This window comes from Neoehrlichia mikurensis (genome assembly GCF_019186785.1).
Taxonomy (GTDB): Bacteria; Pseudomonadota; Alphaproteobacteria; order Rickettsiales; family Anaplasmataceae; genus Neoehrlichia; species Neoehrlichia mikurensis.
In genome coordinates, this window is the sequence record NZ_CP066557.1 from 173,015 (window position 1) to 634,387 (window position 461,373).

Annotated in this window: 356 protein-coding genes, 17 tRNA genes, 1 rRNA gene, 1 other RNA gene and 5 pseudogenes (1 of these 380 running past the window's edge); 182 read left to right on the top strand and 198 right to left on the bottom strand. The window is 27.1% G+C overall.

The features are described from left to right. Together gatB and HL033_RS00705 are read right to left on the bottom strand one after the other, a co-directional pair. On the bottom strand, window positions 1-291 hold the 5' portion of the coding sequence (gene gatB, locus HL033_RS00700) for an Asp-tRNA(Asn)/Glu-tRNA(Gln) amidotransferase subunit GatB (RefSeq protein WP_218194200.1). It extends 1,149 nt beyond the left edge of the window; only the first 291 of its 1,440 coding nucleotides appear in the window; its start codon is at window positions 289-291; its stop codon lies off the left edge, out of view. Between the two features lie 27 nt (window positions 292-318). Continuing rightward, window positions 319-1,689, bottom strand: a complete 1,371-nt coding sequence (locus HL033_RS00705; RefSeq protein ID WP_218194201.1) for a malonyl-CoA decarboxylase — start codon at window positions 1,687-1,689, stop codon at window positions 319-321. 129 nt (window positions 1,690-1,818) lie between these two features. Here HL033_RS00705 and ssb point away from each other — a divergent pair, with 129 nt between their 5' ends. Further along, complete coding sequence (ssb, locus tag HL033_RS00710) at window positions 1,819-2,289, top strand: single-stranded DNA-binding protein (protein ID WP_218194202.1); 471 nt, start codon at window positions 1,819-1,821, stop codon at window positions 2,287-2,289. A 471-nt stretch (window positions 2,290-2,760) separates the two neighbouring features. Here the strand turns inward: ssb and HL033_RS00715 are convergent, their stop codons facing one another. The 3 genes from HL033_RS00715 to HL033_RS00725 form a co-directional block, all read right to left on the bottom strand. Continuing rightward, on the bottom strand, window positions 2,761-3,993 hold the full coding sequence (locus HL033_RS00715; RefSeq protein WP_218194203.1) for an MFS transporter: 1,233 nt from the start codon (window positions 3,991-3,993) through the stop codon (window positions 2,761-2,763). A 454-nt stretch (window positions 3,994-4,447) separates the two neighbouring features. Next, complete coding sequence (locus tag HL033_RS00720; RefSeq protein ID WP_218194204.1) at window positions 4,448-7,069, bottom strand: PD-(D/E)XK nuclease family protein; 2,622 nt, start codon at window positions 7,067-7,069, stop codon at window positions 4,448-4,450. 1,203 nt (window positions 7,070-8,272) lie between these two features. After that, window positions 8,273-9,865 carry a peptidoglycan D,D-transpeptidase FtsI family protein gene (locus tag HL033_RS00725; RefSeq protein WP_218194205.1) on the bottom strand — a complete coding sequence of 531 codons (1,593 nt, stop codon included), beginning with the start codon at window positions 9,863-9,865 and terminating at the stop codon, window positions 8,273-8,275. 140 nt (window positions 9,866-10,005) lie between these two features. On the opposite strand from HL033_RS00725, the gene hemB reads away from it, so the two are divergent. Both hemB and nadE read left to right on the top strand, forming a co-directional pair. After that, on the top strand, window positions 10,006-10,989 hold the full coding sequence (gene hemB / locus HL033_RS00730) for a porphobilinogen synthase (protein ID WP_218194206.1): 984 nt from the start codon (window positions 10,006-10,008) through the stop codon (window positions 10,987-10,989). 8 nt (window positions 10,990-10,997) lie between these two features. Further along, entirely contained in the window at window positions 10,998-12,599 is a 1,602-nt protein-coding gene (nadE, locus tag HL033_RS00735) for an NAD(+) synthase (RefSeq protein WP_218194207.1), read from the top strand. Window positions 12,600-13,594: 995 nt separating this feature from the next. Here the strand turns inward: nadE and mutS are convergent. After that, entirely contained in the window at window positions 13,595-16,024 is a 2,430-nt protein-coding gene (mutS, locus tag HL033_RS00740) for a DNA mismatch repair protein MutS (protein ID WP_218194208.1), read from the bottom strand. A gap of 156 nt (window positions 16,025-16,180) precedes the next feature. Between mutS and HL033_RS00745 the strand changes: the two genes are divergently transcribed. The 4 genes from HL033_RS00745 to HL033_RS00760 all read left to right on the top strand — a co-directional run bounded on the left by HL033_RS00745 (window position 16,181) and on the right by HL033_RS00760 (window position 20,855). Further along, entirely contained in the window at window positions 16,181-17,311 is a 1,131-nt protein-coding gene (locus HL033_RS00745) for a hypothetical protein (RefSeq protein WP_218194209.1), read from the top strand. 8 nt (window positions 17,312-17,319) lie between these two features. Further along, entirely contained in the window at window positions 17,320-17,661 is a 342-nt protein-coding gene (locus HL033_RS00750) for an HIT domain-containing protein (RefSeq protein WP_218194210.1), read from the top strand. A gap of 709 nt (window positions 17,662-18,370) precedes the next feature. Further along, window positions 18,371-19,291: a 4-hydroxy-tetrahydrodipicolinate synthase gene (dapA, locus tag HL033_RS00755; protein WP_246575273.1), complete on the top strand. Its 921-nt coding sequence runs from the start codon at window positions 18,371-18,373 to the stop codon at window positions 19,289-19,291. A 394-nt stretch (window positions 19,292-19,685) separates the two neighbouring features. Further along, window positions 19,686-20,855 carry a phage major capsid protein gene (locus tag HL033_RS00760; protein WP_218194211.1) on the top strand — a complete coding sequence of 390 codons (1,170 nt, stop codon included), beginning with the start codon at window positions 19,686-19,688 and terminating at the stop codon, window positions 20,853-20,855. A gap of 443 nt (window positions 20,856-21,298) precedes the next feature. On the opposite strand, the gene HL033_RS00765 is transcribed toward HL033_RS00760, so the two are convergent. Beyond that, window positions 21,299-24,070: a 2-oxoglutarate dehydrogenase E1 component gene (locus HL033_RS00765; protein WP_218194212.1), complete on the bottom strand. Its 2,772-nt coding sequence runs from the start codon at window positions 24,068-24,070 to the stop codon at window positions 21,299-21,301. A gap of 561 nt (window positions 24,071-24,631) precedes the next feature. On the opposite strand from HL033_RS00765, the gene HL033_RS00770 reads away from it, so the two are divergent. The 3 genes from HL033_RS00770 to HL033_RS00780 all read left to right on the top strand — a co-directional run bounded on the left by HL033_RS00770 (window position 24,632) and on the right by HL033_RS00780 (window position 30,256). Next, entirely contained in the window at window positions 24,632-25,453 is an 822-nt protein-coding gene (locus tag HL033_RS00770) for a DUF2163 domain-containing protein (RefSeq protein ID WP_218194213.1), read from the top strand. Window positions 25,454-25,519: 66 nt separating this feature from the next. Then, entirely contained in the window at window positions 25,520-26,017 is a 498-nt protein-coding gene (locus tag HL033_RS00775; protein WP_218194214.1) for an NlpC/P60 family protein, read from the top strand. Between the two features lie 627 nt (window positions 26,018-26,644). After that, complete coding sequence (locus HL033_RS00780; RefSeq protein WP_218194215.1) at window positions 26,645-30,256, top strand: glycoside hydrolase/phage tail family protein; 3,612 nt, start codon at window positions 26,645-26,647, stop codon at window positions 30,254-30,256. Window positions 30,257-30,836: 580 nt separating this feature from the next. Here the strand turns inward: HL033_RS00780 and HL033_RS00785 are convergent. The 6 genes from HL033_RS00785 to HL033_RS00810 all read right to left on the bottom strand — a co-directional run bounded on the left by HL033_RS00785 (window position 30,837) and on the right by HL033_RS00810 (window position 39,144). Then, a complete protein-coding gene (locus HL033_RS00785; protein ID WP_218194216.1) occupies window positions 30,837-30,977 on the bottom strand; it encodes a hypothetical protein in 141 nt (46 codons plus the stop codon). An 819-nt stretch (window positions 30,978-31,796) separates the two neighbouring features. Beyond that, a complete protein-coding gene (gene cpg1, locus HL033_RS00790; protein ID WP_218194217.1) occupies window positions 31,797-33,644 on the bottom strand; it encodes a Cpg1 family polymorphic protein in 1,848 nt (615 codons plus the stop codon). A gap of 536 nt (window positions 33,645-34,180) precedes the next feature. Then, window positions 34,181-36,079 (bottom strand): Cpg1 family polymorphic protein, encoded by a 1,899-nt coding sequence (gene cpg1, locus HL033_RS00795; protein ID WP_218194218.1) that lies wholly within the window; start codon window positions 36,077-36,079, stop codon window positions 34,181-34,183. Window positions 36,080-36,905: 826 nt separating this feature from the next. Next, a complete protein-coding gene (locus tag HL033_RS00800; RefSeq protein WP_218194219.1) occupies window positions 36,906-37,628 on the bottom strand; it encodes a biotin--[acetyl-CoA-carboxylase] ligase in 723 nt (240 codons plus the stop codon). A 291-nt stretch (window positions 37,629-37,919) separates the two neighbouring features. Beyond that, window positions 37,920-38,585 (bottom strand): glutathione S-transferase family protein, encoded by a 666-nt coding sequence (locus HL033_RS00805; protein ID WP_218194220.1) that lies wholly within the window; start codon window positions 38,583-38,585, stop codon window positions 37,920-37,922. A 67-nt stretch (window positions 38,586-38,652) separates the two neighbouring features. Then, the gene (locus tag HL033_RS00810) at window positions 38,653-39,144 is read right to left on the bottom strand and encodes a protein-disulfide reductase DsbD domain-containing protein (RefSeq protein ID WP_218194221.1); all 492 of its coding nucleotides are present in this window, start codon (window positions 39,142-39,144) and stop codon (window positions 38,653-38,655) included. Window positions 39,145-39,444: 300 nt separating this feature from the next. Here HL033_RS00810 and HL033_RS00815 point away from each other — a divergent pair, with 300 nt between their 5' ends. Next, window positions 39,445-39,804, top strand: a complete 360-nt coding sequence (locus tag HL033_RS00815) for an ATP-binding cassette domain-containing protein (protein WP_218194222.1) — start codon at window positions 39,445-39,447, stop codon at window positions 39,802-39,804. 950 nt (window positions 39,805-40,754) lie between these two features. Here the strand turns inward: HL033_RS00815 and HL033_RS00820 are convergent. The 3 genes from HL033_RS00820 to HL033_RS00830 all read right to left on the bottom strand — a co-directional run bounded on the left by HL033_RS00820 (window position 40,755) and on the right by HL033_RS00830 (window position 42,540). Further along, window positions 40,755-41,273, bottom strand: a complete 519-nt coding sequence (locus HL033_RS00820; protein WP_218194223.1) for a demethoxyubiquinone hydroxylase family protein — start codon at window positions 41,271-41,273, stop codon at window positions 40,755-40,757. Window positions 41,274-41,348: 75 nt separating this feature from the next. After that, the gene (locus HL033_RS00825) at window positions 41,349-41,810 is read right to left on the bottom strand and encodes a disulfide bond formation protein B (RefSeq protein WP_218194224.1); all 462 of its coding nucleotides are present in this window, start codon (window positions 41,808-41,810) and stop codon (window positions 41,349-41,351) included. 7 nt (window positions 41,811-41,817) lie between these two features. Further along, the gene (locus HL033_RS00830) at window positions 41,818-42,540 is read right to left on the bottom strand and encodes a phosphatidylglycerophosphatase A family protein (RefSeq protein ID WP_218194225.1); all 723 of its coding nucleotides are present in this window, start codon (window positions 42,538-42,540) and stop codon (window positions 41,818-41,820) included. 487 nt (window positions 42,541-43,027) lie between these two features. Here HL033_RS00830 and rpmG point away from each other — a divergent pair, with 487 nt between their 5' ends. After that, the gene (rpmG, locus tag HL033_RS00835) at window positions 43,028-43,198 is read left to right on the top strand and encodes a 50S ribosomal protein L33 (RefSeq protein ID WP_218194226.1); all 171 of its coding nucleotides are present in this window, start codon (window positions 43,028-43,030) and stop codon (window positions 43,196-43,198) included. Between the two features lie 120 nt (window positions 43,199-43,318). Here rpmG and HL033_RS00840 read toward each other — a convergent pair whose 3' ends face one another. Further along, window positions 43,319-45,712: an ankyrin repeat domain-containing protein gene (locus tag HL033_RS00840; RefSeq protein WP_218194227.1), complete on the bottom strand. Its 2,394-nt coding sequence runs from the start codon at window positions 45,710-45,712 to the stop codon at window positions 43,319-43,321. 282 nt (window positions 45,713-45,994) lie between these two features. Between HL033_RS00840 and HL033_RS00845 the strand changes: the two genes are divergently transcribed. From HL033_RS00845 to dprA, 3 genes are all read left to right on the top strand, one after another. Continuing rightward, the gene (locus HL033_RS00845; protein ID WP_218194228.1) at window positions 45,995-46,288 is read left to right on the top strand and encodes an acyl carrier protein; all 294 of its coding nucleotides are present in this window, start codon (window positions 45,995-45,997) and stop codon (window positions 46,286-46,288) included. A 23-nt stretch (window positions 46,289-46,311) separates the two neighbouring features. Continuing rightward, a complete protein-coding gene (fabF, locus tag HL033_RS00850) occupies window positions 46,312-47,589 on the top strand; it encodes a beta-ketoacyl-ACP synthase II (RefSeq protein WP_218194229.1) in 1,278 nt (425 codons plus the stop codon). Window positions 47,590-48,147: 558 nt separating this feature from the next. Then, window positions 48,148-49,287, top strand: coding sequence for a DNA-processing protein DprA (gene dprA, locus HL033_RS00855; RefSeq protein WP_218194230.1), 1,140 nt, complete (start codon window positions 48,148-48,150; stop codon window positions 49,285-49,287). 531 nt (window positions 49,288-49,818) lie between these two features. On the opposite strand, the gene mutL is transcribed toward dprA, so the two are convergent. Further along, entirely contained in the window at window positions 49,819-51,801 is a 1,983-nt protein-coding gene (gene mutL / locus HL033_RS00860; RefSeq protein ID WP_218194231.1) for a DNA mismatch repair endonuclease MutL, read from the bottom strand. A gap of 62 nt (window positions 51,802-51,863) precedes the next feature. Here mutL and HL033_RS00865 point away from each other — a divergent pair, with 62 nt between their 5' ends. From HL033_RS00865 to HL033_RS00875, 3 genes are read left to right on the top strand one after another with little or no spacing between them, the layout of a single operon-like run. Beyond that, window positions 51,864-52,541, top strand: coding sequence for a MotA/TolQ/ExbB proton channel family protein (locus tag HL033_RS00865; RefSeq protein ID WP_218194232.1), 678 nt, complete (start codon window positions 51,864-51,866; stop codon window positions 52,539-52,541). 10 nt (window positions 52,542-52,551) lie between these two features. Beyond that, the gene (locus tag HL033_RS00870) at window positions 52,552-52,956 is read left to right on the top strand and encodes an ExbD/TolR family protein (protein ID WP_218194233.1); all 405 of its coding nucleotides are present in this window, start codon (window positions 52,552-52,554) and stop codon (window positions 52,954-52,956) included. An 11-nt stretch (window positions 52,957-52,967) separates the two neighbouring features. Beyond that, the gene (locus tag HL033_RS00875; RefSeq protein WP_218194234.1) at window positions 52,968-53,870 is read left to right on the top strand and encodes a cell envelope integrity protein TolA; all 903 of its coding nucleotides are present in this window, start codon (window positions 52,968-52,970) and stop codon (window positions 53,868-53,870) included. Between the two features lie 457 nt (window positions 53,871-54,327). On the opposite strand, the gene HL033_RS00880 is transcribed toward HL033_RS00875, so the two are convergent. Both HL033_RS00880 and HL033_RS00885 read right to left on the bottom strand, forming a co-directional pair. Beyond that, on the bottom strand, window positions 54,328-55,728 hold the full coding sequence (locus HL033_RS00880) for a sensor histidine kinase (RefSeq protein WP_218194235.1): 1,401 nt from the start codon (window positions 55,726-55,728) through the stop codon (window positions 54,328-54,330). A 428-nt stretch (window positions 55,729-56,156) separates the two neighbouring features. Next, window positions 56,157-56,684 (bottom strand): hypothetical protein, encoded by a 528-nt coding sequence (locus HL033_RS00885; RefSeq protein WP_218194236.1) that lies wholly within the window; start codon window positions 56,682-56,684, stop codon window positions 56,157-56,159. Window positions 56,685-56,848: 164 nt separating this feature from the next. Here HL033_RS00885 and HL033_RS00890 point away from each other — a divergent pair, with 164 nt between their 5' ends. Beyond that, window positions 56,849-58,030, top strand: a complete 1,182-nt coding sequence (locus tag HL033_RS00890; RefSeq protein WP_218194237.1) for an aspartate aminotransferase family protein — start codon at window positions 56,849-56,851, stop codon at window positions 58,028-58,030. 364 nt (window positions 58,031-58,394) lie between these two features. Continuing rightward, the gene (locus tag HL033_RS00895; protein WP_218194238.1) at window positions 58,395-61,193 is read left to right on the top strand and encodes a hypothetical protein; all 2,799 of its coding nucleotides are present in this window, start codon (window positions 58,395-58,397) and stop codon (window positions 61,191-61,193) included. A gap of 590 nt (window positions 61,194-61,783) precedes the next feature. Here HL033_RS00895 and HL033_RS00900 read toward each other — a convergent pair. Both HL033_RS00900 and HL033_RS00905 read right to left on the bottom strand, forming a co-directional pair. After that, complete coding sequence (locus tag HL033_RS00900) at window positions 61,784-63,889, bottom strand: FtsK/SpoIIIE family DNA translocase (protein WP_218194239.1); 2,106 nt, start codon at window positions 63,887-63,889, stop codon at window positions 61,784-61,786. A gap of 6 nt (window positions 63,890-63,895) precedes the next feature. Then, entirely contained in the window at window positions 63,896-64,174 is a 279-nt protein-coding gene (locus HL033_RS00905; protein WP_218194240.1) for a YggT family protein, read from the bottom strand. Between the two features lie 133 nt (window positions 64,175-64,307). On the opposite strand from HL033_RS00905, the gene HL033_RS00910 reads away from it, so the two are divergent. Beyond that, a complete protein-coding gene (locus HL033_RS00910) occupies window positions 64,308-65,597 on the top strand; it encodes an HlyC/CorC family transporter (RefSeq protein WP_218194241.1) in 1,290 nt (429 codons plus the stop codon). An 807-nt stretch (window positions 65,598-66,404) separates the two neighbouring features. Here the strand turns inward: HL033_RS00910 and thiE are convergent. The 11 genes from thiE to HL033_RS00965 all read right to left on the bottom strand — a co-directional run bounded on the left by thiE (window position 66,405) and on the right by HL033_RS00965 (window position 78,013). Then, window positions 66,405-67,406, bottom strand: coding sequence for a thiamine phosphate synthase (gene thiE / locus HL033_RS00915; protein ID WP_218194242.1), 1,002 nt, complete (start codon window positions 67,404-67,406; stop codon window positions 66,405-66,407). 585 nt (window positions 67,407-67,991) lie between these two features. After that, entirely contained in the window at window positions 67,992-68,804 is an 813-nt protein-coding gene (locus HL033_RS00920; RefSeq protein WP_218194243.1) for a pyruvate, water dikinase regulatory protein, read from the bottom strand. Between the two features lie 492 nt (window positions 68,805-69,296). Next, entirely contained in the window at window positions 69,297-70,118 is an 822-nt protein-coding gene (gene trhO, locus HL033_RS00925) for an oxygen-dependent tRNA uridine(34) hydroxylase TrhO (RefSeq protein WP_218194244.1), read from the bottom strand. 223 nt (window positions 70,119-70,341) lie between these two features. Further along, window positions 70,342-71,244 (bottom strand): methionyl-tRNA formyltransferase, encoded by a 903-nt coding sequence (gene fmt / locus HL033_RS00930; protein WP_218194245.1) that lies wholly within the window; start codon window positions 71,242-71,244, stop codon window positions 70,342-70,344. A 227-nt stretch (window positions 71,245-71,471) separates the two neighbouring features. Next, a tRNA-Ile gene (locus HL033_RS00935) sits at window positions 71,472-71,544 on the bottom strand. Window positions 71,545-72,007: 463 nt separating this feature from the next. Then, window positions 72,008-74,419, bottom strand: a complete 2,412-nt coding sequence (lon, locus tag HL033_RS00940; RefSeq protein ID WP_218194246.1) for an endopeptidase La — start codon at window positions 74,417-74,419, stop codon at window positions 72,008-72,010. Between the two features lie 14 nt (window positions 74,420-74,433). Continuing rightward, complete coding sequence (gene clpX / locus HL033_RS00945) at window positions 74,434-75,651, bottom strand: ATP-dependent Clp protease ATP-binding subunit ClpX (RefSeq protein ID WP_218194247.1); 1,218 nt, start codon at window positions 75,649-75,651, stop codon at window positions 74,434-74,436. A gap of 10 nt (window positions 75,652-75,661) precedes the next feature. Beyond that, complete coding sequence (clpP, locus tag HL033_RS00950; RefSeq protein WP_218194248.1) at window positions 75,662-76,264, bottom strand: ATP-dependent Clp endopeptidase proteolytic subunit ClpP; 603 nt, start codon at window positions 76,262-76,264, stop codon at window positions 75,662-75,664. A 70-nt stretch (window positions 76,265-76,334) separates the two neighbouring features. Then, the gene (gene tig, locus HL033_RS00955; protein ID WP_218194249.1) at window positions 76,335-77,663 is read right to left on the bottom strand and encodes a trigger factor; all 1,329 of its coding nucleotides are present in this window, start codon (window positions 77,661-77,663) and stop codon (window positions 76,335-76,337) included. A gap of 34 nt (window positions 77,664-77,697) precedes the next feature. Beyond that, a tRNA-Leu gene (locus tag HL033_RS00960) sits at window positions 77,698-77,779 on the bottom strand. 161 nt (window positions 77,780-77,940) lie between these two features. Further along, a tRNA-Lys gene (locus HL033_RS00965) sits at window positions 77,941-78,013 on the bottom strand. A gap of 1,290 nt (window positions 78,014-79,303) precedes the next feature. On the opposite strand from HL033_RS00965, the gene HL033_RS00970 reads away from it, so the two are divergent. The 3 genes from HL033_RS00970 to HL033_RS00980 are packed head-to-tail and all read left to right on the top strand — an operon-like array spanning window position 79,304 to window position 81,771. Beyond that, window positions 79,304-79,810, top strand: a complete 507-nt coding sequence (locus HL033_RS00970; protein WP_320414802.1) for a phosphatidylglycerophosphatase A family protein — start codon at window positions 79,304-79,306, stop codon at window positions 79,808-79,810. Between the two features lie 3 nt (window positions 79,811-79,813). Continuing rightward, entirely contained in the window at window positions 79,814-80,584 is a 771-nt protein-coding gene (locus HL033_RS00975; protein WP_218194250.1) for a GNAT family N-acetyltransferase, read from the top strand. Window positions 80,585-80,622: 38 nt separating this feature from the next. Then, entirely contained in the window at window positions 80,623-81,771 is a 1,149-nt protein-coding gene (locus HL033_RS00980) for a hypothetical protein (protein WP_218194251.1), read from the top strand. 55 nt (window positions 81,772-81,826) lie between these two features. On the opposite strand, the gene iscX is transcribed toward HL033_RS00980, so the two are convergent. Next, the gene (gene iscX / locus HL033_RS00985) at window positions 81,827-82,027 is read right to left on the bottom strand and encodes a Fe-S cluster assembly protein IscX (RefSeq protein WP_218194252.1); all 201 of its coding nucleotides are present in this window, start codon (window positions 82,025-82,027) and stop codon (window positions 81,827-81,829) included. Window positions 82,028-82,215: 188 nt separating this feature from the next. On the opposite strand from iscX, the gene rpsD reads away from it, so the two are divergent. From rpsD to thiD, 5 genes are all read left to right on the top strand, one after another. Then, complete coding sequence (gene rpsD / locus HL033_RS00990) at window positions 82,216-82,830, top strand: 30S ribosomal protein S4 (protein ID WP_218194253.1); 615 nt, start codon at window positions 82,216-82,218, stop codon at window positions 82,828-82,830. 15 nt (window positions 82,831-82,845) lie between these two features. Continuing rightward, a tRNA-Leu gene (locus tag HL033_RS00995) sits at window positions 82,846-82,932 on the top strand. A 693-nt stretch (window positions 82,933-83,625) separates the two neighbouring features. Beyond that, on the top strand, window positions 83,626-84,723 hold the full coding sequence (locus HL033_RS01000) for an AI-2E family transporter (protein WP_218194254.1): 1,098 nt from the start codon (window positions 83,626-83,628) through the stop codon (window positions 84,721-84,723). After that, entirely contained in the window at window positions 84,723-85,376 is a 654-nt protein-coding gene (locus HL033_RS01005) for a P-loop NTPase family protein (protein WP_218194255.1), read from the top strand. Before HL033_RS01000 ends, HL033_RS01005 begins: the two co-directional genes overlap by 1 nt. Continuing rightward, window positions 85,369-86,169: a bifunctional hydroxymethylpyrimidine kinase/phosphomethylpyrimidine kinase gene (gene thiD, locus HL033_RS01010; RefSeq protein ID WP_218194256.1), complete on the top strand. Its 801-nt coding sequence runs from the start codon at window positions 85,369-85,371 to the stop codon at window positions 86,167-86,169. Before HL033_RS01005 ends, thiD begins: the two co-directional genes overlap by 8 nt. Before the next feature lie 220 nt (window positions 86,170-86,389). Here thiD and HL033_RS01015 read toward each other — a convergent pair whose 3' ends face one another. The 7 genes from HL033_RS01015 to dnaE form a co-directional block, all read right to left on the bottom strand. Continuing rightward, on the bottom strand, window positions 86,390-86,641 hold the full coding sequence (locus tag HL033_RS01015) for a bifunctional hydroxymethylpyrimidine kinase/phosphomethylpyrimidine kinase (RefSeq protein ID WP_218194469.1): 252 nt from the start codon (window positions 86,639-86,641) through the stop codon (window positions 86,390-86,392). A gap of 365 nt (window positions 86,642-87,006) precedes the next feature. Beyond that, window positions 87,007-88,296 carry a hypothetical protein gene (locus HL033_RS01020; protein WP_218194257.1) on the bottom strand — a complete coding sequence of 430 codons (1,290 nt, stop codon included), beginning with the start codon at window positions 88,294-88,296 and terminating at the stop codon, window positions 87,007-87,009. Between the two features lie 133 nt (window positions 88,297-88,429). Further along, the gene (sdhD, locus tag HL033_RS01025) at window positions 88,430-88,768 is read right to left on the bottom strand and encodes a succinate dehydrogenase, hydrophobic membrane anchor protein (RefSeq protein ID WP_218194258.1); all 339 of its coding nucleotides are present in this window, start codon (window positions 88,766-88,768) and stop codon (window positions 88,430-88,432) included. Between the two features lie 9 nt (window positions 88,769-88,777). Next, a complete protein-coding gene (sdhC, locus tag HL033_RS01030; protein WP_218194259.1) occupies window positions 88,778-89,152 on the bottom strand; it encodes a succinate dehydrogenase, cytochrome b556 subunit in 375 nt (124 codons plus the stop codon). A gap of 139 nt (window positions 89,153-89,291) precedes the next feature. Beyond that, window positions 89,292-90,796: ribosomal RNA gene (locus HL033_RS01035) — 16S ribosomal RNA — on the bottom strand. Between the two features lie 263 nt (window positions 90,797-91,059). Beyond that, window positions 91,060-92,385 carry a 3-phosphoshikimate 1-carboxyvinyltransferase gene (locus tag HL033_RS01040; RefSeq protein WP_218194260.1) on the bottom strand — a complete coding sequence of 442 codons (1,326 nt, stop codon included), beginning with the start codon at window positions 92,383-92,385 and terminating at the stop codon, window positions 91,060-91,062. A gap of 484 nt (window positions 92,386-92,869) precedes the next feature. Continuing rightward, window positions 92,870-96,229, bottom strand: a complete 3,360-nt coding sequence (dnaE, locus tag HL033_RS01045) for a DNA polymerase III subunit alpha (RefSeq protein ID WP_218194261.1) — start codon at window positions 96,227-96,229, stop codon at window positions 92,870-92,872. 1,034 nt (window positions 96,230-97,263) lie between these two features. Here dnaE and HL033_RS01050 point away from each other — a divergent pair. From HL033_RS01050 to HL033_RS01060, 3 genes are all read left to right on the top strand, one after another. Then, entirely contained in the window at window positions 97,264-97,563 is a 300-nt protein-coding gene (locus tag HL033_RS01050; protein WP_218194262.1) for a BolA family protein, read from the top strand. 256 nt (window positions 97,564-97,819) lie between these two features. Next, on the top strand, window positions 97,820-98,968 hold the full coding sequence (locus HL033_RS01055; protein WP_218194263.1) for a trans-sulfuration enzyme family protein: 1,149 nt from the start codon (window positions 97,820-97,822) through the stop codon (window positions 98,966-98,968). Between the two features lie 201 nt (window positions 98,969-99,169). Continuing rightward, a complete protein-coding gene (locus tag HL033_RS01060; protein WP_218194264.1) occupies window positions 99,170-100,567 on the top strand; it encodes a UDP-N-acetylmuramoyl-L-alanyl-D-glutamate--2,6-diaminopimelate ligase in 1,398 nt (465 codons plus the stop codon). 107 nt (window positions 100,568-100,674) lie between these two features. Here the strand turns inward: HL033_RS01060 and pdxH are convergent, their stop codons facing one another. The 3 genes from pdxH to HL033_RS01075 all read right to left on the bottom strand — a co-directional run bounded on the left by pdxH (window position 100,675) and on the right by HL033_RS01075 (window position 103,617). Beyond that, on the bottom strand, window positions 100,675-101,253 hold the full coding sequence (gene pdxH / locus HL033_RS01065) for a pyridoxamine 5'-phosphate oxidase (protein WP_218194265.1): 579 nt from the start codon (window positions 101,251-101,253) through the stop codon (window positions 100,675-100,677). A gap of 406 nt (window positions 101,254-101,659) precedes the next feature. Next, window positions 101,660-102,622: a patatin-like phospholipase family protein gene (locus HL033_RS01070; protein ID WP_218194266.1), complete on the bottom strand. Its 963-nt coding sequence runs from the start codon at window positions 102,620-102,622 to the stop codon at window positions 101,660-101,662. Between the two features lie 365 nt (window positions 102,623-102,987). Continuing rightward, a complete protein-coding gene (locus HL033_RS01075) occupies window positions 102,988-103,617 on the bottom strand; it encodes an alpha/beta hydrolase (RefSeq protein ID WP_246575287.1) in 630 nt (209 codons plus the stop codon). Window positions 103,618-103,705: 88 nt separating this feature from the next. Here HL033_RS01075 and argH point away from each other — a divergent pair, with 88 nt between their 5' ends. After that, entirely contained in the window at window positions 103,706-105,100 is a 1,395-nt protein-coding gene (gene argH / locus HL033_RS01080; protein WP_218194267.1) for an argininosuccinate lyase, read from the top strand. 211 nt (window positions 105,101-105,311) lie between these two features. On the opposite strand, the gene HL033_RS01085 is transcribed toward argH, so the two are convergent. After that, complete coding sequence (locus tag HL033_RS01085; RefSeq protein ID WP_218194268.1) at window positions 105,312-105,914, bottom strand: peptide deformylase; 603 nt, start codon at window positions 105,912-105,914, stop codon at window positions 105,312-105,314. A 258-nt stretch (window positions 105,915-106,172) separates the two neighbouring features. Here HL033_RS01085 and HL033_RS01090 point away from each other — a divergent pair, with 258 nt between their 5' ends. Together HL033_RS01090 and HL033_RS01095 are read left to right on the top strand one after the other, a co-directional pair. Continuing rightward, on the top strand, window positions 106,173-107,216 hold the full coding sequence (locus tag HL033_RS01090; protein ID WP_218194269.1) for a quinone-dependent dihydroorotate dehydrogenase: 1,044 nt from the start codon (window positions 106,173-106,175) through the stop codon (window positions 107,214-107,216). Next, a complete protein-coding gene (locus HL033_RS01095; RefSeq protein ID WP_218194270.1) occupies window positions 107,213-107,986 on the top strand; it encodes a type III pantothenate kinase in 774 nt (257 codons plus the stop codon). Before HL033_RS01090 ends, HL033_RS01095 begins: the two co-directional genes overlap by 4 nt. Window positions 107,987-108,109: 123 nt before the next feature. Here HL033_RS01095 and HL033_RS01100 read toward each other — a convergent pair whose 3' ends face one another. Continuing rightward, entirely contained in the window at window positions 108,110-108,619 is a 510-nt protein-coding gene (locus HL033_RS01100) for a Na+/H+ antiporter subunit E (protein WP_218194271.1), read from the bottom strand. A 94-nt stretch (window positions 108,620-108,713) separates the two neighbouring features. Here HL033_RS01100 and HL033_RS01105 point away from each other — a divergent pair, with 94 nt between their 5' ends. Then, window positions 108,714-109,334 carry a MotE family protein gene (locus HL033_RS01105; protein ID WP_218194272.1) on the top strand — a complete coding sequence of 207 codons (621 nt, stop codon included), beginning with the start codon at window positions 108,714-108,716 and terminating at the stop codon, window positions 109,332-109,334. 532 nt (window positions 109,335-109,866) lie between these two features. Here HL033_RS01105 and HL033_RS01110 read toward each other — a convergent pair. Further along, entirely contained in the window at window positions 109,867-110,043 is a 177-nt protein-coding gene (locus HL033_RS01110; RefSeq protein WP_218194273.1) for a SecY family transport protein, read from the bottom strand. Between the two features lie 169 nt (window positions 110,044-110,212). Between HL033_RS01110 and HL033_RS01115 the strand changes: the two genes are divergently transcribed. From HL033_RS01115 to HL033_RS01125, 3 genes are all read left to right on the top strand, one after another. Next, window positions 110,213-111,334 carry an aminotransferase class I/II-fold pyridoxal phosphate-dependent enzyme gene (locus tag HL033_RS01115; RefSeq protein ID WP_218194274.1) on the top strand — a complete coding sequence of 374 codons (1,122 nt, stop codon included), beginning with the start codon at window positions 110,213-110,215 and terminating at the stop codon, window positions 111,332-111,334. Further along, window positions 111,317-111,390 (top strand) — tRNA-Arg (locus tag HL033_RS01120). Before HL033_RS01115 ends, HL033_RS01120 begins: the two co-directional genes overlap by 18 nt. A gap of 270 nt (window positions 111,391-111,660) precedes the next feature. Then, a complete protein-coding gene (locus HL033_RS01125; protein WP_218194275.1) occupies window positions 111,661-112,089 on the top strand; it encodes a YqaA family protein in 429 nt (142 codons plus the stop codon). Window positions 112,090-112,469: 380 nt separating this feature from the next. Here HL033_RS01125 and HL033_RS01130 read toward each other — a convergent pair whose 3' ends face one another. Beyond that, the gene (locus HL033_RS01130) at window positions 112,470-115,607 is read right to left on the bottom strand and encodes a hypothetical protein (RefSeq protein WP_218194276.1); all 3,138 of its coding nucleotides are present in this window, start codon (window positions 115,605-115,607) and stop codon (window positions 112,470-112,472) included. Window positions 115,608-116,849: 1,242 nt separating this feature from the next. On the opposite strand from HL033_RS01130, the gene HL033_RS01135 reads away from it, so the two are divergent. Next, complete coding sequence (locus HL033_RS01135; RefSeq protein WP_218194277.1) at window positions 116,850-117,473, top strand: ribonuclease HII; 624 nt, start codon at window positions 116,850-116,852, stop codon at window positions 117,471-117,473. 302 nt (window positions 117,474-117,775) lie between these two features. Here HL033_RS01135 and rpoC read toward each other — a convergent pair whose 3' ends face one another. From rpoC to HL033_RS01200, 14 genes are all read right to left on the bottom strand, one after another. Continuing rightward, window positions 117,776-121,993: a DNA-directed RNA polymerase subunit beta' gene (gene rpoC / locus HL033_RS04505; protein ID WP_246575296.1), complete on the bottom strand. Its 4,218-nt coding sequence runs from the start codon at window positions 121,991-121,993 to the stop codon at window positions 117,776-117,778. Window positions 121,994-122,041: 48 nt separating this feature from the next. Further along, window positions 122,042-126,169, bottom strand: a complete 4,128-nt coding sequence (gene rpoB / locus HL033_RS04510; RefSeq protein WP_246575298.1) for a DNA-directed RNA polymerase subunit beta — start codon at window positions 126,167-126,169, stop codon at window positions 122,042-122,044. A gap of 48 nt (window positions 126,170-126,217) precedes the next feature. Continuing rightward, entirely contained in the window at window positions 126,218-126,622 is a 405-nt protein-coding gene (rplL, locus tag HL033_RS01145; RefSeq protein WP_218194278.1) for a 50S ribosomal protein L7/L12, read from the bottom strand. Window positions 126,623-126,673: 51 nt separating this feature from the next. After that, on the bottom strand, window positions 126,674-127,156 hold the full coding sequence (gene rplJ / locus HL033_RS01150) for a 50S ribosomal protein L10 (protein ID WP_218194279.1): 483 nt from the start codon (window positions 127,154-127,156) through the stop codon (window positions 126,674-126,676). Between the two features lie 25 nt (window positions 127,157-127,181). Continuing rightward, window positions 127,182-127,832 carry a 50S ribosomal protein L1 gene (rplA, locus tag HL033_RS01155; RefSeq protein ID WP_410522102.1) on the bottom strand — a complete coding sequence of 217 codons (651 nt, stop codon included), beginning with the start codon at window positions 127,830-127,832 and terminating at the stop codon, window positions 127,182-127,184. A 16-nt stretch (window positions 127,833-127,848) separates the two neighbouring features. Next, window positions 127,849-128,259: a 50S ribosomal protein L11 gene (gene rplK / locus HL033_RS01160; protein WP_246575350.1), complete on the bottom strand. Its 411-nt coding sequence runs from the start codon at window positions 128,257-128,259 to the stop codon at window positions 127,849-127,851. A gap of 38 nt (window positions 128,260-128,297) precedes the next feature. Further along, a complete protein-coding gene (gene nusG / locus HL033_RS01165; protein ID WP_218194281.1) occupies window positions 128,298-128,855 on the bottom strand; it encodes a transcription termination/antitermination protein NusG in 558 nt (185 codons plus the stop codon). After that, on the bottom strand, window positions 128,845-129,045 hold the full coding sequence (gene secE / locus HL033_RS01170) for a preprotein translocase subunit SecE (protein ID WP_218194282.1): 201 nt from the start codon (window positions 129,043-129,045) through the stop codon (window positions 128,845-128,847). Before secE ends, nusG begins: the two co-directional genes overlap by 11 nt. 16 nt (window positions 129,046-129,061) lie before the next feature. After that, window positions 129,062-129,138 (bottom strand) — tRNA-Trp (locus HL033_RS01175). An 8-nt stretch (window positions 129,139-129,146) separates the two neighbouring features. Beyond that, window positions 129,147-130,331: an elongation factor Tu gene (gene tuf, locus HL033_RS01180; RefSeq protein WP_218193899.1), complete on the bottom strand. Its 1,185-nt coding sequence runs from the start codon at window positions 130,329-130,331 to the stop codon at window positions 129,147-129,149. Window positions 130,332-130,333: 2 nt separating this feature from the next. Continuing rightward, entirely contained in the window at window positions 130,334-132,367 is a 2,034-nt protein-coding gene (gene fusA, locus HL033_RS01185) for an elongation factor G (protein ID WP_218194472.1), read from the bottom strand. A 62-nt stretch (window positions 132,368-132,429) separates the two neighbouring features. After that, complete coding sequence (gene rpsG, locus HL033_RS01190) at window positions 132,430-132,912, bottom strand: 30S ribosomal protein S7 (protein WP_218194283.1); 483 nt, start codon at window positions 132,910-132,912, stop codon at window positions 132,430-132,432. Window positions 132,913-132,922: 10 nt separating this feature from the next. Then, the gene (gene rpsL, locus HL033_RS01195; RefSeq protein ID WP_218194284.1) at window positions 132,923-133,297 is read right to left on the bottom strand and encodes a 30S ribosomal protein S12; all 375 of its coding nucleotides are present in this window, start codon (window positions 133,295-133,297) and stop codon (window positions 132,923-132,925) included. 117 nt (window positions 133,298-133,414) lie between these two features. Next, window positions 133,415-134,695: a metallophosphoesterase gene (locus tag HL033_RS01200; protein WP_218194285.1), complete on the bottom strand. Its 1,281-nt coding sequence runs from the start codon at window positions 134,693-134,695 to the stop codon at window positions 133,415-133,417. A gap of 676 nt (window positions 134,696-135,371) precedes the next feature. On the opposite strand from HL033_RS01200, the gene HL033_RS01205 reads away from it, so the two are divergent. Both HL033_RS01205 and tolB read left to right on the top strand, forming a co-directional pair. Next, window positions 135,372-137,003: a ribonuclease J gene (locus tag HL033_RS01205; protein WP_218194286.1), complete on the top strand. Its 1,632-nt coding sequence runs from the start codon at window positions 135,372-135,374 to the stop codon at window positions 137,001-137,003. 32 nt (window positions 137,004-137,035) lie between these two features. Next, complete coding sequence (tolB, locus tag HL033_RS01210) at window positions 137,036-138,343, top strand: Tol-Pal system beta propeller repeat protein TolB (protein ID WP_218194287.1); 1,308 nt, start codon at window positions 137,036-137,038, stop codon at window positions 138,341-138,343. An 894-nt stretch (window positions 138,344-139,237) separates the two neighbouring features. Here the strand turns inward: tolB and murD are convergent. Continuing rightward, window positions 139,238-140,587, bottom strand: a complete 1,350-nt coding sequence (gene murD, locus HL033_RS01215) for a UDP-N-acetylmuramoyl-L-alanine--D-glutamate ligase (protein WP_218194288.1) — start codon at window positions 140,585-140,587, stop codon at window positions 139,238-139,240. A 530-nt stretch (window positions 140,588-141,117) separates the two neighbouring features. On the opposite strand from murD, the gene HL033_RS01220 reads away from it, so the two are divergent. Continuing rightward, window positions 141,118-141,723 (top strand): COQ9 family protein, encoded by a 606-nt coding sequence (locus HL033_RS01220; RefSeq protein ID WP_255323776.1) that lies wholly within the window; start codon window positions 141,118-141,120, stop codon window positions 141,721-141,723. A 106-nt stretch (window positions 141,724-141,829) separates the two neighbouring features. Next, the gene (locus tag HL033_RS01225; protein WP_218194289.1) at window positions 141,830-143,350 is read left to right on the top strand and encodes an HlyD family type I secretion periplasmic adaptor subunit; all 1,521 of its coding nucleotides are present in this window, start codon (window positions 141,830-141,832) and stop codon (window positions 143,348-143,350) included. Between the two features lie 766 nt (window positions 143,351-144,116). On the opposite strand, the gene HL033_RS01230 is transcribed toward HL033_RS01225, so the two are convergent. Further along, a complete protein-coding gene (locus tag HL033_RS01230) occupies window positions 144,117-145,736 on the bottom strand; it encodes an ABC transporter permease (RefSeq protein WP_410522103.1) in 1,620 nt (539 codons plus the stop codon). A gap of 839 nt (window positions 145,737-146,575) precedes the next feature. Here HL033_RS01230 and HL033_RS01235 point away from each other — a divergent pair. The 7 genes from HL033_RS01235 (at window position 146,576) to sucD (ending at window position 152,758) form a co-directional block, all read left to right on the top strand. Continuing rightward, window positions 146,576-147,049, top strand: coding sequence for a cytochrome b (locus HL033_RS01235; RefSeq protein ID WP_246575352.1), 474 nt, complete (start codon window positions 146,576-146,578; stop codon window positions 147,047-147,049). 11 nt (window positions 147,050-147,060) lie between these two features. After that, window positions 147,061-148,077 carry an NAD(P)H-dependent flavin oxidoreductase gene (locus HL033_RS01240; RefSeq protein ID WP_218194473.1) on the top strand — a complete coding sequence of 339 codons (1,017 nt, stop codon included), beginning with the start codon at window positions 147,061-147,063 and terminating at the stop codon, window positions 148,075-148,077. Window positions 148,078-148,586: 509 nt separating this feature from the next. Continuing rightward, on the top strand, window positions 148,587-149,207 hold the full coding sequence (locus tag HL033_RS01245; RefSeq protein WP_218194292.1) for an SCO family protein: 621 nt from the start codon (window positions 148,587-148,589) through the stop codon (window positions 149,205-149,207). A 31-nt stretch (window positions 149,208-149,238) separates the two neighbouring features. Further along, window positions 149,239-150,255 carry a substrate-binding domain-containing protein gene (locus HL033_RS01250; protein WP_218194293.1) on the top strand — a complete coding sequence of 339 codons (1,017 nt, stop codon included), beginning with the start codon at window positions 149,239-149,241 and terminating at the stop codon, window positions 150,253-150,255. A 118-nt stretch (window positions 150,256-150,373) separates the two neighbouring features. Further along, the gene (gene rpsU, locus HL033_RS01255; protein ID WP_218194474.1) at window positions 150,374-150,646 is read left to right on the top strand and encodes a 30S ribosomal protein S21; all 273 of its coding nucleotides are present in this window, start codon (window positions 150,374-150,376) and stop codon (window positions 150,644-150,646) included. Window positions 150,647-150,704: 58 nt separating this feature from the next. Next, window positions 150,705-151,868, top strand: a complete 1,164-nt coding sequence (gene sucC, locus HL033_RS01260) for an ADP-forming succinate--CoA ligase subunit beta (RefSeq protein WP_218194294.1) — start codon at window positions 150,705-150,707, stop codon at window positions 151,866-151,868. 11 nt (window positions 151,869-151,879) lie between these two features. Then, a complete protein-coding gene (gene sucD / locus HL033_RS01265; RefSeq protein ID WP_218194295.1) occupies window positions 151,880-152,758 on the top strand; it encodes a succinate--CoA ligase subunit alpha in 879 nt (292 codons plus the stop codon). A gap of 898 nt (window positions 152,759-153,656) precedes the next feature. Here sucD and alaS read toward each other — a convergent pair. Next, window positions 153,657-156,317 (bottom strand): alanine--tRNA ligase, encoded by a 2,661-nt coding sequence (alaS, locus tag HL033_RS01270; RefSeq protein ID WP_410522119.1) that lies wholly within the window; start codon window positions 156,315-156,317, stop codon window positions 153,657-153,659. Window positions 156,318-157,584: 1,267 nt separating this feature from the next. On the opposite strand from alaS, the gene pstC reads away from it, so the two are divergent. Both pstC and HL033_RS01280 read left to right on the top strand, forming a co-directional pair. Then, window positions 157,585-158,685, top strand: a complete 1,101-nt coding sequence (pstC, locus tag HL033_RS01275; RefSeq protein WP_218194297.1) for a phosphate ABC transporter permease subunit PstC — start codon at window positions 157,585-157,587, stop codon at window positions 158,683-158,685. Between the two features lie 13 nt (window positions 158,686-158,698). Beyond that, window positions 158,699-159,476, top strand: a pseudogene (locus tag HL033_RS01280) (type I glutamate--ammonia ligase). 558 nt (window positions 159,477-160,034) lie between these two features. Here HL033_RS01280 and HL033_RS01285 read toward each other — a convergent pair. From HL033_RS01285 to HL033_RS01310, 6 genes are all read right to left on the bottom strand, one after another. Beyond that, on the bottom strand, window positions 160,035-160,502 hold the full coding sequence (locus HL033_RS01285; RefSeq protein ID WP_218194298.1) for an RNA pyrophosphohydrolase: 468 nt from the start codon (window positions 160,500-160,502) through the stop codon (window positions 160,035-160,037). 962 nt (window positions 160,503-161,464) lie between these two features. After that, window positions 161,465-162,262, bottom strand: a complete 798-nt coding sequence (locus tag HL033_RS01290; protein WP_218194299.1) for an MBL fold metallo-hydrolase — start codon at window positions 162,260-162,262, stop codon at window positions 161,465-161,467. 668 nt (window positions 162,263-162,930) lie between these two features. Continuing rightward, complete coding sequence (locus HL033_RS01295; RefSeq protein ID WP_218194300.1) at window positions 162,931-163,446, bottom strand: hypothetical protein; 516 nt, start codon at window positions 163,444-163,446, stop codon at window positions 162,931-162,933. Beyond that, on the bottom strand, window positions 163,424-164,047 hold the full coding sequence (locus tag HL033_RS01300) for a hypothetical protein (RefSeq protein ID WP_218194301.1): 624 nt from the start codon (window positions 164,045-164,047) through the stop codon (window positions 163,424-163,426). The genes HL033_RS01295 and HL033_RS01300 overlap by 23 nt, the downstream gene beginning before the upstream one ends. 9 nt (window positions 164,048-164,056) lie before the next feature. Continuing rightward, window positions 164,057-165,505, bottom strand: coding sequence for a hypothetical protein (locus tag HL033_RS01305; protein WP_218194302.1), 1,449 nt, complete (start codon window positions 165,503-165,505; stop codon window positions 164,057-164,059). A 258-nt stretch (window positions 165,506-165,763) separates the two neighbouring features. Beyond that, window positions 165,764-167,983: a hypothetical protein gene (locus tag HL033_RS01310; protein WP_218194303.1), complete on the bottom strand. Its 2,220-nt coding sequence runs from the start codon at window positions 167,981-167,983 to the stop codon at window positions 165,764-165,766. Between the two features lie 216 nt (window positions 167,984-168,199). Between HL033_RS01310 and lpdA the strand changes: the two genes are divergently transcribed. Further along, window positions 168,200-169,615: a dihydrolipoyl dehydrogenase gene (lpdA, locus tag HL033_RS01315; protein WP_218194304.1), complete on the top strand. Its 1,416-nt coding sequence runs from the start codon at window positions 168,200-168,202 to the stop codon at window positions 169,613-169,615. A 113-nt stretch (window positions 169,616-169,728) separates the two neighbouring features. Next, window positions 169,729-169,980, top strand: a complete 252-nt coding sequence (locus HL033_RS01320; protein WP_246575302.1) for a J domain-containing protein — start codon at window positions 169,729-169,731, stop codon at window positions 169,978-169,980. Between the two features lie 179 nt (window positions 169,981-170,159). On the opposite strand, the gene rho (HL033_RS01325) is transcribed toward HL033_RS01320, so the two are convergent. Further along, the gene (rho, locus tag HL033_RS01325; protein WP_218194305.1) at window positions 170,160-171,497 is read right to left on the bottom strand and encodes a transcription termination factor Rho; all 1,338 of its coding nucleotides are present in this window, start codon (window positions 171,495-171,497) and stop codon (window positions 170,160-170,162) included. Between the two features lie 1,280 nt (window positions 171,498-172,777). Here rho (HL033_RS01325) and virB9 (HL033_RS01330) point away from each other — a divergent pair. Further along, window positions 172,778-173,551 carry a P-type conjugative transfer protein VirB9 gene (virB9, locus tag HL033_RS01330; protein WP_218194306.1) on the top strand — a complete coding sequence of 258 codons (774 nt, stop codon included), beginning with the start codon at window positions 172,778-172,780 and terminating at the stop codon, window positions 173,549-173,551. A 68-nt stretch (window positions 173,552-173,619) separates the two neighbouring features. Beyond that, on the top strand, window positions 173,620-173,943 hold the full coding sequence (gene trxA / locus HL033_RS01335; protein ID WP_218194307.1) for a thioredoxin: 324 nt from the start codon (window positions 173,620-173,622) through the stop codon (window positions 173,941-173,943). 886 nt (window positions 173,944-174,829) lie between these two features. Here trxA and mtaB read toward each other — a convergent pair. Both mtaB and xseB read right to left on the bottom strand, forming a co-directional pair. After that, complete coding sequence (gene mtaB / locus HL033_RS01340) at window positions 174,830-176,059, bottom strand: tRNA (N(6)-L-threonylcarbamoyladenosine(37)-C(2))-methylthiotransferase MtaB (RefSeq protein WP_218194308.1); 1,230 nt, start codon at window positions 176,057-176,059, stop codon at window positions 174,830-174,832. A 51-nt stretch (window positions 176,060-176,110) separates the two neighbouring features. After that, window positions 176,111-176,305 carry an exodeoxyribonuclease VII small subunit gene (gene xseB / locus HL033_RS01345; protein WP_218194309.1) on the bottom strand — a complete coding sequence of 65 codons (195 nt, stop codon included), beginning with the start codon at window positions 176,303-176,305 and terminating at the stop codon, window positions 176,111-176,113. 59 nt (window positions 176,306-176,364) lie between these two features. On the opposite strand from xseB, the gene HL033_RS01350 reads away from it, so the two are divergent. Further along, window positions 176,365-176,673: an ETC complex I subunit gene (locus tag HL033_RS01350; RefSeq protein WP_254815548.1), complete on the top strand. Its 309-nt coding sequence runs from the start codon at window positions 176,365-176,367 to the stop codon at window positions 176,671-176,673. 57 nt (window positions 176,674-176,730) lie between these two features. After that, entirely contained in the window at window positions 176,731-177,657 is a 927-nt protein-coding gene (locus tag HL033_RS01355) for an AEC family transporter (RefSeq protein WP_218194310.1), read from the top strand. Window positions 177,658-177,757: 100 nt separating this feature from the next. Here the strand turns inward: HL033_RS01355 and rsmD are convergent, their stop codons facing one another. The 4 genes from rsmD to gltX form a co-directional block, all read right to left on the bottom strand. Further along, window positions 177,758-178,309, bottom strand: a complete 552-nt coding sequence (rsmD, locus tag HL033_RS01360) for a 16S rRNA (guanine(966)-N(2))-methyltransferase RsmD (RefSeq protein WP_218194311.1) — start codon at window positions 178,307-178,309, stop codon at window positions 177,758-177,760. 1 nt (window position 178,310) lies between these two features. Next, window positions 178,311-179,510, bottom strand: coding sequence for a SurA N-terminal domain-containing protein (locus HL033_RS01365; protein ID WP_218194312.1), 1,200 nt, complete (start codon window positions 179,508-179,510; stop codon window positions 178,311-178,313). A 196-nt stretch (window positions 179,511-179,706) separates the two neighbouring features. Then, a tRNA-His gene (locus HL033_RS01370) sits at window positions 179,707-179,779 on the bottom strand. Between the two features lie 1,245 nt (window positions 179,780-181,024). Beyond that, window positions 181,025-182,347 (bottom strand): glutamate--tRNA ligase, encoded by a 1,323-nt coding sequence (gene gltX / locus HL033_RS01375; RefSeq protein WP_218194313.1) that lies wholly within the window; start codon window positions 182,345-182,347, stop codon window positions 181,025-181,027. Window positions 182,348-182,457: 110 nt separating this feature from the next. Between gltX and HL033_RS01380 the strand changes: the two genes are divergently transcribed. Beyond that, complete coding sequence (locus HL033_RS01380) at window positions 182,458-182,811, top strand: Erum7620/ECH_0207 family putative T1SS effector (RefSeq protein WP_218194314.1); 354 nt, start codon at window positions 182,458-182,460, stop codon at window positions 182,809-182,811. A 105-nt stretch (window positions 182,812-182,916) separates the two neighbouring features. Here HL033_RS01380 and HL033_RS01385 read toward each other — a convergent pair whose 3' ends face one another. Both HL033_RS01385 and thiS read right to left on the bottom strand, forming a co-directional pair. Beyond that, complete coding sequence (locus HL033_RS01385; protein WP_218194315.1) at window positions 182,917-183,699, bottom strand: thiazole synthase; 783 nt, start codon at window positions 183,697-183,699, stop codon at window positions 182,917-182,919. A 578-nt stretch (window positions 183,700-184,277) separates the two neighbouring features. Continuing rightward, on the bottom strand, window positions 184,278-184,547 hold the full coding sequence (gene thiS, locus HL033_RS01390; RefSeq protein ID WP_218194316.1) for a sulfur carrier protein ThiS: 270 nt from the start codon (window positions 184,545-184,547) through the stop codon (window positions 184,278-184,280). A 43-nt stretch (window positions 184,548-184,590) separates the two neighbouring features. Here thiS and HL033_RS01395 point away from each other — a divergent pair, with 43 nt between their 5' ends. Continuing rightward, the gene (locus tag HL033_RS01395; protein WP_218194317.1) at window positions 184,591-186,363 is read left to right on the top strand and encodes a hypothetical protein; all 1,773 of its coding nucleotides are present in this window, start codon (window positions 184,591-184,593) and stop codon (window positions 186,361-186,363) included. A 377-nt stretch (window positions 186,364-186,740) separates the two neighbouring features. On the opposite strand, the gene HL033_RS01400 is transcribed toward HL033_RS01395, so the two are convergent. Then, complete coding sequence (locus HL033_RS01400) at window positions 186,741-187,298, bottom strand: NifU family protein (RefSeq protein ID WP_218194477.1); 558 nt, start codon at window positions 187,296-187,298, stop codon at window positions 186,741-186,743. 184 nt (window positions 187,299-187,482) lie between these two features. Here HL033_RS01400 and HL033_RS01405 point away from each other — a divergent pair, with 184 nt between their 5' ends. Beyond that, complete coding sequence (locus HL033_RS01405) at window positions 187,483-187,734, top strand: J domain-containing protein (protein ID WP_246575302.1); 252 nt, start codon at window positions 187,483-187,485, stop codon at window positions 187,732-187,734. Window positions 187,735-187,942: 208 nt separating this feature from the next. On the opposite strand, the pseudogene rho (HL033_RS01410) reads toward HL033_RS01405, so the two are convergent. Together rho (HL033_RS01410) and HL033_RS01415 are read right to left on the bottom strand one after the other, a co-directional pair. Next, window positions 187,943-189,103: pseudogene (rho, locus tag HL033_RS01410) on the bottom strand (transcription termination factor Rho); the annotation flags it as partial. A 308-nt stretch (window positions 189,104-189,411) separates the two neighbouring features. Continuing rightward, complete coding sequence (locus HL033_RS01415; RefSeq protein ID WP_218194318.1) at window positions 189,412-189,999, bottom strand: cell cycle transcriptional regulator TrcR; 588 nt, start codon at window positions 189,997-189,999, stop codon at window positions 189,412-189,414. Window positions 190,000-190,443: 444 nt separating this feature from the next. On the opposite strand from HL033_RS01415, the gene rpmI reads away from it, so the two are divergent. The 6 genes from rpmI to HL033_RS01445 all read left to right on the top strand — a co-directional run bounded on the left by rpmI (window position 190,444) and on the right by HL033_RS01445 (window position 195,923). Next, window positions 190,444-190,644 carry a 50S ribosomal protein L35 gene (gene rpmI, locus HL033_RS01420; protein ID WP_218194319.1) on the top strand — a complete coding sequence of 67 codons (201 nt, stop codon included), beginning with the start codon at window positions 190,444-190,446 and terminating at the stop codon, window positions 190,642-190,644. Window positions 190,645-190,660: 16 nt separating this feature from the next. Further along, complete coding sequence (gene rplT / locus HL033_RS01425; RefSeq protein WP_218194320.1) at window positions 190,661-191,011, top strand: 50S ribosomal protein L20; 351 nt, start codon at window positions 190,661-190,663, stop codon at window positions 191,009-191,011. A gap of 8 nt (window positions 191,012-191,019) precedes the next feature. After that, the gene (gene pheS / locus HL033_RS01430) at window positions 191,020-192,051 is read left to right on the top strand and encodes a phenylalanine--tRNA ligase subunit alpha (RefSeq protein WP_218194321.1); all 1,032 of its coding nucleotides are present in this window, start codon (window positions 191,020-191,022) and stop codon (window positions 192,049-192,051) included. Next, window positions 192,020-192,745, top strand: coding sequence for an SDR family NAD(P)-dependent oxidoreductase (locus HL033_RS01435; protein ID WP_255323778.1), 726 nt, complete (start codon window positions 192,020-192,022; stop codon window positions 192,743-192,745). The genes pheS and HL033_RS01435 overlap by 32 nt, the downstream gene beginning before the upstream one ends. Before the next feature lie 461 nt (window positions 192,746-193,206). Then, a complete protein-coding gene (gene glmU / locus HL033_RS01440) occupies window positions 193,207-194,616 on the top strand; it encodes a bifunctional UDP-N-acetylglucosamine diphosphorylase/glucosamine-1-phosphate N-acetyltransferase GlmU (protein WP_246575308.1) in 1,410 nt (469 codons plus the stop codon). A gap of 1,142 nt (window positions 194,617-195,758) precedes the next feature. Next, a complete protein-coding gene (locus HL033_RS01445; RefSeq protein ID WP_218194480.1) occupies window positions 195,759-195,923 on the top strand; it encodes a Trm112 family protein in 165 nt (54 codons plus the stop codon). A gap of 234 nt (window positions 195,924-196,157) precedes the next feature. Here HL033_RS01445 and HL033_RS01450 read toward each other — a convergent pair whose 3' ends face one another. After that, window positions 196,158-197,318 carry an MFS transporter gene (locus HL033_RS01450; RefSeq protein WP_218194322.1) on the bottom strand — a complete coding sequence of 387 codons (1,161 nt, stop codon included), beginning with the start codon at window positions 197,316-197,318 and terminating at the stop codon, window positions 196,158-196,160. A gap of 536 nt (window positions 197,319-197,854) precedes the next feature. On the opposite strand from HL033_RS01450, the gene rpsP reads away from it, so the two are divergent. Next, window positions 197,855-198,136: a 30S ribosomal protein S16 gene (gene rpsP / locus HL033_RS01455; protein WP_218194323.1), complete on the top strand. Its 282-nt coding sequence runs from the start codon at window positions 197,855-197,857 to the stop codon at window positions 198,134-198,136. A gap of 656 nt (window positions 198,137-198,792) precedes the next feature. On the opposite strand, the gene HL033_RS01460 is transcribed toward rpsP, so the two are convergent. The 3 genes from HL033_RS01460 to HL033_RS01470 form a co-directional block, all read right to left on the bottom strand. Further along, window positions 198,793-199,830 carry an extracellular solute-binding protein gene (locus tag HL033_RS01460; protein WP_218194324.1) on the bottom strand — a complete coding sequence of 346 codons (1,038 nt, stop codon included), beginning with the start codon at window positions 199,828-199,830 and terminating at the stop codon, window positions 198,793-198,795. Between the two features lie 337 nt (window positions 199,831-200,167). Next, window positions 200,168-200,305, bottom strand: a complete 138-nt coding sequence (locus HL033_RS01465; RefSeq protein WP_218194325.1) for a hypothetical protein — start codon at window positions 200,303-200,305, stop codon at window positions 200,168-200,170. A 32-nt stretch (window positions 200,306-200,337) separates the two neighbouring features. Continuing rightward, the gene (locus HL033_RS01470; RefSeq protein WP_218194326.1) at window positions 200,338-204,081 is read right to left on the bottom strand and encodes a hypothetical protein; all 3,744 of its coding nucleotides are present in this window, start codon (window positions 204,079-204,081) and stop codon (window positions 200,338-200,340) included. A gap of 456 nt (window positions 204,082-204,537) precedes the next feature. On the opposite strand from HL033_RS01470, the gene HL033_RS01475 reads away from it, so the two are divergent. Continuing rightward, a complete protein-coding gene (locus HL033_RS01475) occupies window positions 204,538-206,364 on the top strand; it encodes a hypothetical protein (RefSeq protein ID WP_218194327.1) in 1,827 nt (608 codons plus the stop codon). A gap of 812 nt (window positions 206,365-207,176) precedes the next feature. Here HL033_RS01475 and HL033_RS01480 read toward each other — a convergent pair. Together HL033_RS01480 and nrdR are read right to left on the bottom strand one after the other, a co-directional pair. Beyond that, a tRNA-Ala gene (locus HL033_RS01480) sits at window positions 207,177-207,249 on the bottom strand. A gap of 23 nt (window positions 207,250-207,272) precedes the next feature. Then, complete coding sequence (gene nrdR / locus HL033_RS01485) at window positions 207,273-207,779, bottom strand: transcriptional regulator NrdR (RefSeq protein WP_218194328.1); 507 nt, start codon at window positions 207,777-207,779, stop codon at window positions 207,273-207,275. 830 nt (window positions 207,780-208,609) lie between these two features. On the opposite strand from nrdR, the gene HL033_RS01490 reads away from it, so the two are divergent. From HL033_RS01490 to HL033_RS01500, 3 genes are all read left to right on the top strand, one after another. Continuing rightward, window positions 208,610-208,897 carry an NADH-ubiquinone oxidoreductase subunit NDUFA12 family protein gene (locus HL033_RS01490; protein ID WP_218194329.1) on the top strand — a complete coding sequence of 96 codons (288 nt, stop codon included), beginning with the start codon at window positions 208,610-208,612 and terminating at the stop codon, window positions 208,895-208,897. Between the two features lie 17 nt (window positions 208,898-208,914). Then, window positions 208,915-209,367: an MlaD family protein gene (locus HL033_RS01495; protein WP_218194330.1), complete on the top strand. Its 453-nt coding sequence runs from the start codon at window positions 208,915-208,917 to the stop codon at window positions 209,365-209,367. A gap of 275 nt (window positions 209,368-209,642) precedes the next feature. Further along, on the top strand, window positions 209,643-209,948 hold the full coding sequence (locus tag HL033_RS01500; protein WP_218194331.1) for a hypothetical protein: 306 nt from the start codon (window positions 209,643-209,645) through the stop codon (window positions 209,946-209,948). A 388-nt stretch (window positions 209,949-210,336) separates the two neighbouring features. On the opposite strand, the gene HL033_RS01505 is transcribed toward HL033_RS01500, so the two are convergent. The 4 genes from HL033_RS01505 to HL033_RS01520 form a co-directional block, all read right to left on the bottom strand. After that, on the bottom strand, window positions 210,337-211,818 hold the full coding sequence (locus HL033_RS01505) for a proton-conducting transporter transmembrane domain-containing protein (protein ID WP_254815544.1): 1,482 nt from the start codon (window positions 211,816-211,818) through the stop codon (window positions 210,337-210,339). Between the two features lie 749 nt (window positions 211,819-212,567). Next, window positions 212,568-214,088, bottom strand: coding sequence for an apolipoprotein N-acyltransferase (lnt, locus tag HL033_RS01510; protein WP_218194332.1), 1,521 nt, complete (start codon window positions 214,086-214,088; stop codon window positions 212,568-212,570). Window positions 214,089-214,666: 578 nt separating this feature from the next. After that, window positions 214,667-217,276: an AsmA family protein gene (locus HL033_RS01515; RefSeq protein ID WP_218194333.1), complete on the bottom strand. Its 2,610-nt coding sequence runs from the start codon at window positions 217,274-217,276 to the stop codon at window positions 214,667-214,669. Between the two features lie 85 nt (window positions 217,277-217,361). Then, entirely contained in the window at window positions 217,362-219,602 is a 2,241-nt protein-coding gene (locus HL033_RS01520) for an NADP-dependent malic enzyme (protein WP_218194334.1), read from the bottom strand. A 708-nt stretch (window positions 219,603-220,310) separates the two neighbouring features. Between HL033_RS01520 and HL033_RS01525 the strand changes: the two are divergent. After that, window positions 220,311-220,510, top strand: a pseudogene (locus tag HL033_RS01525) (translational GTPase TypA); the annotation flags it as partial. Between the two features lie 174 nt (window positions 220,511-220,684). Here the strand turns inward: HL033_RS01525 and HL033_RS01530 are convergent. Beyond that, on the bottom strand, window positions 220,685-222,652 hold the full coding sequence (locus HL033_RS01530; protein ID WP_218194335.1) for a hypothetical protein: 1,968 nt from the start codon (window positions 222,650-222,652) through the stop codon (window positions 220,685-220,687). Window positions 222,653-223,664: 1,012 nt separating this feature from the next. Between HL033_RS01530 and HL033_RS01535 the strand changes: the two genes are divergently transcribed. Then, window positions 223,665-224,342 (top strand): ABC transporter ATP-binding protein, encoded by a 678-nt coding sequence (locus HL033_RS01535; protein ID WP_218194336.1) that lies wholly within the window; start codon window positions 223,665-223,667, stop codon window positions 224,340-224,342. A 738-nt stretch (window positions 224,343-225,080) separates the two neighbouring features. On the opposite strand, the gene HL033_RS01540 is transcribed toward HL033_RS01535, so the two are convergent. After that, window positions 225,081-226,016: a tyrosine recombinase gene (locus HL033_RS01540; RefSeq protein ID WP_218194337.1), complete on the bottom strand. Its 936-nt coding sequence runs from the start codon at window positions 226,014-226,016 to the stop codon at window positions 225,081-225,083. Between the two features lie 838 nt (window positions 226,017-226,854). Here HL033_RS01540 and secG point away from each other — a divergent pair. The 4 genes from secG to HL033_RS01560 all read left to right on the top strand — a co-directional run bounded on the left by secG (window position 226,855) and on the right by HL033_RS01560 (window position 231,069). Further along, window positions 226,855-227,205 carry a preprotein translocase subunit SecG gene (gene secG, locus HL033_RS01545; RefSeq protein ID WP_246575320.1) on the top strand — a complete coding sequence of 117 codons (351 nt, stop codon included), beginning with the start codon at window positions 226,855-226,857 and terminating at the stop codon, window positions 227,203-227,205. Window positions 227,206-227,212: 7 nt separating this feature from the next. Further along, complete coding sequence (locus HL033_RS01550) at window positions 227,213-228,838, top strand: CTP synthase (RefSeq protein WP_218194338.1); 1,626 nt, start codon at window positions 227,213-227,215, stop codon at window positions 228,836-228,838. A 354-nt stretch (window positions 228,839-229,192) separates the two neighbouring features. After that, window positions 229,193-229,393 (top strand): site-specific integrase, encoded by a 201-nt coding sequence (locus HL033_RS01555; protein WP_218194339.1) that lies wholly within the window; start codon window positions 229,193-229,195, stop codon window positions 229,391-229,393. 1,004 nt (window positions 229,394-230,397) lie between these two features. Next, window positions 230,398-231,069 carry a hypothetical protein gene (locus HL033_RS01560; protein WP_218194340.1) on the top strand — a complete coding sequence of 224 codons (672 nt, stop codon included), beginning with the start codon at window positions 230,398-230,400 and terminating at the stop codon, window positions 231,067-231,069. Window positions 231,070-231,952: 883 nt separating this feature from the next. Here the strand turns inward: HL033_RS01560 and HL033_RS01565 are convergent. Both HL033_RS01565 and ribD read right to left on the bottom strand, forming a co-directional pair. Next, window positions 231,953-232,222 (bottom strand): hypothetical protein, encoded by a 270-nt coding sequence (locus HL033_RS01565; protein WP_218194341.1) that lies wholly within the window; start codon window positions 232,220-232,222, stop codon window positions 231,953-231,955. A gap of 836 nt (window positions 232,223-233,058) precedes the next feature. Next, complete coding sequence (gene ribD / locus HL033_RS01570) at window positions 233,059-234,135, bottom strand: bifunctional diaminohydroxyphosphoribosylaminopyrimidine deaminase/5-amino-6-(5-phosphoribosylamino)uracil reductase RibD (RefSeq protein ID WP_218194342.1); 1,077 nt, start codon at window positions 234,133-234,135, stop codon at window positions 233,059-233,061. Between the two features lie 93 nt (window positions 234,136-234,228). Here ribD and HL033_RS01575 point away from each other — a divergent pair, with 93 nt between their 5' ends. Continuing rightward, window positions 234,229-234,867: a nucleotide exchange factor GrpE gene (locus tag HL033_RS01575; RefSeq protein WP_218194343.1), complete on the top strand. Its 639-nt coding sequence runs from the start codon at window positions 234,229-234,231 to the stop codon at window positions 234,865-234,867. Then, window positions 234,864-235,853 (top strand): tryptophan--tRNA ligase, encoded by a 990-nt coding sequence (gene trpS / locus HL033_RS01580; RefSeq protein ID WP_218194344.1) that lies wholly within the window; start codon window positions 234,864-234,866, stop codon window positions 235,851-235,853. Before HL033_RS01575 ends, trpS begins: the two co-directional genes overlap by 4 nt. Window positions 235,854-236,184: 331 nt before the next feature. On the opposite strand, the gene murC is transcribed toward trpS, so the two are convergent. Continuing rightward, window positions 236,185-237,582, bottom strand: coding sequence for a UDP-N-acetylmuramate--L-alanine ligase (murC, locus tag HL033_RS01585; protein WP_218194345.1), 1,398 nt, complete (start codon window positions 237,580-237,582; stop codon window positions 236,185-236,187). Between the two features lie 23 nt (window positions 237,583-237,605). Then, window positions 237,606-237,693: transfer RNA gene (locus tag HL033_RS01590), tRNA-Ser, on the bottom strand. Window positions 237,694-238,612: 919 nt separating this feature from the next. Between HL033_RS01590 and HL033_RS01595 the strand changes: the two genes are divergently transcribed. From HL033_RS01595 to HL033_RS01615, 5 genes are all read left to right on the top strand, one after another. Continuing rightward, complete coding sequence (locus HL033_RS01595; protein ID WP_218194346.1) at window positions 238,613-238,936, top strand: hypothetical protein; 324 nt, start codon at window positions 238,613-238,615, stop codon at window positions 238,934-238,936. Between the two features lie 492 nt (window positions 238,937-239,428). Beyond that, the gene (locus tag HL033_RS01600) at window positions 239,429-239,824 is read left to right on the top strand and encodes a hypothetical protein (protein WP_218194347.1); all 396 of its coding nucleotides are present in this window, start codon (window positions 239,429-239,431) and stop codon (window positions 239,822-239,824) included. Window positions 239,825-241,170: 1,346 nt separating this feature from the next. Next, window positions 241,171-241,587 (top strand): hypothetical protein, encoded by a 417-nt coding sequence (locus tag HL033_RS01605; protein WP_218194348.1) that lies wholly within the window; start codon window positions 241,171-241,173, stop codon window positions 241,585-241,587. Between the two features lie 776 nt (window positions 241,588-242,363). Continuing rightward, window positions 242,364-242,891, top strand: coding sequence for a hypothetical protein (locus HL033_RS01610; RefSeq protein ID WP_218194349.1), 528 nt, complete (start codon window positions 242,364-242,366; stop codon window positions 242,889-242,891). Between the two features lie 690 nt (window positions 242,892-243,581). Then, on the top strand, window positions 243,582-244,049 hold the full coding sequence (locus tag HL033_RS01615) for a hypothetical protein (RefSeq protein WP_218194350.1): 468 nt from the start codon (window positions 243,582-243,584) through the stop codon (window positions 244,047-244,049). A 164-nt stretch (window positions 244,050-244,213) separates the two neighbouring features. On the opposite strand, the gene HL033_RS01620 is transcribed toward HL033_RS01615, so the two are convergent. The 4 genes from HL033_RS01620 to rodA form a co-directional block, all read right to left on the bottom strand. Then, window positions 244,214-244,292, bottom strand: a tRNA-Pro gene (locus HL033_RS01620). A 505-nt stretch (window positions 244,293-244,797) separates the two neighbouring features. Continuing rightward, window positions 244,798-245,157, bottom strand: a complete 360-nt coding sequence (locus HL033_RS01625) for a MerR family transcriptional regulator (RefSeq protein WP_218194351.1) — start codon at window positions 245,155-245,157, stop codon at window positions 244,798-244,800. Then, a complete protein-coding gene (locus HL033_RS01630) occupies window positions 245,157-245,453 on the bottom strand; it encodes an integration host factor subunit alpha (RefSeq protein ID WP_218194352.1) in 297 nt (98 codons plus the stop codon). The genes HL033_RS01625 and HL033_RS01630 overlap by 1 nt, the downstream gene beginning before the upstream one ends. 59 nt (window positions 245,454-245,512) lie before the next feature. Continuing rightward, window positions 245,513-246,616, bottom strand: a complete 1,104-nt coding sequence (gene rodA / locus HL033_RS01635; RefSeq protein ID WP_254815684.1) for a rod shape-determining protein RodA — start codon at window positions 246,614-246,616, stop codon at window positions 245,513-245,515. Between the two features lie 194 nt (window positions 246,617-246,810). Here rodA and HL033_RS01640 point away from each other — a divergent pair, with 194 nt between their 5' ends. The 5 genes from HL033_RS01640 (at window position 246,811) to ychF (ending at window position 251,511) form a co-directional block, all read left to right on the top strand. Then, a complete protein-coding gene (locus HL033_RS01640; RefSeq protein ID WP_218194353.1) occupies window positions 246,811-247,368 on the top strand; it encodes a TlpA family protein disulfide reductase in 558 nt (185 codons plus the stop codon). Further along, complete coding sequence (gene purE, locus HL033_RS01645; RefSeq protein ID WP_218194354.1) at window positions 247,358-247,858, top strand: 5-(carboxyamino)imidazole ribonucleotide mutase; 501 nt, start codon at window positions 247,358-247,360, stop codon at window positions 247,856-247,858. The genes HL033_RS01640 and purE overlap by 11 nt, the downstream gene beginning before the upstream one ends. Window positions 247,859-248,550: 692 nt before the next feature. Then, complete coding sequence (locus tag HL033_RS01650; protein ID WP_218194355.1) at window positions 248,551-249,273, top strand: IspD/TarI family cytidylyltransferase; 723 nt, start codon at window positions 248,551-248,553, stop codon at window positions 249,271-249,273. Between the two features lie 573 nt (window positions 249,274-249,846). After that, complete coding sequence (gene ispF / locus HL033_RS01655) at window positions 249,847-250,356, top strand: 2-C-methyl-D-erythritol 2,4-cyclodiphosphate synthase (RefSeq protein WP_218194356.1); 510 nt, start codon at window positions 249,847-249,849, stop codon at window positions 250,354-250,356. Window positions 250,357-250,419: 63 nt separating this feature from the next. After that, on the top strand, window positions 250,420-251,511 hold the full coding sequence (gene ychF, locus HL033_RS01660; protein ID WP_218194484.1) for a redox-regulated ATPase YchF: 1,092 nt from the start codon (window positions 250,420-250,422) through the stop codon (window positions 251,509-251,511). 1,081 nt (window positions 251,512-252,592) lie between these two features. Here the strand turns inward: ychF and tldD are convergent. Beyond that, window positions 252,593-254,017 carry a metalloprotease TldD gene (gene tldD, locus HL033_RS01665; RefSeq protein ID WP_218194485.1) on the bottom strand — a complete coding sequence of 475 codons (1,425 nt, stop codon included), beginning with the start codon at window positions 254,015-254,017 and terminating at the stop codon, window positions 252,593-252,595. A gap of 247 nt (window positions 254,018-254,264) precedes the next feature. On the opposite strand from tldD, the gene HL033_RS01670 reads away from it, so the two are divergent. The 10 genes from HL033_RS01670 to purF all read left to right on the top strand — a co-directional run bounded on the left by HL033_RS01670 (window position 254,265) and on the right by purF (window position 266,947). Then, window positions 254,265-256,220 (top strand): hypothetical protein, encoded by a 1,956-nt coding sequence (locus HL033_RS01670; RefSeq protein WP_218194357.1) that lies wholly within the window; start codon window positions 254,265-254,267, stop codon window positions 256,218-256,220. A 527-nt stretch (window positions 256,221-256,747) separates the two neighbouring features. Next, a complete protein-coding gene (locus HL033_RS01675) occupies window positions 256,748-257,755 on the top strand; it encodes a pyruvate dehydrogenase complex E1 component subunit beta (RefSeq protein ID WP_218194358.1) in 1,008 nt (335 codons plus the stop codon). Between the two features lie 108 nt (window positions 257,756-257,863). After that, complete coding sequence (locus HL033_RS01680; protein ID WP_246575331.1) at window positions 257,864-258,226, top strand: CopD family protein; 363 nt, start codon at window positions 257,864-257,866, stop codon at window positions 258,224-258,226. A gap of 143 nt (window positions 258,227-258,369) precedes the next feature. Beyond that, the gene (locus HL033_RS01685) at window positions 258,370-258,942 is read left to right on the top strand and encodes a thioredoxin family protein (RefSeq protein ID WP_218194359.1); all 573 of its coding nucleotides are present in this window, start codon (window positions 258,370-258,372) and stop codon (window positions 258,940-258,942) included. A gap of 4 nt (window positions 258,943-258,946) precedes the next feature. Then, a complete protein-coding gene (locus tag HL033_RS01690) occupies window positions 258,947-260,653 on the top strand; it encodes a cation:proton antiporter domain-containing protein (RefSeq protein ID WP_218194360.1) in 1,707 nt (568 codons plus the stop codon). Window positions 260,654-261,129: 476 nt separating this feature from the next. Next, window positions 261,130-262,278: a succinyl-diaminopimelate desuccinylase gene (gene dapE, locus HL033_RS01695; protein ID WP_218194361.1), complete on the top strand. Its 1,149-nt coding sequence runs from the start codon at window positions 261,130-261,132 to the stop codon at window positions 262,276-262,278. A gap of 657 nt (window positions 262,279-262,935) precedes the next feature. Next, complete coding sequence (locus HL033_RS01700; protein ID WP_246575333.1) at window positions 262,936-263,637, top strand: ComF family protein; 702 nt, start codon at window positions 262,936-262,938, stop codon at window positions 263,635-263,637. Window positions 263,638-263,714: 77 nt separating this feature from the next. Beyond that, complete coding sequence (locus HL033_RS01705; protein WP_218194362.1) at window positions 263,715-264,350, top strand: 50S ribosomal protein L25/general stress protein Ctc; 636 nt, start codon at window positions 263,715-263,717, stop codon at window positions 264,348-264,350. A gap of 22 nt (window positions 264,351-264,372) precedes the next feature. Further along, on the top strand, window positions 264,373-264,927 hold the full coding sequence (gene pth / locus HL033_RS01710; protein ID WP_218194487.1) for an aminoacyl-tRNA hydrolase: 555 nt from the start codon (window positions 264,373-264,375) through the stop codon (window positions 264,925-264,927). A gap of 628 nt (window positions 264,928-265,555) precedes the next feature. Next, window positions 265,556-266,947 carry an amidophosphoribosyltransferase gene (gene purF, locus HL033_RS01715; protein WP_218194363.1) on the top strand — a complete coding sequence of 464 codons (1,392 nt, stop codon included), beginning with the start codon at window positions 265,556-265,558 and terminating at the stop codon, window positions 266,945-266,947. A 337-nt stretch (window positions 266,948-267,284) separates the two neighbouring features. On the opposite strand, the gene ygfZ is transcribed toward purF, so the two are convergent. Continuing rightward, the gene (gene ygfZ, locus HL033_RS01720) at window positions 267,285-268,112 is read right to left on the bottom strand and encodes a CAF17-like 4Fe-4S cluster assembly/insertion protein YgfZ (protein ID WP_218194364.1); all 828 of its coding nucleotides are present in this window, start codon (window positions 268,110-268,112) and stop codon (window positions 267,285-267,287) included. A gap of 486 nt (window positions 268,113-268,598) precedes the next feature. Next, window positions 268,599-270,518 (bottom strand): heme lyase CcmF/NrfE family subunit, encoded by a 1,920-nt coding sequence (locus HL033_RS01725; protein ID WP_218194365.1) that lies wholly within the window; start codon window positions 270,516-270,518, stop codon window positions 268,599-268,601. 441 nt (window positions 270,519-270,959) lie between these two features. Here HL033_RS01725 and HL033_RS01730 point away from each other — a divergent pair, with 441 nt between their 5' ends. Continuing rightward, window positions 270,960-273,410: a valine--tRNA ligase gene (locus HL033_RS01730; RefSeq protein ID WP_218194366.1), complete on the top strand. Its 2,451-nt coding sequence runs from the start codon at window positions 270,960-270,962 to the stop codon at window positions 273,408-273,410. Between the two features lie 648 nt (window positions 273,411-274,058). On the opposite strand, the gene smpB is transcribed toward HL033_RS01730, so the two are convergent. From smpB to HL033_RS01775, 9 genes are all read right to left on the bottom strand, one after another. Continuing rightward, window positions 274,059-274,508, bottom strand: a complete 450-nt coding sequence (gene smpB, locus HL033_RS01735; RefSeq protein WP_218194367.1) for an SsrA-binding protein SmpB — start codon at window positions 274,506-274,508, stop codon at window positions 274,059-274,061. Window positions 274,509-274,510: 2 nt separating this feature from the next. Next, window positions 274,511-275,149, bottom strand: a complete 639-nt coding sequence (ribB, locus tag HL033_RS01740; RefSeq protein ID WP_218194368.1) for a 3,4-dihydroxy-2-butanone-4-phosphate synthase — start codon at window positions 275,147-275,149, stop codon at window positions 274,511-274,513. Between the two features lie 10 nt (window positions 275,150-275,159). Further along, window positions 275,160-275,660: a transcription elongation factor GreA gene (gene greA / locus HL033_RS01745; protein WP_218194369.1), complete on the bottom strand. Its 501-nt coding sequence runs from the start codon at window positions 275,658-275,660 to the stop codon at window positions 275,160-275,162. A 24-nt stretch (window positions 275,661-275,684) separates the two neighbouring features. Beyond that, window positions 275,685-277,202: a F0F1 ATP synthase subunit alpha gene (gene atpA / locus HL033_RS01750; protein ID WP_410522108.1), complete on the bottom strand. Its 1,518-nt coding sequence runs from the start codon at window positions 277,200-277,202 to the stop codon at window positions 275,685-275,687. A 15-nt stretch (window positions 277,203-277,217) separates the two neighbouring features. Then, window positions 277,218-277,775, bottom strand: coding sequence for an ATP synthase F1 subunit delta (atpH, locus tag HL033_RS01755; protein ID WP_218194371.1), 558 nt, complete (start codon window positions 277,773-277,775; stop codon window positions 277,218-277,220). Between the two features lie 593 nt (window positions 277,776-278,368). Next, window positions 278,369-278,617: a DUF1467 family protein gene (locus HL033_RS01760; protein WP_218194372.1), complete on the bottom strand. Its 249-nt coding sequence runs from the start codon at window positions 278,615-278,617 to the stop codon at window positions 278,369-278,371. 78 nt (window positions 278,618-278,695) lie between these two features. Beyond that, window positions 278,696-279,922: a hypothetical protein gene (locus HL033_RS01765; protein WP_218194373.1), complete on the bottom strand. Its 1,227-nt coding sequence runs from the start codon at window positions 279,920-279,922 to the stop codon at window positions 278,696-278,698. Then, entirely contained in the window at window positions 279,919-280,689 is a 771-nt protein-coding gene (locus HL033_RS01770; RefSeq protein WP_218194374.1) for a hypothetical protein, read from the bottom strand. Before HL033_RS01770 ends, HL033_RS01765 begins: the two co-directional genes overlap by 4 nt. Then, window positions 280,682-281,905 (bottom strand): lipoprotein-releasing ABC transporter permease subunit, encoded by a 1,224-nt coding sequence (locus tag HL033_RS01775; protein ID WP_218194375.1) that lies wholly within the window; start codon window positions 281,903-281,905, stop codon window positions 280,682-280,684. The genes HL033_RS01770 and HL033_RS01775 overlap by 8 nt, the downstream gene beginning before the upstream one ends. Before the next feature lie 401 nt (window positions 281,906-282,306). Here HL033_RS01775 and holA point away from each other — a divergent pair, with 401 nt between their 5' ends. Then, on the top strand, window positions 282,307-283,320 hold the full coding sequence (holA, locus tag HL033_RS01780) for a DNA polymerase III subunit delta (RefSeq protein ID WP_218194376.1): 1,014 nt from the start codon (window positions 282,307-282,309) through the stop codon (window positions 283,318-283,320). A 1,116-nt stretch (window positions 283,321-284,436) separates the two neighbouring features. On the opposite strand, the gene gshA is transcribed toward holA, so the two are convergent. From gshA to guaA, 3 genes are all read right to left on the bottom strand, one after another. After that, window positions 284,437-285,651, bottom strand: coding sequence for a glutamate--cysteine ligase (gene gshA / locus HL033_RS01785; protein WP_218194377.1), 1,215 nt, complete (start codon window positions 285,649-285,651; stop codon window positions 284,437-284,439). Window positions 285,652-286,350: 699 nt separating this feature from the next. Beyond that, on the bottom strand, window positions 286,351-287,583 hold the full coding sequence (locus tag HL033_RS01790) for a citrate synthase (RefSeq protein ID WP_218194378.1): 1,233 nt from the start codon (window positions 287,581-287,583) through the stop codon (window positions 286,351-286,353). 44 nt (window positions 287,584-287,627) lie between these two features. Further along, entirely contained in the window at window positions 287,628-289,199 is a 1,572-nt protein-coding gene (gene guaA / locus HL033_RS01795) for a glutamine-hydrolyzing GMP synthase (protein ID WP_218194379.1), read from the bottom strand. 314 nt (window positions 289,200-289,513) lie between these two features. Between guaA and gerPC the strand changes: the two genes are divergently transcribed. From gerPC to HL033_RS01815, 4 genes are all read left to right on the top strand, one after another. After that, the gene (gerPC, locus tag HL033_RS01800) at window positions 289,514-289,822 is read left to right on the top strand and encodes a spore germination protein GerPC (protein ID WP_218194380.1); all 309 of its coding nucleotides are present in this window, start codon (window positions 289,514-289,516) and stop codon (window positions 289,820-289,822) included. Window positions 289,823-290,572: 750 nt separating this feature from the next. After that, window positions 290,573-291,814 (top strand): pyruvate dehydrogenase complex dihydrolipoamide acetyltransferase, encoded by a 1,242-nt coding sequence (locus HL033_RS01805; RefSeq protein ID WP_218194381.1) that lies wholly within the window; start codon window positions 290,573-290,575, stop codon window positions 291,812-291,814. A 295-nt stretch (window positions 291,815-292,109) separates the two neighbouring features. Beyond that, the gene (locus HL033_RS01810; RefSeq protein ID WP_218194382.1) at window positions 292,110-293,012 is read left to right on the top strand and encodes a class I fructose-bisphosphate aldolase; all 903 of its coding nucleotides are present in this window, start codon (window positions 292,110-292,112) and stop codon (window positions 293,010-293,012) included. Window positions 293,013-293,017: 5 nt separating this feature from the next. Continuing rightward, window positions 293,018-293,089, top strand: a tRNA-Cys gene (locus tag HL033_RS01815). Between the two features lie 1,165 nt (window positions 293,090-294,254). Here the strand turns inward: HL033_RS01815 and mrdA are convergent. Beyond that, window positions 294,255-296,000, bottom strand: a complete 1,746-nt coding sequence (gene mrdA, locus HL033_RS01820) for a penicillin-binding protein 2 (protein ID WP_218213921.1) — start codon at window positions 295,998-296,000, stop codon at window positions 294,255-294,257. A 47-nt stretch (window positions 296,001-296,047) separates the two neighbouring features. Beyond that, a complete protein-coding gene (gene secF, locus HL033_RS01825) occupies window positions 296,048-296,953 on the bottom strand; it encodes a protein translocase subunit SecF (RefSeq protein ID WP_218194384.1) in 906 nt (301 codons plus the stop codon). A 67-nt stretch (window positions 296,954-297,020) separates the two neighbouring features. On the opposite strand from secF, the gene HL033_RS01830 reads away from it, so the two are divergent. Continuing rightward, the gene (locus HL033_RS01830) at window positions 297,021-297,377 is read left to right on the top strand and encodes a YraN family protein (protein ID WP_218194385.1); all 357 of its coding nucleotides are present in this window, start codon (window positions 297,021-297,023) and stop codon (window positions 297,375-297,377) included. Between the two features lie 584 nt (window positions 297,378-297,961). On the opposite strand, the gene hemA is transcribed toward HL033_RS01830, so the two are convergent. The 3 genes from hemA to HL033_RS01845 form a co-directional block, all read right to left on the bottom strand. After that, window positions 297,962-299,173: a 5-aminolevulinate synthase gene (gene hemA / locus HL033_RS01835; RefSeq protein ID WP_218194386.1), complete on the bottom strand. Its 1,212-nt coding sequence runs from the start codon at window positions 299,171-299,173 to the stop codon at window positions 297,962-297,964. A 43-nt stretch (window positions 299,174-299,216) separates the two neighbouring features. Continuing rightward, the gene (gene tyrS / locus HL033_RS01840) at window positions 299,217-300,470 is read right to left on the bottom strand and encodes a tyrosine--tRNA ligase (RefSeq protein ID WP_218194387.1); all 1,254 of its coding nucleotides are present in this window, start codon (window positions 300,468-300,470) and stop codon (window positions 299,217-299,219) included. A gap of 20 nt (window positions 300,471-300,490) precedes the next feature. Next, window positions 300,491-300,563: transfer RNA gene (locus tag HL033_RS01845), tRNA-Lys, on the bottom strand. Between the two features lie 203 nt (window positions 300,564-300,766). On the opposite strand from HL033_RS01845, the gene glnA reads away from it, so the two are divergent. From glnA to HL033_RS01860, 3 genes are read left to right on the top strand one after another with little or no spacing between them, the layout of a single operon-like run. Beyond that, window positions 300,767-302,185 (top strand): type I glutamate--ammonia ligase, encoded by a 1,419-nt coding sequence (gene glnA / locus HL033_RS01850; protein WP_218194388.1) that lies wholly within the window; start codon window positions 300,767-300,769, stop codon window positions 302,183-302,185. Beyond that, window positions 302,186-303,202: a phospho-N-acetylmuramoyl-pentapeptide-transferase gene (mraY, locus tag HL033_RS01855; protein ID WP_218194389.1), complete on the top strand. Its 1,017-nt coding sequence runs from the start codon at window positions 302,186-302,188 to the stop codon at window positions 303,200-303,202. It begins immediately after the preceding gene. A 16-nt stretch (window positions 303,203-303,218) separates the two neighbouring features. Next, entirely contained in the window at window positions 303,219-304,202 is a 984-nt protein-coding gene (locus tag HL033_RS01860) for a polyprenyl synthetase family protein (protein WP_218194390.1), read from the top strand. A 386-nt stretch (window positions 304,203-304,588) separates the two neighbouring features. Here HL033_RS01860 and HL033_RS01865 read toward each other — a convergent pair whose 3' ends face one another. The 5 genes from HL033_RS01865 to polA form a co-directional block, all read right to left on the bottom strand. Then, window positions 304,589-306,337 carry a hypothetical protein gene (locus tag HL033_RS01865; RefSeq protein WP_218194391.1) on the bottom strand — a complete coding sequence of 583 codons (1,749 nt, stop codon included), beginning with the start codon at window positions 306,335-306,337 and terminating at the stop codon, window positions 304,589-304,591. A gap of 483 nt (window positions 306,338-306,820) precedes the next feature. After that, on the bottom strand, window positions 306,821-307,564 hold the full coding sequence (locus tag HL033_RS01870) for an ABC transporter ATP-binding protein (RefSeq protein WP_218194392.1): 744 nt from the start codon (window positions 307,562-307,564) through the stop codon (window positions 306,821-306,823). Window positions 307,565-307,568: 4 nt separating this feature from the next. Then, window positions 307,569-308,330: an MlaE family ABC transporter permease gene (locus HL033_RS01875; RefSeq protein WP_246575335.1), complete on the bottom strand. Its 762-nt coding sequence runs from the start codon at window positions 308,328-308,330 to the stop codon at window positions 307,569-307,571. Between the two features lie 70 nt (window positions 308,331-308,400). Further along, window positions 308,401-309,108 carry a ribulose-phosphate 3-epimerase gene (gene rpe, locus HL033_RS01880; RefSeq protein WP_410522104.1) on the bottom strand — a complete coding sequence of 236 codons (708 nt, stop codon included), beginning with the start codon at window positions 309,106-309,108 and terminating at the stop codon, window positions 308,401-308,403. A gap of 990 nt (window positions 309,109-310,098) precedes the next feature. After that, window positions 310,099-312,648 carry a DNA polymerase I gene (polA, locus tag HL033_RS01885; protein ID WP_218194394.1) on the bottom strand — a complete coding sequence of 850 codons (2,550 nt, stop codon included), beginning with the start codon at window positions 312,646-312,648 and terminating at the stop codon, window positions 310,099-310,101. 172 nt (window positions 312,649-312,820) lie between these two features. Between polA and HL033_RS01890 the strand changes: the two genes are divergently transcribed. The 3 genes from HL033_RS01890 to recF all read left to right on the top strand — a co-directional run bounded on the left by HL033_RS01890 (window position 312,821) and on the right by recF (window position 315,508). Further along, window positions 312,821-313,117, top strand: a complete 297-nt coding sequence (locus tag HL033_RS01890; RefSeq protein ID WP_218194395.1) for a hypothetical protein — start codon at window positions 312,821-312,823, stop codon at window positions 313,115-313,117. A gap of 328 nt (window positions 313,118-313,445) precedes the next feature. Continuing rightward, entirely contained in the window at window positions 313,446-314,372 is a 927-nt protein-coding gene (gene argF / locus HL033_RS01895) for an ornithine carbamoyltransferase (RefSeq protein ID WP_218194396.1), read from the top strand. A gap of 11 nt (window positions 314,373-314,383) precedes the next feature. Next, window positions 314,384-315,508 carry a DNA replication/repair protein RecF gene (recF, locus tag HL033_RS01900; protein ID WP_218194397.1) on the top strand — a complete coding sequence of 375 codons (1,125 nt, stop codon included), beginning with the start codon at window positions 314,384-314,386 and terminating at the stop codon, window positions 315,506-315,508. Between the two features lie 40 nt (window positions 315,509-315,548). On the opposite strand, the gene HL033_RS01905 is transcribed toward recF, so the two are convergent. Further along, window positions 315,549-316,322 (bottom strand): uracil-DNA glycosylase, encoded by a 774-nt coding sequence (locus tag HL033_RS01905; protein ID WP_218194398.1) that lies wholly within the window; start codon window positions 316,320-316,322, stop codon window positions 315,549-315,551. Window positions 316,323-316,382: 60 nt separating this feature from the next. Further along, entirely contained in the window at window positions 316,383-316,922 is a 540-nt protein-coding gene (gene def / locus HL033_RS01910; RefSeq protein ID WP_218194399.1) for a peptide deformylase, read from the bottom strand. Between the two features lie 306 nt (window positions 316,923-317,228). Here def and HL033_RS01915 point away from each other — a divergent pair, with 306 nt between their 5' ends. After that, on the top strand, window positions 317,229-317,861 hold the full coding sequence (locus HL033_RS01915) for a lysophospholipid acyltransferase family protein (RefSeq protein WP_410522105.1): 633 nt from the start codon (window positions 317,229-317,231) through the stop codon (window positions 317,859-317,861). Window positions 317,862-318,142: 281 nt separating this feature from the next. Further along, window positions 318,143-318,430, top strand: coding sequence for a 30S ribosomal protein S20 (gene rpsT, locus HL033_RS01920; protein WP_218194401.1), 288 nt, complete (start codon window positions 318,143-318,145; stop codon window positions 318,428-318,430). Between the two features lie 371 nt (window positions 318,431-318,801). On the opposite strand, the gene HL033_RS01925 is transcribed toward rpsT, so the two are convergent. From HL033_RS01925 to HL033_RS01940, 4 genes are all read right to left on the bottom strand, one after another. Next, the gene (locus HL033_RS01925; RefSeq protein WP_218194402.1) at window positions 318,802-319,419 is read right to left on the bottom strand and encodes a Tgt2/MlaC family protein; all 618 of its coding nucleotides are present in this window, start codon (window positions 319,417-319,419) and stop codon (window positions 318,802-318,804) included. Window positions 319,420-319,578: 159 nt separating this feature from the next. Then, a complete protein-coding gene (locus HL033_RS01930; protein ID WP_218194403.1) occupies window positions 319,579-320,484 on the bottom strand; it encodes a cation diffusion facilitator family transporter in 906 nt (301 codons plus the stop codon). A 19-nt stretch (window positions 320,485-320,503) separates the two neighbouring features. Beyond that, a tRNA-Val gene (locus HL033_RS01935) sits at window positions 320,504-320,580 on the bottom strand. Between the two features lie 32 nt (window positions 320,581-320,612). Next, on the bottom strand, window positions 320,613-321,275 hold the full coding sequence (locus tag HL033_RS01940) for a heme exporter protein CcmB (protein WP_218194404.1): 663 nt from the start codon (window positions 321,273-321,275) through the stop codon (window positions 320,613-320,615). Between the two features lie 110 nt (window positions 321,276-321,385). Between HL033_RS01940 and HL033_RS01945 the strand changes: the two genes are divergently transcribed. Further along, window positions 321,386-321,829, top strand: a complete 444-nt coding sequence (locus tag HL033_RS01945; protein WP_218194405.1) for a TraR/DksA family transcriptional regulator — start codon at window positions 321,386-321,388, stop codon at window positions 321,827-321,829. Window positions 321,830-322,134: 305 nt separating this feature from the next. Here HL033_RS01945 and HL033_RS01950 read toward each other — a convergent pair whose 3' ends face one another. From HL033_RS01950 to HL033_RS01955, 4 genes and pseudogenes are all read right to left on the bottom strand, one after another. Next, window positions 322,135-323,088, bottom strand: coding sequence for a complex I NDUFA9 subunit family protein (locus tag HL033_RS01950; RefSeq protein WP_218194406.1), 954 nt, complete (start codon window positions 323,086-323,088; stop codon window positions 322,135-322,137). Window positions 323,089-323,458: 370 nt separating this feature from the next. Then, window positions 323,459-323,593 (bottom strand): hypothetical protein, encoded by a 135-nt coding sequence (locus HL033_RS04520; RefSeq protein WP_255323779.1) that lies wholly within the window; start codon window positions 323,591-323,593, stop codon window positions 323,459-323,461. 200 nt (window positions 323,594-323,793) lie between these two features. Beyond that, window positions 323,794-323,994 (bottom strand): annotated as a pseudogene (locus HL033_RS04565) (AIR synthase-related protein); the annotation flags it as partial. 167 nt (window positions 323,995-324,161) lie between these two features. After that, a complete protein-coding gene (locus tag HL033_RS01955) occupies window positions 324,162-326,198 on the bottom strand; it encodes an ATP-dependent DNA helicase RecG (RefSeq protein WP_218194407.1) in 2,037 nt (678 codons plus the stop codon). Window positions 326,199-326,435: 237 nt separating this feature from the next. Between HL033_RS01955 and HL033_RS01960 the strand changes: the two genes are divergently transcribed. Next, window positions 326,436-326,972 carry a flavoprotein gene (locus HL033_RS01960; RefSeq protein ID WP_218194408.1) on the top strand — a complete coding sequence of 179 codons (537 nt, stop codon included), beginning with the start codon at window positions 326,436-326,438 and terminating at the stop codon, window positions 326,970-326,972. A gap of 699 nt (window positions 326,973-327,671) precedes the next feature. On the opposite strand, the gene mnmE is transcribed toward HL033_RS01960, so the two are convergent. Further along, window positions 327,672-328,988, bottom strand: coding sequence for a tRNA uridine-5-carboxymethylaminomethyl(34) synthesis GTPase MnmE (gene mnmE / locus HL033_RS01965; protein ID WP_218194409.1), 1,317 nt, complete (start codon window positions 328,986-328,988; stop codon window positions 327,672-327,674). 25 nt (window positions 328,989-329,013) lie between these two features. After that, complete coding sequence (dapD, locus tag HL033_RS01970; RefSeq protein ID WP_218194410.1) at window positions 329,014-329,853, bottom strand: 2,3,4,5-tetrahydropyridine-2,6-dicarboxylate N-succinyltransferase; 840 nt, start codon at window positions 329,851-329,853, stop codon at window positions 329,014-329,016. A gap of 931 nt (window positions 329,854-330,784) precedes the next feature. Between dapD and HL033_RS01975 the strand changes: the two genes are divergently transcribed. Both HL033_RS01975 and xseA read left to right on the top strand, forming a co-directional pair. Next, on the top strand, window positions 330,785-331,411 hold the full coding sequence (locus HL033_RS01975; protein ID WP_218194411.1) for a zinc-ribbon domain-containing protein: 627 nt from the start codon (window positions 330,785-330,787) through the stop codon (window positions 331,409-331,411). After that, window positions 331,411-332,580, top strand: a complete 1,170-nt coding sequence (gene xseA / locus HL033_RS01980; RefSeq protein WP_218194412.1) for an exodeoxyribonuclease VII large subunit — start codon at window positions 331,411-331,413, stop codon at window positions 332,578-332,580. Before HL033_RS01975 ends, xseA begins: the two co-directional genes overlap by 1 nt. 1,369 nt (window positions 332,581-333,949) lie before the next feature. Here xseA and HL033_RS01985 read toward each other — a convergent pair. Further along, window positions 333,950-335,125 carry a phosphoglycerate kinase gene (locus tag HL033_RS01985; protein WP_218194413.1) on the bottom strand — a complete coding sequence of 392 codons (1,176 nt, stop codon included), beginning with the start codon at window positions 335,123-335,125 and terminating at the stop codon, window positions 333,950-333,952. Between the two features lie 606 nt (window positions 335,126-335,731). Here HL033_RS01985 and HL033_RS01990 point away from each other — a divergent pair. The 5 genes from HL033_RS01990 to HL033_RS02010 all read left to right on the top strand — a co-directional run bounded on the left by HL033_RS01990 (window position 335,732) and on the right by HL033_RS02010 (window position 340,004). Beyond that, a complete protein-coding gene (locus HL033_RS01990) occupies window positions 335,732-336,157 on the top strand; it encodes a hypothetical protein (protein WP_218194414.1) in 426 nt (141 codons plus the stop codon). A gap of 483 nt (window positions 336,158-336,640) precedes the next feature. Next, window positions 336,641-337,186 (top strand): hypothetical protein, encoded by a 546-nt coding sequence (locus HL033_RS01995; RefSeq protein WP_218194415.1) that lies wholly within the window; start codon window positions 336,641-336,643, stop codon window positions 337,184-337,186. Window positions 337,187-337,513: 327 nt separating this feature from the next. Beyond that, window positions 337,514-338,320, top strand: coding sequence for a diaminopimelate epimerase (gene dapF, locus HL033_RS02000; protein WP_218194416.1), 807 nt, complete (start codon window positions 337,514-337,516; stop codon window positions 338,318-338,320). A 59-nt stretch (window positions 338,321-338,379) separates the two neighbouring features. Next, entirely contained in the window at window positions 338,380-338,862 is a 483-nt protein-coding gene (locus tag HL033_RS02005) for a hypothetical protein (protein ID WP_218194417.1), read from the top strand. A gap of 80 nt (window positions 338,863-338,942) precedes the next feature. Beyond that, a complete protein-coding gene (locus HL033_RS02010; RefSeq protein ID WP_218194418.1) occupies window positions 338,943-340,004 on the top strand; it encodes a methyltransferase in 1,062 nt (353 codons plus the stop codon). Here HL033_RS02010 and HL033_RS02015 read toward each other — a convergent pair. Then, complete coding sequence (locus HL033_RS02015) at window positions 339,978-340,454, bottom strand: SH3 domain-containing protein (RefSeq protein ID WP_218194419.1); 477 nt, start codon at window positions 340,452-340,454, stop codon at window positions 339,978-339,980. The genes HL033_RS02010 and HL033_RS02015 overlap by 27 nt on opposite strands. A gap of 195 nt (window positions 340,455-340,649) precedes the next feature. Between HL033_RS02015 and HL033_RS02020 the strand changes: the two genes are divergently transcribed. The 7 genes from HL033_RS02020 to HL033_RS02050 all read left to right on the top strand — a co-directional run bounded on the left by HL033_RS02020 (window position 340,650) and on the right by HL033_RS02050 (window position 347,942). Next, a tRNA-Leu gene (locus HL033_RS02020) sits at window positions 340,650-340,739 on the top strand. 25 nt (window positions 340,740-340,764) lie between these two features. After that, the gene (locus tag HL033_RS02025; RefSeq protein WP_218194420.1) at window positions 340,765-341,871 is read left to right on the top strand and encodes a GTP cyclohydrolase II; all 1,107 of its coding nucleotides are present in this window, start codon (window positions 340,765-340,767) and stop codon (window positions 341,869-341,871) included. Window positions 341,872-342,023: 152 nt separating this feature from the next. Beyond that, entirely contained in the window at window positions 342,024-342,713 is a 690-nt protein-coding gene (locus HL033_RS02030; RefSeq protein WP_218194421.1) for a VirB8 family type IV secretion system protein, read from the top strand. A 57-nt stretch (window positions 342,714-342,770) separates the two neighbouring features. Then, window positions 342,771-343,586: a P-type conjugative transfer protein VirB9 gene (gene virB9, locus HL033_RS02035; protein ID WP_218194422.1), complete on the top strand. Its 816-nt coding sequence runs from the start codon at window positions 342,771-342,773 to the stop codon at window positions 343,584-343,586. Window positions 343,587-343,603: 17 nt separating this feature from the next. Further along, the gene (locus HL033_RS02040; RefSeq protein WP_218194423.1) at window positions 343,604-344,860 is read left to right on the top strand and encodes a TrbI/VirB10 family protein; all 1,257 of its coding nucleotides are present in this window, start codon (window positions 343,604-343,606) and stop codon (window positions 344,858-344,860) included. A 24-nt stretch (window positions 344,861-344,884) separates the two neighbouring features. Next, entirely contained in the window at window positions 344,885-345,877 is a 993-nt protein-coding gene (gene virB11 / locus HL033_RS02045; protein ID WP_218194424.1) for a P-type DNA transfer ATPase VirB11, read from the top strand. A 43-nt stretch (window positions 345,878-345,920) separates the two neighbouring features. Continuing rightward, window positions 345,921-347,942, top strand: a complete 2,022-nt coding sequence (locus HL033_RS02050) for a type IV secretory system conjugative DNA transfer family protein (protein WP_218194489.1) — start codon at window positions 345,921-345,923, stop codon at window positions 347,940-347,942. 62 nt (window positions 347,943-348,004) lie between these two features. On the opposite strand, the gene ilvC is transcribed toward HL033_RS02050, so the two are convergent. Both ilvC and HL033_RS02060 read right to left on the bottom strand, forming a co-directional pair. Further along, on the bottom strand, window positions 348,005-348,991 hold the full coding sequence (ilvC, locus tag HL033_RS02055; RefSeq protein ID WP_218194425.1) for a ketol-acid reductoisomerase: 987 nt from the start codon (window positions 348,989-348,991) through the stop codon (window positions 348,005-348,007). A gap of 45 nt (window positions 348,992-349,036) precedes the next feature. Further along, window positions 349,037-349,507 carry a hypothetical protein gene (locus tag HL033_RS02060; RefSeq protein WP_218194426.1) on the bottom strand — a complete coding sequence of 157 codons (471 nt, stop codon included), beginning with the start codon at window positions 349,505-349,507 and terminating at the stop codon, window positions 349,037-349,039. A 143-nt stretch (window positions 349,508-349,650) separates the two neighbouring features. On the opposite strand from HL033_RS02060, the gene HL033_RS02065 reads away from it, so the two are divergent. Then, window positions 349,651-350,025: a ferredoxin family protein gene (locus HL033_RS02065; protein WP_218194427.1), complete on the top strand. Its 375-nt coding sequence runs from the start codon at window positions 349,651-349,653 to the stop codon at window positions 350,023-350,025. 6 nt (window positions 350,026-350,031) lie between these two features. Here the strand turns inward: HL033_RS02065 and nadA are convergent, their stop codons facing one another. Further along, window positions 350,032-350,973: a quinolinate synthase NadA gene (gene nadA / locus HL033_RS02070; protein WP_218194428.1), complete on the bottom strand. Its 942-nt coding sequence runs from the start codon at window positions 350,971-350,973 to the stop codon at window positions 350,032-350,034. 41 nt (window positions 350,974-351,014) lie between these two features. Beyond that, on the bottom strand, window positions 351,015-351,764 hold the full coding sequence (locus HL033_RS02075) for a methyltransferase domain-containing protein (RefSeq protein ID WP_218194429.1): 750 nt from the start codon (window positions 351,762-351,764) through the stop codon (window positions 351,015-351,017). A 354-nt stretch (window positions 351,765-352,118) separates the two neighbouring features. Here HL033_RS02075 and HL033_RS02080 point away from each other — a divergent pair, with 354 nt between their 5' ends. Together HL033_RS02080 and HL033_RS02085 are read left to right on the top strand one after the other, a co-directional pair. Then, on the top strand, window positions 352,119-353,297 hold the full coding sequence (locus tag HL033_RS02080; protein ID WP_218194430.1) for a phage portal protein: 1,179 nt from the start codon (window positions 352,119-352,121) through the stop codon (window positions 353,295-353,297). Window positions 353,298-353,451: 154 nt separating this feature from the next. Next, the gene (locus tag HL033_RS02085) at window positions 353,452-353,979 is read left to right on the top strand and encodes an HK97 family phage prohead protease (protein WP_218194431.1); all 528 of its coding nucleotides are present in this window, start codon (window positions 353,452-353,454) and stop codon (window positions 353,977-353,979) included. Here HL033_RS02085 and HL033_RS02090 read toward each other — a convergent pair. Continuing rightward, window positions 353,976-354,833, bottom strand: coding sequence for a hemolysin family protein (locus tag HL033_RS02090; protein ID WP_218194432.1), 858 nt, complete (start codon window positions 354,831-354,833; stop codon window positions 353,976-353,978). The genes HL033_RS02085 and HL033_RS02090 overlap by 4 nt on opposite strands. A 410-nt stretch (window positions 354,834-355,243) precedes the next feature. Here HL033_RS02090 and hemE point away from each other — a divergent pair, with 410 nt between their 5' ends. The 3 genes from hemE to ruvC all read left to right on the top strand — a co-directional run bounded on the left by hemE (window position 355,244) and on the right by ruvC (window position 357,715). Next, window positions 355,244-356,272 (top strand): uroporphyrinogen decarboxylase, encoded by a 1,029-nt coding sequence (hemE, locus tag HL033_RS02095; protein ID WP_246575337.1) that lies wholly within the window; start codon window positions 355,244-355,246, stop codon window positions 356,270-356,272. Between the two features lie 88 nt (window positions 356,273-356,360). Then, window positions 356,361-357,185 (top strand): cytochrome c oxidase subunit 3, encoded by an 825-nt coding sequence (locus HL033_RS02100; protein WP_218194433.1) that lies wholly within the window; start codon window positions 356,361-356,363, stop codon window positions 357,183-357,185. Continuing rightward, a complete protein-coding gene (ruvC, locus tag HL033_RS02105; protein ID WP_218194434.1) occupies window positions 357,185-357,715 on the top strand; it encodes a crossover junction endodeoxyribonuclease RuvC in 531 nt (176 codons plus the stop codon). The genes HL033_RS02100 and ruvC overlap by 1 nt, the downstream gene beginning before the upstream one ends. Before the next feature lie 17 nt (window positions 357,716-357,732). Here the strand turns inward: ruvC and plsY are convergent, their stop codons facing one another. After that, window positions 357,733-358,311: a glycerol-3-phosphate 1-O-acyltransferase PlsY gene (gene plsY / locus HL033_RS02110; protein WP_218194435.1), complete on the bottom strand. Its 579-nt coding sequence runs from the start codon at window positions 358,309-358,311 to the stop codon at window positions 357,733-357,735. Between the two features lie 76 nt (window positions 358,312-358,387). On the opposite strand from plsY, the gene nadC reads away from it, so the two are divergent. Beyond that, window positions 358,388-359,221, top strand: coding sequence for a carboxylating nicotinate-nucleotide diphosphorylase (gene nadC / locus HL033_RS02115; RefSeq protein WP_218194436.1), 834 nt, complete (start codon window positions 358,388-358,390; stop codon window positions 359,219-359,221). Between the two features lie 50 nt (window positions 359,222-359,271). Here the strand turns inward: nadC and dnaJ are convergent, their stop codons facing one another. The 3 genes from dnaJ to HL033_RS02130 all read right to left on the bottom strand — a co-directional run bounded on the left by dnaJ (window position 359,272) and on the right by HL033_RS02130 (window position 363,430). Continuing rightward, on the bottom strand, window positions 359,272-360,420 hold the full coding sequence (dnaJ, locus tag HL033_RS02120; RefSeq protein ID WP_218194437.1) for a molecular chaperone DnaJ: 1,149 nt from the start codon (window positions 360,418-360,420) through the stop codon (window positions 359,272-359,274). 63 nt (window positions 360,421-360,483) lie between these two features. After that, window positions 360,484-362,589: a glycine--tRNA ligase subunit beta gene (glyS, locus tag HL033_RS02125; protein ID WP_246575339.1), complete on the bottom strand. Its 2,106-nt coding sequence runs from the start codon at window positions 362,587-362,589 to the stop codon at window positions 360,484-360,486. Further along, window positions 362,576-363,430 (bottom strand): glycine--tRNA ligase subunit alpha, encoded by an 855-nt coding sequence (locus HL033_RS02130; RefSeq protein WP_218194438.1) that lies wholly within the window; start codon window positions 363,428-363,430, stop codon window positions 362,576-362,578. The genes glyS and HL033_RS02130 overlap by 14 nt, the downstream gene beginning before the upstream one ends. Window positions 363,431-363,646: 216 nt before the next feature. On the opposite strand from HL033_RS02130, the gene HL033_RS02135 reads away from it, so the two are divergent. Together HL033_RS02135 and HL033_RS02140 are read left to right on the top strand one after the other, a co-directional pair. Beyond that, window positions 363,647-363,718: transfer RNA gene (locus HL033_RS02135), tRNA-Gln, on the top strand. Between the two features lie 71 nt (window positions 363,719-363,789). Then, window positions 363,790-364,383 (top strand): hypothetical protein, encoded by a 594-nt coding sequence (locus HL033_RS02140; RefSeq protein WP_218194439.1) that lies wholly within the window; start codon window positions 363,790-363,792, stop codon window positions 364,381-364,383. 730 nt (window positions 364,384-365,113) lie between these two features. On the opposite strand, the gene HL033_RS02145 is transcribed toward HL033_RS02140, so the two are convergent. Beyond that, window positions 365,114-366,286 carry an FAD-dependent monooxygenase gene (locus tag HL033_RS02145; protein ID WP_218194440.1) on the bottom strand — a complete coding sequence of 391 codons (1,173 nt, stop codon included), beginning with the start codon at window positions 366,284-366,286 and terminating at the stop codon, window positions 365,114-365,116. 18 nt (window positions 366,287-366,304) lie between these two features. Next, a tRNA-Arg gene (locus tag HL033_RS02150) sits at window positions 366,305-366,381 on the bottom strand. A gap of 547 nt (window positions 366,382-366,928) precedes the next feature. Here HL033_RS02150 and metK point away from each other — a divergent pair. Together metK and HL033_RS02160 are read left to right on the top strand one after the other, a co-directional pair. Further along, window positions 366,929-368,128 (top strand): methionine adenosyltransferase, encoded by a 1,200-nt coding sequence (gene metK, locus HL033_RS02155; RefSeq protein WP_218194441.1) that lies wholly within the window; start codon window positions 366,929-366,931, stop codon window positions 368,126-368,128. After that, on the top strand, window positions 368,128-369,246 hold the full coding sequence (locus HL033_RS02160) for an FtsW/RodA/SpoVE family cell cycle protein (RefSeq protein ID WP_218194442.1): 1,119 nt from the start codon (window positions 368,128-368,130) through the stop codon (window positions 369,244-369,246). The genes metK and HL033_RS02160 overlap by 1 nt, the downstream gene beginning before the upstream one ends. 27 nt (window positions 369,247-369,273) lie before the next feature. On the opposite strand, the gene HL033_RS02165 is transcribed toward HL033_RS02160, so the two are convergent. The 4 genes from HL033_RS02165 to ffs form a co-directional block, all read right to left on the bottom strand. Further along, window positions 369,274-370,287, bottom strand: coding sequence for an aspartate-semialdehyde dehydrogenase (locus HL033_RS02165; protein ID WP_218194443.1), 1,014 nt, complete (start codon window positions 370,285-370,287; stop codon window positions 369,274-369,276). Window positions 370,288-370,296: 9 nt separating this feature from the next. Then, on the bottom strand, window positions 370,297-370,605 hold the full coding sequence (locus HL033_RS02170) for a YbaB/EbfC family nucleoid-associated protein (RefSeq protein WP_218194444.1): 309 nt from the start codon (window positions 370,603-370,605) through the stop codon (window positions 370,297-370,299). Window positions 370,606-370,626: 21 nt separating this feature from the next. Continuing rightward, window positions 370,627-372,066 carry a DNA polymerase III subunit gamma/tau gene (gene dnaX / locus HL033_RS02175; protein WP_218194445.1) on the bottom strand — a complete coding sequence of 480 codons (1,440 nt, stop codon included), beginning with the start codon at window positions 372,064-372,066 and terminating at the stop codon, window positions 370,627-370,629. A 15-nt stretch (window positions 372,067-372,081) separates the two neighbouring features. After that, window positions 372,082-372,176, bottom strand: an RNA gene (ffs, locus tag HL033_RS02180) — signal recognition particle sRNA small type. A 314-nt stretch (window positions 372,177-372,490) separates the two neighbouring features. Between ffs and elbB the strand changes: the two genes are divergently transcribed. Continuing rightward, complete coding sequence (gene elbB / locus HL033_RS02185; protein ID WP_218194446.1) at window positions 372,491-373,141, top strand: isoprenoid biosynthesis glyoxalase ElbB; 651 nt, start codon at window positions 372,491-372,493, stop codon at window positions 373,139-373,141. Window positions 373,142-373,323: 182 nt separating this feature from the next. Here the strand turns inward: elbB and gap are convergent, their stop codons facing one another. Further along, window positions 373,324-374,331, bottom strand: a complete 1,008-nt coding sequence (gene gap, locus HL033_RS02190) for a type I glyceraldehyde-3-phosphate dehydrogenase (RefSeq protein WP_218194492.1) — start codon at window positions 374,329-374,331, stop codon at window positions 373,324-373,326. Window positions 374,332-376,052: 1,721 nt separating this feature from the next. Here gap and HL033_RS02195 point away from each other — a divergent pair. The 3 genes from HL033_RS02195 (at window position 376,053) to tsaE (ending at window position 379,000) form a co-directional block, all read left to right on the top strand. Then, a complete protein-coding gene (locus tag HL033_RS02195) occupies window positions 376,053-377,111 on the top strand; it encodes a hypothetical protein (protein WP_218194447.1) in 1,059 nt (352 codons plus the stop codon). A gap of 719 nt (window positions 377,112-377,830) precedes the next feature. Further along, window positions 377,831-378,532: a Bax inhibitor-1/YccA family protein gene (locus HL033_RS02200; RefSeq protein WP_218194448.1), complete on the top strand. Its 702-nt coding sequence runs from the start codon at window positions 377,831-377,833 to the stop codon at window positions 378,530-378,532. Window positions 378,533-378,538: 6 nt separating this feature from the next. Then, complete coding sequence (gene tsaE / locus HL033_RS02205) at window positions 378,539-379,000, top strand: tRNA (adenosine(37)-N6)-threonylcarbamoyltransferase complex ATPase subunit type 1 TsaE (protein ID WP_246575342.1); 462 nt, start codon at window positions 378,539-378,541, stop codon at window positions 378,998-379,000. A gap of 2 nt (window positions 379,001-379,002) precedes the next feature. Here tsaE and infC read toward each other — a convergent pair whose 3' ends face one another. Beyond that, entirely contained in the window at window positions 379,003-379,524 is a 522-nt protein-coding gene (gene infC, locus HL033_RS02210; RefSeq protein WP_218194449.1) for a translation initiation factor IF-3, read from the bottom strand. A gap of 24 nt (window positions 379,525-379,548) precedes the next feature. Next, on the bottom strand, window positions 379,549-381,450 hold the full coding sequence (gene thrS / locus HL033_RS02215) for a threonine--tRNA ligase (protein ID WP_218194450.1): 1,902 nt from the start codon (window positions 381,448-381,450) through the stop codon (window positions 379,549-379,551). 83 nt (window positions 381,451-381,533) lie between these two features. Here thrS and HL033_RS02220 point away from each other — a divergent pair, with 83 nt between their 5' ends. Together HL033_RS02220 and HL033_RS04570 are read left to right on the top strand one after the other, a co-directional pair. Beyond that, window positions 381,534-382,046, top strand: coding sequence for a CinA family protein (locus tag HL033_RS02220; protein ID WP_218194451.1), 513 nt, complete (start codon window positions 381,534-381,536; stop codon window positions 382,044-382,046). Window positions 382,047-382,495: 449 nt separating this feature from the next. Further along, entirely contained in the window at window positions 382,496-382,654 is a 159-nt protein-coding gene (locus tag HL033_RS04570) for a P44/Msp2 family outer membrane protein (RefSeq protein ID WP_410522109.1), read from the top strand. Between the two features lie 307 nt (window positions 382,655-382,961). Here HL033_RS04570 and rplS read toward each other — a convergent pair whose 3' ends face one another. The 8 genes from rplS to ftsZ form a co-directional block, all read right to left on the bottom strand. Beyond that, window positions 382,962-383,336, bottom strand: coding sequence for a 50S ribosomal protein L19 (rplS, locus tag HL033_RS02230; RefSeq protein ID WP_218194452.1), 375 nt, complete (start codon window positions 383,334-383,336; stop codon window positions 382,962-382,964). Further along, window positions 383,329-384,021 carry a tRNA (guanosine(37)-N1)-methyltransferase TrmD gene (trmD, locus tag HL033_RS02235; RefSeq protein ID WP_218193680.1) on the bottom strand — a complete coding sequence of 231 codons (693 nt, stop codon included), beginning with the start codon at window positions 384,019-384,021 and terminating at the stop codon, window positions 383,329-383,331. Before trmD ends, rplS begins: the two co-directional genes overlap by 8 nt. Beyond that, window positions 384,021-384,530: a ribosome maturation factor RimM gene (gene rimM, locus HL033_RS02240; RefSeq protein ID WP_218193681.1), complete on the bottom strand. Its 510-nt coding sequence runs from the start codon at window positions 384,528-384,530 to the stop codon at window positions 384,021-384,023. Before rimM ends, trmD begins: the two co-directional genes overlap by 1 nt. A 1,617-nt stretch (window positions 384,531-386,147) precedes the next feature. Further along, the gene (locus HL033_RS02245) at window positions 386,148-386,987 is read right to left on the bottom strand and encodes a ParB/RepB/Spo0J family partition protein (protein WP_218193682.1); all 840 of its coding nucleotides are present in this window, start codon (window positions 386,985-386,987) and stop codon (window positions 386,148-386,150) included. Continuing rightward, window positions 386,988-387,782, bottom strand: a complete 795-nt coding sequence (locus HL033_RS02250; protein WP_218193686.1) for a ParA family protein — start codon at window positions 387,780-387,782, stop codon at window positions 386,988-386,990. A 405-nt stretch (window positions 387,783-388,187) separates the two neighbouring features. Beyond that, complete coding sequence (ybeY, locus tag HL033_RS02255; RefSeq protein ID WP_218193688.1) at window positions 388,188-388,640, bottom strand: rRNA maturation RNase YbeY; 453 nt, start codon at window positions 388,638-388,640, stop codon at window positions 388,188-388,190. After that, complete coding sequence (locus HL033_RS02260) at window positions 388,637-389,041, bottom strand: EVE domain-containing protein (protein WP_218193690.1); 405 nt, start codon at window positions 389,039-389,041, stop codon at window positions 388,637-388,639. Before HL033_RS02260 ends, ybeY begins: the two co-directional genes overlap by 4 nt. Window position 389,042: 1 nt before the next feature. Beyond that, window positions 389,043-390,332, bottom strand: coding sequence for a cell division protein FtsZ (gene ftsZ, locus HL033_RS02265; protein WP_218193692.1), 1,290 nt, complete (start codon window positions 390,330-390,332; stop codon window positions 389,043-389,045). A gap of 354 nt (window positions 390,333-390,686) precedes the next feature. Here ftsZ and HL033_RS02270 point away from each other — a divergent pair, with 354 nt between their 5' ends. The 4 genes from HL033_RS02270 to HL033_RS02285 all read left to right on the top strand — a co-directional run bounded on the left by HL033_RS02270 (window position 390,687) and on the right by HL033_RS02285 (window position 394,855). Beyond that, entirely contained in the window at window positions 390,687-391,040 is a 354-nt protein-coding gene (locus HL033_RS02270) for a hypothetical protein (RefSeq protein WP_218193693.1), read from the top strand. Between the two features lie 559 nt (window positions 391,041-391,599). Next, the gene (locus tag HL033_RS02275; protein WP_218193694.1) at window positions 391,600-392,463 is read left to right on the top strand and encodes a P44/Msp2 family outer membrane protein; all 864 of its coding nucleotides are present in this window, start codon (window positions 391,600-391,602) and stop codon (window positions 392,461-392,463) included. A gap of 49 nt (window positions 392,464-392,512) precedes the next feature. Beyond that, window positions 392,513-393,328, top strand: a complete 816-nt coding sequence (locus HL033_RS02280) for a P44/Msp2 family outer membrane protein (RefSeq protein ID WP_218193695.1) — start codon at window positions 392,513-392,515, stop codon at window positions 393,326-393,328. Between the two features lie 45 nt (window positions 393,329-393,373). Then, window positions 393,374-394,855, top strand: coding sequence for a UbiD family decarboxylase (locus HL033_RS02285; RefSeq protein WP_218193696.1), 1,482 nt, complete (start codon window positions 393,374-393,376; stop codon window positions 394,853-394,855). A gap of 452 nt (window positions 394,856-395,307) precedes the next feature. On the opposite strand, the gene secA is transcribed toward HL033_RS02285, so the two are convergent. From secA to HL033_RS02310, 5 genes are all read right to left on the bottom strand, one after another. Beyond that, a complete protein-coding gene (secA, locus tag HL033_RS02290; protein WP_218193697.1) occupies window positions 395,308-397,905 on the bottom strand; it encodes a preprotein translocase subunit SecA in 2,598 nt (865 codons plus the stop codon). Between the two features lie 210 nt (window positions 397,906-398,115). Then, a complete protein-coding gene (locus tag HL033_RS02295) occupies window positions 398,116-398,616 on the bottom strand; it encodes a hypothetical protein (RefSeq protein WP_218193698.1) in 501 nt (166 codons plus the stop codon). A gap of 60 nt (window positions 398,617-398,676) precedes the next feature. After that, the gene (locus HL033_RS02300) at window positions 398,677-399,528 is read right to left on the bottom strand and encodes a P44/Msp2 family outer membrane protein (protein WP_218193699.1); all 852 of its coding nucleotides are present in this window, start codon (window positions 399,526-399,528) and stop codon (window positions 398,677-398,679) included. Window positions 399,529-399,725: 197 nt separating this feature from the next. Further along, window positions 399,726-400,583: a P44/Msp2 family outer membrane protein gene (locus tag HL033_RS02305; RefSeq protein WP_218193700.1), complete on the bottom strand. Its 858-nt coding sequence runs from the start codon at window positions 400,581-400,583 to the stop codon at window positions 399,726-399,728. A 309-nt stretch (window positions 400,584-400,892) separates the two neighbouring features. After that, entirely contained in the window at window positions 400,893-401,396 is a 504-nt protein-coding gene (locus HL033_RS02310; RefSeq protein WP_218193702.1) for a helix-turn-helix domain-containing protein, read from the bottom strand. A 279-nt stretch (window positions 401,397-401,675) separates the two neighbouring features. Between HL033_RS02310 and ndk the strand changes: the two genes are divergently transcribed. Further along, a complete protein-coding gene (ndk, locus tag HL033_RS02315) occupies window positions 401,676-402,095 on the top strand; it encodes a nucleoside-diphosphate kinase (protein ID WP_218193703.1) in 420 nt (139 codons plus the stop codon). On the opposite strand, the gene HL033_RS02320 is transcribed toward ndk, so the two are convergent. Further along, on the bottom strand, window positions 402,092-403,297 hold the full coding sequence (locus HL033_RS02320; RefSeq protein ID WP_218193704.1) for a CCA tRNA nucleotidyltransferase: 1,206 nt from the start codon (window positions 403,295-403,297) through the stop codon (window positions 402,092-402,094). The two genes, ndk and HL033_RS02320, sit on opposite strands and share 4 nt — an antisense overlap. 538 nt (window positions 403,298-403,835) lie before the next feature. Between HL033_RS02320 and HL033_RS02325 the strand changes: the two genes are divergently transcribed. From HL033_RS02325 to HL033_RS02365, 9 genes are all read left to right on the top strand, one after another. Continuing rightward, entirely contained in the window at window positions 403,836-403,991 is a 156-nt protein-coding gene (locus tag HL033_RS02325) for a hypothetical protein (RefSeq protein WP_218193705.1), read from the top strand. 683 nt (window positions 403,992-404,674) lie between these two features. Continuing rightward, window positions 404,675-405,199 carry a P44/Msp2 family outer membrane protein gene (locus tag HL033_RS02330; RefSeq protein ID WP_218193706.1) on the top strand — a complete coding sequence of 175 codons (525 nt, stop codon included), beginning with the start codon at window positions 404,675-404,677 and terminating at the stop codon, window positions 405,197-405,199. A 421-nt stretch (window positions 405,200-405,620) separates the two neighbouring features. After that, window positions 405,621-406,691: a recombinase RecA gene (recA, locus tag HL033_RS02335; RefSeq protein WP_218193707.1), complete on the top strand. Its 1,071-nt coding sequence runs from the start codon at window positions 405,621-405,623 to the stop codon at window positions 406,689-406,691. A gap of 512 nt (window positions 406,692-407,203) precedes the next feature. After that, a complete protein-coding gene (gene pyrE, locus HL033_RS02340; protein WP_218193709.1) occupies window positions 407,204-407,791 on the top strand; it encodes an orotate phosphoribosyltransferase in 588 nt (195 codons plus the stop codon). 119 nt (window positions 407,792-407,910) lie between these two features. Then, the gene (locus HL033_RS02345; protein WP_246575202.1) at window positions 407,911-408,702 is read left to right on the top strand and encodes a HesA/MoeB/ThiF family protein; all 792 of its coding nucleotides are present in this window, start codon (window positions 407,911-407,913) and stop codon (window positions 408,700-408,702) included. A gap of 1,142 nt (window positions 408,703-409,844) precedes the next feature. Then, window positions 409,845-411,353 carry a protein translocase subunit SecD gene (gene secD / locus HL033_RS02350; RefSeq protein ID WP_218193711.1) on the top strand — a complete coding sequence of 503 codons (1,509 nt, stop codon included), beginning with the start codon at window positions 409,845-409,847 and terminating at the stop codon, window positions 411,351-411,353. 183 nt (window positions 411,354-411,536) lie between these two features. Next, window positions 411,537-411,707, top strand: coding sequence for a zinc-finger domain-containing protein (locus HL033_RS02355; RefSeq protein ID WP_218193712.1), 171 nt, complete (start codon window positions 411,537-411,539; stop codon window positions 411,705-411,707). A gap of 132 nt (window positions 411,708-411,839) precedes the next feature. Further along, a complete protein-coding gene (locus HL033_RS02360; protein ID WP_218193714.1) occupies window positions 411,840-413,438 on the top strand; it encodes a hypothetical protein in 1,599 nt (532 codons plus the stop codon). 27 nt (window positions 413,439-413,465) lie between these two features. Further along, entirely contained in the window at window positions 413,466-413,624 is a 159-nt protein-coding gene (locus HL033_RS02365) for a hypothetical protein (protein ID WP_218193715.1), read from the top strand. Window positions 413,625-413,858: 234 nt separating this feature from the next. On the opposite strand, the gene HL033_RS02370 is transcribed toward HL033_RS02365, so the two are convergent. Together HL033_RS02370 and murJ are read right to left on the bottom strand one after the other, a co-directional pair. Continuing rightward, window positions 413,859-414,767, bottom strand: coding sequence for a hypothetical protein (locus HL033_RS02370; protein ID WP_218193717.1), 909 nt, complete (start codon window positions 414,765-414,767; stop codon window positions 413,859-413,861). 437 nt (window positions 414,768-415,204) lie between these two features. Next, window positions 415,205-416,719 carry a murein biosynthesis integral membrane protein MurJ gene (murJ, locus tag HL033_RS02375; protein ID WP_218193718.1) on the bottom strand — a complete coding sequence of 505 codons (1,515 nt, stop codon included), beginning with the start codon at window positions 416,717-416,719 and terminating at the stop codon, window positions 415,205-415,207. 95 nt (window positions 416,720-416,814) lie between these two features. Here murJ and lgt point away from each other — a divergent pair, with 95 nt between their 5' ends. Both lgt and HL033_RS02385 read left to right on the top strand, forming a co-directional pair. Beyond that, window positions 416,815-417,603 (top strand): prolipoprotein diacylglyceryl transferase, encoded by a 789-nt coding sequence (gene lgt, locus HL033_RS02380; protein WP_218193719.1) that lies wholly within the window; start codon window positions 416,815-416,817, stop codon window positions 417,601-417,603. 52 nt (window positions 417,604-417,655) lie between these two features. Continuing rightward, complete coding sequence (locus HL033_RS02385) at window positions 417,656-417,823, top strand: hypothetical protein (protein WP_218193720.1); 168 nt, start codon at window positions 417,656-417,658, stop codon at window positions 417,821-417,823. 1 nt (window position 417,824) lies between these two features. Here HL033_RS02385 and ftsH read toward each other — a convergent pair whose 3' ends face one another. From ftsH to HL033_RS02400, 3 genes are all read right to left on the bottom strand, one after another. Then, on the bottom strand, window positions 417,825-419,669 hold the full coding sequence (ftsH, locus tag HL033_RS02390; protein ID WP_218193721.1) for an ATP-dependent zinc metalloprotease FtsH: 1,845 nt from the start codon (window positions 419,667-419,669) through the stop codon (window positions 417,825-417,827). Between the two features lie 16 nt (window positions 419,670-419,685). After that, window positions 419,686-420,969: a tRNA lysidine(34) synthetase TilS gene (tilS, locus tag HL033_RS02395; protein WP_218193722.1), complete on the bottom strand. Its 1,284-nt coding sequence runs from the start codon at window positions 420,967-420,969 to the stop codon at window positions 419,686-419,688. Between the two features lie 23 nt (window positions 420,970-420,992). Beyond that, a tRNA-Ser gene (locus HL033_RS02400) sits at window positions 420,993-421,080 on the bottom strand. Window positions 421,081-421,608: 528 nt separating this feature from the next. Between HL033_RS02400 and HL033_RS02405 the strand changes: the two genes are divergently transcribed. Beyond that, window positions 421,609-423,060, top strand: coding sequence for a TrkH family potassium uptake protein (locus HL033_RS02405; protein WP_218193724.1), 1,452 nt, complete (start codon window positions 421,609-421,611; stop codon window positions 423,058-423,060). A gap of 64 nt (window positions 423,061-423,124) precedes the next feature. After that, a complete protein-coding gene (ftsA, locus tag HL033_RS02410; protein WP_218193726.1) occupies window positions 423,125-424,348 on the top strand; it encodes a cell division protein FtsA in 1,224 nt (407 codons plus the stop codon). Window positions 424,349-424,767: 419 nt separating this feature from the next. Here the strand turns inward: ftsA and HL033_RS02415 are convergent, their stop codons facing one another. From HL033_RS02415 to HL033_RS02430, 4 genes are all read right to left on the bottom strand, one after another. Beyond that, window positions 424,768-425,247 (bottom strand): F0F1 ATP synthase subunit B family protein, encoded by a 480-nt coding sequence (locus HL033_RS02415; RefSeq protein ID WP_218193728.1) that lies wholly within the window; start codon window positions 425,245-425,247, stop codon window positions 424,768-424,770. Next, on the bottom strand, window positions 425,247-425,750 hold the full coding sequence (locus HL033_RS02420) for a F0F1 ATP synthase subunit B family protein (RefSeq protein WP_218193729.1): 504 nt from the start codon (window positions 425,748-425,750) through the stop codon (window positions 425,247-425,249). The genes HL033_RS02415 and HL033_RS02420 overlap by 1 nt, the downstream gene beginning before the upstream one ends. Before the next feature lie 8 nt (window positions 425,751-425,758). Further along, on the bottom strand, window positions 425,759-425,980 hold the full coding sequence (locus HL033_RS02425) for a F0F1 ATP synthase subunit C (protein ID WP_218193730.1): 222 nt from the start codon (window positions 425,978-425,980) through the stop codon (window positions 425,759-425,761). A 70-nt stretch (window positions 425,981-426,050) separates the two neighbouring features. Further along, a complete protein-coding gene (locus HL033_RS02430; protein ID WP_218193731.1) occupies window positions 426,051-426,776 on the bottom strand; it encodes a F0F1 ATP synthase subunit A in 726 nt (241 codons plus the stop codon). A gap of 414 nt (window positions 426,777-427,190) precedes the next feature. Here HL033_RS02430 and HL033_RS02435 point away from each other — a divergent pair, with 414 nt between their 5' ends. Continuing rightward, window positions 427,191-428,444, top strand: a complete 1,254-nt coding sequence (locus HL033_RS02435; RefSeq protein ID WP_218193732.1) for an iron-containing alcohol dehydrogenase — start codon at window positions 427,191-427,193, stop codon at window positions 428,442-428,444. Window positions 428,445-428,633: 189 nt separating this feature from the next. Here HL033_RS02435 and HL033_RS02440 read toward each other — a convergent pair whose 3' ends face one another. Further along, complete coding sequence (locus HL033_RS02440) at window positions 428,634-430,466, bottom strand: pentapeptide repeat-containing protein (RefSeq protein ID WP_218193733.1); 1,833 nt, start codon at window positions 430,464-430,466, stop codon at window positions 428,634-428,636. A 244-nt stretch (window positions 430,467-430,710) separates the two neighbouring features. Here HL033_RS02440 and HL033_RS02445 point away from each other — a divergent pair, with 244 nt between their 5' ends. Then, complete coding sequence (locus HL033_RS02445; protein ID WP_246575206.1) at window positions 430,711-431,358, top strand: SURF1 family protein; 648 nt, start codon at window positions 430,711-430,713, stop codon at window positions 431,356-431,358. Window positions 431,359-433,798: 2,440 nt separating this feature from the next. Here HL033_RS02445 and HL033_RS02450 read toward each other — a convergent pair. Then, entirely contained in the window at window positions 433,799-435,076 is a 1,278-nt protein-coding gene (locus tag HL033_RS02450; RefSeq protein ID WP_218193734.1) for a cbb3-type cytochrome c oxidase subunit I, read from the bottom strand. Window positions 435,077-435,247: 171 nt separating this feature from the next. On the opposite strand from HL033_RS02450, the gene pgsA reads away from it, so the two are divergent. After that, window positions 435,248-435,796: a CDP-diacylglycerol--glycerol-3-phosphate 3-phosphatidyltransferase gene (pgsA, locus tag HL033_RS02455; RefSeq protein ID WP_218193735.1), complete on the top strand. Its 549-nt coding sequence runs from the start codon at window positions 435,248-435,250 to the stop codon at window positions 435,794-435,796. A gap of 90 nt (window positions 435,797-435,886) precedes the next feature. On the opposite strand, the gene purH is transcribed toward pgsA, so the two are convergent. The 5 genes from purH to rseP are packed head-to-tail and all read right to left on the bottom strand — an operon-like array spanning window position 435,887 to window position 441,862. After that, entirely contained in the window at window positions 435,887-437,398 is a 1,512-nt protein-coding gene (gene purH / locus HL033_RS02460) for a bifunctional phosphoribosylaminoimidazolecarboxamide formyltransferase/IMP cyclohydrolase (RefSeq protein ID WP_218193736.1), read from the bottom strand. A gap of 12 nt (window positions 437,399-437,410) precedes the next feature. Continuing rightward, window positions 437,411-437,860 (bottom strand): 3-hydroxyacyl-ACP dehydratase FabZ, encoded by a 450-nt coding sequence (gene fabZ / locus HL033_RS02465; RefSeq protein ID WP_218193737.1) that lies wholly within the window; start codon window positions 437,858-437,860, stop codon window positions 437,411-437,413. Between the two features lie 17 nt (window positions 437,861-437,877). Then, window positions 437,878-438,423: an OmpH/Skp family outer membrane protein gene (locus HL033_RS02470; protein ID WP_218193738.1), complete on the bottom strand. Its 546-nt coding sequence runs from the start codon at window positions 438,421-438,423 to the stop codon at window positions 437,878-437,880. Between the two features lie 2 nt (window positions 438,424-438,425). After that, window positions 438,426-440,738, bottom strand: coding sequence for an outer membrane protein assembly factor BamA (gene bamA, locus HL033_RS02475; protein ID WP_218193739.1), 2,313 nt, complete (start codon window positions 440,736-440,738; stop codon window positions 438,426-438,428). Window positions 440,739-440,743: 5 nt separating this feature from the next. Then, the gene (gene rseP, locus HL033_RS02480) at window positions 440,744-441,862 is read right to left on the bottom strand and encodes an RIP metalloprotease RseP (RefSeq protein WP_218193740.1); all 1,119 of its coding nucleotides are present in this window, start codon (window positions 441,860-441,862) and stop codon (window positions 440,744-440,746) included. 112 nt (window positions 441,863-441,974) lie between these two features. Here rseP and HL033_RS02485 point away from each other — a divergent pair, with 112 nt between their 5' ends. Together HL033_RS02485 and HL033_RS02490 are read left to right on the top strand one after the other, a co-directional pair. Next, window positions 441,975-442,244 (top strand): FAD assembly factor SdhE, encoded by a 270-nt coding sequence (locus HL033_RS02485; protein WP_218193741.1) that lies wholly within the window; start codon window positions 441,975-441,977, stop codon window positions 442,242-442,244. A gap of 64 nt (window positions 442,245-442,308) precedes the next feature. After that, a complete protein-coding gene (locus tag HL033_RS02490) occupies window positions 442,309-443,505 on the top strand; it encodes a protein-disulfide reductase DsbD family protein (protein WP_218193742.1) in 1,197 nt (398 codons plus the stop codon). Between the two features lie 7 nt (window positions 443,506-443,512). Here the strand turns inward: HL033_RS02490 and HL033_RS02495 are convergent, their stop codons facing one another. Further along, on the bottom strand, window positions 443,513-444,625 hold the full coding sequence (locus HL033_RS02495) for a D-alanyl-D-alanine carboxypeptidase family protein (protein ID WP_218193743.1): 1,113 nt from the start codon (window positions 444,623-444,625) through the stop codon (window positions 443,513-443,515). 428 nt (window positions 444,626-445,053) lie between these two features. Here HL033_RS02495 and panC point away from each other — a divergent pair, with 428 nt between their 5' ends. From panC to prmC, 6 genes and pseudogenes are all read left to right on the top strand, one after another. Then, window positions 445,054-445,893: a pantoate--beta-alanine ligase gene (gene panC, locus HL033_RS02500; RefSeq protein WP_218193744.1), complete on the top strand. Its 840-nt coding sequence runs from the start codon at window positions 445,054-445,056 to the stop codon at window positions 445,891-445,893. 6 nt (window positions 445,894-445,899) lie between these two features. Then, complete coding sequence (locus HL033_RS02505) at window positions 445,900-446,412, top strand: gamma carbonic anhydrase family protein (RefSeq protein WP_410522093.1); 513 nt, start codon at window positions 445,900-445,902, stop codon at window positions 446,410-446,412. Window positions 446,413-446,897: 485 nt separating this feature from the next. After that, window positions 446,898-448,097, top strand: a complete 1,200-nt coding sequence (gene odhB / locus HL033_RS02510) for a 2-oxoglutarate dehydrogenase complex dihydrolipoyllysine-residue succinyltransferase (protein ID WP_218193745.1) — start codon at window positions 446,898-446,900, stop codon at window positions 448,095-448,097. 57 nt (window positions 448,098-448,154) lie between these two features. Continuing rightward, complete coding sequence (map, locus tag HL033_RS02515; protein WP_246575354.1) at window positions 448,155-448,898, top strand: type I methionyl aminopeptidase; 744 nt, start codon at window positions 448,155-448,157, stop codon at window positions 448,896-448,898. A 21-nt stretch (window positions 448,899-448,919) separates the two neighbouring features. Next, window positions 448,920-449,100, top strand: a pseudogene (locus tag HL033_RS02520) (M24 family metallopeptidase); the annotation flags it as partial. 304 nt (window positions 449,101-449,404) lie between these two features. After that, window positions 449,405-450,253, top strand: coding sequence for a peptide chain release factor N(5)-glutamine methyltransferase (gene prmC, locus HL033_RS02525; protein ID WP_218193746.1), 849 nt, complete (start codon window positions 449,405-449,407; stop codon window positions 450,251-450,253). A 993-nt stretch (window positions 450,254-451,246) separates the two neighbouring features. Here prmC and grxC read toward each other — a convergent pair. Next, complete coding sequence (gene grxC, locus HL033_RS02530; RefSeq protein ID WP_218193747.1) at window positions 451,247-451,492, bottom strand: glutaredoxin 3; 246 nt, start codon at window positions 451,490-451,492, stop codon at window positions 451,247-451,249. 86 nt (window positions 451,493-451,578) lie between these two features. Here grxC and HL033_RS02535 point away from each other — a divergent pair, with 86 nt between their 5' ends. The 4 genes from HL033_RS02535 to HL033_RS02550 all read left to right on the top strand — a co-directional run bounded on the left by HL033_RS02535 (window position 451,579) and on the right by HL033_RS02550 (window position 455,948). Continuing rightward, window positions 451,579-452,499, top strand: coding sequence for a bifunctional riboflavin kinase/FAD synthetase (locus HL033_RS02535; protein WP_218193748.1), 921 nt, complete (start codon window positions 451,579-451,581; stop codon window positions 452,497-452,499). Then, entirely contained in the window at window positions 452,496-452,972 is a 477-nt protein-coding gene (gene lspA / locus HL033_RS02540) for a signal peptidase II (protein WP_218193749.1), read from the top strand. Before HL033_RS02535 ends, lspA begins: the two co-directional genes overlap by 4 nt. 320 nt (window positions 452,973-453,292) lie before the next feature. Beyond that, on the top strand, window positions 453,293-454,612 hold the full coding sequence (locus tag HL033_RS02545) for a M16 family metallopeptidase (protein WP_218193750.1): 1,320 nt from the start codon (window positions 453,293-453,295) through the stop codon (window positions 454,610-454,612). After that, window positions 454,605-455,948 carry a M16 family metallopeptidase gene (locus HL033_RS02550; protein ID WP_218193751.1) on the top strand — a complete coding sequence of 448 codons (1,344 nt, stop codon included), beginning with the start codon at window positions 454,605-454,607 and terminating at the stop codon, window positions 455,946-455,948. Before HL033_RS02545 ends, HL033_RS02550 begins: the two co-directional genes overlap by 8 nt. A gap of 31 nt (window positions 455,949-455,979) precedes the next feature. Here the strand turns inward: HL033_RS02550 and HL033_RS02555 are convergent, their stop codons facing one another. The 6 genes from HL033_RS02555 to hflK all read right to left on the bottom strand — a co-directional run bounded on the left by HL033_RS02555 (window position 455,980) and on the right by hflK (window position 461,300). Further along, complete coding sequence (locus HL033_RS02555) at window positions 455,980-456,504, bottom strand: cytochrome c oxidase assembly protein (protein ID WP_218193752.1); 525 nt, start codon at window positions 456,502-456,504, stop codon at window positions 455,980-455,982. A 151-nt stretch (window positions 456,505-456,655) separates the two neighbouring features. Next, on the bottom strand, window positions 456,656-457,345 hold the full coding sequence (gene rnc / locus HL033_RS02560) for a ribonuclease III (RefSeq protein WP_218193753.1): 690 nt from the start codon (window positions 457,343-457,345) through the stop codon (window positions 456,656-456,658). 9 nt (window positions 457,346-457,354) lie between these two features. Continuing rightward, window positions 457,355-457,921: an outer membrane lipoprotein carrier protein LolA gene (locus HL033_RS02565; RefSeq protein ID WP_218193754.1), complete on the bottom strand. Its 567-nt coding sequence runs from the start codon at window positions 457,919-457,921 to the stop codon at window positions 457,355-457,357. Then, window positions 457,921-459,363: a Do family serine endopeptidase gene (locus HL033_RS02570; RefSeq protein ID WP_218193755.1), complete on the bottom strand. Its 1,443-nt coding sequence runs from the start codon at window positions 459,361-459,363 to the stop codon at window positions 457,921-457,923. The genes HL033_RS02565 and HL033_RS02570 overlap by 1 nt, the downstream gene beginning before the upstream one ends. 2 nt (window positions 459,364-459,365) lie before the next feature. Continuing rightward, window positions 459,366-460,232 carry a protease modulator HflC gene (gene hflC / locus HL033_RS02575; protein ID WP_218193756.1) on the bottom strand — a complete coding sequence of 289 codons (867 nt, stop codon included), beginning with the start codon at window positions 460,230-460,232 and terminating at the stop codon, window positions 459,366-459,368. 12 nt (window positions 460,233-460,244) lie between these two features. Then, entirely contained in the window at window positions 460,245-461,300 is a 1,056-nt protein-coding gene (hflK, locus tag HL033_RS02580) for an FtsH protease activity modulator HflK (protein WP_218193757.1), read from the bottom strand. Between the last annotated feature and the right edge of the window lie 73 nt (window positions 461,301-461,373).

Genomic DNA, 461,373 nt, shown 5'->3' on the forward strand with positions numbered 1-461,373 from the left:
ATATCCTAATGGTAAATCAGGATAAAAATAATTTTTTCTATCAAAGACTGAATATTTATTAATTTCACATGAAAGCGCAAGACCAGCTTTAACTACTTGTTCTATACAATAAGTATTAACTACAGGTAGCATACCTGGCATAGCCATATCAAATAATGATACTTGTATATTAGGTTCTTCACAAAACTTTGTAGATGCTCCAGAAAATAATTTACTATTAGAAATAATCTGAGCATGAACCTCAAGACCTATAATAACTTCCCAGTTACAATTTTTTCCCTGTATTACCATATAATTTCCAATTACTTCAGTTAAATCTTAAGTCTTAAGTAAAGATAACATTTCTTTTGAACAATTTATTTTCTTTTTTATTACATAATTTTCATAATTATCATCTATTTTAGATAACTCATAAATATAATTCACCATAATACCCATAGAACTTTTTAAGCCCTTATCCGAATTATCAGCCATCCAATGCAACTTTTTAATTGATGCGCCATTACTCAAATGGAAATGAGCAACAGGATCAGCAGCTTTATTTTCATTTTTAACAACCATTAAATAATAAGCACATAATTTAAGAAATAAATTTTGTATTTCTACTGAAAATTCGCTGTAATCAGTATTAATATATGACATAACTTCTTCACTTTGAAGAGTAATTTTTAACTCGTTTAAACACTTTTCCAAATTAACAGCCTGAGTTAACCATTGTAAAAATCCTGGAATAGGAGATAGTGTTGCATAAGTTTTTATGTTATGAAATTCATTTAATAACTTATTGACAACACGTTTAATGAGAAAATTACCTAAATTAATACCTGATAACCCTATTTGAGTGTTAGATATAGAATAAAAAATAGCAACTTTTGCATTCTCTGCATTTATCACTGGCATTGTCTCATCTAATAAAACTTGTATATTACCTGCTATATGATCAACAAGAGCTACTTCTACAAAAATCAAAGGATCATCTGGCATTTTATAATGAAAAAAAGCAAAACATCTACGATCTGAATCCAATCTATGACGCAAATCTTCCCAAGAAGAAATCGCATGTACTGCTTCATAAATAACAAGCTTTTCCAATAATGATGCAGGTGAATCCCATGTAATTTGACGCAGATCTAATAATCCCACATCAAACCATGAAGATAATATATTTCTCAAATCCTTATCTAATGCAAAAAATGAATACCCTTGCTTCTTAAAATTTATAACATCAGCTCTCATATCAACAAGAAATTTTAACCCTTCTGGTAAAGATATAAATTGCTTTAATATACGAAACCTTGGAGAATGCAAAGCATTTAGTAATTCAAATTCTAACTCTTCCTTAAAATTATTTTCAGCATCATTCCGATAAGCATCAATTTTCAAGCTTATCTCTTCTCTATTTGCACTAAATTGATCATTTAACAATGTAAGAAATTTAGCTTTTCCGATTTTAGATAAATTAAGATACAAATTACCAAGAGATATAGTATTATAGCGAGCTTTAACTTCACCACCTTTAGGATTAACACATTCATTCATCTTATTATAAAGGTTATCTATATCTTGGCTCTTTGTTAAATCTTTACTTATACTATTAACCCAGGATAAAACAGCATCTGCTACTTCACCCATTACTTTAAAAACACCAGTAATTGCTTTAGACTTTATTCTTTGAAAAGAGTATTCCATAAACTATAACTTCATAATTAAAAAACAAGTACCTAAAAATACTACATGTAGCAAAATAAGTATTGACTAGTAAATATTAAATCATTATATTGCAAAGTAGCATAATGTAAATCCTTAAATAAACTTATCATGTCCTATATAGGTGTTAATAAAGTTATATTAATAGGCCATCTGGGTAAAGATCCTGATGTAAGAATAATGCAAAACGGTAAGGAAATGGCTAGCTTTTCTCTTGCTACATCTGAAGCTTGGGTTGATAAGTCAACTGGTACTAGAACAGAAAAAACAGAATGGCATAATATTGTAGTATTTAATGAAGGATTAGTTAAAATCATAAAAAACTGCGTGCGTAAAGGTTCTAAAGTATATATAGAGGGTTCATTGAAAACTAGAAAATGGGTTGATCAAAATAATACAGATCGTTATACCACAGAAGTAGTACTTCAAGGATTTAATTCTGCATTTTATATGCTAGATTCTAAGGGTAATACCCAGGATGGATCATTTAGCACTATTAGTGAAAAACAAGATAGCAATGATTTACAAAATGAAAATTTCAATAGTATTGAAGTTGATATAGATGATGAAATACCATTTTAAAGAATGCTTTACTATCCTCATTGCTTAGAGATATCTAGTGTTTAGTAATAGCACATCATTATATGTATACCTTCAAGCCAATTATTAATGAATTTTGATATCTGATCAAGGGAGTAATTTTAATATATTAACTAATAACTTGTACATTTGAAGAAAAAGCATATGTAGCTTGTAATCTTATTAAACTGTACAAAGGCACAAAAGTTTTCGTTAGCAACAATCTTTAATAATAACTAAAATTATACTAAATCCATCATTATTTATTCAGATAATAAAAAGTATGTATCATCAATTAATATAATAATGCTTTACATTATAATAAAACAATATTTAATAAGTTATTTCACTCATATATCAAAAATACCTCACTACACCTTAAAAGCAAGTATTGATATTCACTATAACAAAAAATTAGCAGCAACTACCTTTATAAACTATTAACCTACAATCTATAAATCTATTAGCAAACTATCAACCATTAAGATGTCTTAATTCCATGTAATTCCGCCCTTTATACAATAGGAGACAAATAAAAGCCATAATAGCCCAAAATATAATATATAATGCTGGAACCGCTTGTAGCTTTACAATATTCGACATCCATAAACACACTACAGGAGCAATACCTCCACTAATGTGAGCAATATTGTAAATCACTAAAAAACAAGTATGTCTAACAGCTACAGGAAATATAGAAACTACAATAGGAAATACTATACCAAATAAAATAGCATTCAAAATCATAGACATAATACATGCAAAGAAAAATTTGTAAGACATTAAGTAAAAAGTTGGATAAGCAAATATTATTACCACTAATATCGCAAGTAATTGTGATATTTTGCTATCTTTAACTCCAATAAAATATGCAAAACAATAATAACTCGCAATAAAAATAGTCATCAATATAATGTAATTCATAATATTAACGTGCTGTGGAATGTCTATATATACAAAAACTAAATAAAACATTGCAGAAGTTAAAGAAGTAATACTATAAACTAATAAGCAATCTTTCCTATATTTAATAAATGCCTCTAAAAGAGAAAAAAAAGAACTAGGTTGATTAACTTTTATATGCTCTGAATACTGATGGCTTTCCTCCATAGATTTCCGCAAATACGGCAATAACAGACTCATTAAAAATGCTATAAAAAAAGGTATCCTCCATCCATAGGAAAGCATTTCATATTCTGTCAAAAAATTCTTACATAAGCTAATTACAACATACGCTAGAATGCCTCCACATACTATAGCAATACCATGCATAGCAGACGCTATAGCAACTTTATCGTACTTTACATTCTCTATAATCAGCACTAACCCACCTATTTCCCCAGACATAGCTAATCCTTGAATCATACGTATTATTACAAGAATGATTGGAGAAATAATACCTATACTTTCAGGTGTGGGTAAAAAAGCCATGCAAAAAATCGACAATAAAAACAATATCATTGATAATACTAAAGAAGATTTTCGTCCTTTTCTATCTCCAATATAACCAAACAACATAGCACCAAAAGGCCTTACAATAAATGGTATAGCAAAAGTTCCTAACCCCATTAATAAGTTCACATAACTACTATGCACATTAAAAAATACTTGTCCTAAAATCAAGCTAAGCTGAGCATATACTATAAAATCATAACTTTCAATAAAGGAACATAATAGTACAGACACTGTAACTTTATTTCTTAGCATAATTACTATTTACCATATTATTTATATAAACAAATAATACATATTATAGTTAATTACAATGGTTTTTTATATCTAAAAAATCTATTATCATAAACCTGTTACATTGTTTATAGTAGTTTTATCATAAATAAAATGTAAAAAAAACCTATACAAAATCACTCACCTATGAGTTCTTACTAATCTATAATTTGATGAATTTTTCTTCCTATTATAAAATTAATATTTTTTAATGATCACTTACATTAGTATGTTACTAACTACACTAATAATCCAATTAATCCTTTTCTTATCAATCTTCATAATTATCCTATAAATATTCTTTTTTAAATTTAAAAATTTTTCACAAAAACTATCAGTATTTACATATCCATTAATAATGCTAGTAAAATATATTCTCCTGAGAAATTAACATTTGTATAACAAACTTACGTAATTACGAATAATAAGATACCCATCACTTATTTCTCATTAAAAGCTCATAATCTTTATAACGCGATGACTCACTATTATTTATATGATGAAATAATATTTCATCATATAAATAAGAATTCAAAAATTTGCTTAAATTTTCTTCTGTAAACCTTATTATATTATCAAAATCCTTTATAGATACTACTGAAACTTGTTCTGTATCTACTTTCCAATATGCTAAATCAGAAATTTGTCGATTTGTGCTATACATCACAGCCAATGCTTGCACTATTAATTGCGGAGCAAATCCATGCTGTATATCAATCTGTAAAGGAATATTGCCAGTTTTATAATCAATGATTGCAATACTTCCATCCTTTAAATACTCAACTCTATCACATTTAGCAATTACAGTAATTTCAGGATTTATACGCCAAGAAAAAACTTTTTCTACTTCAATAAATCTAACATTATTTTTTCTTTTTATATCAAGATCGAAAAAATTATCAGAAATTTTTTTAAATTTTGGCCACCACATGCTTTCAGCATATGTACAATTTTTATATAAATTTGCAAACTCATGTTCTGCAATTTTCATAAGCAAATCATAATTATTATTTATACCAACTTGTAATAAATACTTTTGAAATATTATATGTATAGCATTCCCAAAATCTTTTAGTAAAAATTGAGTATTAATTTCTTTTATAGGAGCAATATTTAAAACATTACGCACATAAAACACATAAGGATTATTTATTAGATCCTCTATAGCAGTTGTAGTAATAACACTAAAAGTTTTTAATCTTACTTCTAATCCTACATTATAAGCATAATTATTATATGGCTTAATTTCAATATTATTAAATGCATGACGATATCTTAATGTATCATAATTTATATAATTATATTCCTCAAGTAAAATCCTTAAATACTTGATCAATATTGGCTCTTCAGTAATTTTACCAAACGATCTTATTGACCTAGTAATATAAACTTTTTTTGTATATAATATACTATATAAAATATAATTGAAATATCCCTCCTGTTCATCAGCTGATGGTAATCCTATTTTTTGGCGCATAGAAGAATTTAAAAATGTACCATTATTATAATGCTCTTCCTCATTAAATCCTGCTAAAATCACTACTTCTCTACTTATGACATTAACATTAGTTAACCTATCAAAGATATTACAAGAAAAATAATTATCCAAAATTAACTTTAAAATTTCCTTATATTTCCCTAAAGAATAAATTGTTATATCCTTTAACATATTTTGCAAATAAGTAAAAAATTCCTCTATTATTAGAATAATATCACAATCTTGATTACCACTTATAAAATAACGCACACATAACACATGTGCAGATGATATATCTGATATTGATTGATCATTTGCTAATACTAAAGGTGATAGTGCTGCTGTAATTTTATTACAAAAAACGCTTAAGGAATCACAAATTTCATCAAAATTATTAAAATTCACATCTGACCTTTGTCGTATTACCTGTAACTCAAACTCATCTAAAAGTATATTATATTCATCTATTGCATATCCCAATCTTACAAAAGGATGCTTAAGTAATGACAATAATGACAATGAATTACTTAATAATACAGCATCTATTACATAAAGTAAAAATACAGGTATCAAATAATTGTTATTATTGCATGCTTGCATATTATCTATATTTAATATAGACCTTATTCTACTTACCAAAGAATTGTTACTAACGAAAACCTTTGCACCTTCGTATAATGTGATAAGATTACAAACTACATATGCTTCTTCTTCCTCAGATGTACAAGTTATTAATTCAATATTATTAAAATTAGTACTTTTATCATTTGATGTATTAAATAACACATTAAAATTAAATAACTTTTCAATAATAATATTATAATAACTTTTACATTCTAACTGTTTAACATCTTGCCTTGTGATGTTTAATTCATAAAGTACATTTTTGATACTATATTGATAGTGCTTTTTATCCAGATTTTGCCAATCATTATCTGAGATATCAAAATTTACATATGGTAATATAATTTTGCTATCTATAAGTTTATACACTGCACGTACAAAATGTAGAAATAATTTACTACAATCCATAACTGCTAAAATAACCTTATAAGATGGATAATGCTCTTTCCATTGACATATTAATTCATCAATACAAAAATTTTTTATAAGATTTACATCATATTTTAACTTCCACTTATGTACTAAATCACAAAGAAACTTTGACGTCTTTTGCCAATATTCTGAATCATCAACAACAAACAAATCTCTTAAGGAGTCAAATTGTATACAATTAACTTGTAATTCATCTAATAAAGACAATAACTCATTACTTAACAATACTGAATAATTATCATCATTCTCCTTATTCCATGATTCTATAAACTGCATTAAAAAAAGCAATTTTGTATCATCAGCATCTTCATGCAACATAACCAACTTACGTTTTACTTCCATAAATGATAGAATAACAGTATTATCCATGTTATAATTTAATTTTATTAGTACAGTGCTAATAAATTTTACGTCATCTTCATCAGGGACTATAACTATAGTATTATGTTGCGTACATATATAATGAGCAACAACATCTAAAAATGACTCACTACAATGAACTGTAAATACTTGTGAATTATTCATTAAGATACTTAACTCCTAACCATGACATGATACACTATTCTCAACTAACAAACTCCATATTAATTGATAAATAATCTATTTTATATAATATATTATTGTTCATTCTCTAATTAATTGTTTTATAGTATTACTAAGAATTAACTTGTAAAAAATTACTGTTTTAGTAAATAAATATAATAATATCCAATTAACAAATAAAAAATTATGCACTTTCAATTAATGTAAAAATAAAATTTAGATTGCTCAATAATTATGTTTATCGAACTTTAACAGGAACATATAGTCCCTATAAAATTTAGAATATACATTTTGCAGTTTATAGTTACATCTTATTAGAAACGTATAACCTTTATAAAAATACTATGATATATAATATTTTAAAGATAAAAATTAGCAATAATACTTTGGTAAAATAATGACAATATATCACTATTTTACAATTTGATAGATAAAGTGATATATATTACAAGAAATAACATTATAAAATAAAAAATAATTGTACGGTATATTTAAGTATTGTTTTGATAAAATAAGATAATTACATATACAAAGAATATTACCTATTAGTATAGTTGATAACAATATGAAGGTTATTTTCAATTCTGAATTCAACTTTGCCAAAATAACATTATGATCATACTATCTATGCACATATTACAAATGTAGCTTACACGTTTAATACTTTCATATAAAATTATAAACATAATATAAAAATTTATAATTCTTACAGATTTTGTGTTAAACTAGCAATTAAGAATGCCTTAACTGCCAATCAGTACTAATAAAAATTACTAATCATAAAGTTATAATTTCTCAAGGCATTGCATAAATTAACAAATCACTTTTAATATGATAGAGTAACAAACTATTTCTTATTCAGTTATAAATGAAGGAGTGTGTATTTTACTCAGGATAATAAAGCCATAATATAATAATCTTACTTCTTATCCTTAATTTAATATCAAAAATAAAAATTACAAATATTTATTAAACTGTAAGTTACTATACAATAACCTTATTTAATAACAGTTTACTTGAATTATAATATAACTAATATTCACATTACTAACATACATAAATCATACAAGTATTAAATAACATATATCTTAGTATTTAATTTTTTCATATTAGAAAAGTTTCTACTTATATTATAGCATAATAGCTACCATAGATGTTATATACACAAAATCTCAGATTAATACTTTAATACATATTTGGTGCTATATCTAAAATAGGAGCTATCCTATTAATAATACCACTTACTATAGGAGCTGCTATCTTACCACCCGTTACTTTAGTGCCACGTGGTTCATCAATTAATACCATTATCATATATTTAGGATATGTAATCGGAAACGCTGCTATAAATGAAGATATGTTAACATCTCTTCTATATTTACCATCAATAATTTTTTCAGCAGATCCAGTTTTACCTCCTACTAAATACCCATGTACATCTGCTTTCATGCCTGTACCACTCTTCACTGCAAATCTTAATAATGTTCTAAGTTCACGTGATGTTTCCTGACTAATGATTCTTTTTTTCTTATTATTTATATTATTAAAAAGTAACGTTGCTTGATTCATAACACCATTATTCACTAATCCAGCAGAAGCTTGTATTACATGCAACGGTGTTACAGCAACTCCATATCCGTATGATACTGTTATCATTGTACTATCATACCACTTTTTTGGAAGTATAGGCATAGATTTTTCTGGAATTTCTATATTCAAATTAGAAAATAAATCTAGTTTTTCTAAGTATTCAATTTGAACATCCTTTCCCAACTGTGTAACAATTTGAGCCATACCTATGTTTGAAGATTTAGCAAAAATTTCTCCAACAGTTAACACAGGTTTCTTAGATTGATACAAATCTTGGATTTTATATTTTCCAATACGAAAAGGTTTTGAGACATCATATGTATCACTTATTTTAATTTTTTTTGAATCTATAGCACTAGCTATAGTAAATAATTTAAATATTGATCCTATTTCATATACTCCTACACTAACTCGATTAAATTTTTGATTATTAATAGCTTGTGATTGATTATTAAGATCAAAATCAGGTAAACTTACCATAGATATAATTTCACCATTTCTAACATCCATAACTATTCCTAAGCCACCTAAAGCTTGATATTTTTCCATTTGGCAAAGTACTTCTTCTCTAACAATGTTTTGCACCCTCATATCAACTGACAATTTTACTTCACGGTCACTTAAATTAGAATGATCAATATAATGTTCAATGCCAGAAATTCCTTTATTATCCGTGTCAACATACCCCAATACATGCGCAAATAAATTACCTTGCGGATAAATTCTTTTTTTTTCATAAATTAAATTAATTCCCGGAATCCCTAAAGATTTAATCTCTAATTCTTCTGTAGTAGTAATGTTACGCTCTATCCATACAAAATTTTTCTTTGATGTTAAAAGCTTATATACACGTGAGTATGTAGTATTTTTTAAAATTTTAACTATTTTTTGAGCAGTGCTTTCTGGATCAAAAATTTGATTCGCATTAGCAAATACTGATGCTGTAACTAAATTGGTTGCTAAAATATTTCCATTTCTGTCTAACACTATAGGTCTACTATAAACATGCACATTCTTCATTTTATTATCAGCACTTTCTTCGTATATTAGTGTCAAACTCAACATACGGATAATAATGATTATATAGAATACAATAAATGGCCCAGTAGAATAAATTAAGCGTATTTTACTTTTATTCAGCACTTTTTTATTTAAGTTATAATCATCAAAAATATCCCTTTTTACCATATAATTTGAATAATTGTCCTATAATCCATAATATGCAATTCAAACATTACAAAAAAAATATTTCAATAAATAAAATATACAATTTTACATAAAAACTTGTATTATTAAATTTGATTGTATTATACAAATTAAAATTAATTATGTTTCCAAATACCAGACTACGACGTAAACGCCTTTATGGTTGGTTGCGTAATCTTTTACAGGAAAATTCATTATCTACGAATGATTTAATATTACCATTATTTGTACATGATGAAGATAAAGATTTCATCCCAATAAAAGGATTGAACGAAATAAAACGTCATTCCATTCTACAAATTATTGATATAGTAAAACAAGCAAAAAACTTAGGCATTAATGCTATTGCACTATTTCCTGTAGTAAATAACCAACTAAAATGTGAAGAAGCACAAGAAGCATATAATCCAAATAATTTAATATGCAATACAATAAAGGCTATCAAAGATGCAGTGCCAAACATTGGAATTATTGCAGATGTTGCACTTGATCCCTATACTCCTTCTGGGCATGATGGTATTCTTATTAATAATAAGGTAGATAATGATTTAACTATATCAATATTATGTAAACAAGCTGTAGTATTAGCTGCAGCAGGCTGCGACATAGTTGCACCATCAGATATGATGGATGGAAGAATTAAAGCAATAAGAGAATTTTTAGATAATTGTACCTTTCAGGATGTATGTATTTTATCTTATGCTGCAAAGTATTGTTCTGGTTTTTACAATCCTTTTCGTTATGCTATAGGTTCTCATAACATATCACAAATCATAGATAAAAGTACATATCAAATAAATATAGCAAATGCTAACGAAGCACTGACTGAAATTCAAATGGATATTGATGAAAGTGCTGATATGATAATGATAAAACCAGGAATGCCGTACTTAGATATTATAAAATCTGCTAGTAATTTATTTAAGGTCCCTATTTTTGCATATCAAGTTAGTGGAGAATATGCTATGATTAAGGCTGCAGCACAAAATGGCTGGTTGGATTATGATCAGGTTATATACGAATCATTAATAAGTTTTAAACGTGCAGGAGCAAAAAGCATTATCACTTATGCTGCTTTAGAATTAGCTGATATTATCAATACTTAAAAAAGTTTATGATTAAAATATCAGTTCTAATAACACAATTAAATTACAACCCTGAAGATCTAAATTACAATTATGTGAAGATATTAAACACATATACAGAAGCTTGTAACCAATCTGCTGATTTAGTGTTATTTTCTCGATACGCAATATCAGGATACATAGAAGAAGAACCTATTTTATCTGGCAACTTTCTTTATAATTGTTTTAAATACATACAAGATTTAGCTGCATACACAAAAAATCAAAAAACATGCATAATTATTGGTAATGTTATAAGTAGACACAATATTTTACATGAAATTATCTACTTTATTCAAAATGGTAAGATAAAAGAACTTATTTGCATACCTATTAATAATCATCAAATTGTCAGCAATAACGTAACATTATACATAAATCAAATATGTATATTACTATCTCTTAATTTTAAAGTATATAATAGCTTAGACGCACATTTATTTTTAATAATGGGTCAAGATCCATACAGAAGATCATTTAATCAAAATCATAATGATATTCTAAATACAAAACCCATAATATATACAAATTTAATAGGAGGATATGGACATCGTGTATTTCATGGTGGATCATTTGTTTATCATCAGCAGAAAGTTTTTTCTTTAGGATTATGGCAAGAAAACAAAGAACTTATTGATATGCATAACCTACAAAATAATAACATAAAACTTTATAACTCTGATAATCAGCAAAAAGTTTTTTCTTTAGGATTATGGCAAGGAAATAAAGAACTTATTGATATGCATAACCTACAAAATAATAACATAAAACTTTATAACAACTACTCTTTACACTACCAAGCACTGATGCTTGCACTTAAAGATTATACATATAAAAATCACTTTACTAATGTATTACTAGGTATGTCTGGTGGAATAGATTCTTCATTAGTAGCTTCTATTGCAGCAGATGCATTAGGGCCTGATAAAGTTCATGGTGTTATGTTAACAACACAATATACATCATGTAATAGCATATATGATGCTGAGCAATTTTCAAAAAATCTTACAATAAATTATACAATATTAGATGTAGATAATATTTTTAAAAATTCATTAATAAGTTTACAGAAAATGTTCGTAAATTTAAAACAAGACATTACTGAAGAAAATCTTCAATCTAGAATAAGAGGATTAATATTAATGGCAATTAGTAATAAATTTAAATTTTTATTATTATCAACAGGCAATAAATCTGAACTACTTACAGGTTATACAACTTTATATGGAGATATGTGTGGTGGTTTCGCACCAATTAAAGATTTATATAAAACTCAGGTTTATAAACTAGTACATTGGCGAAATAATAATGTCCCTGAAAATAGTTTATGCCAAAAAATGAACATAATTTCCAATGCAATAATAAATAAACCACCATCTGCTGAACTAAACTACAATCAAAAAGATCAAGATACACTACCTGAATATTCGATTTTAGATTCAATATTAGAGTTACTAGTTCACAAAAACTTTTCTAAAGAAGAAATAATAACCCAAGGTTATGAAGCACAAGTTGTTAATTATATAATATCGCTAGTACAAAAATCCTCTTTTAAAAAAAGATCGTCAGCAATTGGTCCACTAATATTTTAGATTATATATTATCTGATAACTATAGGAGCATATTTTTTTTAAGTTATGATTTTAATAATGTTTATAGTATCCTCTACAATATTTAAGTAGTTATTTATTAAGTAGTTATTTAATATTATATTCTACCTATTTTATTACCTAATACAAAAATTCCTTTCTCGTATAGTAATACCATGTTGCAATTACCACATGCACTATGTATGTAATATAAAGTAATACAACCATATAAATAGCTTATAGAACCAACTTAAAGATTCATGATTCTATGCTATAATAAAGCATTGTACTTACATGTACAAAAAAATTTAGCATATTTTCTATATATAAATTTAAATATATTTAACATATCAATAAATAAAAAAATATTCTAACAATAGTTTAAATAGCAGAACTTTATAATCATTAATTGCAATTTTTCTCATATTGAAACATTTATACCTTCTGAATATGCTCATATTTTATTCATATAAAAAGTACCCTGCTTTAAAAAATAAGCTACATATATAGTTAATAACTAATATTTACAGTAAATACATCTTTTGATGTTTAATAACTTATTTCTTTCATGTTACAATTATTACAAGTATTCAATATTTTTCTTGTAAATAATACATCTACATAAAAAAATATATCTTATTACTCTATTATACAGACTAGAACTTTTAACAGGTATAATAAAATTATCAAGCAGATGCTAAAAAAGAAAAATAGATCTTATAAAAAATAATTTTTTATAAAATCACAAAAATAAGTAATATTATTAATCTTATAAATTGTATAATGTGTATCATTAACAAAAAAGTAATAACCATCCCATGCAGGATACATTAATATATTAATCATGCTAGCATTCTTTAATAATAACAAGTAGTCTTAATAAATTTAATATAAAATAGTTAATAATATAAATAATACATAAGTCATTAAATATATTGCTACAAATAACTTATTTATATTATTTATCTATTAACATACAATAACATTACACCATAAATTTACAAAATATCCTCCAAAATTAGCTCTTTATCTTTAGTAAGCTTTTGCATAAAATGTTCTGCTCTATTTAAAATAGATGCTGGAAATCCTGCAAGTTTTGCAATATGTATACCATAAGACCTATTTGTAAATCCAGGAACAATTTCATGTAAAAAAACTACTTTTCCTTCCCATTCCTCAATTTTCATACAAAAACACTTAAGACTTTTTAAATAATAACTTAATTGAGAAAGTTCATGATAATGCGTAGCAACAATAGCTCTACTATTATTAATATTATGAATATGTTCTATAACAGCCCAGGCTATTGACAGTCCATCATATACCCCTGTACCACGCCCTATTTCATCTAATATCACTAGAGACTTATCAGTAGCCTGATTAACTATTGAGGCAGTTTCTATCATTTCTACCATAAAAGTAGAATAACCAAGAGAAATATTATCAGAAGCACCAACTCTACTAAAAATTTTATCAATAATACCTATATGAGCATATTCAGCAGGTACAAATGACCCCATATGAGATAAAATTGCAATTAATGCATTTTGTCGTAAAAAAGTACTTTTGCCAGCCATATTAGGGCCTGTAATTAAACACATTCTTTCTTCTCTCATAAGATTAACATCATTGGCTATAAAATTACCATTCATTTCAATTACAGGATGACGTCCCTTTTTGATATCAAACTCATAACTATCATCAATAATTGGCCTCACATAATTATTTTGCACAGCTAACTCTGCAAATGATGACAATACATCTAATTCTGCCATAACATAAGCAATAGAACTAATAATATGTGATTTTTCAGCAACTTGTACACATATCTCATTAAACATCTTAATCTCTAAGTCAACTGCTTCATCATGAGCTGTTGTTATTTTATATTCCAATTCCTTTAATTCATCAGTTACATATCTTATTCCACTAACTAAGGTCTGCCTATGTATAAAAAACTCATTTTTGATACTATAAGTAGGAGAAACTTCTACATAATATCCTATAACATTATTATATAATATTTTTAAAGTATTAATTCCCGTCATTTGACGATATTTATTACATAACTTCTTAATCAATTCATTACTATTACTTTCAATATAAATTAATTCCAATAATCGCGAATTATAATTTGGATTAATAAACCCTCCATCCTTAACATTGTTTACGTTATTTTCAATTAAAGATTCTGTCATTAATTTTAATAAATCTTCATATCCATGTAATTCATGAGAGAATCTTTTAAATAAATTATTATCTATTTGTTTAACTAATTCTGACATTTCGTTAGCTGCATCTAATGTTCGCTTTAAACAATACAAATCTTTCGGAGAACATTTTAAAATTTTAATTCTAGTTAATATACGTTCTAAATCTGATACATATTGTAAAATCTTTCTTACATGTTTACTAAGATCTCTATCATTAACAAAAATTTCAACTACATCTAATTTTTGATTAATTGTATATGAGCATATCATTGGTGATGACAGATATCTTCTTAATAGTCTACTACCAGATGAGGTAATTGTATAATCTATAACTGAAATCAAAGATCCTTTTTTTTCACCAGATTGAGTACAAAACAATTCTAAACTCTGTAAAGCAGCCCCATCAATAAACATAAAATCCTGCCTTGCGTAAGCCTTAGGATATTCAAGCTTTGGTAAATTATTCTTCTGCGTTATTCTAACATATTCTAATAACGAACCACATACAGAAATCTCTGCTTCTGTAAAATCACCCAATCCTTTCAAAGTTTTAATTTTATACACATCACACAAAATACTATAAGCTTTATTAACACTAAAAAAACTATCTGAATGACGAGTTAGCAAAAATTTATGTTTTCTTAAAATATTCAATATATTTCCTGTATATGATAATTTATCAGAAATTAAAAGCTCTTTAGGATTAATACGCATTAAATCACTTTCTAAATCATTTAAGTTTGTAGCATGAAAATAAAATAATCCTGTAGATAATTCCATCCAAGCAATAGCATATGTATTATTTACAAAAGCAATACAAGCTAAATAGTTACTTTCATTAGCTTCTAGTAACGAATCTTCTAGTAAAGTACCAGGAGTAATTATTCTCACAACATCACGTTTGACTAACTCCTTATATCCCCTCTTCTTAGCTTCTTCTGCAGTTTCTAATTGCTCACAAATAGCAACTTTATATCCTAATTTTACCAACTTATTTAAATACGACTCACTACTATGAAATGGAACACCACACATTGGTATAGTAGATCCTTTTTTCGTTAAAACTATATTAAGTACTTTTGATGCTTCTATTGCATCATCAAAAAATAACTCATAAAAATCCCCCAATCGATAAAATAGCAAACATTCTTGATATTGGGCTTTTAAAGCAATATACTGCTTTATTGCTGGAGTTACATTCTGATAGTCAATCATTATTTACCTATAATTAATATTGTTAATGTTATCGTGTAGTATTGTATGTTAAATTACAAAGAACAATGCACTTACAGTGTAACATAATATAGCTTATTTTCGTTGCATTTTAAATGCTTAATAATTATAATTTAAAGGTTAACTAGGTATAATATAATGGCAATAAACTTCAAAAAAATTGCACAAAAAACAGGCAGTGCTGTAGGATCTACAATAAACGGGATAGGAACAGCAATTCGTGCTTTAAGAACACCTATTTATAGTGCAAAGCCTGTACAAACAATAGTGAATTATGCAAGGCAGATTTTGCCTCAACCTTTAAAACCACAAGAAAAATATTTTGATGTACAAATCTTAAGTAACCTATACAAAAGGGGGTTCTCTGTTGGTCAAGAAACTTTTCAAAGTAAAGATAAAGTAAATATCAAAATACCTGAGCACTCGTTATCAAATCAAGGTGTACAGTTATTTGCTACTATTTTACACAGTAATACACAAAATACAGTACGTGCTCCATATGAAGTAAATCCATTGTTAAATCCAGTAGAAGGTATAGCAGAACGTCAGAACGATAAAAAAACAAAAGAAGATTGTGAAAAATTGTTACAAATAAAAAAAATGCTTGAAGAAAATGGTGGATCAATAGATGTCGAGCAAAATGGTACCTATAAACAAAACATTACACTTTATATAAAGACATCAGGTAAAACAGAAAAAGAAATAGAAAATGAGTTATTAAAAGTGTTTTCTGTACTAAATATTAAGGATAAACAATTAACAAAAAGTATAGCTAAAAGACTATATAAAGAAGAACTACAACGAACAGCATCAGGTAATAATCCTTCAAAAAGATTAGATAATGATAAAGAACAAGACTCATCTGCAAATCCTGAACAAAACTTAGAAGATAATGTTAGTAGACCAAGAGCTCATACTTCTCCTGAACAAAACTTAGAAGATAATGTTAGTAGACCAAGAGCTCATACTTCTCCTGAACAAAACTTAGAAGATAATGTATTAACAGGCATTTCAAATGCAGATTTTTGTTTAGCAAATCAAAATCAAATTTTTAAAAATATCATCCATCCATACCATACATCAGAATTGTGCAAACAACAGGAAAAATATTTACGTCAATCCAATTCACAACAGGATTTTTCACATCTCAACAATGATATTATATCTATTACGAAAGATTTAACAGGAATCTCTGAAGATACAAATTGCACAGTAACTCCGCCATTACCCAATATGTCTAAACCCTCTCCTTCTCATGGTTTAAATTAGGATCTATAATGCAGGATACTTGTTATAATGATAATAATGTTTTTGCAAAAATCATCAGGGGAGAGGTTCCATGTAAGAAAGTGTATGAAGATGAATTTATATTATCATTTCACGATATAAATCCCGAAGCACCAATTCATATTTTAGTCATCCCAAAAAAGCAATATATATCCTATGATGACTTTATGGAATCTGCACCTGAAAATATTTTACACTTATTTAGAATAATAAAAAAAATTGCACATCAATATGATTTACATAAAACTGGCTATAAATTAATTACAAATCACGGTAAAAAAAGTGGACAAATTATACCCCATTTTCATGTACATTTACTAGGTTATAAATAACTCTAGTTATCAATTGTGTAGTTTTTAAGAAAAAGATAAATTTTATATCTTGTAATATAAAGTACTTGATAATATGTTAACAAAAAAGTACATTTGAATTTATAAATATGAGACTATTTTTGTAAACAAGCTTGTAAACTTCCTTAAAAGGATTCTTTTAATAAATTTACTATTTGTTTATATATATGTTACTTTTCTACAAAAAAATTTTCTTATACGATTTTTTGTATATGATATTAAGCTGAATAATTATTTAACTAAAACTATCATTAAAAGAAAAATTCATAAAAAATTAATATTTTACTAATAAGCATTTTAAAAAATTATTCAACCTCTACTATTAATAAATAATACAATATCCACTATTATTACCTAATTTCTATTAAATAATCATAAAAACTAAAATATACATAAATTATAACTATAGTATTACATAAAGTATATAATCCCTTTATCTATAAATTTACAAAAATTTTTCTTTTAGTTATACAACTTTTTATTTTAAAAACTCTTTTGACACTTCTAGTTCAAAATGCTTACACATGCATACAACACTTCACTAAAATAATTAGAGACATGATTTGATCTTTACTAAACACTATAACAAGTAATTCAGTAACATAGATTATGTAAATAATTGATACCAATAACTATATATTAGAAACCTAATAAAATAGTAAATTAACTTTATTGACAATGATATTGGTATATGATAATAGAGGTAGGAATTCAAATTTTAGTTATTATGAAATTACATGGTGTTTTTACAGCATTAATTACACCTTTTAAGGAAGATTTATCTTTTGACAAGGAAGCATTTTTCAGTTTTATTGAGTGGCAAATTAGTGAGGGTGTTCATGGTCTTGTTCCATGTGGTACAACTGGTGAGTATCCAACTTTAAGTTTTGAAGAATATTGCAGTGTTGTAACATCGTGCATTGCAGTAACTAATAAACGGGTTCCTGTTATAGTAGGTGCAAGCTCGAATTGTACTAATCAAGCAATAAAAAAAGCCTTATTTGCGCAATCAATAAAAGCAGACGCTGTGCTAATAGTTGTTCCATATTATAATAAGCCTACAGAAGAAGGAGTATATCAACATTTTAAAGCTATACACGATGCAACTAATATTCCTATAGTTATTTATAATATACCAAAAAGATCAGCTATTGATGTATCAGATTTTACACTTTCAAGAATTATCAGCTTGCCAAGAATAGTAGCAATAAAAGATGCAACAGGAGATTTGAATAGACCATTAATTCTAAAGTCGCTAATTAATAAACAAGAATTTTGTTTTTTATCAGGTGATGATAGTACTGCATTAACTTTCAATGTTCATGGAGGCTCTGGCTGTATATCTGTTATATCAAATATTGCCCCTAAATTATGTGCTGAAATGCAAAATGCTTTCCTACATGGTAATTTTCATATAGCATCTAACATTAATAATCAGCTATTTGATTTATCGCAGGTACTATTTTGCGAATCTAATCCCGTACCAGCAAAATATGCCCTAAGTTTAATGAACAAAATCTTACCACAGGTTCGCTTACCGCTAGTAATGTTGCAAGATATTAATAAACTCAAAGTTAGTAATGTACTTAAGGATTTAAAAATTATCACTTAAAATTCTATTAGTTAAAAAAACTATAATACATTTTATCTCAGTAATTTTAAGAACTTTTATATTATCACCTTATGAATACATTTATATCCTTTTTAACAATTACTACTGCATATTAATACTTACAGAAACATAAAACTTGTAGTAATTTAAAAGATAAATCATATTACTAGCAAGATATACAATGTTAAAAAATACTACTATTTTTATTCTATTTCACAATAACCTTGTAAAATAAATCATGTATATACTATATAATTATACAAAGTAGGCACAATTTTTTGTGCTTGACATTATGATATAATAATAATTATATTATAAAAAGGGTATAGTAGCCCTTATCTTATAAAATCTTTCATTCTCAACTATATTCCGTACATTCTCAAAGGAGAAAAATATGACAATATCTGAAATTCAGAATAACGTTAATAATCTCATATCTTCATGGCAAAAATTTCAAAAATCAACACAAGATAAAATGTCAGAACTTGATCAAAAATATATTACAGATTCAATATTAACAGAAAAATTAGAAATGATTGATAATGAATTTAGCGAATACAAAGATCGATTAGATAAATTAGAAGTTTTATCAAATCGCATAAATATTAACGATAAAAATCAAGAAAGTTTCGAATACAAATCACTAAAAGAATATATACATAAAGGTTATGCTCATGACTTACAACAAAAAAGCATTACCCATTCAGACTATGCATATTTTGTACCACGAGAAATTTCAATGCAAATTGATAAAAATTTAGCTAAGAATTCAATTATGAGACAATTATGCTCCATTGAAAAAATATCTAGTGATAGCTTAGAGTGTTTTATTACAAATAATAAAGATACCTTTGTCGGTTGGAGAGGTGAGGAAGAGGACATACAAAAAGATACACAAGCTCCTAAAATTAATAAAAAAATCATATATTTATATGAATTATACGCCCAACCACAAATTACAAAAAAACTTTTAGATGATTCATTACTTGATATAGGAAATTGGTTAATTAATTACCTAGTTGATGCATTTAGCAGAAAAGAAAATGAAGCTTTTATATCAGGAGATGGACAACAAAAACCAAGTGGTATTCTATCTTCATTTTCTGCTAATAACAATGAAGATAAAGTACAATGTATAACATCTAATAAATTAGATAGCGAAACAATTATTAAATTATACTACTCTTTAGATGAATACTTCGCTGCAAAGGCAACATTTATAATGCACAGAAGTGTTGTACAAGAAATTAGATCTCTGAAATCCGCTTCTGGTCAATATATATGGCAACCAGGCTTGTCTACTAATCACCCTGAAACCTTAATGGGCATTCCTATATATCAAACGGCAGATATGCCATTAATCACCTCAGAACTTCCAATAATTGCTATTGCTGATTTTAAAAGTGCTTATAAAATCGTAGAAAGTCAAGATATTAAAATATTACGCGATCCTTTCACTAATAAATCATGTGTAACATTCTATACAACAAAGCGTGTAGGAGGAAGTATAGTTAATAATAATGCTATAAAATTATTAAAAATTGAATCAACCAAACAAGCTTGATTCAAAAAATTTATAACTACATTTTTTACTACTTTTATCATAAAAAAATACTGCCAATTACATAACATTACTTATAATGTAAATATAATTATTGTGTGCAAAAATATTTTATAATTTTAACAAACAGAACTAATTGTTAAAACTTTATATTTACAAAATTTTTTAAATACTAATAATAAAACTACATTATATAATAATACTTTATGAATTACTGTGAAAATATAATATATTCGCGAATATGTATTTAAATTATAAAGTTAAAAATCACAACAAAGCATTGTAACTACGTTAAATAAATACTTAATATATTTTTAGTAAATTAAAATAACATTATCAATATAAATATAATTTATCTACCTTTATTTACTGATATTTAACTTCCTTAATAAGTTAACTACTTTAAAGTTATAAACAATAGCCTTAATTATTCCTCTTCAACAAAATTAACTTAATGCTTTAGAAATAATATCCTGCTGCTGTTTTAAGTGAACATTCATATACCCAGAAGCTGGAGATGCTGCTAAAGGACGTGCTATACATTCTGGACGATTATAATAAGACCTCATGTCTACTAAAATCTTTTCAATATACGAATTAATAAAATGCCATCCTCCCATATTGACAGGCTCTTCCTGACACCAGATCACCTTTGCATTAGGATATTTCTTTAATTCTTCAGTAAGTTTGGCTTCTGGAAAAGGATAATATTGCTCTAACCTAATTAAAGCAATATCATTAATATTATTCACATTTCTAGCATCGTAAAGATCATAGTATATTTTTCCACTACAAATTATAACTTTTCGAACATTATCTACTTTGCCAACTTCACCAATCACTGCACAAAACTTACCCTCAAAATCAGATAATTTAGAAACAGCCATTTTATGTCGTAATAAGGACTTTGGAGTAAATACAATAAGCGGCTTACGAAAAGCTCTATGTAATTGTCTACGTAATACATGAAAATAGTTTGCAGGAGATGTACAATTTACAACTTGTATATTATCTTCTGCACATAACTGTAAATACCTCTCTATTCTTGCTGAACTATGTTCTGGACCTTGTCCCTCATAACCATGCGGCAATAATAATACCAATCCACTTGATCTTAACCACTTAGTTTCAGCAGAAGAAATAAATTGATCAATAATTACCTGAGCCCCATTAGCAAAATCTCCAAATTGTCCTTCCCATAATACTAAAGTATACGGAGCATCTAAGCTATAACCATAATCAAATCCCATTACTGCAAATTCTGAAAGAGGACTATTAATAACTTCAAAACTTCCTTGCTTTATCCTTAAATGATTTAAAGGAATATATTGCTCTCCCGTCACTTGATCAACTAATACCGCATGCCTATGCGAAAAAGTACCACGTTGACAATCTTCTCCTGATAATCTAATGGTAAAATTTTCTACTAATAATGAAGCATAAGCTAATATTTCTCCTGTACCCCAATCAATGTCATCACCTGATTTTACTGCTTGAAAACGCGCTGATAATAATCTTAATACCTTTGAATTAACTTGAAACCCATCAGGAATATTACTTAATGCTTGAGCAAACAATAACAATTCATCCTTGCTCACTCCTGTATTTGGAGAAAAAATATCATCATCATAATTTCCAGGAATAGGACGATATAAATTCTTCCAATAACCCTTAAACCAATCAGCTTCTTGAGGTACATAATTTACAATATTATCAAAATCCTTATCAAGTTTGCTACGAAAATTTTTCTGTAATAAAATTACATCCTCTGAAGTAACAACACAATCATCTATTAATTTTTCAGCATAAATTTTCGCTACAGTTTTATGTTTTACAATATGACTATACATCAATGGCTGAGTAAACATAGGTTCATCACCTTCATTATGTCCATACCGTCTATAACAAACTATATCTATAACTACATCCTTTTTAAACTTATTTCTATACTCAACAGCCAAGCTTGTAATCAAAGTAACTAATTCTGGATCATCACCATTAACATGAAAAATAGGTACATTAATAACTTTTGCCATATCTGAACAGTAACGGGAAGATCTTGCATCTTCTGGATTCGTAGTAAAACCTACTTGATTGTTTACTATTATGTGTATAGTACCTTGTATTTCATAACCAGGTAAACGACTTAAGGTACAACTCTCAGCAACCACACCTTGTCCAATAAAAGATGCATCTCCATGCATTAAAATAGCCATAATAGATGACTTATTATCATCTCGATTTTTATCCTGTTTTGCTCTAACTCTTCCCATAACAACAGGATTAACTGACTCCAAATGCGAAGGATTAGAAGATAGGGATAAGTGAATAGATCTATTATTATCTAATTTACGATTGCAAGAATATCCCATATGGTATTTTACATCACCAGATACTTCTAAATCACTTGGATAAGAAAAACCTCCACTAAATTCATACATAACAGCAATATGCGGCTTTTGCATCACCTTTGTTAATACAGTCAACCTTCCTCGATGAGGCATACCTAATACAATTTCAGAAATATCAAATTCAGGAGCCAAACTAATAATATTTTCAAGAGCAGTAATTAAAGTATCCCCTCCTTCTATAGAAAATCTTTTATATCCTGGATGCTTTACATGAAGAAACTGCTCAAAAATTTCGACTTCAAATAAATCCTGCAATATCTTTTTTTTTTCTTCAACTGCTATTAACCTTTTGTGTAAACTTTCGATCCTCTCCTGAAGCCAATACCGCTCTTCATGATTCTCAATATGCATGAATTCAAAACCAATTTTATTACAATAAATACTTCTAAGTTCATTAATTATATCATTCAGTGAAGGATTTTCTAATCCAAGAACGCCATTAAAAGTATCATTCATATGAATATCACTTAAGTCAATATGTTCACTATAATTAAGATCCTGCTTCACACTTATTCCTAAAGGATCAAGATTGACTGCAATATGCCCATAATGCCTAAAAAAATTTAATAATTCTAAAATTTTATAATAACTACCTACTGTTTTATTCTTTTTTATAATGTCATCAGTATTTACAATTTTGGAAGTAGATTTTTTATCATAATCCTGTTGTAACGCTAACTCAATAGAATCTTGCCAATTTTTAGATAAAGATTTATCACCTTGCTGGTAACGCTGGTATATCTCTTCTACAAAACCTAAATTATCACTAAATAAATAACTTAAATCATCTTTTTCATTATTTAACATGCACTAACCTATTTAGCCTAAATAACGGCACCATAAGCATTAATATTATATATAATATGTAAAAAAAGCAATTTTTTTAACTTACAAAAATAACAAATAGTAAAAATTTATATTTATAATATGTTCAATAACATTATACTATTTTAGCTATCAAGCTATATATTAACACTTGTATCCTATAATTTTAATATATTTTAATAATAAACTTCATATGTTAAAATAAATACTTATATCACCTACAACAACATCAAATAATACTAGCATTTACTATTAAAACATACCTATAAATAATATCAAGAATCTTAAATTGTAATTTTGCATTAAACAGACTAATAAATATATATAGCAAAAACTTTCTCATATATGTTTAAAATTATAATACGTTATTATAGAATAAGAATTATAAAATATAATGCTTCCTAATTGAATTTTATATGTTTAATATAATATAAATACAGGATTAATGAATTTAACACTAGAAAACTTATAATAAGCTTTATCAATCAGTATTATATTACCTATACAATAATATAACTCATACATTTATTGACATCTGTTTATATGGAAATTACAAACAAAAATCTAACAAAACATCTCTCACAAAATATCATTACTATTGCATATTGCTGGAAAATTATATTAAAAAATAATTCAATAATCGGATTTACAAATCACGATAAAGATTTAATTATTAACAATATTACTTATCACGCAAAATCTGGAACACAAATACATCCAATAAACTTCAATATCATATCTGAAGGACAAACTAAAATAGAAAGTGTAATTAATAGCGATCTTATTGATGTATCAGATATAATACACGGAAAATATGATTCATCACATGTAGAAATCTTCATTATAAATTACGAAAATATATCCCAAGGAATTTTAACACTATTTACTGGAATTATACATAAAATTACATTAAATAATGACAAGTTTATTGCAGAATTAAAAGGACTATCTAATATTCTATCACATAATATTACAAACGTATTTTCTCCTCAATGCAGGGCACAATTTTGTGATAATCAGTGTAAAAGTAAAAAAGAAAAATTTACTGTCATTAGCGTAATAACAAATATAATTCATAATAATATGTTTGAAGATATCAATCTTTTATGTATCGATAATTATTATAAATACGGAACCGTAACATTCTTAACAGGAAAAAATCTTAACATATCATTATCAGTAATAAGTAACAAAGATAAATACATTCAATTGGCAAAATCACCACCATATCCTATGTATATAAATGACAAATATTCTATCATTGCCGGATGTGATAAAAACTATACAACATGTCATAATAAATTTAATAATACTAAAAATTTTAGAGGTGAACCACATATACCAGATACTAATACAGTATACTAACATAAAAATATATTACTTGAACACAACTCTATTTTTATTTAAGATGGGTTTCATAATAAAAAAACAATGTACACTATTACTCGTAAACGAATCATAGATACCGCACGAAAATGGATTGGTACACAATTTCATTATCAAGGAAGATTAAAAAAAAATGCTAAATGTCATGGTGGATGTGACTGTATAGGATTAATAATAGGAATTGCAAGGGACCTAAATATACAATCCAAAAATCACCTACCTTTACACTATTCTGATCAAGTAAATTATAATATAATTGATAAAGATGCAATCTATCACAAAATACAACATTTACTAATACAAAAAGAAATATCACATGCATTACCAGGTGACATTTTATTAATAAGAATACATCGTGTTACTCACCATTTTGCAATCTTAAGCTATAACTATAACATAATCCACACATCTGCAACAATTAAGCAGGTAACAGAACATAAACTATTTCCCAAATGGTATAACATGATTACATATACATTTTCATTTCCATTCATTCATGAAAATAAAACTTATTATCCAAAACTTCTCAACATTAGGCATTAATGTATACAACAATTAATGATCACATCAATAACATATTCACTTATTAATACAAATTCTATACTTAAATCATATAAGCCTATTGTTATTAACATATTTATTAACTTATAGTTATAAATATGATATATACTTAGCTAATTTATTTCAAAAATTTTACTAATCAATTATAGTATGTAATATAATTTTTTAAATATAATAAATTTACATATAAAAAACTAATATACATTCAATATTATATCTTATTAAACTGCTTACCATATAGTCATACATTGTAATTTTGCTAATAAGACAGTATTGACATGTATTCTAGATATAACTTTTAACAAATCTATAAAAATTAATGTACACTTAATAAATATATCTTAAAACTGCTTACCATATAGTCATACATTGTAATTTTGCTAATAAGTATAATATAGTCCTTCCATATTTTACAAAATCGCTTTATTATAAATAACAAATTAATATTTCATTTAAAAAATGCATTAAAACACACTACAATAAGTATAAAATTTAAGACACTGCTAAAGCAATCCAAAAAAATACATCATAAAACTAAAACAGCTGTTTAATATAAAAAATACCCTATTACAAACAATACAACTATGATAAATCTTTATAAGGAATTCCATGTCAACACTAATATTATCTACTATTGAAGAAGCTTTTAATAAGAATATAACAAGTACAATTGGTAATTTTATAAGCGAAGAAATAGGAAATATTATAAGCACAGATATAGATACAAAAGCATTTCAATTTACAAAAGAATCCTATACCCAATCTACTACACTAAAAAATTTAAATATTCAAACATCTGTATATGGCAAAATAATACCCATAATATACGGTACAGTCCGTATAGCTGGTAATATAATATGGATGCAGCCCATAAAAGAAATTAATCACGACGATATTTATATCACAAATAATCCTACTAATTCTCCTTCTTCTCATCATGTAATAAATCACAGCTATTACGCAACTTTAGCAATTGCAATATGTTATGGCCCTGTAAAAAAAATATCAAAAATATGGGCTAACACAAAGTTACTAAATCTTGATGAAATAAATTATCGATTTTATAATGGAACCGAAACACAAGAACCTGATCCTTTAATTCTATCTATTGAAAAACATGCACCAGCATATAGAGGAATTTCTTATATAGTAATAGAAGACTTTTTTCTAAAAAATTATAACAATTCTATTCCTAATTTTACATTTGAAGTTATATCATATCCTGAAAATTTTTTTAATAAGCATCATATTACACAAAAAATTGAAAATATACACATCATGCCAGGATATGGAGAATTTATATACGATACAAAAATACAAATGAAAATCCCTGTAGAAAGAATAGGAAAAGAATATATTCCATATGGTACTGCTTATAGAGTAAATCACAATAGTAACTATAATAAATCAGATGCTATTGTATCTTTAGATCAGCTCAAAGAAGATCTACCAAATATAAAATGGATATCTATAGTAGTTAATTGGTATACAGATAGTGTCAACATTAAGTCTTGTAACATATATCCCACTGTAGAATTCAAAAATAATGCTAAAATAATTCCTGATGATTGGAAAGTAGCCAATATTACTAGAAATAACGCAACAGTTATTTCTAGAAATAACTTAATATATGGAGGAACTATAAATGATGTCTCGTTAATAAGGTATATACATGAACTTAAAGCACGTGGATACAAGGTTCTATTATACCCTAAGTTACTGATAGATATAAAAGACAAACTTAACAGCAATCTAGTAGGCGAAGCTAAATATGTTAGCAATTTTTTTAAAAATCATTATAATCCCTTCATTACACATTACTGCACACTAGCTAAAGATTTAATAGATGCTTTTATAATCGGATCAGGATTTAGTAATATAACTAGTATTGTAGATGAAAATAAAAACTATCCAGCAGTTGATGAGCTAATAGCATTAGCAAAATATGTTAAAAACTTTTTAGGAAACTCAACAATAATCACCTATGCAGCAAATTATGACGAATATCATTCACATAATAACTTCTATAATATGGACAAATTATGGGCATCTCAATACATAGATGTCATAGGAATAAATGCATATTTCCCTTTAACTGATACCCCACAACCAGAACAAGGATTTACCATAAATGACATAATTCATGCTTGGAACAGCGGCGAAGGATATGAATATTTTTATTTAAATAAAGAAAAAAAATTCTATATAAATAGCGAATTTAGTTGGAAAAACATTCATTATTGGTGGAGTCATAGTCATACTAATCCTGACGGCAATAAAACTTTATGGAATCCTAAAATGAAAAAAATATGGTTTACTGAATATGGATTTCCCAGTATTGATAATTGTACCAGCCAACCAAATATTGCAATTGATAACAATCCTATTTTTTTAAATCAACATGTTAATTTTGCTGCTCAAAAAAATGCTATAGAAGGCACCATAGAAGCTTGGAAATCATCTGAAATGGTAGATAAAATGTTTCTTTGGGGATGGGACGTAAGACCCTATCCTATTTTTCCAAATATGCAAAATAATTGGCATGATGCTAAAAATTGGCAAACAGGATATTGGATAGCAGGAAAGATTACATTAATAACACTTGCTGATATTATAAAAGATATATTACAAAAAATTAATTTACATAATCATTCATTTACTATTGCAAATTTACAAAATACTGTGGAAGGGTATACCATTTCCTCGCATCAACCAGTAAAATTCATTTTTAAAGATTTACAAGATATTTATCGCTTTAATATTACAGAAAAAAACAATAAGCTCATCTTCGCACAAGATGATTATCATAACATAACGAAAATCTCTCTAGAAAACATGATACTTAATAAAAATCACTCTCATAATGTTCTTAGCATAATAAAAGATACTGAATTCATTAACAAAGTAAATTTATTTTATATTAGCAAACAATCAAATTATCAAATAAAATTAAAATACTCTAAATCACAACACCATTTTACAAATTCTATAAAAACTTTACACACTACATTAGTATTAGACGATACTCAAGCTCAAAGCATTACTGATAACATTCTAAATAGTATAGCTAGTAAAGAGTGTAAATTTAAATTTATATTACCTATAAAATACATCTTTCTAAGTATATCAGATATAATAGAAATTATAGTAAATGACACGTTATATTTACTCACAATCATAAATATTGAACTTGACAACCTATCTATACTTATTGAGGGATGTGTTATACAACAATTCATCAATAACAACGCTTATCCTTCTACAAGAATCCATGAGTCAACATTTGACATTATTAATCATATTGGTAATATCGATTTAAAAGTTCTAGATTTACCATGTATTAACAATGCTATAGAAAGCTCTTTATATTTTGCAGCAAATAGAACAGAATCTTATTGGAAAGGTGGTATTATCTATGCTGATAATCATGAAGATGCTTATAGTCCCGTATTATACATAACCCATGAATCAATAACAGGTATTGCACTTAATAAATTAGAAATAGGACCAGAAACAATACCAGACGAAAATAGCAATATGATTATATTGCTAAAAACAGGTAATTTATATAGTATAAGCAATCTATCATTACTAAATGGCAACAATATTGCACTAATTGGACAAGAAATTATACAATTCAAGAACGCACAATTAATAGGAGATAATAAATATAAACTCACTTATCTATTAAGGGGAAGATATGGAACAGAAAAATACATATATCAACATCAAAGCGGTGATTCTTTTTTTCTTCTTAGCAGTCTTACACACCTAAAAATAAATACATCATTAATAAATAAATTATTATCGTACAAGGCTGTATCATATGGACAAATAATTAATGATGCAAAAACAGTACAATATTTATACAATGCAAAAAGCTTAAAACCTCTATCAGTAGCCCATGTAAATACAGTCCTTGATGTAAACAAAAACTTACATATCAGTTGGATAAGGAGAGCACGTGTTAATATACAGTGGCTAGATAATATAGATGTACCACTTGATGAACAATACGAACAATATGATATAGAAATTATTAACAATATAGGAAAAATTATACGCATACTTACAATAGCAAATAAAACAACTTTTACATATACTAAATCACAAAAAATAGAAGATTTTGGACATTCTGAGTCTCAAATACAAATTAGTATTTATCAATTATCAGCAATAGTAGGAAAAGGGGAAGGATACATTATAAAACTATATTATTAATCACAAAAAGTACACTATTTTATCATAAACAAATAAATAATTATCCATACTTTCATATAGCTAAATTAATAAATAGCTTATTCTTATAAGCTTTATCAGCATCTAACATGAAGTAATACTTAAGTTGATAATATTTGTTAATTAATACAAAAAAATAAAAAAGAATATTTCTTTTGCTAATTTTATAGCAGAATATAACGTGAACATATATTTATACTTAATGCTTACTATAGTTATACATCAAGATATACAATAAATGTAAGTTGCTTATATATTTATAAATACAAAAATAATATATGTACTTAAATATTATATTGTATATATAAATGTTACAAAAAATACCCCCTAGCAAAGTTCATGATATTATATCAGATTTTTTTATTCACAGATTGTTTTACAAATCATTTATCATATAGTTCATACACGTTCACTTTTCTAAAAATTAATATAATTAATACATATATTGCTAATATGTGTAATTATAAAAATAAATAAAAAACATTTTATCAATTTAATAATCAGAAAATTTACTTTATTCTAATAGTAAAATTATACTATTATTTTTTGCAAATAATATACGCTAACCAGCATTTATTTGCATAACCTCGAACAAAGCAATAAATGTTTGTATATAGCATAAAAAAAACAGCTCTAATGTTGTGCATAAACAAATAATAAAATCACCTCTACTTTTGGCACTACTAATACATAAGACACTCATAGCATTATGGTGTACACAAGTTCTTATTATAAAGAAATTATCAACCAGTAAATTAAAAAATATATACAATAAAGTATAGTATACTAAATGCAAATTGTTATTTGATATGAAAAATATGTTATCTACAAATATTGTATGTTACAAACATTTTTAGTAAGATATATCTATATTAATTATAACATGCTTTCTTATTATAATATGTAGCAATAATAATTGAAAATTTACTAATAAAATACAATTAGTTTTTGTATCTAATAAAATTATTAATCAAAGAAATCTTTGTTAAATTAAAAATCCATTTCATAAGCAAATTAAATACTACCTAAGGGAGAATGTATTTAAGCCACCTATAAAAAGTATTCAAACTTTAATTTAAAAAATAATCAAATTAAAACATATTTTTATAAGTAAAGTAATGTATTTTTACTATCTATAAAAATTATCCTTTTTAAATTTTAAAAATAAACTTCTTATGTTCATTAAAGTCAAAAATAAGTTTAAAATAATGTATTAAATATACTTTATGACTATTTTTGTATAATTTTTGTAAAATTAATAACTTTTACATTATTAAATTACAATGTGTTTTGTACTACTAAGAATACATAAACTTTACAACAAAATAGCACATAAAAAATGAAAAAATTCATAACTGCATTAATTATCTTTCTTCAAGTATTCGCATAGTAATTTATATTATTACTCTGACAACGATCATAATACACTTGACAAATTTATTAAATCTTTACTTCATATACATATCTCTTAATAATTGTGCTAAAAATTTAATAGCATAAACTATTACAGTATTAAATAACTCTATATAGATACATGATTAGAAACTTGCTCCTCTAAAGGTTCAATAATAGGACTACTTATTATGCCAGGTACATTCTCATGTACAGGACTTTCTGTTGTTCTAATTACCGACGGTGTATCAACCATATTTCTTGATGAATGTAATACTGTAAAGTCTTGCAATTCTGCATAAGATTTCATATCTTTAATACAAGATATTACAATCCTATTACGAAACATTGCATCTGCAATTATACTACATTGCGTATCTGCATATACTGTTAATATAATATCAAGTGCTGTTATTAAACTCATATACCTTATTTCTTGTATATTATCAAATAGTGGTAACACCAGAGGAGAAGATATACACCTCACTGAACTAAAAGCTAAAAATTTTGACAATTCAGGATGATACGATATGCCATAAAAAACTCTATTTGTTACATAAGGTACAATAATAGAAAGCACACGTATCAATTTCACTGGTACACCTAATGCATTATATGTTACTAAATATCCGTTATACTTCAAAGCTTGCGTTGTATATTCTAAAGCAACCGCCATAACAAATGTACCAAAAATATATTTCCGATTTAAAACAAATCGTCCATTACTGTCTAATTTTGCACTTGACTGCGAAACAACACGATAGAATTCACTCATAACTTGAGTATTTTCTATTACTCCTAATGGCACAAAAGATCTTATTATATACCATTGCATTAAGGATTTTACATATATATTATTAAATATATCAATAAATTGTATGATCATATTTGATAACCACCTTATTGCCAATGAAGCAGAGTAAGGTCGTATTGGTGATTTATTATATAATCCTCTACGCATGCTATAATATAATATACAATCACTGCGATATTTAGAGAATAACATTTGTGGGACAGAAGCAAACAAACATATTACTGATGTTAATGTTGTAACAAGAGTAGATAGTGCATTTATTATTCCACCATACTGTGGAAAATATTCATCAAAATCAAAATCTTCACAACTTGTGCTATAATAAGATGAATTTGATAATGGTAAATTGCAAGAATTAGATTTATTATTTTTGTCTACAAAATCCTTAAATTTCATTATATCAACAGTACGTGTAACAAATATTGCAAATATACATGTAATATACATTTGCGGCATATATGATAATTTGCTTAATATTTTTGTAGCTGTATTCAAAAGCTTATCAATTATAGGATGCTCATCTTGAAAACTTTCTTCAGCCCTTAACTGCATATTTAAAATGTTATCACGTTGATAAAAGTAAGTCATCAAGTTGTTATGTGTCTCAAATTCAATAGACAGTTCTTCTTGTGTTTTATTATTATGTTGCACATAAATATTGGCAATAGCATTTGATAATGCTCGTATTAGAAACCATTTTTTTGTTAATATACAAAGATTATCTCCGTTTAATAACGCTACTGCAGATATAACTAATGCATTCTTTTGCACAAGATGTACGTTTTTATTCACAAATGCAATGTATTGATTCAAATCATCTAATTTAAATTCAGTTGGATGTAAGGAAATATATCTATCTAAAGCATAAAATAAACTTAACAAATCATGATGGGAATTAGATTTAAGTTGCTCAATAAACACTCCATCTAAATATCTCATTACATTAAAAAAAGTTTCAGTAGGAATATACCCATGGGTATTGTTAATTGCAATACTCAATACACTCTCTGTAATAAATACAGCAATACTATGACTGTCTTTTGGTTTTTTTGTAAATAATTTTTCAAAAAAATTAGTAATAAACCCATGATTTAACTTTTTTTCTATAACATCACATACTATATTACAAACTTTTCGCTCAAGAGGATTAAGTTTTCTTATCATGCTATAACCTAAACACACATATAAAATTGTAACATTATTTTTATTAATATACAAAAAATTATTTCTTTTTTAACAAACAAAAAAAATACTTATAAGTTTTTTTATATAAACATAGTACCAAATCATTGTGACTCACAACTTTTTAATATTAAGTGATGTTATATATTTAGAAATATTTTAAATATTATATCTTTCTAAGTATCTAATTTATAATTAATCACACTTATAATACCTTTATAAAAAAGATGTGCACAAGTTGAACTAAAATAACATACAATATTATTTAATATATATAATGATATTATATTGAACATATATAATAGAAGTCTTCTTAGTAATGTATTCAAGAATTTTAACACTCTAATAATGCATTTATGTATATTAATACAGAAATTAGTTTATAGAAGCTTCATTATATACTGTAACTATTTCATGAAGAAAAGAATTATAGTGTAGTAATTATTTACAAAATAACAAGTACCACATACCTAAAACTATAAATATCTATAATTAGTAACTAGCGTATGTTATTTAATTTATCTACGACAGACAGAAGATCGTGAATTATTGTTATATATAACACTCAATCTGCTTGGTATATTTGAACAGTCGTTTGATTGCTCACTATTACCATAGTGTTCTTCATTAAACGTTAATATATTTGATCGCTCATCTAGAGATATGGTATCAAATGTTGTATCTGGAAGCGAATTAACATGTAAATGTTGTAATTCTGTTTCACATCTTAAAAATTCACTATGATTTCTTAATATTCTAGAATTTCTTAAATGCTGCATATAAGCTATAATGCTGCCAGTGTTAGATAACTCTTGTACTATAATACCACATTTTACATCTACATATATTCTAAGTAAAATCTTCAGTGATAATATAAAGCTTAACCATTGCTTATAATTATTATCTGGTAATGTAGAAATAAGTTCATCTGATACCGTATAAGTAAGTAAACATCTTGTCATATCTAGGATCATATATCTTGATATCAAAGGAGAATATAAAATCTTTCCTAATTGTCTATTATATAAATAAGGTAATATAACAGCAAATGCAGGCGTAAATAATGCTGGTACACTCAATATATAACGTGGTATGTTATAAGAAAAAAAATTACAAACTTGTGATGCATACTCACAACTAAGCACAGTACTAAAAGAAAGAACAACCCATTTCATATATAGAGTAAATTGCGCATCATAAGTTCTTTGTAAACGTGAAAGCAATACCATACGGCAAATTTCTGTTACCTTATAGGCATTTTCTATTATTCCGAATGGAACATAAGTTCTCATTAAGCTCCACTGCATAATATTACTGACGTAATTGGATGCATCAAATATGGTAATTTGCATTACAATGTCTGATATCATCCTTATAAAAAGTGCACAAACCCAAGGTTCGGTCAATAGATCATCATAATATCGCATTTGACACATTTTTTTCCTTACAAAACTATTCTTAAACATAGCATATAGCAACAATGGTGTAGATGTTAAAAAACATAATATCGCTATTATCCTAGGAATAATAAAAGGTATTACATCCATATACGAGTAATTATAAAAATTACTGCTTACACAAACATTGTTTCCTGTTGGAAATGTACAATTTGTTAAATTATTATTTTTAATAAAGTTATCAAATTTATATACTGTAACACTGCGTGATATAAATATTACACATGTACATGCAGCATATATTTTCGGTAAGTACGAAAACCTATCAATAGCTTTTTTAGTAGCATCTAAAATCCAATTAATAATGGAATGATACTCTTGAAATTTTTTTTCAGCTTTTAACTGTTCATCTAAAATTTTATCACGCTGTTGTAAATAAGTCGCTAAATCATTATACACACTGAATTCAGCAAAAAGCTCCTGCATTATGCAAGGATTACGTAATACATAAATGTTAATAATTGATCTCGCTAATGCTCGAATTAAAAACCATTCTCTTGTTAATATACAAAGATTACAACCTTGTAACACTTCTACTGAAGAACGTGCTAATTCATTAATTGCCACAGGACTTACATTTTCAGCAATAAACTTTTCGTATTCTTGATTATCATATAATTTAAATCCTGTTGCATGTAATTTAACATGTCTATCTAAAACTTGAAATAAATTTACTAATTCATAATGCATATTTGACTTTAGCTTCTCAATAAAGAGATAATTTAAATGTTCCGTTACATTATAAAAGGTTTCAGTAGGTATATATCCATATGTGTCGTTAATCAGTATATTCAATACTTTCTCTGTAGTAATTATAGCAATACTATGACTATCTCGTGGCTTTTTTATAAAAAATTGCTCAAAAACATTAGTAAAAAAGCCATTATTCAATTGTTTCTTAATAATGTTCTCTATAATTGTAAAGACTTTTTTTTCAAGAGGACTAAATGTTTCTTTCATAACACATTCACTTAACACACTTAAATAAGTATAACACATTTATATTATACAGCAAGAAATTGGTGTATTTTTTAACCATTGTATAAACTAATAAAGCTGTATTATCTTTAATTAAGTTAGATTAGATTATGTAAATGTACCTATCATTCAAATAAAATTTGAAATAATGTTGTATTTACACTAATGAAAGTTTTTTATTTATAACAAATTTATAGTCCATATTAATTATTTTAATCATATCTTACAAAGTATTATTAAATTCATTATTTATTTTTTTAAAGTATATATCCTAAAGATTATCATCCATAGAATACTACCCAGCAAATTATTATATAAAGCTATACTTGGCTTTTTAAATATTATTAGATATATAATTCAAATTCATTTGAAATAAAAACTATATGGTTGCTTAAATTTTAAAAGTACACTAGTTCATTACATATATGTCTACAGTCTAAACCAATATCATCCAAATACTTTATTATATTTTAATAAGTATTTTTATCACTAAATACAGTATTCTATTATCCACCTAAATCTTTTGCTAATAACAATAAAAAACATTCACAACATTCTAGATCTCTTAATCAAGATGCTTTATTTATATCACATACACTACACAAATAAACTAAGTATATATAAATTATGCTCTTCAGTGCTTTTTTGCACCATCCGTTATCAAAAATGTTTTGATGAACATTAAAGAATAGTACTACATTTGTTATATACACAAATTTAATTATCAACCTATTTCTTTATGAATTTATTCAATAACTTGAATATATTTGAATTAAAAATCACAGACTATTTTATAGAATGTTATAATTTAATAAATTTCTCCATATCTAATTTTTAACATTTTACAATCTCTTTTTATAATTGCACTTCCTTCATTATCTATACCTAAAAATAGGCCACTGTATACTCTTTGATCATATGTCATGATTTTTATAGGGCTATTTAATAAATGCGCTTTTTCAAGCCATAACTTTCTTATAATTTGAAATCCGTTCTTTAGAAAATCTTGCCTTAACCCATGGAAATATTTAAGAAATATTTGCAAAAGTTGTAAATTCGATAACTTAAAATTAGAAACATGATTAACAATTGAAGTAGCATAGAATGGAGAATTATACATATTTATTCCTATACCTATTACTAACCATGCAGATGGACTCTTTTTTTGTATCAATATACCAGATATCTTTTTCCCATCAACTAAGACATCATTGGGCCATTTATAACTTATAAAAGACCCTATTTTTTGATTAAATATTTGATTTAAAGTCTTGCCTACAGCAACTGATGTAATAAATTGTAGCTGTGCAAATTCAATCTGTGATGTAATAATAATGCTACAATAAAGATTACCCTTAGGAGAATGCCATTTCCTACCGTATTTGCCGACTCCTGCAATTTGTTCATCGGATATAATTACTGTACCATCATGTGCCCCACGTTCTGCTAAATTAATCGCTTCTTCATTAGTATTATATATAATATCATAATGATATACACAATACTCATGCGATATATTGTTAATATGCATAATTTAGTAATCTATGTATTAAGTTTATTATAGTTAGTTTTTAATTATTAAACAGTATATTAAATACATATTTATTGATAATTATAAGAACATATTTTAAGCATTTATTTCATAATTTAACAATAATGACATTATAGATATACAATTCTTACCTATATATCATTTTAATGGCTAATTTTTATTTATGATATACTATACATGATAAATCATTAATATTATTACCAAACTTTTTCCTAGCGCACCTATACTAATAATGCTTTATATATAATACTTAATTACCAATATCGTTAGTCAAAAATCTAATTGAGAATAGTGTGCAGGTGGAGTAAATCCTAAAATTCTATCCTGTAGTATTGGCGAAAATGACGATCTAGATTTTATTATTGAATACCATTCTTTTACTGTATTGCTAATATTCCACGGAAAAATATCAACATAATCTAATACTGAAATATGCGCAGATAAAGCAATATCTGCTAGTGTTAATTCGTGTAACACTAACCAACCATTTGTATTAATTAAATGTTCTATATATTTGATATGAGATTGTAAATTATATATAGCTGCTCTTAAAAATCTGGAATCCGGACTTTTATTTTTTATATAATATTTGGAAATTTTTTCACTAATTACGTACTTTGTTACCTCATGATAAAACTTATAATCAATCCAAGAAATTAATTTACGTACTTCTGATCTTTGATATGGTAAACTTCCTAATAATGAAAAATCGTTATATACTTCTTCAATATATTCACATATTGCTTGACTATCGATAATAATATTTTGATTGTTAATAAGTACCGGCACTTGGCAAACAGGGTTAATTTTTATAAACTCTTCTCTTTTTTTCCACGGATTTTCCTCAATAAGATTAAAGTTAATTTTTTTTTCTTTTAACAAAATACGAACTTTCCTTGAAAAAGGACATAAAGGAAAATGATATAATATATCCATACTATGAGCTTATATATCTGCATTAACTTATAGCATGCTTTAACAGATAGTACAATAGATTTTTGATCTACTTACTTTTCCATGCATTAATTAAGTTAAGAATTTTGTGATCCAAAAAATCATTTGGTAGCTCATTAAACATTAATGTTTTACTTTGAGGAATACATGTAGTATTGCAGACTGCATAATTAATTTTTAGTGTTACATTTTTATTATCTTGAATAGTAAATGATATAGGGAATATGATAGTATCAGTATAAATATTACTGTAAAAATCTTTACTGTTAATCTTATCTACATGTTGTAAAGGCGCGGGCCAATGTATATCAAAATTTTTTATATTACCTTGCCAAGTAAAGGTTGTAGGCAATCCCATATCTCCTGGATTTTTATAATAAATGTGCCATCCCTTTTTAATTATAAATTTTATTCCAGCACTTACAACATTAGATTGTTGCACAGAACCTAACATGAAATTAATGTTCACTAAATTATCATGATTTTGTGCATGAGAAATTTCATGTAACATTAATATTAATATAAGGAAAAAGATTTTCATAAATTATGTGACTAACCAACTAAAGTATTAAACACATCTTACATGTATAATTTTAAGTTTGTAAACTATAACTTCATATAAGTATAACTAATTTAAAATATTATTGTTTTTATTGTCTAATATGTTAATTAAGTAACTCTCCTAAATTAATAATCTCTGTTGAATTAAATTATGAAAAATTACCTAAAATTATTTATAAATATTGAATACAAGATTTATAACTTTTTTTTTGAAAGTATGTGCTTTTCTGATATAATAAGATCTAACATTAATAATTTTACTGAATTAGAATGGTGAGAAATGGTTGGATTACAATTGAATAATGTTTCTCATAAATATAAAAAAAGTAAATTTTTATTAAGCAATATTAGTATTTCTGGTAACAAAGGGGAAGTTATTTGCCTACTTGGACCTTCTGGGTGTGGAAAGTCAACAATTTTAAGATTAATATCTGGCATAGAAAAACTACAAAGTGGTTCAATATGGATTAATAACAAAGTTGTAGCCGATGGAAAGGTTTTTATCCCAGTAGAAAATCGAAATGTTGGTCTGATCTTCCAGCATCCATCCCTATTCCCTCATCAAACTGTCATTGAAAATGTAATGTTTGCTATGAGAGATATTCATAAAGAGCAAAAAAAAAAAAAATGCTGTACATAATCCACTGCAATCCATAAACAACTAATAAAGTTATTATTAAATACATTTTTTGCATTTTGCTGGAGCTATTATTCAATATAGTATGAGCAATAATATAAGTGAGTGATGTTACTCCCAATGGTAAAGCATATACACAATCCCTTATCACACCTATTACAAATAATGACAAATAACATGGTAATAATTCTACATAAAAAAAAACTATAAAGATAAATAAAAAATCAAATCTTGGAGCAAATTGATATACAGTTTTATAAAATAAAAATTCATATAATATTAAAAAGATACTTCCTATAAATAGCAAAAGATCCTTAAAAAATAATTTCAACATACATAACTTTCTGTAAAATACATTTATCATTTTATTTATTCAAGCACCAAAGTATATCTAGTAATATAGCTTTTTACAAAAAATTATTAATTCATATCTTAATATACGCAAATACATTATGTATAACATTACAATTATTCAGAACTCAACAGCTTTATTTTTTACTGTATAATAAAAACTTGATATATAAAAAGCGACTTTTTCATTTATAATGCTAAAATACTAATACTTCATCAAATTACTATATTTCTTTTCACAAAACATTATACAGATTTCACTTGATACAATTATTAAATCTACATACAGTCTTCATGGCATTCATAAAATTATTTATTAGTGTGCATAATTTCCTAAATACAGCATTATAATAATGAGCACTAAAAAGTGATAACAGCTATATAAAAAGCTTACTTATCATTATAAAAAATAATTTTACATGCTTCTATATTATAAAAAGTTATACTATAAAATATTTTAACATTATAATCGCCTTCTATTAGATAATCTCATTATTCACAATAATATTACCATGGTCTTATTGTAAAAGCTTATCTAAAAAGTTGAATATCATTTTTAGTACAATAACAAAAAATAACTGTAAATAACATACATTCAATATCTATAGCACCTTTGAAAGAGCAATAGCAGTCTTACATATTTTTTTTATCGTATAAGATAAGATTCGATATGCAAAGGCATTTTTTGCTCCATGATCTATAGCAATATCATGATGTTCTAATTCTTCCCTATAAAACTGTTCTATTTTTTCTTTTAATTGAGAATTATCACAATTATCTAATTGCAAAAGTTGACTTTTATAATGTTCACATATAACTTCTTCAACTGCAGCAGTACAAGCCATTGCTGACTTTTCTCCCATCATCGCTGTTATAGTGCCTATCATGACACCCATAACATGCCAAATTGGTAAAAAAAATGTAGGACGCACTTGCATTTGCTTCATAGTATTATTAAAATACTCAAAATGACCTTGCTCTTGTTTTTTCATATGAAATATCTTTTCAGCAATTTCAGGGTTCTTTTTAAACACCCATTCCTGCCCATAATATATGCACACTGCACCATATTCACCAGCATGATTTACTCTAACAACACTTTTAACAAAATTTTCTAACATAACACATTAATGAATAACTTATTATTGTATAATAATAACTAACTTATATTAAATTTAAACTATAACATAAAAAAATTATAACTTATGTTTGTAAAATAAACAAATCCCAAAAAGCAAACACATTATACTATAAAAAAGATTCCACCCTGCCATTGAAATTCCAAGAAAAATAAAGCTAGGAACATTGCAATAAGCAACATTAGTTCTCAACAAGCTGGTTTTTACATCATTAAAGCTCAAACCATTTAAGTTAATATTACTACTACAACCTAATACATCAGAAAACCATCCATGCTCCAATCCCACATGATAAGTTGATATACAAATATTTAATACATAACACAAACATATAGATATAAAAATCATTTTATGTTTTACAAAAAAACTCATAATACATAAAATTATAATTATAAAATATGGTATACGCTCATATATACATAACTCACAGGGAATAAAATTAAAAAGAAACTGAGCTATGTAGGCAACAGCTAATGCAATTACACTAAACAACAAAAATAACATATTATATATTTTCATCTTTATGTCATCTCATAATAAAAGCAAAAATATATTTATTGAAAGCTATAGCCTGCTGGATAGTCAAATCTAAATATATAAATGCAATAAAATACATGATAATTAACGTATAAATAACAATTACTATACCCTCTAGCATTATTGAAAAACAATTATTATAAGTAAGTTGTAAAAAAGATATAGGCCATGGCTTTATCACTTCTATCAAGTTAAAAAATACAAAAGGTACCGCAAAAAATATTATAAAATATGTTAAGTTATTAAACCAAGTAGGACATAAGAAAATTCCTTTACATACTCTATCATATATATCTACTAAGTGTATATATATTGACAATGTAGCAGGCATAGAAAGAGCAACAACTAAAAGCTGACCTATAACAATTTGTATAACTATATTATCTTCACAATTTATGGGTTGATTAGACTGCAAAGACTGATATTTTACCTGAAAAACAAATATTGATATCATCCCTAATATTAAACATGATAATGCAACCTTACAAAAAAACACAGCAATCATTGCACCAGTCACCATAAGACCTGAAAATAAGTAAGAAGTTCCATGAACTAAAAAAAAGACAATATAGCATAATAATAAAGAACTTGCTGATGCCCAATGACTTTGCCATGCTGGAAGATATCCTATACCAAAAAAAGTACTTATTAATGTTGTAGGGAGAAATTTTCCAATAATCTTTATTAAAATCTGAAAATAAGACTTAAACATTACAATTACTCTAATTTGGACAACATAAACACTATCAACTTACAGTTTACAGTCAATTATTATTAATATAATTTGAAGTACATTAATTAAAATTATATAAGTAAAGCTTTTAAAGGTAAATAACAAAAAATAATAAGAATGTTAATAGCTAAGTAATGTTTATTAAAAATTGCATTTACTTGTAAACTTGCAATATTGTACTACAAAAAATAAATGCTAAATTAGTACATAAAATAAAATTGCAGAATCATGTATTTAGTTTTTTTTATTACTATTCCCCTAATGTCCATTATACATCATTGACAAAATAAATTCCAAACTAAAAATTTTTAAACCTGATATATAACTCACAATACTTTCCAACAAAATCACTAATTATACTGAAATAAATCATGCTAAATAATATATAATTAATTTTAAAAATCATTTGACTAATACACTAACTACCATTATCATGGCAAATATACATAATGTTTTTTATTCATATATGGCAAAAAAGGTTTCTAATTTACTTGTTAAGTTAGTAAGTAGCGAAAAAACAGGTTATTTTTACGTAAAGAAGCGTAATCCTAAGAAATTAACAGACAAGTTAGTTTTCCGCAAATATGATCCTATTGCAAGAAGACATGTTATTTTCAATGAAGAAAAGCTAAAATAGTTTTTGATGTTTTCTTATCAGAAAAAGTTCTTTGTTATTTGAATAAGTTATTCTTTATTGCTGTTTACCATTATGTGTTTATGTGATAACAATATTATATTATCACTATATCATTTACTATTACTTAGTGTTTTCACTTTCACGTGACAAGCTGCTTGCTGTTTGACCGTTGCACCTCTTAATTGTGCTTTCGCTCAAACTTTTTGGTACACCATTACTACCACAATTACTAGATAATTCTGAATTATAATAAAAACCCTTGAATAATGCATTTCTTTCTTCATTACAAACACCATTACTAGAACATTTTTGATTAATAATCGGCAAGATCGCATTTTGCTCACTTAATTGAAAAGTTAAAACATTACCTATAAAACAACAAAAAAACATTGAAAAAACTATCAACGATATCATTACACCAAAAGTAACCTGTATCTTCCATACACTATCTGATTTTACATTAAAAAAAGATATTAATTGATCACGGAATATAAAAATACAATATAAAAAAGCACTTGCAACAAATACAAATTTTACTAAACATATGCTTAATGATATTATACTATACTTAATAAGATTTGCTCTTGATTTTTTTATAATCAATTTCTTCACTTTATCATTTATCAATTGTGAAAACATTAGTAATGGTATATAGGAAGTTTTAGTATCACCAAAAAATAAATTTTGTCTCTCATCAGCAAGTAAAGTGCAAATCATATTTATATTTTTTTGCGCAATAGCAATTTTTAATGCTGTAGAACCAGCTAAATTACATATATTAACATCCAAATCCTTATATGATAGAAGGTATGTAACAAACTGTACGTCATTTTTCATAACAGCTTGATGTAATAATGTATTACCGCCACATGTACTATAACTATCTAAAACTGTATACCCAGCTTTATTTTTAATATCAACATCACAACATCTTTCCAGAATCAGAAACTTAGCAACATCAAAATTACCATTTTCAACTGCTATATGTAATGGTGTATTACCTACTTGTTGAAAATTATTATCCTTTAATTCCAGAACCTCTTGAACTTCACTCTGACTAATATTATAAATACCACACAGTTTTTTTAAATATTCATAATCTAAGGTTATACCACAAACTTGAGAGTTAATATTTAAATTCTTGATTAACCGAAAAATCTCTATTGAATTTGCATTTCTTGCAGCATAATGCAACATATTTTGACCATAAATATCTACCTGATAAACAGCATCTGGATTTTTACCAAGTATTAACTTCACTATATCCAAAGATCCTTGCGAAGCAGCTATATGTAAAGGAGTAGCATGAAATTTATACTCTGCAACGGATGTATTTGCACCCTTATCCAATAAATAACTCACACAGTCGTACGCATCTTTAGCAACAACTGCAATATGTAAAAGTGAATAACCATATTTATTTACTAAATTAGGACTTATACCCATATCCTCAAGCAAGTATTTTATCAGTTGTAATTTTCCACAAAAAACTGCAATACCTAATAAGCTTTCTTCATCGTGATTGTATTTACTAAAAATTAAATTATAGCTAGTATTGTAATAATCAAGCATAACATTTGTTAAAGAATTAGATGTACATGCATCACTTATATGCTTCTTCTTTTTTCTTGTAGGTTGTAATGCTTGTTTGTTATTTTCACAACGTTTAAATGAATTACACTTTGATCTCGTATCTTGTATCTCACTCTTCCATAATCTTTTTCCAATAATAAATAATTCTATAACTTTTAATAGTTCCTCAGATACTAAACATTCTACTAAGTAATTAAATCCCGGATCTTTAATATTATCTAAAATTTTTATAATTTGTATTGCATATTTTCGCAGTTTTATATCACAGTTATCATAATTAATTGCTAATCTGTCTAACAGTACATCCAAAATTTTTAGCATATCACCACATAGTGCATAATAGCCTATTTTATGATCAAGTATAAACAGTTTTATAGCATATATTATAATATTATAACCTTGACTTATATCATAAATATCTTTTATAATGCATCCTGTATCAATAGAAGCTAACGACAGCAAATACTTAACATAATGAATATTCTTATTTGCTATTGCATATGCAATAGGGGTTTTACCAATTACCTCATTAATAACCTTACCTTGAACAACTATGCTTTCAGTGGCCAAAGCATTAATATCTGCTCCATGACTAACAAGGCATTCGCAAAAATCACTTAATTGATCACAATCTATTGTATTAATAATAAAAGGTAAATGTATGAAACTACACTTAAATATTTGAGAATGTTTTACATGTTCAGAAATATCCTTTTCCTGCATAATATCATTAATGATACTGGACTCATCTTGATAAAACATAAAATCAGAATTTACTTTTCTAATATACAGCTCCTTTTTAACTAGAGATTTATCTTCATTACATGCACGTACTATTTTTTCGTAAATACTTCTTGTTTTATTAATATCCCTACCAACATCTCTTGTATTTAAACTATCAATTAACACATCTAACGACATTATATATACCAATAAGTGAGATATTTTTCCACTTTTATAGTGTATTAATATACGAATTAATACAATCAATGCTTGTATGAGGCATATTTATTAGCAATTAATTTTAATAAAACAATAATACATTTAAGATGTAGGATATTACCAATAGTGCAAAGTAAAGCAAATTTTTGTAATTATTATGATCATTAATTTTACAATGCCTTTACATTATATTTGCTTTCTTGAAATTTAGTTTATATATTACTTGTGTTATTTCGATTATTAATATTAAATGGATAGATTATGGAAAAAGACGTTACAGAACACAACAAAAGAGATGATATGGTAGAATGCTCCATAAGAGATACTATAATAAAGATTGTAATTGATTGTTTAAAGCTTAAAGATGAGCAAAAAAATTCTATATGCGGCACAACTAACTTGGCAAAAGATTTAAATCTTGATAGTTTAGACTTTGTTGACTTAGTTATGTGTTTAGAAGAACATTTTTCAATTGAAATTTCTGATGAAGAAGCACAGAAACTTGAAACCATCAATGATATAGAAAAGTATATAAGCAGTAAAGTACCCAATTAATAAAATTATTACTAGGAACTTTTATGGTAGAAAAAAGAGTAGTAGTTACTGGTCTTGGATTAGTCACTCCTTTAGGTGTAAATGTTAATAAAGTGTGGCAGCTTTTAATAAATGGAATTTCTGGTATTAAGAAAATTACAGGTAGATTTGATAGTTCTGATCTAGAATGTAAAATTGCTGGTCAAGTATTAACAAAACATGAAGCAGAAAATTATGTTTTCGATCCTGAACAATGGATTTTAGAAAAAGACATTAAAAAAATGGATAGGTTTATTCATTTTGGCATTGCAGCTGCTATTGAAGCAATAAGAGACTCTAATTTACTGACTTATAATAATCTCGATTATAATCGTGTAGGGGTTCTCATTGGATCTGGTATAGGTGGACTACCTTATATTGAAAAAACAGTGGGAAGTTTAAATAACAATGGCCCTAAAAAGGTAAGTCCTTTTTTTATACCTGCAAGTTTAGTAAATCTACTTCCTGGTCACATTTCTATGAAATATGGATTCAAAGGATACAGCAATTCAGTTGTTAGTGCATGTGCAACTGGTGCACATGCTATTAGTGACGCTGCAAGAATTATAAAATTAGGTGAAGCAGATATAATAATATCCGGAAGCTCTGAAAGCGCTATATGTCGTTCTGGAATTGCAGGATTTGATGCAATTAAAGCATTATCAAGAAAATTTAACAATACTCCAGAAGTTGCTTCACGTCCATGGGATAAAGAGAGAGATGGTTTTATCATGGGCGAAGGAGCTGGAATTATAGTACTCGAAGAATATGAACATGCTAAAAAAAGGTGTGCAAAAATTTACGCAGAGCTTGTAGGTTATGGTGCAACTTCAGATGCATATCATATCACTGCTCCTCATCCTGAAGGTCAAGGTGGTATAGAAGCCATGAAAAGAGCTTTACTCAATGCAAATATAGATCCATGTAAAATAGATTATATTAATGCTCACGGCACTTCAACATTAATGGGTGATAGTATTGAAATAAAAGCCATAAAATCAGTTTTTCAGGATGAGGTTTATAAAATACCAATTTCTTCAACAAAATCCTCCATTGGACATCTATTAGGAGCAGCAGGTAGTGTTGAAGCTATTTTCAGTATTCTTTCAATAACTAATAATATTGTTCCTCCTACATTAAATTTATATAACTCCTCTGAAGATAATGCTTTAAATCTAGTACCATTAGTTGCACAAGAACATAAAGTAACTTATGCTCTATCAAACTCTTTTGGATTTGGTGGTACTAATGTATCTTTAATTTTTAAAAAATTATCTACTTAGTTAGATAATTTATGCATTATTTAATAGAATTCGCAACATACGTAGGTATTTAAGTACCTATATTTTAGTAGAAATACTTCTTCATAAAAGATAATAACTTTTTAATTGTAAAAATTTATTTTATCATAGCTGTATGCAGCTTATAGTTTAAAATATTAATCCTATGACCTAATTAATATATTATCTGATATAATATTAATTCACTCATGACTTTAAATAAGTATATTATAAACTTTATACAAAATTGTTGTACTCTACATTGATTTTAACAACTAGAAACATTTTTCTTTTCAGTATTACATCTCAATAAATATACCTAATTTTTATAATATTGCTGTAATTCAAATAAATATACTTATGGTAAGTTCACATAATGTTATCATAAATCAACATTAATTCTGAGCAACCAGATACATTGTTTTGCGTCTAGCATATTTATAAAAACTAATATTATTTACTTATATATTATAAGCTAACATTGATTAAAAACTATTTATTCTTGATTATTTAAAATTAACATTTATATTTTAAGATTTATTAATAATTTAAAATATTTTTATGTTAAATGACTTACATAATAACCAAATACACTATAATGACCTGATATCTTATATAAGATTAGTGCGTACCCCCAATATAGGACCTATAACTTTTTATCATTTGCTCAAGTTATATAAAACTCCTCAAAATGCAATATACGCTTTAGAAGCACTATTAAAAGGAACATTAAAAACATGTCATCAAATAAAAGAAATATACCCTATTGATAAGGCAAAAAAAGAAATTGAAGATACCCATAAAATAGGTGCAAAAATTATAACAATATTTGAAGCATCATATCCAAAAATGTTACGTAATATAAACGATTCTCCTCCTATTATTACCGCATTAGGGAATCATAGCTTACTACAAGAAGATACAATTGCAATAGTTGGAAGCCGTTATCCATCCATTAATGGTAAAAATTTCGCTTATAAATTATCTTATGATATTTCAAAATTAGGCTTTATTACTGTTTCAGGACTTGCTAAGGGAATTGACAAATCTGTGCATAGCGTAATTTCAAAAAATTTTCCTACCATTGCAGTAATGGCTAGTGGTATTAACATAGTATATCCTAAAGAAAATTTACATTTATATAAAGATATTGCACAAAATGGGGGATTAGTACTTACTGAGTTACCTTTTGCAGCATTACCAAAAGCACAGTTATTTCCTCAGCGTAATCGCATAATTTCTGGATTATCACTTGGCATTGTAGTAGTAGAAGCATCTAAAAAATCAGGATCTATTATTACTGCAAATTTAGCATTATCACAAGGTAGAGAAGTATTTGCAGTTCCTGGATCACCATTAGATATAAGATATTCTGGTTGTAACAATCTAATAAAGAATGGAGCAAAATTAGTAGAATCTGCAACAGATATAATAGAAGGCATTAAATTTAATTACAACTCACTACAAACAAAATTAATATATAACAATAACATAATAAATAATAATGAAGAACAAAACACCACAAAAAATGATATAAAAAAGTTTATTTTACAACAACTAAGCACCTCACCAACAAGCATTGAAGAGCTTTTTAATCTAACATCATTTAATATCAATGAAGTACTTGCTGCTATAACTGAATTAGAAATTTCAAAAAAAATAGAAAAACTACCTAATCATAACATTGCTCTAATATTATAATTAAAATATTTAACACACTAAAAATATCATCTATTTACTAGTGTCTATAACAAATAATTTGCTATCACAAAAAACATTAATAATACATAAGATGCTTTGTATCAAATAAACCCATTTTAGATTTAATTATACAAAAAATATAATCTTTTCTGATGATTTAATTTTTTCATAACAATAGCATCCAGCAAAATAACTAATTAAATTACCTGAATATCTCACATATCACAAACTTTCATTATAATAACATTTACTCTTAATATGCTTATGTTTTTTGATTTAATAATTACTATCAGTAATAGATAGCTCATTTTATATATTACTTTATAATTATTCTTATAATTTTACTAAAAACTTATATATAAATTTAACATACAAAAAATTACCAAATTTACTTTAAATATTTTAGTATCTTTCTATCGTTATATAACACTACTACTTCACTAAACATTATAACTTCATATTAACTGGATATTTATAAAACTTACTAAGCTTGCTATACTACTAAATCTTAACAAAATACCTACAAATCATTTAAGTTCTTTCAAATAATTTATCAATCATCGCTAAACTAAGCTTAATATAGGTTGGCCTTCCATGATTACATTGACCAGAATACGCAGTACATTCCATTTGTCGTAAAATACTATTCATTTCTTCAATATGTAATTTTCTACCACTTCTGATAGAACTATAACATGCTATAGTTGCACAAATATCCTTTATTTTTTTATCCATGAATAATGTATTGCCAAATTCTATAATATTATCAATAATCTTTATCATTAAAGCTTTAATATTAAAACTACCAAATATTGCAGGTACCTCTCTTACTACAATAGCCAAACTTCCTATAGATTTAAACAATAATCCTAGTTGTAGTAACTGCTCTTCATGTTCAAGAAGTAATTCTAATTCATACTCATTATTAAGTTCAACAATTTCTGGCATAATAAGTAATTGACGTTTTATGCCATCTTTGTTCATAACCTTTTTCATATATTCATATGTTAGCCTTTCATGAGCAGCATGCTGATCAACTATAATTACATATTTTTTAGTCGAGGAAATAATATACTTATTATATAATTGACATATAGCATAACCTAATGGATAATCCTGAATTATATCATCTTGTAATGTTAATCTCTTTTTATTATATAAAAAAGTACTTTGTTTTATAACATTACCTGTTAAGTCAGTATCACACAAAGATTGTCGTATAGTGTCACTAAAATTTTCACGTTTTCCAACATCAATGCTATCGTCATTTCTTAATGCATAAGAATCTATTTCTGATGTATTATTTGTATTATCAGATAATTCATAACTTTGTAAATTAGAATTACTTGATAATTGTACATCGCAATGACCTTGTGATTTTCCTGGCTCTACCTGTGACACATGAGAATTTAGAGATAACTTTTGTAATTTTTTTTCATCACATATTTTTTCAATGTTATCATATATAAAAGGATCATTAACATCATAAGTAAGCAAATTACCATCTTGTAGTGTTATATAAACATTTTTTGAAAGAGCATCTCTAAGCGCTTTAACAACAATATTATAAACTAGTTTTTTATTTTGAAATCTTACTTCTAATTTATTAGGATGAACATTCACATCAACCTGATCAAATGGCACATCAAAGTATAAAACAACAACTGGATATCTATCTTTAACAATAAAATCGCTATATGCATATTTTACTGCATTCATCAGCAAATAATCGTTTATAGGCCTATTATTTACAAACGTATATATACCATTAGGTCTAGATTTATTAAAAGTTGGAAGACTTGCATATCCATTTAACTTAATTGCACTTTCTTCTAAACTTACTTTCAGAGCATTACTTTTAAATTCTGTACCAAAAAATTTAATTTCAGATAACCGATCTACCATTTCATTTTGTTTCAGATATTTAAAAATTAATTTATCATTAATATATAAAGAGAAAGCAATATGATAATTAATAATTGCTAATTTATTGATTATTTCAATAATATGCTGAGTTTCTGCTTGTTCTGTTCTTAAAAATTTTAATCTAGTCGGCGTAGCAAAAAATAAGTCTCTAACTTCTACATTAGTACCACAAGATAAAACATCTGGAGATAAATCTTGTACTTTTTCTCCTCCTGCAATTACTATAGACCAAGCAACATCAGATTTAACATATTTTGATATTAGCTTCACTTTACTAACAGCTGCAATAGAAGTTAATCCTTCCCCTCTAAAACCTAAAGATCTAATATTTATTAAATCACCACCAACTAATTTTGAGGTGGCATGACAAAGAAAAGCCATTTCTATATCTTGCTTAGGTATGCCAACTCCATTATCAGATACACTAATCAAATTACGACCACCATTATCTATTTTAATGTTAATTACAGTAGATTGGGCATCTATAGAATTTTCTAATAACTCTTTAATAACATTAGCTGGATATTCTATCACCTCACCAGCAGCTATTCTATTAATGGTGCATGTATCTAGTAAAACAATAGACATTTTTAATAATTGACATTACATAATAGATAGTATAAAAAATCATTTTTAAGTAGTAACTTATTATGGAAAGCATCCCACAACCCTCCAACATAAGTATACAGAATAGTCTATCACTTTTGAATTTATTTTTACAAGCAGATATAGTTGTACAAGCTATTATATTAATATTGGTAATATTTTCTATAATTTCATGGGTAATTATTTTTAAAAAATACGTTATGTTACGTACACAGATTGTTAAAACTGATAAATTTGTAGAAAATATAAAGCTACTGAAATCTACAAATGAGTTGCATCAACATATACATGATGATCAATGTTTTATTGCTAAAATCTACATTTCTGGATTAACTGCATTACAATCTGATAATTTACCTTTAGATAACCAAAAAGAATATATATTACAATCAATTAACATTGAATATCATAAGACAATTGATATACTAGAAAGCCAGGTAGAAGTTTTAGCAACAATTGGCTCATCAGCGCCTTTTATCGGATTGCTTGGAACTGTATGGGGAATCATGAACAGCTTTCAAGCTATTTCTAATGCCACTAGTAATAATTTAGCAACTATTGGACCAGGAATAGCTGAAGCATTACTTGCAACTGCTATAGGATTAATTACAGCAATACCTGCAACAATTTTTTATAATAAATTTACTGTATCAATTGCTAAACTTTCAAATAAATTTAACGAGCTAATTAGCAAATTTGAAATATTTTTAATGATAAAATAGTAAAATCTCAATGTATATACCGCGTAAAAAACCTACATTAATACATAATATAAACGTTACACCTTTCATTGATATAATGCTGGTTTTATTAGTAATATTTATGATTTCTTCCACTACAGAGGATATGCCATCTTTATTAGTAAACTTACCTACAGCAACACAAGCAGCAAAACTAAATATCAATCACCCAATTATTATTACAATTAGTAGCGATGGTACCATTTATGTAAATAATAAATCTTCTAAGGAAGAAACCCTTAAAAAGGACCTAATATCTGCCATAAAAAATAAAAATGTACAAATATTTATACGTGGAGATGACAAGGTAAGTTATGGTGCTATAATAAAAGTAATTAACTTAATAAATAGCTACGGATTACAAAAAGTAGCATTAGTAACAAAATTAACAACTTAACTTGGATTACAATGCATCGTCTATTGCATAATGATGTTTTCTATATTTTTCTATCATTATTATTTCATTTGCTAATAATAAGTTTATTCTTAATTAAGTTGCCTAACTTACATTTTAAAAAAAATAACCCCTCTACTAATCAGATTGTTGTTATTGATACATTGCCACTAAATACAGTAAATAACATACCATTACAGCAATCACCTAAAACATCTCATAACAGTACTTCAATAAATAAGTTTACTACAAAAAATAATGTTAATTATAAAAAACATACTGTAGAAACAAAATCTCCTAATCTAAATAAAAGAACAGATAAAAACGTAACAACAGTAAACTCAAGCAATAAAATAAATACCATATCAAAAAAAAAATTTCCTAATCTAAATAAAAAAACAGACAAAAACATAACAACAGTAAACTCGAATAACAAGACAAATACCATATCAAAAAAAAGATCACCAAATGAAAATACTATCAAACAACATATGTCTCCTAAACAAGAATTAGCAAGTATTTTAAAGTCCCTAGAAAAAGGTAGTACAGCTAATAAAAATCAAGATGGTTATATAGGTCAAGGTGATGTAAAATATGATAAAGATAATCCTATATCAATAACAATTCTTGATGCTATAAGAAGTAAGTTTATAAAATGTTGGACTATTCCAGCAGGAGCAAAAAATATAGGAAATCTACAAATTATAATAAACGTTACATTATCACTTGAGGGGAAAGTAATAACTGCAGAAGTTAGTGATCAATATAGTTACAATAATGATCATTTCTTCAGGGCAATAGCAGACAGTGCGTTACGTGCTGTTTATAAATGTAGTCCATTAATCGGATTATCAAAAAAACATTATCATATATGGCACAATATTTCACTAAATTTTGATCCACAACATATGTTTTAATTCATTGAAACAAAGCTACATCTTTGTTAAAAAGGATGTATCTGTACATATACATACAAAATATCCACAAATAACTAACTTTATTTATTAACTCTATTACTTTATATATAATAATTCATCTTATCATTTCTCATAGTAAATATTTATGTGCTTTTATTTATAACAGATATTTTTTAAGAGTTGCTTCTTTAAATAATTAATTACCACATAAATGGCACCATCGCTACTAATAGCAATAAAATAATATTATATTGCTATAGATAAATTTACTAATCAATGTTATATCCACTTACAGTGGAAGAAATCATGTTATGTTATAAATTTTGTTATAATAATTAATTGAATATAATTTTCATATCAATAATAATACCTTCTATTATTAATTACTTAAACACCATATTAAATAATACTTTTAACCTTACAATAACTATAAATTATTCTATAATAAATAAAAATATTAAAAAGGTCTTCTATCCTGATTCACATTAGGAAAAATAAGTGTAACAACAGTACCTAGATTTGGTTCACTTTTAATTTTAAATACTCCGTTCATTAACTCCACCAACTTTTTACTTAAAGGCAATCCTAATCCTGTACCTTCATATTTACGTGAATGTTCACTATCAGCTTGTCCAAAAACTGACATTACTTTATAAATATCCTGCTGAGCAATGCCTATTCCATTATCACTAATCTCTATAATAATATCTTGTACATTTGTTTCTACAGATAATTTGATACATCCATTTTCCTGCGTAAATTTTATCGAATTAGATAATAGATTAATAATAACTTGCTTTATTCTTTTCGGATCTGCAAAAATAATTACATCATTATTTGGAAATTCTTTTTCTATTCTTACTTTTGCCTCATCTGCTCTTTGCAATATCATATTACAGCACGAGTCTATTACTTTTAATAAATCAAATTTTATTGATTGAACAGTAAGTCTGTTTGCTTCTGCTTTAGAAAAATCTAAGAAATCATTAATTATGCTAAGCAAGTGAACACCTGATTGATATATATCATTTATGTATTCCTTATACTGCTCATTACCTATAGGACCCATGGACTCATTGCAAATAATTTCTGAAAATCCAATAATAGAATTTAAAGGTGTACGTAATTCATGACTCACATTTGCAAAAAACTGAGATTTGCTAACATTTTCCTTTTCAGCAATTTCCTTAGCTTCTTTCAATTTTAAATTAGTATCATATTGTGTACTAAGAATTTTCGTATTTTTATTATAAATAAACACAACAAAAACAATACACACTAACGCTACTAATACAATAAAACAAACTAGCACTTTGTATAGCTTTTTAAAAAAACCTGATAAACTTGTAAAATTTTTAGTAATTTTTAAAAACATTATAGGCGTTGAATTACTTTTATTTGATGCAAATATAGGAAATATTGTTGCAATAGTATCATGATCAATTACACTATGTAGTCTTCCTTTTGTTAGTAAAACATCAATCTCCTCACTAGATAGCAATTCCTGATTATAATTTTTATTAGCAGTATTATCAGCAGTAAATATAATACTTCCATCTAAGTTATATAAAATTACAGAAATATCATCAACATCCTTTAAAGCTTTAATAAACTCAGCACGTAATTTAATCAGCATATTAACATAATAAGGATTAACTCCCACATGACTAGGAACTTTAGATAATAAGTAAGCATATTTATTAAGTATGGAATTAACCATAATATCTCTAATATTTATATTGATTTCCTGAGAAATTTTATGTAGGAAATTATACTTTAGATATACATACATATATCCAGTAACAATAACTGATATAACTATAAGTACCGATAGGAATGTAAACTTCACATATTTCATATACAATTCGTTATATCAAACAGCTTTAAACTTAAATATCATATACAAATGCTTATTATTCTATAATGTAATAACTTACTATTTATATAATATAATGTAATAACTTACTATTTATATAATATAATGTGCAAAAAGGTAACATATTCACTATTAAATCATTACAATATAACTTATACCCTTTTTTAACCTACATCACTTTATTTATGTAATATAAAGTATATCTAGTAAAAAATACTTATGCTAATAGTACAAAATATTTTAATTTATAAAAATACAATAGAATTCTTATTATAAATTTTTCATGTTATTTCACCTAACTAATATATTAAAACATAAAAAAGCATTTACAATAATCTAAGCACCTTAATTATAGTTAATATATCTTTTATCATATATAATCCATTTAAAAATGTTATGCATTATAGAGTTTATCTTATAGAATATAGACTATGCATTATATTATTCATAAATTTTTTACCTCTACAAAACAATCTTTGAATATAACTCAAACGATTATTATCAGAATTACTTTTTACTTGAGAATCTCTATCATTACCTAAAGACGCTAATCTAGCTTTATTACATTTACGTATATAACTAAAGTATCTTTCCGGAATTGTTAATCCATCTTTACCTTTAGTTTCCATTCGATGTAAAAAACTTTCTTTATTTTCAAAATGTGCTCTTGATCTTACAACGTTATCACAAATCGTATAAGAATGTGATCTTACCTCTGCATCAGGAACTATCACTTTATCTAAGCACTTTATTGCATTAAATAAATTTTCTTGCGCTGGAGTGTAGTGTCCACTCTTTATGTCAATCATTGTAATTTTCCCATTCTGTACCATCATAGTACCAGCACATATCCCTGGCTTATATCTTAGTAAAGTAGAATGATATACCCCATGTAATCCCCCAGAAGAATCACGAGTGATAATATGTGTAATTAACATTATTATTATACCGTATAAACATAATCTATAATAAAAATTACACATCTAACTTTATTACTTGACATAAGTTATATATCAATATATAAGTTGAGCATTATCACTTAACATAAGTATACTATATAGCGCGTAGTAATTTACTGCATAACAGTTTACTTGAGGGTTTTATGCTGTCTTCTCCTATTATGCCATTTTATAACCCACAAGATCTTAGCTTTACTCACGGTAAAGGAGTATGCCTATATGACAAAAATGGTAATCGCTACCTTGACTTTATATCTGGAATAGGCGTTAATTCTTTAGGGTATTCTCATCCAGCATTAATAAATGCACTTAAAACTCAAGGAGAAAAAATTTGGCATGCTTCTAATTTATATGTTATACCAGAAGCAATTAAGTTGGCACAAAAATTAATAGACCATAGTTTTGCAGACACTATCTTTTTTACTAATTCAGGAGCTGAAGCAGTGGAATGTGGTTTAAAAGTTGCAAGATCATATCATAATGGCAAAAAAAAACCCGAACGTTATAAGATATTAACACTTAAAAATTCTTTTCACGGAAGAACATATGCAGCTTGTTCAGCTAGTGATCCACAAAAGTTTTCCTTTCTTCTTTATCCATATGTTGATTGGTTTATAAATACTGACTGTAATATTAATATTATTAAAGATGTTATTAGTAAGCACAATATAGGGACTATTCTCTTAGAACCCATACAAGGTGAGGGTGGAATAAATGTAATTGATATTAATTTGCTAAAGGAATTACGTACTTTATGTAATGAACATGATATTTTACTGTTTTTTGATTGCGTACAATGTGGAACAGGGAGAACAGGAAAATTTTTTGCATATGAGCACTTTGATATTCAACCAGATATATGTTCTCTAGCAAAAGGTATTGGTGGCGGATTTCCACTAGGAAGTTGCTTAGCAACTGCAAACGCTGCACAGTTTCTATCAACAGGAATTCATGGTTCCACTTATGGAGGTAATCCTCTTGCAACAACTATTGGGTACACTGTTGTAAATGAAATTCTAAGTAAAGATTTTTTAAATAATGTTACCAATAATGGAATTTATCTAAAAAATAAGTTAGTACATTTATCTAATCAGATACCTATAATAGAAGAAGTAAAAGGTATGGGGTTAATGCTAGGAATAAAAATACAGGATAAAATTAGTAATACCTTTGTTATGAGAAAACTTACAAAGTATAAATTGTTAGTGGGTACCGCAAGTAATAACGTAATAAGAATGCTTCCGCCACTAATAATATCGCAACAGGAGATAGATGAAGCAGTTGATATTTTAAAAACATGCTTCACAGAAATTACTCACAATTAAATTTTTTAAAAAATCATAAAATTCATATTTTAAATTAAAAGCATTGTTATCCAGTATAGGGTTAATGTTTTTTAATAAAAGGCTAACATTTTTATGGAATTAATATTTAATTTACATACAACATTAATATTCACGCTCCTAAAACTAATGTACCTAAAATACTACTGTCTTACAGAGAGTTCCTTGTGCTTATCACAGTATGAATACCTAGCAATTAATTTACATACACTTGACTTTATGTATTAATTTCCTTTATAATAAGCCTATAGTCACGATTATTTATTAATATACTTACCAGTAAACTATAGTTAAAGTGTTAATACAAAAATATTAAGATTGTATTGCTGGTATATTAGGTAATATAATGTTAAAAAACATCAATTCACAGACCCCTCTTGTTGCCGATGATAAAGGAAAATACACCACTGTAATTCCTCATCAACTGGAAAAACAAGATGTAACACCTTCAACTAGCTCTTTAATTATAAAGGAAAAGGATAATGTAAGATCTTTAGCTACTAATCCTGTGCAATACACTCCTGTTAGTACCTTAGACAAAGAATCAATAATGAATGACATAAGACAATTACAAGATGATTACAAAATAAATCAAGAAAAACTAAATCAACAAAGAAAATCTTATAAAGCAGCATTACATGTACAAATACAACATAGCAATGCGAAAAGTAATGAACAAAATTATATAGCGTTAAAAAAGGATATCGATAATTGCAATACTATTAAAGAACAACTAGAACAAGTAGGTAATATGATTCATAATACCAATATTCATGAGGTAAGTAACGCAGAAATTACGAAAGTTCAAGAAGAACTTCATGCCCAAAAGCAGAATTACATCAAGACTCAAGATGAACGTAATTCCATCTCACAAAAATTTGATGATGCCACAGAATCTTTATCAGATATTCAAAAAAGATACCTAGTTCTTATAGAAGAAAATGCAACTGTTGTTAATCAATACAAAGATCTTAAAAGTAGTGCTAGCAAAATATGCAATGCTTTATTAACAAGTATAACAAAAAAAAATGAAGAAAATGATAATATGATATTACTAGATAAATCATTAGAAAGTAGCTATAAAATACTTAACAAAGAAATTGTTAACAAATCTAAAGATTATATAATAGGATTACTTCAAAAAACAGAACTTCCTATAGATATAAAAGAATCTTTAATATTTGGACAAGAAAAACTAGAAGAATTAGATATCCTTAGAGTAAAAAATACATATTATTTAGAAAAAGTAAAAGGAATTCAAAATAAGATTACACAAAATATAATCTTGCAAGAATTAAAAATAGAATTACAAAATTTTCAGACACAATTTGAAGAAATAACACAAAATATAACTTCTAAAGTTTTACATTGCATAACAGAAATTGAACAAAATATAACAATTGCTGCAGAAATAAACTCTATAGACCAATTAAAAGAACTATGTGCAGTAAAATTACAATATATTGTAGGACTACTTACAGAAGAACTAGCATCTATTGAAGAAGAATATCGAGCTACTTACACATATCTTAATACAAAATTAAAAAGCAAAGGCCTCGAAGATATACATACATATATTGCATATACTAACGAAGCCTCAAAAAATACTGTTCGATCTTTAGAGAAAAGTATAGAAGATATAAAAAAGAAAAAGAAAAATACTCAAAAAAATATCAAACTTCTCGAACAAAACATTAAGGAATATAACAAAAAGCACAATATCGTTAGTAAGCAATTAGAAGCTTCTGAGACTATTATGTATAATATACAAAGTCAATTAAAAGATAACGCTGTCGAATTACGCCATACTAAAAAATTATACTATAATATTAAGAAAGCATTACAATATATTAACGAAAAAAAGGAAAAAGATTTTCAATGTTACAAAGTTGCTAACGATAATTTTCATAAAATACAAGCAAGGCATGAAAATTACCTACAAACATTAAATACGCTACACCAAGAATTTATAGATATTATAAAGGAAATCAATACTATAGCACCAGGTTCTATAGCTACTACAAGTAATAGCACTAGTGTTACACCATCTAATTTAAAGGATGCTGTAGCAAATGCTCTATCAGTATTAAATAGTGTATCTAAAAAAAAATCCTCTCAGTTAAATCAGATAGATAAGAATGTTATAGAAAAACTAAATAAGTTATCACAACAACTTCCAGATGCTATAAAGACAATAGAAGAATTTGAGACTCTTAACAGTAAATCCAATGATAATTACATTCTTGCTAAAGATAATATAGAAAAAAAGTACAATATTGAAATAAGTAATTTTACACAAAGCAACAAAACATCCTATGTTGATCGTTTATTTTTTGCAATAACTCTATTAATAATATTAGTGGACGCCCTATCTTCAGCTTTTAGCCTTATAGCAAAATATTATGATTTATCTACATATAAAAAATATGCTACTTATATATGTTATAGTATATCCATAATATTATCTCTCTTTTTAATATTACAATCATGTATTGCACTTAAACAAATAAATAAAGATAAACAAGTAAATGCTACAACAAATAATCTTGTAGCAATTCAGCGCTGTCAAAACATACTATCAGTGATTGGCTCAATAATGTGGATCACATTATTCTCGACTTCATTATACATGTTATACTATGGTGATATTTCTCGCTTAATTACTCTAAATTTAGTATTATCATTACTTGCACCTTTAATTGGATTCATTTCTTGTACATTAAGAGTATCAGATCAATTACTACAGCAAAAACAAAATAAGCAACAAAATAAGCAACAAAATAAGCTGCTTAACATCATATTAAGTCCTACTATGTTGTGCGCTATTGTTTGCATGCTTGAATTTATCCATTTTATATGTCATATACTAGAAGCTGTTGATCTCCGTGGTAAGACACAAAATATTTATGATTTTAGCATTGTTCCTGCAATAATATTACAGTTAATAATATCAGTTGTATTTATGTTAGTAGAAATTTCAAACGAAATAAAAATACATAATACACAAAATAATGCAGCATTATTTTATAAAATTTCCAATCCAGTAGATGTTAATACTTCTTCAAATTTAAGCAGTAATGACTTGAGTTCCTTACAAGATGCTACAATATTAGTTCATGTTCAGCAACCATCCAAGTCACATTAACATTATTATTATTATTGATTGCTTAGAAAGCAATAACCTATTTATCCCTAAGCCTGCTTCATTTGACTAAAAATTATATATTATGGCTAATTTTGAAAAATTAAAAATATATATCCAGCATATATTATTAAGAAATACATTAATAGTACTTAGTATTAAGGACTTTTATAAAAGTAATTATCATCTAATAGAATAGCAGTGTAAATGTACCTATATAGAATAGCAGTGTAAATGTACCTATACTTTTATTTACATTAATAAATATGCATTTTTAAGTATAAAAACTTGCTCCATTACCACATTAACAATTGTAATAAATTCTCTAAATAACAAGCATATTAATACAGTTAATATATTTCTTAAAGTAAATTCTGGTCGGCACTACAACTTAACTCTTCTTATAACAAGTAAAAATGCAGTTATATTCATAATAATTTACAATAACATACTACTAAAATTTATTATTCAGAAAGACTAATAATTACATACAATTTCATAGCAACAAATTTATTACTAAATTTACATAAAGATAGTCCATCATACCACGACTTGATAAACCCTATCTTTAATTAAATAATACTCACTAGCTATCACTTAGTAAGAATTTCTCTTTTACCAAAACTGACAGCTGGACCCAATATACCTTCTCTTTCCATACGTTCTATTAAATTTGCTGCTCTATTATAGCCTATTCTCAACTGTCTCTGTATATAACTGACTGATGTTTTTTTATCTCTAAGCACTATAGATACAGCCTGACCATAAAGTCTATCATCATATTCACCATATTGGTCCGCATCATAATCACTTTCTTCCTCATCAGGTATTTGTGTAATATCTTCCATATAACTAGGATTTCCCTGCTTTTTTAAATGATTAACAACATTTTGAACTTCACTATCACTTACAAATGCTCCATGTACACGAATAATTTTTCCACCAGAAACCATATATAACATATCCCCCATCCCAAGTAGCTGCTCAGCTCCTTGTTCACCAAGAATAGTTCTACTATCTATTTTAGAAGTTACAGCAAAGCTAATTCTTGTTGGAAAATTTGCTTTTATCACTCCAGTAATTACATCAACTGATGGTCTCTGAGTAGCCATAATTATATGAATACCTGCAGCCCTTGCCATTTGTGACAATCTCTGTATAGAAGATTCAATTTCTTTTCCAGATACCAACATTAAATCTGCCATTTCATCAACTATAACTACTATATAAGGGAATAGCTTAGATTCTATTATTATCTTTTCAAAAATTGGTTCCCCTGTACTCTTATCAAAACCTGTTTGCACAGTTTTTTCCAACATAACACCATTATTAATAGCTTCATTGACTTTATCATTATATCCAATGATATTTCTCACTCCTATAGCAGACATTAATCTATATCGATTTTCCATTTCTCCTACTACCCATTTCAAAGCAGCTATAGCTTTTTTTGATTCCGTCACAACAGGAGTTAATAAATGTGGTATAGAGTCATATATTGATAGCTCTAATACTTTAGGATCTATAAGTATCATCTTACATTGTTCAGGTGTTAAACTATATAATAAGGATAAAATCATAGTATTAATAGCAACAGACTTACCAGCACCTGTTGTTCCAGCAATTAAAAGATGTGGCATTTTTGTTAAATCAGCTACCACTACTTCTCCATCAATACTCTTTCCTAAAATTATCGGCAATTTTAACTTTACGTCTCTATACTCTTTACTATTAATCAAATCTCTTAGCATTACTATTTCTCTATTATGATTAGGTAATTCTATCCCCATAACATTTTTTCCAGGTATTACTGATATTCTAGCAGATAAAGCACTCATAGAACGTGCAATATCATCAGATAGTCCTATAACCCTTGAGGACTTAGTACCTGCTGAAGGCTCAAATTCATATAATGTCACTACTGGTCCTTGACGTACATTTATTATTTTTCCATATATACCAAAATCTTTTAGAACTTCATCAAGTAAACAAGCAACATCTTTTGTATGATTATTATTACTATTTGCATCTTTTACTGAGCTTGCTTTAGATAAAAAATCAACAGCTGGTAAAATAAATTCACTATTATTACATCTATATTCAGGTAGTTGTTTTACGTTTTTAATCTTTTTTAAAATACCAGTTTTTCTTTTTTGTTCAACACAAGGTACATCTTGTACAAAATTTCCAGACTTATTTTCTTTTTTAAACAAATTAACAAACCATATCCATAAAAACCTCACTATCTCTTTCCATCCAATTATTCCACATAAACTAAATAATACTATCGCTAATAACACAGTAAATGAACAAGATGAAAGCTTAATACCTATTACTCCACCATAATGATACTTACTTACCATAGATAATTTACTTAGCATCCCGCTAATACCTATTACAGCAAGTATATAGTAGAATAAATCAAACAATTTATTCAATCCAAATAACTCCTTAATTCCATATATTAAAACGAAAATCCATATGCAAAAACTTGCAGCACCTAAATACTGAATTAATATATCAGCACAGTAAGAACCTATCTTTCCTCCAATGTTCATCACTACATTACTACTTGCAGTATTAAAGGAAGTATCATTAACATTATATGTTAAAATTATTGCACAAATAAACCCAGCAATACAAAAAATACTAAATAATTTAACATGAAAGTAAAATTTATAAAATATATCCTTAATCATAAACAATTACCCAGAATAGTAACGCAATGTATATCTAAAAAAATTAATAAATATGAGTAATATAATAGGAGAAAAATCAATCCCGTACACTACAGGTATATATTTTTTGATAAAATTTAGAACAGGAAAAAAAATTTTAGAAAGTGCCATAAAAACATTATTCACAAATTCATTATATCTATTTATAATATTTAAAGTAATAAGCCAATTTATTAACAACCATACAATTAAAGCAAAGTTATAAGTACTTAACAATATATCTAGCAAGTATACTATTGGATGCATATATTCCTCTTTATACCTTAGTGATCACTTAAGTATATACAAACTTGCAACTAATTTAAAATGATAAATTTTTTCACTTGAAAAACATGGCATTATTATATATAACTTATTACTGGGAAGGTTGTTATCCTCAATGGATTATTTATTGTTATTGTTAATATTAATTGTTTTTGGACTGCTTCTTCTTTCTGCTATGTTTTCTGCAGCAGAAACAAGTTTAATATCAATTAGTATTTCACGAATAAACAAACTAGCGCTGCAAGGCAATAAAAAAGCAGCTATAGTAAATTCACTGCATAACAAAAAAAAGCTTGTCATTAGCACAGTATTAGCAGGCAATACTATCGTTAATATAGCATCTTCATCACTTGCCACAGCAATATGTATTAGATTCTTTGGCCCTGAAGGAATACTAGCATCCACAATTATTATGACATTTCTCATTTTATTATTGTCAGAGGCATTGCCTAAAACCTATGCTGTACAAAATCCAGAAAAAGTCGCATTGCTAATAGCAGCACCTGTAATGTATTGTGTATTCATATTATCTCCACTTACAATGCTTATACAATACTTTGTAGATATTGTATTAAAAATCTTTCATATGCATAAAGATAAAGAAATCATCTCAGCAGCTGATGCTATGCGTAATTTAATACTATTACACAGTACCAAAGGTACTATGCTAAAACAAGATTTAGATATGCTAAGTAGCATTTTAGATCTTGCAGAAACTGAAATATCTCAAGTAATGACCCATAGAAAAAATCTATCAGCACTTAATATTAATATAAATATTAATGATTTTATCAAACAAATCCTTAAGTGCCATCATAGTAGAATTCCTATATGGAAAGATAGGGAAGATATAATAATAGGAATATTACATGTAAAAGATATGATAAGTTTAATAAGAGAAAAAAATGATAACATTACACGGGATGACATATGCAAAATTATGACAAAACCATGGTTTATACCAGATACAACTTTACTAAGTGTACAGCTACATAATTTTAGAAAAAACCGTAAACATTTTGCTTTAGTCATTGATGAATATGGAGCACTACAAGGAATAGTAACCTTAGAGGACATACTAGAAGAAATAGTTGGAGATATTTCTGATGAACATGATATTGCAGAGGAAAACCTAATCAAATCAGTTTCTAAAAATGTATACCAAATAAACGGAGAAATGCCAATCAGAGATATTAACAGACAATTAAGATGGAATTTACCAGATGAGGAAGCATCTACCCTTGCCGGTCTTATCGTATATAAAATTGAACGTATACCAGAAGAAGGAGAAAAATTTCAATTATATGGATTTTCTTTTACAATATTGACAAAACACGGAAATGTTATTACCACTATACAAGTAGAAGTTCCTAGCAACATCAATGCTGCTTATAATCATGTTTAAAAAAAACCTTATCTTACATGATACAGATTAAAACCATAACCCAAAGTTTCAACTAAAAACATATTATACAACTTTTAACATATTAAATACAAAATACAATATAAAAAACACATATCACCTAAATTATAGTTGTCCTTATACAAATTAAGATCATTACTATAAATACAAATCATTCAAATCTAGAAAAGCAAAACATTACAAAAAATAATCTTGCTCAACATCATCATAATATATCATAATTATTAATTAATAGTGTGAATCATATTATTTTATATTTCATTACACATGTTATATATAATAACATTTCTATCTATTCTATCCATAAATATTCTAAACGTAGTATTATCATTACTTGTAGCCTTAATTAAAGTAATATATATTTATGAGTATCAAATCAATTACTACAACAAAATACTCTAAAACCTAATATCTCTTAATAAAGTTATTCTATATACTAAAGCTATTTGAAATTAATATTTCAACTATAAAATCAAAAAAATATACCACTTAATGTATATGTATAGTATTGCTAAGTAACTTTTATTAAAGAATTTACCATATAAATATCTTTAGCAAATGGGTCTATTTTTAATATAACATAAACTTTCTTTATTACATTAAATCATACAATATCACTTTAATATAAATATTACATAGTAAAACTTATTCTAAAATACTAAAATCTTACCAAAATATGCCACATTATGATAAACTTAATCATAAATATAAGAAACACATACTAAATTTACTAATAATATTTTTGATACAAATTTCTTAAACTTTATCAAAAATTCTTAAAATTTATAGTTACAAACAAGTAAATCTTTTTTGAAATTCATATATAGCATCCTTAGGATCACTACTATCAATTATTGCAGAAATTACTGCAACTCCACTAACACCACAATTAACTACTGAATCTACATTTAATAAATTAATACCACCAATTGCTACTACACTACAATCTGTATGCTTAACCCACTGAGTTAATAATTTTAATCCTTGAGCATTAAATTTCATTGTTTTAGATGTCGTAGGAAAAATGGGACCAAATGCAATATAAGAAGGATTAAAATAACATGCTCTTGCTAATTCATGATAACAATGCGTACTAATACCTAAATACAATCCTGATTGATATATATCATAAACATTAGCTATTTTTAAATCTTCCTGTCCTAAATGCACCCCATCAGCACCATATTTTATAGCAAATTGCCAATAATCATTAATAAATAGCTTGATTTTCTTTTTTCTAGCAAATTCAATACATTGCGCTATTTCTTTTTCTATCTCATCGTATGATTTATCTTTAATTCTTAATTGTATGATATTAGCTCCTAAATCTACAACGTATTTTAACCAATCAATATTTGGAACTATATAATATAATCCTATAGATTTTATTTTTTTAAAATTAAATTTCACATCATCCTGCTGAAAACTATTTACTATACAAGGAAAATAGTAGCTAGTTAAATCATCCAAGCCAGATTTAAAATCAAGACTAACATAAGCTCTTGCAAGCACTAAGCAGTCATAATAAGCATCTTTTATATTTAAACATTTAGTATTATTTAAAAACTTAATCGCTTTTTTATAAGCTAAATGAAATTTTTCCTTACTGTTATTATTGCAAGAATATATAAACTGTAATTTTTCTTCTCCATCAAAATAATAATCTATACAGGTATCTCTATTATCTGTATCAATAATAAAAACATCCTGATCACTTTCTATATATAAATCATATATAACATCATCAATTATTTTTTCTACATTTAATTCTTTTTTTTCTATTATATACATAACATCTCGCAGTATTTTAATAAATTAAATAGTCTATAAATCAAAAAAATCACAGCATATTTTTACACAAATTAATATCTTAAGATAACAGTTATATAATTATACAAGCTTGCAATTCTCACAAATAAATAACTACTTTTAGGTAGTACATTATAAAGGTAATATTATTTATATTAACACTAATAAATACCAATATTCAATTTTTTCCTCAACATATTAATTTATATCAGTACATATTCTATTTAATATGGTAGCACATAACTAGTTCTTATATAATATAGCGATATAAGAGTTTTTTTACAGATGTATATGTTTTACACTTAAGTATTATTCAATAAAAAATAGTAAATTTACTATCAAAAAATATACTTTTTTATTAATGCCATTATTTTTTATAAAAAATAATAAATTATATATATATATATATAAGATTAAACAAATTTTTTATTCCAATAAACTTATATTAAAGCATAACTGATTTTTAGTAACTCTAATTTAATAACATAATTTTATACTCAAGAAAGAAAATCAATAGATTAACAAAATACTTATAGAGTAGTCTTTTTGTATTCATTTAATTAACAATTAATTTTTATTAAAAAATTGAATTATTGTTGCAGCAATTTCTTCAACAGATTTCTGTGTAACATCGATAATAGGCCATCCATTTTGAGTACAAATTTTTTTTACTAAATTAATTTCCTCAAATACCTGTCTATAGTTGACATACTCATGATTATCATAATTTTTCATAGATATTAATCTATTTTTACGTATCTGTATCAATCTATCTATGTTAATAGTCAACCCAACTATTAATTTATCTTTAAACATAGATAAATCTACAGGTATGTCTATAGAATGAACTAACGGAATATTGACTACTTTATACCCTCTATAAGCAAGATATATACTGGTTGGCGACTTAGAAGTCCTAGAAACTCCTACAATAATTATATCAGCTTTATCTATATCCCAAAGACTTTGTCCATCATCATGGGCAATTGTATAATTTATTGCATCTATACGATTAAAATATTCATCATTTAATCTACTAGCACTAACGTTTATATCTTTTGCTATATGCAAATAACAGGAAATTTCCCTAATAATATGAGATAAAATAGGTATACATCTAACGTTCTGTGCATTGGCCTTTTCTTTTAAATATTCCCTGAGTTTATCATCAACCATTGTATACATAATAAGGTTATATTTTTCAGGATTAATAACCAAAATAATTTTATCAATTTGTTTATAACTACTAACCAATGACCATACAAATTCATTAACTTTTACAGACGTAAAATGTTCTAATGCTGATCTAGCTACTGAAATTACTGTTTCACAAGTAGAATCAGATACTAAATGTAAATTTAAAGTCAATTTATCAGTCATATAAAAACATACATACTAATCATAAATTACACAAAATAAGTATCTATAAACATATTAAAGTATAAATTATTAAAAAGCTTTTATATTAGTATCTTAATATATTGATGAAAATACCAGATTTACATATTTTACTATTTACTTTTTTAATAAAATATTACATTGATATAATCTATTCTAGACAATAGAGTAACTAGTTTAATATTTGCAGATATAATATAAAATTAATTTTTTAATATAGTTAAAATACCTGATATTTTATAACTAGTCAAATCATATATAAAAACTAAAAAATTTTTTCTATATATTCGTCATTAAATACATATTAACTATATCATTTTTCAAAGATTATTTATTAATACTATAGAGCTATATTCATACTACTTATCAAACATTCTAAGTCTCTTATAGTTATATAACTACTCCGAACATATTAACTATTATAAATTTCACATTTACACATCAATTCTAAAAAAGTACGCATATGCATTAATACTATAATGCGTCAGACCTACACTTACAGCATATAATATGCCCTCTTGATATTAACTTAGTGTCCTCATTACTAACCCTTCTAGAACATTTAATACATTTAATATTATCACTAGGAAGCAAATGCTCATTAACAGCAATCCTATCATCAAAGGTAAAGCACTCCCCTAGCCATAACTTATTCTTGTTATATGTACTACGCAAATAGTTTAATATTCCACCTTTTAAGTGATAAACATTTTTAAATCCCAAACTTTTCATAAAAGCAGTAGATTTTTCACATCTAATGCCTCCTGTACAATACATTGCAATATTAATATCACGTGCTTTGTCAATTGACCATAATTTTGCCCATTGGGGAAATTCTCGAAAGTAAGATGTATTAGGATTTATAGAATTTTTAAATTTTCCAAATTTCACTTCATAATCATTACGAGTATCTATAGTATAAACTTTAGAGTCAGAAATAAAACCATCCCAATCATCAGGAGAAATATATTCTCCATTTACAGAACAATCAAAATCTGTCATTCCCATACACACAACTTCTTTTTTTAACCTTACCTTCATCTTCATAAAAGGCTCTTCCCTTGCATAACTTTTATGATATTGAATACTTTTAAATCTACTATCTAATTCTAAGAAAGAAAATAAATTATCTATTGCAGAACTACTACCTGATACTGTAGCATTAATCCCTTGCTCAGCTAAAATTATCGTACCCTTTATTTTTTCCTGTACACAAAAATTTTTTAATACAGGCTGAATGTCATAATAGTTAGACAAATATACAAAACGATAAAAAGTTGCAATAACACAGCTCATATTCTCATACACTATTAAAATCTCTAACCAGTAATTCTATTTTACTAAATATTTTCTGTCAATCTACAACATAAATTGTAATGCTTCATATTATATAAACATTCAACTCAAGTACAATATTATATACATAAAAAATATAATTATAACCTGCACAAAATATAGCTTACCACTGAAATATCTACTTATTTATAAAAATATATAATAGCTTTAAATCTTCAATAATTTACAAAAGTGATCCTAAAATATTCTTTCTATATCCTCGTAAAAAATTATTAATATTACATGCATTTTTACCTTCCATCTGAAGTATCATAGGTACTAATACAGTATTTCCTCCACACTTTATATGCATGTTATCATTAATAATGTCACCAGCATTGAATTGATTAAATTCATAACTATCAGCCTTCAATATTCGAATTCTTTTTCCATGTAACACAAAAAAAGCCTTTGGATAACAAGCTCTTATTTTCCTACATATAAATTCAGCAGAATCATAAAAATTTATTTTAAAATCTGTTAGCTTATTTGCATAAGTGACACCAACATCACTTTGCCTCGTGGGTAGTATGCTATTAATATTATTCAAAACATTAACAACTAATTCGCTACCTATAAAAGATAACCTATCACTTAAGGTATTAATATTATCTTCTGAATTAACAGACACTTTTTTTTGAAGCAATATATCACCTGCATCTAATAACTCACCTACTTTTATAATAGTTACTCCTGTAACACTATCTCCATACAAAATTGTATGCTGCATAGGAGCAGCTCCTCTCCATCGCGGCAACAAAGATGGATGTACATTAATACATTCATATTTTGGAATATCCAATAATCTCTTAGGTAAGATTAACCCATATGCAACTACTACTATCACATCTGGTTTCATATTACGTATTTTTTCAATTTCACTATCAGATCTGAGAGAAGATGGTGTATATATATCAATATTATGACGTTCTGCAACTATGTGCACAGGTGTTTTTCTGATATTTTTTCCCCTACCAGCAGGTTTAGGTGCCTTCGTATAAACAGCTAATATTTTACATTGAAAATTTAAAAGTGCAATTAAAGTAGCAACAGAAAACTCCGAAGAACCCATAAATATTACCTTCATATTACTACCTAACTTTTATTAGATTACATAACTTACGTATATTAAAATAAAAAACCCAGTAATCATCTTATGATTTAAAAAAGCACAAGTTGTTTAAATTACATCATAACTCAGGAATAACTCTCAATCCCATAATAATTCTTAATTATTCAAAATGACGCTAAAAATAAAATTCTCAATAACCCTTTAAAACTAAAAGAAAACCCATGCTCCATTTTATATAAGAGTGGGGCTGGTAGGAATTGAACCTACGACCTTATCGTTATGAGCGATCAGCTCTAACCCCTGAGCTACAGCCCCACATTACAAATCCATTGTATTATATAAAGATATAATTTACAATAGTACATTAATATTAAGTTATAACAAAAAAAATATTATTATAGTTATAATACTATATACAAACATATAATATTTAACAAGTATTTTGCCATGATAAACTCAATATAAGTAACTAAGCTTGCTACATCTTCTAGACAACCTACCTGTATAAATATTAAACTGCACAACAACCATATTACAATATAAAACATTATTACTTCTTATAATGTATAAAACCATCAAACATCTATTTAACCTAATATTAACACTTTACTCTCTAATAATTCTATATTCATAAAACACTTATATTATAAATAATATCTATTATGCATTAACGCAGCTATTTACCTTGCCTATAAAACTTATAACCATAAATATAACAAGTAGCTATACCTATAATATTAGGACAATAAATGATGTTACCTACAGCTTATTAGCTTAATTAATTCAGTATTGTACAATCTTCTTCATCTGTATTAAGAATCTTATTATCAATAAATACATCATCTTTATGCAAAGGATTAACTGATCGTACTAAAGCATTATGAATAACCTCATCAACAGTTGAAACAAATATAAATTTCATTCCCTGCTTAACATTATCTGGCATTTCAATCATATCCTTTTTATTTTGAAGAGGAATAATAACAGATGTTATACCACTACGCAACGCTGCTAACAGTTTCTCTTTCAATCCACCTATGGCAAGAACACTGCCTCTTAAAGTTATTTCCCCTGTCATTGCAACTGTTTTTTTGACTGCAATACCTGTCATTAAGGATACTATTGAAGTACACATAGCTATACCAGCTGAAGGACCATCCTTTGGTATTGCGCCCTCTGGCACATGCAAATGTATATCATTAACCTGAAATTTTTTAGATTTTATTCCAAATTCTAAACACCTCGATCTCACATAACTATACGCAGCTTTCACTGATTCTTGCATTACTTCACCTAATTTTCCTGTAAATTTTATATTACCCTTACCTGGCATTAATACTGATTCTATTGTTAATATATCCCCACCAGATTCAGTATATGCTAAACCAGTAACCATTCCTATCATATCGTTCTTCTCTACAAGACCAAAAGTATATTTTTGTACGCCCATATACTCTTCAAGATTATTATCAATATGTATATTTTTTATTTCTTTATTCATTAATATTTCTTTTACAGCCTTCCTCATAAGACTAGCAAGTTCTCTTTTAAGGGTACGCACCCCACTTTCTCTTGTATAAAACCTAATTAAATTATATATTGCATTGTCAGAAATACTCCACTCTTTTTCTTGCAGCCCATTATCCTTATATAACCTAGGTATAAGATGCGCTCTTGCTATTTTTAATTTTTCCTCTTCTGTATAACCAGATAACTGAATAATTTCCATACGATCAAGAAGTGGCTTATGCAAATTCAAACTATTTGCAGTTGCAATAAACATTACATTTGAAAGATCAAACTCTACCTCAATATAATTATCAACAAAATGCTTATTATGCTCAGGATCTAACACCTCAAGTAATGCAGCTGTAGGATCACCTCTATAATCAGACCCAACTTTATCTATTTCATCTAATAAAAATAAAGGATTACACGACTTTGCTTGCTTTATTTGCTTTATTATTCTTCCAGGCATTGCACCTACATACGTTCTTCTGTGACCTCTGATTTCTGATTCGTCATATACACCACCTAAAGACATACGTACAAATTCTCTACCTGTAGCTTCCGCTATTGACTTTGCTAATGATGTCTTACCTACACCAGGAGGTCCAACAAAACACAAAATTGGACCTTGTGGCTTTTTTATTCTTTTTAATACCGCTAAAAATTCCAAAATCCTCTCTTTAATTTTATCCATACCATAATGATTACTATTTAAAATTTTTAAAGAGTTATCCATATTAATTCTAGAATTCTTATATTTTCCCCACGGAAGATCAAGCAACCAATAAAGATAACTTGAAATAATATTTGCTTCAGGAGACATAAAATTCATTTTTTTATAGCGCTTTAAATCATTCATAGCTCGTTCTTTTGCTTCATCAGATAATAACGTATTACGAATCCTTTTTTCAATTTCACTAGCAGAATCAATCTCACAACACACACCTTCACTATCTTCCAATTCTTTCTGTATGGCTTTTAATTGCTCATTTAAATAATACACCCTATGATTTGTTTCAACTTGTGATTTAACTCTATTATCAATCTTTTTTTGAGCATTTAATATACTAATTTCTAACTTAATAAAGCTATATATTTGTTCTAAACGTTCAATCACATTAAATGTTTCTAGAATTTTTTGCTTATCTGATACTCTAATACTTAAATGAGAAACTATAGTATCAGCTAGATCACTAAGATCTTTAATTTCATAAATTGATGATAAAGTTTCTGATTGTATTTTTTTACTTAATTTACTCCAAATATCAAACTCATTTAAAACTGATCTTCTTAAAGCTTCAACATCATCGCTTATAACTACATCATTCTCGTTATTAATAACATTAACTTCTGCTTGTAAAAAACTATCCCCTTCTACAAAATTTATTATTTGTGCACGATATTTTCCTTTGATTAAAACTTTCATAATTCCATCTGGAAGTTTTAAAAGCTGCATAACATCTGCAACAATTCCTACCTTATACAAATCGTCTAAAACTGGATTATCAACTGCACCATCTACTTGTGTAACTAATAAAATCTTACAATCATTATTTTGAGTGGCATGATTTAAAGCATTAACAGACTTTTCCCTACCTACAAACAAAGGTATAACCACCTGTGGAAATACAATTGTATCACGTAAAGTTAAAACTGGAAGTAGCAAAACTTCGTCTTTCATATATAAACCTTGTTCTAGTGTCTTTTTAAATAATTATCACTTAATATTATTTCATCTACCATTTGTGCACTAATAAGTATCTTATTATCCTTACAATTTGAAAAATCAAACATTAAATCAAGTAATAAATTTTCCATAATAGCACGCAATCCCCTTGCACCAATTTTACGATCAACAGCTTTTTTAGCAATACCAAGCAAAGCCTCGTCACTAAACTTAAGTTCTATATTATCCATTTCAAAAAGCTTAGTATATTGCTTTACTATTGAATTTTTAGGCTCAACCAAAATACGATAAAGAGTATTCTCATCTAATTCACCTAATGATGTAACAACTGGAATTCTACCAACAAACTCTGGTATCAATCCAAATTTTACCAAATCTTCAGGAGCAGTATGACAAAGTATATCTTTCTTCTTATTTGATAACTGTTGCACATTCGCCTCAAAGCCCATATAGCTACCACGATTACGTGCTTCTATTATTTTTTCCAATCCATCAAATGCCCCACCAAAAATAAAAAGAATATTATCAGTATTAATTTGTATAAACTCTTGATGAGGATGCTTTCTACCACCTTGAGGAGGCACAGAAGATACTGTACCCTCTATAACTTTAAGCAATGCTTGTTGAACACCTTCACCTGAAACATCACGTGTAATAGATGTATTTTCAGACTTTCGTGATATTTTATCCACTTCATCAATATAAATAATGCCACGTTGTGCAGCTTCAATATTAAAATTAGCTGCTTGTAGCAATTTTAATAAAATATTCTCAACATCCTCACCTACATACCCTGCTTCTGTTAATGTCGTAGCATCAGCCATAGCAAAAGGCACTTGCAATACCCTTGCTAAAGTACGAGCCAATAAAGTTTTACCAGAACCTGTTGGTCCAATCAATAAAACATTAGATTTAGATATCTCAACTTCACTAATAACACTAGAATTTAACAAACGCTTATAATGATTGTACACAGCTACTGACAACACTTTTTTAGAATGCTCTTGACCTATAACATATTCATCTAAAACTTTCTTAATATCCTTTGGCTTAAGATCAAAGCTGGTACTTTTATATGACTTACCTTCTTCCTGTAATATACCACTACAAAGATCTATACATTCATTACAAATAAATACCTCAGAACCAGCAATAAGCTTTTTTACTTCACTATGAAGCTTACCACAAAATGAACAATTATAAGTACTTTTATCATTATCTGACATTCATATTTCCTTAATTTTCTAATATAACATCTAGTCTTTTATCTATAACTTTATCAACTATACCAAAATCCATTGCTTTCTCAGCAGACATAAAATTATCCCTTTCCATATTAACTATAACTTCACCTAAAGACTTCTTTGTATGTTTAACATAAATTTCATTTAATCTGTGCTTAATACTTAAAATTTCTTTTGCATGTATTTCTATATCTGTTGCTTGTCCATGAAACCCTCCGGAAGGCTGATGTATCATTATTCTAGAATTTGGAAGCGCATATCTCATACCACACTCTCCAGCTGCTAAAAGAAGAGAACCCATAGAAGCTGCTTGTCCTAAACATAAAGTAGAAATCTTAGGCTTAATATATTGCATAGTATCATATATAGATAATCCAGCTGTAACAACACCTCCTGGAGAATTAATATACATAGATATATCTTTTTCTGGATTTTCAGCTTCTAAAAATATAAGTTGCGCAACTATTAAACTAGCCATATTATCTTCTATCATTCCTGTTACAAAAATGATTCTTTCTTTTAATAATCTTGAATATATATCATAAGCACGTTCGCCGCGGCTAGTTTGCTCAACAACCATAGGTACCAAATTCATAAACATTCTTCCTTTACTCATTCCTATATTTTAAATTACTACACATTTATTCACATAATACTCATAAAAATTAAGAAACACTATTAAAGAGTTCCTCTAACCCTGAATAAGTTATGTTTTCTTTTTCCTTTTTTACAGAACAAATTATATAGTCAACAACCTTATCTTCAAGTACTTTTCCTTTAATATAATTATCAAAATCCTTATTAGATTTTAATAATTTTACTACATTATTAAAGCTTGCACCATAATCAACATAATTATTCTTAATAAAATTTACCACATCTTCACTTGTTAAAGATACATTATGATCTTTTGATACTTTTATTAATAGCATACCTAATTTAATTCTTCTTGTAGCTTCTTTTAATGAGTCAACTTCCGTACTTAATTTACCACTACTTACCTCATAATTCACCTTTTTAAGCTCTTCTGAAATAATACATTCTGGAATATCTATCACATAATTTTCATCCATATAATCAAATAATTCTTTTTTCATTATTATATTATTCATTTGAGTGCATTTTTCTTTAACTGCCTTCTCAGAAAATGCTAACATTGCTTCTACACTATCAAAACCATAACCTTTAGCTAATTCTTCATTATTTTCTGCCTCTTTTGACACAAAAATATCTTGAACATCTACTAACATTTCCACTTCTTTACCTGCCATACGTAAATGCTTATAATCGTCAGGAAACACAAGTGTGAATATTTTTTGTTCTCCTTTTTTCATTCCTATAAGCTGATTCTCAAAATTTTCTAATAAATGCCCATTACCTATTACCACTTCATAATTTTTTGCACTACCACCTTTAAAGGCTTTACCTTGCATTTTTCCATAGTAATTAATAATAACTTTATCACCTATACATATTCCATGATGTATATCACTAGAGTGAACAAAATTTACATATTTACTATTTAAATTATTAACAAAATTATCTATATCTTTATCATCTACTAAAACCTCCCTATCTTTCAAAGTTACACTTTCAATATCAAAACAAGGAATCTCTGGCATTATTTCAAATTGTAATTTATACATCAATTGTAATTCATGTATATTATCACTACTTGCTTTTTCATCAGGAATAAAACGAACATCAACATTCGATGAAATTACTTCTTGAAAATTATTTTCTTTCATAAATGAAGAAGATGTATCCTCTATAACTTTCGACACCACAGCATTAACTACATCATCAAAATAATATTTCTTAACTATATCAATTGACACTTTACCAGGCCTAAATCCAGAAATCTTTGCAAATTTAGCCACTTCCTTAAACTTATCATCCAATTGCCTTTGAAAATAGTCATGATCAATAGTAACCTCATACTCATACTTTAATGCACTTTTTAAAATTTCTTTGGCAACATAAAACCTATCCATATATTAACCTAATACTTTCCTTTATTAACTAGAGTACGGATAGAGGGACTCGAACCCTCACAAGTCTCCTTACTAGGACCTAAACCTAGCACGTCTACCAGTTCCGCCATATCCGCACATTTAAACACCCTTATATGATGAATAATTCAGCAACTCTCCAAAATATAAAAAAATTATACCCATTAAAAACATAAGACTCAAGATTTTTAACATTAGCTTACAAATAGACACCTTTCTACACAAACACCGAGGCCAACAGCACTCCATTTTAATCATATGATCCCGGTGTGAATCGAACACACGACAAACTGATTAAGAGTCAGTCGCTCTACCAACTGAGCTACGGGACCATTTAGTGTTTAATAATGTAAATGCAAGTGTTACTTCTGTCAATTACTCATAATAATAAAGATCAGTTATTACTAATAACTGCACCATAAACTTTATATTTTGTTCACTTTATAATTTTATTCATTGTATAATATATATTTATTTACGTTACTATGTTATGCTACATATTACCAATAAGCAAATAATACCTTACAATTATAAAATATAAGATATTCTACTTTATTAATTAAACAAGCAAAATATAATCATGATTTAAATGTTAAAGTAATATAGTTACTTTAGTTATAATTCATTACAATATATTTAATGATACAAAAGAAATTAATAAACTCTTTCACAAATACAAAAAAACTTTAAAGAAATTTATAACAATGATATCTCAAATCCGTATTTCGTGTTAAGTCTAATTATGAATTTTTTTTCATATATAATTAGCAAGCACTTCAACAAGTCTATAATTTTCTTATTTTTAAAGGAAAAGGTCATTAATAATAAATGATATATCAATACCAGCGTCTTTTCAAAAATGTGCTAGTGATATTTTAATTAATCTTATCTGTAATGCCATTAATTGGTTGGTGTATAATTAATGAAAAACTTTATTGATTAAAAAAAAACTTTTTCATATTTAGCAATACATATTAAGCTAACTTATTCTTTGATATAGCCAAGACATTTTTTAGTTTTTTTTTGCATGAGACAGTCATAATTTGATTATGCTTAATCAAACTTGAGAGTTTAATCATGACTCAGAACAAACGCTGGCGGGAAGCTTAACATATGCAAGTTGATAATAATCTTAATGTTATATGAAACTTTTCATGCATAAAATTATGATAATTTAGTGAGTTTTATGTTAAGTTCTATGCAAAAGTATAATGTTATGCTGTAAGTACTTGAGTAAAATAGACATAACCATATCCATCAATTAACATTAAAAAAAACATACAAGTATCTTTATTATAATTAAATAAAACCTTCTAATAATATTCTTTTTAATTGCTATCACAAGCTCATCTTGACTATATAAAGTAATTTTTATAATATAGTACGGTTATTAAATTAAATTAGGCAATAATGATGAAGCAAATCGCTATAATACTTGTTTACAGTACACTGTTGCTCTGTATATCAAGCTGTAGCTTTACAAAAAAAGAACGTAAAATTAAAAGTCCGTGCATAAAATATAGTAATAATAGTCCATGTAAAAGTTACCCTGTAAATGATTGGTGGATGAAAAATTAATGCAGTTTAATGTGTTATATTTCTTATTTTTTATGTAAAAAATTATGCCACTTTATGATAATATATCAACGTGGTTTGGCTGTGGTAGGGTGACAGCTATGCCTGGTACTATAGGAAGCTTAGCGTCTGTAGTGTTTATGCCAATAGTTATGATAAATAGCATTTATGGTATAATAATATCTTTAGTGGTTCTCTTTCTCGGTTTTTGGTCAATACCACAATATTTAGCACATAACTCTAAAATAGATGATCCAAAGGAAGTTGTTATAGATGAGGTATTAGGACAATTAATAGCTTTTACATTAATAATCTTATTTATAGAGAATAATAATAAATCCATATTACAAAATAAATTAAATTACATAAGTATATTTTTCATTAGTTTTATATTATTTAGATTTTTTGATATAATAAAGGTTTGGCCAATCAACATTGTTGATAAAAACATTAAAGGTGCATTAGGAATAATGCTTGATGATATAATTGCTGCAATAATGTCTATAGTATCCTATATAATATGTTACAAATTTTACCACCAGTATTTAGGATAACAAATGCATTATTCTCTAGTTACGAATAATTTAAAACAATACATAATTTATGCTAATCAGTTATCAGGTTGGGAATTACATACATTCAATAATGTTACACTAATAATCAATGGCAGCAAGAGTTCCATATTTAACTATGTTTTTTTGGAAAATTGCACTAACAATATCTGTGAAACATCGATACAAAAAACATTTCAGTACCTACAACAAAGAAAAATTGAAGCTACTTGGCCTCTAGATCAATCAAGTAAGTACGCAAAACCTATTCTTGAGAAATTAGGTTTAATGATTGCTAATTCTCCTAAAAAAGCTATTGTAGATATAACAAACTATTTTATGCCACATAATAAAATAGATATTACTTTAGAAATTGTAGATAATCACTCCAAATTAACTCAGCTAGACCTTCTTGCATCACAAATTTTTCACTGTAATGTTAATGAAGTAGCATTATTTCTTAGAGGCCTATCAAACCATAAAGTATCTGATTCAAAGCTACAATTTTTTTTAGTAAAACTACATAATACATTAGTAGGTATATGTGGAATGTATATTCATAACCAAGTCGCAGGTTTTTATAGTGATGGTGTATTACCAGAATATAGAAATCAACAGATTGGAACTAGTATGACGTTGCAAAGAATAAAAATAGCACAACAACATGACTGTAAGTATGCTGTAGCTCAATGTATGAAACCTTCTATTAATCTCTATAAAAGATTAGGATTCAAAATGATTGGCAATTTACCTCTGTATGTGTCGTATAGAATATGACATTTATTACAATTTGATTATAGAATAAGAGTTAATATATGTTTATTTATATTATTTTTTCTCTTCTTATTTTCACTATGTCAATTTTAGCTACTGCTTATTTTTATTCTAATAAAAGCATAAACAATCTAAAGCATAATAATAATCTTATAACTAATCTACTTTTATCTTTAGGGGATGGTTTTTACTTATGGGATGAAGAAAAACGCATAGAAAAATTTTCTCCCAATTTACAATTATTATTAAATACCATATTTTATTCCTTTAACGAACTTGCAGACTTCTTTGAAGAGTCACATCAACTTAAAAAAAATTTTGCAGATGCACGAAAAATTAATAAATCTTTTACAATAGATTTAAAGGGAAAAGATACAGAAATTTACTGTTTTTGTTATGGTCAAAGTATTGTTAACAATCAAGACAAAATTGTAGGAGTGCTACTATGGATTCAAAACACAACAAAAGAAAAACTATTAATTACACAATTAGAAAATAAAAATATCAAATTAAAGCAAGAGTTGACAAATTATAAAGACATGATTGACATACTCCCATACCCTACATGGAAAAGAGACAAAGACTTTAAAATAACAATATGTAATCCTTCTTACATTAAGCTTACACAATGTAACACAAATAGAGAAATTTTTAAAAACAGAACATTAAGCAATCAGGTTGCTTCTGACAAATACCAAGAAAATGCATATACAATTATTGACAATGAAAGAAAGCTTTATACACTTACAGAAACTATAAACCCTAACACGCAAGAATTTATTGGATATGGGCAAGACATAACACAAATAAAACAATTAACTCAAGAAATACAATATTATATTGAGTTACAGAAAAACTTACTAAGTAATCTATCCTGTGCTGTAGTAGTATACAATAATGATAGCAAACTATTATTCTATAATAACAACTTTGCAAAATTTTGGCATCTAGAACAACCTTGGCTAGATAAAAGGCCTACCTATACAGAAGTGCTACACAAAATTTACACCAGCAATCAATTTTTTAACAAAGAAACATTTAACTTTCTACAGCAGCAACATACTTTTTTTAGAAGATTACTAGATCCTTATCATGCAACTATTACTTTAACAAATAACTTTATTATAAAAATTTCAGTCATTCCAACTCATAAACAAGAGCTTATATTTATATACGATCATATAAAATAAAAGCACTATAACAAACATACTTTATAATCAACATAAATTTTAGTTTAAACAACTATTAACAGTTTTTTCTTTCTTCATACCAAGCAATTTGTATTGCTTCTAGTATTTTCTCGTTACATTGACTACTATTATCACTAAATCCTGGTAATTCCATAACCATTCGCTGTAAATCAGTAAATCTTAACTCAAATATTTCTACATCTGGATAATTTTTCTCCAATAAATTAACTATATCTTCAATGTTAATCCACTTCATATTATTACACTTTTAATAATTAAAAAATTACACACTTATCCACAATCAAGTTTATTATTAAGAAAAAAAAATTGACATGTATACATAAAATGTATCATACTAGCCAATATTGTTTTATACAATAAAATTATTTTGTTTACACAAATTTAGTTATGTTTTTTTCATATTATTAATGCAATAAAGGTCATATGACAGTAGTTATAAAAAGGAAATACAGAGCAAGCCGTAGACTGGGGGTAAGTTTATGGGGAAGATCTAAAGATGCTTTTAATACAAAAAATTATCCCCCAGGACAGCATGGTAATTTAGGGTATAAAAAACCTTCGGATTTTGGAAAGCAGTTTGCAGCTCATAAGAAATTTAAGTTTTATTATGCAATATCTAGTAAACAGTTGCGTAATATTTTTTTAAAAGCTTACAAAAAGAAGGGTGATACTGGTGATAACTTTGTAGGAGCCTTGGAATCTCGTCTTGCATCTGTACTATATAACTCCAATTATGTCCCTACAATATTTTCTGCAAAACAATTAATTTCTCATAAGCATGTTACTGTAAATGATAAGGTTGTTAATGTTTCAAGTTACATTGTTAAACCTGGTGATATAGTAAAAATTAGAGATAAGGCAGTAAACTTACCTATTATTACAGGGGCTATGCAGTCACAGGAAAAAAGAGTTCCAGATTACTTAGAAGTTGATGTGAATCACTTTTCTGTTAAGTATCTGAGAGTGCCTAAATACCTTGAAGTCCCTTATGCAGCTAATATGGAAGTCAATTTGGTTATAGAATTTTATTCCAGGTAGTTCAGCTTTTCTTTTGCCCGTGTGGCGGAATCGGTAGACGCTGCGGACTTAAAATCCGTTGATCGCAAGGTCGTGGGAGTTCAAGTCTCCCCATGGGCACCATTTAAAGCTTTTTAATTACTATCAATGTTGGTTATTTCTATAATAAATTTATGGTCATTTTTTTTATAAAAAATAAATCTTATATTAATTTAAATGTAAAAAATTACCAATACATACTTAAGAAAAGTTATCATAAAAATAATAAAGTAGTTATAACAATCAAGAAAACAATTTAGACTTAATTAACCATCATATGTTTATTAAGCTACCCATCTTTGCCAGCTTTATTCACAACATATTATACAGTAACCTTTAGCTTTGAATACATACGCTTAATACATAATAAGTGAATTCTATAAAAATTAATAATCTATATACCCAATCAGTAGAGATAGCATATAAAATGTATACAATATTTCATTTAAATAAAATAATTGCATACATTTTTTGTGATCCATTTAAATTTAATTATCATTTCAACTTACATTATTTTATTAAAATAATTAACAATATTTTTTGAAACAATAAAAATTGTAAATTATAGCATAACTAGGGTACATGATAATAAATATGAAACACTTGATTAATTATTCTTTTATACAAATACTGATTATTTAGTACAATCCACAAAAGCTTATATATTAAGTAGCACATTACACAATAATTTATTAAAATTAACCTAATAATTGCTGTACAATATTTACAGGATATTATAAATGCAGATTATAACATAGCTAAGGTATATGATAACCAATGAATAACAAATCTATTAATTACTTACTTTATGTATTATGTATAGTAGCTATCTTATTTATTGTCAGACCAGTAATTATACCATGTTGTACAGCATTTATGATAGCGTATCTGCTTAATCCATTGGTTAATAAACTAGAGTTCATAAAACTACCTAGAGCACTATCTGCATTTATAATTATAACTACATCTATTAGTATAATGATAATTTTCTTAATTATATTTATACCAATAATATGTTCACAAACTATTGAGCTTATAAAATTTTTCGTAGAAAAAATGCCATTAAGTAACACTCATAATTTACAATCTATTATTAAAACATACAACTTCCTTGATAATAACGACATTACAAAAATCATACAATTGCTTACTAATTCACATCAAGACTTATTAAATAATGGAAACATAAAACCCCTTATAACAATATTTGGCAATTTATTACAAAATTTTAACAGTATATTAAGCTATACTATTCACTCAGGAATAAATATAAGTTATATAATAGTTATGATCTTTGTAGTATTGCTACTTACATTTTATATATTATGTAATTGGCCATTCATAATAAAAAATTTCTATAACTTAACACCTGTTATACATAAAGAAAACATAGAATCTTTTATTCGAAAAGTAGATAATATTATTGCATCATACATTCGAGGACAAATAAGTGTATGCTGTATTATGTTCATCTACTATTACATATGCTTTGTTATTTTAGATACAAAGTACTCTCTAGTGATGGGTCTCATATCAGGAATTATGACTTTTATACCATATTTTGGGTCATCAGTATGTGCTATTATAAGTATATGTATAAACATATTTCATACAAATAATTGGATAACATCTGGAATTATTCTATGCATTTTTATTATTGGACAATGTATTGAATCTAATATTATTACACCATTATTAATTGGTAAAAAAATAGATTTACATCCTATATGGCTAATAATTGGCATGATAATATGTCACACGTATATTGGATTCATTGGAGTATTATTATCGATTCCCATTACAGCTATAGTAGGTGTATTTGTACAATCTATTATACAAAGATACATAAAAAGTGATTTTCATAATGGAATATAATGTATAAACAACTTAAGCTATTTGACTTACCATATAGCAAATCATATCAGTATCATGATTATATACTGCTAGATCAAAATAAATACACATATAACATATTAATGAACTATGATTGGAACTGCTTTATTTTATACGGTAAATCAGGATCTGGAAAAACGCACCTTGCACATATATGGCAAAAATTAAAAAACGCATCTTTTATCAATCAAGAACCCATAGCTAAAACAATGCATATAATACATAATAGCAATGCTTTTATAATTGAAGATATAGATAAAATTAAAGACGAACCTTGGATTTTACATTGTTATAATTATGCTAGAGAAAACAATAAACTATTACTTATGACTTCTTCTATATCACCAAAATCACTAAACTGCAACTTGAAAGATTTAAAATCACGCATATTATCAGCTATCAGCGGAGGTTTAGCAAATCCTAATGAAGAGCTATTAAAAATAATGCTAATAAAATTATTTACAGATCATCAATTACATATCAATCTAAAAATAATAAACTATATTTTAAATAACACAGAACGCTCTTTTAAAAATTTACGCAATATAGTCAGCTGCATTGATAAGGAGCTTTCTAATAAAATAAATGGTATTACTATTTCATTTATAAAATGGATAATCAAAAAAAATGCATAATCAATATAAAGGCAAAGTTTTAACTATAGCAGGATCAGATTCAAGCGGTGGAGCAGGTATTCAAGCAGACATTAAAACTATTACAATGCTTGGATGCTATGCAGCAAGTTGTATAACATCTGTAACTGTACAAAACACACTAAAAATACACGCTATACATAACATTCCTCCCAACATAATTAGTGAACAAATAAACGCCATTATGTCCGATATAGAAATAGATGCAATTAAAATTGGTATGTTACCTAATTATAATACTATAAAAGAAGTTGCAGCATCTATCACAAAAAATATTCCTATTATTTTTGACCCAGTTATGATTTCAACTTCAGGTTTTAATCTTGTAGAACATAATACTGTTGATTCTTTGATAAAAATTTTATTTCCAAAAATAACACTAATCACCCCAAATATACAAGAAGCAGAAACTATAATTAACAAAAAAATTAATACATTAGAAGATATCATTAATGCAAGTAAAATTATTGCATCATTTGGAGTAAAAAATGTTTTAATTAAAGGTGGTCACTTACCTAATAAATTAATCAATAATATAGTACTTACAGAAAATAATGAAATATTTAATTTTCAACATTTAAGAATTTTCAAAGGCAATTTACACGGTACAGGTTGTACACTATCATCAGCTATTGCAAGCTTTATGTCACAAAAATTATCCATTAAAGAAAGTATTCAACGTTCTATAGATTATCTTATCAAAACTATAAATGTCATCCCTAGAATAGGAAATGGTTTTAATCCCGTATTCCATAATTATAATATAACAAAGTAACCTAAAATTATTTATATCTTACTAAAAATGTAACACTAAGTTTTATGCACGTTACTTTTACTTCCCCTGGACATTAAAATTAAAAATATAATTAATATAATTTAATAATATTAAAATTATCAATAGCTTATACATGTTTATAATGAGAAACCCATTTTAATTTATATAGTTATAATATTACATCATTCATAAGTTTAAGCTACTGTCTTTCTCCATAGTCTCAATATACATCTATGATGGATAATTTTTGTGACATAAAGCTTGCAATAGCTGATGATAGTGTACAACCTGTACCGTGTAAATTGCCTTTGAAAATTCTTAAATGTTGAAAATTAAATATTTCATTATTTTCTGTAAGTACTATATTATTGATTAATTTATTAGGTAAGTGACCACCTTTAATTAAAACATTTTTTACTCCAAATGATGCAATAATTTTACTTGCATTAATGATATCTTCTAATGTATTAATTAAACTAGTTTATATATATGATAAACACCAAGGTAATTTTCTATAATTATGAAAATTTACAATAAGTATAAATTTATATGTACTATATAGCTAAAAATCCTGCAATAATTTAATCATACAGATGTGAGTTTTTTATAAAAAATTTTCAATAATAAAACTTAACTTTAATAAAAAAAATATCATGCTATCATATAAATACATATTTGCTTAATTAAAAATTAATTTTTAACAAAAGTCATTCTGATAAAGCATGATAATACAATAGTTCATGCCATAACTATATAATTAACACAAAATAAAAACTAAAATGTGCAATTTGATAATAAAATATAAATTCTAGTAATATAAAAACAACATCATATCATTTACCTTGTTTGCTGTGAAGTAGAAGTATTAAGTTGATTTGAATAATTACGTAAATCTTCTGATGCTCCATACAACACTTTATATTCTGATAAAGACTTGCCTACTCTCTTGATTTCTTCTTTATCTTTAGCACTAATCCTCTGCTTTACATTTTGGTTCACTACAGATTCACGATTTTTTTGTTGAGTAACTTTTTCATCATTTTTCTCATTGTGATTTTCCATTGTATTTTTAAACGCCTGTAAACCTTTGCCATCTTGAGAAAATCTAAATTTATATAACTTATAATTATTAAAACATTGTTTCGCTTCATTGCTGATATCAGAAATGCAATTACCAGATACTTTTTTTAGTACAGCAACACCTGCTTTTCCCTGTAAATCATCAGCATTATACATAGCATTAAGAAATGTATTTCCAACTTTACATGTAGTTTCGCCTATATCTTTTACGTTTTTAGTAAATATCATCAATCCTGCAGTTACTAAACTTATAAATCTAAAAACAGATGCAACAATTATTAATCCATTATTAGATTTAGTATTTAATAAAGCTCCTGTACTTCTACCAATAAGTTCAGAATCTATTTTTTTCTCTAAACCATCAGCACATTTAGTAAAAAAATTACTAACATGTTTCAGTAGCCCTTCAACTATACCCAAAGAAAATCTAATAACATCACCAAATAAATATAATGGTATCAATGGCAATGTTAATATCCAATTTGTAGTATTTGATTCTAAATTTTTAATACGAATAGAAAAGGGATTTAATTCTACATCTTTCATTTGTTTCATTACCATCCCATTACGAGATTTCACTTGTACAGGAATATTATCTTTACAAGCAATAACTGGTATTGTATTTTTGACATAATTATTTATATGTAAATCCTTAAATACCTTTTTTTGATTATTAGTATTAATTGCAAATAACGCATTACCATTTAAATCATAAATATCATTACCATAATCATCTTGTAATTGTATAATTGGATATTTTTTATTATTATAAACTAAGTTATTCTTATCAATAAACATGTCACCTGTACTTTTTTTAAAAAAATCATCAGGTACATAATTACAGGGTTGTTGTTTAAAAATAACCTGTGATTTTGAACCAGGAATTATAACATATCTTTTTTGTCCAAAATCAGGATTAAGATTTGCTATAATATTTATAGGACTTAATCTATTGCCTATTGATTTCAGATTAAAAGAAAATTTAGAAGCCTTTTCTATAAAAAAAGCAGCACCATTTTTGAAAGATCTTTTTAAATTACTTAACACAACTATTACATTATTTTAAAATATTATCATATAAAAAAATTATTAATAAATTAATAAGATTATTTATAAATATCAATAAATCCAACTAAATAAATTATTAGCATTCTTTAATACAAATGATATATAAATAACCCTATGTCATAAGAAAGCAACCTACAATTGCTCCTATAAATAACAGCAATGTTATCATAAAAATAATTCTCATGATAATAATAATTATTGCTCTCAGTTTTGTAGATGAAACATAATCTTCTAAAATAACTATTATCCCTAGCATAGAATGATAAAAAGCTATACAAAGTAAAAATGCGATCAATATAAATTTTATAGGGTGTATTAAAATTAATTCACGTATACGTTCCATTGGATAAATACACATACTAAATACAGTAGGTAAAAACAATGGCAACGGTAACATAATAACAGCGGTAATCCTCTGTATTAACCAATGACATACTGATTTACTTATCATACAAATATATTATAAATTAAATATAGTAAAACAAGATATTAAAGATAGTACTACAGATAATATAATAACCACGAACCCACTCATTGTAGCTGATAATTTATTTACTCCCATGTTTAAATCCCACATTAAATGCCTAATACCATTTAAATAATGATAATAAAAACTAACACTCCATGAAACACAAACCACTTTAATTAACCATATAGGGAACAAATTAATTAGATTAATAAATAATCCTGGCACAAATGCAAAAATTATAAACATCCAAAAAAAAACTATCAATCCTATAAATAAAAATACACCAGTAAATCTATGAGTAATTGATAAATAAGCTATCCCTAATTTATAAATCTGCAAATGAGGAGATAAAGGTCTAATTTTCATTGTAATTAACAATTATAAATTTTATAGAAATAACTACAGATAAATCTGCTATATAAAACAATAATAAAATAGAAATAAAGACGGCGGAACAATTTCATTAAGTCATTACTAAAAAATAATAACTTAAATCAAAAGCCTAAAAGGAGGTAATCCAGCCGCAGGTTCACCTACAGCTACCTTGTTACGACTTCACCCTAGTCACTGACCCAACCTTAAATGGCTGCCTCCTTACGGTTAGCTCACCAGCTTCGAGTTAAACCAATTTCCAGGGCATGACGGGCAGTGTGTACAAGACCCGAGAACGTATTCACCGTGGCATGCTGATCCACGATTACTAGCGATTCCGGCTTCATGCTCTCGAGTTACAGAGAACAATCCGAACTGAGATAACTTTTATGGATTAGCTCAATCTTGCGATCTTGCAACCTATTGTAGTTACCATTGTAGCACGTGTGTAGCCCACCTTATAAGGGCCGTGCTGACTTGACATCATCCTCACCTTCCTCCAGTTTATCACTGGCAGTTTCCTTAGAGTTCCCAGCATTACCTGTTGGCAACTAAGGACAAGGGTTACGCTCGTTGCGGGACTTAACCCAACATCTCACGACACGAGCTGACGACAGCCATGCAGCACCTGTGTAAGGTCCAGCCAAACTGACTCTTCCGGTTAAAAAAGATACGACCTTCATGTCAAAAAGTGGTAAGGTTTTTCGCGTTGCATCGAATTAAACCACATGCTCCACCGCTTGTGCGGGTCCCCGTCAATTCCTTTGAGTTTTAGTCTTGCGACCGTAGTCCCCAGGCGGAGTGCTTAACGCGTTAGCTACAATACAGAGATAAAATATCCCCACATTTAGCACTCATAGTTTACAGCGTGGACTACCAGGGTATCTAATCCTGTTTGCTCCCCACGCTTTCGCACCTCAGCGTCAGAACTGAGCCAGATAGTCGCCTTCGCCACTGGTGTTCCTCCTAATATCTACGAATTTCACCTCTACACTAGGAATTCCACTATCCTCTCTCGATCTCTAGTTTAAATAGTATTAAAAGCAGCTCCAAGGTTAAGCCCTGGTATTTCACTTTTAACTTATTAAACCGCCTACATGCCCTTTACGCCCAATAATTCCGAACAACGCTTGCCCCCTCCGTATTACCGCGGCTGCTGGCACGGAGTTTGCCGGGACTTCTTCTGCAGGTACCGTCATTATCTTCCCTGCTGAAAGAGTTTTACAACCCTAAGGCCTTCTTCACTCATGCGGCATAGCTGGATCAGGCTTGCGCCCATTGTCCAATATTCCCCACTGCTGCCTCCCGTAGGAGTCTGGACCGTATCTCAGTTCCAGTGTGGCTGATCGTCCTCTCAGACCAGCTATAGATCATAGCCTTGGTAAGCCATTACCTTACCAACTAGCTAATCTAACATAGGCTCATCTAATAGCGATAAATCTTTCCCCCGCAGGGATTATACGGTATTACCTGTCATTTCTAACAGCTATTCCATACTACTAGGCAGATTCCTATGCATTACTCACCCGTCTGCCACTAACTGTACCCATAGTAAACTACAGCTACAATTCGTTCGACTTGCATGTGTTAAGCTTGCCGCTAGCGTTCGTTCTGAGCCAGGATCAAACTCTCAAGTTTGATTAACCATAATTAAAACTATGGCTGTACTCATGCAAAACAAAAACTAAAAAATGTATTAGCTTCAGTACATGAAAAAATAAATTAGCTTAATATGTACCGCCGCCTTTACTTCTATTCTATATTTTTTACTCTTTTTAACTAATCAAGCAACTGCACCAAAAAATACACTATTAATTGGTGTTTAATATATATAATAAGCTACAGTATCCAGTACTATTAATCATGTGTCAATATATTTTTTAATATTAATCATAAAAGAACTATTTTATATATTGTATCTTTCCACCCAATTTATTTATTATACTAATAAAATCACTGTAATTACTATTTACACATTCTACATCGTTTATTGTAATTGGCTTTATAGAGACCATTCCCAATATTAAAAAAGACATTGCAATTTTATCATCAGAATTCACATTAACTACATTACCGCCATAAATATTACCACCAGATCCATAAATTATTAATTGATTATCTGTCATTTCTGCATTTCCACCACATTTATTCAATTCATAAACAACTGTATCTAACCTATTTTTCTCTTCTATATCCAATACAGATATACCATGTATAGTAGTAATACCATTGATATACGCAGCAATAATACTAATAATTGGATACTCATCAATAATAGACGATAATTCATCTGCTAATATTACTCCACCGTGTAAGCAACTTGCCTTTACAAGAAGATCTGCGACATACTCACCAATAACACCTTTTTTTTTATTTATTAAAGTAATATTAGCTCCCATACTAATTAAAACTTTGCAAAATCCTACTTTATTATTTATCGTAACATTACGAATAATAACTTCTGAATTCTCTATTATCAATGCAGCAGCAACTATAAATGCCGCTAAAGAAGTATCTGATGGTATATATATATCCCTAGCAAATAACTCCTTTTGTCCTTGTAATTTAATAATATTAACATTATTAACAAAGCTAACAGTTATATCAGCATTTAAATATTGCAAGAATAATTCCACATGATTTTTTGTTAAAATTTTTTCAGTAATTATATTAATACCAGATATATTTAACCCCGCAAATAACATAGCTGTCTTTATTTTATGTGATAAACTATTTACTGTATAATTCACAGGAATGCTATCTTCAGAACCAACAAGAATTATCGGTAAATTAGCATTAACAAAATTACTTCCTATTAACAATAAAGGCTCTATAATATCACTTATTGATGCTAAACATAATTTATCAGATCCATAAAAAAAAGATTTAAAGGAATATGTAGACAACAGACCAAGTAACATATATGTTATAGTCATAGAATTACCTACATATAATGCATTTTTAGGACGCATCAATCCACTAATTCCAACACCTTTTACTAAATAAACACCACTTTTTTCATAAAAGATTTCAACTCCTAATAAATTTAGAGCCCTACTCATATGCATAACATCTTCACATATTGATATTCCATAAATTCTTGTAACACCTATCATTTGCGATGCCAATACTAAGGCTGCACAAGATATAAATTTATCTCCAGAAATATTTGCAACACCATTAATAGAGGAAACTTTATAGGATATAGCTTTTTTCTTACTCTTCATATACGTAAACTAATTATGTTAAACATGAATCCATAAAATAATTCATAAATACATAATATAACAAACATTTCATAGCTTTAATAACATAATTAAATACTTCATCTAGAATTATAATAGCCTCTTCACTACATTTGCACATACTTATGACATCTAAAAAACTTTAGTCATTACACAACTAATATTGTTAAGAAATGCTATGATATTCAAAAAAATATGTAATACCATATATCACAACAATAACGATATTATTTTATATCACAACAATAACGATATTATTTATACTTGAAAATAAAAAAAACTATATCAGTTTTACTTACCGTACCAAATCAAAAACTAAAACATATACATTAAATTAATAATATAGATTAGATTTTTTGCTTATTTAATAATTTTACCTAAAAAATAAATACTTTAAAAGTAGAATATTTTTTCATATAACTACCTTTTAAATAAGTAAAAATTATTTTTATAGAATAGTAATAAACTATATTTCATCATTAATAGTGATACTACTTACCCATGTAAAGTTTAAAACTTCAATAAAAATGGCAGGAGTAATAACAAATAATTCCGGTAACTCAATCATTATCTCACTGTGTGCTAAATGTAATTTTATAAAAACTTTTGTATTGCCATGATCCTTTAATAGATAAGATAGTGATTGCGGGACAATATCATCATTAACATGTATAACAATACTTTTCATATTTTTCGTTGCTACAGTAAGATATTCTTTAAAATCAAATATATTTTTTCCAATTAGTCGATTCTTACTTATATGATACTCCATATCAATAATAACTGATACACCACCATTAAATAAATCCCTATTCTTCTCTATAACACTACGATTATAAAAAGCTACTTCATTAATATTATAAGGATCAGATAATCTAATAACTGCAAATTTTTCCTTATTAGTTGATTTAATATGCACATTGGAAATAATCCCAGCAACCTTTTTTACATTATAAATAGAATCTCCTTTAAATTTTCCAATGAAATGTATACCAAATTTTTCTAAAATACCTTCATAATTACTCATAGGATGATAACGCAAATAAAACCCTATCGCATAAAACTCTTGATTGATTTTTTCCTCATCAGTCCAGTCTTCTACCTCTATTAATTTATTAATACTGCTATTGCTAAATAAGATAAATTGATCAAAATTAACACTACGCTTATTACTTCCAATTACATTAAGTAAAATTTCTAAAGATTCAAAAAGCTGCCTTCTATTAGAATGTATGGAATCTAATGCACCAGATTGTATAATGCTTATCAACATTCTCTTATGTGCTACATTAGACTGTATATTATCAATAAAATGCCATATATTTTCATATTTAGTTTGAGGAATAATTTCTTTTGCTGCTAATTGTCCTACATTTTTCAATGCTCCAATACCATATCTTATAGATTTTCCTTCAATTGAAAAAAACACATCCGAAGAATTAATATCAGGTGGAAGTATATTGATACCATGAAGCTTAGCTTGTTGACAAAGCATTTCTAATTTGTCTTTATTATTGATATCTAAATTCATTGATGCAACAAAAAATTCCAATGTGTAATTAGCCTTTAAATAAGCTGTTTGAAAACTAATCAACGCATATGCAGCAGCATGTGACTTATTAAATCCATATCCAGCAAATTTTGCTACTAAATCAAATATATAACTTGCTTTTTCTGCTTCTATACCATTACTTATAGCACCATTAATAAAAATTATCCTTTGACTATCCATTTCCTCCTTAATTTTCTTCCCCATAGCACGTCTCAATAAATCAGCACTACCTAAAGTATAATTAGCCAATATTCTAGCTATTTCCATTACTTGTTCTTGATATATTATCACTCCAAAAGTTTCTTTCAGTACTACTTCTAACATAGGATGTATATAATCTGGTTTTTCCAATCCATGTTTACGTTGTATATAAAGTGCAATATTATCCATAGGACCAGGACGATATAGAGAAATAATAGCAATAATATCTCTAATTCCATCAGGTTTTAGCTTGCTAATTGCTTCACGCATTCCAGAACCTTCAAGTTGAAACACCCCTATAGAATTTCCCAATGATAACATTTCATAAGTTTTTTTATCATCTAGGGGAATATTTGAAATATCAATTTCCGATCCTCTTGTTTTAATCAAGTTACAAATTTGATCTATTACAGTTAAAGTACGCAATCCTAAAAAATCAAACTTTACCAATCCTGCCTTTTCAATATATTTCATGTTATACTGGGTAATAGGCAAAGAACAAGATTTGTCATAATATAAAGGTACTAGATTCTCTAATTCTTGATCACATATAACTATACCAGCAGCATGCACTGAAGCATGTCTATGCAATCCTTCTAATTTTAATGATATTTCAAGTAACTTAGCAACCGTTTGATCATCATCCCGCTCTTTTTGTAGATTTTTATCCATTTCTATGGCTTCAGAAAGTGTAACAGGACTTACAGGATTATGTGGTATCATTTTACATATTCTATCAATATGAGCATAAGGTATCTGCATCACTCTACCAACATCACGTAGTACTGCTTTTGCTTGTAATTTTCCAAATGTGATAATATGTGCAACATATCCATACTTTTGTCTCACATACTCTATAACTTGATCTCTTTTTTCTTGGCAAAAATCGACATCAAAATCAGGTATTGATATTCTATCAGGATTAAGAAATCTTTCAAAAATTAACCCAAATTCAATTGGATCAAGTTCTGTAATTTGTAAAACCCAAGCTACTAATGATCCAACACCTGAACCTCTGCCAGGACCTACAAGTATATTATTCTTTTTACTCCAACAAATAAAATCTGCAACTATTAAAAAATATCCTGAATAATCCATTGATATCACAACATCCAATTCATACATTAATCGATCATAATATTGTTTTTTCTGCTCTTGGGTAAAATTTTTACCACATAAACGAAAATTTAATCCATCAATCGACTTACTAGTTAATTCTTCAGCTTCAGTTCTTCCATCGGCACAAGGAAAGTGAGGCAGCATAGGTTTTCTTACTTCTAAAGCAAAAGAGCATCTTTGTGCTATTATAACAGTATTATGGACTGCTTCAGGAATATCATAAAACAACTCATACATTTCCTTCGAAGATTTAAAGTAATAATCTGGTGTTAATTTTTTTCTATCTTCTTGTACAAGATACACTCCATCAGCTATACAAGATAATATATCATGTGCTTGAAAATCCTCTCTATTAGCAAAAAATACATCATTTGTTGCAACTAAAGGAATATTTTTCTCATAAGCAAAATCTATAAAAAGTTTTTCTAATTTTTTTTGGTGTTCAAGATTATGGCGTTGAAGCTCAATATAGATATTATCATCAAATGCTGATATAAGATCATTAAGAATTCCAAAATTACCACTTTTTTCCAATAATAATTGCGATAAAATATCATCATGCCCACCGGTAAGGGCAATAAGCCCATTACAAAGATTTAGCAATTGTTTAATATTAACTCTATTAATTTTACTGCATTGGTTATTTTTAAATGAATTACTAATAAGATGAACAAGATTACTATATCCTTCATTATTTTTTGCTAATAATAGTATATTGCCTATATTTTCACCGGAATCCTCAACCATAACATTACATCCAATGATAGGTTGTACACCTGTTCTCATAGCATAATCAGAAAATTCTAGAGACCCAAATAAATTTCCTGAATCCGTCAACGCTACTGCCGGCATATTATGTTGTACACATAAATTAACTAAAGTATCAACTTTAATCATGCCCTGCAGCAAAGAATAGTCACTATGTACTCTTAAGTGAATAAATAACTGGGACATAACATTCAAGTGTTTTAATAATTAAAAATACATATTCGTTTATTGCTATTAAACATCTTATATTAAAGTATTACCAAAATTACATTGATTACACTAATCACAAAATTTTAATAATACATTATCCTTTCAACGCAATAAATATTTTTCATTAGTATTAACTAACCATATAGCATAACGTTAATTTACATTACAAAAAAAAATACAGCTCTAAATTAGATTGCATATTCAGTTTATATAAGAAATTTAAATGTATTAATTTATATTAACGTAAATTTTTTGATAAACTACGTTTTAGTTATAGCATTTTATCTATACTATAAATAATAATTTTTATATTAAAGTAACAATCTTTTAAAATGTATAATACCTTCCTTTATAACTAAAACATAATGCCTTTTTGTAATATTATAGTAACATCAGCATCTTTATATAAGTACTCAATTAACCACCTATCTTCTTACAGCTTGTATAATCCTTGTAATCATTATAATAAGAACACAGTTAACATGAACTTCCCAACTTAGTTATAAGGGATTTCAAACTTCACTTACAAATAATAATTACTCCTTATCAACTTAGTGGTATACATGGAAATATTAAGCCATATATTTAAAAGTAATATAATATTAACTTTGCCGATTTGGAATTGATACTTTTAGAAAAATGTCACAGTCCTAATATTTATTAATTATACATTAACTGCTAATAAACCCATACTTTATCAATTTTTTTATTACTAAGTAATTTCCATAATATATCAATAATAAAGATTCTTTCTTATACTCAAATTACTTTTGTTAATAATTATCAATTATACATAAAAATCTATAATCCTTTCTAACACATTTATTAATTTACAATTGAAATAATAGCAAAACACATTAGCAATTAATTAAACAGGTAGTTAAATTGCTATTTAAATATATAAGTTTCTTTTTAAATCAGAAACTGATACCATTAAAAATACTATTAAGATATACAAGCTATACTTAAAGCAATATAAGTTAAGAAAGAATCTTTATTATTGATATATTATGGGAATCATTCAAATAATAAAAAAAAAGATTGCATCCTCTATCAATTTAATTGATTTAAAAATTATTGACAAATCTTCAGAACATATAGGACATAAATTTATATCTACTGCCCCTATATCACATATAAAGTTGATAATAATATCCAACGACTTTTTAAATATTAAAAAATTAGAACGTCATAAATTATTATATAACATCTTAGCAAGTGAAATACAATTAATACATTCAGTTTCTTTATCAGCTTATACAGAAGAAGAATATACCAAATTAAAAAAGAAAATTAATCCAAAATTGTAATTAAAAACACTATTAAAATTAACTAAATACCTACCTCTTATATCATAAACAACCTTGCAAAAACTTCAAAACTAGCTTACTGTATAAAGTTAAAATCTAAAGATACTAAAATTCTCACATAGTTTTTTTATTTTTTCACAAATAAAATATGCAAATTATCAAATGAATAATATTTTAAAAATTAACAAAATGTAATATATTCATGTTATGTATAGTTTATTTTTTACAAAAATGCTAACTTATAAGAAGTAAGTTAATGGAAAAAGATTCTACAATATTTAAAAAAAGCAAAAACTTTTATGGTTCTTTGAACATTCCTATATATAGATCATCTACAATACTATTTTCAAATTTCACAGAATTTTATAATGCTCAAGCTGGCAGTAATATATATAATATCTCACATGATGATATAATCAGGGACTATAGTTATAGTAGTGTTGGCAGTCCTACATGTCACTATTTATCTAACGCTATTGCTGCACTTGAAGAAGGCAAATATGCAATAATATATCCTTCCGGATTAATGTGTTTAACCTTATTAAGTATAACATTTACTGGCAATAATGCACACATTTTAGTTCCAAACAACGTATATTTTAGATACAAAAATTTTGTAAATGAAGTTTTACTAAAAAATGGAACAAATGTTACTTTTTATGATCCCGTCCAAGATATTAGCCCTCTTATTCAAAAGAACACATCTTTAATAATGATAGAAAGTCCTAATTCTACAACTCTAACAATAACAGATATATCTCCTATAGTAGAATTAGCAAAAAAGCACAATATTATTACCATTTGCGATAATTCCTGTGCACCCTTACTTTATAAACCTTTAAAATATAATATTGATATTGTAGTATATTCACTCACAAAATATTTTTCTGGACATTCAGATGTATTAATGGGAGCAATCATAACAAACAATAAAGCACTTTTTCAAAAATTATACAATACTTATAAAAATTTTGGTGTTTTTGTATCTCCAGATGATTGTTATTTGGTATATAGAGGGTTAAAGACAATGCATATACGCATAGAACAATGTCAGAATACTGCTAAAAAACTAGCTTTATGGTTACAAAAACATCAAAAAATAAAGCAAGTCATCTATCCAACATTACCATCTCATCCTCAACATCATATATGGAAAAAATATTGCTCAACTGGTGGAGGAGGATTATTAAATATTATTTTACATAAACAATATTCAGAAAATGCAATAAATACAGCTTTTAGTGACATGAAATATTTCGGCATTGGATCATCATGGGGAGGATGTACTAGCTTGATTTTACCTAAACATAACAACTCGCAAGAAAGTTGCTTGAGAATATTTTGTGGATTAGAAGATCCACAGAATTTAATTCATGATTTAGAATCATCACTAGCAAAATTATAAGCAAAAATTTATTATAACGAATATATTTATAATAAATGCAAATCAGGCAAAAATTATTAAATCTTTTACATTAGAAGTAATTTACTTTAATATAAAAATATTAGACAAATAACTTTATGTAACTAAGCATATTACTTTATAATTAATTGCAAAATTTACATCTAGCAATATAATTAAAAGCATTATTTCTGATCTAATTGCATGGATACAAAGAAGCTTATACAAAAACTTTCCAGCAAAATTAGTGGAATATCATCTAATTCAAAACACATTAAACCCGGATATGCTTTTATATGCTTATCAGAAAAAAGTCAAGAATTTATACCAGAAGCTATAAGACTAGGTGCTAAATTTGTCATAACAAAAAGTTGCAGTATCGCAAAAAATAATAAAATTATCATATGTTCAGATCCGCATGAATTATATCATGTTTTATCATCCAAATTACATAATAAGCATCCCAATTTCATCGCAGCAGTCACTGGTACTAATGGAAAAACATCAGTTGTAGATTTTTGTAGACAAATATGGAATTTATTAGCTTATAAAGCGGCAAGTATAGGAACTTTAGGTACTTTTGTAAATCAACAATTATTATATAAAAATTCTCTAACAACACCAGATGCTCTAAAATTACATCAAATATTATCAGAACTATATGATGAACAAGTTCAATACTTATGTTTAGAAGCCTCAAGCCATGGAATAGATCAAAAACGTATTAACAGCATTATAATAAAGGCTGCAGCTTTTACAAATTTATCACATGATCACCTAGACTATCATCACAACATGGCGCTATATTTCTCTGCCAAGAAAAAACTATTCTCACATCTTGTAGCTTGCGATGGATATTCCATATTAAATATGGATACCGCAGAATACACACAATTAAAAAAGATAACAAAAAGCAGTAACGTTATTACATACGGCACTAATAAAGGAGATATTCAGCTGTTAAACTTTAATAGCAACAAAGAAGGACATCATATAAAAATAAAAATATATAATACTATATATGAAAAGTTTTTTCCCATACTAGGACAATTTCAAATATATAACTTAATGTGTGCTATAGGAATAATTATTGCATCAAACATAAAATACAAAGATTTACCTATTGAAAAACTAGTTGCACCAAAAGGACGAATGGAGAAAATAAATGATTTCATTATTATTGATTATTCACATACTCCTGATGCATTAAAAAATACATTAATGTCCTTAAAATTACATAAATATTCAAATAAAATAATTTTGGTATTTGGCTGTGGAGGAAACAGGGACATTCAAAAACGTAAAATTATGGGCAAAATAGCTTCTCAATACACAATAAAAACTGTCATTACAGATGATAATCCAAGAAATGAAGATCCATCAAAAATTAGAAAAGATATTTTATCACACTGTCATAATGCTATTGAAGTACCTAATAGAAAAGAAGCTATAAAATATGCAATAGAGCAAGCAATTTCTCATAATTATATTGTGTTAATTACAGGCAAAGGCCATGAAGATTATCAAATCATTGGCAATAATATAGTTAATTTTAATGATGAAATAATAGCAAAAAGCATTATTAATCAATTATATAAGTAATAAAGTTACTACGACAAATTTTCATCAAAGCCATAAATACAATTCAAAGCTCTACAAAAATTTCATTAACTTAGCTATGTTCCGTTTTTTGATTCAAAAATATAAAGTTATGGATAAAGTTCTACAACTTTCCATACATTACTTTTAAGTTTATTATATTGATGCCTAGTATGTAACCTATCATTACCTTCTTGCCAAAATTCTATTAATCTAGGAATTACTTTCATTCCAACCCAATAATCTGGCCTAGGTATATTCTTATACTCAAACTTTTGATCCATATCTTTCATTGATGCTAACAATTTATCACGATTTTTTAAAATACTTGACTGTTTAGAACACCAAGCACTTATTTTACTGCCACGCATTCTAGATGCATAATAAGCATCCGATTCCTCAGATGTTAATAACTCTATTTTTCCTTCTATACGCACTTGTTTTGAAATAAATCTCCAATCAAAAACAAGAGCAACATACGGATTATAAGCAATATCACGTCCTTTTTTACTATTACAATTAGTAAAGAACACAAAACCACTATCATCATATCTCTTAAGTAGAACAACTCTTGCTGATGGCTTTAAATCTTTTCCACAGGTTGCTAATACCATAGAAGTTGGTTCTTTACAAGGAAACTTTAACATTTCATTATACCATAACCCAAATAATTTAATAGGATCCTTCATATTATGAAACATATAATTAAATACATACAATAAACACAATAAATATCTCTCATATTTAACTATTAAATCTTATTTTCCCTCTTCATTGTATTATTATATAATGCAAGATATTACTATAAATCAAAGTAATATTTATATATTCTTAGTATAACAAAAACATGGCAGGTTTCATTATTTAATAAATGAAGACTTCAATAAACATTGATAACCTTATTAACTATACGTATAAAAACATTATATTATATTAAATTTAATTGAAACATTAACTTACAGTATCGCCTTTTAACTTTTGCAAAATATAATATAATGCACTGATAATTATTAGCAACAATTTAAAACTTTGAATTAATTACATAAATTTAGCAATTTTTATAATTCTTTTGCATTTTATATACCATTTTACATTTTAACTATATGTAGTACACAATGGTGAATATTTAAAATTATTATCACCAATAATTAAATCGCTTAACCTATTTATATTATCTATATTCTCCTGCACAATTCTCTGCGCATCTAACCTTAAAGATTGAAAATTTTTATTTGATACATCAGATAATTCATATGAGGATTCTTGCAAAACACCATTTATTCTAATATAATGCCCATGCTTCGATATTCTATTCATTTGATAGTCTATTACATCCATTCCAGCATCCAAAAACAAGTCTACAATATGTGTAGCCCAGTACAATAATGTATCATTTGCTGATTTAGTATTGGGTTTTGAACCACAACCTACTGATACAAAATATATGTCATCATCTGGATATATAGTTATTGCAGATGCATATGCACATACCACTGGATTCCCAGCTAACAAACTACTATCCACTAATAAATTTTTCTGATTATCTAATATAAGTTCTTTTGGAGAAAAATACGTAGGAGCAGCAGTAGCTGCCAGCAATATATCTTTTACTTTAAGATATGTATATTTCTCTACCCAATTTCTAAAAATTACATCTTTTCGACTATACACATCATAACTTGGCACTAAAAAATTACATATTAAATTCTTCATTTCTGTATCTGTAAAAAAATAATCGAAAGTTTTTTGTAAATTACTAGAAGAATATCGAGACCCAATAACACAAGATACCACTTTACGTAATATCGAACTATTAAACATCTTTTTTCCATATTGAAAAAAAAATCCTAAAATATCTTCAGTAGTATATTTAGGGAACCCTCTAGCATCTTGTAAAATTAGCAAAGCAGATATTAAACTACCAACTGAACTACCAGCAACCATACTAAATACTTTAGATAGTGGCATTGCAAGTTTTTTTTCTATTTCACATAAAATTGTTGCAGCAATAATCCCCTTAATACCTCCGCAATCTATTGATAATACATATCTTGCCATATAAATCTTCCATTTGTTAATAAATTCATATATTGTATTTAATATAAATCAATAATATTATAGCGTAATATTATAATTGATAGTAAACACAATTTTATAGAACAAACCACTTAAAGTAAAAAACCTGTCCTATATATTTATTACATAATCCACACAACTACAGAAATTATATTATCAATTACACAAATTCAGATAAGTTAAAAATAACCCCAATTAAACATTTTTAATATTACTATTGTTTATCTTAGAATTTATAATCGATGTACAAGTTTAAATTTATACAACACATTTATTAATAACACTTAATTACACATTTCATCATTTATATATTAGTCATATATCCTTATTGCTAACATAACATCTTACTATAAACAACTCTTAATAAAATCTGCACCTATCTTTATACCTTCAGCATTAATACTATGATCTAATCCCTTTATTTCATGATATTCTGCAGTAATGCCATTATCATTGAGAAAAGTCATACAATGATTAAAATATGTAAATGGAACTACATAATCTTCATTACCATGTATAATACACATATTAGGCTTTGAAATAATTTCACATTTTAATAAATTAGGACATAAAATAGCACCAGAATACGATACAACTGCAGAACATAATTTTCTACATAGCGCTATATGCATTGCTAACATTGCTCCCTGTGAAAAACCAACCAACGATAATCTTTTATCACTTAATCCTAGTTTTTGTAATTGCTTATCAATAAAATTATTAACAATTTTTACAGATTTTTTCATTTCATGAAAAATAATATCTTCTCGTAAGCTATCAGACAAAAACCATGCATATCCTACATTATAATTAATATGTGCATTAGGAGCAATAAACTGAGATCTAGGAATAATCTTACTCATTGCAGGAGCTATAGATATTAAATTATCTCCTGTAGCACCTCTACCATGTAATAAAACTACTAAATTATCTATATCATTACTAACTACAAAGCTTGGTCCATTAATTATTACCATGATATTCTATCATCCCCTCTCAAATAAATTAATTGTCAACATTAACATAGTAAATTATAATGCTTTTTTATATGCAGTCAAAAACATAATGAGTCATCCATTATGGGGTGGTAGATTTACAGCACCTTCCAGTGAAATAATGAAGGAAATTAATGCTTCAATAAAATTCGATAAAGCCCTGTATCAGGAAGATATAGCGTGCTCAATATCACATTGTAAAATGCTGGTAAAGCAAAAAATAATAACTGAATCTGATGGTCAATTAATAATATATGGATTAAACGTAATAAAAGAACAAATCTCAAGCAATAATTTTGATTTCAACATAGATCTTGAAGATATACATATGCATATAGAACATTATCTACATCAAATTATAGGAGAAGTAGCAGGAAAGTTGCATACAGCAAGATCTAGAAACGATCAAATAGCAACAGATTTAAAGCTGTGGACAAAAAAATATATACTAATATTCGACTCAAAGTTACATATGCTACAAAGCTCTTTAATAAGTATAGCAGAAAAGCATTATAATACTATTATGCCTGGATTTACACATCTTCAAATTGCACAACCAGTAACTTTTGGTCATCATATGATGGCATATTTTGAAATGTTTAAACGTGATAGAATACGTTTAAAAAATCTTTATCAAACAATAAATGAATGTCCTTTAGGGTCAGCCGCTCTAGCAGGAACTTCTTTCAATATTGATCGTCATTTTGTTGCAAAAGAATTAGGATTTGAATGTCCTACAGAAAATTCTATAGATTCAGTTTCAGATCGCGATTACATTATTGAATTCTTATCAAATACATCAATATGTATAATGCATTTATCAAGAATTGCCGAAGAACTAATATTATGGTCTAGTTATGGCTTTAAATTTATACAACTATCTGATGACATGACAACCGGCAGTTCAATAATGCCACAAAAAAGAAATCCAGATGCGGCAGAGCTAATAAGAGGTAAAGCAGCTCAAATATTTTCTTCACTCAATCAATTGCTAGTTATTATGAAAGGATTGCCACTATCATATAGTAAGGATATGCAAGAAGATAAAGAATCAACATTTGTTGCAGCAAACAATTTATTATTATGTATAGAAGCAATGAACAGTATGTTAAACAGTATGACCATTAATACAGAAATAATGACAAAAGTTGCTTTATGTGATTTTTCAATAGCAACAGATATAGCAGATTGGTTAGTAAAAAATTTAAACATTTCTTTTAGAAAATCTCATGAAATTACTGGAAAAATTGTAAAATTAGCAGAAACACAAAAATGCAATATAAGCAACTTAACAATTCAACAACTACAATCAATCCATTCCAATATTACAGAAGATATATTTCTTATACTATCGGTGCAAGAATCTGTAAAAAGTAAAACAAGCTATGGTGGTACAGCACCAGTAAATGTTATAAATGCTATTCAAAAAGGAAAATTGTACCTTTCGCAAGCATCTCTTAGTTAACATTATATGTAAAAGTCTCATAAGATCTTGCTATTTGGAAATAAAAAAAAACTAAACTAAAATAAATATTACACAACACTAAAGTAAAACATATAAATAAAGTAACATATGTTATTGTAAAAAATCTCAGAACATAATTATCTGTTAAAAAATAAAATATACTTATAATTCATAAAAAATTAATTCTAAAATAACATATACACAAAAACTACTAAGCATTTGTAGCACGTTCTTTGTTGTTTAACAATAATATATGAACTGTACTATAATCCTCATCAGAGACACTATTCACATTAACATTTCTTATATTATCTATAACATTTGCCAATAGTACTCCATTTAAATGATCTATTTCATGTTGAATACACCTAGCAAGCCACCTATATGCTCTAATAGTACATTCATTGCCTAGTAAATCTGTATATTTCAAATCAAGATGTTTTGGACGAGAAATACCTACTAATCCATAAGAAACTGCTGATAAGCAACCTTCAAATAAAGTAACAGTCTCACCTGATAAATTTACAATTTCCGGGTTAATACAAATTAAATTCTTGCCACTTAACGAATGATATCCTGATAATATTTTTATATCTTTATGAACATCAAACAACCCACTAACCATATTTATAATAAAGACTCTACTATTATAACCAAGCTGTACAGCAGAAAACCCAACAGTTCTATTACTATCTACAACTTTCACCATATCATCAACTAATTTTATAACATCATTATCTATATGTCTTATATAATCTGATTTAGTATGTAATACTGTTAATTCATGTACATTTTCAACAGATAAAATCTTCATTCTTCCTCCAAATTACACATAATTCAAATAATTATTATACATATTAACAACCTAATATTGACATATAACTCGTATAAGCTTAATAAATAATATTATATACAGTTTAAAATTGTATTTACCTTTAATAGCGAGAAATAAATATTATATATACACCCATATTTCATAAAGCTAATTGTTATACAAATTTAAAGATTTATACAAGTAGTATTTTTATAAAAATATTATATAATTTAGTATTATAGATTATAAAATAACACAGTGTTACCATTTAAGATTATTAATCCATTACTATATATATCACCTGAAATTGCTCACAAACTGGTAATACTTGCGCTAAAAAATGGGCTATTTCCACATATAACTCCTCAATGGCATTCATGTCTTAATACACATTTCTTGAGTAAAAAACTAAGAACACCAATAGGAATTGCAGCAGGTTTTGATAAAAATGCAGAAGTCATTAAGCCAATACTATTAATGGGTTTTGGATTCACTGAAGTAGGAACAGTAACAAAATATCCACAGCAAGGCAATAAGATACCACGCATTTTTAGATTAAAAAAAGAAAAAGCAATCATTAATAATCTTGGATTCAACAATAAAGGAGTAAAATACCTAATAACCCAGATTAATAAAAGTAATCTTAATAATTACACATTTGGAGTAAATATTGGAATTAATAAAGACACTCCTGATCCTATAAAGGACTTTACAGATGTTATCAAAGAAATATACGGACTAAGCTCTTATATCACAATTAATATATCTTCTCCAAATACTCCTGGATTACGTGATTTTCACAATAAAGAAATTCTTACTGCTCTTCTTATATCTATCACCAAAACACGCAAAGCAATAGATTATGCAGAATCTATACCATTTTTTCTAAAAATCTCACCTGATATTAGCGACGTAATAAAAGAAAATATTACCACATTAGCCTTAAAATATAAAATAAGTGGCTTAATTATCAGTAATACAACAACGCAATTTAACAATTTATATGGTTATTCCAAAGGTGGTCTTAGTGGTCAACTACTATTTGATTTATCCACAAGAGTATTATCAGAAATATACCAACTTTCTAATGGTCAATTAATATTAATAGGTTGTGGCGGCATAAGTAACGGACTGCAAGCATATGAAAAAATAAAAGCTGGAGCATCACTACTACAACTTTACACTGCAATGGTATACAATGGAATCAACGTAGTAAATAAAATCAATAAAGAACTTGCTGATATTTTAACATCTGAAGGTTTCACAATGATAGATCAGGCTATAGGTATTAATCACAAATGATAATAGCAATAGATATCGGTAACACAAACATAAAAATTGCAGTTTGTCATCAAGATAAAATAATATATAACTATATTTTATCAACTAACCACAAAAAAACAACATATGAATATTTCATATATTTTAACTCTTTTATTACTCAAAAAAATATAAATATTCAATGCATAAAAGGTGTTGTAATTTCAAGTGTTGTTCCAATAGTTAGTGCTGTAATAGAAGATATGTGTAAGCAATACTTACAAATCGATCCTATATTCATAACAAATGAAAGTATCTTATATTCAAACATCACTATAAATCTTAATCAAAGAAATATTGGCACCGATAGAATTGCAGACCTAGTTGCAGCACAAAAATTATGGCCAAATAAAGATTTACTAGTTATAGATATGGGAACTGTAACAGTATTTAATTTATTAGATAAACATGGCAGTTTATACGGTCAAATAATTACTCCTGGTATTTCTTGTTTAATACATAGTATGAGATCACAAACTGCGTCACTACCACAAGTAAATTTACATAAAACAGATAAGCTTATCAGTAAATCCACGGATACATCTATAAAATCAGGATTATATTGGGGATATATTGCAATGATTGAAGGCATAATAAAACAAATTATTACCGAAGATAAAAAAAAATTTTTTATAATAGCAACAGGAGGTGGATCTAATTTATTTATTGACAATAAAAATATACATATTATTGATATTTCTTTAACTATAAAAGGAATATTACACTTATACAATGCACAACATCCAATTTAACACAAAATATTATATCATTGATATTTCTTTAACTATAAAAGGAATATTACACTATATTTAACACACAATAACGCAACTTCATAATTTATTTTACTAATAACCTAATACTATAATTAAAACCATTTACTGCAATAGTTCTTTAACCCTACAATCAATATCATCTATTCCTAATATAAGTTCTTTATCTATTGCTAATACCCTTATTTTATATCCATCATCCCATATAACATCAATACTTACAGTACCAGGAGTTAAAGTAATGGAGTTTGATAATATAAATGCTCCTAAATTATTTTTTTGTTGAACTGCAATTAATTGAAATACATAATCATTAATATCTAATTTTAATCTCCATACTTTTCTTACAATATATAAGTTAGAAATCGCCACTTGTTTTATGATCCACATAATATAATATAATAATCTAATAAGTAAGACGATAGAGCATTTACTTGGAGCATAAATAACATACTCATCATTATCATAATGATCTTTTAGCAAAACAAGCACTATTACCACTGACAACATAGCACTACATATACCTGACATAACAAAGAACATACTAAAATGTCCTGATAAAATTACCCATAACATCATTAAAATGATAAACCACTTTATTCCATAAAATTTCATGTATTTTTACTCAATTTATAAGTACATAAAAGCCTTAGCATTTATAACATAATGCGTTATTGTATAATATAAATAACTTACATAAATTATAAATATGCAAATAGACATAAAATTCACAATCATTATCAGTGTTTTGATAATATATTGCACAGTTTTCACTATAAAAGAAACCATTAATAAAGATGAAAAAAGTACTACCTTGATGCTTTCAAGTTATATCAATAAATTTTTTACCGATCCAACATCAACTACACAAATTATAACTTTTCAAAAATATTTTCCATACGTAGGACAATATTCGCCACATATGCTAATACATAACATTATTAACAAAAACAAAGCATCAACAATACATCAATATTTTACATATTGGGAAAAAAAACTTACTCATAAAGAACAGTTACTATATGAAATAAGCAAAAATATTTCCTTACAAATCGACTACCTTATTAAAGTTAAAAAAGAAATTAGTAAAATCTCTACATTTAATAATAGCAGTATTAACACAAAACTTTCCGAACTAGTTAATATATATGAAAATATGCCAGCATATTATGCTGCACAAATTTTTAATACATTAGACTCCAAAACTGTATTACATATTACATCTCATATGCAAAAGTCAAAATTATTGCCAATATTAACATATATAAATAACAGCAAAATAAAAAATATAACTTTAGAGATATATAAAAAGCTTTCTGATAGCAATTAATTTTTCATTATAAAACATATAATTTATTACACATTGCACAGAATGAATCATATTAAAATTATCGATCATAAACAGTCAAACTAACATTAATTAAAATACTATGATTAATTTAAATATTTTTATTATTACAAATACAATAAATAATTATCATAAATCTAAGAGATACATTTAATAATACACTTTAAGCAATAAAAATCATTATAGATTAGCTATTAATACAATTTTTTAAGTTATAAACAACTTCCCTTAAGAGAATGATTTAATATTTCAATAGCTATAAAACAATACATCATATTTAATAATTTATTTTAGCAAATCCAGAAGAATAACATAATCCCATAAAACTAGAATACAAATAGAAAATCACATATCAATAAGTTGACTATTATTTATCCAAAAATTATATTTAAAAAATATGCTATGCAATATATCAATAAATCACCTATACATGCCTAATGTAAAGATGTCAAACGATAATACCTAAAATAACTAGGTAAATACACATAATTAATAAAATATATTCCTATAATTGTTAAACCTTTGTCATAAAATACTCAAAATAATCACAGGTATTTCTCCTAGGTCTTTTTTCCAAATCACCATTTTTCTTAAGTATTTCTGAAGTTTCCTTTGTATCAACCACAAACAATATATAAAAAACATTAATAAAGCGTAAGAAATTACATATAACACTTCCCCAATTCAACATAACATCCTAAAAAATTAGAAAAATATAGCAAAAAACAATCACTTTTCTTAAAATTATACAGTAGTATTAAATTCATGTGATAAAATATTTAACTATAAATTTTTTATTTTATACTAAAATATGTAACTTAGTTATAAATAATTTATTGAACAATACTTCAAGTGTATTTATGTTAGCAGATGTACTACAAAAAAAATTATCATCTATTAAGTCTAAAGGTTTATTTAGACAACTAGATACAAGTATAAAACTTAGCAACAGTAGAATAGTATATAAAAATGGGCAAAAACTAATTTCTTTTGCATGTAATGATTATATGGATCTTGCAAATCACTATTTAGTAAAAAAAGCAGCAATTGATGCAATAAATCTTTATGGAGTAGGAGTTTGCGCCTCAAGATTAATAACAGGTAATCACATATTGTATAAAGAAATCGAAGAAAAACTCACAAAATTATACGGTACTGAAGCTGCATTAGTATTTAGTAGTGGATATTTAACAAATCTTGGTATTATATCATCACTTGTTAATCGCCAAGATATGATATTAGCTGATAAGCTTATACATGCATCGTCAATAGACGGCATTAAATTATCACAAGCAACACTTTACCGATTTTTACATAACGATATTGATCACTGTCAAGAATTACTTAACAAATATAGGAAATTACATAAACATTGTCTTATTATTATCGAAAATATATATGGTATGGATGGAGATCTTGCTTCTGTAGATGATTTCATAAAATTATCTAAAAAATACAATGCATGGATTATTGTTGATACTGCACATGGATTTGGACAAGTTACTAACCTCACGCCAGATATATATGTAGGTACTCTTTCAAAGATTACAGGTGCTTTAGGGGGATATATATGTTCATCAAAAATTGTAATAGAATATATTATAAATAAAGCAAGAAGCTTTATTTATACAACTGCTATTCCTCCAATGATAGTAGCAGCTGCTAGTAGCGCCATAGATATAATAAATAAAAATAAATACATACCTATAAATTTTGCAAGAATTTTCTGCAAATCACTAGGATTACCAGAACCACAAAGCAATATTGTCCCACTAATAATGAAAGACATAAATGCTGCACTTAATGCTGAACAGATATTAGCAAAAAAAGGGTTTTTAGTTACTGCCATAAGACCACCAACATCTCCTACTCCTAGATTAAGATTTACATTTAGTACAAAACATAGATTGTCTGATATACAAAGATTGTGTAAAGTACTAAAAGAAGAACAAATTCTAGATCAAGGGGCCGTAGCTCAGTAGGATAGAGCATCAGATTCCTAATCTGATTGTCGTGCGTTCGAATCGCACCGGTCCCACTTCACATGTTATCATTATTCTTTACTTTACCACTAAATCTACAACATAAAAAATTATATATAATATACTTTACCATATATATACTATTTATAGTTGGTAATTTAATTAATTAAGTAGTAATACTATTATTATTTATCATGAAAATTATCTTGATATTCTATAATAATATTTTTGGCATCTCAAAAAAAATTTATGTACAATTGTACTTTGCAACAATTAAATTAAATAGCCTTTCATATGATCAAATTACATCAAGCTTATATAATACAATGACAAGTCTATCACATCTTATAGAAGTATACTTTTTGTTATTTATTGACAGTCTAGTAGCTGCTCTAATTTTACCTCTCAATAAGATAGTAATATTTAAAATTATGTATTACTTTGGAGGATATAATACAACACTTATGATAATAATAGCAACCTTAGGGTCGCTAATAGGAGGGTTAGTTAATTTAATTCTAGGAAGAATCATAATTCATGCAAGAATGGAATATCACAATTCAGAGCAGTTACAACATAAATTTATTCCATATATAACAAAAATAGTGACCTTATTAGTACTTATCATATCATGGATACCATTTTGGGGAGCTTTAGTAAATGCTTTGTCAGGATATTTAAAAAGTAATATTATGCTTACATTAGTTGCAATATCAATATCTTATTTAGTATATTTCATATTAATAATACTATAAATTTTTATGAGATTAAACTCTTTTATAATAATAACAAAAAAAATCAGAATTTATTGCAGTAAACAACTTATTATTTATAGAAGCAATATGTTAAACAGAATACAAAAATAATGACAAAAGTTGTTTCATGTAATTTTTCAATAGCAACAAAAGCAGATTAATAGAACTATTTTTTATTACAATACTATACAAATCGTTGTTTAATGCTATAAAACTATTTATAAATATTTTGAGCCATAATCATTAACTCACATAAAATGTTATATAACAACATTATAATAACATAACCAATATATGTTAAAAATTAAATGAAACTGAAGCACAATTCAAATACACAACAAAAATGTTCTGTAGCAAAACAACTTTTTGTATATAACGGCTTATTTTTGCAATTTTTTTTCAATATATTTTAATTTATTTAAATAATTTTCTGATTTTGTCAAGCGGTATTTATCTAGAAAAAAGCATTGACAATGCAATACAACCTCACCTTCATAAGCACCATTATTACTATTAATAATAGGGAAAACACTATCTTTTTTTATACAACTAGAACCTTGAATATTGAACGAGGTAACATCACTCATCACACTTAAAGGCAAAGTCTCGCTTCTATTGTTTTTTAATACACTAACAAAAGGTACAATTTTTTCCTCTATATCACCTTCTTTAGCACTATTTTTCTTAGAAATTGCATCACAAAACATAGTACTTTTATCATCTAATAATTCAGTAATACAAATTCTAGGCTTACTAGAAGTCACATTCTTATCACTATCTTTTAGTGTCATATATCCATCCTTACTTTTCTTTAATATGCGATTAAAGATTTTTTTTTCTCCCATAAAGCTTGTCTTAATACTACTTTTCTTGTCAACAACTGAATTACATGATGTAATACTGCTACTATTATATAGTGATTCTACATCATCTTTCAATTCACTAGTACTAGGTAATGCATAATCCTCTTCTAATGGTGGCATAAGTTCAGAAGTACTAATTTTTTCTATATAGCTATTATTATCAGATACTTTATGATCACACTTTCTTAATACAAAAAAATATTTTCTACCGCTTTCATAACTTGTCTGTCCATTACTCAATAAAGAATATACTTCTCTTTCATAATTACCTATAATACCTTGCTTTTGTTGAGTTAAAACTAGATCTTTTTTTAATTTATTAGTTATTTTATTACGTAAAATTGCCCATTGTAATGCCTGATGAGGTAATACCCTTTCTATAGATGTTTCACTTTTATAATGAAGAACAACCGTACTATTAGATGTATCAATATTCCCACCTACCATAACTATAACTTCTAATAAACATCTTTTAACAAAAAATTTAGTACCAATAGCCATATATAACATTACCTGAGACTGATTATCACCAAACATAACTGTATCCCGATCACTAATGTAAGCTTTTAGTAAAGATTTTCCATGAATTGTTAAGTTAACACATTGTAATTTTCCAAAATCTTTTTTACGTATACTAATAGCATCATCTTTTTTTTTGCCTGATTGTAAAATACCATTGCAAAACATTTCAATATTATCTTGTAAATCAAGCATATCTTTGTTATAAACGTAAACTTTACTATCTATTACATGCATTTTACTTCTTACAATACTATTTGTATTCAGGTAACTATCATTCAACACCAATGTAGAGTCATGAATCTTTTCTACATATCCAGAAACGCCTTCCATGTTAATATCACAATATTCAACATTACCTAATGTAATAAACTGAATATTTTTCCCATTTAATACCATTCCATTTGCATCACCTTTAATAATTACCATGGAATTTTGTACTTTAATAAATTGTTTTTTGAATGCTATATACTTAGGATATATACAACTATTCATCATATTATTAAAACAATGTACTTGATTAATCATCAAAATACTATTATTACACTTTATCCTACTACTGCTATATTGATCATCAATTAATATAGCACTGCTGTCAGATGTTATATCACCATAATTGCTACATATATTAACTGTCACTAAACATTTACGTGATAATGTATTATAATAACAATCATCATATTGCTCACGAAAATAAAAATTACTTATATCTACATTAAATTTACAAATATTACTTACATCATCATTTATACAATTAATACTACCATAATTAGTATTTATAACGGTAATCTTGCCACTATTTTGATAATTTATAATTCCATTATTATTTCCACAAATTGAAACATTACAATCATTTTTTGAACAATTAATACTTTGGTTATTATCACCATTTACATAAATACAACCACCTTTTTCCAAATAAATAACTCCATTATTATCTTTTATAGTAACATCACCATTTATATTACTAATATTACATTTATTATTTAAATAAACAACAATAGTACAATTATCACCAATAATCTTTCCTTCATTATTACCATATACATTTACTACACCACTATAAGATTCCAATTTTCCATAAAGATTGCCTCTTACATTTATTACTCCACCACCTGAAATGATACTTCCATAAACATTACCAAGCACATAGATATTATTATTGCCCAAAGAAATATTAACATAATCATAAATATCACCACATACATATATACTACTGTCAAGTAGCTTGATACTATGTAAATATTTAAAATATTGTGGCAAAATAAAAATTTGTCCGTTTTTGTCTCTAAATTTGCCTATATATTGCCCACTTATCCCATGATTACAAAATTCTTCTAATATTTTTTTAAAAAAAAGCCTATTATGCGTAATTTTCAAATCCGATATAAGAGGATTAACAGTAGGTTTACATAAACTTTTTACACATTTCTGTACATCTTGTGATGCAGTAGAAGTGTGATATAACATATGAAATCTTTCTAGAATATCACATACTTCTTTTTGTTTGGAAAATAATGGAATAATTGGTAATTCAACATCACAACACTTACACTTTTGATCATAATAATATTCAAACCCTTTTAAATTTAAATATATTTCATTCAAGCATTTGCAGAAGTCATTACATTCTATTAAAGTTAAAATTACAAAATTATAACAATAGCTTTCATATGTATCATCATTACATGCCTCTTGTATTTGTCGTATAATAGACAAAACTTCCTTTTCTATATCTGTATATGACATATCACTATCTAATGCTTTATCAAATTGGTCAACAGTTCCATATTTTAATTTAGAACTCTCCTCTGCAGGAATACTTCTTCTATTAATACTAAATGATACATTATCTAAACTATCTACCTCTATATCATGAATTTCACTTGCAACATTATCTTTTGACGTCGTAACTACATGTACAGCACCTGCTATTTTAGAACTATCCTCTTCTGAAGAATCATATTTAGAACTATCTTCTTCTGAAGAATCAGATAACGCATTATCGGAAATTACTGAAAGACTACATAAACTATCTACCTTCACATCTTTTAACGCCGTAACTACATGTACAGCACCTGCTATTTTAGAACTATCTTCTTCTAAAGAATCAATGGTATCATTATTACTTAACATAAAAGACCTCATTTGATATCAAAAATAATAATTTATGCTTAATTTAGCATAAATTATTGCTCACAGTATATTGCTTCATAAACACAGTCAAGTTAAATCTCTTAATTGCCTCACAATATTAAAAATATTTACTATCAATATAATCAGCTAAATATTAAGAAATTGAGACAACACAATCATACAAACATAATTGCAAAATATTATTGTCATTAAAGAAAGATACTTAGATATATAAATTTACAATATTAAAAAATAACAACTAATAAATAGAGAAGTTTAGTAATTAGATAAATAAGTTTTTACCTTTCTAATTTTAACATACAACAACATTAATATTATTATAAAAAGACATATACAATACATTATAGAATGGTTATTTGTACCCATAGCAGGAAACAGATAAAATATTAAAATACTACCAGTTCTACCATAGAACCACTTAAAGTGAATAACACAATTAATTAAAATTACCAGCTTTATTTTTTATCCTATTTAATAAAAAAATATGTATTATATAGATAACCTTACATACAATATTCATAAATACTTTTAAAACTTTATATTAATAGTAAATAATAGCTACTATGTAAACATAATACTTAAAAAAATAATACTAATGTATAAAAAACTGAAAATAAAGCTAAAATGAATTAAGATGTCATACTAATATATATATATATATGCTATATTAAAATTACAATTAATTGATTACATTAACAAAGGAAATTTATCACCCTTATATTAAAAATATAATAATATATAACAAAAAAAATACCGATGTTAGATTCTAAAAATAACCAAACGCATAGTTACTGCGTCTTATTATAATAAGCAACACATAATTAAAATTTCTATAAAAAATATTCTTTGATAAACCATTAAGCATATACATAATCATTAGCAACGTTTAAATATATAATATTTTTATGTCAGTATTTTATTATTAAAATATATAAATACTAGCCGATGTTATATTTTTTCTATAATAAATATATTATAATTTTAAGTTTAGAGCCCAAAAATTTGTTCCTTTCAGTTATTAAATAACCTAAACACAACAAAAAATATTATTATCCTTGCAAAAAAACATTTTGAATTAAAACACCTATATATTGCAGGAACAAAATAAAACATTCTATTATGCAAGTAATATTAAAAATAAGCTACAGTAATATAATTATAATGTAAAAAATTTACACGCTTTTTTATTAATCAAGTAAAATACTAAAAACATATAAAGATATGCCTAGTTTCTCAATAGAAAATACAATAAGTACACTATTACACAAACATGTAATTGTAGGAGTAGATGAAGTTGGATATGGAGCAATAGCAGGACCAGTAGTATCAGCTGCTGTATTTTTCCCAATAAGAAATAATATTACACAAGAAATTAGAGATTCAAAAAAACTTACTCCACAAAAAAGAGAAGATCTTTTTTTAGAAATTATAAAATATGCACAATACGGTATAGGCTTTGCTAGCGTAAGTGAAATCAATCAATATAATATATTAAATGCTACACATTTATCAATGAAAAGAGCTTTATTAAACATGAACATAAAAATTGATTTTGTATTAGTAGATGGAAATCGAACCCCTAACTTACCATGGGAAATAAAAGCTATAGTTAATGGAGATAATATCAGTACATCAATAGCTGCAGCATCTATAATCGCAAAAATTACAAGAGATAAATTCATGAAAGCACTACATACAAAATATCCTCATTACTACTGGAATAAAAACTGTGGCTATGGCACAAAAACGCATATTTCATCATTACATAAATATGGTAAAACTACATACCATAGAAATACCTTTATGCCTGTATCTCAAATAACCAGGATATATACTGAAACCTAAGAATAACTTCTTATATTAAAAAATATATTCAATATTCATTGCTTAATATAATACATAACTTTATTTTTATGAAAACACTATATAAAAAAATACCTTAGTATCAAATAAAAACTATAAGTTATAGCACAAAAACTCATATCCACTCTATACATAGATATGGCAAAACTATATACCATAAAAATACCCTTATGCCTGTATCTCATCAAAATGATGTCATCAATTTAAGAATATTTCACACTTAAATTACTATAACTTCCTAAGTAAAAAGAAGTTAGACCAAAACTACAGCAAGCTATTCTATATTAATAATCAGCAATGTCACTATTAGATTCATCATTATTAATATGCATCACTTCATCTTCAAGATCATAACCTATAATTTCCTTAAGCTCACTATTATAGTAAGTAGAGTAATCATTCTTATTAAGCAAAGATAACTTCTTAATCTTATTCATGATAAACCCTGTCCCCGCAGGAATTAACCTACCAACTATTACATTTTCCTTTAACCCATACAATAAGTCTTCTTTTCCTGAAAATGCCGCTTCAGTCAGTACCTTAGTAGTTTCCTGAAATGATGCTGCAGATATAAATGAATTAGTATCAAGACTTGCCTTAGTAATACCCTGTAATATTGAAATATAGCTAACAGCACGCTTATTAGATCCTTCTAAATTCTTATTCATCTTTACTACTTCTTCCTTATCAACGTGCTCACCTACTAAATACATAGTATCGCCTGGATCTACAATCTCAACTTTTTGCAACATTTGTCTTAATATCACTTCTATATGTTTATTATCGATACGCACACCTTGTAATCTATATACTTGCTGTATCTCAGATATCATATAATTTGCAAGTGCTTCTACTCCCAAAACTCTTAGTATATCATGCGGATCTGGATCCCCATCCATCAGCAAATCACCTTTATGTACAAAGTCACCTTCATTAACAGTAGTATGCTTACCTTTAGGAACTAAATATTCTACCGGTGCAACTTTATCATCTACTGGTTTGACAAAAATACGCCTTTTAGAACGATAGTAATCTTTACCAAATTCAACATACCCATCAACATCACTGACTATAGCATGCTCTTTAGGACGTCTAGCTTCAAATAGCTCAATAACTCTCGGTAATCCACCTGTAATATCACGAGTTTTAATAGATTCTCTAGGAATCCTAGTAATCACATCTCCAGCATGTACCTTCTGACCATCCTGCACATTTAATACTGCTCCTATTGGGATAAAATAATTAGCTTCTAAATCATTAGATAAAGTAATTACATCACCATTATCATCAACAAGTACTAACCTTGGCCTAATATTAGCTCCTTGCAAATGCAACTTCCAATCAACTACAACTCTATTTGATATACCTGTTGATTCATCTAATACCTCATTAATTGAAACACCATCTATTAAATCAACATATTTAATAATACCTGTTTTTTCAGTAATAATCGGAATAGTATATGGATCCCATTCTGCTATTTTTTCAGTTATTTTAACTAACTGGCCATCATTAACATATAACTTTGCACCATAAGGTACACTATGACGCATTTTCTCATTACCAACATTATCAAGAAGAATAACCTCACAAGATCTACTCATAACTATTTTATTGCCATTCCTATCCTGAACAATGTTGCTGTTTACTATTTTGATTTTCGCATCTAATAATGCAATCAAATTAGAAACCTCTATACCCCTCATTGCTGTACCACCAACATGAAAAGTACGCATCGTGAGCTGCGTCCCAGGCTCACCAACTGACTGCGCCGCTATTACCCCAACAGCTTCCCCTATTGAAACCATATATCCTGTTGCAAGATCTCTTCCATAACATAATGCACAGATACCTTTCTTTGATTCACAAGTAAGTGCTGATCTTACTTTCACAGCATCCAACCCAGCAATCTTCATTTTTTCTACTTTTACCTCATCTATCAATTCTCCGGCCTTAATAATTAACTCCTCTACAATAGGATTATAGGTATCAACAGCAGCAACCCTTCCTAAAATTATACTATCTAATGTAGCAACCACTGCACCACCTTCAACAACAGCCCTTACAACAACCCCATTCTTAGTTTTACAATCATATTCTACAACAATGCAATCCTGTGCAACATCAACAAGTCTACGAGTTAAATATCCAGAATTTGCTGTTTTCAACGCTGTATCGGCTAACCCTTTGCGTGCACCATGTGTTGAATTAAAATATTCAAATACATTCAATCCTTCACGAAAATTAGATATAATTGGCGTTTCAATAATTTCACCTGATGGCTTAGCCATTAAACCTCTCATTCCAGCTAATTGCTTCATTTGAGATGCAGAACCCCTTGCTCCAGAATGTGCCATCATATAAATAGAATTTAACTTTCTTTTTGAATCATAAACAGATATCGCTTTCATCATATCCTTAGCAATTAAATCTGTACATTTTGACCATTCATCAACAACTTTATTATACCTTTCACTTTGAGTAATTAACCCATCTTGATACTGTATAGAAAATTCTTTAATTTTTTCTCTCGCATTTTCCACATGAGCTGTTTTAGTATCAGGTATTATCATATCCTGATATCCAAAAGAAATTCCTGATTGCGACGCGTATTTAAAACCAAGAAACATCAATTTATCAGAAAATTCAACAGTCTCACTTTGACCACAACTTCTATAAACTAAATCAACTATAAAAGTAATTTCTTTAACTGTAAGAACATGATTTATTAAATCAAAACTTAAACTTTCATGACACGGAAAAATTTGCCATAATATCAACCTACCAGGTGTAGTCTCTATAACTTTCGTATACTCACTTTTGTCACTATTATAATATTTCATTCTATACTTAATTTTTGTACATATATGCACAATATTATTACTTAATGCATACTCTACATGACTAAAATCAGCAAACATCAATACTTCGTCATCATCATTGCACCTATCTTGCAATGTCAAATAATATATCCCCAAGACTATATCTTTAGAAGGAACTATTATTGGTTTACCATTAGACGGACTTAAAATATTGTTTGTAGACATCATTAATATTCTAGCTTCAAGCTGCGCTTCCAATGATAGTGGAATATGAACAGCCATTTGATCTCCATCAAAATCAGCATTAAACGCACTACACACTAAAGGATGTAGTTGTATAGCCTTTCCTTCTATTAATAATGGATCAAATGCTTGTATACCTAATCTATGCAAAGTTGGAGCTCTATTCAGTAATACAGGATGCTCATGTATTACTTCATCTAATACATCCCACACCTCAGGTCTTTCATTTTGAATCATTTTATTAGCCAACTTTACTGTTGGAACAACCCCATACATCTTAAGCTTAGAACAAATAAAAGGCTTAAATAACTCTAGAGCCATTTTTTTTGGTAATCCACACTGATTTAGCTTTAAATTTGGACCAACAACTATTACTGATCTCCCAGAGTAATCTACTCTTTTACCCAAAAGATTTTGTCTAAAGCGACCTTGTTTACCTTTTAACATATCGCTTAAAGATTTTTTATAACCTACACTTCCAGCCTTATTAGAGATATAATTACGTCGACTACTATCAAAAAGAGCATCTACTGCTTCCTGTAACATTCTCTTTTCATTACGTATCATTATCGCAGGAGGATTTAATTTTAAAAGCTTACCTAATCTATTATTACGATTAATTATAGTCCTATAATGATGATTTAAGTCAGAAACAGCTGGCCTACCATTTTCTAAAGATACAAGAGGTCTTAAATCAGGAGGTAATATTGGAATAACTGTTAAAATCATCCATTCTGGTTTATTTCCAGAATTAATAAAATTTTCAACAATTCGTAACCTTTTAACTATTTTTTTCCTCTTTATTTCTGAAGTAGTGGATTCAAGCTCATTTCTCAAATTTATATTAATTGCATTTAGATCTAATCCTATCAGTAATTCTCTTATTGCTTCAGCACCCGTTAAAGCAACAAAACTATCTTCTCCATAAAGATCTCTTGCTTGATTATATACACTTTCACTAATCACTTCTCCTTTAGAAAATGGAGTAGCTATAGGATCAATTACTATAAAATCACCACTATAAAGTATGCTCTCTATTGACTTAAGAGGCATATCTAATAACGCACCTATACGTGATGGTAATGACTTTAAAAACCAAACATGCGCTACTGGAGAAACAAGCTCTATATGACCCATTCTTTCCCTTCGCACCTTTGAAGAAGTTACCTCAACTCCACATTTTTCACAAACAACACCTCTATAACGCTTTTTTCTATATTTACCGCACAGACACTCATCATCATTGACAGGACCAAAAATTTTAGGACAGAACAAGCCACCTTTTTCTACTTTAAATGTACGATAATTAGTAGTAGAAATATCTTTAATTTCACCATATGACATAGCTTTAATACTTTCAGGACTAGCTATAGATATGCAAATTTTATCAAATGACTGTGCTATATTAGTATAACCATACAAATCCAATAACTTCATACTTTCACTCTCCTTCCTTAACTTGCTGTTCTATACCCCGTACTTGTATCATTCTGTTAATTCCTTATCCTGCTGCAAGACAACATTCAAACATAAAGAACGTAATTCTTTTACCATAACATTAAATGACTCAGGTATACCACATTCAAAATTGCTATCACCTTTAATTATTGATTCATAAATTTTTATTCTACCAACAATATCATCAGATTTTACAGTTAACATCTCTTGTAAAGTATAAGCTGCCCCATAAGCTTGCAAAGCCCAACATTCCATTTCCCCAAAACGCTGTCCACCAAAATGCGACTTCCCTCCTAAAGGTTGCTGCGTCACTAAACCATAAGGACCAACAGATCTAGCATGTATTTTATCATCAACTAAATGATGTAACTTTAACATATATATGTATCCAACTGTTATTTTACGATCAAACTTCTCACCTAGCCTACCATCATAAAGATCAACTTGTCCTGATATATCTAAATCAGCTAACTGCAATAAATCAGAAATCTGAGCATCTTTAGGACCCTCAAATACAGGAGCAGCCATAGGTATTCCTTTTCTCAATCGTTCTGCAAACATTATAAGATTTTCATCACTCATTGAAGCAATGTTTTTCTCTAATGTTTGCCCTTTATATACTTTACACAAAAAGTCTCTTAAATGCTGTACAGATAATTCTTCAAGATTATCAAGTATTGCACTTATTTTTTTACCTAAATTAACTGACGCCCATCCTAAATGAGTTTCTAATATTTGACCTACATTCATACGAGATGGTACACCTAAAGAATTTAATATAACATCAACAGGTGTACCATCTTCTAAATAAGGCATATCTTCAACAGCAACAATTTTTGAAATTACCCCTTTATTCCCATGACGACCAGCCATTTTATCACCTGGCTGCAAATTATGTTTTACTGCAACAAATACCTTAACTATTGTTAATACACCTTGTGGCAAATCATATCCATAATTTAATTTTTCTATTTTTTGATCAAATTTACGATTAGCGTCACCTACCATTAAATCAAACTTTTCTTTCATTTTTGAAATTTGTTTTAAAATTACAGCATCATTAAGTGAAACATTCCACCATTCCTTTTTTGGAAGTACTTCCAAAAATTTATCTAAGGTATCATAACCCTTACTTTTAAAATCGCAATGATTTAACAATTTCTTCAATTCATCGTAAAAATATTCACTTACAACATCAATTTCATAATCCCGCTCCTTAATAAAGCCATTTATCTCATTTTGTTTTATAAGCAATGATCTATCATTTTCTTCAACCCCTCTACGTACAAACACATGCACATCTATAACAGTTCCCTCAACATCTGGTGGAAGATATAAAGATGAATCTACACAATCAAATACTTTTTCACCAAAAATTGTTACTAACAATTTTGTTTCTGGCGGCAACGAAACAGGTGGCCTAGGCGTTACTTTACCAACTAATATATCTCCTGCGGATACTTCTGCTCCAACATTAACAATTCCAACATCATCTAAATGCCACAAACTATCTTCATTAACATCTGGAATAGATCTCATAATTTTTTCTGGACCAAGAGGAGTATCCCTTACTACACACTCAAATTCTTCTATATGTATAGAAGTAAACATATCCCTCTTTACAACTTCACTTGAGATTACTATTGAATCTTCAAAATTATAACCTTGCCATGACATAAAAGCTACAAGGACATTTTTGCCTAATGCTAATTCTCCTTTATCAATTGCAGATCCGTCGGCTATAACGTCATTTACTTTAACATAATCTCCCGGTTTAACTAAAGGTTTCTGATTAATACAAGTATTATGATTAGAACGTTGAAATTTACGTAAATTATAAATATCAACCCCTAAATATTCATTTTTATCTTTATCAAATGCACGAATTACTATATACAATCCATCAACACGATGAACAATACCATCGCGTTTTGCAAGAACAACAGTTCCCGATCCTGCTGCAACAATTGCCTCCATGCCCGTACCTACTAATGGAGCCTCTGCTTTCAATAAAGGCACTGCTTGGCGTTGCATATTTGATCCCATTAATGCACGATTTGCATCATTATTCTCCAAAAATGGAATTAACGATGCAGCAACAGATACTATTTGCTTAGGTGATACATCTATATAATCTACTTCTTCACTTTTTACCATTACAAAATCACCGCCATGCCGACAATAAAGCATATCATCAATAAATCGATTATTCTCATCAAGAGCTGCACTTGCATCCGCTATATAATAATTACCCTCTTGCATAGCAAGCAAATATTCAACATTATCTGTTACAACACCATTGTCAACTTTCCTATATGGACTTTCAATAAACCCATACTTATTAATTCTAGCATAGATAGCCAAGCTACTGATTAATCCTATATTTTGCCCTTCTGGGGTTTCAATAGGACAAATTCTCCCATAATGTGTTGGATGCACATCCCTAACTTCAAATCCAGCTCTTTCTCTTGTCAATCCTCCTGGACCCAAAGCTGATAACCTACGCTTATGAGTTACTTCAGAAAGTGGATTAGTTTGATCCATAAATTGTGAAAGCTGTGATGAACTAAAAAAGTCCTTTAGAACAGTAGCTAAAATCTTGGGATTAATAAAATCACAAGGCATTGCATTATCAAAATTAACTGATGACATATAATCCATTATCATTCTTTCTAATCTTAATATACCAACCCTAAACTGATTTTCTATAAATTCACCTACAGATCTTACTCTTCTATTTCCAAGATGATCTATATCATCAACAATACCTTCTCCATCACGTAATAAAACTAATTTTTTAACAACATGTATTATATCATCTTTAGTTAAGACTGTTATATCATCACTAACATTTAATCCAAGATGTCCATTTAATTTTATTCTTCCAACAACTGATAAATCATACCTATCTTTATCAAAAAACAGCCCATTAAAAAATGATTTAACTGCCTCTAAACTTGGTGACTCACCAGAACGCAAAACTTTATATATTTCAAAAAGAGCATCTTCATAAGATATATTTTTATCCAAAAACAATGTATTTAAAATATATGGACCAACCGTTAAAAAATCTATATTGAGAACATCAATTTCACCAACATCAAGTAACTCTAATTGCTTCACATGCTCAGCAGTAATACTTTCCCCTACAGAAATGATAGTAGAACCACTATTAACATCTATTAAATCATTAGCAATAAACAATCCTACTATTTCAGAAAATGGAACCACGTATTCTTTAAGACCTTCATTAAATAACTTTTTTGCTATTCTTAAAGTAATTCTTGTATTAGCTTTCACTAAAACATTACCTTCTATATCTACTAAGTCATAAGAAAGTCTTATTCCTTTAAATCGCTCTATTAAGAAAGGAACTTTCCATCCTTTATCACATTTTACATATCGAATTGTACTATAAAAAGTACTCAAAATGTCATTATTAGACATACCCAGCGCCCTTAACAAATAAGATAAAGGCAATTTTCTTTTTTTATCTATCCTAAAATACAGTATATCCTTAATATCAAATTCAAAATCTAACCAAGAACCACGATATGGTATTATACGAGCTGAGTAAATTAATTTACCAGAACTATAAGTTTTACCCTTATCATTATCAAAAAACACACCAGGCGACCTATGCATCTGTGATACTATGACTCTTTCTATACCATTAATAATAAAAGTTCCATATGAAGTCATAATAGGCAATTCACCAATTGAAACTTCTTGCTCCTTTATATATTTAACACTTTTTTCCAATGTATCTTCGTCAACTACATATTTGACTTCTTTAAATGATACTTCTTGTACTTTCCATACTATAAAACGTAATACTATACGTATTGGCACAGAAAAAGTGATACCTCTTTTAATACACTCATGCTCATCATATTGCGGATCTCCAATGCTATAGCTTACAAATTCAAGAACAGCCCTACCTAATAAATCTTGTATAGGAAACATAGACTGAAAAATATTTTTTATTCCACTTTCCGCATCTGTATTTACTCCAATAAAAGCATTATAAGAATCTCTTTGAATTTTAATTAAGTCAGTAAGAGAATCCTTAATATCTATTGACTTTGCATAAGAAAGCCTAGGAACTACATCAAAAGAATTCAATACATACTGTGATGTTACAGAAGAAGACATCAAAATCCCTCAAAAACATTAACAAAAATACAATTTATATACGTCTCGTTATTTAATGCTAATTTTAGCACCCGCATCCTCCAACTTTTTCCTAATTTCTTCTGCTTCATCTTTTTTATATTTCTTACCTTCATTCAATTCCTTAGATCCTTCTTGTTCAACAAAATCCTTCGCTTCTTTTAATCCAAGATTAGTACACTCTCTTACAGCTTTAATAACTGCTATCTTTTTCTCTGGAACATAACCATCAAACATAATAATAAATTCTTTTTTTTCTGCCTCAGTAGCAGATTCACTACTTGAAACTACTCCACTAACAGAAGGTGTCGCCATTAATAACCCTCCTTTAGGGAATCCTAATTTTTCTTCCATTTTTTCTACTAACAGCGCAGCACTACATAAATCTAAACTACAAATTTGCTCAACTAAATTATCCATATCAATACTACTCATAATTAATAACCCCAAATTATTTAAAATACAACCTACATATAAATTAAAACATTAATTTTTATCACCTAAAGCTTTTAAGCATAACGCTAGCCTTACAGGAATATTATAAGATATTAAATTTGCTATCCGCATATGCAATTCCTTTAAAGATGGCAAATTAGATAAGTAAACAACCTTATCTCGAGATAGCATCTGACTGTTATCATATGCACACACTAGAGAAATCTTATTTTTATTATTACTTATAAAATTAACAATAATCTTTGATATAACTATAATATCATTTGAATAGACAACAAATATAGAATTAATAAACTTACTTTTTAATTCTTCCTTGCCCAATTTCTCCAAAGCAATACATGCTAAGCTATTCTTTGTAACAATCAATCCACAACTGGCAGTCTTTAGCTCTTTCCTCAAACAAAGAAAATCCCCAGCAGTCATATGCTGAAAATTCACAATGATAAAACTTTTAAACTGTATAAATATATTTTCAATATTATTTAAGTGCTGTTTTTTATCATCACGCTTCACTTGCAATACCTCTCATAATCAAAAATTAACCGACATTTACTATCTTAAAAGATCTTCCCATAGTTGAACTAATAAATACACTCTTAAAATATAATCCTTTGACAGTAATAGGCTTTAATTGCCTTATCACATCAACAACAGCATTAAAATTATCTAATAAATCCTCTATAACGAACGCAGCATTTCCAATTTTTGCATGTATAATACCACCTTTATCAGCTTTAAGCTTAATTTGACCAGACTTTATTACACCTACAGTTTTAGCAATATCTAAGGTAACTGTACCGAATTTAGGATTTGGCATCAATCCTTTTGGTCCTAAAATCTTGGCAATGGAAGAAATCTTAGGCATAAAATCCGGTGTTGCAACACACCAATCAACATCTAATTTCTTTTTTCTTTTTATATCTTCAACTAAATCCTCATCACCAACAATATCAGCATTAGAACTTTCAGCAAGCTTTAGATTTTCACCATTAGCAAAAACTGCAACTTTAATTTCTTTACCCAATCCTTTAGGTAAAACAACAACCCCTCTAATTTGTTCATCAGCCTTAGAACTATTAATATTTAGCTTAATTGCCACATCAACAGATTCACAAAATTTTGCCTTAGAACACTCTATAAGCTTTTTTAATCCTTCTTTAATTTCATAGCAATCATTATAAACTAACATCTTAATTCCCTTATTATTAATTTTCTTCTACAATTATACCCATAGAATGAGCGGTACCTTTTACCATATTGATTGCAGCTTCTAAAGTATCAGCATTCATATCAACCATCTTACGCTCCGCTATTTTTACAATTTCTGATATCTTTACTTTTCCCACATTATTCTTCCCAGGATCAGCAGACCCTTTTTCAACTGCAGCAGCTTTTTTTAACAAAAAAGATACTGGAGAATCAGTAATAGTAAATTTATAAGTTTTATCAGCATAAATACATATTTTAGCAGTCACCATATCACCAATACTATATTGGTTCCCATCACCACTTGTTACTTCATTAAATTCCTTACAAAATTTAGGCATTGATATACCTCGTGGCCCTAATACTGAAGCAATTTTTGGCCCTGGACTAGCTTTACCAGCTTGTATCATTAAGTTAATCTTTGAAAGAATACTTTCATTACTCACCACTATCCCTCCAATTTTTGTATATGCTGCAATTTAAATTCTATTTTAGTTAATCTACCAAATATCATAACACTTACTCCTGCTATCTCTTTATCATCATCTACATATTCAACTTTACCTGTAAAATCTTGAAACAACCCATCATTTACAACTACTTCATCTCCTACTTCAAAATCTATTCCCTTATTATCATCAGCTATAACCCCATGATGCATTTTTTGACGCATTGATGCCATCTCATCAAATGAAATCACTTTAGGTAATCCAGAATCATCACTAAGAAGAAAATTAGACACTTTAGGTATAGTTCTAATAAGAGTCATAGTATCATTATTTAACCTCATTAATAAAAACACGTATCCTGGCAACAACTTTCTTTTTACAATTACCTTCTTGTTGCGCTTAGTCTTAGTTACTTCTTCATATGGAATAAAAATCTCAGAAAAATCATTTGCAAACCCTAATTGCTCAGCTCTTTCTATAATAACCTGAGATACCCTTTCTTCATTTCCAGACAATACTTGAATAATATACCATTTATAATCATCACTACATTCCATAAATTACCTCAAGTACTATCTTAATTAATTTTAAAAATAAAAAATCCACACAACAAAATAAAATAGACGCAAAAGTAATCACCAATATAACTATTAACAAAAACATCATAATTTCATTCTTCGAAGCCCACGAAACCTGTAGAGCCTCATGTTTTACACTCCCCAAAAATTTACTAATAATACTTATCATGTATACACCTATGAAATGGCAGGAGCGATAGGAATTGAACCTATAACCTTCAGTTTTGGAGACTGATGCTCTACCTAATTGAGCTACACTCCCATTCTCATTTACTCCAAAATTTCAGTAATAATACCAGACCCAACAGTTTTACCGCCCTCACGTATTGCAAATCTTAGCCCTTTTTCTATTGCAACTGCCTTATCTAAGCTTACTTCTATACTTAAATTATCACCAGGCATAACCATCTCTATCCCCTCAGGTAATTTTATACTACCAGTTACATCTGTAGTCCTTACATAAAACTGCGGCTGATAATTTGAAAAAAATGGTGTATGCCTACCACCCTCCTCTTTCTTCAATATATATACCTCAGCCTTAAATCCATTATATGAACGTATTTGCCCAGGCATACTTAATACCTGACCCCTCTCTACATCCTCTTTCTTGATCCCTCTTAATAAAATACCAGCATTGTCACCAGCTTCCCCTACACCTAATGCCTTATGAAACATCTCAACACCTGTACATACCGTGCTCTGCAAATCCCTTAACCCTACTATCTCTATTTTGTCACCTATCCTTATCACTCCTCTCTCTATCCTACCTGTTACCACAGTACCCCTTCCAGGTATTGAAAATACATCCTCTATTGACATTAAAAATGGCTTCTCCTTCTCCCTTAATGGTAAATCTATTTTCTCTAATGCAGCCATTAACTCCATTATCTTATCACTCCATTCACCATCAGCTCCTTCATCCTCTAACGCCTTTATTGCTGATCCTCTTATTATGTCAATACTATCACCTTGATACCCATAATTTGTTAATAGCTCCCTCATCTCCATCTCTACTAACTCTAACATATCATTGTCCGCAACAACATCACACTTGTTTACCCACACAACTATGTCCTTAACTCCTACTTGCTTCGCTAATAATATGTGCTCCCTCGTTTGTGGCATCGCCCCATCAGTTGCAGATACTACTAATATGGCTATATCCATCTGCGCAGCCCCTGTTATCATGTTCTTTATATAATCAGCATGCCCAGGACAATCAACATGCGCATAATGCCTACCCTCTGTCTCATATTCTACATGCGCAGTGGATATTGTTATACCCCTCGCCCTCTCCTCAGGAGCCTTATCTATCTCATCATACTTGACTACCTTATTAGCTCCACTTAATTTCTTTGCTAATACTGTTGTTAGTGCAGCTGTCAATGTCGTCTTCCCATGATCAACATGCCCTATCGTACCTACATTAATATGCGGCTTCCTAGTATCTGTCATTTTTATACCTTATTTTTTATATCATTAACTACTATATTATCAGGAACTTGCTCATAGCAGGCAAAATGCATACTATACTGCGCCCTCCCCTGAGATACAGAACGCAAATCCTTCACATATCCAAACATTTTTCCAAGAGGAATAAAAGCCGTTATCAATTTAGCATTATTACGATCTTGCATCTCTAATATTCTACCTCTCCTACTATTAACATCTCCTATCACATCACCCATATATTCCTCAGGAGTAATAATTTCAACACGCATAACTGGCTCAAGTAATATGGATCCACCTTTACTCATCATATCTCTAAACGCACCTTTAGCAGCTAATTCAAATGCTAGTGGACTTGAATCAACTTCATGAAAAGCCCCATCAAATAAAGTAGCCTTAAAATCAATTACCGGGAATCCCGCTATTACACCATTTTCTTTAGCAATTTCTAACCCATTTTGCACACCAGGTATATATTCTTTAGGGATCGCTCCTCCAGTAATTTTACTTTCAAAAACAAACCCAGATCCTGGAGATAATGGCTCAAATAATATATTAACTTTAGCAAATTGACCAGCTCCACCTGTTTGTTTTTTGTGAATATACTCAACTTCAACAGACTTTGTAATAGTTTCGCGATATGCGACTTGAGGAGCTCCTATATTAGCTAATACATTAAACTCTCGCTTCATCCTATCAACTATTACTTCTAGATGCAATTCACCCATACCTCTTAAGATTGTTTGACCACTTTCATTATTTATAAACATTCTCAATGAAGGATCCTCAGCAACCAATCTACTTAATGCCACTCCCATTTTTTCTTGATCAGCAGCGGATTTAGGTTCTATTGCTATCTCCATTACAGGCTCTGGAAAATCCATCCGCTCTAAAATAATAGGAAAATCTACCGCACATAAAGTATCACCTGTAGTAGTTTTCTTAAGACCTGCCAAAGCAACTATATCTCCTGCCTTTGCCTCCGATATATCCTCTCTGTTATTAGCATGCATCAATAAAATTCTTCCTATAGACTCTGTAGTATTTTTTATAGAGTTTAATACTGACATTTTACTTGTTAATTTACCAGAATATATTCTTATAAAAGTCAAGCTACCAACAAATTTATCCGCCATAACTTTAAAAGCTAATGCAACAAACTTCTCATTTACAGAAGATTTTATAGATATCATTTCATCTAAATTTTTAACATTACTACCTTCAATCATATTAACATCATCAGGTGCAGGCAGAAAATCAACTACAGCATCTAATAAAGGTTGTATACCCTTATTTTTAAAAGCAGAACCACATAAAACAGGAACAAATTTTGACTGAACTACACCTGTACGTATACATCCTTTTAACAAGGAAACAGGTATATCACTTCCCTCAAAATATAATTTCATTGCCTCATCATCAAATTCAACAGCATTTTCTAAAAGCTGTGCTCTATATTTTTTTACTTGATCAAGCATATCATCAGGAATCCCCTGATATGTAAACTTTGCTCCAAGAGAATCCTCTTCCCAAATAATAGAATGCATCTCTATTAAATCTACTACTCCGATAAAATTTTTATCAATACCTATTGGCAACTGTAAAACTAAGGGACGAGAACCAAGCTTCTGAATTATCATATCAACACATCTATCAAAATCTGCTCCTACCCTATCCATCTTATTCACAAAGCAAATCCTAGGAACATTATATTTGTCAGCTTGCCTCCACACCGTCTCTGATTGAGGTTCAACACCAGCTACACCATCAAAAACAGCAATTGCTCCATCTAATACCCTAAGCGATCTTTCGACCTCTACTGTAAAATCAACATGACCAGGAGTATCAATAATATTTATCTTATGATTATTCCAAAAGCATGTTGTGGCTGCAGATGTAATAGTGATTCCACGTTCTTTTTCCTGTTCCATCCAATCCATTGAAGCAGCACCCTCGTGTACTTCACCTATTCTATTTTGTTTGCCTGTATAAAAAAGTATACGCTCCGTAGTAGTAGTTTTTCCGGCATCTATATGAGCCATAATACCTATATTTCTACATTTAGATAAACAACTATCTCCCACTTATTCCTCTTTCTGTTTATTTAATTAAATTTAAAATGCGAAAAAGCTTTATTAGCTTCAGCCATTTTATACTTTTCTTCACGAATTCTATACGCTCCACCACGCTTATTACAAGACTCTAATAATTCGTGACATAAACATTCCATATACGTCTTATTACTACGCTTCCTACTTGTACACGCAGCTCTAGAAATCCACCTTAATGCCAATGAAATAGATCTATCTTCCCTTACTTCAACAGGAATCTGATAAGTCACACCACCTATCCTACGAGAACGAACCTCCATTTGCGGCATAACATTATTTAAAGCATTATTAAAAATGGTAATACCACTTTCACCAAAACGAGACTCTGCTAAATCTAAAGCACCATATACTATCTTTTCAGCCAAAGATTTCTTACCGCAGCGCATTACTACATTTATAAAACGCGCCAATAACACACTATTATATTTTGAATCAGGAACTATGATCCTTCTATTAACCTTACGACGACGTGACATATACTACCATTTAGCTACTCTTTTTAACTCCATATTTTGATCTTGATTTCTTTCTACCATTTACCCCTTTAGTATCCAATGCACCACGAATTATATGATAACGTACACCTGGTAAATCTTTTACGCGACCACCCCTAATCAAAACCACTGAATGCTCCTGTAAGTTATGGCCTTCCCCAGGTATATAAGCTATTACTTCATTCCCATAACCAGATATTTTTACTCTAGCAACTTTACGCAACGCTGAATTAGGCTTTCTAGGAGTTGTGGTATAAACCTTAACACACACCGCCCTCTTTTGAGGATTATGCTGAAGAGCAGGTGCCTTATTCACAGAAGCACGAGACTTCCTAGGATTACGCACTAATTGATTTATAGTAGGCATACATCAACAACCTTATTTAATAAAAAATACTATCCCAGATTCAAATAATAGAAATACTATTACTTATAAAATAATCATCGATTCCAGTCAATACATAATTTAATATTTTATTTATATTTACTTACATGATATTTTTTTTGCGATACTTTCATTTAATATTTTTAATTGATATACCTCATTATTATTTACATCATAATACTTTACATGTGAGTATTTTGTATTTACATTAACAATTGTAAACCCAAAGTTTTTAACACTTTGAATACTATCTGCAATAAAGTTGCCAATTTTTACATTATGCATCTTTAATAATTTTACATTATCAAGTTTAGTACCACTATTACCTACTATTATTTGAGTTACAATATTATCTTTCATTTTCATTCTTAATATTTGCCCTATGTGAACATGTCCAGAGACTATTGCCAATAAATTTCTAGGTAAAAGATTACTAAAAGCTTTCACTTGTAATAAACTCCCATAATACGGAACATTTCTTCTTTCAATATAACTCCACAAAGGACGATGTGTTAACAGCCACATAGGAGATTCATGGTGTAACTTATTTAAAAACCTGCTTCTAACATTTTTAATATCTTGCTTAGAAAATAACATTTCACTAATATTTGAAGAATCATATATGTAAAAATTCAGATCACCTATACCTAATTGCTTTGGAGTAAAAATCCAAGAATCAACAATATTCTTACATAATGCCTTATCTACATCAACAAAAGAACTTGCACTTAAATACCTAAACCATCCCCTATAAGCTCTATTACAATCTTCATGATTGCCTCGTACAAATATAAAAGGTGCCTTTTTTGATAATAATTTAGATGGATCTAACCAATCAAGCTTCCAAGTATTAAAATTATCTCCATACACTCCTTTGTTACATTTTGTATTGTCACTACAACTCTTTTCTCTATATAAATAATCTCCTACATGTATCACTAAATCAGGATTATGTTGTGATACTTGATATAAAATTCTTTCTAATGGCCATTTATCTTGCGATTTACAATTTTGTTCATAATATAATGATATTCTACATCCTGTATCACCTATTATTGCAATTTTTTTTATTTTATTGGGAATAGCAGGTACTATATTAGTATTTACTTTTATTATCTTCGCAGTATTAGATATCACCGCTTCACATACTTTATTATTAAAAACTGCACTTTTATTATATACAGGCAATGCTCTAACACTCATTCTTCTTATTTTGGAATCAACATTAATTTTTGGACAATCATCTTCTGCGGAAATTATTGCTCTAACACTTAAATTGTTATTACTTACTACCTGCGACCACACAAATAACACATCTGCTTTGACATACATATTAGAAAAATATATCATTAAAGACAATAAAAATGCTAACACCTTCATAAAGCCTCATTAATAAATAATTCATTACATCTTTAGATTAATAAAAATTATTACTTTTAATATTAAATAATCAAATGCAACCTCAATATCACAATGAGACAACAAACAACAATATATTTAGCACTATTATTTAATGTATTAAACATCAATAATTTTTGATTTTATCAAAGTTTTTTAACTAATAAATCTTAATTTATAAAACATTTCATTATCTTCATAATAAAAACCTGCAATTTTGCTTCCTTATAAACCCTAGATTCTTCTATATAGCAGAATATTGATGAATTAACGAATTCAGTTATAAAAATGATACCTATCATTCTTAGTCAACATACAAATAAGCACAACCTAGTTAACCTATCGCTTCTTCTCTTTTATTACGCTAACACTTAATATATTACATAAAGCGCTTATTTTGCAGAACTAATAATTACAAGCCAATTGCAATAAAGCAATAAAAAGTATTCATTTGAATACATTAAAAATACTATTAAAATATATTAGGTTAATTTCACTAATTAATTTAATAATTCCCCATTATAGGCATAATATGCCATATTAATACAAGAATAGAAGTATTTATACCAAATTATGTATTAAATGTTTTTTGTTTGTAATGGAAATTATATGTGGTATCCTAAAAAATAATTAACTTATTTAATTTTTTGATATTTACATGAATTTTAATGCAGATAGTTTTTTATTCATACCTTTAGGTGGAGTAGGAAAAATAGGTATGAATGTTACTCTATACCATTTTCAAGAAAAATGGATAATGGTTGATTTGGGCGCAGGATTCGCTGATACCGAAATTATGCCAGGCATTAACATGATTGTTGCTGACATTAGTTTTATAAAAAAACATCGTAAAAATTTACTTGGTATTATTCTAACACATGCTCATGAAGATCATCTTGGAGCGGTACAATATTTATGGGAAGATTTAAGATGTCCAGTATATACAACAAGATTTACAGCAATATTTCTTAAATCAAAATTAAAAGAATTCTCTTTAGAAGTTCCAATTAAAGAAGTGAATACTTCTCAAGAACTAGTTCTTAAGCCCTTTACCATAGAATTTATAAATATGACACATTCTATACCAGAAATGCATTCGCTTGCTATTCATACTAATGTAGGAAGCATTTTACACACAGGAGATTGGAAATTAGATAACTCGCCTGTCATTGGTCCTACCTCTAATGTGGAAAAACTTAAACAGCTTGGCAAGAATGGACTATTAGCAGTTGTATGTGACTCAACAAACATATTTACTAAAGGAAAGTCTGGATCAGAAGGGGATTTATATAATAGCTTGTTCAATATAATACAAAATAGTACTCAAAGAGTAGCTGTATCTTTATTTGCTTCTAATGTTGCCAGAATTTATACATTTATTAAAATATCCCAACAACTAGATAGACATGTAGTCATCTTAGGAAAATCTCTTATCAGAATTGTACAAGTTGCAAAAGACAGCGGGTATTTAAATGATGTGCCAGATTTTATAACCCAGGAACAAGCAAGACAATTGCCAAAAAATAAAGTACTTTATATTTGCACAGGATGTCAAGGAGAACCGCTTGCAGCAACTGCAAAATTATCAAATAATGCTCACAGAATGGTTACGTTAGAAAGCGGAGATACAATTATTTTTTCGTCTAAAATTATTCCTGGAAATGATAAGAGAATATTCAATGTCTTTAATCGTTTTGTTAATATGAACGTTAAAGTAATAACAGAATTTATGGATCATGTACATGTATCAGGCCATCCTTCAAGAGATGATATTATTACAATGTATTCACTTACCAATCCTAAATTGTGCATACCAGTTCATGGAGAATACATACACATGTATGAACATGCAAAAGTAGCACAAGAATGCGGTATAAAAAATCATGTTATTCCTAACCCAGGAGATGTTATTGACATAGTATTAGGCAAAAAAATCGATTCCGTACAATCTGGTTACTTTGGCGTTGATGGCCACTTTTTCCATCATCCTGAAGGTAAAGTAATGTCAATGCGTAGAAAAATGAAAAATGCAGGTATTATTATTATAATACTCATTATGAATAAAAAAAATCAATTACTCAAAGACCCATCTATCATTGCACCTGGAGTATTAGACGAAATAAAAGATAAAGCACTCATAAAAAAAGTAATTAAAACAATAAATTCTAAGTTTTATGCAAATAAAGTACAAAATATTAAAAGTTATATTAAAAACATAGTTTTCAATGCTCTAAAATATGATATACAAAATGTACCAGTTATTGAAGTGCAAATAGAATACTTGCTATAAGTGGTAAAGAATAAATATACTACAAAAAAACTATGTTCCATCGCTTCTTATTGTTATTATTCTTTTTGACAGCATTAAGTGCTGCTCCTAATAAATCGTATAGCAAACTTAAAATCGATATCACTAGAGGAAACACAGAAAATATTTCCATAGGAATCGTTCCTTTTCACTTTACAACAAATCTTGAAAATGAAATTGGGCAAAACATTATAAAGGTAATAAAAAATAACTTAGTTAATACCGGAATATTTGATGTGGTTACTCAGTACGTAAATGACCTTAATATTAATTCTGAAGCATTGCCAACTTCATCTTTATGGAAAATATTAAAAAAAGATATATTAATTACTGGAAGCGTTAAAGAAGATAAGCAAAATAAAATAGAAGTTAAATTTCGTATATGGGACATTGCTCTCAGTAAAGAACTTTCAGGTCAATCTTTGACTTTTATTATAACAAATTGGCGACGTGCTGCACATGCTGTTTCAGATAACATATATCACAGGCTTACTGGTGAGGATGGTTATTTTAATACCAAAATAGTATATATTGCTGAAACTTTATCTCCAAGAACAAGAAAAATCGCTATAATGGATCAAGATGGTGAGAATAATATTTATCTCACAAGTGGATATAATTTTCTATCAACACCAAGATTTTCCCCTAGTGGCACTGATATTGTATATATGACCTACGTTAAAAATAAAGGAAAAATTATCATAAAAAACTTGAATACTGGATCATCAACTATATTAGGAAGCTTTAATGGGATAAGTTCCTCGCCAAGATTTTCTCCTGATGGAAAATCAGTACTATTATCAGAATCTATATATGGACAGACAAACATATACTCTATTACTGTTAAGGATAGAAAAGTGAGTAAGTTAACAGATAATAAATTCATTAATACATCTGCATCATATTCTCCCGATAAAAAGTTTATAGTATTTAACTCTGATAGGAATGGATCACAACAATTATATATAATGAATGCTGATGGTAAAAATCAGCATAGAATAAGTTTTGGCAAAGGTAGATATGCAACACCAGTATGGTCTCCCAGGGGTGATTGGATTGCTTTTACTAAAATTTTATCTGGTAATTTTTACATAGGAGTTATAAAACCAGATGGGACCTCAGAAAGGTTATTAGCAGAGGGCTACATAGTTGAAGGCCCAACATGGTCCCCTAATGGAAGAATTATTCTTTTTACACAACAAGATCATCCATCTGCAAAATCTTATCTTCAATCAAGGCTTATGTCTATAGATTTAACTGGTATAAATAAAAAAGTAATAAACACCCCAACTAACGCTTCTAGCGCGCATTGGTCTAATTAAATTAGATAATAATAATACTATTATTACTTGCATAGATGTATAATATATGCAATATATTTAATAGTGTTGTTATTGTTTTATTTAATGGTTATTACCGCACAAAAGTTGCAAGATCTTTATAAAAAGATACGCAAATATTTTATAAATAAATGTTTGTGTACTTACACTAGTGCAAAGATATTAGGATATAAGATCTTTAACTTAAATAATAGTAGTTTTACATATCAAGTCGGTAACTTGCTTGAGTTATCAAGGGTGGTAATACTTATTAGCACATATGCAATAAAATTGATAACGCACTATATCTTGCACAAATTGCCTTCAAAATTTACAGTAAGTATTTTGACATTAGCGTTGTATTTTCATATCTTACAGAGTTGGTTAATACATAAGCTAATAGGAAATGTTTTACATACCTTTCATGTTAATGCTCAAAATTTTAAAGTTAAGCTTATAAAATTAATTAAACATAACATTAAACCTATGCCCTTATAAGCAAGTATAAAGTTAGCATGAATATTTCTAGTTTTGAAGGCAAGAGTTATGGTACATCATGTTATTTTGGCAAGGTATGTATAGAGTTATGTTCAAGTTTCTCGAATTATTCATTGTAAAATAATAAAGCATTCTGTCCGCTGTTCTTCACACATTATTAAATGTATACTGGCTTGCAGGTATTAAATTTTTCCAGTACTTATATGCATAATATTATTACTTCATGCATATTCTATATGACTAAAATCAATAACATTAATACTCCATAATCGTTAATATAGCACTCTAAATTATTAAATAATCTTAACATTTAGATTTTACTACAACACTTTACCATAGAATCTAAAGTTAATTTATAGTGGCACCATAATGAATCATAAATCAAGATACCCTAATAAATTAAGTAATATCTCCACCCGCTATTAGTTCCTGTACTAATTCACAAAACTTATTGCCTCGTTCTTCAAAATTATTCCATTGATCCCAAGAAGAACAAGCTGGAGATAATAATATTACAGCTTCTTGCATATCCTCTATTGCAAATGCATACGCAGTTTGAACTGCAATATCTAAATTATAACATTTAATATAACTTATACCATAATCTTTCATTACATTTTCTAATTTAATTATTGATTCACCTATTAAAAAGGCTTTTTTAACACGATCAAAATATATTTTTAATTCAGAAATTCCCATATCTTTACTTCTACCACCAACAATCCAATATATATTCTGATAAGACATTAATGCTCTTTTAGTTGCAGAAGCATTGGTTGCCTTACTGTCATTAACAAAAAAAACATTATGCATCTTTCCTACTAACTGATTTCTATGTTTTAAACCTTTAAAAGTTTCCATAGCACTAATAATTACATCATCTGATACACCAAAATGTTTTGCAACAGCATAACTAGCAGCAAAATTCTCTAAATTACTCTTTTTATTAACACATAATTTACCAACTTTCAGTGCTTTATCTCCTACATATAAGTAATCATCAATAAAGGATATCCCTTCATCTAACTTAACAGTAGAAGAAAATGCTATCTTATTACCCGTAATATTTCTAAATACTGCATTAGTAATATCATTATCATAATTTATTATAGATAATTTACTATAATTTAGTACTTTAATTTTTACCGAAGTATAATTTATCATATCGCCATAAATATCTATATGATCTGCTGTAATATTAAGTAATACAGCAACATCTATATTAATAACATTTAATAAACTTATCTGCTGAGAAGACAATTCTAACACATAGATCTCTGCATCAGGATCAAGTGTTAAAGCACCTTTGCCTATATTTCCCCCCACTGCAACATTAATTTTAGCACATTTAAAAATCCACCCTATTAATTCAGTTGTAGTAGACTTACCATTAGTACCAGTAATGCAAACAAACTTTGATTTTTTCTGTGCTTGATAAAGTAACTCTATATCAGAAATTATAGGACAATTATGATATTTTGCTAACTTAACAATCCAATGTTGTTTATCTCCAAAATAAGATATTCCAGGACTTAAAATTAAACTTGAAATTTCATTCCAATTATATTCATTAGGATTAATGCAGCAACAGTTTACTGACATTTCCATATCTTTTAATACAGATATATTATCATCCCATAAAAATACTTGTGCCCCACTTAAAGACAAAGATTTCATTGCGGAAGTTCCTGTTATGCCTAATCCAAAAACTGCTACTTTTTTTCCATTATAATGCGGTAACAAAATCATATTGCATAAACTATAATAGTCCCGTATAAGATAAGTATATAGCAATATTCCATAAACACTTGCATAAAATAAATATATCAATAGCAACTTTTTAGTTGACTATCTCTATGTAAATGTAACATACTAAATGTAAATTATAGATTAACAAAACGATATATGGGTCTTTTGAATATTTTTTTACTCAACATATTATCTACCAGCTTTTAGTGCTTATCTCCCACATATGATCAATACCAGCCTTTAGTGCTTATCTCCTACATATGATCAATACAAGATATCCTAACTAAATTAGAAAATAACCCTATGGTGCTCACACATAAAACATATAATAGTATTTTACAAATACTTCACAAAAACATATATCAATAAACCTTTAGTTGATTTATCACATAGGTTTTATATTTAACAATTATCTAACATACAAAATAATGTAAATTATATACTCAAAATTATAATAACTATTTAGACATTTCTTTAAAATTAAAAAATAATCAGCTATTATATCAATAACTTTATCATACTGTAACTTTATGGAAGATATCTCTTTAATTAGTAATAGAACCATCGCATTAATACCTTTTTACGGTGTTAGTGATGATACTTTATTTAAAGCATGTACACAGTTAAATATGCCTAACAACTTCTGCAAATTTGCTAACGGTATTAATGATGTTATAACCTATATGCATACAGAATTAGAAAAATTTATTACTTTTAATTTTGAAAATACTGAAAATATCAAAAATTTTAAAACTCGTGACAAAATTAAACACTGCATAAATTTATGTTTATTATATTATGAGACATTACCAAATTTTAGGGAATTAATTAAAAGTATACTATACTTTTTCAGTTCTCCATATAATATCTGTTTTGCAACACAGTGCGTATTTAGAATAAGTAGCAATATTTGGTATATATCAGGAGATACATCAACAGATTTCAATTATTATACTAAAAGATTAACTCTAGGCACAATTTACATATCTACATTAATATATTTCATAAATGATTTCTCTGATAATCATGTCAATACCTTATCATTTGTAGATAAACGTATCAATAATATACTAGCATTCCATAAATTTAAATCACGTATAAAAAATTTTACACGGATAATAATATATTTAACGTGAAATTTTAATTAAGTAACTTATATATACTTCTTTAATCATAAAGAAAAGATTTTGATTATTATTTTTTTATGATATAAGTTAAACTTATCCATCTCATACCAAGTTTATGTATAAACGGTTACAATCTATAATAAAATCAAGCTTTTCTTTGCCACAACTTCTAGGACATGATTCTCTTCACAAACATGAATTAAAAAATAAACACAACTCACAAGTTACCTTAAAATTAACATCTTTTAGTGATTCAATAGTTAATCTCATTTTTCGCATAAAAGGCAACCACAAAATTAATGATGCCGTAAAAGTATCATGGGGACCATTATTTATAGGATTAATAATTATTATTATATTTTTCGGTTTCTTTGGTATATGGGCTGCAACAGCACCATTAGATGGCGCGGTTATTGCTACTGGTGAAGTTATGTCTTCACTTAACCGACAAATTGTACAACATTTCGAAGGAGGAATTATAAAAAAAATTTCAGTACAAGAAGGAGAAATAGTACAAAAAAATCAACCACTTATTTATTTAAACGATACAGCCGCTAAAGCAAACTTATCAATACTACAAGAAAGAATGTTAGTGTTGTTATCAACAGAAGCCAGATTAATTGCAATTAAAAATAACCTTAACAACATTACTTTTCCATCTAAAGTGTATACATTATCAGATAAAAAAACTGTAGATAAAGTTCTAAATAATCAACAACAATTATTTTTATCACATAGAAAAAGTATCTTTGGAAAAATAAAGATATTAAAACAACGCATCAAACAACTAAAACAAGAATTAAGCGGACTATCGGCACAATTAACAGCAGAAACAAAGCAATATACTCTTATTAAAGAGGAGCTAGATACAAAAAAGAAACTTCTTAAAAGCGGATATATAAGCAAACCTTACATACTTAATCTTGAACGCTTATATGCAGAAGCTCAAGGTAAATTAGGCCACATTAAAGCTGTAATTGCAAGTACACAACAAAAAGTTGGGGAAAATCAATTAGAAATAATAAATATTATTAATAATATGCAAGATAAAAATAATATAGAATTAAAAGAAACAGATTCTGCAATTGTAGATTTAAAAGAAAGATTAAGAGCAGCTAAAGATGTATTAACGCGTACAATAGTTAGATCTCCTCAAAATGGTGTTGTTACAGGATTAAAGTATCATACTGAAGGCGGAGTAATATCTCCTGGTAGCAATATTATGGATATAGTGCCGATTAATGAAGATTTAGTCATTGAAGCTAAAATTCCTACAAGAAATATTGAAGAAATTCTTGCAGCACAATCAAATCCAAGAAATATAATTTCGAACAATAAATATACAGGACTTAAAGCAAAAGTCAGGTTAAGTGCTTATAATATTAGAAAATTCGGACTTGCTAATGGTATAATGACACAAGTTTCTGCAGATGCTTTTAGTGAATATAATGGTACAAGATATTATTTAACACGAGTTGTTATTCCAAAATCCTTACAGCTTGGTAAATTTAAAAAAATAAAACTATACCCTGGTATGCCAGCAGAAGTATTCATTATTACTCAATCACGAACTCTATTAAATTACTTATTAACACCTATCACTAGCACATTTGAAAAAGCATTTAAAGAAAGGTAATATTGCTATATCCTATACATCAATTCTACTTATAAATCAGCTATCAGTAGGTTATTATACATGTAGAACAAATCGCGAAAAATATATGTAATGGGTGATATAGCATCATATCCAGGAAAATTAAAGTGAATACTGACAGGATTTGCAGAATCTGCTATTGCATGTCATGATATATATCGTGTTATACTTAATACTTCATTAAATTTTCAGTTATAATATTTACATTAAGAATGCTTATCAATATCCTCAGATAATTTATGCCATATGTATTTTAATTAAAAGTTACTTAGCAATATTCAAAACAGATAAGGACGATACTATTAAATGCATTATACACACTACCAATCCATATAAAAAAATTAGGTATTAAAATTACTCATTTGTATGAAATTATTTTAATAGCAATGCTGGCTTATATATAAAAAATATATTACCAATAAAAATGTATCTTTTAATTTAACTATATTATACTTACTTTTTTTTGTACCTATATTTTCTTGTCAAGAATTACAAATTTAATTTTCAAAATCTAAACTTTTAATACAATATTTGTTACTACATTATCACCTTATGACACTTGCTTAATATTATTCATCTATAAATACTAAAAAATCATAAGAGTTTATCATTATTAGAGGACAACTAATTACATTAGTAGTATCTCTATCCATACATACACTAAATTTAACAATAATGCGTGTAATAATACTCAAGTATTATCGCATATATTAAATATATAATTAAGCTAAAGAATAATCAACAATGATTAATTATTCATCCTATTTTCTTTGATCTTATCATGCTGAAAAATTTGACACAATATCATAACACATATCAATCCTACTATAACTATAGTTAATGCATAAGGTGCAGCATCCATATATCTTTCATCTCCGACAAGCTCGTATATACGCGTAGCCATAGTTTCAAAATTAAATGGCCTTATTACTAAAGTTGCCGATAATTCTTTAATTGTTTCAATAAATACCAGTAAAAAGCCTACTAATATACTTTTCTTCAACATTGGAATATGCACATTAAAACACGTTGATATTACACCATGCCCCATTAAAGCAGAAGACCAATCTATCTCTCTAGGAATTTTATTAAATCCAGATTCAATTGGCCCTAACGCACCAGCAAAAAAGCTAAAAGTATAAGTATATAATAATCCAACTATCGTACCTATAATAGTAACATTAAAAAAATATGCACTAATTACTTGTGATAGCTTACCAAATAAAACCATAACACTTATTGCAATAATAGTATTTGGAATTGCATATCCCATAGTAATAAATCTTATAAAATAAGACAAAAATTTGTTATTACGTATTATGTATGACACTACAATAGATATTGCAATAGTAATAACAGATGTCATTAATGCTATATTGATACTATTAAAAATAACAACATAGAATCTCATATTACCCACTAATGTATGCAATCTTTCCATAGTCCAATAAATTAATGGTAATACAGGGAGAATAAATCCCATAAATACAGGTAATAAGCAAATAAAATATATTAACATAATAGATGTCATATTACTAACATTCCATCTATGATAATAACCTGTATTCATTTTAATTGAAGTATAGGATGCTTCATCTCTACGAAAGAATTTCTCTACTACAATTAAAAAAAACACAAAACATAACGCTATAATCGCAAGAATACATGCAGAATACTTATCATGTAATAAAAACCAATGACGATATATTCCTGTAGTAAGGGTGTTAATTGTTAAAAACTGAGGAGTCCCAAAATCAGAAATGACTTCCATCAATACTAATGCAGTACCAGCAACTATAGTTGGACGCACTGCTGGTATCACTATAGACACAAGAATCTTATATCTGGAGCAACATAAAGTTGTAGCAACTGCTACTGTACTTCTTATCATTATCAACGCTGTCCTTGTTAACATATATACATAAGGATATAAGTTAAACCCAATAATAATAATCCCCCAATATATTGATTTAACATCTGGAAAATAATAGTCGCCTTTATTCCAATGAAATAATTCTCTTAAGAAACTTTGTACTGGACCAGCAAACCCAAAAATATTAACATATACATATGCTACTATATACCCTGGTATTGATAATGGTAAAAAAAGCGCAACTTCAAAAAATCTACGACCTGGAAATGAATAATAGGTAATAACCCATGCACTCATTACTCCAATAATTAATACTATTAATCCTACGCCTACCATTAGGACAATAGTATTAACTGTATATTCAGGCAATAAAACAGTAAATATATTAAGCTTTTCATTTCTTACAAAAACAACCGATATTAAAGAAAATATCGGCAATGTAAATAGCATTGTTAAGGTAAATATAAATAAATTCCTTAAAAAATTTACCATCAATACTTTTCTTTTATTTTATTAGTTAGCTATTCTACTCTCTTATATTACATTATATCCAGAAATTTTACTAAAGCATCGAAAAAATTTATTATAACATATCGCTATAATGTACAGTATACCACTCATAATTCTAACACAATAAACATGTACACTTAATAAAAGTAATTTAATAAATAACATTACATAATCCAAATGCCCATTATTGAGTAATTTTAAAGCTCAGATTAAAATACTTATATAATATTACGATTAGTATAAATGCAAATCTCAGCAGCTATTTTCATAGATGTAGTTACTATCCATAATATTCTAAGCTCACTACATTTTCAATGTTAACAATCTTAATGCATTTGCGATAAAACATATTTATATTCCAAAATGATTATTGTAATTTTAAAGCGTATATATATCATCCCCATTTGCTATGGATTTTATATCTATTACAATACCTGACATTAAATCATCCATCTATTGTGTCATTCTCATATAAATTACAATGTATTAATATTACATAATATTTCCAAATTAAATATAGCCTTTATACAAGACAACACTTGCATATGCCATAGCATTTACTACCTTAAACATATTTTAAAAATATAAGTATTAAATAATCATCAACAATACCTTCTCCATCACGTAATAAAACTAATTTTTTAACAACATGTATTATATCATCTTTAGTTAAGACTGTTATATCATCACTATAAAGTTGAAATATTTCTATAAAAAACTATTGAAGAATATAGGTACTATGATATATATCATCAATATCACCTATTATAATGTCTTTTGTTATGCATAAACACAGTGTATTCTTACGAATAATGCATTGGTTAATGGCTATAATAATAATATTTTTGATAATTGTAGGTTTATACATGACAGCAATAGCACCTAGTAACACAAAAAGTGTCTTGTATAGTGCACACAAGGCTTTAGGCATTATATCCATGGTGTTAATTATGATAAGAATTGTTTCCCGTCTTTCATCAAAGATACCTCCATATTCTGAAGTAATTGCACCATTCTTTATTATAGCTTCTAGATTTGTACATATATTGTTATATGTCTTTATGATAGTCATGCCCTTGTCTGGATATATGATGTCATCAGCTTCAAATAAGCCAATTACAATGATATTTTTTGATTTTCCATTAATATTGCCTACAAATAAAAATTTAGCTTTTGTATTTCATAAAATTCATATTTTATCTGCATATACACTAATTATCTTAATAATACTACATATCTTAGGAGCATTAAAACATCTAATAATAAACAAAGACAATATCTTTCAGCGTATTACATAAACAAATTTATGATACTTTCAAATTTATGGAAAAAAGGTACAGAATTCCTAGGCAGTAAATATGCAATTATGGGTGGAGCCATGAGTTGGGTTTCAGATCCATATTTAGTATCTGCAATATCAAATGCAGGGGGGTTTGGAGTACTAGCTTGTGGAGCGATATCTCCAGAAAATTTAAAATCTGACATAGAATTAACACAACGGTTCACTAGCTACCCTTTTGGAGTAAATTTAATAATTATGCATCCACAATTAAATGAACTCATTAAAATATGCATCAATAATAAAATTACCCACATTGTTTTAGCAGGAGGTATTCCTAATAGCATACTAATAAATCAAGTTAAATCCGCAAAAATTAAAATTATGTGTTTTGCGCCTTCCATTTCTGTAGCTAAAAGATTAATTAGATTAGGCGTAGATGCACTAATCATAGAAGGTATGGAAGCCGGAGGACATATAGGACCTGTTAGTACATCTGTATTATCTCAAGAAATATTACCATATTTCAAAAATAATATTAATACATCCCCTCCAATATTTGTTGCTGGCGGCATTGGGATAGGAGATATGATAGTACATTATTTAAAAATGGGTGCAAGTGGATGTCAAATAGGTACACCTTTTGTATGCACATACGAATCAAGAGCGCATCAAAATTTTAAAGAAGTATTTATAAAATCATCATCTAGAGACGCAATAGCATCAATTCAACTTAGCAGAGATTTTCCTGTCATTCCTGTAAGAGCAATATCTAATGCTGCAAGTGTTAGATTTTTAGAATTGCAAAAAGAAATTATAAATTTATATAATCAAAAAAAAATCTCAAAAGAAGATGGACAATTACAAATAGAAAAATTTTGGGCTGGTGCATTAAAAAAAGCTGTTATAGATGGTGATATAATCAATGGATCATTGATGGCAGGACAAAGCGTTGGATTAATAAAGAAAATACAAAGTACACAACAAGTAATTAATAATTTTGTTAATGAAGCAAGATCATATATACAATGCAATGAATTAACCTAAAATAAACATCCCCCCCCCCTATATAATTTAATGAAATTAATAATACACGTCTGTAATAAACACAAGAATTGTTAGAAAGCAAGTAACACTTCTATTATATAATACTACCTGTGAAAAATAATTTTATAATGGATTCTTTTTTTAAAACTTTAAGCTTATTTTTATAAATTTAAATAAATCAAGATTATCCATTTCATGCTCTGTAACCTTATCATTTGAAATTTATGTATATTTTATAATATATCCAACATATTCAAAAAAATATTATAAAGAGTGATATTTTAAAGTAAAACTTATGCTACTTTAATGTAAAATTCATTTTTTGCATTAAAAAATTATACCATCACTTACAAAATATGCATTTTTACATAAAAAAGTTTTTAATCAGTTAATGAACTCTTTATTAAACATAATTAAAAAAATTATAGTTCAATATATAACACACTTGACACATCTTATAGATATAATGTAGGATTCCTTAATTAATGCTCTGTAGGGAATGCAATATAATGAAAATTTTTAAAATATTAGTCAATACTTTTTTACTGCTTACAGCAGTGTTTTTAGTATACTCATACACAAATAAAAAAGGTATCTTTAATAAAGGAGATTCTCACAATGTAAATGTTAACAAAAACTCTTTTGATACTTCTTTTAATTTGATAAATCAAGAAGGCATTAATGTTAGTAGTAAAGACTTTGCAGGCAAATACATGTTAGTAATGTTTGGGTTTTCATCATGTCATCACATCTGCCCTGCTGAATTAGGACTTGCGTCTGAACTTCTAAATAAACTTGGAACCAATGCTGATAAAATACAGATTATTTTTATTACTATAGATCCTGAAAAAGACACTGTAAGCAAGTTGAAAGAATATCATAAAGGATTTGATAGTAGAATTCAAATGTTAACAGGAAGTACACAAGATATAAATAAAGTTGCAGAAAACTATAAAATATATATTGGAAGCAAGGATAGTGATCAACAAATTGCTCACTCATCACTATTCTATTTAATAGATAAAAATGGTGACTTTATAACACATTTTGCCCCGGATTTAAAATCATCTGAAAATCAAAGTGAGAAGTTATTCCTTTTTTTAGAAAAATATCTAGTTCATAAAAATTAACATATATTGATATTATAGCTACTGAAGCACAATGAAGCAATTTTATATATTTTTATTAGTATTCATGACTATAACACATGAATTACAAGCACGTCATATTAGGGTTGTAGGCTCTTCAACAGTATTTCCTTTTATCTCATCTATTGCAGAAGAATTTGGCAAGTTTTCATCTTATACAACACCTGTAATCGAGTCTGTAGGCAGTGGCATGGGATTTAACATGTTTTGTGCCGGTGCAGGAGATAATACCCCTGATATCACAATGTCATCGCGTAAAATAAAGGATGCTGAAGTAGAACTTTGTAAGACAAATAAAGTTAATGACATTGTAGAGCTTATTATAGGGTATGATGGTATAGTAATTGCAAATTCTAATCAAAACCAAAAAGTAGATTTTACTATTAAAGACTTATTCAGCGCCCTTAGTAAATATGAAGTCTCTGATGAATATAATGATACTATATCCTTAAATAATTACAAATCTTGGCATGAGATTCACAATAGATTACCTAATGTGAATATTGAAATATATGGCCCACATAAAAATACCGGTACTTATGACATATTAATAAAGACAATTATGTTAAACTCATGTATGAATTCAAAGATTTTTATAGACATATATCCAAAAGCACATATAAGACAAAAAATATGCGGTAGTATTAGAGATGATGGAAAATATATTGAAGTTGCTACCAATGAAAATGTCATAATACACAAAATTGCAAAAAACAATAGTGCATTTGGGATCTTAAGTTTTAGCTTTTTAATAAAAAATCAAGATAAAATCCAAGGCAATAAAATTGCAGGAGTAGAACCAAATTACGAATCAATTTCCTCAGGGAAATATATACTATCTAGGCCTATTTACATATATGTAAAAAAAGAACACTTAGCCAGTACACCTGGATTAAAAAAATTTCTTGAAGAAATTGTTAATGTGGAATCAATAAGTAAGCATGGATATTTAGTAAATTCAGGATTTATTCCTTTACCACAGCAAGAATTTGCTAAAACAAAAAAAAAGGTCATGGATTTAATCAAGTAGGCTATTATAAATACGATAGTAGTTAAGTGATTAGCATAAAGTTAAGAAAATTATTTGACATGATAATATGTTATTGATAAAATTGCTAATTCTTATTAGGACTAGGGGAGGAGCTGTTTTGGTTGAAGTAATTGTTTACCATGGAGATATAGAACAAGGTATACGTACCTTAAAGAAAAAGTTACAACGCGAAGGTAAGCCTCGTCAAATGAAAATTACTCATCATGAAAAACCTTCAGAAAAGCGTGCAAGAAAACAGGATGATTGTAAAAGACGAAGAAAAAAATTACATAAAGTGCCTTATGAACTACAATTCACAAGGTTTCAAATAAATGCAAAGCATTTTCAAATTCAAAGACCTTTACTTCCTCACAATAGTAGTAATTCTTAGTAAATTATGTATTTAATGCATATCCTTCAGTTATATGTTTGTATAAAACGGTTATATTATGAATATTCATGAATTTCAGGCAAAGAATGTTTTGCGTAATTTTGGTGTTGCTGTACCAAATGGGTTTTTAGTTGAATCAATGCAAGAAGTTGACATAGCTTTAAAAAATTTACGTTCAAATATAGTAGTCGTTAAAGCACAAATTCACGCTGGTGGTAGAGGAAAATCAGGAGGAGTTAAAATAGCCAAAACTACAGATGAGGTAAATAATTTTGTCAGGCAGATGTTACATTCACAATTGGTAACATATCAAACTTCTCCAGAAGGACAAAAAGTAAATAAAGTATATCTTGAGGAAGGCTGTAACATAAAAAAGGAATATTACCTTAGCATAGTAATAGATCGTAAAGTAGGGAGAATAAAAATTATTTTTTCAACTGAAGGAGGTGTTGATATAGAAGAAGTTGCTAAAACTTCCCCTAGTAAAATATCTCAACATTGTATTGATCCAGTATGCGGTTTTCAAAATTTTTATGGACGTGAATTATGTCATTCACTTAATCTAACTGCAGATCAATCCCGTAAAATATGCAATATCATAAGTAAAATATATAATGCATTTATTAGTACTGATGCTAATCAAATAGAAATTAATCCACTTGTTGAGACGCATTCTGGTGAATTTATTGCACTTGATGCCAAAATGAGCTTTGATGACAATGCATTATATCGCCATCCTGATATTATGAGATTACGTGACTTTGATGAAGAAGTTAAAGAAGAAATTGAAGCATCAAAACATGGACTAAGCTATATAAAAATGACTGGAAACATTGGATGTATGGTAAATGGAGCTGGATTAGCTATGGCTACAATGGACATAATCAAGCATTACGGTGCAGAACCAGCAAATTTCTTAGACGTTGGCGGAAGTGCAACCCAAGAAACTGTAAAAGAAGCATTTAAAATAATTTTATCTGATAAAGTAGATGGAATATTAGTCAATATATTCGGTGGAATAATGCGTTGCGATGTGATTGCAAATGGCATTATTGAAGCAGTAAAAGAAATAGGCATTAGCGTTCCATTAGTTATTAGATTATCAGGTACAAATTTTGAAATTGGAAAAAAATTACTAAATGATTCACAGTTAAATATTATTACAGCAGATAATTTAAGCGAAGCAGCCTTTAAGATAGTTAATACAATTAAGAAAAAATAGGAATAAATACAATGTCTATTCTCATAAACAAAGATACAAAAGTTATATGTCAGGGTTTCACTGGTCTACATGGAACTTTTCACTCTGAACAAGCTATTGCTTATGGAACAAAAATGGTTGGTGGAGTAACTCCCGGTAAAGGAGGATCTATTCACCTTAATCTTCCCGTATTTAATACTGTTAAACAAGCAAAGTTACACACTCAAGCTAATGCAACCGTCATTTATGTTCCAGCATCTTATGCAGCAGATGCTATTTTAGAGGCAATAGATGCTGAAATTGAATTGATTATCTGTATTACTGAGGGTATACCAACACTGGATATGGTAACAGTAAAACGTGCTTTGATTGGCTCTAAAAGCCAATTAATTGGACCTAATTGTCCTGGCATTATAACTCCTCAAGAATGTAAAATTGGCATCATGCCTGGACACATACACAAAAAAGGTCATATAGGCATAGTTTCACGTTCAGGAACTTTAACTTATGAAGCAGTAGCACAAACAACAATCGCAGGACTCGGCCAATCAACTTGCATTGGAATAGGTGGTGATCCTGTACATGGAATGTCATTTTTAGATTGTATAGATCTTTTCATTCAAGATCCTGAGACACATGGTATTATCATTATTGGAGAAATTGGCGGCACAGAAGAAGAAGAGGCTGCTGAATTTATTATGTCATCAAAAACTACAAAGCCAATTGTAGGATTTATTGCTGGGCAAACTGCACCTTCAGGAAAACGCATGGGACATGCTGGAGCAATATCATCAGGTAGCACAGGCACTGCACAAGGTAAAATTGAAATCATGAAAAAAGCTGGAATTATTATTGCAGAAACACCTGCTGTCATTGGTAATACTATGCTAAATGTGATGCAAAATCTTTAAACAGTAAGAGAGCAGTATTTTTTATCTAACTAAGTACAGCATACCTCTTTTATAAGAGAATTATTAAATAGTGTCCAACAAACTTATATTTATACATGTAGTTTATATTAAGTAAAAAATACAATAATACTAAAAAACATTATATCACATAACTCCTTCATAAACTTAATAATTGCATTTATAACAAAATTTCTAATATTTATTACAATTTCTCCCCCTTTCCTATCTAAATAAGGATCCCAAATTGTATTAAACAAAATTCATATAAAAACCAAAAATAATTTTTCTTTATATATAAAATACTCCATACATAAAAAATACTTAATTTTTTATTTGTAATATACAAATTAAATATATATTATTCTCAGATACCTAATTACCTAAAAATTAATACATATACTTTTAATCTAATGCTATACAATAGCTAATATTTTATACTTATTACATTGTAGATCTATTAAGATACAATAAAAGTAATCTAACTTACATAAATCTATATTACACAACACTTCACATAATAAACAATATTGTGTTAAAAATTGTATCACTAATAATCAAAAAATTTTATAATCAAACATTGAAAAGATTTATAATAAACGTCATTTAAAAAGTCTTTTAATATCATAAGGTATAATACCTATCAATAATGAGATAAGTTATATGTGTTCGCTATTTGAGAAGGGCTGTTAAATATGTTTATAATTTAGAATGTAAGATGCTATAAAAGTAGCACCTACAATATTAGATAAATAGCACACACAATAAAAAATAATCTCATGATATAAACTCACATTACATAAATCTAACCTTCAACATAATGAAACACAACCTACACTATAAATATTTAAAATCTACTTATTAACTTAATACAAACACTACTACCTAAATATCACATCCCTCACAGATAATTTCCTGTGTCACTAAAAATTTTCTTTACTTCATCTTTTATTAGTAACATAGCTTCTTCTGTATAATTAACATCAATATTCACTTGCAACAAATATTCATTCCCACCACCTTTACCATTAAAAATATTTAATACTTTGAGGAAATGCAAAGCGCTTACTTTTAAATTTTCACTTACGCTTATTATAAACAAAGCTTTATTGTTAACCTTTGTAGATAGTACTACAATTGAATTTTGGCTTTTAATACTAAAAATAAATTTTTTAATGATGTCAATAGGGATATCCTTAAAAACAGCATAATACAATTTATTATCTCCCACTGATAATATATTTAATTTCTGCTCTATCATCTGATAATAAACTTTATATAAGGTTTTTATAGTCTGTTGTTTTTCCTGATAAAATTTCTCTATTTGATCTATTACTTGATTTGCAGGAATACGTAAATAATCAGATATTTTACATAAAGTCTTTTCTTTTTCTCGTAAATAATTAATTGCTATTTGTCCAGTAACTGCTTCTATTCTTCGTATTCCAAAAGCAACACTAGATTCAGAAACTATTTTGAATAATCCTATTTCACCAGTATATTGTACATGAGTTCCACAGCATAATTCTTTTGAATCTCCAATATGCACAATTCTAACATTATCATTATCATATTTTTCACCAAATAATGCAATAACACCTTTTTCACTTGCATCATCAAAGGTACTAAAAGTTATTGCTGTAGAATAATTTTTACGAATAAGATTATTAACTTGATCTTCTACCAAGTTAATCTGCTCATACGTTAATGGAGACGAATAATTAAAATCAAACCTCAATTTTTCTGCTGTAATTAATGATCCCTTTTGGACAATACACTTATCAATAACTAATTTCAAAACATAATGTAACAAATGAGTTACAGAATGATTAGATTGTAATTCTTGCCTTCTTTTTTTATCTACTTCAGCACAAACAATATCACCTATTGACAACAAACCATTCCTTATAATACATCGATGAACATGTAAAGAATTAAGAACTTTTTTGGTATCTAACACTTCAATAACATTATGTTTATTATTTAAATCAGACCCATTTCTTGAGATTACATTCAAAAATCCTCTATCTCCTTGCTGTCCTCCAGCTTCAGCATAAAAAGGCGTAACATTTAGCAATACATCTATTTCTTTATTCTCATGCATCGACTCTATTACACTATTACCATATACTATAGCTAATACACTAGCATTATAGCTCGTAGATTCATATCCAACAAATTTCGTTTCCTTATATGTATTAAAAAGTTCAAACCACACACTATTTATTGATTTACTATCAGAATTTGTCCAATGTGCACGAGATCTGTTTTTTTGCGCCTGCATATTATAATCAAAACCTTTCTGATCAAATTTTAGCCCCTTTTCTTTAACGATATCTAAAGTAATATCCAAAGGAAATCCATATGTATCATATAACTTAAATGCTATATCTCCTGATAAAACATCCCCTGGCAATAAAAATGACATTTCTTTTGTAAGTAATAATAATCCCTTTTGCAAGGTTTCTAAAAAGCCCTCTTCTTCCAGTTTTAACATTGAAATAATAAGATCTTGTGCTCGTACTAATTCTGGATAAGCATCTCCCATATAACTTGTACTATTTTTATCTAATATTGCAGGCACCACTTTATACATTAAAGCATCTCTACATCCTAAATTATAAGCATATCTAGCAGCTCTTCTAATAATACGCCGTAACACATAACTTCTCCCATCATTACCAGGCGTTATACCTTCTGATATTAAAAATGCTGCAGAACGTACATGATCAGCTATAACCCTGTGTGCTAGTTGATTAGTAAAATTTTGAGAATGCTCCTGTGATGCCTGAATCAATGTCTTAAACATATCTATATCATAATTATCTTGTACACCTTGCATTACTGCAGTAATTCTTTCAAGACCCATACCTGTATCTATGCATTTTCTTGGCAAAACATGTAAATCACCATTATCATGTCTATCATACTGCATAAATACCAAGTTCCATATTTCAGTAAATCTACCTTCACCTTCATTATATGTCCCAGGCAAACCACCTTTAACATCATCACCATAATCATAAAAAATTTCTGAACAAGGACCACATGGACCTATGCTTCCCATACTCCAAAAATTATCATCAGTACTAATTTTGATAATTCTGTCATCACTACAGCCACTTACTTTTTTCCAACATTCAAAAGCTTCATGATCATTATGATATACAGTAAAATATAGCCTATCTTTTCTTAAACATAATTCTTGTGTAATAAATTTCCACGCTAATTCTATAGCTCTATCTTTAAAATAACTGCCAAAACTAAAATTACCTAGCATTTCAAAAAATGTATGATGTCTATTAGTATGTCCTACATTTTCAAAATCATTATGCTTACCGCCAACTCTTAAGCACTTTTGACTTGAAGCAATCATATTTACATCTAAATCTTGAATAGAAGTAAACATATGCTTAAATGGAACCATACCAGCATTGGTAAACAATAATGAAGGATCATCTTTTATGACCAAGGATGACGATGAAAAAATTTTATGATCATGCTTTGCAAAAAAATCTATAAATGCTTTTCTAATACTACTAATTGAGTTATTGTGCATAATATTTAAAAATAATGTACAGTTTTATTAATAAGATTAACACATAAAAATTACTTACTAAAGATATTACCATAACTAACAACTTACATATTAATTTTTAAACATAAAACAACTATTCCTTTTACTGCTTTATAACAAACATTCTAATACATATTAAAATAGCTGTTATAATATTATTAAAAACTAATTTATAGTTAAATTAGTAACATAAATATAATTTTTCAAGATATTCTATAATAAAAAATTTTTAAAGATATTATCGTAATCAAAATATAAGTTTTAACCTTATCTTAAAAAGATAATTCTTATATACTTCAACAAAAAAGTTACTAATATCGTAAGTTTTTAAAAAACAAATTTATACATTTTAAAAAAGAATTTATATCTATAAAAAATAAATCCAGGCATTTGTTAGAAACTAATATTGATCTGGGGTTGTATCACTATATCATAAAGAACAAAATCTTCATATACTGCTATATCTAAAATCACATTTACTATTTCAAATGTATAACTAAAACGCTATGATCACTCATTACATACTATTTTCTTTAAAATCTAAATAAGTATACACTTTTCTTATATTTTTTTTACATCATTAATACAATCACTAATATTAATAAATATATTACATCTTAATCTGGATAATTAACCACAACATCGTTAACAATACATCTGTGACCTCAACTGTATAACCTAAACTTCTTAAACAAGAAATGTAACAATTATAAACACTCGCAAAAATTTATTAAGCAACAATACAATTGTACAACTTTACCTATAATAAAATTATCATCAATCTCAAAATAATTATTATATATAATTTAGCAAGATATTATCTATAATGTAGTAGGATTTATATATTCCCTCAAAATTATTAAAAATATAATCATTATAAAAACCTTAATTCTGATATAAAATACAATTACCAATAATAAACTTTTACGTGACTGTAATACAAAATTTATTACTATGCACTTCTAAAAATAAATTTAATAAATATAAAAACATCAATTAAAACACTCTCACAATGTACTAATCCTTTAATATAAAATGACTATACTTTTAAAATTGTTATAATGACGACATAAGAAAAAACGCTTATTTCTAATAAATCTTATATAAATTTTCCAATACCATTTACTAAGTAGCTTTTTATTATATTAAAATAAATGTACAACTTTACCAATAAGCATTAATATATAACAGTATGTTAATAAAAAAATATTACCACTCAAAAATATTTTATGTGCTACCCTCGTTTTAAAACATGATAATAGTTATTTTTCTGTTACTTATATTACTAGTTGGTAATTGTTATAAAAGTCGTCTTTTAATCGAAGATAAATTTTTACTTACTACTATAATAAATGCCATTTTTTCATTTTCTATCAGCTGTGTGCTATATATGCAAGGATTTAGCATAATATTATCCATAGCAACTTTCATTATACTTGTTTTAATTTTTACAATATCTCACATAGATAAAAATTTTAAATGCTTAAAATTAATAATGTTTCTATCTACTATACTTTCTTTCATTACAGTAGTGTGTATAGTAGCGTGTCTTATGTACAAATCAAAATTATTTTTTAGCAAAGTTCCTTTATCTGAATTTTTATTCGGTACAATTTGGAATCCTGATCCAGAAATTATTGACAATAAATTGACGGGATCATTTGGCATATTACCATTGTTAGGCGGAACATTATTAATTGTAATTGTTTCTATGACAATAGCATTACCATTAGGATTATTATCTGCAATATATATAAGTGAATACGCAAGTAAACGTATTCGTTATACTTTTAATACAGCATTAGAAATATTATGTGGCATTCCTACAGTTGTATATGGGTATTTTGCAGTAGTATCTTTATCCCCATTTATAAGAACTTTCGCTAAATTATACAACTTCAATGCCCACTCAGAAAATGCATTAGTTGCTGGCTTATCAGTAGGTATAATGTTGCTACCATTTATTACTTTACTTCTTGAACATGCTATACGCTCTGTACCAAAGATTTTAAGATATGGATCAATGGCATTAGGAGCAACCAGAGCAGAAACTATATGGCACATCATTATACCATATGCATTGCCATCAATTGTCAGTTCTATTATGCTATCAATTTCAAGGGTAATCGGAGAAACAATGATTGTGTTAATGGCTGCTGGTATTACAGCTAACTTAACTTTTAATCCCTTAAACTCTGTGACTACAGTAACAGTACAAATTGCAACTATATTAACAGGAGACCAACATTTTAATAGCGCACAAACATCTTCTGCATATGCATTAGCACTTATACTTTTCATAATAACTTGGATACTAAATTCAATAGCAATCTATATTACTAAAAAACCATAACATTTCCTCGATAATGTTAAAAGAAGTACTAAATTATCTTAAAGAAAAATTCAACATAATCCCCAATATTGGGATAGAACTAGAGTTTTATTTTGAAAAAGTAGAAGAATACAATTTGCAATCACTTATAAATACAATATCATTAAAAATCAATCAGTTGTCATGTCAAATTGCTAAAGAAACCCACCATTATCAATATGAAATACAAACATATAACAGTAGTAATATTAAAAATATAATCACAGATTTATTCACTATAAAAGAAATTATACAAGAATGCACAGCATCCTTTGGAGGAAACGCTAATTTTTCAGCAAAACCATACCTAGATAAAGCTGGAAGTGCTTTTCATATTCATGTTAATCTTTTAAATTTATATAATGAAAATTTATTTTTTAACTATAATAACCATATGAGCGATACTCTATCTTACTGCATAGGAGGATTATGCTCTTCTATTAAAAAACATATGATCTTCTTTGCTCCAAACGAAGATTCTTATTTAAGATACATATATGCTGACATTGACACACCTACCACAATAAGCTGGGGAGGAAATAATAGAAGCGTTGCTATAAGACTACCGACCATTACTAATAATTTATCAAGATGCAAGAATAGAACATAGAGTTCTTGGAGCTGATTGTAATTATCAACATGCTATTGTTTCAGTCTTACAAGCATATGGAATAGCTTCAGATCCTCAATATAAACTAGAAAAATTACCATTAAATCTCATAACAACTAAATCAACATCTAATTCTCATCAAATCACAAAATCTTCAATATAGGTAAAAAAACCTATCATTAAATCTCAAAATAACATTAAACATATAATCCCTTAATCATCAAAAAACACATTGTACTATAATCATGGACACATCCTTAAACTTGCTTTTAAAATTTTATAATAAATCACTTATAGTTGGCACTAAATTTACTAAATGATATACCTTAATATTTGTTATTTTAGTAAAATAACTCCTTTATATACTACACGTAACATATATTAAAAATGTATAGAATATTAAATTTATATAACAAGAAAAAACTTTAGTATTAGTTTATATACAAAACACCTTTGTTGTTACTCTCCTATGTTTTTATAAATCGGGCAATTCTCAATAACTCTACAGTTTCTTTTAAAAATGCACCTTAAAAATAATTCACAACAACATTAATAAATTAGTTAATCGCTAATGGTAAAATTGTTTATTGCATAAATTCAGACTAACATTAAATATATGTTTAGTAGTAAAATATATAATATATTATTAAATATGCTATAATAACCTATATAAACTTTATACATAAGTATTAATAATATATCTTTGCTATACTAGTTATTACTAAGATTCAATAAATATATGTGGCATAAATTCATCTGCTACTTTATGATACACTTCTTTTTTGAAATAGATCACATTATTTATTACATAATCTAGATTTTGCCAACTCCATGATTTGAACTCTGGATGTAAAGAATAATTAATATCAATTTCTGAGTCTTCTCCTATAAACTTCATAAGAACCCATCTTTGCTTTTGTCCTGAAAATTTTTTATAAGTTTTATTAAGAGCTTCAGGTATTTTATAGTATAGCCATCTCTTACTTATATATATAACATGCACACTCTTTATACCTGTTTCTTCTAATAATTCGCGCAGTGCTGCATCTTTATAAGATTCATTAATATGAATACCACCCTGAGGCATTTGCCAAGAATCTATGCTATAATCAGCTCTCTGACCTACAAAAACTTTCCTTTCTTTGTTAATTAGTAAAATCCCTACACATGGACGATACTCTTCATACATGTTGTATACTCTAATAGTTATAATTTAACATAAGCCCACACCAATTTTTTCTTGGTAAAAAATACTAACTTCATATTAAATGGTAAGTCTTTAAAAAAGATATATAGATAGTTATTATTCAACATTAACATAACCACAAAATATAATGTGTATTTATAAATATACATAATACATTACTATACATGCAAATTAACAACATAAGATAACAGTTTTGTTTAGCATTACCAGTAAAAATTTAAATAACTAAAAAATTTTTACGCACAAATACTATGTGCAACTTATTATATAAATACATTAAATCCTATAATAAACAGCTATATTTACCTATAGTAAAACTATACTATACATTTTACACAACTATACAACCACCCACCTATTATTCTATTAAAAAAATTAATAAATAGAACATGTTATGTTGCTTGATAAAAATATTTACAACATTAAAAGTATTGTGAAACCTGTTATATTATACCTACTTATACATAAGCATGCTAAATTGATAGATAAATTTCTCTTTTATACAAAATATATTATGTAACCTTTTTATAACCCAAAAATATTAAGCCATAAATAATTTTAAAGTAAACAGTTAAAAAAAGCACATTCTAGTAATATAAGAATATATACATTAACATGCGTGTATTACCATATCATAATACACATTCAATGTTGATTTACAAGCTCATAATATAAGAAAACTTCTAGAGAATAAAAGTAGAGGTTAATAAATTTTACAAGTAAAAAATAAGCAAATTGTACATCAAATTAGAAATAAACAATTTTATACTTTCATTAGCATATTTCAAAAATAACATTTGATACCTTTTAATATCATCTTGATAAAAACCACTTTTACTTTAAAACTTACAAAAGTATAACTCTAACATAGTATAAAAATATCTAAACAATTCCTATTTAAAAGAAACTGTCACAATTAAGTTAATAAATATGATACTATAAAACTAATAGGCCGTACTTAACTTTAATCCATCATATGCTATAACAACCTCACTATCGACATAACTACTAACATAACTTTTAACATCGTTGTAATCTATATCATGACTCATATGAGTTAAAACAGTGATTTTAGGATTTAAGATTTTTATCCACTCAATACATAAATCTACATGTGCGTGAGCATATGTCTCATCATATCGCAAACATCCCAAAACCAATATTTCAATATTTTTTAATAAATTAAAGGACTTTTCAGGAAAAAACTTTACATCTGTACAATACGCAATTCTATCATTAATAACAAACCCATTTGTTTCAATATTTCCATGGATTTGCTTTAAAGACACTATTTTACACTCTCCAATATAAAATATCTCATAAGGATACACAACATTTACTGTCAAGTAACAACATTTTTTCCAAGGAGTACTAGGTCTACTAGGCACAAATAAATAAGCATAACTTGAAAGTAACATACACAAAGTATTAAAATCACTATATATTGGTATATATTTCAGTTCATTTTTGGGAGCAAATGCTTGAATTTCCCCTATTCCAGCACAATGATCAGAATGACAGTGTGTAAATAAAACAGCATCTATAGCATTAATATTATTATTTAGTGCTTGTATACGCAAATCAGGAGAAGCATCTATTAACAAGCTTAAGTTTTTATATTCAACTAACGCTGATGCCCTTGTCCTTTTATTATATTGTAACCCGGAATAACATACCTTACAAACACACCCTATAGATGGAACACCTACTGATGACCCACATCCAAGAATTGTAATATTCATAATAAAAATTTACTTTATAGCTTACCACAGTATCATTTGTTGCTTAATAAATCAACACTTATACATAAACACAAGTTTATTGTAAATATCTTAAACATCACATAATACTATGAAAACCACCTTCTAATACCTAAATGCGTATTTCAAGTACTCATTCATTAGATATTATATTTTAACAAAATACAAAACATCTAGTTCATGATTAGCATGGCCCTTTTATTATATAACAAATTTAAAACAATAAATAACCTACTCCTGCTAAAAAAATTTTCTTAACAGTCAAAAAAAATATACTATAATATGTTCTCCGCCAATACCACAAGTAAAGGATATATCTTACGTGGAATATTATTTACATTAATTTTATATAGTAAAGAACATGCTCTATATTTGTTGCATCAATTAACTAAATATCTTATATCTACTATTTTTTACCAGATGACCTATATAATTATTTAATATAAAACATTATCATAATACTCATTAAAGCTTATATTTTGTCATTATCTTAATTAATCAATTAAATAGCATTAAAATTTATAAAAACTTTTTTTTGTAAATATATCAATATTCTTTACTATATATCCCTTAATGTATTATTTTATATTATACATAAGTTATTATAACAATGTAAACTACACGTATATTGCTAAATTTCAAACAGAATATTAATCATCTGTTGCACGAAGTGTTTTGATAACATCTTCATCAAAAAAAATACTTCTTATTGAATTTGCCTGTGTCTTTCTTTTTTGAAGTCCAGCTTTATATTCAATATCCTTAATATTTTGTTCATTAAATTCTTTACCTATATCAATTAGATCGCTATCCATGCTAGCATAAAAATTACATACTTCCGCTTTTAAAATTTCAATTTGTTCCTTATCAATATTAACATTTTTTGTGAAAATTTTAACTAAATAATTTGACATTATATCAACATTACCCAGAGATAAATAACATAACGAAAGCCCTGATGCATCCCTTTCAAGATACTTACATCCTTTTCTTCTAATACCTAAAACTTCATATTCTAGTTTATCTTCAAAAAATTTTATAGCACATACATATGGCTTACATTCTTTTAAAGCATCAATAAGCCCTACACAACTATCAGCATGAGATTGAAAACTATAGCAGACAGCTACTATAACATATACACTAACTTTTAGGATGTTCATCATGACTCTTGCCTGATATACTATATAAATCAAACACAACATTACCATATACTACAGGGATAAAATCCCCTGCAAGGTTATGTTTTATTATATCATGCGTAATTTCTTTGCTTTTTGTTAACTCAAAAGACCTAACAGCAATATAGCCAGGAATATCATATTTCACGGCATGCATAAATAAAAAAACATTCTCATCAGTTATGGAAGTAAATCTTATTACTATATTATGTCTTACAACATCTATGTACTGCTTCTTATAATTGTCACTAACTAATATAGGAGAAGATATAATAATTTGTGGACTCAAAATTTTATACTTCACACATAAAGTATTAATTAAGGATTCTAAATTATTAACATGAGACATACTATATACATTTGAGTTTGATATCTCTTGCCATACAGTAAAATTATTGTTAAGTTCAGTTTCATGCTTATGCAGATTTACTATTTCAAAATTTATTTTTTGAATTTCACTTTTAATATCACTAATACTTAATTTTATATTATAATTATAATAGCAAACAGAACAGAAAATACACAACAACAACACAAGCAATATACTATATGTTACTAACTTTACATAAGAACCTCTTTTTAGCATATTTCCTACTTATTTGATAAAATTAATGTTTACATATTTATTATCAGTATGTTCATTATATATAGAAATATTAACTTTATAATTATCAAACATATTATAAGCAATAACCTTCAAAGCTTCATAATGTGTTAAAAAGTCTTTTCTTAATTTAAATTTTAAACTGACCTTCATATTTATTTCTTTATCTTTAGTAACACCCCATGACAAATAATTAATACTAAAATAAGAAGATTTTAATTTATGAAACTGCATAATATTATCAAGAGAAAAAAAACTAGTACTGGATAACAACTTATACATATCTACTGTTTCACGCATTTCATTAATTTTTATAAAATCACAATCACTTCTCATACTATTAAATTTGGAAGCAAGTTTTTCTTTATGTTGAAATAATTGAACTTTTCTCTTCAAATTCACATTAATATTAAAAATACATAAAGCATTTAACATACAAAGTAATACCGACATCCACATACAAGATGGTATTATATATTTGCACATTAATGATGATCTATAAAAAAGATGTGTTTTTTTTGTATGCACTATATACAAAGGATTATGCTGAGAAATAGCATATAACATAACCGTATCACAATATACACTAACAATATTAGCAGATTCTCTTATCATTAACACTTTTGCTAATTCATATGGTGTAAAAATATAAATATCTATTTTTTGAAAATCAAAAGCTAAAAGACTTGCCTTAATATCGCTAGGAATAATAACATATAGACTTACTTCATCTTTATCTTGTAACCCAAATTCTGCAAGATAACGGATAGTATTCTCTATTTCTTGGTATATCTGTCCAGCAATAATATCTGGTAATAACTCATCTGCAGAAACAGCTATAACATTGGTAAAAACTATTTTACCATTATCTAAAACAATTTGTCGGAAATCATTTGTTTTAGTGTATGCTATTAGCATAGTCCATCTTCTACAACTTTTGTTATGTATTTTAAGTAAATTATTAGTCACATTTACTAGCTCAATAGGGAATAGTAATATTCCTTTAAAATTATTTGAATATTCTAAAATTATATCAATCAACGATTGAGACAATTTATCTTGAATCTTGCATTCAACAAACATATAATGCCAGTTATTATCTTCTTTGCTAGGCTTAGATATTAAAAATGCAGACTTTACCTCATAATCATGCAAAGTATCATAAGATTTCATATTAATTAAATACCTAATTATAAACCTACTAGCTGCAGGTATAGTTTGTCTTGTGTATATTTGATGACTATAATTCAGTAAAAAGTATACAGGTAAATCTCTATTAGAAACAATTAATGACTTAATATCACAAAAATTTGCATCGTTCATTTCTTCGAAAAAATATTTATGCAATATCACATTATTAACAATACTCAGTATTGCAGCACCATTGTCCCCAATAGAAATAACTATTTTATCTTTACATAATGACTTAAAAAATGACATAAATCTCTATGTTAGTTTTACTATCAAAAGTTCCTCAACTTTTAGTTTACATGTATTAGTATATAAAAAATTATTAACTAACATTTAATCACATTTCACATATAAAATTATTACATAACATTAAGCGGAACTTTCTAAGAATTATTGTATACAGCCCCCATTTTTTACACATTTTAATAATTAACAATATTCTATTTTTAATCATATAAAAATTATCTTTACAATTTACTCCCTCAGTTAACTCTTGAGAAAACTTTTCTATAATAGTTCTTCCGATAACCTATCAATAGCATTTTCAACATTAATGTTATATAACTCAATACCTCTCCTACTGACAGGAATATCCTCCATATGAACTATTCTATGATGTCCTTTTTTATTTTTAATATACCTAAAAGCTAAAAATGCTATAGCAATCAAAAAAAATAAAGGTACTATAATTGCTACAGCTAATAATGATGCTCTACTACCTGCATTATCTAATACATTATTCCCTGTAATATTATTATTTGTTAAATACCCTACTTTTGAAGAGTTAAGCATATTTGCTGACCCATTAAATGGCAACAAAATATTATCATTTTTACTTAAATTATGTTTCTTATGTGTATTCTCATGTAATTTTAGATTTTTATTAACTATACTATTTTTATTGCTACGATTCGCGGGAGTGCTTTGTAATTTATCCACTTGATTCAGTGAACTTGTAGAAGTTACAGAATTATTTAATATAATATCATCCTTAATAGTACCAGTAACATTGTTTCCTGTAGCATTTACGGCTTTATTTAAAGTATTAACTATAGTATGATTTTGCAACTCATTAGTAACACTTGTAGTATACACAGAAGTAGTAGAACTTTCTTTCTGTATATCACCAGAAGGAATATTTGCCTCATGGTTATTATATAATACTGTAGCATAAGAAGTAGTAGAACTTTCCTTCTGTATATCATCAGAAGGAATATTTGCCTCATGGTTATTATATAATACTGTAGCATAAGAAGTAGTAGAACTTTCCTTCTGTATATCATCAGAAGGAATATTTGCCTCATAATAATGATTTAATGTAGAATTTTTATAATTCTCATGTTTATATGTGACTACTTTTGTAGAATATTTTTTTATAACTCCATTAACATTCATTGTTAATCCAATAACATTATTATCTGATATCTTATTATTAAGCAATACCTGTCCATTCATCATACGATACCAATCAACAATAGGATGATTAATATCCACATCAAATGCTATAATAGAGTTTATATTTTGATGTAATAAATCATTAGCAGGAATTATATATATAGTACTCTTATTATTAAAAATAGTCGTAACAATTACATTACCATTATCATATTTAACATATAATGCCTTAACATCCTCTTGAATATTAACTATATCATAAATAATACTTTGTGTAACATCACCATAGTTAGCAATTAACGCTAATTGTTTAGTCATACGAGATAAATCTTCGCTGTATATATTTCCTATATATACAATATGTACACTATCACCAACATTAATAAACTTGATTAGCTCTATATAACTTCGTGGCATTTTAACTGTATTACCACTAACGATACACCTATAATTACTAACTAAACAATCTTCTGATTGTTTAGTTCTTAAATAATTTATACTGGATTTGTGTATTTTAGAAAAAAACTTATACTGTTCCAAGTGCTTACTAATATACGTAAAATTAAATTTACCATTGTTAATATTTGAAGATATGATGAGATCGTTATGTTCTTTCTCATATCCTACAATCTTAAACAAGTAATAACTTTGTACTAAATTATTTCTACTTCTTGGTTTGATAACTTCATAATTATTGCCTTTAACTCTCCACATTACATAAATTCTATCATCCATATTAGCTCTTCTATCTTTTAGTGTCTTCGCAATAACTAAAAAATCTCCTCTATCATCTTGCCGTATAATAACAGGATATTTATAAATAACTGATTTATTCTTTACATAACTATTGAGCTCTATTTTCTTAACCTGAGAAAACAATACACCATTTGTGTTTAATGCATACATTTTTAGAAATAAAGTATTAGCATTACCTTGTGTATGAAACTTTTTTTCAATAAACACACAAGCTAAAAAATTAGCTTCATCTTTTTTCCAAAATAATATCTCTGGTGAATAATTTGTAATACCCCTATCAATAGGCATATCATTTATTTTGAATGTATTAGTATCTCCACTAGGTAGTAGTATTTTAATATATAAATCACTATGATTATTCATTGCATAATAGATAGTAAAAATAATTCCCTCATATTCAAAGACATCAACACTATTCTTTTGAAAAAGTTCTACATCATAATTTGTATTTTCTTTCAAATTACCAAGTGCTCTACTCATTATATTAACCCCAGTCTTCTTATCAAAAGAGACATCTTTATTTACTGAATTGAAGATATTATTCTGTATTAATATCTTGTTATATGTGTTTTTCATTACTTAAAACCTTAAATAAATTAACTTTTTAAGAGTAGAATATTTAACTTTTAAGTAAAAAATCAATATTTTTTTAAAGAAATTAATATTTTGTATTAAAAATAACACTTAATATATTAAATTAATAATAATTATATGTTATAATATCAAAATAAAATTGCAATTTATCACTATTATCAATATTATATAGGATTACCTTTTACATTTAAGTAAACAATGAATCAGTATGACTTTATAATCATTGGAAGTGGTCCGGGAGGATATATAGCAGCAATACGTGCTGCACAGTTAGGGTATACCGTAGCAATTATAGAGAAAGAACAAACTTTAGGTGGAGTATGTTTAAATTGGGGATGCATTCCAACAAAATCACTACTTAAATCTGTTGAATTATATCAAACAATCAAAAAAGCATCCTCATTTGGATTAAAAGTTAAATCATTAGAATATGATCTTGATGCAATTGTGCAAAGATCACGTCAAGTAGTTGATAAATTATCTAAAGGAATAAATAGCTTAATGCTAAAAAATAACATAGTAATTTATTACGGAGTTGCTAAGTTATGTGGTAAAGGATTTATAAAAGTTATTAATAATGGCAATAGCATAAGTTTATCAGCAAGACACATAGTAATTGCCACAGGCAGTAGAGCAAAGAATTTACCTAATATTAATTGCGATAATGAAAATATATGGAATGCCAAAAATGCAATGATGCCAAAAGCACTTCCAAAATCCTTGCTAATAATCGGCAGTGGCGCAATAGGCATAGAATTTGCCAGTTTTTATAATGCGCTAGGAAGTAGTGTCAGTATTATAGAATTACAGAATAACATATTACCATTAGAAGACCATGAAATATCAAAAACAATGCATGAGATACTAATTAACTATGGTGTCAATATTTATACAAATAGCTCAATTACAGAACTTAACAGATGTAACAATATTATGCAAGCTACAATACTAACTAACCATAATACAACAACTACTATTGCATGTGAAAAGGTAATACTAGCAGTTGGCATACAACCAAATACAGAAGATCTAGATATTAAAAATACAAATATTAGTATCGATAACTTTGGATTTATTATTACTGATAAATACTGTGCAACTAGTGAACCAAATATTTATGCTATAGGAGATGTTGCAGGGCAACCATGTCTTGCTCACAAAGCAAGCCATGAAGCTATATTATGTATTGAAAAAATAGCAAGTGAAGAAAAAAAATTACATAAAAATATTCATCCACTTAATAAGAATAATATACCAAGCTGCATATATTCAATACCGCAAATTGCTAGTATAGGGTTAACTGAAAAACAAGCAAAAGATAAAGGACTAAAAATTAAAGTTGGAAAATTTCTTGCACAATTTAATGGTAAAGCCATTGCTTCAAATGATACCGAAGGATTTGTAAAAGTCATTTTCGACAAAATTACAGGAGAGCTACTAGGAGCACATATGATTGGTGCAGAAGTTACCGAAATGATTAATGGATATGCTATTAGCAAACAACTTGAAGCTACAGATTATGACATATCATCAACAATTTTCCCTCATCCAACACTTTCAGAGATGATGCATGAAGCCATATTATCCGCAAATAACGAATCTTTAAATAGTTAAAATAAAGATTTACACATTATATAGTAATATTATGTATAATAGGGGCATTATTTATTTTTCCAATAGTCTTATTATCTATATTTTTTTTAATCAAGAGAAACAGTATAATACATATGAGTCATATCATGACTCCAATGATGAACAAATTTTTCAATGAACTTTATAGCAATAGGAATACAAGCAACGAGATGTCAATAAATGAAGCACTAGAGATATTAGGACTAGAAGGTAAAGCAAATAATGAACAAATTAATATGGCATACCATAAACTTATGAAATCTGTTCATCCAGACAAAGGAGGCTCTGCTTATTTTGCGCAAAAGCTTAACCAAGCACGTGATAAACTATTGAATTCTCATCATTAATATTAAATTACATAAAAAATTACTATTAAAATTAGGTAAGAATGATAATCACTCAACATTAATTATATACATATACTTAACTTATATCCTTATGATTATTATTTTAAGTATCCAATATTTACAATATCCACAAACAATGCTATTACCCAGCTCAATAACTTAACTTTTTTAAACTAACATTAACTATTCATCATATCAAAAAAGTCATTATTGTCCTTTGCTATGCTCAGCTTATCCCTTAAAAATTCCATAGCTTCTATAGAACCCATAGCTGACAATAATCTCCTCAATAACCATACCTTCTTTAAACATACACTATCTATTAACATATCTTCCTTTCTTGTCCCAGATTTTGATATGTCTATTGCTGGATATATCCTCTTGTCAGCTATCTTCCTATCAAGGATTATTTCACAATTACCTGTACCCTTGAATTCCTCAAAAATAACCTCATCCATCTTCGATCCTGTCTCTATCAGTGCCGTTGCTATTATTGTTAACGATCCTCCCTTCTCTATATTCCTTGCTGCACCAAAAAATCTTTTTGGCCTTTGTAATGCATTAGAGTCTACTCCACCTGTTAATACCTTACCTGATGACGGTATTACTGCATTATATGCCCTCGCTAATCTCGTTATTGAATCCAATAATATTACTACATCCTTCTTATGCTCTACCATCCTCTTGGCTTTCTCTATTACTATCTCCGCAAGTTGTACGTGCCTATACGCTGGCTCATCAAATGTAGAACTCACTACTTCTCCCTTCACTGACCTTAACATATCAGTCACTTCTTCTGGCCTTTCATCTATTAATAAAACCATTAATTCCATGTCTGGATGATTTACAGATATTGAATGTGCTATCTGTTGCAATATTATTGTCTTGCCTGCCCTGGGAGGCGCTACTATTAATGCCCTTTGCCCCTTCCCTAAAGGTGCTATTATATCTATCGCTCTCATACTGATATCTTTCTTATCAAGTATATCATTACATTCCAATAATATCCTCTCTTCAGGATATAATGGTATTAAATCATCAAAATGCACATACCTTTGTAACTTACCTATCTCTGTAAAATTTATGTTATATGCTTTTACTAATGTAAAATATCTCTCCTTATCACTAGGAGCTCTTATTTCACCATTAACTATATCTCCAGTCCTTAAATTAAATTTCTTTATTTGACCAGCGGATATATATACATCATCACTACTCGCAGCATAATTAGCTTCCGCAGATCTTAAAAATCCAAATCCATCAGGTAATACTTCAACTACACCTCCTCCTATTGCTACTCCTCCTCCACTGACTACCCTCTTCATTAAATGAAATATTATCTCTTGCTTTAGCATCCTTCCATTGCTAACTACTCCTAGCTCCTCTGCTATTATCAATAACTCCTCAGTGCTCTTCCTCTTTAGCTCATTTAGACTTAATACCTTTGATAATACTTTGTCCTCATTAACAGACTCTTGCTCTCTCTCTACTTCCTCAATAGTAACATCATCTGACATAAAACTCTCTCTTCAATTGAATTAATATAAGAATACAATTTTCAATGCAATGCACCTTACACACTTAAACCATACAGTAATTCATACATAAATATGTAACAATAAACTATAAAAAACAATTTTACTATTTTTTAGATTAACACCACTTTTACACAGACCTAACAAACTTTATTATACATAAATGATATAAAGAAGGGTATTATGACATTGTACTAATACAGGTAAACCCTATAGCACAAAAAATTATTATACAAGATATTTTTAAAAAATCATAAGAAATTTAGTATAACTCATAACGTAAAAATACCACATTACCTATTATATCTACATAATTTGTAACTCAAATCATTTTAGCTCATAGTACTAACACAACCATATGTTATAACCTTATAAGCATAAAACTTACTAAAAAAGCGCATTTACACCTTTTACTCAGCTACATTAAAACACGCAACCAATCAAATAAATTTAAATCATATGATGATAAAATACCTCTTAGTAACACACAAGTTATTTTTAGTGTAATATAAGTTCATTATCAATATAATACTTAAACATATAAAAAAACAACTAATAAATAAAAAGTATTCCTTTACTATATTATATAGCATTATAATTAAATAATGCAATCTCAGAATAAAACTTACATTATATATTTTCATTATTAATGTATTAATTATTATATACTAATTACTTGAATAACGATTTCCAATGTTCTAAATTAAACTTCTTAATATATGTTATATAACTACAATTTCTTCAACAATACCATATAAGAACAGATTAATTTTAAAATTCAGATATTTAAATATATAAATAAATCTGATAATACTAGGAATTCTTTTTATTTCTAACATTATATAATTCCACGCTACAATAAATTAAGTACAATTAATTAAAAAACATAAAAACTTATGTAAACAATTCAAGCGTTTCAACATACTATCACACTTAAATCATATTATCATCATATGAACACTATGTTTTAATACAAATATATTAAATAAATTTTATTGTGCTATAGGTGCTTTTATATGATATACATCTGCTCCCTCTATACAAAAACAGTCTTGCAATAAACAAGATATAACCTCTAGCAAATCACCTATCTAATATATTCACTATTAGGTTAAACTTTCAACACATAACGTTTTTATACAAATACCAAAGCACACCTCACACAATTACCTAAAAATTAACATATAATGAATATAGATTATTGCGGATTTATTCATTAGTGTTAAACTAAAAAAGATAGCATTTTAACGTGACAACAAAATATGAAAAAGATACTAACAATTTTTACTATAATTGTATTAATGAGCACTTCATGTTTTAGCAAACAAGAAGTACGCTCCATAGCAGAAGATAATCACATAAAAATTATCAACTATAATCCGCAGTCTATACATAAGTACACAGGATTTTATGGATATCAATCAAGTATATTATTTGAATCTGATGAAACAATTGACACCATATCAATGGGTGATTCAACAGGATGGCAGTTAATGCCTAAAGGGAATCGTTTATTCATCAAACCTATTGCAGATAACGCTAATACCAATGCAACCATCATTACAAATAAAAGAGTTTATTACTTTGAATTACATGCTGAAGAAGCTACAGGTCTAGATGATGCAAGGCTAGCTTATGAAGTAAGGTTTTTATACCCTTCTACTGATGTCAATGATAACTCAGGGTTAGATAATGGAGGTATGATGTTTCCTATCAATCAAACCCAAATACCAGATCTCACAGACATTGATACTGCAAGGAAAGGAATAAATTTTAATTACTCAGTTTCTCATAATCGTGGTAGTGAAGGCATTGTACCTTTAAAAATATTCGATGATAATAGATTCACATACATGCAATTCCCTACTGTAAATGCTAGTTTACCGTCTATATTTCACATAGACTCAGAAGGATACGAATCCTTAATTAATTTTCGTATTGTAAATGATTATGTAGTAATTGAACGTGTGAGTCATGCGTTTACTCTCCGTCATGGATCTGATACCGTATGTGTTTTTAATAATCATTTAAAATAAATTAAAAACTAATCATTGCGTTATTATAAAATTACTTTATACTTTTATAGTTTACCATAGGAGTTATAATGTCTTCCATTGAGCAAATTAATGATAACAACTTTAGTGATAAATTAAATGAGAACAGTGGTGTTGTTCTAGTAGATTTTTGGGCTTCATGGTGTGGGCCGTGTAAGGCTTTAGAGCCTCAACTTGAAAAGTTAGCACAAAATTACCAGGAAAAAATAAGAGTATACAAGTTAAATGTTGAAGAAAACCAAAATACTCCAATAAAATACAATATTAGTGCTATCCCAACAATATTGATTTTTAAAAATGGCATCAAGTTATCACAAATTATTGGGGCAGATATATCTAAGATTATAAATGAAATAAATAATTGTATTAAATAGAAGATGACTTTCCGTTAAAACTTTTATTTATTGTTATAGCATTAAAATATATTTAAGTGGTTATTATATTGCAGTTATATAACTGCTACTTTCTCGGCATCAACGAAGTTTACTTATGGACATAAAAAATTTTCAAATTAAAACTTAGGCAAGTTGAACTTCAATAAATAACCCAATTAAAGATACTAGAATCATTATCTTTAATACAGGCATTTTATTATCAATTAATGACCAAGCTTTGTAACTTATAAACCTTAAAATTATACTAATATAGTTAAAAACTCAGAACTCACAATAAAATTATACTAATATAGTTAAAAACTCAGAACTCACAATATACTAAACAATTCTTGATATAAATAAATTTCTGCTAATAAATAATTAAGTCATATTTGTATAATTGGTAGTTCTTATTAATGTATAGATATTATTATAATCTATTAACTTAATAATAACTTACAGATAAACTATATATTATTATCAAATACCAAAATTTTTGCTAACATTTACTACAAAAACACCTTATACTGGCCTTTTTATTAAAACTTAACACATTGATATTATATAGCACTTAAAAATTAACTAATTACCAATCATAAATAACATTAATTATATTTGATATTGTAAATCCATTAGGGTATATACTCTTATATTATTTGTATAGTAAAAATTACAATAATAAATAGCCTACCTATTTACATATACACATATAGTAGCTCTACCATTTGTAGTTGCTTTTATCACAAGATATAAAGTAATTTTACATAGATAATTAAAAATTTTATAAATTAATGAAAGACTTTACTAATTAAATTAGTGATAAAATTTATCTACTTTCTTAACTACAATGTTTATAAACTTGTATAGATAATTGATATATAATACATTAATTGGCAACTAAGTAGTTGCCTTCTATATCACTAATATGTACATTAATGATACTTTTCAAATCAGCATTTTGGTTATAAAATTTCACTAATGCAAAATTTTCTGCTCTACCAAAACCTATTTTTTCAACAATAATGTTTTGTTTTGTATCAAGTAGAGTTCTATACAAAATTTTTAACCTCTTTTCACCTAATTCTCTTAAATACCTTGCTCTTTCTTTCCTAACGTGTGCTGCAACTTGAGGCATCCTAGCAGCAATCGTACCCTCTTTTTTTGAATATGGAAATACATGTAGATAAGATATATTTGCTTTTTCTATCAAATCAATAGTATCATAAAACATACTATCAGTTTCCGTAGGAAATCCTGCTATAATATCTGCACCAAATGCTATATTCTTTCTTAGACTTCTCACCTTATCACAAAATTCTAAAGCTTGATTTTTACTATGTCTACGTTTCATTCTTTTTAAAATAACATCATTCCCAGACTGTAAACTCATATGCAAGTGAGGCATAAACCTTGGTTCATCCTTAATAATATCAAAAAGATCATTATCTACCTCTGCAACATCTATTGATGACAGTCTTAATCTTTGTAAACTAGGAACTGACTTCAATACCCTTTTAATCATCATACCAAGTGAAGGTTTCCCAAAAATATCCAATCCAAAACCTGTAATATCCACACCTGTAAAAACAACTTCATTATATCCATAATCAACAAACATTTTAACTTGACTAATAATATCTTCAATAGGCATTGATCGATTATTACCTCTGGCTTTAGTAATCACACAAAATGTACATTGATGATTACACCCATTTTGTATTTCTATAGAAGCTCTTGATTTATCAGCAAATCGTGTCAAAACATGAAATTTAGGTTTATCAACATTCTCCATGTTACTCACACTAATCATGTCATCATTAATATAACTTTTGTATTGTAACTTATCTATATTACCCAACACTTTTACTACACCAGGCATTCTTGCATATACATCTGGATTTAGTTGAGCAGCACAACCTGCAACTATAATTTTAACACCAACATTCTCTTTATAAAGTTTACGTATCTTATGTTGAACTTGACGCTCAGCTTCATTAGTAACAGCACAACTATGAACAACAACAACATCCTTTAATTTTGCTGCTTTTAAGTACTTTTTTATAATCTCACTTTCATAAAAATTTAACCTACATCCAAAAGTAAAAACTTCATTCATTATAAAACTTTACTCACACCTAATCACTTTAATATAGCAAGAATAACAAGATTAGCTTATAGTTTCAATTTTTAACTCCATACCCTTAATAACATTAAGACAATATTCATATAAGCTCTTGCCTCTTTCATATAGCTGCATACTTCTCTCTAGACTTATACTACTACTTTCAAGTTCTTGCACTATTACTTCCAACTCATGCATTGCACTTTCAAATGTTAGTGCATTATTATTAAGGGTAGACATTTATTAAAAAATTATGTATATATTCTAGCATTATAGCATATTTTCTTAGGCTACAACAAGTGTTAAATAATGATATATTAGTTAAGATATACAAACCAACAAAAAGTGCAATGCAATCTGGTGTACAAAAATATAGCATGTGGAAAGTAGAGTTTTGTCCTGCAAATACAAAATATGTTGAACCACTTATGCAATGGATAGGATCAAAAGATACGCGCCAACAAATACACTTACTATTTACAACAAAAGAGCAAGCAATTGCATATGCAGAAAAAAACAATTTTAAGTATATCTTACTACAAGAACGTCCTTTACAAAAAAAACCTAAATCATATGCAGAGAATTTTACAAAAATTAAAGGTTTATAAAAAAATATAAACTTATGCTAAAGTAGTAGCTTAGCATTTACGCAAAAAACAATTTATATGTTTCTCATACTACTATCAAAAGTAGCACCATTATATGTAACAATCTTAATAGGATTTACTGCAGGTAAATTGCTGAACCCACATAGCCAAACCATAGCAAAATTACTATTTTACATTATGGGTCCAGTTGTTGTATTTTCCGGAACTTCAAAAATAACCATAGATAAAGCAGTTATTTCTTTACCATTATTGACATGGTGTATTTGTTGCATTGTCTCACTTCTTGTGTATAAAGTATCAGCCTTAATTTTTAGAGATAATACAAGAAATATTTTAGCATTCAGCTCTGGAAGTTCTAGTATGGGGTTTTTTGGATTACCAGTAGCACTAGCATTATTTGATAATCACACTGTATCATTATATCTTTTATGTTATGTAGGTATGTTACTTTTTGAAAACAGCTGTGGATTTTACATAGCAACACAAGGATTATACACAGCAAAGCAGTGTATGAGAAAATTAGCAACCTTACCAGCTTCTTATGCTATAATTTTAGCACTAGTTTTCAGTTATTTTAAAATACCTGTACCAGAGTTTTTACTTAATACAGCAGTTAATATACGAAGCACATACATAGTACTCGGAATGATGTTATTGGGAATAGCAGTAGCAAATATAAAAGTATTTCATATTGACTGGAAGCTCATTTTCTTAACAATCATAATTAAATATGTAGTATGGCCAATCTTTATTTTAAGCTTAATTTTCATTGATAAAACAATTACTCAACTATACTATCAAGATGTATACAAAGCACTAATTTTATTAGCCATAATCCCTATATCAGGCACAGGAATGATGTTAGCAACAATGCTTAATTATCAGCCTGATAAAATAGCAATAATGCTACTTACTAATACAGTTATAGGGTTATTTTACGTACCCTTACTGATATCCTTACTACTTTATCTACATTTATTATAAATATAAAAAACTTTTCAAGTTTTCTTAATATAATTACATTATACAATACCTACTCTTAAAAATATTTGTATAAACTTTATAGAATATACTTTAATATCAACTAGGTATTATATAATAAAAATATCACCTTTGAAATACCATACACGCGCTCATCCAAAAAAATGTATTGTTCTGGGACAGAAATTTGATAGCCTTTTCTTACTCGTAACGTAACTATACTACCACTTTTACACCAATTAAACTGCGTTAAAATATTAAGAGATATATCAACAAATTTAATATCATGATATGGAGGATCAATAAATACAATATCATACTTCTTTATAGCTGCAGATAACCTTTCTACATCGCAGCATACAGTAATAACCTGATCCATCACACCTAAAGCCATAGCTGTTTTTTGTACTAATTGTAAATTATTATAATTAATGTCTACCATATATGAACTTTCTGCACCACGCGACAATGCTTCAAAAGATAATGAACCACTACCACAAAATAAATCAAGAATATACAATCCTTGAATTGACACATATGAACGCATAATATTAAAAATGGATTCTCGAACTATAGAAGTAGCAGGCCTTGCATCTAACGCATTTCCAGTAAATATCTTTCTACCACGATATTTACCTGCAGTTATGCGTATCACCCTAATACCTCTCAACGAGATGGCTTCTATGCAATTGAGACATTAACTGCATACTCTTTATATCTATCTTCTTTATAGATATACTTTGTTTAATATTATCAATTTGATTTTTATCAAGAAACTGTTCATCTTGCAAATTCTTTTCTCTTACTTCACAAAGCACAATAATATTTTCTTTATTATCAGATGCAAAATGCAATACATCATTAACTTTTGCATTTTGTAGCAATGACTGCATCTTAGTAGATAAGTCTTTCACTTTAACAACAAAATTTAACACATTACCTAATTTCAATTGTGAAACAATCTTATTAAAAGTTGAACAATCCACCTTAGAATTTTGCAATTTCATCATTTGATCTAATTTGTTCTTGTCCTTGCTACTAAACATCACCTGCTTTAACATTACTTCACTGTAAATAAATTTTTTACTAATCTGCACTTTATCCAGTAATTGCATTATTAAATAACCTTGCTCAAATTCTATAGGATTCATTACCTGACCTATATTTGCATTTATTAGATTTGCTTTAATTTTATGATCAAGTGAATCAACATTAATACCACTAATTTCATCTATACTAATACCATAATTCTTATAGCGATCTCTAATATCGTGAATACTAACATTACTAAGTAGTGCTTTTAGCACTATTTTAACAATATCTTTTGATTTTGATGGAATAAACACCTGATTCAAGCTTACCATGGTCTCAAATTTATCAGACTTGTTTTCTGCAATATAATTATCGACTTCGTCATCAGATACATTAATGTACGGAATAACTTTTACCAATAGGATCTTATCCCAAATTACTTTAGATTCTATATAACGTAAAACTGTTGTATAATCTAAATCATTTTTTTGAATATAATCTAACAAACTCATACTACCATTGGCATCAATAAACTTTAGTATCCTATGTGTAGCTTCTTTTATATCTGACTCATTAACAGAAATTTTTAAGTTTTTTGCTTCACTTCTCAATAAAGCTTCGTCTATTAAAAATTTTAAAGACATACTATCAGCTACTGTCTCATCAATCCTATGCAACAATTTATCAAACTTAACTCTTTTTTCTACATCCAAGCTAGATATTAACTCATCATCAACAGTAGCAACTATCTTAACACTAGCAACACTACTAACACAATATAATAAAGCTATAAAAACAGTAAAAAGTCTTACAATACGTAGCATATATAATTACACATTTAATCCCGCTAATTTTATAACAAAACAATCTAATGTCAAAAAATCTTTATTGAAAAGTATTCCTACTTTCATACTTTATTGATATAGTACAGAAACTTTACCAATTTCCATAATCATTAGATATGAAAAAAACCTTTATGCTCTTTTTACAAGATATATATTTATGAACAACCAGTAAAGGGGCGAATGACCAGGATTGAACTGGCGACCCTCAGTGCCACAAACTGATGCTCTACCAACTGAGCTACATCCGCCATTAAGGTTTTATGGATTACCACACTTTTATCATGATATCAAGTATAATCCTGAAAAATTAAATTTATACTTTACAAACTTCCCTCAGAAATCAAAAAAACCCTTTTCTATTATTAACGTATAAAACACTATAATATTTACATTATATTATTACTTTAAACAAACTGCAATTATACATTCAAATAACATCTTTGAGTTCTGCTATTCATGTATACTAAATGTTTTAATATTTTCTAAATAAACTTCATTTTTAAATAACAAAGCATTTATTTAAAAAAAACTACACAATTATTCTGTTTTAATCTAGTGATCTTATATCAAAAAATATCATAAATTAATATATGAGAAAATGCTTTACTATTGCCAATAAGATATAATGTATTGGATAGAGTTGCAGGATTATTAATAAATTTTATTAAAGTTTCCTTGTTGTTTACATTTTATAATGAAAACTTCTTGTTATGCTTTTTTTTATTCTTCTAATGACAAATAATAAAGGAGTTGTTTCCCCTGCATGGTTTTAAAATCTTATTATATTTCATGTTATCAACGAAAACACTTATCACACAATAACTTATATAAATAATAAAATTAATTATACTTGATATATGTTATCAATTCATTGCTCTATTAATCAGCATTATTGTTATTTTATCAGGTTGATAATTAAGCATTATTGCTAGCATTTTAAACATATAACCAATATCAAAATGTTGTAAAAATATTAATCAACAATATTTCTATACTTACAATAACCCAAAGTCTTAGTAAGTACATAACGTACAAAAAATCCATAATTCATAATTATCCAGCATAAACTTGCATTATTTACTATATAAAAGTATATTTGTTATATTAATATAATTACTATACAGCAAATGATCATAATTTAACTTTAGCTACTTTTTTTAACTTAAATTTAGTAATTTGACATTACAATAATTGTTTTAAATATGATCAATATTGAAAAAATATGCTACTTCTAAATACAGAACTATTCCACCCTTGATGTACTAAGAAAATTACCCTGAATATGTTATAATAAGCAATATAACATGTCTAAAATTATTTTTACAATTTAGTACTCAATAATATTGTAACCATAATTTAATAAATGAAGTGCTATTTTAAGCTATTTGCATATTGTGAATATTTTACACTACAATAAAAATATATATCGTGTTACTATATTTATACTAAATTTTTTATTTAGCAAAATATCACAATAAGTACATAGTAATTAACTATTCTAGATTATCAGTATTAAGCCTACGCATTATTTCCTCTCTACCTATTAATGGTAGTAATTTTGCGAGTTCTGGCCCCTTTGATAACCCTGTAAGTGCTAGTCGTAATGGCATAAATATATCACGTGCTTTAAAATGAGTATTTTCCTTAATTCTCTGTATCCATATACCCCATGTATCTTCATTAAACTCACCACTGGGAAGCAGATCTTTTGCTAAAGAAATAAATCTTTTATTAACAGGATCAATAATTGGAATAACATTTTGACTACATATATTAACCCAACTTTTTACATCAGTAAGTCTTTCTATATTATTACAAATAGAATACCAAAATTCCTCAGAATTAACGCCAAGTACATTTAATCGATCTTTAATCTGATAAAAAGGCATTTTATGTAAAACTTTAGCATTAAGTTTAATTAAATCTTCTAGTACAAATTTACTGGAAGAATTACTAAAGCTCTGTATATCAAAAGTATCTATTAAAGCTGACATATCTGTTTGTACTTCTATTGCACAAGATGTGCCTATTTTTGCAATATAGCTATTAATTGTCATAGGTTCTATACTATTCTCTCTAAAGTATTCTATTGCAAATCCACCAACACGTTTTGAAACTTTTTTATCACCAAAATGCAAAAGAGATAAATGTGCAAAATCAGGAATTTTTGCATTAAGATTTTTCATTATATAAATTTGTGTAGCAGTATTACTAATATGATCTTCACCACGTATTACGTGTGTCACCTGATAATCCATATCATCTATAACAGAAGGTAACATATAAGTATATTGACCATCTGTTCTCCTAATAACAGGATCGCTAATATTTTTAGCATTAAATGTTACTTGCCCTCTCACCTTATCTTGCCAACTAATAATCATATCTTTATTAATTTCAAGTCTAAAATACGGATTCCTAGTATTCTTTTCTTTGTCAGTAATTTCCAACATATTTCTATCATAAATAGGAGGTAATCCTGCCTTTCGTTTTACTACTCTCTGTAACTCAAGCTCTTCTTGTGTCTCATAACAAGGATATATTATACCTTTATCCAATAGATAGTGAAACACTTCATCATAACGCACAAATCTAGAAGACTGATTAAAACACATATCCCAATCAATAAATAGCCAGCTTAGATCATTCTTAATTTTTTGAATGTATTGATCATTTGACCTGTTAACATCTGTATCATCGATTCTCAATAAAAATTTTCCACCTTGCTGTCTTGCATATAACCAACATACTAAAGCTGTTCTTATATTACCAATGTGTAAATGCCCTGTAGGACTTGGCGCAAACCGTGTAATCATTAATAATACCATATAACGGTAAGATATTTTTAGGATAATTAAATTATTTTCAGTTTACTAGTATTAATTTTAATTATAAAATACAGCTAGGTAGTTATTATTAAAAAAATATGCGTTCTTTTTATATTTACAAAAATAATTTACAAGATACTATTTTTATTAAGGATGGTTTTTCTTTTGCAGCATTTTTTTTTACGTTCTTATTTACCATATCTAAGGGGTTATGGTGTGTATCTTTAATATCTATGTGTATTTCTACGTTAATTTATATCGCATGTTATTTAGGTATTATAAGCATTACATCCCTTATGCTTATACATTTTATATTTACGTTATATATTGGACTATCTTATTCTGATTGGCATCAAGCAAAACTTAAAAGAAGTGGATATAAAATGATTAATGTTATTTTCGCACAAAGTATCATTCATGCTAAGCTGAGGTTTTTTAATAAAGCATTATAATTAATGCATATTGTAAAAAATTACTTTTTATAGAGTATTATAAGTTTTGTTAATTTCCTAAATTAAATAAATAATAACATCTTTTAATTAATATAATAATTTACATCAATTTTTAGCATGCCAAAAAGGAGTATCTATTAATGGTGTACTTGGTACAGCAAAGTTTCTTTTTGGTATAATACCAGCATTGTATGCTATAATTCCTGATTCAACAGCATACTTAAAAGCCAATGCCATATTTTCAGGATATAATGCTCGTGATATAGCACTATTGACTAAAATTCCATCAACACCTGTTTCCATAATTGTTACAGCATCTGATGGTTTTCCTATACCTGCATCTACAATAATTCTTACATCCCTACACCTATTACGCAGTAATTGTAGATTATAAATATTCAGAACCCCACATCCAGAACCTATTGGTGCAACTCCTGGCATCAAAACACAACAGCCATAATCTATTAGCTTTTGACATACTACTAAATCATCTGTACAATAAGGAAATACTTTAAATCCCTGATTAATAAGTTCTTTTACTGCTTCACATAATAATATTATATCTGGATGTAAAACATAATCATCACCTATTAATTCCAATTTAATCCATTCAGTAGAAAAAATCTCTCTTGCCATTTGTGCCATTAACACTGCATCTTTAACCGTTCGACACCCTGCAGTATTAGGGAGAATATGACATCCACTACTTTTTACTATATCCCAAAAATTACTGCCACAATTTTTATCTGGCATTTGCCTAGATAACGATACTGTTACTACTTCGGCTCCAGAATTTTTAATAGACTTAGACAATATACTTGGCGAAGGATACATGGCAGAACCTAAAAGCAATCTACTCTCTAGTTTAACACCATATAAATCCCACATAATACCCCTCCTTCCTTACCCTATTTAATATACTTAATTAATATACTTGGAAAAGAAAAAATATATAATAGAACATAAAAGCAATCTACTTTCTAGTTTAACATTATATAAATATCACCCCCTCCCTTTGATTATTAGCTCATAATTTTCTTATAATTTTACTAAGAGCATCATTATAATTTGAAGATATTTAATACTGATTCAAAATATACATAATATAATCTTTATTAAATCATTTTCTCTTATCAATACTATGTATTAGTAATACAGAACAATAATATTATTTTTTCTGAAACACTTCATAATCTTTATTATTCATAATGTAGTATTCATTATAAATTTATTAAATCGCACAATAAGTTAATATTAAATTCTTATTAAAAAGGGATGATACACTACGTAGTATATAAATATTGTTCTATATTCATAGCCATAATACATTTATCAATAAAATTAGAAACTTTATACATCTTTTTTAATATACATATATGACTTTATACTATACTGCAAGTATAGTATAGTATATTACTAATAACATTTATATAGTAATGCTCTTAATAATAACCTATAGCATAACATTAACCTCCTTGCATAGGATAAACAATATCTATAACATCTCCATCCTTTAAATATACACCTTCATAATGGGCTTTAGGCACTAACTTATTATTTAAAGCAACCGCAAATGAAATACCAGTATTATAATTATCTAATACTTCTGATAAAGTGGTATTTAATGGCAATGTTTTACTGTTATTATTAATTTTAACATTAATCAAGTGCTTTCCTCTAATAATAATATTAATTATAGAATAACTGTAATTTTTATAAATACACTTAAATTCCATTTACATAATAAAATTCTTTTTGACATTGTTAATAATAATAAATATGCTAGATTTAGCATATACAAAAGATAATCACATGCATACGAAATATAATCCCAATAACTACCAAAATAAGATAATACTAAATAATCCTCATAGTAGTACACAATCCATTTTTCGCACACAACGATTTCAAGAATTAACATCATTTTTACTTAACAAAAACTCTATAGTACTTCTACACAATATGTTAAGTAACTGTTATACTACATATCAATCGATGCCAAATTATCAATATATTCAAGCTTTACATTATAACTTCAACAATTTGCAAACTTCCACTCAATTCAATAAATATTCAGAAATATGGTATCAAGAGTTATTATATAGAGCATTACATGAAATAATTGACCCTAAAATCCATAAAGATCAAATTTACAATATAATTAATACAATAATCTCAAAAATAAACACCAGAAAATTAACACAACAAAAAATACATTATCTCTATAAAAAGACACACAATACATTAAAAGAAAATACTATAATTTTCACAGGCAGATTAATATTACAAGGACTTATTAAACACTCTCAGGAAATGCTTGATAATTTATTTCAGTACTATTTTATTAATCAAAACAATAACTTCTGTATTCTTCTTATGTTTTATGGAATAACCCCTGATAAAAATTATACTATAAGCCTCCCTCAATGCTCACCATCTACAATAATATTACGGCTTCATAATACAACTCAAAACATAAATAGCACAATGCTAAGATCTACTACCATATCTTCAAAAAACTTTTTTAATAAACCTTTACATGATAATTCATCAGAATTAGACTATCAAATGCAAATTGCAACTACAATTGCAACCCACATTACAGCCTTACAATATAAAAAAAAGCAAAAGGAGTTATTTTTAGAATACAACCGCTCATGGTACTATATAATATTAAGGCAATTTCATAAATTGACACTTAGAACAATAAACATATCTATCATTGAATTACAACAAATAGACAATATATTCCAAGAAAGTGTTAAATATGGAGATTGCACAATATTTTTTCAAAACTTACATAACATAATAAAACAACATAGCAATATTTTTTCTTATAACAAAAGACTTATTAAAGAAATTAACAAAATAGAAAGCCTATATCATAGTATATCTTTTGAGGATTTTTTAGAAAAAATAGCAAAATACAAATCTACAGACATCAAATATAATCTTAATAATTATAAAAAACACAAACTTTATAGTAAATCATATATAAAAAAACTTATTACTGATGTTACAAATAAAACATCAAATACAATAACAGAATTACAGACAAGAATTTTAAAAATCTTATTGACTCAAAATACAAAAAGAATCGCTTACAATACTAACTCAAAGTTACATAAAGCAAAATTATCAAATACCTTACAAACACACACAAAATATTCTACCCAAGTAGCACCAATTCCTCAAAAAAATATACCTTTGCATAGCAAATTTTATATAGAAAAACCTTTACATTCTCCTGATAATAACATAACAAGTAATGCCATCGTAGCAAATAAGAGTACAAATTTACATAATAAATCAAAAAACAAATTATCATCACAAGCACAAACCATTAATCCTCATGATATTGTACACAAACCTTCTGACAAACCACAAACTCACAGCTTTCAATCAAAAATTATGCCAATACAACATAATACATCAATTTATCCTACAAATAACACACCTATTATTAATAAAAAATATAAATTTTTTCACAAAAACAAAAAAACACAAAAGAACAAAAGTATATTTTATGTAGAAACACCAAAAAATTTTTAATAATACTACAATAACTTAAAGCACCAAGTCATAATTACCAACACTGATATTTGTATTACTAACAGTAACTTTGGATCTTCCAAAGACATAATCCTTACTAATAAAAAATACATAAATAAAAAACAACACTGTTAACGCATATTTCGTAAAATTAAAGCTATCAACCTTTTATTAATGCTTTATATATACTTTAATAAAAATATAACTTATTAACTATATTTATAAAATAACATTAACTACAAACATGCATCTTTCAATTTATAATAAAATTTTTCAGTTAAAAATAGTTGATCTTACTAAAAGCATAACCTAATAGCATTATTCTATTTATAATAGAAATACCTAAACAACTTTAAATTCGTCAAGAATATCAATATCTATTGCACATCTTCTACAGCTTGAATATCAGGAATATAATAACTTAGCATACTATGTATCCCTTCTTTTAAAGTGATTTGTGCACTTGGACACCCAGAACACGCTCCCTTCAATTTTACAAAAACTATACCGTCTTTATAGCCCCTAAACTTTATATCACCACCATCCTGTGCAACTGCTGGTTTTATATAATTTGCAATCAGCTCTTTAATTTGAGTCACTTTATCCAAATCACTAATATCAAAAAATTCCTCTTGCTCCTCTTCAAAATTTTCACCATTATTAGATAAAGAGTTTGTCGAAAAAAAATCCAACATTATAGCCAGTATCCTTGGCTTTAAAAGCTCCCACTCTATATTATCAGATTTTGTTACCGAAATAAAATCACTACCAAAAAAAACCTTTTCTACATTTAATACTTCAAATAATGTACTTGCTAAAGAAGACTTATGCGCATTTTCATTGTTAAATTCAATTGACTCACCACTATTGACAGTAATACCAGGTAAAAATTTAAGAGTATTAGGATTTGGTGTGCTTTCTATCTGAATAAACATTAACAAAACTAATTGCAAAAAAACAAATTTCCTGACTATAATACAGTAATACCTACCATAAATCAAGTCATTTAATATGTTATTTGTATTAATAGTAATATTATGTATAATAGGGGCATTATTTATTTTTCCAATAGTCTTATTATCTATATTTTTTTTAATCAAGAGAAACAGTATAATACATATGAGTCATATCATGACTCCAATGATGAACAAATTTTTCAATGAACTTTATAGCAATAGGAATACAAGCAACGAGATGTCAATAAATGAAGCACTAGAGATATTAGGACTAGAAGGTAAAGCAAATAATGAACAAATTAATATGGCATACCATAAACTTATGAAATCTGTTCATCCAGACAAAGGAGGCTCTGCTTATTTTGCGCAAAAGCTTAACCAAGCACGTGATAAACTATTGAATTCTCATCATTAATATTAAATTACATAAAAAATTACTATTAAAATTAGGTAAGAATGATAATCACTCAACATTAATTATATACATATACTTAACTTATATCCTTATGATTATTATTTTAAGTATCCAATATTTACAATATCCACAAACAATGCTATTACCCAGCTCAATAACTTAACTTTTTTAAACTAACATTAACTATTCATCATATCAAAAAAGTCATTCTTGTCCCAGATTTTGATATGTCTATTGCTGGATATATCCTCTTGTCAGCTATCTTCCTATCAAGGATTATTTCACAATTACCTGTACCCTTGAATTCCTCAAAAATAACCTCATCCATCTTCGATCCTGTCTCTATCAGTGCCGTTGCTATTATTGTTAACGATCCTCCCTTCTCTATATTCCTTGCTGCACCAAAAAATCTTTTTGGCCTTTGTAATGCATTAGAGTCTACTCCACCTGTTAATACCTTACCTGATGACGGTATTACTGCATTATATGCCCTCGCTAATCTCGTTATTGAATCCAATAATATTACTACATCCTTCTTATGCTCTACCATCCTCTTGGCTTTCTCTATTACTATCTCCGCAAGTTGTACGTGCCTATACGCTGGCTCATCAAATGTAGAACTCACTACTTCTCCCTTCACTGACCTTAACATATCAGTCACTTCTTCTGGCCTTTCATCTATTAATAAAACCATTAATTCCATGTCTGGATGATTTACAGATATTGAATGTGCTATCTGTTGCAATATTATTGTCTTGCCTGCCCTGGGAGGCGCTACTATTAATGCCCTTTGCCCCTTCCCTAAAGGTGCTATTATATCTATCGCTCTCATACTGATATCTTTCTTATCAAGTATATCATTACATTCCAATAATATCCTCTCTTCAGGATATAATGGTATTAAATCATCAAAATGCACATACCTTTGTAACTTACCTATCTCTGTAAAATTTATGTTATATGCTTTTACTAATGTAAAATATCTCTCCTTATCACTAGGAGCTCTTATTTCACCATTAACTATATCTCCAGTCCTTAAATTAAATTTCTTTATTTGACCAGCGGATATATATACATCATCACTACTCGCAGCATAATTAGCTTCCGCAGATCTTAAAAATCCAAATCCATCAGGTAATACTTCAACTACACCTCCTCCTATTGCTACTCCTCCTCCACTGACTACCCTCTTCATTAAATGAAATATTATCTCTTGCTTTAGCATCCTTCCATTGCTAACTACTCCTAGCTCCTCTGCTATTATCAATAACTCCTCAGCGCTCTTCCTCTTTAGCTCATTTAGACTTAATACCTTTGATAATACTTTGTCCTCATTAACAGACTCTTGCTCTCTCTCTACTTCCTCAATAGTAACATCATCTGCAACTTTACTAGTGGATTTTCGCCTTTTTCTACTACTACTTAACACAATCAATCCTTCTTTATTTAACTAAAACACATAAAATAATACCAGCTATGAGATATTTTAGTATATATCATAATCTACTACGCAAATATAGATTGAAGCTTGATAATTAAAAAAAATTTACTAAACTTTAAGAACAATACAAAAAATATACTCACTAATTTAATAAATAACCCGCATACTACTACATAAAAGGCACAATTACAACCTTATGAGAGCTACATTAGTAAATACTTTAATTATTACTTAACTTATATATTCTCCAATGCATCTTTCCTAATATTTTGTACTCTCTGCTCCCTCTCAACTATCATTTGAGTCTTCATAATCGCTTCATCAAGAGCATCTTGTGTACATAAACCTAACAAAACAGGATCTCTAGGTTTAATATTACTTGAGTTCCAGTGCTCCTTACTTCTTATCGCAGTTATAGTTGCCTTCGTAGTGCCTATCAATTGCGCAATCTGCACATCTTGCATATCAGGGCAATATTTCAAAATCCAGCATATCGCATCTGGCTTATCCCTACGACGAGCAACAGGAGTATAACGTACTCTCCTTTTTTTAGATTTACTATTGAATCCTTTATAAGTTATTAACTTAGGAATCTTATTAGGATTATTTTGACATGCTTCTATTTCTTCCTTTGTAATTTGACCCATTGCAACCGGATTACAGCCTATAACACCTTTTGCAACTTCACCATCAGCAATACCTTTCACTTCAAGCAAATGCAAATTGCAAAACTTTGCTATTTGTTCAAAAGTTAATGTAGTATTATCAACTAGCCATACAGCTACCGCTCTAGGCATCAAAGGAGTTTCCTCATATGATGACATAAAAAAATCCCCAAATTAAAACTTAAACACCTAAACAAATTCAACTTTAATAAGTAACCTAATATTATTAATAATTTATTAACTTAATAAAAACTTTATAGCTAAGTTGTATATTACATTGGTCAAATGTCAAGATTTTTGCTAACATTTATTGCAAAAATATCCTTTAATAACATTATTATTTTTTCTTAACTTCGCACATTTGTTTATATCAATATATTGTGATATAAATGAAAAATTAATTATTGAAGTATAACAAAATTAGCTCATTTAAGTAACATGTTATTGTTTGATAATATATACAATCCTTCATCCATGCATAAGTTAGGACAGAAAACAAGACCAATCTATAAATAACATAAATAACATTCAATTATACTTGACATTATAAGTTATTAGTGTGTAAACTCTCAATTGCTTTATATCATAAAAAGTTGAGTTTTTATGCCAAAATTAAAAACTAAGTCTTCTGTTAAAAAAAGATTTAAAGTTACAGCTAGTGGAAAAATTAAAGCTACTCAGTCTACCAAAAGGCATGGAATGACAAAAAGAAGCAAGCGTAGCTTAAGAGTTCAACGTGGTATGTCAATACTAAATAGCTCGGATGCAAGTATTATTAAGCTTTTTATGCCTTATAGTCGTTAAATAGAGGTGTGTTTACATGGCAAGAGTTAAACGTGGTGTTACAACAAGGGCAAGACATAAAAAAATAATCAAACTTGCAAAAGGTTATAGAGGCCGCTCGAAAAACTGCTATAGAATTGCTTTGCAAAGAGTAGAAAAGGCTTTAACTTATGCTTATCGTGATAGACGTAATCGCAAGCGTGATTTTCGTAGAATATGGATAATGAGAATCAATGCTGCAGTAAAACAGTATGATATGTCATACTCTCAATTTATTAAAAAACTATCACTATCTAATATTAATATTAATAGGAAAATACTTGCTGATATGGCAGTAAATGATAAAGACAACTTTAAGCAAATAGTTGATGCTATTAAAAGTTCCTAGAAAATTTCATGTTATCTAAGATACACGATATAAATGCTGAAGCAGTTATACGTATTTCTGCTAGTGCTTCTATTGAAGAATTAGAAAAAGTTAAGGTATATTATTTTGGAAAATCTGGTATTTTAAGTAGTTATTTGAAAAAAATTTCAAGGATTACAGATATAGAAAATCGCAAATCTGTTAGTAGTATAGTAAATCCTATTTGTAATAATTTAAAGCTTTTAATTCAAAAACAAAAAGAAAAACTTTTGCAACAGCAAATCCATAGTAAATTAATGCAAGAAAAAATAGATATTAGTTTACCTGTAAGACCAAAATTATATGGAAAGTTACATCCTATATCTAAAGTGTTAAATGAAGTAAAGCAAATTTTTTTTTCTCTAGGGTTTCAACTGGCAAATGGTCCAGAACTTGAAGATGAATTTCATGTATTTGATGCTTTAAACACACCTAAACACCATCCTTCAAGAAATGAAAATGATACTTTCTATTTAGCACAAAAAATAAATAATAAACGCATCGTGTTACGTACTCACACATCTTCTGTACAAATTAGGACTATGGAATGTAATACTTCTTTCCCTATAAAAATTATTGCACCTGGAAAAGTGTACAGAAATGATTGGGATGCCGAACATAGTCCAATGTTTCATCAAATTGAAGGATTATATGTTGACCATAACATAAATATGGGACATTTAAAATATTGTATCAATTATTTTCTCTCTCATTTTTTTAATGCAAATGTTAAAACTAGGTTTAGAAACAGTTTTTTCCCATTTACTGAACCATCAGCCGAGGTTGATATTCAAAAAGATAATCAAGATTGGATAGAAATTCTAGGATGTGGAATGGTACATCGCAATATATTAAAAAATGTTAACATTGACCCAAATAAATACAGTGGTTTTGCATTTGGAATAGGAATTGAAAGAATAGCAATGTTAAAATATAATATAGAAGACCTACGTATGTTTTATGAAAATAAACTACAATGGATAAATCATTATGGATTTAATTTTACTGATGTTGTTAAATAATACTCATTATTCTAAAAAAAAAGGAGTACTAATCACGGGTTCAGCACGTAGAATTGGTAAAGTAATAGCAATGTTCTTGGCCAGTCATGGTTATGATATAGTAATTCACTACAATACCTCTCAAAATGAAGCGTTAAATTTGAAAAAAAATATAGAGGAATTATACCAAAGAGTATGTTTAATTTTACGCGCAGATCTTTTAAACTTTACCACATTACATAACATAATAGATCATACTTTCCAAGCAATGCCGTATTGTAATAACTTAATAAATAATGCTTCAATTTTTTACCATCACACATTAATGCAATGCACTGAATTAGATTTTGATAAAAATTATCATATACATGTAAAAGTCCCTATGTTTCTTACACAGTATTTTACAAAAAAGTGTAACACTACTGGAAATATTGTTAACATTATAGATAGCAATATCACAAATATCAAAAGCAAATATTTTACATATATGCTATCAAAAAAATCCCTAGCTGATTTAACAATACTTTCTGCTGCAGAATTAGCACCGAAAATCAAGGTTAATGCAATATGTCCTTCACATATTGATGACAGTGTACTAGAAAGTATTTCCTTAAAACAGATAATGCAAAATAATAAACTAAAGAATATTCTAAAAAAAATATATAAACTCGTAAGCGTTCATAACAATATTACTGGAAAATTATATTTTACATAAAAGAAAAGTTTCTTCAGTATGTTCATAATTTCATAATACATTAATGTTAAAATCAAAACTTAACCAGCAATACAATAAGGTATATTTTTTTGAATTGATAAAAGTACAAGTCTATCATCGAATATATTCTCTTGTCTTAATATCTTCACTAAAAATTAATTATTTTAGCAATTACCTGTACCTCAAACCTTAAAAAATAATTCCATTTTTTATTTTAATTCGCGTTACTTACTAGTATGTAACTTTTTACATGAAACATCATAAAAAAACCTCACATGAAGATTACCAATAATATATCATATAAACAATAATTAATATAGCAATACACATTATATAAAACATTAGCTATAATATATAGTACAACATACTGCTAGAAAATATGATAAGTTTAATAAATACTAACCAAAAGTTTATTAACTATAATAAAATTATACAAAGATTCTCCATATTAAAGTATAAATATGGTAATTTTATATTGTATATTACAAAAAATAGATATATTTAAGAATATCCTAGAAAAAGTACAAAAATTAGTAGATGCTAAATACATAACTTACATAATATTGATAATGATAGATGTTGTAATATTAGCTGCCGGTAATAGCAGTAGAATGAAGTCTAATACCTCTAAAATACTATACAAGCTCGGTAATTTTCCTGTCATTGAACATGTTTTGCATTGTGCAAGTCTATTAAATCCACATAATCTTGTCGTAGTAACAAATAGTAATACAGAACATTACATTGCTTTAAGCTTAGAAAAATACAATTTAAACTCACAAATTGCTCTGCAAGAACAAAGACAAGGTACAGGAAATGCAGCAAAATTAGCTATAACAAAAATCAGTAACTCTGATCAAAAAATTGTATTAATACTATATGGAGATACTCCATTAATTACAGTTAAAACTATTTATAAAATGATTAATTTGTTGCAAAATTCAGATAACTCTATCATTATACTTGCCTTCAAATCAAATAATAACCAATACGGCAAAATTATTACCGATCACAATCAAAAAGTATTACAAATTATAGAAAAAGATAATTCTGACATAAATTCACATTTATCAAATTCTGGTATTATGATAGGATACAAGAATATAATACATGATATGCTTAATACCATCCAATATCATGGCGAAGAGCTTTATCTTACAGATGTAGTTCTCTCTGCAACACAACACAAATTAAAAGTAGGATATATTTTATCAACAGAAGATGAAGCTATAGGAATAAATACAAGATATGACTTAGCAAAAGCAGAATTATATTTTCAAACCAGAAAAAGAAATTTTTTTCTTGAATCAGGAGTAACTCTTTTATCACCTGAACACGTTTTCTTCTCACTTGATACAAAAATTGCAAATGAGGTAATAATACATCCCTATACAATTTTAGGACCACAAGTTAACATAAAATCACATGTTGAAATTTTAGCTTATTCATACCTTGAGAAATGTTATATTAAAGAAAATTCTATCATTGGCCCATTTGCACGTATTAGAGGTAACACTACTATAGAACAATTCTGCAATATTGGAAATTTTGTTGAAATAAAGGAAAGTACTGTCAATAAAATGAGTAAAATAAAACACTTAAGTTATATAGGAAATTGTACTATAGGTGAAAACAGCAATTTTGGTGCTGGGACTGTTATCTGTAATTATGATGGTAATAAAAAACACCATTCTGTTATAGGCAGTTACTGTTTTATTGGAGCTAATAGTACTTTAATTTCTCCCATTAATGTTGGTAATTATGCTGTTATTGCTGCAGGTAGCACAATTACTGAAAATATACCTCAAAAAAGTTTAGGGATAGCAAGGAAAAGACAAATCATAAAGCAAAATTATAAAAACAAACCATAAGTATTTCACTGAAAAATCTTGTATTACACGTTTTTTAGTAATAAATTTAGTTTATTGAATGCTTATGTTAATTGTTGCGATAGATATTACTTATTAAAAAGTTTTTAGGGTATTATTTTATCTTAAAGTTTGTAGTGTAATGCTTTTTAATCGTAAGGGTATATTACTAATTTATAATGCCCACAATAAATACTATCTATACTTATATATCAACTATACAGTAAGCTCTATACCTATGTAATAAAACAAGTTAAACTAACACATTTAAGTAAATACACTATACTAATATTAAGAATATGACATTAATCAGTTACGTAATGAGTCAATGACCATAATAAATACTATCTATGCTTTATATATCAACACTATACACATATTGATTTAGACATTGCATACAAAAAACTCTAGAAATTAACAAATTCTTTGAAAATAACAAAAAATTATCCGTATTACTATATATAAGATAAAAACAATCTTCTGTTATCATAATATTTAAGAGAACAATTTAATACTAGTTTACATACTTAACAATCTAACAGTTATCTAGATGAATACTTAAACTCAACAAATAAAATTAAAAACACACCCATATTACTATGTTTTTACTATATTTATAAATAAGACTTAAAATATAATACTTATCAAATTTTACGCAAAAGTCATTTTTTAACATCAAATATAACACCCTATACAACTAAATGCTGTAGTTATACTGCATTAACATAACAAAGAGATATTCTCAATTTTCAATACATCATAACTATACTGAAAAATTGTCAATATACAGTTATTTAATTTTATTAATATAAAGTTAAATAGTTAATCTTATAACTAATGTGTATTAGTATCTTTTAGTACTAAATATCAAATACTGTATAAATAGTCATATACCCTTACGATAAAAAAGCATTGCACTACAAGCTTTAAGATAAAATAATACCCTAAAAACTTTTTAATAAGTAATATTTATCACAACAATTAACATAAGCATTCAATAAACTAAATTTTTTACTAAAAAACTCTTTATTAAGGAATTATAATTTATAAATATTTTTAACATATCATAACTGAAAATATTTTATTAGACTTTACTATACTTCAAGGTATATTATAAAAAGCTAAGCAAAATTAAAAAATCCATGATAATTGATGAAAGGTTATTAAGTATATTAGTGTGTCCTGTAACAAAAGGTAAGCTATATTACAATCAAGCAACTAATGAACTAATAAGTGAAGATGCTAAATTAGCATTTCCTATAAGAGATGGAATCCCCATAATGCTTGTTGATGAAGCACGTAAGTTGTAAGTCATAAACATTGCTGATTATTAAATAAAGTACATATAATAAGTTAATAACAAATCAATGCGTATATCAAATGCCTTGTGTTTTTAGTGTCTATATTCAATCAAAAGCACCTCCACTACAAACTTGCATAAGAATAATTTCAATTAACAATCCTTTTTCTCAAAACCGATATACTAAAAAATGATGAACTAACAAACCTATGAGAACTAAAATAGAAACTACAGATAATATTCACTAGTCAACATATATATCTTTTTTTTGTATTACACTAAGTGCAATATAAGAAATAATAGCCCAAAACATCACATACATCGCTGGAGCAATTTTAATATCTGTAATATATATTAACCATGTACATATTAGTGGCGCTCCTCCACCTGCGATTGCAGAAGAAATATTTCTTGCTAAGCCAAACCCTGTATACCTAATATTTATAGGAAATAGCTCAGCCATAGCAGCATTTACAGGACCAAGTACTGCTGAGAAGGGTATAATAAATAATATATATCCTATAATTATTAATATATAACTATCCTGACTTAACACCCAAAATACAGGAATGCTAACACAAAATAGGCCAATTGACGCTATCATCATGACCTTTTTTTTGCCAACAAAATCAGATAATGCTCCAAAATAAACTGTCAAAATACCACATACAAATATTCCAGTACTTGCTATTATATTTATACAATGATGATCTACTCTTGTAAGAGAAAGTTCGTTAATAAAATTAACAAAAAACACCATCAAAATATGAAAAGAACAATTTTCAATACAGTCTATTAAAATTGCTAATAAAAATGGCCTTTTATAATTTTTTAATAATACTGCAAATGGCAATTTGAGAGGAATTTTTTGCTCTTTATACATACAATATGCAGGACTTTCCGCATTTCTCAATCTAAGGCACACACTAATTACTCCTATAAATAATCCCACAAAAAATGGAATCCTCCATCCCCATATTACAAAACTATTACCAGTAAAATGATGAGTTATCATAATAACTAGCATAGCCATTAAAGATCCTATTACAGCACTTAATACTTCATAACTACCAAGCAATCCATTATTTTTACCATTTTTTGAATGCTCTATCAAAAAGGCAACATTACCTGCCTCACCACCTAGAGCAATACCTTGTATTACCCTACAAATAACTAACAGTATTGGAGCATATATACCTATGTTATTATAGACAGGTATTATCATCATAAAAGTAATAGATATAGACATCAGTACAATAGAGAAAATAAGCGCAATCTTTCTACCATATTTATCTCCAATATGTCCAAAAACAGCTGCCCCAAAAGGCCTTGCAAGAAATCCTACAGCAAATACACTAAAAGTTAAAATAAAACTACTATACTTATCTTCATAATGTTTTCCCATTAAGTAAATCACTCAAATATAAGCTATAACCTTAATTAATTATGACAAATTTGTGCATTAACAATATTTTACAAACCAAATATCCTATACAATATATTCATATACTAAATTATGATGGAGGCTATCTCTAAACATTAAACAATCACACTAGTGAAAATAAGCCAATAATAAATCACATATGTCATCTAATACATAGGAAAATACAAATAATAAAAATATCACAAATTTAATACTGACAGTATATCATTTTTAAATGATAATGGATAATACTACTTTTTAAGATGTGTTTAAAGTAGTAAAGTAATAGACTATTAGTAAGTTACTTATTTATAAAAAAACTTTTAGGTAATTTATGTTAATCTCTATGCTTATAACATCAAATTTAAATAATCACTATACTTCTTATTAAGATTACACATTGATAATAGTTAACATTATATAAGTTATGTATATAGTTGCTATAAAAGTTAATTTTTTATTTGACTATATTTTCAATAAATGATAGTTTTAAAAAAGTGTTATATGTAAGTTGTCAAATGTCTGTAAAAATAAGGTTAGCAAGATTTGGTGCTAAAAAAAAGCCCTTTTATAGAATAGTGGTGTCTGACTCTAGGGTACAAAGAGATGGCAGGTTTATTGAGCTACTGGGTTTTTATAATCCCATGTTATCGCATGAGCAAGTGGGTTTTATTAAGGTAAATGTTGATAGATTAAAGTACTGGTTAAGTGTTGGTGCACAACCTACAGAGAGGATTTCTTGGTTCATAAAAAAGAATATTATAAATCTCAGCAGCGAATCTTGTGTACAAGCTAGTTAATTTTATAACTTAGTAATTTGTCAGATAAGCTGTTACTTAACCCAAAATCTTTATAAGCTTTTGTTAATATATAGTTTTCTTGATACAACTAAAGTTATGTTTTTGTATTAGAGGCTTGGCTGTATGCATTATGATTTTATTAATTATCAGTAAATTATAGGCCAATAAACCAATATTAACTTAGTGTTTATATTTCAAATTAGTTAATACAAAAATACAGCCCGCTATAGATCTATTTGATAAACATATATTACCTATGTATTGATATTATACTATGTTAATTAATTGATAACAAAAATTCTCAATAGTAGAACCCACACTAGCTAATATACATAAAAAATTTGCAACATCAAGTATAATACCTACACTCAATACATAAATCTGCTAGTTTTACATTAACCACGTATATATTATAAAATCAGTATAACCTGCAACATTATATAGTAAAATAACACTTCTATACAAAATACCTAAATTTAAAAAATGTTATAAAGTACACCTATTTTTTAATAACATTAAAAATATATTCTTTAACAAATAATTAATTTTAAAACTATCACAAACACAATAATGTATTCTTATAAAAAAACAAAAAATCTATCGTACATTATATATATCTCCAATAAACTCTTTTATAACACTTATCTCGTATAAGATTATTTCCAACCCTCCTCATCAGCAATTTTTACTGATTGTTTTAAGTAATTTTCAAGTTCCTGTAGAGGAAGATCACTCTCTTTAAATGTACCCCAAGACTTTAAAATATCCGAATAACCTATATCAATAATAGGATACTCCTGATTAGCTTCTGAATAAATTTTCTGTGCTTCAGTACTAATTAAAAATTCTAGCAACTTTATTGCACCCTCCTTATTTTTTGCATACTTGGTAACAGCACCACCACTAATATTTATCATAACACCTGTAGTATTCTGATTAGGAAAAAAAATAGAAAGTTTTTTAGCAAATTGCTTATCTTTTTCTTTCTGCGACATAAGAATTCTACCAAAATAATAACTATTTACTATTGCTATACTTCCCTCCCCAGCAGCTACTGCATAAATTTGATCAGTATCACCACCACTAGGTTTTCTTGCCATATTATTTACTAATCCTCTTACCCACGCTCTAGTATTTTTCTCTCCGTTATTTGCTATCATAAAAGCAATTAAAGATTGATTATATGGACTATTAGAGGATCTAACTAAAATTTTGTCTTTCCATTTTACATTTGCAAGATCTTCATATGTACTTAACTCTTTACTACTAACTAACTCTTTATTATATACTATAATTCTTGCACGTTTAGTTAATCCAAACCAATACCCTTTAGCATCTCTATATTTTTGTGGTATAGCTTCATTAAGTATTTTTGAATTCACCTCTTGCAAAAGCCCTTTCTTTTTTGCTAAAATTAAATTTACAGCATCAGCTGTAAGAAATACATCTCCATTACCATATGACCCTTCACTTTCCATCCTTGAAATTAATTGAGCAGCATCATCATTAATATAACGCACTTTAATTCCTGTTTTTTCAGTAAATCGCTGAAATACATCACGTAATAATTCTTCTTTACGAGAAGAAAAAACATTTACTACATTTTTATTATCAGAATGATAATTCTTATATAAAAATACAACCACCGTACTTACTATAAGCACAAAAAATAATAAGCTAAAAGTCCTACTCATAAACAACCCTTCTTTACCAAAACTTGTTATATTATGCTAACAAATAATAGTTAAACTTTAAAATAGTTAGCAAAACATAAATACTACATATTAACTCTATATGTTATATCACAAAAATTACTATTTTTTTAACTGAATATCAATATACCTACCTATATTAGTTAAGAAGCACTTATTTATGTATCATTATCCTGGTAATAACAATTATTATATAAAACAATATCGTAAAGAATTATACTATCAAAATAAAATATCCTTAAAATTTTATAATTTTAACATTTTTATTCTAAAATAATATTGCATATAAACCACTATGTTAGTTACTAAGTAATATTTACTATAAGTCAACAGCATAATTACTACCTTTTAATCCATGAATAACATCCATAAAACCATCATAGACAGAATCTTGTGTATACAAATTTTTGGCTACTTTTGTTATATATTCCATCAACGGACATAAAAAAATAGCCAATTATATGGCTATTTTATGAAAAGTAATATTTACTATATTAAGTCAACAGCATAATTACTACCTTTTAATCCATGAATAACATCCATAAAACCATCATAGACAGAATCTTGTGTATACAAATTATTTAACACTTTATAATTTTGATTTAATAGTTGATTTTCATACATTGAATCATGATCTTTATTGTGAAAACCATAAGAAAAATTGTTATTATTCACTGAAGCATTATAAGAGTTATCTTGTTTTGCAACATTAATATTTATTGTCTTATTATCAAAAACATTATCTTCTTGATATGTTTTTATATGTATGTTTTGAAATCTATCAAGATAGAAAGGTAATACTCCTATTTTTCCATCTTTATCATGTATCAGTTTCACTTTTGCAAAATATTGATCGTCACTTTGTATAGCAAAAAGCACACCATCAGAATACTTATTTAGATCTGCTAAATCTATATTCAATAACATGGCACTTTCCGCTATTTCATTAGAATGCACAAACGTAAGATCTATATATCTATTCTGACCAAGATCAGGCATACCATCAGGATTTTCCTCCCCATTAGAAGTACATACTACCAGTTTTCTTTGCCCATCTGATATTGTCGTTAATTTTACATGAGTAATAACATCAGGTAACTGATAAACAGTCCCTGTAATTTTATCATTAATAAAAAAAACTAACGTATTTGTAATATTACCATCATTATCAGTAGTGTCTTTAGGAACAACAGAAAAAGAAAAACTTTTTTGATATTCACTCTCAGAATTTACTTTATGATCTTGAGTAGCAAATCGATTATTGACTTGCATCGTAGATTTTTGATTACTGGTATTCGCATCATGTACATAAACATCAGTATTTTTTTGCATCATAATATTTTCTTGATCATCATAAATCTTCTTTTCTCTATGAGCTTCTTCATTAGCTTTTCTTTGATTTTCTTGTATAGCTGCATTCTTTTCTTCCATATGTTGATATCCATCTGTATTTTTATCAATTTTATGACGTGCTGAAGAATAATTACTATAACCTTTATCCTCATGATCTGTTTCCCCAACAAATTTTAAAGTAACAATACCATCGCTATCTTTGTTCAGATCTACTTCCTGATAATGCATAGAAGTAAGAAAATCTGTGTAACTATAATTCAAATCTGCAGAGATCATTAAATCTCCTTCATATTTATCAAACCTATTAGACAACATGCCTATTTCTTGATCATCATGCAGTAATTTTACCTTTGTATAATACTTATAGTAAGGCACATGTCTTATTATTTCACCTTTGTCATTCCTCCTTATTGCATAATCTTCCATATCACACTGTACTTTAAACAAGGCACCATCAACATACTTATCAAAATTTATTAATCCTATATTTATATGCTCATGTGATTCATCTTCTTTTGTATATTTGTGAGCAAAAATAGGATCTATATATCTATAATTACCTATATCTTCAGGCATGCCTTCAGGATTTTCATTACCATCTAAAGTTGAAGGCACCAATTTTCTTTCTCCATTAATGGTTGCTAATTTTAAGTGAGTAATACTACCAGGTAATTGAAAAAATTTACCTGTAACATAATCGTTAATAAACAATGCCGATTTATCGACTATGCCATTTTCGTCAAGAATCTCTTCAGAAATATAAAAGCCTATACTTTTAAGCTTCATCAATACTTCATCATCTTTAACTACTTGCACAAAATACGTATCATCTTCTGTTCTATTTGTACCTTTAGTATCAGCTATATCACCCTTTGTCATAATGTACTTGTCAGCATCATGATAATTAATACGATCTTCATAATTATCAATTTTTACATTCTTTGATACCGTTAAATTACCAATATTATCTATGTTACAAATATCAGGTTTAAAAAATTTATTTTCTTCTACAAGAACTACCCCACCACTGTTAACTTTCCCATTATCTAAAACATTTAGTTCCTTTTTACCATGTTGATCTACTGTTACTGCAAGAGCTACTTGATCAAATCTTGACAGACAGGCACTACGTGTTACATCATATCCTTGAAATTGCATTATTTCACGATTATTCGTAGAATTATATTGAGCAAATATTGCACTTTCTGTTAGCATTTCCCCTATTTTGTTATCATTCATATAAACTGAAACTGCACTAATATTACCAGTACCTTCACTCTTAACAGTAAATATTTCATTTGGATTATTAACTACTAATTGATCAATATTTACACCATTTATATCCCTTATTTGATTCCCATCTATATATGTGAAGTTAATTAACACTTTTCTCAAGTTAATATCAGCGTCACTTCTATAATGTAAAATATCACTTACTTTTTGATCTAAGGCTTTTATATAAGTTAAGTTAGCAGCTTTTATCTTATCAGAATCACTAGAATTTTGAGCATTTTTAAATAGATCAAATTCCTTTTTAAAGTTATCATCATATTTACTAATAATTTTTCCTATAGCATTTTTATAATCTAAAGAATTAATATACGAATTACCTTGTTCATCACAAAGCATATATTTATTCCTACCATCAAATTGTACTAATTTCATAAAATGATATTCTTTATATATATTCATCATATCATGAGTATTAGCATTTTCGATTCTTAATGTATTGCCTATAGCATAGATCTGTACAGGAGATAAGCTGCCTACAAAATTACCTATGGCATCTTTAATATTAGCATCAAAGTATTTTATGCTTTGCACTTCACCATTAATGCTCACATTACTAACACCTATAAAATCACCTTTCTCCACTTTAAGGATATCATATTTTTTAAAAAAGTTATTAGTTGTATTATTGCTCATCCATTGATTAAATTCTTCGCTATAATTCTTGAAATCAAAATTATCATATCCATACTTTTTTAAGTTAGAAAAATATTCTTTAAGATCTGCTGGATGATAATCTTGCATGAATTTTACAAGCACATATCCCAAATTATATTTTAGTGTATTGTATTCATAAAGTGTAGCATTATCCTTTGAATTACTAGCATTACTAGACTCACTCCTAATAATATCCCCTACTTTTTCTAAATCTAATGTTTTGAAATTATGTCTTGTATGTAAAATATCTATGATACTATCTATTTTTTCCATAGTATCAAATCTCATAACACCATTAGCATCTTCATCAACAATATAGTTACTATCTTTTGCATTTTGAATATATTCAGAAATACCCTCTAATAATATACTGTTCAAATATGATTTATTTGTCGCTTCCCACGTAAGAATATGAGCAAGTTCATGCTGCAAATTTAAAATATTACTTCCTGATTTAAATACATATGAAGTATAAGCTTGATTACCATGATGGCCTTCATTCCATGCAATACCACCCACCAAATCATTTAAATGTACATGATAAGCATCAGTTTTATTATGAAATTGATTAGAATTTTCAAAAACAAAAATATTAATATCTTTTATTGATTTTGAATCTGCTAAAGGAAATTTTTCATGAAAAAACTCTATTGCTCTTTTAACTTCAATATCTGCTCTTGCTTTATAAGATTCATTCATCGGTATTGTCAGAAAAAAATTAACTTTTAATCCTACTTGGGTCATTAAATCATTCTGAACTGTATACTTATAATTAAATTCTTGCTTTTCTAAACTATTATGATCAGGTATACAATCACTATGAACGTCTTCATTATTAATCATATTATTAACAGCTGATTTCATAGTTAATTTCATGGCCGTATTTTCATCATTGTATAGATTTCCTACACCTATTTTATTAATATCTTGCATAAATTTTACCTTGACTTGAAAATGAGCTGTGAAATAAATCACAGAACTCATAGTAAGTCAATAAAAAAATTAATAATGATAAATAAAATATTAAATAATATTATTATGAAATTAACTTATTTATTAATACTATTACTAACCAATGATTATAAATTTTTCTCAGATTAAGATTAGCATAACTTTTATAATACAAAATATTACTAATTATCTTCACATATAAATTTACAAAAATAAGTAACTCCTAGTTATACAAACACAGTCTATATGTAAATAAGATACTGATACCCTAGAAATTAAGCGTGAAATATTATTGTTACAAATACAATATAACAATAATGCCTTTCCTCATAATATTAACACTCCAATTACATGTCAAAATACTAATATAGAAAATAATTAACCATTTTTTAACATTTCGTACATATGATTCCATGATCTTTAATTAAGGTATACATAATGAATACACATGAAACTCCTACTAAAAAATTAATGCAAGTAGATATAGGCACAAGCCTTAATAATAAAAATTACTATGAAGCACACATTACAGATCATAATAACAACTTTCTTACCTTTCCTACCTCATATTATTTTTATTTAAAAGACACAAACATGTTATTTTATAAGGATTTCAATAATAATTATGTGTTAAAAATACCACCTAGTTATCAATTCTTAAAAGTAATACAAAACAATAATGCATACTCATTATCATTATGTGATGCCAATGGTCAAATATTTAGCAAAAATGATTTTATCCAAATATCTAATAAAGAAAAAAATCCTGAATTTACAAAGCTTACAACAAATAACCTAGCTAATATTATAGACAACACCGATATAACAACAATCACACCCATACTAAAACAAAATATTAATCTAGAAGAATGCTATAAACAATCTCAAGGTAATTTTCCATCTTTTTTTCTTAGCAAAATAAAAAATGCTGTAGAAGAATCAGTACATATTTTTAAGCTATCTTCTAAGCAAGATAATCTTGATATCAATAACTCAATAGGTACACTTAATAATGAAGCTGCTTTTTTTACACATGACAATAATCATGCAAAAGACTATCCATACTATTTTAAATATATTAATGCAGACAGTGATTCAATTACAAAAATATATGCTCCATCATATGTAGATAAAGATTTACTATCTACAGCAGAAAATAACGTTTTAAAACATGCACCCATTTATCTCATTATACATGATAATCAATTCTACTTTTCTAATACAAAAGAAGATAGTATTACAACAATAGACGATGAATCTGCTATCAAATTATTACAGCAAGTTAACTTAATAGAACCATTAACCCAGAACATTTACAACATAAAAGGTAAATTTGCATTTGAAATCACAAAAGGCAAAGAAATCAATGATTACTATTACGGCACTGTAAATAAAGTAAATGTTGTACTAAAAACCAAAGAAATTACATTAACCTCTTCACATAATACAGATGATATGTTTTTCAGTGATTTATACTTTTGTCACTTACGAGAAGACGATTCGAAAATCATGAGTACTATGTTTGAAAAATATCTTGACGTTAACGCAATTATCAAAGAATTAACTTTTATTGATCCTATATACATAGTATCATCAAATAACACTATTAATAATGAGTCACATTTATTAATAAACAATACAGAAGTATTAAATATTCATCCTTTAACAACGTTATTATCCCATAATATAAAAACACACTCACCTTTAGATAATATAGTATCAACAAACGACCAATCTCATAACAACATCAATTCACTTCATAATAATATAACTACAAATAATAAGCAAACCCTTAACGACGTGCATTCACCTACAAATAATATTAAATATGATAATGTAACACATAAACATTATGATAAGTCTGTAAATAATACTGAAAGCAATGACAATACTAGTATAACTAATAATCAAGCAACTGTACAGTATCACACCAGTGAGAAACAAATGGACCATGACTCGAAAACATTCAGTACCAATATAAATCACATATTATCAGGTAAACTCCTCGACAATGGTTCACATGCATTAATAATAAAAGCAAATTATGATGAAACACTTACTTTTTATACAAATGCAATAAACAAGTATAATCAAAAGGAATATACATATGACAATGTTATGACACTATTTAATTATGTAGTAAAGGATCTTTCATATAATAATGAACACGTTGTTCAAAATGCTTATATAGATAGTAACAATCATATTTATATCAATAATAATGATTTTGATAACGTTGAGACTTTTAATGCAATGTTTCAATAATAATGATGCTATCAAACTTTAACTTTTTAACATGATATTAATTTGATAGCATTGAGACTTTTAATGCAATAACCTTTTGAGTAATATTAAACAAACCGAACATCTTACAATTATCAAAGAAACAAAATTATATTCTCATAACTAAATTCAGACAGAATATATGTTAGTAATTTTATTAAGTCTCAAATAACACACTTCAGAAAGTAATTGATAGCCCACCAGGATAATACAAAATCAAACTAAAAATACAATCAGTATTTCACTGTTTTAAATACACATCAAAATACAACCTAGTACATTACATAGCACACTTATAATATAACTAACTGTTAAAAATTATAGATATATTATCTTACTATATTAAGTACAAAAAAAAGGATAATTACTTATAATCATACACAATCAACATTACATTGATATCTACTACACTATCGCAACTTTTTAAATGCCTTGTTCTTTAACACATAGTTAAGTAATATTAAAAATGCTTCGATTTACATATTTAATAATAATGTATTTCCAAATATTAATAACCTAAACATTAAAAACTATACACATTAAATACTACTATTTTATGCTGTGTATAAATTATCCACTTAATTTTAATATAATAATACTTATAACATAGATCATTCTGTTAATAAAAAAATGAAGCCAATACCTTAATACTACTACAATTTCCTATTTAAGTACAAAATGCACATTACAACTTCACAGAATTTACTTCGTACATAAGAAGCTTTATATCCTGTAAATAAAACTACTATAAAGCAAAAATATAATTTCTTATATATAGTGTATATAATATAGCGTGGAGGTAAGCGGATTCGAACCGCTGACCTTCTGCGTGCAAAGCAGACGCTCTACCAACTAAGCTATACCCCCATACCTTTATTACCCATAAACTATCACAAGCAAATTATGAATTCAAGAAAAATGTGTAAAAAACACGCTATAATATTGCATCTATTAACAATCTTTGTTACAATATCGCTAAAGTCATTTGTATCATTAAAATTCATATATACAGATGCAAATCTTATATACGCAACTTTATCCAAAGAAAAAATATTATCCATAACCATTTTTCCAATAATATGAGTCGAGATAGAATTTTCTTTTGATGCCTCTAACTGATAAAATATATTATTCACTATCATATTTATTTGATCATGACTAATAGGACGTTTTTTTGTAGCTATTAAAATAGAAGATAACAACTTCTGTTTACTAAAAATTTCAATGCTACCATTCTTTTTTATCACCTTCATTGGTTTTAAAAGTAATTCTTCCATCGTTGTAAATCTCGCATTACATATATTACATACTCTCCGTCTCCTTATAATCATATCATCATCTGAAGGTCTAGAATCTTTAACACTAGTATGAACGTTATGACAAAATGGACACTTCATATACTTAACCTAGATCCTTAATACAGAAACTCTGCTGTAATTAACAACATATCTTACTACCATCAAACTTATAATTACAATACAAGTATTATACTAAACGTAATACATTACTTCTGTATATAAATAAATATTAATTATCACACATAAATAACATTATAAAATAGGCTTTCGATAACAAAGCTATTTTCATAATTTATATACTAGCTACTGCTACATTCAGTACTACATGCAACAACTTTTTAAAATTACAAAATAACATACTATGTCTCTTACGCAGATAATTCTTTAATAATTGCAACAATGTTATAAGATTTTTTTATATCTTTAGACCTATCAAAGGTACAACAATTAATTATACTACATATTATATACACAACTAAAAAACACATCATACTTTAATACAAATAATAAATACCTATGATGTAGCTTTTTTTAATGAAAAAAAAGATATAAGCTTTATATAAGTCGTATATTTAAATAGTTGCATAAATATATAATTAATATGCAAACCTTAAATAGTAATAAACATATAAAGCAATATAACCTAAGTTTTATACATTAGTACACAATCTTAATTGCAATAACTAAAAATAATACCTTTTCATAATATAATACTAATTTAAATCCATTTTATTTCTTGCACAAATCTGCAATCCCATCAAGCATATATAATTTATTATAAAATAATTAACCTTAAAGAATTTTGTCATTCAAGTATTAGTATAACTCACATATCTAAATATCAACAATGCTAAATACATTGTTAGTAATTGTTTTTTTTTATCTACTTACTATAATAAATAATAAACTATAATCTTTAATAAAAAAATATGCTATTTTTTACGAAATTAAAATTTTTTTTTAAACGCAATAAACAATTCGTTGGAACAGATGAATTTGGCAATAGATACTATAAGTTTATGGTCAATAACATTGAAAAAAGATTAGTGCTGTATAATAAAAAAGCAGATCCAACAACAATCCCAGCAAGATGGCATATTTGGCTACATTATACAGATAGTAAAATTCCTCAATCCTTAAGTACCTATAAGAACAAACATTGTCCCAATTTAACCGGAACAAAACATGCTTACCACCCACACTTTTTCAATATATAGAAACTAACAGGTACATTATGTACAAGTCTAACATCATAGAAATTTTTACAGGATTTGCTGTATTAATAATTGCAATTATTATTGGTATTTTTGCCTTTAATAAAATACCTCTAAAAAATAAAATAAGTAGTGATTGTTATGTAGTAAAGGCATATTTTGCAAATGCTAATGGAATCAATACAGAAAGTAATGTCAAGTTATCTGGCATTAAAATAGGAACTGTTACTTCACTGAATTTACAAAAAGATTATGGGGTTACTATAGAAATGTGCATACAAAAAAATATTTCATTACCAATTGATAGTTCGGCTTCTATTGTATATGAAAATTTGCTTGGAAAAAAATATATCGATATTATTCCTGGATCAAGTAATGATATAATGTCAAATGGTTCTTTGATAAGTAGAACTGACTCAGGATTAGATATCAATATAATTTTAGGAAAGCTCATTAATCTAATACTAAAATAAGTAAAATTAGGTTAATATAAGTAAAAATTTTTTGCTACCTTATAAAAGAGCTTAACACTGTGTGTAATATAATAACATAAAATAGCTAATTAGCCTAGTTATTGAAGAGTAGTAAAATTACAACAATTGCCTGAATGATTATAAATAAATATGTTGCTAGTGTTTACTTATAAAAGTAAAATATTAAGATAACTTAGGTGATTTATTATTCATAATTACCTATATAACGTAATATATCATTGTATTCAGCAACATTACATTTAGGTACAATCTTTATGATAAAATTTATAAGCTCGTTATCATTATTATGGGGTATAAAATTTACCATTTTAGTAATATTTAGTATAGCACTATACAAGTTATTAATATATTTAATAAATTATTTAACAAAAAAACGTAATAAAAATACTATCAGAATAAACAATTCATATACAGGACATAGTAACATGGCAAGTTCTTTATCCAAAAGACCAGCTATTCCCTTAAAACAAGAAATTCATCACAGTCATTCAATAGATAATAATATCTCTGATATCAAATCAGTTTCTGCAGTATATACACAAAAAGAAAACATAAGGTAATTATAGTAAAAAAATATTTTAGCTAATAATAAACAATCACATCTATAAAAAAGCTAATTAATAAAACTATAATTTTTATCATGCGATTACTACTATTTAATATAATAAGCTAATACGATTCTATAATGTATAATTACTATATAATTCATCATATGACTCATATGCATATTTTTTTAATTATAAGACTACATACTTAACATACATACAACGTAAGATAAATGTATGTTATTATTTACACATAAACCTGCAATACATACTTTTTAATGACTATTTTAATATAATGTATCATCTTATAAAAAATAAGATTCAAACTATTAGTAATTTAATATATAAAATTATAATACAGTAAATAACAATGTAACTTAATATTATTAGCAAACACAATGTATTAATGTACAAAAAGCGTAGATGCTATTTTTTGTGATAACAAAATTAAAGACATAGGATAAATACTTAAAGCAACAATAATGGTCACCATCACCCAAATACATAACGTCATTATTCTAGAATACTTAATAGACAATCCATTATCGATTCCTGTATTAAAAGATAATTTTTCTATTATTCTCCATATATAAATCATAGCTACCATAGACCCAAAAATTAATACTCCTAACCCTACCCACATTTGTGACTTGATAGTAGCATCAATTATATACCATTTTGCTATAAATCCTAATGTTGGCGGTATACCTAATAAATTAAAAGATAAAACAGTAAGTGCTACCATAACTTTCGGCATAACTTTTCCAATATTAACAAATTCATTAATAGTCTTATTACCATAATGATATACTATATTCCCAATAACCATAAAAATGGCAGATTTTGTTAAACTATGATTAATAATATAAATTATAGCCGCTGAAATACCAGCATTAGTATTAATATTAATAGCAAAAACAATATATCCTATATTAGCAATACTTGAATAAGCAAAAATCTTTTGTAAGCTATTACTCCTAGTTGCAAAAATTGAAGCAACAACAATAGCACAGAAAGAACAAATTAATAAGATACGTCCAAAAGGTAAATCTACAAATACAAAATGTCCGCCGAAAACATTATATGCAAATCTTATAAGAAGATACATCATTACTTTTGTAGTAGTACCAGAAAAAAAAACAGAAACAAAAGTAGGCGCATTACTATAAGATTTTACTAACCAACTATGAAATGGGAATAACGCTATTTTTATAGATAATCCTAAAACTATAAACATTATTCCAATATAAGCAGCTTTATTTGCATGCCAATTCTGTATTGCAACAAAAATATCGTTAATATTTAAAACACCAGTTATAGAATATAAAAAACCTATACCTATTAAATAAAATGTTGCTCCTATAGTACCAATAATTAAATATTCAAATGCTGCAATTAATGATAGTCTATTTTTTCCCATTGCTACTAACACATATGAAGAAATGGAAGATATTTCTAAAAAAACATAAATATTAAAAACATCATTGGCTAATAAAATACCTAATAAACCCCCTAAAGAAAGCAAAAATAAAGAGTAAAATCCAGGAATCTTACTTTCATGTATTTCTCGTTTATTAGGATTGACACCATAAAGCACACTCATGACAGCAATAAAATTAATCAATACAATCATAGTAGCACTTAATAAATCTACTCTAAGTTCTATACCATATGAAGATGGCCATCCTCCAACATTATAAAAAATAACACCAATATTATAAACCTTCCAAAACAATACACATGAAATAAATAAAGATATAAATACTGTACATATTATAATTATTGGTACTAAATTATTTTTTTTTAATACAGAGCATAATACTGCCATAATTAATGGCAAAATAACCTGAAAAATAGGCAAATTATCATTTACTACACTTATCACACATTTTTCCTAAATTACAAATAGATTGCATCAACAACAAAATTATCTGTAGAAGTTCAAATTAATAATAAATTTATAATACATCCTATAAATTACACAAGTAAATCAATAGTAATTTTATATCTACACCCTTAACCAATATATTAAAAAAATTTATATCTTAAATCAACATAAAACATTCATTATATATAATATGGTAGTGACGTATTTAATAATCATATAATTTGGTTTAATAATACAGTCATAATTGTTTACAGCATATTTTGTAAAAACAGCTTATAGTAGCAAAAAATATGTTCATAAATTTTTTCGGAATTTCCTTATTATTCAATATATCAATGTAAAGACAATGTTTTTACTAATAAAATTTATAAAAACAATATAAGAATTTATATACCAACGAATAAATTAAAAAGTATATCGGCAATATAATAACAACTATAATAAGCAAATTTTAATTTTACAATTGCAAAACCTTTATGATTCAATGAGAAGATCACAAATTATTAAAATACCTTTATACATAAAATAATTTTATTATACAATACTGCACAAAAAATTTTACATATAAAATAATAATTATGGTATAAAAGCTACGTTTATGATTAAATGTAAGTGATTATTAATAATTATGTAAAAAATTTATACATAACAAATAGATCAAAAGGATAATAAGCATTTTACTGACACCAGTATTGTAATTATATTCACTATGATTAATATATGTAACCTGTAATTAAGTAATAAAACTAATATTTATTTACAGCATTTATAAATTTTCTCACAATACAAAACATAAACACAATAACTGCAATAACACTTAGTATTTTATATGGATATACATAACAGGAATATATCGTACCACCATTAATGTGTAATGGTAAATATGTATCAATAATTCCTACAGTCATAGATGGTAACATTTTTTCAATTCTGCCATAACTATCAGTAACAGCAGAAATACCATTATTTGCAGCTCTAATAACAGGAATCCCACCTTCTATTCCTCTCATTCTACTAAATTCAAAATGCTGATATGGTTGTGAGCTAACACCATACCATGCATCATTTGTAATGTTAATTAACCATTTTGCATTATTGTACCTACTAGCAACTTCACCAGGAAATATACACTCATAACAAATCAACGGCGCAAATTCTGGTGTATCATTCAAAGACATAATTGAATTTGTGGTAGATCCAACAGTAAAGTTACCAGTAAAAGCATTAGGTATAATCCATGATAAAAATTTAACAAAAGGAATATATTCTCCGAAAGGAACTAAATGACGTTTATCATAATAGGATACTATTTTCCCATCCTTATTAAATACAAATAAACTATTATAGTATAGCATAGCATTACTATATTTATCTACATGCGCCCTTAAACCCCCCGCAATTACAAAATCTACTTTTAATTTTCCTATACCATCACAAAATGTAACATTATTGTCAATAATCGGATGAGATATCGAACTTTCAGGCCATATGGCATACTTTATCTTATCTTTACTAAATTCATTTGTTAAATATAAGTGTTTACATAAAATTTCTTTATCTCCTAAAAATATTTTTTCAACGCCAATATTTGCTTGAACTACACGTAAAAACACATTTTTGTCATAATCTTGTTTTATACGTAATCGAGCTTTGCCATAAAGACTCATACTCACTATTAAAATCAAAGAAAAAACACAAGATAATTTACTTTTATCACAAATATAAGAACCAATACTAACACTACAAAACACTGCTAAAAATATCATGCCATAAGTTCCAATTATAGAAGCAGTTTGTAACATCTCTATTGAAAATGACCATGCATAAGCAAAAAGATTCCACGGAAATCCAAAAAAAACTTCTAGTATCCAATTAGCAATAGTAAACATTAAAGCATATACTATTACACCAATTAAATTACGAGCATCAACCCAAAAAATAATAGCAGCAGATATTGCAAAACTTGAAGACAAAACAAAAGGTATACCAATAAATGCAAAGGGAATAAGATAACCAAAAAACTCAGGTTTAATCAATAATGGAAAAATTAACCAATATAGCCCCGTACAAAAATATCCAAAACCAAACCACCATCCCAAAAAAAAAGCTTGTTTAATATTTTTAATATACCTTAAAACTACATAAAAACCAGAAAGAGCTATAACCATCGCTGCAAAATTATAAAACGGTGGCATAGATAAAGTACACATCACACCTAGCAACATTGCTAATGTATAATGATGCTCTTTACTTAAATTAGATAACATATCTTACAGGTTCATTTAATAATAAAATAAGCGATTATATTGTCGTTATATACTACACATAACATAAAGCAAATATAATTTCAAATATCTGTAACTAATATTTATCATCTTATTCTTTATTACTTAGTTTTAGATATCAAATAACATAACTTACCAAATGCTAAAATTTACATTATTTTATTTGAATTTGTAAAAAAGGAAACACATTTGTCACTTAATATAATTGTATACGCTGATGAAAAAAAAACTTTATTTTCATGCATGACATCTCTATAGAAATAAGGATATTTAATTTTAACTATAAATAGTAGTAATTATAAATTAATCCTTAAGAAGAGAAAAGCATATACCTTATAAAAACTTATTATCAAATTTTAATTCATAAATTAATACTTACGAACAATATCAACATATTGATTAAATACATTGATTAAATATTAAACTTATTATCTATAAAATACTACTTAATGAATTTAATATAGCTTATGTAAAAGTATACAACACTATCTCAAACATATTGTAGTTAATATTAATTTCAACAATTAATAAGGAAAACACTTTTTAAGAATAATTCACACTTAACTTGCATACTTGTGAGCTAAATCATATAAGCTATCAATATTAAAAGTCATCTTAGGTTGCCATATATAACCTTGTAAATCCATATCTATACTCACAGAAGATAATGCACCTGATGGTATAAAGAAAAATTTACACAATGATACAATAGAAAAATTGACAAATGAAAAATTTGCTGACATAACACCAACTGCATTATCAATTTTAAATTCTATAGAAGAAGATGCTGTACCTTTTTTAATATCAGATTTACCATTTATCATACTAAATAAAGTACTATCACTATATAAAGATACTTTTACTAATGAAGCAATATCAGATTTACTACGTGCCATAAATAAATTCTTAATAAATAGATTAAAATTGATATCACTAATATCAACACCTCTAGCAGCAAATTCTACTTTACCATCCAAGGCATTCATCCACTCAACCAAATTGTTACCTTGCGTCTTTACACTACCACTAATACTAACATTCCCTTGAACACCAGTTATATTGAGCCCCCGCGCTATATGCTGTAACTGAATATTAGATATAGATAACACTGCTGATAATGATGGTATATCTCCCATACCTACATTACCATTAAACTCAACGCTTCCTTCGTCTATTACAAATTTTAACTTCTTAATAGACATCAATCCATCTCTTATATCTGAAGAAAACTGAAAATCATTGATAATACTCTTTTTAAATATTACTTTTTGAATATTAATATCAATATTACCATCTGAATTACCTAATCCAAAAAATCTTATTCTATTATTGGACCATTTCATTTGCTGAACCTTTTTATCATTATCTACTAATGTATTAATTATCTTAGGTAATTTAATAAAATTACTATCATATTTTTCACCACGTAAGCGTAATAATATTTTTGGCCGTACATCATGTGAAGAAATGATAGCTCTCATAAATCCTTGTAAATTAGATCCATACTCATCAGCAAACTGTATTCTTTCTATACTCATTTTTTTACTAGCAATATTAGCAAAGAAGCTTAATTTCTTTATAATACTTTCATTCAGCAAAATATCACTAAGCTGAAAATTTATTTTAACTCTATAGCCTAACTTTTTTAACCATTTAAATGACATTACATCTTCTTCAAAATTAACCTTCTTAGTTAACTTATAGTAGTTACAATTAAAATCTTTAACATTTATATTGCCAATAAAATTTCCTTTATTTCTATCATATTTAATCCTAAAATCTCCCTGAATACTTCCTACATTATTTGTTACAAATTTAATATTTGTAAAAGAAAATATACGTGGAGCTATATACAAATTACTATTTAGTATAAATTTATTACTTTTATACTCTCCATACATATCAACTGGCATTAACCATTTTACTAAAACATCCAAATCGTCTCCATAAACCTTAATTATACCATGGAATTTAGACACTACATTAGAATTAACAGCATCCCCTTGAATGTAAAGCATATTGTTAATTCCAGGAAGCTTTGCTTGCAATCTCTCAACACTTATTTTGCCATTCAATATAATAATATTCATTAATAAATCATGAACCATCTTATCATTAAATTTTAAATCTTTAACTGCTAAATTAACTTTTACTTGAAATGTATCAGAAACAAATATACTAAAATAATCTAGTGCTCGTGATGATTTTTCATACTCATAGTCTATTTCGCTATTACCGGAAATTAAGCTATCAATATTAATTTTAGTAAAATTAATATTAGTTACACAAGATGAATAGTTATTACATTGAACATCAGCATTTCCTTCTACACTTTTTGAAGAAATCTTTATATTGCTAAAATTCAATTTTGAATCTCCTACTGATACATTTGCATATAAACTAAAATTTTCCTGTGAAGTAATAAAAGGAAACATAGAAGTTTTATTTATTTCTGATATATCGTTAATAAGCTCCGCAAAATTACTTGACTCAATGGTCAGCACACCACTAAATTTATCTACATCACCAGTATCATTACTTAACAATTTTAATTTAGTTACTTGAGACTCAATAGCTAAACTGGCTTTACTAACATTACCCTTTTTATTCATATTCATAGAAGAGGTAAGTTGATATTTATTTCTTCCTATGTGTAATAATGCATTAGCAGTTACTCTACCTTTTGAAGACTTTACAGTACCATCATAAATAGTAACAGCTTTTGTACGAGAAGAAGAATTATCAGTTACAATATTAATAACACTATCAGTAATACTGATAAATTGAATATCATTTTGTTCTTTCAACATCATAGCACTTATTAATCCATCAACTGTAGATTTTAATCCATAAGCCTTTATAAATTTAATTTTCGGAGCAAGAGAAATTAGTGACATAAAAGATATGCCCAATTCTAATTTATCAACTGATACAATGACTTTTTCAGATAAATCTGACTCAGATTCCATATATAAATTACGTATTATAATTTTTGGGAATATAAAACTACCACTAATTTCACCAACAACTTTTACATTTTTATTTATTGTATTTAACTGCTTAAATATATAAGGCCCATAACGCACATTCCAGTCAATCACAGAAGGCAATACCAATAACCCCAGTACTATTATCAAAACAGTGCAACAAAAATACACAACAAACTTCATCAATATACCAAAAATGTATCTTTAATTCTTTATACCTAATATTCTTAATAAGGTATAAAAAAAAATGCAAAAAACACAAATTTACCTAATAATTATCTGCTAATGTTGATAAAACAGCAAGATTGAGGATTTCAGACACTGAGGCTGACATCTGCACAATTTGTACAGACTTTTCCATACCAATCAAAATAGGCCCAATAACTGAAACATTTCCTGCTTCTTGTAATAACTTTGAAGAGATACTAGCACTATTAAGATTAGGCATAATTAAAACATTAGCTGGCCCACTAAGGCGACAGAATGGATACAAAGACAATAACTTAGGATTAAGAGCAACATCAACTGACATTTCACCATCATATTCAAAATCAACATTATTTCTATCAATAATGCTCATACATTCTTTTATTCTTTTTGACTCTTCTTGAGAATGGCTACCAAAATTTGAAAAAGAAATAAAACCAACTTTTGGCTCATGACCCATTTGTTTAGCTTTAGCAGCAGATTTAATTGCTATGACTGCCAATTGCTCAGAAGTAGGACATTTGTTAATTGCAGTATCTGCAATAAATATTGTACGATCCTTTAACATAACAATCGATAATCCAAAAACTACTCCTTGTGAACTTATAATTTTTTGTACTTCACACAAAGAATCAGTATAACTTCTTGTTATGCCAGTAACTAAAGCATCCCCATCATTACAAGCTAACATACATGCAGCAAAAATATTACGATTTGTTTTTACATCACGTATACAACTACGATATAAATAACCATATCTTTGCAGCCTACTATACATGTAATTTATGTATTCATCATTACGAGCTGACACTGCTGCATTTGCTATAATAATACCTTCTGGTTTTTCTTCAATACCAATATTGTAAAGACCTCTCATTACTTTATCAGTACGACCTACTAATATTGGGTTACCATAACCATTACTATACCATTGCAAGGCAGCTTTAATAACTTTATCTTCTTCACCTTCTGAAAAAATAACCTTTTTTGGATTACTTCTAACAGAACCGTATATTAAATTTAAAACATTTGCTGTTGAAGATACTCTACAATTCAACTCTTTAGTATACTCATCCCAATTTTCTATGGTCTTTTTAGCAACTCCTGATTCAACTGCAGCTTTAGCAACTGCTGGAGACACTATAGTAATTAACCTTGGATCAAAAGGTGTAGGAATAATGTATTCTTTGCCATAAATCATTTTACGGCCACCATAAGCCTCAGATACTTCATCACTAACAATTTCTCTAGCTAACATAGCAATAGCATTTGCTGCAGCAATCTTCATTTCATGATTCACCGATGTTGCATGCACATCTAAAGCACCGCGAAAAATATATGGGAATCCCATAACATTATTAACTTGATTATTATAATCTGATCTACCAGTAGCTATAATTGCATCAGGACGCACTTCTCTGGCAAACTCAGGTTTAACTTCAGGATCCGGATTTGCTAAAGCAAAAATAACAGGATCTTTATTCATCGATAAAAGCATTTCACGATTTAATACATCTCGTACAGATAATCCAATAAATATATCAGCACCAACCAAAGCATCTTTTAAAGTTCTATCATTTGTATCAATAGCATGTTTCATTTTCCACGGATTAACCCCAAGTTGTCGATCTTTATATATGACTCCATTTTGATCACATAATACTATATTAGATACACCTACACGTTTTAACATTTCAACACATGCAATACCAGCAGCACCTGCACCATTAACAACTATTTTAACATTAGAAAAGCTTTTACCAGTAATATCAAGAGCATTAATAATGCCAGCCAAAATAATAATAGCAGTCCCATGCTGATCATCATGAAATACTGGAATATCCATGCATTTATTCAGCTGCTCTTCAATAATAAAACATTCTGGTGCTTTGATATCCTCTAAATTTATTCCTCCCCAACTCAATCCTAAATACTTAACTGCATTAATAAATTCTTCAACATTTTCGGTATTCACTTCTATATCAATTGCATCTATATCAGCAAATCTCTTAAATAAAACAGCCTTGCCTTCCATAACTGGCTTAGATGCCAATGGCCCTATATTGCCAAGTCCTAAAACAGCCGTGCCATTTGAAATAACTGCAACATAATTACCTTTTGCAGTATATTTATATACTAAATTAGGATTGGAAGCTATCTCTAAACATGGGACAGCTACACCAGGAGAATAAGCTAATGATAAATCACGTTGTGTCATCAATGGTTTAGTTGGAAGCAAAGAAACCTTTCCAGGTTTGCCATATTTGCAATGAAACCTAAGAGCTTCTCTATCTTTCTCCATAAACTACTACTCTAAAATATATAAAACGTAACATAAATAACCTTTTATTACACAGCTAGCAATAACTAAATACACTCACCTATTAAAGAACATCATAATCTAAATATAAAGCAAATACTAAGATTGACTCCCTAACTATTATCTTCAAAAAGATACTTAATAAGCTAACTATAGGTAATTTTTCTTAGAATAACAAACCATAGCAATTAAATATACAACGATTAATATATTGATAACAGATAATTACATAATCTCCGGTATCATGTAAAAAATCTACAATAAATACATGATATTAAAAACTTTACCACACCCTGTAAAATGATACCATAAAAATATTTTACATATACTAAAGAATACAAAATCATGCAAAAATTATATTTTGTTATTAATAATAAAAAAATACTATATATCAATACTCCTATATTAAACCATGTAATATATAGAAACATTATTCAAATTTTTACATAACTACACTTATATACAAAATACAGCTTACATTTAACACTTCCCTTTTTTATATAAAAAATATAACAAGTTGAGATAAAATACATAAATTATTATTACTGATGTTAAAAGATTTATACTACATTACTTAACATCCATTCAGACAGTATTACCAGTATATAATGTAAAAAAAGAATGACCATTTTTGGCCATCTACGATATAAAAAACAATAAACGATTAACATATATCATTTTTTGCATAACATTTTCAGTTTAATACAATATAGGAAAATAATGTTTATTAAGCCTCAAGATAAAGTGTAGTTGGATTGCACAATCGTGATAATGACATTGAGGTAAATGTTTTAAAAGGGAAGCAATTAACTAATGTAAGGGCTTATGGGTCAGATGAAGCTGTACAATTAACTCCTCCAAAGTTAATGACTTTAGAAGAAATGATAGCATTAAGGTAATCCTAAAAATATTTAAATTTTCATATTAATAATTTCTTATAAAAACCATTAATATAAGCAACACTATTACCTTATGTCTATATAATCACTGACTTGTTTTACATAAGAAACATTACAATATAATTCAATGAATATTCCCTCTACCTAATTAATAAGAAATGTAGTTTACAGACAGGTAATAAGTTGCATATTTCTTGCATGTTGCATAACTGATAATTCATCAACTACACTTTTAGGTGATTGCTTATTATCTTGATTAATAACATTAATCTTTTTAGATGCATTACCAAAATCTAATGAAATCTCCTTATGATAAAGACTTCCTTTTGTAATATGCATTCCACCAAATTTCGAAGATAACCCCCCTTCCTTCATTTCTATGTCTTGAGTTTCAACATTATTTTGCTCAAGTACATCATATAATTCAGATACTATTCCTTTAGGACAAGAAATTTTCTCATCAGCAAAATCTATATCGCATTGTTTATCTTTATTAGAATCTGTGGATGTAAACTGATACCAAACATATTTTCCTTGCGTAATACTATTAAACACACATTTCTTTTTTACCATATCCATACTACAATTATCATATAACAGTGCATTTTCTCTGTACTCGTCTTTACAATAAAAAAATTGATCTTTCATATCAGTACCCAACTCAAGATTATCTGTTATATACCTTACTCTAGAATCAACACTTATTTTACTCTCTAATAAACACATACTCAAATACTTAGGCAGTATATCTACTATTATACGCAAACAATGATATTTCAACAATCTAGAGGACCAAGACATATAATGCTGCATAAAATAAACATTTTTAGAAACTAACGCTAAAAGACATTCTTTTTCTTGCAAAGTGAATTCTATTTTCGATACATTATTAAAATTTATAAAATACATTTTGGATGAATACTCTTCCTTACCACCTAACTCTATATCTATATACCATTTTGCAACCCTATGACTATGATATTTGTCATACCTTACAGGAACACTATGAGACAAAATACCAGTACTAGAATCAAACACAATAGCTGACGGAATATCTACACAATTACCTGTTAAGTCTTTTTTATATAAAAGATCTACACTCTGAATATCAATATTCCAAATTTTATCAATATCTACTATTTCTCTCAATACTTTAGTTACATTCCCAATACTTTTTACATTATGCTCATCCCTTGCACCTACTAAATATAAATTTACTTTTGAACCATACGCAAAATTCTCTAGTATCCTCTTAATAGACTTCGGATGAGACAATCTATCAAAATGACCAAGAGCTACCTTTTTCGTAGAAGGGTCATATGCTATTATGGCAATACATTGCTGTAAATTATGTGTACCCAACTTTTTACCATAAGACACTCCAATACAATGTTGCTCAATAACATATGCATCTTTATCTAAAGAACCCTGCCTCAATTCAAAAACAGCACCATAATACTTAAAACTTTTTGATAAAAATTTCACTACTCTTTTAAACTTTCTCTTGAGAGTTGTTGTATCTACTAACGTATTTTCAATATTTAATCTAGAGGTGTAACATAAAAACTGATAAATGGCACCTAATAATAAATTAGCTTTTATTTTATCAAAACTGGTAGCATTATCAGAAACAATAATCATTTTCTGCTCTTTAATTTTCTGATTTATCTCTTTTAATTCATGAAAAATATATACTAAAAATCTAGCTACATTTTCCGCACATGGAACATTTATACAAGACATAAACATGTTTTTAGCATGATCATTAATATCAATTAATTCATAATTTACACATCCATCAAAACATTTTTCTAAAAAAATTTTTGCTTTATAAAATTGACTTTGATACAAATAACATTTTCCAATGTAGAAGTTTATATCTTCAAAAACAACATGATAAATATTTTTACAATAACTTAATGCTTCTTCTGCTTCAAAAAATTTTTGTACGGCATCTTCATACATAAAATTACAATATAGCCTAATGCCATCCTCTATTAGAAAATTAACATATTCAGGAATGTCATTATATAAGTTTATAGCATAAGATTGAAAAGGAGATTTTATATCTTGTGCCTTTATCCACAAAGTTACTGCATCTAAATTTTGTATTTTTTCTCCATTAATTTTCATATCTTTATAAATTACGCTTAAAGAATTAACATATTAATAAATTCACACTCATGGTTTATCATGCATCAATTTTTAAGATTTTTATTATTACAATACATGACATCTATCTTACAAGTCGAATATTTATTGTAATAGTAATATACTAAAAATTCAAGTAACTTTCTGTACCTAATGTACGAAAGTATTCTTTAAGATATATTCAAAATATTGCATTAATAATATTTACCTATGTAAGGATATAACTATGAACTTAATTACATCAACCTAATAGCTAATATATGTTCTATGCATAATTGGTAAACATTTTATAGTCATTAAAAATTATTTAAATACATTCTTTTTATAAAATAACAATTAGCCTATTCCTTTATCACTTTCCTATTTGAAGATATTTCTATATTCAAATTTATTTGCAGATAGCTTTAAATAACACCATTGTATAATAGTATAATAATATATGACAATTAAGAGCTTATGTTAGAATAACATTTATTTTAGATAATTTAAAAAACATCAGAATTATAGACGTAGCTAACGCAAATTTATATTATCACATGAATCCAATACAGTAGTTATATAATTACTTCATTTTTATAATCTGATTGTAAAATTCACAGTTGGAATATGCAAGTTATAAAATGTGTTATATAATACCAATAAATAGCTTTAATATAAAGTTAGCTTACATATATAAATAGAATTGAGAATAAATGAAAAAGATATCTAAAGAATGCTTATTTGCAAGGGTATAACCATATTATCCTATACAATCTTATTATTATATTCTTTACTTAAAATATTTAATGCTCGTTACATTAGCAAAACTAAATTTTCCAGAAAGATACCAACATACTAAATAGAACACATCTACCCATATAAAATTGTATAATTAGATGAAGTTACATAAAACACTAATTATCCTACTATTAAATTAATCATTACTCCTGTTGTTTTAATTGCATATTATCAATAAATAACCTATAATCCAAAGTTTAATTAATATTTTCAATTTATGTGTTATACACTACAGCTCACTTCTATAAACAAATATTATTGTCTTAAAAAAACATTCCCCGTTCTATTAAATGTTAATATAAACATTATAAAAGGACAGATTGTTGCTTTGATAGGAGCTTCAGGATCAGGAAAAAGTACATTATTACAAATTGCAGGACTTCTAGATAAACCAACATCAGGTAAGGTCATTATAAATAATGTTGAATGTGCAACAGCAAATGATAATCAGAAAACACTCTTACGACGTAATTTTTTAGGATTTATTTATCAATTTCATCACCTATTGCAAGAACTTTCAGTATTAGAAAATGTTCTATTACCTCAATTAATAAAAGGAACAAGTTTATCTATTGCAAAAAAAAATGCTTACTCTATACTCGAACAAGTAGGATTACATGATAAGCAAAATTCTTTAGTATCAAATCTTTCGGGAGGAGAAAGACAACGAGTAGCTATAGCAAGAGGATTAGTTAATTGCCCATTAATATTACTAGCTGACGAACCTACAGGAAGCCTAGATCCAAAAACATCAGCAATTATTTTTTCCCTAATTCACAAATATGTAAAAGAAAAAAATATATCTGCTTTAATCGTCACACACAACCATAAACTAGTACAAAGCGTTGATTCTATCATACAATTAGAATCTCATACAACTCATATAATAAAGTAAACCCTTTAATTAACCTTTTTATTGATAATACTATATTAATTTTGCTAAATTAACCCCATAGTAAGAATTTATATTACCTAATACATTAATGATCTTAACCAATTGTAATAAAATAAGCATTTATCTAAACACTAATTAAATTTTAACATTTTTTTAAAGTATATGCAAAAAAACGCTTTTTAGTAAAAAATAATTCTTAATCTACACATATTTAATACAATTACATGCAATATTATCTTCACAAAGTAAAGCAAATTTAAGCGCAATGTAAAAGTATGATCCTGTAGTGTTTAAAAAAAACATTATGGATATAAATTTTTATAAATTGCTACTTAATAAAATATTTATATATAATATATATTACTTAAAGGTTCACTATCTGTAGAACAATAAGATCTCAATACTTACTATAATTTCTTTTTGCCTGAAGTTTAAAAATTTACTTTATTAACAAACTATTTTTTAAATTCAATGTTATTATGCATATACCTTTTTATTAAAAAGTCCCTAACTTATTTATGAATAATTTTTTCAATCCTAAAATAAGTTAATACTACTGATGTTATAATACTTACAATCTAAAAACACTTATTTGACATTGGTGAATTTGTTTACATAGAAATTTACAACAAACAATAAATTGTTACAGAATGTTTTTAGGTACAATATGTATAACGTCAATATGTAATATTTTACTGCTTACAGCATAACAAAAGTCTATAAATTCACTTCACAATTCTAATCCATGTTCTTTGCTAATGGATGATATTGTAGTAACACATCCTTCAATCTATCACTAGCAACGTAAGTATAAATTTGTGTTGTTGACAAATTAGAATGCCCTAACATTTTTTGTATGAAAACAATATTAGAGCCATTATTTAATAAATGCGTAGCAAAAGAATGCCTAATTTTATGAGGTGATATTATATTTGCATTTATTCCAGATTTATTTGCCAATTCCTTCAATAACTGCCCTATTCTTTGTCTAGTAATACATTTATCAAATTTTTTACCTGGAAACAGCCATTGAGAATCTACATTTTTTTTTGCAATAAATAAATTACGTACTTTCATATACTCCTTGATACTCTTTACAGCAGTAGCATTTAACAAAACTAGTCTTTCCTTACCAGACTTACCCTTAATAATCAAATATCTAACTTCTGCATGTTGTTCTCTGAGTACTGAATCTATTTCGTAAAAACCAAGATGAATAAGTTCAGATACCCTAATGCCTGAAGAATACAATATATTAATTATCGCATTGATTCTTCTCCCTTCTGGAGAAGCATCACTTTCAGCAGTTTTAAGTAATTTTTTAACCTCATCAATATCTAATGTCTTTGGAAGAGTACAGGGTATTTTTAATGTATCAAGGTACATCGTAGGATTATAATTTATCGTACGATCGCTATATAAAAATTTATATAGGCTTTTGATTGCAGAAATCTTTCTTGCAATAGAATTAGCTTTATATTTTTTATTACGCAAAAACTTTATATATAAACGTAAATCCTCAACACTTGCACTAACGATACTTAATTTCTTATCATTCAAAAATTTACATAAGCTTAATAAATCAACCTTATAACTTTGGTAAGTATTAGCAGAAACATATTTTTCAGCAATTAACGATTCAAAAAAAATATCTAGAAGATACTGATCATTCATTATTGGTTATCAACTAATCCAATGTCAATTTCCTTTTGTATTTTTGTAGGTACAAAACTTACATTGTACAATACTTTATAATATATGAACAAACATAATGTTATAATCACTATAACAAATAATACTTTCTTTTTGCGCTTAAGATTAATTTTCATTATCAAAATGCTCAAATCACAACAAGTATCAGTATGCATTTTTAATTATTAGTAGTCAACCGCAATATTCTAACTTACCACACACTACTGTACAAATATGAATTAAAAAACACATTTAATTAATAAATACCACTACTAAAAATAAAAACTTATTTCTAGTGATATTTTTATGTATCGCGGATTATTTCCTAAACATTCACTTTAATTCACAGCATTTAACACAAGAAAAACCTTGATTTATATAATATGACAAATTTTGCATTGTAATTACATTATTTAACTTGTAATTAATAATTACAGAAAATCCAGTTAAAATATCAAAATATCCAATATAGGCTCATATTATACACAACAAACACAAATATTTGATATATCTTCAAGATAAGTTATGTTTTTACAATGTTTATATAGATACAACTTTCTTTATATTTTACATGTAATAAAATTAATCTTTGAATATTGAAATTATGCAACAACTATATTCTCCACATTTAAACCAAATTATTAATCTCGCAACATAAAATAAACTACATATTTATATAATATCTCTTACTTTGATTGATAGTTATTTAGTTGCCAAAATACATAAATTTAAAAATATAGTTAATCTATAAATTACTTAACAAAGTTTAGTACAAACTTTTAACAATCCTTGACTCAGGCACACAAATAATATAGCCTTTATGAGTCAGTCACTTATATTTAGTAACAGTATGTTTTTAACAATTATACAAATATTTTTAGTGTTCTTATTAGTTGTATTAGTGTTGTTACAGCCTCCTGAATCTGACAGTTTAAGTAGTTTTAGTAGTGCTCAATATAATTTAGGATCAATATTTACAAAAAGTTCTTCATCGAGCCTTATTAATAAGCTTACAGGAGTGATTGCAGCCGCATTTATTATAAATACATTACTTTTAGTGGGAATGAACTCTAAGACTTTGCATGAAAATTCTATTGCTAATGAAGCTGCTGCTGATAAAAAATCTAATAATACTAGCAATACTGAAGAAAAAGTTCCATTTTACCAATAAAATTTCCATGTTAAATAATAAATCATCCTCTGCACGCTTTATCTTTATTACTGGGGGAGTTGTATCTTCTTTAGGAAAAGGATTAGCAGCAGCAACAATTGGAACATTGCTACAAGCACGTGGATTTAAAATTTGTTTAAGAAAATTAGATCCATATCTCAATATTGATCCGGGAACAATGAGTCCTATACAACATGGAGAGGTTTTTATTACCGATGACGGATCTGAAACTGATCTTGATCTAGGTCATTATGAACGATTTACTGGTATCAATACAACAAAAAACGACAGCATCACAGCTGGAAAAGTGTATCATAAACTTTTAAGCAAAGAAAGATGTGGAGATTATTTAGGACAAACTGTACAAGTTATACCTCATGTTACAGATTTAATTAACTCATTTATCTTATATAATAATCAAAATGTAGACTTTATCATTTGTGAAATAGGGGGGACTGTTGGAGATATTGAAAGCCAGCCATTTCTTGAATCTATAAGGCAAATTGGATACAAGCTGGGTAAAGAGAGAACCATATTCGTACACTTAACTTTAGTCCCGTATATTAGCGCTGCAAAAGAATTAAAAACTAAACCAACACAACACTCCGTTAAAGAATTAAGTTCCATTGGTATACAACCAAATATAATTCTATATCGCAGCAGAACACCATTGTCACAAGAACAAAGTAATAAAATAGCAAATTTTTGTAATGTACTGCCTTCAAACATAATACCAGCACTTGATGTAAAAAATATATATGAATTACCCCTTTCATACTATAACTATAAGCTTGACGCTCAAATACTCCAACATTTCAATATTAGTACCCCTGCACCACAACTAACGCAGTGGCACAACATATTACAAATCATAGCATCATCTCATGAAACATTAAAAATCGCAATTGTAGGTAAATATACTAAATTACTAGATGCATACAAATCTATTATAGAAGCCTTAGAACATGCAGCTATGTATAATAAAGTTAAGTTATCTATAAAATGGATAAACGCAAGATTACCAATACAAAAATCAGATTTTGATAACATACATGCTATCCTAATTCCAGGAGGATTCGGAGATAATGGATCTGAAGGTAAACTTAATGCTATAACCTATGCACGTACAAATAACATTCCTTTTTTGGGTATATGCATGGGAATGCAGCTTGCAATTATAGAATTTGCAATGCACGTTGTAAAATTAGAAGACGTTAATTCCACAGAATTTAATCCTAACTGTAAAAATCCTATAATAAAAGAATTACCAAAATTACAACACAATCACGAACATCATATGGGTGGTAATATGAGGCTAGGATCTTATGCTTGTTACCTAACTCCTAACTCTAAAATTGCATCCATATATAACAAAACAATAATCCAAGAAAGACAAAGACATAGATATGGCGTTAATCTCGAATATACAAGTATTTTACAAAAACATGGACTATCCTTTACCGGAACATCAGAAGATAAAACAATTATGGAAGTAATAGAATTACCACATCATCCATGGTTTATTGGAGTACAATTTCATCCAGAATTTAAATCTAATCCATTTGTATCACATCCTCTTTTCTGTTCTTTTATTCATAATGCTCTTGCTATTAAAAAAAATAACATTTCCTAATGAAAATATCCATAAACACTACAATAATTCAACTTATGTATTAATCACTAATAAAAAAAACAATATTATAATCTCAGTTTACTTATATTGCTCGCATCACAACACATAGTATATATGCTAAAAAATGTCAGTTCTTAATATACTTCACAATATATTTATAAACATTTAAGAAATAGCTATTTATATTTATTTTTACTATTTAAGATAATATTAAAATTACATAAATATCTATAAACTTTATATAGTGATTATAACATTATGTTTGTTCATATATTATAAAGTATTGTACAATGTAAATTTTGTACCTACAAAAATACAAAAGGAAATTGACATTGGATTAGTTGATAACCAATAATGAATGATCAGTATCTTCTAGATATTTTTTTTGAATCGTTAATTGCTGAAAAATATGTTTCTGCTAATACTTACCAAAGTTATAAGGTTGATTTATTAAGCTTATGTAAATTTTTGAATGATAAGAAATTAAGTATCGTTAGTGCAAGTGTTGAGGATTTACGTTTATATATAAAGAATGTACAAAAAAGTAACTTATAATTATTCTTATACAAAATAACATAAAAATAATTTAGATTTCATAATACACAAAAATAATCTCATATTACTTACTGTACTACAAATTTTCATAAGAGATTAGTACTCTATATACCATGATGTTAATAATAACTACAACTTACTGACAAATCTTGTTATACACAACACAAAGACATTACGTCATCCAGGAATATCCCTATAAATCTAAAAAATGACAATATACTTGTTCCATGTTTTATATATAGTTTCTTGAGATAATTTCAATATTAATAAAATATTACATCCTATTATTTTCAAGTATTTTCGAAAGCTTAATGTACAGCATATTAATTATCACTGATAATTAATACTATTTGACTTTTATAAATAAATGTAATTTTCCAATTAATAAGGCCTTAAGTTATTAACTTAAAAGTAATAGTATAAATACCATCAAAATATCTATTACTAATACAAATCAACACAACAATTTAATAACACTGCATCATAAGTTAAAAATCCAATCATTAATATTGAAGAAACGATATTCAAAATAACCACCATTTCTTTAAAATCAAACAACACATATATAATTAATTTGAAGCAAATACTTGACCACAACTTCACAATTATTAACAAAAATCACATCTTCATGATTATAGTTTGATTACTTTAATTTATTAAATAAAATAATCATTAATAACATAAGAATATTAAGCCTTAAAGTATACTTATTAATACCACACAAAAGACTAAAATGCGTAATTAACAATAAAAGATTACCTATGATACTTAATTATCACTAATACAACAATCGAAATATTAGAACTATATTAAGAAATCCAGTAATTAATCCGATATTACAAGTGAAATATACGTCATAACGTATATCTTTGCATTTCATATAGTTACCATTAATTTAATAGTAGTTTTTAAAAAAACGCAAAAATACATTATTACTTTGCATATGTATCTTTTCAAGAGTATAATGTAGTGCAAACGCTTTGCTAATTTACCAAGGTATTATTATGAATAGAGGCAAGTTATTTGATTTTATGAAAGCATTCATAAATCCACTTTTCCGTGATGAAACTTTAGAATGGATGTTACGTACTGACACAAAGAATGACACCAATGAAACATCTCTCAATGAAAATACTCAATCTACCACACTTAATGACATAAAAAATAATTCCGAGGAAATTCTCAATGCTGATGAAGCAATATTGCCAACTTTAAATGATTCCAAAAATAATACAGAATATACCATAGAATCTATAGAATTATCTGAAACTGAAGAAGAGAATATATCGCATGATAGTACAGGAAGTAGTACTCTTGGCCAAGGTTCACAATCTGTTGCAATAACTATACAGCCTAAAGAACCACAGACAGAATCATCAACTGAAACTATACAAACTTCTGATATTACACCTGAAAAAGAAGAAGTAGTAGAATCAGTTACTTTGGATAATACACAGGTTTCTGATATTCAACAACCTCAACAAGATGATACATTATCTAGCACAAAAAATACTGATGATGTCGATCACTTTATTTTAGTCAATGATATATCATCTAGCACAAAAAGTAGTAAAGGTGCAACTGAATCACAAACAATTACTGACACAGTATCTGACTTACCACCAGAGTTATTATTAAATGTTGATGATGGCAATGATCACTTTTTCTTATTATAGGGGGATACAGTATTATTGCGTGGCAGGATTACATGGTAATTCTGCCCACTTGGGGTAGTACATTATAATAATACGAAACAAATTATCAGTTCATAATAAGGCAGTAATTATAGGATTGCTATCTACTAACAAAAACAAATATAACCAATGAGAGCCATTTATTATGCTTTTCTGAATGATCTTTTGCTATACAATTTAATACATAACTCATTTCAAATAAATACTTTAATATAATAAAATATATCATTACTATTATAATACAGCTATAATATACTCAATGTTGAATAAGATTTTTAAGTAACAAACAATAAAATGATATTTTCTTTTATATTAAAATATAATAATACGCATACCTTTGGAAGAAAAGCATAAAAAGGTAAATTGTATATAATTAACTGCTAATTAGTAATAAATTGAAGTATCAGTAGATTATGGTTCTATAGCATTACTACAAGTGATTAGTCTCAGTAAAGAATATGCTCTTATGTGATATAGATACTGTGATGCTTATTTTAGTATTATCAGTGTAACTAGTGTTAATACCTTACAAAAGTATTTCTTCAGACAAGACATTATAAATTCAAATGTGTATCAGCTATGTTATATTTGCTCCTACATTAGCTTACAAGTAACAGATTACTTCTTGTATAAGATAATTTATTATTTTACTTAGACATCATATCAAAAGTTTGCATAGCCTTTGAATTATAAATACAAAAATAACCACATTCCTATACAAAAAACATTTTTAAATTTATCTTTTTAAGCAGGAGAAGTATAAACCAAACAAATATACCTCCCCCACACAAAAAAGATAGACATTAATGCAGTATAATATATCTACAAATGCATTATATACTTAATAATTTACTAAATTTAGCTTTTACACAATTGAAACTGCATCAACACTTTCTCCTACTGGAAGAATACTATTCTCTCCCCCTTCTACAATCATGTCACTATGCTGTACATCTTCATGTTTAACATCACTAATACTACCTACGGGTTTATAAATGGTAAAAGGAATGAAATAAATATAACTACTCTCACATGGACATCCCTTACCTTCTTGAGAAGATATCTGATTATTTATCAAACTTAAATCAACAACATCTCCTTCATTATCTGCTACATTATTAATATTTTTATCCATAAGCTACACTCCTAATGTAAATTTACTACATATACCTACATATACTTATTAGCATTAAAAAATTATAATTGCAACTCTGAATAATTGTATATGTACTTTTTAAATATAATAATGTATTTATAAAAATAACTAATGCATATAAACTACAATAAAGGAACCCATACTTAAGCCCTATCTCAATAAAATATTAAATATAATGATTTCTTACATCATAACTCTAAACCCTGATATTCAGAAAGAGTTTTAGAAAATAACGTAACATCGGCATGATCAACCACTATAACTACTGCTGTATGAGTATACAATTAAGAGCTTTTTATGATATAATATATATATCAGATTAAAATGAATATTGTGCCATTCTTAACATAACCAAACATAGTTACTTCATAAGTAACGATACTCAATCTTTATACTCATTAAACTAAACATATCTTTTCTTTAAAGCAAGATTCTTTTACATAACATAATACACTATTAAATTGTATAGCAATGTAGAAGAGTATTATAAATGGCGCTCATTAATTACACCTATTTGTTAATAAGATGATATATTTTATTATATTTCTGCCTATGAAAATTATAGTCTTTTCTTTTAATGTATTGTGGTCTTTTTATAGAGATAAAGCATTATTTAGAATGAATTATGCATTAAATTGTATAGCAAAAGATTATGTAGAAAAGTCTTATAAAAAATTTAAATAATTTTATTAAAATCCTTAATTAGTTAATTAATACCTAAACAATTAAAATTATCAATACCTTCAACAAATACTCTAGCTAATAATAGCTAAACAAGTTTTTTAATATTGATCAATTATATGATAATATCATGATTATATATTACTCTCTACAACATCTAGAACATCAACTGTATCTTCTCCAAAAGTTAATGTATTTATCTTTTTAAGTTCATAACAATGTTGTAAACTGACAATATCTAAGTTATTTATCGATGAAATACCTTCATTGCCAAATAATTTATTAGCCCTGCACCATAGTAGTTTATCAACTAATTTTTCCTTAAATAATTCAGTGATCAAAGTTCCACCACCTTCAACAAACAATCTCGTTATACCTATCTCAACAAGTTTTTTCATAGCATCTATAAAAAAATTATCACTTTGTATTAATAAATACCTTACATGTTTTAATCTTATACCCACATCACGATCGGTGAGTATATAAGTTGGTATCATATTAGCAGTTTTAATTATGTTATAATTATCATTAAGTTTAGCAAACCTATCAATTATTACTCTAATAGGTGAATATTTCTCAAGTCCAGGTAGCCTACAATCTAACATTGGATTATCTAAAACTACAGTATTACTTCCTACCATTATTGCATCATACATAGACCGTTGTCTATGCACCCAATTCCTCGTCAATTGGTTAGTAATCCATACACTTTGGTTAGGTAAAGCTATTTTTCCATCAAGAGTAGTAGCTATTTTTACTGTAATAAAAGGCCTGTTTTTTATTTTACTATAAATGAATCCTATATTTAGTTTATCTGCTTGTTCACACATTACACCATGCAACACCTCTAATCCTGCTTCTTTAAGTACTCTTATCCCATTTCCTGACACCCGTTTATCAAGATCTTTACTTGCTATTACAACTCTACTAATACCTGCATTTACCAATTTTAAAGTGCAAGGCCCAGTATTACCATAATGACAACATGGCTCTAAAGTAACATATGCAGTTGCACCTTTTGATAAAGATCCTGCATGATTAATAGCTATTGTTTCAGCATGAGGTCTTCCACCTTCTTGAGTCCATCCTCGTCCTACCACTACATTAGAATTTACTATAACACATCCTACTGCAGGATTAGGATATACATTTCCTAATCCACGTCTTGCAAGACGTAATGCCATTAACATAAATTTTTCATCATAATCCATATATGAAATACTCTTATAATGTTTTAGCACTTGATATTTTCATGTAATATTACTATATTCTCTTTAAGTTCATGTATAAAAAGTTTTAAAGCCATGTCCACAGAAAACTCACAAAATAATACAGATACTAATTTAGGTGATACTACTAGTAGTACACATACTCCTCAAAATAATAAGACACATGATAAGGCTACACAACATCCTACAAAAAATCATAAAGAAACTAAGAAATTTACATCAAATATTAATAAATCACCTAACAAAATTGCAGAGAACTTCGCAGAATTAGAGCAATTAAAATCTCAACTAGATCATGTTAAGTCTCAATTTCATCTCGCAGTTGCAGATAAAGAAAATATTAAGCGCCTCATGAAGCAAAATATTGATGATGCAGTTGATCGCGCAATGTCCAATTTTATACGAGAAATCCTAGTATCTTGTGACAATCTTGAAAATGCTATACAAAACCTGAAAGAAGATGATAGTATCCATGAAGGTATTTCCATGACATGGAAAGAACTAGTTAATACTCTAGAGCGTAATGATATAAAAAGAATGTATCCTTTAGAAGAAAAATTTAATCCTCAATTCCACAAAGCTGTATCACAAATCATAAATGATGACAATCCTTCTGGTACTATTTTAAAGGTTATACAGCCTGGTTATACTTTTAAAGCAAAGTTAATACGTCCAGCATCAGTAATAATTTCAAAAACAAGTAAAGAGGAATGAGTTTACCTGTCGTTTTATCAGGTATACAACCAAGCGGTACTATACATTTAGGTAATTATTTGGGTGCAGTACGTAATTGGGTAGAAATACAAAATTCTTATTCTTGCTTTTTTTGTATAGCTGATTTGCATGCATTAACTTCAAGGCATGATACAAAAAGCCTTTTGTTTAATACTATGAAGCTTCTTGCTACATATTTAGCATGTGGAATAGATCCTCATAATGCAATAATTTTTACCCAATCTCACATATCTGAGCATACAGAATTATGTTGGTTATTAAGTTGTATAACGCCTCTTGGATGGCTTAATAGAATGACTCAATTCAAAGAAAAAGGTCAAAGTGCCAGTTCTCTGGGATTATATAGCTATCCAGTATTAATGGCTGCTGATATCCTACTATATAAAACAAATTTTGTACCTGTGGGAAGTGATCAACAACAACATTTAGAATTAGCAAGAGATATTGCAAAAACTTTTAACACTTTATACAATACAGAGTATTTTCAAGTGCCATCACCTATAATCTATAATAATACTGCAAGAATTATGAGTCTAAAAAATGGCACAAAAAAAATGAGTAAATCTGACGCATCTGATTACTCTCGTATTAACCTTGACGATGAGGATAACGTAATATTGCAAAAAATAACAAAAGCAACAACTGATTCTATATTAGGATTCGAATTTGATACTTTAAAAAATAGGCCAGAAATCAACAACCTAATAAATATATATTCAAACTTAGCTGATATACCAAAAGAAAAATTATGCAGTATAATAAGCAACTATAATACCCAAAAATTTAAAAATATGCTGTTAGAGATGATAATTCATAAGATTACTCCTATTAGAAAAAAAATTAAGGAATTGCTTAGCGATATACCATATCTTAAAACAATACTCAACAATGGGAATGAGCAAGCAAAATTCATCGCACATACACATATAAAAGAAATCAAATATATTATTGGTTTTTACACATAATCTTACATTAATAATATTCTTATAAAGTGATAAAATATAATGTTTCATATATCTAAACAGTACTTAAAGATTTTATAAAAATACACTTATCTTTAAAATAAACACACATAAGTAATTTTTTAATAAGTTTACTCAATAAAAGCATCACCAACTAAATATAGTTTAACATTATATAAGTAAAATTATCCGTTTTATGTGCAGAATTAAAAATTTTGTTAATTTCACTTATAATATCATAATTCTCTTAAATAACAGTTTTACACTACAATAACTCATAATAACAAATATTATATTTATTCACTGGTGATTCATATATTTGTAGCCAAAGCTCTCAAACATAAAAGGCTTTTAATCTTTGTATAACATCATAAAAAATATTTGTAATATTACCTGCACCCATAGCAATTACTACATCACCTTCCTGAGCAATAATACTTAAGAAATCCGCTATTTCTGCAGAGGTATTCATAAGTACAATATTATGAAATCCCTGGTTTTTTGTTGAATTTATTAAATCATTACTACTAAAGTGTAATATTTCCCCTTCACCTGCTGCATACACATTTGTTAAAATAACATAATCACATTTTGTAAAAACACGAATAAAATCATTAAAAAAGTATTTTATACGTGTAAATCTATGAGGTTGTATAATACCTATAACTTTTCCTTTTGCAATACAAGATGCTGACAATAAAGATGCTTCTATTTCAGTAGGATGATGGGCATAATCATCAATAAACTTTATCCCCATGATTTCCTCTAATAAAGAAAACCTTCTTTGAACACCAAGAAAATTTTCAACACCTTTTATAGCATCTTTTATCGAAATACCTAATCCTATAGCAACTGATATCGCCGCAGCAGCATTCTTAACATTATGATAACCAATAATAGGCAACTTTATATTTGTATATAGTCCACATTGTATCCCAAAAGATACCATAATATCAAAAATAATTAAATTATACTCTTGCCGTATGTTAAAGGCATAAACATAATTATCACTGGAAAATCCATATGTAATTTTATTACAAGAAATATTGTACAGTAAATTAGCACCTATATTATCTGGCAATACAATAAAGCCTTTTTTAGATACACCTTTCAAAAATTTCAAAAAAGCATTTTCTATGGCATTATAACTCTTATAATAATCAAGATGTTCCAAATCAATGTTTGTAATAACTGCTACATCACAGGAAATATTCATCATTTTTCCATCAGATTCATCAACCTCAATAATTAACCAATCTCCTTTACCTATTTTGATATTATTATTATAACTATTTGCAACACCACCTATTAATACTGTAGGATCCATCCCAGCATAATCAAGAATAGATGATATTAGCCCAGTAGTTGTTGTTTTGCCATGCGATCCAACAATACATACAACACGTTTTAAACGTAAAAAATACAATAACAGATCTACTCTATGTAAGACAATTTTACTAGATATAACTGCTGTACAAAATTCAACATTATCACTTTTAATGGCACTAGAGTAAACTACAACATGAGCGTCTTTGACATAGCTATGATGATGACCAACAAAAACAATAATACCTTTTTTAACTAACTTTTCAGTATTATCATTAATATTAACATCACTACCCTGTACTATATACCCATAACTATACACAAGCTGAGCTAAAGCACTCATCCCTATGCCACCAATTCCAATAAAATGAAATACTGTATAAGAAGAAAAAACTTCCGAGAGCATATTTATCTTATCTACAACACATACGGACGGAGTGGGATTTGAACCCACGGTACGCTATTAACGTACGTCAGTTTTCAAGACTGGTGCCTTAAACCACTCGGCCATCCGTCCACATCACTTGTAACATAATCTTTAAGAATACGCAATAATTACCATTATTTATTCATCATATATAACTTATCAACTAAGTAGTACAATCTTGAATAAGAATATAGAACTTTACAATTATGTTAACACAAATTTCATATCTGATATTACGCTTCATTAACTACCTATTTGAAAATTTTCTTATACAATTTATACTTAATTCTTATTAAAAAACTTACAAATTATTTATTATAAATTTTACCCATAAGATAACTTACACATTACCTATGTAATTAATCCAGTATATTACAATACTATATAAAACAAAATATACTTCAAAAGTACTTAAACATGTACAACATTTTTCTACGCAAAAATAATATTTAATTAAAATTATTTATTAATAGACATTATATATAAAGATAATTCTTAAATTTAACAATAATTGCTTTCTTGTAATTCACAATAATGTTTTAATAACAGCATATATAGTAATTTAAATAATGAATAAAACATATAATAACTGAAAAATTAAATTTAAAGTTTTATAAATTTTACATGAGAGAACAACATGTATAGATGTATTATCCACCTATAAATTTACAATTTTGCAAGAATTGATTTTTATGATAATGGATGTAAACACTATTATTTACAAAAATATTAATATCTTTAATATTTCACACTTCCCAATAATTTTCTCCTACCTATTGTTTGCAACCCTTTTACAATATTAATAAGCAATTTAAATTTTTTTGATCTTATAAACGTTTTTTTATAATACATGAAAATAAAATACTGCTGTGAATATAAAACTACACATTTACCTACCACTTTTTAGCATTATTAGAAACAGTAATTTCTTTACTATCGTATTTAAAATCTTGCTTTATATACTAAACAAATATATAATTAATTGAAGTTAATATCTAAGGGATCAATTATGCATGATATCATAGTACACATGAGTGACGTTAATACAAGTAATTTTAAAATGAATAAGGGTAATTTTACTATTACTAATGGAGACATTACTGTTGAGTCTCATATGCACCAATCTATAGCTGATGCTCCTGATTACTGTAACTTAACAATTAAAAATGATAATGCTTCATCAGAACTCACCAATCTAACAATAGATCGATTACAACTAGACTTACTCAACAATCAGATAGATATCACTTTCTCCACTCCTCATTTAAATGAGCATTATAATAATATCAGTGATATATTTACATCACAAGGTTTTACAATTGATATCATATAAACTATGTAAATATTAAAAAAAGCAGTAATTTGTGTTCGTTATTATTTTATAAGGGGTTATGTAGTTACTATTTATGGTAGTAACTTTAGCTTGTTAAAATAATAAAGGATGTAATGTTTTACACTAATATAATAAAGGGTAGTTGGTATCATTTAGTTCATAAAATATTCAAGAAGTAGATTAGTGTATATAAGGTTAATGTTGTATATTTGTTGTTACTAGTTGCTAATATAATAAAGGTTACTTATGGATACATTTAAGTATATGCAATTTTGCATTAACATAAGTAATCTTATTATTAAGTTAATCTATAAAAGTTATCCACCTAACATATAAAATATTATTATGTAATAAAGTTAAGAATAGTAAGCAATTCAGCGTATAAATGTTATCGTATTTTAAAGCATACTTTTTATTACTTTTATGTATCTTCATTAAAATTTAACATCTATTGTTTATATCTTTCTCCTTTAAAGTAATAAAGGTCATAATATGATGGATTCACATTACAATAGCTCCCAGGACATAGATCCAGCAGATTATTTACATGTTGGCATGCATCTACAAAATATTAATTACATACATTTAGAAAATAACAATTTAAAAATTAATAATGCAGTTGCAAATATTGAATTTAATGATATTAATAGTAATACAAATTTTAATGTTGAAATGGATGATCACACATTAACTATAAAAAATGCACATATTGTACACAGTATGATAAATATGTACGATAAAAATTATGATGCAGTGGTAACAGCAGAATTAGAAGATGTACAGTATGATAAAACACCTATTACTCAATCCATAAATCAACGAAATAATGCTTCATTTATAACAGTAATACCTATGGCTGGTTTTCTAAAAAATCTACCAATTAATTAATACATTAAATAAAAAATACAATTTAAAAATAGCTACGGTTTAAATAACCGTAGCTTATTCTTACTTATCTTCATTTGATAATAACATTAAGTACAATTTATTTTAAATTTATCAGTAAGATACCATAATCATAGCATAATAAGACTTAAACATTATGTATACTAAATTACAATAAGCACTTGTATTACACTTTAAATCTTAACTTACTTTCATTAATATTGTACTTATATAAAAACTCTTAATAAATTCACTAGCTTGATTAACATTATATACCTTCATTAGATATATCATTCCTTCTCCTAACAGTACATATTTTTTACACTACTGTTAATTTTTACCTAAAATCAGCATTTATTACATTTGTAAAGTTAAAATTTAATATGTACATCAATACAAGAAATAAAGCACTTAAAAAATAATCCACTCATAAATAAGTATAGCACCATAAATAATATAATAAAAAGCTATCAGTAATAGATTATATATTGATTTTAATAATACATATCAAAAATTCACACTATACATTATATAATAACTTATAGTTACTAAATTATAACTATATTTTAACATTTTATAATAAAGAATACTTTTAAATTATGGTATATATCTAGTAATATTTTACAGTAAAGCATACTCTTAAATTGCACTATAATCATGTTTTAACATTTCATAATAAAGGATTCCTTAAAATTAATACTATAACCACATTAATTTATTATTCGCTTTAGAAATAATATCTAAATTTGTAATAATTATTACATTTTCCCATTTATATAAGAATATACATATTAGGAAATAATTCACTTTATAGCAAATAGCTAACATTTATTCTAAAAAAATCTTTATCCAAGCTGTATCAGAACACTCATAAACACTACAAATACACACCTTTTAATTAAGAAAACCTTTAACATATAATTATAACTACTAAATACATAGCAGTTTAATTATCACAATAACTTCTACAAAACTTTAAAAAATAATCATTTTTACTCCCATAAAACAAAAAGTAATAACATATATAAAAAAACATTAGCATAATTACAAAACACTACCACAATACCTATATATTATATTTATAATAGAGTTTATAGAGCGCAAAAACATGCAAATTTTATAAAAATATACAGACATTTCCTAATATCCTAAATTGGTATCATTATCAATTGTATAAAACTCACACTGAAAAAGTAAATCCTAATTTAGTATAGAAGATAAAAAAATATTACTTAAAAAACACAGCAACCATACTATAAAATTTTGTGTCAACTAAATTAAATATGTTAATTAATTCAAATTTAACACTTAAATCTTATATCTTTATTTTTCATAACACAGGCATTTAAATGACAAATTTACAGCTATCAAATAGTGAAGCAACAAATAAGCATATGTTATCCGCCGATATTTTCTTAAATAATGTAGATTTAGAAGCTCTAAGTATTACAGATCAACAATATGAAATTCAAAACCCAGATTTTTATATCATATTTACTACTCCACAAAAATCACAAGAATATTTATCAGATAATAAATCCGCAAATGTTAGAATTCTATTTGAGGATCACACAATAAATCTCAACAATGTTGAGACGTTAGACAGCACAGTAAGCTTGCAGGATAAGGACTTTTATGCTGACATTAAACTACCTATTCAAGATTATACATATGATGAAAAGCCCTTTACCGAACATACTAATATATCATATGGCCTTTCAAGAATATCAATAACAGATGATACATCTCCTATTATAAATATATAATAGAGCTTTTATAGCTACGGACTAATAAACCGTAGCTATAAATATAACAATAAACTTCGATTGTATATTTATAAATTCTTCAAGGAAAGCATTTGCAAAAATAATTTAGATAAAATCAACATTCACTCTAATATTCTGTACTCTTTTTTATCTTGTGAATGCACACTAATAAAAAGCATTTTGTAATATTATTAGAAAGATGAAATCTTTAAAAAATATTAATAACATTAATTATAGAGAATAATTTTTTATTCATATAAAACCCTTATCAAAAAAATTAATTATTTTTACAATAAATACATAATATCTATTAACAATAAGCTACTACAACATCTAATTTAAATCAACAATGCTTGTTGCTTATTACAACTATTTTTATTAATTAAGATATTTAAAAAATATAAAATCAAACCTAACTAAAAACATCTAGATTCTTATTTAAAAAAACGTAAATGTATTACATAACGTAGCCATAATACGTAAGAAAGTAAACTTAATTCATATTATAACTTAATATAATAAAGAAAAATGCTCTTTGTGTCTAACCAAAAGTATATATACCTATATACATACAATACTACTATAACCTATCATATTAAATATATTACTAATATATCTACTTTACTCTTGCTAAGCCAATAGTATAAACCTTACACATCATAAATCTATAAGTATTAATTTGATGTTCCCCATATGTATAAATTTTATCATAATTTCATTAAAACTTAACATTTTGTACCTATATAGTTATGCTTCAAATAACAAAGGATATTAATATGATTGACTTACAGCATATACCACACAATTCATCAAATAATATTGAAGATAGTTTTAATCTCATACCACAAATGTATTCAGAACTTTACTTAAAAAACTTTGACCTAGACAGTATCACTAACAATAGCTGTCAGATGCATAATGATAAATTCAAATTTTCACTTAACAGTATCAACAATAATGCAAATATTAATATAGAATATAACAATGATGACACACATCACGTATTATTGATCAAAAATGCAGCAGTATTATCAAGTTTTATAGATTTACACAATAAAGATTTTTATTTTGCATTTGAATTCAATCCTAAAGAAAGCACTCAATTCCACAAATCTATTATTTCTAATAATTTTGTAATTTACAATGCTAATGATAATGACAGTTCAGAGTTAAGAGTACATAAGAACTATAAAGAATCTAATAATCCCATTACTCAACAGATTCAAAGCATAATAGATAATGATGAAATCATACAACAACATATAAGTCAAAACAATGACTCTACGCAGCAAAAAATAATATAAGATCTTTAATACTAGTCACAAGTAAAAACTAAGTTATAATGGCTTTATACCAAATTAACTTATAGCTACGGTTTTTTAAACCGTAGCTCAAACTTAAAATAATAAATCTTCTATATAAAAAGAAATCTTTGACAGAAAAAAATATTAAATAAACTTCGAATATTAAATATACTCCAAATATATAACTGCTTAAATTTATTAACTTTTTATATTAATATATCTTCAAACATTTTGTAAAACGGCATATATTTTTACAAGTAACAACATGATACATTATATCATATCTCTATTTATATAAGTAAATTAGTAAAATGGTCTATTATATATTAGAAAAAGTACCTGCAATATTTATTTAATACAGTTAACTTATGAATAGTTATATAATTATTGACTAAGCATAGTAAAAACTATTTAACTTTTATTAAATGTCTTAAAGTACATATAAATTTTTAATACAGTAACCTCATTAATTATCAGGGGCCATTTATCAATAAAATTAAATCACCCTCTGACATGTAAGTTTTATTACACTATTTTATCAAAAATCACACTACACAATATAATTTAAAATTTGTTTATACTACGAGAATTTTTTATTCGCTAAATTTGATAAAGTCATGATATCTTCATAACAGTTTAATACTTATAACTTATATACTTATCATAACTTTAAAAAAACTACGGTATTATATGGATAACTTACAAACTGGTACATTATTACATGATCATAGTCCTCAAAATTACAGTGAAGAAATAGTACAAATACATACTCACATACATATAAAAAATATTGATGTTAATAACATGAACATTGATAATAGTAATTTTACAGTACAAAATAAAGATTTTAGCACCACAATCAAGGATTGTAATTATAAAATACATAATCCCCATATTACTTCTATCTTCAACAATGCAGAAGCTCCTACAAAAGTAGATATTAACTTCTACAATCACACATTAACTTTTAATGATGCAAATATAATAGCCATTATAGACATGGACAATAAATCCTTTGACATGGATATTATATCTAATACAGATAATGTACAATATGACAATGAACGTACTGATCCTATTAATATACATGATAATGACTCATATATATCAATGACACCAGAAACATTAAGAGAACTCTATCCAGAATATTTCATATGAATAAGGAATAACAAACAATTATAATGCATTGCATAGTTAACAACACAAACTTAGAAATAGTGTTCCAGCATTAAACATAAAGCCAATTCCTAACTAAAATAAAACTATATACTATAATTGCAATATATAATTAAGTAGTCATTAAATATAATAAAAAAGAAATTTGGTCGGAATGATGGGATTCGAACCCACGACCTCCAGTCCCCCAGACTGACACGCTAACCCAAGCTGCGCTACATTCCGTTATATTAAGCAAAAAACTCTCTTAATCCCATATACTTACTTATATCATGGAATTAAATGTCTTAAGCAGCCATGTCATAAATACACATAAATTATCATTATAAATCTTCAATATAGTTAACCTTACCACTATTTTATTCAAAATGTATCATAATAAAGCACGCAATAACTGTCTAATCAACATAGAACAAATATTTACTATAACTTCACCTTAACCCATATTTTAAAAATGTATCATAATAAAGCACGCAATAACCACTTAATAATATCAACATAGAGCAAATTATTTTATTGAATAGTATAAACATTACATTCTTTATCCAATTTAATTATATATTTCACAAATATTTAAAAATCACATATCATTACTAAACTACGTATAAAAAATATCGTAAATACACAAAGACTAATCCATACTATTAAATTATAAGTATAAAATCAGACTTAATATGCGCTAAACTTTGCAGTTTTAATCTTACATATTGTTTTCTATTCTCACTATTCATTAAATTTTGTCTAACAAAAAGTCTCTTAATTTTATTATATCACTTAGCAAACTTAATAAAGTTTGCTTATCATCAATTAAACTTTTATCATTAATCATATTCAGTCTTTGCTGAACTCCCTTAATAGTATATCCATTATCGTATAACCAATATTTTATTTTTTTAATTATTTCTATATTATTTTGATCATATAACCTTCTTCCTCTACGTTTAATAGGATTAATTTGGCCAAATTTTCCTTCCCAAAACCTCAATACAGACTGCTCAACACCTATTATCTTTGCAACTTCCCCTATAGTATAAAGCTTTTTTTTATACTCCTGATATAATATCTCATTATTACATGCATTTTTTTTCATTATGATTCATCAGAATTAATAAACTGCTTCACAAGTACAGAAGGATAAAATGAGATCGTATTATGTTCTTTTATTATAAAATTTTCTAAAGTTCTTGGATTGCGTCCAATACGTTCTTTTTTTTTATATACTTTAAAAGTTCCAAAAGAAGAAATCTTTAATATGTGTTCTTTTGTCAAAGATAACACCATTTCTTCCAAAATTTCCCCAACAATTGATAAAGAATCTTCTCGTGATAATCCAACTTCCTTATTAATGACTTCAGCAATTTTTGCTTTTGTGAGAGTTTGAGTCATATTTTATAAGCATTAATCCAAATTATGTAATTTTACATTATTTGCAAAAAGTATCAAGTTTATATATAGTTCGACTTATTACTTATATGTATAGACAATAACATGCCTATTAACACCATACTTGTTAATGTAACACTACCCCCATACGATAAAAAAGGTAATGGAACACCAACAATTGGTAGCATACCTGTAACCATCCCTATATTAACTATAAAATGCATAAAAAAAAACATAGATATACCTACAGCAACTAATTTATGAAAAGTATTCTCAGCACATAAAGCTATATATAATCCCGTATTAATAAGAAGACTATACAATACAAATAATATAATAACACCAACGAAACCTCTTTCCTCACTAAATAGCGTAAATACAAAATCTGTTTGTTTTTCAGGTAAAAAACTCAACTGTGCTTGACTACCTTTAACAAAGCCTTTACCATATAATCTACCAGAGCCTATTGCTATTTGCGATTGCAATGTATTGTATCCAGAACCTAAAGGGTCTTTTTCAGGATGAAAAAAAGATATAATTCTGCTTTTTTGATAAAAATGAAGAAAATTCCACATAACAGGTGAAACCCCTACAAGCACAATAAAAAATAATATTAAGTACCGGCTATTAACTGCAATAAACATCACCAATAAAGATATTGCTAACATTATACTTGCTGTACCAAGATTGGGTTGCTTTAGAACTAATAATATAAGTGGCAACACAACTAGAATACACCCTACTATATTTTTAAGTTCCATTAATTGATAAAAATTTTTATCATAAAAATAACGGGCCAAAACAAATATTAAGGCAATCTTTGCAAATTCAGATGGTTGAAAATTAAATTTACCAAATCTAATCCATCTCGTTGCACCCATGACTGAAATTCCACACATATGAATTAACGATAACAAAATAAAAGCCATTACATATATATGATATACATACTTAATATACTTATCTACCTTTATACACGATATCATTACCACTAATGGAAGTGACAATATAAAAATATTTAATTGATGACTTGCAAAAGGAGTCCATTGTCCACCAGAAGCAGAATATTGTATGCTAATGCCTATTAAAAATAAGCATATGACATTCATTATTAAAAGATAGTTAATTTTTGACAAATGTCTGATAACAATTTTATAAATTTTCATTACAAAAACAGTAATTAGATTAGAAATACTATATCAACTATTAAAATATAGCTAATTTTCAGTAAATTTTTTATAGCAACTTTACAAATTTTCATTACAGAAATAATAATTATATATTGGTATCATAGTAAAAAATCTTGTCAGTTATTTATTTAAGATTCATAATAAGTAGCATGTCAATATAGTTACTAACAATGAAATACATTATTAATATACTCAGCAACAGGTACTTTATTATCATCTTTTGTATTACATCTATTATCACATTTATTGCAATAAATAACTTTTCGTTCGATATAGAAGGCATACATAACAAACCTATAGTAATACAGGAAATTAACTCTGATCAATCTCTTTTAAAATTAATGTCACATATAAATTCAGACATTACACTTTTAACATTATACACATCCTGGTGCAGAAGTTGTATACAAAAAATTCCAGAAATTAACAAATTCCTTGAAAATAATAAAAAAATCATCCCTGTTATGATATCGCTAGATGAAAATAAAAACAAACTAATATCTTTTTTACAAGAACAGAAAAAAATAAACTTCATTCCATATAACATTACACCTATTTACATAAAGAAATTATTATATGCATTAATGAGTAAAGGAATATATTTTGATGGTAAAATACCTTATATTGCAATTCTTAGCAGTAATACTGCTCCTATAACAAACATTACTAATATAAATCAAATGAATACTTACATAGAAAAAATTATAAATAAACAACATGATAAATAGTATAAAGGACAAAGATGTTGCAATAATAATGGGTAGTCAGTCAGATTTCCCAACAATGAATAATGCAATATGTATATTAAAGGAATTAGATATCACGTTTACAGCCCTTATAGTGTCTGCACATAGAACACCAGACAGACTATATAATTTTGCAAAATCAGCACAAAGTATAGGACTCAAAATCATTATAGCTGGAGCAGGTGGCGCAGCTCATTTACCAGGAATGGTTGCATCACTTACTACAATTCCAGTAATAGGAGTGCCTATAAAAAGTAAATTATTAAATGGAATAGATAGTCTATTATCCATTGTTCAAATGCCTAAAGGCACACCTGTTGCAACAATGGCTATAGGTCCTCAAGGAGCAGCAAACGCTGCATTGATGGCAGCATCCATTTTAGGTTTGAATAATCACAAGATCTCTAATAAGCTTACACAATGGAAAAATAAACTTTCATCCGACATAGCTGTGTACCCACTTACAATGTAATAAACTATGTATAAATTTATAAATCTTCAATTCCGTACGTACTTTTTATAACCTAATATTCTGTATATATTTGCTTTACATGTTAGTAGATATATAAAATCTCACATAAGACATATAGACTATACAATATAATGTTCTACTTCAATAAATAAAATAATATCCTTAATATAACAATCGCTTCTAATGAATATTTCATAACTTTAAAATAAAAGACATATTTTACTTTATAATGCGACCTATAACTCTACTAAATAATACCGATATACTACATTTTTCAACTTAAATCTGAAAATTGGTATATAATGCATATGCTAAGTAAATAACTTTTTGCTAGAAATCTACACAAATTGCATAATGACACTAATAAATTATCTCAGCATAATAAAAATATTCATTATTTTAACAATATTACTTATATAAAGTTTTTTATTTCAAAAGCAATCATTACCAATACAATATATACCACCCTTCTTAAATGCAAGATAATATAAGATTGGTAATCACTTGTATAATATCCTAAAATTTATTACAAAATAAATTTTCTAGTTATTCTGTAAAATTAAAAATCCTACATAGGATATATCATATATATCCATATTATCAACATTGTTATTGATGATAAGCTTATTATCTGATAATGTTATACTTTAGTGTTTATAGACTTATAGATTAATTTCCTTAGAGCAAAATAAGTGACAACAATTGCCATAATTATCGTTGCTTCAGGCGTAGGTAGCAGATGTAAAAATATTACTTTACCTAAACAATATAGTTTACTAAGCAATCATTCAGTTCTTCATCATACAATAAGTAGTATTCTATACCACCCTGCTATTAATTACATACAGGTTATAATTAAAAAGGATCACAAATATTTATATGACAGTGTTGTTTCTAATATTTATAATAAAAAAATTTTACCACCTATATATGGTGGGAATAGAAGACAAGATTCTGTAAGATTAGGACTGCAAGGTATAGCACATATTAAACCTGATTTTGTGCTTATACATGATGCATGCCGTCCTTTTATAACACATGATTTGGTTAATAACATTATAAAAATGCTAGATCAATATGAAGGAGCTGTACCAGTACTATCAATTAACGAAACTATTAAAATAGTACATAACAATATTATTATCAATAGCATCAATAGAGACTCAGTAAAAATTATACAAACCCCCCAAGCTTATCAATACCAAAACATATTAACTTGCCATGAACGAATATATGCAACAGATCCACATAAAGAATTTACTGACGACTTATCTATCATGCTAGATTATAATATCACTGTCGCAACAGTGAAAGGACACCCTGACAATATTAAGATTACTACTTTTGAAGATTTATGTAGAGCAAGAATATACGTTTACAACAATTTATCTATAATCAAGAAATCAAATATATAAAGGAAAATTATATAATTAATTGCTTGATTCTCATTAAAGTTTTTTTTAAAACCACCTATAAGATTTTGTAATATGTCATTGTAAATAAAGTATATTATCAATAAAAAAATTTACATAAATTATAACCTCCATAAAGGAGATCAAAGCCTGCAAAATATATATTAAAACACTTATGATTCTTATTTTATATAAATGCTACATTGTATAAATAAATATGGTTATATAAATAACACCTTCATATACGTAACATCTACATGCAATAAGCTAATAATAACAACCATATTTTTGTTGATATTAAACATATAATTAACTTTTTAAAATTAAAACTAAAATAAAATTGATTTTTACTATTTGTACACCTGTATAAGCAAAAATTTAATCAAGATAAATTATAGAGTAAAAAGAAGTTTTGTATCTACATATAATTTATTGTACAGTAATAATAAATATCAAAATTAAGCAAAAATTTAATCAAGATAAATTATAGAGTAAAAAGAAGTTTTGTATCTACATATAATTTATTGTACAGTAATAATAAATATCAAAATTATTCTAACTCTTTAATAAAAACCTATGTTTAATAACAAACCTCTTTTTAGAGTAGGAATTGGATACGACGTTCATCAATTAATTAACACAGATAACAAAGAACAATTCATTACTATATGTGGAATAAAAATACCTCATAATAAAAAAATAAAGGCACATTCAGACGGAGACTTAGGAATACATGCATTAACAGATGCTATTCTAGGATGCGTAGGATGTGGAAGTATAGGACAGCACTTTCCAGATACAGATCTAAAATTTCATAAAATAGATTCTAGCATATTTTTATTAGAAGCACAAAAAAAAGCCAAGGAAAAAGGATATACTATTTCAAATATAGACATAATTATTATTTGCCAACAACCAAAAATTATGCCTTATTCACTACAAATGCAACAATACTTAACAGACTTACTACAATTAGATTTCAATATGGTCAATATAAAAGCAGTTACAACTGAAAAACTAGGTTTTATAGGAAAAGAACAAGGTATCGCTGCACAAGCTATTGTTGGATGCTCATTAATTATATAGATTATAGTATCATTACATATCAATTAATGATAAAATAACTCTTTTAACATGATTCACATAAATATGGGATTAAATTGTGGTATCGTTGGATTACCCAACGTTGGCAAATCAACATTATTTAATGCACTTACACAAACCATGTTAGCTGAAGTTGCTAATTATCCTTTTTGTACAATAGAACCAAATATAGGCAAAGCAATAATATATGACAATAGACTAAAAACCTTAGCTTCTATTGCACAATCTCGAAAAACTATATTCAATCAAATTGAATTTGTAGATATCGCTGGTTTAATTAGTGGTGCTAGTAATGGTGAAGGATTGGGAAATAAGTTTTTAGGGCATATTAGAGAAGTTGATGCTATTGTTCATGTATTAAGATGCTTTCAAGATAATAATATTACTCATGTACATAAAACTATAGATCCTATCCATGATGCAGAAATTGTTGAAATAGAATTAATATTAGCTGATATCGAAACTCTCAAACGCCGGTTACCAACTATCGAAAAAACCGTTAAATCAAATAAAGAATCACAAAAAAAATTGAATATTATATTAGAAGTACTAAAAGTTTTAGAAACCGGACAACCAGCAAGAAATATAACAAACGTTGACTATCATACACTACAACAATTACAATTAATTACCACAAAACCCATCATGTATGTTTGTAATGTTGAAGATACAAATGTAGCACATGGTAACAACTTTTCAGAACAAGTTAAATCAATAGCCGAAAAAAATCATAATCAAGTTTGTTGTATATCAGCAAAACTCGAAAATGAAATATTAACACTTGATAATGAAGAAGATAGGCAAGTTTTTCTTTCTGAGTTTGGTCTTAAAGAATCTTGCATACACACTATAACAAAAAGTATTTATACATTACTTAATATGATTACTTTTTTTACTGTTGGCCCTAAAGAAGCAAGAGCATGGCCTATTAAAAGATTTACAACAGCCGATAAAGCAGCAAGTGTTATCCATACTGATTTTGAAAAAGGATTTATCAAAGCAGAAACTATAAGCTTTCACGATTATGTCCAATATAATGGCACCATAGGATGTAGAGAAGCAGGAAAAGTAAGATTGGAAGGCAAAGAATACATAGTACAAGACGGAGATGTAATACATTTTAGAGTTAATAAATAAGCTCTATACATATTAAAACAGTTGCCATTATAAATTATATGTTATATCGCTATGTATCACGCTTTTAATGCTACATATATTCATATATGTGCAAAATTTGTATGCAAAAAAATAACCCCCAAAATAATGTTATTGTTTTTTAATTAAAAGATAAAAAAATCTTATATCATATTTTAATTTTTAAATTTTCTTCTAATTAGTAAATCACATTTCTTTTACAATTTTGTATTTATGTAAACTATCAAGCACATTCAAAACGAAAATATTAAAAAATTTCTCAATCAAACTTTATAATAGAATTCTACATCACTACATAGTAACAATTACAGCACACACATTCACAAAAGAATAATTACTAAGTAAGACATAGAATTCCAATAAGTCATAATAATAAACTGTTTATTGAAAATTTTTTAAAAACTTGATATAAAAAATTTTTCATTTACCATAAAAATTAAATAAACATTCGTATAAAAAATATTTTCTTTTATTAATAAAAAAATACAATATTTCTCAGTTATAGGAGGTATATTTAGTAATTTAATACAATGTTTATGCAAAAAATTAAATAATAAAAAATGTTAAATTTTGATAATACATTAACTTCAACACAATATTAAATGTAACAATAATGACTATAACTCTCTTTAACATAAACTTATAACACTTTATCATATAAATGACCGCACCACCACCTAAGTATTAATAATTTTAATACTATTAATATTTTCAAGAACACTATCAACATAATCACATACTATCCCCCACCCTTTAAGGCAAACAATTCAATATGGTTAGTTATTCACTATTAAACAATTAATGCTGATGTTACTTTTTATAGAAATATTCTAATAAGTAAAACTCATAATATAAAAAAACTAATATTTTTCACATTTACCAAAATAAGACCCTCAACTAAAAAGTTGAAACATTTTATTGTATTTACTAATCAATAATTAATCAGTTCAATACTTAAAATTACATTCCGTTAATAAATAATTTGCACATAAAATATTGATCAGATTTCATATCAATAATTTTATCTATTTAAGTATAATAATAAATAACAATACATCATCCTTTACACCTCTGTACCACCAACTGTAATTAAATCTATTTTTACTGTAGGCTGGCCCACACCTACAGGAATATCTTGCCCATTTTTAGAACAAGTCCCTACCCCAGGATCTAGCTTTAAGTCATTGCCAACCATTGATACTTTTGTTAAAACATCAGGACCACTCCCTATTAATGTTGCCCCTTTCACAGGATAAGTTATTTTACCATTTTCTATCAAATAACTTTCTGACGCTGAAAAAACAAACTGACCTGATGTTATATCAACCTGTCCCCCACCAAAGTTTACAGCATAAAGACCTTTTGTCACACTAGCAATAATCTCATCTGCATCATAATTACCTGAAAGCATATAAGTATTTGTCATACGAGGCATAATTACGCTTTGATAATTTTGTCTTCTACCATTACCTGTGGAAGTAGTACCCATAAGTTTGGCATTCATATTATCTTGCATATACGACAACAAAATACCATCTTCTATCAATACATTATATCTTGATGGATTACCTTCATCATCTATATTAATAGAACCTCTAAGCTTTTCTATTGTACCATTATCAACCACCGTAATACCCTTAGCTGCAACTTGTTTTCCTATGGAATTAGAAAAAGCTGACACTTTTTTACGATTAAAGTCGCCCTCTAATCCATGTCCTACTGCTTCATGTAACAAAACACCTGGAAACCCAGGTCCTAATACTACAACCATTTCACCAGCAGGAGAAGGAATCGCTTCTAAATTTACTAAAGATTGGCGTAATGCCTCATCAGCAACTTCTTTCCATTTTTTCTCTATAACAAAATCAATACAGCTTGATCTTCCTCCATGTCCAGCACTGCCATATTCCTTTCTATTATCTTTCTCTAAAAGCACAAAAACATTAAACCTAACAAGCGGTCTTATATCACTAACTCTATAGCCATCTTGTCTTATTATCTGCACAACTTGCCATTGTGTACTAATAGAAGCTTTTACCTGTTTTACATATTGATTTTTACCACGTAAATAAGCATCAACACTTTGCAAAACTGTCACTTTATCATCAAAAGACATTTCATCAATAGGATTTACATTAGAATACAACATTAAACTAGGTTTCTTTAAAATGACTCTATTATTACCTGTACTATTAAACCCCATGGAATTTACTATATCTGCTGCTTTCTTAATTTCTACTTCACTAATTTCAGAAGAACATACAAAAGAAGTAATGCTATCATAAAAAGATCTAAGCCCAAATCCTTTACGAACATTAAAGTCAGCATTTTTTATAATACCATTTTCAATACTTACAGTTTCTGATTGACATAACTCTAAAAATAATTCACCACCATCTGATTTATGTAAAGCATTTTTTACAATGTCACAAATATTACTTAAATTTACTGAATAAGAATCAAATAATATATTATCTACATCTAACATTTCCATTTTATACTCTTTTACTTTATACTTAATAAGTATACTAGGTGCTTTTCAACAATCAATTATTATAATAACCACTTTTAATAAGTATTAATCAAGGAATTGGTATACAAATTCGCTTTGGATGCTAGAAATCTTATGCGATTATGAAATTTTTATCTGAATATACGTTAAAAAAGAATGAATTTATTTACTAAACGTAAAAAATAGATTACTATATTTACTATATGTTAATTAAAATATCACCATGTTAAAAACAATTCACTACTCTGGTGAGTGTACCACTACAAAAGATTTTCTTGAAAAGAACAATTTTATAATAAACATAACATCAATAATACAAAATATATACCCTATAAATCAGGATAATATAAATATTAAAATAGAACATTATAGCCACTATGATCAATCCTTAATGATTACACTTCATATGTATAATCATCTAAATAATAGCACATGTATTAACACATCATATGCGCAACAAGAATATCACAATTATATTATATCAGAAAAGATCAACGACCTTTTTAATTTGTACATTATACCAGTATTTATATTACCAAATATATATGTTACTAATGCAGTAAATAATTCTAGTAATACAAAAATATCCGATATATTATCTAAGATCACAACAACACTACATTATGTAGGTGATATCGTAGATAGCAAAGAAAATAATGTACCTACTGATCAAATAATAACTTGTATTAAACAAAAATCTATAGGCATCATTGATAATACGTACATCACATTAGCTAATATTTCCGTTAGTCAACTTCTTGGTTGTAATATATCCCTAAATGATAACACAGCTTTTTCATGCATAATCAAAATAAATCCATCATTAATACTAAATGCTGCTAATTATGTGCAAAAATATAATATAGACTATATAACATACAACTTGCAATTAAATCAAATATTAAAGGCATATAATAAAATTATATCTGATACTTATCTATACACAAAAACATATAATACGGCACTTACATTGTACAGAAATATTATTTTACCGCATCAAATCAATACATGTATAATGACAGACATAAAAAATACAAATATCCCACAAATAGTCACACAACAACAATACCAATCAAATGTAACATTTCATGAATTAGATATCAAACATCTTCAGTCTCTTCCTCCTATATTATATTTTGCATTACGCAGTAAAAATATCAAACCTCATAAGCATAATTATACCATAATACCTACAAAAGCAGCATATGAAGTAAATGCAGATGCAGATTTACTTAATAATCTTATACAATATATAGATTTCTTAACAAAAAATCACTTACCGCATTATACAATAAAATTTAAAATTTTATCATCAGGTTATAAATTTAAACTTTCTAACAATGCAGACCTCAAAACATTTATTAATAACGCTTATAAAAAAAGTCTTGCACAACATAAAATGATCAATATATTAGAGCTAATGGATTCTTCTAGCTTCATAATAACAGTTATGAAGAATGCTGTAGCTTGTAGCACAAAATTACAAAGTGCATCCTATAAAACTAATAATACTCTACCAACAACATCACAACAATCAAATGATGGCTCTATAACACAGCTAACACCAACTAACAATTATTACAAAAAAATCTTTTCAATAACCAATATATACAAGGTATTATATAGAATGAAAATCTCTACATTTACACAATCACAACCCATAGACACTTTATCAATATCGCAACAATTAGATCTCATTGATAGAGAACAATGTGCATTAGGTAATATTGTTCATACGTCACACAATACTAATAATCCAATATACACAAAACAAGAAACATACCATCTTCATGAGAAACAAGAAAACACTCCACATAGAGATCATAATATGAGCGCTAGTGAAGAGACTTTAATAACACGCTCACAATCTATAACTGACAAAAAAAATATAAAAAAACATACCATTATAACTATTGCTTTCATATCTTCAGTTGTGTTAGCAAACATTTTATATTATAGCTATATCAGTACCCATTATATTACTAATATTACACATAGAAAGTCTGCTGATATAATTTTTGCAATAGGATCATTATTTCTTATATTATTTACAATTTGCGCACAACTAGCAGTAAATTACAAAAAACAATATTTAAATCAAGAATATGATTTTTTCCAAAATCACCTTACAGATGTAAGTACTTCAGCACCTCATTATCCCATTTTTGAAGTGCTATAATTTTTTTTAACTTCAACAAACAAATATATAGAACAACATTATCCATATTACCACAAGCTGACCATTACCTTAATATTTCATTCAGTAATAGGTATTCCCCCCCCCCTTAGTATATCTATTAAAGGCAACATAAGACCCCCCAACACTCTACAAATACAACACATACATTACTAATTATCTGAATTAGAGCCTACATACATTAATCATAGTACACATAATTATAATACTGGCGGCAGCAAAATACTTATTATCCTTTTGCTCTATAGAATTATCTAGTTAAGTAAAATATTTACAGCTATTCTTTTTCATTTATTGTTTCAAAATTTACACCCATGCAACTACCTAATACAAAAAATATTATTTGATGCTACACAACTTTAAAAAAGCCTTATTACTTTTTTTTTACATAACAAATATATATTTCTAAGAATTAAACATTAGTAACTTATGAGGATAACTATCCTTAAATATACTTGCAATATAAATTTTTTCTTATAAAATAGCCGTCAGTAAACTCTAGGGAATACATGAATACTATCACTGTAAGAGAAGCACTATGTAGTGCAATTGAAGAAGAAATGGAGCATGATAGCACTGTATTTGTAATGGGAGAAGAAGTAGGCGAATATCAAGGCGCATATAAGGTTACTCAAAACTTATTGCAAAAGTTTGGACCAGACAGAGTCATAGATACTCCAATTACTGAACATGGCTTTGCAGGATTAGGGGTAGGAGCAGCGTTTGCTGGATTAAAACCTATAATAGAGTTTATGACTTTTAATTTTGCTATGCAGGCAATTGATCAAATTATAAACTCTGCTGCAAAGACCTACTACATGTCTGGTGGGGTGCTAAATTGTCCTATTGTTTTTCGGGGGCCTAATGGTGCTGCTGCAGGTGTTGGAGCTCAGCATTCTCAATGTTATGCTTCCTGGTATGCACATATCCCAGGACTAAAAGTAGTATCACCTTATTTCGCAGCAGATTGTAAGGGTCTATTAAAATCTGCAATCAGAGATCCAAATCCTGTAATATTTCTAGAGAATGAAATTGCATATGGACATCAGCATCAAGTTTCAAGTGAAGTACTTCAAAAAAATTATTTCACTGAAATAGGTAAGGCCTCTGTTATTAAACAAGGAAATGATATTACTATTATATCATTTTCTTTACAAATTAAAAATGCATTAGATGCAGCAGAGTTATTACATGAAAAAGGCATAAGCACAGAAGTAATAGACTTAAGAACTTTACGTCCACTTGATATCAATACAATATTAAATTCTGTTAAAAAAACTAACAAAATTATTACTGTAGAAGAGGGATGGCCATTTGCAGGCATTGGAGCTGAAATTGCAGCATTAATAATGGAATATGCTTTTGACGATCTAGATGCCCCTGTGTTAAGAATTACTGGGAAAGATGTTCCATTGCCATATGCTGAAAATTTAGAACGGCTTGCATTACCGCAAGTACATGATATAGTTGAGGCAGCACTTACCCTATGTACTCGCAATTATGCAACAATACCTTAACGGCCTATAATAAATCAAATATTTGAATAATATAGCATAATTCCTTTAACATTTAATAGTATATAGCTTATAATACTATTGAACCCTATCATGTATAAAAGGTACTCAATGTATGAAATAATTCTTTATATATCGCAATATCATCATTGGATAGAAGCCTTTCATATTATATCAGTAATCATGTGGATATCTGGAATGTTATATCTACCACGACTTTATGTTTATCATACTAATGTACCTCCTCATTCTAATCGTAGTAAAATGCTAAAATTAATGGAACGCAGATTATTAAAAATCATTGTTAATCCTGCAATGATCTGTAGTATATTCTTTGGGGTAGTACTTGCAATTGTAACAGAAGCGTATTCTACAACATGGTTCGCAATTAAAATTACTTTTGTAACGTTAATATTAATAATTCATATGATGCTTGCTAATGATTACAAAAACATGCTTTATATTTTAAAATAATAAACGAAACTATAACATTATTTTAGTAGTACTAATAATTATAATAGTTGAGCCTTTTAGCTAAGTACGTACTACAAAAATCATTTGACTTTATAATCTTCTACATCCTACAATAAGGTAGAATTGTTTTTTAGAGAAAACTTATGGTTGCATTAAGTACTCCTAGTGTAGATTTACAGTTTGCTGCAAAGGATTTTTCCTTAAAATCTACAGATGGTCAATTTTATGACTTAAATAAATGCCATAAGGGAAATGCCTTGTTGGTTATGTTTATTTGCAATCATTGTCCTTATGTAAAAGCTATTATTAATAGACTAGTACAGGATGTTACAAAATTAATAGATCATCATGACGTTAAAGCTGTAGCCATAATGCCAAACGATTTTATATCGTACCCAGAAGATTCTTATAATAATATGGTGACATTTGCTAAAGAAAATAATTTTTCTTTTCCATATCTAATCGATGAAACTCAATCAGTTGCAAAAAGTTATGGTGCTGTTTGTACTCCTGATTTTTTTGGGTTTAATAGTCAGCTCAAGTTATGCTATAGAGGAAGATTTGATACTCCTAATATCAATAATGTAGCAGAATATTCTGAGAAAAGCAGTGAGTTATTTGAGGCTATGAAGTTTATTGCTAAAACTGGTAAAGCACCTCAACATCAAAAACCGAGTATTGGGTGTTCAATAAAGTGGTATTCGTTTAATAAATAAGCATATGCATGATACTAAATATTTATTAGATATAATAATATTACTTTCTGCTGCTATTATAATAGTAGTAGTCTTTTGGAAGCTTAACATTAGTCCCGTTCTTGGATATTTCGTTGCAGGCACTATTATTGGTTCTCATGGATTTCACTTAATAGAATCTTCTGCTATTATTAGTAACCTTGCGGAATTCGGCGTTGTATTCCTGTTATTTTTAATAGGACTTGAGCTAACATTTGATAGACTAATTGCAATGCGAATGCATGTCTTTGGATTTGGAACATTACAGGTAATAGTTACTGCTATAGTAATATGGTATATTGCACGTATGTTCAATATAGATTATAAGGGCTCAGTAGTAATAGGTGGAGCCTTAGCATTATCTTCAACAGCAATCGTACTGCAGGTCCTACAAGAAAAAGGACATCAAGCATCACAAATTGGTAGATTATCTATTGCAGTATTATTGTTACAAGATTTTGCTGTCGTGCCATTAATTGTAATGTTACCCTTATTAGCTGGAGAATCTCAAAACAGTATCGTAATAATGTTAATATACTCGGTATTAAAAGCTGGAGTTGCTTTAGCCTTAATTTTCACTACTGGTAGGTTATTACTTAGGCCACTATTTAGTACAATTGCTTCAATTAAAAGTTCTGAAATCTTCATTGCTGCAACTCTTTTAATTGTTTTAGGTGCAGCATTTATTACAGAAAACTTCAATCTTTCCATGGCATTAGGAGCTTTTGTTTCTGGTCTTCTTGTTGCAGAAACAGAATATAGATACGATGTAGAGCAAGTTGTCTTACCATTTAAAAAACTACTCCTTGGACTCTTTTTCATGACCGTAGGAATGTCAATCAATATTACATTATTAATAAGTAAATTATCAATTATTATACTATTATCCTTTTCGCTAATTATTATTAAAGCTTCAATAATTTTTATATTGTGCAGATTTTTCCGCTTTCAGATAGCATCAGCAATAAAAGCAGGACTATTATTATCACAAGGTGGTGAATTTGCTTTCATTCTATTCGGTCTTGCAGCAGAAAAAAATGTATTATCAAGCGATTTAGCACAAATCTTAATGATGATTACCACCATAACAATGGCTTTCACTCCGTTACTTTCAACACTAGGAGATTGGATATCAAATCTCATAAATAAAAATAAGATCTCGTTCTCATCACAAGAATTATTATTAGATACACAGGACCTAGATCAACATGTAATAGTGGTAGGATTTGGAAGAGTAGGACGTATGGTTGCAAGAGTATTAACAGCAGAACAAGTAAATTATATTGCATCTGATATTCAACCTCATGTTGTAAAAAATGGAAGAGATGAAGGATTCCCAGTTTATCTTGGCAATCTCACAAAATTAAGTACCTTAGAATCAATGGGGATATTGCGAGCAAAAATTATTATAATAGCAATTAACAATGATGTTACTGCAAAAAAAATAATATCTTTAGTAGCTAAAAATTTTCCTAATACTATTATTGCTGTACGGCTTCCTGATCTTACAAATGCTGAATCTTATCAAGATCTTGGAGCACATTATTTAATTCCTGAAACATGTGAAACTGGACTGCAGTTAGGTGCAGTGGCTTTAAGTATTAGTGGATTTAGTACTAATGCTATATCTTCTCTTAAAAATACCTTTAGAACCGGAGGATACTTTATTACAAAAAAACACACCGAAGAATAGTTATATTATAAAAATAGTATCCATATAATGACTTATCTATTAGTATTTTTCTGCTGTAATAGTATAAGTATATTACTAGTAGAAATACTAAAAATCCAGAACCTATAATGATTATTCCACATTAGTATTGTGAAACTTGATAACAACATTGTAATTTCCTTCTTATCAAGATAGAAATTAATAATGATGATATTACATAGGCAATAAATTAAAAATACATCACTAATTTAGCTTTTAAATTAATAGTGACATAAAATATAGGTATTACTAATGTAATGCACTGGATAAAATAAACTATATACAATATATCAAAAAAAATTTTATCAAATGATATAACATTCAATTAATGATATTATAAATTTGCATAATGCGATTATACAAATGACTATAAGTCTTTATATCCAAAAACATTTTAGTAAACTTGACATATCTTAACAAAACATATATTCATTATTAGTTAGATACATAAATTACTTATGTGCAATCCTATAGCATTGTTACGTAAATTAATTACTTTTCCAAGCATTACACCAGATAATGGCCGCACAATTGATTTTATATCTGAGGTACTATCAAATCATGGGTTTACCTGTAATGTTTTTAATAATGGAAATGATAAAATACAAGTTAAAAATTTATATGCACAATTAGGTAACACTCCTCCTAACTTATGTTTTGCAGGACATACAGATGTTGTTCCTGCTGGCAATTTACAAAAATGGTCTTTTAATCCTTTTTCTGCTGCTATACACAATGATATACTATATGGTCGTGGTGTTGTTGATATGAAAGGAGCAATATGTGCTTTCATTTCTGCAGCAATACAACATAAAATAACAAATGGCTCCATAAGCTTTATTATAACTGGGAATGAAGAAGGTACAGAATATGAATATGGAACACCTGCAATATTACAATGGATGGAACAAAATAATAAAAAAATAGATTTTTGTATTGTTGGTGAACCAACAAGCAACTTATTTGTAGGGGATACTATAAAAATCGGTAGGCGTGGCTCGATAACTTTTAACCTTACATGTTATGGAATTCAAGGACATGTAGCTTATCCACAATTTGCACATAACGCTATAAATGACATAATTTGTATTCTACATCAAATAAAAAATATATCTCTTGACAACGGAAATGAATACTTTCAACCCTCACATTGCGAAATTACAGATATTAACACAGAAAATATAGTAACTAATATTATTCCAGATTCGGTAACAGCACACTTTAACATTCGCTTCAATAATCAACATAATGCCCAATCAATTTTCAAAATAATAGACAATATTTGCTCTAGCATTACACAAAGATATTCTTTATCTTACAAATTATCTGCTGAACCCTTCATTAGCAATAATAATAAATATACAGATACTTTAATGTCTACCATTAAAGAAATTACAAATCGAGAAGTAATATTAAGTACTTGTGGTGGTACTTCAGATGCAAGATTTATCAAAGATTTTTGTGCTGTAGCTGAACTTGGACTACTTAACAAAACTGCACATAAAATTGATGAAAATGCTCCAATATCAGATATTTTACTACTATTTACAATTTATAAAAATTTTATAGAGAAATTCTTTTTAATACGCGACAACTGTACAACATAAAAATTAACCTACACATTGCATATTAAAGTTATAGTTTAAAATTAATACACTCGTATTTATTCTACAATATTTTTAGGCAAACAAAAACATCACTAAAATACGTTTTCTGAACTCTTCTACTCACTATGCAAAACAATATTTCCCATTGTATAAATAACATAATATTAAATAATGTATCCTAATAAATAAACAATTTTAACATATTTCATAAACAATATATACAATTCTGCAAATTAATAAACCTCATTTTATCAACTAAGATCTATATAATTTATGTATTTCTTAGCATTCATTAAAAAACTGAGTTTCAAAAAATGTAACATGCAAAATAGCTTTTATAATAAATAATATATTACTCTTATTTAATAACAATTTCCTATATATGATGCAGAACATAAATACCTGAAATTAGTATAATCAGTTATATATAGTTTTCAATTTTCTATTTGACATTCACATAACTAGAATATTACAAACAGATCCATATTCTATAGTACCTTAACTAAAATTAATAGTACAATAATACTCTGATATAATACTTGAAAAGCAATTAACTTGTGTAATATTATTAGGATTATACATAGGTAATATAAGATATCTTGTCATACATTAACTGTAGATACACAACTCTCATCTAAGATATATAGGATATAAAGCTTGATCTTAAGTAAAGTTATTAATTTAATCTTTCCACAAGCATGCGTTAATTGTAAAAATATTATTGATTATAATAAAAGCCTATGTAATACATGTGAGAATGCTATTGATTTCTTAAATGATAATTATTGTATAACTTGCGGCCTTATTTTAAAAAATAATGCAAAAGTATGCAGCAAATGCTTGCTTAATCCACCATATATCACACAATTAGAGTCTATATTTGCTTATAATCAACACAGCAAAAATATAATATTAAACTTTAAATTCTTGGATAACTTATACCACATAAAAACATATGCTAAATGGATGTATGCAAAAGGTCATCATTTATTTCCAGAAGTAGATATTATTGTTCCCATTCCATTACACACAAAAAAATTACTTTATAGGAAATATAACCAAGCTGCCGTACTAGCTAACAGCATAAGTAAACTTTGTAAGTTACCTGTAGAGTTATTTGCACTAAAAAGAATACATTATACAACTCCTCTATATAATTTATCAATAAAAATGCGCGAACAAACTATTAAAAAATCTTTTAAAATTAACAATATAAATGCAATTCAAGGAAAAAATATACTACTTATCGATGACGTAATCACAACTGGAATTACTATTCAGACATGTGCTAAAGTACTTATTAACTCAGGAGCAAAAGAGGTAAAAGCATTAACACTAAGTAGAACTTTGTGTAAATAAAAATACCTTTATATAATAATAATAATACGTTATTATGGTATGGTATTACATAGCTTAATTTTAACTAAGGATATTTAATGATAGAGCAGGATATAATAAAAATTAGTGCGCATGCACGTTTAAATGTTGGGACAGGTTCTTCTCGTGCACTTAGAAGGAGTGGTGCTATTCCCGCAATTATATATGGTAAAGGACGTGATCCTATAAGTATAAGTATTATTCACAAGGATTTTTTACATAAGTGTAGATCACTCTCCTTAGCTACGCATTTAATAGAATTAGATATAGACAATAATAAGGAATATGTTTTACTAAGAGATATACAAAAACACCCGGTTAGTGATGCTATTCAGCATGTTGATTTTCAATTTGTTAATCAAAATGCAGAAATTAAAGTAGATGTTCCTATAGTATTAATTAATGAACATAAGTGTATAGGAATAAAACATGGAGGAACATTAAATATATTGCATCGTACCTTATCATTAAAATGCTCTCCTCAAGCAATTCCTCAAACAATAGAGATAGATTTATCTAATTTAACTGTTGGGCATTCTATTCATGTCAGTGATTTAGAGCTACCTGATAAAGTAACAGTAGTTATGAAAGAGGAAAATTCAGCAATAGTAACAATATCTAGTGCTGAAACTGAAAAAGATTCTGAAGCTGCTAGTAGTATTGATGACAGTGCATCACCGTCAGAAGACAAGTAATTATCCCCCCTATATTTATTATATGTTTACTTTATTTGTAGGGCTTGGTAATCCTGGTATTAAATATGAGTTAACACGTCATAATATAGGGTTTATGATAATTGATGCCATAGCAAATTGCTTTGGTTTTCCTCAATTTTATAAGAAATATGACTCTCTATTATCAATAGGGGACATAAGATCTCACAGAGTAATACTCTCAAAACCTCAAACATTTATGAATAATTCTGGTAAGTCTATTGTTAAAATCGTGACTACACATAAGATCGCACTTGATAATATTATTATTTTTCATGACGAAGCTGATATACAATTTGGCAAAATAAAGCTTAAAAAGGGAGGAGGTAGTGCAGGACACAATGGATTACAATCAATTACTCAAGAAATTGGCCAAGATTACTGGAGAGTAAGATTTGGTATTAGCAAACCAGTTTACCCTATAACACTTGAATACCACGTTTTATCCAATTTTGATAATATAAATAAAGTTAAGAACATAATACACAATATTTCACAACATATACATCTACTACTAACGGACGATAAATCTCAATTTATACAAAGTCTATCAATATAATTATGTATTATTAATTTCTGATATTTTGTATTTAAATCTTTATAAAAAACACAATGATTTCTTACCAATAAAATTTGAACTTCACCTACACAATCACATAGAATCTTACAGCTATCAATATCTTTCTGTTTCAGGACATAACAACATTAACTAAAAAACAATTATCACAATATATATCATGATAACTTTATAGGTATTACATTTAATAATATAAAGCCAACCACAGGCAATTTATCATATACAATAAATCTACTATATATGTTAAAAACTCATTACTACTTCATAAAATTATAAAAACAATCAAAGTATCATACTACTCTTGTATATGTATCTCATAATTTTACATATAAACTAAGTACAAAATACTGCTAGAAACACATTTATCAAAACCAATTAGAAAGTTTTTATTATACAATAATACCACAATAAACTTTCTGCAGTAATTTTGTTAACTTTGATTATTAGTTTTAATATATTTTCTTTACGGAAAACCTTATTTTAATCATATAATCAATACTAAAAGTATGTTAATATATAATAGATAATAATTTTTTTATTTTTAAGATTTATTAGCATAAATTATATGTATATCGTACTATCATATATATAAAGTATACAATAAAAAGTTATGCCATTCAACGAAATACACGAAGAATGTGGTGTTTTTGCAATAAAAAATAATCGCCATGCAGGATTAAACTGTATATTAGGGCTACATGCACTACAACATAGAGGACAAGAGTCTTTTGGTGTTGTAACATCTGATGAATCAGATCATGATAATTTTCATATATATCATTCACATGGATATGTCAATGATATATTTAACAAAGCAAATGCTATAGATGCATTATCAGGAACACTATCAATTGGACATGTTCGTTATTCAACAAGTGGCGATAAAATGCAAATGCAACCTATAATTACAAATTGTAAATTCGGTAAATTAGCAATAGCTCATAACGGAAATTTAATAAACACAGAAGAAATACGTCACAATCTCATTAAACAAGGTTACAAATTCTCATCAAAGATAGATACAGAATTAATTGCAAACTTAATTGCTATAAGTAGCGAAGAAGATTTCATTAACAGTATAATATTTGCCTTAAAACAAATTAAAGGCGCATACTCTTTGGTAATTATGACAAAAAATACACTAATAGGAGTGAGAGATCCTTCAGGAATAAGACCATTAACATTAGGCATTTGTAAAAAATCTTATGCTTTAGCATCAGAAACATGTGCTTTTAATATTACAGGATTTACTACAGTTAGAGATATTAAACCAGGAGAATTAATCATCATTAATAAAGATAATAAAGTTACAAGCTTATTCCCCTTAGAAAGTTATAAACCAAGTTTTTGTATATTTGAATACGTATATTTTGCTCGTCCTGACAGTATAATGGCGAACCAATCAATATATGAAATTCGCAAAAATATTGGAATAGAATTATCAATTGAAAATCCCCCACCAAATGACACTGACATGATAGTACCTGTACCAGATTCTGGAATACCAGCAGCAATAGGGTATTCATCACATACAAAAATTCCTTTTGAATTTGGCATTATTAGAAACCATTACGTAGGCCGCACATTTATACAACCTACTGCTCAAACACGCAATATGAGTATTCAATTAAAACATAGTGCAAATTCTTCAGTATTAAAAAATAAAAGTATAGTCTTAATAGATGATAGTATTGTACGTGGCACAACATTAAAAAGCATTATATCATTATTAAGAAAAGCAGGAGCAAAATATATACACCTAAGAATATCTAGTCCTCCAACTAAATATTCCTGTTTTTATGGTATAGACACGCCCAATGCCTCACAACTCATAGCAAATAACTTCTCAATAGCTGAATTAGTAGAAATTTTACAGTGTGACAGCTTAGCATTTCTTAGTATAGATGGATTATATAAGGCAATTTGTAACACAAATCGTAACATGCAAAAACCTCAATATTGTGATGCATGTTTTACTGGAGAATATCCTATAGGCAAATAAGATCGCATCATATAATATACAGCAATTTGTAACACTTAACATACAAAGGTCTCTTAATCTTTGGCATATATTTACTAAGTATTAATATGTTATTAAATATTAAAAAACATTAACATTATATTTTAATACTTAAAAATACAAATTTTGATAGCATAAATATCTTATCTTACTTTCAATTATTATTTACAACAAACTATGATACAATTAGTTTAAGAGGAGTTTTCTCACGTAAAATTAAATTTCATACTTCTAATAAAATTTTAGAAATTCAATTTATACAGTAACTTATATTTCAATATAAAAAAATAAACTTATCATAATCAATCATTTAATAACTTCACATTTTATATATACTAACTTCAACATTGCCTATTTTCATAACATCTTGATAGTTTATAACTTTATCAACTTGTAGTATACATAATCCCATATTATTTATACTAAACAACAAATGACCTATTAATTCATCTTGAAAAAATATTTCTTTTACATCTGTAGGTAAATCATTATAAGGGGAAATTATTGTATAAGTTTTCTTTTTAGCACCAATACGATACATACGTGCAACTACTTCTTGTCCTACATAACACCCTTTATTAAAATCAATTGCGTTAAACTCATCCATCCTAAAATGTAATGGAAAAGACTCTCTCTTTTTCATATCTCTATTACAATCTGGAACTGTATATTGCATTTTAAGAATTTCATATTCTTGTAAATCTATATTTTTAAACAATGTTTCACTTAATGTAGGCATAATAACACGTGTTCCTATATTAGCATTTCTAGGATCACTAATAAATATTAACTCATCTATGACACAAGTCTTGCCACAATAACTTTCCTTCCTATCTATTATTACACCTACCTTATATTCTTTAGAACAATCTCTAATTTTTACTCTTTTATGTAATTTATATAACATCAATTGTGCTATAAGATCATTTTTATCAATACTATCACACTCCAACAATAAATCATTTTCAACTTGTACTAAGAAAAAATCATATATATATCTTCCATTAGGAGTTAATAATAAAGAATAAACAGAGTTACTAGCATTTACTTTAAATATATTATTTGTAGCTATATCGTTAAGAAATTGCTTATTATCTGGACCAGAAATTTTTATTATACTACGATTCAATAATGTAGTAAATCTCACATCAATACCTCAATCATTACCTTAGGTATTATACCTATTAATTAATAAGTATCCTTAAAATTATTTTCATTTGTTAAACACTCATTCTCTTGATAATTATATTAAACATAACCAATAAATATCTTACAATACTTATAAAACAAAATATACTTTTCACAATTTTTGGACAACATATGTTAGTAAAATAAAGTACTAAGCACTATTTAATACATGCAAATCCTAAATATTAGTACTGTGCTACTTACCTAATACTAACAGCACTCACATATTAAATATTCAATTCTTGCAGTAGATAATATTCATATACAACAATATAAATTATTTGCTTTCATAAAAAAATCACATATTTTCATCTTACATGGTATTTCATTTTTCATACAATGGAACATTTATTATAAAACATTAGGTAATAACTAACAAATTATAATAATCTATTTACACTAAGCATTAATTCATAGTGAATAAACGTCCATATAAAATTATCTATCAATCTTCAAGTCTATTAATTAATTTATTATAAAGCCTTCTTTTTAAAAGAATAACACCTATTATTCCACCAAAAGCTATCATAAAAAACCCTATCCATACTAAGTTAACATAGGGTTTATAATATATTTTCACAGCAATACCCTTATGCACATCTATATCGCCTATTATTATATAAATATCTGATAAACCATTATGATATATACTGCTTTCAGTATTTCTAGTTCCTTCAACTATATAGAACCTATTCTCAGGAAGTAATTTACCTATTATTCTATCATTATCTTTTATGACAAATAACCCCCTAATTGCCTCATAATTATCCTTCTTAATAAAAGTAAGTTTTGATAAAACAATCTCAAGGCCATAAATATTTACACGACTATTTGCTTTCATATACTGTTCTTTAGTCTCCTGCAAAACCGTAGAACAAATAATCCCTAATACTAATATAGAAAACCCCATATGTGAAATAAACATCGAATAATATTTAGTATGCAAAGATATAGCCAATTTTATAGAGCTAGTTAAGGGAATTCTAAACAATTGAATTTTACTACTATAATCTTTCAAAGATAGAACTATCAATAATATTGATAGTAACAATATACCTGCAGCAATGCCCTTAAATAAAATTAAAGAAAATATCGTCAATATTATTAACAGATACAATTTAAAGCTTATTTTTGAATTATTACTTTCTTGCCAATCTAATTCCCATACAAATCCCATCAATAACAATAATACAACAACCAATCCACCAAAAATTATGTTATAATATTGAGATCCAACTGAAATTACTTCATCTGTCAATAATTCCAAAATAATAGGATAAATAGTACCAATAAATACTACAAAAAAAGCTGTTAATAATAATATATTATTTATCATTATCGCAGTAATTTTTGAAATATAAGAAAAACAATAATTCTCTTTTGATCCTCTAAAGAAAATCATCAATATTACAACACTTGTACTTATTATCACACCAATTAACAATAATATATATATTCCACGTTCTGGGTCATTAGCAAAAGTATGTACAGATACTAAAATTCCAGAACGTACTAAAAACGTACCAATTAAACTAAATCCAAATGTAAATATTGATAATACATACGCAAAACTACAACATATATTAAATTTTCTTACTAAAGTTATTGCATGTATTAATGCTACTCCTAATAACCATGGCATTAGTGAAGAATTCTCAACAGGATCCCAAAACCAAAATCCTCCCCACCCTAATTCTCGATATGCCCACCAACTTCCTAAAGCAATGCCACATGTTAAAAAAGACCATGAAGTTAATACCCACGGACTTATTATACATGCCCACTCCTGCGCCCTTTTTCGCACCATAACACTAGATAATGTTATAGAAAAAACCGTACTAAACCCAACATATCCAAAAAACAATATAGGAGGATGTATAGCTAATCCTATATCTTGCAACATAGGATTAAAACCTAATCCATCAAGTTCAACTGTTGTCATTTTAGTAAAAGGGTTAGATGTTGTCATAATGAATAATGAAAAACCACAATACAATAAGTGTTGTATTGATATAGCAACTTTTTTTAAATCTTCTGACTTTAATAGTAATTCTAGCAGCAAAGCATGTACACTTAATATCCAAAGCCATAATAAAATTGAACCTTCATAATTACCCCACACGCCACATATTTTGTATATCAAAGGTTTCGTTGTATGAGAGTTATAATAAACATTACAAAAAGAAAAATTATCTGTTATATGTACATAAATCAACAATCCCATAGCAAGAGTAGCAAAACAAAAAATAACGTATGTAATGATTTTACTCAAAGTAAATGATAAATATGAAACAGCAGGATAAATTGCAGACAATATGCACGTTACTAATAACGGTAAACTTAGATTACCTACAAAATCTAACATTAATTACTACATTTAGCTGTTAACTAAATTATAAACCATATTAATAATAGTAACAACCATTGTGATGCTAGCATAAAGAATAAAAAGTTAAGTAGAGTATACTATCATATTGACTTCATAGCACAATAAATAAATATATATCAATTATTTAATAGTTAATTATCAATATTCTAAAAAACTGTTATATATCATAAAATCATAGAAATATATTTAAAAAATAATTACTTATTATAATTATTAATAATATTAAATAGTGACACCGTATAAATATTTAAAAATATATAAAATTTATCAAATTTCTAACATAGTCTAAATGCTAATATTATTGATAATAAATATATTTTAATTTATTTCTCAAGTAATTGTTATTATTATGAAGTTATTGCATCACTGATAACTATTTTCTATACTTTCCTAATAAAATTAAAATTAATCAAATTTATGGAATTAAGTAACAAATATTCATTTAAAATAATCGAAGATAAAATTAATACTTTATGGGAAAATACACAATTGTATAAATGGACAAATTCTAACAATAACAATTTCGTTATTGATACTCCTCCTCCTACAATATCAGGTCAATTGCATATGGGACATGTATTTAGTTATTGTCATACTGACTTCATAGCACGATATCAGCGCATGCTTGGTAAAAATGTATTTTATCCAATAGGGTTTGATGACAATGGATTACCAACAGAAAGACTAGTTGAGAAAACTAAAAAAATAAAAGCAAAAGATCTTGAAAGAAAAGACTTTGCTAAAATGTGTCAACAGGTTTCTTGTGATTTTAGAATGCAATTCAAAAAATTATTTCGTATTTTGGGTATTAGCTATGATTGGACATTAGAATACCATACCATGAGTAAAGATATTCAAGCATTATCACAAATGTCTTTTATTGATTTATATAAAAAAAACAAATTGTATAGAAAATTGCAACCTATTTTTTGGGATACAGTAGATCAAACAGCAATCGCTCAAGTAGAGATTGAAGATAAGGAAGTTACATCCTTCATGAATATAATTAATTTTCGAACAGAAAATGGAGAAATTATCAATATTGCAACCACACGTCCAGAACTTATACCAGCATGCGTAGCAATATTTTTTCATCCCGAAGACCATCGATATGTACATTTAAATGGACAATATGCTATAGTACCTATTTTTGAAAATAAAGTTAAAATTTTACCAGATGATAAAGTAAAAATAGAGAAAGGGACAGGGCTAGTTATGTGTTGCACATTTGGCGATGAAATGGATATTTATTGGTGGAATACTCATCAACTAGACACTAAGATTATCATTAACAAAGCAGGAAAAATTTGCAATATACATTCATCTATAGAAAAAGCACATGCTTTTATACAGCAAATTAATAATTTATCTATTATCGATGCTCGTAAAATAACAATAGAATTTTTATCGCAACATAATTTACTTATTGCTCAACAACCAATAATCCATAATGTTAAATGTGCTGAAAGATCGGGAGCTCCTATTGAAATTCTACTCGATTATCAGTGGTTTATTAAAATACTAGATTATAAAAATGAAATATTACAAAAAATTCAACAAATTAATTGGTATCCTCAATGCATGAGCAAACGCATGAAAATATGGATAGACAGCTTAAATTGGGATTGGTGTATATCACGTCAACGATATTTCGGAGTACCATTTCCTATATGGTATTCTAAAAGAACAAATGAACAAGATAAAGTTATTATTCCAGATATTAAAGATTTACCAGTAAATCCAACAATAGATATTCCTCATGGATACAGTAAAGAAGAAGTTGAAGCAGAGACTGATGTAATGGATACTTGGGCTACTAGCTCACTTTCTCCACAATTTCATATCCAACACACTAATAAAGACACATTACTAAATATAAACAACTTACCTTCTTTTTTGTTTCCTGCAGACTTAAGAGCACAAAGTCACGAAATCATACGTTCATGGGCATTTTATACTATTTTGAAATCTAATTACCATAATAATGATATTCCATGGAAAAATATCATGATTAGTGGATGGTGTTTGTCAGAAGATAAAACAAAAATGAGTAAGTCAAAGGGTAATACTATAGATCCATACAAAATATTAGATGCATATGGCGCTGATGCAGTAAGATACTGGGCGGCAAATTCTAAACTTGGCACTGATACAGCATTTTCCCATAATACTATTAAAACAGGACAACGTCTTATTACTAAACTTTGGAATGCAAGTAAATTTGTCTCTATGTTTACTTCATATCATCATACTCCTAATATTAACTACGTAACAGAACCAATGGATAAATGGATATTATCTAAATTATACAAGACAATATCATATACAACACAACAGTTTAATTGTTTTGAATATTGCATAGCACTAAATACTGTTGAAGAATTTTTCTGGAAAGATTTTTGTAACAATTATTTAGAACTTGCAAAAAAAAGAGCATATGGTAAAGACGTTACTTCACAAGAAAATTTAAGTGCTATTAATACTTTATCCTATACGCTTAAGATTTTACTAAAACTATTAGCACCATTCATTCCATATATCACAGAAGAAATTTATAATACTCTTTATAGCAATAATTCTATCCACAGCCAAAATAATTGGCCTATTAAAGAAGAAAATTTATATGACAAGTCACATGAACAACTAGGAGATAAATTTATAGAAATATTAGATCAAGTAAGAAAATTAAAATCTAACATGAAAGTTTCCATCAAATCTCAAATAGATACATTAACAATAAATTGTCAAAATTCCTTTTATTTTCCTCAATCGTTTACTCAGGACTTAAAATATGTATGTAATGCAAATAATGTATTTTATAATGATATACAGGAAGATATTTTAAATATTTCTGCAACATTTGTATAAAATATACAAAGTTTATTAATTATACAAACCATGTTCAGTAACTCACAGCTTTACAATAATTAACTTAAAATATTACAATAATGCAATATATAGGTAGATACTTTAAATATTTCTGCAAATAAATTGACAAATATAGAAATATTTTTCTTCTTTATAATTTAATTTAAAATTTATCAGTAGAAAATTTGCTATGCTGATACAAAAGAAAATTTACTTTTCAATAAATTAAAATTCCTAATACAACAACTTATAAATTATACTTTCATTCTATTTAAATTATGTAATTTCTTAAATTATACAAAAACACTTCTAATTTTATAAATTTCTTTTAACATTTATTAGATAATAATCTATCATCTTTTAGTATGTGCTAATATAGAATATATAATTAGATTTCTCAATTAAAAATTTTATAATTGAGAAGCATAACAATATTAAACATGTATTTGCTAATAAAAAAGAACATAATACATCTGTTAATAGTTCTAACAAAAACAGCTATTATTAATCATGAATTTCAATAAAAAATAATTTATTACCAGCTGCTTCATAGGATTATTAGCCATTCAATAACAGAACAACAAGTAGGATTAAAAACTGATATATATATATTAAAAAATTACTGTATTTTAATAGCGATTGTATAAGCTAATTATCATAACGCATTGCTCTATTTTTTTCTCGATCCCAATCTCTAGCTTTTATTGCTTCCCTTTTATCATAAAGTTTTTTACCTTTTACCATAGCAATTTTAACTTTCGCTAACCCTTTATCATCAAAAAATAACAACAGCGGTACCACAGTTACTCCTGAAGTTTTAAGATTACCTGCTATTTTATAAATTTGCTTTTTACGGAGAAGCAATTTTCGTGGCCTTAATGGACTATGATTACGATAACCTGAGTGATTATATTCTGAAATATGCAATCCATATAACCATAATTCCATTTTCCTTTCTATAACATAAGCTTCAGCAATACTCACCTTTCTTTGACGGAGAGATTTTACTTCACTTCCTATTAACACTATCCCAGCATCAAATTCTTGTACAATAAAATAATTAAATCGCGCTTTACGATTTTCTATTATTACTTCCATATCTAAGAACGCAAATTCAAGTATTCAATAAGTCTATTAATTGTCAATATTTTGATATTATATTTATTAGCAAAATCTACAATTTCAGAAAATCTAGACATTGTACCATCCTTATTCATAAGCTCACACACAACTGCTGCCTCTGAACATGCAGATAATCTTGCAATTTCAACACTTGCCTCTGTATGACCTGGCCTTTCAAGTACTCCACCGCTTCTTGCAATAATAGGAAAAACATGTCCTGGCGTGACGAAATCATCTTTTGTAGTACCATCACGTATAACTGTGAGTATTGTAGTCACCCTATCTTGTGCAGATACTCCTGTAGTAATACCATATCTAGAATCTATAGAAGTAGTAAACGCAGCACAATTATCATTAATATTAGTACGAGGCATAAAGTCTAAGTTAAGTTTTTTCATGTAATATTCTGTCATAGCTAAACAGACAATACCACTACCATGCTGTATCATCAAATTCATTATTTCGCTATTTACTTTATCTGCTAAAACAACCAAGTCACCTTCATTTTCTCTATTCTTATCATCCACTAGAATAAAAGGCTTACCATTAGCAGCATCTTCTATAACATGGTCAACAAAAGAAATACAATTATACTTTTCTAAATTGTTAACACTCATTAACGACCTTCTAAATAAATTCTATGTTCATAATTTTATACATTTTATAGTCACCCTTAGGTGTTTTTACCTCAACAACATCACCTTGTCTTTTTCCTAGAAGAGATACAGTTAAAGGAGATTTAATAGAAATCATATTTTTTGATACATCTGCTTCATATTCACCAACTATTTGATACTTAGTAACACTAATCACATCATTACATTCATTACATATAGAAAGCGTTACAGTTGCCCCAAACATCACTGTATCACCTGATAATTCTGATACATCTATTATTTCAGCTCTAGATTTTTTTGATTCTAATTCCATTATCTTGCTTTCTATTAATCCTTGCTTTTCACGAGCAGCATGATACTCTGCATTTTCAGAAAGATCACCTAACTCCCTAGCATCAGAAATAGATTTTATAATTTTAGGTCTTTCACTTTTCAATAATTCTAATTCTGATTCTAATTTTTCAAAACCCTTCTTTGTAATAGGAAATCTCGTGGTAATATAGTCAGCCATAGTAGTACCTACCTCTTAACTTGCTCAAAAACGCAAGCAAAATGCCTTTATTATTTCTAATAATCTATTCTTTATATCATCAGTTATACTTTTTGACAAGCTAACTAAAACATCTTTGTGATCAAATTGTAGCTCACGCAAAAAATCTTGCTCAAACTTATTAACATCACTTATTTTTAAGTTATCTAAACATCCATTCACACCAGCAAAAATAACAGCAATTTGTTCCTCAACAGTTAGCGGTGAATATTGCGGTTGTTTTAGCAACTCCATCATTACTTTCCCTCTTTCTAAGATTTTCTGTGAATGAACATCTAAATCAGAACCAAATTTTGCAAAATCTTCTAACTCACGATATTGAGCTAAACTTAACTTTACAGAACCAGCAACCTGTTTTACAGATTTTATCTGTGCAGCAGAACCAACTCTTGAAACAGATAAACCAACATTAATAGCAGGACGAAACCCTTTATAAAAAAGTTCAGACTCAAGAAAAATTTGTCCATCAGTTATTGAAATAACATTTGTAGGAATATAAGCAGACACATCACCGCCCTGCGTTTCAATAATAGGCAGTGCTGTCAAAGAACCACCACCTTTACTATTAGACATTTTTGCAGCCCTTTCTAATAACCGAGAATGAATATAAAACACATCTCCAGGATATGCTTCACGACCAGGAGGACGTCTTAATAACAATGACATCTGTCTATATGCAACAGCATGCTTTGATAAATCATCATACACAATCAAACAATGCATTCCTCTATCACGAAAAAACTCTCCCATAGCACAAGCAGCATATGGAGCCAAATATTGAGTAGCAACATTATCAGCGGCCCCCGCAGCAACAACTATTGTATAACTCATCGCTCCACTTTCTTTAAGTTTATTTACTATTCTAGCTATTGAAGAATTTTTCTGTCCTATAGCAACATATATACAATATAGCTTTTTACTTTCATCAGCCGTATCATTAATAGTTTTTTGATTAATAATAGTATCTATAGCAATAGATGTTTTGCCAATTTTTCTATCACCTATAATTAATTCACGCTGCCCTCTTCCTATTGGAATCAACATATCTATAGTCTTAATGCCAGTTTGTAAAGGTTCAGTAACAGGTTGCCTATCTATAACACCTGGCGCCCTAACTTCTACAGGAAGTTTATTGTAAAAATTTATATCTCCTTCCCCATCTATAGGGTTACCTAACGGATCAACAACTCTACCAAGCATTTCAAATCCTACTGGAACATCCATCAAGCGATTAGTACATTTAACAATATCACCTTCTTTAATATCTCTATCATCACCAAATACCACCACGCTAACAGTATCATATTCTAGGCTTAATATTATTCCATGAATACCGTTATTAAATACTACTACTTCACTGAATTTTGCTTTCTCCAAGCCATAAACTAAAGCTATACCATCTTTAATTGATATCACTTCACCTATACTTTCATTTTTTATAGGATTGTCAAAGCTTTCAACTTTTTCCTTAATAATACGCAATACTTCCCCAGATGACACCATACTCATTACTTTCACCTAAAAAATATTAATTTTACATATAGCAATCTTACTTGCTGCTGATAAATTTTGTAAATAACTATTTAATGAAACATCTATTATATTAAAACCTATTCTAATAATAAACCCACCTAAAATCTCAGGATCTACATTATTAACAATATTTTCGGCTGTACCATATTTAGTCTTTAAAACATCAATAATTTCATTAATTTCTTTTTTTGATAACAAATAAGATGAAGTTATTTCTATATCAAATTTTTTCTGATGTTGCTTTACCAAAATAAAAAATTGCTTAAAAATTTCTAATAGTAAAGGAGCTCGCTTATTTTCAATGACTACACATACAAAATTTAGCAATACTTTTTCTAGTACATCATTTACTGAATTAATAATAGCATTTTTATCATTAATTGATACAACTGGGTTTACTAAAAATGAATAAACCTTGTCTATTTTTATAGCTTCAGTAAAAACTTGGACATCACTGCATATTTTATCAAAATTGTCTTGTGATAAATCAAACAATACCTGCGCATAATTAAAAATTATATAACCAAGATTTCGTTGATTCATAATACCCAGCAGTGTAACCAGCTAAGGGATTATACACTTCATTGTAGTATAGTCAAGAATTTTTGTATTTTACAAAATATCACTTATAAATGATATATACTTCAAAAAAACATCATCAATACCTTATAACAAATAATCAATAGATATTATAAAATAAGCTATATTTTAAATCTAAGAAGATTATATTAATGTACACACTTAAAGTACAATTAAAAGCATTATCACAATATACTAATAATGATCTCAAATTAAATTTTACTATAAGAAGTACATTATTTAACTTAGTTAAAGTTACATCAACTTAATTACATTATATACATTTTTAATACATTACATATATAAAAAGTAACTTATTATATTTATCATTATGGTATCCAATTACAGTACCCAAATCATACTTTTGTCTTATACATAATTTACAACATAAAGTGAATATATCACTTATCTATAATACCTATACTTTAATAGGCCTATAACATAGCAATAATTACCTAAATATTTCCCTATATATTGCTATCAACATAAAACATTATCTTCTAGAAGTATAACATCTTCTATTTTTTTTATATACATATGTATACTTGCTTTGCATATTAAGGAACAAAATTATATAAATATTCCAGATTAATATATCCATTAACCTGGCAATAATAATACAACACAGATAAAATCACAGTAACAACTGTCGTGATAATCACTTTTGTCAACAAATAAGCTTTTGTAGGACCACTACTTGCTAATCCTACTTTTAAATTCATATCTATCTTCACTTTAACAGGCAAAATTATGAAGAAGATAATCCACCATGTTACTATAAAAAAAACAGCAACATTTACAATCATAATATTTCCTTCAATTTAATGTTAAATATTTATCTATGATAAAAGGGACAACTTATAAAATATAATTTACTAATAAACTTATATCCATTTAATTGAATTAAAAGCTTGACAGTGCTCACATTCATAATACCATTCTTGTACAACATTATTACATATAGTACAGCACCAATGCATATCAGGAACAGCATTTTTTAACTCTTCAAAATAACACAAAGATTCCTTATTATCATAGAAATTTAAATATAATTGTATCATTAACAAATAAAAAGATACGTATTTATACTTCCCTAGCGCATCATTTAAATATTGCAAAGCAGCATTGTACTGCCGTAAATTTATTAATTTTTGTATTATTAAATACTTACTAAAATAATAATCAGGAGATAGCTTATACAACATATCAATAGCTTGATTTTTATCATTAGATATGTTCAAATAAAGCATAGCTATATCTTTATGGGCATCAATCTTATATTGATATTCGAGCAAGGCTAGAGCTTTTTTCTTCTTATCAATTTTTATGTACAATTTCGCTTTTAAAATAGCAATAAATAATATATATTTATTTTTAACATATTTTAAAATTTTTAATCCTTCTTGATATTTTTCATCACGGTAGCATTGATCAGCAGCAGCATAGCTAACTACTGCTAACAGTTTTACGGCATCATATGGTAATAATAAATGAAATTTTATAGCATATTTTAATTCTGAGATTACAATATTCCATTTTTTTTCAATGCAATAAGCATCTATTCTAAAAATTACCGACCAAACTTGCTGAATAAAAATTTGATTAAGTTTTTTTAAAAGCTGTAGCTGACAGTATTTATCTTTTTCTCTTTTTACAAAACTACATAACAATAATCCTAAAAAATCAGGAAGAGAATTTTTAGATACTAAACATGTAAAATACTTTTCTGCCTTTTCATACTGTCCTATTTTAAAACATAAACAAGCTTTTAATAAATTAAACTTATCATCACACCCTCTAAGCTTTTTTATATATTTCTTAACTTCACGTTCTTCACCAAAATATAGACATGCGTTTCCAGCTATAAATGAATCTACTTCTTTTTGTAAAAAATGTAGTTTTACATTATATATACGTAAAATAACATATAAAATGATACGTATCAGTGCTATTAATAAAAATATAATTATACTCAGTAATAGCAAGATAACCAACATATTAAGTTCTACGCTATAGCCTAAGAACTCTATTTTACAAAAAACACTCTCATAATTTATTGCCCATAATCCTACAGTAATAGTAATAATTAAAATTAATATGCAAGTAATCATTCATTACCAGATGATGCAATAATATGCTTTGAAAGTTGATTATATATTAATGATATATTTTTTTCAATGGTTACTAAATCCTCTAGATTAATAATCCATGACTGTAAATCATCAAAGGAATTTAGTTCCTTTTTTGCAAAATTCAACGCATTATTCCAATGATTATTATCTACATAAAACTCTAACTCTTTTAAATTCTTCCATAATTTACTATTGTTATTTTTAATAAAAACCCATTTTGATAAAAATTTTTCAAATAAATTAGCATTTCTATAATGAAATCTACTAATTATAATTTTTAAGAATTCTTTTAATTTTTTAAATGTATTAATTTCTTTATCATTTAGCTTCTCTATTTTATCTAATGCATTTTCAATACTGTTATCATTTATTACATGAAATATTTGTTTAATTTTATAAATCTTATCTTTTGTCAAGGCATCATTAAAGAATGATTCCTTGAAATCTATGATAGATAATAATAATTTTGACAAACATCTTGTTTGTACGTTACCATCTTTGTTCACAAATAGTTTATTCGCAGAAACCGACATTGTAATTTTGTCCATCTTCGATAATATTACTGCTTCACTATTTGTAACTTTTGCATCACACTTATTAAACAATTGAGTACATTGTTGACTATACATATTTAAATCTTTCTTAATATCCAATAAACAATACACAACAGTTCCTGCCCAAAAAGCATGAATACATGATATTATGCACCATAACCATACCTCTCGTATCATTAAAGTTTTACTCATATTTTAAAATATCTACCGGATCTTGATATGCGGCTTTCAAAGCTGGAGGTATTGTCATAACAAAAGCAATACCTATAGCTAACATAGCAACATACACCACATCTTCAACTAACAACTTTGAAGGAATACTATCTAAAAAATATACTATAGGATCAAAGATAGTGCTACTTGTTATATTTTCAAGAAAAGATTTTATTTCGTTAATATGCAAGGAAAATCCAATACCAGCTATGCACCCAATCCCTGTTCCTATCCCTCCTATCAAAATACCACATATACAAAATATTCGCATTATACACCATTTACTTGCACCCATAGTACGCATAATTGCAATAGCTTGCTTTTTATCCTGTACTAAAACTGAAATACTAGAAATAATATTAAATGCTGCAACAACTATTATTAGTGTGAGTATTAAAAACATAACATTACTTTCAATTTGTAATGCATGAAAATACTGTCCTTGCTGTATCTTCCAATCTTCAAGTTTATAATTAACTTTATTCTGTATTGATTTTAATATTTCAGAAGACTTATCTGCATCTTTTAAAAAAACCTCAATATATTTAATCTTATTACCATATTTAAATAAAATCTGTGAAAATTTTACCGGCATATACACAAATGTACTATCGTACTCATACATTCCCATATCAAATAGCCCTACTACTTTGTAAGTTTTTACTCTTGGAATTGATCCTAAAATTGTAATAAAACCTTCTGGTGAAATTATAGTAACATTATCGCCACATTTTACCTTTAAGTTTTCTGCTAATCTCGCACCAAGAATGACTCCTTGATTAAATTCATCAATATTTCCGTCTATTATACTATCAAAAAGAATTTTTTTATTGACTATTTCCTGTTGATCAATCCCCCTTACAACAACCCCTAAAACATTATTTTGCGATTGAATCATAGCTTGATTTTCAGTAACAGGAATTGCTGCCGTAACACCTTCAATGCTTTTAATGGCTTGAGCAACATCACAATAATCACTACTATCACAATATACAGTAATATGTCCATTCATCCCCAAAATACTGTTACGCAACTGTGTAGAAAAACCATGCATCACTGACATAACAACAATTAATGCAGTCACACCTAGTGCTATACCTAAAACAGAAAGCATTGTCACCATTGAACAACACCAATATTTGTTTTTCGCCTGCAAATATCGTAATGCTAACATTAATTCTAGTCTTACAGACACTTTTAAATATTAGTTTATATAAAGTTCACCTATATCATAATTTAAAAAAAGTAGCAATTTATATAAGTAAGCAACTACATCTAAAAATAACAGACATTGTAACCATTAAACTAAACATCTACTTTTCGCCTACAAATATCGTAATGCTAACATTAATTCTAGTCTTACAGACGCTTTAAATATAAAGGTTGCCTATATCATGATTTAAAAAATCAAACAATTATATAACCCAGGTAAATAACATATTAAATTATAAATGTACAAGCTTTATACAGAAAAACATATAATGTGCTATTTACATAAAAATATAAACAAAAAAATGTACATACAATAAAATTACTTCATAATATACTTGTAGCGTGCAACCTCTTATTGTATATAAGAACAACATTTACAAAAAAATGAAAATTACTTCATCAAAATTACAGGATTTTTTCCATAACCCTAAAATGGTCCGCAGTACATTACTATATGGGAACGATAGCTGTCAAATTAATATCTATACTAAAAAAATAATTGATTACATAAATAACAATAATGATCATTCAATAATTAAAATAGAGTTCACAAAAATTAACAAAAATCCTGAGTTACTGCTTTCCAATTTAACAACAATACCAATATTTTATAGTAAACAATTGATCATTATTACAAATGTAAAAGAACCTATCAATAAAGACATCATAAACATTATTAATAAACATATCTCTGAGTATAATTATATAATAATCATAGCAGAAGAATTAATAAATTTCTCTCCATTAAAAACTTATTATGATAATTCCACCAAAACAGCATCAATAAGGTGCTATAAAAATGAAAATGAACATCTTAGTTATATTATTAAAGATTTTTTATTAACAAATAAAATAGAATGTAATCACAATGTTATACAATATATGTTAGCACATTTTTATAATAACGAATCGGCAACATTACAGGAACTTGAAAAACTTTTACTATATATTGGACATAAAAAAACTCTTGTTATTGAAGATATAAAAAAAAGTCTTTCTACAGAATCACATCTTGCATTAGATCACTTATATATTGCTATAATTGAAAAAAATATTACTGCCTTTATTAAAACTACCGACATACTATTACAAAATAAGTTTACACCCATAGCCTTAATTAGAATTATCACAAAATATTTTATGCAATTGGAATATTTATCAAGACAAATACAAAGCGGCAAGACAATAAAGCAAGCTATTCAAGAAACACATCCCCCTATATTTTTTAAACTAGTACCAACAATAAAAAAACACCTTACAATTATCAAATATCAAAAGATCCTTGACATACTTGCAAAACTTTTGAAGATTGAAATTCAATGTAAGAAATCTGACTCAATACAAGAAACTGTTTTTAAATACTACATGACCACCATAATTAGTTCTATGCATTATTAACTACAAATTAGAGACTAACTTACAAAAATTTGCTCTTACATACTATATGACTATTATAATTAACTTTGCATATTAAGAATTTCTCTAACAATATAATTAATTTCATGTATTATTAATTACGAATCAGACCCAGCATTAAGAACAGAATATTAATCCACACATAAAATGAACATTACTTGATAATTTTTTAATATTTCAAAATACAGACTACTTATTAGTAATGTAAAAAATCCTTCTACTGCGAATTGATCATATAAAAATTACTCTCAACATATACTATAATATAACATTGTTTCTCTAATTAATTATTACCCAATATTTAAGTACAAAGCACTTTTCTCATAATTTGATGTTATGATATAATTACCTGTAAAGCATTAATAACTGTATTAAATATCAGCACAACACAAAATATTTAATATGGAATTATTAACCTAAAAAATAGTTTTATACAACAAAATTACTTACTTCTACATTAGATCCGTATTTGAGTACTACAATAAAAAATTTCAATATTGTAGAACATTTTTATCATAAATTCACCAAATACAAATATGCATACACTTATCCTATTAATTTGTTGTAAATAACAGCTTTTATTCTAAAAGTTACTTCATTTATTATATAAATAAGCATTACAAAATGCTTGTTCATTATACTACATTTTTATAAACACTAATATTTATATATAAAAGATATTTCTTAATAAGTAAGATAAACACATAATAATCGTATAATGCTTAAAAGCAAATTCTTGTATGTTAGGTATAACAGATAATATTATCTGTAATAATATACGTGAAATTAATTATGATAATCACATAGTAAACTTAATACATAAAAGTTAACTATAATAGCTATATAGTATGTAAGAGCAAATTCTTGTAATGTTCAGTCTCTAATCCGCAATTAATATGCATAAAGTTAATTATAGTAGTCTATGATATCTACAAAACAACAGCACAACCTTATAATAAAAAATCTTACATTAAAGTATAATTTTATGTAAAAATATTACTTAGTATTAAATAACTTAAAATTACACACTATTCCCTTAAAGAAAATCTGCAATAACTATATTATGCATAAAATATTATAAATGCCTTATAATTACTACTAACGTGTTATCATATTTTCTAACTCATACATTTCCATTGTTGCTGACAATACTGCAAGTTTACTTACCAAACACCAAATCTTTTTTTTCTCTTCACATATTTGGTAACCTACATCAATAAAATTACACCCAGAAGAATTTAAGTTTGATAACATATTTTTTTTGATATTATAACGATATAAATAACATACAGGATCTTTACCTATATAATATATCAAAGGTTCAGAAACATAACCATTAAATTTATCAATAGTCAATATACCTTCTTGAATCAGTACGCTATTAACAACTGTATTACCCTTAATTTTTTGTATTTTGTTACGACCTCTCTTGTTAAGATTTAATATATCATCTCCTCCATAAGCAGTAATAACACCCATACCATAAGTACCATTATTAGCTTTCACAAAAACATATGGCTGTTCTTTAATGCTATAAAGTAAAAACTTTTCTTTAATCTTAGATATTAAATTATCAACACCATTAGCAATATTTTCTATGCCTTTATTACTTAAAAAACATATATTTTCACAACTTGCAAACAATGCGCAAATTAACCAGTGATCAATACCAAACTCTTTACAAAATTCTAAAGATATAGCTTCATAAATACTAAAATGCCTTGATTTACGTCTTTTAAACCACCCTAACTGTAATGATGGCATAACATACTGATTTAACAAATTTTGTAGAACATCAGGTATTCCACTTGTCATGTCATTGTTAACTAAAATCAAATCAGAAGTAAATCCACAATTAGTTTTAACTACTCCTCTCTGATTAACAATACACTTAACATCTAAGATCTTTTTTGTAGAGGAATAAATCTGAACATCACAATCTATATTACACATTCCTACTGCAACATCAAATCCAGCAATGTTTACTATATCTCTTAGTGCAATAATATTATCTATATATTTTAAGTTTCGTGTATGCTCTTCTGCAATAATCAGTATTTTTTTACAATTATTATATTTAAGCAAATATTCGCGTAGTAAAGCAGCTGCATAATTTTTCGACTGAGTATTAAAATTATTATATCCTGCAGGAAAAACATTAGTATCAATAGGAGCAATTTTATAACCTGAGCTACGCAAATCAACAGAAGAATTTAAAACTGATGGATAACATAATAAAAACTTATTCAAAAACCAATCTTCTATTTCTTGTTTATATTTTTCAATAACACTCGAAAGTATTTTATAGATCATAAATCTTTACTTGTAACAATAATTACAAGCTCCACAAGCACAATAATAACACATAATTTATAATATAACCCGTAAATTACAATTTTATCATTTACAAAAATAACCTTGTGATCACTTATACATCAATCGATCGTAACTATATTCCTCTAGTATAACCATTGTCAGTACTCAATATCTTTATAAAATAACAAAACCTGTAACAACAATTGCAAAATCCATAAACATAGTAATAACACATAATTTATAATATAACCCGTAAATTACAATTTTATCATTTACAAAAATAATCTTGTGATCACTTATACATCAATCGATCGTAACTATATTCCTTTAGTACAACTATTGTCAGTGCTCAATATCTTTTATAAAATACTAAGCACAAGCTTACATAATATTCTAATAAATAATTTATGTGTAGATTTTATTCCTAAATCCATAAACACACTAACTTTCTGTTTAATAATAAAACACTATAGATAAATATTTATGTTTGATCAAACATTAGGAAACATATTAAAAAGTGATATTCACATTATTAATTAAACATAGTTAAAAAATATTATAATATATTTTCATTACATGGCATTATATAAAAAGAATATCATGTACATATTAGTTAATTAACAGAAATACATAACTTGAAAATGGAAAAACATTAATATCATATACCTTAATAAGAGTAATTTATTGTCTACAACTTTACATTCCTATATATAATTGACGCGGCCTGCATATTTTACTATTGTCACCTCTCATTTCACACCATTGTGCTGACCAACCAACAGTTCTAGCTAATGCAAATAATGCCGTAAACATATTCACAGGAATACCTATTGCATTAAGGATAAGGCCAGAATAAAAGTCTATATTAGGATACAATTTACGTTCAATAAAATAATCATCCTTCAAAGCTACAGCCTCTAACTTAATTGCTATTTCTAACAATGGATCATTGATACACAAATTTTCAAAAATTTCATTATAAATACTCTTAAGAACACGCGCTCTTGGATCATAATTTTTATATACTCTATGACCAAATCCCATCAATTTACTTTTCTTATCTTTAACTTCTTGAATAAACTGCTGTACATTTTTTGGGTCACCTATTTTCATTAACATTCTAATAACTGCCTCATTTGCGCCTCCATGAGCTGGCCCCCACAAAGTTACGGCTCCAGCACTTAGACAAGCAAATAAATTTGCTCCTGCAGAACCTGCAAGTCTTACAGAAGCAGTAGAAGCATTTTGTTCATGATCTGCATGTAAAATAAATATAACGTCTAAAGCCTTAGCGACAACATCATTTACTTTATCGTTTTTAAAGTCTAAAAGCATCATATTAGCAAAATTACGGCTATAGCTTAAAGACTTATGAGATAAAATAATATCTTTATTAACTATATACCTATAAATTGCGGCTATAATACTAGGAACTTTAGCAACTGACAAAATAGCACACTTTAGATAATCATTTACTACTTCCGAATCATGATAATGTGCAGACAATGTAGCAAAGCATGCACTTAAAATTGCCATAGGATGCGAATTCCTTGGAAAAGACTGTATTATATTATATACTTGTTGAGGTAGAGAATGTTCCTCTATAACATTACAAGAAAAGTTTTCAAATTCATCTTTATTAGGTAAAACACCATAAAATAACAAATATGCAATTTCTAAAAAGCTATGTTGCATATTTACCAAATATTCAATATCATAACCTCTATAACGTAATATTCCCTTTTCACCATCAATAAAAGTAATTTTAGACGCACAAGCAGCAGTTGACATAAACCCAGGATCATAAACAAAAACCTGACTGTTTTTATATAAAGATCGTATATCCAATACATCAGGTCCACAACTACCATGTAAAACTTGCAATTCTATTTGTTCATTATCTAAACTTAATACCGCCTTTTTAACCATACCATACCTAAAACACACAATAAGTTTATTCCATAAAAACTCAATTACTCCCACTCAATTGTTGATGGAGGCTTTGAAGTTATATCATACATTACTCTGTTTACTTCTTTTACATTATTGATAATAGTATTACTAACTTTTTGCAAAAAGTTACAAAATTTTAATTTATTACTATCCCCTTCATCAAAAGGAAAACTATTTGCAGACATACCATCATCAGAAGTAACAGCTCTTAATGCACAAGCATAACTATAGGTTCTACTATCACCCATAACGCCAACAGTTTTTAGTGGCAATAATACAGCAAAAGCCTGCCATATACTATCATATAATTCATATTCTTTTAGAAGATTAACATAAATATCATCTATATTTTGAAGAATATGTACTTTTTCACAAGTCACTTCCCCTATTATTCTTATTGATAATCCTGGACCAGGGAATGGATGCCTCATTAACACTTCCTCTGAAATCCCAAGCTCTCTACCTAATAATCTTACTTCATCCTTAAATAAATACTTTAAAGGCTCAACAAGTAACAAATTCATTTTTTCAGGCAATCCTCCAACATTATGATGAGACTTTATCTTTGCACTCTTTGCAGTACCAGACTCTATAACATCAGGATAAATTGTACCTTGCATCAAGAAGTCCACATCACCTATTTCTTTGGCATATGACTCAAAAACTTCAATAAATGTATTACCTATAATTTTACGTTTCTTTTCAGGATCTGTAATCCCACTCAATCTACTTAAGAATAATTCTGACTTATCTAAAAAACATATCGGTATATCAAGTATATTAGTAAATATACTTCTTACTTTTGAACTTTCGTCTTTACGTAATAATCCATTATCAATAAAAACACAATGCAATTGATTTTTAATAGCTCTATGTAATAATACTGCAGCCACACTTGAATCTACTCCTCCGCTAATTGCAGCAATTACTTTTTTATCCCCAACATTATTTTTAATAGCATTTTTCTGCTTTTCCAAAAAAGACGCTATAGTCCAATTTCTTGTACATTGAGCAATTTTTAAAAAATTATCAAATAATTTCATGCCATGAAATGTATGAGTCACTTCAGGATGAAACTGCATGCCATAAATCTTACGTTCTTCATTACTAATCATTGCTATTACATTATCAGGCACACTATAGGCGATAACTTCAAATCCTTGAGGAATAGTTGACAGGCTATCTGAATGACTCATCCATACATCAACTTTATCATTAAGATTCCATACTTCTTTTGTTATCATTGATTCTCTAACAACTTGAATCCGAGTTTTGCCAAATTCTTTACAATCAGACACTAATAAGGAATTAAAACATAACCCTAAAATTTGAACACCATAGCATATTCCTAATATTGGCACACACGTTTTTTCATTTAGTGCAAGTATATCTAAAACAATTTTAGGAATCTCTGATAAATTACATATTGACCCAGGACCGCCAGATAAGATAAAAGCATTAAAGTTCTTTATATTAACATTACAATAATCATCATAACAAAAAACCTCGGAATAAACATTAAATTCTCTTATTCTCCTAGCTATTAATTGTGTTACTTGTGAACCAAAATCAATTATGGCTACTTTAGACATATTACATCCTATAAATCTTTATTATACATGGCACAAATATATCTCTTCTTATAAAGGTTTCCAGCCAATAAAAAAGCCTTTCATGATGCATAATACTTTACATATATAAGTAATGCAAAACTTTATTAATAAATAGCTACTACATTATAAAAAAACCATGTCATAACATATAATCTCTACATTTTTGTTAAGACATATAATCAAATAGATATTATTTAAGATCTTATTCGAAATTTAAAACAATAAAACCAAGTTATAGTTTTTTAATAAACATACAATACAATGTTATTTCAGATACAAAGCAAAGGAATAATATGTATTCTAAACCATCACATACTCTTAATAAGATAGAACCACAAAGCAATCAATTTCTAGATCAAGATATAGAAAACATTATAAAATGTATAGAAAGTGAATATGGAGATGTAATAGATTCAAGTATGAGAAATCTAATGAAAAGTGAAATTCAAAAAGCAATCCCTGAATTAAATCAAATGTTATTGCCATTAATAAACATTGCATCCCAAGAAAAAAAGCTGCCAGAAAATTTACAGGAAGATCTAACAAAAAAATTTATGAAAATAATGTTACCACACATACAAAAAATTATTAGTGCCTCTTAATAAAAACATGTTTGTAACTAATAAATTTACAGAAAAGGATATTTTTGAAATTATTTAACAAACTAAAACGTGCAAGCTTTCCTTAGATTTCCTTAGAATAATACATAACGTATTTCCATAGATTTTTAGCTATTAAGTTTATACTCAAAGACAACATACATATAACAATACTATAGCCAAAATAACTCACTAAATAGTTATTGATTATAAAATATATCACAGTATAAACTTAATACTTATCCTTAATTATTTCTAAATAATTGAGATGCTTTTTTATACTAAAATTAATGGTATCACATTAGTATATAAAACTGACATTAGAAAATCTAATTATTAGTAATAATTCTTTGAATTATCAAAAATACTATAAACTTAAACATTGAATTATTCAGATAGCTTTAATTATAAATTAACAAAAGTATTATATATTGCACTAAAAATATCAGCTTATTCTACTTTTAGATATCGCCAAAATTTTAAAATTGGTATTTTTTATCCAAAATAATTACTATATAAATAGCTATTACACAATAATAAATATATGTTGTACATGTACTAATGAAAAATTTAAAACAACAAATAATCTTTACATACAAAATTTAAAACTATAACACAAAATAACCAAAAGACTACAAAACCTTCACTACACGTTTTTAACAGTATAATAATTTATATCATCTTATGATTACAATTGACAGAAATCTCTTAATCATGTAAGAAGTGTCTCACTCAATACTTAATAAAATTAATATGCCTATAGAAATACTTATGCCATCATTATCTCCCACTATGAAAAGTGGATCCATAGTAAAATGGTATAAAAAAGAAGGTGATACTGTTAAGGCAGGTGAAGTTATAGCTGATATTGAAACTGATAAGGCAGTAATGGAATTTGAATATGCTGATGAAGATGGAATAATTGGCAAGATACTATTACAAGAAGGTAGTAAAAATATACCTATTAATCAGCTAATTGCCCTTGTTGGAATTGATGATAATGATTTAAAGTCAATAGCATCTTACCAGCACAGTCAATCCAGTGTTCAACAGTCGGCTTGTTCTAATAAATCAGAAACTTCTACAGTAAATATTGACAGTTCAATTAATAATGTCATACAGCAAAGTTCTGCATTTAATATTGAGCAGCAAACAAGGATTAAGGTAAGCCCTTTAGCAAAAAAAATTGCTCTTGCATCTTCCATTAATCTGAATGAAATCAAAGGCACAGGTCCATATAACAGAATAATAAAAGCTGATGTTTTAGAAGCAATACAGCATTCTCAGAGTTGTTCAGATAATAACAAAGAAGCTACACATTTTTTTGTTGATGTAAGCCCTATGAGGCAAGCTATCGCTAACAGGTTAGTTGAATCTAAACAAACAATACCTCATTTTTACTTAAAAATAGATTGCAATGTTGATAATTTGTTAAAATTAAAATCTGATATTAATAGCACGGATATTAATAATAAAATTACTATTAATGACTTTATTATAAAAGCCACGGCTTTAAGTATAAAGGAATTTCCTAGTATAAATGCATCATGGATAAATGATAAGATACTACAATATACAAACGTTGACGTATCATTTGCTGTATCCATAGATAACGGGTTAATTACACCTATAATTAGTAATTCTGATAAGAAATCTTTATCTGAAATATCGCATGAGGCAAAAGACTTAATTAAAAAAGCAAAAAACTGCAAATTACAACCCAAAGAGTTTCAAGGTGGGAGTATTACTATCTCTAATCTTGGAATGTTTGGAATAAAAGAGTTCATGGCAATTATCAATCCTCCTCAATCATGCATTATAGCAGTAGGAAATTCAGAGAAAAAACCTGTTGTAATAAATAATAACATTACTATTGCCAATATTATGACTGTAACATTATCAGCTGATCATAGGGTTATTGATGGAGTTATTGCTGCACAATTTTTCAATTGCTTTAAAAAATATATAGAAAATCCTATTACAATGCTTATATAATTACATTCACTAAATAGTGAGGCCTTTCCACTAAACATATGCTAATTAATAATATGAGTCATAATATCAGACCCATACAGCACCATAGAATTAAGCTTTATTCTTAACTATAATTATGTGTTAATTTGACTATATTTAGTAAAACAACATTATCAAATATATAAAAATGTACACTTCTAAATTATCATAGTATTTACTAAGTTTTATATTGTAGTAAACAAAAAATTTGCTAAACTATACTTGAGTGGGTTATATTTCCATCAGTTGCTTATTTTTATATTTTGGGAAATTAATTGTGAAATTAAGTAATCAAGTTAAATCTATTTTACATTTCTATGATAGTGAAAACCCTGGGGTAAAAACTAATATTGCACGAATGTTACTTCATGGAAAACTTGGTAATAGTGGTAAACTTATAATATTACCTGTTGATCAAGGATTTGAGCATGGACCAACAAAAAGTTTTGGTCCAAATCCTGATGCTTATGATCCACACTATCATTTTAAGTTAGCAATCGAATGTGGTTTTAGTGCTTATGCTTCATCTATTGGTATGTTGGAATGTGGAGCATCTACTTATGCAGGATCTATACCACTGATTTTAAAATTAAATAATTCTAGTACTTTTTTACCAAAAGATAGTCACCCTACTCAAGTTATTACTGCTTCAATTCAAGATGCTTTACGTTTAGGATGTGTAGCAATAGGGCTTACAATATATCCAGGTTCGCATCACTTTTTGTCAATGATATGTAAGGCAAAAAATTTGATACGCGAGGCTAAATCTAATGGCTTAGCAGTTGTTATATGGTCATATCCACGTGGAGGAGATATATCAAAAGCAGGTGAAACCGCTATTGATGTTGTTGCATATGGAGCACATATCGCTGCATCTCTTGGAGCTAATATAATAAAAGTTAAGTTGCCAACAAGTCATATCGAAAAAGATAACATTAATTATGATATTTCTTCTTTATCACAGAGAATTGCATATATTAAGCAGTCTTGCTTTAACGGGAAAAGAATAGTATTATTCTCAGGTGGGGAGGCAAAAAGTGATGATGACTTATATAAGGAGTGTCAAGCAATAAAATTAGGACAAGGAGATGGTTCAATAATAGGACGTAATTCTTTTCAAAGAAAAAAAGAGGATGCTGTTTTAATGGTAAACAAAATAGTCAAAATCTACAGTAGTTAGCCAAAGGCTGGGTGGCAGAGTGGTTTATGCAGAGGATTGCAAATCCTTGTATACCGGTTCGATTCCGGTCCCGGCCTCTCTTTTATTTTTTAATATAAAAATTAAGTTACCATTAAGTTGTAATATACAACAAATTTATTTTAACTTACAACATTTTAAATTTAATATAATATTTGTAATAATTCCAGATATAGTTAAAAATTAAATGCAAATCACAGTAATTTATTAATATAACTATTACAATTTATATAGTAATTATAGTACATAAACACAATAAAAAATCATTCTTTAAAACAACATACTAATATAGATAAATACTCTGTATATCCTCATAACACTCCCTAGCATATTTCTTAATAAAATTAAATTCGATATAACTTACTTTAAATATATAAGAATACACACTCTAAATTAGAATAATATTATACAATTCCTGTTAAAAGATAGTTAAATCTTTTACTCTTATAATATTACACCATTTTTATTATTTAAATGTTTGATACTTATTATTTTAATATTTGATATAGAAATAGATATTATGGCCTTCTTCAGATATAAGAACATTATGTTATAATTTTATTTATCACATAAAACCTAAACCAATGCATTCACTATATAACAACTCTACTTAATAACAATAAAACAAATCAGCTGTATTCATAACCCATCATATATTTTTTCATTTCACATAAGTGCAATATAATATTCATAGCACTGCATAATTTACCTAAAAGCCACAAAATTTAATATTATCATAGCTATAATAATCAATATTCATCTCTAATTTAAGTATAACACCTAAAAAACCTATACTAATAAACTTAAATACTGTAAACATCTTACAATAGTAAGATACACCAACTTTAGAGCCTGTAAGAATGACTCAATAAACAATTTTTCACTGTAACCCTTTATTATAAGTCACTATTTGTTTTCTACTTATTATTAAAATACTCATATAATGCTAGATACTTGATAATCATGAGGTTATTTGATACATATAGAATATTAATTTCTTCCAAAAATTAAATACTAGCAATTTACATAACCTTACATACAATGATAATAATAACATTCCTTTAAATTGACAAATGACAATGTTTCTTAACTCGTAAAATTAAAGGTTATGCTTAATTGTATGCTAGATACAAATTTCAGTATTTACTTAATTAAACATAATAAACTAATTATTTTATAACAATTGCAGATATATAATCTCATCACTAAATAAGAAACAACATTCTAATCGAATAATCCATTTAATAACATATAATTAAAAATACTTTGTGCTAATATTGTAGATTGACCTGCACCTCCTGTATGTTCTGTAAAAACTGAGACAGCATATTTCGGAGATTCAAATGGAGCATATCCAACAAATATTCCATGATCCTTCTTTTTTAAATTTCCCTTAACATTTGACACTTGTACGCTACCAGTTTTTCCAGAAGATGTAACTAACATTGATATACCTGCTCTTCGTAAATATTTTGATGCAGTACCTATAGAAGAATTTACAACCTTAAATAAAGCATTTTGTACAAAACGTAAATGTTCATGATTAATATTAAGATGAGGAAACTCCTGATTTTTTTCACTACAATGAAATACTGGCATAACTTTTTTACCACTTGCAACTCTAGCTATCATTATTGCTAATTGCAATGGTGTTACTAATAAATAGCCATGACCTATTACAATATTTAAAGTATCTCCTAACTTCCATGAAGTTAATAAATTATTTTCCCGCCAACTTTTATTAGGTATAACCCCAGCAACTTCACCTAATAAGCCTGTATTAAACATTTGAGCCAACCCAAATGTTGTAGCAACTTCAGTAATCATTTCAATATTAATATATTGTGCAATGGTGAAAAAATAAACATTACATGACGAAGCTATAGCATCCTGCATATCTATCCAACCATGTCCCCGGTGATTCCAACAATGAAATTCTCTACCTCCAAAAAGTAAACTTCCTGTACATAAAATCTTTTTGTGAACATCAATAATATTATTTTTTAAAGCTGCAAGAGTGGTAATAATTTTAAAAGTAGAAGCAGGTTCAGTGTGTAAAGCAATAGCACGATTTACTAATGGAAGAGCACTATCACTATTAATTTTGTTCCAATACTTATAAGATAATCCATTAACAAATATATTATTATCATAAGATGGTGCACTACATAATGCTAGTATATTGCCAGTATTAATTTCTAGTATTACAATAGCACCATTATTACCCTTCAACATTCGAGATACTGTTTTTTGCAATGAAATATCTAATGTTAATTTTACATCACCACCAGGCACACTTTTAATCCTTGATAGCTCGCGTATTGTTTTACCTTTTGCATTAACTTCATACTTTACAAGTCCTGGAATACCTTTCAATTTTTCATCATCTCTATACTCTATACCTGTAATACCTATTTTTTCTTCATTATTGTATTGACTATAATCATTATTTTGAATATTTTTCATATATCCAATGACATGTGCACAATCTTCACCAAAGGGATAATAACGTTTATAAAAAGGTACTACATATATACCAGACAATCTTTCTATATTAAATTCTATCTCTGACAGTTCATGCCAATCTACTTCCTCATAAATCGTAACAACATTAGTTTTATTATTTTTTATTTGATAAATTAATTCTGATGTTACAGGTTTATTAGTAATTTTTGACAATTCCGCCAATAAATTATCAATATTTTCAACACATTGAAGTTCACATAGCACTTTGTATAATAACTTATTTGTTGCTAGTTCAATATTATTTCTATCAATAATTTTACCTCTTACTGGTAAAAGTAACGTTTCTCTAATTCTATTATTATTGGATAAAATCTTATATTTATTCCCTTTAATAATCTGTAGATAATATAACCGTGACGTCAATACAGATACAGCCACTAACTGCATTCCCATAAGGATAATTATTCTACGATTGTATAGTTTCCTTATAATCCTATTTTTCATTTTATATTAGAATATAACAACATCAGTAATCAAGCATTTTCTTACCATCACTGACCCCTTTTTTGCAAACTTTTTATAAACGGAATTACTGAAATAAAAATTGAAGAATATGTACCAACTGTAATACCAAAAAATATTATAATACCTAAATCTCTGACTAACCCTTTACATAATAAAATTAACGGTACGGTAGCCAATAAAGTAGTGCCTGAGGTTAATATAGTTCTGGATAATGTAGAATTAATACCAATGTTTACAATATCTTGCAAATTCTTACTATCTTGCGATTTTCTTATCAATTCCTGAATTCTATTATAAATCACCACAGAATCATTCACTGAATATCCTATTATCATTAACAAACCTGCAACTGATGTAAGATTAAACTCAATATTAACAATGCTAATCATTCCTAAAGTTAAAACAACATCATGAATTAATGCTGCTACCCCTCCAATAGCAAATTGCCACTTAAATCTATAACACAAATATATAAACATACCAATCAAGGAACATATCAAAGCATAAATTCCTTCAATAATTTGTTCATGCCCCACTTGTGGACCAACATAGTCTATCTTATTATATATTATGTTATCTGAAACAGCCTTAAGACTATTTTTTATTTTTGAAATTGTCTCTAGCCCATTTAAGTTATCAAGGCTTTGAAAATTAAGTAAAAATTCTTTATCACTATCATTTAATTTTTGTATAGAAAAGTTACTTAACCCACCACTATGTAAAACATTTCTTATATCACTTAAAGTAAGATTTTCTTTTTCTACTTGCAAATCAATAACTATACCACCAGCAAAATCTAGTCCTATATGCAACCCTTTAAAAAAAATAACAGCAACAGCAAATAATAGCAAAATAACACTGCACCAAAGCACATAAGTACTATACTTTACAAAATTAATATGCGTATTATCAGGAATGATGCGTAAAATCACAATTCAAAGTAAGTTTACAAAGCTTTAGTTTATGTTATTTTAATACTTTACTCAAGTAAAAATATCAATGATCTCGATAAAACCGTATACCATTGGATACATAGGAGAAATCATCACAATACTATTTTTAACACTTAAGTTGCATACTATAATAAAGCATAGGTATAAGTGTCCTTTAGGAGAAATAGATATTATTGCAATCAAAAAGAATATATTAATCTTTATAGAAGTAAAAACTAGCATTATTGCTTGTGCAGGCAAGTCTATAACTTACAGACAACGTCACACTATTATAAAAGCTGCTAAACACTTTACTTATTGTTACCCCAAATTTAATACTTATCAAATAAGGTTTGATGCATGCTTTGTATCATTACAACACATGCCTATATACATTACAAATGCCTGGTGTGAAAACAAATAATATTATTATTGACAATAAATAAGCTGATGATAAATCTTTTAAAAATGTACAAACAATATATTATTAATAGCTTTCAGTAATAATATTAATACAAAGTAGCTTTTTATATCTCTTAAATTTGGCCTACAAGTGTTTATAGATTATCAAAAAACCTAAACATAAAATACATGACAATAACTTGAAATTTTATTATATAGGTTCACTGACTTATAAAATAGATAATATAATTAAGATTTATACATAAAAATAACATAAGGCAATATTTTAAATATCAGTTATATACAAAGTAGCTTCATACCTCATAATTTTTCATCTGATACTTTATATGCATATCCATTTTTAAAAGATATATACACTTAAATATTTACTATTGCTATAAAACATAACAATATTTTTCATTAAAATTATTTAAGTACATTTTGAATTATATTATCAACATCGGATTGCGTAATCATGTTAAGCTTGATTAAATCAGTAATAGGTATCCCTCCCCCTGAATGTTATAAACTTCTACTTTCCAATTCAAGCACAATACATATTAAATTTAAACACATGTCATCAACTTAAGTATAAATACATTACTGTTAAGCATAATTTTTAACTAGGTTTACAGAAAACTTATGTAAAACACTTAGTAAACTTTCTACTAACTTCTCTATCATTTGATCAGTATGACATGGAGTTGGAGTAATTCTTAACCTTTCAGTACCTATAGGTACAGTTGGATAGTTAATTGATTGAATATATATTTGATGATCTTTCAATAAAGCATTAGAAATATTTTTACAGGTCAGTGCATCTCCTATAATTATTGGTATAATATGCGTATCAGTATACAAAAAGTCTATCCCAGCATTAGTAAGAGCATATTTCACTTTTTGTACAACTTCATAATGTTTCTTCCTTTCAATGCTGCTTATTTTTAAATATTCTACACTCGCTCTAGCAGATGATGCAATTAATGGAGATATTGCTGTTGTAAAAATAAATCCAGGCGCAAAACTTCTAATAACATCTACTAAATTCCTTGAAGCTGCTATATATCCTCCCATTACACCAAAAGCTTTAGAAAGAGTACCTTGAATAACCGTAATCCTATCTTGCAATCCTTCACGTTCTGATATTCCGCCTCCACGTCCACCATAAATACCTACAGCATGTACTTCATCTAAATAAGTCATTGCATTATATTTATCAGCCAAATCACAAATTTCTTTTATAGGAGCAATATCACCATCCATAGAATACAATGATTCAAATATAATAATCTTAGGAAGAGATATATCAATAGATGCCAATAAAGATTCTAAATGCTCAACATCGTTATGTCTAAATACATATTTAGTTCTATTCCCAAATCTAATGCCCTCTATCATAGAGGAGTGATTTTTTTCATCTGAAAATACTACAATATTAGGAATAATAGAAAGCAATGTACTAATGGTTGTTTGATTAGCCACATAACCACAAACAAATGTTAAAGCTGACGGTTTATTGTGTAGATCAGCTAATGATTCTTCCAATTCTATAATTTCTTTTGTAGTACCAGCAATATTACGTGTACCTCCTGCACCTATATTAATATCTAAATTTCTAACTACAGATACTACCTCCTTATTTTGACTCATACCTAAATAATCATTACTACACCAAAGGGTAACTTTATTATCCATTTGATATTCAACAGCATAAGGAAATTGTCCAGAAATACGTGAAAACCCAGTAAATTCTCGATATCTACCTTCATCTTTAATATTTTTAATTTTATCACAAAATATTTTTTCATAATCTATCATATCTTTACTTCCAATCTTTACTTCCAAAAAACTATTTAAGTAGCTAGTCTCTTATTACTATTTTTAAATGACGCTTTTTCCCAAATGATAATTTAACATATCCTTTCAAGTCAAATTGATCAATCGATAATATTTTATTATAATCTTCTACAACAACTCCATTAATCTTACACCCTCTATTACTTATTAATTTACGTACCTGGCTATTGCTTTTTCCAATATCACATAATTGAAGCAACTTACCTATAGAAATACCAGAAGATATATCTTCTCTACTTATGTACATAACCGGAAGCAATGAATCATCATTATGCTCAAATATATTAATTGCAGAATTAGAAACATAATTAGCAATGTCAGTTCCATGACATATTTTTGTAGCTTCCGTAGCTAATATCTTCTTAACCTTATTAATTTCTTGTCCTTTTAAGTCCTCAAGATCTTTTATTTCATCATCTGATAATTCCGTAAAAAATCGCAAGAAGCAACCAACATCTTCATCATTAACGTTACGAAAATACTGCCAATAATCATAGGGATCATATAGTTCTTCATCAAGCCACACTGCACCTGTAGCAGTTTTTCCCATTTTTTTACCTGAAGATGTTAATAATAAACATGTAGTAATACCAAAAAGTTCAGGCAACTTTAACTTTCTTCCTAAATCTACACCACTTACAATATTACCCCACTGATCTGAACCTCCTATTTGTAATATGCAATTATATCTTTTATGTAATTCAATAAAATCATATGCCTGAAGTAACATATAATTAAATTCTAAAAAGCTTAAGTTTTGTTTTCTTTCTAGACGAGCTTTAACATTCTCAAAATTCATCATAACATTAACAGAAAACCTACTACCTATATCACGTAAAAATTCTATATAATTTAGGTTATCTAACCATTCAGAATTATCCACTATAATTGCTGATGTCCTTTCAGATGAATCACAATCAATAAATTTTTTAATAACTTTGCGTATGCTCTGTATGTTACTTAAAATTTCAGAAGGTGATATCATAATTCTAGTCTTATCTTTCCCTGAAGGATCACCAACTTTTGTTGTAGCACCTCCCAATAAAATTATTGGAGTATGTCCGCATTTCTGTAAGAACCTTAAAACCATAATTTGTATCAAGCTACCAATATGTAAACTTCTAGCTGTACAATCAAATCCTACATATGCATGTATTTTTTGTGACTGCATTAATTGATCTAATCCCAATAAATTAGTAGACTGATACAAATATCCACGTGCGCATAGTAAATTTAAAAAGTCAGATTTAACTTTCATTAGCATACAGATTATAAAAGTGATCCCGGCGCGAATCGAACGCGCGACACACTGATTAAAAGTCAATTGCTCTACCGACTGAGCTACGGGATCTTATAATAATGAAATAAAATACCTCATAAAGATAAACTTTTTATTAGGTAAAGTAAAGATTTTTTCTACATACTATAAATATGTACCTAATATATATTTGAAACTTTACAAAAAAATATATGATAATACATTCTAAACAATTGCAGAAAATTATGAAACTTGATACACTTTAAAATTAATAATTACTCCTTGGTACACTATATATGTTTCTTTCAATAGAGGATTTCTTAAATTACATAAATAAACATTCTATAAAATTTATCGATTTAAGATTTTCAGACTTATTAGGTAAGTGGTATCATATAACACGCAGTGTTAGTTCATTTGATGTGTCAACATTATCATCAGGTATTAGCTTTGATAGTTCATCAATTCCCGGATGGCAATCAATAGAAAAATCTGATATGGTACTTTTTCCAGATGTAAAAACTTCCTTTATTGATCCTTTTTGCGCTCAGCCAACCATAGTTATAATTTGTGACGTAATCAATACACACAACCAATCAGAGTACTCTAAAGATCCTCGTTATACTGCTAAAAAAGCTTATCAATATTTACTCTCTACATCTATTGCAAATAAATGTTACTTCGGCCCAGAAATTGAATTTTTTGTTTTTGATGATGTGAAGTTCAATGTTAATACTCATCAATCATGTTTTAAACTCATGTCTTCAGAAAGCAATACTTTTACCAATAATGACCAAAAATTTTATAATAATAATGGCTATTATCAAAAACCCAAAAGCGGATATATGCCTATTCCTCCTGTAGACGCACTGCATGATATACGCTCAGAAATGCTAACAATGTTAAGCGAAGTTGGAATAATTCCTTTACTCCATCATCATGAAGTTGCTCCATCTCAATGTGAAATAGGATTTCAATATGATGAACTTGTATCAAGTGCTGATAATGTACAAAAATGTAAATACGTTATACGAAATGTTGCAAACTCTTATAATAAAACTGCAACTTTTATGCCAAAACCGATATATGGCGATAATGGTAATGGTATGCATTGTCATCAATCTTTATGGAAAGATGGTGCAAATATATTTGTTAATAAAGATGGAAATTTATCTGACACATGTCTTTACTATATAGGTGGAATAATTAAATATGGAAAGGCTATTAACGCATTCTCCAATCCATCAACTAATAGCTATAAAAGATTAGTACCAAATTTTGAAGCACCCACTTTTTTAGTATATTCTTATGAAAATCGATCAGCTGCTATTCGTATTCCATATGTTCCTAAAAATAATATGGAAGCTAAAAGAATTGAAGTACGATTCCCTGATCCTTTAGCCAATCCGTATCTATGCTTCGCATCACAATTAATGGCAGGCTTACATGGTATAAAAAACAAAATTGATCCAGGCGCAGCCTTTGAAAAAAATTTATACACTTTAGATAATACAGAATCATCAGCACTGTCAGCTGTTGCAGGTTCTCTAGAAGAATCTTTATTACATCTTGATAATAATAGAGGGTTCTTATTAGAAGGTAATGTATTTACTAATGAGCAAATTGACTCATATATAAAACTCAAAAAAAAGGAAAATCAAGAATTGAATTCTTATCCACATCCTATAGAGTTTATCAATTATTACAGTTTATAAATGTTTCCATCTTCAACAACAGCTATACCTATAACTTATTATTTGATTTGTTTACTAGTATCTTCATGTCTAGGATTCATCTTATCGCCATATATTATTAATATTTTACAAACATTACAAAAGGATGGACATCCTATACGTAATGACGGTCCTAAAAACCATTTACTGATTAAAAAAAATGTACCATCTATGGGTGGTTTAATTATCATAATATCAAGTATTATTTCTACAATATTATTCAGCAAGTTAACACAATATGATATATGGATAATATTATTTGTTTTTGTTACATTTGCTATACTAGGTGGAGTAGATGACTGGTTAAAAATTAAAAAAAAAAGTTCTTGTGGTATAACAGCAAAAACAAAGTTAATTTTTCAATCCTGTATTGCATGTATAGGAATCATCTTTATAGGGTTGACTACTAAAAATTTTACGCACACTCATCTTTTATCTAGTACTTTAGTAAACTTAGGATACTTATATTTACCGTTTACAATTACAACCATTGTTGGTACTTCAAATGCTGTTAATATTACTGATGGATTGGATGGATTAGCAACAGTACCAATAATAATACTATTTGCTTTCCTAGGAGTCATTGCTTACTTTACAAGTAATAATACGTACGTGAATAACATTATAGTATTTTGCTCTGCAGTTATAGGAAGCTCTTTAAGTTTCTTATGGGTTAACACATTTCCAGCAAAAATATTTATGGGAGATTTAGGTAGCTTATCAATAGGAGGATCTCTTGGATTAATTAGCGTTATGCTACAACATGAGCTCATCTTTGCCATTGCAGCAATGTTACTTGTTGTTGAAACATTATCAGTTATAGTACAAGTAATATACTACAAAGTTACGAAAGGAAAAAGAGCATTTTTAATGGCACCTTTACATCATCACTTCGAAGAAAAAGGCATTACAGAATCAGCTATCGTAATAAAATCTTGGATCATTGCTTTTATTTCTTTAATTGTTGCTTTAATTCTTTTTATTAATTTATATCTATAACTAACCTATATCACTTATGATACATCAATTTCACAATTTACTAAATGATTTAAAGACACAAGTAATTGATGATCTTAATAATATGGAAAATTTAATGACTAATCAAAGTCATAATAAAATTTCCTTAATTACTGATATTATGTGTCACTTAATACAATCAGGTGGTAAACGTATACGTCCTATCATTTTGTTTACAATATGTAAAATGTTGAATTATCATGAACAAACAAAAATCTATGTTGCTGCTGCAATAGAATTTATACACAATGCCACATTATTACATGATGACGTAATAGACTCAAGTGAGTTAAGAAGAGGAGTACGTACATCAAATTTTATATGGGGCAATAAGGCAAGTATTTTAGTTGGAGATTTTTTACTTGCATCAGCATTTCAATGGATCACACTATGTAATAGCTTTCCATTACTATCAATTCTATCTCAAGCATCAAATACCATTATCACTGGGGAGATAAAGCAAATGTTTGCCCAGGATAACATAAATATAACACAAGAAGAATATATAGAAATAATTTCTGCAAAAACAGCATCTTTATTCTCTGCCACCTGTGAGTCTGCTGCTTTAATATCTAATGCAACTATAAAAGAACAAAATTCCTTAAAAGATTTTGGGTATAATCTCGGTATATCATTCCAAATTATTGACGATATACTAGACTATACTGCACAAAATGCTAAATTTGGAAAAAGTAAAGGTAACGATTTTTATGAAGGCAAAGTAACTTTACCAATCATTATTGCATATAAAAATGCCACAAAAGAAGAGAAGGAGTTTTGGGATCAATTAATCAATAGCAAAAATAAAAATTTTGAACAAGCTCTTGCTTACATTAAAGCTCATAATGTTATACATCAATCTATTAAATTTGCGCAAACCTATATAAATAAAGCAAAACACAATTTAGAAACTTTTAGCGAATCTAAATACAAACTACAACTTTACAAATTACTTGATAGCATAGTACATAGAGAATTTTAAGACTTATATTACATTGCACTTTAATAATTAAAATCTTTGCTTATTAATTAACAACCTTGTAAATAAATTCAAATTATTATAAGGTCATATTTCAATACTTCGTACAATACAGTATAATAATCTACATAATGATTGTTATCAATTAAGTGATTCTTTGCGATCATTGTACAAAAAATTAAGTCAATAAAATATTATTTGATATATTAACAAGCTATGTATTTAACAACCATATTATTATTAATAACATGCAGCAATATTACTAAAAAACTTAAACCAACTGTAATTTATTTTATATTCATACTTAAATCATATTACATAAAAACTACTTAAATAATAGTAGAAGTTTTTTATACATTATTATTAAAATGCCTTTTATAAAATATGTATCAGCTTGTTTTTTTACTAGTTACATCTTTTTCCTGCGTCATTACATAAGGGCCTTGTAGATTAATATCATAAACATTCTTGCTTATATCAATGATAATACTATTCATCTCATTATTATATTCCTTACACTTCAAATACACTAAATTTGCAACAGCAACACATGTTGCAATTGTGGTGAAAAGAAATACTATATGTCTATAAGGTAAATAACTCATACCTAAAATCTTGTTCTTTGCAAAAAGTGACACCAAAAAAAAACTAATAACTGATGCTATACTTAAAAATGCAACTATAAACAATATCTTTTCATTACGCTGATAAATATTAAAAATATTTTTTTTTATATTACGACATTTATTAAATGGTATCGTCATTATTGAATAATGTTTTAGCATAACATTGTTTATCTTTTTCATATGTGTATAAAATTGAATATCTATTAAAGATTGTTCACTATCTGATACGCCATATGTTATAAATTGCATATAGTTTTCATTTTTTATACCATAATCTATTATTTTCTCAATTGATACTGGTACATCAATTGAAGAACAAGCATGATTTTTCAGTAAAACTGTTATTGCATCAACATATTTCTTAATCAATAAATTACCTGATTCTTTATAATGAATAAGTTGATCCAAGTTTCCTTTATAAGCAATTAACATATCTTGAATCATATTTTGCTTCATTATTTGAAAACACAAAGTATTCTTAAATAATAATAAAAATGCTTCATAAACTTGCATACTTGATGTTAGTTTTTGAAGTTTAACTTTTTTTACTAAAGTATCATATTCTTTTAACGTATGAACAATCTGTCGTATTGGCACATCATTATTACATATCTTTTTACAATGATAATATAGTTCTTTTACCATAAAAAACTGGTAATAAGCCCTTAAGGAATGCATAAACATATAAATTGGTATCAATGCTACAAACAAATGCAATGGTACATTTCCGTCATTATTTTCAACATTTACCAACTCTGGAAAAGATTCTGCTATATATTGAATTATCTTATGATTACATGATACATAGCTAACAGCATAATGCATAATACTATTACCTTTAACATCGCGTATTGTTTCTATACCTTCATGTAATTCAATAATAGGTGCTATTATTTCTTCAATGCATTTCCCCTGATCTTCTTCATTACATAACAAAATCGCATATTGTAAAGTATTTCTACCATAACGGTCTACCTTATAAGTAGCAAATTTTAACATGAAATTTTTCCATAAAAAATACACATTATCATTTACCTTATGACTACCATAAGGATTCATATATATTCTACTTAAGATATCAATACAGCTGACTTTCTTGTTATCGTCATTATATAACATCTCAGCTTCACATGACAAAAAATCATTCACATCATTCACATCTATTTCTTTATTATTAATTGCCCGTACAATTTTATCATGTATAATATTACATATATGCTCAACTGTGAGTATAAAGTTTTCTTGATCCTGTGCAAATTTTTTTTGTTTATCTAAAGTGCACTCTTTATGTTGCTTTAATTTATAATAATATGTTTGAATAATATTAAATATTTTGCTGGTTGCCTGACCATCATTAAAGGATACACATAGAGAACAAAATAGCTCGTGTAGTATTGTGCCTTGATTTGTAATATGAAAAATATCACTAATGCTCATATTCTCAATATCACTTACAACAGAAACATCATATTTATATATTTTATCTATTAACTTATTTTTTACACTAAACATAACTATCTTTTACTAATAATTTATCTAATTCTTTACAGAATTAAATTTTAACATATTTATCTCTCATAGTTAATAAATTATAACACTATTATAATAATTTTTTTAATACTTTAAATTAATATTTTTTAATTAAAAGTAAATTAAATAATATTTTTCAAGTTCAAATCAAAATAATCGTTATACTAAATATTAAAAAATATTATATTATTTTCTTAGCAATTTTATTTGAGTATATTAACTAAACTCATATTAGATTATTAATACTTCTTAAATCATATTTTAATAAAAATTAATTATGGTAAGTCTCTTAATAATTTTACATATATATTTTCAAATATACTATTTAAAAAACAATATTCGAACTGGCTAAAACCTTTCAATAATCTTCTATCATTAAATACAATAAACTATTATACAAATTTACGTACTATAATAATTGATATTTTGGCCATAGAATTATATTTTCCAATACTACAAGTAATTTTAGTTAATTAAACGTAGATTATTTTCAACAATATTAAACAGCTTTTTTATATATTGATTATCATTTTCTTTAAGCTTTGCTACTGTATCACACGCTATAATTTTGCCTTCATACAATACAGCAATTCTATTTGCTATTTTAAATGCACTACTAAGATCATGTGTAATAGTTACAACTGTTAAATGAAATTCTTTGTGACAACGCATTATTATATTAGTAACTACCTCTGACATTATAGGATCTAATCCTGAAGTTGGCTCATCAAAAATCATAATTTTAGGTTCACTAATAATTGCTCTAGCCAATGCTATTCTTTTTTTCATTCCACCAGACAATTCCATAGGATACATATCAACAATATCAGACTTGAGACCTACTAGTTCTAATCCAAAAACTGCAAGTTCCTTAGCAGCTTTTTTATTTATTTTAAATCTTTGACGAAAATTAAAGGCAATATTTTCCCATATCGTTAAACTATCAAATAATGCACAATTTTGAAATAAAACACTAAAATCTTTAGCTGAATTCCGTTTTTCTTTAATGTTTATACCATCAATTATCACACTCCCAGAAGTTGGCTCAATAAGTCCTATCATTACCTTAGTTAAAACTGATTTTCCACTGCCTGATTCTCCAATAATAACTATAGACTCCCCTTCTAGAACATCAAGGTTAACACCTTTTAATATACCATGCAAATTAAAAGAAACATGTAAATCTAATAAGGATATAGAATATTTCATAATATTATGAATAAAATATAGTTATAATATAATTTAATAAAATAATAAACGTAGACGACATAACCACTGTTGAAGTAGTAGCAACACCAACACCTCTTGCACCTCCACTACAATGATAACCACTATAACACCCAGTCAATGATATTATAAGTCCAAATGATAATGCTTTTATTAATCCCAAAGTTATATCTTCCATATGTACAAAACTGGCTACTCCTCTGAGATATACATCATAACTATAACCTAAATTTAAGAATCCAACTATATATCCACCATAAATTCCTATTATATCTGCACATAAAATTAATATAGGCATAGCAATAATTGATGCAATAATGCGTGTAGCTCCTAAATATTTAAGTGGATGAGTATCAAGAGTAACTAATGCATCTATTTGTTCAGTAATTCGCATTGTGCCTATCTCTGCAGCAATAGCCGCACCTACTCTGCCTGCTATAATTAATCCTATTAGAACAGGTCCTAATTCTCGTACAATTGCAATTGCAACTATTCCTGCCATAAATTCACCTGATACTGTCTTTGAACTAATTAAAGTATTCTGCAACATTATAGCACCACCTGTAAATACTGATGTTATTCCAACTATAGGTAGTGAAAAAAAACAAGTTTCTACCAATTGCTTGAACATAATATATAAGTAATATGGTGGAATAAAGCAGTGATATATTGACTCTATTAGAAAAATAAAAGCATGTCCAATACGTATAAGAAATTTTATGAAAAATCTACCGATAAGAATAACCATAAAGAATGTTATATTAAAACTATTACAACATTTCATTATGAACTCCTAAACTTAGCTAAAAGTATAAATTTTAAATTGACTTTAAGGTTTTAACAACATTCAACATATTAGCAGCATTAAATAAAGTTGATCCCACAATTAAAATATTTGCACCTGCTTCTACCACACTTTTATAATTTTCAACAGTTATTCCTCCATCAACAGCAATTTTTGTATTTAACGATAGTTTTTCTATCATATTACGAATTTTCTCTATTTTTTCTAACTGTGAACAAAGGAATTTTTGTCCTCCAAATCCAGGATTAACAGACATGACCAGCACTAAATCTATATCAGCAATAATGTACTCTAACATAGAATAATGTGAAGTGGGCACCAAAGATATACCAACACGTTTCCCATAACTTTTAATTTTCTGAATTACATTATATAAATGAATCTCCGATTCAGCATGAACTGTAATAATATCCGAACCAGCATTTACAAATTCCTCTATATAATTAGAGGGAGAATTGATCATTAGGTGTACATCAAATAAAAGATTGGTATATTTTCTAATTGATGAAATTACAGCAGGCCCTATTGTAATATTTGATACAAAGTTTCCATCCATAACATCTATATGAATATAATCAACTCCAGCTTCCGTTACTAACTTTATTGATTGACCTAAGTTAGCAAAATCAGCAGATAAAATAGATGCCGCTACTTTTACATGTGATTCAGCATTTGAACTTGAATGCAAGTTTCCCAAAAAGCTATCTTTTTTTACTAACAAAATTATTAATAATAAACAAGTTATAAACTCCTACAGTATAAACAACAATGCTTATATATTCAAACAATATAAAAAAATTATTTTGAATTAACAGTTGGATTTAATACAAATATAATATCAGCATAAGTTTCTTAATTACATTTAATAACAATCAGTAAAAACTATTTCCTGTTCCTGGTACACATAATATGCTTCTCTCATTATTTTACTCTATTATTCCTAACAGTAATATTTTGCAAATTAAGGTAAGTTGACATCAAGAAAAAAAATGATCTTTTTTACGTTTAATATATCTCAGACACACATAAAGAATTAGTTTTTAAATATTTCAGCAATATTTGTTAGACAATCTTAACTCTATTTACAGAAAATTTTTTTAATATATCTGCATTTGTAATGTAAATACTTAAACATAGTTTATTGCTTTACAAACATTTACTTTATTAAATAGCATTGTAACTAGCTGTTTTATAAAAGCTAAATTAAAATTTTTAACTATTAATTAGTATAATTCCTGTTCTAATATTTTTATAAATTGTAAATTTCTTTTGATAATTTACACAAGATTTAGCATTAACTAAAACTCTCTACTATTATGCAAAATATTAATAAATGGCTTTTCAAAATGTGTATAATTTATTTCAAGTAATTTTCTAATACCTTTGACATAGCAAAAATAAAGTTTGTATATTTTTTCTATAAAACGTTGAATAATAGATTACAAGCAGCATCTATTATATTAAAAATTATATGTTATTAATTACATAATAATTTTTTTTCATTCATCACCACAAAAATCTATCTATAGCAATACAAATTATTGAAATTGTGTAAATAAATAATCATTTAACTACGTATATATATTTACAACAAATATGACTTACAATAAAAAATACACAACTCATAATTTTAGCATTCAAAAAGTAAATGTGTCATATTATTTATAACTGTTCAAAACATATTGAATTTATTACCAAGAAGATTTTCGTTTTACAAATCCAGCTTTTTCATATCTGCCCAATTGTTTCCAATACTAATATCCAACTTCAACGGAACCGATAACACCACCACAGTTTCCATTACTTCTTTTGTTAATCTTGCGACTTCATCAACATATAAATCTGGCACTTCTATTAATAATTCATCATGCACTTGTAATAATATCCTTCCTGTTGTCGTTTTGAGTTTATCAAATAAATGAATCATTGCTCTTTTTATAATATCTGCAGCTGTCCCTTGTAAAGGGGCATTAACCGCCGCTCTTTCAGCAAATCCTCTAATAATATAATTACTACTATTAATATCTCTGATAAAACATTTTCTACCAAAAATTGTTTTTGTATATCCATAAGTTCTAGCATAATTTTTTATTTCTTCTATATAAGTTTTTATTTCTGGATAATAACTAAAATATTGATTTATATACAAAGCTGCTTCTTCTTTAGTAATTTTAAGTTGCCTAGCCAATCCAGAAGATTTCATACCATAAATTATTCCAAAATTAATAGATTTTGCTTTTCTTCTAAGATTTTTATCTAATTGATCTGTATTAAAAATTTGCCGTGCTGTAATAAGATGTATATCTTCATTGTGAAAAAAAGCATTTTTAAATGCCTTAACATTGCCAATATGAGCCATTATTCTTAATTCTATTTGAGAATAATCAGCAGAAATAATTTTATGTCCTTCTCTTGCAATAAATGCTCTTCTAATTTCATTACCTTCTTCACTTCTCACAGGAATATTTTGCAAGTTAGGATTACTTGAGCTAATTCTCCCTGTAATAGTGGATATCATAGAAAAAAAAGTATGTACTCTCCCTGTACTACCTCGTACTTCTCTTAAGAGTACATCAACATAAGTATTTTTAAGTTTTGTAAAATGCCTCCATCGCAATACCTTTTCAGCAATTTCAACTCCATTTATGGAAAATTCTTCTAACACATCTGCATTTGTGCTGTAAATACCTGAACGCAGTTTTTTTGCCTTACCAATATTCATTTTATCAAACAATACATTGCCTAGCTGCTTTGGAGAAGCTAAGTTAAAATTTTCACCTGCTAATTGATATATTTCTTGTTCCAATATTTTTATGGATTGTAAAAAATTTTTTGACAATCTATGTAAAACTTCAGCATTAACCAAAACTCCAATTTGCTGCATATTATGCAAAATATTAATCAATGGCTTTTCAAAACGTTCATATATAGTACATAACTTATTTGTAAGTAACTTTTTCTTTAATACCTTATGTAATAATAATAAAGTTTGTGATGATAAGTTTGTATATTCTTTGTTAAGATTATAATACACTATATTTCGCAAACTATGGTCATGATTTCCAGCATCTATACTATAAGACATTATCATAATGTCATCAAATGGCTTAATATTATGAAATATTTTTAACAGGTGTTTTGCATCGTAAACTACTTTTAATACAGAATCAAGCATAAGAATAGGAGCAATAATATTTAAAGCATTCTCAACATTATCACTATCTATACAAAATAAATTATTCTCATTATAAGATACAGTAATATTTCGTATAGTACCATTTTCAATATCTACATAAATAGCAAGTATTCCTTCACTTTTACAAATATCAATAAAATTTTCGAATTGATCGCTACAATAGCGCTGCATTATAACACTATCACGTACAGAAAAATCAATATGAATTTGAAAACACTTCGCAATTTTATGAGTTAAAGCTTTTAACTCATATTTTTCCAAAAAAGGCATTAATCTTTTAATATCTGGTTGTTTTACAGCATATTTCTCTATATCACCACTTAAATCAACATCATAACATAAAGACACTAATTGCCTAGATAAAATTGCTTGATCATAATATTGTATTAATGCTTCTCTACACTTGTTTTGCTCAATTTCATTCACATTGACAATAATGTTATCCAAAGACCCAAATTTATTAAGTAATTTTGCAGCTGTTTTCACCCCAATACCAGGAACCCCTGGTATATTATCTGACGCATCTCCTGTTAATGCTAGTAAATCTAATAATTGATTTGATGCAACACCAAATTTTTCATACACATATTCTTCAGATAAATATTTACTTTTAATAGGATCAAAAATTGTAGTATTCTCACCTAAAAGCTGCAACATATCTTTATCTGATGTGACAACATTCACATGCATATCTTTAGCAACGTACTTTTTACTCAAAGTCGCAATAATATCATCAGCTTCATAATTTTTTACTTCTTCATGCGCTATATTTAGCACATCAACTGCTTCTCTCACAAGAGAGAATTGTTGTATTAAGTCATCGGGTAGTGCGGGACGATTAATCTTATATTTCGGATATATTGTATGACGAAAATTTTTACATCCGGTATCAAATACCACAACCAAATAATCTGCTGTATATAAACTAAGATATTTAATTAAAATATTGATAAATCCGTACATACCTCCAATTGGCAGACCATATGAAGTACGAAAATTAGGCAAAACATAATATGCACGAAAAAGAAATCCATAAGCATCAATAATAGTAAAATTTTGTTGCATAATACTAATATTAAAAATATATCACTAATGCTAACAATTATTGAATATCAAGTCACATTAATTAATCAACTAAACCATAATTTTTAATTTTATAATGCTTTTATAATAATTTAATATTAGAAATTCTTTAATAATATAATGCTATAGTAAGTATTTTCATGTAGGTGTATCTATGTCAAATACTAACGATGTTATTAAGGCTAAAACTAATAGCAAATCCAATATAAAATCTACTTCTGGCAAATCTTCAACAAGATCACGTACTAGGACGAAAGTTACTGCTAAAAATAATAATTTAGATAATGAAATAAAAAATGTCACTAAAAGTCAAGATAACATAATAGATAATAAGGATCCTCATATTAACGAAAAATTGTATGACTCTAATAATCACACTGTTATGAATTCACATAGCAATAATTTTTTCAAAGACTTATGGGATTCTGTAAAAAGTTATTTTGCACAATAAAGCTATGAATTTTAGAGCAACTTTTATGCTTTGCATTTCTAGTTTATTTTAACTATCGAAATATTTTATTACAATTCATAAAAAGTTGTTTTACACTAAAAAAACTATTGTATTATTGTTGACATCTTCTTTGCTTTATGCAAAATTGTAAACTATAAGTTGGCCGCGTCAAAAACATTTATAAAGGGGTAAATGTGAAAGATTTGCAGAGAAAGCAACAAAAAATTAAAAATTACTTCTTGTTACTTTTGCTGCTATTAATGGTTATTATGCTGTTTTTTACTTCCATAATAAAAATAAAAATTTAGTCTCTATTATTAATAAGCATATGGATAAAAAAAAAAGAACACGCTCTTTTATCGATCTACATCTATGTAGCAACGATGAATTAAGAACTATTTTAAATTATGGTATTGATATTAAAAAAAATCCCAATAAATATTATAACCACCTTACGGGAAAAAGCATAGCTCTAATATTTTGCCAGCCTTCAACTCGCACAAAAGTATCATTTGAAGTAGGTATTAATCAATTAGGTGCACATTATACTAGCCTTAAAGAATCAGATATGCAATTATCAAGAGGTGAATCTGTACGCGATACTGCAAAAGTATTATCAAGATATGTTGACCTTATAATTTTAAGAGCAACACAGCATTCTTTTTTACTTGAATTTAATCAACACAGCAGCATTCCTGTTATTAATGGATTAACACAATATAGTCATCCATGTCAAATATTAGCTGATATCATGACATATGAAGAAAAAAAGAAAAGATCCATTACTAACAGCGTTGTAAGCTGGATAGGAGATAATAACAACGTATTAAATACTTGGATACATGCATCTACTGTATTACAATTTAAGTTAAAAATTTCAACACCACATTACTCTACAGATCTTGATCATAAAATAAAGCTAGCTAAGATTACTGGTGCTAATATTGAATACAAAAATAACCCCAAAGATATAATTCATGATGCAGATATTATAACAACAGATGCATGGTATTCTATGGGATCAAATCATGATACTAATCAATTAATGTCACAATTCTCAAACTATCAAGTTAATAGTAATTTAATAGCTAATGCAAAGCCTGATTATATATTTTTACATTGTCTTCCAGCACATATCAATCAAGAAGTAACAGATGATATTATAAATGGCCCAAATTCATACGTATTTGATGAAGCAGAGAATAGATTACACATACAAAAAGCTATAATGTTATGGTGTTTAGGATTAATATAAAGTAACCAAAAATGCTAAATAAAAACCCTGAGCTTTATATACAGAAATTAAAATTAATAAATTTTCGTAACTATTTAAATACTACATTAGAAACCTCTCAGCAACCAGTTGTACTAATAGGTGATAACGGTGTAGGCAAAACTAATGTGTTAGAATCAATATCCTTACTATCAAAAGGAAGAGGATTTAAAAATGTACGCATGGATATCATGCAAAACCATAATACACAAAGTCCTTTAAGTATCAATTATCAAATTAACAGAAATAATGAATTATTTTCCATCAATATTACAAATTTTAATAATAAACGTCACTTATTAATTGATAATAAAATACAAAGCTATTTTACTGTTCATAGCATAGCCTGTATCATATGGCTAATACCACAATTAGATCATATTTTTTTAAAATCTCCTAGTGAAAGATTAAAATTCTTTGATAGAATAGTACACATTTTTGATATGAATTACGCTTCATATATAATACAATACGAAAAAGCACGTCGTGAAAGAAGTAAAGTTTTACACATGTCACCTCAAGATAATAATTGGTTATTTAGCTTAGAAAATATTATTGCAATTAATGGTATAAATATAGCTAAAGTAAGATTAAAAGTATTAAAAATTTTACAAAAAATCCTTGCTGAAAATAAAATATCATCTGCTTTTTTAAAATCATCTATTAATATACATAGTCAAATTTTTGAAATTTTAGATCAAGAATTTGATAATGCAATTGAAATATATAAAGAACGTTTAAAAGAAAATCGAAAAAAAGATCTAATGCAAAATTGTGTAAGTTTTGGAGTACATAATGACAACTTTCAAGTATTACATTCAGCAAAAAATTTAATAGCTAATAATTGTTCAACAGGGGAACAAAAAATTCTTTTACTATCGCTAATTTTATCAGCAGTTATTGCAAAATATGAAATATATGGCCAATCCTGTATTATTTTATTGGATGATATTATGTCACACTTAGACGCAACCTATAGGAATAATTTACTACTCACTATATTAGACATGGGTTGTCAAACTTGGATAACCGATATTAATATACAAAATTTTATAGATTACAAAAAATATTTTCAATTCTTTTATATATCAAATAACAATATCAGACACCAACACTAATATAATAGTAATCAGGTATAATTTTTGAAATTATGTGTTTTTATATAGAATTTTCCTCTAAGTAATCACGTATCTTTTGCAAATCTTCCCATGCAAGACGTTTCTGCATTGGTTGGCGTAATAAATAAGCAGGATGAAATATAACGGCTGTAGTTATAGAATGTTCTAAAAATTGATTTGTATATGTATGAAATTTAGTTCTAAGTTTTGATATAGTATTCTGACTATCAAGTAATGCATAACAAGCTGTACTTCCAACCAATATTAACATTTTTGGCGATATAAGTGCTATATGTTTTTCTACAAATGGCTTACACATACTTATTTCACAATCTGACGGCCTTCTATTACCAGGAGGTCGCCAAAAAACTGTATTACTAATATAAACCTTCTCGCGATCAAGATTAATAGCACTTAACATTTTATCAAGTAATTTACCACTTACACCACAAAAAGGTTTACCTTCCATATCTTCATTTGCACCTGGCGCTTCCCCTATTAACATCACTTTTGCACAAGGGTTACCATCAGAAAATACAGTATTTGTAGCAAATTTTTTAATCGCACATCCATCAAATGAATTTACTATTTGCTTAAGATCATCAAGACTTTTACAGTTTGCAGCTAATCTATTTGCAATATTTATCCAGTCTATATTTTCTTGTAGTGTTATACTATTGTCATCTTGTAGTGTTATACTATTGTCAAGTTGTACACCAGTATTTTGTGGAATTTCTGTTATATCATCATCTAAAATATTGTCTATCCCACTATCATGATAAAATTTTAATACTTCTAGTAATTCTTCACTCATAAAAACATCCTTCCCTTTTAAAAACAGTAATCCTGTAGCAAATAATACATTAATCTATAACTAAAATTTTTTTATCTTTTTCACTTTTTTTATTAAAAAATCACGTTTTATTTTTGAAAGATATCTAAAAAAAACAATACCATTTAAATGGTCTATTTCATGTTCAAAACATCTAGCTAACCATCCTTGAGCTTTGATAATCTTTTCTCTGCCATTATAATCCATGTATTTAACTACAATACATTGAGGTCTAGTTACTTCTTCAGATTGCTCAGGAACAGACAAACAACCCTCTTGCATTGATACCATTTCTTTAGAAACTTCTAAAATTTGCGGATTAATAATACAAAATGGCCCACCAACAGAATCATATCCGTCTATACTATTTTCTATTATATTATATTGTTGAGGTATATCCGCAACAAACACACGTTTATGTACTCCTACTTGTACTGCTGCAAGTCCAAATCCTTTTGCAAAATACATAGTTTCAAACATATCATCAACAAGTTTTTTTATTTCACTATTAATCTCAGTAACAACTTCAGAACACAAAAATAACCTTTTATCAGGAACTGTTATTATAGGTAAAATAGACATTTATTTCTCTCATGTATACACAAATTAACATTTTTCTTAAAAATTAATATAACATTGCCCACATTAATAAATAATTTTTTTATGTAAATATACTTAAGTTATCTTACAAAAAAAAATTATATATTGACAAAATCAGCATTTTCCTACTAGCTTTCATATAGGTAATTAAGCTAGTTGCGTTATTATATAGTATTACTATTCCATTATGTATTCATATTTACCATTAAAATTATAATGATATTTTACATTTTATCAACAATCTGGGCAATACTATACTCAATAATTATCCTACCACTTTTCATATTTATGCCATTATCCATAAGAATTAAATGCGCAGTATTTGGAACACATGTATTGTTATATTTATGTGATGTAATTGATGGTATAACATATGAAATAAAAGGGAAGGAACATCTACCTATGCAACCATATATTGTAGCTTCTGAGCACCAATCTCCCTTAGAAACCTTAATATTATTTACGGTATTTAAAAATGCAGTATATGTATTAAAAAAAGAGGTAATAATACTGCCAATCTTTAATATTTTCTTTATACTACTCAAAATGATTTTTATTGATCGCAGCAAAAAGTTACAAGCTTTAAAAAAAATGTTAAAATTATCTAAACTTAGATTTGATGAAGGAAGAACAATAATTATATTCCCTCAAGGATCAAGAACAACCATCAATAAGAAAGCACAATATAAATCAGGAGTAGCAGCATTATATAGTTCATTATCAGTACCAGTAGTACCAATTGCTTTAAATACAGGCTTATTTTGGCCAAGAAGTTTAGTATCCTTCAAAAAAAAGCCTGGTAAAGCCATAATAAAAATCTTACCACCCATTAACCCTGGCCTTAGTAAACAAGAATTTCTACAACAACTTAAAAAAAATCTTTCAGAAGCAAGTTACACTTTATGTAATGAACAACAATAATTGCATTATATATAATAAGAACTTTATATCACAATTTAAATATTAACAATGTTATGTTATATAGCTAAATGCAAAGACACTGCTATAACAACTTATAACATTTTTATAAGTAAGTTACACTCTATGTAGTAAATAACAGTCATTAAATTTACATGCTAAAAACTTCTACCGCAATTTCAATATTAGTTATGTTATATAGTGAATAACAGTAAATCATACTTGCATTTTTGTGAATTCATTATACAATTAACAAATGATACTATATAAGGTGTAAAATTTACATGGCAAATCATTTAAGTGCTAAGAAGATGATAAGGGTAATTAAAAAGCGTACCTTGGTTAATCGTGCACGTAAAAGTAAAGCACGTAACTCTGTAAAAAAGTTTTTGCTTATGTTAAAATCATGTAATCAAGACATAAATATGGTGATACAGGCATTTAGAGAAGCAGAATCTAATCTTCATAAATGTGCCAATAAAAAAGTAATACATAAAAATGCTGCTGCGCGTAAAATTAGTTCATTAGCTGCAAAATTAAAGGCTTTTGATCTTAAAAGTAGTACTGTATAGTAAATATAGTAAAAGTTATTAACTTTTTACAATAGTGTACTCTATATTCAATAAAATTTTTTTGTTATGGTAAAAGACACTGCTTTTCTAATATTTTTTGCTATTTACAATGTTATAAAGAATATTAGATAGTACTCATAGTTATAAACAGCTGCCTTTTGGATAGATAGTTGATATATTCCTGTCAATAAAGCTGTTTGGTTACTTTTTTATTTAATTATTATAAACGTTTATAATTCTTATGCTGCTGTACAGCAAACAAAATGCTATCCATTAAACAACATTCCTATCTTAACCCATATTTCTCTCTTACAAAATTTTCGATAACATATAATACTTAATTTACTATCCTTAATGATGCATTCATTATATTATAATTTTGCATTTTCATCAGCAAAATATCTTATGGCTCCATCTATTCCTTTTTCTTTTATAATATAATTAATCATTGATCTTTGATGCATAGCAATACTTATCATATTATTAATTTTTATATCATCAATATACAATGTATCATCATAACTAACAGTAAAAACTACAATTATAAAATCATCTACATTATTTTGATTAACTAACCTAGCTTTAACCAAATAGCTATTTGTAGTGTGCTCTTTAACTAAAAAGACACTCATATTATAACTAGCATGTATATATAACTGTTTAACATACATACGTACAATGTATTTACCATACTCATGCATAAACTTTTCTTTTTGTTCTAAAGAAGAATTTTTCCAATAAATACCCATAACAAACTTTGTAATATTTTGAATATTTAAAGATTTATGCATAATATCCTGTAACATAGCATATGCACTTGTTTTATTTTTTTCTTGTTTTACAATTTTAGAAGAAATATAATGCAGCTCTTCAATAAAATTACCAACTTGTTGACAATTACTGCACACACTTTCATCAGCATGAATACTACTACATATTAAAGCCAACATAAATACTGGCGCCAAACAAGATCTATAATTGATAAACATTGTATACTTTTCTAAATTTTAAACCAAATGCAAGTTTATCAGTTAAATACTTATTTAGTATTAAAAATTATATAGTATTGTAAGCACCTTTGAGGTTATCAAATTTTTTTGTCTCTACCTTTCATATAAAAAAACTTCAACATCACATCAACAAAAAAACTATTGCATCATAATATCATCTGCACACTTACCATACTCTATTTCTACTGTTGCATGAGCAATATTAAATTCCTCATTAAGTAGTTTCTTTATAGATAATAAAATGCTCGTATAATCTACACAATTATTAATTAAGGCGTCATTAACCTTAACGTGTACTGTCATAACTATATGTTCATTAGTCAAAGACCACACATGTATATGGTGTACATCTATAACACCTACAATCTTGTTACAAATTACACTTTTAATTTTATTAGCTTCAACATTTTCTGGAGTTCCTTCAAGTAATATATGTAAAGAATCTTTTATAATTTTATATGCACTATATAATATTAAAATACTTACAATTACTGATAATAATGGGTCAACTATCTGCCATTTACTAATCATAATAACAATTGCAGATATAATTGCTGCAATAGACCCTAACAAATCTCCCAATATATGTAATATCGCACTTCTCATATTTAAGTTACTCTCATTTTTCTGATACAAAATAAGAAATGCTACAATATTTGAACATAACCCTAAAATTGCTACCACTAGCATAATCCGCCAATTAATTTCAACTGGTTCTATAAAACGTTTAATTGACTCTACAATAATTAACATTGCTATGGCAAAAAGTATTAATCCATTAACAAAAGCTGCAATTACTTGAAATCTATGATACCCATAAGACCTATAAGGATCTGATTTTTTGACTGCAATTTTATGTGCTAACAAACTAAATACTAATGCAATAAAATCCATAAACATATGGCTCGCATCAGAAAGCAATGCAACAGAATTTGAAACTATCCCTCCTACAACTTCTATTATCATAGCAATTGCAATAATAACAATTGCATAAACTAACCTATATATATATACCGAAGGCTTGCCATTATGAACCGATGACATAAAATATTACCTCTATTTATGGTGGGTGATACTGGACTTGAACCAGTGACCTCTTACATGTCAAGCAAACGCTCTAGCCAACTGAGCTAATCACCCACTATTTTATCATAAGTAATCATATAAAAAAGTCAATCTTGCTCTATGGCCAATTTTATGGCACAAAAAACAAAAAATATACTTACAGGTATTAAAGAAATTACTATAACACCTAACAGCATAGTATAATCGTCGTACACTTTATTTTTAAGATTGTAAAATAAAAGATTAAAATATATTAGAATTGGAATTATAATTGGTAAAATTAGAATTTGTGCAATTGTTGTTCCACCACTTTTACCCAATATTAATGCATGACCTATAGATGAAATAAAACTCACTACTAGTAAACTCATACTCAGGGCAATACCTAAACTCACAACAGTATACAGATCATCACCTAATATACAAAAATCTATTAGCATAGATACTATGCTAATAGGAATTCCTATACATACCCAATAAGAAAAAATTTTTAAAAAAACTATAATTTCTGGGATGTAACCTTGCATTAAAACTTGTTCTAATATGCCATTAGAATAGTCATTCTCAAAAATATTATGTATTGAAATCTGCATAATAAAAACACTACAAATCCATAGAAGTACAGGCAATACTTTTACAATAATTTCACGATTTATCGTAAATAAAGATATACTTATCATTAGTATAAAAAGTGCAATTACGTATAAAAAATTACCATTTCCATCTATCATTAATTCTACTTCTCGTTTAAATATGCTACTATAGGACATTTAATGTACATCGTTATAATGAATAACATTTTATATCATAATCATACACCAATTATTAATCAACTATCTTTAAATTTATTTCTAGTTGTAGAACAAAGGAGAAAGACGTAATGTCAAACAAAAGTCATACATTACAAAGTGATCTCTATGATGAAGATGAACATTATATGGATCATAAACAACTAGAATATTTTCGAGAAAAATTAGTAAAGTGGCGTGATTCTTTACAAAAAGAATCCGAAGAAAAAACTAATGAAATATTACAAGCCCAAATTGACTCTGATTTAACTGATATGGCAACAAAAGAGTATGCTACTCATATCACTTTGCAGACATATAATCGCAATGATATATTAACCAATGAAATTAATAAAGCGCTACAAAGAATTAACGATGGTATATATGGATATTGCGAAGAAACAGGAGAAAAAATTGGCATAGCTAGACTCGAAGCTAATCCCATAACCCTTTATTGTATTGAAGAACAGGAAAGAAGAGAAAAACAACAAAGATTGTACAATAATATTGATGAAGATGACAGTAAGTTATTTTAAAACTTACTGTTTTTTTCAATAAATATTATATGATAGCAAAACTTCTACATAAGTTAATCTAGCAATACAAAGCATCATATTTTAAATGTGCAACTTTTATTTTGATGATAATATTTCCATAGCAGTAGCATTTGCTATAATCCCATATTGCTCATATGTTTCTTCTATACACCACATTATATAAAATCTTTGTTTTAAAAGAGTTTTATATTTATACAGATTAAATTTACAGTAATAAAAATAATCTTTAATCAAAACAAGTATACATTATGTTATACATAACATTAATATTACTGGACAATAATTTATAATTTTTTGTAAACCTTTAAATATTGTTGTACTATATCCTCCATATAATGGGGATAAATGCTAACGCTTTCCAAATCTTTATCATCAGAAACAATATTATATTGCATAAACAATAGCTGATCTCTTGTCAATAACGGAGTAGTATTCCCTGTTATAGGTTTAAGTATAATAGAAACAATTTTAAATTCACAAATAAATGCTATAATTTTTGCTATAAACAAAGGTAATTTTATTAAAATATTTTTTCTACAAGTCACTTGTAGAATAAATTCCATCAAAGATTTTATAGAATAAACTTTAGGACCACAAACATTATATAATGTTTTATTTGTATTATTACATACTAAATAACTAACTAATTTTGCAATATCACCAACATATACTGGCTGTAGTAGCATTTCACCACCTTTAATCAATGGCAAAAATGGTAATAATAATGATAGTCTTGCAATATTATTAAAAAATCTATCACCAAATCCAAACACTAAATTTGGCCTAATTATTATAGTATCAGAACATGCAGTTATAACAGTTTCTTCTCCCTTATACTTACTTTGCGCATATATAGAATCTTTAGCATCTTCAACCCCCATAGCTGAAAAATGTATTAATTTAGCACAATATTTATTGGCAATTTTTGCAATAATCCCAGCAACCACTACATGAACATCATTAAATTTTGCTCTTCTCGATTCATATAAAATACCTATTAAGTTAATAATTATATCACACTTGATAACATATCTTTCCACTACTTCGATGCTCAAAGTATTATATTCTATAATTTCTACATTTCCTAAATGTCCGAATAATTTTAGTGACAAAGCTTTATTAGCATTACGTGTAAATATTTTAACTATATGATTATTTTTAACAAGATCTTCAACTACATAACTACCTATAAACCCACTGCCTCCAAATACTACAATATGTTTTGCAATTTTTGACATTTTATACCTACAATTAAGTATTTGTTAAATATGATAGCACATATAATAAAATTATTCTGTCTTACTTAAATTTATAGTATATTACACCATTTAAATAATGTATTCCTCTTAAGAGATAACATAAAATCTTTCTTAAAATATAAATTTATAACGTATCATTAAAGTTACATACAGCAATCTAAAAATTATTTAAATTAATTATAATAAAAAAATTACTTTTATTCTTAAATTTTTTTCAGCTTTCTTTTCATAAAAAATAAATTTACAACCATAAATACAATATACTAACTTAAGACTTATAGCAGGTTTTAATTTCCTATCAATTCATGACATTTAACAAATAATACAAAAGTCACTTGTATAATAAATTCTAATATAATGTTTTATTTGTATTATCATATACTAAACAACTAACTAATTTTGCAATATCATCAACATATATTGGCCGTAATAGTATTACACCATCCTTAATCAAGGATACAAAAATTATAAAAACATAAGGCATATTTTATATTGAATATATTTATCTTAACTATCTAATAAAATGATAAAAGTTTGTTTACATAAACATCAGTAATAAATTAAAGTATTATCCACATAACTTTTAACATATTTTTCTTATTATTAGATTTTTTACTTTGAACCAGCATTTCACGTTATAATGCATTAGTAAAAACACAAATCTTAACTGTTTTATCCCTAACCCTTACCCATTTTTCCTATAGAAGATGAGAGTCCACCTGCTCCGTTATCAGTGATTGCATTATAATAAATTAAGGTCTCTTGCTTCTTTTATAATAGCATCAGATAACTTTTTTGTGTAATGGGATCACCAATTTGTACTACTATTGAGCCAATATTTTCTATAAGTGTGTTTGATAAAAAAGTAGCACCATGAATACCGTTATATACAATAATAAATTCTACTCTTATAAAAATATTTAAGTTAACAAAAATAACTTTCTAACAAATATGAATGTTATTAAACAATATACAAAAGTTATTAGTAAGTATTTGCATGTCATATTTAATCTAAACTTCTTCTGCGTATAAAATACTCTTTATAATATATACTAATAGTAAAAAGTAATAGAATCGTATCCAAATATTTTTAGTAAATTATGTATATTTTTTTTTAATAAATTTTCTTGTTTCATAATTGTATTAACATAAGCAACTACATCTGTTATTAAACACTGATCAGTAAGAGCATTCACAAATTTAAAGTCAGTTAAACCTGACTGCTTTATTCCCAAAATATCACCTCCTCCACGCAATAACAAATCCTGTTCTGCTATACAAAATCCATCATGTAATTGACGTAATACACATAACTTTTTATAAGCAGCATCATTAATTGTACCATGAAGTAATATGCAAAACGAAGGTTTATTACTACGACCAACCCTTCCTCTAAGTTGATGTAGCTGTGATAAACCAAATCTTTCAGCATTCTCTATGATAATAATCGTAGCATCAGGAATATCAATACCTACCTCTATTACTGTTGTCGCAACTAATAATTGAATTTCCCCATTATAAAAAGAGTACATAGACTTCTCTCGTTGTCTTTGTGACAAATTACCATGTGATAATCCTACTTTATCAGCAAAAATTTCTTTCAGAAAAAGAAATCTTTTTTCTGCTGCTGCTATATCTAAGGTTTCAGACTCTTCTATACATGGACAAATCCAATATGCTTTATGTCCATCTTGTAATGCAAGCTGTAGTTTTAATATTATCTCATTCAATTTAGCAATACTTACAATACGAGTACAAATAGGAATTCTACATTTTGGTTTATCAAGTAATTTTATACACTCCATATCTCCATACATAATCTGTTCTAAAGTTCTTGGAATAGGAGTTGCAGTCATAAATAACACATCTGCTGTATTTCCTTTTTCAATAAGCCTCATTCTTTGCATTACACCAAATCTTTGCTGTTCGTCTATTACAACTAATCTCAGATTTTTAAAGTGAATTGAGTCTTGAAATAAAGCATGAGTTCCTACAATAATTTGAATTTCTCCTTGACTCAACCTATTTTGTACATGCTTTTTTTGCCTTGTTGCTCCTGTTAACAATGCAACACTAATATTAAGTTCAGATGTTACTTGCTTGATCCAATTATAATGTTGGGTAGCTAGTATTTCAGTAGGAACCATAAATGCTACTTGCCCTTCACTTTCTAATGCATTTAACATTGCAAACAATGCAACAACTGTTTTTCCGCTTCCTACATCTCCTTGTAATAATTTTATCATTTTACTATCTAACGCTTGAGCAGCTATTATTTCTTGTATCGCATTTTTTTGACCAGTAGTTAGTGTAAACCCTAATTTCTCTAATATCCTTCTACGATAATTTCCATTATTAACAATGGAAACCCCTGTCTTAAGATGATATTTTCTTATTGTATACATAGAGATGTGATAACTTAATAATTCATCGTAAGCTAATCTATTCCTATATAAATGTATCTTCTCAAGATCATCAGGATAATGTACTTTTTTTATGCTTTCCTTCCAACTATACCAACAATTTTGTTGTATTAAACAATTATCCAACCATTCTGGAAAATCAGGTAGCAATTTAATTGCTGATTTTACAATTTTAGATATTCCTTTAGAGGTTAATCCTCTAATTAAGGAATATATTGGCTCTATAGAATAAATTTCATCAAACTTTGTAAGATTACTTGTTATATAATCAGGATGTGTTATTTGCATTTCTCCTAAAAAATTTTCTAACTTTCCACTTATTACACATTCCAACCCAATCGATAATAAATTTTTTAAATATTGTAATGAATAATTAAAAAATACTAAAGATATTCTTCCTATATCTGTATCTACTATTATTTTAAAAGGCGTTCTTTTGCTTCGCTGAGTGAGCATGCCATATTGCAGCACTACAGCTTTAAACGTAACAACTTTACCAATAGCATTATGCGACAATTTATTCCTTCTATCTACATAATTCTGCGGAATATAAAAAAGAAGATCTATAATTTTATCCCCTTTGCATAGTTTTTTTAGTAAACTGCTTACTGCATCTCCAACATGAGGCAATTCACATATATTAGAAAATATATCAATATTTTTCATAGCAATTTATTTAAAAGGGTTCAGTAATTCTTATGTATATTTACTACATATTTATGATTGGTATCATTTATACAAGTTTATATAAATTCTACAAAGTTATAAAAATGAAGTATCACTAAATTTAGTTAGTGACCTACAAAAGTTATCACAAATAATAAAAAACTTACGAATAATGCCACATAATATTTTTGACTATATAGAGCAACTATGATACATTAAAGATTATTATGATTTTTTATGAGAATACTAATTATAATTTCAGGCAGTATAGCTGCCTATAAAACACTCGATATTATACGTACGTTAAAAAAAAATAACTATACTATTAACTGTGTTATTAGTAAATGTGGAGAAAAATTTGTCACCCCACTATCAGTAGCATCTCTATCTGAAACTCCGGTATATACTGAGAAGAATGCCTTTGATGTTGATAATATTAAACACATATCTATTGCAAGAAATTCTGATATTATATTAGTAGCACCTGCAACCGCAAATATTATAGCAAAAACAGCTTATGGAATTGCTGACGATTTTGTAACTTCCATTCTTATAGCTGCTAATATTCCCATAGTAATGGCACCTGCTATGAATCCATATATGTGGCAATCTAAAGCTACACAGCGAAATATTTGTATATTAGAAAGTGATAACATAAAAATTATACCACCTGAATATGGATACACAGCATGCGGTGAAGAAGGATATGGAAAAATGGCAAACATTCAAAAAATAATTAAATTTATAGAAAACCTAAAATCAAATCTATTATAAACCCACTTCAAAAAAATCTAAGTTAGCAATGCACAAAATAATTTATTGCAAAAAAAACATAGAAAAACAACAGCACTAAAAAGCTATAATCATATATAAAACATGTAAGTTTATTGTACTTTTTGCAGCACTAATACAGCAACTTACATTAAAAATTTAGAAAATATAAACACTAGTAAACTTACTAAATAATATTTGATAGATGTACATAAGAATTACTGAACCCTTTTAAATAAATTGCTATGAAAAGTATTAATATATTTTCTAATATATGTGCATTGTCCCATGTTGGAGATGTAGTAGGTGAATTACCTAAAAACTGTGCAAAGAAAATAAAATTATAGATCTTCTTTTAATTTTTTAATACAATAGCATCACATTATTTTATATTCCTTTATTTCAAATTTCCTAACAACAAACTATAACAAAAAGTTTTCTATAACCCTTTACATAATAACATAACAGGCATACATAAAATACCCAATCCAAAAAATAGAACTACTTACAAAAAAATTTTATAGCAAAAGTTTTTCTAATAACTCCTTATACAGTAATATAACATGTATATATAAAACAATATAACCACCTCAGTTGCCAACAAAACAACAACTTATTAAGTTACCATAATGACTCTAAAATAAAATTTACATAGTTGAAATTTATCAGCATACACTACATACATATTAGTACTTAACAGATTTATTTACCTAAACAAAACTTACTAAATATATTATCTAATATATCATCACTACTAACAGCCCCAATTACCTTACCTATTTCTTTTATTGATATTCTCAAATCCTCAGATAAAATTTCAACAGGCAAATTAATATTTGTATTATTTAATATATCAAGTGCATTTTGCAAATGTACCCTATGTCTATTAGAAGTAATAAATAAACTATTATCTGTAGGAAACATTAATAATGATCTTTCTTTTATTACCTGTAGTAGCTTATCTATACCTATATTATTATGCACAGAAATAGGAATAAAATTGACATTAAAAAGAAAAACAGTATTTTGATGTTTTATATTATCTGCCTTACTTAAAACACATACTGTTTTACTATCAATAAGTTTAACAACATCTTTGTTAATAGCATTAAGGCCACTATAAGGAAAAACCCTTATTTTTAAATCAGCATTATCTGCTTCTAATTTTGCTCTTTTTATTCCTTCTTGCTCTATAGCATTATCGCTCTCTCTTATTCCAGCTGTATCAGTAATAATAAAAGGATATCCTCCTATATCTACATGCGCCTCTAATACATCTCTTGTAGTTCCAGCGTATTCTGATACTATTGCAATATCTCGCTTAGCTAAACAATTAAAAAGTGTAGATTTTCCTACATTAGGTTCACCAATAATTGCAATACGTGCACCATTTTTTAACCTTTCGCCTCTATGATTATCATTCAAGTAATTTGTAAGAGAATTCTTTAACTCACTTAACTTACTATCTATTTCGTTCAATGCAGAACATGTAACTTCATCAGGAAAATCAATATAAGCTTCTATACTAGCTAATATATCAATCAAAAAATTTCTCCAATTTGCATACAACTTTTCAAAATCACCTGATACTTGCTTTAAAGCCTGTTTTAATTGTATATCTGTTTCAGAATTGATAAGATCAGCAATACCTTCAGCTCTTGTTAAATCCATTTTACCATTTAAAAAAGCACGCAATGAGAATTCTCCCGGATTAGCTAATCTAAAAATTTTACGCAATTCATTAAACATTATTCTTACAACTGCTATGCTACTATGAATATGCAGCTCAATAACATCTTCTCCAGTAAAACTATTTGGAGCAGGAAAATACAAAATTACCGCTTCATCTATTGCTTCATTATCACTATTATATAAAACACTAAAAGCTGCAACTCGTGGTTTTACTACACAATTAACTTTAAAATGCTGTAAAACTTTTTTAGCATAAATACCAGAAATTCTAATAACTCCTATTCCTGCTTTTCCTTGTGGGGTAGCTAAAGCAAAAATTGTACTCATGCACTACCTCAAACATTAACTATTTTTAATTAGAAGCACTTCTTAATATATCATTAATTGATACTTTACATCTTGTACTATCATCAACTGTTTTAACAATAACAGCACAATATAATGAGACTTTACTCTCATTACACAGATAAGAACCAGGTACTACTACAGAATAAGGTGGTACCTCACCATACGAAACTTCTCCAGTACTTCTGTTTACAATTCTTGTAGACGAACCAATAAAAACGCCCATTGCAATTACAGATCCTTCTCTTATTATTACACCATCAACAATTTCACTTCTAGCACCTATAAAACAGTTATTTTCTACAATAACAGGCCTAGCACTTAATGGTTCTAATACACCACCTATTCCAGCACCACCAGAAATATGACAGTTCTTACCTATTTGAGCGCAGCTCCCAACTGAGGCCCATGTATCAACCATAGTACCAACCCCAACATATGCCCCAACATTTACAAAACTTGGCATTAATACTACATCAGATCCAATATAAGCAGATTTACGTACAATAGAACCTGGCACAGCTCTTATGTTCATTTCATCAAAATTATTCTTGCTCCATTTACTAAATTTAAGCGGAATTTTATCACACCAATTAAATCCACCAGCATATGTAGGACCAGAAAATTCTATTAACTGTGTTTTTTGAGTACGAAAATACATTAATATCGCTTTTTTAATCCAATCATTAACTATCCAATTCCCATTACTTTTTTCACAAACTCGAATACTACCTTCATCTAGCAAATCTATAACAATTTCAGCAAGTTCTTTCATTTTTTTTTGATTGCTTTCTTGTATTAGAATACTTAACTCTTTATCAAAATAACTTTTTACATCATCAATCATAATATCTCTATTATTAATATATAAGTATATATGTAATATATCTTAAAAAAAATAATAATAAAGTACTTGTTATATTTTACACAAAACATCTATTAATTTACCATAGTTCATTACTTTATGCATAACTACTGGAAATTCCATGATATATTAAAAACATATCAGCGAACAATTTTTTAAAATTTATTAACTATCCTACATTCAAAATTTATCAAACGACATTTATACAAAATAATCATATGCAACTAATAATGCATAAAATCAGATAATATCAATAAATCTTCAAAACATTAAATACATAACAAATATTTAAAGATATCTTTAAAAAAACTTACTATAATTAAATGTTACTTAATATAAGCAGATTCTGAAAATTATGTTAATGCTCATTATTCTGAATTAGGATAAATGTATCTTATCTTACTTATAACAGAAATAAAAATTTAACAATGTAATACATTTACAAATATTAATATAATTGATTCCATAGATACGTTTTTTATTAAGTGTCATTGCTTTATAAACAATAAATACCTATATAAGCAAGGTATTATTGGATTAATACACAATAGCTAATAAAGAATCTAATACTTGCTTATAAGATATCGTACATTTAAAAAAGTAAAGGTATCCATCATTCAAATTTTACACTTATTATATAAGAATACCATAAGTTCTAACATAGAAGTACAATATAAAATAGTTATTACTTTTTTGAAAAAACATATATTATAATATATGTATTGTTAATTTTTCAATTGAATATAAAAGTTTAAGCTAATTCTAAATAAATTTAAGTAGTTATTTATCTAACGTGTATTTAAAAAATGTCTATATAGATTTTACTTACCGGTATTATGTTCTTGATTTTATCATAGCAATATTATGAATAATATAATATAATTAACTGTGCAATTCTTAAGAATATTCGTTAATGAAAATAGAATGTGAAAATTGTCAAGCAATATATAAAATTGATAAATCAAAAATTCCTGCAAAAGGTAAAAAAGTTAAGTGCACACACTGCGGTAATATTTGGGTACACATCCCTGAAAATATATATGATAATTCGCAACTAAACAATATAGAAAAAAAACCTAACAATAACCACACTGATTTAAAAAAAACATTATATAGTAACATCAAATTAATAATAACAATAATACCTTTAATATTCCTTTTTTCCACTACATTTCAAAGTAATATACCATATAATATAAGAAAAATTTACCGTTTGACAGAAACTTATGATACATCTAATATCAAGCTTACTAGTTCTAATATAAAGATTTCTAAAATAGACAATAAAACCGTAAATGTAAAAATAGATGGTGTTATTGAGAATCAATCCAATAAAGAAAGGTTTATACCTGATATTTATTTTATTTTTTACAGTAAAGATAAAAAAGTTATATTATCAAAAAAACTTAGAGATAATAAATATGGTATAATACCCGGTAATGCAAAATATAATTTTACTAAGAATATATACAGTATTTCAAATAATATTGATACCTTACAAATTAAAATAGGCAATATGTTTGAGGTGTATTTATATTAATGATACCAGAATTTACTGTAACTGAAATTACAAAAGTTTTTCAGTATTTTGTACATGAAACTTTTAACAAAATTAAAGTTAGAGGAGAAGTCAGTAATAAGTCTCAACCAAAGTCAGGTCATACCTATTTTACATTAAAAGATGACAATGCTATAATTAATGCAATATGTTGGAATAACACAAAATTAGATATTAACATTACAGACGGTATGGAGGTTAGCTGTACAGGATTTTTAACTACCTATCAATCAAAATATCAACTAATTGTAGAACATGCATCATTATCAGGGTTAGGTCAATTACAAATAATACTTGAAAGAACTAAAAAAAAACTAGAAAAAGAAGGATTGTTTGATATAAAAAATAAAAAAAAATTACCTATGCTTCCCAGAATAATAGGAATCATAACATCTATAACCGGTTCTGTACTGCAAGATATAATTAATCGTGTACAAAGTCGCTTTCCTACACATATTGTAATATATCCAGTATCAGTACAAGGAGTAGAAGCACATTATCAAATAATACATGCAATATCTCAACTCCATCTTTTACAAGCCAATCGCCCAAATGTTATTATTATCGCAAGAGGAGGAGGTAGCATTGAAGATTTATGGCCTTTTAATGAAGAGTTACTTATTAGAGCTGTAGCTAATTCACAAATTCCAATAATTTCTGCAATTGGACATGAAACAGATTTCACACTTATTGATTATGTAGCAGATATTCGTGCTCCTACTCCAACAGCAGCAGTAGAAATTGCATTACCTGAAAAATCGCAATTTTTAGAAATTATAAATAATAAGTTCTATAAGATAAAAACTACATTACAACACTTACTAGATAATAAAAAATACCATTTACTAAAGTTACATGATAAGCTATTAGCTACTAAGTATAAACTTAAATCATTAAGTTATAAGTTATATGAACATCACAACAAAATAAATGTATTATTTAAAATATTATTATTACAAAAACAACAAAATCTTAATAGCTTTTTTTATAGAATAAATTACTATAATAAAAAACATCTATTAAATATAGGATATGCTATTGTGTATGACAAAAATAATAAAATTGTCGATACATCTAAAGATGTATCCTTAAATGATACTATTACCATTGAGTGGAAAGATGGTAAGCACGTAGCTACAATTAAATCCTAGCCTAGGTATCACACCTTCAATACAACTACAAGTTAAAATAACTATTAAACAGTCATAATATTAAATTTTATAAGCAATTCTTTTTTACAAGACGTTTACTTTAAAATACATCAAAAAAATTCACTAATGCTATAACTAAATTATATTTACAATAGCTCATTTTCTTTAAATGCTATTATATTACTTATCAATAAAGTAGCTCTAGCATTTAGGATAAAACTAATCTTAATATGTAACTTAACAAATGAATATTATGAATTATTGCATATACTAAATTACCAAATATAATACCAGTCCATAATGAATAATAAAATAGAAAAATTCGTTAATTATTAACTTCACTAAATGTTATGATATAAAAGTTATATTAGTAATATAGTTTTTTTCTGCCATCATATTATTACTCTCAGAAAAAATTAACATCCTTTACTTTAAATTATCTCACACTATAGTAAATTATATTACAAAATACATATTAAAAATTAGAAATAATAATGCTTTTCACAATTATGTAATCATTTATAACAGCAATGCTGACAAATATATAAAACATTGCTTAGTTATTTAATTGCAGTTTTTTTAAACTTGTAGAATTTTTTTAACTGGGATTTTTTTGATTATTAATATTACAGCAATGTATTAATACATAACCCTACAAAAATAGTAATTTTTTTCTTACTTTGTAGAATTTGTTAAATATCAATACAGAAGTTTATCATATTAATAATCTATACATTCATAACTTAGTACATTTCAAAAATGAATTATTATATCTTAACAATTTTGTGTAGAGATTTAGTAAATATAAATTATATCTAGAATGATAGTAATAAATTACAAATAGTACCTTGACATTTTAACACTTAAATAATATATAGCCTGTTTACAGATATATTAAACAGAACAATACCATTATAGCAATTTTTATGTAATACCCTTGATACACAAATATTACTTTTTATATAAGGTATTAATTCTTCAGTATCTTACGCTTACTGCAAATTAAATGCTTTAAATATTAATCATCTTTAATCGTGTCACATATAAAAAACTTATGTAGATCTTTATTAAAGTAAGTAAGTTTTATGAAAAATATTAACATGCATGCAAATAATACAATCTTAATCTAGCATAATAAAAAATATCATTATAACTATGCACTTTAACATCCCTCTATCTAAGTATCAATAATAGCTTTGTTATTATTACACATTATATACAACACTCAATTTATAGATTAAATACAATATTATCTTCATATTTAACCTTTTATTTCATAATTAAAATATTGCTCAATAATATAAATAAAATTATTTAGCAGTAAGTTATTTCATAATAGATTCAATTATAAGTAAAATATATAAAACAGTTAAGTTATACTTAAAAAATGCAGTAATGCTCCACCTCCTGTAGAAATATATGTAAAATCCCTTTCTAAAAAACCAGCTGCCTTAATTGCAGAAATACTGTCTCCTCCTCCAACAATAACATTAACTTTTTTCTTTTTAAGATCGACTAAAGTACGCGTTAAGTCAAATGTCCCTCGAGAAAATTTTTCATATTCAAATGCACCAACAGGTCCATTCCATAAAATAACATTACATTTTTCCAGTATAGCCTTAATTTTCAATAAAGTGTTACCACCAATATCTAAAATCATATCATCATGTTCTATTTTATCTATATCTTTTAAAAAACATACATCAGAATTAATACTTTTTGCAGTAATACAATCTATTGGAAGAATAATTTTACAGTTATTTTGCTGCGCAATATTTATAACTTCTTCAGATATTTCATACGATATAGTTTCACATAAAGATTTACCTATATTTATCTCCTTTATTAATAAAAAATTATTTGCTATAGCTCCCCCAAGTATTAAAAAATCAATCTTACTTGCTATATTTTTTAACATAGATACTTTAGTTGAGATTTTAGCTCCTCCCACTATAGCAGCAATTGGTCTACTAGAATCTGACACAACTTTACTAAGATATTGTATTTCTTGTTGAAAATTCAATCCTATAAATGATGGTAAAAATTTAGTAATTGCATTTATAGAAGCATGCTGACGATGAAAGCAGGAAAATGCATCATTAACATATACATCTGCAATTAAAGATAACTGCCTTGCAAAATCATCATCATTTTCCTCTTCTCCTTTATTAAATCGCAAATTTTCTAATAAAAAAATAGACTTTTCTGAAGAACATACTATGTTTCTAACCTGCATTCCTATATTTTCACTAATGAAAAGTACTTCTTGTTGACACATGTTACTTATTACATCTGTTAAAAATCCTAAGGAGAATTTTTTATCATAAGTTTTCGGACGACCAAAATGTGAAGCTATTATAATTTTAGCATTATGTTGTAGTAAGTAATTTATTGTTGGGATTAATCTTACTATGCGTGTACTATCTTGTATTAATCCATTTACAACCGGAACATTTAAGTCTGCACGTAATATTACAATCTTTTTATAAAAATTAAAATCTTGCATTTTACGTATGCTACATATATAAAAATTTTTCTTATTCATACAACCGTCATAAATACCTAATAATATAACAACATTCTTAAATACTTATAGATTTTTATATGAGATATCACACAATACCGCATACTAGAAAACATTTTTCTATATTTATTATCAATAATAAAGTATCAAAAAACTCTGCAATAATATAAAACTAAATAGCCAGTTAATTTTCATAATCAATAAATATATGTTAAGTATAACACAGTTATTTATTAAATTCAGGCTCATATAATAGCTTAATTTAAATAACTATAGATCAAGATATAATTTAGCATATCAATTATACAGTTTTAAAATTAATGCAATAGCGCACAATAATATACATTCATTACAATGGTACTGCATAACATCCAACTTTTATAATAAAATAAATCCTGTTGTCAATCTTTAAAGAATTATGTTTTCTACAATAAGAACATTACAAATAAGAAAGTTATCTATAATAACCAATACTAAACCTTTAACAAAATTCGCACAAAAAACTATATATTCCAGTAAAATTTCATTATCAAATAAACACATATAAAATATCAATAACACCTATTATATATTATTTAACTATCAAAATATATAATACTTTATAACAAGCAACTTTCTGAGGTAGTAATGTCAAATACATCATATAATGTAAATAACGTATCCCAAAAAAAAATAACATGGGAAACTATAAAAAATAAAAAATATACTCAGGATAGTCTTTCACAAATATCTTACCTTTATGTTATAAAAGTATATAACAAAAAAGAAATACATACACTTATAAATCAAGAGTCTTTATACAACATAATTATAAAAATAAGTATCTCTACAGAAAATATACTAATGAATAAACTACTTGATATTGAAATATTAGAAGGTATTACTTTCCACAAATTTACTAGTAAAAAGAAAGATAATTTATTAAGATTACAAGATTTATCAAAATTTTTTAAAACTTCACTCAATATAAAACTTCCTAAAGATATAGAAGAAAGCTTTATAACAGAATATAAAAAGGCCACACAGTTACTTAATAGTTCAATTAATATATAATAACAATCTTAATAATAAGTTTTATATAAAAAAACATGCAATATTTTAATAACAATATAATTTATAATAATACCCTTATAAATCTGTTATTAATGTTCACATGATTTTCAGTAACACAATATGTACAATAATCCAATTATGTACTATCCTAAAATTAAACAATTATAGATTAATACCAATGAAAAGTTTTTTAATATATTAAATAATAACATATAAAAAAATTTAATTAATTAAAAACATTTCACATTTAGTTTACCAATATCATTAAAATATAATAATATTATACTATATCTTCTTTAATAGATATTTCAACTACGTTTACTAATCTTATCAACATATCATATGCCACAGTTAATATTTAATAAATTAATTGATGATATAAATTTTATTATAAAATATCTTAAATAACTAAACATGATTCTACATAATATTGTAGACTTAGCTCAGCATTGTATTATAGGATATATCCTATTAGTAGCTACAATGCTAAGCTTATTAGACATAAGTAATAAAAAAACCTCTCACAAGACAATCTATAGTAATACTACAAGCAGTTCTGCAAATAATCACAAAATGACAAAATGTGTAGAATATCACACAATACCGCAACATTCTATAAGTGACACAACATTTCTTTCAGATATAAATATAACACCTATCATGAACAACTACAGCCATAAACTATTTAATAATCACAAATCTTTGCCTCACGTTAATCCATCAACTCCATCATTAAAAATTCAAACAATAAAGGAACCTACATCTTGCATACATTCAAATCCTATAATATTTCAGGAAATTAATGATATTAATACAAAAAACAATGATATCGTACTTAATAATATACAATCAGTTATTTATAGCGAACTTTCAGAAGAGAACCATGAAGAAATACCATATAATAATGAAGAAGATTGCAATGTAGATCAAGAACTTCAAGACAATTTAGCAGAAATTATTCCTTTACAAATAAGTAATATAACAATTTGTTGTATAACAAAAGACGATGCCATTATAATTTGCAAATAAGCAATTATAATATAGTATATAAAAAAACCAATCCAAATATTGCATCTGCAAGTAAACACTAACATTTTACTGAACATAATTATACTAATTATTTCTTATTGATATTCTGTTATGTTTTGATATTTCTCTATGTTAGCAAAGCTAAAATACAATAATTACACACATTCAGCTATAATACACTAATAGCTTCAATAAAATAAAAAGACATACTATTAATTTTTTATTTACTATTTTATAATTATAAATAATCAACCATTAACATAGCATCATAATATTTTGTACATTGAAGTATTTTATATATATATTTAAATAAAATTGAAGTAAAAAATGTTTAATTTTATTAAAATGCATGGCACTTCTAATGATTTTGTCATCATAGACAATCGAGCAAGCATAAATAATATTAATAATATTGAATATGCAAAAATAGCACATAGAAAAACTGGAATTGGCTGCGATCAAGTCATTGTTATTGATAAATCGTCAAATGCGGATTGTTTCATGCATATATATAATTCAGACGGTAGTAAAGTAGAAATGTGTGGAAATGGAGCAAGATGCGTTGCTTACTTGCTAATGCAGGAAAAAAAAGCTAAATCCGTATCTATAGAAACAACAGAGCGTATAATTTATGGTTCACAAATAAGTAATGATCTAATACAAATAAACATGGGTACTCCTAAATTTCATTGGAAAGATATACCTATATCTCAACCTTGTGATACTTTAAATTTACCTATTGCAATCGAAATGCTAGAACATCCCGTTGGAGTTAATATAGGGAATCCTCACATAGTATTCTTCGTGCAGTCCGTAAATAGCGTACCGCTAGATAGATTAGGAGTAAAACTAGAAAATCATCCTTTACTTCCCAATAAAGCAAATATTGGAATTGTAGAAATCATATCGCAAGATCACATAAAATTAAGAGTTTGGGAACGAGGTGTAGGAGAAACTTCTTCTTGCGGCAGTGGAGCATGTGCAGCAGTAGTAGCTGCCATAAGACGCAAATATACTAAAAATACTGTTTTAGTTACATTGCAAGGTGGAGACTTATTAATATATTGGAAAGAAAACAACAGTATATTAATAAGCGGTACAGTAAATTATGTGTTTTGTGGAACTTATAGATAAGTTATAAATTGAAAAAAACAAAATTTCTGATATCTTGATTTAGGTATGTGTTAGTATTTATGGTATATTATATGAAGGCTACAGCAAAAGATGTTATATGCAAAGTTTTAGCTTGTATCTTTTTAATTACATCCTTTTTAGTTGTTGTAAAAAAAATCAAAAGTAGTTTTCCTCAAGAGAGTAATATTACAGCTTATGAAGATTCTAATTATGTTAGAAATATATTAATAGGGTGCCTTAATGTAGTGTTTTCCTGCATCATTTATATGCTGATTTTGATATATTGCAATGTTAAGTTAATGCTATTGTTTATGTCAATAACTAACGAAAAAAGACTTAATCACTTTATGCTATTCGAATCACTTCAATCAAAAATCATATCTTTGTTGTTAAATAAATATACATACCATTTTCATAATATGACAAACAAGAATTCTACAACAAAACTACAACATACAACAAATGAAGATATCTATACAAAGCTATTAGAATCCCTTAAGATAGTAAATTCTTTCCATTATCATGTAAAATTTTGTAAGTAAATATGTATTTAATAAGAGATATTTATAATTCTACATAGTATGTATATAATCCTAATTTTCATTAGTTTAATGAGCGATTTATGAAAAGTAATCTTTTTTTTACAAAAAGCAGTTTACTATCCTTGATATCAAAAATTACTAGTTCTTTACCTAAAATAAGTGAAATGCCACAGTTTTTAAAAAACAAATTTATACATTTTAAAAAAGAATTTATATCTATAAAAAATAAATCCAGGCATTTGTTAGAAACTAATATTGATCTGGGGTTGTATCACTTTTATAAGGGAAATATTTCAGACGCAAAAACTCGTTTTTGGTTGATAAGTATTGTTAAGCCGCACTTACCAATATCGTATTATAATATTGGAAGGTGTTATTTTGTATTAAGAAACTTTGATAAGGCAAAAAAAAATCTTTTAAAAGCTATAGAATTAGATAAAAATTATGATGAAGCAATTTATTATCTAAATAAGATTAAAGCTCCACATAAAATTACCTACATACCTTACATCATTATTCAACAGTACTTTAATTATACAAGTGAATATTTTGTAGAACATTGGGTAATTACAAAGCAATACAGAGCACATGAATATGTAAGATCTTTAATAGTAAACTTTTTTGGTCCCCTATCTTGCAATGTAAAAATTTTAGATTTAGGTTGTGGTACAGGAATATGTGGTCAGTTTTTAAAAATGAAAGACATAGGTAATCATATTACAGGAATTGACATATCAAGTCACATGATAAATATAGCAAGAGGATGTTTTGTAAATGGTAGACAAGCATATAATGAATTAATACATATTAATATGTATGACTTTTTAAAAAATAACAATAAAAACCACCTATATGATGTGATAATATTAACAGAGGTATTACATTATACAGGAGATTTAAGTGTAATATTTAAACTTGTAAGCACGGCATTAAATCCACAAGGCATAGTAATAGCTTTAGTAAGGGAAGTTAATGAAAAAGATTTTAGCTTTGTTCCAGAAGGAGATTTTTTTTGTCATTCATTAGATTATATAAAAAGCATAATACTTAAATCAAATATGCAAATTACTTATAGTAGTAATTGTAAGATATACGGTAATCAAATAGATGGATTATTATTTACTGCTAGCCTTACCCCATAAGAATTTTTTTTGCACCCATGATTTATGCTTTTCTGCTTTAACATAACACCAATCATTATCACACTTTATGACATTTAATACTATAAATTTATCAATTTTCATAATATATCTATCCTGAATATTAGGACTTTTATAACCAAAAGTATCACTTGTAATAATAACAACTTCTTGATCTTTTAAAACATTACTTCTTACCCATCCTTCTCCTCCTTCAACATCACGTATTTTCTTCCATATATTAAATGTACCTATTACTTTCACAGGTAAATTTTTTTTAACATAAATCCACTTAATTGGATATTCCATCCCTGGACCACTTCTCACATCAACTTTATTAAAACCAAGAGAAGAAAAATATGGAAATTTTACTTTACTAGCAATAGATCTACTAACAAAAACAGTAATACTTAAAACAAATATTAGCAATAATTTTACGAACTCAATTTTCATATAATTGCATCAATATATATATAAAACAATTAATAATAACTTATTCAATACTATCATTAATAAATGCATAAAGTATTTTTTTATATTTTATAAAAAAATTAAAAATATTTTTAAATATTATTATATATTTATTAATACCTAGCATTGACAATTTTATAAAATTTTTTATCATTATTAGGATTGCATTTTAGTCTTGCGGTTGTGGTGGAAGTGGTAGACACGCAGCGTTGAGGTCGCTGTGGTTGCAAAAAAACCTTGGAAGTTCGAATCTTCTCAGCCGCACCAATAGCTTAATAATTATGAGTATTACATGCAAAATATATTCAGTAATTTTAGTGTTAAGAAAAATTTAATTGAAAGGTCCATCGCAGAAATACGTCGTGGTACTCCTGTATTGTTATATTATGATACTAGTTATTTATTAGTTGTTTCCAGTGAGTTAATCAATGTAAAGTTATTAAAAAAATTAACATCATTTTCAAATAATGTTTATTTATTACTTACTACAAATAGATTAAACTATATCTTTAGTTCGAATTCATATACATTGTCAAGAATTCCAGCTAATCACTATACTATTGATGAAATATATTCTTTGCTCACAGGGCATAATGGATCAATCATAACGTTACCTGATAAAAATAAAATTAATCCTAGTACTAACATATTAGACAAGTGTGCCATTTCTTTAATAAAATCAGCAAAGCTTTTACCATCAGCATTAGTAATTGATATAAATTTTAAAAGTTATGACAACATGGTCAATTGGTGTAATAATAATGGTATGCTATATGTACATAAAAATATACTTAATCAAAAAAGAAATAATTATAGTATAAAAGAAGTCTGTAGCTCTTCTTTGGTTTTACAAGATTGCTGTAAATCCAAAATAATTATCTATAGATCAAATATTGGTGAACTTGAGCACTATGCAATTATTATAGGAGAACCTGATTTTAATAATCCTTTAGTAAGAATACATTCATCATGCTATACTGGAGATCTACTAGGTAGCTTATCATGTGATTGTAGAAATCAGTTGCATACAGCTATGAAATTAATGCAAGATAATCAAGGAGGAATTATATTATATTTAGCACAAGATGGAAGAGGCATAGGGTTAGTAAATAAAATCAGGACTTATCAATTACAAACAGAAAATTATTTTGACACTGTAGATGCCAATAGGTTTCTTGGATTTGAAGATGATGAAAGAATATTTATTCCTGCAGTAGCAATATTAGAAAAGCTAGGAATATCAAAATTGCAACTTATGACTAATAATCCACGCAAGGCCTCAGAAATTAAAAAACATGGTTTTCATATTTCAAAAATATTGCCTATTATTGCAAATACTAATAAGTATAACATTAATTATATTAATACAAAAATAAATAGGTTAGGACATGTTAGTTAAGTTAATTCTAATTTTGCACTTAAAATTAACATAATATAAACAAATACATCGTAGGCTGATTAAGTGTTTTAGGCCAAATTCAACATAGTTAAGCTATGTAATTTACGTGCATACTAAAAAAGTATAAGTTATATCTATTATGGTTCAGAAGCATGTTTAACTTCAAAAATAAAACAACTAAAGACAAATTACCAAATAACATAGATTCCCAAAATTGGTATCATGACCGTTATAGTTCCATAATTGTACAAAGAAACATTCTTTTATTACTTGTTATGTTTTCAGTTATTGGAATAGGTGTAAGTACTTTTATTATATTAACCATTAGTAAAAATAGAACAATTGAGCCTTTCGTAGTAGAAATAGAAAAAAAATCTGGTATTACAACATTAGTTAATCCTATATCTGTAAAACAATATTCAGCTGATGAAGTTTTAAATAACTATTTTATAATAGAATACATTAGAGCTAGAGAACTTTTTGATCCTAATAATTTTCAATACAACTATTACACAAAGGTAAGATTATTTTCTACACAAGATACATACAATGAATTTCGAAATTGGATAAGACTAAGTAATCCTTCAAGTCCTGTTAATTTATATGCAAATGTTGCTTCAGGACATATCAAAATCAGGTCATTACAACATCTTAATCCTGGAAATGTACAAATAAGATTTACATTAGAATTCAATGTACAAAATGGCTCTGTAATTAAGAAAGATAGAATCGCAACACTCTCATTTCAATATACATCTCTTGAAATGAATGAACAACAAAGACAAATCAACCCTTTAGGATTTCAAATTACTTATTATAGAGCAGATGATGAGTTTTTATAATAAAGAAGTAAAGCCACTTCAAACTTTACATTTAAGTTATTTATAATAGGAAAGACAATGAATTTTTACAAAATTTGCTTAATGCTATTAATATTGATTACAATAATAGTCAATCAAACACAAGCTTTTGCTTACAATAAGCCTATATCAATAGATAGTAGAATTAAAACTTTTGTTTATAGTCAAAATGAAATTTTTACTATAGTTTTTAATTATGGATATCATTCATATATTGAGTTTTCTAAGGGAGAAACTGCGAAAGTTATAGCAATGGGTAACTCTACAAGTTGGAAAGTAAAACCTGTAGATAATAAGCTTTTTATTATGCCACTTGAAAAAAATGGTAAAACTAATATGCTAATTGAAACTAATAAAGGAAGAAGCTATGCTTTTGACTTAATATGTAGATCTACAAACACTAGAACATTAAATGCCAGCTTAAATACTGATTATTCTGAACTAAGAGATTTAGCATATATAGTACGTTTTTATTATCCTAAAACTGAAGATGAATTTGACTTACATAATGTAAAAGCATCACCTATATCTTATACAAAAAGTAGTAATAATATAAATTTAATAAGCATTATCCCCAACAACACTCGTTACAATTATATTTATAACAAGTCCTTATCAAAACTTAATAAAGCAATAGTGCCATACGAATTATTTGATGACGGGTTGCTAACTTATTTCAAATTTACTAACAACAATAAAACTATTCCAAAAATATTTACAGTCAACAAATACGGACAAGAAATTCCTTGTAAAATGCTACTTTTACATAACTACATAATAATAAAAGGTGTACATAAAACATTACACCTTAAAGATAGTAAAGATGCTCTTCAAATTATCAATAAGACACTATAAGTAAATATGGATCATGTATGATAGATGAAATTAAAAACAACACTGATACAGAAATTGTTGATAGTGTAAGCGTTGTAGGAATGAATAAAGGTAAAAAAATTATTATACTTTCAGTTGTATTACTAGCAGCTGGACTAGCATATTACTTTTTTATCCATAAAACAGATAATGAGCATGATGTTAATACATCAAAACAAGTCGCAGAACAAGAAATTGAAAAATTACTTAAAGACGCTCAGTTGCCAACTCAAGAAACAGCTAATAAAATTGATGTACCACAAAAATTGCCAAGTTTGCCACCATTAATTACCCCTAGCTTACCAACAATTCCATCAATTGAAAAACCTATTAATACTCCTCCAACTATTGAAACTATAAAGGTTCCACAACCAGAAATTAAAAAACAACCTGATATACCATTTCCATCATCAATGCACAGACCTTCTATTGAAAATCCTATATCAGCCTTCGCAGGTTATGATAAAGAAAGAAGAACTACTCCAATGTTAATAACTTCTGGTAGTGATCAAGAGACAAAAAAAGAAAATAAAAAACAAAATAACAATAATGATATTTTAAATTTCACATCCGCTCCAAAAGCAGTAGCAACACGTATTGCTAATTTAAATTATACAATATTACAAGGAAAAATTATTGATGCAGTATTAGAAACTGCAATAAATTCTGATTTGGCAGGTACTTTAAGAGCTATTATTACAAGAGATGTATATTCAGAAGCTAACAATATAATTTTAATTCCAAAAGGATCTAGATTAATAGGGAGCTATTCTTTTGACGAATCTCAAGGTAATACAAGAGTAAGTATTATATGGTCTAGGGTAATACTTCCACATGGTATAGACATTAAAATAGACTCGCCTGGAACAGATGAATTAGGAAGACAAGGAGTATCAGGGTTTGTAGATCATAAAATAAGCAACATTGTAACTTCTACATTATTACTATCAGGTGTTTCTTTTGGTACAGCCATTATAACATCAAAAATACCATCAATAAGTCAAAGTATTATCACTACCACACCTAAAACACCTGGAACTTTACTTCCTACAGAATCAACATCTACTACCTTACCAGTAAAAATCTTTTCTCAGGCAATAGAAGAGGTTTCCGAATCTATAAAGTCTATATTAAAAAAATATTCTGATGTAAAACCAACAATATATGTAGATCAAGGTACTCTCCTTAAAGTATTTATTAATCAGGACCTTATATTTCCTAAAGAAGCCATAATTGGTACAAATGTTGTAAAGTAAGTTAATAACTCAAAAAGCAAAACAATGAATTATGCGGCATTAGATACATATCTTGAACCACTACAAAAAATCTTCAAAGAGGATGGAGTTAATGAAATTTCTATCAATAAAGAATGTGAAGTATGGATCGAAAAAAAAGGTCATATACGTTGTGAAAAAATACCTATACTTACCTTATCACATTTAAAAGCACTTGGAAGATTAGTTGCACAAGCAACTGAACAAAAGATAAGTGAAGAACTACCTTTATTATCAGCAACATTGCCAAATGGATATCGTATACAGATTGTTTTTCCACCAGCATGTGAATCAACAACTGTTATTATGTCTATAAGAAAGCCTTCTGTTATACAGTTCTCATTAGATGAATATGAAAAAATGGGAACTTTTGATCATACTATTACTGAAAGTACTATTGACAGTATTAATTATCAGCTAACTAATCTTTTACAAGAAAAAAAAATCAAAGAATTTTTAAAAACTGCTATTCTTCATAAAAAGAATATTATAATAAGCGGTGGTACATCAACTGGAAAAACAACCTTTACCAATGCAGCACTACGATCCATTCCTAATATGGAAAGAATAATAACAGTAGAAGATTCTAGAGAAATAGTATTATCAGACCATCCAAATAAAGTACATTTAATTGCCTCAAAAGGTGGGCAAGGAAGATCAAAAGTTACAACTCAAGATTTAATTGAAGCATGTTTAAGATTACGTCCTGATAGGATAATTGTAGGAGAATTAAGAGGAGCTGAAGCCTTTAGCTTTTTACGAGCAATTAATACTGGGCATCCCGGTTCTATTTCAACATTACATGCTGACACACCAAAAATGGCACTCGAACAATTAAAACTCATGGTAATGCAAGCAGGATTCGGTATTCCACCTGAGCAAATTGCTGATTATATTTTAAATATTATTGATATTATTATACAGTTAAAAAGGACATCTGATGGAATAAGGCATGTTTCAGAAATATTATTCACTAAATCTTTACACAAAAGTGTTTAAGATATAATAATTCTTTTCAAATGAACCAAGTTATATACTTATGATGGATAGTAAAAGTGTAAATCATATACGTAATGTTTTATTTCTCATTGTTGGATTATTTTCTCTTTTAGAATTTTGTTTTTATATATCAGGTATATTATTTATAATAAGTGTATGGGGAATTAATAGTGTTGACTTTAAAGCTATAAATCCTAGTATTAATCATTTTCCAAGTAGATTATGGCCTACTATTTTTAACTATGTACAACATTGGTGGAATCATCCATCTTTATACAATACATCTCTAGTTTTTAAACTTCTTACATCGCTCTTAGCCCCATTATGCACACTAGGAATTATATTTTGGAATTTAAGAACAGTATTATTTGATTGGAGACCTTTTAAAAAGAAAGAATCCTTACATGGAGATTCTAGATGGGCTACAGAGAAAGATATACGTAAAATTGGATTACGTAGTAAAAAAGGAATATTACTAGGCAAAGATAAAAAAGGCTATCTTGTTGCAGATGGCTATCAGCATGCATTATTATTTGCACCTACCGGATCTGGAAAAGGTGTTGGTTTCGTTATCCCAAATTTATTATTTTGGGAGGATTCTGTAATTGTACATGACATAAAACTTGAAAACTATGATCTAACAAGTGGTTGGCGAAAGAAAAAAGGACAAGAAGTTTATGTATGGAATCCAGCACAACCTGATGGTATAAGTCATTGTTATAATCCATTAGACTGGATTAGTTCAAAACCTGGACAAATGGTCGACGATGTGCAAAAAATAGCAAATTTAATAATGCCTGAACAGGATTTTTGGTATAATGAAGCTCGTAGTTTATTCGTGGGAGTAGTTCTATACTTACTTGCAGTTCCAGAAAAAGTCAAGTCATTCGGTGAAGTAGTTCGCACTATGCGTAGCGATGACGTAGTATATAATCTTGCAGTTGTATTAGATACCATAGGAAAAAAAATTCATCCAGTTGCATATATGAATATTGCTGCTTTTTTACAAAAGGCAGATAAAGAACGTTCTGGTGTTGTATCAACTATGAACTCATCTCTAGAATTATGGGCAAACCCTTTAATAGATACAGCAACGGCTTCAAGTGATTTTAATATTCAAGAATTCAAGAAGAAAAAAATTACAGTTTATGTAGGATTAACACCTGACAATTTAACACGTCTTCGTCCACTAATGCAAGTGTTTTATCAACAAGCTACAGAATTTTTATGTAGATCTCTTCCATCTGACGATGAGCCTTACGGTGTATTATTCTTAATGGATGAATTTCCAACTCTTGGAAAAATGGAGCAGTTTCAAACAGGTATTGCATACTTTCGCGGATATAGAGTAAGACTATTTTTAATAATACAAGATACTGAACAGTTAAAAGGAATATACGAAGAAGCAGGAATGAATTCATTCTTATCAAATTCAACTTATAGAATTACTTTTGCAGCTAACAATATTGAAACAGCCAATCTCATTTCACAACTTATTGGTAATAAAACCGTTAATCAAGAGTCACTAAACAAACCTAAATTTTTAGATCTTAATCCCGCATCACGTTCTCTTCATATATCAGAAACACAAAGAGCACTTTTATTACCTCAAGAAGTAATAATGTTACCTAAAGACGAGCAAATTTTACTAATAGAATCTACTTATCCTATAAAATCCCATAAAATAAAATATTACGAAGATAAAACATTCACAAAAAAGTTGTTTAAAAGCACATTCGTTCCAACACAAGAGCCTTATAATCCTAACAATAATATACCAATAGATGAAAGTGATCAAATACCAGCTATTGACATGTCAGAACAATCAGACCAAACCAAATCTTTTGATCAAGATGTATCTTTGTATGATGAATTAAATAACGATAATTACGAAGATGATAATTTCTTTGATGATATAAATGATGATGAGGATATTAGTGATGATGAGGATATTAGTGAGGATATTAATAATGAAGATATTGATGATTATTTTTATAATGATGACGAAAATAATAACAGTGAAGATACCGTAAAGGATAATTTGGATACTAATAAAGAAAAATAAAGAAGAATGTTAATATAATAATGAAAAGAGCTTTATTAATAATACTAAAATATAACACATAATTATAACATTCCTTTATCCTTCATCAATTTTCTAAGGTTATTACCAACTTGATCAATTAAGTTATCTTTTATTTTTTTTCTGTTTTCATTCAAATTATAAAAATGCATGCTATGTTCTTGAAGAAATTTGCATACAAAAGATTTATCCTGTATTTGTGCTAAAGCCTTCTTCATTTCTTGCTTTACACTTTCATTAATAATCTTATTTCCAACTAAGTTAGCTCCATATTCTGCAGTATTTGAAATTTCATTAAAAACACCATAAATACCTTTTTCATACATTAAATCTGTTATTAATTTAACTTCATGCAGACATCCAAAATATGCAAGTTCAGGTGACAATCCAGCATTAACTAATACTTCAAATGCAGCATTCACTAAAAATGGTATACCTCCACATAAAACAACTTGCTCACTAAAAAGATTCACTTCTACTTCTTCTTTTAGTGTTGTTCGCATAATTATATTACCCAAAGTAACAGCCGACGCATAAGAATTCATTATCAATTCTGTCGTTTTAGTATAATCCTGTTCTATATCAACAAAACATACTACACCTTTTTTATTCAAATATTGACTTCTTACAGCAGATCCTATTGCTTTAGGAGAAACCATACATACATTAATGTAAGGTACTATTTTTATATGTTTATAGTAAATGCTGAATCCATGTGCTACTATTAATGTTTGCTTAGGTTTTAAAAAAGGCTTCACACTGTTTTCATATATTTCATAATGCAATTCATCAGGCGCAAGGAGTACTATAATATCACTATCAGATATTACAGTACTCTTTGTACTAACAGGGAATCCATCTTTTCTTGCTAAATCAATACTATCAGATCCATCATATAAAATAATATTGATCTTACCGACGCCACTATCACGTAAATTAAGAGCGTGCGCTCTGCCTTGAGAACCATATCCTAATATTGTAATGTTGAATTCTTTTAAATAACTTGAATCTTTATAAGAATAAATGTTCATAAGTTTTTCACATTAAAAAGAAAATAACACTATAATATATTCCTACTACAGATAATAGTGTCCATGGTGACTACCACAATTGTCGGCTAAACACTCAAAATTATTGTAAGAAGGAACATTAAGAACTACGTAACCGTAATCTCCTATTTTTACAGTAACATTATCAAAAGAATCACTAATTATATCACTATTATAATAGTGGTGCACTATTTTTAAATTACAGGCAACATATGTGGCATCAAAATCTTCAATATTCTTGTTATTATTTTTATTAAATATCAATTCCAATCCAAGTTCAATATCTTCTTCATGTATATCAGACATTACATCTTGGACATCAGAAGTATCTTGTCCAATAATTTCTTTATCCACTACAAATTCAACAGTATCAATATCTTGTGCAATAACCTTTTCATCAGCTACAGGTAGTTCAGTTTTTTTATCATCTTTTTGAGAAAATAATTTAAAAAAATCATCCAAATCCTGAATTTTATTAATTTTTTCTAAATAATTCATATTAATCTCCTTTGTGTGTGTAGCAATTAAAATTGCATTCAATCAGTACATCAAATTTATAAAAAGTATAGTATTATTTTAACGTTGCATAAAAAATCGCAAGGAACTATAATTAGTAAAAGTTATATAACTATTAACATTAAGTGACTCATTTTGTAACAGAAAAATGCATAAAATGTAAATATACTGATTGTGTTGAGGTTTGCCCTGTTGATTGTTTTTATGAGGGCATAAATATGCTAGTTATAGATCCTGAACAATGCATAGACTGTGGCGTTTGTATACCAGAATGTCCTATTGATGCAATAGTAACTGATGATGCAGTAAAAGATATTTTACAATGTGATGATGATACGTTAAACGAAGAACAAAAAAAGCTTAAAGTATTTTACAATATTAATGCTGAATTTGCAAAAAAATGGGAAAACATTACTTCCAAAAAATCCCCTATGAACGAAGCAGATTTATACAAAAATGAAAATAACAAAGTACAATATTTCAATGAAAATATAACATAAACATGTTTATCCCATAATTAACATAGCGTCTAATGCTTTTTTAGCCATAATACTTACTGATTTTTCTACAGTAACTTCAGGAAAATCATTCAATAAACAGTCATACAGTTTTTCTAGAGTGTTCAATCTCATATATGGACATTTACTGCAAGATTCACATCCACTATCTGTTTTTTTTAAAAAATAGAAATTACTTTTAGCAGATACTTTTTTCATTTGATGAAGTATTCCTTCCTCTGTTAAAACAATAAACTCTGATCCTGGTCTATCAGCAGTATATTTTAAAAGCTGAGTAGTCGATCCAACAAAGTGTGCATACTTTAATAAGTTACCAGGACATTCTGGATGAGCTATCACATGCGCATTTACATATTTTGTCATTAACCCTACAAGTTCACGTTCAGAAAAACTTTCATGAACTATACAACTACCCTGCCATAAAATCATTTTTCTTTGTGTCTTATTTTCTAAAAATCTACCAAGAAATTTATCTGGAGCAAACAATATTGTTTTGTCTTTAGGTATTTGATTAATAATTTTAGCTGCATTTGATGATGTACAAATTATATCAGAATAAGATTTTACCTCTGCAGAAGAATTTATATAAGTTACAGATACACAATCACTATATTTTTGTCTAAATTTTTTAAAATCTTCAACTTTACAAGAAGTAGCTAAAGAACACCCCGCATTTATATCTGGCAATAAAACTTTTTTTTTTGGATTAATAATTTTTGCAACTTCTGCCATAAAATATACTCCACAAAAAACTATAATATCAGCATCTGTAGAGGCTGCTTTTTTTGATAATTCTAAAGAGTCTCCAATAAAATCAGCTATATCTTGAATCTCTGATTCTTGATAATAATGTGAAAGTATGACTGCATTTTTTTTTTTAGATATGTTACGTATTTTGTAAAAAATGTCCTCGTAATTATCACCTAACATGTTTTCAAATTAAAAATTATTTTAAAATTGTATCAGAAACGTTATTTTTTAACAATCAAATACATTATATGCCAAGAACTAAAAATCTTTCCTTGATCTACATATAACTTTTCATATTTTCTACTTAAAGTAAATATATTGTATTTTGTATTACAAAAACTTTTTTTTATGTAAGAACCTGTCATTTTCATATTTACTAAAAATTCACGAAATGTTTTATAGTATTGCCTACATTCTATACAATCTATATACTGTACCTTTGCACCTAGCACATCTATTATATTTTTTAATTCATAAACTTTATAAAAATAATTAAAGTTACTTCCTATTTTTTTATTAACAGCAATTAATTCCTGTAATGTACCAAAAATTGGGATAGTTATATATAATTGAGATTTTGGTTTTAAAATACTTAAAACACTTTTCAATGTTACAAAAATATTATCTGTCCAATGCATTGCCATAGATGAAATAATTATATCAAAAGTATTTTCTTTAAAAGGCATCATGTCCATATTACAATTGACAGATAACCCATTTGTTTTTTTTTTAGCTATATTGCACATTTTTTCAGATAAATCTATCTGAAAAAATTCAGCATTTTCAATTTTTAATATTTTGCCTATATAACCTGTACCACAACCTACATCTAAAATTTTTCCTTCATTACCATTTATATAGACAAGATTACATAATTTTTGTGCAATTTCATACTGCATTACAGAAAAGTTATCATAATAACATGAAGCTTCATTAAAAGCTGACTTCACTTTATATGTTAAAAAACTCATTATAAAAATTACTTCCTTATATTAAAAACATATGTTATATTATATACTAGCTTTTATGTTTTTATTATCTAGCAAATTATATTCTTTTATTAATTTTTTTAATTTATATAGTAAAATCCTAAATAATATTAAGCTACTACTTATAATAAAATCTTGTGTGTATAAATTCTTAACGTTTTCATATACATTACAAAACACGTATTAAGTTACTACCAAAATATTTTTTCCATTTACTTCATAAAATCTAGTATTTTTTCGAAGTTATAAATTTATATTGATAAACTATATTATTTTTAGATACAGCTAAAAAATTTTACATTAGAGCTATACATAAATTATTGTAAAGAATTTCTTATGAAAATTTTCAATTTCTTTAACAAAACATCACCCTTTTCTAACATATCTTCAACATTTTCACAACTTACTAATATATGGGGAGATAGAAATTATACAAATTTTGCAGAAAATGGATACATTAAAAATGTTATTGCATTTAGAGCAATACACATGATAGCATCTGCTGTAGCATCAGTTACACTAACTCTTCACAAAATTACTAAAAGTGGCACTTTTCAAATTTATAACCATCCATTATTAAATTTAATATCAAGACCTAATGGCACCACATCAAAATCTGAATTTATAGAAGGAATTATCACTTATAAACTAATAAGTGGAAATGCATATATTTTATCAGTAGAGAATAATAATATGATTCCTAAAGAACTTTATCTATTAAGACCAGACAGAGTTGAAATAATTCCAGAAAAGGAAAATACTCCTTTTATCTACAGATACAAAGTTAACAATATTTCTCATGATTTCAAAGTAAATAAACTAAATAATTTTTGCAATATACTACATCTAAAGAATTTTCACCCCTTGAATGATTGGTATGGATTGTCACCAATTGAAGCGGCTGCATATAGTATCGATCAACACAACCAGTCAGGATCTTGGAATCAAGCAATGCTACAAAACGGGGCCAGGCCAAGTGGAGCATTAATTATAAACACTACTAAAAACAGTAATGGAACCCTTACTCAAGAACAATATCAGCGATTAAGGTCACAAGTAGATGAATTTTATACTGGACCAACAAATTCAGGAAGACCTATATTATTAGAAGGAGGATTAGAATGGAAAGAAATGAGCCTCTCTCCTAAAGATATGGATTTTATAGAATCTAAAAATAGTTCTGCTCGTGATATCGCACTAGCATTTGGCGTACCACCTCAATTACTAGGAATACCAGGAGATAACACTTATAACAACTTAGCAGAAGCAAGACTAGCATTATGGGAACAAACTATATTACCTCAATTAGAAAATATATTATCTCATTTAAATTCTTGGTTGATACCTCAATTTAAACATAGCATATTTTTATCATACGACAAAGATTCTATCAGTATTTTAACTGAAAAAAGACAAAAACTTTGGCAATATGTACAAAATTCAACATTTATGACAATAAATGAAAAAAGATCCGCTTTTGGATTACCTCCAATAAACAATGGTAATACTTTATAATATATGCTATTAAAAAAAATTTTTCTACATTCAATAATATATAAGAAATTTTTTCAATATTGATACTATACTTTCTAAAAACTATGCAAAATGTAATATAATAAAGTTTCTAACATAAGCATTCCTTAAACAATATTCACAGCTAAAGAATTTTATGAAAAAAATATGTAGTTTATTACTTACTAAAAGTAACATTAGAGAATATGGCATTTTTTCAGGTTATGCCAGTGTATTTAATGTTATTGATCGTCAAAATGACATAATAAAACCAGGAGCATTTTCTGATACTATAAAAACATGTAAAAAAGTAATGTTTTTATGGCAACATAATAAAAACAAACCTATAGGCAAAATTATTAACATGATAGAAGATAATTTTGGTCTTTATATAACAGTAAAATTAATACTAGAAATAAAAAAAGCAGAAGAAGTTTATCTCATGATCAAAAAAGGCGTAATAAATTCATTATCCATAGGATATCAGATTATTGATTATTATATAGATAAAAATTCAGGTGCAAGGGTTATAGAAAAACTAGATTTATGGGAAGTTAGTTTAGTTACTTTTCCTTCTAATACGCAAGCACAGATAACAAATATTAAAAATACATCTGAAGAGCAACAATTAAAAATTTTAAATTCCACTATAACTAAAGCACAACTTATATTACATAAATTCTAGTAAGAACTTTTTTTTACATTACTCAAATCAATAATTACTTTATGTATACACCTATCATCTACTTCTTTTACTAAAAACACAGCACCACTTTTATGCTCAAAAACTTCATCTACCATAGGAATTCTTCCTATCATAGAAAGTATTAATCCTCCTACTGTAACATATTCTTCCTCACAATCTCTCAAGTTAATATTCAAAGATTGTTCCAAAGTTTCAACCAATACTCTTGCATTAACTTCTATTTTATTATCAGAAATGTTAATAATTTCTTGAGATGAAGATATATCATGTTCATCACTAATATCTCCTACTATTTCTTCAATAAGATCAGCCATAGTAACCAATCCCTCTGTACACCCATATTCATCAAGTACAACCGCAACATTCATATGAGATGATTGCATTTTTACAAACAAATTAACTGCTTTCATCGAAGGTGGAACATATATAACATTATGAATTATATCTTTTACATTAAATTTCTGATCAATTTTAGACATCACATCCTTAATATGAAGAAAGCCTACTATATTATCTAAGTTATCTTTATAAACAGGAATTCTTGTATGTTGCCCCTGAATTATGATTTTTTCAATTAAATTTTCTTCACTTATATTCACAGCATAAATTTCTGCTCTAGGAATCATAATATCTTTTACTGCACAATCATTAAACTTAATAAGATTATGAAGTACATGAAAGTTACTTAAATGAAGTTTATTATCGTACAGCAATTGATGTTCTGCAAATTCTCTAAAACTTGGAAATTTTCTTAATAAAAAAGAAAATATTCTATTTTTAAAACCCCTATGTTTATTGCCATTAAATTCATCACCACAAAGCTTTTTATCCATACTGAAATATAAACCTCAACAATACCTTCTATATTAAAACTTTATTTTGTAATTGCAAATCTATATCATACATCAATCTATGTTAACAAGCTTGTCAATAACTATACACAAAATCTGTAAGTAATAGTTATTCACATATCATTACCATATTATACACAGAGTTACTTATAAAAAAAACATTTATAAATTTCCTTATTTACCGTATAATCGCTTTAGTTATTAACATTATTCACATATACTTTATAAACATAAATTATGTCAGAAAATCAATATAATATGAACTTTATTAACAAAATTATTCACAGAATAAATAGGTATAATTTTGCCAATTTTCAACCATATAAAAAAATTATTCACATAATTCACAGGATTAATAAAATACAATTATCTATAAGGAATATAATATTATTATGATAATAGAGAGCAACTTAATGTTAAAAACAATCACAGAAAAGAAAAGACAAGAAACAATACCAATATGGCTAATGAGACAAGCTGGAAGGTACTTACCAGAATACAAAGAAGTAAGAAAACAATATAAAGACTTCATGGAAATATGCTATAACTCCGATTTAATACAGATATTAACAATGCAACCAATAGAAAGGTTTAACTTAGATGCAGCAATAATATTTTCAGATATATTAGTGGTTCCGGATGTACTAGGATGTAAAGTAAAATTTATAGAAGGTATTGGTCCAAAACTAAAAACAATATCCCATCATTCAGAAATTAATTATACAGAAGATACAGTAGAAAAACTAAACCCAATCTTTGATGGAATAAGAAAAGTAAAAAAATCACTACCAAAAGGTAAGCCTCTAATAGGATTTGCAGGCTCACCATGGACTGTAGCATCTTATATGACAGGAAAAGAAAACAACTTTGCAAAAATTAGACAAATGTGCTATTCTGATACAAGTACTTTAGAAAGCATTATAAAAATAATCACAAAACTAACAATATCCTACTTAATACAACAAATAAAATCTGGTGTTGATATAATACAATTATTTGACAGCCACGCGGGAATACTTCCCTCAACACTTTTTACAAAATGGGTAATAGAACCAACAAAAGAAATAGTCTCACACATTAAAAAAAAATATCCAGAGTTACCAATTATTGGTTTTCCAAAAGGAGCAGGTGTAATGTATAAAAACTTCTCGGAAGAAACAGGAGTTTCCGTTACTAGTATAGACTATAACATACCAATAACATGGGCAAAAAACAACATAAAAACCGTCATACAAGGAAACTTAGATCCCTTTCTATTAGCATATAGTAAAAAACACATTGCAAAAGAAGTAGAAAAAATAATAAAAGATTCCGATAATATACCATTAATATTTAACTTAGGGCACGGCATTATACCAGATACACCAATAGAGAATGTAAATGATCTAATCCAAACAGTTAAAACCTTAACTAAAAATTGATTTATAAGCAAAAACTTGACAATTTATATATCTACTTTATACAATCTATAAAAACTTAGCTATATTACTTTTTTATAAAGTTTTTTAAATGAAAGAAAAAAAGCATAACTACCATTTAGTGGATCCAAGTCCATGGCCATTATCGTTTTCTATCTCAGTTCTAGTTACAGCAGCTGGAGCAGTTGGAGTAGTACATAAATGGGACGTTGGTATAATATCACTAGCCGTTGGCATATTTCTAACAACACTGACCTTATTTAATTGGTGGAAAGATATAATATCAGAAGCAATAAAAGAGCAATGTTTTACAGCAATAGTGAAAAAAGGCCTAAGATTGTCAATGGCAATAATTATCTTGTCAGAAACTATGTTTTTTGCAGGATTTTTTGCATCTTTTTTCAAATCTTGGTTATTACCTGTACGTATATTTAATAACTTCTCTCCAACATCATACGTATCTTGGCCACCAGCTAATATAACACCATTAGACCCATGGTCAATACCATTTTTAAACACAGTAATATTATTATTATCAGGATGCACGCTTACATGGTCCCATTATTCTTTAATAAATAATGATGTAAAAAATGCATCTAAATTATTAGGATATACTGTAATTTTAGGGTTCACTTTTTCAATATTTCAAATCATAGAATATTATCATATAGATTTTGCATTTAAAGAAACAGGTGAAAAAGCTATATATTCTTCTAATTTTTACATGCTTACAGGATTTCATGGAATTCATGTTATAATAGGAACATTATTTCTGTTAATATGCTGGGTTAGATCCAAAAGAAATCAGCTATTACCAGAATGTCACATAGGGTTTGAATGTGCTGTTTGGTATTGGCATTTTGTTGATGTTATATGGTTGCTATTGTTTTTCTTTGTATATTTAGTTAGTTCATAGTGAAAAAAGTTATAGGAATAGATCCAGGGTTAAACAACACTGGTTGGGGAATATTATCATTTAATAATATATATGATATATCCTTAGTAGAGAGTGGGGTAATATCTACATTGAAAGAAAGCAATACTTCAGATAAGCTACATAAAATATATGTTAGTTTAACCAAGATAATACAATCTTATAATATAGATGAAGCATCAATAGAAAAAATATTCATAAACATAAACCCAAAATCATCAATATCGCTATGCTATGCAAGGGGAATATCTCTTTTATCATTAAGAATATCTGGAATTCCGATTAGTGAATATTCACCTACTTTTATAAAAAAATCCATAACAGGTAATGGACATGCAACAAAAAATCAGATTCTTTTTATGATAAATAATACACTAAAATGTAAAAATTTTCCAAAATATGACATATCAGATGCATTAGCAGTGGCAATATGTCATATTTACTGCTTTAAATATAAAAAGCAACAAGAAATTAATAACAGCTTTCCTAAAAACACTAACGCTAAAACTTAAGTTCTACTGATTAAATATCATAACTCTATTTTTTGTTCCTGTCTTTTCATAAGTTGTATTATATTTTTATAATGCTGTAACACAATTAGCAGTGAACATATAAAATGTATAACAAAACTACTTCCTTCATATAAAAAAAATACGGTCAATAAAGAAGTAATTACTGCAAAAATTGACGATAAAGATGAATACCTAGAAATATAAAAAACAATCATCCAAGTAATAATAAATATAAATGATAAGTAATAATCAAATGCCAAAAATGTTCCTATAAGAGTAGAAACTCCTTTTCCTCCTTTAAAGCTCAACCATATAGGAAATATGTGACCTATTACTGAAAATAAACTACACAAAAATAAGAGATTATTTTCACTATCTACATAAGTTTTTAAAGTAAAAATCGTAATAAAACCTTTTAAAGCATCTAAAATAAATGTTAAAAAAGCTAACTTTTTGTTTACTCTAAAAACATTTGTAGCACCTATATTTTGTGATCCTACTTTTCTTATATCACCATAGCCTGAAACATAAGATATTATTAAACCAAAAGGTATTGATCCAATAATATAAGATGCTAATATTGCAAAAACTGCCATTTTATCTAAATAATAAAGATATTTTTCTTTATAAGATTATATAATAATTATTTTAAACATAAAAGAATTTTAAACTATGAGTAAAAGTATATTCTTTGACATTATACAGAATGCACTAAAAGAAGATCTAGGACATAATGGAGATATTACAAGTAAAAGTATTTTCACAAATAATGAAAAAGTAAAATTTTCCATAAACTCTAGAGAAGATATGGTTTTATGTGGGATTGTAATAGTAGAGGAAATTTTCAATTTAAATAAAGAATTTATCAATTTTACAGTACATAAAAAAGATGGAAGTTATATTAATAAGTATACAACTATAATTGAAGGAGAGGGAATAGCATTACATTTAATGTCAATTGAAAGGGTAATTTTGAATTTTTTACAATACTCCTCAGGAATAGCATCTATGACAAGACTTTTTGTAAATGAAGTTTTAGGAACAAAAGCAAAAATTCGTAGTACTAGAAAAACTAGCCCAGGACTAAGAATATTAGATAAATATGCAGTGAATGTAGGAGGAGGTGAAAGTTATCGTAATGGATTAGATGATAAAATAATGATAAAAGATAATCATATTGCAGGATGTGGAAATATAACAACTGCTATTAATAAGATAAGAAATAATGTTAAAAATGCTTTAATAGCTATTGAATGTGATACTATTGCTCAGGTTGAAGAAAGTTTATATCACAATGTTGATATGATATTACTTGATAATATGAGTGTCGATAACATAAGTAAAGCTGTAGAAATTATTAATGGAAAAGCTATAGTTGAGGCTTCTGGAGGAATTAATATTAATAATGTTAAAAGTATTTCAAAAACAGGAGTAGATTACATTTCTGTTGGAAAAATTACAAATTCTTTTTCTAGTAAAGATATAGGTCTAGACATTGTTTTTTAAATATTAGTAACTATGGTAAATTAATTTTAAGAAAGTGTGCATCATTAAAACTATGATCTAATATCTTTCCAAAAACTTTTTACCTTTTGAAAAAAACCTGTTGATTGGGGACTGCATTCACTATTATTTTCGTCATCAAAGTTCTTTAATAAATCTTTTTGTTTCTTTGTCAATTTTATAGGTGTTTCGACAATAACTTGTATATACATATCTCCTCTTTTTCCAGGAGAATTTATATAAGGCATCCCTTTTTCTTTTAATCTTATTTTATCTCCATTTTGTGTTCCTTCTGGTATTTTAAATTGTGTCCAATTACCATCTATAGATGGCATTTCTATGCTTCCACCTAATGCTGCAAGAGTCATTTTTATAGGTACGTTACAGTAAAGATCTGATGAGCTTCTTGTGAAAAATTTATGATTTTTTACCTTGACGTATACATATAGGTCACCACTTTGCGAACCCCTATAACCAGCTTCACCTTTGCCATTTATTCGTACTTTATTACCAGTTTCTATACCCTTTGGTACAGCTACTAGCAAATTTACATCGCTTCTTGTTCGTCCACTACCAAAACATTTTTTACATTTATTTTGAATAATTTCTCCTTCTCCATTACAAACATGGCATGTTCTTTCTATTGTAAAAAATCCTTGCTGTGACCTAATATTTCCTACTCCATGACATGTACTGCATTGTATAGATTTAGTTGATCCATCGCTACCACTTCCATTACAGTTTTGACATTTTACATGTGTTACATAATTTAATGGCACTTTAACACCATTAAAAGAATCTTCTAAAGTTATTTCAATATCGAATCGTAGATCTGATCCTCTATTATTTTCGTATCTTTTTGATGATTTTTGAGATCTTCCTCCAAAACCACCACCAAATAAATCGTTAAATATATCAGAAAAATCTGTTGAAAAACCACTATTAAAATCGAATCCTCCTGCATTTCCTGCGCCACCACTAAAAGCACTATGTCCGTAGCGATCATAAGCAGCTCTTTTATTTTCATCACTTAAAACATCATAAGCTTCTGATAATTTTTTAAATTTTTCTTCTGCTTCTTTATTACCAGGATTTTTATCCGGATGATATTTTAATGCCATTTTTCTATAAGCTTTTTTTATTTCATCAGAGGTTGCGCTTTTGCTTACACCTAATAGCTCATAGTAATCATTTTTACTCATTTCATTTACTCATAGTTAGGTAAAATATTTATATTTATTTCTGCAAAAATTCAAGTATTTAAGTTATGCATTTTCAATTTTGCTAAAATCTATAAGCAGATTAAAAACTTGAAGTGCATTAAAAATAGCAAAAAATCTATTTTTATATAAGTTTGCATTTTTAACATCACATACTTTTACTTTATCCATAAAATTATTAACAGTATTACTAAAGAAATATAAGCTACTTAAAGAATTTTTAAAGTCATTGACCTTTAAAAAAGTTTTTATTTTTTTTTTATAGCTTTTTATATCATAATATAGTGATAGTTCATATTCTTCAATAAAATACTTTTTATTAATTATATATCTTTGGTATATACTTTTTTTATTATTTATAATTATTTTATCTTTAGTAATGATGTTATTTATTCTTTTATAAGCCTTAAGTATTTCTATTCCTTCTTTATTTTTTATATACTTATCTATAATTAACGCTTTTTGTGTTTCTACTAGTAGATCATGAATTTGATTTTGTTCTATAATAGCGTTTATTATACTATAATTAATCATTTTTTCTTTGAGTATCATTTTGAATCTACTAAGACAAAAATTAAATACTGTCTCCATTAAATTTTTTTGACTATTCTTTAAATTCTTATTAAAATAGTTAATATATAAAGATATAGATTTTTCTAAAAGAAGCTTTATTGGTATATTTAATTCGTTTTCAATTATAATTCTTATTAAACTTGTAGCTGTTCTTTTTAAAGCAAAAGGATCTCTTGATCCTGATGATTTTTCATTTGCCAGTATTAATCCTACAAGATTATCAGTTTTATCTGCAATAGCAACAGCAACTGATATGGGCGAAAATGGACATTTTTCTTCTGAATTTTCAGGTTTATAGTGCTCAGCAATTGCGTTACAAATTTCTTCAGGTTCTCCAAAATATTCTGCATAATATTTTCCCATTAATCCTTGAAGTTCTGGAAATTCTTTTACTATTAATGTTGATAAGTCAGCTTTTGATAATAGAGATGCTCTTTCAACTTTCATTAAAGAAGAACGAGGTATCCATATGGAAATATACTTTGCTAATATAGCCATACGATTTACTTTATCAATTAAAGTACCTAATTTTGTATGAAATAATATATTACTTAAACATTGTTTATAATGATCCATGCTAAATTTTTTATCTTGATTAATTAAAAAATCAGCATCAGTTAACCTTGCATTTAACACTTTTTCGTGTCCATGTATTATATTTTTATTTACTATACTAGCTATAGTAATAAAATGTGTAATCTTGTTATTGTTAAAAACTGCTAAATATCTTTGGTGATTATGCATTACACATAAAATGACTTCCTTTGGTAAATTTATAAATTTTTGATTTACTTTTCCCATTATTACAATTGGATATTCTATACTTCCATTTAATTCATTAATTAATTTGTCATTTTTTTCACAAGTTAATTTTTTACTAAAAGTTAACTCATGGATTTGATCTAATATAAATTTTAATCTTTTATCTTGATTTAACATTACATATTTCTTTTTAAGATTTGTATAGTAATCATTAATGCTATTAATCGTAAAAAATTTGTTATCTGATAGAAATTTATTTCCAATAGTTTTATTATTGGATATTAATTCTGCAAATTTTATATGTAATGGGTTATTATCAATTATACATAAAATATTTACTATTGGACGTACCCAATATTCCTTTTTATCTCCCCATTTCATTTTTTTTTCCCATGGGAAATTTTTCATCATGCTTTCTAATATAATACAAATAGAATCTTCTATGTTTACTGAATTGTTATTTACTAATTCAGAAAAATAAAATTTTTCGTTACCAATTTTATGAATACTTAATTCATTTAAATTTTTTTTTACTTTTTTTAAAAAATTTTCTATATCCTTTGTATCAGAATTTATGTTTGGACCTTTTACTTTTGTAACACTTTGAATTTCTTTTGCTTTTATGTCATTTATAATTAACGATATTCTGTTTGATGATATAAAAACTTTTGCTGAACTGAATTCTATGTTATTCTTTTTAAACTTATCCTTAATATATAAATTAATATGTGAAATAGCATTAATTTGCATTTTTGGGGGAATTTCTTCTGATAAACATTCAAAAAGTAAATCTGATGGCATATTAATTTTTTCCACTATTTATTTTACTATATAAATTGCAACATGAACTAGCTAGCTTTCTGACACGTAATATATATGATGCGCGTTCATTAACACCTATTACTCCACGAGAATCTAGTAAATTTAAAATATGACTAGTTTTTATACAAAAATCATATGCAGCTAAAGGAAGATTTTTTTCTATTAAAAATAAGCACATTTCTTCATTCTTATTAAACTGTTCAAATAGAAAATTTACATTATAATAATCTAGTGATAAACATGAAAATTCATATTCTCTTTGTTTAAATATATCTCCATATGTTATTCCTGAATTATTCCAAATTATATCGTATACATTATCTACATTTTGAATAATCATAGCTATGCGTTCTAAACCGTAAGCTATTTCTCCTGATACTGGCGAACAATCAATACCACCAATTTGCTGCATGTATGTAAATTGTGTTATTTCCATGCCATTACAAGAAACTTCCCATCCAAGTCCCCATGCTCCAATACTAGGATTTTCCCAATCATCTTCAATAAATTTTATATCGTATTTTTTTGTAGATATTCCTAACTTATCTAGACTTTTTAAATAATCGTTTTGTAAAGTTTCACATGATGGTTTTATTATCACTTGATACTGATGATGTTGATATAAACGATTAGGGTTTTTGCTATATCTTCCATCTGATGGTCTAATAACAGGTTGCATATATGATAATTTTGCAGGAAACTTAGATATAGCAGTAATCGAAGTTGCTGGATGAAGAGTAGCAGCCCCCAGCTCAGAAGTATATGGATGCAATATAATGCAGCCATAACTTTCCCAATAATCCTGTAATGTTTTTATAATATTCTGAAAATTCACATATGTTGATATAATATATTACTTTAATATTATATATCTGTAATAAGATTTCTATACAAGATTTATTTTATTTATATATACTATTTGTATAAAAGCAAGTTAAAGTTGGTCGATTGGTATTGAATTAGTATAACTATTTTTCTTGCATTTTTGTTACGTTTATATAATCATTTACTTAATAAATTGATGATATATATACAGTAAAATTATTTTTATTGGGGTGTTGCCAAGTGGTAAGGCAACGGTTTTTGATACCGTCATTCGAAGGTTCGATCCCTTCCACCCCAGCTCACTTAATTAAGTTTGTAGCAATTATGTTTTTTTATAGATTTATGTTACTTTCTTATATTTTGAGTAACATGAAGGGTATTTTTTCTAAAATAATTTTTCTTATTATATTTAGCTATCTTGTTTCTGCTACATTAATAATTTTTACAGAAGGAATTTCTGAGATTTTTATGTATAGAAATCCTAAGAATGTTTATATCTATTCTTTTAATTATTTTAAGTGGTATTATTATAATCTAGATAGCTTAACTTATGGTAGAGTTTTTAAAATAGGTTTTGCATTTATTGTTCCCTATTTTATACAAATTACTATTTGGAATATAAAATGGAAAGATTTTTTACTACATATTTTTGGATCTATTTTTTTAAGAAAGGATTATTCAAATAAAGATAATTTATGTTATGATTATGGTTATACGGGAAATGCTAATGATATTTATTTTATAAAAAATTCATTCATGAAAAATATTGACTCTTTAATTAACAATATAATATATGAAGTTTTGAACACAAAAAATAAAACATCTTCTAATAGTTGTAATATTGATATTAATTTTATAAAAAATTCAAATATGAGGAAAATTGAAAGCTTAGTAGATAATATTGTTTATGAAATGCTGATTTTTAATAAAAAAATTCATAATATAGAAGATAATGATAAGTAACAAGAAATATATAGTATATTAATATTTATTATATTGCTGTTAGCAACATAACAATATAACTGTATATTAAAACTTAATGGTATACATTGTAAATTGTTTAGCTAAATATTAAAAGAATACCTAAAAAACTTATATGTATATATAGCAAGCATTAGTATGAAATTATATTTATCCAATAACATACAATATATGCTTTTATCAACAAATATAAAATGCATAAAAATGTATTACAATTTTATAAAGTTCAAAAATATAAAGCTTATATTTTTAATATAATAAGATTAGTGTAATAGTAAGCATAATACAATTCATCAATAATATCTTAAAACTTATAACTTTTAAAATAAAATACTAAAGTATCATCACATAAAACATCATTTAATACACTAATATATGCTTTTGTTAAACATATATCAGTATTTTACTTTATAATGAAAAAAATGGTAACTGAATAATGTATTTATTACTATTAGTAATGTTTTTACTTCAACTTATAGTCCATGTCATTGTATATTAAATATACTCAAAAACATACTTTGATATTTTTGTTGCATTGCCACATTATATATACATTTATTAAATACTGTTATCAGCATTAAATACTGGTTTAAATAATTAAAGCGTTCTACATTAGGTTATATTCTACCAATACAATTGTATGTGATAAATTTTTACGTATAAAATTTCATTGAATTTAAGCATGTATTTTTCATATAAAATATCTTATAACTTAATTTAAAATTCCTATTCCCATTGCATGTTTTATTAAAATTTTTTTTAAAATTGGTGAATTTTCAATAGAAAACATACCAATATTTCTTATAATTTTTATTATACATGACTTATTGGAGAATATTGCATTTAATCCTGTTGTAGCAAAAGTCATAGAAAAATTATCAAAATATCTATCACGACAAATGTTTTGTAAAATATAATCACTACCAATATCAATGCCGTTTATGATTGCACTTTCTATATTACTTATTAATCTATCAATATCTCTTAATCCTAAATTTAACCCTTGTCCTGCTATTGGATGTATACAATGTGCGGCATCACCTATTAGTATTGTTCTATTTTTATACATTTTTTTAGCAAAAGTAAGAAATACTGGGTAGGATAATATATTACTTTTTAATTTAATATCTTTTAAATAATTTTTACACTTTTTTTGAAGTACAATTTCAAAATCTTCCTTACTTAATTTGGTTAGCATTTTTACAATATTGGATTTTTCTGTCCATGCAATTGATGATGTATTATAATTATCCATTGGTAATATTGCTAGTGGACCGTTTGGTAAAAAATATTCTATAGCAGTATTGTTATGGTTATTTTTATGAGAAATATTACATACAATACAACTTTGTTGAAAATCATATTCAATAGTTGGTATCTTTAGTAATGTACGCATTCTGGAATTTTTCCCTTCAGCACAAACTATTAGGGATGCTCTTAAAGATTTTTTGTTATTAAGAATTATTTCTGCAAAATCTTCCTTCACAGATATAGATTGATATATAGTTGATGTATATATATCAAGTTTTTCAAGATGTTTTTTTAAAATACTAGCTAAGTGATTACCTTCTACAATGTATCCCATTGAGTTTTGATGTACAATTTTATCATTATAATGAATTGATATTGGACTATCACTATCATATATTAATATGTCGTGTACTGGGCAATATTTTTTTATATCTTTCCATATATTAATATTTTGTAAAATTTCTTGAGATTTTTTTGATAAAGCAAATACTTTATTACCTATAGTAGATAATAAACAACTATTAGTGTCTATAATTGCTGTTGAAATTCCCTTTTGTGTTAAACCAATACCAGCAATTATTCCATTAACTCCTCCACCTAATACAATAACACTATAATGTAAATGTGAACTCATATTAAATACGTTGTAGAATGGTGTGTCCGAAGGGATTCGAACCCCTGACCAACAGCTTAGAAGGCTGATGCTCTATCCAGCTGAGCTACGGACACATAAACTTTTAGGCTACTATATTTACTAAAATTAGTCAAGTTTGCTAGTTAAAGGTATTTTTGATGTTTTTGTTAAAAAATATTTGTTAATTATAATTAAGGTAATTAATTTTATTAAAGTAAATTTTACATCATAAGAGCAGTTTTGACACTTACATTATTTTTTTTGAAAGTTGTAAAGTAAATTACCTAGTGTTGCTATTTTAATGATTATTTAAAGTTTATTAAAGAAAAAATTGATTTTAAATGTATCGAGTATTGTTATACAATTGCTTTGCATGTACTATTTTTTTTAAGATTAATGTTTTATTTTTTGTATGACATTTATTACGAGATTTAATTTTATAATAAATTGTATTTAATCTAAATATTAAGTGTTTTATATAATTTTGTAATAATAAAAAAACTATTATTGATACCTAAATAGATGGATATTAAAATTATCTGTTATACAATAATTTTTTTCTTAAGGTTTAAAAATTGATTTATTGTTTTTTATAAGCACGTTTGCTAATATAAAAGTGTTTTTACATTTAGATTTTAAGAAATGATTCATTTAGATAAAAATTGCTCCAATTATTTTATTACTAGTGAATCTGTCTCTGCTGGACATCCTGACAAGATTGCAGATCAAATATCTGATGTAGTTCTTGATTATTGTATTTCTATTAATCCATTTGCCCATGCAGCTATAGAAACTTTAATTACAAAAAATAAAGTTATTATTGCTGGAGAAGTTTATGGTGTTGATTTTGATAAGTCTAAAATTGAATTCTTAGTGCGTGAAACAATAAAGGATATAGGATATGATAAAAAAGGATTTAATTGGAAAAGTGTTGACATTGATATTCTAATACATGAACAATCACCTGATATAATTATGGGTATAAATATTGGAAAAAATCAAGGTGCTGGTGATCAAGGAATTATGTATGGCTATGCTATAAATGAAACAAAAAGTTTAATACCTGCCCCTATTTTTTATGCTCATTTAATATTAAAAAACATTATGAAGGCAGTTAAAGAACATAAAATTATTGAACTTGGACCAGATGCAAAAACTCAAATTACGTTGTTATATGAAAATAATAAACCTGTTAAAGTGTCACATTTAGTACTGTCTATTCAGCATTTTGAAGGATTAAGTAATAAACAAATAAAAGAAATAGTTTATCCCTATGTGTTATCTTCTTTACCTCAAGGTTGGATGTGCTCGAATGAAGACTTTTTAGTTAATCCAACAGGAAGATTTGTTATAGGTGGGCCAGTAAGTGATTGTGGTTTGACAGGAAGAAAAATTATGATAGATACTTATGGTGGACATATACCTCATGGAGGAGGGGCTTTTTCTGGAAAAGATCCAAGTAAGGTTGATAGGTCAGCAGCTTATATGGCACGTTATATAGCTAAAAATATAGTATCTTCTGGGTTAGCAAAAGAATGTCTTGTGCAATTGTCCTATGCTATAGGTATTGCTGATCCTTTGTCATTTGATATTAATACTTTTAATAAAAATTTTAATAACGAAAAGGTAAAGAAAATTATTCAAGAAAATATAGATTTGTCAATTTATGGAATTTGCAATTATTTAATGCTTTGTAGGCCTATTTATAGATCTACATCATGCTATGGTCATTTCGGAAGAAATCCTACTAGTTATGGAAATTTTTCATGGGAAAAAGAAGATCTATCACTTATATTATGTAAAGAATTTCAACTGTATAATTATAGAGAAAATTGTCAATAATGAAGGTTATTGATTCATCAATAAGAGGACTATTTAATAGTTGGTACCGTACTGTAGATAAGTCTTTTTTCTTTTCAATAATTTTTATGTTGGTTTGTAGTTTAGTTCTAATTTCTTCTGCTGGACCAGTTATTGAAAAAAAAATACTATTACCACAAAATTATTTTATATCTAGACATTTGCTATATATGTTAATGTCTTTGTGTATTATTATACTGTGTTCATTAATAAACTATTATGTACTAACAAGAATGTCATTTATCGGATTATTTTTTGTTATTTGTATTTTAGTTTATATGTTTTTTTTTGGTATTGAGGTAAAAGGTTCAAAAAGGTGGTTGTATATTTTTGGAGCTTCCATTCAACCTTCTGAATTTGCTAAACCACTTTTTGTTATAGTTACAGCTTATATTCTCTGTAGTAATATATACTATAAATACTATATTTCTTTTTGTATATATTTTATCCTCGTAACATTGTTGTTACTTCAGCCAGATTTTAGTATGTCTATAATATTATCTATTACTTGGATTTTGCAGCTATTTTTATGCGGAATAAATTATTTATACTTTTTCATTATTGGATCAATATTATTATTGATTGTGTTTTTATGTTGTTATTTTACTCCTTATGTAAGGAATAGAATATATGTATTTTTTGATCCTTTAAATCATGATAATTTTCAAATCAGTAAATCTATTCAATCTTTTAAAATAGGAAAAATTACAGGCGTAGGTCCAGGTGAAGGAATAGTAAAACTTTTATTACCTGACTGTCATACAGATTTTATATTTTCTGTAGCTGCAGAAGAATTTGGAATAATATGTTGTTTATTAATTTTGCTTGTATTTGGGTATATATCAGCAAAAATGTGGTATTTTACATATAAAGAAAGTGATATGTTTAGATTATTAACAATAGCTGGTTTATTTTTTCAGTTTTCAACACAGTTTTTAGTTAACATAGGTGTTGTACTAAATTTATTACCAACAACGGGATTATCCCTTCCGCTTTTAAGTTACGGTGGATCATCTTTATTATCCATAAGCTTTCTTTTAGGATCTACCATTTCTTTTAATAAGGGTAGGTTAGCAGTAAAAAGAATAATTGTTTATTGAATTTTTCCACAATTGAACAAATATATCTTACAAGTAATTTCGTATTAAAATTTCTAATATTTGAACTGCATTTAATGCTGCACCTTTTCTTAAATTATCTCCTACTACCCACATGCTTAACCCATATGGTACTGTATTATCTTTTCTTATTCTTGAAACGTAAATATAATCATCGTTTACGCAATCAATAGGAGTTGCGTATCCTTTATCCTTTCTTCTATCTAATACTAATATTCCAGGTGCTTCTTCTAAAGCCTTGATAGCTTCTTGTTCTGAAATTTTAGAAGTGAATTCAATATTTAGTGATTCAGAATGGGATACAAATACAGGTACTCTTACACATGTAGCACTTATTTGTATTTCTTTATCTAAGATTTTTTGCGTTTCTACTTGCATTTTCCATTCTTCTTTAGTTGAACCATTATTCAGAAAAACATCTATATGAGGAATACAATTAAAAGCAATTTGTTTTGTAAATTGCTTAGGAGCTATATTTTTGTTCATAAATATTCCTTTAGTTTGGTTATATAGCTCATCCATAGCAGCCTTTCCTGCTCCTGATGTTGATTGATAAGTAGATACTACAACTCTTTTGATTTTGGATATTTGATGTAAAGGATTTAGTACCATTACCATTTGTATAGTGGAACAATTTGGATTGGATATTATATATTTCTTTTTATAATTTTGAATATCGTGAGAATTAACTTCAGGAACAATTAACGGCACATCTTCATTCATTCTAAAAAGAGAAGAATTATCTATTACTATACACCCTTGTGATGTTACTTTTTCTACATATTGTTCTGCAACTGATGATCCAGTAGCAAATATAGCTACATCAACATTAGAGAAATCATATCCATCTAGTACTCCACAAGAAATTATTTCTTTTTTGCCATAGCTTATTTTTTTTTCAAAAGATTTCTTTGATGCTAGTGCTATAACATTTTCTACAGGAAATGATTTTTGTGCTAAAATATTAATTGCTACTCTTCCAACATTTCCTGTTGCTCCTACAATAGCTATTTTACAACTCACAGAATTTCTCTATATGTTAAATGACATTAGAGAGCTAATAAGATGAGTATTATAATCCGAAGATTTTTTAAAAGCATCATTAAACGCTGCTTTTATTAAATCCTCAATTAAAATTGATTTTTCCGATAATAATGAAGGATCAAGTTTAATTTCTTGAACTTGGTAATTTATAATATTAGATAAAGATAGTTTTACTGATACTTTACCTCCAAGAGATGATCCTTCAAAAACCTGCGTTTTTTGATAATTTTGAAACTCAGAAAATTTTTTTTGTATAATATCTTGTAGATTAGAAAATTGTTGGTTATCGAATGACATTTTAATTACCTAGAAAGCTATTTAATTTTTTATGTTAATAATTTTTGCCCCACTAAACTTATTTAGTATATCTTGAACAACTTCACTATAACATGAATTTTCATGATTTTTAATATCAATTTTTTCTTTTATTGTTATAGTCCATTTTTGATTAGTTAATTTTTGTAAAAATTCTTCTAATGTATTAGAAAAATTATTAGGAAATATGTAAGAAGTAACAATTATTAGTTTATTAACTTCGCAAAAAATTTCAGAATTACTACTATTTAGATGATTATATAAATCATGTTTATCATTTTCCTTTAGTAAGTTTAGTAATTTTTGCAATATAGAAGTTGCATTTTGATTGTTTTTATTTTGGTAAAGTTTATCAACAATTTGTTTTGGTGAAGGCAAGTTTGATAAATAGCAAAGTCTAATGATTAACATTTCAGCAGCTTGATAAATATATTCAGAATGTTTAATTTCTTGTAATCCTTTAAATAAGGCTTGCCATAATCTTGATAAAAATGTAGTGGAACAAATTTTTTCGTTATTTAATTTTATTAATTCATTGATACTGTTATCTTCTGTAATATAACTAATTGATGATAGACATACATTGTAAATAAGTTGCAACATATCATTCAATACAATTACAGAAGTTGTTGATTTACATGCGATTTTAAAATCATCAAGAGCTTTAGAAGGATTCCCTAATATTATTGATTTAAATATATTTATTAATTCTTGCTTACCTGTACATCCTAATAACTTTCTTATTTTTTCTTCAGAGAGATTATTATTTGTATATATTGCTGATTGTTCTAAAAGAAATAAAGCATTTCTTACAGATCCTTCAGAATGATTAGCTATTAAGTTTATACTTTCTTCATCAAATACAAAATTTTCTTTTAGAGATATTTCTTTTATATGTTTTTTTAAATTAGATAGCGATACTTTTTCTAAATCAAATCTTTGACACCGAGATATAACAGTAGTAGGTATTTTTTTTGCTTCTGTTGTTGCTAAAATAAACTTTACATGAGGAGATGGTTCCTCTAATGTTTTAAGAAGTGCATTAAATGCACTATTAGAAAGCATATGTACTTCATCTATTATATAAACCTTAAATTTACAGCTAATAGGTAAATAATATGAATTTTCAAGTATAATTTTTATATCTTCTATACCGGTATTACTTGCAGCGTCAATTTCTATTACATCTGAATTGCTAGAATTTTTTATAGATATACAATTCACACAGTTATTACAAGGATCTAATGTTGGACCTAAAGAACAATTTAAGCATAAAGATATAATACGTGCAGAAGTGGTTTTACCAATACCACTTGATCCCACTAATAATATAGAACTGGGAATTTTATTTAAGTGAAATGAATTTTGCAAAATTTGAACTAGAACTTCTTGTCCGACTAAATCCTTAAAATTATTTGGCCTATATTTTAATGCAAGATTCATATTCACAAGCTAATATCAAACGGGGTAACATAACCCAAAAAGAAATTGCTACGGCTGCTTTATTTCTAACCTGACCGACTTTACAAGTTTTTTGCTTATGTTACCCATTACATTATAATTGTATTATAATAAATATCAATAAAAAATTATTAGCTATCATCTTTAAAAGATTAATAAAAATATGTTGTTTTATATTTAAAATTAATTTTTTTATTATAAAATAAGTAATTATACTATGTATATTTTTCAAGTTTTTTTACGTATAAATAACTTTTTATTATCATAAAATAGAAGTTTACATACTTATATTGAAAACATTTTATATTATGTTCTTAAAATTCTTTCACGTGTAAGTAATTTTTATTATTATAAAATGGAATTTTATATACTTAATATTAATGGTTTTTTTATTAGAAGGAGTTTTATGAGTTTAAAATCTGCAATAATATTATCTGGATGTGGTCATTTGGATGGTTCTGAAATTAGGGAAACAGTTTTAGTTATGCTTGAACTTGATAAACATGGCATAGAATTTAAATGTTTCGCTCCAAATGCAAATCAAAAACAAGTAATTAATCATGTTAATAAAGAAAATTCTAGTGATACCAGAAATATTTTAGTAGAATCTGCTAGAATTTCTAGAGGCGAAGTTTACAATATTAGTGATATAAAGACTGATGAATTTGATATGTTAATTATTCCTGGAGGATATGGAGTAGCAAAAAATTTTTCTAATTTATTTGATAATGATGGTGTAGTGAAAGTCATTTCTTGTATACAAGATACTATTTTAAATTTTTATAATGCTAAAAAATTAATAGGAGCTGTATGCATAGCACCTGCAATTGTAACTGTTGCTTTAAAAGATTTAGCTAAAATTAAAGTTACAATAGGAGATGACAAAGATAACTTAATAGAGAAATTGGGAGGAATGCATATTTATTGTGATACTGATAAATCTGTTACAGATAAAAATAATAGAATATTTTCTTGTTCTGCTTATATGCGTAATGATAGTTTATATAAAATATACCTTGGTATACAAAATATGATAAATTCTATGGTTAATTTTTAAAATAATTTAACGTTATTTAGTGCTATTTATTCACTTATTTATGTAATGTAACTTAATAATATTATGATAATATGTTATGTAGAATATGACTATTATATTAAAATGTAAATTTCAGTTTATAAAAATATAACTGCATTAATTGTTGTAAGTAAAATATATATATATATATTGATATTCTGTAATTATTTATCATCCAAGTATTGCTTTAAAAGAGTTGCTATATCTAATAATCTAACCGCAAATGCCCATTCGTTATCATACCATGCTGATATATAACATAAATTGTTATCAATTACATTTGTTTCTGATAAATCTACTATTGCACTGTAAGTTGTGTGAGTAAAATCTATGGACACTAATTTTTCTTCAGTAAATGATATTACTTCCGAAGTCTGAGATTCATTTTTTATAATATTATTTATTTCATTTTTATTAGTTTCTTTAACAGTATTAAATACTATATTACTCATTGAAATATTTGGCGTTGGAACTCTTATAGCAGTACCATTTATTTTGCCTTTAAGATGAGGTATTATTAATTCGATAGTCTTTGTTGCACCAGTAGTCGTAGGAATTATTGACATCATACATGCTCTAGCTCTTCTGATGTCTTTATGATTATTGTCAACTAAATTTTGATCGTTAGTGTATGAATGTATTGTAGTAATAAAACCACTTTTTATTCCTACATTATTATCCATTATATCAAGGATAGGTGCTACGCAATTTGTTGTACATGATCCAGCAGAGATTATATCATGATTACTTTTTAAAATGCTATTATTTACTCCGTAAATAATGGTACAATCAGAATCTGAAACAGGTGCTGAAACTATAACTTTCTTTACTGTGGAATTAAGATGTTTTTGAGATAGTTCTTTCGTATTAAATTTTCCTGTACATTCTATTACGATTTCAACTCCATATTTTTCCCAAGGTATATTTGCTGGATCTTTTTCTAAAAGTAATGGAATTGTTTTGCCACATATTTCAATCCCTTGAGAATTTTTGTGTACATTGTATGGAAATTTTCCATGGACAGAATCATACTGTATTAAATGCTTATGTATGTCTATATTAGTTGAACCATTAATGGCAACTAAGTCTATCTGATTATGAAAATTTAACTCAAAAATTGCTCTTAGTACACATCTTCCTATTCTTCCTAGACCATTTATTCCAATTTTTATTTTTTTCACATTTTACCTTATTTTAATATATTTGGCATTAATAACTAGAACTTTTTGTTATTAAAATCAATCATAAATAATAAAGTTGCTTAAATATTTTAAATTAATTATACATTATTGTTACTTTATTAAAATAATTTTTTGATATATTTTACATATCCTATTAATACACTTTATGTAAGTAAAAATATGGACTACATTTTTTTGTAACTTTATTCATGTTTTTTTGTGAATTACCTATATTTTTTTAAGGTCATATTATTTTAATGATTAAGAAGTTTAATATATTACTTTGCTGTCGGTTATTTTATTATGTATGCTATATCAAAATATTATTCATGTTATTTAGCAGTGATCAGGATAAATAATTTCCGGTTTTTATAGAAAAAAAGCGTAACTTATTTATAAAAGATTATATAATTGCTGTAAGTCAGCACCTATAATTACCAAATATAACCTTGTTTACTTCATTGAAATTACTCTCTTACTTCTTTACGATGTTTTATACCACATTAAGTTGCATTTTATTCACAAATATATAATAGAAAATAGGTTTTCACATATAATATTATAAATATTTATCGATTTCATATATTAAGTTTTCTAAATAAAGATGAACCATCAATAATTGAACAAAATTACAATATAATACCTAAACTATATTTAATATTATTTTAGTAAAATATGTAAAAATGATATATAAGTGCTATTTTGAAGTGAATTTAATTAAGACAACTTGAATAATATTTTAATGTTTATGATATCCATGATTACAATAATAAAATTAACTTATCAGAGATAGCATTTTAAATATTTGTTAATATTATAACTAGCTTAACATTAATAACAGATTTATTGAACGTGTATTTTAATGTATCTGATATAGTTTTAATTTTTTGTATATTTATAATGGCTTATATATTATAAAAATATAAAAAATGTTATTTTTACTTTAAATTTAACAATAATATCGTAATTTGAAATAAAAGCTTTTAAACTATCAGTTTTATAATTATATACTTTAAATACTTGTCGAAGATTTAACTAAAATATTATTTTCTTTAGTGTTAATGGTTATCATTTATAGAAGCAAAAATGCTTTTTTGATTATTTAGTAAATGTTGTTATTTTTTTGATATATAATTTACTACATTTTTGTTAGTATTACATATGATATTTTTTTATAGTCATATGTAAAAGTTATGAAAATTAATAATATATAAGTTTGAAATAAAAATATAAAGTTTGTAATATAGGATTCAAATATTATAGTCTCTTTAAAGTTGTTTTTTTGCGTAATTGTATAAAATTTTTATATAAATCCTAAATCAAAATTTTAACTTTTTTTAATTTATATTTTTACTATAGAAATAAAGTTTTTAATAATAAATTAAATATTAAGTTTTATAGTTTTCTTTAATGGTTGTTATTAGCGAACTAAAGTAAATCAATGGCAACTTGTTTTACGTAGTTTTATTTTTGATATATTGAATTATGTAATTGTGAAAAAAATTTAAATATACGATTATATCTAAAATGATATAATATTAAGTTATTATCTTTTATTGACAAATATTATTACATTTATTGTTTAAAATAATATTTTACTTGTTAGATTTTTACCTTGTTTATGAACATAAAACTTTAGCATAATGATTTATAATCATATAATAAGCAACTTTTATAATTGATAGCAACTTTAGTTTTTTTAGGAATAAGTTATGTTAGATATATTACGTAAATTCTACCCATTAGTAGAAGAATATGATAACGACGATGAAAGGGAGATATCTAATGATAGTGAAATATCTAATATTAGTGTAAAGTTAAAAACACAAAATGATGTAATGTCAATTATTATATTATACATGGTGTTAGAAAGATTAAAAAATGTAAAAAAGATAAATTATTTAAGACAAATAGCTGTACAAGTAGGAAGTGCTCTATTTACATTTGCTTGGTTAATGTTTTTAGTATTGCCTCACGTTAATATTAATGTTGCTATAAAAAATAAAATATTTAGGGCATCAGAGTTTATAGCATTATTAGGATGTTATATTTTCTTTGTTTGTGGATTAACATTAATTGGATACATTGAAAGGGAACAAAAGAAATGTGATGAAGTAGCTCTTCATTTGATGCAATTGGAGCAATTAAAAGCATTGGGATTACAATCTTATACAGATATGCAATTTAATAAAATTGCTGATACTAGGGAAAAAAGAATAATTAAATTTCTTAGTAATCATGGCAATAAATTTGACTTATTTGGTACATCGCTTACTACTATCATGCAAACCATTTCTTGTGTTAGCTTATTGTTAATGGTGTGTGGCAATAGTTTTGATATTAGTAAATTTCCTGAAAGTACAAAATTTAATTTACAAGGTATAGTAGATACAATAGGAAATATTTTCTTTTTTACTTCAACTTTTATGTTTTTAGTAGCCAATTTACTACAAAACAGAGCTAAACATTATAAATCTCCTGATGATAAAAAAGTTACTTTAGCACTGACATCCATATGTTTAGGTGCTGCATTAATTCTTTTAGGTAAAATTTTAGTATCTCTTGAAGCTAAAAATAATATATCATACGGGTTAGGAATGAATGGTATTTCTGTAGGAATTATAACTCGTATTGTTGGTATGGCACTTTTTTGTATGGCATATGCTTTTATGATGCATAAGAATCGTCAAGATATTTCTAAAGTTGAAGCAAAAATCAACGAATTGCAAGTATGCAAATCTCTTGATAAGGACAAATTATCAAAATCGTAACAAATTTATTTCATAGTGCGTAGAAAAAAATTGATATTAAAAATCATGAAAATCCATGTTATAGTGAAGTTGTTCAAGATATACTAAATAAGTTTAGTGGGGCAAAAATTATTAACATAAAAAATTAAATAGCTTTCTAGGTAATTAAAATGTCATTCGATAACCAACAATTTTCTAATCTACAAGATATTATACAAAAAAAATTTTCTGAGTTTCAAAATTATCAAACCCTTTAATTTATACAGGATTTATAGTTAATTTTTTGAATACAATTATAAGTACAAAACTTCTAAAAAGATAGTTGATTATGTAGTTATGATGTTCCATTTAAAACTTAACATTGTAAATTTAATAATGACTAAATTAGCTCAGCACTTAATTTATATTTAGGTACTTAATTAATGACACAACAATATTTTGCTAATATGATAGGCAAGTTTAATATCTATTTAAGCTAGAATATGTATGTGATATTGAAATGGTAGCTAACTTTATTATTAATACATAACTTATTCTTTTATGAAATATAGAAATTAATAAGATCTTTTTTATTAATACATAAATTAAAGTATTTTTTAAAAAAGATTTATTAGAATTTAACAAAATTAATTTAAACGGCATGTATTCTTTAATTATACAAACTTATAATTTTACAGTTGAATTTTTGTTTGTTTAATGTTAGAATACATAGCTGCTAAATAAATTTATAAGGTCTAAGTATGAATAATTATGATGTGCAATTTAAGAATACGTATTATTGTACCGGGCTTAGAAATTATTTAATTAAGATTTATAATTATATGGCCATGGCTTTAGGTTTAACAGGAGTTGTTGCTCTTATGGTTTCATCTTCTAATTTTTTAATGTCGATGATATATAATACACCATTGCATTGGGTTATTATGATAGCACCTATTGCTTTAGTTTTTTTTATGTCTTATAAATTAAATACCCTTAGTTTTCAGTCATTGATGGCAATATTTTTCAGTTTTTCAGCACTTATAGGTGTTTCTATATCATATATATTTATGGTATATACTGCTGAAAGTATAGCTAGAGTATTTTTTATTTCTTCTTCTATGTTTGGTTTGATGGCTTGGTATGGTAATACAACAAAAAATGATTTGTCAAGGTTTAGTACATTTTTAATGATGGGTGTTGTTGGTATAATAATAGCTTCCTTGGTGAATATATTCTTAGGCAGCCAACCTCTTCAATTTGCTATTTCTATAGTTGCAGTAGTATTATTTACAGCTATGACGGCTTATGATGCTCAAAGAATAAAAGATATGTATTATAGGTTTAATGATGGTTCGGATATTACTATAAATAAAATGGCTATCATGGGAGCAACTAGCTTGTACTTTAATTATATAAATATATTTCTTAATTTACTTAATTTACTAGGGGATCGTAAGTAAGGTTTTGTGTACAGAAAAAAAATTTTAACCTATTCTTCTGTTGATATAAATTTTATTAAGATTTTATCTAGTAAGATTGCTGCTAATTTAACAAAAGGAGATGTGTTATTTTTAACTGGTGACTTAGGAGTTGGTAAAACAACAATTTCTAGGTTTATAATTAATTATTTTTTACCTAATGAGGATGTTTATAGTCCTACCTTTAGTTTAGTAAATGAATACCAGTGTAGTATATTTAATATATATCATGCTGATTTTTTTAGATTAAAAACTATTGATGAAATATACGAAATTGGCATCCTTGAGATGGCCATGGATAATGTTAGTATTATTGAGTGGCCAGAGTTAGTTTACAATATACTAAGATTTAGTTTACATGTTAATATACAATATTCCAGTAAAAAGGAAAATCAACGTAATATAACAATGCAGTGTAATCAATATTGGTACACAAGTTTAAAAAAATAAAGTTATTTCGCACATAGTACCATACTTAAAACATTACCTTCTTTTTTTGGAAGAACTTCTGGTTTTGCAATATCTTGAGTATCTGTGATTAAACGTTCTAATATATTCATACCTACTTCTGGATGTAGAATTTCTCTTCCGATAAATCTTAATGATATTTTAACTTTATTTTTTTTTTCTATAAAACTTCTTAAATTTCCTAGCTTAATATTATAATCATTATCTCCTATATTTAACCTGAATTTAAGCTCTTTTATAGAAATAGTTTTTTGTTTTTTCTTTGAATCATTTATTTTTTTCTTATTACTATACCTGTGTTTACTATAGTCAAATATTTTACATAGAGGATATTCATCGTCTGGAACTATTTCTACTAAATCTAAATTAGCAAGCTTAGCTCTTGACAATGCATCCTCTATATCAACGATACCTATCATAACGCCATTTGTATCAACGAGCTTTACTTTTTTAGCAGTAATAAGATCATTAATCTTATTTCTTTGAGATGATTTGTTTGTTTTCAAATTTTAACCATAAATACAGTAATATTATAAGATGCTAGCATAACTTAATAATGTTTTCAATGCTTTATCAATAGATACAGTATGTTGATCAGAAGAACCTAAATATCTTATAGATACAGAATTTTGTTCAATTTCTTTTTTACCTATTATCCATATAATTGGTACTTTTCGGGAAGAATAATAACGTATTTTGTAATTGATATTTTCGCTTGTTGTGTCAACTTCAACTCTTATATTATGTTGTTCTACCTTTAATTTTAGTTTTTCGACATAATCTTCTGAGTAATTAGTAATTGTTAATATAGCTAATTGTACTGGAGATAGCCAAATAGGAAATTTTCCTGCATAGTGCTCAATTAAAATACCTATAAATCTTTCAAAAGTTCCTAAAATAGCTCTATGAATCATTACAGGATGATGTTTTTTTCCATCACTTCCTGTATAAACAGCATTTAGTCTATTTGGTAAAACAAAATCTAATTGTAAAGTACCACATTGCCATTCTCTGCCTATTGCATCTTGTAGTATAAATTCTATTTTTGGTCCGTAAAATGCTCCTTCCCCTGGATTTAGCGTATAATCTAAATTTGCAAATTTAATAGAATTTTTTAATGCTTCTTCAGCTTTATCCCATGATTCATCACTACCTACTTTTTTTTCTGGACGATCTGCAAATTTTACTCTTATGTTATTAAACCCAAAATCCTTGTAAACTTCTTTTAATAAATTACAAAAGCTTAAAGTTTCTGAAGTAATTTGATCCTCTGTACAGAAAATGTGAGCATCATCTTGAGTAAATCCACGCACTCTCATTAACCCATGTAAAGATCCAGATGATTCATATCTATGGCATATACCAAATTCTGCCATACGCAAAGGTAAATCGCGGTAACTTTTAATTTTATAATTAAAAATTTGTACATGACATGGACAATTCATTGGTTTTATTGATAATACTTTTTCATCTACTTGACTTAAAAACATATTTTCGCGAAATTTTTCCCAATGTCCGGATTTTTCCCATAGTTCCATGTTTATTAACATTGGAGTTTTTACTTCAATATAACCATTACTTTTAAGTTTTTTTCTTATGTATTCTTCTATTAAACGATAAATTACCCATCCGTTATTATGCCAAAATATTTGCCCTGTAGCTTCATCTTGAATATGAAATAAATCTAATTCTTTTGCTATTTTTCTATGATCTCTTTTTTCTACTTCTTCAAGATATGTTAAATAAGATTTTAAATCTTTAGGTTGAGACCATGCTGTACCATATATACGTTGAAGCATAGGATTACTTGAGTTACCTTCCCAATAAGCTCCAGAAACTTTCATTATTTTAAAAGCTTTTATTGATTGTGTGGAAGGAGAATGTGGACCACTGCAAATATCTATGAAATTACCTTGTTGATATACAGTTACACTTTCATTTTCTGGTATATTATGTATTAATTTAACTTTATAAAGTTCTTCCATATTGAGAAAAAAGTCTATTGCTTTTTGTCTATTCCATGTTTCACATATAAATTTTTCTTTACGGTTTATGATTTCTGACATTTTGATTTCTATAAGTTCGATATCTTTAGTTGAAAAGGAATAATCTGTTGCAAAGTCATAATAGAAACCATCTTTAATTACTGACCCTGTAGCTAACTTAACATTATGAAAAATTTCTTTAACGGCTCTTGCCATAACATATGCTGCATCTTGACGTATAATATTTATTCCAACATCACTATTTATAGTAATTGGTTCAATAGTACTATCATTAAATATTTTGACCGACAAATCACATAAAACATCATTTACTTTTAAGGCAATTATTAAGTTCTTGATTTGTGGAAATAATAATGCAATTATATCAAACCCTGTAGATCCTGCATTGAATGTTTTTGTACATACGGAAGATGTAATTGTTATCATTTTAATGAACTTTAATAGTAATTATTAATAATAGTGTGATTTTTCTATTATTGCAAATATACTTTCTCTATAGGGTATTTTACATGTTAGATGATAAATCTTTAAAAGACAAAGTAAGAAAATGTATTTCTTACTTATTAAAACGTAATTTTAAAATTGTTTTAGCGGAATCTTGTACAGGTGGATTATTATCGTTTCTTTTTACTTCTATACCTGGAGCTTCAAAAATTCTTGATACTTCTTTTGTAACATATTCGAATGAGTCTAAAATTAATGTACTTAATGTAGATAGAAATATTATATACAAATTTGGTGCAGTTAGCATGGAAGTATCTCGTTTAATGGCTATAGGAGCTTTAAATATTTCTTCTTTAGCAAATATTTCAATATCTATAACAGGATTTGCTGACTCATATCAAGATATATGTGAAGAAGGTTTAATTTATAAAGATGAGTTAGTAGGATTAGTATATATAAGTTGCATAACTCCTAATAATGAACGTACTATAAAATTTAATTTTGGAAAAATATCAAGATATAAAATACAAATGAATGCTGCTAATGCGGCAATTGATTGTATTATTAGTATGATTTAAATTATATCAGTGATAATTTGTATTATAATGTCATATTTCTTAATTTTTTTCATAAAACAAAAATTATTAATAATGTGTTTTTAGAGTTAAAAAAACGGTTATTATTCCTAATAGGATTATATTCTTTGGTTGTAGTATTTCATTTATACATTATTTCAGTTTGATGTCAAATATGATATATTAACTTTTTTTTTATTCTTCAAAAAAAATTATAATATTAGTATTGATATCAACTAATAAACCTGCTGCACTATAAATTATAGGTTAATAAATGTCATTCAAGTATGGTATAAACAATTTATCAGTAACATTCAATATAAATTGAAAAATTGGTGTTTCTTAATCTTAAGTTATGTACTGATAATAATTACACAGTAAGACTATTATAAGTAGGGTTATAAAATTCCTTAAGATTTGTTGGTTTTTGTATAATATATGGATGTGCTAATATTGAAAATGTCTCTTTTTTAAAAGCTAATGAACCTAAAAATACCTATCAAGCTAAGTTTGATATGAATTATTATACTAGTTCTAATATTAGAATATTTTTTGGAGTTTATTATCACGGAATTTCAAAAAATGAACATAAAGAATACCTTTTTATATAGTTCACATGTCACAGACATAAAATTATAGATGTTTCAGCACATTTATACAGCTTATTTTGGAGCAGAATTAGGCTTAAGGTCAACTTTAGTAAGATTTAGATGGGGTTTTATGCATATAATTTATGTCATATAAGGATCTAAGAGGTTTTTATTAGCGATTTAGAAAAAATCTCTGATTTTATAAGAGTCAAAGAACAGGTATCTTCCTTAATGGTTATCAATCAAATGCTTAAGATATTTTTCTATCTATTATAGATAATTAAAAGGCATTACCTATAAAGCATATGCAAAAACACTACTATCTATATTAAGATGTTTTTCTTAATTTATCATTACGTTCTTTTATTCTAGCGGATTTACCGAATAAGCTTAACATATAGTAAAGCTTTGCTCTACGCACCTTTCCTAATTTAATCACTTCAATAGAATGTAAAGTAGGAGAAAAAAGAAATATTTGTATTTGTATACTTTCACCATGACTTACTTTACGTAATGTAAAAGAAGAATGAAGACCTTTATTTCTTTTTTTTATGCATACACCTTCAAGTGTTTGATTGCGATCAGTTAACCCATCTGAAACGCGTATAGTAACTTTTAATGTATCTCCAGGACGAAAATCAGGTATAGCTTTTGATAATAACTTCATTTGTTGATCATTGAAATCTTTAAGCATTTTATTCATGTATTTCTCCACTTTTCTTTACTAATTCAGGACGCTTTTGCTTTGTTATATCATAAGATTGTTTTTTTTGCCACTCTTTTATTTTTTTATGATTACCAGACAATAATACATCTGGAACATCTAAACCCATCCATGTTGATGGTCTAGTATATTGAGGATATTCTAATCCATTATTAAAACTTTCATCAATTAAACTATCTGTGTTGCCAATTATTCCAGCAATAAGTCTAACACAGGAATCTATTAATACCATAGCAGCAAGTTCCCCTCCAGATAATATATAGTCTCCTATACTTATTTCTTGAAAATTATAAAAATCTAAAATTCTTTTATCTATACCCTCAAATCTACCACATAATATAGTTATGTTAGTAAAATGTACAATTTGTCTAGAAATATTCTGGGTTAATGTTTTCCCGCTAGGTGACATATAAATAAGCTTTGTATTAGAGTGCTTACTAATGACATGATCTATTGCTAGTCCTACTACATCTGCTTTCATTATCATTCCAGGACCTCCTCCATAAGGTCTATCATCAACAGTTTTATGTTTATCATGTGCAAATGATCTTATATCTATAATATTAAGTGACCAAATACCTTTCTTGAGAGCTTTTCCTATTATAGAATAACTTAATGGTCCAGGAAACATTTGTGGAAATATTGTTAATATATTAAAAATCATTATTTACTGCCTATGATTTCTGGTAAAGTTAAAACTAAGTATCCTTCCTTAAGGTTAATATCTGGAAAAACATTTTCTGTAAAAGGAAGCATAACAGATTTTTTTTTGTTTAATAATGATAATTCTATGATGTCACATGATCCGAAATTATGTATTGCTTTCACAAATCCATATGGAACTTTATCACTAAAAACAACTTGTAATCCTATTAATTCATCGTGATAAAATTCACCTTCTTTTAAAGGTGGTAACTTTACTTTGTCCATATATAAATATTTGTTTCTTAATTTTTCTGCTTCAGTACGTGAATTGATATTTTGAATTTGTGCGACTATTACATTGTTTTTTAAAGTAGATGCTATACGAATAGTATATGTATTTATTTTATCTGTTAACGTTATATAAGAAGTAAATTTTATTATATCTTGAATAAAAATTTTTATTTTAACATTACCATGAATTCCATGAGGAGATGTTATTACACCAATACATATAAAACCATTTGTCATAAATAAGTTATTTTAATTTATATGATATTAATATATTAAATAAAATACTATTTTTTACAAGTTTATAAATTATATAAGTATAAGTTAATGCTTATAGAATGGATGTAAAATATTTTTAGTCAAAAGATGATAGAAGATTCAATTAATATTACTAATAAAAGTAACTTTTTGCTAATTCTATTATTGGATAATATTTTATTTCTTTAATAATTTGTAGACAATACAAACGCGACATTAATCAGAAATAGCCAATAAATATATTCCTGTTGCTAATTCTATTATTGGATAATATTTTATTTCTTTAATAATTTGTAGACAATACAAACGCGACATTAATCAGAAATAGCCAATAAATATATTCCTGTAAAAAAATAACTTAATATCAAAGGTATATTAAAATTATATATAGTTGTAATACTAATGTATAATACGTTTCACGTGAAACATTTTGTAGTAGATATTACGTTAAGTTTTTATTGGTTTGATTTTTATCTATTTAATAATATTTTAAAAGCGTTTTTTTTATTATCACTTCAAGTTTATTCATGTATTTGTTATAACTACTATATTATGCTAATGATTTAAAGTGATATATTACTCATTGTATCTACATAATGTACTTGTAGTAATTTTTTTATGCAACTTTTTACTATAGCAAAGTTTCTATGTATATTATTAACTCTGATATTAATTTAGCAACGCTTCTATTGTTTCCTCCCTCAGCTTATTGTAGTAGGGGGTGTCAATGTCAGTATATATATCTTAAATAAGAATCTTCGTTTGGAGTAAAGAAGAGCATATATTTTTTAATAGAAGAGCATAATCGTCTTATGCAGTAAGATAAAGTATCGCTCATATGGTTGTTATAATTAAAAATTTCATTAGCATTAATACATATATTGCATTAATGCGTTCTAGCCTAATTCTTATATGATATATTTGATAGCTTATAAATCGTGACACTAAATATACTTTGCTATCTTAATTGGTATTAAAGTGATTTGAAACAAAAATTATGTTAAAAACATTTTTTTAAAGTAAATTATGTAAAATAGTTGATGATATACCTTATGGAGGGGATCCTGGAATGATAATGAAAGCAGATGTAATAGGATTAGCAATAGACCATGTTATTAGTAAGTACTCTAATACAAAGCTTATTTAATATCTTATTGTATATCAATAAAAATTTCTAACTTAATATTAAGTGTATAATATATTGTTTATAATTATTTTATAAATCACTAGGTGTTGTGTTTGGAATATAATACTGAATTATACTAGAATACAAAAAAAATAAACTATTCACTAGATTATAATACAAAACTAGCTTCAGCCACATGATCATCGGTAAATTTATTATGATCAGCAGCTTGAGCATTTTGATTAGCAAATTTAATAGGTTTATGAATAACAGGGGTAATAAAAGTATTATCATGCTACTCATGATAATACTTTTATTACCCCTGTTATTCACGAAGTATTTATAAGCATTTTTAAGGGTACATTTATTAGAGTTTTTTATAATAAACTATATAATTATTAAAAATATTTTTATAAATACTAATAAATTGTAACCATAATAACCGTATAATATTTAATAGAAGATTACGTGTATTAAGAATGTATATTATATAGCTTTTGTGTTAATGTAAGAAATTGCTGATCATTTTTAAAATTAATAGTAATTTGTCCTTTGTTAGTTAATTTTTTTATTGTAACTTTTGCTCCAAGTACTTTAGATAATGAACATTCTAGATTTATTATTGATTCTTTCTTTTGTAATTTTTTATGTGGTGTTTGTAAATTCTTAATTATAGTTTCAGTTTGTCTTACATTTAAATTTAAAGATATAATTTTTTTTGCTACTTCTTCTGCATTAGCTATATTTACTAAAGCTCTTGCGTGACCAAAAGATAATAATTTATTGTTAATCATTGTTTTTACACTTATTGGTAACGATAAAATTCTAATCATATTTGTGATATGGCTACGACTTTTGCCTACTATTAGAGCTAAATCTTCGTGTTTGTAAGAAAATGTATCAATAAGATTTTTATATGCTTCTGCTTCCTCAATAAGTGTTAAATCTTGTCTCTGTATATTTTCAATGATCGAAATTTCTAAACATTGTTGATCATTAATATCTTTTATAATAACTGGTATAGAAGTAAGTTTTGCAATTATACTTGCTCTCCATCTTCGTTCACCTGCAATAATTTCATATCCTTGTTTATTAAAGTCTTTTCTTACAATAATAGGCTGTATAATACCATTTTTAATAATAGATTCTGCTAACTCTTTTAGAGTCTCTTGATCAAAAGTTTTTCTGGGTTGTAAAGTATTAGGATGTAGTGAATTAATAGGAATAGTTACCATCTGAGTACAAGTTTGAGCGTAAGTGCTTGCTGTTTCGCTTATTAATTCATAAATTCCTTTTCCTAAACGTTTTACCATTTATTTATATCCTTTAACTGAATTTTTATAAGGATTATTCTTATCTAATATTTCTTTAGCTAAGTATATATATGCTTGCGAACCTGCACATTTAAAATCATATATTATAGATGGTTTTCCATGTGATGGAGCTTCAGATAATCTTATATTACGAGGAATAACAGTTTTGTATACAACTTCTTTAAGATATTTCCGTATATCATTTTCTACTTGTTCGTTTAATTTATTTCTTTTGTCATACATAGTGAGTAGTATACCTTCTATTTGTAAATGTGGATTTAAATGTTTTTTTATTAATTCTATGGTTTTCATCAAATGACTTAATCCTTCTAGTGCAAAAAACTCGCATTGTAATGGAACAATTACTGAATCTGCAGCAATTAAAGCATTTATTGTCAGTAATCCTAATGATGGAGGACAATCAATAAATATATACTTATATGTGTTTTTTATAGATGATAAAGCTTTTTTAAGTATAAACTCTCTTTTTTCTCGTTGTGTTAGTTCTATTTCTGCAGCTGATAAATCTACATTTGATGATAATAACGATAAATTTGGTATATCAGTATTTAATATTGAAGATGAAATAGGTACATTGTTTACTAATACATCATATGAGGTAACAGTTCTTTTACTATGTGATATACCTAATCCAGTACTACTGTTTCCTTGAGGATCTAAATCTATAAGTAATGTAGGATTATTAATAACAGCAATTGCTGTAGATAAATTTATACTTGTAGTAGTTTTTCCTACACCACCTTTTTGATTTACTATAGCAAAAACTTTACACATATAAAACTTACAAACTCTAATATTAATTATATAAAATGGTAAAAATATGTCACTTAGTTTTTTAAATATTATGCATACATAACAATATTGTTTCACATGAAACATTAATATGTTTGTTATGTGTACTAAACATAAAAAAATGATTAAAGTATTTCAAAATGATGATTTAAAAAATTGCTATATTAATTATATGATATTATAAAAATTTTCAGTTTTTATTTAAGTATTTATTAGTTTTTTTGCTTTTAAAAATTAAGCCTAAAGATTTTTTATGAAATGACATAGTAAAATATCAAGTAATAATATAAATAATGTTAAATATGCTAAAATTATATAAAAAATGATACGTTGTAAAAGAAGGTATATAAAATAGATGTATTTATTTTAATTGAAGAACATTTCATGTTAAATATACGGATTTTTTATTCCTAATTTACCTAATAGTATAATTTCTAAAGATTGCATTTTGGAAGTTTCTTCTGATGTTTTATGATCATACCCTAATATGTGAAGTAATCCATGAATTAACATATGTGCTGTATGATCTATTGCAGGAATTTCAAGTTCAATAGACTCTTTAATTATTGTATCTAATGAAATAAATATTTCTCCCAAACAACAATTATAAGATAATGCTTCATATGTAAAAGAAAGTACATTTGTTGGTTTATCTTTTTTTCTATATTTATAATTAAGCTGATGTAGTAAAATATCATCTGCTAAAACAATGGAAATAATGGGATTGTATTTTAATATGTTTAAGTAATTTAAAGAAAGATTAATTGCTTGTTTGATATAAGTTTTAGGTTTTTTCAAAACATTATACCATTTTTTTCTAAGTATTGTAATGCTTATCACAAAGTAGTGCCGCTAGTTTCTAAAATTACTTTCCATTCATTTAATGTTACAGGAGAGACTGATAACCGTGATTGTTTTAATATTGTCATATTTTGTAAATGCTGATTACTTTTAATTTCATGTAAATAAACTTTTTTATTTAATGCACAATATATTTTTATATCTATAACACTAAACCTACTATCATTGTTATAATATGATTCTTTATATATTTCTACAATCCCTACAATGCATTTTTCTTTGCCTGTATGATAGAAAAAAGCAAGATCTCCTTTTTTCATTTTTTTCATATAATTTTGAGCCTGGTAATTTTTAACATTATCCCATACTGTTACTTGATATTTTACCATATCACTCCACGAAAAATCCTGAGGCTCAGTTTTTAAAAGCCAAAAAACCATTTTATTTTTTTCTTAAAAATGCAGGAATGTTAAACTTTTCTTCATTCCAAGAATTATCTTGGTTATTGGTTTTTAAACTATGAGGTTTTTGATTAAGAATAGCTTCAGACATTCTATTAAATATGTTCTTTTGAGACTTTTCTTCTTTTTTTTCAGATATAATACTATTGATTAGTTCTGTATCTTCAGGATTAGCTGGGTTATAATAAGCAATATTATGATTAGGAGTTAAGTCATCATGTGTGTTACTTAGGTAATTGTTAATAAAGCTCATATTACTTGTAGATTGCTGATCTGTTTGTTTTTGATTTTGTAAAAATTCTTCTTCATTATCAATTCCTGTTGCTAAAACTGATACTCTTATTTTTCCCTCACTATTTTCATTAAATGTTGAACCAAAAATTATATTAGCATTATTGTCGACTTCTTCTCTTATACGATTTGCAGCTGCATCTACTTCAAATAAAGTCATGTCTAATCCACCAGTAATATTTATTAATATACCTTTTGCCCCCTTCATAGAAATATTATCTAATAGTGGATTTGATATAGCTGCCTCAGCAGCAGCTATGGCTCTATTTTCACCATCTGCTTCACCTGTTCCCATCATAGCTTTACCCATTTCGCTCATTACTACTCGTATATCAGCAAAATCTAAATTTATTAAACCTGGCATTACCATAAGATCTGTAATTCCACGAACACCTGTGTGTAACACAGTGTCTGCAAGTTTAAATGCATCTGCAAAAGTTGTGTTTTCATTTGCTATTCGAAAAAGATTTTGATTAGGTATAATTATTAGAGTATCAACATATTTTTGAAGTTCTTCCAATCCAAAATCCGCTATCTTCATACGATGAGCACCCTCAAAGTGAAAAGGTTTTGTTACTACACCTACGGTTAAAATTTTATTTTCTTTAGCTATTTTTGCAATTACAGGTGCTGCACCAGTACCAGTACCTCCTCCCATACCTGCTGTGATAAATAACATATTGCTATCAGAAATTTCTTCCATAATTTCACTTATAGATTCCTCTGCAGCTCCTTTTCCTATTTCTGGTAGTGATCCCGCACCTAATCCTTTTGTGAGATTTATTCCAAGCTGGATTTTTTTTTCTGATAAAGAGTACTCTAAAGCTTGAGCGTCTGTATTTGCTGCTATAAAATTAACTCCATTAAGATTAGACTGTATCATATTGTTTACAGCATTTCCCCCAGCACCTCCCACTCCAAGAACTGTAATTTTTGGTCTTAGTAGAGATTGATCTGGTAAATAAACGTTTAAGGACATACTCATATACTAACCACAGCTCATTTTAACATATTACTACTTAAAGAGATATATGCAAATATTTTCATTATAGTATTATTATAAATTGAAAGGATATTTAGTAATTAGAAAGATTTTATATGTTTGTATTGGTATCTATGTCATGGTTATTGATATAAAAAATATAACAGAGAGCAAAAGAAGATAAAATAACCTTGCGATTTATTTATGTAAAAACTTGATTTATTTTTTGTACCTTATCTTAATTATGCTATATTTAGTATTAAATACAGATTACTTATTATAACTTGTTAATATGCAACTAAAAATTTATAATACTAACTTTAAAGTTGCATATTAATCTAAGGATGCATTATGTATATAAATGGTTTATTTTATATTGAAGTCTATCAATATAATCATATTAGTAATCATAATGTCATTTATGGCGGTAAAGTACATCTTATTAGTAATAGTAATGATATAGCTACGTTTGACCAAATTTTATGGATATTAGGTGGCTTAGGAGCATTTGAGTCTTTTAAAGGTAATATTAAATGTGCCAATCAATCATATAATATGCAAATAAGTATAGGAAAAATTGTAGAATATAATTATGATGACTTAAAAGTCAAAGAGAAAAAAGGAAAAAGTGATATCATTATTTTTTACAATACTGAAGCTAGGAAAAATAATATTAAAATAATGCTACAACAGTTAATAATTTGATTAAAAATGTTAAGTGTTATAGTATTTATTTTTGATATAAAAGGTAGATTTATAAAATATTTAATTTTAAAACAAATCGAAAAATTGATGTTCTTAAAGGTATACTTATAGTAATGATAGTTATAAATCATTAGCTTATAAAAGATTTTTTATTAAAATTCAAGTTTAGTTTGTTTTAAAAAACAATATTACAAGTTTTATTATTTAAATATATTTAAAAATGTCATACTTAATTGTAACTATCTTTAAGGAAAATAATTCTTCCAGATTATTAAGTGTACAAGAAATACCATCATAGTAGAAATATAATAGATGTTTCTATTATAAAAATGTAAATTTGTAGTATTAATACAACTTAAAATTAATATTGAGTTATTACCTAGCAATATTTAATATATAAATGTAAACATTATTGTATACTTTTTGTATTATTGAGGTATATTTTGTTAAGTACTTTTTTAAGTTTAGTAATTCAAGGCATAGTAAAATGAGCTTAAAGGAAAATTTTATAAGTGTTATATTGAATTTTACATTATTGGGTATATTCAGAGTGTGTTTTATGATTATTAGTGATATAAAAAAAAGCTTTTTAGCAGTTTATTTATTGGTAACAATGGTATTACCTTTACAAGCCTTTTCCATTGATAGTGTGAAGAGTTTAAGTCAAGGTAATTTTTATATTAATGGTAGCTATGAAATAGGTTTTTTTGATGTTGAAGGTTTTTCAATTAGTGAAATGTCTATTGATAATAATGTAACTAAAACTAAGACAAGATTTCAGTTAAAACACGATTCTCAAGAATTTAAAAATTTTACTGATTTACGAAGTACAGGATTTTCTAACAAATATAAACCTACTGTTTTTGATAGAGGTTATTTAAACTTTGCAGGTTCTATTGGATATTCAAGAAATAATATTCGAATGGAGCTCGAATGTTCTTATGAAAATTCTGATGTTTTAGATGATGGTAAATATGCAGAAAAAGAAAATAGGCGGATTGTGGCTTTAGTACGTGGAGATAATGTGTCTATTGACACATCTGGAGTAAATTATATTATTGTGAAAAATAAAGGAATAGCGGATACATCTTTTACTTTTAATGTGTGCTATGATATTGTTTCAGAGTATAATCGGGTTGTACCATATTTGTGTGCTGGTGCAGGAGGAGATTTTATAAGTATGTTTGATGTTGTAAGAATGAAATTCAGTTATCAAGGCAAGATTGGTTTAAGCTATAAAATAGCACCAAATATGATAGCTTTTGTTCATACATATTATCATGATGTTATAGGAAATAGGTTTGATTATTTAAAAACCATAGTTTATGGGAAATTAAAAGATGCTCCTCAAGTTACTAGTGCTAGTGTTAGTGCTGATATTAAATATATGGGGGTAAGTCTTGGAATAAGATTTATGTTATAAAATATTAGTATCAAAATGTTATTTGCTCTATATTATTATAGGTTTAAAGATGGGTTATAAAAATTACACTTGTTTAGTTATATTTGTTGTAGCTGTGGTATTATCTGCTAAATCCTTCTCTCAAAGTTTTAGTAGAAATTTTTATATTAGTAGTCAATATAAGCCAGGAATTTCATTATTTAGTGGTTTTTCTATTCGTGAAACAATGCCAGGAGTTACTTATCCAGGTTTAAAAGGTCTTCCTGTAAGTTATTATTTAATGATTCCTACAGAAAAAAAGTATTTTAATCGTCATTTATTCGATATTTATTATGATAATAATCTTCTAGGTGCCGCCCTTTCAGTTGGGTACAATTATTCTAATAAATTAAGAATAGAAGTTGAAGGAACTTTAGAACATTTTAATCCTAGTAGAGGAAAATATAAATTTAATAGTCATCAATATTTTTCTTTAGGGCGAAAACAAAATGGTAATGGAAGCGAAAATGCTAGTGATTTTGTTGTATTAAAAAATGAAGGTATTTCTTTTAAATCAGGAATAGTTAATATTTGTTACGATGTTATGCGTAGTGAAGGAGTATTATCTCCTTACATGTGTGTGGGTGCTGGTATTGAAAATGTTTCTTTTTTAAAAGTGAATGAACCTAAATTTACTTATCAAGCTAAGTTTGGTATGAATTATTATACTAGTTCTAATATTGTAGTATTTTGTGGAGCTTATTATCACGGAATTTCAGGAAGTGAATATAGAAGGATACCTTTTTACAATGTTACTGTGTCATCAGATCCTAAAATTACAGATGCTTCAGCACATTTAAATACAGCTTATTTTGGAGCAGAATTAGGCTTAAGATTAACATTATAATAATAGTTATAAAAAAGTTATAGGTTTTTTTATGTATATAATTTAATGTCATATAAGGATTTAAGGGGTTTTATTAGTGATTTAGAAAAAAGCTCTGATCTTATAAGAGTTAAAGAGCAGGTATCTTCTTTTTTAGAGATTACAGAAATTCATAGAAGGGTTATAAGAAATAAAGGTCCAGCTATTATTTTTGAAAATGTGATTACTTCTCATAATAAGAGTTCTATGCCTGTTTTAGTTAATCTTTTTGGTACTATTGAAAGAATTGCTGCAGGAATTGGTATTACGCGTAATAAATTAAAGGATGTTGGTAATTTATTAGCGTATTTAAGATCTCCTACACCACCACATGGATTTAAAGATGCTTTAAAGATGGTACCTTTATTGAAAGACTTAATGACTACCATTCCTAAGACAATTAATAATGCTGTTTGTCAAGAAGTAGTTTTATTGGGAAAAGAAGTAGATTTATATAAAATTCCTATACAGACTTGTTGGCCACAAGAGCCAGCACCTCTTATTACATGGCCTATTGTTGTAACACATGGTCCTTCAAAGGCTAAGGATGATAGCTTTAATTTAGGAATATATCGTATGCAAGTTGTTAATAAAAATACAACTTTAATGCGGTGGTTAAAGCATCGTGGAGGAGCGAGACAGTATTCTCGATGGAAACAACAAGGTTACATAAAGGATTTTCCAGTAGCAGTAGTTATAGGTACTGATCCTGCAACAATAATTGCTGCTGTTACGCCAATTCCTGAAACTCTTTCTGAATACCAGTTTTCAGGATTATTACGTAAGAAATCTTTATATTTGACAAATTGCATTACAGTACCGTTAAAAGTCCCAGCAAATGCTGAAATTGTGTTAGAAGGATTTGTAAGTTTAAATGAATATGGTGATGAAGGTCCATACGGTGATCATACAGGGTATTATAATACTGTAGAAAAATTTCCTAAATTTAATGTTACTGCTATGACAATGAGAAAATCTCCCATTTACTTAAGTACTTTTACAGGTAAACCACCTGATGAGCCATCTGTTTTAGGGGAAGCATTAAATGAAATATTTATACCAATATTAATGTCTCAGTATCCAGAAGTAGTAGATTTTTGGTTACCTCCAGAAGGATGTTCTTATAGAATGGCTGTAGTATCCATAAAAAAATCTTATCCTGGACATGCTAAAAGAATAATTATGGGTATTTTTTCTTTTCTAACACAATTTTTATATGTAAAATTTGTAATAATTGTGGATGATGATATTAATATTAGAGATTGGAAAGAAGTAATTTGGGCTATGTCTACAAGAATGGATCCGATTAGAGATATGACTTTTATTGAAAGATCTCCTATTGATTACTTAGATTTTGCCTCTACTGAAGATGGATTAGGAAGTAAGGTTGGGCTTGATGCAACTAATAAAATTTATCCAGAAACCTCTAGAGATTGGGGTATACCTATACAAATGACAGAAGAAATAATAGAAAAAGTTACAAGTAAATGGTCTAAATATGGACTATAAGTTGAAGTAAAAACATTACTAATAGTAATAAATACATTATTCAGTTACCATTTTTTTCATTATAAAGTAAAATACTGATATATGTTTAACAAAAGCATATATTAGTGTATTAAATGATGTTTTATGTGATGATACTTTAGTATTTTATTTTAAAAGTTATAAGTTTTAAGATATTATTGATGAATTGTATTATGCTTACTATTACACTAATCTTATTATATTAAAAATATAAGCTTTATATTTTTGAACTTTATAAAATTGTAATACATTTTTATGCATTTTATATTTGTTGATAAAAGCATATATTGTATGTTATTGGATAAATATAATTTCATACTAATGCTTGCTATATATACATATAAGTTTTTTAGGTATTCTTTTAATATTTAGCTAAACAATTTACAATGTATACCATTAAGTTTTAATATACAGTTATATTGTTATGTTGCTGCTTATTGATATCCATGACAATGTTTATATTTTTTACCAGATCCGCAAGGGCATTTTTCATTACGTGATACTTTATTAAAAAAAGAACTATAATTAACAAGAAATTGACTTTTTAATGGAGCTTCATTTTTCAATTCTAAGTGTGATAGTTTTTGTATTATCATTTCATAAAACTTACTTAACATTGTTTGAAGCATAGAAAATGCTTCTATTTTGAATTCGTTTAATGGATCTTTTTGTGCTATGGATCGTAAGTTAATACCACACTTCAAGCAGTCTAATGCTGAAAGATGTTCTCTCCATAGATAATCTAAAGACATCATCATTACTTTTTTAACTGCAAAATTCCATAGATTTTCATGATATTTTGTAAATATTTGAGCTTTATTTAAAAGTAAATCATTAGCAACATTATTGAGATAGTCAATTATTTGATCTTTTAATTCAAAAGTGTTTATCTTGTTAATATCGATGTTAACGCCATATATTTTTGTAATTTCGGATGATAAAATTTCTATTGTTTCTTTACTTAAATTACAATATTTTTCTTGTATAATACTATTAATTATTTCTTGGTTTAAACTTTGATATATAGAGGATAAATCATATGATTCACTATCTAGAATTTTAGTTCTTTGTTCAAAAATAACTTTACGTTGTTCATTAATTACATCATCAAATCTTAATAAAGATTTCCGAATATCAAAGTTTCTTGATTCAACTTTATATTGAGCTTTTTCAATAGCTTTACTAATCCATTTATGTTGAATGGCTTCATCCTTTTTCATTCCTAGTTTTTGGAGTATATTTTTTATTCTATCAGATCCAAAAATTCTAAGTAAATCATCATCTAGCGATAAGAAAAATTTAGATAAGCCAGGATCTCCTTGCCTACCTGAGCGCCCACGTAGTTGATTATCAATTCTTCTGCTTTCATGTCTTTCTGTACCGATTATGCATAGTCCTCCAGCATCTATAACACGTTGCTTATCTTGTTTTACTTGATCTACAAGTTGTTTGTATTTCAATTCTTTTTCTTGTTTATTCGAAATATTAGCTAATTCTGTTTTTGCTAACATTTCAGCATTACCACCTAACTGAATATCTGTACCTCTTCCAGCCATATTTGTTGCTATAGTTACAGCTCCAGGTTTGCCAGCTTGAGCAATAATATATGCTTCTTGTTCGTGATAACGTGCATTTAATACAGAGTGTACTATTTTCTTTTTTGTAAGCAGCTTTGACAAAATTTCAGATTTTTCTATACTAATTGTGCCTACTAATACGGGTTGTAATTTTTTGTGACATTCTATAATAAAATCAATTACTGCATTAAACTTTGCTTCTTCTGTAGAATATATATCATCATTAAGGTCTATTCTTTTTATTGGAACATTAGTTGGTATTTGTATAACTTGTAATCTATAGATACCCCAAAATTCTTCAGATTCAGTTGATGCAGTACCTGTCATACCTGCAAGTTTTTTATACATACGAAAATAATTTTGAAAGGTAGTAGATGCCAAAGTTTGATTTTCGTTATTAACATTTAAATTTTCTTTTGCCTCTAAAGCTTGATGTAGACCATCAGAGTATCTTCTGCCTTCCATCATTCTGCCTGTAAACTCATCAATTATAATTACATTTCCATTTTTAACTATATAATCCTTGTTGATAAAAAACAATTTATGTGCGCGCAATGCTTGATTAATGTAATGCATCATTACAATGTTGCTAGTATCATATAAAGCTGAATCAGCAGAAATTAATTGATGAGATAGTAATAGTTTCTCAATTTTTGTAGTACCACTTTCGGTTAAAAACACAGATTTATTTTTTTCATCTAATTCATAATCTTCATCTTCTAAGTTGTATATTAACTTATCTATTTGTTTATATATGTCATTATTTTGTTCTATCTGCCCTGATATAATTAATGGTGTTCTTGCTTCATCTATTAATATAGAATCCACTTCATCAACAATTGCGTAATTAAAACTTCTTTGTACCATTTCATCTCTGGTAAATTTCATATTATCACGCAGATAATCAAATCCAAGTTCATTATTTGTTGAATATAGGATATCACATTTATAGGCATTTCTTCTTTCTTCATCGCTTGTATTACTGGTAATGCATCCTACTGTTATGTTTAATGCTTTATATAATTTTCCCATCCACTCAGAGTCACGTTTTGCTAGATAATCGTTAACTGTTACTATGTGAACACCATTTTCTTCTAAAGCATTAAGATATGCAGCTAATGTTGCTACTAATGTTTTACCTTCACCTGTTTTCATTTCAGCAATCATCCCTTTATGTAGTGTGATACCACCTATAAGTTGTACATCAAAATGTCTCATATTTAAGGTTCTTTTTGCTGCTTCACGTACAACTGCAAATGCTTGAACTAGAATATCATCAAGTGTTTTACCTTTTTTTAATAATTCCTTAAATTCTGATGTTTTTGCATATAGTAATTCATCAGATATAGATTCTAGACTCTTTTCTATTGCGTTAATTTCCGATACAATTTTTTGAAAAGCTTTTATAGAGTTATAATGCGATGACTTAAAAAGCCGTTGTATAATGCTTAGCATAAGGATGAATTCTATAATAAGTTGAGAATTATATGGATAAATTTCAAAAATTACAATTAAATTTAGTTAAATTTTCTGAATTACATAAATTGCAGTAGCACTTTCTTTAAGAGCAAGGATAGCTTTAATATCAATAGAAAGGTATGAATGCCAATATTGTAGCTATTGAAACTTTTATGCATATGTTTTTGTAGTTCATAATTATGTCTCCTAAATAAATATAAATTTAATGTTGAATGTATTGCCAATTTGAATGGCTTTATTTGTATGTTTATTGTTAATTTTATTGTTGTTAAGTGTAAGGTAATTAGCAATATTTGTTACTTTATGTTTGATGTAATTTAAGAATCTGTGTATATGTTCCTGCAATGTAGTGGTGGAATGTTTGTCGTTACTTAATAAGCAGAGTTTGGGGTTTTTTAGCTCGAAGCTTTTGCGAAGCTTTGAGCTAAAAAACCCTAGGAAATATTTTATTATCTTAAGAGGATGCCATATACAAACTTTCAAGACGCTATTCTTTAAAAGATAATATTTTTCTTTACTCAGAGTAAAAGAAATTGCTTTATCATTAGATTTTATAATATAAAACATATTATAAAAATTACTAATAACACCCTTTAATGCAAAGTCCTTAATAACACAAGGAACCTCTAACTGATAATGACTTATTGCTTTATTAGTAAAAAAAGACACAAAAGGAATAAATACCATAACTTTAACTAAACCCAAACCTAACACACACTATAATTAAAAAATCTCATAAAGTATTCCTTATAAATTAAACCTAACTCCAAATTCAGTACCAAAGTAACTAATACTAAGTGTAGACTCAGCAAATACCTTGCCTGCATTTAAATCCTCCTTGTGCATTGTAGGTAAATTACTAAACCTATTACCTATTACACCATGATAATAAGCTCCAAGAGATATAACGACATGAGAATTTATAATAAAACTTATACCTGACTTACCTTGATAAGCTAACTTTACAGAGTTAGAATCTAAGAAATTTACTAAACCTGCCCCAGCACCTGCACAAAAATAAGGGAATATATTATATTGCTTTAATGTTGAATTTAAAGCATCATAACAAACATTTAATAAAATTGAACCAGATTTTAAACCTTGATTCTCTATTATTACTTTTTTATTATCATGTCTTATTAGGGCAAAGTACTTGTAGTCCTTATGTAAGTAATCATCATCATTAAGATCAAAACTTTCATAAAAAGCTTCCAGCTCTAACCTTAAATATTCCTTTACTAAATAACCAATACCGCCTCCAAAACTAACCTTACTTATATTGTAAGTAGGAACATAATCACTAGTAAAAGGGTTGGTGCCATTACCATTAAACATATTACTTACAGATAAATTACCAGTAAAGGACTTACTTAAACCCATAACATTTGAGGTAGGGTACAACATTTCTTCAATGCTAAATTTTCTAAACTGTGGAACCCCTAACCTATGTTGCGCATAAATATATGCCCTATCTATAATTACATTACTATTAACATTATTACACGAGGAACTATACAATAAAGTACTTGATGAAGCACAACTTGAAAATAGTAATGCCACTAACGTAACTTTTATAGCAAAAAAAGTTTTACAACCCATATAAATAACAACCCTCGCTTTAATACAATGCTATACGTAACAATAAATATGACTAAAAAAGAATTAAGTCAAGAGAGTTAATGACTTATTTTTACAATTTAAAATAAATTTTAATCATTTGTTTAAAAAATGTGGTAATTATGTTACGTACAAGGTGCCTTAATATTGTTTACTAAAGTTAATTTTATAAAAAATGGCTAAAATATAAACCTCATGCCACACTCAAGGCCAAAAAAATTAATATCAAACTTAGCGCTAGGAGAGATATGCTTAGGATTGTCTTTAAGATTAAAGTTATTATACTCTACGGGAATATTTTTGAAATTGGTATTTGATAATTTTTGAGCATATCCATTAATAAACATTATTACTTTAGGGGATAAAAAATATTGCAAACCAGCTTTAGCCTGGTATGATAATTGAAGGTTAGTTAATGTAAGAAAATTAATTACACTACCTCCAATACCAACACATATGTTTGGTACTATCGGTATTCCTATTGTAATTAGATCATAACATGTATTCACAGTTAATGAATATATACTGATTCCATTATTTTCTGCAGTAACGTAATTACAGTCATCACTGTCACTAATAGTTTCAGATCTGGATAATGCAAAATACTTAGCATTTTCTTGATTTTTATATATTGTATTATCAATTAAGAATTGTTCATAAGAGCCTTCAATTTCTATGCGTGGTCCACTTACTGAATAGCCGATAGATAATGAATATCCTTTAAAATTAGGGTTATAAATAGGATCATATTTATCTTTAAAGTTGTCTTTAGAATTTAAAGGTAATTTTTCACTTGCATCTTTTTTTACGGCAAATAGTATTAAGGGCTTATTTTCTGCTTCAATAACAATAAAATTTTTAAAATAAGGATAGCTTGGCTTATATTGTCCACTTATATAAAATCCAGAACTCTCATTGTCTGTTGAAAAATCAATAGGGTTAGGTGAAGCATAAGACTTGCATGATACAAAAAATAAAATTGTAAAAATTATAGTAAAGATTTTTTCCTGATTCATAATATACGCTAGATAATTCATAACTAAACTATTAAATATATTGCTGAGCACTAAAAGATTATACATAAAATTATTATAATCGCTATAAGTATATTGCTAAATAAGTATCAAATTATTTTGGAAGGGAATTTTTATCTAAATGCAGGTTATCTATATTTTTGGCTAGGGAGCTGATTTTAATAGTCAAAAAAATTTTTTTAATGATATTAAAATGTATTGCTAATTAATGTAATTTAATCAAATATTAGTTAATATTTAAAGTATTTTATGATATACTTACAATGATATTATTTCCCTTCCGTTATTAGCATGTTTATTTATTATTCAAAGTTAAAGTTGAATATCTTTTTCTTCATTGTTTTCCGCGGACAACGATTTTACTAAATTATAAACTACATTACGAATTTTATCATTTCTAATACAAATATATGCTCTTACAAGCATTAGTATTTCTTTACTATCAATTGTATTATCATTATTAAATTCTGGTATGAAGCTTTCATTGTTATCTTTTAAAATATTATTAGATATTTCATTGTTGTCTGAGATATTTTGATTAATATTTACTTGTAATTTTGATATTACATCCATGACTCCTATACCCAGAACTTTTGTAAGCTCATATAGTCTACTGATAACTATTCTATTTGTTCCTTTTTCATATTTTTGAACTTGTTGAAATGTAATGCCCAATTTACTAGCAAGTTGGTTTTGACTCATTCCTCTAATAATGCGTTGTTTTTTTATTTCTCGTCCTACATATTGATCAACAGGATGAGGTTTTGTTTTTTCTTCGTTATTATTAGAATTAGAATTTTGCGTTTCTGATATCATAAATATTATCCTATGTGTTATGATTATTTACTTAGGATAAATCATACATTATTGTAATGCAACAGTTATTTTATGCATGTTATATAATAATAAAACTATAAAGAGTATGCTAAATTGGAAATAAAATTACAAGTAAATGTTTTGATCATAAATGTTGTTTTGTATTTCTGTAATAATAAATACTAATTACTAAAATATAGGTTTTTGATATAAAAAAATTTTCTTGATGCAAATAATACCTTATGTTAGCATTAAAAAATAGTAAATAAGGTAATTTAAGTGCTGGAGAGAACACTATCTATATTGAAGCCTGATGTAATTAAGCGTAATATTGTGGGTAATATTATTTCTTATATAGAGCAGGCAGGGCTAAAGATAGTCGCGCAGAAAATGTGTTTATTAACTCAACATCAAGCTAAAAAGTTTTATGAGATACATAAAGAACAGCCTTTCTTTTCTGATTTGATAAGTTTTATGACATCAGGGCCAGTAATAGTGCAGGTATTGGTAGGAGAAAAAGCCGTGACTTTATATAGAGAAGTTATAGGTGCAACTGATCCAAAAAAAGCTAGACCTGGCTCAATAAGAGCAGATTTTGCTGAAAGTATTGATGCTAATTGTGTCCATGGATCTGATAATCTAGGAAATGCTGAAAGAGAAATACAATTTTTTTTCCCTGAATGTGAAATTTTATATTAATGCTGTAACATATCTTTAGCAAATGATAAAAGTTGTGTTTTTGTTAGTTGATATGTGCTATTTTCCCAGGTTTGTTTTATTATATTTAACGTTTGTCCTAAGGTTTTGCCTTTTTTATAGCCTATGTTTAATAAATCATTTCCAGATATAGGGAACTTAGGGATTGTAAAATTGTTTGCAATGTTAATATATGGAGATAATTCATTATATGTGTTACCTGCTTCTGCATGACTAATTGTTATTAAATGACAATATAATTCCAATCCGAATTTACTGATATTTTTTTTTTGATTATTTATTGATAAGGGTATCGGTAGCTTATTTGTTGTAAGAATAAGTAGGGTCTTTTTTTGTTTATTCGATAATCGTAAAACATTACTGATATTTTCTGACATTTTTATCACACAATTATTTTCTACTGTTCTCAATAAAGCTGATAGCTTTACTATAGGAGGATTGTGGTATAATAAAGGTGATGATAATATATTAAGAGATATATTATAAGGGAGAATTTGCTCTAAAATGTTACATTGTTGCATTATTTGTAATGTAGTTGATATATTATTATATGATAAAAGTTTTAAAAATTCTTCTCTTACTCTTTCCTTAGATAATTTTTTTATAGTATATGAATATTTCTTAAATAATTCTATAATGTTTTTTTGCATTTGACTATCACTGCATATCATTGCATGAAATCGAAATGCTCTTAATATTCTAAGAAAATCTTCATTGATACGTTTTTCTGCATTACCTATAAAGTTTAATGTTTGATTGTTTAGGTCATGAATTCCAGAAAAGTAGTCATATATTTTTCCTTTTTTATCACAATATAAGGCATTGAAAGTAAAATCTCTTCTTTTTGCGTCTTCTTCCCAATTATTAGTGAAACTTACATTTGCATGTCTTCCATCACATTTTGTATCAGATCTTAGAGTTGTTATTTCGTATGGTATATTATTAACTATAGCAGTAATAGTACCGTGTTTAATACCAGTAGGAATTGCTTTTATATGTGAAGATTTTAAGGCTTGTATTGTCTCATTAGGGGTTAGAGTGGTTGCAAAATCAGTATCGGTAAACTTTTTATTAATTATACTATCTCTTACACATCCGCCAACAAGCCTTATCTCTCCATCAAATTTTTCTATAGCATTTATTATTAAAAGAACATTAGGATTTTGTATGAGTTTAGAGATCATTTATTTTTACTTGAAACAAATTTAATAATAGCAAATCTATTTTAAGATAACTATAAAATTGATTTTGTTTAATGTAGTAAAATAAAAAGCAACATAATATCATGTGATAGGAAACTATGATCAGTGAATAGTACACGTATTTGTGTGTATAACTGATTTATAAAATTCCTTTATAGGGAATAAAATCTTTTTCGTATTCGTGAAAAAATTTATTAATTTCTTTGAAAAATTTAATAATTTTATTATTAATCCGTTAATAAACCAGCTATGTTTAAATAGCAAAGTGTTAAGTTGTACTGTTATTTTTAAATTATGAAACTACCGTCAACTTTATTTAATAAAAGGAATCTACTTGTACTATATATTAGAAATATTTATAAGATTATTCTAGGGGAAAAAACATGACAATGCTTAACCTTAAAAATCCTATAATAAACCACAGTTTTCACACTTTTATTTCTATATTGCATGTTTAGAAGCTATAAATACTAGTCTAGAGAAAAAATGTATTTTATTAAGTCTATTATATCTATATGTTATGTCTAGCTATATTAGTAATATACAGCGCAGATTGGATACATCTGGTACTAAGGAAATATCAATAAAAAGTCATGGAACAGATAAAATATCCTTACAAATACCAGGTATTTATAATACAAAAAATATTGCGTTTTATTATTTTGCGAATTGGTAATTACATAGTTATAAATTAAAGTAATGATGCGTCACTGTAATTAGTATACATTATTTAATATGGTTTTGTTTATTATATTTATAGAGTTTTAATTAAAACATCCCAAAAAATACAAGACTATAAAGAACTGACCTTGTTCTTGTACTATATATTAGAAATCTGTTGCGTAGCAATAAGTAACAACAAACATTTAACAGTTATATGCAGGAACATATAACATAGTAGCTCACAGAAATTAATCAACATCACATTGTAAAAAACACTCATATCACTTATTTTGTGAATTATAATGCACATTAATATTATACTGGTAATCTATTTGTTACTTTATAAGAAAGCTGTTACATTAGATGATAATGTACATTAAATTATAAAAAAATGCAATCTATATATTACTTATAGTCTTAAGATAGTTGCATTCAATATTGGTTAAGTAAAAGAACTATTAGAGAAATATTTAGATTGATAGTACATAATATATATTATATATTCCCCTTTTCTTCAAAAAAAGACAATTATTTTATTATAATAAATTCATTAAATACTAAGACAGTTTTATAGGTTTTATACTTTATTAGATGTTAATTTTTAATTCAAAAATTTTATTAATGAATTTCAAATTTTGTACCATTAAGAATAAAGTTCCTTAAAGCATATGCATAAAAGTTTCAATAGCTACAATATTGGCATTCATACCTTTTTATTCTTTTGCACAAGTTAAAGGATCAGAAGGTAGTAATAACGTAAACAATCATGGATTTTATATAGGAGGACAATATAAACCTGGTATTGGTGTAATTGGTGATCTATCAGTAAAAGCTGATTCTATTGATATTAAAGCTATCCTTGCTCTTAAAGCAGATGCTGCTGCAGAAAACCCAGCAGGTGCAAACAATGTACCATCAGAAGTTAGTAAATTTATACAAAAACCAGATAATTTTAAAGGATTTTATAAACCTACTTATAATAATAGTTTTGCTGGTTTTAGTGGTCTTATTGGTTATTCTACTCCTAATGGTGTTAGACTTGAATTGGAAGGATCTTTTGAAAATTTTGAATTGAAAAACTCTAATAAATGTACCCTTAAAAATGCTTATAAATATTTCGCTGCTGCTGCTAAATTAAAAGCTAACAATGATGAGATAGATGATGCGGCGGCGGGGGAGAATGAGAACCATAATAAATATTTGATCATTATAATGTTCTAGATATTAAAGCTATCCTTGGCCTAAGTCTTAAAGCAAATTCTTTATAAACGTAATACAATTTATATTTGTTGATGAAAGCATAATTGTATGTTATTGGATAAATATAATTTTTATCTTTAAAAGAATATATCGTTATTGATGCTCTTTATATTAAAACATTGCATAAATGTGGAATAATAGAAATATTATTATGTACATAATTCTTAAGCTTATTACATATATGGTATACTTATGATATAGAACATAACTATGTTTTATACATTTTATATGCAATACTGTTTTAGATATTATGTTTAAGTAGTTATGCTAATGTTAAATTATATTAAGACATTACTTAAATTTGTTGACAATTGTATGGCATTGATATAGATATAGATAGGTTCTCCAGGATATTATTTTTTTCTTCTTATTGTGGTTTTTAATGTCTAACAATGTTAATGTTGATAAGCAAAAAGCTTTGGATAGTGCTATTAGTCAAATAGAAAAGGCTTTTGGGCGTGGTGCAATAATGAAGCTAAAGCAGCACGCTATTGAAAAAATAGATAGTATTCCTACAGGGTCCATAGCATTAGATATTGCTCTTGGTATAGGTGGATTTCCAAAAGGTAGGATTATTGAGATTTTTGGGCCTGAAAGCTCAGGAAAGACAACGCTTGCATTGCATGCTATTGCAGAAGCCCAAAAAATGGGTGGAAATTGTGCATTTATTGATGCTGAGCATGCTTTGGATATAATGTATGCACGTAAGCTTGGTGTAAATATCGGTGATTTAGTGGTATCTCAGCCGGATACGGGGGAGCAAGCTCTACATATAGTTGAATATTTAGTATGTTCTGGTGCAATGGATGTAATAGTTATAGATTCTGTTGCTGCTTTAACTCCTAGAGCTGAGATAGAAGGTGATATGGGTGATCAGCATATGGGATTACAGGCTAGATTACTAAGTCATGCTTTGCGCAAGTTGACTTCCGTGGTATCAAAGGCTAATTGTATTCTTATTTTTATTAACCAAATTCGTATGAAAATAGGAATGGTATATGGTAATCCTGAAACTACGACTGGTGGCAACGCATTGAAGTTTTATACTTCTGTAAGGCTAGATATCCGTAAAGTTAGTTCGATAAAAGATAAGGATAATGTAATTGGTAGTCAGACTAAGGTAAAGGTTGTTAAGAATAAGGTTGCTCCTCCCTTTAGACAAGCTGATTTTGATATTATGTATAATGAAGGTATATCAAAAGTTGGTGAGATTATTGATATGGGTGTGAAATTCAATTTTATTGAAAAATCTGGTTCTTATTATTCTTATAATTCTACTAGAATGGGACAAGGAAAGGAAAATACTAAAGCTTATTTAAAGGCTAATCCTGATGTTGCAGATGAGATAGAAAAAAAAATAAGAGACTATTTATCACAAAATGCAGATGAATATGTTATGAATAACATTGCAAGTGTTGATATTATGCAGCAAATGACAGAAGAGGTTTTTTAATTTATTTGTTATAACTACTATATTATACTAATGATTTAAAGTGATATATTACTCATTGTATCTACATAATGTACTTGTAGTAATTTTTTTATGCAACTTTTTACTATAGCAAAGTTTCTATGTATATTATTAACTCTGATATTAATTTAGCAACGCTTCTATTGTTTCCTCCCTCAGCTTATTGTAGTAGGGGGTGTCAATGTCAGTATATATATCTTAAATATTAGGGTTTATTATTTAATAATTTTAAAATGTAGTTAGTTTTTAATGACAAATGTGAAGAATATATCTGTATTTTATGTAAGTATATCTAGTCTTGCTGTTGATTAAGTTTCTTTAATTTACTTTAAATTCTATTCTTGATTTTTCCTCTTAAAGGGAAGGATAGTAATAAAAACTACATAATAAGTAGTATGATAAGTGCTGGGTTATTAAATTATAGAAGAAACTTTTAAAATAACAAATTGCGTTGTATATATAATTAATTATTTATATGGTATATTTCATAATATATGTTAAGTGAAAATTTGTTAAGTATCTTCATTAATAGTGGTGCAGTATTGAAAGGTCACTTTATATTATCTTCAGGAGTACATAGTGATACATATATACAATGTGCTAAATTATTTGAGAATCCTAAAATTGGTGAAGAATTATGTACCTTTTTAATAAGAAAAGCTCAGGATAAAATTCTTACACAGAATATCGATCTTGTAATTTCTCCAGCAATTGGAGGTATAGTAGTGGGATATGAAGTTGCTAAACAATTAGGAGTTAGGTTCGTGTTTTTTGAACGGGTAGAAGGTGCATTTATGTTGCGTAGAGGATTTGAAATAAAATATAGTGATAAAATCCTAATTGTTGAGGATGTTATTACAACAGGGAAGTCTTCAATGGAAATATTAAAATGTATTGGTAATATGAAAGATAACGTAGTTGGTGAATTAAGTATGGTAAAGCGTAATAATAATGGATTGAGTATACCTTTTCCTGTTGTAAGCTTGCTTGAATTGGAAATACCACATTATGCAGATGATAATCTTCCTGATGATTTGAAGCAAATACCTGCAGTATATCATGGAAGTAGATTTACTATGTAGTATTGATAAGTAAATAATAATGTAATTATAAAATGATGGTTGATTATATTATTTGTAGTGTAAATAAAGGTATTATATGGCATCTTACAAATGCTTAATTTAATGTAATAGCATAGAATATGTTATTGGAAGCAAAACGTTATATAAGGCAAATGATTATTCCTCAAATAGGAATAGAAGGGCAAAAAAGTCTTAAAAATAGTCAAGTTTTAGTTATTGGGTGTGGTGGTATAGGAAGTATTGTTATACCTTTAATTGCTGCAAGTGGTATTGGTAAGATTATATTATGTGATAATGATAATATACAGTTGCCTAATTTTAATAGGCAAATAATTTATAGGGAGAATAATATAGGTAGTAGTAAAGTATTAAAGTCTAAGGAATTTGTGGAGCTATTTAATTCTGATATAGAAGTTGAAGCGTTAAATGTTTTTGTAGGACCTAAAAATTTTGAAAGTATTTTTAGTAGCGTTGATCTTGTAATAGACTGTACTGATAGATTAGCAATCAAATTATTTCTTAATGATGCATGTGTATTAATTGGTAAAGCATTAATACATAGTGCAGCTATTGGATTTACAGGGCAAGTATTAACAATTCCTCCTTATGGAAAGCCATGTTTACGTTGTTTTTTTGAAGATAGACATATGAGTGTTAATTTGAATTGTGCTAATGCAGGAATTTTGAGTGCTACTGTTGGAGTAGTAGGTAGTATAATATCTATGGAAGTAGTTAAACATCTGATAAATATATCTACAAATTTGGTTGGAAAATTGCTAAGAATAGATTTAGAAAATAATCGTTTTGTTACCTATGATTTTATTGCAAATAAGTCATGTATAGCATGCGGAGATAATGTGAAGGTTGATCCATATGATGCAAATAACTATGAAAGTAAATTGTATTTTTAATTATATTTAATTTAATACATAAATTATTAATAGTATAAAAAATTAATACGCTATAATTGTGCTATAGTACTTATTTAAGTATTGCAAATTTTAGTATAAGAAAGCTTATGTAAAGTATTATTATACATTAATGTAGTAGTGTATTACTAGTGATAGTGTATTTTTTGATACAGTGCAATTATAAATAGTGTTTTGTGTGCAAGATTATTATAAGTGATATATACATTACGGTTTATAGCTATAAATAATTGTGGTATTAAGTACATATTTTAGAGTAAATGCTTCTGCTCTTAATAAGTTTCCTTGTTTATAAAGATATTATAACATATGTAAAGCAAAAACCATTAAAGTTGTTATAAATTTTTCTGACAATACATTTAGCATTAAAAAGATCTATAAATGCTGTGCTTAAAGTGCAAGAAAAGAGGTATATCTTTTAATTGAGTAATAGAGAGAATCGATGGTGCTATAAAATATAGTGTGTCTCATGAATATAAAAGTATTGCGTATAATGTTTTTATATGTACTAGTATTTTATAATATAATGAAGTTTGTATTAATAGATAAATGTATATAGCTTGTTATTAAAATAAGGACAGTGGCTATTGTTGTAAGCTATTTATAGTTGTTTAATATATTGTTAAAATTTTTTATATTAGGACAATAAATATTTATTGTACCCAAACTCAATATTTTTAATAATCAGTTAAGCGTTTATTTTTTTTGTCATACTTTAAAGAAAAAACTTTTTATTGATTATAAACAAATGATCTGCTGAAATATACGATGTCCATATACTTCTATTTAAATAGATATTTTATATCGCAAATGATTATTATACTATTTGTTTACATTTTTGATAAGTTACTGCTAATTTTATATATAAGGTAAAGATATTAACACTGGGTATTTTATATAAAATAAAGATTTAAGGTGATGTTGACATTATTTTATAATGTGTTTGAAAGATGTAGTTTTTACTATGATTTATTCATGAAGCTTTTACCATATCAAGTAGTGCTAGTGCGTAAAATGTTGTAACGCGATAATTATTATTTTCTATAGTGACTAATATAATAAAAAACTATCTTCATAATTGTTAATTAAATATAATGGTTGTTGTTATTTTGTGAATTACTAGTATGAAACTATCGATAAAAGCTATAGTTATATTTTTGTTATGTACTGTGTCAATTTATTCAGTATTACCTAATTTTATGAAAGGAGGTTTTTTATTAACAAAAAATAAAATAAATTTGGGGTTAGATTTACAAGGTGGTGGATATTTATTATTGAAGATAGATTTTCAAGAGCATTTAAGAGAAAGGTTATATAATTTAAGTGATGAATTAAAGGATTTTTTGCAGCGTGAAAAAATATCATACAATCAACTTTATGTTAATCAAGAAGTATTGATTTTAAATTTAAAAAATAGAGATGATATTTATAGAATAAAAAAAGTTTATAAAGATATTGAGGTTGCAGATAAGGGGGAGCATTTTGCTGTTTTGTTCAATAATGCCTATATTAAAAAAGTATATAAAGATGTTATGTCTAGCTCTATTAGTAATATACAGCGCAGATTGGATACATCTGGTACTAAGGAAATATCAATAAAAAGTCATGGAACAGATAAAATATCCTTACAAATACCAGGTATTTATAATACAGAAAATATTAAGTCTTTGCTTGGTAAAACTGCGAAGCTAACTTTTCATTTATTAGAGAATGTTAAGAAATTTAGTGATATTAATTCTTTCACTACAGTTTTACTTCATGATAATTTAGGTAATACATATCCTGTATTGCGTAAAGCTGAAATCAGTGGTGATTCACTAATAGATGTGAGTGCAGGGATAAATCAGATGGGTAAGGCAGTTGTATATTTTAGATTTAATAATTTTGCTACTAAAAAATTTGCAAAAATTACTAAGGAAAATTTTGGTAAACCTTTTGCTATAGTACTAGATAATATTGTATTGACTGCTCCTGTAATAAATGAACCAATTATGGGAGGTAGTGGTGAAATTAGTGGAAAGTTTTCACTTGATAAAGCAAAAGAATTGGCAATTTTGTTAAAATCTGGTGCACTGCCTGCACCGTTACATGTTATTGAAGAAAAAACCATAGGACCAAGTTTAGGTGCTGATTCTATTGCTCAAGGTAAAATTGCAATGATTACATCAATTTTATTAGTTGCAGTATTTATTATATTAGTTTATGGCCCTTTTGGTGTTATTGCTGTAATTGGATTAGTCTTTAATATAATATTTATTCTTTTTGTATTAACATTACTACAGGCTACTTTGACATTACCTGGAATTGCAGGAATAATCTTAACTATTGGTATGTCTGTAGATGCAAATGTTCTTATCTTTGAGCGAATAAGGGAAGAAATGAAAATTACCAATAAACTTAGATGGTCTATTGATACAGGGTTTAAGAATGCTATGTTAACAATTTTTGATTCTAATATTACAACACTAATTGTTGCAGCTATTATGTTTATGATAGGCAGTGGATCAATTAGTGGATTTGCTATCACTTTATCTATAGGGATTATATGTTCTATGTTGTCAGCAATTACCTTGACTAGATTTCTGATAGATTTGTGGGTAACAGTTATGAAGTTGAAAGTTATAAATCTATAATTGTTATTGTGCAAGGTTACTATTTTATGAAAAATAAACTGTAATATATAGGCGATATTTTTAGATTTAATAGTATTTATATCAAACTGTTATTGTATCATAGAGTATAAATAACTTATTTCAACAATATGAAGATATCAAATAATGTAATGTAAGTAAAGTATTAACCTATAGAGGTATTTTATGACCATAGAGCATAGTATAGAGAATAATCAACGTAAAAAAGTAGTATGGTGTAGTGGGAAGGGTGATGACGATAACTATGTAGAACATCCAAAGATATATCTGACTTTAACTAAAGAAAAAGTGGTATGTCCTTATTGTAGTAAAGTATTTTTTTGCAATGAAAATTAAGGAATATGCATTAATAATTCAATTCATTTGGTTAAAATATTAAATTAGTTTGATTAATATACAAATAATGTTATAATTTAGGTGTACTATTAATTAGTATGTAATAAATATGGCATTAAAGAGTAAGTAGATATGGGATTTCTAAGAGTAAGTACCCCAATTTTAAGTAATGTGATATTTTACGATCAAAATTATGGTATATTTAATAGGGGTAAAATTGTACGTAAAGTAATACCATTACGTCATAAATTATTGGAATTAGAAAAACAAGGAATATTAAGCATTGATAGACATTTATCATGGAATAATGGTAGAACAGTATTACGAATCTGTATTAATAATATCTTTTTTGAAGAAGATGAAAATTTTTTTAGTAGAGTGTTTATTTGTGAAGATAATAATGCTTTAAAAGCAGCTTATAACTTATTGCAGCAAAATCTTCCATGTAGAATAATAAATATAAAATATAAAGGGGAGACAATTAAGAAGTATTGGAATGCTGAAATAATATTATTAAACGCTGAATTATTTGATTTAAAGAATATAAGTAATCTATTATCTGATCTTGGGGAGATAATGTGTGGAGATGCTAATTCAAAAGTTCATGTTGTAGATTATTATCATAGTTCTAAGCCGCTAAAACATAGATTATATGATGCTTGTTTTTATGCAGAAAAGTGGTCATTGTTAACTTTACAGGAAAAGATATTTAGGACTGTATTTACAGGTATTGTCTTTTTGATTCCACCATTAGCATTTATTATGCTGTTTATTTATTATGGAAGTGTGAAAGATATTATAGAAAGTAATTATTTAAACTTACGTCCTTGGCAATTTAGAGAATGTTTAACAAAAATTCCACAATCTTCCTATGATATTTTGTTTAGCTCTAATAGTGAAATGCAGGATCTATTAAGAAAAAAAGTTATATGTTATGGTAGTGCTATCAATTATTTTTATAAACCATCTTTAGCGGAAGGTGCAACTTTAAAAAAAGATTGTACTACTTTAATAGGTAAAGCAGTGAGCACTAGAGATGTGTTATTATTTATAGCTAAAGATAATGAATTAACTAAATCACAGCTTTTATTAAGATATTATTTATTTTTTGGTATTGCTATTATTGGATGTTCTAGGATTGTGCAGTTGGTATTAAATTGTTGCTTAAAGCAAGAAAATATTAGCTTGTATGGATCTTTAGTATCTTATGCAATGTTATTGTTAGGATTTGCAAGCTTATTTTTTATTAAGAATAAAAAAGCTAAAACTGTATCAGCTATAGGTGCTTCTATTGTATCTATAATATCTATTATTGCATTAATGCATGTTACTAATAATATTACAATACCTTTAGTATATGAGAAATGGATATCTGTGCTATTCTTATCAGTAGCTGCTTTAGTAGCGGGTACACTTTTAGGAATAAGCAATTATTATAAAAAAGATAAAATGGTTGCCTCAAAGTTAAATATTAGCACTACTGCATACTTAGCAATTAAAAGTTCTCTAGATTATTCTGTAAAGCAAGGTATGGGTCAATATGACGAATCGTTATATGATATTAAAGATCCATTGCTTAAAGAAGCGTATAAGTCGGGAATTTTTGGAGATGTTTTTAAATCACAAGTTGAATTTAATGATGATGAGGTTTTAACAGCTGGTACGTCATTTATAGCTCCACATTGCAGCGAAGGATTAAGGTTTAGAGCCAATGCTGTGGGATGTGGATAAAATATTGGATTAGGTAGTATAATATCTATGGAAGTAGTTAAACATCTGATAAATATATCTACAAATTTGGTTGGAAAATTGCTAAGAATAGATTTAGAAAATAATCGTTTTGTTACCTATGATTTTATTGCAAATAAGTCATGTATAGCATGCGGAGATTTGGAAAAGTATATTGGTGTTAAGTAATTAGTGAGTGATGCTTAAGTAAAATTTTGTGATCTTTTTGTAAAATATTGAATATGTGAAATGATTCGTTATTTTAAATAATAGTTATATTAACTTTATTGTGTTATGATAGGGGTGTTCTGTATATTTTTAATATGTAGGTTAATGACTTGTAATTAATGCTTTTTTAAAAAGCTTTTATGTAATTTATTATCTAGAGCATTATTTTTTAATGTATTTATAAATAATTATATTTTAGTGACTTGTATTTTTGCTAATAATATGTTGAACTTTTTCATGAAAGTTTTTATTTAGTTTATTAAAACTTTGCATTATTATACATGGAGCTGTAGAAAAATCTCCTATACGATTTAGAGCGTTTTTTAATTGGGTAAGAGATTGAGTATCAAGATATTGGTCATTTGCTAAGTGTAAAAATATGTTTTCAACATTTTTTGCCATAGTTCTGTATTTACTTAAGGGATGATCAGTTGGATATTGAGCGATATTTTTAACGATTTTTAGTTCATGAGTTGTAAAATCATAAAAGGCTAAATTAATTAAACTTTGAATAGCATCATCCTTATCTGATTGCTCTATAATATTAACTTGTAATAAGATGTTTACAATATGCTCCATTGTCTTATATACGTTATTGGTAATTGTGATATCTATAGAGCGATTTATATTATTTATTGCAAAATCACATGTTATATTACTGGACTTTAACAAGTGTATTAAATGCTTGTTTTCTTGTGAAGATAAATTAAAGTAATTTTTTGATATTGGGTTCATAATTATAGTATTATTGCGTATAGTAATACTATACTGAGGCCTATTGGAAAACTTGCATATTAAAAAATTATTTGTGTTAAGACTGCAAGCTTTCTCTAGTGTTTCTACAATTAAATTAATATTAATGTTGAAATTGTGACATAACATATAATTTATCATATGATAAATTTCACTATAAATAAATTGTTGGGAAGTACTTAATATAACATTGTTATTATTATATTTTATAAGAACAGTATGCGGGAATAGTGCTTTAGCAGCCTTATACTTGTCTAATACTGTAAATGTTTTTATAAAGTGTTCTATATTATCGTGATTTGTAAATAATATTTCTATTTGTTTTTTTGTAATCAAAATGGTTTTTATCATTGTATTTACACTTTTAAATTGTATTTTATTATATTAATAAACTTTTATTAAAAAAAAAAATAATTTCATAAGCTATATATTAATAACATTATCAAGTGATCAATAAAATTTAATCAATCTTATAGTTAATTTTAAAGAATTTATCTACTTGCTAATATAATTTACACTTAGTATTTAAGTATAATTTTTCTTTTGAAAATAAAACATAATGTGAGAAAGGATATTAGTATTCAGAGCAGTTATTGAAAAAGATAACTTATAAAATAATATATATGATTGATGTGATACGGTATTAGTTCTAATGATGTAATCATAATATCATATACTAATTAACTAGGTAATATGTTCTTAATATGAGATAGTGTTTACTCAGGATGTGCTAAATACTACATTTAGTGTTATATGTTTATAAAAATTTATCTATTAACTAATATAATTTATATTGAGTATTTAAGTGTGATTTTTTCCTTAAAGATAAAACATAATGTAAAAAAATATGTTAATGCTCCTAAGAATATTAGTATTAATAACCCGATGCACCTAAAAATGGCTCTGTGAAAGAATAGAGGGTATATAATGTGATATGTTATTAGTATAGTAACTATCATAGCTATAGATGATATAATTATATGTATTAGTACTAGTGGCAATGAAGAACTAATTTTATATAGATTACGGGCTTTTAAATATAATATAAGTAAAATTGCATTTATCCAAGATGCAATAGATGATGTAATTGCTATGCTTACATATTGATAAAAATTAATGAGTATAATATTCATGATAATACTTACTGTTAATGATATTAATGAAAATAGTGTTGGGATGTTCATTTGTTTACGTATATAAAAAGATACTAAAAATATTTTACTTATTACAAAGGATGGTAAGGAAAATGCGAATGCAACTAAAACAGGTTTAATATTGTAAATTGCTATATAGTTAAATTGACCGTAGTTTAATAATGTTAATAATATTGCATCAGGTATAATGATTAATGCTATCATTGATGGAATAATAAATATTAACCCTATCTCTAAAGTTCTATTTTGAATATCAATAATATTTTGCAAATTATTAACTTGTATTTTTTTTGAAAGTGTTGGCAATAAAACAGTACTAATGGAAATACCTACTAATGCTTGAGGAAGCTGATGAATTCTGTCAGCGTAGTAAATATAAGATATTGCACCTGTAGTGAAACTTGCAAATATTGTATTAACCCAAATACTAATCTGGGATACAGAATTATGTAATATTGATACCATAGTATTTTTTAAAAAAGATATGGTATCACTATTAAGTCTTGGTATTTGTATATTTACTCCTACTTTATTTTTAAGTGCTATACAAAACACTAAAGTAAATTGTAGGATTCCTGCTACTAACACTGATATTGCAAGGTTATATATACATGTAGCATATAGGTGAGGTATAAATGTACTTAAAATTAAACAGATATTTAAAATAATGGGAGATATAGCAGTTACTGTAAAAAAATTATGAGTTTGTAATATGCTGTTAATTAAAGTAGTAAGAGAAATGAAAAATAAGTATGGCATCATAATTCTTGCTAAATTAGCAACTAATTCTAATTTATCAGTATGATTAGAGAATCCTGGAATTAGTACCTTAAATATTTGAGGGGAAAAGATTATTATTATTGTGCAAACGAGTATTAATATTAATGTTAATCCTGAAAAAATGTTATCTGCAAATTTTTTTGCTAAAGATTTATCAATAAGCTTTATCGAATATTCTGGTATAAATGCGTAACTAATAGCACCTTCTGCAAAATATGTTCTAAAAGAATTGGGTAACCGAAATGCTACAAAAAATATATCTGATAACTCATGTGCACCAAGATTATATGCAATTATTATGTCGCGTAGCAATCCTAATATTCTAGAAATAAAAGTAAAAAAGCTAAATATTAAAATTTTTTTAAGCATTACTTGACTTTTTTTGAAGGAAAATTATAGGATAATGAGCACTATTATAAAATAGCTAAGTAACTATGTCAATTTCCTTGAGTATATATGATTTGATGTCAAATTTAGCTAGTATAGGTCCTATAGCTTTCACAATAGGTTATGTAAAAGTACGTTGGTATTCACTAGCATATATTATAGGGGCATTATTTTCTTATTGGTATATGGCGAAAGTAGGCAAATATGTTATTTTATGTAGAAAAGACTATGATTCGTTAATGTCATGGGCAATGTTTGGAGTTCTTATTGGTGGAAGAATAGGTTATGTTTTTTTTTATGATTTGAGTTTTTACCTACAATTTCCTCTTGAAATTATTAAAGTATGGCATGGAGGAATGTCTTTTCATGGAGGTTTTATAGGATTAGTAGTTGCATCTCAAATTTTTTGTTTAAAAAAAAGGATTTCTGTATTGTCTTTAATGGATTTGTATTCTTGTTCTGTACCTTTAGGTTTATTTTTAGGACGTATTGCAAACTTTATTAATGGAGAGTTATATGGAAGAGTGACAAATGTGAGTTGGGGGATGATATTTCCTGCAAGTAATGATTTGTTGCCTAGACATCCTAGTCAATTATATGAGGCTATTTTTGAAGGAATTTTATTATTTCTTATTAATAATTTTCTTTTTTATTTTACTACTGCTAAAGAACATAAGGGGTTGTTATTTGGAATTACTATGACATTATATGGAGTTTTTAGATTTGTTATAGAATTTTTTCGTGAACCTGACATTCAACTGGGGTACGTTTTGCTTAATAGTATTACGATGGGGCAATTGTTATCAATTCCAATGGTAATAGCAGGAATTTTTTTATTGATAAAAAGTATTGCAAATTTACACTAATAATGATATTTTTCGCAGGATAGCTGTAGCTATGCTGCGTAGGAGTGTTTCTATGTCCCTTTCTTCTTATGATATAAAAAGTAAAGATCTTGGCTCTTCGTTTTTACAGGGTAAATATTTAGTAGAGTCATCTGAAAAATCTTCAAGTAACCCACATTCTTATCTAGTAGATGTGCGAATAGCAGCTTATAAAGTGCCTGAAAGAAACACTGCTGGCTAAGCTAGCCCTTATTATGTGGTAAATTAGCCAAAGAACTTTTTACTGGATTGTCATTATCATTGTTATGTTTTATTAGTTTTTTGCCATCAATTATATCTTTAATATCATTCCCGGTAAGTGTTTCAAATTCTAAGAGATTTTTAGCTATAGTGTGTAATGCATCTAAATGCTCGTTAATTATATTTTTTGCTCTTTCTAATGCTGATGATACTATTAGCTTTACTTCATTATCGATTAAGTTTGCTAAATCATTAGATATGATCTCATTTTTTTCTTCACTGTGATATAAAGGTCCTACTTTATCACTCATACCCCATTTCATTACCATTGATCTAGCAAGATCGGTAGCTTGTTTTATATCCGAAGATGCTCCACTAGTTACTTTATTATATCCAAATATTAATTCTTCTGCAGCTCTTCCTCCCATTGCAACAGTAAGATCTGCAATCATTTTTTCCCTAGTGTGAGATACACGGTCAGATTCAGGTAATCTCATAACTAGGCCTAAACTTCTACCACGTGGAATAATTGTTGCTTTATGTATAGGATCAGATGCAGGAGTATAGAAAGCTATTACAGCATGACCAGCTTCATGATATGCTGTTAGTTTTTTTTCTTCATCTGTCATAATCATTGATTTTCTTTCTGCTCCCATCATCACTTTATCCCTTGCGTATTCAAAGTCGTTCATAGTGACAATTTTTTTATTGAGTCTGGCTGCTACTAACGCTGCTTCATTTACTAAATTTGATAAATCAGCACCAGAAAATCCTGGAGTACCTCTTGCAATAACTTTAATATTGACGTCTGGAGCGATAGGAATTTTTTTAATATGCACATTTATTATTTTTTCTCTGCCGCTAATATCTGGTATTGGTATAGTAACCTGTCTGTCAAATCTTCCAGGTCTTAATAATGCATTATCTAAAACATCAGGACGATTAGTTGCAGCAATAATAATTACTCCCTCATTTGATTCAAATCCATCCATTTCGACAAGCAACTGATTAAGAGTTTGTTCTCTTTCATCATTTCCTCCACCTAACCCTATTCCACGATGTCTTCCTACTGCATCTATTTCATCAATAAAAATAATACAAGGGGCATTCTTTTTTCCTTGCTCAAACATGTCCCGTACTCTGCTTGCGCCAACTCCTACAAACATTTCAACAAAATCAGATCCTGAGATGCTAAAAAAGGGGACATTTGCTTCGCCTGCAATTGCACGTGCAAGCAAGGTTTTGCCAGTTCCTGGAGATCCTATAAGTAAGCATCCTTTTGGTATTCTGCCTCCTAATTTTTGGAATTTTTGTCTATGTTTTAAAAATTCTACAATTTCAACTAATTCTTCTTTAGCTTCATCTATTCCTGCAACATCATTAAATGTTACTTTATTACGATTTTCTGTCATAAGACGTGCACGGGACTTACTAAAACTCATTGTACGAGTGCCACCTGCTTGCATTTGTTTTAAAAAAATAAACCATATTATAATTAATAAAAACATTGGGAACCATGAGATAAATATATTACCCACGATACCTAAAAATGTTTCATCTGCTGCAAAACTAAAGGTTACTTGATGAGCATGTAACGATTTTATTAAATTGTCATATATTACACCATGTGTACGAAACTTTGACCCATTTCGTAATATTCCTTCAATATTACGATCGGTAATAACAGCACTTTCTACTTCATTGTTATCCAGTTTATTTAAAAATTCTGAAAATGGTAACTTAATACTACTATTCCCAATAATTTTATTATTAAACTGTATATATAATACAGTTATTATAATAATTATTGCAGACCAAATAACTAATCCTTCAGTTATTTTTCGCATAGTTAGTAGCTCCCTATTAATTAAACTGACTATAAATTAAATCGACTATATTTTTCTTAATTAGCACATCTTCAATGCTAATAATAGGAATATTATTTATATTATTATTTTGTAAAGGGTAAGCAAGAATTTTATCTTCTCTTTTTAAGATGGGTAAGCTGTATATGGCTTCTTTATAAAATGCTTTGAGATTTTTAGGTATAGGATGATTACCTAAAGGTGTAATACTTACTTGTTCGGTGTTATTATTATTTATTTTCAGCATAAATCTGTCATCCCATAATATTGGTGATGTGGTACGTGAATTAATATACTGTAATTTTATTGATGAAACTTCCTTTACTATAGATACGGTATTATCTTTATTATTTATGATTTTACAATTGCAAAATGTCATAGGAGTAATAAGTTGGTTATTCTTTATTTTATAGAAAAGGTTAATGAGTTTTTCATATCTTGGCTTATAGCTTTTCCCCCCTATGGCCATTAGTGAATATACTAATAACCTTAAGGCTATTTCCTCTGGCACTTCATTAAATTTATTTAATTTTATGGTTATAAAGCCTAATTTATTAAATTCTAAGCAATCATTAAGTGCGGCATGCACATAATATAATATGCAATTTATAGCACGTTTAATGTGTAGTGTCGTTTTGTATAGTCTGTTAATTAGTACATCTGAATTTTCGCTTACTTTAATAAGATTACGATATAAAGTTCTTTTGTATTTTATGTCTGTATTACTATGATCTTCTATCCAATAAAACTGCTTTTGTGATGCGTAATTTAGTATTTCTTTTTTAGTGAAACAAAGGAAAGGTCTTAATATTTCTATTGTATTAAACTTGGATTTTTCTTGCATCCCTGATAATCCATCTAATCCACTGCCTCTTTCTAATCTCATAAGAATAGTTTCAGCTTGATCATTCTTATGGTGAGCTGTTATAAGATATTTTATAGAATTGAGTTCACACCATTGATGCATTATACTATATCTAATAGTTCTAGCAACTGCTTGAATATTACTCATGGGTTTTATACCATTCCAATTTAATATTTGACATGTGAATTTTAATTTTTGTGATATGTTATATACGAATAAAGTTTCTTGTGTTGCTTCTTTTCGTAATCCATGATTTACTGTCAAAATTGTAGGATGTAATTTAGTATTTATATTGTGATAAATAGATATTAAATGTAATAAGGTAATACTGTCTACTCCTCCTGAAACTGCAACAGCGTAGTTTCCTTGCAAATTTAATTCATGCATTTTATGTAGAAATTTTAACTCTAAATTCATAATTATTCAATGTTACGCAAAAACGGAAAGAGAGGGATTTGAACCCTCGATACAAAAATTTTGTATACACGCTTTCCAGGCGTGCGCTTTAGACCACTCAGCCACCTTTCCTTACAGAGATATATTTTAACAGAAATAGTATTGATATAAATGTTTTTAATTATAATAATTAGTATTATACATAAAAATAATAATTAATATTATACAAAAAAAGATTTTTACTTATGAAAGACTGGTATGTTGTTAAGCCAGCTTTATAATATTTACTTTTTATGTTGGATTGTATAGGTTTTATAGTAATCTATATGAAAGTACAATAATTTGAAAGTTTTAACAAAACTTTCTAAAACCTTTATCAGTATTGTAGAAGTTGAAATAGTATATATCAAGTTAGCTTTATAATAGCTTACCTCTTATATTATACAATAATATATAGGGATATGTGTCACTATGTTCTGCTTTTAAGTTATTAATTTCGAACGTTCATTTACAACTCATATTTGTATATAGCATTATAATCTTAATATTACTAATTTTGCATTACTTGATAAAGCAGAATGTTTTTTCCATTATAGAAAATGATTAATTTTTTTTATTTTCAATATCATACTGTAATGCAGTAGTTATTTATGGACACTAATGATAAGCTTACGTGTAACAATTTTTATTGTGGGATTATTTTCTTTGTTTTTTGCGAATGTAATGCTTATTCCATCAATAGTTAACCTCTATGCTAACCATGATTGGCAAGGATTTATAATATCAAGTTTGATAGTATTTTTTTTTGGAATAGGATGTATACTTGTTGGAAAATTGCATACGTTAAAAAGAGGATTAGTATTTAGTATTACAAGTAGTTTGTGGATTATGCTTTCAATATTATCATCAATACCTTTTATTCTTTCTGATACTAAGTTGTCTTATATTGATGCTTTTTTTGAAGCAACATCTGGAATTACAACAACAGGTGCAACTGTTTTAAGTAATTTACATGAAAAATCCCCAGGTATATTATTATGGCGCTCTATTTTAAATTCTATAGGAGGATTAGGAATAATAGTAACAGGCATCTTCTTATTTCCATGCTTAAAAGTAATAAGCTTGTATAGTTTGTACCATTGCGAATCTTCTGATACGTCAACGAGATTCAAGTTTGGTTTTTTAAAAACTTTAGTATATATACTTATAATATATAGCATGCTAATAATATTGTGTACAATTTTCTATAAAATAGCGGGAATGTCTATTTTTGATGCAATTTGTCATGCATTATCTACTATATCAACAGGTGGTTTTTCTAATTATGATAATTCTCTGCAGTATTTTAATAGTATATATATAGAAAATATAGCAATAGTATTTATGCTGTTAAGTTCGTGTCCTTTTAATATGTACTTAAACGCAATATTAGAAAAAAGGTTTTTTGATGTACAGGTTATTTGTCTTATTTTTATTATTATTGGATGTTCAATATTAAGTATGATATGGATTTATAATAATAATTTATGTACAGGCAATGATTTTATACAATGTTTAAGATATGTTGTATTTCCTTTTGTATCACTTAGTACTTCTACTGGATTTACAAATTATGATTACAGTCATTGGGGATTAGTATCCATGTTAGGATGTTTAATGATGTTTATTGGAGGTTGTAGTGGATCTACAAATAGTGGTATTAAAATATATCGTATTTTGATCTTATTGAAAGGTGCCCATAAATATATAACAAGTATTGTATTTGGTAGTCATAAAGAAGTAAGTTTGCGTTTCTATAATAAAATTATAAATCCCAGCATATTATCGGAAGTAGGTATGATTTTCTTTTTATACATTTCTATTTTTATTTTATCTTGTATGCTTGTATCTTTAAGTGGAGTAGATGTTACAACTTCTATTACGGCAGTTATTGCTACTTTAGCAAATACAGGTCCAGGTATAGGTGAAATTGTCGGGCCAAAAGGTAATTATAGTACTTTATTACCGTTAGTTAAATTGTTATTATCTTTTTTAATGTTGATAGGAAGGTTAGAAATAATGCCAGTTTTTGTATTTTTATACTTTATATTTTATAAATGTAAAAACGCTTGATATGTTTTAATAAGAATATAAGATTGGACTGATTTTGTATTTTTTATTTCCTAGAGTAAAAAATATGTTACATTCTGCTGTCATGACAGAACCAAGGAGGAATGTTTTTGCGATTCTAGATATGGGATCAACAAAAATGGTATGCTTTGCAGTAAAAATGAATAATGGTGTGCCTGAAATTATAGGAATAGGTCATAAAGCTGCAGATGGTATTAACGGTGGTGCAATTACAAATATGCAGCATGCAAGTTATTCAGTTTTATCAAGCATAGATCTTGCAGAACAGATTGCTGAACAAACAATAGATCAAGTTTATATTAATATTTCTGGATGTGGTGTTTCTTCATTCAATGTTGTAAATGAAATTAATTCTACAGTGCATGAAATATCAGATCGTGATATTAAAAGAATTGTACTGCAGACTTATGAGAAATGTTGTGATAATAATGTTATTGTCCATAATATTCCTATAGCTTATCATCTTGATAATGTTAGCAGTATTACAGAGCTAAAAGGTCTTTATGGTAGTAAATTAAGGGCTGATATGCATGTAGTTACAGCTTCAAAATTAGCATTATTGAATATAGAAAATTGTATTACTAATAGTAATTTAAGTATGGCTGGATGTATTGTAGAATCTTACGCATCTGGATTAGCTTGCTTGACTGAAGATGAAAAAGAGTTAGGTACAGTAATTGTTGATATAGGAGGTAGCTATACTTCTATTGGTATTTTTGATAAAGGAAAGTTTGTTTATGCTGATAGTGTACCTTTAGGTGGAGTACATGTAACTAGAGATATTGCTTATGGATTATATACTAGTGTTAAAAGCGCAGAACGTATAAAAATTTTGCATGGTAATATCATGCTTACATCTGCAGATAAGAATTATGTTATTGAAGCTGAAAATGATGATTATGATGGAGAATTAATATCGGTAATGAAGTCAGATCTTATTGGTATAATTAGGCCAAGAATTGAAGAAATATTAGAGTTAGTAAAAGATAAGTTAGAAAAGCAAAAAAATATTGTAAGAAAAGTAGTTATTACAGGAGGATGTAGTCAATTAACAAGTATGAAAGAAATTGCAAGTTATGTTTTAAATAAACAAGTAAGAATAGGAATACCTGTAAGTATAAATGGTCTTGACGTAGAGTATACGCGTAATCCTATATTTTCTGCTGCTATTGGGGTGACTTTACTTGTTGCACAGACTTTTTATAATGGCAATTATAATAATTCTAAAAGAATTAGCAGATTTAAAAGGTTATTTGAATGGATAAAGTGATTATTCTATCACTGGATATTGTTATAATATTATTAATATTTTTTTTGAATTAGTTTGATTAGTGAATATGTAAAATTTATTATGATGATAGTTGTAATGATTTTAAGGAAATTGTTATACTTAATAACTTTTTAGGATTAGTACTGCGTATAAGAATCATCATAATCAATAATGTTTTTACGATTGTAAAGTACTTTGTTAGTAAGATTTCTATCATTGCTTCAGAAGAATTACAGAATTTTGAATAGTAATGTACTTGCTATTATAAAATAATTATTCAATGTATACCAGCTATTATGTTATATTTAATAAGTCAACAGTTTAAGCAGTGAAGTAAATAAAACTTTATTTATAGTAACAGCTATTACTAAAAGGAACTTTAATAAATAACATGTGAAAAGTATATCATAAATAAAAAATCAATGCAGTTTTTTTCTTAAATCTCTTGTAGCAGAAGCAGTTATTTCACTATTATGCTTTTTATCTGTAGTATGCTCCTTGAGCAAATGCTGGATTGCGTGGACAGCAATATCAGAAGCAGCTAATCTTAAATGTTTTATAGCTTGTTCTACTTGATGAGTAATTTTATTAACAGCTAATTCTAAATGGTTTTCTAAAATTAATTCTATATCTTGTTTAGTATTTTCTATAATACTATTATGCTTTTCACGAGCTATGCTTAGCATTAATTCAGCTTCATTTTCAAAGCTTTTACTTCTTGTTAATACATTGTTTAGTAGTGACTGTAATTGATTTTCAACTTTTAGTGACTCCTCAATATGATAGTTTGCGTTTTTAGATCGCTTAGATAAAAACTGAGTAATTATTTTTTTTGCTGGATTGAAAACTAACATGAATCCAACACAAAAAGCAATGTCAACAATGAGATGAACAGACATTATAGTTTCTCCTTATATAACTTAGAGGTAATATCTTGTAATGCTTGTATATTATCAGCATTACAATTAAGAATTCTATTATAGTATACTAGTGCTATTTCGGAAGAAAGCTTTATTAACTCTTCATGAGAATTTGATATTATACTTTGTAATTGCTCATCTACCAATTTTAGCATTTCACTTAATTCATCATTTATTATAAACTTTACGTTATTCATCATACGTTGTGACTCTTGACATGCTTCGCTAATTACATGTTCTGCTAGGGCACTAGTATTTTGCATCATAGATAGCTGTTTATTTATTTGAGCATGCAAAATTTTATAAGAATTATAAGAATTGTTAAGAGAATCCTGTACAGTGTCATGTCTCCTTAAAATAACATCCTCAGTTTTTGGAATTACTAATTTGTTTACCACTAAATACAGTAATATAAAAGAAACCACAAACCAAAATAGTTGAGAAGAAAAAGTAGATACATCTAGCTGAGGTATTATATCCATAACTTTAATTAAGCTACAAAAATTAATAGCAACGCTAGTAAAAAGGAAAACAAGCCCATAGCTTCAACTAAAGCTGCACCTGTATAAACATATTTCTTTAATTTATCCTCTGTTTCAGGGTTGCGTGCTAACCCATTTAACATAGTTGAAAATATATTTGCTACTCCCAACGCAGAAGCAACCATACCCAATACACTTAATCCAACAGCGATAAACTTTAAAGACTCCATGCTTCAACCTTAAGTGAAAAAATTTAATATCCTTATTATAAATATATTGTAATATATGTCAATTGTAAATTTAATGTCCAGTTACTGAATCTGATAAATAAACACATGTTAATACAGTAAATATATATGCTTGTAAAATTGCAACAAAGATTTCAAATCCAATTAAGATAATAATAAAGGCAAATGGTAAAGGCATAAATACCATACTTATTTTTGATACAAACCCTGCAATTACTTTTATAATTGTGTGTCCAGCAATCATATTTGCAGCTAGACGTATTGATAAACTGACAGGACGTGCGCAGTAGGTAAAAAACTCAATTAATATCATCATGGGTGCTAACCATAAGGGTGTACCTTTTGGTAATAAAATGTTGAAGAAACGTAATCCCTGATGTTTAAATCCTATTATTGTGACGCTTAAAAATACTACCATGGAAATAGCAAAAGTGACTATAATTTGGCTTGTAGCAGTAAATCCTAAAGGTAATATTCCTAATAAATTACAGAGTAAAATAAATATAAAAATTGTAAAAACTAAAGGTATATATTGTAAGCTAGTTTTTCCTGCATTATTTTCTAAAGTTTCTGCGATAAAATCATATATATATTCTATGATAAGTTGTATAGGTGATGATGTGCCTTTCCTTAATCCTAGATAAAAAAGTAGAATGACTATTACAACAGTTAATATCATAAATAAAGATGCATTGGTAAAGTCTATATTATATCCAGCGATAGTTGGAAGCTTTATTATTGTAACAACTTTAAACTGCTCTAAGGGATTTGACGTCATACATATTCCCTAAATCATATAATATAATAATCATATCAATAACATTCTGTTAGTCAATTGTATATAGTGTTGTACAGTGTAATTTATACAACAATATTGTTAGTAAAAATTTGTTTTTTCCGTTAAAGACGTTTAAATTTCCTTTAAAGCTGTTATGTGATATTTATTTAGAATATATCAGTATAATTATGGATTGTAGTTATTCAATAATTAGTAAATTAAATAAATGTAGATTACATGATAAAAATTGTATAACTAAATTATCTAATACTAATTTTATAATTAGTATGGTTATATTACTGTCTTTATATGTAGATTTTGCTATTATATAGATAGGACTTTTAAGTATCTCTGAATGTTATTTAATTATTTGTGAAAATATTTTGACATAGTATTATTTTACTTTTTGAAATTATGTATAATAGCTTTTTAAAAAGATCTTTATTATGTAAGGATCTCAATAATTACTTAGATGTCATAAAAAATGTTATAAACATTATATACATAGATACAAAACTGATATCTCATTTTTGTGATATTGTAAAATTGTATAGTAGTAATAGTTTTATAGTTGCGGATACAAATACAGCTAATATTCTGGGTAGATATGCATTTGATATGTTTAATCATTATGTTATTCCAGGCAAGTTTTGTGCTTCTGAGATGTTAGTAGATCTTATTCGAAGTAAATCTAAAAGCTCTGACTTAATAGTTGCTTTGGGTAGTGGAACCATAAATGATATCTGTAAGTATGTAAGCTATATTGAAAATAAAGATTATATTCTGTTTCCTACAGCACCATCTATGAATGGATATACTTCATTAAATGCATCTATTACAATGCGTGATGGTAGAAAATATTCTTTTAATGCTCATTTGCCAAAGGCGATATATATTGATATTGATGTAATAGTGAATTCTCCCAAAAGATTGATTATTAGTGGATTTGCAGATTTTATTTGCCGTTCTACTGTAAGAGCTGATTGGTTAATGTCGCATTTTTTATTGGGAAGTGATTATATGGAATTACCATTTATTATTAGCAAGGAAAGTGAAGATGCATTGATTTATTATTATTCAGGGTTAATTTATAATGATAAAAGTACTATAATGATGTTAATGCAAGCATTAATTCTGTCGGGAATAGGTATGCTTATTATCAAAAGTAGTAAGTCTGCTAGTCAGGGTGAGCATATAATTGCTAGTAGTATAGAATTACTAGATCATAATAATCATTTGTTGCATGGAGAAATGGTAGGTATTGCAATGATGGTTATGTCAAATTTACAGCATAAAATATTAAACATATTTCCAAAAATAAATCCTACTGCAGTAAATAAGGCTGATATAATAGCATGTTTTGGGAAGAAATATGCTAAGGATTTTTGGTGTATATTATCTAAAAAAATGATTGATTATAAAAAAGCAGAAATGCTAAATAAAATCATTGCTGAGAAATGGAGTGACATTGTAAATTTAATTAATCAAAATATCTTAAACCCGGGGTTCCTTAAAAAAATATTTTTAGATATAGGATGTCCTCATACTATACAACACACAAACTGGAATCTAGTTAATTATAGACAAGTTGCAAATTTGGCATTCGTTACTAGAGATAGATTTACTTTTCTTGACATAGCTCATCATATAGGTATGTCAGTAGTATGATTCTTGATTGTTTAATATGTATTATCTTAAAAATTTACTATTATAAAAATTTTTTCATATCATAATTTTAGTATATTAAAAAACTTAGTTGTTAATTCTAAATTATTTTTATTGGATTTTATACTAATTACTTATTTAATATAACGTGCGTTCAGAATGTCTTAATACATGTAATTATGATGTGTATTACTATTTTATATGATATAGGGTTGCTCCTTTTGTAAGGACATTATGTGTTTTTGCTTTATAAAAATTTGATTTTGCTAAATTGGCATTAGACAAGTTGATATTGTGCAAATCTGCATATGAAAAGTTAGCAAAGCTGAGGTTTGTATTAGTAAAATTAATATTATTTAATGTCATTCCTGAAAAATTAGCATTGCTTAATATGGAATTAGAAAAATTAATGTCTTCTAGAATTACTTTCCTAAAATCAAAATGGGAATAATTAATATCAAGTATTTTTGTTGACGTAAGGAAATCTTGTAAACTTTTAATAGAGTTAATTGCCTCATTATGTGGTGAATTCTTATTATCAATTATTATTGTTTTATTAAATTTACAATTTTGAAATTGAGAGCCTGATAAATCATTTTTATAAAAACTTGATGTATTAAACTGAGAATTGATAATATTTGTCTTTTTAAGTTTGTTATTAAAAAAACTGACTTTATTAATTGTGTTATTTGCGAAAATTATATTGTTTAGTGTACTATTGCTAAAATTAGAAGATTCTAAAGTAGATAATAACCATAATGAATTTCGTGCATTTATCTTTTCGTATACTGTATTTGTAATTTTATTGTAACTAATACTTGCAGAAAATAAGTTACTATTATGAAAAGATACATTATCTATTATAGAACTATTCATTGATACCATACTAAGATTATTATTTTTTATGTTAGTATTATGAAGTACTGTTCCGCTAAAAAAAGAATATGGTGTATTATTGTTAATAAGATTTACTGAATTAAAGTGTGAATATCGTGCATCTACTCCCTTCATTATAGAATTTGTAATTGCAGAATTATTTAATTGTGCATTAATGAATGTTGTATTGTTTAGTATTGCATATGATATTGCTGTATCATTAAAAGTTGTTTTGTTAAAGTTTACATTTGTGAAATTTGTATAATTGCTGTCTACAGCATACATTTTTACGCTGCTTAAATCTGCATTATAAAAATTTGCTGAATATATACTTGATACTTCTAAATTTGTATTGCTAAGATCACTGCCTGTTAAATCTGTAAAATCTAAATTTACGCCATACATTATGGTATTGCTTAGTATAGAATTTTGAATTCTTGCATTATTGAAATTTACTCCAAATAAATTTGCGTGAGATAAATTACTATTTTGAATAGTAATATCTTCAGCTTCAGCATCGTGAAAATTTGCACTTTTAATTGCGGATTCTAGAATGTATGCAGATATCAGTTCTACATCTGTAAAATTAGTATGTAATCCTTGAGATTGCTTGATAGTAGAATATCGCATATCTGCATTATTAAATGAGGAATAGCTAATATTAGAGGTATATATATAAGTTTTGTTTAGGTCTGCTGATGTAAAGTTTGCGAATTGTAAATCTGATTTTTCTATATTAGATTTGCTTATATCTGCACTAGTAAAATTTGCACCTCTAACATCTGCGTTATTAAAGATAGAATTTGACAGGTTGCTACGTTGGAAATTTGCTTGTACTAAAGTTACATTTCTAAATATTGACCCTCTTATATCTAAGTCACTAAAATCTGCTCCGGATAAATTATTACCGAACTCTTTTTGGAAATCTAAAGGAATACCTTTTGCATGACATTTTACTATAAAATCTTTGAAATGTTTTTTTGTATATGTTGTATATTTAATATTTTTTATATTATCTAAAAAAGAAACTTTAGCATTATCATGTGCATGACTAATATATGCAACAGTAGTGCTAAATATTAATATGATAGTGTATGTTAATAGCTTTATTGAATTTTGTAAAAGTGTAATAGCACTCATGTTAATCATTAAATTTTATAAGTTAATTGCGTGTAAAATCTATTGTAAGTAATAAGTGTCATAAAAATATTAATCATCATTGTTATAGATAACTTAAAATAGTAGAGGTTTGTTTATTAAAATAACAATTTCTTGAGTTGTAAAGTAAAAAGTAACATAAATTATTTTGCGCATTAAATGTGTATTACTTGCTATAGATAACTTAAAATAGTAGAGATTTGTTTATTAAAATAACAATTTCTTGAGCTGTAAAATGAAAAATAGCATAAATTATTGTGCATTAATAGTGTTACCTTTTTGTATAATGTGTATACTTGGTACATGGCAAGTTTTTCGACTTAGAGAGAAACTTCGCATAATTGATAATATGAAATCATTACCAATTGTATTACCAAATAATGACATAAAAAAATATGCGTATAAAAATGTTAGCATAAGGGGAAGTTTTGAAAATCAAAACCATTTTAATGTTTTTGCTGGTAGTGTAGGTTATTATTTTTTACAACCTTTTAAACTTGTTGATGGTAGAACTATATTAGTGAATAGGGGAATATTAACTGACTATAAGCAGCAAATTAACATATTAAATAATAATATTATTAATATTAATGGTATGCTATATTGTAATTTTGATAAAAAAATTAGATGGTTTATAAAAAATGATTCTGTAAAAAATTTATGGATTTGGTTTGATATTGATGGCATGTCTAAAGTTATCAATGTCAAATTAGAAGCTTGTATTATATGGGCTGATAAAACAGGATTACTAGGTAATTTGAAACCTAATATGACTTTGCAAGTACGTAATGACCATTTAGAGTATATTATTACTTGGTATTCTCTTGCTATTATATGGGTTGCTGGTTGTATTGGCTTTATTTTAAAGAATAACCGTAAATAATTGTATGATATTTGTTAGAGAAAAGATTTTATTTATACTATAATTATAAAGAAATAGCTGTTAAAGCATTAAGTGACACATAGCTTTTGTATGAGATAATATACTGAATATATTATAGAAATTACTAGTAATTTGAAACTCTATTTTGTATATTGATAATTTATATTGTGATATGATGTTTTCTATTATCACTATAATTTTTTATTCATAAATCTTCTGAAATAAGAGAATTGTTATATTATTTAACATTTCTTTTTTATTGGTAATAATGTTATATCTTTAAGTAGATAAGAGATATTAAATGTTATTTAGGAAATATTTTTATGGTAAACTCACAAAGTGATGAAACTTTTATTGTTAATTAATTATATCTGTTATGATTTACTATAATATAATACTTTAAGAGACAATAATGAAAAATAATTTAAAGAATTTAAGTATATAAGGAATAATTATAAGTGTAATTTAGTACTGATTTTTCTGTTGTTATGTAACAAGTTGTTATATTCCTATAAGTTTTGAATATCTTGGATATGATTTGCATTTAGTGGAAGGATTAATTTAATCCAAGCAATTGCTTTATCTGTAATCTGAGATGTACTAATACTACCAAATCCATAGGTTAACATTTTAAAGTTCTTTGTTATCAGTAGTGATTGATAGTATTACAAGAGTTATTATATTTCCTCTAATATTGTTTTTTAATTAAGTGTTCTTATATAAAAGACATAGTTTTTTATTTGTGGGTTTGTATATAAAGTTTTTTTGCAATATGTGTGTGATGAATGGTATAATTTACATTGGTAAATGATGATTTGAATACTGCTTTGATTAACAGATTTTTTTCTGTGTTATAAATCTGGTAGTGCTGTTGGTGTATTCAATGTTTTTTTTTGCATTTTGATGCTATGTTGTAATATTGTTAATAGTTAGTTCTGTGATAATCCTGCTTTCATATGTGTTTTTTATGAGTAGTAATCTAAAAATTACAGTATGTTATCATTAATGTTTATTTGTGATGGTAAATATACAGTTTTAGTAAAGATATTTATTAATTCTGCAAAAAATCATGCTTTAAAAAATAATTTACAAATAAATTATCGGTATATTGACATTTATGACTTAATAAATATCAATGAATGTTATGATATAATTATTTTATAGCTAGGTAACCATTTATTATGCATGGTTAACTTTGTTTGTATTAATTTTGTAAAATATTATTTTGTATGCAGAGGTTTTCTTAAATCATCTAGTAGCTACCTTGACAAAATGTTGTAGAGTATATGGGTTTAATATGTTGATTTGCTATAGATTTATATATCTATGTTTTCGAAAATTTAGTCAGATTAAAATTTAAAAATATTTTCTTAAAAGCTAGTGTATATTGGCTATTTGCATAATTGATATACAACTGAGTATGTGATAGTTATACATAAGAATCTTATTTATATATTATGATTTTTGTTTATATGAGATATTAAAGCAATTGAATATATTAAATTTATTTGTTGTACTGCGTTAAATTATCATAAGACACTTCAAAATGCGATTTTTCATATAAAGGTATGCGCTGAATATGTTTATAAAAATAATTGATGGTGTTTTCCGAAGAACTATTTTTGTTTATATAACATGTTATATATTTTGTAGGTTATTTTCTCTGTATAGAATTTCATAGTAATTTATTTGTTAATGCAGTAAAGAAATTTTAAGAATGTTAATTTGATACTGTTTTCTTGATATTGCTGTAATGATCTTAATTTAAGCTAAAGAAATGTTACTTTAATTTAATGATAAAAGAGATAGTAATTTGGAATATAGCTTTATGGGCTATTTTGCTTGATCGTCTATATATTTATAGCTATTGAGCAAAAAACGTAGGGAAGTTTTTAACAAGCTTTTATGCATATTTTTTTGTTAGTAAAATTTAATGTTGAATTTAAATTTTTTTATTTCAGCTATTATACTATAACGTCCCTTAAGTATCTTTGAAAAAATAAGTATGTATTTGCCCAAGATTGTTATACATTAGGTTTTTTTTAGTGATAAAATAATACTGATATTATAGTTATGTAGATAATTAGAGCTACATATAATGAGATTTAATTTTATGCTAAAAGTAATTTAATGTTTTATGAATAATATTGTTAGCATTATGCTTTCTTATCAAATTATTGTAATAAGTCAAAAATGTATAAATTTTTATATATAGTTACCTTATAACTAGTTTGTATTGCTACTTTTTTAATAACTTCAAAATATGGTAGGATTAGATTTTGGTATATTGCTAGAAAATATCTTTGGTGACATGATTATCAGTAAACTTAGCAGGAGCATGTCTATCTTAAAATTTTTTAAATATCGTAGCTAATTTTTGAGTTATATGATTGTGATATTTAATATAATTAAAGTGATAACTTTAATTTTGATCGGATATTTAAAAAGTATCTTTATAATATGCTCTTAATAGTATTATTGCAAATAAACATCCACCTATGATTGCCATGATACCTCCAAATGCAAAACAAATTTTTGCTAGTATTGATACAGTATTTGGTAAATATGCTACCTTCCGTAAAGTACCATATCCACCTAATAATTGTAGTCCAGTAATATGTAAGAATTGTCCTATGCTATAAATATATATTTGACACGTACTAAGGCGTATATGTACTGTGTAAAGATTTAATTTTGGCATTAACCAGTATATAAATCCCATAAATGCTATGCTCATTCCTACAATAGATCCATGATAGTGTGCAGGTATTGTAACAGTGCCATTTACGCTCATAATTCCTAAAATGCCACCATATGTGAATAATATAATAGAACATAATAAATGATGATTGTTATGCTGTATGAGAGATCGTATATTATAAAGTGCAAATATAATAATGAACGTAGGTATTATTCCTTCTGCAATACGCATATGCCATGTAAAAAAGTTTGTTAAAATTGGTGAAGTAGTAGAATATAATGCATAGGGGAAAATAGCAAATACTACAGAGATAGTATTCATGTATAATACCATTTTTAAAATGCGTGGATGATAGTTATTAATAATTATTATATATACTATAAGTAGTGCTTGGCTAAAAATAGCTTGCAATAGATGTCCACCTCCCCAAAATAAATTTTCGTATAATAGCAAATGATCAGAAATTTTATGAGTAGTAGCATATGCCATGATAAAACATGCCATTACAATAGTAAACATAATTGCTATTCCCTTTACTCCTGTAAATATTATGTGCTTGTCACATTTAGAATGTGTTACTGATAATATAGAATTAAATGTGATACTTAATAAAAATAACCATAAACCTGTAAAAAATATAAAATTGTCAATTACAGGAATATAATTGTTTTTTACAGCAACGGTATTTGGTATGAAAGCAGATAAAATTATTAAAATAGTACCGCAAAAAGCTATAAGCCATAAGTAGTGAAAAGATTTTATGTTTGTATTGTTATCAATCATTAAATTTGAAATTATTGCAATAATAGAACACATCCAGACTAGTACTGATAAATTAACATGTATTACAAGAGATATGTCAAATATATTGTTGTATGATAATAACAGTGATTTTAAAAAAGGTAGTCTTAAAAAAACTATGGCAACTGATAGTATACCAGATAAAGATAAAGCACATACACCTAAGAATAGCCATTTTTTGCATAAATAAATATTACTATTGTTGATGTATTTCATATTATAATATTATAGGTATTGCTAATTTAACTAGTTTGATGTTTGATATGAAATGTATTATACATATCATTATAGTGTTAAGCCATAATGATTTTTACAATATTTGAAAAATTATTGAAGTTATTTTTGATATTATTATCATAAGTGAAATAATTTGGGTTATATTTTGTTATGAATTATTTGCGAAAGGTTTTGCCTAATCTGTTAACAGTACTTAGAGTAATGGCAATTCCTGCAATAGTAATAAGTTTTTACATAAAAAGTGATAACTCTTCTATTATAACACTTACTATATTTGTTTTTGCATGTATTACAGATTTTTTTGATGGATATCTTGCACGTATGTGGAAGACACAGTCAAAATTTGGTAAGTTATTTGATCCGATAGCTGATAAACTGATTTTTATATCTACTGTTATTATGTTAACTTATATACATAAGATTACAAATATTACTATAATATTTGTTATTATAATGGTGTGTAGAGAGATACTCATTTCAGGATTACGTGAATTTTTGATTACTATGAATATAAAAATTCCTGTAATTAGATTAGGTAAAGCAAAAACATTAGTGCAAATGGTAGCTATTGGGATGTTAATTGTTGATAATGAAATTGTTGTATTTATTGGTGAAGTGATGTTAATTATAGCAACAATATTAACGGTATATTCTGGATATGTTTATGCATGCGTAGCCTTTAAAAGGTTTAGTGATTAATAACAACTTGATCATAAATTAGTATATCATTTATGTATTCAGGTATTTTTTTATAGTTACCTGAATGATTATGGGTTTAAGGGTTGAATATTAATGATAAAAATTTCTAATATTAGTAAAAAACATAGCAATTTTTTGGTTATCTGCTTCTTGTATTATGATTTTATCACGAATTGAACCTCCAGGCTGAACAATTGCTATAATGTTAGCTTTTGCACTTAATATAATGTTATCTTCGAATGGGAAAAACCCGTCAGATGCTAATACTGAGTTAGTACAATCTTTTGCTTTACGTATAGCAATGTCAACACTATCTATTCTACTCATTTGTCCGGCTCCAATGCCAATAGTACAACCATTACGTGCGATTACTATAGAATTAGACTTTACATGTTTACATACTTTCCATGCAAATAAGAGATCGGATATTGTATTATGAGATACTGGCAACTGAGTAACTTGTTTAAAATCATTAAATGTAATATTATTGTTATTTCTTTCTTGAACTAAAAATCCTCCAATGACACTTTTAAAAGTAATATTTTCGACATTGAATGGTTTGAATAATAGCAATCTGATATTTTTTTTTACTTTTAAAAGATCTAAAGCTTCATTATCGAAACTTGGTGCAATAACTACTTCTATGAAAAGATTACTAATTTTGTGTGCTATTTCTAAATTTACATTGTCATTGAGAGCAATAATACCTCCAAAACTGCTCCTGGGATCACATGCAATTGCCTTATTATATGCTTCTGTAATATTGTCAGCAATTGCAACTCCGCAAGGGTTATTATGTTTAATTATTGATACTGCTGGCATTTGAAATTCATATACTATATTTATAGCAGCTTCAATATCTATAATATTATTATAGCTCAACTCTTTCCCATGTAATTGCTCAATAGGGAAGTTTGTATTAGCATTACTTGTATATAAAGCAGCTTTTTGATGTGGATTTTCTCCGATTCTTAAATTTTGTATTTTATTGCCATGTATGATAAAACTTTCCGGAAATTGCTCATTGTTATTAAACCAATTATAAATTTCAGCATCGTATGTTGATGTAAGAATAAATGCCTTTTTTGCCAAATGTTGTCTGTATTTTAAAGTTGTAGAATTATTGTTATTAATTAATTCTTGTTTTAAATTTTGATAATCATTTATATTGCTTATTACTGTTACATGGTGGAAATTTTTTCCTGCGGCTCTTAAAAGAGATATGCCACCTATATCTATATGTTCAATAATATCATCCTCTGTTGAGGATACATTGCTGACAGTGCGTGTAAAGGGATATAAATTAACAATGACTAAATCTATGTTATTTATTACAAATTTGTGTGTATCCATCTCGTGATTATTTCTTTTATTAAGGATACCTGCATAAACTTTCGGATGAAGAGTTTTTACTCTGCCGTTCAGAATTTCAGGATAATCGGTATATTTAGATATCTCTATAGAGCTAATATTTGCTTCTTTTAAAGTATTATATGTACTATGTGTTGCAATAATCTGTATACCACGGTCAACTAAAAATTCTGCAAGATCTATAATATTTGTCTTATCATAGACAGATATAAGAGCTGTTTTTATTTGCATGTAGAAAACCTATTAATTGGAGACAGTATTGCTAATCATGGCTAAAATATAAGCTTCAGCAACTAACTGATTATCAACATATGCATTGCACTTAAATCTACAAGTACCTTTTCTTTGGTGTATAACATTAGCATTAATAATGATAGCATCACCAGGAATAACCACTTTACGAAATTTTGCTGAATCAATAGCAAGAAAATATACTGATTTTTTTGATACTTCATGTGAATTAAAGCTACTTACTATACAAACCATAGAAGTTTGTGCCATAGCTTCAATTATTAATACTCCTGGCATGATAGGATTACTAGGAAAATGTCCCATAAAAAAAGGTTCATTAAAAGTGACATTCTTTATTGCTATTGCATATTGACTAGGGTTGCACTCAATAATCCTATCAATTAATATAAAAGGATAGGAATGAGGAAGCATTTTTATAATTTGTTTAATATCAAAGTTCATATTATTTATTGTTTGTTCTAGTGTATACTTTTTTTAATATCTACTCTAGATAACTCTTTATTGAGTTTGCTTAATACTTGATTAGATATATCAATATTAGAATCATAAAAAAGCACTTGATTATCCATTAAAAATAGCACAATATTTGTATTGCTTGTTTTAGCAATATCTTCAGATATTTGCTTGATTTTATCATGTACTTGTTCTATAGAACTTATGTACATATTTTCAAGCTCTGATCTCTTATTTGTAATATCTTTTTGTAGATCATCAACTTTCTTTTTAAATTCACTAACTTTTGCATTGAAGGCTTCAGAACTTAATATACTTTTTTGTTTTGCTAATTCATCTTCATCTTTATGAAGGCTTTCCTCTCTATTGGAAAATTCCTTTTGTAAGTCAGAACGTCTTGCATCTATTTGACTTCTGATATCTTTCATAACTAGTGCTTCAGTCATAATTTTATCTCGATTCACAAATAAGATTGACTTATTATCTGTAGCAAAAGAGCTAAAACCATAAAAAGTTACAAAAAGCACTATGTATAATATTTTTAGTTTCATTGTTATATACCTGTATCTGGAGAAAATCTTGGCACGTATTTTATATCAAATTTTTCTTGTTTGATTGGGAATCCAAAATCTATCCTTACTGGTCCGAAAGGAGATTTCCATGAAAACCCAAATCCAATAGCAATTCTTAAAGATTTGCTATTATCATAGTTATCCTGCACCTTGTAATCAAGGCCGAATAAAGTAGCTGCATCAATAAATAATGATCCCTTAATCCCTAAATTATCTGGTAATCCTATTGGAAAATCAACTTGATTAATGAGACTAAAATAAAAATTACCTCCTAATGCGTCATAAGTTGTTTTATCCCTAGGACCTATACCAGAGATACTAAATCCCCTAATATTATTACTTCCTATGAAGAATCTTTGTCCTATTTTTACCTGTTCATTATTATAAGCAAATACATATCCTAATGATGATTTAATTTTAATGATAATATCATTATTAATTTTTTGTAAAATAGGGTGAAGGTATGTAGCAAAACCTTCAGTTTTTATGTAGTGTAAAGTACCACCAATTCCGGAAAGGGACTGTTCTATTTTGACAAAGACACCATTTCTTGGTTGATACATATTATCTATATTACTATAAATTAATGAATAACCAACTGAAGAATCTATATTTTTTCCTTCCTGCTCTTTTATTAAAGCAGATGCATTTCTATTTACGTTATATATATGATTATACTTATATGAATACGATAAAGCTCCTATTATATTATTTGTAATGTTATACGATAATCTTGTAGAAAATCCCGTGCTGCTGCTGCTAAAAACAGATGTATCTGAAGGTAATATTCGTTGTTCATTAGCTTGATTTTTTTGTTGTGAGTAAAATAACCCCATTCCTAGAGATACGTTACTATCCAAAAAGTAAGGTGTTATTAAATCTATTGCACTTGAAAAATTTGTTAGAGATCTTTCAAGTTTAAAAGCAAATGTCTTGCCGGTACCTAATAAATTACGTTCCTGTATACTGATTTTTCCTACAAGACCAGTCATTGAAGAAAACCCTGCACCTATATCAAATGACCCTGTACCTTTTTCTTTAAGATTAAAATTTAAATCAATAAGATTATCATTAATTTTTTGAGTTTCTACATTTACATCCTCAAAAAACCCTAAATTAAGCACATTTTGTTGTGATGTTTTTACTATAGATGAGTTATATACATCACCTTCTGAGATACTTAATTGACGTCTTATTACATAATCTAAAGTACGAGTATTATTTTTAATATTAATATTATTTATGTATACATTATTACCCGTGTATATTACATATTTAACATTTACAGTATTTTCTTTTGTAATAATTTCGTATTCACTTTTTACAGTTGCAAAAAGGTTACCTTGATTATTAAGATATGATGTAATTGCAGAGACTGAATTGTTAATTTTTGTTATATTAAAAATGTCTCCCTGTTGTGATTGTATGAATTTTTGTAAATGTGATTTTATGTCCTTATTTCCGACGAAATGTTTATCTATTGACAAAGTACTAGTACCAAATTTATATAGATTTCCTTCCTCTAAGGAAAATATAATATTTATGCTTGAATAATCATCATTTACTTCTGATATTACTGACCTAATTTTAAAATTTATGAAACCATTATTTGTATAAAAATTATATAAATTTGCCTGATCAAGCATTAGTCTATCAATTAAATATTTTGTACTATTGCTGAAAACTTTGAAAAGCTGAGTCTCTTTTGACGCAATAATTGATTTAAGTTGATGGCTTGTGAATGACTTATTGCCAATGAATTTTATTGTTTTAATTTTTGCTGTTACTCCTTCATTAATATTAATAGTTATATCTATACTATTATTGCCTATTTCTGTAATGTTATATGTAATCTTTACTCCTAATTTTCCTTTACTTTGATATAAAGTATATAATTGAGCTATATCTTGTTGTAGCTTTGCTTTAGTAAATATACTAAGTGCTTTTAATTGAAGTATATCATCTTTAAGATCTTTATTAGAGAATTCTTTATTCCCTTTAATATGAACATTATGAACTACAGGATTTTCTTTTAATTTTATAATTAATTGACTGTTATTTTTAATATTTATCTCAACTTTTGAAAATAAGTGAGTGGAATACAGATTTTTTATAATTTGATCAATATTTTCTTTTGTAATTTCCCCTTTTAGCGGATGTTTTGCATAAAAATATATTGTATTGATATCCAATCTTTCATTACCATATACTTTAACAGATTTAATTTCTACTGAAAAAGCAGAAGTACTGATTGAAAAAGACAATAATAAAATTATAAAAACAATATACTTCATATAGTTTACTTTAAAATGGCTTTTATATCATTAAGAGTAGCGAAAATCATTAAAAATAACAGTAGTATAAAACCAAGCACTGCTGCATAATTTTGAAATTTTGCACTTATGTGCTTGCGACGTAAGATGCCCTGTATTGTATATTGTAGCATATGCCCACCATCAAGCATTGGAATTGGCAACAAGTTAATAACCCCTAAATTAATGGAAATCATTCCCATGAACCATAGCACCTCATTATTTTTTACGGAATAACCAGAATATTTTGCAATTTGTATTGGTCCACCTAACTCATTAATACTACGTTGTCCGGTAATCATTTGCCATATTGCCGTTAAAGTTGTGCAAATCAGATTATAAGTATAAATGGAAGAGCTAATAAAGGCTGAAGTTACAGATAATTTTTGCAACTGATAATCTTGACGAAGCTGACTTGCAGAAATACCTAAGAATGGTATTTGTAACTTTCTTATAGTGCGCATTTCCGGATATATAGTAACAGTATTTTGCACATTTTGTCGCAAATATTGAATTGATAATTTTTTATTACCATTTTCTATAATATACTTTTGAATATCTGTAAACCACTTAACATCATGATTATTTACTTTTAAAATAATATCTCCTGCAACTAATCCCGCCCTTTCTGCAACACTATTTGGTTCTACTTTACCAATAACTGCCATAGGATGCATAACTCCTTGCACGCTAAAAAAAACTGTTAATACTACTATGGCAAATAATAAGTTAGCCAAAGGGCCAGCAAAAGCAATACAAAACTTTTGCAAGAGAGATTTTTCGTAAAATGCAACAAGCTTTTCTTCGGCTGTTAAATCACTTGTTGATGCACCAGTGCTAGCTACATTTGCATCGCCAAACATTTTTACATAGCCCCCTATTGGGATTAAGCTAAACTTCCATCTTGTCCCTGACTTATCTTTTATGCCAAACAATTCTGGACCAAATCCTATAGAAAACGCCTCAATTTTTACATTACAAATCTTAGCAACAACATAATGTCCATACTCATGTATAAAAACTATGATAGAGATTATAAATATAAAGGATGATAAATAGAAAAAACTATCATGAGCAGTACTAAATATTTTTGCCAAGGGTATCATAAACAACTAACTATGATTTTTTAACAAGTGCAATATATATTATATTAATGTGTTTGACAATAAAATATGTAATACTTACTTTAAGATGAATTCAATAAGTAAGTGGGAACTAATGTTAGAGATTGATAACAAAAGAAAAAGGCTATTGTATAGAAGCTTACATAGGGGATGTAAAGAAATTGATATATTACTTGGAGGATTTGCAACTCAATATCTTTTTTTATTGAGCGATGAAGAAATTAATGCATATGAAAAGATAGTGGATATTGATGATAAACAACTGTATGACTATATTACAGGTAAGCAGCTTATTCCTTCATCAATTAATCATATGATGAAGTATATTATTTCTTTTAATAAAGAAAAATTCAAATTTAATTGAAGTATATTATTTTCATAAATTCAAAAAGTATTGTAATTATGTCTTCATTAAAAAATGGTTTTGTATGAGTGCTTTTGGTGTACTTAATGTGATTATTTGTGCTTTTATTGGTGGTGTAATTTTAAATTGCATGCCTTGTGTATTTCCTATTTTATCATTAAAGATTATGTCATTAATACAAGGCAGTGCTGATAAAAATAACTATAAAGTTAATAGTATTATGTATGCAGCTGGTATTATGTTTAGTATGTTTATTTTGTCTGCTGCATTATTAATATTGCGTCACACAGGGTCATTAATAGGATGGGGATTTCAAATGCAGTCCTCAACATTTATAATAATATTGATGTATATTACTTTTTTAGTTGGATTATTTTTTGCAGGTTTTTTAAATATTACATTTCCAAGTTTTGTGAATTATAATTTTCAGTCTGATATGTTAGGTAATTTTTTATCGGGGATACTGTCAACTTTTATTGCAACACCTTGCACAGCACCATTTATGGTGTCTGCTGTAAGCTTTGCTATAATGCACCCTGGTATATATTCTATTATAATATTTCAAGTAATAGGATTAGGAATAGCATTTCCTTATTTGTTAATATCTTTTTTTCCAAGACTGTTATTTTTCTTACCAAAACCTGGAAGATGGATGCAAATTTTAAAAGAATTTTTATCATTTCCTATGTATATGTCGTCGATATGGTTATTATATGTGCTTGTAAAACAGAAAGGTATAATATTTTTATTTCCAGCTTTATCAGGTGTTGTGTTAATTATTGCAGGTATTTGGTTTATTAAATTTATTAATAATAAAAATCTTAAATTTATACTATCCTTATGTATTTTATTAACAATTATGTTTTCTTTTTATTATACTAATAAAATTCATCATATAGTTGACTTTAATGGTCAAAATACTATTAAAAATGTTGAATTTTCTCAAGAAAAACTTAACGATTTATTGCAACATGGAAAATCTATATTTCTTTCTATAGGAGCAGAATGGTGTTTAACTTGTAAATTGAATGAGCAAATATTAGAATCTCGAAATATTCAGGAATTATTTTTACGTAAGAAAATAATTTATATGAAAGCTGACTGGACGAATGAAAATGATGATATTGCAACTTATCTTGATAAAATGAAACAAAGCAGCATACCGTTTTATGTTTTATATATTAATGGTATTAAGGTGCAAATTTTACCACAGATTTTAAGTAATAAAATTTTAAAAGAAGCTTTGAGTAATGTTAAATAATATTTTGTTAATATAATAACATATGTAATATTCTTTCAAAATAATTTAAATATCGTACATTTTTTGCTGCATATACAGGAATTATTTTTTCTTCTAACTCTGGTATTTGAATATGTAATTCACCAATTTTTTGTCCTTTTTTTATTGGTGCAGGAATTATATTATTACGGGAAATAAATGCTTTAATTTGATCATAAGAATTATTTGGATAGGTAACTGTAACATCTTCATAAGTAATTAAAGGCACAGTCTTATCCTTGCCATACCATACATTAGCTTGATCAATTTCAAAATTTTTGTGAAATATTGTTTTTGTATCAAAGTTATTAAAAGCATATGCAATAAGTTTTTTTACTTCGGAAATGCGTTCTGTTTCATTTTTAAGTCCATTAACAACAACAAAAATACGCCTATTATTTTGTTCTGATGATACTACCAATCCATATCCACCTTTACTGGTGTGACCAGTTTTGATTCCATCAACGCCAAGATTATATTGGAGCAAAATGTTGTTATTTTTTTGATGAATGTTGTTATAAGTAAAGTCCTTTTGGCTAAACAAATGATAATATTCAGGGAAATCTTGAAATATTTTTACAGATAAAAGTACTATATCTTTTACTGACATTAGATGATTTTCATCAGGCCACCCAGTTACATTACTAAAGTGACTTTGTGTTAATTCTAGCTTTTTTGCCATATTGTTCATTTCGTCAACAAAATTTTGTTGTGATCCAGAAATACCTTCTGCAAGAGTAATACAAGCATCATTTCCTGATGCAACAACAATGCCATTAATTAAATCACGTACTTTTATTGATTGTCCTTCGCGGAGAAATATTGAGGAGCCACCTCTTTGCCAAGCATTTTTACTCACAATGAACTTATCATCCATTTTTATAATACCTGCCTTTATATAATGAAATGCAATATAGAGGGTCATGAGCTTGCTCATTGATGAAGGTACAATTTGTTCTTCTGCATTATGTGCAAATAAAATAGAATTGGAGTTAAGCTCAAAAATTATTGCATTAGGAGCTTTGGTATATAATTGGAAGGCGCTTATTGAATTAGATGTAAGAGCAAGAAACAAAAACATTAAAAAAGGTATTATTTGCATTATTGTTTAGCTTTATGTCTATAATACTGATATTTTATATATACTTATGTTTAATGTTTATATCAATAACTAATGTATAAATAATTTTATTGAAGTATTTTGTATATTATTTGTTAGCATTGATTAAATCTTTTAAAGAAATTCAGTAATTACTTAATGGCATAAAAAGTACTTAAGTTATTACTACTCAGCATCAGTGTAGATATATTATTATCATTTTTTGGTATATCTGTTAATCTTGATATATACTTAATTGGGTATTAATATTAAAAATTTTCATATACCATATTCCACATGCAGAACAAAATGATCTTTATTAATAGATTCGGTAACTGGTTTATTATTTATAATAGATGAAATTTAGGGAATAGCAACAGTATATAATTAACGTTATGTTGTGAATATATATTATAGGAAATGATACTAGAATGCAGATTTTAAGAGATGTTAGTTCTATTAAAAATTGTGTAATGCAATTTCGTAAAGATGGATATAAAATTGGTTTAGTGCCAACTATGGGTGCTTTACATGATGGACATTTATCATTGGTAAATGTTATTAAAAAAGAAGTTGATAAAGTAATATTAAGTATCTTTGTTAATCCTTTACAATTTTCATTTGGTGAAGATTATGAAAGTTATCCGAGAAATGATATACAAGATTGTGAGAAATGTAAAAAAGTTGCAGTGGATGTTGTGTATCTACCTGTAAGTGATGTTATGTATCCTAGCGGATTTTCATCTACTGTAAGTGTTGGTCCACTGTCTAGAGAATTGTGTGGAGCATCTAGAAAAAACTACTTTGATGGGATCATGACAGTATTATTAAAGCTAGTTATGCAAACAGAAACGGAGTATATGATTTTAGGAGAAAAAGATTATCAGATGTTATTTTTAGCGCGTAAATTATTTCAAGATTTAAATATAAGTACTAAAATTTTAAAAGGTAATACAGTAAGAGATGATAATGGATTAGCACTGTCGTCACGTCATCAATATTTAAATGCAGAAGAAAAACATAAAGCACATTACATATATCATGCACTTGTTGATATAGCACATAGATTGAAAAATGAACCTTATGAATTGCATAATATTATTGAGGATAGTAAACAATCTTTTAAAAGGGAAGGGTTTATACTCGATTATTTGCAAGTACGTGATAATAATTCTTTAGAAGAAATAAATTTTTTTAGAAAACCAGCGAGAATTTTTGTTGCAGCTTATTTAGGAAGGTGTAGACTTATTGACAATTTACTTGTTGTTTAGTGAATAGTGGGTTATCTAGTTAATTATCAAAAATTTTCTCCTGTGATAGATGATTGTACATTTATTGCAGATAATGCTTATATTATAGGAAAAGTTTTTATCAAAAAAAATGTTAATATATGGTACAATACTGTTCTACGTGGCGATGTAGGTGAAATACATATTGATTATGGTACCAATGTTCAGGATGGCACCATAATACATGTTGATAGGAATAATGGAAATACAATAATTGGTAAAATGGTAACAATTGGGCATTGTGTAATATTGCATGCATGTACAATTTTTGATAAGGTCTTTATTGGTATGGGATCAATTGTTATGGATAATGCTGTGATGGAGGAATATAGTATGTTAGCAGCAGGATCGCTGCTTACAAAGGGTAAGATAGTAAAAAGTGGTGAATTATGGTCTGGTAGACCTGCGAAGTTTTTTCGTAAACTTTCTTCAGAAGAAATGCTGCATATTAACGAGTCAGCTAATAATTATATAGCACTTTCTCATGAGTATTTAAAATAGTTGTTATGGTAATTTATAAGATAAAAGCTTATGAGAAGATAAATAGGGTTGGGTTAATGATGTGATCGCTTAATATTTATAAAGATCATGTATCTGTTTCTAACTTATCAGGAAGTATTTTCATATTTGCTTAACAATTATTAGATTGTGTGACAAAGCATTGTATGAGTGTTAATTATTTGCGAGTATTTATGCAGCATTTACTTTATTTTAGCAAAAGTTAATAAGTTATCTGCTTAAAATGCAAGTTTTGTTTATATAATTACTAAGATTCAATTTTGTATTACAGATTGTAAATGTCTCTAATTAAAAATTATTAAGCATTTTTGTGTATGCTAGTTATGATAAACTGAATAATAATTATTTCCATAATCTACGATTTGACATTTTGATTATTTAATGGTTAATTACTTAGTGTTGAAAATAATAATGAGCAAAATTGCTAAAATTGAGCAAAATTGCTAAAATTATATAAGGTTTTGTTTATGAGCAGTTCAATAGAAATAAAGGCTGATAGTCTTGGGGGTGAGTCTATACTTGAGGCTCCTGTAAGAGTGCTTAAGAATGTTGGTAGTATTGTATCTAAAGATGAGGTGGTATTTATAATTGAAACTGATAAAACTTCATTAGAAGTAACATCACCTATAAGTGGAATAATAACCAAAATATGTGTTATGGATGATGATTTAATTTCTAAAGGTCAATTATTAGCAGTTATTGATCGGCAAGATGATAAATCTTTAGATAGTAAAAACATTGAACAAAATGATGTCCAAGAGTTTATCGAAAAAAAACATTCACCTGCTGCCTATAGAATTGCAGAAGAGGCGTGTATAAATTTAAGCGATATCAAAGGTTCAGGTCATAATAATAGAGTGACTAAATTTGACGCTTTAGAAAATACTGGTGCTATAAAAGATATGACCGTTAATGATAGTAATTTGTCTAATAATGTGGTGAGTAGAGACAGTTGTCTTAAAAATCCAAATAGAGAACAACGTGTAAAAATGAGCAAAATTAGGCAGGTCATTGCTTCCAGGCTAAAAGAATCTCAAAATACTGCTGCTATACTTACTACATTCAATGAAGTTGATATGAAAAGTATTATGGATCTTCGAGTAAAATATAAGGATAGTTTTGAAAAGAAATATAATACTAAATTAGGATTTATGTCATTCTTTATTAAGGCTGTTACTTTAGCTTTAAAGGAAATACCAGTAATTAATGCTGAAATATGTGGTAATGAAATTATATATAAAAACTATTATGATATAGGTATTGCTGTTGGTACTGATAAGGGATTGGTAGTGCCTGTAATTCGTGATGCAGATAAGATGTCTTTTTCTGATTTAGAAATTACTCTATTATCATTGAGTAAAAAAGCAAGAAATGGTAAGCTTGAAGTGAATGATATGGCTGGTGCTACGTTTACTATTACTAATGGAGGTGTTTATGGGTCTTTATTATCTACTCCAATAATTAATCCTCCTCAATCTGGAATTTTAGGTATGCATGCAATACAAAATCGTCCTGTTGTAGTTAATGGATCAATAGAAATAAGACCAATGATGTATATTGCATTATCGTATGATCATAGAATTGTTGATGGGCAAGGAGCAGTAACATTTTTAGTGCATATTAAGCAATATCTTGAAGATCCAAATAGAATATATTTAAACGTTTAATTGAATAAAATAGTGTCTAGTAATATAGTAATTCATAATCAAGAAGATTTTGAGTGTATGCGCAAAGCTGGTAGGCTTGCAGCTGAAGTTCTAGATTTTATTACTTCTTATGTTAAACCTGGTGTTTCTACAAATATACTTAATGATTTATGTCATGATTTTATTATATCTGCTGGAGCGATTCCTGCTCCTTTAGATTATAGAGGCTATCCTAAGTCTATTTGTACATCTAAGAATTATGTTGTCTGTCATGGTATTCCTGATGATGATTTGTTAAAAAATGGGGATATACTTAACATAGATGTTACTGTAATATTAAATGGATGGCATGGTGATACAAGCAGGATGTATTGGGTTGGGGAGCCGTCAATTAAAGCAAAGCGTCTTTGTGAAGCAACTTATAATGCATTATTATGCGCGATACAACAAGTTAAGCCAGGTAATAAATTTAATCAAATTGGGTTGGCTATAGAAGGTGTAATAAAGAAATATGGTTATTCTATAGTGCGAGATTATTGTGGACATGGGATAGGAAGAAAGTTTCATGCAAGTCCCAATGTTATGCATTACTATGATGCGGATAATGATATTGTAATGCAGGAGGGAATGTTTTTTACAATAGAACCTATGATTAATGCAGGAAAATATCATACTGTACTTAGCAAACATGATAAGTGGACAGTTACTACTAAAGATTTATCATTATCTGCACAATTTGAGCATTCATTAGGTGTAACGAAAGATGGTGTTGAAATATTTACAAGTTCTCCTAAGGGATTTAATTTTCCGCCATATATATAATGTTTTATATAAATTAAATAGTCTATTTGTACATCTAGAATTATGTTGTCTGTCATGGTATTCCTGATGATGATTTGTTAAAGAATGAGGATACACTTAACATAGATGTTACTGTAATATTAAATGGGGGTATGGTGATTCAAGTAGGATGTATTGGGTTGGGGAGCCGTCAATTAAAGCAAAGCATCTTTGTGAAGCAACATCATGACTTTATCAAGTAATTTCAAAGAGAGATTAATATAACAGTAAATTTTCATTTATGTGCTATTGTGTAAAAAAGTGTAAATTATTTAAATTGAGGATTGATGAAAATCACATATTTAATTTGTAATTCTAAATAATATTTGTCATGTAATTTTTTATAAAGATAGCAAAGGGTTTAGTAGTTCAATTGCAATTGAATTTTGACGAAAAATATTACTGCATGATATTATATTCTGTGTGCAAATTAAAAATATGCTGTATTTAATGAATTATAGTTTGAATATTTAATACAAATAGCTTTTATGGTTACAATATCATCTTTACTACGTGAAGCAATTAAAATATTATGTGATGCTAATGTTGATAATCCTAGATTTGATGCAGAAGTGTTAATGCAGTATACTCTTGATATTAAGCTTTCAACTATTATTGCGAATCCAAATTTATCTGTGTGTTGTAATAAATTGGGAATATTTTGGCAAGCAATACGACAACGTGCTAATAGAGTTCCTGTTTCTCAGATTATAGGTAAGCGTGAATTTTGGGATATGGAATTTATGGTAAATTCTAATGTATTAGATCCTCGTCCAGAAACAGAAACAATAATTTCTTCTGTTCTTAAAATATATAAAAATAAAAATAGTAGGATTAATATTGCAGATTTAGGTGCAGGGACGGGTTGTATTATAATAACATTATTGTCTCATTATAATAATGCTGTTGGTGTTGCATTTGAAAAGAGTGTTGAAGCTTATAGAGTAGCATATAAAAATTTGAAATATCATAAAGTATATAATAGGACTAGATTATTCTTATCTTCTTGGATAAAATGTAAAGGGGTATTTGATTTAATAGTAAGTAATCCTCCATATGTTAAAAGATCTAAAATTGCAGCGTTACAACCAGAAGTAAAATTATACGAACCATTTGTAGCTTTAGATGGTGGTTCTATAGGGATAGAAAATTATATTCAAATTTTTCAAGTAATTAAAAGATGCCTCAAGAAGAGTGGTAAAGCTATTTTAGAGATAGGAGAAGATCAGAGTCAAATTCATAAAATAGTACCAAATTATAAGCTAATTTTTTGTTCTTATGTGTATGATTTATGCGGCAAAAAACGTTGCATAATATTAAGTAATGCTGGCGAATGAGATATCTTGCTTAACTACGTAAAAAACAATATTTCTATTAAAAATACAATAAATATTAAGGCACAGTAGAAATTTTATTAAATTTTTTTGGATAAGGATAATAAGTATATTTTGTATAAATGGGTTTTTATCTTAGATAAATATAGTTTGTGTAATGGTATTTTATGTATGTAATGCAGCATAATTTTATTAAGCATTACATATGTGGGAATTAATTTGTTATCGTAATTAACTATCTTTCAAATTATTTGGGTCAAGCATAATATTCATTATATATGTATATGAAGAGCTATTAAATATAGAGGGAGATGTATTATTTTGAGTAATTGTATAATCTCAATAAATTCTTTTTTGCGTATTATATTGATATAAAAGGGCTTTGTTATTTGAATAATTATTTTTGTATTAAATAAGGGTTTTATTGTGTAGTGAATTTATTATTTTATAGATTGGTGTAGATTTTTGCTATCAAGAAGTTATATAATTTGTTATTTTGTTGGTATTTGTTTGGGGATTATTTATTTTATTAAGCGCTGCTAAAATGTTATAAAAATGGTTATGTATGTACCTGAAATATAATTGCTATGTTTTCAATATTAAAATAATAATATTATTACGCATTTGCAATTTTGCTGTATGTATGATGGAATTATTCTTATATATCAAATACTGTGCACATATAATAAATATGTAGTTTTAGTGTAGTATTAACAGGAATTTTATTGCATTAATGACTTAGGAATTGTAATTATAATATTGTATTACAGTTTATAAATTATGTTTTAAAGGCTAATATTTATTAGAATAATGTTAGCTGAACAGAAAAATAGCAATAAATGTAAATTGGCAAATATTACTGGCTTATTAATTTGTGAATACTATAAACATTACTTTAAAGTTGATTTTTATTTTATTTGACGTAAAAAGGTACTATAAATCTAAGCAAGATGAAATTTGACTATGATAAAATAACTAAATATATAAAGAGTTATACTATAATTTAATGATACCTGATTCGTATGCTGCGTACAAATCATCGCATCCTCCTATATGTTTTCCATCAATAAATATTTGCGGAACAGTCATGTTACCACCTGAGTTTTTAATCATTTCATTACGTGCTTGTTCATCATTGGTAATATCTATTTCCTTGAAAGGAACATTTTTTTTATTGAATAAAATCTTAGCTTTAGTACAATATGGGCAGAAGCTTTTGGTATATATTACGATTTTTAGCATTTAACTATCCTACACAACTAAATGATTGATAATTAATTTTCATTATTATCAAAGTTATTAAATATAATGTAAAGAATATTTTAAATATGAAAGTATTGTATGGTTATCATGGGAATGTGGATGTTGTACTTGCATTTGGAAATTTTGATGGTGTACACTTGGGACATGGATCAATTTTTTCTACAGTAAAAAATATATCACAAAAAGAAAATATATCATCCGCTATTTTAACTTTTGTTCCTCATACAGAAATTTTTTTAAGAAATAAAAAAAATTTTCTCTTATCAAATTTTGAACAAAAAATCAAATTAATAAAACAATATGGGATAGACTGTTTATATGTTATTGAATTTAATGACGCTTTTTCAAAAATATTACCAGAAGATTTTATTATTAAAGTATTAGTAAATGGTTGTAAAATGAAACATATTGTTGTAGGTCATGATTGCATATTTGGACATAAAGGTATGGGTGATATGCAGTTATTACGTGTTTATTCGCAAATTTATAATTATGGTATTACAGAAATTAATCCTTTAATTAAAAATGGAGTATTATGTTCATCATCTTCGATTAGAAAATATTTACAGTCTGGTGATATAAAATTAGCTAATCAGATTTTAGGTAGATCATATCAGGTTAGTGGTAAAATTTTCAAAGGATTGGGTAGAGGTCAAACATTAGGATTCCCAACAATTAATATTAAAATGGAAAGTTTTGCAGTACCTAAATTTGGTGTTTATGCTGCGCGTGCTAAAATTTATGGGTACTGTGATAAGTGGTTTGATGGTATTGTTAATATTGGTATAAGACCAACGTTCTGTGATATAGAATACCCTGTATTAGAAATGTATATTTTTGATTTTTGTGATAATATTTATGCAAAAGAGGTGAGCATCGAGCTGCTAGGATTTATACGTTCAGAAAAAAAATTTGACACTATTGACCAATTAGTAAGTCAAATAAAATGTGATATTGCAAAAGTAAAAGCTGATTATCTGTTATGAAATTTATTATTAATATTATATTGATAAGTTTAGTGACTGCGTTTGATCAATGCAGTAAGTGGTATGTAATGGCAATACTACATTATAATAATGATAGAGTGATTACGTTATGTAAATATCTAGATATAGTAATGGTATGGAATCCTGGTATTAGTTTTGGTATGTTTAGTGTTGTAAAGAATAGTAATATGATTTTTTCGTTATTATCATGTTTTATAGTATTAGTGTTATTATATTATTCATTATTTAAATTAAAAAAAAGTAATCATAGTTTTATTGTTGCCGTTATTGTGGGAGGTGCCTTTGGGAATCTTATAGATAGATTAAGATTTGGAGCAGTATTTGATTTTATAGATATACATATTGCGCATTGGCATTGGCCTGTATTTAATGTTGCAGATACATTTATAGTGTGTGGAATAATAACTTTACTTTGTAACTGTTTTGTTAAAGTAAGAAATGATGTAGATTAGTTAAAATCTATTACAAATTCTTACTTTTTTACAGTATAAGTTAGAATTTATTTACAAAAATTTTGTAACGTCTTTTACAAGAAGTGAAGTAACTTTTATGAGTATTTATCTAATAAATTAAGTATATGATGTTAACTTTGCTTTATAAGTAATGTTTTGGTATGTGCAAGTTAACATTTGTAAAATTTTTAATTATATTAAAAAATTCTTGTATGATATAACGGATTATATATAATCTTTCTATAATAAAAGTGATACTATGTCATTTTAGAGTGTGTATAATTTTTTTGTAATTTCTCTGTATAAATTAGGTGATATTTATGATAATGCGGATTCTTATTGTATTGTTGTATGCTGTTTGTGTTTGTGATACTGCACTGTCTTTAAGTACAAAGATTTTACATACGAAGCTTGATAATGGAATGGAGATTTATGTACTCCCCAATAATAATGTGCCAGTTGTAATGCATATGATAATATATAAGGTTGGTGGCATTGATGATCCTTATGGATATTCTGGGTTAGCACATTTCTTTGAGCATTTAATGTTTAGTGGTACAGATAATTTTGCAGATTTTGCATCAACTATTAATAGTATTGGTGGTGAATTTAATGCTATGACTTCGTCTTATAGTACTATTTATTATGAATTAGTGAATAAACAATATTTGCCACTTGTGATGCAAATTGAGTCTGATAGAATGCATAACTTAAAAATCACAGATAAAGCTATGAAACGTGAGCGTAGTGTAGTATTGGAAGAGAGAAAAATGCGTATAGATAGTAACCCTCATGGTGTTATAACTGAAGAAATGATGAATGCTTTCTATCGTAATGGTTATGGGAGATCAGTTGCTGGATGGGAGCATGAGATAAAAAATTTTAATAGGGAAGAATCTGAAAGGTTTTATAATACATATTATAATCCCAATAATGCTATTTTATTTATATCAGGAGACGTGAATTTTGATGATGTAATTAAATTGTCAAAAAAATACTATGGTAATATTAAAAATAAGGTGTCAACTATTAAGCGTGTGCCTAAAAATTTGGAACCTCCTCATAAGGCTAATATTGCTGTAACATTGTATGAAAATTCAATTCAAAATCCAGAAATATTTGTTACATATAAAGCTCCAAGCATAATTACTAATGGTAATTATCATGTTATGTACTTAATTGCTGATTTATTAGGTAATAATGCGTTTGGGGCTTTATATAATGCATTAGTGCTGGGTGAATTAGCAACTAGTGTTTCAGTTTCATATGGTCCTGATGAATATAGTGATGGATTTATTACTATTCATGTAGTTCCTAAAAGTGGTATATCGCTTAAAAGGATAGAACATGAGATTTATAGTGTTATAAATAATTTCTCTGTAAAAGATGATAGTTTTTTTTCGTTAAAAAAAACGAGTACTACTGCAAATATAGTATATGCTCTGGATGGGTTGAAAGCTATGTCATTTTTTTATGCTAGCAATTTGGCGCTAGGAGTGCCTTTAATAGATGTACAAGAATTTATTAAAAAAATAGAAGGCATAGATAAAAAAGATGTTGATGTTGCAATAAAAGACACCTTTAGCGGAACAAGATTAGTAGGGTATTTATTACCAAAAAAGGAGTTTAATAATGAATAAATATGTTTATGCTTTTATAATTAGTGTAATAATATTTTCTGTTGGTAGTTATGCTAATGATTTTAAAATAGATATCAAAAATGCTGTTACTTTAAGAGGTGTTAAATATTGGTATGTGCAGAACAATGATTTGCCAGTGGTGTCATTGTCTGTAGCATTTAAAAAAGCAGGGTATGCTTATGATCCATCTGAAAAGAAAGGTATTGCTTCATTAGTTACTAATGTAATAAAAGAAGATATGAGAGGTCCTGGACAAGTCCCTATGGAGGTAAAATTAGCTTATGATGGAGTGGAACTTATTTTTTCTGTAGATCGTGAAAATTTTTATGTTCATTTAAAGACCTTATCTAGTAATTTAAGTATTGCTTTAGGACATCTATATTATTGTTTAAGTGAGTATGTTGTTTTTCAGGATACGCTAGATAGGATAAAAAGTCAGCAACAAGCTACTATTAAACGCTTAAAATCACATCCAGATTTAGTTGCTTCTTATGGATTAAATAAAATGTTATTTGGTCATCATCCGTATTCTTATAGTAAATATGGTACAGAAGAAACTATAAGCAATATTACTGTATATGATGTTGAAAATTATATTAAAAATAAGTTTAATATTAAGAATATGGTGATAGGTGTTGTAGGTAATTTTAAAGTTGAAGACTTATCTGAAGCAATAGATAATTGTTTTGCAGAGCTAAATATCAAGGTAGATAGAACAGAAGATATAGATATTGAACAGGTAAAGGTTGGTCATAATTTACATGGTTATATTTATATGGATACTCCGCAAAGTATTATTATGACTGCTCAAAAAGGTATATCCTATAATCATCCAGATTATTATGCAGTGTATTTATTAAATCATATTATAGGAGGGTTACCTTTAAATTCAATGTTAATGAAAAAATTGCGCGATAATTTAGGGATAACATATAGGACTTATAGTTATTTAAATAATGATGATCATGGTAATACATGGATCAGTGTTTTATATACGGATAATACTACAGTAGATAAAGGTGTTTCTGTATTATTAGATACTATACGTGATATTAAGAAAAATGGTGTCGATAGAAATATCTTTGATATGGCAAAATCTAGTGTGATAAATACTTTTATATTTTCATTGTTAACTGTAGATAATATTGCGGATTTATTAGTAGATACCCAATTAAGAGAATTGGATATAAATTATTTAAATAAACGTAATTTTTATTTTAATGCAGTAACTTTAGATGATGTTAACAGGGTAGCAAAAAGCTTTCTTATTGATAAATTATCAATAATCGAAGTGGGTCGAAGTAATCATTTTAAGGGTAAAGTTATTAAGCATTAGTGATATTTGGGGTAGGGGGGATATTATTATGCTAACTTTTATACTTAAAAAAAGTATAAGATAAAGTTAATGTACTAACATCAGCAGTATATGGATCATCTTCTATGTCAGGATCTATAAAAAATGCAACTGGCATTACGGCTTTTTGTTTCGGAGCTAGAGTTTGTTGTGAAAAACAGAAGCATGCTACTTTATTGAAGTACTTCCCGGCTTTATAAGGGGTAACATTGTAGATAGCTATACCGGTATGGGGAGTATTTGATAGGTTTTCTGCTCGATAAAAAATTAATGTTTGTTCGCCAGGTTTAACAGTAACATAGGGTAGCTCTGGATAGAATGCCCAAGGTAAGTTATTTATATCAGCGTTAAATCTAACTTTTATCTCTTTTTTTCCTATTCGTGATTTTTTGTTAAGCAAAGAAGCCTTTTGAGTTGTTCCACCATATCCTGTTGCTTTGCAATATATTCTGTATAATGGTACAGATGCGCATGCTAAGCAAATCATTGATATTATTATTAGCGATAAGAATATTAATATGGTGCGATTTTTTATCATTGATAAAAATTTTTAGTATTGTATCCATTATACAATTATTATTGCATAATACTATAGTTATGTTATGGAAAGTGCATTGATTAATAGTCTGGAGCTATATATGAAATAATGCTATATTGTTTTTTAGTTAAATAAAAATTTATTGCCTCATTTAATTGGGTTTCATAGTAGAGCAATTATTATGCTTTATTTTTTGTAACATTAATTCTGCTGCTTTTTGTTCAGCAGATTTTTTACTATTTCCCGTTGCTGTTGCTGTTCCATAATGTGGTAAACTTACTTCTACTGTAAAAATAGGACAGTGATCTAATCCAGATTTATTTGTTATTCGGTAATTGGGTATAGGTAATTCCTGTGTTTGTGCTAATTCTTGTAGAGTAGTCTTTGCATCTTGAGGAGGAAGTAACATGCGCTTAGCAGAAGATTCCCAATGTTGTAAGATAAATTCTTTGGCTGATTGTATGCCTCCATCTATATATATCGCACCAATTAGAGCTTCAAGTGCATTTTCTAAATTATTGAGATTCTCTTTCCCACCACAAGTTTTTTCTCCTTCTGACATTATTATAAATTGTCCTAAGTTAATAAATTGTGCTATTTCCACTATTTTTTTTTTGCAGATTAGAGCACTCTTTCTTTTTGCAAGATTACCTTCATTTTCTAAAGGAAAGAGATAAAAAAGCATGTCAGAGATAACCATATTGAGTACTGCATCTCCTAAAAATTCAAGACGTTCATAATTTATATTATTTGCTTGTAATGTACTAGGATGAGTTAAAGCTTCACGTAATAATTCTGTGTTTTTGAATTGGTATTTTATAAATTCTAGTATACTGCTCATAATTTAATCTTAGTTTAACTCAACATGAAATTCTTTTTTAGATATAAATTGATTAGTAATTATATTGTCAAATTTAATGGTTATATCTTGCTGTGATGGATAATTTATACTGAGTTTAGTAATAGCAATTGGAATTTTGTTAAATGTTACTTTAATAATAGAATTTGTGCTTAAATCTTTTATAGTAGCTATTTGTGTATTTGGATAATTAACTACATTTATGCAATTAAAGTTTATAATATTACTAACATTATTACTCAGTAAATCAAATATTGGATTGTTGGCTGGAGCATACGTATATTCCTTAAGCTCTTTGTCATAATATGTAATAATCTTTTTTTTAATGACAATAGAAATATGAGTAGGGGGATAATAATTCCATTTTAAAAATCCAGGCTTTAACATTATAACAAATCCTTGCTGTATAGAATTATCATAATTAATCTGTGTAAAATCAGCTTTAAATGATAATATTTTATTCAGTAATTCATAGCACTTTGTATCATGTGATACCACACTACTAATAACACTATAAGGAAAGGTAACTAGTATTACAAATATTATTCCCCGCAACATTATTTTAGTTTAATTGCTATAAATATTTGTGGATTATTTTCCCTCTGAATTCTTAATAATATACTTTTTTTACTTTTAGCCTTTTTTATTGCATTTTTGAAATCAGCGGTATTTTTAATAATTGTTTGATTAACTTGTGTAATAATGTCATTTTTTCTTATTCCTTTACTAAAGGCATCACTTTCGCGGTCTATTTTTAGCACAATTACCCCACTAACATCATTTGTTTCGTTTGTTTTGTAATCTTGTGGTATATTTCCAACAGTTAACCCTAGTGCTTCATTGTTAATAATTTGTGCATCTTGTGGTGTGGTATCAGAAACTTGATCATTACTTGAAAGTTTGCCAATGTTTACATTGATGCTAATAGTATTTCCATTTCGATATATTTTCATTGTAGCTTTCTTATTTGCTTCTGCTCTTCTAACAAGTTGAGTTAGTTGTTGTGCTTTTTCAGTTTTAACACCATTGAATTCGAGAATAACATCACCAGGTTTAAGACCTGCTTTATCTGCTGGACTGTCCTTAACTACACTTGCAATTAATACTCCATTTGTATTTTTCATGTTTAAAGATTCAAGCATATCCTGAGTTATTGCTTGTACTACTATCCCTAGCCAGCCATGTTCAACTTTTTTTCCTTGCGATAAAATATTTATAATAGGTGCAGCACTGTTAGATGGAATAGCAAAAGCAATACCTACATTTCCTCCACCTTGTTGAGGTGAAAAAATTGCGGTATTAATACCAATTACTTCTCCATCAGTATTGAATAAAGGACCTCCTGAATGACCACGATTAATAGCAGCATCAGTTTGCAAAAATTCATTGGAAGTTCCCATGTCAATATCACGTCCTCTTGCGGAAATTATGCCAGTACTTACCGATACTCCAAGTCCAAATGGATTACCAATAGCTAATACCCAATCTCCTACTAGTGCATTATCAGAATTTCCAAGTTTAACATATGCAAGTTTTTTATTGACTTTAACTTTCAATACTGCAATATCAGTTTGAGGATCTGTACCTAATACTGAAGCCCTTGCTTGCGTATTATCACTAAATGTAACGGTAATTTTAGTTGCGTTTGCAATAACATGATAATTTGTAACAATTATTCCTGATTCATCTATAATAAACCCTGATCCTAAAGATGTTGCTTCTCTTGGTTCAGAAGGCATTTTGTTAAAAAATGGTTCAAAATTTTCTAAGAACTCTTCCAACATCCCCCTGGGAATACCAGGAAAGCGGAAGAATTGTTTTCCTCCTTTATAACGTTCTCCATTGGATATAACTTGCTCTGTGGATATATTAACAACCCCTGGAATTAATTTTTTAGTTAAATGTGAAAAGCCTTGATTATGCAAATGTGATGTGTCTGCAAAACTAGAAGTGGTACTTATTAATGTTAATAATATAAGTAATAAAAACCTTTTTTTCACAACTACCCCCTATTTTTATTGAAAGGACCCATAAAATCATTATTTGGTGATAAAATAAATTTAGTTTTATCATTTGAGAATGTTTTTTTGTAAGCTTGCATTGTACGGTAAAAACTAAAAAATTCCGGATCAGCCTTTAAGGCATTATTATAAATTTTTGATGCTTTTGCTTCTCCTTCTCCTCGAATAATTTGTGCCTCTTTTATAGCATTAGCAATGACTATACGTTTTTGTAATTCTGCATCGGACTTTATTTTTTGTGAGATTTCTTCTCCTTCAGCTCTAATTTCCTTAGCCTCTTTTTCTCTATCTGTTTGCATACGTCGGAAAATAGCAGAACTATTTTCTTCTGGTAAATCTGCTCTTTTGATTCTCACATCTATCATTTCTATTCCAAATTTCTGAGATTCCTTGCTAACGCCTTGTTGTATTAGCGACATAACATCAGATCTTGCTTCATTTAAAAAGTTGATTAAAGCAACACTACCAACTTTTTCACGAAGATTTGCTTCAATAATTGAGCTTAACCTATTTTCTAACCCTATTTCAGTTCTTACAGTTTGATAAAACTTAACAGGATCAATGATTTTATATTTCGCATAAAAATCAACAATAAATCTTTTTTGATCAGCAGCAATAACCTCACAAGAATTTGATCTAATATCAATAACTCTATTATCAATGTAAATCACCTTATCAATAATAGGAATTTTTACGTATAGTCCACTATTATGTATTTTTTGTACAATCTTTCCAAATTGTAAAACTATTGCTTGTTGTGCCTCATTTACAATAAATATTGAGTTATACAATAACACAACTGTAAAAAATGCTAAAACGCTTAACCATATTTTAAGTGATCCATTCATAGAACTACCTTGTTATTTTTTTACAGAATTTGTTAACGGTAAGTAAGAAAACATTCCGTTTAAATCTTCACTTACTACAATTTTATCTGCTTTATGTAATATATCTTCCATTGTTTCTAGATACATACGATTTTTTACAGCTAATGGTTGATTAATGTATTCTTTATGAATAGCAGTAAATTTTTTTGCATCACCTTCAGCTTTATTAATTACTTCACTTCTATATGCTTCGGCATCGAGCTTAATTTTTATAGCTTCCCCTTTAGCTTTGGGTAGGATTTCATTTCTATAAGCATAAGCTTCGTTTATTACTTTTTCCTTGTCAGCTCTGGCGCTTTGTACATCTCTAAAAGAACTAATAACTTTTTCTGGAGGATCGACTTTTTTTAATTGAATAGAGAGTATTTCAATTCCCATTTGGTATTGATTAAGAATATTTTGTAATAGTGTTTTTGTTTCATGAGCAATTGATGCCCTTCCTTTACCTTCAATTGCAAAAGAGATAGTGCTTTTCCCTATAATTTCACGCATGGCACTTTCTGCTGCATTTTTTACTGTTGCTCCAGGTCTGTAGTCGCGTACTTTAAAAAGATAATTATATGCATTATTAATACGCCACTGTACATCAAAATTAATATTCACGATGTTTTCATCTCCAGTTAACATAACGCCTTCACCATGATCTGTTGAGGAGTCTGCATGAATGTTGGAACCTATTTCCTCTTTGTTTATTACTTTAACTTTTATATTAATAACATTTCCAATAGGATAGGGAAAATAATACTGCAAACCAGGTCCTACAGTATTATGATATTTTCCAAATAGTAATCTTACACTTTCTTCTTCAGGATGCACAATATAAAATCCAGTACAGATGTAAATGCATAGCAATGCTATTACAATAAGTAAAAAACGTATTTTATTTAAAAAGAATCCTTGATTATTTTCTAATAGCTTAAAAATCTGATTGAACTTTTTAGTTATTTTGCCCAATTTTAATTCATTAGAATGATTTGTAAATTGATTAGAATTTTTCTTTGTATTCCATGGATCGTTGTCATCTATCATAAAATTATGCTAACATTTAGAAATGAATTGTAAATATAAAATAATAAAAAAGTATTATTTAGTATACAAAAAT

Bases quoted from the DNA above. Each gene is read 5' to 3' on its own strand.
- HL033_RS01770 (WP_218194374.1), bottom strand. From the start codon at position 280,689: ATGAGTAAAACTTTAATGATACGAGAGGTATGGTTATGGTGCATAATA.
- rpsD (WP_218194253.1), top strand. From the start codon at position 82,216: ATGACAGTAGTTATAAAAAGGAAATACAGAGCAAGCCGTAGACTGGGG.
- gltX (WP_218194313.1), bottom strand. From the start codon at position 182,347: ATGATTACACGGTTTGCGCCAAGTCCTACAGGGCATTTACACATTGGT.
- HL033_RS00885 (WP_218194236.1), bottom strand. From the start codon at position 56,684: ATGTTAATTACACATATTATCACTCGTGATTCTTCTGGGGGATTACAT.
- nrdR (WP_218194328.1), bottom strand. From the start codon at position 207,779: ATGAAGTGTCCATTTTGTCATAACGTTCATACTAGTGTTAAAGATTCT.
- HL033_RS01075 (WP_246575287.1), bottom strand. From the start codon at position 103,617: ATGGTAATAATTAATGGACCAAGCTTTGTAGTTAGTAATGATATAGAT.
- trpS (WP_218194344.1), top strand. From the start codon at position 234,864: ATGAGTTTACCTGTCGTTTTATCAGGTATACAACCAAGCGGTACTATA.
- HL033_RS02535 (WP_218193748.1), top strand. From the start codon at position 451,579: ATGAAAGTATTGTATGGTTATCATGGGAATGTGGATGTTGTACTTGCA.
- odhB (WP_218193745.1), top strand. From the start codon at position 446,898: ATGAGCAGTTCAATAGAAATAAAGGCTGATAGTCTTGGGGGTGAGTCT.
- HL033_RS02300 (WP_218193699.1), bottom strand. From the start codon at position 399,528: ATGGGTTGTAAAACTTTTTTTGCTATAAAAGTTACGTTAGTGGCATTA.
- HL033_RS00920 (WP_218194243.1), bottom strand. From the start codon at position 68,804: ATGACTGATAAATTGACTTTAAATTTACATTTAGTATCTGATTCTACT.
- lpdA (WP_218194304.1), top strand. From the start codon at position 168,200: ATGAATCAGTATGACTTTATAATCATTGGAAGTGGTCCGGGAGGATAT.
- virB9 (WP_218194422.1), top strand. From the start codon at position 342,771: ATGAATTTTTACAAAATTTGCTTAATGCTATTAATATTGATTACAATA.
- HL033_RS01765 (WP_218194373.1), bottom strand. From the start codon at position 279,922: ATGATTACTTGCATATTAATTTTAATTATTACTATTACTGTAGGATTA.
- HL033_RS02295 (WP_218193698.1), bottom strand. From the start codon at position 398,616: ATGGTATTTATTCCTTTTGTGTCTTTTTTTACTAATAAAGCAATAAGT.
- HL033_RS00810 (WP_218194221.1), bottom strand. From the start codon at position 39,144: ATGAAAATCTTTTTCCTTATATTAATATTAATGTTACATGAAATTTCT.
- tolB (WP_218194287.1), top strand. From the start codon at position 137,036: ATGTTCCATCGCTTCTTATTGTTATTATTCTTTTTGACAGCATTAAGT.
- HL033_RS01960 (WP_218194408.1), top strand. From the start codon at position 326,436: ATGAGAATACTAATTATAATTTCAGGCAGTATAGCTGCCTATAAAACA.
- grxC (WP_218193747.1), bottom strand. From the start codon at position 451,492: ATGCTAAAAATCGTAATATATACCAAAAGCTTCTGCCCATATTGTACT.
- trxA (WP_218194307.1), top strand. From the start codon at position 173,620: ATGTCTTCCATTGAGCAAATTAATGATAACAACTTTAGTGATAAATTA.
- virB9 (WP_218194306.1), top strand. From the start codon at position 172,778: ATGAAAAAGATACTAACAATTTTTACTATAATTGTATTAATGAGCACT.
- HL033_RS02250 (WP_218193686.1), bottom strand. From the start codon at position 387,782: ATGTGTAAAGTTTTTGCTATAGTAAATCAAAAAGGTGGTGTAGGAAAA.
- HL033_RS02090 (WP_218194432.1), bottom strand. From the start codon at position 354,833: ATGGATAAAAAGCTTTGTGGTGATGAATTTAATGGCAATAAACATAGG.
- HL033_RS01550 (WP_218194338.1), top strand. From the start codon at position 227,213: ATGTTAAATAATAAATCATCCTCTGCACGCTTTATCTTTATTACTGGG.
- HL033_RS01225 (WP_218194289.1), top strand. From the start codon at position 141,830: ATGTATAAACGGTTACAATCTATAATAAAATCAAGCTTTTCTTTGCCA.
- HL033_RS01095 (WP_218194270.1), top strand. From the start codon at position 107,213: ATGATAATAGCAATAGATATCGGTAACACAAACATAAAAATTGCAGTT.
- HL033_RS01675 (WP_218194358.1), top strand. From the start codon at position 256,748: ATGAATACTATCACTGTAAGAGAAGCACTATGTAGTGCAATTGAAGAA.
- ilvC (WP_218194425.1), bottom strand. From the start codon at position 348,991: ATGAACATTTATTCTTATAAAGATTCAAGTTATTTAAAAGAATTCAAC.
- iscX (WP_218194252.1), bottom strand. From the start codon at position 82,027: ATGAAGTGGATTAACATTGAAGATATAGTTAATTTATTGGAGAAAAAT.
- HL033_RS02490 (WP_218193742.1), top strand. From the start codon at position 442,309: ATGAGTGCTTTTGGTGTACTTAATGTGATTATTTGTGCTTTTATTGGT.
- HL033_RS02440 (WP_218193733.1), bottom strand. From the start codon at position 430,466: ATGATTAACATGAGTGCTATTACACTTTTACAAAATTCAATAAAGCTA.
- HL033_RS01450 (WP_218194322.1), bottom strand. From the start codon at position 197,318: ATGGGAAAACATTATGAAGATAAGTATAGTAGTTTTATTTTAACTTTT.
- secD (WP_218193711.1), top strand. From the start codon at position 409,845: ATGAAACTATCGATAAAAGCTATAGTTATATTTTTGTTATGTACTGTG.
- rho (WP_218194305.1), bottom strand. From the start codon at position 171,497: ATGTCAGATGATGTTACTATTGAGGAAGTAGAGAGAGAGCAAGAGTCT.
- HL033_RS02100 (WP_218194433.1), top strand. From the start codon at position 356,361: ATGAAAGAAAAAAAGCATAACTACCATTTAGTGGATCCAAGTCCATGG.
- mutS (WP_218194208.1), bottom strand. From the start codon at position 16,024: ATGATTGACTATCAGAATGTAACTCCAGCAATAAAGCAGTATATTGCT.
- HL033_RS02550 (WP_218193751.1), top strand. From the start codon at position 454,605: ATGAATAAATATGTTTATGCTTTTATAATTAGTGTAATAATATTTTCT.
- xseB (WP_218194309.1), bottom strand. From the start codon at position 176,305: ATGTCTACCCTTAATAATAATGCACTAACATTTGAAAGTGCAATGCAT.
- HL033_RS01320 (WP_246575302.1), top strand. From the start codon at position 169,729: ATGAGTCATATCATGACTCCAATGATGAACAAATTTTTCAATGAACTT.
- HL033_RS02080 (WP_218194430.1), top strand. From the start codon at position 352,119: ATGAAAATTTTCAATTTCTTTAACAAAACATCACCCTTTTCTAACATA.
- pheS (WP_218194321.1), top strand. From the start codon at position 191,020: ATGTTATCTAAGATACACGATATAAATGCTGAAGCAGTTATACGTATT.
- smpB (WP_218194367.1), bottom strand. From the start codon at position 274,508: ATGGAAGTAATAATAGAAAATCGTAAAGCGCGATTTAATTATTTTATT.
- hemE (WP_246575337.1), top strand. From the start codon at position 355,244: ATGATAATAGAGAGCAACTTAATGTTAAAAACAATCACAGAAAAGAAA.
- HL033_RS01630 (WP_218194352.1), bottom strand. From the start codon at position 245,453: ATGACTCAAACTCTCACAAAAGCAAAAATTGCTGAAGTCATTAATAAG.
- HL033_RS02415 (WP_218193728.1), bottom strand. From the start codon at position 425,247: ATGTCTGTTCATCTCATTGTTGACATTGCTTTTTGTGTTGGATTCATG.
- rpmI (WP_218194319.1), top strand. From the start codon at position 190,444: ATGCCAAAATTAAAAACTAAGTCTTCTGTTAAAAAAAGATTTAAAGTT.
- HL033_RS01050 (WP_218194262.1), top strand. From the start codon at position 97,264: ATGGGAATCATTCAAATAATAAAAAAAAAGATTGCATCCTCTATCAAT.
- HL033_RS02405 (WP_218193724.1), top strand. From the start codon at position 421,609: ATGATAAGCTTACGTGTAACAATTTTTATTGTGGGATTATTTTCTTTG.
- purH (WP_218193736.1), bottom strand. From the start codon at position 437,398: ATGCAAATAAAAACAGCTCTTATATCTGTCTATGATAAGACAAATATT.
- nadE (WP_218194207.1), top strand. From the start codon at position 10,998: ATGATTAAAATATCAGTTCTAATAACACAATTAAATTACAACCCTGAA.
- nusG (WP_218194281.1), bottom strand. From the start codon at position 128,855: ATGGAATGTAGTGATGATTATAAATGGTATATTATTCAAGTATTGTCT.
- pdxH (WP_218194265.1), bottom strand. From the start codon at position 101,253: ATGAAGGATCCTATTAAATTATTTGGGTTATGGTATAATGAAATGTTA.
- HL033_RS01205 (WP_218194286.1), top strand. From the start codon at position 135,372: ATGAATTTTAATGCAGATAGTTTTTTATTCATACCTTTAGGTGGAGTA.
- HL033_RS01535 (WP_218194336.1), top strand. From the start codon at position 223,665: ATGTGTTATACACTACAGCTCACTTCTATAAACAAATATTATTGTCTT.
- trmD (WP_218193680.1), bottom strand. From the start codon at position 384,021: ATGATTTTTAATATATTAACAATATTTCCACAAATGTTTCCTGGACCA.
- gerPC (WP_218194380.1), top strand. From the start codon at position 289,514: ATGTATTCTAAACCATCACATACTCTTAATAAGATAGAACCACAAAGC.
- HL033_RS00805 (WP_218194220.1), bottom strand. From the start codon at position 38,585: ATGGATATATTATATCATTTTCCTTTATGTCCTTTTTCAAGGAAAGTT.
- HL033_RS01085 (WP_218194268.1), bottom strand. From the start codon at position 105,914: ATGAAGATTTTATCTGTTGAAAATGTACATGAATTAACAGTATTACAT.
- HL033_RS00870 (WP_218194233.1), top strand. From the start codon at position 52,552: ATGTATATACCGCGTAAAAAACCTACATTAATACATAATATAAACGTT.
- HL033_RS01595 (WP_218194346.1), top strand. From the start codon at position 238,613: ATGCATGATATCATAGTACACATGAGTGACGTTAATACAAGTAATTTT.
- HL033_RS02355 (WP_218193712.1), top strand. From the start codon at position 411,537: ATGACCATAGAGCATAGTATAGAGAATAATCAACGTAAAAAAGTAGTA.
- mraY (WP_218194389.1), top strand. From the start codon at position 302,186: ATGTTTCCATCTTCAACAACAGCTATACCTATAACTTATTATTTGATT.
- rpmG (WP_218194226.1), top strand. From the start codon at position 43,028: ATGGCAAAAAAGGTTTCTAATTTACTTGTTAAGTTAGTAAGTAGCGAA.
- map (WP_246575354.1), top strand. From the start codon at position 448,155: ATGCGCAAAGCTGGTAGGCTTGCAGCTGAAGTTCTAGATTTTATTACT.
- HL033_RS02010 (WP_218194418.1), top strand. From the start codon at position 338,943: ATGAAAAGTAATCTTTTTTTTACAAAAAGCAGTTTACTATCCTTGATA.
- HL033_RS00905 (WP_218194240.1), bottom strand. From the start codon at position 64,174: ATGCATCCAATAGTATACTTGCTAGATATATTGTTAAGTACTTATAAC.
- HL033_RS02485 (WP_218193741.1), top strand. From the start codon at position 441,975: ATGTTAGAGATTGATAACAAAAGAAAAAGGCTATTGTATAGAAGCTTA.
- rpsG (WP_218194283.1), bottom strand. From the start codon at position 132,912: ATGTCACGTCGTCGTAAGGTTAATAGAAGGATCATAGTTCCTGATTCA.
- HL033_RS01625 (WP_218194351.1), bottom strand. From the start codon at position 245,157: ATGAAAAAAAATGCATGTAATAATGAGATATTATATCAGGAGTATAAA.
- HL033_RS01100 (WP_218194271.1), bottom strand. From the start codon at position 108,619: ATGAAATTTTATGGAATAAAGTGGTTTATCATTTTAATGATGTTATGG.
- HL033_RS00880 (WP_218194235.1), bottom strand. From the start codon at position 55,728: ATGAAATATGTGAAGTTTACATTCCTATCGGTACTTATAGTTATATCA.
- HL033_RS02365 (WP_218193715.1), top strand. From the start codon at position 413,466: ATGGAAGTAGTTAAACATCTGATAAATATATCTACAAATTTGGTTGGA.
- dnaE (WP_218194261.1), bottom strand. From the start codon at position 96,229: ATGTCCCAGTTATTTATTCACTTAAGAGTACATAGTGACTATTCTTTG.
- clpX (WP_218194247.1), bottom strand. From the start codon at position 75,651: ATGTCAGATAATGATAAAAGTACTTATAATTGTTCATTTTGTGGTAAG.
- HL033_RS00800 (WP_218194219.1), bottom strand. From the start codon at position 37,628: ATGCATATTAACAATATATCGCATGAGTATTGTGTATATCATTATGAT.
- HL033_RS02435 (WP_218193732.1), top strand. From the start codon at position 427,191: ATGTATAATAGCTTTTTAAAAAGATCTTTATTATGTAAGGATCTCAAT.
- purE (WP_218194354.1), top strand. From the start codon at position 247,358: ATGATAAATAGTATAAAGGACAAAGATGTTGCAATAATAATGGGTAGT.
- recF (WP_218194397.1), top strand. From the start codon at position 314,384: ATGCTAAATAAAAACCCTGAGCTTTATATACAGAAATTAAAATTAATA.
- HL033_RS01200 (WP_218194285.1), bottom strand. From the start codon at position 134,695: ATGAAGGTGTTAGCATTTTTATTGTCTTTAATGATATATTTTTCTAAT.
- HL033_RS02450 (WP_218193734.1), bottom strand. From the start codon at position 435,076: ATGAAATACATCAACAATAGTAATATTTATTTATGCAAAAAATGGCTA.
- HL033_RS01925 (WP_218194402.1), bottom strand. From the start codon at position 319,419: ATGTTTATCAATTATAGATCTTGTTTGGCGCCAGTATTTATGTTGGCT.
- ribB (WP_218194368.1), bottom strand. From the start codon at position 275,149: ATGAGTGTTAACAATTTAGAAAAGTATAATTGTATTTCTTTTGTTGAC.
- secG (WP_246575320.1), top strand. From the start codon at position 226,855: ATGAGTCAGTCACTTATATTTAGTAACAGTATGTTTTTAACAATTATA.
- rplA (WP_410522102.1), bottom strand. From the start codon at position 127,832: ATGTTAGTTTATAATGATTGCTATGAAATTAAAGAAGGATTAAAAAAG.
- HL033_RS01875 (WP_246575335.1), bottom strand. From the start codon at position 308,330: ATGGTTATTCTTATCGGTAGATTTTTCATAAAATTTCTTATACGTATT.
- tig (WP_218194249.1), bottom strand. From the start codon at position 77,663: ATGGATAGGTTTTATGTTGCCAAAGAAATTTTAAAAAGTGCATTAAAG.
- HL033_RS01000 (WP_218194254.1), top strand. From the start codon at position 83,626: ATGAATAACAAATCTATTAATTACTTACTTTATGTATTATGTATAGTA.
- HL033_RS01355 (WP_218194310.1), top strand. From the start codon at position 176,731: ATGTTTCTCATACTACTATCAAAAGTAGCACCATTATATGTAACAATC.
- HL033_RS00890 (WP_218194237.1), top strand. From the start codon at position 56,849: ATGCTGTCTTCTCCTATTATGCCATTTTATAACCCACAAGATCTTAGC.
- glmU (WP_246575308.1), top strand. From the start codon at position 193,207: ATGGTAATTTTATATTGTATATTACAAAAAATAGATATATTTAAGAAT.
- hemA (WP_218194386.1), bottom strand. From the start codon at position 299,173: ATGATAGATTATGAAAAAATATTTTGTGATAAAATTAAAAATATTAAA.
- lgt (WP_218193719.1), top strand. From the start codon at position 416,815: ATGTCAAATTTAGCTAGTATAGGTCCTATAGCTTTCACAATAGGTTAT.
- HL033_RS00720 (WP_218194204.1), bottom strand. From the start codon at position 7,069: ATGAATAATTCACAAGTATTTACAGTTCATTGTAGTGAGTCATTTTTA.
- rpsL (WP_218194284.1), bottom strand. From the start codon at position 133,297: ATGCCTACTATAAATCAATTAGTGCGTAATCCTAGGAAGTCTCGTGCT.
- HL033_RS00845 (WP_218194228.1), top strand. From the start codon at position 45,995: ATGGAAAAAGACGTTACAGAACACAACAAAAGAGATGATATGGTAGAA.
- HL033_RS01310 (WP_218194303.1), bottom strand. From the start codon at position 167,983: ATGAAAAACACATATAACAAGATATTAATACAGAATAATATCTTCAAT.
- gshA (WP_218194377.1), bottom strand. From the start codon at position 285,651: ATGATCTATAAAATACTTTCGAGTGTTATTGAAAAATATAAACAAGAA.
- rnc (WP_218193753.1), bottom strand. From the start codon at position 457,345: ATGAGCAGTATACTAGAATTTATAAAATACCAATTCAAAAACACAGAA.
- rplK (WP_246575350.1), bottom strand. From the start codon at position 128,259: ATGATACAAGCTGGTAAAGCTAGTCCAGGGCCAAAAATTGCTTCAGTA.
- HL033_RS00770 (WP_218194213.1), top strand. From the start codon at position 24,632: ATGGAAATTACAAACAAAAATCTAACAAAACATCTCTCACAAAATATC.
- HL033_RS01790 (WP_218194378.1), bottom strand. From the start codon at position 287,583: ATGGTTAAAAAGGCGGTATTAAGTTTAGATAATGAACAAATAGAATTG.
- HL033_RS02170 (WP_218194444.1), bottom strand. From the start codon at position 370,605: ATGTCATTCGATAACCAACAATTTTCTAATCTACAAGATATTATACAA.
- HL033_RS00760 (WP_218194211.1), top strand. From the start codon at position 19,686: ATGACAATATCTGAAATTCAGAATAACGTTAATAATCTCATATCTTCA.
- HL033_RS02275 (WP_218193694.1), top strand. From the start codon at position 391,600: ATGATTATTAGTGATATAAAAAAAAGCTTTTTAGCAGTTTATTTATTG.
- HL033_RS01300 (WP_218194301.1), bottom strand. From the start codon at position 164,047: ATGCTAAAAAGAGGTTCTTATGTAAAGTTAGTAACATATAGTATATTG.
- HL033_RS01250 (WP_218194293.1), top strand. From the start codon at position 149,239: ATGAAGCAATTTTATATATTTTTATTAGTATTCATGACTATAACACAT.
- tldD (WP_218194485.1), bottom strand. From the start codon at position 254,017: ATGTTAGATGTAGATAATATATTATTTGATTCTTATTCAGTAAATTTA.
- HL033_RS00815 (WP_218194222.1), top strand. From the start codon at position 39,445: ATGGTTGGATTACAATTGAATAATGTTTCTCATAAATATAAAAAAAGT.
- HL033_RS01975 (WP_218194411.1), top strand. From the start codon at position 330,785: ATGAAAATAGAATGTGAAAATTGTCAAGCAATATATAAAATTGATAAA.
- HL033_RS01985 (WP_218194413.1), bottom strand. From the start codon at position 335,125: ATGAATAAGAAAAATTTTTATATATGTAGCATACGTAAAATGCAAGAT.
- HL033_RS02430 (WP_218193731.1), bottom strand. From the start codon at position 426,776: ATGACGTCAAATCCCTTAGAGCAGTTTAAAGTTGTTACAATAATAAAG.
- HL033_RS01830 (WP_218194385.1), top strand. From the start codon at position 297,021: ATGATCTCGATAAAACCGTATACCATTGGATACATAGGAGAAATCATC.
- thiD (WP_218194256.1), top strand. From the start codon at position 85,369: ATGCATAATCAATATAAAGGCAAAGTTTTAACTATAGCAGGATCAGAT.
- HL033_RS02555 (WP_218193752.1), bottom strand. From the start codon at position 456,504: ATGATAAAAAATCGCACCATATTAATATTCTTATCGCTAATAATAATA.
- HL033_RS01865 (WP_218194391.1), bottom strand. From the start codon at position 306,337: ATGTTTAGTGTAAAAAATAAGTTAATAGATAAAATATATAAATATGAT.
- HL033_RS01915 (WP_410522105.1), top strand. From the start codon at position 317,229: ATGCCATTATCCATAAGAATTAAATGCGCAGTATTTGGAACACATGTA.
- HL033_RS00980 (WP_218194251.1), top strand. From the start codon at position 80,623: ATGTTTATTTATATTATTTTTTCTCTTCTTATTTTCACTATGTCAATT.
- HL033_RS01945 (WP_218194405.1), top strand. From the start codon at position 321,386: ATGTCAAACAAAAGTCATACATTACAAAGTGATCTCTATGATGAAGAT.
- HL033_RS00840 (WP_218194227.1), bottom strand. From the start codon at position 45,712: ATGTCGTTAGATGTGTTAATTGATAGTTTAAATACAAGAGATGTTGGT.
- HL033_RS00875 (WP_218194234.1), top strand. From the start codon at position 52,968: ATGCATCGTCTATTGCATAATGATGTTTTCTATATTTTTCTATCATTA.
- HL033_RS01405 (WP_246575302.1), top strand. From the start codon at position 187,483: ATGAGTCATATCATGACTCCAATGATGAACAAATTTTTCAATGAACTT.
- HL033_RS01560 (WP_218194340.1), top strand. From the start codon at position 230,398: ATGAATAGAGGCAAGTTATTTGATTTTATGAAAGCATTCATAAATCCA.
- lnt (WP_218194332.1), bottom strand. From the start codon at position 214,088: ATGTTATCTAATTTAAGTAAAGAGCATCATTATACATTAGCAATGTTG.
- trhO (WP_218194244.1), bottom strand. From the start codon at position 70,118: ATGAGCTGTGTTATTGCAACTTTTTATCGTTTTGTATATTTGTCTAAC.
- rpsT (WP_218194401.1), top strand. From the start codon at position 318,143: ATGGCAAATCATTTAAGTGCTAAGAAGATGATAAGGGTAATTAAAAAG.
- bamA (WP_218193739.1), bottom strand. From the start codon at position 440,738: ATGAAGTATATTGTTTTTATAATTTTATTATTGTCTTTTTCAATCAGT.
- HL033_RS01435 (WP_255323778.1), top strand. From the start codon at position 192,020: ATGGATTTAATTTTACTGATGTTGTTAAATAATACTCATTATTCTAAA.
- HL033_RS02285 (WP_218193696.1), top strand. From the start codon at position 393,374: ATGTCATATAAGGATTTAAGGGGTTTTATTAGTGATTTAGAAAAAAGC.
- tyrS (WP_218194387.1), bottom strand. From the start codon at position 300,470: ATGAAAGTTAAATCTGACTTTTTAAATTTACTATGCGCACGTGGATAT.
- HL033_RS00895 (WP_218194238.1), top strand. From the start codon at position 58,395: ATGTTAAAAAACATCAATTCACAGACCCCTCTTGTTGCCGATGATAAA.
- rpsP (WP_218194323.1), top strand. From the start codon at position 197,855: ATGTCTGTAAAAATAAGGTTAGCAAGATTTGGTGCTAAAAAAAAGCCC.
- fabF (WP_218194229.1), top strand. From the start codon at position 46,312: ATGGTAGAAAAAAGAGTAGTAGTTACTGGTCTTGGATTAGTCACTCCT.
- HL033_RS01705 (WP_218194362.1), top strand. From the start codon at position 263,715: ATGATAGAGCAGGATATAATAAAAATTAGTGCGCATGCACGTTTAAAT.
- dnaX (WP_218194445.1), bottom strand. From the start codon at position 372,066: ATGAATCTTGCATTAAAATATAGGCCAAATAATTTTAAGGATTTAGTC.
- holA (WP_218194376.1), top strand. From the start codon at position 282,307: ATGAAAATTACTTCATCAAAATTACAGGATTTTTTCCATAACCCTAAA.
- sucC (WP_218194294.1), top strand. From the start codon at position 150,705: ATGAATATTCATGAATTTCAGGCAAAGAATGTTTTGCGTAATTTTGGT.
- HL033_RS02445 (WP_246575206.1), top strand. From the start codon at position 430,711: ATGAAAAATAGCATAAATTATTGTGCATTAATAGTGTTACCTTTTTGT.
- HL033_RS02025 (WP_218194420.1), top strand. From the start codon at position 340,765: ATGCAAAATATATTCAGTAATTTTAGTGTTAAGAAAAATTTAATTGAA.
- HL033_RS02360 (WP_218193714.1), top strand. From the start codon at position 411,840: ATGGGATTTCTAAGAGTAAGTACCCCAATTTTAAGTAATGTGATATTT.
- thrS (WP_218194450.1), bottom strand. From the start codon at position 381,450: ATGATAACAATTACATCTTCCGTATGTACAAAAACATTCAATGCAGGA.
- hemB (WP_218194206.1), top strand. From the start codon at position 10,006: ATGTTTCCAAATACCAGACTACGACGTAAACGCCTTTATGGTTGGTTG.
- HL033_RS01385 (WP_218194315.1), bottom strand. From the start codon at position 183,699: ATGTGGGATTTATATGGTGTTAAACTAGAGAGTAGATTGCTTTTAGGT.
- HL033_RS01605 (WP_218194348.1), top strand. From the start codon at position 241,171: ATGACAAATTTACAGCTATCAAATAGTGAAGCAACAAATAAGCATATG.
- murC (WP_218194345.1), bottom strand. From the start codon at position 237,582: ATGCTCTCGGAAGTTTTTTCTTCTTATACAGTATTTCATTTTATTGGA.
- nadC (WP_218194436.1), top strand. From the start codon at position 358,388: ATGAGTAAAAGTATATTCTTTGACATTATACAGAATGCACTAAAAGAA.
- murJ (WP_218193718.1), bottom strand. From the start codon at position 416,719: ATGCTTAAAAAAATTTTAATATTTAGCTTTTTTACTTTTATTTCTAGA.
- HL033_RS02545 (WP_218193750.1), top strand. From the start codon at position 453,293: ATGATAATGCGGATTCTTATTGTATTGTTGTATGCTGTTTGTGTTTGT.
- HL033_RS00970 (WP_320414802.1), top strand. From the start codon at position 79,304: ATGCCACTTTATGATAATATATCAACGTGGTTTGGCTGTGGTAGGGTG.
- HL033_RS01515 (WP_218194333.1), bottom strand. From the start codon at position 217,276: ATGAAGTTTGTTGTGTATTTTTGTTGCACTGTTTTGATAATAGTACTG.
- HL033_RS02270 (WP_218193693.1), top strand. From the start codon at position 390,687: ATGTATATAAATGGTTTATTTTATATTGAAGTCTATCAATATAATCAT.
- HL033_RS01805 (WP_218194381.1), top strand. From the start codon at position 290,573: ATGCCTATAGAAATACTTATGCCATCATTATCTCCCACTATGAAAAGT.
- HL033_RS01950 (WP_218194406.1), bottom strand. From the start codon at position 323,088: ATGTCAAAAATTGCAAAACATATTGTAGTATTTGGAGGCAGTGGGTTT.
- glnA (WP_218194388.1), top strand. From the start codon at position 300,767: ATGTTTCTTTCAATAGAGGATTTCTTAAATTACATAAATAAACATTCT.
- HL033_RS01670 (WP_218194357.1), top strand. From the start codon at position 254,265: ATGTTAAAAACAATTCACTACTCTGGTGAGTGTACCACTACAAAAGAT.
- HL033_RS01365 (WP_218194312.1), bottom strand. From the start codon at position 179,510: ATGCTACGTATTGTAAGACTTTTTACTGTTTTTATAGCTTTATTATAT.
- HL033_RS01610 (WP_218194349.1), top strand. From the start codon at position 242,364: ATGATTGACTTACAGCATATACCACACAATTCATCAAATAATATTGAA.
- thiE (WP_218194242.1), bottom strand. From the start codon at position 67,406: ATGTATATAATAGAAAAAAAAGAATTAAATGTAGAAAAAATAATTGAT.
- HL033_RS01055 (WP_218194263.1), top strand. From the start codon at position 97,820: ATGGAAAAAGATTCTACAATATTTAAAAAAAGCAAAAACTTTTATGGT.
- HL033_RS02345 (WP_246575202.1), top strand. From the start codon at position 407,911: ATGTTATTGGAAGCAAAACGTTATATAAGGCAAATGATTATTCCTCAA.
- metK (WP_218194441.1), top strand. From the start codon at position 366,929: ATGATTCATTTAGATAAAAATTGCTCCAATTATTTTATTACTAGTGAA.
- HL033_RS00775 (WP_218194214.1), top strand. From the start codon at position 25,520: ATGTACACTATTACTCGTAAACGAATCATAGATACCGCACGAAAATGG.
- HL033_RS01400 (WP_218194477.1), bottom strand. From the start codon at position 187,298: ATGTTTATTCAGATAGAAAGCACACCAAATCCTAATACTCTTAAATTT.
- HL033_RS02085 (WP_218194431.1), top strand. From the start codon at position 353,452: ATGAAAAAAATATGTAGTTTATTACTTACTAAAAGTAACATTAGAGAA.
- HL033_RS00715 (WP_218194203.1), bottom strand. From the start codon at position 3,993: ATGCTAAGAAATAAAGTTACAGTGTCTGTACTATTATGTTCCTTTATT.
- ychF (WP_218194484.1), top strand. From the start codon at position 250,420: ATGGGATTAAATTGTGGTATCGTTGGATTACCCAACGTTGGCAAATCA.
- HL033_RS01490 (WP_218194329.1), top strand. From the start codon at position 208,610: ATGCTATTTTTTACGAAATTAAAATTTTTTTTTAAACGCAATAAACAA.
- HL033_RS02195 (WP_218194447.1), top strand. From the start codon at position 376,053: ATGTTAGATATATTACGTAAATTCTACCCATTAGTAGAAGAATATGAT.
- HL033_RS01235 (WP_246575352.1), top strand. From the start codon at position 146,576: ATGGCTATAATAATAATATTTTTGATAATTGTAGGTTTATACATGACA.
- HL033_RS02040 (WP_218194423.1), top strand. From the start codon at position 343,604: ATGATAGATGAAATTAAAAACAACACTGATACAGAAATTGTTGATAGT.
- atpH (WP_218194371.1), bottom strand. From the start codon at position 277,775: ATGAATCAACGAAATCTTGGTTATATAATTTTTAATTATGCGCAGGTA.
- HL033_RS00825 (WP_218194224.1), bottom strand. From the start codon at position 41,810: ATGAAAATATATAATATGTTATTTTTGTTGTTTAGTGTAATTGCATTA.
- HL033_RS01245 (WP_218194292.1), top strand. From the start codon at position 148,587: ATGAAAATTTTTAAAATATTAGTCAATACTTTTTTACTGCTTACAGCA.
- HL033_RS01005 (WP_218194255.1), top strand. From the start codon at position 84,723: ATGTATAAACAACTTAAGCTATTTGACTTACCATATAGCAAATCATAT.
- HL033_RS02565 (WP_218193754.1), bottom strand. From the start codon at position 457,921: ATGTTGCGGGGAATAATATTTGTAATACTAGTTACCTTTCCTTATAGT.
- ftsH (WP_218193721.1), bottom strand. From the start codon at position 419,669: ATGCGAAAAATAACTGAAGGATTAGTTATTTGGTCTGCAATAATTATT.
- ribD (WP_218194342.1), bottom strand. From the start codon at position 234,135: ATGGATTATGATGAAAAATTTATGTTAATGGCATTACGTCTTGCAAGA.
- ispF (WP_218194356.1), top strand. From the start codon at position 249,847: ATGTTTAATAACAAACCTCTTTTTAGAGTAGGAATTGGATACGACGTT.
- ssb (WP_218194202.1), top strand. From the start codon at position 1,819: ATGTCCTATATAGGTGTTAATAAAGTTATATTAATAGGCCATCTGGGT.
- HL033_RS02005 (WP_218194417.1), top strand. From the start codon at position 338,380: ATGGTATATTATATGAAGGCTACAGCAAAAGATGTTATATGCAAAGTT.
- HL033_RS01070 (WP_218194266.1), bottom strand. From the start codon at position 102,622: ATGGCAAGATATGTATTATCAATAGATTGCGGAGGTATTAAGGGGATT.
- fmt (WP_218194245.1), bottom strand. From the start codon at position 71,244: ATGAAGGTAATATTTATGGGTTCTTCGGAGTTTTCTGTTGCTACTTTA.
- HL033_RS01295 (WP_218194300.1), bottom strand. From the start codon at position 163,446: ATGATGAACATCCTAAAAGTTAGTGTATATGTTATAGTAGCTGTCTGC.
- HL033_RS01470 (WP_218194326.1), bottom strand. From the start codon at position 204,081: ATGCAAGATATTAATAAAATAGGTGTAGGAAATCTATACAATGATGAA.
- HL033_RS02050 (WP_218194489.1), top strand. From the start codon at position 345,921: ATGGATAGTAAAAGTGTAAATCATATACGTAATGTTTTATTTCTCATT.
- HL033_RS02140 (WP_218194439.1), top strand. From the start codon at position 363,790: ATGAAGGGTATTTTTTCTAAAATAATTTTTCTTATTATATTTAGCTAT.
- HL033_RS01575 (WP_218194343.1), top strand. From the start codon at position 234,229: ATGTCCACAGAAAACTCACAAAATAATACAGATACTAATTTAGGTGAT.
- ftsA (WP_218193726.1), top strand. From the start codon at position 423,125: ATGTTACATTCTGCTGTCATGACAGAACCAAGGAGGAATGTTTTTGCG.
- atpA (WP_410522108.1), bottom strand. From the start codon at position 277,202: ATGGTGTCATCTGGGGAAGTATTGCGTATTATTAAGGAAAAAGTTGAA.
- HL033_RS02260 (WP_218193690.1), bottom strand. From the start codon at position 389,041: ATGGTTTTTTGGCTTTTAAAAACTGAGCCTCAGGATTTTTCGTGGAGT.
- HL033_RS02145 (WP_218194440.1), bottom strand. From the start codon at position 366,286: ATGAGTTCACATTTACATTATAGTGTTATTGTATTAGGTGGAGGAGTT.
- pth (WP_218194487.1), top strand. From the start codon at position 264,373: ATGTTTACTTTATTTGTAGGGCTTGGTAATCCTGGTATTAAATATGAG.
- hflC (WP_218193756.1), bottom strand. From the start codon at position 460,232: ATGAATGGATCACTTAAAATATGGTTAAGCGTTTTAGCATTTTTTACA.
- HL033_RS01955 (WP_218194407.1), bottom strand. From the start codon at position 326,198: ATGAAAAATATTGATATATTTTCTAATATATGTGAATTGCCTCATGTT.
- secA (WP_218193697.1), bottom strand. From the start codon at position 397,905: ATGCTAAGCATTATACAACGGCTTTTTAAGTCATCGCATTATAACTCT.
- dapE (WP_218194361.1), top strand. From the start codon at position 261,130: ATGTGCAATCCTATAGCATTGTTACGTAAATTAATTACTTTTCCAAGC.
- HL033_RS00975 (WP_218194250.1), top strand. From the start codon at position 79,814: ATGCATTATTCTCTAGTTACGAATAATTTAAAACAATACATAATTTAT.
- HL033_RS01110 (WP_218194273.1), bottom strand. From the start codon at position 110,043: ATGTTGAATTGGGGAAGTGTTATATGTAATTTCTTACGCTTTATTAAT.
- cpg1 (WP_218194218.1), bottom strand. From the start codon at position 36,079: ATGAAAGAAACATTTAGTCCTCTTGAAAAAAAAGTCTTTACAATTATA.
- HL033_RS01290 (WP_218194299.1), bottom strand. From the start codon at position 162,262: ATGAATATTACAATTCTTGGATGTGGGTCATCAGTAGGTGTTCCATCT.
- HL033_RS01520 (WP_218194334.1), bottom strand. From the start codon at position 219,602: ATGGAGAAAGATAGAGAAGCTCTTAGGTTTCATTGCAAATATGGCAAA.
- secE (WP_218194282.1), bottom strand. From the start codon at position 129,045: ATGATAAGTATTATTAGTAAATTTTTGGGGAGTGTAAAACATGAGGCT.
- sucD (WP_218194295.1), top strand. From the start codon at position 151,880: ATGTCTATTCTCATAAACAAAGATACAAAAGTTATATGTCAGGGTTTC.
- HL033_RS01930 (WP_218194403.1), bottom strand. From the start codon at position 320,484: ATGTCATCGGTTCATAATGGCAAGCCTTCGGTATATATATATAGGTTA.
- HL033_RS01760 (WP_218194372.1), bottom strand. From the start codon at position 278,617: ATGATTGTAAATGTTGCTGTTTTTTTTATAGTAACATGGTGGATTATC.
- pstC (WP_218194297.1), top strand. From the start codon at position 157,585: ATGATAATAGTTATTTTTCTGTTACTTATATTACTAGTTGGTAATTGT.
- HL033_RS01860 (WP_218194390.1), top strand. From the start codon at position 303,219: ATGATACATCAATTTCACAATTTACTAAATGATTTAAAGACACAAGTA.
- mnmE (WP_218194409.1), bottom strand. From the start codon at position 328,988: ATGAGTACAATTTTTGCTTTAGCTACCCCACAAGGAAAAGCAGGAATA.
- HL033_RS01555 (WP_218194339.1), top strand. From the start codon at position 229,193: ATGAATGATCAGTATCTTCTAGATATTTTTTTTGAATCGTTAATTGCT.
- HL033_RS01990 (WP_218194414.1), top strand. From the start codon at position 335,732: ATGTCAAATACATCATATAATGTAAATAACGTATCCCAAAAAAAAATA.
- HL033_RS01870 (WP_218194392.1), bottom strand. From the start codon at position 307,564: ATGAAATATTCTATATCCTTATTAGATTTACATGTTTCTTTTAATTTG.
- HL033_RS00865 (WP_218194232.1), top strand. From the start codon at position 51,864: ATGGAAAGCATCCCACAACCCTCCAACATAAGTATACAGAATAGTCTA.
- HL033_RS01380 (WP_218194314.1), top strand. From the start codon at position 182,458: ATGCGTTCTTTTTATATTTACAAAAATAATTTACAAGATACTATTTTT.
- HL033_RS01500 (WP_218194331.1), top strand. From the start codon at position 209,643: ATGATAAAATTTATAAGCTCGTTATCATTATTATGGGGTATAAAATTT.
- HL033_RS00780 (WP_218194215.1), top strand. From the start codon at position 26,645: ATGTCAACACTAATATTATCTACTATTGAAGAAGCTTTTAATAAGAAT.
- HL033_RS02425 (WP_218193730.1), bottom strand. From the start codon at position 425,980: ATGGAGTCTTTAAAGTTTATCGCTGTTGGATTAAGTGTATTGGGTATG.
- HL033_RS00725 (WP_218194205.1), bottom strand. From the start codon at position 9,865: ATGGTAAAAAGGGATATTTTTGATGATTATAACTTAAATAAAAAAGTG.
- HL033_RS01305 (WP_218194302.1), bottom strand. From the start codon at position 165,505: ATGTCATTTTTTAAGTCATTATGTAAAGATAAAATAGTTATTTCTATT.
- rseP (WP_218193740.1), bottom strand. From the start codon at position 441,862: ATGATACCCTTGGCAAAAATATTTAGTACTGCTCATGATAGTTTTTTC.
- HL033_RS01905 (WP_218194398.1), bottom strand. From the start codon at position 316,322: ATGAGTGAAGAATTACTAGAAGTATTAAAATTTTATCATGATAGTGGG.
- HL033_RS00900 (WP_218194239.1), bottom strand. From the start codon at position 63,889: ATGATTAAGGATATATTTTATAAATTTTACTTTCATGTTAAATTATTT.
- xseA (WP_218194412.1), top strand. From the start codon at position 331,411: ATGATACCAGAATTTACTGTAACTGAAATTACAAAAGTTTTTCAGTAT.
- HL033_RS01115 (WP_218194274.1), top strand. From the start codon at position 110,213: ATGTTAGCAGATGTACTACAAAAAAAATTATCATCTATTAAGTCTAAA.
- HL033_RS01220 (WP_255323776.1), top strand. From the start codon at position 141,118: ATGGAAGATATCTCTTTAATTAGTAATAGAACCATCGCATTAATACCT.
- rpoB (WP_246575298.1), bottom strand. From the start codon at position 126,169: ATGTCTTCTTCTGTAACATCACAGTATGTATTGAATTCTTTTGATGTA.
- HL033_RS01730 (WP_218194366.1), top strand. From the start codon at position 270,960: ATGGAATTAAGTAACAAATATTCATTTAAAATAATCGAAGATAAAATT.
- HL033_RS02495 (WP_218193743.1), bottom strand. From the start codon at position 444,625: ATGCAAATAATACCTTTTTTAATGTTTTTGTTTCTTGCTCTTACATCT.
- HL033_RS01940 (WP_218194404.1), bottom strand. From the start codon at position 321,275: ATGTCCTATAGTAGCATATTTAAACGAGAAGTAGAATTAATGATAGAT.
- rplT (WP_218194320.1), top strand. From the start codon at position 190,661: ATGGCAAGAGTTAAACGTGGTGTTACAACAAGGGCAAGACATAAAAAA.
- plsY (WP_218194435.1), bottom strand. From the start codon at position 358,311: ATGGCAGTTTTTGCAATATTAGCATCTTATATTATTGGATCAATACCT.
- HL033_RS01415 (WP_218194318.1), bottom strand. From the start codon at position 189,999: ATGTCATCATATGAGGAAACTCCTTTGATGCCTAGAGCGGTAGCTGTA.
- panC (WP_218193744.1), top strand. From the start codon at position 445,054: ATGCAGATTTTAAGAGATGTTAGTTCTATTAAAAATTGTGTAATGCAA.
- HL033_RS02060 (WP_218194426.1), bottom strand. From the start codon at position 349,507: ATGAATTATTTAGAAAAAATTAATAAAATTCAGGATTTGGATGATTTT.
- HL033_RS00830 (WP_218194225.1), bottom strand. From the start codon at position 42,540: ATGTTTAAGTCTTATTTTCAGATTTTAATAAAGATTATTGGAAAATTT.
- HL033_RS01285 (WP_218194298.1), bottom strand. From the start codon at position 160,502: ATGTATGAAGAGTATCGTCCATGTGTAGGGATTTTACTAATTAACAAA.
- HL033_RS02280 (WP_218193695.1), top strand. From the start codon at position 392,513: ATGGGTTATAAAAATTACACTTGTTTAGTTATATTTGTTGTAGCTGTG.
- HL033_RS02220 (WP_218194451.1), top strand. From the start codon at position 381,534: ATGTTAGATGATAAATCTTTAAAAGACAAAGTAAGAAAATGTATTTCT.
- HL033_RS02320 (WP_218193704.1), bottom strand. From the start codon at position 403,297: ATGATCTCTAAACTCATACAAAATCCTAATGTTCTTTTAATAATAAAT.
- rpoC (WP_246575296.1), bottom strand. From the start codon at position 121,993: ATGAAGTTATTGGATTTGTATGGTTATACTAATATAGCACAGTCATTT.
- HL033_RS00765 (WP_218194212.1), bottom strand. From the start codon at position 24,070: ATGTTAAATAATGAAAAAGATGATTTAAGTTATTTATTTAGTGATAAT.
- HL033_RS01530 (WP_218194335.1), bottom strand. From the start codon at position 222,652: ATGAAAATTAATGGAGAAAAAATACAAAATTTAGATGCAGTAACTTTG.
- nadA (WP_218194428.1), bottom strand. From the start codon at position 350,973: ATGTTAGGTGATAATTACGAGGACATTTTTTACAAAATACGTAACATA.
- thiS (WP_218194316.1), bottom strand. From the start codon at position 184,547: ATGGAATTTAAGTGTATTTATAAAAATTACAGTTATTCTATAATTAAT.
- argF (WP_218194396.1), top strand. From the start codon at position 313,446: ATGGATAAAAAAAAAAGAACACGCTCTTTTATCGATCTACATCTATGT.
- HL033_RS01130 (WP_218194276.1), bottom strand. From the start codon at position 115,607: ATGTTAAGTAATAATGATACCATTGATTCTTTAGAAGAAGATAGTTCT.
- tuf (WP_218193899.1), bottom strand. From the start codon at position 130,331: ATGACAGATACTAGGAAGCCGCATATTAATGTAGGTACGATAGGGCAT.
- sdhD (WP_218194258.1), bottom strand. From the start codon at position 88,768: ATGATAAGTAAATCAGTATGTCATTGGTTAATACAGAGGATTACCGCT.
- HL033_RS02015 (WP_218194419.1), bottom strand. From the start codon at position 340,454: ATGAAAATTGAGTTCGTAAAATTATTGCTAATATTTGTTTTAAGTATT.
- HL033_RS01125 (WP_218194275.1), top strand. From the start codon at position 111,661: ATGACAAGTCTATCACATCTTATAGAAGTATACTTTTTGTTATTTATT.
- HL033_RS02305 (WP_218193700.1), bottom strand. From the start codon at position 400,583: ATGAATTATCTAGCGTATATTATGAATCAGGAAAAAATCTTTACTATA.
- HL033_RS00745 (WP_218194209.1), top strand. From the start codon at position 16,181: ATGGCAATAAACTTCAAAAAAATTGCACAAAAAACAGGCAGTGCTGTA.
- HL033_RS01565 (WP_218194341.1), bottom strand. From the start codon at position 232,222: ATGGATAAAAATATTAATAATGTAGCAGATAATGAAGGAGATGTTGTT.
- dnaJ (WP_218194437.1), bottom strand. From the start codon at position 360,420: ATGAGTAAAAATGATTACTATGAGCTATTAGGTGTAAGCAAAAGCGCA.
- prmC (WP_218193746.1), top strand. From the start codon at position 449,405: ATGGTTACAATATCATCTTTACTACGTGAAGCAATTAAAATATTATGT.
- HL033_RS01040 (WP_218194260.1), bottom strand. From the start codon at position 92,385: ATGAAGAGTAAGAAAAAAGCTATATCCTATAAAGTTTCCTCTATTAAT.
- HL033_RS02245 (WP_218193682.1), bottom strand. From the start codon at position 386,987: ATGGTAAAACGTTTAGGAAAAGGAATTTATGAATTAATAAGCGAAACA.
- HL033_RS02470 (WP_218193738.1), bottom strand. From the start codon at position 438,423: ATGAAACTAAAAATATTATACATAGTGCTTTTTGTAACTTTTTATGGT.
- HL033_RS02325 (WP_218193705.1), top strand. From the start codon at position 403,836: ATGTCTAGCTATATTAGTAATATACAGCGCAGATTGGATACATCTGGT.
- elbB (WP_218194446.1), top strand. From the start codon at position 372,491: ATGAGTTTAAAATCTGCAATAATATTATCTGGATGTGGTCATTTGGAT.
- dapF (WP_218194416.1), top strand. From the start codon at position 337,514: ATGTTTAATTTTATTAAAATGCATGGCACTTCTAATGATTTTGTCATC.
- HL033_RS01690 (WP_218194360.1), top strand. From the start codon at position 258,947: ATGCATGATACTAAATATTTATTAGATATAATAATATTACTTTCTGCT.
- sdhC (WP_218194259.1), bottom strand. From the start codon at position 89,152: ATGAAAATTAGACCTTTATCTCCTCATTTGCAGATTTATAAATTAGGG.
- HL033_RS01680 (WP_246575331.1), top strand. From the start codon at position 257,864: ATGTATGAAATAATTCTTTATATATCGCAATATCATCATTGGATAGAA.
- rimM (WP_218193681.1), bottom strand. From the start codon at position 384,530: ATGACAAATGGTTTTATATGTATTGGTGTAATAACATCTCCTCATGGA.
- dapD (WP_218194410.1), bottom strand. From the start codon at position 329,853: ATGATTGATGATGTAAAAAGTTATTTTGATAAAGAGTTAAGTATTCTA.
- HL033_RS00820 (WP_218194223.1), bottom strand. From the start codon at position 41,273: ATGTTAGAAAATTTTGTTAAAAGTGTTGTTAGAGTAAATCATGCTGGT.
- murD (WP_218194288.1), bottom strand. From the start codon at position 140,587: ATGATTTTGTTACCGCATTATAATGGAAAAAAAGTAGCAGTTTTTGGA.
- purF (WP_218194363.1), top strand. From the start codon at position 265,556: ATGCCATTCAACGAAATACACGAAGAATGTGGTGTTTTTGCAATAAAA.
- ftsZ (WP_218193692.1), bottom strand. From the start codon at position 390,332: ATGTCCTTAAACGTTTATTTACCAGATCAATCTCTACTAAGACCAAAA.
- HL033_RS02420 (WP_218193729.1), bottom strand. From the start codon at position 425,750: ATGGATATAATACCTCAGCTAGATGTATCTACTTTTTCTTCTCAACTA.
- guaA (WP_218194379.1), bottom strand. From the start codon at position 289,199: ATGTCTAAAGTAGCCATAATTGATTTTGGTTCACAAGTAACACAATTA.
- HL033_RS00705 (WP_218194201.1), bottom strand. From the start codon at position 1,689: ATGGAATACTCTTTTCAAAGAATAAAGTCTAAAGCAATTACTGGTGTT.
- HL033_RS01495 (WP_218194330.1), top strand. From the start codon at position 208,915: ATGTACAAGTCTAACATCATAGAAATTTTTACAGGATTTGCTGTATTA.
- pyrE (WP_218193709.1), top strand. From the start codon at position 407,204: ATGTTAAGTGAAAATTTGTTAAGTATCTTCATTAATAGTGGTGCAGTA.
- pgsA (WP_218193735.1), top strand. From the start codon at position 435,248: ATGAATTATTTGCGAAAGGTTTTGCCTAATCTGTTAACAGTACTTAGA.
- HL033_RS02160 (WP_218194442.1), top strand. From the start codon at position 368,128: ATGAAGGTTATTGATTCATCAATAAGAGGACTATTTAATAGTTGGTAC.
- hflK (WP_218193757.1), bottom strand. From the start codon at position 461,300: ATGATAGATGACAACGATCCATGGAATACAAAGAAAAATTCTAATCAA.
- lon (WP_218194246.1), bottom strand. From the start codon at position 74,419: ATGAAAGACGAAGTTTTGCTACTTCCAGTTTTAACTTTACGTGATACA.
- def (WP_218194399.1), bottom strand. From the start codon at position 316,922: ATGTCTATTTTACCTATAATAACAGTTCCTGATAAAAGGTTATTTTTG.
- HL033_RS02075 (WP_218194429.1), bottom strand. From the start codon at position 351,764: ATGAGTTTTTTAACATATAAAGTGAAGTCAGCTTTTAATGAAGCTTCA.
- HL033_RS01540 (WP_218194337.1), bottom strand. From the start codon at position 226,016: ATGAATGATCAGTATCTTCTAGATATTTTTTTTGAATCGTTAATTGCT.
- HL033_RS00750 (WP_218194210.1), top strand. From the start codon at position 17,320: ATGCAGGATACTTGTTATAATGATAATAATGTTTTTGCAAAAATCATC.
- polA (WP_218194394.1), bottom strand. From the start codon at position 312,648: ATGCAACAAAATTTTACTATTATTGATGCTTATGGATTTCTTTTTCGT.
- HL033_RS01640 (WP_218194353.1), top strand. From the start codon at position 246,811: ATGAAATACATTATTAATATACTCAGCAACAGGTACTTTATTATCATC.
- HL033_RS00910 (WP_218194241.1), top strand. From the start codon at position 64,308: ATGGATTATTTATTGTTATTGTTAATATTAATTGTTTTTGGACTGCTT.
- fusA (WP_218194472.1), bottom strand. From the start codon at position 132,367: ATGGCTCATATAGATGCCGGAAAAACTACTACTACGGAGCGTATACTT.
- tilS (WP_218193722.1), bottom strand. From the start codon at position 420,969: ATGAATTTAGAGTTAAAATTTCTACATAAAATGCATGAATTAAATTTG.
- argH (WP_218194267.1), top strand. From the start codon at position 103,706: ATGAGTCATCCATTATGGGGTGGTAGATTTACAGCACCTTCCAGTGAA.
- HL033_RS01135 (WP_218194277.1), top strand. From the start codon at position 116,850: ATGCCTAGTTTCTCAATAGAAAATACAATAAGTACACTATTACACAAA.
- HL033_RS02200 (WP_218194448.1), top strand. From the start codon at position 377,831: ATGAATAATTATGATGTGCAATTTAAGAATACGTATTATTGTACCGGG.
- mutL (WP_218194231.1), bottom strand. From the start codon at position 51,801: ATGTCTATTGTTTTACTAGATACATGCACCATTAATAGAATAGCTGCT.
- mrdA (WP_218213921.1), bottom strand. From the start codon at position 296,000: ATGAAAAATAGGATTATAAGGAAACTATACAATCGTAGAATAATTATC.
- HL033_RS01600 (WP_218194347.1), top strand. From the start codon at position 239,429: ATGATGGATTCACATTACAATAGCTCCCAGGACATAGATCCAGCAGAT.
- clpP (WP_218194248.1), bottom strand. From the start codon at position 76,264: ATGAATTTGGTACCTATGGTTGTTGAGCAAACTAGCCGCGGCGAACGT.
- rplL (WP_218194278.1), bottom strand. From the start codon at position 126,622: ATGAGTAGTATTGATATGGATAATTTAGTTGAGCAAATTTGTAGTTTA.
- HL033_RS01995 (WP_218194415.1), top strand. From the start codon at position 336,641: ATGCTAAGCTTATTAGACATAAGTAATAAAAAAACCTCTCACAAGACA.
- fabZ (WP_218193737.1), bottom strand. From the start codon at position 437,860: ATGAACTTTGATATTAAACAAATTATAAAAATGCTTCCTCATTCCTAT.
- HL033_RS01725 (WP_218194365.1), bottom strand. From the start codon at position 270,518: ATGTTAGATTTTGTAGGTAATCTAAGTTTACCGTTATTAGTAACGTGC.
- HL033_RS02310 (WP_218193702.1), bottom strand. From the start codon at position 401,396: ATGATATCAGAAACGCAAAATTCTAATTCTAATAATAACGAAGAAAAA.
- HL033_RS01475 (WP_218194327.1), top strand. From the start codon at position 204,538: ATGAATACACATGAAACTCCTACTAAAAAATTAATGCAAGTAGATATA.
- mtaB (WP_218194308.1), bottom strand. From the start codon at position 176,059: ATGAATGAAGTTTTTACTTTTGGATGTAGGTTAAATTTTTATGAAAGT.
- HL033_RS00785 (WP_218194216.1), bottom strand. From the start codon at position 30,977: ATGAGTGTCTTATGTATTAGTAGTGCCAAAAGTAGAGGTGATTTTATT.
- HL033_RS02385 (WP_218193720.1), top strand. From the start codon at position 417,656: ATGTCCCTTTCTTCTTATGATATAAAAAGTAAAGATCTTGGCTCTTCG.
- HL033_RS01890 (WP_218194395.1), top strand. From the start codon at position 312,821: ATGTCAAATACTAACGATGTTATTAAGGCTAAAACTAATAGCAAATCC.
- HL033_RS02030 (WP_218194421.1), top strand. From the start codon at position 342,024: ATGTTTAACTTCAAAAATAAAACAACTAAAGACAAATTACCAAATAAC.
- recA (WP_218193707.1), top strand. From the start codon at position 405,621: ATGTCTAACAATGTTAATGTTGATAAGCAAAAAGCTTTGGATAGTGCT.
- HL033_RS01060 (WP_218194264.1), top strand. From the start codon at position 99,170: ATGGATACAAAGAAGCTTATACAAAAACTTTCCAGCAAAATTAGTGGA.
- HL033_RS01685 (WP_218194359.1), top strand. From the start codon at position 258,370: ATGGTTGCATTAAGTACTCCTAGTGTAGATTTACAGTTTGCTGCAAAG.
- lspA (WP_218193749.1), top strand. From the start codon at position 452,496: ATGAAATTTATTATTAATATTATATTGATAAGTTTAGTGACTGCGTTT.
- rodA (WP_254815684.1), bottom strand. From the start codon at position 246,616: ATGAAAATTTATAAAATTGTTATCAGACATTTGTCAAAAATTAACTAT.
- cpg1 (WP_218194217.1), bottom strand. From the start codon at position 33,644: ATGATAAGAAAACTTAATCCTCTTGAGCGAAAAGTTTGTAATATAGTA.
- rplS (WP_218194452.1), bottom strand. From the start codon at position 383,336: ATGAATAAAATGCTTAAAGATTTCAATGATCAACAAATGAAGTTATTA.
- HL033_RS01105 (WP_218194272.1), top strand. From the start codon at position 108,714: ATGCAAATAGACATAAAATTCACAATCATTATCAGTGTTTTGATAATA.
- virB11 (WP_218194424.1), top strand. From the start codon at position 344,885: ATGAATTATGCGGCATTAGATACATATCTTGAACCACTACAAAAAATC.
- HL033_RS01460 (WP_218194324.1), bottom strand. From the start codon at position 199,830: ATGAGTAGGACTTTTAGCTTATTATTTTTTGTGCTTATAGTAAGTACG.
- dapA (WP_246575273.1), top strand. From the start codon at position 18,371: ATGATAATAGAGGTAGGAATTCAAATTTTAGTTATTATGAAATTACAT.
- HL033_RS02370 (WP_218193717.1), bottom strand. From the start codon at position 414,767: ATGATAAAAACCATTTTGATTACAAAAAAACAAATAGAAATATTATTT.
- HL033_RS04520 (WP_255323779.1), bottom strand. From the start codon at position 323,593: ATGCCTTATGTTTTTATAATTTTTGTATCCTTGATTAAGGATGGTGTA.
- dprA (WP_218194230.1), top strand. From the start codon at position 48,148: ATGTTAAATGACTTACATAATAACCAAATACACTATAATGACCTGATA.
- greA (WP_218194369.1), bottom strand. From the start codon at position 275,660: ATGGCTGACTATATTACCACGAGATTTCCTATTACAAAGAAGGGTTTT.
- HL033_RS01395 (WP_218194317.1), top strand. From the start codon at position 184,591: ATGCTAGATTTAGCATATACAAAAGATAATCACATGCATACGAAATAT.
- HL033_RS01615 (WP_218194350.1), top strand. From the start codon at position 243,582: ATGGATAACTTACAAACTGGTACATTATTACATGATCATAGTCCTCAA.